The sequence below is a fragment of the Mycobacterium sp. SMC-4 genome (assembly GCF_050205565.1).
In the GTDB taxonomy this organism is placed as follows: Bacteria; Actinomycetota; Actinomycetes; order Mycobacteriales; family Mycobacteriaceae; genus Mycobacterium.
Window position 1 is genome coordinate 1 of the sequence record NZ_JBNMQU010000006.1, and the last position, 332689, is coordinate 332689.

299 protein-coding genes, 2 tRNA genes, 1 other RNA gene and 1 pseudogene are annotated in these 332689 nt (G+C 67.6%); 165 read left to right on the forward strand and 138 right to left on the reverse strand.

Going from position 1 to position 332689, the window contains the following annotated elements; all coding sequences use genetic code 11:
- Nucleotides 1-351, reverse strand: a pseudogene (locus tag ACQI46_RS12000) (hypothetical protein); the annotation flags it as partial.
- A gap of 235 nt (nt 352-586) precedes the next feature.
- Between ACQI46_RS12000 and ACQI46_RS12005 the strand changes: the two are divergent.
- Nucleotides 587-838, forward strand: a complete 252-nt coding sequence (locus ACQI46_RS12005) for a DUF3107 domain-containing protein (protein WP_427094230.1) — start codon at nt 587-589, stop codon at nt 836-838.
- A gap of 25 nt (nt 839-863) precedes the next feature.
- Here ACQI46_RS12005 and ACQI46_RS12010 read toward each other — a convergent pair whose 3' ends face one another.
- Nucleotides 864-1544: a TetR/AcrR family transcriptional regulator gene (locus tag ACQI46_RS12010; RefSeq protein ID WP_427094231.1), complete on the reverse strand. Its 681-nt coding sequence runs from the start codon at nt 1542-1544 to the stop codon at nt 864-866.
- A gap of 169 nt (nt 1545-1713) precedes the next feature.
- Between ACQI46_RS12010 and ACQI46_RS12015 the strand changes: the two genes are divergently transcribed.
- The 3 genes from ACQI46_RS12015 (at nt 1714) to ACQI46_RS12025 (ending at nt 4908) form a co-directional block, all read left to right on the forward strand.
- The gene (locus ACQI46_RS12015) at nt 1714-2742 is read left to right on the forward strand and encodes a DUF3152 domain-containing protein (RefSeq protein WP_427094501.1); all 1029 of its coding nucleotides are present in this window, start codon (nt 1714-1716) and stop codon (nt 2740-2742) included.
- Between the two features lie 96 nt (nt 2743-2838).
- The gene (gene moeZ / locus ACQI46_RS12020; protein ID WP_427094232.1) at nt 2839-4017 is read left to right on the forward strand and encodes an adenylyltransferase/sulfurtransferase MoeZ; all 1179 of its coding nucleotides are present in this window, start codon (nt 2839-2841) and stop codon (nt 4015-4017) included.
- A gap of 36 nt (nt 4018-4053) precedes the next feature.
- Nucleotides 4054-4908, forward strand: coding sequence for a TIGR02569 family protein (locus tag ACQI46_RS12025; RefSeq protein ID WP_427094233.1), 855 nt, complete (start codon nt 4054-4056; stop codon nt 4906-4908).
- A gap of 85 nt (nt 4909-4993) precedes the next feature.
- On the opposite strand, the gene ACQI46_RS12030 is transcribed toward ACQI46_RS12025, so the two are convergent.
- Together ACQI46_RS12030 and ACQI46_RS12035 are read right to left on the reverse strand one after the other, a co-directional pair.
- The gene (locus ACQI46_RS12030; protein WP_427094234.1) at nt 4994-5290 is read right to left on the reverse strand and encodes an MGMT family protein; all 297 of its coding nucleotides are present in this window, start codon (nt 5288-5290) and stop codon (nt 4994-4996) included.
- A gap of 1 nt (nt 5291) precedes the next feature.
- Entirely contained in the window at nt 5292-6068 is a 777-nt protein-coding gene (locus ACQI46_RS12035; protein ID WP_427094235.1) for an alpha/beta fold hydrolase, read from the reverse strand.
- A gap of 78 nt (nt 6069-6146) precedes the next feature.
- On the opposite strand from ACQI46_RS12035, the gene ACQI46_RS12040 reads away from it, so the two are divergent.
- Both ACQI46_RS12040 and ACQI46_RS12045 read left to right on the forward strand, forming a co-directional pair.
- Nucleotides 6147-9266: an ATP-dependent helicase gene (locus tag ACQI46_RS12040; protein WP_427094236.1), complete on the forward strand. Its 3120-nt coding sequence runs from the start codon at nt 6147-6149 to the stop codon at nt 9264-9266.
- Nucleotides 9263-12553 (forward strand): ATP-dependent helicase, encoded by a 3291-nt coding sequence (locus ACQI46_RS12045; protein ID WP_427094502.1) that lies wholly within the window; start codon nt 9263-9265, stop codon nt 12551-12553. Before ACQI46_RS12040 ends, ACQI46_RS12045 begins: the two co-directional genes overlap by 4 nt.
- On the opposite strand, the gene ACQI46_RS12050 is transcribed toward ACQI46_RS12045, so the two are convergent.
- Nucleotides 12519-12917, reverse strand: a complete 399-nt coding sequence (locus ACQI46_RS12050; RefSeq protein ID WP_427094237.1) for a DoxX family protein — start codon at nt 12915-12917, stop codon at nt 12519-12521. The two genes, ACQI46_RS12045 and ACQI46_RS12050, sit on opposite strands and share 35 nt — an antisense overlap.
- A 46-nt stretch (nt 12918-12963) precedes the next feature.
- On the opposite strand from ACQI46_RS12050, the gene ACQI46_RS12055 reads away from it, so the two are divergent.
- The 3 genes from ACQI46_RS12055 to ACQI46_RS12065 are packed head-to-tail and all read left to right on the forward strand — an operon-like array spanning nt 12964 to nt 15231.
- Nucleotides 12964-14043, forward strand: a complete 1080-nt coding sequence (locus ACQI46_RS12055; protein WP_427094238.1) for a potassium channel family protein — start codon at nt 12964-12966, stop codon at nt 14041-14043.
- Between the two features lie 29 nt (nt 14044-14072).
- Complete coding sequence (nudC, locus tag ACQI46_RS12060; protein ID WP_427094239.1) at nt 14073-15002, forward strand: NAD(+) diphosphatase; 930 nt, start codon at nt 14073-14075, stop codon at nt 15000-15002.
- Nucleotides 15003-15018: 16 nt separating this feature from the next.
- Complete coding sequence (locus ACQI46_RS12065) at nt 15019-15231, forward strand: hypothetical protein (RefSeq protein WP_427094240.1); 213 nt, start codon at nt 15019-15021, stop codon at nt 15229-15231.
- Here ACQI46_RS12065 and ACQI46_RS12070 read toward each other — a convergent pair.
- On the reverse strand, nt 15228-15479 hold the full coding sequence (locus ACQI46_RS12070) for a mycoredoxin (protein ID WP_427094241.1): 252 nt from the start codon (nt 15477-15479) through the stop codon (nt 15228-15230). The two genes, ACQI46_RS12065 and ACQI46_RS12070, sit on opposite strands and share 4 nt — an antisense overlap.
- Before the next feature lie 82 nt (nt 15480-15561).
- Between ACQI46_RS12070 and ACQI46_RS12075 the strand changes: the two genes are divergently transcribed.
- Both ACQI46_RS12075 and ACQI46_RS12080 read left to right on the forward strand, forming a co-directional pair.
- On the forward strand, nt 15562-17682 hold the full coding sequence (locus tag ACQI46_RS12075) for an ATP-dependent DNA helicase UvrD2 (RefSeq protein ID WP_427094242.1): 2121 nt from the start codon (nt 15562-15564) through the stop codon (nt 17680-17682).
- Between the two features lie 426 nt (nt 17683-18108).
- Entirely contained in the window at nt 18109-18405 is a 297-nt protein-coding gene (locus ACQI46_RS12080) for a WhiB family transcriptional regulator (protein ID WP_427094243.1), read from the forward strand.
- Between the two features lie 19 nt (nt 18406-18424).
- On the opposite strand, the gene ACQI46_RS12085 is transcribed toward ACQI46_RS12080, so the two are convergent.
- From ACQI46_RS12085 to ACQI46_RS12095, 3 genes are read right to left on the reverse strand one after another with little or no spacing between them, the layout of a single operon-like run.
- A complete protein-coding gene (locus ACQI46_RS12085; protein WP_427094244.1) occupies nt 18425-19762 on the reverse strand; it encodes a macrolide-binding ATPase MABP-1 in 1338 nt (445 codons plus the stop codon).
- A gap of 42 nt (nt 19763-19804) precedes the next feature.
- On the reverse strand, nt 19805-20635 hold the full coding sequence (locus ACQI46_RS12090) for a cyclodehydratase (protein WP_427094245.1): 831 nt from the start codon (nt 20633-20635) through the stop codon (nt 19805-19807).
- A gap of 56 nt (nt 20636-20691) precedes the next feature.
- Nucleotides 20692-22065: a zinc-dependent metalloprotease gene (locus ACQI46_RS12095; protein WP_427094246.1), complete on the reverse strand. Its 1374-nt coding sequence runs from the start codon at nt 22063-22065 to the stop codon at nt 20692-20694.
- An 88-nt stretch (nt 22066-22153) separates the two neighbouring features.
- On the opposite strand from ACQI46_RS12095, the gene ACQI46_RS12100 reads away from it, so the two are divergent.
- The 5 genes from ACQI46_RS12100 (at nt 22154) to ACQI46_RS12120 (ending at nt 31505) form a co-directional block, all read left to right on the forward strand.
- The gene (locus tag ACQI46_RS12100; protein WP_427094247.1) at nt 22154-23176 is read left to right on the forward strand and encodes a YlbL family protein; all 1023 of its coding nucleotides are present in this window, start codon (nt 22154-22156) and stop codon (nt 23174-23176) included.
- 118 nt (nt 23177-23294) lie between these two features.
- Nucleotides 23295-26324 (forward strand): UPF0182 family protein, encoded by a 3030-nt coding sequence (locus tag ACQI46_RS12105; RefSeq protein WP_427094248.1) that lies wholly within the window; start codon nt 23295-23297, stop codon nt 26322-26324.
- 25 nt (nt 26325-26349) lie between these two features.
- A complete protein-coding gene (locus ACQI46_RS12110; protein ID WP_427094249.1) occupies nt 26350-29769 on the forward strand; it encodes a BTAD domain-containing putative transcriptional regulator in 3420 nt (1139 codons plus the stop codon).
- Nucleotides 29770-29910: 141 nt separating this feature from the next.
- Nucleotides 29911-31290, forward strand: a complete 1380-nt coding sequence (locus ACQI46_RS12115; protein ID WP_427094250.1) for an FAD-binding oxidoreductase — start codon at nt 29911-29913, stop codon at nt 31288-31290.
- Nucleotides 31291-31431: 141 nt separating this feature from the next.
- Nucleotides 31432-31505: transfer RNA gene (locus ACQI46_RS12120), tRNA-Met, on the forward strand.
- A 188-nt stretch (nt 31506-31693) separates the two neighbouring features.
- On the opposite strand, the gene ACQI46_RS12125 is transcribed toward ACQI46_RS12120, so the two are convergent.
- The 5 genes from ACQI46_RS12125 to ACQI46_RS12145 all read right to left on the reverse strand — a co-directional run bounded on the left by ACQI46_RS12125 (nt 31694) and on the right by ACQI46_RS12145 (nt 36614).
- Nucleotides 31694-31888 carry a hypothetical protein gene (locus ACQI46_RS12125; RefSeq protein WP_427094251.1) on the reverse strand — a complete coding sequence of 65 codons (195 nt, stop codon included), beginning with the start codon at nt 31886-31888 and terminating at the stop codon, nt 31694-31696.
- Nucleotides 31879-32268 (reverse strand): hypothetical protein, encoded by a 390-nt coding sequence (locus ACQI46_RS12130; protein WP_427094252.1) that lies wholly within the window; start codon nt 32266-32268, stop codon nt 31879-31881. Before ACQI46_RS12130 ends, ACQI46_RS12125 begins: the two co-directional genes overlap by 10 nt.
- 151 nt (nt 32269-32419) lie before the next feature.
- Nucleotides 32420-33988 (reverse strand): diol dehydratase reactivase ATPase-like domain-containing protein, encoded by a 1569-nt coding sequence (locus ACQI46_RS12135; protein WP_427094253.1) that lies wholly within the window; start codon nt 33986-33988, stop codon nt 32420-32422.
- Nucleotides 33985-34344, reverse strand: a complete 360-nt coding sequence (locus tag ACQI46_RS12140) for a diol dehydratase small subunit (protein ID WP_427094254.1) — start codon at nt 34342-34344, stop codon at nt 33985-33987. Before ACQI46_RS12140 ends, ACQI46_RS12135 begins: the two co-directional genes overlap by 4 nt.
- On the reverse strand, nt 34341-36614 hold the full coding sequence (locus ACQI46_RS12145; protein WP_427094255.1) for a propanediol/glycerol family dehydratase large subunit: 2274 nt from the start codon (nt 36612-36614) through the stop codon (nt 34341-34343). Before ACQI46_RS12145 ends, ACQI46_RS12140 begins: the two co-directional genes overlap by 4 nt.
- A 248-nt stretch (nt 36615-36862) precedes the next feature.
- Here ACQI46_RS12145 and ACQI46_RS12150 point away from each other — a divergent pair, with 248 nt between their 5' ends.
- Nucleotides 36863-38302, forward strand: coding sequence for an APC family permease (locus ACQI46_RS12150; protein ID WP_427094256.1), 1440 nt, complete (start codon nt 36863-36865; stop codon nt 38300-38302).
- Nucleotides 38303-38424: 122 nt separating this feature from the next.
- On the forward strand, nt 38425-39471 hold the full coding sequence (locus ACQI46_RS12155) for a PucR family transcriptional regulator (protein WP_427094257.1): 1047 nt from the start codon (nt 38425-38427) through the stop codon (nt 39469-39471).
- A 79-nt stretch (nt 39472-39550) separates the two neighbouring features.
- Here ACQI46_RS12155 and ACQI46_RS12160 read toward each other — a convergent pair whose 3' ends face one another.
- Both ACQI46_RS12160 and ACQI46_RS12165 read right to left on the reverse strand, forming a co-directional pair.
- Nucleotides 39551-41920 carry a PEP/pyruvate-binding domain-containing protein gene (locus ACQI46_RS12160; protein ID WP_427094258.1) on the reverse strand — a complete coding sequence of 790 codons (2370 nt, stop codon included), beginning with the start codon at nt 41918-41920 and terminating at the stop codon, nt 39551-39553.
- A 2-nt stretch (nt 41921-41922) separates the two neighbouring features.
- Entirely contained in the window at nt 41923-43038 is a 1116-nt protein-coding gene (locus ACQI46_RS12165; RefSeq protein ID WP_427094259.1) for a hypothetical protein, read from the reverse strand.
- Between the two features lie 50 nt (nt 43039-43088).
- On the opposite strand from ACQI46_RS12165, the gene ACQI46_RS12170 reads away from it, so the two are divergent.
- Nucleotides 43089-43670 carry a TetR-like C-terminal domain-containing protein gene (locus ACQI46_RS12170; protein ID WP_427094260.1) on the forward strand — a complete coding sequence of 194 codons (582 nt, stop codon included), beginning with the start codon at nt 43089-43091 and terminating at the stop codon, nt 43668-43670.
- Between the two features lie 3 nt (nt 43671-43673).
- On the opposite strand, the gene ACQI46_RS12175 is transcribed toward ACQI46_RS12170, so the two are convergent.
- The 3 genes from ACQI46_RS12175 to ACQI46_RS12185 are packed head-to-tail and all read right to left on the reverse strand — an operon-like array spanning nt 43674 to nt 47405.
- Nucleotides 43674-44966: an NtaA/DmoA family FMN-dependent monooxygenase gene (locus tag ACQI46_RS12175; RefSeq protein ID WP_427094261.1), complete on the reverse strand. Its 1293-nt coding sequence runs from the start codon at nt 44964-44966 to the stop codon at nt 43674-43676.
- Nucleotides 44967-44985: 19 nt separating this feature from the next.
- Nucleotides 44986-45582, reverse strand: a complete 597-nt coding sequence (locus tag ACQI46_RS12180) for a TetR/AcrR family transcriptional regulator (protein WP_427094262.1) — start codon at nt 45580-45582, stop codon at nt 44986-44988.
- Complete coding sequence (locus ACQI46_RS12185; RefSeq protein WP_427094263.1) at nt 45579-47405, reverse strand: flavin-containing monooxygenase; 1827 nt, start codon at nt 47403-47405, stop codon at nt 45579-45581. Before ACQI46_RS12185 ends, ACQI46_RS12180 begins: the two co-directional genes overlap by 4 nt.
- A gap of 182 nt (nt 47406-47587) precedes the next feature.
- Here ACQI46_RS12185 and ACQI46_RS12190 point away from each other — a divergent pair, with 182 nt between their 5' ends.
- A complete protein-coding gene (locus ACQI46_RS12190) occupies nt 47588-48181 on the forward strand; it encodes a DNA-binding protein (protein WP_427094503.1) in 594 nt (197 codons plus the stop codon).
- 11 nt (nt 48182-48192) lie between these two features.
- Nucleotides 48193-48828, forward strand: coding sequence for an RES family NAD+ phosphorylase (locus ACQI46_RS12195; protein WP_427094504.1), 636 nt, complete (start codon nt 48193-48195; stop codon nt 48826-48828).
- 7 nt (nt 48829-48835) lie between these two features.
- Here ACQI46_RS12195 and ACQI46_RS12200 read toward each other — a convergent pair whose 3' ends face one another.
- Both ACQI46_RS12200 and ACQI46_RS12205 read right to left on the reverse strand, forming a co-directional pair.
- Nucleotides 48836-50221: an aspartate aminotransferase family protein gene (locus tag ACQI46_RS12200; protein ID WP_427094264.1), complete on the reverse strand. Its 1386-nt coding sequence runs from the start codon at nt 50219-50221 to the stop codon at nt 48836-48838.
- Nucleotides 50222-50324: 103 nt separating this feature from the next.
- Nucleotides 50325-51818: a CoA-acylating methylmalonate-semialdehyde dehydrogenase gene (locus tag ACQI46_RS12205; protein WP_427094265.1), complete on the reverse strand. Its 1494-nt coding sequence runs from the start codon at nt 51816-51818 to the stop codon at nt 50325-50327.
- A gap of 81 nt (nt 51819-51899) precedes the next feature.
- On the opposite strand from ACQI46_RS12205, the gene ACQI46_RS12210 reads away from it, so the two are divergent.
- Nucleotides 51900-53504 carry a PucR family transcriptional regulator gene (locus ACQI46_RS12210; protein ID WP_427094266.1) on the forward strand — a complete coding sequence of 535 codons (1605 nt, stop codon included), beginning with the start codon at nt 51900-51902 and terminating at the stop codon, nt 53502-53504.
- Here the strand turns inward: ACQI46_RS12210 and ACQI46_RS12215 are convergent, their stop codons facing one another.
- Together ACQI46_RS12215 and ACQI46_RS12220 are read right to left on the reverse strand one after the other, a co-directional pair.
- A complete protein-coding gene (locus tag ACQI46_RS12215) occupies nt 53505-54851 on the reverse strand; it encodes an APC family permease (protein ID WP_427094505.1) in 1347 nt (448 codons plus the stop codon).
- Between the two features lie 68 nt (nt 54852-54919).
- The gene (locus ACQI46_RS12220) at nt 54920-56035 is read right to left on the reverse strand and encodes a P1 family peptidase (RefSeq protein ID WP_427094267.1); all 1116 of its coding nucleotides are present in this window, start codon (nt 56033-56035) and stop codon (nt 54920-54922) included.
- Between the two features lie 129 nt (nt 56036-56164).
- Between ACQI46_RS12220 and ACQI46_RS12225 the strand changes: the two genes are divergently transcribed.
- Nucleotides 56165-56776 carry a TetR/AcrR family transcriptional regulator gene (locus ACQI46_RS12225; protein WP_427094268.1) on the forward strand — a complete coding sequence of 204 codons (612 nt, stop codon included), beginning with the start codon at nt 56165-56167 and terminating at the stop codon, nt 56774-56776.
- Nucleotides 56777-56782: 6 nt separating this feature from the next.
- Here ACQI46_RS12225 and ACQI46_RS12230 read toward each other — a convergent pair whose 3' ends face one another.
- A complete protein-coding gene (locus tag ACQI46_RS12230) occupies nt 56783-57598 on the reverse strand; it encodes an SDR family NAD(P)-dependent oxidoreductase (RefSeq protein WP_427094269.1) in 816 nt (271 codons plus the stop codon).
- A 37-nt stretch (nt 57599-57635) separates the two neighbouring features.
- Nucleotides 57636-58085 (reverse strand): hypothetical protein, encoded by a 450-nt coding sequence (locus ACQI46_RS12235; RefSeq protein ID WP_427094270.1) that lies wholly within the window; start codon nt 58083-58085, stop codon nt 57636-57638.
- Nucleotides 58086-58278: 193 nt separating this feature from the next.
- On the opposite strand from ACQI46_RS12235, the gene ACQI46_RS12240 reads away from it, so the two are divergent.
- Genes ACQI46_RS12240 through ACQI46_RS12275 form a run of 8 tightly spaced genes read left to right on the forward strand, consistent with a single transcriptional unit; the run spans nt 58279 to nt 67426 of the window.
- Nucleotides 58279-59088 carry an MlaE family ABC transporter permease gene (locus ACQI46_RS12240; RefSeq protein ID WP_427094271.1) on the forward strand — a complete coding sequence of 270 codons (810 nt, stop codon included), beginning with the start codon at nt 58279-58281 and terminating at the stop codon, nt 59086-59088.
- Nucleotides 59085-59933 carry an MlaE family ABC transporter permease gene (locus tag ACQI46_RS12245; protein ID WP_427094272.1) on the forward strand — a complete coding sequence of 283 codons (849 nt, stop codon included), beginning with the start codon at nt 59085-59087 and terminating at the stop codon, nt 59931-59933. The genes ACQI46_RS12240 and ACQI46_RS12245 overlap by 4 nt, the downstream gene beginning before the upstream one ends.
- Nucleotides 59934-59949: 16 nt before the next feature.
- A complete protein-coding gene (locus tag ACQI46_RS12250) occupies nt 59950-61143 on the forward strand; it encodes an MCE family protein (RefSeq protein ID WP_427094273.1) in 1194 nt (397 codons plus the stop codon).
- Nucleotides 61140-62171 (forward strand): MCE family protein, encoded by a 1032-nt coding sequence (locus ACQI46_RS12255; protein WP_427094274.1) that lies wholly within the window; start codon nt 61140-61142, stop codon nt 62169-62171. The genes ACQI46_RS12250 and ACQI46_RS12255 overlap by 4 nt, the downstream gene beginning before the upstream one ends.
- Nucleotides 62171-63253, forward strand: a complete 1083-nt coding sequence (locus ACQI46_RS12260) for an MCE family protein (RefSeq protein WP_427094275.1) — start codon at nt 62171-62173, stop codon at nt 63251-63253. The genes ACQI46_RS12255 and ACQI46_RS12260 overlap by 1 nt, the downstream gene beginning before the upstream one ends.
- Nucleotides 63250-64698: an MCE family protein gene (locus tag ACQI46_RS12265; protein WP_427094276.1), complete on the forward strand. Its 1449-nt coding sequence runs from the start codon at nt 63250-63252 to the stop codon at nt 64696-64698. The genes ACQI46_RS12260 and ACQI46_RS12265 overlap by 4 nt, the downstream gene beginning before the upstream one ends.
- The gene (locus ACQI46_RS12270; protein WP_427094277.1) at nt 64698-65888 is read left to right on the forward strand and encodes an MCE family protein; all 1191 of its coding nucleotides are present in this window, start codon (nt 64698-64700) and stop codon (nt 65886-65888) included. The genes ACQI46_RS12265 and ACQI46_RS12270 overlap by 1 nt, the downstream gene beginning before the upstream one ends.
- Nucleotides 65888-67426 carry an MCE family protein gene (locus ACQI46_RS12275; protein WP_427094278.1) on the forward strand — a complete coding sequence of 513 codons (1539 nt, stop codon included), beginning with the start codon at nt 65888-65890 and terminating at the stop codon, nt 67424-67426. Before ACQI46_RS12270 ends, ACQI46_RS12275 begins: the two co-directional genes overlap by 1 nt.
- A gap of 6 nt (nt 67427-67432) precedes the next feature.
- Here ACQI46_RS12275 and ACQI46_RS12280 read toward each other — a convergent pair whose 3' ends face one another.
- Nucleotides 67433-67948 (reverse strand): hypothetical protein, encoded by a 516-nt coding sequence (locus tag ACQI46_RS12280; protein WP_427094279.1) that lies wholly within the window; start codon nt 67946-67948, stop codon nt 67433-67435.
- Nucleotides 67949-68169: 221 nt separating this feature from the next.
- Between ACQI46_RS12280 and ACQI46_RS12285 the strand changes: the two genes are divergently transcribed.
- The 4 genes from ACQI46_RS12285 (at nt 68170) to ACQI46_RS12300 (ending at nt 70017) form a co-directional block, all read left to right on the forward strand.
- The gene (locus tag ACQI46_RS12285) at nt 68170-68469 is read left to right on the forward strand and encodes a hypothetical protein (protein ID WP_427094506.1); all 300 of its coding nucleotides are present in this window, start codon (nt 68170-68172) and stop codon (nt 68467-68469) included.
- Complete coding sequence (locus tag ACQI46_RS12290; protein WP_427094280.1) at nt 68459-68860, forward strand: hypothetical protein; 402 nt, start codon at nt 68459-68461, stop codon at nt 68858-68860. The genes ACQI46_RS12285 and ACQI46_RS12290 overlap by 11 nt, the downstream gene beginning before the upstream one ends.
- Before the next feature lie 93 nt (nt 68861-68953).
- The gene (locus ACQI46_RS12295) at nt 68954-69532 is read left to right on the forward strand and encodes a hypothetical protein (protein WP_427094281.1); all 579 of its coding nucleotides are present in this window, start codon (nt 68954-68956) and stop codon (nt 69530-69532) included.
- The gene (locus ACQI46_RS12300) at nt 69529-70017 is read left to right on the forward strand and encodes a hypothetical protein (RefSeq protein WP_427094282.1); all 489 of its coding nucleotides are present in this window, start codon (nt 69529-69531) and stop codon (nt 70015-70017) included. The genes ACQI46_RS12295 and ACQI46_RS12300 overlap by 4 nt, the downstream gene beginning before the upstream one ends.
- Nucleotides 70018-70127: 110 nt before the next feature.
- Here the strand turns inward: ACQI46_RS12300 and ACQI46_RS12305 are convergent, their stop codons facing one another.
- Both ACQI46_RS12305 and ACQI46_RS12310 read right to left on the reverse strand, forming a co-directional pair.
- Entirely contained in the window at nt 70128-70736 is a 609-nt protein-coding gene (locus tag ACQI46_RS12305; RefSeq protein WP_427094283.1) for a PaaI family thioesterase, read from the reverse strand.
- Nucleotides 70733-72274 (reverse strand): FAD-binding protein, encoded by a 1542-nt coding sequence (locus tag ACQI46_RS12310; protein WP_427094284.1) that lies wholly within the window; start codon nt 72272-72274, stop codon nt 70733-70735. Before ACQI46_RS12310 ends, ACQI46_RS12305 begins: the two co-directional genes overlap by 4 nt.
- A 183-nt stretch (nt 72275-72457) precedes the next feature.
- Between ACQI46_RS12310 and ACQI46_RS12315 the strand changes: the two genes are divergently transcribed.
- The gene (locus ACQI46_RS12315) at nt 72458-73066 is read left to right on the forward strand and encodes a PadR family transcriptional regulator (RefSeq protein WP_427094507.1); all 609 of its coding nucleotides are present in this window, start codon (nt 72458-72460) and stop codon (nt 73064-73066) included.
- Between the two features lie 147 nt (nt 73067-73213).
- Here the strand turns inward: ACQI46_RS12315 and ACQI46_RS12320 are convergent, their stop codons facing one another.
- Nucleotides 73214-74887: a 3-ketosteroid-delta-1-dehydrogenase gene (locus tag ACQI46_RS12320; RefSeq protein ID WP_427094285.1), complete on the reverse strand. Its 1674-nt coding sequence runs from the start codon at nt 74885-74887 to the stop codon at nt 73214-73216.
- 136 nt (nt 74888-75023) lie between these two features.
- On the opposite strand from ACQI46_RS12320, the gene ACQI46_RS12325 reads away from it, so the two are divergent.
- From ACQI46_RS12325 to ACQI46_RS12335, 3 genes are read left to right on the forward strand one after another with little or no spacing between them, the layout of a single operon-like run.
- The gene (locus ACQI46_RS12325; protein ID WP_427094286.1) at nt 75024-76181 is read left to right on the forward strand and encodes a Rieske 2Fe-2S domain-containing protein; all 1158 of its coding nucleotides are present in this window, start codon (nt 75024-75026) and stop codon (nt 76179-76181) included.
- Nucleotides 76178-76441, forward strand: coding sequence for a hypothetical protein (locus tag ACQI46_RS12330; RefSeq protein ID WP_427094287.1), 264 nt, complete (start codon nt 76178-76180; stop codon nt 76439-76441). The genes ACQI46_RS12325 and ACQI46_RS12330 overlap by 4 nt, the downstream gene beginning before the upstream one ends.
- Nucleotides 76442-76490: 49 nt before the next feature.
- The gene (locus tag ACQI46_RS12335; protein ID WP_427094288.1) at nt 76491-78083 is read left to right on the forward strand and encodes an FAD-binding protein; all 1593 of its coding nucleotides are present in this window, start codon (nt 76491-76493) and stop codon (nt 78081-78083) included.
- Nucleotides 78084-78194: 111 nt separating this feature from the next.
- Here ACQI46_RS12335 and ACQI46_RS12340 read toward each other — a convergent pair whose 3' ends face one another.
- Together ACQI46_RS12340 and ACQI46_RS12345 are read right to left on the reverse strand one after the other, a co-directional pair.
- Entirely contained in the window at nt 78195-78995 is an 801-nt protein-coding gene (locus ACQI46_RS12340; RefSeq protein ID WP_427094289.1) for a transposase, read from the reverse strand.
- Nucleotides 78996-79220: 225 nt separating this feature from the next.
- The gene (locus tag ACQI46_RS12345) at nt 79221-79487 is read right to left on the reverse strand and encodes a transposase (protein WP_427094290.1); all 267 of its coding nucleotides are present in this window, start codon (nt 79485-79487) and stop codon (nt 79221-79223) included.
- Nucleotides 79488-79575: 88 nt separating this feature from the next.
- Between ACQI46_RS12345 and ACQI46_RS12350 the strand changes: the two genes are divergently transcribed.
- Complete coding sequence (locus ACQI46_RS12350) at nt 79576-81183, forward strand: HNH endonuclease signature motif containing protein (protein ID WP_427094291.1); 1608 nt, start codon at nt 79576-79578, stop codon at nt 81181-81183.
- Between the two features lie 158 nt (nt 81184-81341).
- Here ACQI46_RS12350 and ACQI46_RS12355 read toward each other — a convergent pair whose 3' ends face one another.
- From ACQI46_RS12355 to ACQI46_RS12385, 7 genes are all read right to left on the reverse strand, one after another.
- Nucleotides 81342-82418 (reverse strand): hypothetical protein, encoded by a 1077-nt coding sequence (locus ACQI46_RS12355; protein ID WP_427094292.1) that lies wholly within the window; start codon nt 82416-82418, stop codon nt 81342-81344.
- Between the two features lie 129 nt (nt 82419-82547).
- Entirely contained in the window at nt 82548-83501 is a 954-nt protein-coding gene (locus ACQI46_RS12360) for an alpha/beta hydrolase (protein ID WP_427094293.1), read from the reverse strand.
- A gap of 8 nt (nt 83502-83509) precedes the next feature.
- On the reverse strand, nt 83510-84373 hold the full coding sequence (locus ACQI46_RS12365) for an SDR family oxidoreductase (protein ID WP_427094294.1): 864 nt from the start codon (nt 84371-84373) through the stop codon (nt 83510-83512).
- Complete coding sequence (locus ACQI46_RS12370; RefSeq protein WP_427094295.1) at nt 84370-84861, reverse strand: nuclear transport factor 2 family protein; 492 nt, start codon at nt 84859-84861, stop codon at nt 84370-84372. Before ACQI46_RS12370 ends, ACQI46_RS12365 begins: the two co-directional genes overlap by 4 nt.
- A 200-nt stretch (nt 84862-85061) precedes the next feature.
- Nucleotides 85062-86483 (reverse strand): aldehyde dehydrogenase family protein, encoded by a 1422-nt coding sequence (locus tag ACQI46_RS12375; RefSeq protein WP_427094296.1) that lies wholly within the window; start codon nt 86481-86483, stop codon nt 85062-85064.
- Between the two features lie 21 nt (nt 86484-86504).
- Nucleotides 86505-87620 carry a zinc-binding dehydrogenase gene (locus tag ACQI46_RS12380; RefSeq protein WP_427094297.1) on the reverse strand — a complete coding sequence of 372 codons (1116 nt, stop codon included), beginning with the start codon at nt 87618-87620 and terminating at the stop codon, nt 86505-86507.
- Between the two features lie 102 nt (nt 87621-87722).
- Nucleotides 87723-89288 carry an acyl-CoA synthetase gene (locus tag ACQI46_RS12385; RefSeq protein WP_427094298.1) on the reverse strand — a complete coding sequence of 522 codons (1566 nt, stop codon included), beginning with the start codon at nt 89286-89288 and terminating at the stop codon, nt 87723-87725.
- 119 nt (nt 89289-89407) lie between these two features.
- On the opposite strand from ACQI46_RS12385, the gene ACQI46_RS12390 reads away from it, so the two are divergent.
- Complete coding sequence (locus tag ACQI46_RS12390) at nt 89408-91300, forward strand: flavin-containing monooxygenase (protein ID WP_427094299.1); 1893 nt, start codon at nt 89408-89410, stop codon at nt 91298-91300.
- The gene (locus ACQI46_RS12395) at nt 91297-92184 is read left to right on the forward strand and encodes an SDR family NAD(P)-dependent oxidoreductase (RefSeq protein WP_427094300.1); all 888 of its coding nucleotides are present in this window, start codon (nt 91297-91299) and stop codon (nt 92182-92184) included. The genes ACQI46_RS12390 and ACQI46_RS12395 overlap by 4 nt, the downstream gene beginning before the upstream one ends.
- Nucleotides 92185-92190: 6 nt before the next feature.
- Here ACQI46_RS12395 and ACQI46_RS12400 read toward each other — a convergent pair whose 3' ends face one another.
- Both ACQI46_RS12400 and ACQI46_RS12405 read right to left on the reverse strand, forming a co-directional pair.
- A complete protein-coding gene (locus ACQI46_RS12400; RefSeq protein ID WP_427094301.1) occupies nt 92191-92820 on the reverse strand; it encodes a Dabb family protein in 630 nt (209 codons plus the stop codon).
- Entirely contained in the window at nt 92813-93154 is a 342-nt protein-coding gene (locus ACQI46_RS12405; protein ID WP_427094302.1) for a hypothetical protein, read from the reverse strand. Before ACQI46_RS12405 ends, ACQI46_RS12400 begins: the two co-directional genes overlap by 8 nt.
- Before the next feature lie 101 nt (nt 93155-93255).
- Between ACQI46_RS12405 and ACQI46_RS12410 the strand changes: the two genes are divergently transcribed.
- Nucleotides 93256-94482, forward strand: coding sequence for an NADH:flavin oxidoreductase (locus ACQI46_RS12410; RefSeq protein WP_427094303.1), 1227 nt, complete (start codon nt 93256-93258; stop codon nt 94480-94482).
- Here the strand turns inward: ACQI46_RS12410 and ACQI46_RS12415 are convergent.
- The 8 genes from ACQI46_RS12415 to ACQI46_RS12450 form a co-directional block, all read right to left on the reverse strand.
- Nucleotides 94457-95149 (reverse strand): response regulator transcription factor, encoded by a 693-nt coding sequence (locus tag ACQI46_RS12415; RefSeq protein ID WP_427094304.1) that lies wholly within the window; start codon nt 95147-95149, stop codon nt 94457-94459. The two genes, ACQI46_RS12410 and ACQI46_RS12415, sit on opposite strands and share 26 nt — an antisense overlap.
- Nucleotides 95137-96360 carry a histidine kinase gene (locus tag ACQI46_RS12420; protein WP_427094305.1) on the reverse strand — a complete coding sequence of 408 codons (1224 nt, stop codon included), beginning with the start codon at nt 96358-96360 and terminating at the stop codon, nt 95137-95139. The genes ACQI46_RS12415 and ACQI46_RS12420 overlap by 13 nt, the downstream gene beginning before the upstream one ends.
- Nucleotides 96361-96369: 9 nt before the next feature.
- On the reverse strand, nt 96370-97260 hold the full coding sequence (locus ACQI46_RS12425; RefSeq protein ID WP_427094306.1) for a CPBP family intramembrane glutamic endopeptidase: 891 nt from the start codon (nt 97258-97260) through the stop codon (nt 96370-96372).
- Between the two features lie 81 nt (nt 97261-97341).
- Nucleotides 97342-98283, reverse strand: coding sequence for an alpha/beta hydrolase (locus ACQI46_RS12430; RefSeq protein ID WP_427094307.1), 942 nt, complete (start codon nt 98281-98283; stop codon nt 97342-97344).
- Nucleotides 98280-99149, reverse strand: coding sequence for an IclR family transcriptional regulator (locus ACQI46_RS12435; RefSeq protein ID WP_427094308.1), 870 nt, complete (start codon nt 99147-99149; stop codon nt 98280-98282). Before ACQI46_RS12435 ends, ACQI46_RS12430 begins: the two co-directional genes overlap by 4 nt.
- A 225-nt stretch (nt 99150-99374) precedes the next feature.
- Complete coding sequence (gene bphC, locus ACQI46_RS12440) at nt 99375-100283, reverse strand: biphenyl-2,3-diol 1,2-dioxygenase (protein ID WP_427094309.1); 909 nt, start codon at nt 100281-100283, stop codon at nt 99375-99377.
- A gap of 9 nt (nt 100284-100292) precedes the next feature.
- A complete protein-coding gene (locus ACQI46_RS12445; RefSeq protein ID WP_427094310.1) occupies nt 100293-101474 on the reverse strand; it encodes an acyl-CoA dehydrogenase family protein in 1182 nt (393 codons plus the stop codon).
- 58 nt (nt 101475-101532) lie between these two features.
- Nucleotides 101533-102576, reverse strand: coding sequence for a 2Fe-2S iron-sulfur cluster-binding protein (locus tag ACQI46_RS12450; RefSeq protein WP_427094508.1), 1044 nt, complete (start codon nt 102574-102576; stop codon nt 101533-101535).
- Between the two features lie 146 nt (nt 102577-102722).
- On the opposite strand from ACQI46_RS12450, the gene ACQI46_RS12455 reads away from it, so the two are divergent.
- The gene (locus ACQI46_RS12455; protein WP_427094311.1) at nt 102723-104327 is read left to right on the forward strand and encodes a flavin-containing monooxygenase; all 1605 of its coding nucleotides are present in this window, start codon (nt 102723-102725) and stop codon (nt 104325-104327) included.
- Between the two features lie 48 nt (nt 104328-104375).
- Here the strand turns inward: ACQI46_RS12455 and ACQI46_RS12460 are convergent, their stop codons facing one another.
- The gene (locus ACQI46_RS12460) at nt 104376-105227 is read right to left on the reverse strand and encodes an alpha/beta fold hydrolase (protein ID WP_427094312.1); all 852 of its coding nucleotides are present in this window, start codon (nt 105225-105227) and stop codon (nt 104376-104378) included.
- 99 nt (nt 105228-105326) lie between these two features.
- On the opposite strand from ACQI46_RS12460, the gene ACQI46_RS12465 reads away from it, so the two are divergent.
- The 6 genes from ACQI46_RS12465 to ACQI46_RS12490 all read left to right on the forward strand — a co-directional run bounded on the left by ACQI46_RS12465 (nt 105327) and on the right by ACQI46_RS12490 (nt 111155).
- Nucleotides 105327-106616, forward strand: coding sequence for an MFS transporter (locus ACQI46_RS12465; RefSeq protein WP_427094313.1), 1290 nt, complete (start codon nt 105327-105329; stop codon nt 106614-106616).
- A 179-nt stretch (nt 106617-106795) separates the two neighbouring features.
- Nucleotides 106796-107035, forward strand: coding sequence for a CDGP domain-containing protein (locus tag ACQI46_RS12470; protein WP_427094314.1), 240 nt, complete (start codon nt 106796-106798; stop codon nt 107033-107035).
- Nucleotides 107036-107074: 39 nt separating this feature from the next.
- The gene (locus ACQI46_RS12475; RefSeq protein ID WP_427094315.1) at nt 107075-107428 is read left to right on the forward strand and encodes a Fe-S protein; all 354 of its coding nucleotides are present in this window, start codon (nt 107075-107077) and stop codon (nt 107426-107428) included.
- A 52-nt stretch (nt 107429-107480) separates the two neighbouring features.
- A complete protein-coding gene (locus ACQI46_RS12480; protein ID WP_427094316.1) occupies nt 107481-108359 on the forward strand; it encodes an alpha/beta fold hydrolase in 879 nt (292 codons plus the stop codon).
- A 34-nt stretch (nt 108360-108393) separates the two neighbouring features.
- Nucleotides 108394-110376 (forward strand): flavin-containing monooxygenase, encoded by a 1983-nt coding sequence (locus ACQI46_RS12485; RefSeq protein WP_427094317.1) that lies wholly within the window; start codon nt 108394-108396, stop codon nt 110374-110376.
- The gene (locus tag ACQI46_RS12490) at nt 110373-111155 is read left to right on the forward strand and encodes a glucose 1-dehydrogenase (RefSeq protein ID WP_427094318.1); all 783 of its coding nucleotides are present in this window, start codon (nt 110373-110375) and stop codon (nt 111153-111155) included. Before ACQI46_RS12485 ends, ACQI46_RS12490 begins: the two co-directional genes overlap by 4 nt.
- Here ACQI46_RS12490 and ACQI46_RS12495 read toward each other — a convergent pair.
- On the reverse strand, nt 111148-113922 hold the full coding sequence (locus ACQI46_RS12495) for a helix-turn-helix transcriptional regulator (protein ID WP_427094509.1): 2775 nt from the start codon (nt 113920-113922) through the stop codon (nt 111148-111150). The genes ACQI46_RS12490 and ACQI46_RS12495 overlap by 8 nt on opposite strands.
- A 46-nt stretch (nt 113923-113968) precedes the next feature.
- Nucleotides 113969-114943 carry an NADPH:quinone oxidoreductase family protein gene (locus tag ACQI46_RS12500; protein ID WP_427094510.1) on the reverse strand — a complete coding sequence of 325 codons (975 nt, stop codon included), beginning with the start codon at nt 114941-114943 and terminating at the stop codon, nt 113969-113971.
- Nucleotides 114944-115070: 127 nt separating this feature from the next.
- Here ACQI46_RS12500 and ACQI46_RS12505 point away from each other — a divergent pair, with 127 nt between their 5' ends.
- A complete protein-coding gene (locus ACQI46_RS12505; RefSeq protein WP_427094319.1) occupies nt 115071-116036 on the forward strand; it encodes an alpha/beta fold hydrolase in 966 nt (321 codons plus the stop codon).
- Here ACQI46_RS12505 and ACQI46_RS12510 read toward each other — a convergent pair.
- Entirely contained in the window at nt 116012-117364 is a 1353-nt protein-coding gene (locus ACQI46_RS12510) for a flavin monoamine oxidase family protein (protein ID WP_427094320.1), read from the reverse strand. The two genes, ACQI46_RS12505 and ACQI46_RS12510, sit on opposite strands and share 25 nt — an antisense overlap.
- Before the next feature lie 91 nt (nt 117365-117455).
- Here ACQI46_RS12510 and ACQI46_RS12515 point away from each other — a divergent pair, with 91 nt between their 5' ends.
- Nucleotides 117456-118433 (forward strand): TIGR03617 family F420-dependent LLM class oxidoreductase, encoded by a 978-nt coding sequence (locus ACQI46_RS12515; RefSeq protein ID WP_427094511.1) that lies wholly within the window; start codon nt 117456-117458, stop codon nt 118431-118433.
- Nucleotides 118434-118473: 40 nt separating this feature from the next.
- Nucleotides 118474-119967 (forward strand): flavin-containing monooxygenase, encoded by a 1494-nt coding sequence (locus tag ACQI46_RS12520; protein WP_427094321.1) that lies wholly within the window; start codon nt 118474-118476, stop codon nt 119965-119967.
- 86 nt (nt 119968-120053) lie between these two features.
- Here the strand turns inward: ACQI46_RS12520 and ACQI46_RS12525 are convergent, their stop codons facing one another.
- Together ACQI46_RS12525 and ACQI46_RS12530 are read right to left on the reverse strand one after the other, a co-directional pair.
- Nucleotides 120054-121169 (reverse strand): hypothetical protein, encoded by a 1116-nt coding sequence (locus tag ACQI46_RS12525; protein WP_427094322.1) that lies wholly within the window; start codon nt 121167-121169, stop codon nt 120054-120056.
- Entirely contained in the window at nt 121169-122305 is a 1137-nt protein-coding gene (locus tag ACQI46_RS12530) for a phosphotransferase family protein (RefSeq protein WP_427094323.1), read from the reverse strand. The genes ACQI46_RS12525 and ACQI46_RS12530 overlap by 1 nt, the downstream gene beginning before the upstream one ends.
- A gap of 44 nt (nt 122306-122349) precedes the next feature.
- On the opposite strand from ACQI46_RS12530, the gene ACQI46_RS12535 reads away from it, so the two are divergent.
- Nucleotides 122350-122955: a TetR family transcriptional regulator gene (locus tag ACQI46_RS12535; protein WP_427094324.1), complete on the forward strand. Its 606-nt coding sequence runs from the start codon at nt 122350-122352 to the stop codon at nt 122953-122955.
- A gap of 10 nt (nt 122956-122965) precedes the next feature.
- Here the strand turns inward: ACQI46_RS12535 and ACQI46_RS12540 are convergent, their stop codons facing one another.
- From ACQI46_RS12540 to ACQI46_RS12620, 17 genes are all read right to left on the reverse strand, one after another.
- Complete coding sequence (locus ACQI46_RS12540) at nt 122966-123763, reverse strand: enoyl-CoA hydratase (protein ID WP_427094325.1); 798 nt, start codon at nt 123761-123763, stop codon at nt 122966-122968.
- A gap of 22 nt (nt 123764-123785) precedes the next feature.
- Complete coding sequence (gene nuoN / locus ACQI46_RS12545) at nt 123786-125360, reverse strand: NADH-quinone oxidoreductase subunit NuoN (protein WP_427094326.1); 1575 nt, start codon at nt 125358-125360, stop codon at nt 123786-123788.
- Nucleotides 125357-126922: an NADH-quinone oxidoreductase subunit M gene (locus ACQI46_RS12550; protein WP_427094327.1), complete on the reverse strand. Its 1566-nt coding sequence runs from the start codon at nt 126920-126922 to the stop codon at nt 125357-125359. The genes nuoN and ACQI46_RS12550 overlap by 4 nt, the downstream gene beginning before the upstream one ends.
- Nucleotides 126916-128796: an NADH-quinone oxidoreductase subunit L gene (gene nuoL / locus ACQI46_RS12555; protein ID WP_427094328.1), complete on the reverse strand. Its 1881-nt coding sequence runs from the start codon at nt 128794-128796 to the stop codon at nt 126916-126918. Before nuoL ends, ACQI46_RS12550 begins: the two co-directional genes overlap by 7 nt.
- Before the next feature lie 6 nt (nt 128797-128802).
- Nucleotides 128803-129102, reverse strand: coding sequence for an NADH-quinone oxidoreductase subunit NuoK (nuoK, locus tag ACQI46_RS12560; RefSeq protein WP_427094329.1), 300 nt, complete (start codon nt 129100-129102; stop codon nt 128803-128805).
- Entirely contained in the window at nt 129089-129808 is a 720-nt protein-coding gene (locus ACQI46_RS12565; protein ID WP_427094330.1) for an NADH-quinone oxidoreductase subunit J, read from the reverse strand. Before ACQI46_RS12565 ends, nuoK begins: the two co-directional genes overlap by 14 nt.
- Nucleotides 129809-129829: 21 nt before the next feature.
- Complete coding sequence (nuoI, locus tag ACQI46_RS12570) at nt 129830-130354, reverse strand: NADH-quinone oxidoreductase subunit NuoI (protein ID WP_427094331.1); 525 nt, start codon at nt 130352-130354, stop codon at nt 129830-129832.
- Nucleotides 130347-131522: an NADH-quinone oxidoreductase subunit NuoH gene (gene nuoH / locus ACQI46_RS12575; protein ID WP_427094512.1), complete on the reverse strand. Its 1176-nt coding sequence runs from the start codon at nt 131520-131522 to the stop codon at nt 130347-130349. Before nuoH ends, nuoI begins: the two co-directional genes overlap by 8 nt.
- Nucleotides 131523-131566: 44 nt before the next feature.
- Nucleotides 131567-133990 carry an NADH-quinone oxidoreductase subunit G gene (locus ACQI46_RS12580; RefSeq protein WP_427094332.1) on the reverse strand — a complete coding sequence of 808 codons (2424 nt, stop codon included), beginning with the start codon at nt 133988-133990 and terminating at the stop codon, nt 131567-131569.
- Nucleotides 133987-135336 carry an NADH-quinone oxidoreductase subunit NuoF gene (nuoF, locus tag ACQI46_RS12585; RefSeq protein ID WP_427094333.1) on the reverse strand — a complete coding sequence of 450 codons (1350 nt, stop codon included), beginning with the start codon at nt 135334-135336 and terminating at the stop codon, nt 133987-133989. Before nuoF ends, ACQI46_RS12580 begins: the two co-directional genes overlap by 4 nt.
- Complete coding sequence (gene nuoE / locus ACQI46_RS12590) at nt 135333-136196, reverse strand: NADH-quinone oxidoreductase subunit NuoE (RefSeq protein WP_427094334.1); 864 nt, start codon at nt 136194-136196, stop codon at nt 135333-135335. The genes nuoF and nuoE overlap by 4 nt, the downstream gene beginning before the upstream one ends.
- A 31-nt stretch (nt 136197-136227) precedes the next feature.
- Nucleotides 136228-137556, reverse strand: coding sequence for an NADH dehydrogenase (quinone) subunit D (gene nuoD / locus ACQI46_RS12595; protein WP_427094335.1), 1329 nt, complete (start codon nt 137554-137556; stop codon nt 136228-136230).
- Nucleotides 137556-138236 carry an NADH-quinone oxidoreductase subunit C gene (locus ACQI46_RS12600; RefSeq protein WP_427094336.1) on the reverse strand — a complete coding sequence of 227 codons (681 nt, stop codon included), beginning with the start codon at nt 138234-138236 and terminating at the stop codon, nt 137556-137558. The genes nuoD and ACQI46_RS12600 overlap by 1 nt, the downstream gene beginning before the upstream one ends.
- A complete protein-coding gene (locus ACQI46_RS12605; RefSeq protein ID WP_427094337.1) occupies nt 138233-138790 on the reverse strand; it encodes a NuoB/complex I 20 kDa subunit family protein in 558 nt (185 codons plus the stop codon). The genes ACQI46_RS12600 and ACQI46_RS12605 overlap by 4 nt, the downstream gene beginning before the upstream one ends.
- Nucleotides 138781-139155, reverse strand: a complete 375-nt coding sequence (locus ACQI46_RS12610) for an NADH-quinone oxidoreductase subunit A (protein WP_427094338.1) — start codon at nt 139153-139155, stop codon at nt 138781-138783. The genes ACQI46_RS12605 and ACQI46_RS12610 overlap by 10 nt, the downstream gene beginning before the upstream one ends.
- Nucleotides 139156-139288: 133 nt before the next feature.
- The gene (locus ACQI46_RS12615; protein ID WP_427094339.1) at nt 139289-139717 is read right to left on the reverse strand and encodes a hypothetical protein; all 429 of its coding nucleotides are present in this window, start codon (nt 139715-139717) and stop codon (nt 139289-139291) included.
- Nucleotides 139718-139769: 52 nt separating this feature from the next.
- Nucleotides 139770-140168: a nuclear transport factor 2 family protein gene (locus ACQI46_RS12620; RefSeq protein WP_427094340.1), complete on the reverse strand. Its 399-nt coding sequence runs from the start codon at nt 140166-140168 to the stop codon at nt 139770-139772.
- Between the two features lie 41 nt (nt 140169-140209).
- Here ACQI46_RS12620 and ACQI46_RS12625 point away from each other — a divergent pair, with 41 nt between their 5' ends.
- Nucleotides 140210-140839, forward strand: a complete 630-nt coding sequence (locus tag ACQI46_RS12625) for a class I SAM-dependent methyltransferase (protein WP_427094341.1) — start codon at nt 140210-140212, stop codon at nt 140837-140839.
- A 12-nt stretch (nt 140840-140851) separates the two neighbouring features.
- On the opposite strand, the gene ACQI46_RS12630 is transcribed toward ACQI46_RS12625, so the two are convergent.
- The 11 genes from ACQI46_RS12630 to ACQI46_RS12680 all read right to left on the reverse strand — a co-directional run bounded on the left by ACQI46_RS12630 (nt 140852) and on the right by ACQI46_RS12680 (nt 150797).
- Complete coding sequence (locus ACQI46_RS12630) at nt 140852-141184, reverse strand: DUF6285 domain-containing protein (protein WP_427094342.1); 333 nt, start codon at nt 141182-141184, stop codon at nt 140852-140854.
- Nucleotides 141181-142128, reverse strand: a complete 948-nt coding sequence (locus tag ACQI46_RS12635) for a phosphotransferase family protein (protein WP_427094343.1) — start codon at nt 142126-142128, stop codon at nt 141181-141183. The genes ACQI46_RS12630 and ACQI46_RS12635 overlap by 4 nt, the downstream gene beginning before the upstream one ends.
- A complete protein-coding gene (locus ACQI46_RS12640; protein ID WP_427094344.1) occupies nt 142125-143363 on the reverse strand; it encodes an acyl-CoA dehydrogenase family protein in 1239 nt (412 codons plus the stop codon). Before ACQI46_RS12640 ends, ACQI46_RS12635 begins: the two co-directional genes overlap by 4 nt.
- 39 nt (nt 143364-143402) lie before the next feature.
- A complete protein-coding gene (locus ACQI46_RS12645) occupies nt 143403-144023 on the reverse strand; it encodes a TetR/AcrR family transcriptional regulator (protein ID WP_427094345.1) in 621 nt (206 codons plus the stop codon).
- A 6-nt stretch (nt 144024-144029) separates the two neighbouring features.
- Complete coding sequence (locus ACQI46_RS12650; RefSeq protein WP_427094346.1) at nt 144030-144935, reverse strand: hydroxymethylglutaryl-CoA lyase; 906 nt, start codon at nt 144933-144935, stop codon at nt 144030-144032.
- Nucleotides 144932-146140 carry a CaiB/BaiF CoA transferase family protein gene (locus ACQI46_RS12655; protein WP_427094347.1) on the reverse strand — a complete coding sequence of 403 codons (1209 nt, stop codon included), beginning with the start codon at nt 146138-146140 and terminating at the stop codon, nt 144932-144934. Before ACQI46_RS12655 ends, ACQI46_RS12650 begins: the two co-directional genes overlap by 4 nt.
- Nucleotides 146137-147330 (reverse strand): alpha/beta fold hydrolase, encoded by a 1194-nt coding sequence (locus tag ACQI46_RS12660; RefSeq protein WP_427094348.1) that lies wholly within the window; start codon nt 147328-147330, stop codon nt 146137-146139. Before ACQI46_RS12660 ends, ACQI46_RS12655 begins: the two co-directional genes overlap by 4 nt.
- Nucleotides 147327-148445: a homogentisate 1,2-dioxygenase gene (locus tag ACQI46_RS12665; RefSeq protein ID WP_427094349.1), complete on the reverse strand. Its 1119-nt coding sequence runs from the start codon at nt 148443-148445 to the stop codon at nt 147327-147329. The genes ACQI46_RS12660 and ACQI46_RS12665 overlap by 4 nt, the downstream gene beginning before the upstream one ends.
- 178 nt (nt 148446-148623) lie before the next feature.
- Nucleotides 148624-149013, reverse strand: coding sequence for a nitroreductase/quinone reductase family protein (locus ACQI46_RS12670; RefSeq protein ID WP_427094350.1), 390 nt, complete (start codon nt 149011-149013; stop codon nt 148624-148626).
- 19 nt (nt 149014-149032) lie between these two features.
- Nucleotides 149033-150193 (reverse strand): acyl-CoA dehydrogenase family protein, encoded by a 1161-nt coding sequence (locus ACQI46_RS12675; RefSeq protein WP_427094351.1) that lies wholly within the window; start codon nt 150191-150193, stop codon nt 149033-149035.
- 37 nt (nt 150194-150230) lie between these two features.
- Entirely contained in the window at nt 150231-150797 is a 567-nt protein-coding gene (locus tag ACQI46_RS12680) for a TetR/AcrR family transcriptional regulator (protein ID WP_427094352.1), read from the reverse strand.
- Between the two features lie 356 nt (nt 150798-151153).
- Here ACQI46_RS12680 and ACQI46_RS12685 point away from each other — a divergent pair, with 356 nt between their 5' ends.
- Both ACQI46_RS12685 and ACQI46_RS12690 read left to right on the forward strand, forming a co-directional pair.
- Nucleotides 151154-152131, forward strand: coding sequence for an esterase family protein (locus ACQI46_RS12685; protein WP_427094353.1), 978 nt, complete (start codon nt 151154-151156; stop codon nt 152129-152131).
- A 112-nt stretch (nt 152132-152243) separates the two neighbouring features.
- A complete protein-coding gene (locus ACQI46_RS12690; RefSeq protein ID WP_427094354.1) occupies nt 152244-153239 on the forward strand; it encodes an MDR family oxidoreductase in 996 nt (331 codons plus the stop codon).
- A gap of 50 nt (nt 153240-153289) precedes the next feature.
- On the opposite strand, the gene ACQI46_RS12695 is transcribed toward ACQI46_RS12690, so the two are convergent.
- The 4 genes from ACQI46_RS12695 to hisN form a co-directional block, all read right to left on the reverse strand.
- Nucleotides 153290-155539 (reverse strand): molybdopterin-dependent oxidoreductase, encoded by a 2250-nt coding sequence (locus tag ACQI46_RS12695; RefSeq protein WP_427094355.1) that lies wholly within the window; start codon nt 155537-155539, stop codon nt 153290-153292.
- 30 nt (nt 155540-155569) lie between these two features.
- Nucleotides 155570-156787: an acyl-CoA dehydrogenase family protein gene (locus tag ACQI46_RS12700; RefSeq protein ID WP_427094356.1), complete on the reverse strand. Its 1218-nt coding sequence runs from the start codon at nt 156785-156787 to the stop codon at nt 155570-155572.
- Nucleotides 156788-156845: 58 nt separating this feature from the next.
- Nucleotides 156846-158231, reverse strand: coding sequence for an acyl-CoA dehydrogenase family protein (locus tag ACQI46_RS12705; RefSeq protein ID WP_427094357.1), 1386 nt, complete (start codon nt 158229-158231; stop codon nt 156846-156848).
- A 132-nt stretch (nt 158232-158363) separates the two neighbouring features.
- The gene (gene hisN, locus ACQI46_RS12710; protein WP_427094358.1) at nt 158364-159149 is read right to left on the reverse strand and encodes a histidinol-phosphatase; all 786 of its coding nucleotides are present in this window, start codon (nt 159147-159149) and stop codon (nt 158364-158366) included.
- A gap of 22 nt (nt 159150-159171) precedes the next feature.
- Between hisN and ACQI46_RS12715 the strand changes: the two genes are divergently transcribed.
- A complete protein-coding gene (locus tag ACQI46_RS12715) occupies nt 159172-159534 on the forward strand; it encodes a hypothetical protein (RefSeq protein ID WP_427094359.1) in 363 nt (120 codons plus the stop codon).
- Nucleotides 159535-159541: 7 nt separating this feature from the next.
- Here the strand turns inward: ACQI46_RS12715 and ACQI46_RS12720 are convergent, their stop codons facing one another.
- Nucleotides 159542-160921, reverse strand: a complete 1380-nt coding sequence (locus tag ACQI46_RS12720) for an FAD-dependent oxidoreductase (RefSeq protein WP_427094360.1) — start codon at nt 160919-160921, stop codon at nt 159542-159544.
- Nucleotides 160922-161134: 213 nt separating this feature from the next.
- On the opposite strand from ACQI46_RS12720, the gene prfB reads away from it, so the two are divergent.
- The 10 genes from prfB to ssrA all read left to right on the forward strand — a co-directional run bounded on the left by prfB (nt 161135) and on the right by ssrA (nt 172093).
- Nucleotides 161135-162250, forward strand: coding sequence for a peptide chain release factor 2 (gene prfB, locus ACQI46_RS12725; protein ID WP_427094361.1), 1116 nt, complete (start codon nt 161135-161137; stop codon nt 162248-162250).
- A complete protein-coding gene (locus tag ACQI46_RS12730) occupies nt 162240-163208 on the forward strand; it encodes a mechanosensitive ion channel family protein (RefSeq protein ID WP_427094362.1) in 969 nt (322 codons plus the stop codon). The genes prfB and ACQI46_RS12730 overlap by 11 nt, the downstream gene beginning before the upstream one ends.
- 3 nt (nt 163209-163211) lie before the next feature.
- Nucleotides 163212-163712 (forward strand): hypothetical protein, encoded by a 501-nt coding sequence (locus tag ACQI46_RS12735; protein ID WP_427094363.1) that lies wholly within the window; start codon nt 163212-163214, stop codon nt 163710-163712.
- A gap of 44 nt (nt 163713-163756) precedes the next feature.
- On the forward strand, nt 163757-164446 hold the full coding sequence (gene ftsE, locus ACQI46_RS12740) for a cell division ATP-binding protein FtsE (RefSeq protein WP_427094513.1): 690 nt from the start codon (nt 163757-163759) through the stop codon (nt 164444-164446).
- Nucleotides 164446-165342 carry a permease-like cell division protein FtsX gene (ftsX, locus tag ACQI46_RS12745; protein WP_427094364.1) on the forward strand — a complete coding sequence of 299 codons (897 nt, stop codon included), beginning with the start codon at nt 164446-164448 and terminating at the stop codon, nt 165340-165342. The genes ftsE and ftsX overlap by 1 nt, the downstream gene beginning before the upstream one ends.
- Nucleotides 165343-165345: 3 nt before the next feature.
- Nucleotides 165346-165843 (forward strand): SsrA-binding protein SmpB, encoded by a 498-nt coding sequence (smpB, locus tag ACQI46_RS12750; protein ID WP_427094365.1) that lies wholly within the window; start codon nt 165346-165348, stop codon nt 165841-165843.
- Nucleotides 165840-166685 carry an EamA family transporter gene (locus ACQI46_RS12755; protein WP_427094514.1) on the forward strand — a complete coding sequence of 282 codons (846 nt, stop codon included), beginning with the start codon at nt 165840-165842 and terminating at the stop codon, nt 166683-166685. The genes smpB and ACQI46_RS12755 overlap by 4 nt, the downstream gene beginning before the upstream one ends.
- A gap of 53 nt (nt 166686-166738) precedes the next feature.
- Nucleotides 166739-169048, forward strand: coding sequence for a putative bifunctional diguanylate cyclase/phosphodiesterase (locus ACQI46_RS12760; protein WP_427094366.1), 2310 nt, complete (start codon nt 166739-166741; stop codon nt 169046-169048).
- A gap of 262 nt (nt 169049-169310) precedes the next feature.
- Entirely contained in the window at nt 169311-171629 is a 2319-nt protein-coding gene (locus tag ACQI46_RS12765) for a putative bifunctional diguanylate cyclase/phosphodiesterase (RefSeq protein WP_427094367.1), read from the forward strand.
- A 95-nt stretch (nt 171630-171724) separates the two neighbouring features.
- Nucleotides 171725-172093: a transfer-messenger RNA gene (gene ssrA, locus ACQI46_RS12770) on the forward strand.
- Between the two features lie 205 nt (nt 172094-172298).
- Here the strand turns inward: ssrA and ACQI46_RS12775 are convergent.
- Complete coding sequence (locus ACQI46_RS12775) at nt 172299-173165, reverse strand: NYN domain-containing protein (protein WP_427094368.1); 867 nt, start codon at nt 173163-173165, stop codon at nt 172299-172301.
- 111 nt (nt 173166-173276) lie between these two features.
- Here ACQI46_RS12775 and ACQI46_RS12780 point away from each other — a divergent pair, with 111 nt between their 5' ends.
- Entirely contained in the window at nt 173277-174692 is a 1416-nt protein-coding gene (locus tag ACQI46_RS12780) for a DUF2252 domain-containing protein (protein ID WP_427094515.1), read from the forward strand.
- 12 nt (nt 174693-174704) lie between these two features.
- On the opposite strand, the gene ACQI46_RS12785 is transcribed toward ACQI46_RS12780, so the two are convergent.
- Nucleotides 174705-175184 (reverse strand): acyl-CoA thioesterase, encoded by a 480-nt coding sequence (locus tag ACQI46_RS12785; RefSeq protein ID WP_427094369.1) that lies wholly within the window; start codon nt 175182-175184, stop codon nt 174705-174707.
- A gap of 85 nt (nt 175185-175269) precedes the next feature.
- On the opposite strand from ACQI46_RS12785, the gene ACQI46_RS12790 reads away from it, so the two are divergent.
- The 4 genes from ACQI46_RS12790 (at nt 175270) to ACQI46_RS12805 (ending at nt 180803) form a co-directional block, all read left to right on the forward strand.
- Nucleotides 175270-175965: a proteasome protein gene (locus tag ACQI46_RS12790; protein ID WP_427094370.1), complete on the forward strand. Its 696-nt coding sequence runs from the start codon at nt 175270-175272 to the stop codon at nt 175963-175965.
- 119 nt (nt 175966-176084) lie between these two features.
- Nucleotides 176085-178313: a maltose alpha-D-glucosyltransferase gene (gene treS / locus ACQI46_RS12795; RefSeq protein WP_427094371.1), complete on the forward strand. Its 2229-nt coding sequence runs from the start codon at nt 176085-176087 to the stop codon at nt 178311-178313.
- Between the two features lie 58 nt (nt 178314-178371).
- Entirely contained in the window at nt 178372-179361 is a 990-nt protein-coding gene (locus tag ACQI46_RS12800; protein WP_427094372.1) for a tocopherol cyclase family protein, read from the forward strand.
- A gap of 92 nt (nt 179362-179453) precedes the next feature.
- Nucleotides 179454-180803 (forward strand): APC family permease, encoded by a 1350-nt coding sequence (locus ACQI46_RS12805; protein WP_427094373.1) that lies wholly within the window; start codon nt 179454-179456, stop codon nt 180801-180803.
- 12 nt (nt 180804-180815) lie between these two features.
- Here ACQI46_RS12805 and ACQI46_RS12810 read toward each other — a convergent pair whose 3' ends face one another.
- Entirely contained in the window at nt 180816-181652 is an 837-nt protein-coding gene (locus ACQI46_RS12810; protein WP_427094374.1) for a class I SAM-dependent methyltransferase, read from the reverse strand.
- A gap of 284 nt (nt 181653-181936) precedes the next feature.
- On the opposite strand from ACQI46_RS12810, the gene ACQI46_RS12815 reads away from it, so the two are divergent.
- The 4 genes from ACQI46_RS12815 to ACQI46_RS12830 are packed head-to-tail and all read left to right on the forward strand — an operon-like array spanning nt 181937 to nt 187554.
- Nucleotides 181937-182623 carry a PAS and ANTAR domain-containing protein gene (locus ACQI46_RS12815; protein ID WP_427094375.1) on the forward strand — a complete coding sequence of 229 codons (687 nt, stop codon included), beginning with the start codon at nt 181937-181939 and terminating at the stop codon, nt 182621-182623.
- Between the two features lie 39 nt (nt 182624-182662).
- Nucleotides 182663-183028 (forward strand): STAS domain-containing protein, encoded by a 366-nt coding sequence (locus ACQI46_RS12820; RefSeq protein ID WP_427094376.1) that lies wholly within the window; start codon nt 182663-182665, stop codon nt 183026-183028.
- Between the two features lie 42 nt (nt 183029-183070).
- Entirely contained in the window at nt 183071-187234 is a 4164-nt protein-coding gene (locus tag ACQI46_RS12825; protein WP_427094377.1) for a SpoIIE family protein phosphatase, read from the forward strand.
- A complete protein-coding gene (locus ACQI46_RS12830) occupies nt 187234-187554 on the forward strand; it encodes an STAS domain-containing protein (protein WP_427094378.1) in 321 nt (106 codons plus the stop codon). Before ACQI46_RS12825 ends, ACQI46_RS12830 begins: the two co-directional genes overlap by 1 nt.
- Here ACQI46_RS12830 and ligD read toward each other — a convergent pair whose 3' ends face one another.
- Both ligD and ACQI46_RS12840 read right to left on the reverse strand, forming a co-directional pair.
- Nucleotides 187555-188514 carry a non-homologous end-joining DNA ligase gene (ligD, locus tag ACQI46_RS12835; protein ID WP_427094379.1) on the reverse strand — a complete coding sequence of 320 codons (960 nt, stop codon included), beginning with the start codon at nt 188512-188514 and terminating at the stop codon, nt 187555-187557. It lies immediately after the preceding gene.
- Between the two features lie 23 nt (nt 188515-188537).
- Nucleotides 188538-189662, reverse strand: coding sequence for an acyl-CoA dehydrogenase family protein (locus tag ACQI46_RS12840; protein WP_427094380.1), 1125 nt, complete (start codon nt 189660-189662; stop codon nt 188538-188540).
- A 115-nt stretch (nt 189663-189777) separates the two neighbouring features.
- Here ACQI46_RS12840 and ACQI46_RS12845 point away from each other — a divergent pair, with 115 nt between their 5' ends.
- From ACQI46_RS12845 to ACQI46_RS12905, 13 genes are read left to right on the forward strand one after another with little or no spacing between them, the layout of a single operon-like run.
- Nucleotides 189778-190956, forward strand: coding sequence for an acyl-CoA dehydrogenase family protein (locus ACQI46_RS12845; protein WP_427094381.1), 1179 nt, complete (start codon nt 189778-189780; stop codon nt 190954-190956).
- Nucleotides 190957-190986: 30 nt separating this feature from the next.
- Nucleotides 190987-192147 carry an amidohydrolase family protein gene (locus tag ACQI46_RS12850; RefSeq protein ID WP_427094382.1) on the forward strand — a complete coding sequence of 387 codons (1161 nt, stop codon included), beginning with the start codon at nt 190987-190989 and terminating at the stop codon, nt 192145-192147.
- On the forward strand, nt 192144-192428 hold the full coding sequence (locus ACQI46_RS12855; RefSeq protein WP_427094383.1) for a hypothetical protein: 285 nt from the start codon (nt 192144-192146) through the stop codon (nt 192426-192428). Before ACQI46_RS12850 ends, ACQI46_RS12855 begins: the two co-directional genes overlap by 4 nt.
- 45 nt (nt 192429-192473) lie before the next feature.
- Nucleotides 192474-193304 (forward strand): MlaE family ABC transporter permease, encoded by an 831-nt coding sequence (locus tag ACQI46_RS12860; RefSeq protein ID WP_427094384.1) that lies wholly within the window; start codon nt 192474-192476, stop codon nt 193302-193304.
- A complete protein-coding gene (locus ACQI46_RS12865) occupies nt 193304-194158 on the forward strand; it encodes an ABC transporter permease (RefSeq protein WP_427094385.1) in 855 nt (284 codons plus the stop codon). The genes ACQI46_RS12860 and ACQI46_RS12865 overlap by 1 nt, the downstream gene beginning before the upstream one ends.
- Before the next feature lies 1 nt (nt 194159).
- Nucleotides 194160-195509, forward strand: coding sequence for an MlaD family protein (locus ACQI46_RS12870; protein ID WP_427094516.1), 1350 nt, complete (start codon nt 194160-194162; stop codon nt 195507-195509).
- On the forward strand, nt 195506-196558 hold the full coding sequence (locus ACQI46_RS12875) for an MCE family protein (RefSeq protein ID WP_427094386.1): 1053 nt from the start codon (nt 195506-195508) through the stop codon (nt 196556-196558). The genes ACQI46_RS12870 and ACQI46_RS12875 overlap by 4 nt, the downstream gene beginning before the upstream one ends.
- A gap of 5 nt (nt 196559-196563) precedes the next feature.
- Nucleotides 196564-197601, forward strand: coding sequence for an MCE family protein (locus ACQI46_RS12880; protein WP_427094387.1), 1038 nt, complete (start codon nt 196564-196566; stop codon nt 197599-197601).
- A complete protein-coding gene (locus ACQI46_RS12885; RefSeq protein WP_427094388.1) occupies nt 197598-198701 on the forward strand; it encodes an MCE family protein in 1104 nt (367 codons plus the stop codon). Before ACQI46_RS12880 ends, ACQI46_RS12885 begins: the two co-directional genes overlap by 4 nt.
- Nucleotides 198698-199954 carry an MlaD family protein gene (locus tag ACQI46_RS12890; protein WP_427094389.1) on the forward strand — a complete coding sequence of 419 codons (1257 nt, stop codon included), beginning with the start codon at nt 198698-198700 and terminating at the stop codon, nt 199952-199954. The genes ACQI46_RS12885 and ACQI46_RS12890 overlap by 4 nt, the downstream gene beginning before the upstream one ends.
- A gap of 17 nt (nt 199955-199971) precedes the next feature.
- On the forward strand, nt 199972-201201 hold the full coding sequence (locus ACQI46_RS12895) for an MlaD family protein (protein WP_427094517.1): 1230 nt from the start codon (nt 199972-199974) through the stop codon (nt 201199-201201).
- A 20-nt stretch (nt 201202-201221) separates the two neighbouring features.
- A complete protein-coding gene (locus ACQI46_RS12900) occupies nt 201222-201794 on the forward strand; it encodes a hypothetical protein (protein WP_427094390.1) in 573 nt (190 codons plus the stop codon).
- Nucleotides 201794-202516: a DUF3298 domain-containing protein gene (locus tag ACQI46_RS12905; protein ID WP_427094391.1), complete on the forward strand. Its 723-nt coding sequence runs from the start codon at nt 201794-201796 to the stop codon at nt 202514-202516. Before ACQI46_RS12900 ends, ACQI46_RS12905 begins: the two co-directional genes overlap by 1 nt.
- Here ACQI46_RS12905 and ACQI46_RS12910 read toward each other — a convergent pair.
- Both ACQI46_RS12910 and ACQI46_RS12915 read right to left on the reverse strand, forming a co-directional pair.
- Nucleotides 202506-202964, reverse strand: a complete 459-nt coding sequence (locus tag ACQI46_RS12910; RefSeq protein WP_427094392.1) for a DUF2599 domain-containing protein — start codon at nt 202962-202964, stop codon at nt 202506-202508. The two genes, ACQI46_RS12905 and ACQI46_RS12910, sit on opposite strands and share 11 nt — an antisense overlap.
- Nucleotides 202949-204421 (reverse strand): aldehyde dehydrogenase family protein, encoded by a 1473-nt coding sequence (locus ACQI46_RS12915; protein WP_427094393.1) that lies wholly within the window; start codon nt 204419-204421, stop codon nt 202949-202951. The genes ACQI46_RS12910 and ACQI46_RS12915 overlap by 16 nt, the downstream gene beginning before the upstream one ends.
- A 116-nt stretch (nt 204422-204537) precedes the next feature.
- On the opposite strand from ACQI46_RS12915, the gene ACQI46_RS12920 reads away from it, so the two are divergent.
- Entirely contained in the window at nt 204538-205305 is a 768-nt protein-coding gene (locus ACQI46_RS12920; RefSeq protein ID WP_427094394.1) for a FadR/GntR family transcriptional regulator, read from the forward strand.
- A gap of 8 nt (nt 205306-205313) precedes the next feature.
- Here ACQI46_RS12920 and ACQI46_RS12925 read toward each other — a convergent pair whose 3' ends face one another.
- The 5 genes from ACQI46_RS12925 to ACQI46_RS12945 form a co-directional block, all read right to left on the reverse strand.
- The gene (locus tag ACQI46_RS12925; protein WP_427094395.1) at nt 205314-206522 is read right to left on the reverse strand and encodes a CaiB/BaiF CoA transferase family protein; all 1209 of its coding nucleotides are present in this window, start codon (nt 206520-206522) and stop codon (nt 205314-205316) included.
- Between the two features lie 33 nt (nt 206523-206555).
- Nucleotides 206556-207677: a DUF7065 domain-containing protein gene (locus ACQI46_RS12930; protein ID WP_427094396.1), complete on the reverse strand. Its 1122-nt coding sequence runs from the start codon at nt 207675-207677 to the stop codon at nt 206556-206558.
- Between the two features lie 128 nt (nt 207678-207805).
- Entirely contained in the window at nt 207806-209374 is a 1569-nt protein-coding gene (locus ACQI46_RS12935; RefSeq protein WP_427094397.1) for an AMP-binding protein, read from the reverse strand.
- Nucleotides 209375-209459: 85 nt separating this feature from the next.
- A complete protein-coding gene (locus ACQI46_RS12940; RefSeq protein WP_427094398.1) occupies nt 209460-210893 on the reverse strand; it encodes a FadR/GntR family transcriptional regulator in 1434 nt (477 codons plus the stop codon).
- Nucleotides 210894-210897: 4 nt separating this feature from the next.
- Nucleotides 210898-211770, reverse strand: a complete 873-nt coding sequence (locus tag ACQI46_RS12945; protein ID WP_427094399.1) for an enoyl-CoA hydratase/isomerase family protein — start codon at nt 211768-211770, stop codon at nt 210898-210900.
- Between the two features lie 116 nt (nt 211771-211886).
- On the opposite strand from ACQI46_RS12945, the gene ACQI46_RS12950 reads away from it, so the two are divergent.
- From ACQI46_RS12950 to ACQI46_RS12970, 5 genes are read left to right on the forward strand one after another with little or no spacing between them, the layout of a single operon-like run.
- Nucleotides 211887-213110 carry a cytochrome P450 family protein gene (locus ACQI46_RS12950; RefSeq protein ID WP_427094400.1) on the forward strand — a complete coding sequence of 408 codons (1224 nt, stop codon included), beginning with the start codon at nt 211887-211889 and terminating at the stop codon, nt 213108-213110.
- 22 nt (nt 213111-213132) lie between these two features.
- Nucleotides 213133-214404 (forward strand): FAS1-like dehydratase domain-containing protein, encoded by a 1272-nt coding sequence (locus tag ACQI46_RS12955; RefSeq protein WP_427094401.1) that lies wholly within the window; start codon nt 213133-213135, stop codon nt 214402-214404.
- Complete coding sequence (locus ACQI46_RS12960; protein ID WP_427094402.1) at nt 214401-215234, forward strand: enoyl-CoA hydratase/isomerase family protein; 834 nt, start codon at nt 214401-214403, stop codon at nt 215232-215234. The genes ACQI46_RS12955 and ACQI46_RS12960 overlap by 4 nt, the downstream gene beginning before the upstream one ends.
- Nucleotides 215235-215266: 32 nt before the next feature.
- Nucleotides 215267-216706 carry a phosphotransferase family protein gene (locus ACQI46_RS12965; RefSeq protein ID WP_427094403.1) on the forward strand — a complete coding sequence of 480 codons (1440 nt, stop codon included), beginning with the start codon at nt 215267-215269 and terminating at the stop codon, nt 216704-216706.
- Nucleotides 216670-218838 carry an acyl-CoA dehydrogenase gene (locus ACQI46_RS12970; protein ID WP_427094404.1) on the forward strand — a complete coding sequence of 723 codons (2169 nt, stop codon included), beginning with the start codon at nt 216670-216672 and terminating at the stop codon, nt 218836-218838. Before ACQI46_RS12965 ends, ACQI46_RS12970 begins: the two co-directional genes overlap by 37 nt.
- Here ACQI46_RS12970 and ACQI46_RS12975 read toward each other — a convergent pair.
- Nucleotides 218831-219265: a Zn-ribbon domain-containing OB-fold protein gene (locus tag ACQI46_RS12975; RefSeq protein ID WP_427094405.1), complete on the reverse strand. Its 435-nt coding sequence runs from the start codon at nt 219263-219265 to the stop codon at nt 218831-218833. The two genes, ACQI46_RS12970 and ACQI46_RS12975, sit on opposite strands and share 8 nt — an antisense overlap.
- A 45-nt stretch (nt 219266-219310) precedes the next feature.
- Here ACQI46_RS12975 and ACQI46_RS12980 point away from each other — a divergent pair, with 45 nt between their 5' ends.
- Genes ACQI46_RS12980 through fadD4 form a run of 6 tightly spaced genes read left to right on the forward strand, consistent with a single transcriptional unit; the run spans nt 219311 to nt 226478 of the window.
- Complete coding sequence (locus tag ACQI46_RS12980) at nt 219311-220486, forward strand: thiolase family protein (RefSeq protein ID WP_427094406.1); 1176 nt, start codon at nt 219311-219313, stop codon at nt 220484-220486.
- Nucleotides 220480-222024, forward strand: a complete 1545-nt coding sequence (locus ACQI46_RS12985; protein ID WP_427094407.1) for a class I adenylate-forming enzyme family protein — start codon at nt 220480-220482, stop codon at nt 222022-222024. The genes ACQI46_RS12980 and ACQI46_RS12985 overlap by 7 nt, the downstream gene beginning before the upstream one ends.
- Nucleotides 222025-222049: 25 nt before the next feature.
- A complete protein-coding gene (locus tag ACQI46_RS12990) occupies nt 222050-222904 on the forward strand; it encodes a mycofactocin-coupled SDR family oxidoreductase (protein ID WP_427094408.1) in 855 nt (284 codons plus the stop codon).
- On the forward strand, nt 222904-223908 hold the full coding sequence (locus ACQI46_RS12995) for an LLM class flavin-dependent oxidoreductase (protein WP_427094409.1): 1005 nt from the start codon (nt 222904-222906) through the stop codon (nt 223906-223908). The genes ACQI46_RS12990 and ACQI46_RS12995 overlap by 1 nt, the downstream gene beginning before the upstream one ends.
- Nucleotides 223905-224933, forward strand: coding sequence for a spirocyclase AveC family protein (locus ACQI46_RS13000; protein ID WP_427094410.1), 1029 nt, complete (start codon nt 223905-223907; stop codon nt 224931-224933). The genes ACQI46_RS12995 and ACQI46_RS13000 overlap by 4 nt, the downstream gene beginning before the upstream one ends.
- 3 nt (nt 224934-224936) lie before the next feature.
- Nucleotides 224937-226478 (forward strand): fatty-acid--CoA ligase FadD4, encoded by a 1542-nt coding sequence (fadD4, locus tag ACQI46_RS13005; protein WP_427094411.1) that lies wholly within the window; start codon nt 224937-224939, stop codon nt 226476-226478.
- Here the strand turns inward: fadD4 and ACQI46_RS13010 are convergent.
- Nucleotides 226455-227141 carry an HAD family hydrolase gene (locus tag ACQI46_RS13010; protein WP_427094412.1) on the reverse strand — a complete coding sequence of 229 codons (687 nt, stop codon included), beginning with the start codon at nt 227139-227141 and terminating at the stop codon, nt 226455-226457. The two genes, fadD4 and ACQI46_RS13010, sit on opposite strands and share 24 nt — an antisense overlap.
- Nucleotides 227142-227278: 137 nt before the next feature.
- On the opposite strand from ACQI46_RS13010, the gene ACQI46_RS13015 reads away from it, so the two are divergent.
- On the forward strand, nt 227279-228220 hold the full coding sequence (locus tag ACQI46_RS13015) for a DUF808 domain-containing protein (RefSeq protein ID WP_427094413.1): 942 nt from the start codon (nt 227279-227281) through the stop codon (nt 228218-228220).
- A 5-nt stretch (nt 228221-228225) separates the two neighbouring features.
- Here the strand turns inward: ACQI46_RS13015 and ACQI46_RS13020 are convergent, their stop codons facing one another.
- Nucleotides 228226-228420 (reverse strand): hypothetical protein, encoded by a 195-nt coding sequence (locus ACQI46_RS13020; RefSeq protein ID WP_427094518.1) that lies wholly within the window; start codon nt 228418-228420, stop codon nt 228226-228228.
- 31 nt (nt 228421-228451) lie between these two features.
- Between ACQI46_RS13020 and ACQI46_RS13025 the strand changes: the two genes are divergently transcribed.
- On the forward strand, nt 228452-228877 hold the full coding sequence (locus tag ACQI46_RS13025; RefSeq protein ID WP_427094519.1) for a hypothetical protein: 426 nt from the start codon (nt 228452-228454) through the stop codon (nt 228875-228877).
- Nucleotides 228878-228936: 59 nt separating this feature from the next.
- Nucleotides 228937-229536: a GNAT family N-acetyltransferase gene (locus ACQI46_RS13030; RefSeq protein ID WP_427094414.1), complete on the forward strand. Its 600-nt coding sequence runs from the start codon at nt 228937-228939 to the stop codon at nt 229534-229536.
- A gap of 34 nt (nt 229537-229570) precedes the next feature.
- On the opposite strand, the gene mbtN is transcribed toward ACQI46_RS13030, so the two are convergent.
- Genes mbtN through crcB (ACQI46_RS13055) form a run of 5 tightly spaced genes read right to left on the reverse strand, consistent with a single transcriptional unit; the run spans nt 229571 to nt 233428 of the window.
- A complete protein-coding gene (mbtN, locus tag ACQI46_RS13035; protein ID WP_427094520.1) occupies nt 229571-230740 on the reverse strand; it encodes a mycobactin biosynthesis acyl-ACP dehydrogenase MbtN in 1170 nt (389 codons plus the stop codon).
- 2 nt (nt 230741-230742) lie between these two features.
- On the reverse strand, nt 230743-232311 hold the full coding sequence (gene mbtM / locus ACQI46_RS13040) for a long-chain-fatty acid--ACP ligase MbtM (RefSeq protein WP_427094521.1): 1569 nt from the start codon (nt 232309-232311) through the stop codon (nt 230743-230745).
- A 5-nt stretch (nt 232312-232316) separates the two neighbouring features.
- Nucleotides 232317-232637: an acyl carrier protein gene (locus ACQI46_RS13045; protein ID WP_427094522.1), complete on the reverse strand. Its 321-nt coding sequence runs from the start codon at nt 232635-232637 to the stop codon at nt 232317-232319.
- A gap of 33 nt (nt 232638-232670) precedes the next feature.
- Nucleotides 232671-233039, reverse strand: a complete 369-nt coding sequence (gene crcB, locus ACQI46_RS13050; protein WP_427094415.1) for a fluoride efflux transporter CrcB — start codon at nt 233037-233039, stop codon at nt 232671-232673.
- The gene (gene crcB / locus ACQI46_RS13055; protein WP_427094523.1) at nt 233039-233428 is read right to left on the reverse strand and encodes a fluoride efflux transporter CrcB; all 390 of its coding nucleotides are present in this window, start codon (nt 233426-233428) and stop codon (nt 233039-233041) included. The genes crcB (ACQI46_RS13050) and crcB (ACQI46_RS13055) overlap by 1 nt, the downstream gene beginning before the upstream one ends.
- A gap of 59 nt (nt 233429-233487) precedes the next feature.
- On the opposite strand from crcB (ACQI46_RS13055), the gene pgm reads away from it, so the two are divergent.
- The 11 genes from pgm (at nt 233488) to ACQI46_RS13110 (ending at nt 244920) form a co-directional block, all read left to right on the forward strand.
- Nucleotides 233488-235122, forward strand: coding sequence for a phosphoglucomutase (alpha-D-glucose-1,6-bisphosphate-dependent) (gene pgm, locus ACQI46_RS13060; protein ID WP_427094416.1), 1635 nt, complete (start codon nt 233488-233490; stop codon nt 235120-235122).
- Nucleotides 235119-236387 (forward strand): MFS transporter, encoded by a 1269-nt coding sequence (locus ACQI46_RS13065; RefSeq protein WP_427094417.1) that lies wholly within the window; start codon nt 235119-235121, stop codon nt 236385-236387. Before pgm ends, ACQI46_RS13065 begins: the two co-directional genes overlap by 4 nt.
- Nucleotides 236388-236440: 53 nt before the next feature.
- Nucleotides 236441-236513 (forward strand) — tRNA-Ala (locus ACQI46_RS13070).
- 450 nt (nt 236514-236963) lie between these two features.
- The gene (locus ACQI46_RS13075) at nt 236964-238505 is read left to right on the forward strand and encodes a hypothetical protein (protein WP_427094418.1); all 1542 of its coding nucleotides are present in this window, start codon (nt 236964-236966) and stop codon (nt 238503-238505) included.
- A gap of 11 nt (nt 238506-238516) precedes the next feature.
- Nucleotides 238517-238870 (forward strand): hypothetical protein, encoded by a 354-nt coding sequence (locus ACQI46_RS13080; RefSeq protein WP_427094419.1) that lies wholly within the window; start codon nt 238517-238519, stop codon nt 238868-238870.
- Nucleotides 238871-239097: 227 nt separating this feature from the next.
- Nucleotides 239098-239352, forward strand: coding sequence for a DUF3297 family protein (locus tag ACQI46_RS13085; protein WP_427094420.1), 255 nt, complete (start codon nt 239098-239100; stop codon nt 239350-239352).
- 71 nt (nt 239353-239423) lie between these two features.
- Nucleotides 239424-240548, forward strand: a complete 1125-nt coding sequence (locus ACQI46_RS13090) for an LLM class flavin-dependent oxidoreductase (RefSeq protein ID WP_427094421.1) — start codon at nt 239424-239426, stop codon at nt 240546-240548.
- Complete coding sequence (locus ACQI46_RS13095; RefSeq protein WP_427094422.1) at nt 240545-241726, forward strand: sulfotransferase family protein; 1182 nt, start codon at nt 240545-240547, stop codon at nt 241724-241726. Before ACQI46_RS13090 ends, ACQI46_RS13095 begins: the two co-directional genes overlap by 4 nt.
- A complete protein-coding gene (locus tag ACQI46_RS13100; protein WP_427094423.1) occupies nt 241726-242970 on the forward strand; it encodes a DUF1214 domain-containing protein in 1245 nt (414 codons plus the stop codon). Before ACQI46_RS13095 ends, ACQI46_RS13100 begins: the two co-directional genes overlap by 1 nt.
- Before the next feature lies 1 nt (nt 242971).
- Nucleotides 242972-243493: a VOC family protein gene (locus ACQI46_RS13105; RefSeq protein WP_427094424.1), complete on the forward strand. Its 522-nt coding sequence runs from the start codon at nt 242972-242974 to the stop codon at nt 243491-243493.
- Nucleotides 243490-244920 carry a carboxylesterase/lipase family protein gene (locus ACQI46_RS13110; protein WP_427094425.1) on the forward strand — a complete coding sequence of 477 codons (1431 nt, stop codon included), beginning with the start codon at nt 243490-243492 and terminating at the stop codon, nt 244918-244920. The genes ACQI46_RS13105 and ACQI46_RS13110 overlap by 4 nt, the downstream gene beginning before the upstream one ends.
- A gap of 52 nt (nt 244921-244972) precedes the next feature.
- On the opposite strand, the gene ACQI46_RS13115 is transcribed toward ACQI46_RS13110, so the two are convergent.
- From ACQI46_RS13115 to ACQI46_RS13135, 5 genes are all read right to left on the reverse strand, one after another.
- Complete coding sequence (locus tag ACQI46_RS13115; RefSeq protein ID WP_427094426.1) at nt 244973-246490, reverse strand: HNH endonuclease signature motif containing protein; 1518 nt, start codon at nt 246488-246490, stop codon at nt 244973-244975.
- 43 nt (nt 246491-246533) lie between these two features.
- The gene (locus ACQI46_RS13120) at nt 246534-246875 is read right to left on the reverse strand and encodes a DUF3703 domain-containing protein (protein WP_427094427.1); all 342 of its coding nucleotides are present in this window, start codon (nt 246873-246875) and stop codon (nt 246534-246536) included.
- Nucleotides 246872-247576 carry a cation transporter gene (locus ACQI46_RS13125; protein WP_427094428.1) on the reverse strand — a complete coding sequence of 235 codons (705 nt, stop codon included), beginning with the start codon at nt 247574-247576 and terminating at the stop codon, nt 246872-246874. The genes ACQI46_RS13120 and ACQI46_RS13125 overlap by 4 nt, the downstream gene beginning before the upstream one ends.
- Nucleotides 247576-247914 carry an ArsR/SmtB family transcription factor gene (locus ACQI46_RS13130; protein WP_427094429.1) on the reverse strand — a complete coding sequence of 113 codons (339 nt, stop codon included), beginning with the start codon at nt 247912-247914 and terminating at the stop codon, nt 247576-247578. Before ACQI46_RS13130 ends, ACQI46_RS13125 begins: the two co-directional genes overlap by 1 nt.
- Before the next feature lie 62 nt (nt 247915-247976).
- Nucleotides 247977-249353, reverse strand: a complete 1377-nt coding sequence (locus ACQI46_RS13135; protein WP_427094430.1) for a PucR family transcriptional regulator — start codon at nt 249351-249353, stop codon at nt 247977-247979.
- Nucleotides 249354-249495: 142 nt separating this feature from the next.
- Here ACQI46_RS13135 and ACQI46_RS13140 point away from each other — a divergent pair, with 142 nt between their 5' ends.
- From ACQI46_RS13140 to ACQI46_RS13210, 15 genes are all read left to right on the forward strand, one after another.
- Nucleotides 249496-250947 carry an APC family permease gene (locus ACQI46_RS13140; protein ID WP_427094431.1) on the forward strand — a complete coding sequence of 484 codons (1452 nt, stop codon included), beginning with the start codon at nt 249496-249498 and terminating at the stop codon, nt 250945-250947.
- Complete coding sequence (locus ACQI46_RS13145) at nt 250940-251632, forward strand: SDR family NAD(P)-dependent oxidoreductase (RefSeq protein WP_427094432.1); 693 nt, start codon at nt 250940-250942, stop codon at nt 251630-251632. Before ACQI46_RS13140 ends, ACQI46_RS13145 begins: the two co-directional genes overlap by 8 nt.
- Nucleotides 251629-252393 carry an SDR family NAD(P)-dependent oxidoreductase gene (locus ACQI46_RS13150; protein ID WP_427094433.1) on the forward strand — a complete coding sequence of 255 codons (765 nt, stop codon included), beginning with the start codon at nt 251629-251631 and terminating at the stop codon, nt 252391-252393. The genes ACQI46_RS13145 and ACQI46_RS13150 overlap by 4 nt, the downstream gene beginning before the upstream one ends.
- A gap of 38 nt (nt 252394-252431) precedes the next feature.
- Nucleotides 252432-253379 (forward strand): agmatinase, encoded by a 948-nt coding sequence (gene speB, locus ACQI46_RS13155; protein ID WP_427094524.1) that lies wholly within the window; start codon nt 252432-252434, stop codon nt 253377-253379.
- A gap of 196 nt (nt 253380-253575) precedes the next feature.
- Nucleotides 253576-254931 carry a type III glutamate--ammonia ligase gene (gene glnT / locus ACQI46_RS13160; protein WP_427094434.1) on the forward strand — a complete coding sequence of 452 codons (1356 nt, stop codon included), beginning with the start codon at nt 253576-253578 and terminating at the stop codon, nt 254929-254931.
- Nucleotides 254932-254959: 28 nt separating this feature from the next.
- Entirely contained in the window at nt 254960-255964 is a 1005-nt protein-coding gene (locus ACQI46_RS13165; protein ID WP_427094435.1) for an alpha/beta fold hydrolase, read from the forward strand.
- Nucleotides 255965-255996: 32 nt separating this feature from the next.
- Nucleotides 255997-257031 carry a D-2-hydroxyacid dehydrogenase gene (locus ACQI46_RS13170; RefSeq protein WP_427094436.1) on the forward strand — a complete coding sequence of 345 codons (1035 nt, stop codon included), beginning with the start codon at nt 255997-255999 and terminating at the stop codon, nt 257029-257031.
- Nucleotides 257032-257042: 11 nt separating this feature from the next.
- On the forward strand, nt 257043-257930 hold the full coding sequence (locus ACQI46_RS13175; RefSeq protein WP_427094437.1) for a 2-hydroxy-3-oxopropionate reductase: 888 nt from the start codon (nt 257043-257045) through the stop codon (nt 257928-257930).
- Between the two features lie 50 nt (nt 257931-257980).
- Nucleotides 257981-259075: an FAD-dependent oxidoreductase gene (locus ACQI46_RS13180; RefSeq protein ID WP_427094438.1), complete on the forward strand. Its 1095-nt coding sequence runs from the start codon at nt 257981-257983 to the stop codon at nt 259073-259075.
- Nucleotides 259072-259887 (forward strand): ABC transporter permease, encoded by an 816-nt coding sequence (locus ACQI46_RS13185; protein ID WP_427094439.1) that lies wholly within the window; start codon nt 259072-259074, stop codon nt 259885-259887. Before ACQI46_RS13180 ends, ACQI46_RS13185 begins: the two co-directional genes overlap by 4 nt.
- Nucleotides 259884-260675, forward strand: coding sequence for an ABC transporter permease (locus ACQI46_RS13190; protein WP_427094440.1), 792 nt, complete (start codon nt 259884-259886; stop codon nt 260673-260675). Before ACQI46_RS13185 ends, ACQI46_RS13190 begins: the two co-directional genes overlap by 4 nt.
- Nucleotides 260676-260716: 41 nt before the next feature.
- The gene (locus ACQI46_RS13195; protein WP_427094525.1) at nt 260717-261505 is read left to right on the forward strand and encodes an ABC transporter ATP-binding protein; all 789 of its coding nucleotides are present in this window, start codon (nt 260717-260719) and stop codon (nt 261503-261505) included.
- Between the two features lie 38 nt (nt 261506-261543).
- Nucleotides 261544-262530, forward strand: a complete 987-nt coding sequence (locus ACQI46_RS13200; RefSeq protein ID WP_427094441.1) for an ABC transporter substrate-binding protein — start codon at nt 261544-261546, stop codon at nt 262528-262530.
- 62 nt (nt 262531-262592) lie between these two features.
- A complete protein-coding gene (locus ACQI46_RS13205) occupies nt 262593-263306 on the forward strand; it encodes a TetR/AcrR family transcriptional regulator (protein WP_427094442.1) in 714 nt (237 codons plus the stop codon).
- Nucleotides 263307-263432: 126 nt separating this feature from the next.
- Nucleotides 263433-264803, forward strand: a complete 1371-nt coding sequence (locus tag ACQI46_RS13210) for a diguanylate cyclase domain-containing protein (RefSeq protein WP_427094443.1) — start codon at nt 263433-263435, stop codon at nt 264801-264803.
- Here ACQI46_RS13210 and ACQI46_RS13215 read toward each other — a convergent pair.
- On the reverse strand, nt 264800-265375 hold the full coding sequence (locus ACQI46_RS13215) for a hypothetical protein (RefSeq protein ID WP_427094526.1): 576 nt from the start codon (nt 265373-265375) through the stop codon (nt 264800-264802). The two genes, ACQI46_RS13210 and ACQI46_RS13215, sit on opposite strands and share 4 nt — an antisense overlap.
- Nucleotides 265376-265394: 19 nt before the next feature.
- Here ACQI46_RS13215 and ACQI46_RS13220 point away from each other — a divergent pair, with 19 nt between their 5' ends.
- Nucleotides 265395-266156, forward strand: coding sequence for an endonuclease/exonuclease/phosphatase family protein (locus tag ACQI46_RS13220; protein WP_427094444.1), 762 nt, complete (start codon nt 265395-265397; stop codon nt 266154-266156).
- Nucleotides 266157-266281: 125 nt separating this feature from the next.
- Nucleotides 266282-267163, forward strand: a complete 882-nt coding sequence (locus ACQI46_RS13225) for a universal stress protein (protein ID WP_427094445.1) — start codon at nt 266282-266284, stop codon at nt 267161-267163.
- Between the two features lie 30 nt (nt 267164-267193).
- Here the strand turns inward: ACQI46_RS13225 and ACQI46_RS13230 are convergent, their stop codons facing one another.
- Together ACQI46_RS13230 and ACQI46_RS13235 are read right to left on the reverse strand one after the other, a co-directional pair.
- Complete coding sequence (locus ACQI46_RS13230) at nt 267194-268336, reverse strand: acyl-CoA dehydrogenase family protein (RefSeq protein ID WP_427094446.1); 1143 nt, start codon at nt 268334-268336, stop codon at nt 267194-267196.
- Nucleotides 268337-268346: 10 nt separating this feature from the next.
- A complete protein-coding gene (locus ACQI46_RS13235) occupies nt 268347-269579 on the reverse strand; it encodes an acyl-CoA dehydrogenase family protein (RefSeq protein ID WP_427094447.1) in 1233 nt (410 codons plus the stop codon).
- A 302-nt stretch (nt 269580-269881) separates the two neighbouring features.
- Here ACQI46_RS13235 and ACQI46_RS13240 point away from each other — a divergent pair, with 302 nt between their 5' ends.
- Nucleotides 269882-270667 carry a hypothetical protein gene (locus ACQI46_RS13240; RefSeq protein WP_427094448.1) on the forward strand — a complete coding sequence of 262 codons (786 nt, stop codon included), beginning with the start codon at nt 269882-269884 and terminating at the stop codon, nt 270665-270667.
- Here the strand turns inward: ACQI46_RS13240 and ACQI46_RS13245 are convergent.
- Genes ACQI46_RS13245 through ACQI46_RS13255 form a run of 3 tightly spaced genes read right to left on the reverse strand, consistent with a single transcriptional unit; the run spans nt 270645 to nt 275426 of the window.
- A complete protein-coding gene (locus ACQI46_RS13245) occupies nt 270645-272507 on the reverse strand; it encodes a putative bifunctional diguanylate cyclase/phosphodiesterase (RefSeq protein WP_427094449.1) in 1863 nt (620 codons plus the stop codon). The two genes, ACQI46_RS13240 and ACQI46_RS13245, sit on opposite strands and share 23 nt — an antisense overlap.
- A 7-nt stretch (nt 272508-272514) precedes the next feature.
- Nucleotides 272515-274683 (reverse strand): Rv1355c family protein, encoded by a 2169-nt coding sequence (locus ACQI46_RS13250; RefSeq protein ID WP_427094450.1) that lies wholly within the window; start codon nt 274681-274683, stop codon nt 272515-272517.
- Entirely contained in the window at nt 274680-275426 is a 747-nt protein-coding gene (locus tag ACQI46_RS13255; RefSeq protein ID WP_427094451.1) for a hypothetical protein, read from the reverse strand. The genes ACQI46_RS13250 and ACQI46_RS13255 overlap by 4 nt, the downstream gene beginning before the upstream one ends.
- A gap of 593 nt (nt 275427-276019) precedes the next feature.
- Between ACQI46_RS13255 and ACQI46_RS13260 the strand changes: the two genes are divergently transcribed.
- The 3 genes from ACQI46_RS13260 (at nt 276020) to ACQI46_RS13270 (ending at nt 278827) form a co-directional block, all read left to right on the forward strand.
- Complete coding sequence (locus ACQI46_RS13260; protein WP_427094452.1) at nt 276020-276472, forward strand: MaoC family dehydratase; 453 nt, start codon at nt 276020-276022, stop codon at nt 276470-276472.
- Between the two features lie 100 nt (nt 276473-276572).
- Nucleotides 276573-277913: a flavin-containing monooxygenase gene (locus ACQI46_RS13265; protein ID WP_427094453.1), complete on the forward strand. Its 1341-nt coding sequence runs from the start codon at nt 276573-276575 to the stop codon at nt 277911-277913.
- Nucleotides 277910-278827: an alpha/beta hydrolase gene (locus ACQI46_RS13270; protein WP_427094454.1), complete on the forward strand. Its 918-nt coding sequence runs from the start codon at nt 277910-277912 to the stop codon at nt 278825-278827. Before ACQI46_RS13265 ends, ACQI46_RS13270 begins: the two co-directional genes overlap by 4 nt.
- Here ACQI46_RS13270 and ACQI46_RS13275 read toward each other — a convergent pair.
- A complete protein-coding gene (locus tag ACQI46_RS13275) occupies nt 278793-279626 on the reverse strand; it encodes a mycofactocin-coupled SDR family oxidoreductase (RefSeq protein ID WP_427094455.1) in 834 nt (277 codons plus the stop codon). The two genes, ACQI46_RS13270 and ACQI46_RS13275, sit on opposite strands and share 35 nt — an antisense overlap.
- A complete protein-coding gene (locus ACQI46_RS13280) occupies nt 279623-280813 on the reverse strand; it encodes an acyl-CoA dehydrogenase family protein (RefSeq protein ID WP_427094456.1) in 1191 nt (396 codons plus the stop codon). Before ACQI46_RS13280 ends, ACQI46_RS13275 begins: the two co-directional genes overlap by 4 nt.
- Nucleotides 280814-280908: 95 nt before the next feature.
- Here ACQI46_RS13280 and fabG point away from each other — a divergent pair, with 95 nt between their 5' ends.
- The 5 genes from fabG to ACQI46_RS13305 all read left to right on the forward strand — a co-directional run bounded on the left by fabG (nt 280909) and on the right by ACQI46_RS13305 (nt 285990).
- Nucleotides 280909-281649 (forward strand): 3-oxoacyl-ACP reductase FabG, encoded by a 741-nt coding sequence (gene fabG, locus ACQI46_RS13285; protein WP_427094457.1) that lies wholly within the window; start codon nt 280909-280911, stop codon nt 281647-281649.
- A complete protein-coding gene (locus ACQI46_RS13290; RefSeq protein ID WP_427094458.1) occupies nt 281649-282863 on the forward strand; it encodes an acetyl-CoA C-acetyltransferase in 1215 nt (404 codons plus the stop codon). The genes fabG and ACQI46_RS13290 overlap by 1 nt, the downstream gene beginning before the upstream one ends.
- Nucleotides 282860-284053, forward strand: coding sequence for an acyl-CoA dehydrogenase family protein (locus ACQI46_RS13295; RefSeq protein WP_427094459.1), 1194 nt, complete (start codon nt 282860-282862; stop codon nt 284051-284053). The genes ACQI46_RS13290 and ACQI46_RS13295 overlap by 4 nt, the downstream gene beginning before the upstream one ends.
- 2 nt (nt 284054-284055) lie before the next feature.
- Nucleotides 284056-284724 carry a GntR family transcriptional regulator gene (locus tag ACQI46_RS13300; RefSeq protein WP_427094460.1) on the forward strand — a complete coding sequence of 223 codons (669 nt, stop codon included), beginning with the start codon at nt 284056-284058 and terminating at the stop codon, nt 284722-284724.
- A gap of 81 nt (nt 284725-284805) precedes the next feature.
- Nucleotides 284806-285990, forward strand: coding sequence for a CaiB/BaiF CoA transferase family protein (locus ACQI46_RS13305; RefSeq protein WP_427094461.1), 1185 nt, complete (start codon nt 284806-284808; stop codon nt 285988-285990).
- Here the strand turns inward: ACQI46_RS13305 and ACQI46_RS13310 are convergent.
- From ACQI46_RS13310 to ACQI46_RS13340, 7 genes are read right to left on the reverse strand one after another with little or no spacing between them, the layout of a single operon-like run.
- Nucleotides 285967-287448 carry a flavin-containing monooxygenase gene (locus ACQI46_RS13310; protein ID WP_427094462.1) on the reverse strand — a complete coding sequence of 494 codons (1482 nt, stop codon included), beginning with the start codon at nt 287446-287448 and terminating at the stop codon, nt 285967-285969. The genes ACQI46_RS13305 and ACQI46_RS13310 overlap by 24 nt on opposite strands.
- On the reverse strand, nt 287445-288968 hold the full coding sequence (locus tag ACQI46_RS13315; RefSeq protein ID WP_427094463.1) for a class I adenylate-forming enzyme family protein: 1524 nt from the start codon (nt 288966-288968) through the stop codon (nt 287445-287447). Before ACQI46_RS13315 ends, ACQI46_RS13310 begins: the two co-directional genes overlap by 4 nt.
- Nucleotides 288961-290523, reverse strand: a complete 1563-nt coding sequence (locus tag ACQI46_RS13320) for a class I adenylate-forming enzyme family protein (RefSeq protein ID WP_427094464.1) — start codon at nt 290521-290523, stop codon at nt 288961-288963. Before ACQI46_RS13320 ends, ACQI46_RS13315 begins: the two co-directional genes overlap by 8 nt.
- Nucleotides 290520-291965: a class I adenylate-forming enzyme family protein gene (locus ACQI46_RS13325; RefSeq protein WP_427094465.1), complete on the reverse strand. Its 1446-nt coding sequence runs from the start codon at nt 291963-291965 to the stop codon at nt 290520-290522. The genes ACQI46_RS13320 and ACQI46_RS13325 overlap by 4 nt, the downstream gene beginning before the upstream one ends.
- A complete protein-coding gene (locus tag ACQI46_RS13330) occupies nt 291965-292750 on the reverse strand; it encodes an enoyl-CoA hydratase/isomerase family protein (RefSeq protein WP_427094466.1) in 786 nt (261 codons plus the stop codon). The genes ACQI46_RS13325 and ACQI46_RS13330 overlap by 1 nt, the downstream gene beginning before the upstream one ends.
- Entirely contained in the window at nt 292747-293553 is an 807-nt protein-coding gene (locus tag ACQI46_RS13335; RefSeq protein WP_427094467.1) for an enoyl-CoA hydratase/isomerase family protein, read from the reverse strand. The genes ACQI46_RS13330 and ACQI46_RS13335 overlap by 4 nt, the downstream gene beginning before the upstream one ends.
- Before the next feature lie 19 nt (nt 293554-293572).
- Complete coding sequence (locus ACQI46_RS13340) at nt 293573-294370, reverse strand: enoyl-CoA hydratase/isomerase family protein (RefSeq protein WP_427094468.1); 798 nt, start codon at nt 294368-294370, stop codon at nt 293573-293575.
- Nucleotides 294371-294466: 96 nt separating this feature from the next.
- Here ACQI46_RS13340 and ACQI46_RS13345 point away from each other — a divergent pair, with 96 nt between their 5' ends.
- From ACQI46_RS13345 to ACQI46_RS13355, 3 genes are all read left to right on the forward strand, one after another.
- Complete coding sequence (locus tag ACQI46_RS13345; RefSeq protein WP_427094469.1) at nt 294467-295249, forward strand: FadR/GntR family transcriptional regulator; 783 nt, start codon at nt 294467-294469, stop codon at nt 295247-295249.
- The gene (locus ACQI46_RS13350; protein WP_427094470.1) at nt 295246-296154 is read left to right on the forward strand and encodes an enoyl-CoA hydratase/isomerase family protein; all 909 of its coding nucleotides are present in this window, start codon (nt 295246-295248) and stop codon (nt 296152-296154) included. The genes ACQI46_RS13345 and ACQI46_RS13350 overlap by 4 nt, the downstream gene beginning before the upstream one ends.
- A 77-nt stretch (nt 296155-296231) precedes the next feature.
- Nucleotides 296232-297407, forward strand: a complete 1176-nt coding sequence (locus ACQI46_RS13355) for a thiolase family protein (RefSeq protein ID WP_427094471.1) — start codon at nt 296232-296234, stop codon at nt 297405-297407.
- A 78-nt stretch (nt 297408-297485) separates the two neighbouring features.
- Here ACQI46_RS13355 and ACQI46_RS13360 read toward each other — a convergent pair whose 3' ends face one another.
- On the reverse strand, nt 297486-298235 hold the full coding sequence (locus ACQI46_RS13360) for a TetR/AcrR family transcriptional regulator (protein WP_427094472.1): 750 nt from the start codon (nt 298233-298235) through the stop codon (nt 297486-297488).
- 244 nt (nt 298236-298479) lie between these two features.
- Here ACQI46_RS13360 and ACQI46_RS13365 point away from each other — a divergent pair, with 244 nt between their 5' ends.
- The 9 genes from ACQI46_RS13365 (at nt 298480) to ACQI46_RS13405 (ending at nt 308131) form a co-directional block, all read left to right on the forward strand.
- Nucleotides 298480-299241: a crotonase/enoyl-CoA hydratase family protein gene (locus tag ACQI46_RS13365; RefSeq protein WP_427094473.1), complete on the forward strand. Its 762-nt coding sequence runs from the start codon at nt 298480-298482 to the stop codon at nt 299239-299241.
- 10 nt (nt 299242-299251) lie between these two features.
- Nucleotides 299252-300049 (forward strand): SDR family NAD(P)-dependent oxidoreductase, encoded by a 798-nt coding sequence (locus tag ACQI46_RS13370; RefSeq protein WP_427094474.1) that lies wholly within the window; start codon nt 299252-299254, stop codon nt 300047-300049.
- Nucleotides 300050-300110: 61 nt separating this feature from the next.
- Complete coding sequence (locus tag ACQI46_RS13375) at nt 300111-301007, forward strand: enoyl-CoA hydratase (RefSeq protein ID WP_427094475.1); 897 nt, start codon at nt 300111-300113, stop codon at nt 301005-301007.
- Nucleotides 301004-302224: an amidohydrolase family protein gene (locus ACQI46_RS13380; protein ID WP_427094476.1), complete on the forward strand. Its 1221-nt coding sequence runs from the start codon at nt 301004-301006 to the stop codon at nt 302222-302224. Before ACQI46_RS13375 ends, ACQI46_RS13380 begins: the two co-directional genes overlap by 4 nt.
- A gap of 2 nt (nt 302225-302226) precedes the next feature.
- Entirely contained in the window at nt 302227-303852 is a 1626-nt protein-coding gene (locus tag ACQI46_RS13385; RefSeq protein WP_427094477.1) for an acyl-CoA synthetase, read from the forward strand.
- Complete coding sequence (locus ACQI46_RS13390) at nt 303849-304688, forward strand: amidohydrolase family protein (RefSeq protein WP_427094478.1); 840 nt, start codon at nt 303849-303851, stop codon at nt 304686-304688. Before ACQI46_RS13385 ends, ACQI46_RS13390 begins: the two co-directional genes overlap by 4 nt.
- Nucleotides 304689-304690: 2 nt before the next feature.
- Entirely contained in the window at nt 304691-305731 is a 1041-nt protein-coding gene (locus ACQI46_RS13395; protein WP_427094479.1) for an acyl-CoA dehydrogenase family protein, read from the forward strand.
- A gap of 4 nt (nt 305732-305735) precedes the next feature.
- Nucleotides 305736-306929 carry an acyl-CoA dehydrogenase family protein gene (locus ACQI46_RS13400; RefSeq protein ID WP_427094480.1) on the forward strand — a complete coding sequence of 398 codons (1194 nt, stop codon included), beginning with the start codon at nt 305736-305738 and terminating at the stop codon, nt 306927-306929.
- Nucleotides 306926-308131 carry a cytochrome P450 gene (locus ACQI46_RS13405; protein ID WP_427094481.1) on the forward strand — a complete coding sequence of 402 codons (1206 nt, stop codon included), beginning with the start codon at nt 306926-306928 and terminating at the stop codon, nt 308129-308131. The genes ACQI46_RS13400 and ACQI46_RS13405 overlap by 4 nt, the downstream gene beginning before the upstream one ends.
- Nucleotides 308132-308205: 74 nt before the next feature.
- Here the strand turns inward: ACQI46_RS13405 and ACQI46_RS13410 are convergent, their stop codons facing one another.
- Entirely contained in the window at nt 308206-309351 is a 1146-nt protein-coding gene (locus ACQI46_RS13410) for a thiolase family protein (RefSeq protein WP_427094482.1), read from the reverse strand.
- 53 nt (nt 309352-309404) lie between these two features.
- Nucleotides 309405-309779, reverse strand: coding sequence for an NYN domain-containing protein (locus tag ACQI46_RS13415; protein ID WP_427094483.1), 375 nt, complete (start codon nt 309777-309779; stop codon nt 309405-309407).
- 43 nt (nt 309780-309822) lie between these two features.
- Between ACQI46_RS13415 and ACQI46_RS13420 the strand changes: the two genes are divergently transcribed.
- Nucleotides 309823-311994, forward strand: a complete 2172-nt coding sequence (locus ACQI46_RS13420) for a molybdopterin-containing oxidoreductase family protein (protein ID WP_427094484.1) — start codon at nt 309823-309825, stop codon at nt 311992-311994.
- A gap of 100 nt (nt 311995-312094) precedes the next feature.
- Here the strand turns inward: ACQI46_RS13420 and ACQI46_RS13425 are convergent, their stop codons facing one another.
- Nucleotides 312095-313306: a CaiB/BaiF CoA transferase family protein gene (locus tag ACQI46_RS13425; RefSeq protein ID WP_427094485.1), complete on the reverse strand. Its 1212-nt coding sequence runs from the start codon at nt 313304-313306 to the stop codon at nt 312095-312097.
- Between the two features lie 138 nt (nt 313307-313444).
- Here ACQI46_RS13425 and ACQI46_RS13430 point away from each other — a divergent pair, with 138 nt between their 5' ends.
- Nucleotides 313445-314983 carry an aldehyde dehydrogenase family protein gene (locus ACQI46_RS13430; protein ID WP_427094486.1) on the forward strand — a complete coding sequence of 513 codons (1539 nt, stop codon included), beginning with the start codon at nt 313445-313447 and terminating at the stop codon, nt 314981-314983.
- 4 nt (nt 314984-314987) lie between these two features.
- Here the strand turns inward: ACQI46_RS13430 and ACQI46_RS13435 are convergent, their stop codons facing one another.
- Complete coding sequence (locus tag ACQI46_RS13435; protein WP_427094487.1) at nt 314988-316196, reverse strand: cytochrome P450; 1209 nt, start codon at nt 316194-316196, stop codon at nt 314988-314990.
- Nucleotides 316197-316319: 123 nt separating this feature from the next.
- On the opposite strand from ACQI46_RS13435, the gene ACQI46_RS13440 reads away from it, so the two are divergent.
- Nucleotides 316320-317108, forward strand: coding sequence for an SDR family oxidoreductase (locus tag ACQI46_RS13440; RefSeq protein WP_427094488.1), 789 nt, complete (start codon nt 316320-316322; stop codon nt 317106-317108).
- A complete protein-coding gene (locus ACQI46_RS13445; protein WP_427094527.1) occupies nt 317108-318583 on the forward strand; it encodes an aldehyde dehydrogenase family protein in 1476 nt (491 codons plus the stop codon). The genes ACQI46_RS13440 and ACQI46_RS13445 overlap by 1 nt, the downstream gene beginning before the upstream one ends.
- Nucleotide 318584: 1 nt before the next feature.
- Here the strand turns inward: ACQI46_RS13445 and ACQI46_RS13450 are convergent, their stop codons facing one another.
- The 4 genes from ACQI46_RS13450 to ACQI46_RS13465 form a co-directional block, all read right to left on the reverse strand.
- Nucleotides 318585-320237: an acyl-CoA synthetase gene (locus ACQI46_RS13450; protein ID WP_427094489.1), complete on the reverse strand. Its 1653-nt coding sequence runs from the start codon at nt 320235-320237 to the stop codon at nt 318585-318587.
- Between the two features lie 67 nt (nt 320238-320304).
- Nucleotides 320305-320916, reverse strand: a complete 612-nt coding sequence (locus ACQI46_RS13455) for a cysteine hydrolase (protein WP_427094490.1) — start codon at nt 320914-320916, stop codon at nt 320305-320307.
- A complete protein-coding gene (locus ACQI46_RS13460) occupies nt 320913-321929 on the reverse strand; it encodes a Rieske 2Fe-2S domain-containing protein (protein ID WP_427094491.1) in 1017 nt (338 codons plus the stop codon). The genes ACQI46_RS13455 and ACQI46_RS13460 overlap by 4 nt, the downstream gene beginning before the upstream one ends.
- Nucleotides 321929-322882, reverse strand: a complete 954-nt coding sequence (locus ACQI46_RS13465) for a TIGR03619 family F420-dependent LLM class oxidoreductase (RefSeq protein WP_427094492.1) — start codon at nt 322880-322882, stop codon at nt 321929-321931. The genes ACQI46_RS13460 and ACQI46_RS13465 overlap by 1 nt, the downstream gene beginning before the upstream one ends.
- 126 nt (nt 322883-323008) lie before the next feature.
- On the opposite strand from ACQI46_RS13465, the gene ACQI46_RS13470 reads away from it, so the two are divergent.
- The 5 genes from ACQI46_RS13470 to ACQI46_RS13490 are packed head-to-tail and all read left to right on the forward strand — an operon-like array spanning nt 323009 to nt 328289.
- Nucleotides 323009-324661 (forward strand): flavin-containing monooxygenase, encoded by a 1653-nt coding sequence (locus ACQI46_RS13470; protein WP_427094528.1) that lies wholly within the window; start codon nt 323009-323011, stop codon nt 324659-324661.
- Nucleotides 324658-325758, forward strand: coding sequence for an alpha/beta fold hydrolase (locus ACQI46_RS13475; protein WP_427094493.1), 1101 nt, complete (start codon nt 324658-324660; stop codon nt 325756-325758). Before ACQI46_RS13470 ends, ACQI46_RS13475 begins: the two co-directional genes overlap by 4 nt.
- Before the next feature lie 37 nt (nt 325759-325795).
- Nucleotides 325796-326878 (forward strand): phosphotransferase, encoded by a 1083-nt coding sequence (locus ACQI46_RS13480; RefSeq protein WP_427094494.1) that lies wholly within the window; start codon nt 325796-325798, stop codon nt 326876-326878.
- A complete protein-coding gene (locus ACQI46_RS13485) occupies nt 326875-327249 on the forward strand; it encodes a nuclear transport factor 2 family protein (RefSeq protein WP_427094495.1) in 375 nt (124 codons plus the stop codon). The genes ACQI46_RS13480 and ACQI46_RS13485 overlap by 4 nt, the downstream gene beginning before the upstream one ends.
- Nucleotides 327246-328289, forward strand: coding sequence for a TIGR03857 family LLM class F420-dependent oxidoreductase (locus ACQI46_RS13490; RefSeq protein ID WP_427094496.1), 1044 nt, complete (start codon nt 327246-327248; stop codon nt 328287-328289). The genes ACQI46_RS13485 and ACQI46_RS13490 overlap by 4 nt, the downstream gene beginning before the upstream one ends.
- A gap of 58 nt (nt 328290-328347) precedes the next feature.
- Here the strand turns inward: ACQI46_RS13490 and ACQI46_RS13495 are convergent, their stop codons facing one another.
- Complete coding sequence (locus tag ACQI46_RS13495) at nt 328348-329844, reverse strand: acyl-CoA carboxylase subunit beta (protein ID WP_427094497.1); 1497 nt, start codon at nt 329842-329844, stop codon at nt 328348-328350.
- A gap of 78 nt (nt 329845-329922) precedes the next feature.
- Between ACQI46_RS13495 and ACQI46_RS13500 the strand changes: the two genes are divergently transcribed.
- Together ACQI46_RS13500 and ACQI46_RS13505 are read left to right on the forward strand one after the other, a co-directional pair.
- A complete protein-coding gene (locus ACQI46_RS13500) occupies nt 329923-330954 on the forward strand; it encodes an LLM class F420-dependent oxidoreductase (protein ID WP_427094498.1) in 1032 nt (343 codons plus the stop codon).
- 14 nt (nt 330955-330968) lie between these two features.
- Nucleotides 330969-332207, forward strand: a complete 1239-nt coding sequence (locus tag ACQI46_RS13505; protein WP_427094499.1) for a cytochrome P450 — start codon at nt 330969-330971, stop codon at nt 332205-332207.
- Nucleotides 332208-332325: 118 nt separating this feature from the next.
- Here the strand turns inward: ACQI46_RS13505 and ACQI46_RS13510 are convergent.
- Nucleotides 332326-332689: amidohydrolase family protein (locus ACQI46_RS13510; RefSeq protein WP_427094500.1), on the reverse strand; the 364-nt coding region annotated here is incomplete at its 5' end.

The following is a 332689-nucleotide window of genomic DNA, read 5'->3' on the forward strand; positions in this document are numbered from 1 at the left end:
CGGGGTGGGGGCGTCGGAGACGACGGTCGCCGATACTGAGCCGCTGTCACTGCCGGACAGGATCGTGCTGGCGACGATCACCGCGACGAACAGGACGGCCCCGGCCGCGCCGGCGATCCACATCCAGCGACGGTCGATACGTGCTTCGTCGAGGTACTCGTCGTAGTCCTCGGCGGTGTCGTCGGCCCTGTCCCAGCGCGGATCGTCGAACGTCGGATAGGCGTCGGTGTCCAGGTCGGCGTAACCCTCGAGATCCTCGGGATCCGCGTAGCCGGCTCCGCGACGCGCGCTGCGCAGACGCTCGGTCGGTGTCAGCGAGTACGGAGAAGATGCGGTGTATTGCCTGCTCATCCTGCTGTCCCAGTCGTTGCTTCCGGTTGCTGACCCGATGCTAATGAGGCAGAAGTGACGATTGAGGCTGACGCGCGTCCCAGGCGGTCACGGTCGGGACTCAGTTCGGTCGCCTCCGGATCGCGGTCAGCATCACGTTCGCCGACGGCTGAGGTGGCGGCGCGGCGATGGCCGCTCGACGTCCACTAACCTGCTGGGGAAGAAGTGCGGACAATCGAACGGAAGGGTTTTCACCGTGGAGGTCAAGATCGGTGTCACCGACAGCCCACGCGAGCTGGTTCTCAACAGCGCGCAGACGCCGGCCGAGGTGGAGAAGTTGGTCACCGATGCTCTGGACGCCGGCGCCGGTGTGCTGGCGCTGACCGACGCGAAGGGTCGGCGCTTCATGGTGCCCAACGCAAAGATCGCCTACGTCGAGATCGGACCCGCCGAGGCACGCCGCGTCGGATTCGGCGTCGGACTCGACCCCGCCAAGAGCGCCGGCTGAGACCGGCGCGCCCGGTCCTGGAAACCTAGGACCGGGTCAGCGGCACGTGTGACAACCCGCCCCAGATGAACGCGACGGTGCCCTCGACGGCGTCGTCTTTGTCGATGGGGCGGTCGTTGTTGAGCCAGTAGCGCGCCGAGTCGACGCTGATGCTGACCAGACCGACCGCGATCATCCGCGCGCGGTGCGGTTCCAGTCCCGAGTCGTGGCTGATCAGGTCGAACACCGCATCGGTGCACGACTCGGTGGCCACCTTGACCTGCGCGGCCACCTGCGGCTCGGTCACGTAGTCGTTCTCGAAGATCAGCCGGTAGCCCTGGCCGTCGTGTTCGATGAAGTCGAAGAACGCCTGCACCGCCGCGCGCACCCGCTGCCGGTTGTCGGTGGTGGTCCGCAGCGCCTGGCGCACACCGGAAACCAGGTTGTCGACGTGGCGCTGCAGCACCGCGAGATAGAGCTCCACCTTCGACGCGAAGTGCTGATACAGCACGGGTTTGCTGACACCGGCGCGTTCGGCGATCTCGTCCATGCCGGCCGCGTGGTAGCCGCGGTCCACGAAAACCTCGCTGGCGGCGGCCAGCAACTGTCCCCGACGCTCGTCGCGGGGTAAGCGGTTACCGCGCCGTGCGGTGCCGGCGCCGGCACCGCCGGTGCCGTTGGCGGGTGTGCCGCCTCGCCGCTGCGCCGTCTTGGCGAGTTCGCTCATCAGAACCTCGAGTGTCACTGCCGGCGCGACCGGCGTTCGTCAAATGTTCGCACTGACACTACTACTGATTGCTGATCTCTCTTGTGAGACATGTTTCCGTCGACCCCGGGCAGCGCGCCGGAGCGGACCTGCTTCGGTGCTGTGTCATCCTGTTGCGGTGACCGGACAACTGGGTCCAGAGCGTCACGGGGACGGTCGCGTCCCCGTGTTGCGCGACGAGTGGCGTGAGCCGCTGCGCGCCTTGCGCGACCCACTGGCCGAACAGCCCGGCCGGATCCGGTCCAACCGCGACGAGCACAAGAGGTGGCGCAAGCAGACCTGGCTGGGCCGTTTCGTGTCGACCTACGGCTGGCGCGCGTACGCCCTTCCTTTGCTCGTCGTGCTGACCGCCGTCGTGATCTACCAGACCATCACCGGGACGAGCGCGCCGCCGCCGGTCGCCGACGAGGAAGGTCCGGTGCAGGGTCCGCCGACCCTCGGGGTTCCCAGCACCGAGATCGTCGGCGCACCCCCACGGGGTCTGACCCAGTTCGACGCGAACCTGCCGACCGGGATCCTGCCCGACGGTGGCCCCTTCACCCCGGCCGGTGCCCGGACGTGGCACGTCGTCCCGGGCGGCACCCCGCAGGTGGGGCAAGGCACCACGAAGGTCTTCACCTATACCGTCGAGGTCGAAGACGGTATCGACACCACCACCTACGGCGGTGACGACGGCTTCGCGCGGATGGTCAGTGAGACGCTGGCCAATCCGAAGAGCTGGACGCACAACCCGCAGTTCGGGTTCGTCCGGGTCGACGCCGCCGCCGGGGTGCAGCCGGACTTCCGGGTGTCGTTGACCTCCCCGTTGACCGTCCGCGAAGGCTGCGGGTACGACATCCAACTCGAAGCCTCTTGCTACAACCCGGCTTTCGACGGGCAGCCGCGCGTGTTCGTCAACGAGGCGCGCTGGGTCCGCGGCGCGGTGCCGTTCCAGGGCGACATCGGCTCCTACCGGCAGTACCTGATCAATCACGAGGTCGGCCACGCCATCGGTTACCAGCGCCACGAACAGTGCGCCAACACCGGGGATCTGGCGCCGATCATGATGCAGCAGACGTTCTCGACCGACAACAACGACGCCGCTCGATTCGACCCCGGCACGGTGACCCCGGACGGGAAGACGTGCCGCTTCAACCCCTGGCCGTATCCGATCGCTTGATCTCGGTCACTGCGGGCGCGGGAAGGTCTGCCCCCTCATTGCTGTTGTCCTCATTACCTGCTGAGATGGATTCCATCGTCAACCAAGGAGAACTCGGTGTCATCCCCGTTGCCGCCGCTGGTCGAGCCAGCGGCCGAACTCACCCGTGAAGAGGTCGCACGCTACAGCCGGCACCTCATCATTCCCGACCTCGGTATGGACGGGCAGAAACGGCTGAAGAACGCGAAGGTCCTCGTGATCGGGGCCGGGGGCCTGGGGTCGCCGACGCTTCTCTATCTCGCCGCCGCCGGTGTGGGCACCATCGGGATCGTGGAGTTCGACGTCGTCGACGAGTCGAATCTGCAGCGCCAGATCATCCACGGGCAGTCCGACATCGGTCGGCCCAAAGCGCAGAGCGCACGGGATTCGATCCTGCAGATCAATCCCTTGGTGAACGTGCGTCTGCACGAGTTCCGCCTCGAGCCCGACAATGCGGTCGACCTGTTCAAGCAGTACGACCTGATCCTCGACGGCACCGACAACTTCGCCACCCGCTACCTCGTCAACGACGCGGCCGTGCTGGCCGGCAAGCCGTACGTGTGGGGGTCGATCTACCGGTTCGAAGGCCAGGTCTCGGTGTTCTGGGAGGACGCCCCCGACGGGCTCGGCCTGAACTACCGCGACCTGTACCCGGAGCCACCTCCACCGGGCATGGTGCCGTCCTGCGCCGAGGGCGGTGTGCTGGGCATCCTGTGCTCGTCGATCGCGTCGGTGATGGGCACCGAGGCCATCAAGCTGATCACCGGCATCGGGGAACCGCTGCTGGGTCGCCTGATGGTCTATGACGCGCTGGACATGACCTACCGGACGATCAAGATCCGCAAGGACCCGTCGACGCCGAAGATCACCGAGCTCATCGACTACGAGGCCTTCTGTGGCGTCGTGTCCGACGACGCGGCGCAGGCTGCTGCGGATTCGACGGTGACCCCGCGCGAACTGCGCGAGATGCTGGGCTCCGGCAAGAAATACGCGCTGATCGACGTCCGCGAGTCCGTCGAGTGGGACATCAACCACATCGACGGTGCCGAACTGATCCCGAAGTCGGCGATCGAGGCCGGCGACGGTCTGGCCAAGCTTCCGCACGACCGGGTTCCGGTGCTGTACTGCAAGACCGGCATCCGTTCGGCCGAGGCGCTGGCGGTGGTGAAGAAGGCCGGTTTCAGTGACGCACTGCACCTGCAGGGCGGCATCGTGGCCTGGGCCAAGCAATTCGAACCCGACATGGTGATGTACTGACGCGGGGTCGCTGCCCGTTGCGCTTACGCTGATGCGGTGACCGCAGAGCGCCCACCAGAGCATGTCCTCACGGCTTTCGGGCTGTCCGGAGTGCAGCCGGTGCCGCTGGGCTCCAGCTGGGAGGGCGGCTGGCGCTGCGGCGAGGTGGTGCTGTCGATCGTCCCCGACCACGCCCGGGCGGCCTGGTCGGCCAAAGTGCGCGAGACGCTGTTCGTCGACGGCGTCCGGCTGGCGCGGCCCGTGCGCTCCACCGATGGCCGCTACGTCGTCGCCGGCTGGCGCGCCGACACCTACGTGGCCGGCACGCCCGAACCCCGGCACGACGAGGTGGTCTCGGCCGCGGTCCGGTTGCACGAGGCCACCGCCAAACTCGAGCGTCCGCGGTTTCTGACCCAGCCCCCGGTGGCGCCGTGGTCGGATGTCGACGTGTTCACCGCCGCCGACCGGGCGGCGTGGGAGGACCGACCGCTGCACTCGTTGCCGCCGGGTGCGCGGGTGGCGCCGGCCACGAGCGACGGACAGAAGTCGGTCGAGCTGATCAATCAGCTCGCCACATTGCGGCGTCCCACCAAGAGCCCCAGCCAGCTCGTGCACGGCGACCTGTACGGCACGGTGCTGTTCGCGGGTACCGCGGCTCCGGGCATCACCGACATCACGCCGTACTGGCGTCCGCCGGCGTGGGCGGCCGGCGTCATCGTCGTCGACGCGCTGTCGTGGGGTGAAGCCGACGACGGCCTGATCGAACGCTGGGACGCGCTGCCGGAGTGGCCGCAGATGTTGTTGCGTGCGTTGATGTTCCGGCTCGCGGTGCACGCACTGCACCCGCGCTCGACGCCGGCGGCGTTCCCGGGCCTGGCCCGCACCGCCGCGCTGGTGCGCCTGGCTGTCTAGGGTTCGGCGCGCGCGTTTTGTGCCCAGAGTGCGCTCAGCGTAGTTGCGGTGCGGCGGCAGCGACGCTCACGGCACTCTCGCGGCATCAGAACGTGTGACGGTACTGCCGCAGCGGCACCCTGCCCTCGTCGGCCAGTACCCCTTCGGCGCGGAGCCGCGCGAGTTGCTCGTCCCGCAGGTGCGGGGCAGGTTCGCCGGACGCTCGGATCACCCGGTGCCACGGCAGGTCCGACGAATCGGTCCGCATGATCCAGCCGACGATCCGCGCGCTGGGAAGGCTTGCCGCAGCGGCGATGTCGCCGTAGGTCGCGACGCGGCCCGACGGGATCGCCGCGACCAGTGCACGCACGGCCTCCACCTGCTCGTCGGTGATGGCGGCCATGTCAGCGCAGGTGTCGGCGGATCAGCGCAGCGGTCTCCTCGGGCCGCGCCAGCGGCACCATGTGGTCGCAATCCCATTCCAGCACGGTCAGATTGGGCCCGAGACCGGCATCGAGCGCGGTGATCAGCTCGTCGCTGGCGTACGGCGGGTCGACGAGCGTGGCCCGCACCAGCGTCGTCGGCATACCATCGCGCGGGATCGGGACGGGCCGCGTCAACTCGCTCCAGTAGCTGAGCATGGCGGGGATGCTGATCCGCCACCCCACCCGGCCGTTGGGTTGTGCGACCAAGTGTTCGTCGAGTTCGCGTTCCAGCTCGGCCTCGTCGACCTCGCCCCACGAACCGTCGACCTTCTCCTGGCGGGCCTCGGCTCGGTCGGTGTAGTCAGGGCTGCGGTACATCTCGTCGGCGATCTCGCGCATGCGTCGTCCGTCCAACCCGACCGCGGGGTCGAGCAGCACCAGCCCGGCCACCAGGTCCGGGCGGGCGGCGGCGAGGTTCAGCGCCAGCGCGCCGCCGAAGGAGTGACCCACGACCACCGCCGGCTGCTGCTCGTCGATGAGTGTGGCCAGCGCTGCGACGTTCGCGTCGATGGTCCACGGGGCATCCCAGGACGACCGACCGTGGCCGAGCAGATCCGGTGCCACGGTGGGGATGTCGGGCAGATGACGCTCGAACAGCGACTCCCAGCGTCTGCCGTGGCCGGTCAGACCGTGGATCGCCAGAACCCGTGCGGGTCCGGAGGGTCCGTAGCGGTAGGTGTGCAGCACGTCGGTCACGAGTGTCGATGCTGCCAGTCGGGGACGAGCCCGGTCCACCCGCGGTGAGATGTCAGACCCTCGTGATGTCATGCCCTCATGTCTGCGCCGCACACCGAACTGACCCCGCAGTCCCTGACGAGTGGGGACCTGCGTGGCTCGGTGCGGGTGCTGGGAGGGCCCGGCACCGGCAAGAGCACGTTGCTGATCGACACCGCGGTCGCGCACATCCAGGCTGGGTACCACCCCGAATCGGTGCTGCTGCTGACGGGTTCGGCGCGGCTGGGAGCACAGGTCCGCGCGGCCATCACGTCGCGCCTGTTGACTGCCGGGGAGACCCGCGCCGTGCGCGAGCCTCTGGTGCGCACGGTGCACTCGTACGCCTTCGCGGTGCTGCGGCTTGCCGCGCAGCGCACGGGTAGCCCGCCGCCGCGGCTGATCACCAGCGCCGAACAGGACGGCATCATCCGCGAACTGCTGGCCGGAGACGCCGAGGACGGAGACGCCTCTCCCGTGCGGTGGCCGGCCCGGCTGCGGCCCGCACTGACCACCGCGGGGTTCGCGACCGAGCTGCGGGACCTGATGGCGCGCTGCAGTGAGCGCGGAATCGATCCTGCCGAGCTGCAGCGCCTCGGCCGTCTTGCCGATCGCGACGAATGGTCGGCCGCAGGACGTTTCGCGCAGGCCTACGAGCAGATCATGCTGCTGCGTTCAGCGGTGGGTATGGCCGCCCCGCAGGCCACCACCCCGGCATTGGGGGCTGCCGAACTCGTCGGCGCCGCCCTCGAGGCGCTGGCCGGTGACGCCGACCTGCTGGCCGCCGAACGGGCCCGCGTGAAGGTGCTGCTGGTCGACGACGCCCAGCACCTGGATCCGCAAGTCGCCCGCCTGGTCGGTGTGCTGTCGGCCGGCGCGGAACTGACGGTGATCGCGGGAGATCCGCAGCAGACGGTGTTCGGATACCGCGGCGCCGACCCCTCTTTGCTTGTCGGGGAGGGACCCACGCTGCACTTGACCACGTCGCGGCGCTGCGCCGCACCGCTGGCCGACGCCATCAGCGCGGTCGCGTCGCGGTTGCCGGGCAGTGCATCCCACCGCGAGTTCCACGGATCCGACGCCGAGGGGTCGCTGTCGGTGCGGATCGCCGCTTCTGCGCACGCCGAATCCGCGCTCATCGCCGACGCGTTGCGGCGCGCACACCTGGTCGACGGAGTGCCGTGGAACCAGATGGCCGTGATCGTGCGATCCGTGCCCCGGATGGGTGCGCCGTTGAGCCGGGCGCTGTCGACGGCCGGCGTGCCGGTCGACGTCGCCGGGAACGACGCCGCGCTGTCCGACCAGCCCGCGGTACGTGCGCTGTTGACGGTGCTCGAAGCCACCGCCGAAGGTCTCGACAGCGCACGGGCTTTGGCGTTGGTCACCGGACCGATCGGACGCGTCGACCCGGTCTCGCTGCGGCAACTCCGGCGGGCGTTGCGGCGGCGGTTCACCCGGCCCGACAGCAGCGAGGAATTGCTGGTCGATGCGGTGCACAAGGACGGCGACGGTCTCTCCGACGAGCACGCCCGGCCGCTGCGTCGGATCCGCGCGGTGCTGTCGGCCGCCCGCCGCAGCGTCGACGAGGGCCACGACCCCAGGCACACCCTGTGGCAGGCGTGGCACCGCTCAGGGCTGCAGCGCCGGTGGCTGACCGCCAGCGAGCGCGGCGGTCCGGCCGGTGCGCAGGCCGACCGCGACCTCGACGCCGTCACCGCCCTGTTCGACGTCGCCGACCAGTACGTGACCCGGACCGCGGGCGCCACCCTGCGCGGACTGATCGACCACATCACCGGTCTCGCCTTGCCGCCGGTGCGCAGCGACGACGCGGCGCGCGCCGACTCGGTGGCGGTGCTCAGCGCGCACTCGGCGCTGGACCGCGACTGGGAGTTCGTGGTGATCGCCGGAGTGCAAGAGGGGTTGTGGCCCAACATCGCTCCGCGCGGCGGCGTGCTGGGCACCCAGCAGCTCGTCGACGTCATCGACGGTGTCGCCGCGGTGGGGCAACACGAGTTGTCCAGCCGCGCCCCGCTGCTGGCCGAGGAGCGGCGGTTGTTGATCGCTGCGATGGGTCGGGCGCGCAGCCGGGTGCTGGTCACCGCCGTCGACAGCGACGACAGCGACGAGGCCATGCTGCCGTCGACGTTCTGCCACGAACTCGCGGCGCTCGCCACCGAAACGCCACCCGAGCCGGCCGAGCCGATCCGCGCGCCCCGGGTGCTGGTCGCTTCAGCGGTGGTGGGCCGGCTGCGGTCGATCGTCTGCGCGCCGGACGACCAGGCCACCGACACCGAGAGACTCTGCGCTGCTGTGCAATTGGCCCGTTTGGCGGGCGCCGGGGTACCGGGCGCCGCGCCGAAGTCGTGGTACGGCATGGCGCCGGTGTCCACGACCGATCCGCTGTGGGACAGCGAAGGCCAGGTCGTGACGCTGTCACCGTCGACCCTGCAGACCCTGTCGGACTGCCCGCTGCGCTGGCTGCTGGAACGCCACGGCGGCAACCGCGGACGCGACGTGCGTTCCACGCTCGGATCGCTGGTGCATGCCCTGATCAGCGAGTCGGGCCGAAGCGAATCGGCGCTGCTCGCCGAGCTCGAGAAGCTCTGGGACGGACTGCCTTTCGAGGCGCGGTGGCACGCGGACAATGAGCTGGCCCGCCACGCGGAGATGCTGCAGACCTTCCTGCGGTGGCGCGCCGACACCCGCGGCGAGCTGACCGAGTTGGGTACCGAGGTCGACGTGGACGGCCAGATCCAGGCCGCCGACGGCGATCTGCCCGGGGTCCGGGTGCGTGGACGTCTGGACCGATTGGAACGCGACAACACCGGCCGGCTGGTCGTGGTCGACGTCAAGACCGGCAAGAGCCCGGTCACCAAGGACGACGCGCAAAGCCACGCCCAGTTGGCGATGTACCAGCTGGCCGTCGCGGCCGGGTTGATCGCCGACGGTGACCAGCCCGGCGGCGGGCGTCTGGTCTACCTGGGCAAGGTCGGCAAGACCGGTGCCACCGAGCGTGAGCAGGCAGCACTGACCGCCGAGGCCGTGGAGCAGTGGCGGACCGAGGTGGCGCAAACCGCCGCGAGGACGCAGGGGCCGGACTTCGTCGCCAAGGTCAACGACGGCTGCGCACACTGCCCGGTGCGCTCGATGTGCCCCGCGCAGAACAGGAGCCGGCAGTGCTGACACCGCGCTATAGTCCGTCCGAATTGGCCGATGCGCTCGGACTTTTCGCGCCCACCGACGAGCAGGCCGCCGTCATCGCCGCCCCGCCGGGACCGCTGGTCGTGATTGCCGGTGCCGGGGCCGGCAAGACCGAGACGATGGCCGCGCGGGTCGTGTGGCTGGTGGCCAACGGCTATGCCCGTCCCAGCCAGGTGCTGGGCCTGACGTTCACCCGCAAGGCTGCCGGTCAGCTGCTGCGGCGCGTGCGGTCCCGGCTGGCCCGCCTCGCCGGCGCAGGCCTGATGATCCCCGGCGCGGACATCGCCGACGACCCGGTCACCATCAGCACGTACCACGCGTTCGCGGGCACACTGCTGCGCGAGTTCGGTCTGTTGCTTCCCGTGGAGCCCGACGTGCGGTTGATCAGCCAGACCGAGCTGTGGCAGTTGGCTTTCCGGGTCGTCTGCGAGTACCCCGACGAGTTGCCCACCGAGAAGTCGCCGGCCGCGGTCACCGGAATGGTGCTCAAACTCGCCGGGCAGCTCTCCGAGCATCTGGTCGACACTGATCAGCTGCGCGACACGCACATCGAGCTGGAACGGCTGGTGCACACGTTGCCGGCCGGGCGTTACCAGCGCGACAGCGGGCCCAGCCAGTGGTTGCTGAAGATGCTGTCCACCCAAACCGAACGGACGCTGCTGGTGCCGCTGATCGACGCGCTGCACCAGCGGATGCGCGACGAGCACGTCGTCGACTTCGGCATGCAGATGGCCTCGGCGGCGCGGCTGGCCGCGCAGTGTCCGCAGGTGGGAGAGCAACTGCGGCAACGCTTCCGGGTGGTGCTGCTCGACGAGTACCAGGACACCGGACACGCTCAGCGCGTGGCGCTGTCCTCGTTGTTCGGCGGCGGCGCCGACGACGGTCTGGCGTTGACCGCCGTCGGCGACCCGATCCAGTCCATCTACGGCTGGCGCGGCGCGTCGGCGACCAACCTGCCGCGGTTCACCACCGACTTCCCGCTGTCCGACGGCACCCCCGCCCCGACGTTGGAGTTGCGCACCAGCTGGCGCAACCCGCCGGAAGTACTGCACCTGGCCAACGAAGTGTCCACCGAAGCGCGCCGACGCTCGGTGGCAGTGCGAGCACTGCGTCCCCGGCCACACGCCGAGTCCGGTGACGTACGGTGCGCACTGTTCACCGACGTCGAGACCGAACGCGAGTGGGTCGCCGACGAGGTCGCCCGCCGCTACCACGCCGGAATCGCCGCGACGGGTTCCGCGCCGACCGCGGCAATCCTGGTGCGGCGCAACGCCGACTCGGCCCCGATGGCCGAGGCGCTGAGCCGTCGCGGCGTCGCCGTCGAGGTCGTGGGTGTGGCCGGCCTGCTGTCGGTGCCGGAAGTGGCCGACGTGGTGGCGACGCTCCGGCTGGCCGCCGACCCGGCCGCCGGTCCGGCGGCGCTGCGGGTGCTGACGGGCCCGCGGTGGCGGCTGGGCGCCCGTGACATCGCCGCGCTGTGGCGCCGCGCGGTGGCCCTGCACGCCGGCGACCCGGCCCCGACGACAGGCAGCCTCGCCGAGCAGGTCGTCGCGCAGTCCGGTCCTGACGTCGACGAGGCGTGTCTGGCCGACGCCCTGGCTGATCCTGGCCCCGCCGAGGCGTATTCCGAATTGGGCCGTCAGCGCATCGTCGCGCTGGCCCGCGAGCTGGTCGCGCTGCGCGCCCACCTCGACAGTCCGCTGCCCGACCTCGTGGCCGAGGTGCGGCGACTCCTGGGTGTCGACGCCGAGGCACGCGCGGCCGCTCCGGTGACCGCGGGGTGGTCCGGCACCGAACATCTCGACGCGTTCAGCGATGTGGTCGCCGACTACGCGTCGCGCCCGGGCGCCACGGTCACCGGGCTGCTGGCCTACCTCGACCTCGCCGAGGACATCGAGAACGGCCTGGCCCCGGCCGAAATCAGCGTGGCTCAGGACCGTGTGCAGATCCTGACCGTGCACGCGGCCAAAGGCCTCGAGTGGCAGGTCGTCGCGGTCCCGCACCTGAGCGCACGGGTGTTTCCGTCGACGGCGATGCCGCGCACCTGGCTGTCTGATGCGGCCGATCTGCCGCCGCTGCTGCGCGGGGACTGCGCCGCGGTGTCCGAGCACGGTGTGCCGGTGCTCGACACCTCCGACGTCAGCGACCGAAAAGGCTTGTCGGACAAGATCAACAGCCACAAGCGCAGCCTGGATCAGCGACGCACCGACGAAGAGCGGCGACTGCTGTACGTGGCGATCACCCGCGCCGAGCACACTCTGCTGGTCTCCGGGCACCACTGGGGCGCCACCGAGACCAAGCCGCGCGGACCCTCGGCATTCCTGTGTGAGCTCAAAGACGTCATCGACGCGGCAGCCAGCGCGGGCACCCCGTGCGGCACCGTCGACGCATGGGCCGAGGCACCCGCGGACGGCGACACCAACCCGTTGCGCGACCGCGTCACCGAAGCGGTCTGGCCGGCTGATCCCATCGGGGGCCGTCGTACCGAAACCGACCGCGGCGCGCATCTGGTCGGACAGGCGATGGCCGCGGATATCCCGCCCGACGCCGCAGCCGACCGATTCGGATGGGCCGCCGATGTCGACGCCCTGCTCGCCGAGCGTCAGCGCGCCCAGCACCGCCCGCCGGCGGAGTTGCCGGCGGCGCTGTCGGTCAGCACCGTGGTGGAACTCAGCCGCGATCCCGACGCCGCGCTGCAACGGCTGCAGCGCCGGCTGCCCCGCCGGCCGGATTCGCACGCCCTGCTGGGCACCGCGTTCCACGAATGGGTGCAGCGGTACTTCCAGTCGGACAAATTGTTCGACCTCGACGATCTGCCCGGCGCGGTCGACGCCGACCGCCAGGACCGAGGCGAACTCGAGGAACTGCAGGCGGCGTTCGCGGTCTCGGAGTGGGCGGCGCGGACACCGATCGACGTCGAGGTCCCGTTCGACATGATGCTCGGCGACCGTGTGGTGCGCGGACGCATCGACGCCGTGTTCGCCGACGACGACGGCGGTGTCACGGTGCTCGACTGGAAGACCGGGGAGCCGCCGTCAACGGCGGAAGAGCTGCAGCACAACGCGATCCAGTTGGCCGTGTACCGGCTGGCGTGGGCGCAGCTGCACGGTTGCGCACCGTCGTCGGTGCGTGCGGCGTTCCATTATGTGCGCTCCGGTCAGACCGTGCGGCCGGGCGCGCTGCCCGACGCCGAGGAGCTGGCCACGCTGATCACCGGCGACGAGCAGATCGCAGTCAGGACTGCCGATAGATCTTCAGCGCCTGCGTGACCATCGGGATCTGGAACGGCAGCCGCGCGATCGCGACCAGCCGCATCGGCAGCGGCTTGGTCGGGTCCTGGAACCACAGCCGCACCATGTTCACGTTGGCCGGGAACACCGAGACGTAGAGCGCCACCGCCGCCAACGCGCCCAGCCGCCGGGTCCGCGGGGCCAGGAGCATGCCGCCGATGCCGATCTCGGCGACACCGGAGGCGTAGGTGTAGGTGCGGGCACTGCCCGGCAGCTCGGCGGGGACGATGCCGTCGAACGGCTTGGGAGCGATGAAGTGCAGCGCACCGATGCCCAGCAGCATCGCCGCGGTTCGATAAGCGCGTGTCGCGGCCTGCTGCGATGCCGCCGAGGGTGAGGTCATGATTACATTGTGCTGGTGCGGCAGCCTCACACCGTGACAGGCCCCTGTGGCTAGGGGCAGCCTGCGCCGTCGGCTCCGTCGGTTCGATCAGAGCCTGGCGGACTTGCCGGTCCATGCGCTCACCGACCGGGTACAGATTCCCACCACGCTGGTCAGCCCGGCGCGGCGAATCACCGTGCGCGTCATCTACGCACTGGCCGCGCTGTCCGTGGCGGTGCTCATCGTCTACCTGGACCGCGACGGCTACCGCGACGCGCAGGACAATCCGCTGTCTCTGCTGGACTGTCTGTACTACGCGACGGTGTCACTGTCGACTACCGGCTACGGCGACATCACCCCGATCACGCCCGAAGCGCGGCTGATCAACGTGCTGGTCATCACCCCGCTGCGCGTCGCGTTCCTGATCGTGCTGATCGGCACGACCGTCGAAACCCTCACCACACAGTCGCGGCAGGCCTACCAAATCCAGCGCTGGAGGAGCAGATTGCGCAATCACATCATCATCGTCGGCTACGGCACCAAGGGCCGGACCGCCGCTGCGGCGATGGTCGGCGACGAGATTGCTCCCGGCGACATCGTGGTCGTCGACGAGGACGCCGCGGCGCTCGAACGCGCCAAGAGCGCCGGGCTGGTGACCGTCCGCGGCACCGCCACCGACTCGGAGGTGCTGCGCCTGGCCGGCGCCCAGCACGCCAAGACCATCATCGTGGCCGCCAACCGTGACGACACCGCTGTGCTGGTCACCCTCACCGCGCGTGAGCTCGCGCCGAAGGCCAAGATCATCGCCGCGGTCCGCGAATCCGACAACGAACACCTGCTCAAGCAGTCCGGCGCGGATTCGACCGTGGTGACTTCGGAAACCGCCGGTCGTCTGCTCGGTATCGCCGTGCAGACCCCCAGTGTCGTGGAGATGGTCGAAGACCTGCTGACCCCGGACCGGGGCTTCGCGATCGCCGAGCGTGAGGTCACTCCGAAGGAAGCCGGCGGGTCACCGCGCCACCAGAGCGACATCGTGCTGGGGGTGGTGCGCGAGCAGAAGCTGATCCGGGTCGACGCCCCGGAGGTCGACGCGCTCGAGCTGGGGGACCGGTTGTTGTACATCCGCAACGCGGACACCGACCGATGAGCGCCTGCGCGGATGAGGAGAGCGTCCCGATGACGCGGTTTCGGCTGCGCCAGGTCCCGCTGCTGTCCCGGGTCGGCGCCGACCGCGCCGACACGTTGCGCACCGACGTCGACGCGGCCGTGGCGGGCTGGTCCGACGCGCAGCTGCTGCGCGTGGACCGTCGCAACCAGGTGCTGATCTCCGGCGGCCGGGCCGTGCTGAACCCGGCAATTTCCTTCGCTCCCAACCCGCCCGAGCACGCGGTGTTCCTCGGCCGCCTCAACGACGGCCGCCACGTCTGGGGCGTGCGTGCCGATCTGCAACCGCCCGACGACCACGACGGGCCCGTCGAGGTCCTCGATCTGCGCCGCACCGGCGACGTGTTCGACGATGTCAGCGCGCAGCTGGTGGCCACCGCCACCGCCCTGCTGAATTGGCATGACACTGCGAGGTTTTCACCGGTCGACGGCGCACCCACCCGGCCGGCCAAGGCCGGCTGGTCGCGAGTCGACCCCGTCACCGGGCACGAGGAGTTCCCGCGCATCGACCCCGCGGTGATCTGTCTGGTGCACGACGGGCACGACCGGGCGGTGCTGGCCCGGCAGACGCTGTGGCCGCCGCGGCTGTTCTCGATCCTCGCGGGCTTCGTGGAGGCCGGCGAGTCCTTCGAGTCCTGCGTGGTGCGCGAGATCGCCGAGGAGATCGGGCTGACGGTCACCGACGTCGAGTATCTGGGCAGTCAGCCGTGGCCGTTCCCGCGCTCGCTGATGGTCGGCTTCCACGCGGTGGGCGACCCCGAGCAGGAGTTCTCGTTCAACGACGGGGAGATCGCCGAAGCGGGCTGGTTCACCCGCGCCGAGATCCGCGAGGCACTCGACCGCGGCGACTGGAGCGCTGGGTCCGCCGACTCACAGCTGCTGCTGCCCGGGTCGATCTCCATCGCGCGCGAAATCATCGAGTCCTGGGCCGCACAGGATTAGCCGAAAGGATCCGCAGGTGGAAACCCTCATCCCCGCCACCGTCCGGCAAGCGCGATGGCTGCTGGTCGGCGGCGTCCTGATGGCCGTCCTCGGGATCTTCCGCGTGGTCGGATTCCTGAATCACGGCGGCTTCGTCTACCTGGTGATGGCCGCGCTGTTTCTGACCCTGGCGGTGCTGTCGGTGATCGCCGGGGTCACCCGGATCCGACGGGGCGACGACCGCGGTTAACCCGCCAGTTTGGCCTTGACCTGCTTGATGGTCGGGTTGGTCAGCGTCGAACCGTCGGCGAACTTCAGCGTCGGGACCACGTGGTTGCCGTTGTTCACTGATCCGACGAACTCCGCGGCGGCCGGGTCGGCCTCGATGTCGACCTCGGTCCAGGAGATGCCCTCGGATTTCAGCGCCATCTTCAGGCGCGAGCAGTAGCCGCACCACGTGGTGGTGTACATGGTCACAGTGGCTTCGTCAGCGCTCATAAGGACTTCAACGTAGCCGACCGGCCAGACATGCCCGTCCCGAGGTCCGCGCTTGTCAGGCCGCGCTGCCATGATGGTCGCCATGGCCCCGACAGTGCACGACAAGCTGCTCGGTGACCTCGACGACGAACAGCGCGAAGCCGTACTCGCGCCCCGCGGACCGGTGTGCGTGCTGGCCGGTGCCGGCACCGGCAAGACCCGCACCATCACGCGCCGCATCGCGCACCTGGTCACCGCGGGTCATGTGGCACCCGGTCAGGTGCTGGCGGTGACGTTCACGTCGCGGGCCGCGGGGGAGATGCGCGCCCGGCTGCGCGGTCTCACCGGCGACGAGCTCGGACCGTCGACGGCCTCGGTGCAGGCCATGACGTTTCACGCCGCGGCCCGACGGCAGCTGTCCTACTTCTGGCCGCGCGTGGTCGGCAACACCGAGTGGCAATTGCTGGACTCGAAGTTCGCGATCGTCGCGCAGGCCGCCAACCGCAGCGCGCTGCCCACCGGCACCGAGAACGTGCGTGACCTCGCCGGCGAGATCGAGTGGGCCAAGGCGTCGCTGATCAGCCCGGAGGCCTACCCGGCCGCGGTCGCCGAAGTCAGCCGGGACATCCCGTTCGACGCCAAGAAGATCGCCAAGGCGTACGCGGGTTACGAGGCGCTCAAGGCACGCGGTGGCGACCTCATGCTCCTGGATTTCGACGACCTGCTGCTGCACACCGCCGCGGCCATCGAGAACGACCCCGCCGTGGCCCAGGAGTTCCGCGACCGGTACCGCTGCTTCGTCGTCGACGAATACCAGGACGTCACACCGTTGCAGCAGCGGGTGCTCGACGCGTGGCTCGGCGACCGGGACGACCTGACCGTCGTCGGTGACGCCAACCAGACCATCTACTCGTTCACCGGGGCGTCGCCGCGCTACCTGCTGGACTTCTCCCGGCGCTTCCCCGACGCCGCCGTCGTGCGGCTCGAACGCGACTACCGGTCCACCCCGCAGGTGGTGTCGTTGGCCAACCGGGTGATCGCCGGGGCCCGCGGCCGGATGGCCGGCAGCCGGCTGCATCTGATCGGACAGCGCCCGCCCGGACCGAACCCGCAGTTCAAGGAATACCCCGACGAGGTCGCCGAAGCCGCAGCGGTGGCCGCGGCTGTCAAGAAGCTCATCGAAGCCGGCACCGCCGCAGCCGAGATAGCGGTGCTCTACCGCATCAACGCGCAATCGGAGGTGTACGAGGAGGCCCTGACCGAAGCGGGTGTCCCGTTCCAGGTCCGGGGCGGCGAAGGGTTCTTCACCCGCCAGGAAGTGCGCCAGGCGTTGCTGGCCCTGCAGCGCACCGCCGAACGGGTTCCCGACGACGAACAGCCGCTGGGAACCGAACTCTCGCAGGTGGTGCGTGCCACGCTCGAACCGCTGGGCCTGAGCGCTGACGCGCCGCAGGGCACGCGGGCACGGGACCGCTGGGAGGCGCTGGTCGCTCTGGCCGAGTTGGTCGACGACGAGGTCGCCGCCCGCCCGCAGCTCGATTTGCGGACGTTGTTGGTCGAGTTGCGGCAGCGCGCGGACTCCCGTCATCCGCCCGTCGTGCAGGGCGTGACGCTGGCCTCCCTGCACGCGGCGAAAGGCCTGGAGTGGGACGCCGTGTTCCTGGTGGGGCTGGCCGACGGCACGCTGCCGATCTCGCACGCACTGTCGCACGGACCCGACAGTGAACCCGTCGAAGAGGAGCGTCGCCTGCTCTACGTCGGGATCACCAGGGCGCGAGTGCATTTGACCCTCAGTTGGGCGTTGGCCCGCAATCCCGGCGGGCGGCAGGGCCGGCGTCCGTCGCGGTTCCTCAACGGCATCGCGCCGCAATCCCAACGCGACGAGACACCCAGCCGGCCACGCAAGCCCCGCGGGCCCGCACCCCGCTGCCGGATCTGCAATGCGGCGCTGACGTCGTCGGCGGCGATCATGCTGCGCCGCTGCGAAAGCTGCCCGTCCGACATCGACGAACAACTGCTCGCCGAACTCAAAGAGTGGCGGCTGCGGATCTCCAAGGAGATGAGTGTCCCCGCGTACGTGGTGTTCACCGACAACACGTTGATCGCGATCGCCGAGCTGCTACCCACCGACGACGCCGCCCTGGTCGCGATCCCCGGCATCGGTGCCCGCAAGCTCGAGCAGTACGGAGCCGACGTCCTCGAGTTGGTCAAGAGCCGCCAATGATCGGCAAGATTCCGCCAAAACCGCAGGTCAAAAATAAGTTGTGGGTTCGGACTGCTACCGTCTAGCCTCGAAGAACACGTGCGAAAGGAGGGTGTCGCGATCATGGAAAGCAATCACGTCGCAATCGACGTAGCAGCTTCGGTCATGCGCGGTGCCTCCGTTGTCGCTGGGGCCCATCCCGCCAGTGCCCATCCCGCCATTGCCACCGCCGCTGCCGCGGCGCCGCGTAAGCGTCGCGCCGCCCGCGCGATTGCCGCGTCCGTGAGGGGTTTCCGCTAGGTAGACCCAGTCACCGCCTTCAGGCCACGGACCCGCAATCAAACGGATCCGTGGCCGTTTTGTTTTCTGCCACAACACCGGTCACCGGATCCGTCACCAGACAGCCCAGCAACTCAAACCCACGACGGAGAAAGCAGAGGACCGGACATGTCTTCGATGACATGCGAGACGACATGCGATGCAACGAAGCTGGCGTTACCTTGCCATGTCGAGGACCCCGACCTGTGGTTCGCCGACGATCCACGTGACCTCGAGCGTGCCAAGCAGTTGTGCGCCGCTTGCCCGTTGCGCCGCGAATGCCTCAACGCGGCGTTGCAGCGTCAGGAGCCGTGGGGGGTGTGGGGCGGTGAGATCCTCGAGCGCGGCTCGATCATCGCCCGGAAGCGGCCACGCGGACGTCCCCGCAAGAACCCCGAAGGCTCCGAAGACACTGTGGCCGCCTGAATCTCGACCGGCCCCGACGCTAGACGGCGTCGGGGTCGGCGAACCCAGGTACGGATTCTTCGGCGATGCGGCGCGTCGGAACGTGCGCGTCCAACTGGCAGGAGATCGCGACGATCGACGCGATCACCCGCATCGGGATCGCGAGCTTCGGCGGGATGTCCATCTGTCGGGCGGTCTTGATCTGACCGGCGGCCTTGTCGAGTTCCAGTGTGGTCAAACGCTGCAACCACTTGCGGCTGTAGTGGAACACCGGAACTTCGAGCGGGTCGACGTACTGCCGGAGCATGTCGTCGATCTCGCGCGTGGACACCTGCTGACCCTTCTGGATGAAACCGGCCTTCTCCATGGTCGGCAGCAGCTTGTCGTAGTCCTTGTCGACCGCGTAGCGCAGCGTCAGTCCCAATTCGATGGGCCAACCGCCGGGCATCGGCGCCACCGCACCGAAATCGATGATGCCCATCTTGTCGTCGGGCATCAGCATGAAGTTGCCGGGGTGGGCGTCACCGTGCACCATCTCCAGCCGGGTGGGCGCATCGTTGCAGAACTCGAACAGCCGGGTGCCCATCAGGTCGCGCTGCTCCTGGGTGCCCTCGCGGATGATCTGCGACAGCGGGATGCCTTCGATCCACTCCTGGATGACGACCTTGGGTGCGCTGGCCACCACGCGGGGCACCACGAACTTCGGGTCGCCGTCGTAGGCCTTGGCGAACGCGCGCTGGTTGTCGGCCTCGAGCCGATAGTCGAGCTCCATCTCGGTGCGTTCGATGAGTTCGTCGACCACGCCCTGGACGTCGGCGCCGGGGGAGAGCTGCTTGAGCACCCCGACCATGCGCTGCATGGTCTTCAGGTCGGCGCGCAGGGCCTCGTCTGCACCCGGGTACTGGATCTTCACCGCGACGGTGCGCCCGTCGGCCCACACCGCCTTGTGCACCTGGCCGATGCTGGCCGAGGCCACCGACTTGTCGTCGAAGGACTGGAACCGTTCCCGCCATTTCGTGCCCAGCTGCTGGTCGAGGACCCGGTGCACCTTGGCTGCCGGAAGCGGCGGCGCTTCGCGCTGCAGTTTGGTCAGCGCCTCACGGTAAGGCTTGCCGTATTGCTCGGGGATCGCGGCTTCCATCACCGAGAGGGCCTGGCCGACCTTCATCGCGCCGCCCTTGAGTTCGCCGAGCACGGTGAACAGTTGCTGGGCGGCCTTGTCCATCAACTCGGCGTTGACCTCGTCCTTCGACCTGCCGGTGAGGCGCTTGCCGAAGCCCAGCGCGGCGCGTCCGGCCATGCCGACCGGCAGCGAAGCCAACTTTGCGTTGCGCGCGGCGCGCCCTCGCTTGATCTCACTCACCTGTCCATCATCCACGACGACCGCAGACTTCGACCAACTAGTTGGCAATACGCGTTGTCAACACGAGCACTGTGGGTGACGGGTCCACCGCCGAGCAGTCACCGCGCCGGTACGTACGTCGAACTCCACGGTGGTGTCGAGGGTCGACGGCACCGGGACCGGTCCGGTGCCGTCGTAGGCCAACGCATGCACGACGCGGTCGATCTCGCGGAGCGCCAGACCCGCGGTGGCCAGCACGGTGGCCCGGTCGGCGGTGCCGACGGTCTGGCACAGTTGCGACGCCACCGCCGGCCAGGCGGCGTCCCGTTCGCTGCGGTGCATGTCCGCGCACCGCAGACAGCTGGTCAGGCCGGGGATGACCAGCGGCCCGATCAACCCGGTGCCGTCGCGCACCCGCACCGGCAGGTGCGGAACTCCGACGTCGTGCAGGTCGCGGACCACCCGCGGGTCGGCGACCAGGTAGTCGGTCAACACCGCCAGGTCGACAGCCGCGGGTGAGGCGTAGGTGCGACTGGTGCGGCTGACGCGAATGTTGTTGCACCGCAACGCAGTGAGAAGCAGGTCCGACAGCGGCCCCTCGCCGTGCAGTCGGATCGCGGTCGACCGGGCGGGCGGCGGCACGGCCGCGGTCGCCAGACCGGTGGACAGCAGATGGGCCATCAGACCGGAGACGGTGTCGGCGTCGACACCGTGTTCGGCGGCGCGGGCCTGCAGATCCGACACCGTCGCGGCGTGCTGCAGTGCACGCAGCAGCTCAGCCAGGACGGTCGAGGGCACACCGTCGGGCGGTCGCACCACGACGGCTCGGCGCGGATCCCAGCCGACCTGCACGCAACCGTCGGGGCGGGACAGCACCGGCGTCGCCGGATCCAGGGCATACCGCGTCATGTGACGACAGTGGCACGCGCCGCCGACCGTCGGCGCAGTTATCCACAGGGCCCCGGCTACTGGGGAGAGTCGCGCCCGTCGGTGTCGGGCCTGGGGTTCTCGGCCTCGTTGAGGGCCTGTTCGATCGCGCTGTCGAGGTCGCTGGTGTCCCCGCCGATCACGCGGTCGATGAAGGCCGCCGGCTCGTCGAGATCCTCGGCGCTCGGCAGCAGATCGGGGTGCTGCCACACCGCGTCCCGGGCGTCCGAGCCGACCGCCTGGGTGAGGCGCGACCACAACTGCGCCGCCTCACGCATCTTGCGGGGCCGTAGCTCCAGCCCCACCAGGGTGGCGAAGGTCTGCTCGGCCGGGCCGCCGGTAGCCCGACGCCGGACCAACATCTCGCTCAGAGCCGACGTCCCGGGGATCCGGTCGCCGAGCGCGTCGGACACCACGGTCTGCACCCAGCCCTCGATCAGGGCGAGCATCGTCTCGAGCCGCTCCAGCGCCGCGGTCTGTTCCGGCGTCGCCTTGGGTTCGAAGATGCCCTGGTTGAGCAGCTGCTCCATCTGCGACGGGTCGGTCAGCGCGGACGGGTCGAAACCCTGCGCGAACTCTTCGATGCCGCTCATGTCGATCTTCGTGCCCTTGGCGAACGCCTCCACGGCGTTGAGCAACTGTGCCGACAGCCACGGCACATGGCTGAACAACCGGTGATGCGCGGCTTCGCGGGCGGCCAGGAACGTGACGATCTCGCTGCGCGGCTGCTCGAGGCCCTCGGCGAGCGCCTCGATGGCCTCCGGCATCAACGCCGCGACGCCCTTCGGGCCGAGCGGCAGCCCGATGTCGGTGGAGGTCAACACTTCTCGCGAGAGCTTGCCCAGCGCCTGGCCCAGCTGCGAGCCGAACGCCATGCCGCCCATCTGCGACATCATCGCCAACAGCGGGCCGGCCATCGCCTTGGCCTCTTCCGGCAGCGCCGACGCCCAGACGGTGGAGATCTGCTCGGCGACCGGGTCGCACAGCCGCTTCCAGGTGCTCAGCGTGTTGTCGATCCAGTCGGTCGGCGTCCACGCCGCGGTGCGGGTGCTGCCCGCCGGCAGCGCGGTGGCGCCGTCGAGCCAGGTCTCGGCCAGCCGCACGGCGTCGGCCAGCGCGGAGGCCGTCTGTTCCGGCACGGGCGCGACGAACCCGATCGAGCTGGCGGCCAGCTGACGGGCCAGGTCGTAGTTCACCGGTCCGGCGGCCTGGCCGCCGGCCATCACCGAGCCGGCGCCGCTGAACATCTCACCGAGCTTGCTGAAGATCTGCCCCAGCTGCGACATGTCGAACTCGCCACCCCCGCCGAACGCGGCGAAGGGATCACCACCGGCTCCGGAGCCGGGGTCGTTCTTGCGTTTGTCGCGCTCGGGGTCGTCCCCGGCGGAGAACCCGAAGGGCAGGTCAGCCATATCTCAACGGTACTCACCGGCGACCGGCCGCGCGTGGTGGTGGGTCACGCTGAGAGTGAACTGCCCCATGACCTTTACTGTGGGCGGCGTGAACAGGCGGATATCGACCCTGCTCGTCGCGCTGGTGCCGATCCTGATCTTCGGGGTCCTCGTCACCGTGGTGACGGTGCCCTACGTCGCGCTGGGCCCCGGGCCGACGTTCGACACCCTCGGCGAGGTCGAGGGCAAGCCGGTCGTCGACATCGAGGGCGCCGACCTGCATCCGACCAGCGGTCACCTGAACATGACGACGGTGTCCCAGCGCGACGGTCTGACGCTGGGGCAGGCGTTGATCTTCTGGGCGTCGGGCCGGGACCAGTTGATTCCGCGCGAGCTGGTGTATCCGCCCGACAAGACCCGCGAAGAGATCGACGAAGCCAACACCCGCGACTTCCGCAAGTCCGAGGACAGCGCAGAATACGCCGCGCTGCACTATCTGGACTATCCGATGGCCGTCACGATCGACAACGTCGACGACGACGGCCCGTCGAAAGGCAAGCTGCAGGCCGGCGACGCCATCGACGGCGTCAACAACACCCCGGTCGCCACCCTCGACGAATTCCAGGCCCTGCTGAAGGACACCAAGCCCGGCGACACCATCGTCGTCGACTACCGCCGCAGGAACGCCCCGGCCGGCAGCGTCGAGATCACCCTCGGCGAGCATCCCGACCGCCCGCAGGGCTTCCTCGGCGTCGGTGTGCTCGACGCGCCCTGGGCGCCGTTCACGATCGACTTCAACCTCGCCAACATCGGCGGGCCGTCCGCGGGGCTGATGTTCAGCCTCGCCGTGGTCGACAAGTTGACCACCGGCGAGCTCAACGGCGGCAAGTTCGTCGCCGGCAGCGGCACGATCACCGGCGACGGCAAGGTCGGCTCCATCGGCGGGATCACCCACAAGATCGCCGCCGCCGAGGACGCCGGTGCGACGGTGTTCCTGGTGCCGGCCGAGAACTGCGCCGAGGCCAGGACCGCCGATGCCGACGGCATGGACCTGCTCACCGTCGAGACCCTCGAGCAGGCGGTGGACTCGTTGCGGGTCTTGTCCGCCGGTGGTGAACCTCCCCGCTGCTGACCCCCGCTGTCCGCGCCGATGCGTAGAGTGATGCGCAAACAGCCTGCATTCGTGGCGTGCGTGGCGGTCTGTTCCGATCGTGCTGGCAGTGAGATTCAAGTGAGACTGGAGTAACCGAGTGGGTATGCGGCCCGCGGCGAGAATGCCGAATCTGACGCGACGAAGCCGGGTCCTGATCGCGATCGCGGTCGTGGTCGTGCTGTTGCTGCTGATCGGTCCGAGGCTGATCGACACCTACGTCGACTGGCTGTGGTTCGGCGAGCTGGGCTACCGGTCGGTGTTCACCACGCAGCTGGTCACCCGCCTGGCGATCTTCCTGGTCGTGGCGCTGTTCATCGGTGGAGTCGTGTTCGCGGCGCTGGCGCTGGCCTACCGCACCCGACCGGTGTTCGTGCCGACCGCAGGCCCCAACGATCCGGTCGCGCGTTACCGCACCGCGGTGATGACGCGTCTGCGGTTGATCGGCATCGGGGTGCCCGCGTTCATCGGTCTGCTCTGCGGCCTGGTGGCGCAGAGCTATTGGGACCGTGTCCAGTTGTTCCTGCACGGCGGCAGTTTCGGCATCCAGGATCCGCAGTTCGGCATCGACCTCGGTTTCTACGCGTTCGATCTGCCGTTCTGGCGTCTGGTGCTCACCTACCTGTTCGTCGCCACCTTCGTGGCCTTCATCGCCAACCTGGTCGGCCACTACCTGTTCGGCGGGATCCGGCTGTCCGGTCGCACCGGTGCGCTCAGCCGCGCCGCGCGCATCCAGTTGATCTCGCTGGTCGGGTTTTTCATCCTCCTCAAGGCCGTCGCGTACTGGCTGGACCGCTACGAACTGCTCAGCAACACCCGTAGCGGCAAGCCGTTCACCGGCGCCGGCTACACCGACATCAACGCGGTGCTGCCGGCGAAACTGATCCTGGTCGCGATCGCCGTCATCTGCGCGGCGGCGGTGTTCTCGGCGCTGGTGCTGCGGGACCTGCGCATCCCGGCCATCGGCGTGGTCCTTCTGCTGCTGTCCTCGCTGGTCATCGGAGCCGGTTGGCCGCTGGTGGTCGAGCAGATCAGCGTGCGGCCCAACGCTGCCCAGAAGGAAAGCGAATACATCAGTCGCAGCATCGCGGCCACCCGGCACGCCTACGGCCTCGAAGACGACGTGGTCACCTACCGCGACTACCCGGGCAACGCGGCAGCGACGGCCGCGCAGGTGGCCGCGGACCGCGCCACGACGTCGAACATCCGCGTGCTCGACCCCAACATCGTCAGCCCGGCGTTCACACAGTTCCAGCAGGGCAAGAACTTCTACTTCTTCCCCGACCAGCTGAACATGGACCGCTACCGGGACGAGGACGGCAACCTACGCGACTATGTGGTCGCCGCACGCGAACTCAACCCCGACCGGCTGATCGACAACCAGCGTGACTGGATCAACCGGCACTCGGTCTACACCCACGGCAACGGCTTCATCGCCTCCCCGGCGAACACCGTGCGCGGGGTGGCCAACGACCCGAACCAGAACGGCGGCTATCCGGAGTTCCTGGCCAGCGTCGTCGGCGCCAACGGCGAGGTGGTCTCACCCGGTCCCGCTCCGCTGGCCCAGCCGCGCATCTACTACGGCCCCGTCATCGCGAACACGCCGGCCGACTACGCGATCGTCGGCGAGAACGGTGCGCCGCGCGAGTACGACTACGAGAACAACGTCGAGACCCGCAACTACACCTACACCGGTGAGGGCGGCGTCCCGATCGGCAACTGGCTCACGCGCAGCGTGTTCGCCGCCAAGTACGCCGAGCGGAACTTCCTGTTCTCCAACGTCATCGGGGAGAACAGCAAGATCCTGTTCAACCGCGATCCGGCCGACCGTGTCGAGGCGGTCGCTCCGTGGCTGACCACCGACACCGCTGTCTACCCGGCGATCGTCAACGAGCGGATCGTCTGGATCGTCGACGGCTACACGACGCTGGACAACTACCCGTACTCCGAGCTGACCACGTTGTCGTCGGCCACGGTGGACTCCAACGAGGTCGCGATGAATCGACTTCAGCCGGACAAGCAGGTGTCCTACATCCGTAACTCGGTCAAGGCCACCGTCGACGCCTACGACGGCACCGTGACGCTCTACGCCCAGGACGAAGAGGACCCGGTGCTGCAGGCGTGGATGAAGGTGTTCCCCGACACCGTCAAGCCGAAGTCCGACATCACCCCGGAACTGCGGGAGCATCTGCGGTACCCCGAGGACCTGTTCAAGGTGCAGCGGGCGCTGTTGGCCAAGTACCACGTCGACGACCCGGTGACGTTCTTCTCGACGTCGGACTTCTGGGATGTGCCGCTGGATCCGAACCCCACGGCCAGCAGCTTCCAGCCGCCGTACTACATCGTCGCCAAGGACCTCGCGGCGCAGAACGGGGCGGGTTCGTTCCAGCTGACCAGCGCGATGAACCGGTTCCGGCGCGACTTCCTGGCGGCGTTCATGAGCGCCAGCTCCGACCCGGAGACCTACGGTCAGATCACGGTGTTGACCATCCCCGGTCAGGTCAACGGTCCAAAGCTGGCGTTCAACGCGATCAGCACCGACACCGCCGTCTCGCAGGATCTCGGTGTCATCGGCCGCGACAACCAGAACCGCATCCGGTGGGGCAACCTGCTGACCCTGCCGGTCGGTCCCGGCGGTCTGCTCTACGTCGCCCCGGTCTACGCATCGCCGGGCAACACGGACGCGGCGTCGTCGTACCCGCGTCTGATCCGCGTGGCGATGATGTACAACGACAAGATCGGTTACGGCCCGACCGTCCGCGACGCGCTGACCGACCTGTTCGGACCCGGCGCGGACGCCACCGCGACCGGTCCTGCCCCCACCGGGCCGCCGGCGAACGGTCAAGCAGCCCAACAGCGTCCGCCGGCCAACAACAACCAGCAGCCGGCTGCCGCGCCGCCGGCCGGGCCCGGCCAGACGCCGCCGGAGCAGCAGCCGGAGACGCCGGAAGCAGCGGTTCCGCCAACCGGACCTACGGAGCTCTCCGGAGCCAAAGCCGCTGCGCTGCAGGAGGTCAACACGGCGCTGGACGCGGTGCGCGAGGCGCAACGCAACGGTGACTTCGCGCAGTACGGCGAGGCGTTGCAACGTCTCGACGACGCGATGAACGACTACCAGTCCGCGCAGTAGCTCACCCACGCGGGTGCGATACCGGTTGCTCGGGCCACTACAGGTGGTCCATGGGGGAGGACCGGTCGACATCGGACCGCGCAAGCAGCGCGCGGTGCTGGCCGTCCTGTTGCTCGCGCAGGGCCGGGTGGTCTCGACCGACCGGCTCGCCGATGCGGTGTGGGGCGACGCGGTGCCGGCCAGCGCGACGGCCAGTCTGCAGGTCTACATCTCGAATCTGCGGCGGGCGCTGAGGGATTCGCAGACGGCTTCCCCGATCGTGCGGCAGCCGCCCGGCTATTACCTCGACGTCGACCCCGACGATGTCGACCTGACGGTGTTCACCTCCGGCTGTGGCCGCGCGGTCGCGGCCATCGAAGCGGAGCGCTGGCAGGACGCCCTGACCGAAAGCGATGCGGCCCTGGCTCTGGTGCGCGGCACCCTGCTCGAGGATCTGGGCGACGCGGATTGGCTGCGAGAGGACGCGGCCCGGGTGGCCGAAATGCGCACCGAGTGCGTGGCGAGCAAGGTGATGGCACTGCTCGCGCTGGGCAAGGTGTCCGCCGCGCTGACCGAGGTGTCGCGGCTGCGCGAACTCGACCCGCTGGCCGACCGGGGATGCCGGCTGCAGATAATCACCCTGTACCGGGCCGGCCGGACCGCTGATGCGTTGGAGACCTACGCTCGGCATGCGCGGATGCTGGACGTGGAGTTGGGTTTGGAGCCCGGACCAGAGCTGCGCGAACTGCAGACTGCGGTGTTGCGTCAGGCGCCTGAGCTGTCCGGGTGGCCCCGGTCGCCGGAGTGGACCGGCGCGGCGCCGTTGCCGCCGGAGGGGCCGACGGTGGTCGCCGGCCCGGTCGAGGCCGCGCCGCGGCGCGCGCCTCTGGTTGGTCGCGACCGCGAACTGGCCGTGGCGTCAGACGTTTTGACCCGCGCCGCCGCCGGTGCGACGCGCTGGCTGGTGTTGTCCGGCCCTCCAGGCATCGGGAAGACCCGGCTGGCCGAGGAGATCGCCGGAGTGGCTGCCGCCCGCGGCGCCGACGTCGCATGGGTCAGCTGTCCCGACGAACGCGCCACCCCGCCATGGTGGCCGATGCGCAACCTGGTGCGGGCGCTGGGCGGCGACGTCGACGACGTGCTGGAGATCCCACCCCACGCAGACCCGGACACGGCGAGATTCCTTGTCTACGAGCGCGTTCAACGCTTGTTCGAGTCAACGCCCCGACTGCTGACGGTGATCGTCGACGACGTGCAGTGGTCCGACAGCGCCTCGGCTGCGTGCCTGGCCTACATCGCCGGCGCACTGCGCGACCATCCGGCATTGGTGATCGTGACAGTGCGCGACGGCGAGCACATCCCGGAGGTCGCCCGACTGCTCAGTACTGTCGCGCGTGGTGAGGACAACCGGCTCATCAAGGTGCCTGCGTTGTCGTCGACGGACGTGCAGACGCTGGCCAGTGTGGTTGCCGAGGAGACGGTGACCGAAGCCGAGGCCGCCGAACTGGCCGACCGCACCGGCGGTAACCCGTTTTTCGTCTCGGAGTACGCGCGGTTGCCGCGAAATGAGCGGGCCGGCAACGAAATTCCGCATGCAGTCCGTTCGGTGCTGGAGCGGCGGCTGGCCGGTCTGCAACCGGCGGTCGTGCAGATGTTGCGTGCGGCGGCCGTCATCGGTGACGTCCTGGATTCCATCACGGTGCCGCTGTTGGCGCAGGCCACCCAACTCGATCTCGACACCCTGGCCGACCATCTCGACGAAGCCGCCGACGAGCGCATCATTGTCAGCGCCCACACCGGTGACGGCTATGTCTTCGCGCACGGCCTGCTTCGCGAGCAGCTCCTGGCCGGGATGCCCGCCCTGCGCCGTCAGCGGGTGCACGCCAAGGTCGCAGAAGTGTTGGCCGACAGCGCCCTTCCCGACGCGCCCACGTGGCGCGCGCAGCATCTGGTCGCCGCCCAGCCGCTGGTGGAGCCGGAAACCGTGGTCGAAGCCTGCCGGGTGGCGGCCGAGCACGCCACCGCGCAATGGAGTTCGGACATCGCGGCGCGTTGGTGGCAGGCCGCGATGGACGCCTACGACCGGCTGCCGTCATCGGCGCGTGACGACGAGCAACGCGATGCGCTGACCGTCGAGCTGTTGGAGGCTCATTCGCGCGCGGGGCGAGGACAGTTGGTGCTCGACAGCGTTCAGCGATATCTGGGCGAGGCATTGCGGACCGGACGGGTGGCCTCTGCGGGACGAGTGGCCAGCGCGCTGCTGCGCGCCAGCGGAGGATGGCCATGGCTGGCGCCGGGACACGAACCCGGGGAGCTGGTCACATACCTCGAGCGGGCCGCCGAAATGGCACGCGGGGAGCCGGCCACCGGTGCGCGAGTGTTGTCGGCGCTGGCGGTCGGCCACTGCTATGACTCCGATCCCGACGTTGCCGCAGGCTTGCTCGACGAGGCCGAGCGGTTGGCCGACGCGACCGGCGATCCCGACATCAGGGCTGACGTGCTCATGGGTAGGTTGATCACCTACTCCGGGGTGGCGACTCACAGCCGGGTATCGCTGGAGTGGGCGGATCGACTGAATGCGTTGCGGCACAGTCGGTCCCGCGAGGATACGGTGATCGTGCATTCTGTGGCGACCATGGCGGCGATGAACCTCGGGGACCTCGAGGCGGTGCGCCGGCATCTGCGAGCCGGGATCGTTGGCAGCGAAGAGCTCAAACTACCGGTGCTGCGTGCTCAGCTACGGTGGATGGAAGCGGTGGTCGCCATCTGGACAGGGGATTTCGCAGAGGCGGAACGTCACCACGCCATCGCGGCGCACGTCCACGAGCAAACCGAACTCTACGAAGCCGGTAGCGGAATGTTGGCGACGGCGACCCTGCTGCGGGAGAAGGGTGGCCCCGTCGACCCTGACTGGCTGGCGGGCATCATCAACGAGGGCCCGGGCGGCGTCGGCATGGTCAACGTGGTCCGCACGGGTGTGCTGACATTGGCCACCGGCCCCGCTGCGCGGGAAGAGGCCGCCGCGGTTGTCCGCAATTGGCAGGAGCGGCACCGCGAGACCCACATCTGGCCCACTCTGGGACACATGACGCTGCTGGCGCACCTGGTGGCCGAACATCGGCTGCGGGAGTTCGCCGAACCTGTGCTGGAAGATCTGGAGCCGTTCACCGACCGCATCGCGGCGATCGGACAGGTCGGGATAGCAGGTCCGGTCGCCCTGGCGACCGCGCGTCTGCACGCGCTGTGCGGCAACGTCACTCGAGCGCGGGAGGATCTCGAGGTGGCTCGCGAAATCGCCGAACGCACCGACGGTGCTCCGGCGCTGTTGCGCTGCCGGCTACTCGAATGCGAGCTCACGGAGTCGGTCCGCGAGCGCAGCGCTGCGGCTCGTGCATTGGCGGCCGACGCCGACAGTTTGGGCATGACCGGAGTGGCCGCTGCCGCCCGCGCCCTGATCGGTAGCTGAATCCGCACCTTGTTGCCATAGGCGCATGTCAACGTCGGTGATCTTGACCACTTGGACGTTTCTTAAATCGCCTTTCCAAGGCGTCCCCAAGCGTGGTCGGTGATGCTCTTCCCAACACGAGACTTGGGAGAAAGGACCCCGATGACCATTCCAGCCGACCTGACGCGCGACGACGCCCTGCGCGGGCTGTGCGACCAGGTCGCCACGCATGTGGCGCTGCCCGGCCAGCCGGGCTACGAGCGCTGCATGCCGTGGAACGTCGCCGCCCCGGTGACCCCCGCCGCCGTGGTCCTGGCGACCACCGCCGAGGATGTCGCCGGCACGGTCCGCTTCGCTGCGGCGCACGGGTTCACCGTCGCCGTCCAGGCGACCGGCCACGGGGCGGTGGGCGTCGACAACGACACCGTCCTGGTGCTGACCGCAGCGATGAAGCACGTCGACGTCGACGCCGTCAACCGGACCGCGCGGGTGGGTGCCGGAGCGCGGTGGCAGGACGTCCTGGAGGCCGCGGCGCCGCACGGCCTTGCGCCGCTGTGCGGTTCGGCGCCCGGTGTCGGCGTGGTCGGCTACTTGACCGGCGGTGGGATCGGCCCGCTGGTGCGTACTTTCGGGCTGTCGTCGGACCACGTCCGCGCGTTCGATGTGGTCACCGGTGAGGGACGGTTGGTGCGCGCCACCCCGACGGAGAACGCGGACCTGTTCTGGGGGTTGCGTGGCGGCAAGGCAACGCTCGGTATCGTCACCGCGGTCGAGATGGATCTGCTTGCGGTCGCCGAGTTCTACGGTGGCGCCGTGTGTTTCGACGGTGTCGATGCCGCCGCTGTGCTGCACGCATGGGCGCGCTGGAATGTCGCGCTGCCCGAGACGGTGAACACGTCGATCGCAATCCAGCAGTTGCCGCCGCTGCCCGGTGTGCCCGAACCGCTGGCGGGCCGGATGACGGTGGCCGTCCGGTACGCCGCGGTCGGCGATTTCGCCGAGGCCGAACGGCTGCTGGCGCCGATGCGGGCGGTCGCGACGCCGATCCTCGACAGCGTCGGGGTGCTGCCCTATACCGCGATCGGCGCCGTACACGCCGACCCGGTGGACCCGATGCCGATCCATGAGGACCAGGCGCTGCTGACCGAGTTACCGGCAGAAGCCGTTGACGCGCTGCTGGCGCTCGCCGGACCGCAGTCGGGGTCCCCGCAGGTGATCGTCGAGCTGCGGGCCCTCGGAGGTGCGCTGGCGCGTCAGCCGCGGCATCGCAGTGCGTTCTGTCACCGCGACGCGGCGTTCTCGCTGGCGGTCATCGGGGTGCCGATGCCCGACGCCGGTGCGGTGATCGAGCACGCCCGCGCCGTGACCGATTCCGTCGCGGCGTGGGCGACCGGGGGACAGATGCCCAACTTCGCGCCGTCCTACGACTCAGCTCGTCCCGCGCGGGTCTACGACGCGGACACGCTGCACTGGCTGGCTGCCCTGGCCGACCGCTACGACCCCGCCCGCGTGCTCGCCACCGGCCAGGTCATCCGCACGTAGCCCCGTTTTGGCGACCGCGCGTGTCTGCGGGTAGGCACGCCGTAATTGGACCTGCGGGAGCGCGCGCTCGTCGGACGCGACGGTGCGTGAACTGGCGATTTGGACTGTTCGCAACCGTTGGGTAACCTGGCTTTCGCCCGTCGCGGGGTGGAGCAGCTCGGTAGCTCGCTGGGCTCATAACCCAGAGGTCGCAGGTTCGAATCCTGTCCCCGCTACTAAATGGAACGGCCCTCGGAGGAGACTCCGGGGGCCGTTTTCATTGGCGTGGGGAACACGTCAGGTTCAAACACGCTGACGCGGATTGCGTGGCTGTCGGTTGGAAATCGGCTGTCGCGCAGGCAGCAGAGACAAGACACAGGTGCTGCCAACTGAACCGACCTGGTTTCCCTGGAGGTTGGTCTGGCTAGTCTTGCGCGTCGGTCTCCAAGACGCCGACATATTGGGCGAACGCCTTATCTACCTCGCTAGGAATCTGCACAAGCGTGCCCTCCTCCATGCGGAAGGTTCGGTCGCCCCTGAACGAAAGCCAGTTGAAACTCGTGTTGATCCAGATCCCGTCATAGATCAGGATCTTGGCGTGGGTGTTCTTTAGCCGCACGAATCTGAATTTGTCCTTGTAGCGCGTGGCGAGGTGTGAAGTTTGCGGATCGCCCGCTCGTCGGAGTCGCGGTCGTCGTTGCCGATGCCGTGGCCGATGTGGACCTCGACGCCTGCTCGTATTCGGCGCTCAAGTTTGGCGACGAAGTCGGTATTGACCACACCGCCCTTCACCCACGGGGAGATGATCAGGAGCCTTTTCCTGGCGGACTCCAGTGCTTTGTTCAAGTGGTCGGGATGTTCGAACACACTGACGCTGCGGACCGGAATCTCGGCGACATTCTGCGGTGTCTCTTCGCCGGGGGACTGATCAGCGGCGTCCGGTGTCTGGCTTGCCGGCTTGCCTTTCTGCGCTATGACCTCGACTTCCTCGGCAGTCACGCGCAGTTTCTCCAACTCGGGATTAAGCGTTGGGCGTGGTTCGGGGTGGCCGTCTTCGATCTCAAGTTTGGAGACGGCATCCAGCGCGGATTCCGTCCGGCAGCTGATGCTCAGCGGGGTGGGCGAGCCGCTCTACGAACTGCTCTGAAGCTCACTCGGCGGCCAGCGTGACGAGACCATACGCCACGGCGAACCGATGTCCCAGAGTCCCGCACACATTGCCGCGCCCGACGGCGACCTCTCGGCCGAGCTGTTCGCTCACCGCCCGCACGAGTTCGTCGTCGCCCGCTCCGCCGCCAACCAGCAGCACCTCGCTCGCTGAGGGGGCCACCCGTTCGATGCCTCTGAGCACGTTGGCGCCCAACACCAGTCTCTTGGCGACCAATCGCCAACTGCGCCACTCTGATCCGGACAGCTGCGACGTGAACGGCAGCAGTCCGCTGGGAGCGGTGGTCAGTAGCCAGCCCGTGCACCGGCCGGGAAGCGCCTTGTCCAGGAAGTGCCGCCTGCCGTGTTCGTCCTCGACGAGCTGAACCGTGACCGCGGTCAGTGCCTCCGCCCGCTTCGCGTACTCCGCGGCGCTCCGGGAAATATCCAGCGCTGCGGCTGTCGCGGCGGTCAGCAGTTGACCCGCACCCGGGAGCACGAGCCGTGACCCGTCGGCCACCACATCGACGGTTCCGCCGCCCACGTCGACGACCACCACATCGGGTGCGACGCCGGGCGTGGTCAGCGCACCCGCACGCGCCGCCGCGGCTTCCGAGTCGACCCGGGTCACCGGAACGCCGAGCGCTTCTGCCAGTGCGTCGGCATCGGCGGGAGTTCGATCGGCAGCGTCCAGCGATGCCTGCACCAGGCTGTCGACCGCCACCGTTCCGCGCCGTGAATTCGCCTGCACAGCAATGGTCTCCAGATGAACCGCCCAGACCCGTTCATCCGGATGCGAAGCCGTATGCGCCGCGGTGGTCACCTCGCGTCGCGGTGGCGCCGAGTCGAGGTAGACCACCGCGCACGTGCTGTCGAACAACTGGTCGGCGACGGTGCGGGCGTCGGCCCGTTCGTCATGCCCGAGGCCGAACACGTCGGTGAGCCAGAACGGGTCGGTCAACCGCAGCAGGGGCGTCGAGGACTGGCGCACCTCGACAGCGACCAGCGCGGCCGGCAGCAGCGCCGTCATGTCGACGTCGTCGACCACCGGTAGGGGAGCGGCCAGCCGGTTGGAGACCAGTACGGCCTCGTCGTTGGCGGTCAGCACCGCAACAACGTTGCGGCCCTGCGCCAGTGCTTCATTCACCTGCCGCGCGACGGCGTCGTAGCCCCACTGCCGGGTCGCGCACGCGACCAGGGGCCGGTCGTGCGGAGCCGCGCCGAGATCCTCGACCGGCACCGGCGTACCCACGCCGGCGCCGTCGCCGGCGGTGGTCGCCGCCGACCGGGTGGCGACCACGAGCCGCCCCGTGCGCGGGGTCTCCAGTTGGACGCGTTCGACGCTCGAGTGCACCGGCGGGGTGGGCGCGAATGCGGCGCGGGAGATCCTCAGGCCGTGGTCGCCGGCCACCCTGCGGGCCAGCTGGGCCGCGCCCTCGACCGCCCGCAGCGAGCCTTTGCCGCCGCGCGTCGGGGTGCGGGCGCTGGCCAGCACGTCGAGTCCGGTGTCCCCGCCACAGAGGACGATCTCCGTTGTGGCGTTGCCGATGTCGACGCCGGCCCAGACGGTCACCTCAGCAGGCCGCGCCGCTGATAGGCCGCCGCGGCTTCACGGACGAGCTCGGCGCAGGTGTGGGCGTTCTGGTCGGCAAGACGCTGCGCCAGTTCCTCGAGTTCGGCGAAGGTGGAGCGCCCCGGCCGCAGTGCCTCGTACGCCGCGAGCATGTCCTCGGCGCTCAGGGCAGTCATCTCGGCGGCCCGGCGGAGGTTCATCGCCAGCTGCGCGGAGCCGGTGCGCTCGGCGGCGTCGGCCTGCGCGAGGAGGGTCTCCCGGCTGATCCGGATGTCGTCGAGCGCGAGCTCGCCGCGGCGCGCGGCGTCGACGGTCACCTCGGACAGGTTGCGGCCGGAGTGGGATGCGACGGTCATCGGCGGAACTCCAGTTCGGTGTGCACGGCGCCCTCGCCGCGCTGGGACTCGGCACGTTCGACGGCGACCATCGACACCACCTTGGTGTGGTAGCGGGCGGTGATCGCCTCGTCGGAGTAGGCGTTGCGCATCGGTGCGGGTGTCGTGCCCTTGGCGTGGCGACCGGCGTTGATGCCGATCAGCCGGTACATGTCCGCGCTGATCAGCGGTGCCACACTGAGGAGTTCGAGGTTGGCCAGCGGCGGCAGGTCGCGGCGGTGAATGAGCGTGGTGCCCTTGGCCTGTAGCCCGACGCCGATCCCGGAACCCGACAGTTGCGCGGCGGACTTCCCGATGACCCCGAGGTCGATGCTGTCGGCGATGCGCACCAGGCGTGCGAGGCACTGCTCCTCTTCCAGTCCCGCGAGGATCTGCTCCAGCACGTCATAGATGGTCATGCCCGACAGCGTGCAGAACAGCTTGGTGCCGAACGCGGGTGAGACGCCGATGACCACCTCCCGTGGGTCCTCGCCGACGCCGGCCGGGCCGACGGTGGTCAGCAGCTCGGGTGCGGCGAAGGTGGCCTGTTCCTTCACGAGGTCGGTGACCGACCGTGCCTGCCGCACCGCGTCGATCTGGGCTTGGCGTTCGGCGGACGGACGGTAGCCCGTGCCCGGGCCGCGGTAGTCGTTCGGATCTTCGAGTGCTGACAGCACATTCATGTTCTCGTCGAAGATCGCGGCGGTCTGCAGGTAGTCGCCGGTCACCCGGGCTCTGGCCATCCCGAGCACCCGGTCGGCGATGTCGGTGAAGCCGGTTTCGGCGAGCGCGGCCACCACGTCGATCACTGTGAGCCCGGATTGGTCGATCATGCGGGCGGCGCTGAGCACCTTGACACCGTCGGTCTGCGGGAGGTCCTTGGAGCCCTCGGCCCCGACGACGACCTCGATGTGCTCGTCGTCGAAGTCGGCCAGCCCAAGGTATTCGAATACCGCGCGGGTGGCTTCGGCGGCCTGTCTGCGCATGGACTCCAGCGTGGTCGGGTCGACCGGCCGCAGGCCGCCGTCCACGCCCCAGTCGCGCTGCAGCACCAGGTAGTCGTCGAGGTCGGCGGCGTTGAAGTTGGACGGCCCGAACATGTTGTCGTAGGCCACGACCGAACCGAAACCGGAGAAGATGAAATCCGAGCCGGCCAGTAATGTCGGCAGCGTCCGGCTGGTCCGGCGCATCGTGGACTCCGACATCAAAGAGTCGTTGCCGCTGCAGGACTCGAGTCCGCGCAGCATCACCATGAGGTTTTCGGCGATCAGTTCCCGGACTCCACCGGGCACCGACGCGGTGATGGCCGCACCGTCCACACCGCCGTTCTGAACACCCTGGGCGCCAATGCCTTTGGCCAGCGCCACGCACCGGGATTCGAGATAGTTCATCGACTTGCGTTCGGCCTGGCCCATGAGCACCTCGGACCCGGCGCCGCTCGACAGCCGCATCTTGATGCCGCGGGATGCGTAGGCCGAGGTGAGGAACGCTTTGGACCACGGGGTGTCGTCGCCGTCGGTGAAGACCTGCTCGGTGCCGTACACCGACACCGTCTCGGCGTACGAGACCAGCCCCCGCACACCGAGTTCCAGCTCACGCGCCTCCTCGACAGAGCACTGCGTCAGCGCGCCGGGCGCGGGCACCTGGGAACCGATCAGCAGGCCGATGGCCACCGCCGGTGCGTCGTCGAGCACCGGGACGGTGGCCTCCAGTTCGCGGAAGCCGTAGGCCACCGCGGTGGCCGCGTCCGCCGCGATCAGCAACGGGTCGTCGAGACGGTTGGTGACGTGCGCCTGGTTGGCGGGGGTGCGGCGGGCGCGCATCTTCATCATCGCCATCTGGATCTCGACCGGCACGAGTCCCGCGAGGACGCGGGCCATCTTGGCCGGAGTCAGACCGCTGCAGACGCGCAGCACCTCCTCGCGGGGCACCGCCGGATCGACGATCATCCGAGCCAGTTCGACGTCGTCCATCGCCATCGACCGGGGCGCCTCTGTGTGGTCGACGGCGTAGCGCACGATGAACTCGTCGATGGTGTCGAAATCGTGCGCGGGGGTCGAGTCCATCTCCAGGACGGTGCCGTCCTCGGCCACCACCCAAGACGGCTGAGGGTCGTGGGGGGAGAGGTGCGAGATCATCCCGAGCTCGGCGTCCGGTTCGGCGAACCCGTCCAGGTTGACCCGTTGCCGGTCGAGCATGCGGATGCGCCCGAGCCGGTAGTCGTGGTCGCCGTCGGTGCTGTGCGGATGCATGGCTCTCGCCGTACCTCTCTGTCGCGTGACCGTCCCAGCATCGGTGTCACGTCACCGCCGGACAACGCGACCCGCGCAGCTTCCAACAATCTGTGTGACAAGTCGTCGCCGAGCGGCCTCCGTTTACCCACAACGTGTTGGAAGAAGCCGGACCTCGCTGACAGAGCGCCGCATCGTCTCGCAGAATTCAGCCCGCAACTCGACGGAGCCGGTGATCGCGACTCCGCTGGCGAAGGAGGTTCAGCCCCATGTCCGACGTGGTCAACGCGGACGACACACTCGATCGTGCGTCGTCGCCGGACCGCCCTGGTGGCCGTCTGCGCGGAAATCTCGGTGTCACTGCCATCGTCTTGATGGTGGTGGCCGCCGCGGCGCCGTTGTCGACCATCGGCGGCAACGTGCCGATCGCGATGGTGCTCGGTGAGACCACCGGCATCCCGGTCGCGTTCCTGGTCGCGGGTGTGATCTTCCTGCTGTTCGCGGCCAGCTTCGTGGCGATGTCGAAGTACGTCAAAGATGCGGGCGCGTTCTACGCCTACATCCGGACGTCGCTGGGCAAGGCGGCGGGGACCGGCGCGGCGGTGCTTGCCCTCCCGGCGTACATGGCGACGCTGCTGGGCGTCTCGGCGTACGACGGGGTCATCCTCGCAGGGCTCATCGAGCGCTTCAACGGACCGTCCATCCCGTGGTGGTTCCTGACCGCGCTGGTCCTGGCGGTGGTCGCCTGGCTCGGGTATCGCGACATCGACCTCAGCGCGAAGGTGCTGGGGATCTTCCTGCTGTCCGAGGTCGCGATCCTGGTGGTCCTCGACCTGGTCATCGTGCTGCGGGGCGGGGAGCAAGGCCTGACCGGCGATTCGTTCACCCCGCAGGGCCTGGCCGGCGGTGTCGGTATCGCACTGCTGTACGCGCTGTGGGGCTTCGTGGGCGTCGAGGCGACCGCGGTGTTCCGCGACGAGGCCAAGGACCCGGACCGTACGGTGCCCCGGGCGACGTACTGGGCGGTCGGCATCGTGGCCGTGTTCTACGCGTTCTCGAGCTGGGCGTTGATCGAGGGCAACGGCGGGCCGGACGCGATCCAGGCAGCCAAGGACGACCCCGACAACTTCATGGTCAACACGGCGCAGCAGTACCTGGGAATGCTGGGGCGTGACCTGAACACCGTCCTGTGGTTCGTCAGCGTGTTCGCCTGCGCCCTGGCCTTCCACAACATCAGCTCGAGGTACGCGTTCGTCCTCGGTCAGAGTGGGGTCTTCTCGCGCAAGATCGGTGAGGTCCACGCCAAGCACGGGTCCCCGGCGAACGCCTCGCTGGTCATCACCGTGGTGTCCTTCGTGGTCATGGGCATCCTCGCCGCACTGCAGCTGGACCCTGTGCTCGAGATCTTCGGTCCGCTGGGCGGCCTGGGGATCCTGGCGCTGTCGATTCTGTGGCTGTTGACGACGATCTCGGTGGTCATCTTCTTCGTGCGTCGCGGTGATTCGACGGGGAAGGTGGTGCTGGCCTCTTTCGCGACACTCGCGCTCGCGGCGGCGCTGGTGCTGGTGGTATCGAATCTCACCCTCGTGGTCGGGGGCTCGCCCACCCTCGCGGTCGTGTTCGGTGTCATGCCGCTGGTGTTCTTCGGGGTCGGCATGCTGCTCAGTCGTCGGTCGGACGATTTGGGGTCGCTCTCGCCGAAATCGTGATCTTGGTCGGCCGGTGGCCACCGCGGTTCGGGCCTCGCCCGGCGGTGGTCACCGGCGCACCCGCGTCGCCCGGGCGCTGATACCGTCTGCCCTGCCACGCGGGTCCGCCGGGGCCGACGATCATGAGAAGGGACGTCATGTCGCGGGAGTCGTCGCTGAGCGTGACGGCGGCATTGACCGTTCCGCCACTGGATCGGGGTTCGGTCGTCGCCGGACACCGGGGGCTCGACCGTGAGGTCCGGTGGGTCGACATCATGCACGCACCCGCCGAGTCCTTCGTACGGCCCGGCGATCTGGTGCTGACCACCGGCGCCGACATCCGGCAGCCCGGTGTCCTCGAGTTCCTGACGTTCGTGATCTCCTCCCCGGCGGCCGGGGTGGTGGTGAGCCCACCGCCCCTGGTGGCCGTCGACGAGCTGTTCGACGCGCTCGTCCCGCTCGCCGACCGTCACGACTTCCCGCTGATCCATCTGCCCTGGGAAATCGCCTTCGCCGAGGTGCAGCGCACGCTGCTGCCGCTGCTCACCCCATCCGGGCACGAGTCGCACGTCCAGCTGGTCATCGGGCGACGCGAACGGGTGAGCGCCGAATGGAACGTCGTCGCCGACGCGTTCGCGACCGCTCTTCAGGAGCTCGCCGGCGCGGCCGGGATGACCGTGCGGTCGTCGGTGACCGACGACCTCGTGATGAGCCACTTCGCTTCGGCCCCGCCGGCAGCGATGGTGTCCGAATTATTAGGCGCCGCAAGGAAAACCAGTGCGTTCCCGGAGGAACTGGCCAGCTGGGTGCTGTTGCCGCCGGAGCACCGGAGCGGGTTCACCCTCACCTCCGCGGCGCCGTCGGCGGTGCCGACCGACGCGGCCGGTCCCGCGCATTTCGCCGAGGTGCTTCGCCGGCACCCGACCAGCATGGCGACCGTCCTGCAGACCTTGAAGCCGCTGATCGATTACGACAGGACCCGTCGCGGCCAGCTGGTGCGCACGCTGGAGGTCCTCCTCGACGAGGCCACGAACACCAGTGCGGCCGCCCGGACACTGTTCCTGAACCGGCACAGCCTGCTGTACCGGATAAAGCTCATCGAGGAGCTCACCGGCCTGTCCCTGAAGAACCCGGCCGACCGCTTTCAGCTGGAGGTGAGCGTGCGGGTGCTGCAACTCAGCGAGCGCTGACGGGACCGAGAACCTCCAATGCCGAGATCGACGGTACGCCCGCGGCACCTGTCGGGTGAGGATCGTTGGTCACCGCCCGTCACTCCGACAGCCGCGTCACCAGCCCCCGGTCACCATCGACGCGCACCCGGTCGCCGGTGCGCAACACCTGGGTGCCGATGAGCGTGTTGACCACGCACGGCAGCCCGTACTCGCGGGCGACCACCGCGCCGTGGGAGACCGAGCTGCCGATGTCGGTGACCAGCGCGGCGATCACGGTGAAGTAGGGCGTCCAGCCGACGTCGGTGACCGGTGCGACCAGGATCTCACCGGGCTGCACCGAGCGGGCGTCGACGATCGACTTCGCCAGGCGCACAGTGCCTTCGACCGTGCCGCGGCTGGCGGGTCGGCCGACGATCTGGTCATCGGTGAACGTGCTTGCCAGCGGTGCGACGACGGGCGTGGGCTTGCCGACCGACACATCGTCGAACTCCAGCGCATCCTGGAACGGCAGCGCCTCCCGCCGCTGCACAGCACGCTGCACCAGGTCGGTGACGTCGTCGTCGCCGACGAGGCGCGGCAACTCGCTGCGGTCGAAGAAGAACACCAGGTCGGCGTCCGGTAGCCGGCCCGATGCCGCCAGCACCTCGCCCAGATGGCGGTAGCCACGCTTGAGCCGGTGCGCCATCAGCGCCATCTTGGATTTCGTCTCCTCGCGGCCGCGCGCACCGACCTGCGCGAGGCGGGCGAGAACCCGGATGGCGCGCGACGTCGGCGCCTCTGTCCGGGCAGACCCGGGACCGCCGTCCGACGGTGCCGCCCGCAGCATGACCTGCATCATCGCGCCCAGTCCGGCGGGATCCTCGGCCCACGACGGATCCCGCATGCACAGCTCGCGATAGCCCCGATGACCGTGCCGCCGCAAGAACTCCCGTAGAGCCGCTCCGGCAGCACTGTCGGTTCCTCGTACGGCAGTCACCGCGTCTTCCGCTGCGGCCGAGACGAATCGTTCGGCCGCAGCGGTATCCGCGGCAATGGTGCGGACGACAGCCTGCAGTTGGTCGAGCATCATCGCGCTTTCGACGTCGCTCGCGCCGGCCATCAGACGCGTCGCCTCGGCCTGTCCCTCTTCTTCGCTGCCACCGCTCTTGACGGCCTGCCGGACCAGGACACTCTCGAGGATGTTGGCGGCCACTGCCGCACGCGAGGAGGACCGTACATGGGTCAGCGTCACATCGCAGTACAGCTGGACACCGAATTCCAACTGCTGCAGGACAATCCGCGCGTCCCGACTGGTCGGGATCGGCCACCCGTTGATCTGACTGTCCAACCGCCGGATCGCTGGCCCGGCCGACAGCGCATGGGACGTCAACAGGATGGTGTTCACCAGTTTTCGCCGAAAAGGTTGCGGTGGTTTGGCTTCCAGCTCGTCGACGACCCGGCCGCAGATCGACATCGAGAACTGTTCCCGGGAGTTCCCGAGAATGCCCGAACTCAGGGCGGTGCCCTCGGTCAGGTTCAGGAACATGTGGCCGTAGAAGTAGCCGACCTGCAACCACGGCTTCTCGTAGCGCGGCTGGGCGCGAGCAACCACTTGTGTCATCTGCATCGCGTAGTCGATGGCGTACCCGGACACCGACGCGGTCAGCGGACAGAACGCGCCGGGCATCATCTCGCCGATGTTGCACCGGGTGTAGACATGATCGGATCCGGCGACGGGCGAATCCATTTCGTTGAGATCACCGGGAAGCGTGGTGATCGGCCGCGCCTGCAGCCACCACAACCGCCCCGACTGGTCGATCGCCCATTCCAGATCCATCGGCCGGCCCCAATGCTGCGCGGCACGCAGGGCGCCGGCACGGATTCCGTCCACCTCGGAGCGAACAAGTACCGGAGATGCGCCGACTTCGTGCACCGCGGTGGTCCCGTCAGGATTCAGCACGATGTGGTCGGGGGAGGCAGAGCCGTCGACCAGCGATTCACCGAGACCGGTGACGGCGTCGATGACCATGAGGTCGCGCCGACCGGTCGTCGGATCGGCGGTGAACACCACACCCGCGGCGCGCGCGTCGACCATTTCCTGGACGACGACGTGCATGGTGGCCGCGGCTTGCCCGCTGTAGGCCGACGCGCGTGCAGATGTCACCGAGTCGACACACCGGCGCACCGCCGCGGCGAAGTCTTCGGCGGTTGCGACACCGAGCACCGTGTCGTATTGCCCGGCGAACGATTGATCATTGCCGTCCTCGCCCGTCGCCGACGATCGCACCGCCACTGCGCGGGTTCCGTTGGCGAGCATGCGGATGAACTGCGCGACGGCCTCGTTCAGTGAGCCGGGCGCCGACGCGTCGGCGATGACGAATCCGGCCGGCACATCGAGGCCCAGGCGTCGTAGCTCGGCGAGACCGGCGGCTTTGCCGCCGAACCGGTCATCGGTGACCGCGTCGAAGTCGAGAGTGGTCGGGGGCATTCTCAGCCCGCCACGTCGGTCCAGTCCGAGAATCCGGACGGGTGGTGCGGTCCGATCACGCCGTGTTCGAACAGTCCGGCGCCATGACGGACGTGTCCGTCGGGTTCGGTGCACACTGCCGCCCCGACATGGTCGATGAGGCTGAACGGTGCGCGGGCCATCACGGCGGGATCGGTCAGGTCGAAGCTGACTCGCTCGGTGAACGGTCCGCCCTTCCAGGTGCCGTGCGCCCAGGACGAATCCCCGCCGTAGCCGGATCCGAAAGCGATAGGGGCGAACAGCTTCGACTCGATGTCGAGCTGGATGCGGTCGCCGGCCCGGTTCATGAACTCGACGTGCGCCCCGTGCGGGATCCGCGTTCCGGGCGTGTAGTGGATGGTCGCGCGCACCCCGTCGAGCTGTTCGACGCGGCCGTCGCGCCATCGTCGGGTGCAGTCGTAGAGGCTGCGGTGGCCGTTCGCATCTTCCTGCAGGATCAGGAACAGCTGGTAGTCGTCGAAAACCAATGGCAGGTACAGCCACCACATGCCGTTGAAGGCGCCGTCGGGGCGCCCGGCAGGCTCCGGCTCGCCGATGGGGCGGATACCCCATGACCGGTCGCGCGCACCCACGCTGGTGCTGTGGTCGACCGTCATCCGGTCACCATCGACGTCGATCCAGCCCTCCCAGCTGCCGACTTGCGCGAAACGGCACGCCTGCAACGTGACTCGACGTTCGGTCAACATCTCATGGGGACGCTCCAGCGCGGCGGGGAACAGCCCGCGCCACGTCAGATCGGCGGAGATCCCCTCGGTCTCGGCCAGTGTCAGGTGCAGTTCCTGCAAGGGGTCGACGACGTCCAGACGGTACCCACCCACGTGCTGGTGCAGTCGATCGTCGTCGATCGCGTCGCTGAGGTGCACGGCGGTCTGGGTATCGCCCCGCCGGACGACGAAGTAGGCGTCCTTGACGCCGAGACGCGGGTAATAGCCGATCCCGGTGAGCGCCATGAACCGACCCTCGCGGTCCAGCACGTTCGAGTATGACCGGTCGTAGAAATTGCGATCCGACGTGGCCGGTGTCGAGATCGGCGCCGGCACCTGATGGATCGGGTACTCGTCGAGCGGGCTGAGGTTCACACGTTCTCCATCAGATACGATGCGGACTGCATCGAAATTACACTGTGGTCATGACAGCAGATCAGCGCGCAGATGGCAAGGCTCCGGGCCGCCCCCGGGACAGTCGGATCGACGCCGCGATCATCGCCGCCACCCGTGAACTCATCATGCAGACCGGATATTCGGCACTGTCACTGTCCGCCATCGCCGCCCACGCCGGGACCACGACAGCCGCCATCTACCGGCGCTGGTCCGGCAAGGTCCACCTCGTCCACGAGGCCGTGCTGCCCGACGAGACGATTCCCATCCCCGAAGACACCGGCGACATCCGAGACGACATCCGGGCACTCGTCGCCACCACCCGCGCGATGTTCGACAGACCCGAAGTGCGCGTGGCACTTCCCGGCCTGATCGCTGACACCGTCGCCGACCCCGAACTGCACCGCACGATGATCACGCGTCTGGCAGGAAACCTCGCCGACTTCGAGACACGCTTCGGTCAGCAGCGTCGCGGAGGTGATGCCCTGCCGATGCTGGCCGAAGTCGTCGCCGGCAGCGCGATATTCCGCATCCTGCTGCGCAGCGACGCCGCCCTCGATGATGCCTGGGTGGAGGCGATGACCGAGCTGATCACCGAGCGTTGGCCTGGCTGAGGACTAGAACCGCTCGCGCAACGGCCGGTCGTCCGGTGTGCCGCGGTAGATGCCCCGGTCGATCAGTCGAGGGACCACCTCGTCGATGAACTCCCGAATCGACTGCGCACCAGCGGAGAACATCAGGTTGAAGCCGCCGACGTTGCCGTCGTCGAACCACGCCGCCAAGTCCTCGACGAGGTCGTCGTAGGAGCCGACGAACTTGCGGTGGGTGGCGCCGCCACGACCGACGGCCTGCGCGACCACCTCTCGGACTGTCACTCCCGGACGCTCCTGGATCCAGTTGTACAGGCCGACGTAATTACCGAACGTGCTCTTGATCGTCTTCTCGACATCTTCGGGGACAGGCAGCGACGCCACCGGGAACGGTGCGTCGATGTCCTCGAGCGGGACCGAGATTCCGAACTGGCCCAACGCGAACGGCGCGATGGGCGCCCAGTCGACGAAGCTGTCCAGCTCGTGCAACCGTTCTTCGGCTTCGGCTCTGGTCCGGGCCACGTATGGAATCAGGCCCGGGATTGCCGGAATGGAGCCGGGTGTGCGCCCCTGTTCGACGAGTGCCTTGTCGAGGGTCTGACGATAGGTCGCGGCGCTCTCGCGCGTCGAGGAGTTGGTGAACACCATCTCAGCGTGTTTGGCCGCGACCTTGATGCCTGCGCCGGAACCGCCCGCCTGGGCGATCAGTGGCCGTCCCTGCCGGGACGGCGCGACGTTGAGCGGACCGGTGACCTGAAACAGGCTGCCGCGGTGATTGATCGGTTCTGCGTGAAAGCGGGTGCGCCCGTCGGCGTCGCGGCGCAGCTCGCGCTTGTCCCACAGCGCCCGTAGCACGTCGAGGAACTCGTCGGCGCGCGCGTAGCGTTCCTCGCGGCTGAGGTGCTGCTCGAGGCTGTAGTTCAACGCGAAGTCGTCGATGACGGAGGTGACCGCGTTGTACCCGGCGCGGCCGTCGGAGGCCTGATCCAGCGAGGCCAGCAGGCGAGCCAGGTTGTACGGGTCGTAGAAGGTCGTCGACGCCGTCGCGATCAGCCCCACATGCTTGGTGTGTTGCGAAATGGCCGTCAGTGCGGTGATCGGTTCGGCGGGTCCGCCGTCGAAGGCCGGTGAGCCCTGCATACCGGGAATGTCGCCGACGAACAGTGCGGTGAATAGCCCTTCGTCGCCGAATCGGCCGTACTCCAGCAGCCGCTCGAACGTGCTGCGGTCGGCGATGCCGTGGGCTTGCTCGTAGCCGTAGGCGCCCTGGTGCAGATTGATGTCGTTGGCGACCAGGTTCAGGTGAAGGTATCGCGACATGTGTTTCCTATCAACGGATTCAGCGCATGGTGGCGTGCAGGGCATCGGTCATCGCGTCGATCGCCGCGTCCCGGTCCAAGGGCCAGCCGTCGACCAGCCACAGGTGCATGAACGAATCGACCATGGTGTACATCATCGCGATAGCCAGCCGGATCTGGGCTTCGGTGGCTCCGGGCATCGCGTCGGCGCGCACCCACTCGTCGACATTGGCTTCCATGGTGGCGCGGTGGGCGGCGGCGAACTCCGGATCGGCGGCCCGCGCCTGGTGCAGCGCCATATACAGTTCCGGTGCGGCTGTATAGAAGTCGACGACCTTCTCGAAGAATGCCCGTACCGAGGGGCGGCCGGACTTGCCGCCGCGTGGAGCGTCCTGCTGGGACCACACCATCATTCGGGTGTTTCGGAGCTCGCGCAGCACGGCGGCCTTGCTGTCGAAATGCAGGTAGAACGTCGCCCGGCCGATGCCGGCGCGGCGCACGATGTCGTCGATGGTCACCGCGACGTAACCGCGTTCGGCGAACGCTTCGAGTGCTGCGGCCATGATGTGGTCGCGGGTCATGATGCGGTGGCGGTCCCGCATCGTCAGTTTCGTTGTCGTGCCGTCTGTCTTGGTCACGTCACCGTCACCCCGTCCAACGTTCCCGCGGCGCGCCACTGGGCCAGCATGTCGAAGAACTCCACGGGCTTGCCGCCGAAGTTGGTGGACAGCATGCCGTGCGGGTTGTCCTTGTCGCCTTCGGAACTGAGGTAGCTCGGGGTGCAGTCGGCGTAGAAGGCCTTGGCTTTCTCCCCGGCCTCGTTCATGGTCGCCAGCCACCGCTCCTCGGCCTCGAGTGTGGCTTCCATGGTCGAGGCTCCGCGGTCGACGAAAGTCTTGACCAGATAGGCGAAGTGGCGGGCACGCTCCTCGGCGGTGTGCGTGTAGTTGGGCGAGACCCCGGACTGGGTGTAACCGAGGAAGAAGCAGTTGGGAAACCCGTGGGTCTGCAACCCGTGCAGCGTCCGCATGCCTTTGGCCCACTTGTCGGACAGGCGCACCCCGTCCCGGCCGACGATCTCGAACCCGAGCCGGCGCGTGAACTCGGTACCGACCTCGAATCCCGTCGCGAAAATCAGTGCGTCGAGTTCGCGTTCGACACCGCCGACCACCGCGGCGGTCGCGGTGAAGCGTTCGACGCCGCGGCCGTCGGTGTCGACCAACTCGACGTTGTCGCGGTTGAACGTCTCCAGGTAGTCGTCGTGGTAGCCGGTGCGCTTACACATCAGCTTGAACCACGGCTTGAGTGCTTCGGCGGTCTTCGGGTCGCGCACGGTGTCGGTGATGCGTTTGCGCAACCTTTCCATCGTCTCGAAGTCCAGGCGGTACAGGAACTCGGTGATCTCGTCCGGAGTCAATTCCCGACCCAGCCGCGCGGTTTCGCGGATGACGGCGGGGTCGGTCAAGTCCAGTGCGTTGCGGGTCCAGCCGTCGTCGACGAGGTCGCGGTCCATTTCCACGCCACAGGTGACGCGGGTGAAGTTCTCCATTCGGTCGCGTTGCCAACCCGGCGTCAGCGTCGTCGCCCACGTGGGGTCGGTCGGCCGGTTGCCTCGTTCGGCGACGGTGCTCGGAGTCCGTTGAAACACATACAGTTTCTTCGCCCACCGCCCCAGGTGGGGAATGCACTGCAGGCCGGTGGCGCCGGTACCGATGATGCCCACGCGCTTGTCGACCAGCTCGGTCAGGCCGCCGGACTCGTCTCCGCCGGTGTAGCCGTAGTCCCAGCGGCTGGTGTGGAAGGTGTGCCCGCGGAACTCGTTGATGCCAGGAATGCCAGGCAGTTTGGGCCGAGTCAGGGAGCCGGGGGAGACGGTGACCAGGGTTGCGGTGAACACGTCGCCGCGGTTGGTCGAGATCTCCCAGTGTTTCGCCTGCTCGTCCCAGCACATGCCGGTCACGGTCGTCGACAGCAGCGCGGTGTCGTAGAGGCCGTAGTGGCGGGCGATCGCCTGCAGGTGGGCGCGGATCTCGGGGCCGTGCGCGTAGCGCTCGGTCGGCATGTAGTTCAGCTCTTCGAGCAGCGGTAAGTAGATGTAGGACTCGATGTCGCACTGCGCGCCGGGGTAGCGGTTCCAGTACCACGTGCCGCCGAAGTCGCCCGCCGTGTCGACCACGCGGATGTCGGTGATGCCGGCTTCGTGCAGCCGTGCGGCGGCGACCAAGCTGCCCAGCCCGCCCCCGATGATCAGCACCTGCACGTGGTCGCGGACCGGTTCGCGCTCCACCCAGTCGGTGTACGGGTCGTCGGCGTAGTGCGAGAAATCGGCGGTGACCTCGATGTACTGCCCGACGGCGTCGGGTCGCAGACGCTTGTCCCGTTCGAACGCGTACTTCGCGCGCACCCACGCGGCGTCATAGGTGGTCGGCTGGGGGCCCGGGTCGGTCGCCGTCTCCGGCATCGCGTGGCGCTCCTTAGCATCCGATATTTCGCTGGACAGTGTGTCTGATGAACAGACTGTTCAGCATCTTGCCAGACGCGATGGCTGGCGTGGGCGCTTGCTGGTCAACCAGAATCGACGTTGCGTCGTCTAACGGCAAGGTGGTAGTGTTAGCCTCCGTTAACGAACGCGGAGGTGGTGCTGTGACCGTTGACGAGCTCGATCAACTGCTGCGGGACCGCTTCGACTTGGGGCGAGACGACCTCATCGCCGCTCTCAAGGCACTCCCGGCGCATCGTCCGTGGGCGGTAACGCTCACCGCGAGCGAGGCACGCCTGCTCGACGACGCCGGTCTCACTGAGGATCCGAGTGCCTACGCCGAGATCGCTGCCGACGTGACGGCCCACATGGCCCGTCTCTACAGCACGGCCTACAGCGCTTCCGAAGTTGCCGCTGGATTGGGCGTGAATGATTCGCGGATTCGACAGCGCCGCCTCAATCGCACCCTGTGGGCGATCGATGACGGCGGATCCTGGGTGTACCCGAACATCCAATTCGAACTCGTCGACAGCAAGCTCGGCACGTCCCTCAAGCACGTTCGGGGTCTCGATCGAGTCCTGCCCCCGCTGCTGGCCAAGCATCTGCATCCCACCGCAGTCGCCGGCTTTCTTCTTACGCCGCAGCACGAACTGATCATCGATGGCCAACCCAAGTCGGTCCGAGAGTGGTTATTGCACGGAGAATCCGTGGAACCTGTGCTCGACCTCATCGAGATCGGCGACTGGGCTTCCACGTGACCTCTGGTCCGATGCTGCCGGACCCTCCACGTCCGCAGGAGTTGCGCCTCCTGGGCTTCCTGCCTGGCGAGACCCGCGTCATCACCGTCGACGAGGTGTGGTGGCGTGTCCACAGAACCGAGGGCGAGCACGTGCTGGCATGGAACGCTCTACGCACCTTCGGACCGCTGCTGCGCTTCGACCCTCATCGTCTGCCCGGAGGCGAAGACCCGGACCGGGGCGTCTGGTACGGAGCTTCCACACCGGACGCGGCGCTGGCCGAAGCCTTCCAAGTCGATCGCACGATTGACCGCGCCCGAAACCGCCCGTTCCTGACGGGGCTCTCGTTCACCCGGCCGCTCGTCGTCCTGGACGTCGCGGCAGACAGCGTCGGAGCTTGGGCCACCCGCGTCGGCGGTACCTATGCCATCTCTACCGGCGCCCATGGCGTCACTCAATGCTGGGCACGCACCATCGTCGAGGCCCACCCGGATCTCGACGGTCTCCGATACAACAGTCGATTCGCCGGCGCACCGTGTATTGCACTGTTCGCGCCGGCAGCCGACGCGATGCCCGCGAGGCCGAAACTCTCATTGCCGCTGTCACATCCGGACCTGGCGACCCGAATCGCCGGAGCGGCAAGAAGGTTGGGCTACGGCGTCGTATAGCTTCGCCTCACACCGCGTATTCGTCGGCCACGCTCAGCGCAGCATCGAGAATCCGAAGTCCCTCTGCCACTTCGTCATCGGTGATGTTGCAGGCCGGCACGGCATGGATGCGGTTGAAGTTCGCGAACGGCAGCAGGCCGCCGGACTTGCACGCCGCCAGCACCGCGGCCATCGCCGGGCTCGAGCCGCCGTAGGGTGCGAGCGGTTCGCGGGTGGCCTGGTTGGCGACCAGCTCGATCGCCCAGAACACGCCGAGGCCGCGCACTTCGCCCACCGACCGGTGCCGGGAGGCCAGCTCCCGCAGACCCGGTCCGAGAACCTGCTCACCGATGCGGGCCGCGTTGTCGACCATGCCTTCGTCTTCCATCGCGTTGATGGTCGCGACCGCGCAGGCCGTCGCCAGCGGATGCCCGGAGTAGGTCAGGCCGCCGGGGTAGGGGCGATCGGCGAAGGTCGAGTAGATCGCCTCGTTGATGGCCACACCACCCAGCGGGACGTAGCCGGAGGTCACGCCCTTCGCGAAGGTGATCAGGTCAGGAACCACGTCGAAATGCTCGATGGCGAACCACTTTCCGGTCCGGCCGAAGCCGGCCATCACCTCGTCGGCGATGAACACGATGCCGTGGCGGTCGCAGATCTCGCGCACCCCGGCCATGTAACCGGGCGGGGGCACCATGATGCCCGCGGTGCCGGGCACCGACTCCAGGATGATGGCCGCGATGGTCGACGGGCCTTCCATCTGCACCAGGCGGTCGAGATGCTCGAGTGCGCGCTGGCTTTCCTGTTCCTCGGTCTCGGCGTAGAACGACGTACGATAGAGGAACGGTCCGGGGAAGTGCACGATGCCGGCGTTGCCGTGGTCGTTGGGCCAGCGGCGCGGGTCGCCGGTGAGGTTGATCGCGGTCTCGGTACCACCGTGGTACGAGCGGAAGCGCGAGAGCACCTTGTAGCGGCCGGTGTGCAGCCGCGCCATCCGCACGGCGTGCTCGACGGCGTCGGCGCCGGCGTTGGTGAAGAAGATCCGGTTCAGGTCACCGGGCGTGCGTTCGGCGATCAACCGTGCAGCCTCGGAGCGCGCATCGTTGACGTGCTGTGGCGCGACGGTGCACAAGGTCGCGGCCTGTTCGGCAATGGCGGCAACGACTTTCGGGTGCTGGTGGCCGATGTTGGTGTTCACCAGCTGGGACGAGAAGTCGAGCAGCTTGTTGCCCTCGCCGTCCCAGACGTAGTTGCCCTGGGCGGCCAGCACCGTCATCGGATTGAGTTGCGCCTGCGCCGACCACGAGTGGAAGACGTGCTTGCGGTCCAGTTCGTAGGCGCGCCGACCGCGCGCGATGGCGGCCTCGATGTCCTCGCCGGTGGGCAGCGAAGTGGTCTGTTCGGTCGTGGTCACGGTGATCCTTCGGAGAAAAGTGGTATTCGGCGGCCGCGAGCGCGCGCATTTGTCCGGTCGGACACGGCGTGTCGGGGGACAGACACGCGCGCTCGCGATACGACTAGCTGTTCTCGGGGAAGCCGAGGTTGATGCCGCCGTGGGACGGATCCAGCCAGCGCTGGGTGATCGCCTTCTGGCGGGTGAAGAACTGCACGCCGTCCATGCCGTGGGCGTGGCTGTCGCCGAACAGCGAGGCCTTCCAGCCGCCGAAGCTGTAGTACGCCATGGGAACCGGGATCGGCACGTTGATACCGACCATGCCGACCTCGACCTCGTTCTGGAACCGGCGCGCGGCACCACCGTCGTTGGTGAAGATCGCGGTTCCGTTGCCGTACGGGTTGGAGTTGATGAGCTCCATCGCCTCGTCGTAGGTCTCCACGCGCACCACCGACAGCACCGGTCCGAAGATCTCGTCGGTGTAGACGGTCATGTCGGGAGTGACGTTGTCCAACAGGGTCGGTCCGAGCCAGAAGCCCTCGGCCGCTCCATCGGGCTGCACCCCACGTCCGTCGACGACGACCTTGGCGCCGGCGGCTTCGCCGGCGTCGATGTAGGAGGCGACCTTGTCGCGGTGCGCCTGCGTCACCAGCGGACCCATGTCCGGGTTGCGCGTCCCGTCGCCGATCTTCAGGCCGACCGTGCGCTCGGCGATCTTGGCGACCAGGTCGTCGGCCACCGGACCCACCGCCACGCAGGCACTGATGGCCATGCAGCGCTCACCGGCGCTGCCGAACCCGGCATTGACCATCGCGTCGGCGGCCAGGTCCAGGTCGGCGTCGGGCAGGACAACAGCGTGGTTCTTCGCGCCGCCGAGGGCCTGCACGCGCTTACCCGACCCGGTGCCGGTCGAGTAGACGTACTGCGCGATCGGGGTGGAGCCGACGAACGACACCGACTTGATCTTCGGGTTGGTCAGCAACTCGTCGACAGCGGTCTTGTCGCCCTGCAGCACGTTGAACACGCCCGCGGGCAGGCCGGCCTCGGCCCACAGGTTGGCCAGCCAGATCGAGGCCGACGGATCCTTCTCACTCGGCTTGAGCACGACGGTGTTCCCACACGCGATCGCGATGGGGAAGAACCACATCGGCACCATGGCGGGGAAGTTGAACGGCGAGATGATCGCGACCGGACCCAAGGGCTGGCGGATGGAGTAGGCGTCGATGTTGGTCGAGGCGTTCTCGGTGAATCCGCCCTTGAGTAGATGCGGGATGCCGCAAGCGAATTCGACGACCTCCTGGCCGCGGCTGACCTCGCCGAGCGCGTCGGAGACGACCTTGCCGTGCTCGGAGGTGATGATCTCGGCGAGCTCGCCCTTGCGTTCGTTGAGCAACTCGCGGAACCGGAACAGCACCTGTGTCCGCTTGGCCAGGGAGGTGTCCCGCCATGCCGGGAAGGCCGCCGCGGCCGCGTCGATCACCGCGCGCGCATCCTCGACCGAGGCCAACGCAACTTGGCCGGTGACGGCGCCGGTCGCCGGATTGGTGACGGGCGCGGTGGCGCCGCTGCTGCCGGTGAACGGCTCGTTGCCGAGCCAGTGCGAGATGGTCGTTGTCATGCCTCCCAGTGTCAGGCGCACGCAGGTCGCACCGTAGGTGCACACCGTAATCATCTCGGCAGTCGGGTTTACACTGTGTAAATGGCGGTGACAGTCGGCGAGGTCATCGAGCTGCCCGTCGTGCAGCACGGAGAACCCGAGGTTCTGAGCGCGCGCCGCTGGTCGGCGCCGATCCGCTGGCTACACGTCGGTGGGGTGGCCGATCTGTCCTCGCTGCTGCAGGGCGGTGAGCTGGTGCTGACGACCGCGGCGGGGCTTGGACGCTCTCCCCGCCGGTACCTGCACGGGTTGGCTGATGCGGGAGCGCTCGGGGTGGTCATCGAACTCGCATCCACGCGACTACCCGAGTCCATGTCGTCGCTGGCGGAGAGTCTGGATCTGGCCCTGGTCGTGCTGCACCGCCAGATCAGGTTCGTCGAGGTCACCGAGATCGTGCACCGGCGCATCGTGGCCGAGCAGTACGACGAGGTCGCCTTCGACCGACGCGTCCACGAGGCATTCACCGAACTGAGCATCAAACGCGCCTCGGTGGCTTCGATCGTCGACGCGGCAGCCCGCATCCTCGAGCTCCCCGTCGTGCTGGAAGACCTTGCCCACCAGGCCATTGCGATCGCGGCCAACGGCGTCGAGACGGCGACCCTGCTCGATGACTGGGAGACCCGTTCCCGGCGCGCACCGACTGCCGGCGGCGGCCCGGAGCGGTGGGCGGTGACCACGGTCGGACCGCGCACCGAGGAGTGGGGACGGTTGATCGTGCCACTGGCCGGCAACGACCGACCGCGCGTGACGATGGTGCTCGAACGCGCATCCGCGGCGCTGGCGCTGAACCGCATGGTCGAGCGCAACAACACCGGTCTGCATCAGCAGGCGCAGAGCGGGCTGATCGACGACGTCCTCCAGGACCGGGTGGCCGGCGACCGGGAAGCCGCAGCACGTGCCCACGCACTCGGACTACGCAAGGCGGCGCGCTACCACCCGGTCGTCGTCCGCGTGGAGCGGACCGGATCGGTGACCGATCCGCTTGTCGCGCAACGACGCAACGTCGCGCTGCTGGACGCCGTGGCCCACACCATCAACGCCGCCGGGCACACCGGTCTGTTCTCCAGCCGCCGCGACGGCGAGATCGCCGCGTTGCTGTCCCTGAACCCCGCCCGGGGCGGGCCTGACAGGTCGCTGACGGAGTTGGGACGACGGTTGCACGCCGACCTGCGCCGCACCGACGGCATCACCCGCTCGGTGTGTGCGGTCGGAACGCCGGAAACGGAGGTCACCGACGCCATCCGCGGCCTGGCCGAGGCCAGTCACATCGCCGAGGTGGCGCTGGCCATGCGCGACAGTGCGCGGCCGTATTTCCGGGCCTCCGATGTTCGGCTACGCGGGTTGATGACGCTGCTGCGCGACGACGCTCGGGTACAGCGGTTCGCCGAGACCGAGCTCAAGCCACTGTTGGGCTCCGGTGCGTCCGCAGACATCGAGATGTTGCGCGAATACCTCAGCCTGGCGGGCAACAAAGCGGCGTTGGCGCAGCGATTGCATGTCAGCCGACCGGCGCTGTACAAGCGGTTGGCCGCCCTCGAGCAGACCCTCGGAGTCGACCTCGACGACGCCGAATCCATGACGTCGTTGTCGGTGGCGCTGATGGTGCTCGATGCGCGAAAGCGCATCGAGCCCAATGGGATTGCGTGATCAGTCGGACAGCTTCTGCGTCGGCTTCCACGCAAGGAATCCGGCGATCAGCCCGATGAACGGGATCGCGGCCAGGATGGTGCTCAGCATCGCGCTGCCGCCGGTGACCAACGTGAAGTTCGACAACACCAGCCACAGGCTGGCCAGCAGTCCGGCCACCGCCACGCTCGGCGCGATCCGCGTCGTGAACAGCCGACCCGAGACGCGGTCGCGCTCACGGATGAAGAACACCAGGACGGCCACCGACGTGGTCAGCATCAACGTCACCATGCCGACCGTGGCGACACCGGCCATCGAACCGAAAACCCCGACCAGCGGGTCGATTCCGAAGACGGCCAGCATCGCGATGATGACGGTCGCGGTGACCGTCTGCACCACCGACGAGAACGACGGTGACCGGTGGCTGTCGTGCACCTTGGCCAACCGCGCGGGCAGCAGACCCTTGCCGGCCAGCACGAACTGGTAGCGCGCGATCACGTTGTGGAACGACAGCACACAGGCGAACAGACTGGTCAGCAGCAGCACGTTGACGATGTCGCGGCCCACGGTGCCGAGCATGTCGCCGGTGGTGTCGAGCAGCATGTTGCCTTCACCGTCGAGGGTCCGCTGTGCCACCGCGCCGACCTGGTCCGGTCCGATGGCCACGACGAACGCCCACACGGTGATGGCGTAGAACGCGCCGATGAGGATGACGGCGGCGTAGGTGGCGCGGGGGATGGTGCGCTCCGGGTCGCGGGCCTCGTCGCGGAACACCGCGGTGGACTCGAAGCCGATGAATCCGGTGAGCGCGAACAGGATCGCGATGCCGATGGTGCCGCTGGTGAACACCGCCGGATCGAACGAGGCCAGGGTCACGCCGGCGGGGCCGGGGTTGGCGACCATCACCGCGTCGAGCACGACGACGATGCCGATCTCCAGGGCCAGCGCCACGCCCAGCACCTTGGCCGAGAGCTCGATGTGTCGGTAACCCAGCACGGCGACGATCGCCAGTACGGCGAACGAGTAGACCGGCCATGCGATGACGGGCCCGCCGTAGTGTACGACGGTGTCGTTGATGGCCCAGCCGATGTAACCGTAGATGCCGATCTGTATTGCGGTGTAGGCGATCAGCGCCACGACGGCGATGCCCTTGCCCATGCGTTGACCCAGCCCGACGGTCACATAGGAGAAGAACGCGCCCGCCTCGGGGACATACGGCGTCATCGTGACGAACCCGACGCTGAAGACCAACAGGACCAGCGCGGCGATCAGGAATCCCATCGGAGCACCTGCGCCGTTGCCGAGACCCATGGCCAGCGGCATGTTGCCGCCGATCACGGTCAGCGGGGCCGCTGCGGCGACAACCATGAACACGATGCCGATGGGACCGAGGTGTCCCTGCAGGCGCCGACTCTCGTTCCGGGCGGGAGCAGCGGTCACGAAACCTCCTCGGGGGATGGGGGATTGATGCGCAGCGCCCGTCGCAGCAGGTCGTGGTCGAGGGCGTGGGCGGTGAAGCCGTTGCGGCCGGTCATGGTGGTCGCGGCCACCATCGCGTTGACGATCGCTTCTTCGGTGGCCTCGATGGTCAGATCGAACAGCCGGGTCATCAACTGCGGGGCCACCATTTGCACCGCGACCTCGGGTTGGGCGACAGCGGGGTCTTCGTCCCAGGCATACGACGGGATTCCGCGGTTGCCGGTGGAGAACGCCAACATCAGATCCCCGCTGTACTGTTCGCCGGTGCCGCCGAGTCGGCCGACTGCCAACGCCGCGCGCTGGGCCAGCCGGGTGCACTGGTGGGGGAGCAGCGGTGCGTCGGTGGCGACGATGACGATGATCGATCCCGAGCCGGGCTCATAGCGTGCGGGCAGGTCCGGCAGCGGCACCTCAGCGGGCCCGATGAGCTCGCCCACAGGCACACCGTTGACTCGAAGCCGCTCCCGCCGACCGTGATTGGCTTGCACGAGAACGCCGACCGTGTACTGACCGGTCGCCGTGTCGGTGACGCGCGACGACGTGCCGATGCCGCCCTTGAAGCCGTGACATATCATGCCGGTCCCACCGCCCACATTGCCTTCGGCGGGTGCGTCGCCGGAGGCGGTGGCCAGTGCGGACCGCACATGCTCGGGGCGGACGTGAAATCCGTTGATGTCGTTGAGCAGCCCGTCATAGGTTTCGCCGACGACCGGCAGCGACCAGTACACGCCGTCGCCGCGGGCGCGCACTTGTTCGGCCACCAGCTCGTCGCGCACCACCCCGACGCTGTGGGTGTTGGTGAGTCCGATCGCGGTGGTCAACTCGCCGGACTCGCGAATCCACTCCAGGCCGGTCAGTTCCCCGCTGCCGTTGAGTCGGTGAGATCCGGCGAACACCGGTTCGGTCCAGATGTCGTCGTGCGGGACGACGACCGTCACCCCGGTGTGCACGGCGGGCGGGCCGTCCTGGTCGAGGGTGGTGTGGCCGACACGCACCCCCGCCACGTCGGTGATCGCGTTGCGCGGTCCGGTCGGATGCTCGCCGATCACGACGCCGAGGTCTCTGGCACGCACTGGTTGGGCTCACTCCCGATAGTTTTTTTACCAAGTGGAAAAGAACTATGCGCCCGGATGATCGTCAGCGCAAGAGGAACGGCACAATGAACGTCAACCGCATTCGACAGGCCAGGGGGTGAACACCGTATGCCGCGGCCGAACCGGCAGGTAGAACGGCGTGGCGACATCCTCGATGCCGCGATCGCGCTGATCGAACGCCACGACCTGGCAGACCTCAAGCTTGCCGACGTGGCCGCCGAGCTGGGGCTGACCACCAACGCCGTGCGCTACTACTTCAAAGACATGTCCGAGCTGCTCTCAGAGCTGGCGTTGCGCTCCGACATCCGCTTCTACGACGAACGGCTGCGTCTCGGCGCCGAGGCTGCGGACCCGCCCACGCGACTGGCGGTCACGATCGCCGCGGGTCTGCCCACCGGTCCCGAGGACGCCGAGTGGCGGGCGATCTGGCGCGCGGTCCTGGCGGCCGGCTTCGAACTCGACCGGCGCGGCGATGTGCAGGGCATCTACCACCGTCAGGTCGGCCTCTACCGGGACCTGCTGACCGCGGGCGCCGAAGCCGGCGCGTTCACGTTGACCGGTCCCGCGCAGGACATCGCGATGACGCTGATGTCGATGGAGGACTACCTCGGGTACCGCGTCGTGGCACGCGACCCCGAGTTCAGCCGGGCCACCGCGCTACGGCTGATGCGTCAGTACGCCGAATTGGCCACGGGCGCAAGGCTCCCCGAGACGGTGTAGGGACAGTCACCTGTCGATGCGGCTGGTGAGTCGCTTGATTCTCTCGTGGGCACCGAGCACGACCGCGGCCCGGTCCTGGCCACTGCTACGGGCGGCTTGTTCGGCGTTGCCGCCCGCAACCACCACCGGACCGTCGGCGATGCGCTGCAGCCCTTCGCGGGCCACCTCCGCCGGATCGTTGACGATGAGTCCCGGCACGTCGAAGTTCAGGCCACCGCGCTCCATCGCCGGCGTGCGCGTCACTCCGAGGACGAGCTCGAGAACGTCGACATGGTGCTCGCGCAGTTCCAGCCACAGGCTCTCGGCGAACACCCGGCTGAATGCCTTTGCACCCGCGTACACCGAGTGCCGCTCGGCGCCCATGTAGCCCGAGAGCGAGCCCACCAGGATGATGCCGCCTCGCGACAGGGCCACCATCCGGCGCCCGAAATGCTGTGTCAGCTCCAGCATTCGGGTGGTGTTCAGATCGATGACCTTGCCGAACTCGCTGAGCTCGGCATCGAGGAAGCGCTCGTTGCAGGTGCTCGCGCCGGCGTTGTAGATCATCAACCCGACCTCCACGTCCGACGTCGCCTCGACGATGCGCGACGTCGCGTCGACGTCCAGCAGATCCAGGGCGATTGCGCGGACCTCGGCGCCGAGTCCCCGGCACCGGTCGGCGGTGTCCTCGAGCGGTCCCGGCTTGCGGGCGATCAGGACCAGGTTGAACCCGTCAGCGGCCAGCGCGCTCGCGAACTCCGCACCGACGCCTTCGGATCCTCCGGCGATGACCGCCCACGGTCCGTACCTGGCGACGTCGATGACCGGGCCCTGCGTATCCATCAAGCCAATCTAACAAGTGCGCGCTGCGGGCCGACCGTTACAGGCGCGCCAGCGCGAACGGGTAGGTGAACGCACCACCAGGAGCGCCGTCGCAGCCCGCTGCGAACGACGACGTCAGCGTGCCCCGCAGCGTGTTCGCATCCCAGGTGTACACGTCGCGCGTCGCGATGACGGGACCGTAATAGACGTTGCCGCACCGCAATCCATCGGGTACGTCGACTTCCAGCGTGTAGCGGCCGTCGACCAGGTGTGCGTCGCCGCTGTATTCGAAGGCCTTGGCGATGGGCATCGGGATCGCTTTGATGTGCGCGCAGTCGGCGGCGGCGGGGATGCAGTGGGTGACCGCCCATGTCCACGTGTGGAAGTCGTAGCGGCCCTCGATGTTCAGCGAGTAGTTCGCGAAGAACGGCTCGGCCTGGGCGGGCGATGCCAAGGTGACCGCCGCGAACGTCAGACCGGCGGTCGCAGCAGCTGCGGACAGGTTCATGGGGGCGTCCTTACTCAGAGTCGGCGCTCCGCCGATGGTGAACGTCGCTGCTCGGGCGCCGCTGACCGCTTCCCGGTGGATGGGACGGGGTGTGTGCTGCGCCACGGTCAGCTGTCAACGTGTGGATCGCCAGCCTGTGGATCGCAGTAGTGGCGCAAGGTCAATCCGTCATCGAAGAAGGGGTCGGCGGCACATGGTGAACAAAGCCGCAGACCGCTGGTCTACCGGACTTCCCGTGCTGGGCAGCGGTATCACCGCGCCCATGCAGGGTGTCGGCGGACTGCTGTCGATGTCCCTCGATGCGGTGAAATTCCTGTTCCGCAGGCCGTTTCAGCTCAAGGAATTCTTGGAGCAGTCCTGGTTCGTGGCACGCGTGTCGTTGATGCCGACCCTGTTGGTGGCCATCCCGTTCACGGTTCTGGTCAGCTTCACGCTGAACATCCTGCTGCGCGAGCTAGGAGCCGCCGACCTGTCCGGTGCGGGTGCCGCATTCGGGGCCGTGACGCAGGTCGGTCCGATGGTCACGGTGCTCATCGTCGCCGGCGCCGGGGCGACCGCGATGTGCGCGGACCTCGGCTCGCGCACCATCCGCGAGGAGATCGACGCCCTCGAGGTGCTGGGGGTCAACCCGGTGCAGCGACTGGTGACGCCCCGCATGCTGGCCTCCGGCCTGGTGGCGTTGCTGCTCAACAGCCTGGTGGTGATCATCGGGATCCTCGGCGGCTACGTCTTCTCGATCTTCATCCAAGGCGTCAACCCGGGTGCCTTCGCCGCCGGCATCACTCTGCTCACCGGGGTGCCCGAGGTCATCATCTCCTGCGTCAAGGCCGCCCTGTTCGGGCTGATCGCGGGTCTCGTGGCGTGCTACCGCGGGCTGAGCATCAGCGGCGGCGGAGCGAAAGCCGTCGGCAACGCCGTCAACGAGACGGTGGTGTACGCGTTCATGGCGCTGTTCGTGATCAACGTGGTGGTGACCGCCATCGGCATCCGGATGACGTCATGACGACGATCCGCGCACTGCACCCCCGGCTGATCCACCAGGTCGGGCGACCGTTCGACGCATTGGGGCGGATCGGCGATCACACCTCGTTCTACGGCCGCGCCGTGCGCGGAGTCCCGCACGCGGCGGTGCACTACCGCCGCGAGATCATCCGCCTGATCGCCGAGATCAGCATGGGCGCAGGAACATTGGCGATGATCGGCGGTACCGTCGTGATCGTCGGCTTCCTCACCCTGGCGGCCGGCGGCACCCTGGCGGTGCAGGGGTACAGCTCACTCGGCGACATCGGGATCGAAGCGCTGACCGGATTCCTCGCCGCGTTCATCAACGTGCGGATCTCCGCACCCGTCGTGGCCGGCATCGGCCTGGCCGCCACCTTCGGGGCGGGCGTCACCGCCCAGCTGGGTGCCATGCGCATCAACGAGGAGATCGACGCGCTCGAGACGATGGGGATCCGCGCGGTCGAGTACCTGGTCAGCACCCGCATCGTGGCCGGCATGATCGCCATCGCCCCGCTGTACTCGATCGCCGTCATCCTCTCCTTTGCCGCCAGCAAACTGACCACTGTGGTTCTGTTCGGGCAGTCGGCGGGCCTGTACAACCACTACTTCACCACGTTCCTCAATCCCAAGGACCTGCTGTGGTCGTTCCTCCAGGCGGTCCTGATGGCCATCGCAGTCCTGTTGGTGCACACCTACTTCGGCTACTTCTCCTCGGGCGGGCCGTCCGGTGTGGGCGTCGCGGTCGGCAACGCGGTACGCACCTCACTGATCGTGGTCATCTCGGTGACGCTGCTGGTGTCGCTGTCGGTCTACGGTGCCAACGGCAACTTCAACCTGTCGGGTTAACGAGGGACGCAATCTGATGGCAGTGAAGTTCGCGGACCGACGGACGCTGATCGGGTCGGGCACCGTGCTGGCGGTGGTCGCGGTGATCGCGCTGGCGGTCGGTCTGTTCCGCGGCAGCTTCACCACGACGGTGCCCGTCACGGTGCTGTCGCAGCGCGCCGGTCTGGTGATGAACCCGGACGCCAAGGTGAAACTCCACGGCGCTCAGGTGGGTTCGGTGCACTCCATCGAGTCGCTGCCGGACGGGCGGGCCGCGATCCACCTGGCGATGAATCCCGCCTACATGGACATCATCCCCGCCGATGTCACCGTGGACATCGCGTCGTCGACGGTGTTCGGGTCCAAGTCCGTCGAACTGGTACCGCCGGCCGATCCGTCCGCGGAATCGTTGCGCGCCGGTCAGGTGCTCGACGCCGACCACGTCAGCGTCGAGATCAACACCGTCTTCGAACAGCTCTCGCAGGTGCTGGCCAAGATCGAACCCGCCAAGCTCAACCAGACCCTCGGCGCGCTGGCCACCGCGCTCGACGGCCGCGGCGACCAACTCGGGCAGATGATGGCCGATTTCGACGAATTCCTCACCACGATCGAACCCAGCCTGCCGGCCATGGAACACGAACTCGCCGTCGCCCCCACGGTCATCGGCACCTACGCCGACGTCGCACCGCAGCTGCTCGACACGGTCGATGCCGCCACCACCATCAGCCAGACCGTCATCGATGAACAGGACAACCTCGACCGGCTGCTGGTCAGCGTAATCGGGCTGTCCGACAACGGAATCGACGTGGTCGGCGGCAACCGCCAGGCGATCACCGGCATGATGGAACTGCTGGTACCGACCACCGACCTGCTCAACCGGTACCACGAAGCGCTCAACTGTGGTCTCGGTGGCGCGGTGCAGCTGGCCAAGGCGCCCGGAACCCCGGTACCCGGGGGTCTGCTGCTCCAGACCGTCGTGTTCGGTCAGGAGCGCTACCGGTATCCGCAGAACCTGCCCAAGGTGGCCGCCAAGGGCGGGCCGCAGTGCACCGACCTGCCCAAGGTCCCGTTCCAGAAGCGACCCCCGTTCGTGATCACCGACGTCAACGCCAACCCCGCCCAGTACGGAAACCAGGGCATCCTGCTGAATTCCGACGGCCTCAAGCAGATGCTGTTCGGCCCGATCGACGGTCCACCCCGCAACGGCGGACAGATAGGGCAGCCAGGATGACGGGCGTCGGCGCAGCCGCGACCAAGTTCGCGGCCTTCGGTCTGACGATGGTGATGTTGACCGTCGGACTGTTCATGATCTTCGGCGAATACCGAACCGGTTCCGCCAACCGGTATTCGGCCGTGTTCACCGAGTCCTCGAGCCTGCAGACTGGGGACTCGGTGCGGGTGGCCGGAGTGCGCATCGGCACGGTCCGAGGAGTCGAACTTCTCGACGACAACACCGTGCTCGTCGACTTCGACGCCGACGACAACGTCCGGCTCACCGAGAGCACCCGCGTCGCGGTGCGCTACCTGAACCTGGTGGGGGACCGCTACCTCGAACTGCTCGACGAGCCGGGATCGGCCAAGATCCAGCAGCCGGGTTCTGTGATCGGTGTCGAACGCACCGAGCCGGCGCTCAATCTCAACTTGCTGCTCGGTGGTCTCAAACCCGTCATCCAAGGGTTGAACCCCGACGACGTCAACGCGTTGACCAGCTCCCTGATCCAGGTGCTGCAGGGTCAGGGCGGGGACCTCGAATCGCTGTTCGCGAGAACCTCGTCGTTCACCAACGCGCTGGCCGACAACGGCCAGACCGTGGAACGGCTGATCGAGACACTCAACGACACCATCACGACCGTCGCCAAGGACGGGGAGAAGTTCTCCGCATCGATCGACCGGCTCGAGAAGCTGGCCACCGGACTCGCCCAGGAACGTGACTCGATCGGGGAGGCGATCACCGCACTCGACAGCGGCACCGCCTCGCTCGCAGGTCTGCTGACCGAAGCCCGTCCGCCGTTGGCCGGTACCGTCGATCAGCTCAACCGGCTGGCACCGCTGCTGTCGAACGAAACCGACCTGGCCCGCCTGGATCTGGCACTGCAGAAGACTCCGCAGAACTACCGCAAACTCGTCCGGCTGGGCTCCTACGGAAGCTGGCTGAACCTGTACATCTGCGGGGTGTCGATCCGCGTCACCGACCTCCAGGGCCGAACCGCCCACTTCCCGTGGGTCATCCAGAACACCGGAAGGTGCGCCGAGCCCTGATGCAGAAATACCGTGGTTCTTCACTCGTGCGCGCCGGCTTCATCGGTGGCGTCCTCATCGTGCTGATCATCGTCGTCGGCCTGCAGCCCGCGCAGCTGTGGTCGATGGCGACGTCGGTGCGCTACCAGGCGGTGTTCGCCGAGGCCGGCGGTCTGTCACCGGGCAACGAAGTCAAGGTGTCCGGAGTCACCGTCGGTACGGTCTCGGCCGTCGACCTCGAACAGGGCAGAGCCGTCGCCACTTTCGCCGTGGACAGCGGGGTACGCCTCGGGCGCGACACCACCGCCGGCATCGGGATCGCCACCGTGCTGGGTGAGCGGGTGCTCGACCTGCAGCCGGCCGGTACCGGCACCCTCGGCGCCATGGGCGTCATCCCGCTGTCCCGAACGGGATCCCCGTACTCCCTGACCGATGCCGTCGGTGAATTCACCTCGAACACCGAGCAGACCGACACGGCGGCGATCAACCAGTCGCTGGACACCTTGTCCGACACCATCGCACGCATCGCGCCGCAGCTCGGGCCGACGTTCGACGGGGTCAGCCGGCTGTCGAAGTCGCTCAACAATCGCAACGAATCCCTGCGCAGTCTCCTCGACGCCGCCTCGAATGTCACGGGTGTGCTGTCCGAGCGCAGCACCCAGGTCAACGCGCTGCTCCTCAACGCCAACGACCTGCTTGCCGTGCTGCGGGATCGGCGGTACGCGATCGTGAACCTGTTGGCCAGCACCACCGCGGTGGCCCAACAGCTGACCGGGATGGTCGCCGACAACGAAGCAGAGCTCGCGCCGACGCTGGAGAAGCTCAACACGGTCGCCGAGATGCTGGAACGCAACCGCGACAACATCACCGCGTCGCTGAAAGGCCTGGCGAAATATCAGGTCACGCAGGGGGAGGCGGTGAACAACGGGTTCTTCTACAACGGGTTCGCGTCGAACCTCCTGCCAGGACCGGCGATTCAACCGTTCCTCGACTACGCCCTCGGATTCCGCCGCGGCGTCAACGCCGGCCAGCCACCCGACAACGCCGGTCCCCGAGCCGAGTTCCCCTGGCCCTACAACGGAATCCCCGGGGGATCGCGATGAGAAGGAACCTCACCCGCACGGTGCTGCTGGGTGTCCTGGCGGTGCTCGCGACCGCAGGAGCCGGTGTGGTGCTGTATCAGCACTTCTTCAGCCCCAAGACCATCGTCGCGTACTTCCGGTCGGCCACGGCGATCTACGCCGGTGACGAAGTACGCGTCGCCGGAGTGCGAGTCGGCATCATCGACGCCATCGAACCGCAGGGCACGCGCACCAAGATGACGCTGGCCGTCGACCGTGACGTGCCGATCCCCGCCGACGCGGAGGCGATCATCGTGGCCCCCAACCTGGTGTCCGCGCGGTACGTGCAGCTGAGCCCGGCGTGGGGGACGAGCCCGGAGACCAGCGGACCCACCATGGCCGACGGCGCCGAGATCGGGCAGGACCGCACAGCGGTGCCGGTGGAGTGGGACCAGATCAAAGAACAACTGACCCGCCTGGCCGCCGAACTCGGACCGGGCAGTGGGGTCTCGGACACCTCGCTGGGGCGGTTCATCGACACCACCGCCGACGCGATGGCGGGCAACGGGGACAAACTGCGCGAAACCATCACCCAACTCACCGGGGTGGGACGCATCCTCGGCGAGGGCAGCGGCGACATCGTCGCGGTCATCGAGCACCTGCAGACGTTCGTCACCGCGTTGCGCGACAGCAACACCCAGATCGTGGCGTTCCAGGATCGGCTGGCCGACGTCACCAGCGTGGTCGACGGCAGCCGCAGCGACCTGGACTCGGCACTGACCACCCTGTCCGAAGCCGTCGGCGAGGTCCGACGATTCGTGGAGGGCTCGCGGGAGCAGACCGTCGAGCAGGTTCAGCGGCTCGCCAACGTCACCCAGGTCCTCGCCGACGACACCATGGTGCTCAAGAACATCCTGCACGCCGCACCCAACGCCCTCGTCAACGGCTACAACATCTACAACCCCGACACCGGCGGCCCGCGGGGTTCGTTTGCGATGAACGGTTTCTCCAACCCCGTGGCCCTGATCTGCTCGGCGATCGCCGCCGTCGAGAACGCCACCGCCGAGGAATCGGGGGAGGCGTGCGCGCAATATCTCGGTCCGGCACTGCGATTGATGAACTTCAACTACCTTCCGCTGCCGTTCAACGCCTACCTGGGCCCGGCGCCGCAGAACGTCGTCTACTCCGAGCCCGGTCTGGCACCGGGTGGTGGCGGCACCGCGCCGGCACCCGCCGATACACCGCCGGCGGTGTCGGCCTACACCGGTGTCGGAGATGTACCGCCGCCACCGGGTTGGTTCAATCCGCCGCGGCCGCCCGGCGCCTACGCACCGCACGGTCTGCCCGCCAACCCGCACCCTGCCCTGTACCCGGGTGCGCCGATCCCGCCCGGGGTGCCCGCGCCACCGTCGGCGCCGGCGAGCATCAGCGACATGTTGTTGCCCGCAGAGGCGGCACCGGCGCCGTCGCAGGAAGGAACCCGCTGATGGCGCGTCGCTGCAGCACCACGGTGCGTCGCTGGATGGCGTTGGGTGGCTGTGTGGCTCTGACGGCCACCGGATGCTCGTTCGACGGGCTGAACTCGCTGCCGCTGCCAGGCACGGTCGGCACCGGGTCGGACGCCGTCACCTACCGCCTGCAGCTGGCGAATGTGGGGACTCTGGAGTCGAATTCGCCGGTGATGGTCAACGACGTCGTCGTCGGTGCCGTGCGCAAGATGACGGTGACGGATTGGCGCGCCGACGTGGACGTCTCGGTGAAACCCGGCGTGGTGGTGCCGGCCAACGCCGTGGCGACCGTCGGACAGACCAGCCTGCTTGGCTCGATGCATGTGGCGTTGGATCCGCCCGTCGGCGAGGAACCGACCGGCAGGTTGTCGCCCGGTTCGGTTGTCCCGCTGCAGAAGACGTCGACATACCCGTCAACCGAGCAGACGCTGTCGTCGCTGTCGGTCGTCGTCAACGGTGGAGGGCTCACCCAGATCGGCGACATCATCGGCAACTTCAACGCGGCCCTCGACGGTCGGCAGGACCAGATCCGCGGCCTGATCTCGCGGATGAACAATTTGGTCGGCATCCTCGATCGTCAGCGCGACAACATCATCACCACCGTCAACGCGCTGGGTCGCCTGTCCGAGACGTTCGCCGGTCAGCGCGAGACCCTTACCGAAGCTCTGCACCGGATCCCGCAGGCTCTCGAAGTGCTCGATCGGCAACGGCCCCAGATCGTCACCGCGATGCAGAGACTCGGCGACTTCAGCGACACCGCAACGCAATTGATCAACGAGTCGCAAGACGACATCGTGCGAAACCTGCGGAACCTCGAGCCGGCTGTGCGTGCGCTCGCCGATGTGGGGCCGGATCTGGCGACCGCACTCTCATTCCTGCCCACCTACCCCTATACGCAGGAGTTCATCGACCGGGGCATCCGGGGTGACTACATGAACCAGTTCATCGTGTTCGACTTCACGATTCCGCGGCTCAAGAGCGGCATCTTCCTGGGCACCCGCTGGGGCCAGCCCGGCGCTTCGCTGGTGCCCGCACCGGGCGATCCGTGGTATTCGACCTACACACGGGATCCGCTGCAGGCGCCGGTCACCCCCGTCCCTGAAGAGGTCGCCACCATGCCGCCGCTGATGGAGCCGGCAGCGCCCGCAGCGGCCGAGGGCGGCAACTGATGCTGACTCGTTTCGTCCGGATCCAGTTGATCGTCTTCACGATCGCCTCGGTGATCGGGGTGGGGGCGATGGTGTCCGTGTACCTGCAGGCGCCGGTTCTGTTGGGGTTCGGGCGAATCGCGGTGACGTTGCATCTGCCGACGACAGGCGGCCTCTACGAGTTCTCCAACGTGACCTATCGCGGTGTCGAGGTCGGCAAGGTCACCGAGGTCCGCCCGACCCGCGACGGCGTCACGGTGACGATGTCGCTGAACAAGTCGCCGAAGGTCCCCGCCGACCTGAACGCCCACGTGCGCAGCGTGTCTGCGGTCGGGGAACAGTACGTCGACCTCGAACCACGTTCCGACGACGGTCCGTATCTGGTCGACGGCTCGGTGATCACCGCGGACTCGTCCTCGATTCCGCAAGCGGTGGGTCCGATGCTCGAACGGATGAGCGCACTCGTCGAGAGCATCCCGAAGGGCACGCTCAGCGGCCTGCTCGACGAGTCGTTCAAGGCGCTCAACGGATCCGGCCAGGACTTGGCCGCGCTGTTCGATTCGTCGGCCCGGCTGGCTGCCGGCATCAACGACAACGGCGACCGGGCACGCGCCCTGATCGACGACAGCCGCCCACTGCTGGACGGTCAGGCAGACAAGGCCGACGCGATCACCACGTGGGCCCGCAGCGTGGCGGGCATCAGCCGGCAGATCGCCGAGGACGACGGTCACGTGCGGAACCTGCTGCAGACGGCGCCTGGAACGGCTGACGAAGCGTCGGGTCTTCTGGGTGAACTCAAACCGACGTTGCCGGTGCTGCTCGCGAACCTGACGAGCGTCGGCCAGGTCGGTGTCGCCTACCATCCGTCGCTGGAGCAGTTGCTGGTGTTGTTGCCGCCGTATCTGGCGGCGACGCAGTCGTACGGCTCGTCGCTGAACAATCCGACGGGCATGGCCCTGTCGGAGTTCAGCCTGACCCTCGGCGATCCGCCCGCGTGCACGGTCGGGTTCCTGCCGCCGTCGTCGTGGCGCTCCCCGGCCGACCTGACCGATGTCGACACACCCGACGGGCTGTACTGCAAGCTGCCGCAGGATTCCCCGATCGGCGTGCGCGGGACCAGGAACTTCCCGTGCATGCAGCAACCGGGTAAGCGCGCGCCCACGGTCGAGATCTGCGAGAGCGACAAGCCGTTCGAACCGTTGGCGATGCGCCAGCACGTGCTGGGGCCCTATCCGATCGATCCCTCGCTGCTGGCCCAGGGCGTCCCGCCGGACGACCGGATCAACTTCGGCGACCAGATCTTCGGTCCGGTCGAGGGCACCCCGCCGCCCAGTGATGCCGCTGCGCCGCCGCCCGACGGTGCTGCTGAGCCACCGGCCGGCGGTGCGATCCCGGCCGCGCCGAGCAGTTCTGCGGTGCAGCAGGGTGATTCACCGGTCGCGTTCGCCACTTACAATCCGGGCACGGGCCAGTACGCCACAGCTGACGGTGCGGTGTTCACGCAGTCGGATCTCGGCCAGTCCAAGCCGCAGAGCTGGGAGGATCTGCTTCCCCGGTGAAGGGCGTCAGCCGGCCTTGACGAGCTTGAACGGCATGTTGATGTAGACCGAGCGGCTGACGCCGCACGCGCCGCTCACACCGGTGGTGATGTCCTCGCCGACGAGCGTCGTCGATGTCGGGTCGGCGGTGCCGCCCTCGGGCGTCATCGCCTTGAACCGGAAGACCTGCAGGCCGGGTGCGGAGGTCCCGTCCGGGCACGGGATCCAGTTCTCGACGGTGTGCTTGACGTACCACACACCGCTCTTCTGATAGATCGGTGCGCTCCAACCCCATTCGCTGTCGACGGTGCCGGTACACTCGCCCGGGTAGCTGCATTGGGTGCGCACGGTCCACGTGCTGCGCAGGCTCGCCTGGTCGACGAAAACCTCGTTCTTACGGGCCCATTCGCCGTTCGACGTGGCGACGTAGGTGCCGTTGAGACCCCAGTCCGGATTGTCGGCGGCAGCGGGCGGCGCACCCCACGACGCGCCGCAGATCGCCAGCGTGGCAACGGCACTGCACACCGCGGTGACACGGATCATGGACTGCTCCTAGAGATGACCGGCGGGCCTGCATCGGCAGCGCAGGACGCTAACAGCACACGACGCGGCGTGACGGCGAAGTGTCCGCTGAGCGGACTCCGCACGTCCGCGGCGACAGGACCGGTGTCACGCTGTGCGGCGTGCGCAGGGGAGTCGTCGTAGTCATCGCATCGCTGACCGCCGGACTGATCTGTGCCGCCCCGGTCTCGGCTGCGCCGCCGATGTGTGACGGGCCGGACTGTACGCCCGGCATCAGGGGCAACGTCGTGTTGGGCGCGCCGTGCGGTGACACCGCTCGCTACGTATTCGGCACGACATCGTGGGGCCGCCTGGTGTTCTGCGGATCGCCGCGACGCTATGCGCCGCGATATTTCCGTTCGCCGTCGATGGCGGGCGTCAAGGAGCTGGACGCCAGCTGCGCGGGCTACGAGAACTGGGTGGCGCAGGCCCCCGACGGGCTGTTCCTGACCTGCCAGTCCCGAGACGGTGCCCCGCGATGGAGTCGCGGCGATGACGCGTAAGGCAGGGGTCGCGCTGGTCGCCGCGGTGACGGCGCTGGCCACGGTGGCGCCGGCGCACGCCGACCCGGCGCGCCAGGTCACCTACACCGTGACCGCGACGCAGCCGGTGACCGTCGACATCTACTTCCGCGAAGTCGATCCGCCGACCTGGGCCGACTACAGCCACAACCCGTATCTGTACAGCCCGAAGGTTCGAGTGGACATCGGACCCGACACACCCTGGGTGCGCACCGTGACACTCGCCGACCCCGACAGATGGGCGATGGTGTCGGCCACCAGCGGCCGGCTTCCGGGGGAGCCGCAGTTCCGGTGCGAACTGCGCGTCGACGGCGTCGTCGTCGCCACCGGCGCAGGGCCCAAAGGCGCCCTGTGCTCGATCCGGCACTGGTGACAGTCGGCGTCGCCCACTGGGTGGGAGGGGTCGCGTGAGCCGGCTCCACGGCGGCTTACGGTGGGCCGTCATCAGCCGGGAAGTAGGAGCGTGATGTCGAAATCCGTCGCCCTCGAGGGTCTTGACTCGACCGCGCTGAGTCGGGAGCAGGCGGCCGCACTGACCGAGCAAGCACACGGCGGCGAGCGTCTGCGGTGGCGGACGATCGCCGGCAGCGTCGCGCTGTTCTGTGCTGCGGCAATGGCGGCCACCAGCGGTTACCTGGTCTGGGACCACAACCGCCACCTCGACGAGATGCACAGCCGCGCCGAGTTCGTCGCCGCGGCCAAACAGGTCGCCGTCACGCTGATGTCGATCGACGTCAACGACGCCGAAGGCGGCGTGCAGCGCATCCTCGACAACTCGGTCGACCCGTTCCGGTCCGACTTCGCCAGTGCCGCAGAAGACTTCGTGAAGGTCACCAAGGATGCCAAAGTGACCACCCGAGCCACCGCGAACGCGGCCGCGGTGAAGTCCGCCACCGCGGAGTCCGCCGTCGTCCTGGTGGCGGCCACCTCCACGGTCACCGACGCCAACGGTGTCGCCGAGCCGCCGAGGAGTTGGCGCCTGTCGGTCGACCTGCGCCGCGACGGTGACCGCATCAAGATGTCGAACGTGGAGTTCATGTCGTGAGCACCACCCGGTGGCGGGCCTGGGGCATCGCTGTCCTGCTGGCCGCGTCGGCAGCGATTCTGGTGACGGTCTATCTGACGCAAACCCGCGTGGACCGTCAGACCGATGCGAGTGCCGAGCAAGCAGTTGTCACGGCAGCCTCGGACGCGACCGCCGCGCTGCTGTCCTATGCCCCGGAGACCATCGACGAGGACCTCAGCGCGGCGCAGTCGGTGATGACCGGCGAATTCGCCACGTACTACGGCAAATTCACCGCTGACATCGTCGGGCCGGCCGCGCGCGACCGCGGTGTGAAGGCCCGTGCGGAGGTGGTCGACGCCGCCGCGATGGAGATCCAGCCCGACCGTGCCAAGGTGCTGGTGTTCCTCAAGCAGCAGACGCTCAGCAAGGACCGGCCCGAACCGGCGCTGACCGCCAGCAGCGTGATCGTCAGCATGACGAAGATCGACGACCGGTGGCTGGTGTCCGCGTTCGACCCGGTGTAGCGGTTCGTCGCCCTCGACGGCGACGAGCGCGCGCAAAATGCCTGCAAATGGCGGCGTGTCGGTCGGCAGACACGCTCGCTCGCCGAAAAGACGCTCGCTCGCGAAAAAGGTCAGGAGCGTTTCGGGCGGATGAAGACGCCCTCAGCTTCGACGGTGACCACGTCATCAGCGTCGACAATTCGGCCCAGCGCAAACGTTTTCGCGCCTTCGTCACGATCCACCCACGCCTCCGCGCGCAGCGCGCCGAGGCGTGTCGGCGCCACGTAGCGGATCGTCAGCGTGCCGGTGAACGCCTGCGCGCCGGGCCGGTGCGCGGTCGCGCTCAGAACGTGGTCGAGCACCAGCGCGCAGACCCCACCGTGCACATGCCCCGCAGGCCCCTCGTAGGCCGAGCCCAACATCAGGTGCGTCGTGACCCGACCGGTCTCGTCGCGCCGCATCTTCAGTGGCGGAGCGATCGCATTGCGCAACCCGATCGCCACGTTGCCCCAGGTCAGCATCCGGCCCTCGGTGGTGAACCGCACCGGGTGCTCGTCCGGATGCAGCCGACTGCCGAGCAGGGCGGCGGCTTCGTCGATCATCTCGTGGGCCCGCCGCACATCGTCGTCTCCGGCGTCACTACGGATCGTCATGTCGACCAGGCGGCGCAGCGACTGCGTCAGGGGACCGTACAGTTCGGCGCTGCGGCGGGCCTCGTCGGGATCCAGCGGAGCGCTCACCGGCTCTGCGCGGCCATGTCCAGCGCGGCGAAGTGGCTGAACAACAGCGACGCGCCGATCGGATTGCCTCCGCCGGGATAGGTGGTGCCCGTGACGGCGGCCATCGTGTTCCCGGCCGCGTACAGCCCGGGTATGGGCATGCCGTCAGCGGTCAGGACCCGGCCACGGGTGTCGGTGCGCAACCCGCCCTTGGTGCCCAGATCCGACAGCCCGAACGCGGCCGCGTGATAAGGCGGGGTGTCGATCGGCACCAGCGGGGACTCACCTTCGGTGAACACCCGGTCGTAGGCTTCGGCGCCGCGACCGAAGTCCTCGTCGACTCCGGCCGCGGCGAGCTTGTTGAACCGCTCGATGGTGGCTCCCAATTCGGCCGCCGGAACCCCGATGGCCTCGGCGAGCCCGGCGACGGTGTCGGCGGTGTGCCACAGCCCGGCCTCGCGGTACTGCGACGGTTCGACCATCGACACGTTGGTCGCACCGACCGGCGGCATCTCACCTGCACGATTGTCGTAAACCATCCAGAACGGCAGAGTCGTTGCGCCGTCGTTGATTTGGCGGATCACCTCTCGGCCGAGCCGATCGTAGGGTGCTGACTCGTTGACGAAGCGGCGACCATCCTGGTTGACGAAGATGCCGCCGGTGAACCACAGCGCGAACGCCGAGCGACCGTCGGGGTGCGTCATTCCCGGTGACCACCACGCCTGGTCCATCAGGTCGACGTCAGCGCCCGCTGCGATCGCGGCGTGATGTGCTCGGCCTGTGCTGCCCGGTCCACCCATCGTGTCGTTCGCACTCCCGGGCACCCCGTATTGCGCACGCATGTCGGCGTTCTGCTCGAACCCACCGCTGGCCAGCAGCACACCCCGGCGCGCCCGGACCCGGACCGGCGTGCCGTCGCGGTCGATCACCGCGCCCGTCACCCGTCCGTTCTCGGTGACCAGTTCGTCGAGCGGGGCGTTGCGCCAGCAGTCGACGTGCGGCATCTGCGACATCGCGGCGAGGAATCTACCGACCAGCGCGCGGCCCCCCGTCAGTAGATCCGGTGCCGGTGCGCCCAGCCGCTCGGTGTCCAGTGGTCCGCGGACCAGGCCTGCGTACTGTCCCAGAGCACTGTCGGGCAGCGGCAGCGCGACGGTGTGCCGGTAGCCGTCGTTGCGTGCGCCGGGCACCGAGCCGTAGTAGTCCGGCCACGGGAACGCGGCGAACTCGAATGCGGGATCCTGCTCGAGGTATTCGATCAGGCCCGCGCCGCCGCGCACGTAGGCCTCCTGCAACTCCTTCGGCGTGCGGTCGCCGACGACGGCATGAAAATACGAGAGCGCGTCGTCGATGGTGTCGTCGGTACCGGCACGCCGCAGCGCCGGGTTGCAGGGAAACCACATGCCGCCGCCACCGGAGTAGGCCGTGGTGCCGCCGAACTTGTCGGTGGCCTCCACCAACAGCACCGACAAGCCCTCCCGCGCCGCGGTGTAGGCGCCCGCGACGCCGCCGCCGGAGCCGGCGACCACGACGTCGAACTCGGCATCGAAATCAGACATCCCGCTCCTCGGTGAGTAGATGGTTCCCCGCCGAACACTCTCCGTCAGCAACGTCATCGGCCGCAACATCGCTTCCCGGTCAGCGGTAGTGGCGCGACGACGCATGACCGACGTTGCTAGCCTTGGCCGGTGACGGAAGACGCCGACAAGAAGGTCTCGCCCACGGGCTGGGCGTTGCTCGGCATGCTCACCGGTGGTGACGAACTCTCCGGCTACGACATCAAGAAGTGGATCAACTGGGCCATCCGGTTCTTCTACTCGAGTCCTGCCTACAGCCAGATCTACTCAGAGCTCAAGCGGCTGGAGCGGCTGGGTTTCGTGAGCTCCCGCGTCGACTCCGGCGTGCGCAATCGCCGGATGTACAAGATCACCGAGAGCGGGATGGCTGCGGTCACCCGCTGGGTCAACGAGGAACCCGTCGAACCGCCGACGCTGAAGCACAATCCGTTGCTGCGGGTGATGCTCGGCCACCTGCTCAATCCCGGCAGGCTCCGGGAGATCCTCACCGAGCACGCAGCCTACGCCGAGCAATTGCAACAGGCCGCGGCCACCGAGGTGCGCTGGACCACCGAGCAACCCGCGTGGGCGTACGCGCGGCTGGCGCTGCGGTGGTCTGAGCAGTATTACGCGGCCGAACGAGATCTCGCGCTGCAGATGATCAAGGAACTCGACGCGGTCGAGGAGGCGTTCGGCGAGGGTGGTCCGGAGGGTCTCCAGTTCCCGGTGCGCGAGTACTGGTACGAAGTCGAGCGGCGCATCGCCGACGAGGACGCCCCGGAGACCGAGGACTGATCGCCGGATTCCCGACGGTGCGACCGGTCAGATACCGAGTGCCTCACGGACCCGGTCGATTTCGTCGGGATCCGCGGTTCTCGTGGCGGTGGACGGGGCGCGTCAAGCAGTGTGCGGCCGTCAACCCGTGACCAGCGAAGCCACGCGTCAGAGCCGGCCGGCGGCGTGCCGGGCCGCGATATAGCCGAACACGAAGCCCTGCCCGATGGTGGCGCCGGCGCCGGGATAGGACTTGCCAAATGCGTTGGCGGCGGTGTTGCCGATCGCGTACAGGCCGTCGATCGCCGAGCCGTCTTCGCGCAGTACCCGTGCGCGGGCATCGGCGCGCAGGCCGCCACAGGTGCCCAGGTCGCTGAGCACGATCTTCACCGCGTAGAAGGGGCCCGAATCCAGCGCGCGCAGATTGGGATTCGGGTCGATCGTCGGATCGCCGTAGTAGCGGTCGTAGGCACTGGCTCCGCGCCCGAAGTCGTCGTCCACGCCGGATCGGGCCAGGTCGTTGAACCGGTTGATCGTGGCCAGGAGCGTGTCCGGCGGTGCGCCGATTCTCGCCGCCAGGTTGGCGAGATCATCGCTGCGGTGGGCGATCCCGGCGTCGTACCAAGGTTGCGGTATCGGCATCCGCGGGAACAACTCCGCAGCCATCAGATAGCTGTTCCGGTAGCGCTGGTCGAAGACCATCCACATGTCCTCGACAGGGTTACCGGCCTGTTCTCGCCGGAGCAGTTCTTGTCCGAAGGTCATGTAGTCGGTGGCCTCGTTGATGAACCGCTTGCCGCTCTGGTCGACCAGCAGACAACCCGGCAGCGACCGTTCGGCCAGCAGTACGGTGGGTTCGCCGCCGGGCAGCGGGGCGAACGCGGGGAACCACCATGCCTGGTCCATCAGCCCGGTGCCGGCACCCAGATCCTGGCCGACGCGGATGCCGTCCCCGGTGTTGCCTTCGGCACCGAGGCTCTGGTGCTCGCCCAGACGTTCGGACTGGAACTTGTGCCGCCAGCTCATCTGGTGGTCGAAGCCGCCGGCGGCCAGGACGACACCGCACCGTGCGGAGACGTTGACCTCGGTGCCGTTGCGGTCCACGACGGCACCGGCCACCCGGTCGCCGTCGACGAGAAGTCCGGTCAGCGGAGCGTCGGTCCACACCGGTATCCGCGCGTTCAGCACACCGGCGAACAGTCCCGCGGCGAGGCCCTGGCCGCCGGCGGCGTAGCGCCGCCGCAGGGCCAGTCCACCGATGCCCTGGAATGCGCGCAGCAGGATGCGCGGCCAGGACTTCCTCGGAGTGCGCACCATCAGGTTCAGCCACCGGTAGTCCGCGCCGGTCACCGGCATCGGGAAGTCGGACTCCATCACGCCCGGGCGGAGCCGGGCCAGTTCGGCGCCCAGCACGGCCGTGTCGAACGGGCGACACTCGCAGGTGCGACCGACCGCGCTTCCGCCGGGACGTTCGGGGTGATAGTCCGAATAGCCCTTCGCCCATTGGAATTTCATCGGTGTGGTGCGACGCAACATCTCGATGGTGGCCGGGCCGTGTTCGACGAAGGCGTGAGCTCGATCGAGCGGGGCGTCGTCGCCGACCACCGCGTCGATGTAGGTGCGGCCGTAGTCCAGTGTGTCGCTCGAGCCGGCCTCGGTGAGGACGGCGTTGCCCGGCATCCAGAAGGCGCCGCCGGAGCGGGCCAGCGACCCCCCGACGAGGGAGGTCTTCTCCACGATCAGCGTCGAAAGTCCCAGTTCGTGAGCGGCCAGCGCGGCGGCCATGCCCGTGCCCGAGCCGACGACGAGGAGGTCGACGGTGATGTTCTGCCCAGATGTCACCGGCCGATTCTGTGGCGGCGAGCCGACCCTGGCCGCGGTGGTGCCCGGTCAGTGGAACATCGGGCCGCCGACCTCCCAATACCGGTGCTACAACGGAGTTTCGCCAGCAGCAAGCAAGAAGTGAGGATGGCCGGCAATGACTTCGTTGCAGTCCGACAGCGCATCAGATGTTCGCCAGATCGAAGCGCAGGCCGCACCCACCAGATTCGCCCGCGGATGGCACTGCCTCGGCCTGACTCGCGACCTCGGCGACGGGAAGCCGCATTCGATCAACGCATTCGGCACCAAGCTGGTGGTCTTCCGCAGTGAGGACGGCAAGATCAACGTCCTCGACGCCTACTGCCGGCACATGGGTGGCGACCTCTCCGACGGCGAGGTCAAGGGCAACGAGATCGCCTGCCCGTTCCACGATTGGCGGTGGGGTGGCGACGGTCGCTGCAAGCAGATCCCGTACAGCCGTCGCGTGCCGAAATTGGCGCGTACCGCCGCCTGGCCCACCATGGAGCAGGACGGCATGCTGTTCGTCTGGAACGACCCGGAGAAGAAAGCGCCCCCCGCGGACGTGACCATTCCGCCCATCGAAGGCGTCGGCACCGACGAGTGGACCGACTGGCACTGGTACAGCACCGTGGTGCACACCAACTGCCGCGAGATCATCGACAACGTCGTCGACATGGCGCATTTCTTCTACATCCACGGCGGACTGCCCACCGGGTTCAAGAACGTGTTCGAAGGACACGTCGCCACCCAGTACTACTCGAGCGACGCCCGCCCCGATCTCGGGGGAGGGGAGGGCGCGAAGATTCTCGGCACCACGTCCGTCGCGTCCTACTACGGGCCGTCCTTCATGATCGACGACCTGACCTACCACTATGAGTACGGCGACCAGCGCACCGTGCTGTTGAACTGCCACTACCCGATAGACGCCGATTCCTTTGTCCTGCAGTACGGAATTACGGTCGAGAAGTCCGATGCGCTGCCGGAGGACGCCGCGATGCAGATGGCTGTTGCACTGGGCGATTTCGTGAAGATGGGCTTCGAACAGGATGTGGCGATCTGGCGGCGCAAGGCCCGCATCGACAATCCGTTGCTGTGCGAAGAGGACGGACCTGTCTACCAGCTGCGCCGCTGGTACGAGCAGTTCTACGTCGACGTCGCCGACGTGACGCCGGACATGGTGGACCGCTTCGAGTTCGAGATCGACACCACCCGTCCCCGCGAGGCGTGGATGAAAGAGGTGGAAGCCAACCTCGCCGCAGGCCGGCTGCCGAGGCTGGTCGGCGTGAACAAGTGAGCGTGCGCCCCGACAACCGACTGGCTGACGCGCCGATGCAGCCGGTGGATTGCCGAACCTGCGGGGCGCGCGTGCTGGTGCGCAAGAGCAGCTGGGAGCAGACCAGCGTGCAGTGGAACGCTGCTGCTGTCGAACGCTGTGTGCACCGCCGAACCGCCGGGCGGGACGGTGAACGCTTCCTGTCGGGATGCGCCGGCTTGCGTGAGTCCATCGAAACGGCGGTGCGTCAGGGGAGCCTGCGGGTTCTGTCGGATACGTAGTTCGGGGTCGGCCATCAGGTGGTGTAGGACAACACTTTTGGGAGTTTGAATGTCGACCGGTCGTGGATACGACGTGATCGTCGTCGGTTTCGGGGCCGCAGGCGCAGCCGCTGCGATCGAAGCAGCTGACCGCGGTGCGCGTGTGCTGGTGTTGGACCGCGGGTACGGCGGCGGGGCTACCGCCTATTCGGGCGGCATCGTGTACGCCGGCGGCGGTACAGCCGAGCAGCGGGCCGGCGGCTATCAGGACAGCGTCGACAACATGCGCGCCTACCTGACACAGGAAGTGGCCGGGGCTGTTTCCGCCGACACGCTCGCCCGATTCTGTGAACAGAGCCCGGCAATGATCGAATGGCTCAAGGCCCAGGGTGTCCCGTTCCGGGGTGGTCCGATCTCGTCGTACAAGACGTCCTATCCGACCGACGATTTCTATCTCTACTATTCCGGCAACGAGAACGCTCACCCCTACGTCACGCACGCCGAGCCTGCGCCGCGCGGGCACCGGGTGCTGGCCCCCGGCATGACCTCGGGCAAGGTGCTGTTCCAGAAACTGCGGGACTCGGCGCTGGCCAAAGGCGTCGAATTCGTCCCGCTGGCAAGGGTTCACCGCCTCTTGGTCGCCGACGACGGACGCGTCACCGGCGTCGCCTACCGCGTGACCCGCCCGGGTCACCGCAACGCGCGCACGCACTTCCTGCTCACCAAAGCCACCGGCAAGCTCGGCACCTGGATGCCCGGAGCGGTCGCCGGCGCGGTCGCCCGCGCAGAGCGGTTGCGTGAGCACGCAGGCACCGAGGCGGTGGCATACGCCGGTGCGGTGATCCTGTCCGCCGGCGGATTCATCCACAACCGTCAATGGATGCAGAAGTTCGCGCCTGAGTTTCTGGGGATCTCGCCGCTGGGCACCGTCGGCGACGACGGAGCCGGAATCCAGCTCGGACTCGACGCCGGCGGTAGGACCGACAAGATGGGCAACATCACCGCGTGGAGGTTCCTGGCACCGCCCAGTGCTTTCCTCGAGGGAGTCACCGTCGGCGTCGACGGTCGGCGCATCGCCAACGAGGACCTCTACGGCGCCGCGCACGGCGAAGTGATGCTGCGGAAGTTCGGTGGCCGCGGGTGGGCAATCTACGATGCGGCCACCTGGCGGAAGATCAGAACGCAGATGAAAGATCAGACCCAGGTGTTCCAACGGTTGCAGCTGTGGTATCTGCTGTCGGTGGGGCACAAGAAGGCCGCCACGGTGGAGGAGTTGGCCGCCAAGAACGGCATCGATCCCGCCGGTCTACGGCGCACCGTCGACGCCTATAACGACGGAATCCGCAGTGGTGCAGGCGATCCTGCACACAAGACGCCGGGGCTGTGTCCACTGTTGGAGCGCGGTCCGTTCTACTCGATCAACATCTCGGCCGACTCCTCGATCTTCTACCCCATTCCCGGCTTGACGCTGGGCGGGCTCGTGGTCGACGAGACCACCGGGCAGGTCGTCCACCGTGACGGCGGCACCGTGCCCGGGTTGTACGCGGCAGGACGGAACGCAGTCGGGGTGTGCTCCAACAGCTACGTCAGTGGGCTGTCGATCGCCGACTGCATTTTCAGCGGGCGCCGTGCCGGAGCCGACGCTGCCGCGCGGATCGGGTAGGCGGCGGTTCAAAGATTCCAGCGCGGCACGGACGGGCTCGGACGAAGGCCGGAAGTGTCACCGATGCGCTGATTCAGAACCACCCTTGAGCTGCGGGATTTGTGTCTTGAGTCAAGAAGTTGGCAGGGTTTCGTGGGTTATGGGGTGAAGGTAGGCCTGCTGCGGGGTGCGGTCATTTAGGGCCTGGTGGGGTCGGATGGTGTTGTAGATGATGCGGAAGCGGTGGGCTTCCATGTCGAGGGCATCACCGTCGCCGATGTAGCCGCGGAAGAGGTGTTCGTATTTGAGCGTCTCGAAGAACCGCTCGATGACGCCGTTTGTTTGTGGTGATTTTATGCGTGTGCGGATGTGGCGTAGGAGCGGGTCTGGGCCGGTGAACAATGTCCGGAAATCTCTCCCGCGGTAGCAGGAGCCGTTGTCGGACACGATGGCTATGGGTGCTGGGGTGCGGCCGATGGTGTTGTCGTTCTCGTCGAGGACGTCCATTAGGCCGCGGTCCTGGCGTAGGTCGGCAAGGTGGAGCACGCGGCTGGCTTCCTCAACGGCTATCCGGACGCAGTGCACGGCGTCGCGGCCACGACTGGTCGGCGTGACAGTGATGGCCAGGCAGTACTTGGTGACGTAGTCGATGACCGCGCTGATCCGCCAGATCCCACCGTGGGCGGTTTCGAACTCGGAGAAATCGGTCTGCCAGACTCGGTTGCGTTCGCTTGGAGGGTCGTGAAATACCTGACGGCGCAGCGCAGCCCATGACTTTCGGTCGGCGCGGAAGCCTTGCGGCAGCAACAGACCTCGGCGCCGTAGGGCTCGCTGCACCGACGAATTGGTGACTTCATGGCCATCGGCGCGCATCAGAGCTGCGACCTTGCGATAGCCCCAAGCTGGCCATTGTTCAGCGTATTTAGCGGCCATCTCCTCGATACAGTCAACCACTGGCGATGGCCACGGACCTTTGGGCGGATCCCCAGCGCGCAGCCGAGCCAACCGACGCCGGTAGGTCCGTTCCGGGATGCCGGCTAAGAAGGCGAACCTCGAAACCGGCAGGCCTGCTGCCTCTCTTAGGATTTCGAGGTCTTGGAAGGGACCTGGTCAGCTAAGGCAGCACCGCGCTGCCAGATCCGTAATTGGACTGTCGCTTCAGCCAAGGCCAGTTTTGAGTTGTTCATTCTCCATCCGTAGCCGACGCTGCTCAGGGCTGCCCGCCGTGTGCGCGGCTCCGCCGGGCACTTCCTGCATCCGCTCGGCACCGGCCTCTAGGAACTGATGCTTCCACTTGGTCACCTGATTTGATGACACCCCACACCGCCGGGCCGCCTCAGCCCCGGTCATCTCCCCGGCCAGCACAGCCAATACCAGTCGGGTCTTCTCCTCGGCAGCAATCTTCGTTCGTCGCGATCTGACCATCCCTCACTCAACCTCCTCAACACCGGCCGCGTTGCGGATATCGCGACCCTGTCAAAAAGTTTGAGTCAGTGGATTTGTCGGTGGTCGAATGTATGTTCGAAGTATGTCGGGTGGGGATTTGCAGGCCGCGGTTGCGGTGTTGCGTGCTGCCTTTGAGGAGGTGGCCGCCTGTGATGTGGATTTGTTGACCCGACCCGAGCTGGTTGACGCTCTCGATGAGCTGGAGGCGTTGGGGTGTCAGTTGCCCACGATGAGTCATCGCCTGTTGGCGCGTCTGCAGGCCGAGGCTACGCCGCAGTCGATGGGGGCCAAGTCGTGGAAAGAAGTGCTGACCGTGCGCTGGCGCATCTCGGCGCGTGAGGCGCGCCGGCGGTTGGCTGAAGCCGCAGTGTTGGCGCCGCGGCAGTCCTTGATCGGGCCCGCTTTGGCGCCGGTGTTGGCCGCGACTGCAGCCGCCCAAGCGCACGGGCTGATCAATGCCGAGCATGTCGAGGTGATCCGTCGGGCTGTTGATCGGTTGCCCGGTTTCGTCGACACGGCCACCCGTGAGCAGATCGAGGTCGATTTGGTGCGCACCGCGGCCGGGGTGGGGCCCAAGGAACTGCATGACGTCGCCGAGCGGGTTCTGTTTCTGTTGGATCAGGACGGTCCCGAACCTGATGACACGGAACGTGCTCGCAAGCGTGGGGTGTCGATCGGTAAGCAGCGCGACGATGGAATGAGCGCTATCAGCGGGGAGTTGACGCCGGAGGCGCGGGCGGTGTGGGAAGCCATTTTCGCCAAGTTCGCCGCACCCGGGATGTGCAATCCCGACGACCCGCAGCCGTGTACCTCGGGCACTCCGTCGCAAGCCCAGATCGACAACGATTACCGCAGCCTGGCCCAGCGTCAGCACGACGCGCTGATCGCGGTCGGGCGTATCGCGTTGATGAGCGGTCAGCTCGGTCAACTCAACGGTCTGCCGGTGTCGGTGATCATCCGCACCACCCTGCAAGATCTGGAGTCCCGGGCCGGGGTCGGCACCACCGGCGGCGGCACCATCATGCCCATCAAGGACGTGATCCGGCTGGCCTCGCATGCCAACCACTACCTGGCGGTGTTCGACCGCGCGACCGGATCGGCGCTGAATCTGTTCCGCACCCGACGAACCGCATCGCCGGCGCAGCGGATCATGCTGATCGCGCGTGACGGCGGCTGCACCAAACCCGGCTGCACGGTCAGCGCCTATGGCTGCCAAGCCCACCACGGGTCGGCCGACTACTCGCGCGGTGGGAACACCAACGTCGACGAACTGGCCCTGGCCTGCGGATCTGACAACCGCAGCGTCGAAGACGGTGGCTGGAGCACCCGAATCAACGACCGCTGCGAAGTCGAATGGATCCCACCACCCCATCTGGACACCGGCCAGGCGCGGGTGAACTACTACCACCAACCCGAACGACTCCTACGCCCACCCGACGAACCAGAAACGTTCAGGGACAACGAGAATGCGACGTCAGCCGACGGCACCGAGGAAGCCGACCCGGGGCCGGACACCGAGCTGGCCGCTGACGGTAATGGGGCCAGCGACGCCGAGCTGCCCGACGACGGTCACGAAGTCAACGATGACGAGCCGGGCACCGAGCTGCCCACCAATGCCAATGGCGATGTCGGCGAGCCCGGCGGGCCCGCGCCCCCAGATAATCAGGTGGCCTGACGGTTACGACCCGTAGGCCGGGGCACAGTTCACCACCGCACACCGGTCATCGGTGGCCAGAGCTTTCTGCTGTCTTTCTTGAGCGCACGCGAAATACCCTCGCACGACGGCGTGTTGACCCGCAGACACGCGCGCTCGGCCAAATGAGGAACCCCTGCTCAGGTGAGCTGGAAGGCGCTCAGCGGTGCTTCTTCGGGGTAGATCGCCGGGCCGCCGAGGTCGTACGCGGCGTTGAGTGCCCCGATGAAGGCCGGATCATGCAGCGGCGCACTGGGAATGTCGAGCTTGATCCCCCTCTTGCCCAGATCGTCGACCATCATGTCGATGGCCTTGTCGATCGTCAGGTCATCGGAGTGATCCATGTTCTTCTTCAGCTCGTCGTAGTCGGAGTACACCTCCGCCGACCAGTGCACCAGGAACCGGAGCTCGTCGGTGTGATGGCGCGCGATCACGTCGTCCCCGTTGCGCAGCACCCAGTGGTCACGCGAATCCGGATCCCCGGCGAACACCGTGTCGAACGACAGACCGGCCGGAACCTGTTGATCCAGCGGTCCGTTGGCCTCGCCGCGGTGCACCAGCATCTCGTTCTGGACCACGACGCCACGGTTGTAGACGGGCGGCAGGACACGCTTGGGCGCCTTGAGCGGACCGTCGGGCCAGTAGGTGAACCCACTGTTCTCGTCGTGGGAGAACCAGGTGATCACCTGAGCCATCTTGATCAGGTAATCGGTGAACAGACCCGACTTACCCATGACGCTGACCAACCACGTCGGAGCATTCTCGTACCGCACGCCGCGGAAGCTCGGCGAATCGAGGTGGCCCGGATCGCGGTTGCAGCACGGGCCATTGATGTTGAACAGCATCATCTGAGGCTTGGCGTACTGCGCGCCCCAGTAAGACTTCGCCTCCTCGAGGAACCGCGCGTTGTAGAAGCAGTCGTGCAGTTCGGGATAGAGCACGGTCCCGTGGTTGGCCAGATGCCCGCGAAATGTCGGTGTCAGGAACAGATCCAGCGTCGGGGTGACCCCCTCCGGGAACTGGCCACTCATCGTGGCCATCAGTTCCTCGGGCGAGGAGAAATGCTGTGCGATGATCAGGCTCCACGGCGCGTCTTTGCGCACCACATCGAGCAGACGGTCGCGCTGGTCGTCGGTGTAGACGTTGTCGACCTCGCGCGGCGGCGCAGCGGGACGCAGGATGTCGGACAGCTCCATGCGCCGTTCGTCAGTGAGCATCTCTGGAACTCCTTCTTTGAATCCGGCAGTCGTGACACCGTTGGCTGTGTTGATTGTTGTTTCCGGCAACGGGTTCCGAACCTGACATGTCCGGCCATCGGGAGGTTCATCGGCCTACCGGCGCCGCCGTCACTGCAAGGGCAGCGGATGAGCGAACTTGGCCCGCAGTAGGGCGCCGGTCTCGGCCATCGCGAGCCGGCCGCGCGCAGTGGCCTCCGAGCGCATCAGGAAACCGTGGTAGATACCCGGGTATCGGGTGATCGTCGTTTGCACTCCGGCGTCACGCAGCCGCGCGGCATAGCGTTCACCCCAGTCCGCGATCGGATCGAGCTCTGCGGTGACCACGATCGCTTGCGGCAAGGCGGTCAGGTCTGCGGCATACGCCGGCACGCGTCGCACGTCGTGCGGGGGGCCGGCGCCGATGTCAGCCAGTTCGTGGAGATAGACGATGTCGTCATGAAGCAGCATGGGAGCGTCAGGGTGCGCCAGAATCGACGGCGCGGCCATGTCGCGGTCCAGTCCCGGATACATCAGCACCTGCGCGAACAGCCGCGGTCCTCCACCATCGCGAGCCACCAGCGCGACCGCGGCCGCCAGGGCACCGCCGGCGCTGTCTCCTGCGACGACGATCCGGTCACGGTCGACTCCGAGCCGGCCGGCCTCAGCGGCGACCCATGTCGTCACCGCCCACGCGTCCTCGAACTGGGCGGGCGGTGGATTCTCCGGTGCCAGCCGGTAATCGACGGCGACCACGACGGCACCGCTGGCGGCGGCAAGCGCCCTGGCCATCGGCTCGAACGAGTGATTGGAGCCCATCACCAGGCCCCCTCCGTGCAGGTGCACGATCACCGGGGCCGGACGGTCGGCGTCGTCAGGCCGGTAGATCCGCACGGGTACCGGACCGCCCGGACCGGCGACCGACGTCTCGCAGACGTCGGCCATCACCGCCATATCCGTTGGGTGAGGGGATGATTCGATCGCGTCACGCACCGCCTGCAGACCGCGTTCACGAACCGGAACCGCGGGCCCGAAAGTGGCGATGCGGGCCGCGGCGTCGGGGTCGAGGACCGGTCGGTGGGTCATCGGACGCTTCAGTGCTCGACCGGATCGAACCGGCGTGTGGTGCGCAGGCGAGGCGGCGTCTGTGCGCGCAATACCTCGGCCCGTTCCGCCATCGCCGAACCGACGTAGTCCGGTTGGGTCAGCAGGTAGAACGCGCCTTCGGCGGCCTGGGTGAACACCACTTCCGCTGCCTCGACGGGATCCATTGCCGCAGCTTTGATCTCGAGCATCGCCTCGCGTTGCGACTCGGCTGCGGCTACGTCGATGCCCGCGGCCGGTTCGACGCCGCCGGCGGCTTCGAAGATGTTGGACTTCACCGCGCCGGGCAGCACGGCCTGCACCTGGATCAGCTCCGCGTGACCGGCATGTTCCACCTCGAGCCGCAGGCATTCGGTCAGCGCCAGCACGGCATGCTTGCTGACGATGTACGGCGCCTGCAATGGGACAACCGCGACCCCGCCGATAGAAGACAGATTCCACACCCACGCGGGAGTACCCGCGTCGATCATCCGAGGCAGGAACGCCCGCACCCCGTGGAACACACCGCTGACGTTGATGTCCATCACCCGGTTCCAGTTGGCCACAGGGGTGTCCCACAGATAGCCGAACTGTTCCACGCCGGCGTTGTTGACCAGCAGTCGCACCGGACCGATGTCACGGTAGACACGCTCGGCCAGTGCGACCATCGCGTCGGCGTCGCGCACGTCGCACACCGCATCGACCGACCCGGGTAGTTCGTCGCGCAACGCGGCGATCGCCGCGCCGTCGACGTCGACCAGTACCACCGTCATGCCGAGCCGGTGTGCGTGACGGGCCAGCCCGGCGCCGATCCCGGCGCCGGCACCGGTGATGACCGCGACGCCGCCGCCGAAGGTTTCGCGTGCGTCGCTCATGCCTCAGCGGTGACCGACGTGGTGGACTTCGCCCGGTATTCCGCGAACGGGATCGAATCCTCGGCGTCGAGGATCACCGTCATCGACGAGAAGACCAGCCCGCTCTCGGTACGGCGAATGGCGACGTCGACAACTCCGGAGGACACGTCGAACGGCACGTTGTTGGTGACCTGATTGACGTAGAGATAGAACCGGACCTGGGTGGCGTCGCCCTCGGTACCGGTCCGGAAGATGTTGGTGGCGTGATGCCGCAACGGGTAAGGGTTTTCGTCGCGGTGCTTGCTCAGCCATGCCAACGTCTCGGAGCCACCGTGCACCTCGGCGGCCAGCAGATCTTCGAACGGGCAGTTACCGGAGTCCGAGCGGCTCAGGTACTGCATGTCGTCGGCGATGTAGCCGGCGAGCACGTCGAAGCGACCCTGGTCGTAGTGGTACCAGAAGCTGGCGATGAACTCCTGCACTTCGGGCAGCGTGATCTCGTAGGTCATGGGAACGAGTGAACCGCCGCAGCGCGCCTCGTGACACGCCGCCGCCCGGTCAGCGGAACACTGTCGACCCGGCCCTGGTCCCGGCCTCTTCGAAGTTCTGCGGGGCCCGGCTGGTCCCGCCACGTCGAATGCGCGACAAAGTCGCTCGCGTTGGTCTTCTTCGGGTCCGTTCCGCTACGGAGCTCGCCGCGGGCGGCTCGTCAGGGCAACTGCAAGGACTTCACCTGCAGGTACTCCTCGAAGCCGAAGCGACCGAGCTCGCGGCCGATGCCGGACTTCTTGTACCCGCCGAACGGCGCCGCGGGGTTGTACTTTCCGCCGTTGATGTCGAGCTGGCCGGTCTGGACCTGGCGTGCGAACGCGATCGCGGTGTCGTCGTCGGCGGCCCATACCGCGCCGGACAGACCGTAGGGCGTGCCGTTGGCGATGGCCAGCGCATCGTCGATGTCGCGGAACGGGATCACGGCCAGCACCGGGCCGAACACCTCCTCCTGGCCGAGCTCCGAGCTCGGGTCCACGTCGGCGAAGACTGTCGGTGCGATGAAATAGCCGGTCTCACAGACCTTGTCCGCGCCGCCGGTCAGCAGACGCGCACCGTCGCGCTGAGCGCGCTCGATGAAACCCAGCACCGTCCGGTACTGACCCTCAGATGCCGACGGGCCGATCCGTGTGCCCGGATCCCACGGGTCGCCGACGGTGTACTTCGACACCGCGGCTTCGATGATGCCGAGGGCTTCGTCGTACCGGTTCTGGGGCACCAGCATGCGAGTCCAGGCCATGCACGTCTGCCCGCCGTTGAGGAACGCATTGCCGACGCCGACCTTCACCGCGGCGGACAGGTCCGCGCCGTCGAGGATGACGTTGGCCGACTTGCCGCCCAATTCCAACGCCACCTTCTTGACGGTCTTGCCGGCCAATTCGCCGACCCTGCTGCCGACGCCGGTGGAGCCGGTGAAGGAGACGAAGTCGACGTCGGGATGGGTGGCCATCCGTTCACCGATGACGGTCCCGGGTCCGGACACGAGGTTCACGACTCCGGGCGGCAGGCCCGCATCGTCGAGCGCCTCGACGAACTCGAACACCGACAACGGCGCCTCGTTGCTGGGCTTGAGCACCACGGTGCACCCCGCGGCGATCGCCGGGATCACCTTGGCGACCACCTGATAGAGCGGGTAGTTCCACGGGGTGATGGCGGCGACCACGCCGTAGGGTTCGCGCACGACGAGCGAGTTGCCGATCCGCTCCTCGAATGCGAAGCGCGCCAACACATCGGCGATCGCCCGGGCCACCGCCAGCGGAACCTGGGTCTGCACGGACTGCGCAACGCGGATCGGTGCGCCCATCTCGCTGGTGATTGTTTCGGCGATGTCGGGCAGGCGCTTCTCCATCGCGGTGATCACGGCGTCGAGCCGCTGCCGCCGTTCGGCGACGCTGATCAGCGGATCGAAGGCCCGCCGGGCCGCGGCGATCGCATCATCCACGTCGGCGTCGGATCCACGCGGAACGGTCCCCAGCACCTGCTCGGTGGCCGGGTTGATCACGTCGATGACACCGGATCCGGCGGGGGAGACCCAGCGACCGTCGATGAACAGCTCGGTACGGGTGTAGTTGTGGTTGCTCATGATTCTTCTCCGTCGACGGGCTCAGGGCACGATGCTGGCGCGGACGTCGCGCCTGTTCTCCGCGGCGGCGAAGGCGGTGTTGATGTCGTCGAGCGCGTAGCTCGCCGCGGCGAGGCGCTCGAAGGGCAGCGTGTGCTGGTACTGCTCGAGGAAGGTCAGCGCCCGCGACAGCACCGACGGGTCGTAGAGCGAGACCCCCACCATCGTCTTGTTCGAGAACACGAAGCGCGACGGATCGAACTCGAACGTCTTGCCGACGTTGATGTTGCCGATCTCGACGTACCGGCCGAACTGTCCGAGCAGCTTCAGACCTTCGTCGATCGCCGAGGGATGCCCGACGACCTCGACGACCACGTCGGCGCCCTGCCCGTCGGTGAGGGCGCGGACCGCCTTGACACGCTCCTTCTCGGTGGTTGCGGTGATGTCGATGACGGCGTCTGCGCCGAACGCCGTGGTTAGTTCGAGCCGCTCCGGTACCCCGTCGATCGCGATCACCTTCGCCGCACCGCGGGCCTTGGCCACCGCGACCGCATACAGACCCAGAGCGCCCGCGCCCTGCACGACGACATATTCGCCCAGCTGTTGATCGACGCGTTCCAGGCCGTACATCACCTGCGAGAGAGCGCAATTCGCCCCGGCAGCGATCTCGTCGGACACCGAGTCGGGGACGGTGTAGAGCACCGCGCCGGCCGGCAGCACGAAGTAGTCCGCGTAGCCGCCGACGAAGTAGGGCGGCTCGTCGGCGCGACCCAGCATGGCCATCTTCAGGTTCAGGCACGCGTTGCGCCGCCCGGCCAGGCAGTTACGGCACGTATGACAGCAGAAGAAGTACGGAAACACCACGCGCGTGCCGGTCGACAGCACGGCACCGTTGGAGTCGGTGTGCACGCCCTCGCCGAGCGCGTGGACGGTCCCGACCATCTCGTGGCCCAGCACCGTGGGCAACTGACCGCCCAGCCCGCGGGTGGCGAAGGTGCCGTGCCAGGCGTGGACGTCAGAACCGCAGATGTTCGCGCGCGTGACCTTGATCAGGATGTCGCCCGGACCGATGTCGGGCAACGTCACCGTCTGGATCTCGAACGGCTTGCCCGGCTCGTCGAAGCGGGCGATGCGGCCCTGGATCGGCGCACGGCTCACGGTGGGGAGTCCTTTCAGTCAGCGGGCGATTCGACGCACGCTAACGACGCCGACGGCATCAGGACGGCACGCGTCCCGCCCAGTGGCCGTTCCCGTGATCGATCAGCCGCTGAACTGTTCGCGCAGAACGCGCTTGAGCAGCTTGCCGCTGGGGTTCTTGGGCAGCGCGTCGACGAAGAACACCTGTTTGGGCGTCTTGAAACCGGCGAGATGTTCGCGGCAGTGCTCGAGCAACTGGTGTTCGTCCACGTCGCTGCCCGAGCGGACCACGACGGCGGCCGCGACAGCTTCCACCCAGGTCGGATGCGGGATACCGAAGACGGCCACCTCTTCGACGCACGGGTGGCGATACAGCGCTTCTTCGACCTCCCGGCTGGCCACGTTCTCGCCGCCGGTCTTGATCATGTCCTTCTTGCGGTCGACCACGTGCAGCAGGCCGTGCTCGTCGTAGTAGCCGAGATCGCCGGAATGGAACCAGCCACCGCGGAACGCCTCGGCGGTCTTGGCGTCGTCGTCGAGGTAACCGAGCATCAGATGCGGGCTGCGGTGCGCGATCTCACCGACCACCCCGGCGGCTACCGGCGCGTTGTCCTCATCCAGGATGGCGGTCGCGACATTGACCACGGGCCGGCCGGCAGAGCCGGGGTGCGCGTCCTGTTCGTCCGGTCCCAGAGCAGAGGCCAGCGGCGCCATCTCGGTCTGGCCGTAGAAGTTCCACAGCCGCAGATTGGGCAGCCGCTCGCGCATCTCCGCAAGGATCTCCACGGGCATCGCCGAGGCGCCGTAGTAGCCCTTGCGCAAGCTGGACAGATCGACCCGGTCGAAGACCGGCGAACGCAGCAGCGAGATCCACACTGTCGGCGGAGCGAAATAGTTTGTCGCCCCGAACTGTTCAATGCTGCGCAGCACCGCTTCCGGGTCGGGGCGCGGCAAGATGATGCTGGTCGCGCCGAGATAGATGTCGGTGATCAGGAAGTTGTCCAGCTGTGCGCAGTGATACAGCGGCAGTGAGTGGATCTCGACGTCACTGCCTTCCATCGATCCGGCGATGATCGAGCTGATGTAGTTGCCCATCAGGCTGCGGCTGGAGTGCATGGCGCCTTTGGGATGTGATTCGGTCCCGCTGGTGTACATCAACCGGATCAGTTGATCGTCGGCGACGTAGGGATTCGGCGGCGCCGACGGGGTCTCGATCCAGTGCGCGAAGTCAATCCAGCCTTGCGGCAATGACTGCCCGGGCAGGACGATCGCCGCCCTGGCGCGCACGGCGCCGCCGAGTCGCATCGCCTCCTCGGCGGTCGGCACCAGGTCGGCCTCGACGATGAACCCGGTTGCCCGGCTGTGCCGCAGGATGAACGCGATCTCCGCGGCGGTCAGCATGAAGTTGATCGGCACCAGGACGACGCCGGCGCGCGCGGTGGCGAACGCCAGCACGGTGTACTGCCAGCAGTTGTGTGCCAGCAGAGCCACTCGGTCGCCGACACCGAATCCGTTGTCGGCCAGTGCTGCAGCGGCACGGTCGACCAGGTGGTCGAACTCGGCGAACGTCAACTGCACGTCGCCGTCGACGATCGCGAGTTTGTCCGGGTGCTTGCGCGCGGGCCGCCGCGGAATGTCACCGAGAGCGTGGCTACGGGCGGCGGCCAGCACATCGCGCAGATCCTCCATGTGCCGGACTGTAGGCGCGACGGGAAACACACGGACGACCGGCCTCCCGCTCAGTAGACAAGGCCCCGGCCGTGCGGCGCCCAGGCACCCATACTCGAGCCCACCAGCGAGGAGGATCGATGACGACGCGTGACCCGGACGAGATGCGAGCCAACCTACGTGAGGCCGACGCCGGAATCCTGGTGGCGGTGTTGGCGCAGTTGACCGGCGATCTCGGTGTGGTTGATCGGTACGCGGCGCGGATCTCCTTCGTGCCGGACCCGCCCGAGTTCATCGGGACCACCGATGCGGCCACGCTCGACGAGCTCGTCGAGGAGGTGGCCGCCGCGGTGGACGCGACGCGCCGCCCCGATGCGCTCGCGCCCGACGATCACCTCCTGTTCGGACGGATCGCTCCGCTGGCGTTGGGCACCGAGGTGGGGGACGAGTACATCGGTCTGCTCCTGGAGCAGGGCGGCTTCCATCCTTCGCAGCCGGTGCTGCCACGAACTGCCCAGCTGCCGAACGACTTCGAAGTCGTGATCGTCGGCGCCGGCATCGCGGGCATGGCCGCGGCGCTGGAATGCGCCGCCGCCGGAATCGACTACGAGATCATCGACCGCAACGACGAGGTCGGCGGCACCTGGTACACGACCGTCTACCCGGGCATTGGCGTCGACACCCCGTCGGCGTACTACTCCCTGTCCCGGGACATCAACGGCGACTGGACGAGCTACTACCCGCAGGGTCCGGAGTACCAGCGCTACCTGCAATCGGTGGCCGACAAGAACGGGCTTCGGGGCCACATCCGGTTCAACACCGAGGTCGAGGCGCTCTGGTGGGACGACGCGCGTGCCCAGTGGGAGATCCGCACTGTCGCCGGCGACGGCTCCCGGCAGGTCAGTTACGCCAACGTCGTCATTCCCGCGGTCGGCTACCTCAACCGACCCCGGTGGCCGGATCTCGCCGGGCGCGAGACGTTCGGCGGGGTGAGTATCCATTCCGCGGAATGGGACCCGCAGCTTTCGCTGCGCGGGAAGAAGGTGGCGATCATCGGCGCCGGGTGTACCGCGGTGCAGATCGTCGACGCGTGCGTCGACGAGGTCGAACACCTCACAGTGTTCCAACGGCAGCCGCACTGGGTCGCGCCGCGCAAGCGTCTGACCGACGACGTCCCCGATCACCGGCGCTGGCTCAATGCCCACATCCCGTTCTACGCCAACTGGATTCGACTGAAGTCGTTCTGGGGTACGGCGGACAACAACTACCCGGTGATCGTCCGGGACCCGGAATGGGCTGCCGAGCATCTGTCGATCTCGCCGGCCAACGACAGGCTCCTGCAGTTGTGCCTGGACTACATCGACCGGACGTTCGGAGCGGGCTCCGAACTGGCGAAGAAGGTCACGCCCGACTTCGCGCCCTACGGCAAGCGCATCATCCGCGATCCCGGCGGCTATTACGCGGCGCTGACCCGCGAGCATGTCGACGTCGAAGCCACCGAGCCGGCCATGGTCAACGAACGCGGCATCGTCACCGCCGACGGGCGGCAGATCGACCTCGACGTGATCGTCTACGCCACCGGCTATCACCTCGACTTCCTGTCCACCGTCGACATCCGCGGCCGCGACGGGGTCCAGCTCAAAGACGTGTGGGGCAACAATCCGGCCGCCTATCGGGGCGGGCAGGTACCGGGCTTTCCGAACATGTTCATCTCGTCGGCACCGAACTACAGCCCGGGCCACGGCGCCGGGCACAACTTCGGTGTCGAGGTGATGGTGCACTACGTGATGGAGTGCCTGGCACTGATGGCGTTGCGGGGGGCCGCCACGATCGAGGTCACTCCCGAGGCGTTCGACGACTACGTGCGGCAGATCGACGAGACGATGGCCCAGACCGTGTGGTGTCACACCCCGACGGCGCACACCTACTACCGGTCCGGCGGCGGACGTATCGTGACCGCCTTCCCGTTCCGCCTGATCGACGTGTGGCAGGGCCACCGTGCACCCAAGGAAGAGGATCTCCGACTCTCATGACGGGACTACTCACCGGCAGAACAGCTCTGGTCACCGGAAGCAGCCGCGGGATCGGCCGGGCGGTCGCGCAGCGGCTCGCCGCCGAGGGCGCGACGGTCGCCGTCACCGCCCGCTCCTACGAGCCCTCGCTGTCGACCCGTGCCGGCAAGACCGCAGAGCTGCCCGGCACCATCGGCGAGACGATCGAGTTGATCGAGACCGCCGGCGGGAAGGCCTTCGGCATCGCGTGCGATCTCGAAGATGCCGACGCGCGCGCGGCACTGGTCGATCAGGTCGTCGAACGGACCGGTCGCATCGACATCCTGGTCAACAACGCCGGCTACGCCGACTACTCGGTGATCGAAGACATGCCGATGGACACCTTCGAGCGCACCGTCGAACATTACGTCCGCACACCGTTCGTGTTGACGCAGAAGGCAGTTCCGCACATGCGCCGCCAGGGCGCGGGCTGGATCGTCAACATCGGTTCGGTCACCGGGCTGGCGCCGGTACGGCCGTACCGGGAGTACAACAAGTCCTCCGGTGACGTCATCTACGCCTCGATGAAAGCCGCGCTGCACCGCTTCACCCAGGGTGTGGCCGCCGAGCTGATGGATTCCAACATCGCCGTCAACGTCGTCGGTCCGTCCAGCGCGGTCCGCACGCCCGGCGCGGCGAGCCTGATCCCGGACACCTTCCCTACCGAACCGGTCGAGTACCTCGCCGAGACGGTGCTGGCGATGTGCCATCGGCCCGCGGCCGAGCGCACCGGTCTGGTCGCCTTCAGCCTGCACTATCCGTGGTCGCAGGAACTGCCGGTGCACAGCCTGGACGGGAAGACGGTGCTGCCGCGTCTGGAGCCGCCGGCCACCGCCAATCCCAACATCCTCCCCGCGGGGCTGTAGTCCGCGTCAGCGCAGCACGCGAGCACTGTCGCTGCAGAAGCTGTGGCAGATCCGTTCGCGGACAACCGCGTCAGGGGATTCCGGGTCGAACCACCGGTCGACGACCGCCCAGTGGATCGGATGCATCAGGTAGGCGCCCATGATGCCGTCGGCGTCACTGAACTCCTGCTCGAACACGTGCGTCCACTGCGAATCGCCCAGCGTGTGATCGGGCCGGCTCAGCTGCCACGCACTGATCGTCGAGACGTAACCCGGCAACAGCCGCAGGTCGGCTTCGAACCGGGCCACCGTCGGCGCGTCGGTGTCTGCGGTGACGCGCAACAACAGGGTCCGGTACACCGTCCCGGGAGCGCGGTCGTCGATGACCTGCGGCGAGCCGTGGTACCCGCCGCCGTTGACTCGCGTGATCGCCGGGTCTTCCAACACTGCGTCGAAGGCCTCAGCGGCAGCAGCCCACCCGTCGGCATCGTGGAACCGCAAGTGCACCAGCACGTCTCCACCGTTGCGGCTGCCCGCCAGCGTGGGAGCCACGAGATGTCGCACCGCGCCGCACTGCGCCGCCAGTCGCTGCAGATCCTGTTGCACCCGACTGCGTTCGCTCTCGCTCACGTCGAGCAGGCGGATCACGCTATACATCGCACAACTCGTCGACATCGGAATAGGAGGCCGCCGCGCTGCGGTCGCGTTCGAGGATCAGGTAAGCCACCGCGTCCCACCACGCGCCCAGTCGGGGATCGGGGCGGCCCTGCCACGTCATCTCCCACCAAGCCCGAGCGCTCGGCAACGACCAGGTGATGGTGACCGTGTTGGGTTCGGTGTCGAACCAGATCGGCGGGGAGACAAGCACACTGCGCAGCGTCATGCCGCGCTCCCGAGCTCCCGGCGCGTACCCGTCGAGATAGGTGTCCACGAACTCGCGGGCGCGCCCGGGCCGGGTGACCACCCGGTCGACGACGAAGACCTCGGCCATGGCTGCGACCTTAAAGACGCCTCGGTGGACGGATCCGCGGTGATCCCGGCCATCGGGAGAGCACCGTTGACGGCGTGACGCGTCGGGCCGACGGTGGTCGGATGACCGATTCACGCCCGGATCCATTCGCTCCGGTCAGCCTGGGGCCGGTGCGGCTGCGCAACAGGATCATCAAGGCGGCCACCTCGGAGGGACGCTCGCCCGACGGCATGGTCACCGACGATCTGATCGCGTTCCACCGCAGCTTCGCCGAAGGCGGAGTCGGGATGACGACTGTCGCCTACTGCTGTGTGTCGCCGCAGGGCGCCAGTGCGCCAGGACAGATCGTCATGAACAACGACGCCCTTCCCGGTCTACGCAAGCTGACCGACGCCGTCCACGATGCCGGCGCGGGTATCTCGGCGCAGCTCGGTCACGCCGGGGTGGTGGCGCCCAAGAAGCTGACCGGCGTCACGGCCGTGGCGCCGAGCCGGTTCGTCAACCCGACGTCCTTCGCGTACTGCCGGGAGATCCGGCGGGACGAGATCGCCGCGGTCATCGACCAGTTCGCGCAGGCCGCGCAGGTGGCCGTCGATGCCGGATTCGACGCTGTGGAGCTGCATTTCGGGCACCTGTACCTGCCGAGCTCGTTCCTGAGCCCGCTGATCAACCGTCGTAAAGACGAGTACGGCGGCGACATCGACAACAGGTCGCGGCTGGTACGCGAGATTGCGCAGCGCGTCCGTGACGTCGTCGGTGACCGTGTCGCGGTCATCGCCAAGCTCAACATGGACGACGGACTGCCCGGCAGCATCTGGATCGACGAGGCGTTACGCACCGCGCAGTTGCTCGACGCCGACGGTGCGCTGGACGCGTTGGAGCTGACCCAGGGATCGTCGGTGTACCGGCCGATGTACCTGTTCCGCGGCGACGTCCCGGTCCGCGAGTTCGCCACGGTGATGCCGCCGATGCTGCGACCGGGTGTTCGGTTGATGGGCAAGTCCGTGATGGGTGCCTACCCGTACGAGAACCTCTACATGCTCTCTGCTGCACGGCAATTCGTTCCGGTGGTGCGCAACACCAAGCTGATCCTGCTGGGCGGGATCACCAACCGCGACCACGTCGAGACCGGTATGCGGGAAGGGTTCGACTTCGTCGCGATGGGGCGGGCGCTGCTGCGGGAGCCCGATCTGGTCAACATGATGATCGCCGACCCCGCGGCCCGTAGCCGCTGCACCCACAACAACAAGTGCATGGTGACAGTGTTCGGCCGCACCCACTGCGTACTCGACCCCGCGCAGCGCTACGGCGCGGTGGACTCGGTCAGTTCGACGACCGGGACTCGTTGAGGTAGGTCAGTACGGCAAGGACTCGCCGGTCGCCGTCGCCCGACAGTGGAAGCTTGGCGAAGATGTTGCCGACATGTTTGCGCACCGCCGCCTCGGAGACGACCAGGCGCTGCGCGATCTGGGGGTTCGTCAGCCCCTGCGCCATCAAACCCAGGACCTCTTCCTCGCGCGGTGTGAGAACGGCCAGGACTCCTCTGTGGCGTGAGCGCCCGACGAGCGCGACGACGATATCAGGATCGATGACCGTTGCGCCGTTGGCGATCTCGCGGACGGCGTCGAGGAAGTGGCGGACGTGGGCGACACGGTCCTTCAACAGGTAGCCCAGACCGCCCCGGCCACTGTCGACGCTGCGATCGAGCAATTGGTCCAGTGAGCCGACCGAGGTGTACTGCGACAGGATCACCACGGGAAGCCCGGGTGTGGCGCGCCGTAACTCGATCGCCACCTCGATGCCCTCGTCGGTGTGCGTCGGAGGCATCCGGACGTCGGTCACGATCACGTCAGGGCGGTGCGCACGGGCGGCGTTGCGAAGCTCGTCGGCCGACTGCACTGCCGCGCACACCTGATGCCCGTCGGACTCCAGCACTGTGACGATGCCAGTGCGCAGAAGTGGGGCGTCCTCGGCGAGAACGATGCGCAAACCGTGACCGCGCGTCAGATCGGGCATCGGATTCTCACCTCCGTAGGCCCACCTACGGGACTGGACATGGTGAAGGTCCCGTTGACCGCTTCGACACGAGCGACCAGGGTCGCGAGTCCCCGACTCGGTGGCAGCGTCGCTCCACCACAGCCGTCGTCGCGAACCGAGAGCCACCAGGTGTGGGCGTCCCGGTCGGCGGTGATGGTGACCGACGAGGCCGATGCGTGTTTGACGACGTTGGTCAGTGTTTCGTTCAGCACGAGATATGCGGTGTGTTCGACGGCCGCCGGTAGGCGTTCCGGGGTCTCGGTGGCACCGAAGTCGAGGTGGACCGGGAGGGGGTAGCGGCCGATCAGATCGGTTACCGCCGCGACCAGCCCGTGCTCGGTCAGCGCCCGGGGCAGAATGCCGAGCAGTACCGAGCGCAGCTCGGCGGAGATGTCGTCGAGTTGCCGGTGGGCGTCGGTGGCCAGACGCCCGGCGTCGTTGTCGCCGTGCACGGTCTCGGCGATACCCAACGTCAGGGCCAGCGCCACCAGACGATGCTGCACACGATCGTGGAGCTCGCTTTCGATGCGGCGGCGTTCCTGTTCGACTGCATCGAGCAGCGCGGAGCGCGACTGCTCGAGCCGCGTCACTTCACGCCGCAGCGCCAAAGGGTCGGCGAGTGCGGCGACAGTGAGTTTCCCGACCGCCATGGCGTAAAGACCGACGAGGTACGCCGTCAGGACAACCATCGCGACCCCGAACAGAGACGCAGTCCACGCCTCCGCCTCGGTGTCGATGAGCCACAGCCCCACGTTGATGGGTTCACCGGGGCGCACCAGCCAGGGCGCCGCCACCATGACGACGCTCAGAATCGCCAGGAATCCCACGAGTACGACACCCCACGGCCCGGTGATCAGGGCTGCGAACAGCACGTAACCGACCTGCCGGCGAGTGGGTGAGCGCTGCTCGGTGCGAGCTGCCGAGACATCACGTCGAACCTGTTGCCCAGCGGCCTCGTCGATCAGCGACAGGCGCGCGGACTCGATCTCCAGCAACGTCGACCACACGGTGCCGCGTAGTGAACGCGACACTCCCGCAAGGAGAATCAGCGGCAGACCGATGGTGACCAGAGCGCTGAGAACACCACCGAAGACTGTGTACACGAGCGCGCGCCACGGCCACGACGACAGCAGATACCGCGGACCCGACGCCACCGCGGCATCCAAGGACCGGGCCGGGACCTGCGCCATCGCCCGAGTCTAGCGAGGGCCTGGACGGAAAGTCCTCGGCCCTTCGGTACGGCCGGCGGACAGGATCACCACCGCGAAAGGGATCAGGCCCACACAGAGCAGAACGGTGGTCGCATTCATGTCGATGGTGTCGCCGAAGACGTGCATCATGCCCATCGAGGTCACGAGATTGCTACCCGCGTGAAGCATCGCGCCCGGCCACACCGACGCGGTTGCCGACCACAGCCAGCCGATCAGGAACTCCAACAGAATGCTCAGCGGCAGCCACCACACCATGCTCCACAACGACTGGGCGACAGTCATTTCCCCGCCGAAATAGCCGACCCAGGGAAGCGGCCAATGCCACACCCCCCAGATCAGACCGGTGAGGAACGTCGTGGCGATCGGCCGTCCAGGAACCAGACGATCGCGTAGATATGCCGTCCAGCCGTACTCTTCGCCCCAGAAAATCGGCGCCGCCACGACGCAGATGACGGGCCCGGCGGCCAGACCCAGCCAGGCTGTCGACGACATGTCCAGATCGTCGGGTGACCACCAGCCGGTCAGGACCGCGACCCCCACACCGATGACCAGGACTCCCCACGGAATCGTCGTCGCCGCAAGGTAGTACTTCCAGGACGATCTCCAGTTCAACGTCAGGCCCGAGTCCGCGAAGCCTTGGCCCGTGATCCATCGCCGGACGATGCACGCCGCGAGCGCGGGGACGAAGGCCGCGGTGGCCAGTTGGGTCAGAGGATCGTCCAGCGACCCGCCCATGACGTGCACACCGAGCCACGGGATCCACGCCCCGCTGAAGGCCAACAACAGGAACCATCGAACACCGCGACGACGCTGTGCGGGTGATTCACGCAGGGCGACGTCGGTGGGCCGACGGCGAGCGGCTGTCGATTGCGTGCGCATACCTCGAGTCCACCTGCTCGTCGCCGGAAGAGCGTTGGCGCAGGCGACCGTTCGACGGTAGCGCGCACGCTACCGTCACGCTCACCGCGTGCTGCCCACCAGCGCGGCCACGTCGGCGCAGACCTGAGCGCGGGCACGGCGGCAGATGTCGAACGCCGGCATCGTCATGAACCCGTGCACGCCGCCCTCGAAATAGCGGCACACCGTCGGCACCCCTGCTGCCTCCAACGCTTCGACGTAGGCGAAGCCCTCGTCGCGCAGCGGATCGTGGCCGGCCACCACGGCAAGCGCCGGCGGTAACCCGGTCAGATCCTCGGCAGCCAACGGCGAGGCATAAGGATGTTGGCGATCGCTGGGGCGCGGCACGTACTGGTCCCAATACCACTGCAGCGCAGGCCGCGGATTGTAGAAACCCTGCCCGAACAAGCGATAACTCTCGGTGCCGAAGTCGGCGGCGATGACGGGATACAGCAGCACCTGTCCGGCCAAAGTGGGTCCACCGCGGTCGCGAGCCATCAACGCGGTCACAGCCGCGAGGTTGCCGCCGGCGCTGTCACCTCCGACCAGCACCGCCGACGCGTCACCGCCGAAATCGTCGATGTGCGCGGCGACCCAGTCGGTGACGGCGTACACGTCCTCGGCCGCCGCCGGCCACTGGCCCTCCTCGGCGGCGCGGCGGTAATGCACGGAGACGATCACGGCGTTCATGCCGTTGGCGAAGTTGCGGCACAAGCCGTCGTGGCTGTCCAGATCGCAGAACACCCAACCGCCGCCATGCGCGAAAACCATTGTGGGAACGTGGTTACCGGACACCGACGTGGGACGGTAGATGCGGACCGTCACCGGTCCGGCGGGGCCCGGCACGGTGGCGTCCTCGACGGAGGCGACCGGCTCGGGCTGTGCGGGTGCGACGAAGCGCGCCCTGATGGCTGCGCGCGCCTCATCGCCGGTCATCGTGTGCACGGGCGGGAAACCGGAGTCCAGCGCCTCGATGATCTCCGCGATCTGCGGATCCAGGCTCATGCGAGCTGCAGGGCGGCCGGGCGAACGGCAGGTCCACCACGCAGCGGACGCGCCTGCTGCAGGGTCGGTGTCACCCGTCGCGAACCGCCGTCCACCGCACGCCAGATGTGCATGGCCGCCATCCGGACCGGTGCCACGAGGCGCTGGTCGAACTTCATCTGGTTCATCGGACCGCACACCGACACGGCCGCGGCCGCCTCGCCGGGGTCGCCGATGGGTGCGGCCACGCAGCCGAAGCCGGGGACCGACTCCTCACGATCGAATGCGTAGCCGTGGGAGCGGACCTTCGTCAGCTCGTTGCGCAGCTGCGCCGGTGTCGAGATCGAGTACTTGGTGCGGCGGGACAGGAACTCGGTGTCGAACAGCGACACGTCCTCTTCGTCGGTGTACGCGAGAATCGCCTTGCCCACCGCCGAGCAGTGCGCGGGTGCCCGCCCGCCTACACGCGTCGGGATCGCGGCGGTCATCCGGTTGCCCACCTTCTCCATGTAGACCACGTCCGAACCGTCGAGGACGGCGAGGTGGACGACCAGACCCGTGGCGGCATGCAGTTCGTGCAACACCGGGATCGCGGCCTTGTGCAACCGGTCCTGGTGCACGGCCAGCGAACCGAGTTCGACCAGGCGCATTCCCAGCTCGTAGTCCCGTCCGCTGCGGCGCAGCCAGCGCAACTGAACCAGCCGCTCGAGCATCCGGTGCGCCGACGAGCGGGGCAGACCGGTCCGTCGCACGATCTGGGCCAGCGTCAGCCGGCCGGGGCCGTCGAACGCGTCGAGCACCAGCGACACCCGGTCGATCACCGCGCTGGGAGTCTCCGGGGCCGCTTTGGGTGAGGGAGCGGCAACGCTATCGATGGTCACGGTCATCGGGAACCTCCGACTAGTAATACTTCTAATAGGCATATGCCTAGTGGTCATATTGGTACCACATCGATGTGTGTGCTGTCACACAAACGACCGGAATGTCATCGGCGGCACGCCGACGGCAGCCGAACTCGCCGTCAAACGGCAAAATCGCCGCCCTCGAAGCACTCTCGCCGAAGGGGGAGAGGCGTCAGGCGGCGATCTGCGATGCCGGGACAGCGGCGACGCTCAGGGGCGCATGGCCGCCGGGAGATCGTCGACCCACTGATGGCCCCAGTAGCTGTCAGCGGTGATTTCCTCGGCCGTGTAATACGTCTCGTCGACCCGCATACCGTCGGTGCCGAACTCGATGTCCCAGTCGCCGGGGGCGCGCACATAGAACGACACCATCTTGTCGTTGGTGTGCCGGCCCAGCGTCGAGGACAGCTGGAAACCGTCCTTGGCGATCCGGTCGAGTGCCTGTCCGACCGCGTCGAGGGAGTCGACCTCCACCATCATGTGCACCAGGCCGGGATCGCGCACCGTGGCCGCCGGGCAGATCGCCAGACTGTGGTGGCGTTCGTTGATCCCGAGGAAACGCACCCGGATAGGCCCGAACTCCGGCGGCGCGGGGACACGGAACGCCCCGCGGGACTTGAAACCCAGGACACCGGTGTAGAAGTCGAACATCCCGTTGACGTCCATCGCGGGCAGCACCACATGCCCGAGACCTTGGTCGCCGGTGACGAACTTCGCGCCGAACGGGGTGACGACGGGGCTGTGGTCCAGGACGGCGCCGTGGAACACCTCCAGCGCGGTGCCGGCCGGATCACGGAACGCGATGACCTCCTCGACCCGGCGGGAATCGGCCTCGGCCTGCGACAACTCCTGATATTCGGTGCCGGCTTCCTCCAGGGCACGCTTGACCTCGATGAGCCCGGCCCGGTCGCGGACTTCCCACCCGACGGTGACGATCTTGTCGACGTCGCCCGGGGTGATGATGATGCGTGCGGCGCGTTCGTCCATCCGCAGGTACAGCGCGTCGGCGTCAGGTCCGCTGCCTTGCGCGAAACCCAATACGTCGAAGGCGAATTGCCGCCAGCGCGCCATGTCGGTGGCAGCCACCGTGACGTAGCCGAGGCTTTTGACCAGACTCATGATCAGCTCCTAGATCATCGCCCGCAGCGGACCCTGGGGATCCACCCCGAGAGAGCTCAGCGCCGATGCGTGATAGACGGTGCCCGGGACATGGATGGCGTGGGCCTGGCCGACATGCGCGTCGCGCCAATAGCGTTGCAGGGGCTTGTCCATGCGCGCGGCGTTGCCGCCGCAGCGGGCGAAGATCTCGTCGACGGCCGAGACCGCCCGCCACACCGCGCGGACCTGGGTGCGCCGGCCGGCGGCGCGGTCTTCGAACGACACCTCCTTGCCTGCGGCCACCATGTCGTAGATGCGGTCGGCGTTGGCCAGCAGCTCCTGGCGTGCGGCGTTGATGTCGGCGGCCGCCTCGCCGATCGCGTACATCACATACGGGTCGTCCTTGATCGCCACGCCGCTGGAGTTCACGCGCTGCCGTTGGTAATCCAGGGCGGCCGCCAGAGCGCCTTCGGCGATGCCGATGGTGGCTGACGAGATGCCCAGCGGGAACATCGTCGACCACGGCATCAGGTACAGCGGTTCGGTCATCCCGGCCTCCCGCTGGGCGGTGCCGTCCATGACCTTCATGCCGTCCATCGTGCGGTAGTCGGGCACGAACGCACCGTCGACGATGACGTCCTTGGAACCCGTGCCGCGCAGACCCACGACGTCCCACGAGTCCTCGACGATCTGATAGTCCTTGCGGGGCAGGATCATGTGCAGCATCTGCGGCGGCATCAGCGGTTTGCCCTCAGCGTCGCCGACCATGGCGCCCAGGATGATCCAGTCGCAGTGGTCGGTGCCGGAGCTGAACTGCCAGCGGCCGGTGAAGATGTAGCCGCCGTCGGTCGGTGCCGCGACGCCCTGGGGCGCGTACGGCGAGGCCACCCAGGTGTCGACGTCCTCGGCCCAGATCTCCTGTGCCACCCGCGGGTCGGCGTAGGCCAGCTGATAGGGGTGCACGCCGACGACTCCGTTGATCCAGCCCGCCGACGGGTCCAGCGCCGCGGTGGCCATCACGGTCTCGGCGAACTCGCGCGGATGAACCTCCAGACCGCCGTGCTGCGTGGGCTGCAGGAGCCGGATCGATCCGATCTCCTTCATGGTCTTGACCGTGTCGTCGGTCAGCTTGCCGATCTTCTCGGCCTCCGCGGCCTGCTCGCGCAGCTGGTCGGCGAGATCAGCGACGCGGTCGATCACCCGTTGTGTCATGGATGTGATGGTGCCGTGTCCCGCGGTGGCTCGGTGCTGTTTTCCCGTTGAGCGGAAGTCAGAACTCGACTTTGACCGAGTCCGACGCCGGGCGGGCCTGGCATGCCAAGAAGAGCCCCTCGGCGATGTCCTCGGGTTCGAGGATCGTCGCGTTGCCGAGGTCGACCTGACCGTCGACGACCGTGGCCGCGCAGGAACCGCAGTTGCCCTCACGACACGAATACGGCACCTCGATGCCGGCGGCCAGCATGGTGTCCACCAGGTTGCGGCCGACAGGCCAACGCAGGCGGTGCACGTCGCCGTCGATGCGCACTTCGGCATCGGCAGCATCCCCGTCGTCCGGTTCGGCTGGCAGGGCGGATTCGGCGAAGGGATCCCCGTCCAGGGAGGCGAACACCTCCACGTGAATCCGATCGCGCGGAACGCCGGCTTCGGTGAGCGTGTTCTTCACGACCGCCATGAACGGTGCCGGCCCGCAGATGAAGGACTGGTACCCGGGAAAGAGGCGTGCGAAGTGGCCCAGCTGTGCCCCCGTCGGCAGCCCCTGAATGGACTCCAACCAGTGCAGCACAGTGAGCCGGCCGGCGTAGCGTGCCGCCAGTTCGCGCAGTTCGGCCGCGAAGATCACCGACGCCTCGTCTCGGTTGGCGTAGCACAGCACCACCCGGCCGCTGCCGGCCACCAGCACCGATTTCAGGATCGACATGATCGGGGTGATGCCGCTGCCGGCCGCCCACAACAGGAAGTCGCCGTCGAGGTCACGCGGGGTGAACACCCCCGACGGCGGCAGTGACTCCAGGGCATCGCCGGCAGAGACGTTGTCGCACAACCAGTTCGACCCGTAGCCGCCGTCCGTGCGCTTCACCGTCACCTTCGGCGCATCGTCGACGTGCGGCGAACTGGCCAGCGAGTAGCAGCGCGCGACCGAGCCCGTCTGCTCACTCGGGATCCGCAAGGTCAGGAACTGGCCGGGCCGATAGTCGAAGCGGTCCCGGTGTTCGGCCGGAACGTCGAACACCAGGGACCGGGCGTCGGGGGCCTCCTCGATGACCTCGAGGACGGTCAGGATCACCGCACGGGACGCGTCGCTCATGCCCGCCATCATCAATGGCAGCAGCGCATCGCGAGCCTGCGCTACCGGTGGACGGGACAGCAGCTTCGAGACAAGGCTCCGGGCCGATGCGACGATGACCGTTGACCGGGACGTGCACCACCGCATCCCGGTCGGGCGTCCTAGCTTTCCTCGGTGTGAGCAGTCCGACGCAGAGTTCTGTCGACATCGTCGTGGTCGGCGCCGGGTTCGCCGGCTTGTACGCCATGCACCGCTTCCGGCAGCAGGGATGGTCGGTGCGGGTGTTCGAAGCCGCGCCCGAGGTCGGCGGCACCTGGTACTTCAACAGATATCCGGGCGCGCGCTGCGACGTGGAAAGCCTGGACTACTGCTACTCGTTCTCCGACGACCTCCAGCAGGAGTGGACGTGGACGGAGAAGTACGCGACCCAGGCCGAGATCCTCGAGTACATCAAGTGGGTCGCCGACAAGCTCGATCTGCGCAGCGGCATCACGTTCAACACGCGGGTCGTCTCCGCGGTGCTCGACGAGCAGACGCTGCGCTGGACGGTCACCACCAACGGCGGCGAGGTGGTGAGCGCGCGCTTCGTGGTGATGGCCACCGGTCCGCTGTCGTCGCCGCTGACACCGGACATCGCCGGGTTGGACACGTTCGGCGGCCAGATCTACCACACCGCCGACTGGCCCCACGAGGGCGTGGACTTCACCGGCAAGAAGGTCGGCGTGATCGGCACCGGTTCGTCGGGCATCCAGTCGATTCCGGTCATCGCCGAGCAGGCCGAGAAACTCGTGGTCTTCCAACGCACACCGAATTACAGTGTGCCGGCGGGTAACCGGCCACTGACGGCCGAGGAGGTCGCGCACGCGAAGGCCACCTATGACGAGCGCCGCCGGATGTCGTGGCGCAGCGGAGGCGGCTCCCCGCACGTGGCCCACCCGAAGCTGACCATGGAGGCCGGTCCGGAGGAGCGGCGCGAGGCGTTCGAGAAGCGTTGGCAACTGGGCGGCGTGCTGTTCTCCAAGACCTTCTCCGACCAGATGATCAACCTCGACGCCAACGAGGAAGCGCGCAAGTTCTACGAGGAGAAGATCCGCGCGGTCATCGACGATCCCGCGGTCGCCGAACTGCTGATCCCCGACGACCACCCGATCGGCACGAAACGAATCTGCACCGACACCAACTACTTCCAGACATTCAACCGACCGAACGTGACCCTGGTCAGTGTCCGCAAGACGCCGATCGAATCGGTGGACGCCACCGGCGTCAACACCACCGAGACACACTTCGACCTGGATGCGATCGTGCTCGCGACAGGCTTCGACGCACTGACCGGGACGCTGGCCAAGATCGACATCGTCGGCAGACGCGGTCAGAAGCTGGTGGACAGCTGGTCGGCCGGCCCGCGCACCTACCTCGGGCTCGGCGTCGACGGCTTCCCGAACCTCTTTTTGGTGTCGGGCCCGGGCGCCCCGGCGGTGCTGGCGAACATGGTGTTGCACGCCGAGGCCCACATCAACTGGATCGCCGATGCGATCACCTATCTCGACGAGCACGACCACGCCGCGATCGAGGCCACCACCGACGCGGTGGACAACTGGATCGCCGAGTGCAACCGCCGCGCCGAGGCCACGTTGTTCCCGCGGGCCAACTCCTGGTACATGGGAGCCAACGTGCCCGGCAAGCCGCGCGTGTTCATGTTGTTCATCGGTGGCTTCGGCACCTACCTCGACATCTGCGCCGAGGTCGCCGCCGCCGGTTACAAGGGGTTCAGCCTCCTGTAGCGATTTCGGCGTGTTCGTCGACGGTCAGCGTCGACAACCACGCCGAAATCACCGGGTGAGAAAGCCCAGCACCGTCTGCTCGAACGCGGCCTTCGCCTCGATCATCACCCAGTGCCCGCAGTTCGGGAAAACATGGAACTCCGCGTTCGGGATCGTGCGCATCGGCACCAACGCCATGTCCAGGGGGCTGACCCGGTCGTCCCGCCCCCAGGCGAGCAGGGTGGGTGCAGTGACCTTGTGCATCAACGCCCACGGCATCGGCACATCGGCCGTGCGCATCATCTGCATCATCGCCGCGAACGCGGCCTTGCCGTACATACGTCGCGCCGCGGCAAGGGTTTCCGGGTCGGTGGCCAGTGCCCAACGCTCCTCGATCAACTCGTCGGTCACCAGCGCCGGGTCGTAGACCATCGAATGCAACCATTCGACCAACCGTTGCCGTGTCGGCTCCTCGGTGAACTCCTGCAGCAGCCGGATGCCCTCGCTGGGACCGGGACTGAAGATGCTGGTGCCGATGCCGCCGATGGTCACCAACTTGCCGATCCGGTCGGGATGGTTGATGGCGAAGTTGACGCCGACCCCACCGCCCATCGAATTGCCGATGACATCGACCCGGTCCAAATCCAGTGCGTCGGCGAAGGTGACGACGGCGCCCTGGGCGTCCAGCATCGGATGGCCGCCGAAGTCGTCACTGACGCCGAAGCCGGGGCACTCCAGGACGAGGCAGCGGAAGTGCTGCGCGAAGAACTCGAGATTGCCACGGAAGTTCCGCCAACCCGTCACGCCGGGCCCGGAACCGTGCAGCAACAGCAGCGGCGGGCCGTCGCCGGCCTCGTGATACCGCAGCACCCCGGACGGGGTACCGACCTCACGCAGTGTCTGGTCGTGATCGAGGGTCATCGTGCGATTCCACATGATCGGCAGGCGAAGGGCCACCACCGTTCCAGTCAGTGGACGCCGCCCTTGTACGGCCGAACCTGCGGCACACAATCTCTGACCATGCAGCAGGCGCCGACGCGGGATCAGGCACTGTTACGGCGGGTGGCGCTGTCCAGCCTCCTCGGGACGGCCATCGAGTACTACGACTTCCTGGTCTACGGGACGATGAGCGCGCTGGTCTTCGGGCTGGTGTTCTTCCCCGAGTCGGATCCGGCCGTAGCCACCATCGCCGCGTTCGGGACGCTGGCCGCGGGCTACGTGGCGCGGCCGGTGGGCGGAATCCTGTTCGGGCACTTCGGTGATCGTCTCGGGCGCAAGACGATGCTCGTGCTGACGATGGTGCTCATGGGGGCGGCCAGCTTCCTGATCGGCCTGCTGCCCACCTACGCCGCGATCGGTGTCGCCGCCCCGATCCTGCTGGTCGCGCTGCGGGTGATCCAGGGCATCGCGATCGGCGGGGAATGGGGCGGGGCGACCCTGATGGTCACCGAGCACGCCGAAGCGCACCGCAGAGGTTTCTGGAACGGCGTGATGCAGATGGGATCGCCGATCGGCTCGCTGTTGTCGGTCGCCGTGGTCACGCTGATCACCCTGCTTCCCGACGAGGACTTCTTGTCCTGGGGCTGGCGCGTGCCATTCGTGATCAGCGTGCTGCTGCTCGCGATCGGCATCTACGTGCGGCTGTCGATCACCGAGAGCCCGGTGTTCGAGGCGGCGCGACGGCATGAGCCCACGACGCCGGCCGTGCCGCTCGTCGAGGTGCTCAGGAAGCCGCGGGCCCTGGTGCTGGCCTGCGCCGTGGGCATCGGTCCGTTCGCCCTGACCGCGCTGATCAGCACGTACATGATCAGCTACGCCACCGCGATCGGTTACCACCGCACCGACGTGATGACCGCGCTGATCTTCACCTCGGTGACCGGGCTGGTCGCCATCCCGGCGCTCTCGGCGCTGTCCGACCGCGTCGGACGGCGGTCGGTCATGGTCGCCGGCGCACTCGGCATCGTCGTGTATGCCTGGCCGTTCTACGCGCTGGTGGACACGCGGTCGCAGCTGTGGCTGACCGTCGCGATGGTGCTCGCCCAGGTTGTGCAGTCCGCCATGTACGCGCCACGGGGAGCGCTGTTCTCGGAGATGTTCGGCACCACGGTGCGCTATACGGGTGCGTCGATGGGCTACCAGCTCGCGGCGCTGCTCGGCGCGGGCTTCACGCCGCTGATCGCGAGCAGTCTGCACGCCGACGGCGTGTCCCGCATGCCGCTGGTCGTGCTGGCCGCCGGATGTGGACTGATCACCGTGGTCGCCGTGTGGCGACTGCGCGAAACTCGGGGCGTGGATCTGACGACCGTGTGACGGGCGCCCGTCTCACACCGTGACGAAAGCCGTGACGGAAAACCCAGTGCGCACTGGCGGTGACGAGAGCAGAATCGTCTCATAGCGACATGCCGGAGAGGTGCAATCCGAGCATGCGCCGCTACTCACAGTGCACCTCTCCGCGGGCCGGGCGCGGCCCAGAGGTGAGGAGGCAAACCATGACACGAACCCGGGTGGCCGCGGCCGCGGCCGCGATGCTCATGGTCGGTGGGGGATTGGCCGTTGCCGCACCGGCATCGGCGCAGTGCGTCGGTCCGAACGCGGTGGTCTTCGGACACGGTGGCGGCCGATGCGACCATCCGCCCGCACCGGACGGCAGCTTCACCCGCTGCGACACGGTGTACGTGTTCGGCATCGGCGGGACGAACTGCTACCAGGTGCCGCCGGGCACGCCCTGATCGCGACGACGCGGCGCACGCCTGGGGTAATCTCAGGCCATGGAAATACTACGGTCTGTAGTTGTCCTGTTCCACATCGTCGGTTTCGCCGTCTTGTTCGGAGCGTGGGCCACCGAGGCCGTTGCGCGCCGCTTCCAGAACACCCGGGTGATGGACTACGGACTACTGCTGTCGTTGCTCACCGGCCTGGCGCTGGCGGCGCCGTGGCCGGCCGGAATCGAATTGAATTACCCGAAGATCGGCATCAAGCTGGTCATCCTGATCGTCATCGGGGGTCTGCTCGGGATGGGCAGCGCTCGCCAGAAGCGCACCGGCGAACCGGTGCCGCGACCGATGTTCGTCGCGGTCGGCGTCCTGACGTTCACCGCCGCCGCCCTCGCCGTGGTGTGGTGACGGCGGGACCTCCGCGGCCCTGCAATTCCGAGCGGCACCCTACGATCCGGAAATGACGTCAGCGCCGAAGCAGATCCACGCTGAAGGGCATGGCGGCGTCCGCATCGCCGCCGACCGCACCGGAGACCCGCATGCGCGCGCCGTGGTCTTTCTGCACGGCGGCGGACAGACCCGCCGCTCCTGGTCGAGAGCGGCTGCGGCCGTGGCGCGCCGGGGGTGGCAGGCCGTCACCGTCGACCTGCGCGGCCACGGCCAGTCGGACTGGTCCGCCGACGGCGACTACCGCGTGACCAGCTTCGCCGCCGACATTCGCCAACTGCTGCACCACCTTCCGCCGCGCCCGGTCCTGGTCGGCGCCTCGCTGGGCGGCATCACCTCGATGCTGCTGGCCGGCGAACTCGAACGCGGCGTCGCCGCTGCGGTGGTCCTGGTCGACATCGTCCCGGACATGAATCCCGCAGGCGCCGACCGCATTCACGCCTTCATGTCCGACCGGGTGGTCGAGGGTTTCGCATCTCTCGACGAGGTCGCCGACGTGATCGCCGAGTTCAATCCACACCGGCCTCGGCCCACCGATCTCGACGGATTGCGAAACAACCTGCGCCGCAGGGGTGATCGCTGGTATTGGCACTGGGATCCGCAGTTCATCGACGGCACCGCCACGCATCCTCCGTTGGAGGTGACCGACGTGGACCGGTTGCACCGCGCGATCGAGGCCATCCTGTCCGACGACGTGCCCGTGCTGCTGGTGCGCGGACAGGTCAGCGACCTGGTCAGCCGCGACCGCGCCACCGCGTTCCTGGAACGCTTCCCGCAGATCGAGTTCGTCGACGTCGAGGGCGCGGGCCACATGGTCGCGGGCGACCGCAACGACCTGTTCGCCGATGCGGTGCTGGGTTTCCTGGACCGGCACGACGCCGGCAAATCCTGACCATCCACCCACGCTGCTCTGTATGGTGTGGCCCATGCCACAGGACGCCGCGGTCCACGACTCCGACCTGGCCAGGCTGACGGGTCTGCCGTTCCCCGACGCCGACGACGACACACTGCGCCGCGCGATCGACGAGGCCAGCGTGCCCGCACTGCTGATGTCGATGGTGCACATGAGCGGCGACCTCGGACTGCTCGATGAGCTGCCCCGGCCGGTCATGCTCATCGCGATGGATCTGCAGGGCGCGATGAGCGAACCCGACAAGGCCGTGGTGCGGCGGCGTGCCTTCGAGATGGCCCGCGACTACCGTGACCGCGGCTGTCCGCCGGCGTTCCTTCCGGACGCAGAACAGCTGCGCTCGATGCTCGACGTCGTCACCGCCGGTCAGGTCACCGACGAGTTCGTCGATTACATCGCCGCCGACCTGCGGTTGACCGACACCGATCAGCACGGCCCGGCACTGGCGTCGACGCCGGCCCAGCGTGCCGACTTCCCGGTTCTGGTCATCGGGTGCGGCGAGGCGGGGTTGCTGGCCGGCATCAAGCTCAAGCAAGCCGGCATCCCGTCCCAGATCATCGAGAAGCAGGCGGGCGTCGGCGGGACCTGGCTGGCGAATCGCTATCCCGGCTGTCGCGTCGACATCGCCAGCCAGTACTACACGTATTCGTTCGAGCCGACCGACCACTGGGAACATCACTACGCCACCCAGCCCGAGATCCTGCGCTATCTCGAGGACGTGATGACGCGCCACGACATCGCGCCCTACGTCCGGTTCCGGACCGAGGTCCTCGCCGCGCGCTGGGACGAGGACACTGCGACCTGGCGGGTCGACATCCGCTCGGCCGACGGGTCCGCCGAAACCCTGACCGCCCGGGGCCTGGTCTGCGCCGTCGGACAGTTCAGCAATCCGGTGATCCCGGACATCAAGGGCGCCAACACCTTTGCCGGGCCCGCGTTCCACACCGCGGACTGGGACGACAGCGTCGACCTGACCGGCAAGCGGGTCGCGGTGATCGGCGCGGGCGCCAGCGGATTCCAGCTCGTCCCCGCCATCGCCGGTCGGGCGGCCCACGTCGACGTCTACCAACGCACCCCGCAGTGGATGGCGCCCAACGTGCATTACCACGAGGCCGTCGGTGACGGCGCGCGATGGGCCACCCGCCACCTGCCGTACTACGCGCGCTGGTTGCGATTCGTCTCGTGGTGGCCCATCGCCGACGCGCTCGACGAGCAGATCACCCTCGACCCCGCCTGGGACACCGGCGGGTTGTCGGTCAGCGCAGGCAATCAGATGATCCGCGACGTGTTCGAGGCGTGGATGCGCGGCTTCACCGACGACGACGAACTTTTGGCCAAGGTGACCCCGAAATACCCGCCGATGGGCAAACGAACCCTGCAGGACGACGGCACGTGGCTGACCACCCTGCAGCGCGACGATGTCGAACTGATCACCCACGGAATCGCCGAGATCAGCGAGTCCGGGGTCACCGACGTCGCCGGGGTGCATCGCCGCGCCGACGTGTTGGTGTGGGCCACCGGATTCGACGTCAACCACCAGCTCGGGCCCATCGACATCCGCGGCGTCGGCGGCGCCGGCCTCAACGAGGTGTGGGGCGACTCGGCGTTCGCGTACCTGGGCGTCACCGTCGCCGGGTTCCCGAACTTCTACTGCATGTTCGGTCCGGGCACCAACGCGGTCAACGGCGCCAGCATCATCTACAACTCCGAATGCCAGATGCGCTACATCCTCGGCTGCATCGACATGTTGCTCGCCGCCGGCGCCGACGCCGCCGCGCCCCGCCCGGAGGTGTGCACGGACTACCACCGGCGCAGCCAGGACCGGCTGCAGACCATGGTCTACGCGCATCCGGCGGTCACCAGCAGCTACTACAAGAACTCCGCGGGTGAACTGCCCACCCTGTTCGCCTGGCGCATCGTCGACTACTGGAAGTGGACACACCATCCCGATCCCGCCGACTACGAGCTGATCACCGCACGCGCACAGGGGGTTTCATGACAGATCGATTGGCCGGAAAGGTAGCCCTGGTCAGTGGGTCGGCCCGCGGCATGGGCGCCTCACACGTGCGCACGCTGGCCGCCCACGGCGCCCGCGTCGTGGGCGGCGACATCCTCGACGCCGAGGGGCAGCAGATCGCCGACGAACTCGGCGACGCCGCGCGCTACGTCCACCTCGACGTCACCCGCCCCGAAGACTGGGCGGCTGCGGTCGAGTTGGCCGTCACCGAGTTCGGCCGTCTCGATGTGCTGGTCAACAACGCCGGAATCCTCACCATCGGCACGGTGGAGGACTACGACCTGAACGAATGGCACCGGAGCCTCGACATCAACCTGACCGGCGTGTTCCTCGGCATCCGCGCCGCCACACCGGCCATGAAAGCCGTTGGCGGCGGGTCGATCATCAACATCTCATCCATCGAAGGCATGGCCGGCACCATGGCCTGTCACGGGTACACCGCGACCAAGTGGGCCGTGCGTGGACTGACCAAGTCGACGGCCCTGGAGTTGGGGCCCTTCGGTATCCGGGTCAACTCGATCCATCCGGGGCTGATCAAGACACCGATGGCCGACTGGGTGCCCGAGGACATCTTCCACACCGCGCTGGGCCGCATCGGCCGGCCCGGCGATGTCAGCAACCTGGTGGTGTATCTGGCGAGCGACGAGTCCGCGTACTCGACGGGGTCAGAGTTCGTCGTCGACGGCGGCACCCTTGCGCACTTGGCGCACAAGGACTTCGGCGCCGTGGATGTCGAGCGTCAACCGGACTGGGTCACCTGAGGTCATTGTCGCGGATCCGGTCCATGGTCCGTCCGAGTTCGGCGCGGGAGCTGATGTCCAGTTTGCGGTACACCTTCGTCAGATAGTGCTCGACGGTCTTGGTGGTGATGAACATCGCCGCGGCGATGTCCCTGTTGGTGGCGCCGGACGCCGCGAGGTCCGCCACCCGCTGCTCGGTCTCGGACAACCCGCCCGTCCCGTCGGACGACGCGACGACCGTGCGTGACAGTTCTGCCTGGGCGCGCTGCGCCCACAGCGGCGTGCCCAGCCGTTGAAAGGTGTGCAGCGCGTCGGTCAATGTCGTTGCTGCGGCGCTCTTTCGGCGCAACCTGCGCTGCAGCTGGCCCAACACCAGTTGGGTGCGGGCGCGTTCGAACGGCATCGGCAACGAGTCGTGCTCGGCCATGGCCTGCCGCACCGACTGCTCAGCGGCCGCCACGTCTCCGGCCGCGGCGAGCACCATCGCCCGACACCGTGCCCCGACCGCCTTCATCCATGTCCGCCGTTGCCGTTCGCCGTTGCTCTCCAGCGCGGCAGTGAGGGTTTCGGCATCCTCGAGGCGACCCACACCGACCATGGCATCGATCACATCCGGCAGATGCCAGCACAACATCAACTCGGTGACCGCCACTTCGGGTGGGTCGAGAAAAGACGGGTCCAGGGCATCCAGCGCCGCGCGGTGATCGCCCAGCGACTCCTCGAGGAAACACAACGTCATACCCGGCCAGTCGGCCAGGGTGCTCGCGCGACGCGATGCGGCCTCGAGCACCCACTCGGCATCGGCGCGGGCCTGGTCGACATGCCCGGCGAAGGCAGCGACCGCCGCGCGCACCGTCATCGGGACGATCAGCACCTCGTCGCCGCCCAACTGTTCGGCACGCTCGACGGCTTCAGCAGCCTCCAGCTGGGCTTCGGCAATCTCGCCGCGCCAAATGTGGTTGATGGCAAGGAATCCGGCGATGGTCATCATGTCGCTCTCCGCCCCACGTTCCTGGGCGACGGTTCGCAGCGTGAGCAGTTGACGGTGCGCTTCGTCCAGACGGCCGGTCCCCGACAGCGCCAACGCATGCACCAACGGGGCGCGGAAGATGATCGGAAGGTCCAGGGAACTGTCGTAGAGCTCGAGGGCGCGGTCCAGTGCCGCCTCATCGAGTCCGCGGCCGCACTGGAAGTTCAACTGCACCGACCAGGCCAGCGCGGCGCTGGTGATCCCCGGGATGCCGAGTTCCTCGGCCAGCTTGACTCCGTCACGGATATGTCGGCGTGCTTCGTCGGAGTCGCCGATGCTGTTGAGTGCGAACGACAATCGCAGCAGCACCTGCACCAGCATCGGGGTGTTGCCGGCGGCGTCGTCGAGTGCGGCGCGCAACAGCCGCACCGCTTCGGTGTGCCGGTTGTCGTACATGTCCACCGTGGCCAGCAAGATCGACGCGAGAGCGCGCACGATCGGCGGCTCGTAGTCCTCGACCAGGCCCAGCACCTCGCGGCTGCGGACCATGTCGCCGGCCAGGAAGTGGTTCTCTGCCGACTTCAGGCGCCGAACGGCGGTGTCGCCGCCCAGTGTGATCGCCAGATCGATCAACTCGGCCGCGGCCGCCGGTGCCCCTCGGGCGCGCGCTGACTCCCCGGCCGCATCCAGAGCGGAGAAGATCTCGCCGTCGCCCTGAGTGGAGGCCAAGGCCAGGTGACGTGCGCGCAGTTCCGGGTGGGACTCCAGGCCGGCCAGCACGCGGTGTGTCGCTCGGCGGACCGCCGCGGCGGCGTCGTTGTAGATCACGCCGGCCAGCAGCGGGTGGCTGAATCGCACCCGATTGCCTTCCAGAACGACCACGCCGTGCGCCTCGGCCTCTTCCAAGAGATCCGAGACGTGTTCAGGGGTCGCGTCTGCGGCGCGCGCCAACAGTTCGACGGTCGGATCGGGTACGCACGCGGCGCTCAGCAGCAACCCCTGCACCTCCGCGGAGAGGGCAGCGACGCGAACGCGCACCACGTCGGCCAGCGTCTCGGGCATGGGTTGGCCCGACAGTGTCGTGCGATCGCCCAGGGCCCGGGCCAGCTCCAGAGCGAAAAACGGGTTGCCCGCGGAGATCTCGACGATCTTGAGCACCGTCGGACGCGGCAGGCTACGCCCCAGCCGCGAGGAGATCATCGAGTGCACGGCGCGCGCGGACATCGGGCGTACCGCGTACCGGTTCACCCCGTCGGGACGGTCCAGCTGCAACCACCGGGCCACGGTGCCGTGCCCGGGCTCGGTGCGTTCGGTCATCAGGACGCCCGACGGGCCGCGCAGACGTCGGGCGGCGAACTCGACCACCCCGCGGCTCGAGCTGTCCAGCCACTGCGCGTCGTCGACCGCCACGACGACCGGAGTTTCCCCGATGAGTCTGCGCAGCACCGCCAGAAAGGCCGCTGCCACCACCCGCTGGTCGGTGGGCGGACCCTCGACTCCGGTACGCAGCAGCACGCGGTCCAGGGCCAGCCGCTGCAGAGCCGGTAGCCCGTCGAAGGCATCGGTGTCCACGTCGGCCAGCAGGTCGGACAACGCCGAGAAGGCCATCACGGATTCGGCTTGACCGCCTCGAGCCGTCAGGACCCGGTATCCCCGGGAGCGGCACTGCTCCAGCAGAGACAGCCACAGCGTGGACTTGCCGATGCCCGCCGCGCCCTCGATGATCAGTCCACTCGGCCGCTCGGCGACCGAATCGAGGAAATCAGCAACCGGTGCGTCGGGATGGGCGGGGTTGCCAGCGGTGGACACGGCACCCATCATCGCAGTGGGCAAAGCCGACCGCAGCGGATCGACGCGCCGGACGCTACCGGACCGCGACAACGACCTTGCCCAGGGCGCTGCGTTCCTCCAGCGACGCGATGGCTTCGGCGGCCCGCTCGAGCGGATAGACAACCGGTTGTGGGGGTGCCACCTTGCCGCTGGCGAGCAGTGGCTCCAGGTCGTCCCACTGCTCACGCAGGTAGCCGGGGTGGGTCATGGTCCACGCGCCCCAGCCCACACCGACGGCGTCGACGTTGTTCAACAGCAGCCGATTCACCTTGATGGTGGGGATGTCGCCGGCGGTGAACCCGACCACCAGCAGACGGCCGCCGGGGGCCAGGCAGCGCAACGAGTCGGTGACCCGGTCGCCACCGACCGGGTCGACGACGATGTCGACGCCGCGGCTGTCGGTGAGTTCCTTGACCGCGTCCTTGAACCCGTCGGCCGGCACCACGTCGGTCGCCCCGGCTGCCCGGGCCACTTCCGCCTTGGCGTCGCTGCTGACCACTGCGATGACGCGACCGGCGCCGAGCGCGGGAGCCAACCGCAGCGTCGACGTGCCGATCCCGCCGGCCGCACCGTGCACCAGGATGCTCTCGCCGTCACTGAGCCGGCCTCGGGTGCGCAGCGCGAAGTGCATCGTCAGGTCGTTGAACAACACCCCCGCGCCGGCCTCGAACGACACCGAGTCGGGCAGCCGGAACACCCGCTCCGGGTGCAGCGCAACAACTTCGGCCATCCCGCCGCACAACATCGTCAGTCCCACCACCCGGTCGCCGGGCGACAGCCCCGCACCGTCGGGCGCGCTGCGCACCACGCCGGCGACTTCGGCGCCCGGCGTGTACGGCATCTGCGGCTTGTACTGGTAGAGCCCACGCGACTGCAGCGCATCGGGAAACGCGACGCCCGCGGCGTGCACGTCGACGAGGACCATGCCCTCCTCGGCGGCGGGTTCGTCGATCTCGACGAGCGTCGCGGCCCGCGGGCCGTCGAGACTTGCGATCTGTATCGCGCGCATCAGCACCTCCTGAAGTGTCGTCATCCCATTCAACCCGACCCCGATCAACCCGGATTCAGCCCATCCGAAGAGGTCCTCGTCGGTACAGTCGGTTCCCGGCAACGTCGTCGAAACAGCAGGAGTGGCCATGGCAGAGCGGATCAGGGCCAGACGACGACGGACGTTCACGCCCGCTGCGTCGCTGCCCGAGGGGCGGATCATCGAGGTGCGGTCCCGCGACGGGGTGCGGTTGCACACCGAGGTCTTCGGTCCCGCCGACGGCTACCCGATCGTGCTGGCGCACGGCATCACCTGTGCGCTGCGGGTCTGGGCGCACCAGATCGCCGACCTGTCGGCGCACTACCGCGTCATCGCCTACGACCACCGCGGACACGGGCGCAGCGGGATCCCGCCGCGGCGCGGGGGATACACCCTGGACCACCTGGCCGCAGACCTGGATTCGGTGCTGGAGGCGACGCTGGCTCCCGACGAGCGCGCGGTGATCGCGGGCCACTCGATGGGCGGCATCGCGATCACGTCATGGTCGGCGCGGTTCCCCGACAGTGTGGCGCGCCGCGCCGACGCGGTGGCGCTGATCAACACCACCACCGGCGAACTGCTCGAGAACGTCAAGCTGTTGCCGGTGCCCACCAGTCTGGCGCAGGTCCGGGTGCGCACCGCGGCGAGCGTCATCCGCACGTTCGGTGGAGCCCCGCTGACCAGGGTGGTGGGCCCGCCCGGGCGCCGGCTCGTGTCGATGGTCGCCGTGGGCCCAGACGCCGACCCGGGTATCGGCCGGTTCGTCTTCGACCTGTTCAACGCGACGCCGCCGGCCGGACGCCGCGGATGGGCCACCGTGTTGGTCGACAATCTCGGACCCGAGCACATCGACCTGACCAACCTGACCGTGCCGACACTGGTGATCGGCAGCCGCGGAGACCGTATCGCGCCGATGGTGTCGGCGCGCCGGATCGCGAGGTCAGCGCCGAACCTGACCCGGTTCGTCGAGCTGCCCGGCGGTCACTGCGCCATTCTGGAGCGCCCCACCGAGGTCAACACCGAGCTGCGATGGCTGCTCGAGTCGGTGGCTCAGCCGCGCCGCGTCAGCTCCTGATGGACGTCGGCCGCGGCGCGCCGTCCTGACCGCACCGCGCCGTCGAGGAAGCCCGTCCACACCTCGGCGGTCTCGGTGCCGGCCCAGTGGATGCCGTTGACCGGCGCGCGCAACCACTGCCCGTGCTGGGTCCATGCGCCGGGCGGCACCGCCGCGGTCGGGCCGCCGGGAGCGAAATCCTCAGTGCCCCAACAGTGGTCCAGGTAGGCGATCGGCCGGCGGGCGGCGTCGCCGAACAGCGCGGCGAAACCGGCCAGCGCCACCTCGCGCCGCCGGTCATCGGGCAGGCGGTCGAACGTGCGGGCGTCGGTGAACCCGAGCAGTACGCCGGGACCGGAGTCGCTCGGGCTGACGTCGAAGGTGATGAACACCGGCCCTTCGTCGGAGAGCGCTTCACCGGAGCATCCGCCGCGGCGCCAGAACGGGTTGTCGTAGGCGGCGTAGGCCTTGCTCAGCCGGCCCTGCGGCCAATGGCGGGCCAGGTCGTCATAGCCCGGCGGCAGCGGCGGATCGAACTCGATGCCCGCGCGGTGCGCGGGTGGGATCGCGACCACGACGGCGTCGGCCGGGAACGTGTCGACGCCGGCCGTGACGGTCAGGGTGCCGTCGGGTCCGGTCGCGATGCGGCGGACCGGGGCGCCCAGACGCACCCGGTCCCCGAGCTGTTCGGCCATCCGCAACGCGATCTGCTGGGTGCCGGCGACCAGCCGCTCCTGCTGGGCACCGCCCTCCACGTCGAGCATGCGGCCGAGCCCGCCGGCGGCCTTGACATAGCGCACCGCGTGCAGCAGCGATACCTCGTCGGGCTCGGCACCCCAGGTCACGCGCGACATGATCGCCATCAGGTCGCGCGCCGAGGCCCCGGCGTGGACGGATTTCAGCCAGCGGTCCAGCGAGATGTCGTCGAGCTGCGCGGCGCCCGGTGTGGTCCAGGGTTGGCTGACCGACACTTTCCGGCAGATGCGTTCGAAGCGCCACTGGATGCGGGACACGTCGAGCAGTTCGAGCACCGACAGCCGGGGGATGGTGCTGCGGTATCGCCGAACCCGGCCGCGCCACCGGATCAGGTTGCGGCCCTGCCCGTACGTGCGCACGCGCGCGCAGCCCAGTTCGTCGGCCAGTCCCAGCACCGCGTCCTGCGTCGGGCCGACGAACGTGGCCCCCAGGTCGACCGGCACCCCCGCCAACTCGACGGTGTAGGACCGCCCGCCGACCCGGTCGCGTCCCTCGACGACGACCACGTCGTGCCCCAGCCGGGTCAGCTCGCGGGCCGCGGTCAGCCCCGCGAACCCCGCGCCCACGACCACCACGGCGCCCTTGCTGCCCATGGTGCCCATACTCGCGGATTCGGCGCGCTCACGGACGTGTAGCGACGTTTTTCGCGCCGAATTCGCACTAGGGTGGCCCGTTGTGCAGGTGATGACGGCGCTGTTCGGCCCCACTGACGCGATCGAACGGGCGCACGCGCTGCGCGAGGCCGGCGCCAGCGGCGTGTTCACCTTCGAAGGCCCACACGATGTGTTCGCGCCGCTGACGCTGGCCGCGACAGTCGGCGGTCTGGATCTGCTGACCAACGTCGCGATCGCGTTCCCGCGCAACCCGATTCACCTTGCCCACCAGGCGGTGGATCATCAGCTGCTGTCCGGCGGCCGGTTCACCCTCGGGCTGGGCACCCAGATCCGCACGCAGATCGAGAAGCGGTTCGGCGCGGAATTCGACCAGCCCGTCGCGCGGATGCGCGAGCTCGTCGGCGCCCTGCGTGCGATTTTCGCGGCGTGGACCACAGGAGAGCGGCTGGATTTCCGCGGCGAGTTCTACCGTCACACGCTGATGACGCCGACGTTCGTGCCGCGCGCCGAGTTCACTCCGCCCCCGATCTACGTCGGCGCGCTGGGGCCGCGGCTGACGCGGATGACCGCCGAGGTCGCCGACGGTCTGCTGGTCATGCCGTTCGGGTCGAAGCGGTTCCTGCACGAGGTGACGTTGCCGCAGGTCGCGGCCGGTCTGTCGGCGGCCGGGCGCACCCGTGCCGATCTGGCGGTGGTGCCCGAGATCATCGTGTCGGTCGCCGAGCAGGATCCGACGCACAGCGCGGCGCGACGGCTGTTGGCGTTCTACGGGTCCACGCCGGCCTACCGCCCGGTGCTCGACGTGCACGGGTGGGGTGAGCTGCAACCCGAACTCAATGCGCTGTCCAAACAGGGCCGTTGGCAGGACATGGGGCAGCTGATCACCGACGACGTGCTGCACACCATCGCCGCGTGCGGTTCGCCGGCCGACATCGCCGCCCATATCCGTGACCGGGTCGCCGGTGTCGCCGACACCGTGTGCCTCTACCAGCCGGGACCCATTCCGCTGAATTCGTTGAGCGAGATCGTCGACGCGCTCGCTCGATGACCCATATGGTGGTACGTACGCGGACCAAAGGAGGTTGCGGGTGCGCCAGCATCATGAACTCACCGAACGCCCGGAAACCGATGTCCTGATCATCGGAGCCGGGATCTCCGGAATCGGCGCCGCCTACCGCATCGCCGAGCGCAACCCGCAGTTGAGCTACAAGATCCTGGAACGCCGTTCCCGGATCGGCGGTACCTGGGATCTGCACCGGTACCCCGGGATCCGTTCGGACAGCGACATTCTGACGCTGTCCTATCCGTGGGAGCCGTGGTCGCGGCCGGAGAACGTCGCCGACGGTCCCGACATCCGCAACTATCTCGAGGACACCGCGCGCAAGCACGACATCCACCGGCACATCCAGTTCGACACCCGGGTCCTGTCGGCGAACTGGGACTCGAACACCGATACCTGGGTGGTGCAGATCGACCACGACGGACAGGCCGGCACCCTGCGCAGCCGGTTCCTGTTCTTCGCGACCGGCTACTACGACTACGACCACCCCTACCGGCCCGACATCCCCGGCTTGGGTGAATTCGCCGGCCCGGTCATCCATCCGCAGCACTGGCCCGAAGACCTGGACTACAGCGGCAAGAAGGTGCTCGTCGTCGGCAGCGGCGCCACCGCCATCAGCATGGTGCCGGCGCTGGTGCGCGACGCCGCGCACGTGACGATGCTGCAGCGGTCGCCGACGTATCTGCTGTCGGGGCAGCGCATCAACCCGGTGGTGCAGTTCCTGCGCAAGATCCCGCCGCGTCGGCTGGGCTACCGCCTGGCGTGGCTGTACAACCTGCTGTTCATCGTGACCGTGTACGCGGTCGCGCAGAAAGCCCCCAGGCTGAGCCGACGCATCATCCGCGCCGTGGCGAAAATCTATCTGCCCAAGGGCTATCCGGTCGATGTGCACTTCAAGCCCTCCTACGACCCCTGGGATCAGCGGCTGTGCCTGATCCTGTCCGGTGACTTCTACGAAGCCATCGGTGACGGCCGCGCCGATGTGGTCACCGACCAGATCGACCACGTCGATCGGGCGGGGGTGGTGCTCAAGTCCGGGCAGCGCATCGACGCCGACGTGCTCGTCACGGCCACCGGTCTGCAGTTGCAGGCGCTCGGCGGCGTGCACCTGAGCATCGACGGCGAGGAGATCAAGCCTCAGGAACGGTTCGTCTACAAGGAGCACCTGCTCGAAGACGTACCGAACCTGGCGTGGTGCGTGGGGTACATCAACGCGTCGTGGACATTGCGGGCCGACCTGACCGCGCGGGCGGTCGCAGATCTGTTGGCGTACATGGACGAGCGCGGCTACACCCACGCTTACCCGCATCTGGGCGACGCCGTGATGGCCGAGAAGCCGGCGTGGAACATCAACGCCGGGTACGTGAAACGGGCACCGCACGCGCTACCGAAGTCCGGAACGCACCGACCGTGGAACGTGCGACACAACTATCTGCTCGATGCGATCGATCACCGTTTCGACCGCATCGGCGAGCAGATGGTGTTCGGCCGCGCGAAGGTCCGCGAGCCGCGACCGGCCTGACTCCGAGTTCTGTCTCCGCCGAAATTGCATTCCACGCGCGTCAAACCGCGAGTTGACACGCGTGGAATGCAATTTCGGCGGGGTGTTCAGGGCGCGACGGTCAGCCAGTCCGCGAAGCCGGACGGGTCGTGGCGTCCCAGCGCGCCGTGCTCGAACAGGCCCCAGCCTTCACGTTCTGCACCGTCGGCGTCGCGGCACACCGCCCGGCCGACATGGTCGATCACCCCGAATCCGGCGCGGCCGACGATGGCCGGATCGGTCATGTCGTACGTCACCCGTTCGATGAAGTTGTCGCCCTTCCACATTCCGTGCAGCCAGTCCGGGTCGCCGCCGTACCCGCCGCCCACATGGATCGGCACCGCGAGCTTCGACTCGACCTCGAAACGCACCGGGCTGCCGTCGAATGCGGTCGCGTCGATGGTGGCGCCCGTCGGGATGCGCGTACCCGAGCGGTAGCGCACAGTCACGCGCGGCCAACCGAGTTGTTCGACGCGGCCGTCCTTCCAGATACGGGTGCAGTCGTTGAGCGACCGGAACCCCGACGGGTCCTCCTGGATGATGATCACGATGCCGAAGTCGTCGAACGCCATCGGCACGTAGAGCCACCACATCCCCTCGAACGGCGGGTCGTCGGGACGGCCGGCGGGTTCGGCCTCGCCGACCGGCCGGATGCCCCACGAGCGGTCCCGGGTGCCGATCCAGCGGTCCGGGTCGACGTCGATGTCCTGGCCGTCGATGCTGAGAACACCGCTCCACGTCCCGACCTGCGCGAAGCGTTGCGCATCGAGGGTGACCCGGTTGCCGCGCCGCATCACGTGCGGCTGTTCCTGCACCGCGTCGAACAGGCCCTCCCACGTGAGATCCGCTGCGATGCCCTCGGTTTCGTCGCAGATGATGCGCAGCTTGCGCAGCGGTTCGATGACCTCCACGCGGTAGTTGCCGACGTGCTGGTTGAGGCGGTCGGAGTCGATGGCGCCGGACAGATGGACCGCGGTCTGGGTGTCGGCCTGCCTGACCAACAGGAACGCGTCTTTGACCCCGAGATTCGGGTAGTAGCCGATGCCGGTGACGACGAAGATGTCACCGGTGCGGTCGTGGGCGTTGAAGTAGGAGCGATCGTAGAAGTTGCGGTCCGACGACCCCGGCCAGGCGATCGGCTGCGCGACCTGGTGCACCGGGTATTCGTCCATCGGTCCGAGCATCAGCTTTCCTCTCCGATCAGTCGGCGCAGCAACGAGGCGTGGTAGAACAGCGATTCGACGTCGTCGGGTTTCTCGATCTCGCCGAAGCGAACCCGCCGCGCCCCGGTGCGCATGAACACGCAGCACCAGATCACCCCGGAGTAGACGTAGAACCAGTGCAGATCGGTGATCTCGACGCCGGTCAGGTCGCGGTAGGTGGCCAGCACGTCCCGTTCACGCAGGAACTCGGGCATACCCGCCAGCCCGGCGAGCTTGGTGAGTTCCTGAAAAACCATGTGCGCAAAGCACATCCACGCCAGGTCCAGGTGGCGTGGCCCGACGGTGGCCATCTCCCAGTCCAGCACCGCGGCAGGGGAGAAGTCCTGGTAGATCACGTTGCCGATGCGCGCGTCACCCCACGCGAGGACGGGTTCGGCTGCGGCAACGTCGTCGGGGAAGTGCGCGTCGAGCCACGCCAGGGCGCGTTCCACCAGCGCCGAGCGGCCGATGTCGGGCACGCTGAACTCATACCAGCGCTTCAGCCATCCGAAGTGGCGGTGCAGCGCCGTCTCTCCGGGCGGGTCGGTGTCCTGTAGGAAGCCGAAGGTCTGCTGGGCGTTCGGAATGCTGTGCAGCGTGGCCAGCACCGCGACGCTGCGGTCCTGGAGCTGTCGCTGCTGTTCTGGTGTGGCGTCGAACAGCCAGTTCCCGCCGAACGTGTAGGGCATCACGTCGGGCGGGACGACGCCGTCGACCCGGTCCATCAGGAAGAACGGCCGGCCCAGGACGTGTCCCTTGGGTTCGAGCCAACGGACGCGCGGCATCGGCACGTCGGTGAGTTCGGCGACCAATCGCATGACCTCGTGCTGGTGATCGAGGCGGTAGTGTTCGAATACCGGAACGTCGGCCTCGGCCGGCGCCACCCGCGCGACCCACTTCTGTTCGACCATCGCGCCGGCCTGTTGCCAGCGTCCGGCCAGCAGTATCGTTTCAGAGGACATGCCATTGCTGTCGACACCGCTTTCGACGACGATCTGCGGAGCGGCGTCGGGAAGCACTGTCGACAGCCACTGCGCCAGCTTTGCCGGCACATCTGACATGTCGCGGCTGGAGCGTTGCAGGCGTTCAACGTCCTCGACGGTTGGTTCACTGCTCACAATGGATCCTTCCCGCCACCAATTACGATACGATGGGTAGCGATATGAAAGCAGACGAACCTTCGGCTGACAAGAGCCCCGGCGCCGGCCGGCCACGCGATCCGCGTATCGACGCTGCCATACTGCAGGCCACCACGGAGCTTCTTGTCGAAATCGGATACAACAACCTGACGATGGCCGCGGTCGCCGAGCGGGCCGGCACCACCAAGACCGCGCTGTACCGCCGGTGGTCCAGCAAGGCCGAGCTGGTTCACGAGGCCGCCTTCCCCGCCACCCCGTCGGCCATCGAGACCCCGCCCGGCGACTTCGGCGCCGACCTGCGCGCCATGCTGGAGGTGACGCGCGAGATCTTCACCAGCCCGGTGGTCCGCGCCGCGCTGCCCGGTCTGATCGCCGACATGACTGCCGACGCCGACCTGGCCGGACGCGTCGCGGCCCGATTCGGCAGCGTGATCGTGGCAATGCAGGAACGTCTCAACGACGCCATCGAGCGCGGCGAGGTGCGAAGCGGTGTCGCCTCGGAACGGCTCGTCGACTTCATCGGCGGAGCCACCCTGCTCGCGGTGCTGCAGTCGCCCGACGACCTGACCCAGACGGGCTGGGTGGACAGCGTCACCGAGATCCTGCTGCACGGCGTCTCGGCCCGCTGACGTCCGTTGGTCAGGACGGCGGAATCTGACTCTTGTTGCGTTGGGTCACCGCGTCGAAACGGGTCCCGAGGGTGTCGAGGTCGCGGTGCTGGCGGCTCGCGATCTGGTCCTCGGCCGCCAACGCCGGGTCGATCACCGCGGCCGCGCCGGTCGTGTAGATCTGCTTGAGACCCCGCATCGTGGCCCGCGGCACCTCGGCGATCTGCGTCGCGAGGTCGACCGCCCGGGGGAGCAGGTGCTCGTGCGGCACGACTTCGGTGACCAGCCCGATGCGTTCGGCGCGGGCCGCGTCGACGACCTCGCCCGTCATCGACAGCCGCCGCGCCATCGCCGCACCCACCACCTGGGGCAGTCGCGCCGTCATGCCGCCGCCGGGCAAGATGCCGACCCGCGCGTGGGTGTCGGCGAACACGGCCCGCTCCGATGCGATCAGGAAGTCGCACCCGAGCGCGATCTCCAGGCCACCGGTGAACGTCGGCCCGTTGACGGCGCCCACGACCGGCGTGCGCATCTGCGCCACCGCGGCGATGCAGTCGTGAGACCGGAACTCGTCGAAGTAGGCCATGCCGTTGTTGGCCGCCTCTTTGAGGTCGACACCGGCGCAGAACGCCGGATCGGTCCCGGTCAGCACCACCGCGTGGACGGACTCGTCGGCGTCAGCGGCGGTCAACGCGTCGTAGAGAGCGCGGATCAGTTCGCGTCCGAGCGCGTTGCGGGCCGACGGGCGGTTCAGCGTGAGCACCCGCACCGCGTCGAGGTCCGCGGTGAGTACCAGTTGTGCCGTTTGTGCTGCGTCTTCAAAGGCCATGCGATGTTGCTATCACAGGGTTTCAGAGGAAGCGGTCAGACGAGTTCACCAGGTCCAGCACCGGCTGCGGAAGGGCGCCGAGCGCGAACGTCACTGCGGCGGTGACCGCGACGACGGAGGTGGTCACCACACCGGGCACCACCACCTCCGGAGCGTCGTCGGGCTGATCGGTGAAGAACATCATCACGATCACCCGGACGTAGAAGTACGCCGCGATCGCGCTGGCGATCACGCCGACGACCACCAGCGGGATGGCCCCACCTTCGCCGGCCGCCTTGAACACCGCGAACTTGCTGACGAAGCCACTGGTCAACGGGATACCCGCGAATGCCAGCAGAAACAGCGAGAACACGATCCCCACCACGGGATGGCGACGTCCGAGCCCGGCCCACTGCGCCAGGGCGGTGTCCTCCTCACCCGACGGCCGGCGCACCAGCGACACGATCGCGAAGGCGCCCACGGTCGAGAAACCGTAGGCGAACAGATAGAACAGCGTCGACGACACCCCGGCCGAGTTGGCCGCGACGACACCGGTCAGGATGAAGCCGCTGTGCGCCACCGCCGAGTAGCCCAGCATCCGTTTGACGTCGACCTGGGAGACCGCGGCCACGGTGCCGATCGCCATGGTCAGGATCGCCACCGTCCACAGCACCGGCCGCCAGGCGTCCTGCAGCGCCGGCAGCGCGACGTAGAACAGGCGCAGCAGCGCGCCGAACGCCGCGATCTTGGTGGCGGCGGCCATGAATGCCGTGATCGGTGTCGGGGCCCCCTGATAGACGTCCGGGATCCACGAGTGGAACGGCACCGCACCGACTTTGAACAGGACACCGACGAGCAGCAGCGCGACACCGACGAGCGCCATCGAGGTGGTGCCCGTACCCGCCGCGACGGCGTCTGCGATGCCGGGCAGCGTCAGCGTGCCGGCGTAGCCGTACAGCAGCGCGGCGCCGTACAGAAAGAACGCCGACGAGAATGCGCCCAGCAGAAAGTATTTGAGCGCCGCCTCCTGGGACAGCAGACGGCGCCGCCGCGCCAGACCGCACAGCAGATACAGCGGTAGCGACAGCACTTCCAATGCGATGAACATCGACAACAGATCGTTGGAGGCGGGGAAGATCAGCATGCCGCCGGTGGCGAACAGTGTGAGCGGGAAGACCTCGGTCTGCACGACGCCGGCGCGGACCGCGACCTGCTCGGCGACGCTGCCCGCCACCGCCGAGGCCTGCGGTGTGAAGCCGTCCAGACCGGCTGTGTTCTCGGTGTTCTCGCCGCCGGCGGCGATGTGGCGCTGACCGATGAGCAGGACGCCCAGCACACCCATCACCAGGATGGTGGCCTGCAGGAACAGCGCCGGCCGGTCCACCGCCAACGCGCCCATCACCGCCGGGGACCCGTTCGTGCCGCCGAGGTCTCGGGCCACCAGCACCACCGCCGCCAGAGCAGCCACCAGACCGGCCAGACTGACGCAGAGTTGCGCGGTGCAGCGCCACCGGCGCGGCAGGAACGCTTCGACCAGCACACTGAGCACGGCTGCGCCGAACACGATCAGCATCGGGGAGATCAGGCCGAACTCGACCGACGGGGTCGCGGGGTTCATCGCAGCGGTCCTTCCGCGACAGCAGGTGCCGGATCGGACTGGTCGATCGTGGTCAACGTGTGGCCCACCGCCGGATCGATGATGTCCAGCGCCGGTTTGGGATAGACCCCCAGCAGCACCAGCAACGCGATCAGCGGCGCCGCGACGGCGACCTCACGGGGTCGCAGATCGCGCAGCTCGGCGTTGCCGTCGGTGACCGGACCGGTCATCATCCGCTGGTAGGTCCACAGGATGTAGATCGCCGAGAGCACCAGCGCGGTCGCGGCGAGCACCGCGAGCACCGGGTACCGGGTGAACGTGCCGATCAACACCAGGAACTCACTGATGAACGGCGCCAGCCCCGGCAGCGACAGCGTCGCCAACCCGGCCACCAGGAACGTGCCCGCCAGGACCGGAGCGACCTTCTGCACACCGCCATAGGAGCTGATGAGTCGCGAGCCACGTTGCGACACCAGGAAACCGGCGATCAGGAACAACGCTGCTGTCGAGATGCCGTGGTTGATCATGTACAGCGTCGACCCGGACTGACCCTGCGAGGTCATCACGAATATGCCGAGGATGATGAACCCGAAATGTGAGATCGACGTGTAGGCGATCAACCTCATGACATCGGTCTGCCCGATGGCGACCACGGCGCCGTAGACGATGCCGATCACCGCCAGCGTGATGATCAACGGCCGGAAGTACGCCGACGAGTCGCCGAACAGCGGCAGGCAGTAGCGGATCATGCCGAACGTACCGACCTTGTCCATGATCGCCATCATCAGCACCGCGCTGGCCGGGGTGGCTTCGACGGCCGCGTCGGGCAGCCAGCGGTGCAGCGGCCACAGCGGCGCCTTGATCGCGAACGCCACCATGAACCCGCCGAAGATCAGATGCATCACCACGGGATTGAGCACGAACTCACCGGCGGTGACCGCCGCGACGATCGCGCGGAAGTCGAACGTGCCCGACTCGAACGCGGGACTCGTCGCGGTGGCCACATAGAGCCCGATGACCGCGGCCAGCATGATCAGCCCGCCGAAAAGGTTGTACAACAGGAACTTCACCGCGGCCACACTGCGCCGGGCGCCGCCGAAGCCGCCGATCAAGAAGTACATCGGGATCAGCATGGCTTCGAAGAACACGTAGAACAGCAGGATGTCCAGCGCGAACAGCGAGATCAGCACCATGGACTCGACGGCCAACGTCAGCGCGAAGTAGACATGGACCGCCCGGCCGCCCCAGCTGACCCGGTCGCGGGCGTCGTTCCAACCCGCCACGATCAGCAACGGCACCAGCACGGCGGTCAGCACCACCAACGCCAACGCGATCCCGTCGACGCCGAGGATGTACCCGGTGCCGAAAGACGGTATCCAGCGGTAGTTCTCGACGAACTGGTACTGCGCACCGCCCGGGTCGAAGCCGACCGCGACCACCGCGGTGAGCGCCAGCACCACCAGCGACACCGCCAGCGCGACCCACTTGGCCAGTTCGCGGGCCGCCGGAGGCAGCAGCATCACCAGCACTGCGCCGACCATCGGCACGGCCCACAACACGGTCAACCACGGGAAGCTCACCACACGTTCACCGCCAGGATCATCGCGGTCAGCAGCGCCGCACCGGCCAACATCGTCAAGGCGTAGGAGCGAGCGAATCCGTTCTGCAGCCGGCGCAGGCTTCGCGACAGTTCTGCGACCGCTTTCGCCAAACCGGTGCCCACACCGTCGACCGCGTCGTCGTCGATCTCCACCAGACCCTTGGTGAACGCCGCACCCGGGGTCATGAACACCTTCTCGTTGAACGCGTCGCCGTACAGGTCGCGACGGGCGGCCACGGTCCACCCCGAGCCGGCCGGGACCTGCGCGGGGATCGGGCGCGTTCCGTACATCCGGTAAGCAATGGCGATGCCGACCGCCACCACCGACAACACGATCGCCGTCACCACCCACACCGGTAGCACGTGGTGCACCTCTGCCGATCCGACGACGGGGGCCAGCCAGTGCTCGAGAGTGCCGCCGATGGCCAGCGCGGCACCGGAGCCCACCGAGCCGATCGCCAGCAGGGCCATCGGCCACGTCATCACCGCGGGTGCCTCGTGCGGGTGCACTGTTCCGGCCCAACGCTTTTCACCGAAGAACGTCATCAACATCACGCGCGTCATGTAGAACGCCGTGATCCCCGCACCCAGGATCGTCACCGCCCCCAGGACGATGCCTTTGACGCCGCCGGCACCGAGAGCGGCCTCGATGATGCTGTCCTTGGAGAAGAACCCGGCCAGCGGCGGCACACCGATGATGGCCAGATACCCGAGACCGAACGTCACGAACGTGACCGGCAATGCTGTGCGCAGGCCGCCGTAGCGGCGCATGTCGACCTCGTCGTCCATCGCGTGCATCACCGAACCCGCTCCGAGGAACAGGCCGGCCTTGAAGAACCCGTGGGTGAGCAGGTGCATGATGGCGACCGCGTACCCGATCGGGCCGAGGCCGGCGGCGAGCACCATGTAGCCGATCTGGCTCATCGTCGAGGCGGCCAGGGCCTTCTTGATGTCGTCCTTGGCGCATCCGATCACCGCACCGAACAACAGGGTCACCGCACCGACGACCACCACCGCGGTCTGTGCGTGCGGCGCCAGGTCGAACACCGGCCCCGACCGCACAATCAGGTAGACACCCGCGGTGACCATCGTCGCGGCGTGGATCAGCGCCGACACCGGCGTCGGGCCTTCCATCGCGTCGCCGAGCCAGGACTGCAACGGCACCTGCGCCGACTTGCCGCACGCCGCCAGCAGCAGCATCAACCCGATCAGAGTGAGCATGTTCTCGCTGAGTTGCGGTGCGGCGGCGAACACCTCGGTAAACGACACCGACCCGACCGCGGCGAACATCGCCATCAGCGCGACGGCCAGACCGACGTCGCCGACCCGGTTGACGACGAACGCCTTCTTGGCGGCCGTGGCCGCCGACGGTTTGTGCGCCCAGAACCCGATCAGCAGGTAGGACGCCAGACCCACCCCTTCCCAGCCCAGATACAGACCGAGGTAGTTGTCGGCGAGCACCAGGATCAGCATCGCGGCGACGAACAAGTTCAGGTAGGCGAAGAACTTTCTCCGGTGGGCGTCGTGGGCCATGTACCCGATCGAGTAGATGTGGATCAGCGAGCCGACGCCGGTGATCAGCAGCAGAAAGCACATCGAGAGCTGGTCGAGCTGCAATCCGAAGTCGACCCGAAACTCACCGACCGGAATCCAGGTGAACAAGCTCTGGCCGACGCTGCGCTCCTCGGCCGGGCGTCCGAGCATGTCCACGAACAGGACTGCCCCGCAAGCGAATGCGCCGAGCACCGCGGCAGTGCCCAGCAGATGCCCCCACCGGTCGGTGCGCCGGCCGCCGAGCAACAAGATCAGCGCACCGGCCAGCGGCAGTGCGATCGGCAACCACACAGGTAGGGTCATCGCGGCTCAGTGCCTCAGCAGATTCGCCGCGTCGACATTGGCCGAACGTCGAGTCCGGAAGATCGCGACGATGATGGCCAGCCCGACCACCACCTCGCACGCGGCCACCACCATCGTGAAGAACGCCACCACCTGTCCGTCGAGATGCCCGTGGATGCGGGAGAACGTCACGAACGCCAGATTGCACGCGTTGAGCATCAGCTCCACGCACATGAACATCACGATCGCACTGCGCCGCAACAGGACTCCGGCGGCGCCGATGGTGAACAGCAGCGCCGACAAGTACAGGTAGTTATCGGGGTTCATCGCGCTCCCCGTCGCTCTGGGGCACCGGGCGAATCTGCAGGATGGCGCTGACCGACAACGGCGACCCGGACCCGTCGGGCAGTCGGGCCGGGACGTCGACGGCGTTGTGCCGGGCGTAGACGCCCGGGTTGGGCAGGGTGGTCGGGTGGCCGCCGGGGGAGAAGCGTTCCATGGCCAGCTCGCGTTGGGTCTTGCGTTGGTCGAAACGTTCTCGGTGTGCGAGCACCATCGCGCCGAGCGTGGCGGTGATGAGCAGCGCCCCGGTCAGCTCGAACGCCCACAGGTACTCGGTGAAGATCAGCGCGGCCAGCCCTTCGACGTTGCCGTCGGCGTTCGCGGCGGTCAGACCGACCGCCCCGTGGACCGACACGCTGCCGATGCCCGCGATCAACAGGACACCGAACCCGATACCGCCGACGATCGCCGCGATGCGCTGGCCGCGAATGGTTTCCACGAGCGATTCGGCCGAGTCGACACCGATGAGCATCAAGACGAACAGGAACAGCATCATCACCGCGCCGGTGTACACCACCACCTGGACCACACCGAGAAACGGGGCGTCCTGGGCGATGTAGAGCACCGCCAGCGCAATCATCGTGCCCGCCAATGAGATCGCTGAATACACCGCTTTGGGTGCTGCCACCACACCGAGCGCCCCGGCCACCGAGACGACCGCCAACACCCAGAACAACACGGTCTCACCCATGTCCGCGCCTCCCGTGCGACCTCACCGAGCCTCCTCACGCACCGGGGCGATGTTGCCCAGGTAGTAGTCCTCGTCGGTGCTGCCCGGCGCCATCGGGTGCGGCGGGGCAACCATTCCGGGCTCCAGCGGCGCCAGCAGTTTGTCCTTGCCGTAGATCAGGTCGGCGCGGTTGTCGTCGGCCATCTCGTAGTCGTTGGTCATCGTCAGTGCACGGGTGGGACAGGCCTCGATGCACAGGCCGCAGCCGATGCAGCGCAGATAGTTGATCTGGTAGACGCGGCCGTAGCGCTCCCCGGGCGAGTAGCGCTCGTCGTCGGTGTTGTCCGCACCCTCGACGTAGATCGCGTCGGCCGGGCAGGCCCACGCACACAGCTCGCACCCGATGCACTTCTCCAGACCGTCGGGATACCGGTTGAGCTGGTGGCGCCCGTGGTAGCGGCGCGCCACCGGACCGGGTTTCTCCGGATACTCCTCGGTGACAGGCTTTTTGAAGATCGAGCCCAGCGTCACGCCGAAGCCGGCGATCGCGTCGACGAACTTAGACATCGGCACGCTCCTTCGCGGGTAGGGGCGGCACCGGGAAAGCGCCGGTTTCGTGAGCCGGGGGAGGCGGGGAAGGCGCGGTGTCGCGTCGTCGGCGACTGCCTACCCGCAGGGCGGCAGCCACGAGCGCGACGGTGGCGACCCCGGCGAGTCCGACGGCCCACCTGCCGGCGTCGCCGTCGACGACGACCCGGATGGTCGCGGCGATCATGATCCAGCCCAGCGACACCGGGATCAGCAGCTTCCAGCCCAGCGCCATGAACTGGTCGTAGCGCAGACGCGGCAGCGTGGCCCGCAGCCACATGAAGAAGAACAGGAACAACCACACCTTGGCGGTGAACCACAGCAGCGGCCACCACCCGCTGTTGGAGCCGTCGATCATGCTCAGCGGCCACGGTGCCTGCCAGCCGCCGAGGAACATCGTGGTGGCCAACGCCGACACCGTCGTCATGTTGACGTACTCGGCGAGCATGAACATGGCGAACTTCAGCGACGAGTACTCGGTGTGGAATCCGCCGACCAGTTCGCCTTCGGCTTCGGGCAGGTCGAACGGCGCGCGGTTGGTCTCACCGACCATCGAGACGAGATAGACCAGAAACGACGGCAACAGCAACACCACAAACCACGTGTCGCGCTGGGCGGCAACGATTCCCGAGGTCGACATGGTCGCCGAGAAGATGAACACCGCGACGAAGGACAGCCCCATCGCGATCTCGTAGGACAGCACCTGCGCCGTCGAGCGCAGACCTCCGAGCAACGGGTACACCGACCCCGACGCCCAGCCGGCCAGCACGATGCCGTACACCCCGATCGAGGTCACCGCCAGGATGTAGAGCACCGCGACCGGCAGATCGGTCAGCTGCAGCGCGGTCCGGTGCCCGAACACCGACACCTCGCCGCCGAGCGGGATGACCGCGAACGCCATGAACGCCGGGATCACCGCGATCACGGGCGCCGCCAGGTAGATCGCCTTGTCGACGCCTGCGGGGACCAGCCCTTCCTTCAGCGCGAGCTTCACGCCGTCGGCCAGCGACTGCAACAACCCGCGGGGCCCAACACGGTTGGGGCCCAACCGCATCTGCATGCGGCCGAGGATCTTGCGTTCGATGAGGATCGCCGCCAACACCGTCAGCACCAGGAATCCGAAGACGCCCAGCGCCTTGGCCAGCATCAGCCACCACGGGTCGTGACCGAACAGGGTCGGATCGGGATACGTCACGCCGGCCCCCTGACGATCGACACGATCGACCCGGTCGCCGCGCCCAGCGTCGGATAGACCGCGCTGCCGGGGGAGTTCAGCGGCAGCCAGACGACGCGGTCGTCCATGTCGGTCAGCGCCACGGGCAGGGTGATGGCGCCGCGTTCGGTGCGCACGGTCACCGGGTCGCCGTCGGCCACGCCGATTTCGGTGGCCGTGGCCGGCGACAGCCGTACCACCGGTCGGCGAGCGGTCCCGGCCAGGTGGGGCTCACCGTCCTGCAGCCGCCCGGCGTCCAGCAGCATGCGCCAGCCGGTCAGCACGGCCTGGCCGGCTGCGGGGCGCGGCGCAGGTGGCGCCGTGACGTCGGGGACCGCGGCGCGCGGACCGGTCCAGGCGCCCAGCCCGGCCAGCTCGTCGGCGGCGGCCTGCGGCGTGGGCAGGCCCAGGTCGACGCCGATCTCGTCGGCCAGGAAGTTCAGCACCCGCACGTCCGGGACAGCATTGGTGCGCAGCGACGGCTCGAACGGCCGGCGTCGGCCCTCCCAGTTGAGGAAGGTGCCCGCCTTCTCGACGACCGGGGCCACCGGGAAGACGACGTCGGCGTGTGCGGTGACGGCGCTGTCGCGCACTTCGAGGCTGACGACGAACGCGGCGCTCTCGATGGCGTGCAGTGCCGCAGCCGGGTCGGGCAGGTCGGCCGGTTCCACGCCACCGATCAGCAGTGCTCCGCGTGGACCCGCGGCGGACAGGATCGCGCGGGTGTCGCGCCCGGTTGCGGCCGGCAGGGTTTCGACGTGCCAGGCCTCGGCCGTCACGCGCCGGGCGTCGTCGTCGGCGACGGGACGGCCGCCGGGCAGCAGGGTCGGCAGGGCACCGGCCTCGAGCGCGCCGCGGTCACCGGCGCGGCGCGGGATCCACGCCAGCCGCGCGCCGGTCGTCTCGGCGAGCCGCGCGGCCGCCGACAGCGCGCCCGGTGCGGCGGCGAGTCGTTCGCCGACCAGGATCACCGACTGTGCGGTCAGGTGGTTCACGCCGGCCAGCGCGGCGGCCTCGGCACCGGGAGGTGTGCGCAGCAGTGTGCCGGACAGCTTGCGCAGCCCGCTGCCGGCCCACGGCGCCACCGCAGTCACGGTCAGTCCGCGTCGCCGCACCGCTTTGCGCAGCCGCAGGAAGACGATCGGTGACTCCTCCTCGGGTTCGAATCCCGCCAGCAGCACGGTGTCCGCGTTCTCGAGGTCGGCGTAGGTCACCGTCATCGGTTGACCGGCGACATGGGCGGCCAAGAACGCCGTCTCCTCGGCGCTGTGATCGCGGACCCGGAAGTCGATGTCGTTGGTGCCCAACACGATGCGAGCGAACTTCGCGTACGCGTAGGCGTCCTCGACGGTGACGCGGCCGCCGACCACCACCCCGGCGTCGCCGCGCGCCGCTGCCAGACCGGCGCCGGCCACTGTCAGCGCCTCCGACCAGGAGGCGGGACGCAGGGTGGCGCCGTCGCGGACCAGCGGCGTGGTGATGCGGTCACCGACGGTGGTGTAGGTGAACGCCCAGCGTCCCTTGTCGCAGTTCCATTCCTCGTTGACCGCCGGATCGTCGCCGGCCAGCCGGCGCAGCACCGTGCCGCGGCGGTGGTCGGTGCGTTGCGCGCAGCCCGACGCGCAGTGTTCGCACACACTGGGACTGGAGACCAGGTCGAAGGGACGGGCCCGGAAGCGGTACGCGGCGCCGGTCAGTGCACCCACCGGACAGATCTGCACGGTGTTGCCGGAGAAATAGGACTCGAACGGTTCGCCGGGGGCGATGCCGACCTGCTGCTGAGCCCCGCGCTCGAGGAGGTCGATGAATCGGTCGCCGGCGATCTGGTCGGAGAACCGGGTGCAGCGGGCACACAGTACGCAGCGTTCCCGGTCCAACAGGACCTGCGAGGAGATGTTGATCGGTTTGGGGAACGTGCGTTTGACATCGGTGAAGCGGGTTTCGGCGCGCCCGTGCGACATGGCCTGGTTCTGCAGCGGGCACTCGCCGCCCTTGTCGCAGACCGGGCAGTCCAGCGGATGGTTGATCAGCAGGAACTCCATGACGCCGTGCTGGGCTTTGTCGGCGGCCTCGGAGGTGAGCTGGGTACGCACCACCATGTCCGGTGCGACGGTGATGGTGCACGACGCCATCGGTTTGCGTTGGCCCTCGACCTCCACCAGGCACTGCCGGCACGCGCCGACCGGGTCGAGCAGCGGGTGATCACAGAACCGGGGGATCTGGATGCCGATGAGTTCGGCCGCGCGGATCACCAGCGTGCCCTTCGGGACGCTGACCTGGTGGTCGTCGATGGTCAGCGACACCATCTCCTCTTGCCGAGCAGACACAAACTCATCCGATTCAGCCGCTTCGTGTGCGAGTTCGCGTCTGCTCGCGGGATCCCGACTCGTGGACGACGTCATGCGCCTACTCCTTCCGGGGCCGCGAGCATCGACGCATACGGGTCGAACGGGCAACCCCCGGCGAGATGCGCCTCGTACTCGTCGCGGAAGTGCTTCAGCGAGGACATGATCGGACTGGCAGCACCGTCGCCGAGGGCGCAGAACGACTTGCCGAAGATGTTGTCGGCGATGTCGAGCAGCTTGCCCAGGTCGGCCTCGGTGCCCGCACCGGTCTCGAGCCGCTCGTAGATCTGGGCCAGCCAGTAGGTGCCCTCGCGGCACGGGGTGCACTTGCCGCACGACTCGTGGGCGTAGAACTGCGTCCATCGGCGCACGGCACGCACCACGCATGTGGTGTCATCGAAGATCTGTAAAGCTTTGGTGCCCAACATCGATCCGACTCCGGCCATGCCTTCGTAGTCCAGCGGCACGTCGAGGTGCTCGGCGGTCAGCAGCGGTGTCGACGATCCGCCCGGAGTCCAGAACTTCAGAGAATGGCCGGCACGGACGCCTCCGGCGTAGTCGAGCAGCTCGCGCAACGTGATACCCAGCGGCGCCTCGTACTGGCCCGGTGTGGTCACGTGGCCCGACAGCGAGTACAGCGTGAAACCCGGGGATTTCTCCGAGCCCATCGACCGGAACCAGTCCACGCCGTGCAGCAGGACCGGCGGCACGCTCGCGATCGACTCGACGTTGTTGACCACCGTCGGGCTGGCGTACAGGCCGGCCACCGCCGGGAACGGCGGCCGCAGCCGCGGCTGACCGCGCCGCCCCTCCAGCGAGTCCAGCAGCGCGGTCTCCTCACCGCAGATGTAGGCACCGGCTCCGGCGTGCACGACGAGCTCCAGGTCGAAGCCCGACCCGTGGATGTCGGCACCGAGATGCCCGGCGGCGTACGCCTCGGCCACCGCTGCCTGCAGGCGCCGCAACACCGGCACGACCTCACCGCGCACGTAGATGAAGGCATGACGGGCCCGGATCGCGTACGCCGCGATGATCGCGCCCTCGACCAGAAAGTGCGGAGTGGTCAACATCAACGGAATGTCTTTGCACGTCCCCGGTTCGGACTCGTCGGCGTTGACCACCAGATAGTGCGGTTTGGCGCCCGGGCCCTCTTCTCCTTGTGTCTGGTCGCTCCGCAAGCTGCGCTCCTGCGGTATGAACGACCACTTCGTGCCCGTCGGGAACCCCGCGCCGCCCCGGCCGCGCAGGCCCGAGTCCTTGACGGTGGCGATCACCTCGTCGGGAGTCATGGCCAGCGCGCGGTCGAGGGCCTGATATCCGCCGTGCCGCTCGTAGGTCCCCAGCGACCATGGCTGCGGCTCGTCCCAGAACCGGCTGAGCACCGGAGTCAACGGTGTCGTCATGGCCGGCCCGTCACGTCGGGGTCGGCATCCGGGGTGGACGGTCGCGGCGGAACGTGCGCCGACGGACCGGGTGCGGCCTGGTCGCGGACCGCGTCAGCGGCGACGACGCGATCCTGCTCGGCCGACGTCGTGGTGGTATCGGTGGGCTGCGCCGTCGGCGCGGTCATGTGGTGTCCGCGGGCGTACCGCAATCCAGCCAGGGTGGCTGCCCCGACCGCTGCGTCGCCGAACTCCGGATCCTCCAGCCCGGCAAGGATTCTCGCGGTCTGGCGGAAGGTGCACAACGACGGGCTGCGCGACGGCTGCGGGGGAGTTCCGGTGCGCAACGCATCGACGAGTTCCCTTGCCGACGACGGGGTTTGGTTGTCGAAGAAGTCCCAGTTGACCATCACCACAGGTGCGTAGTCGCAGGCCGCATTGCATTCGACGTGTTCGAGCGTGACGGCGCCATCGGGTGTGGTCGCTCCGACGTCGATGTCCAGATGGCGCCGCAGTTCCTCGAGTATCGCGTCGCCCCCCATCACCGCACACAACGTGTTGGTGCAGACGCCGACGAGATAGTCCCCGGTGGGGGTGCGGCGGTACATCGAGTAGAACGTCGCGACCGCGGCGACCTCGGCGCCAGTCAGCCCCAATCGTTCTGCGCAGAAAGCGATTCCGGCCGGCGTCAGGCATCCGTCCTCGGACTGCACCAGGTGCAGCAGCGGCAGCAGAGCGGACCGGGGGTGTGGATAGCGGTCGACGATCGTCGTCGCGTCGGCCTGCAGCCGAGACGTCACCTCGGGGGAGTAGCGTGCCGGGCCGTGGATGGGCGGTCCGGGCTCGTCGGGACGTTGACCCAACTCCAGGAAGATGCTCATCGTGATCGTCTGTTCTTCGCGCGAGCGCTCATCACCTGTCCACCCCACCCATCACCGGGTCGATCGACGCCACCGCCGCGATCGCGTCGGCGACCATGCCGCCTTCGCACATCGCCGCCACTGCTTGCAGATTCGTGAACGAAGGATCGCGGTAGTGCACCCGGTAGGGACGTGTGCCGCCGTCGGAAACCATGTGCACACCCAGTTCGCCTCGCGGGGACTCCACGGCGACGTACACCTGGCCGGCAGGCACGCGGATGCCCTCGGTGACGATCTTGAAGTGGTGGATCAGGCCCTCCATGGAGTGGCCCATGATCTTGGCGATGTGCTCCGGTGAGTTGCCCAGTCCGTCCGGACCGACTTTCAGGTCCGCAGGCCAGGCCAGCTTGCGGTCGGAGATCATCACCGGATCCCCGGTCGACCGTTCGAGACGGTCCACACACTGTTCGACGATCCGGATCGATTCGCGCATCTCCTTGACCCGGATCAGGTAGCGCCCGTAGGAATCGCAGCGGTCGTCGGTGACGACGTCGAAGTCGTATGTTTCGTAACCGCAATACGGTTGGGATTTGCGCAGGTCGTGCGGCAGCCCGGTGGAGCGCAGCACCGGGCCGGTGATGCCGAGCGCCATGCAGCCGGTCAGGTCGAGGTAGCCGACGTCGCGGGTGCGGGCCTTCCAGATGTAGTTCTCGTTGAGCAGATTCTCGAGATCGCGCAACCGCTCCGGCAACAGCGACAGCAGATCGTGCAGTTGTGGGAGCGCCTCGTCGGGTAGGTCGACGGCGACTCCGCCGGGCCGGACGTAGGCATGGTTCATCCGCAGGCCCGTGATGGTCTCGAACACCGCCAGGATCAACTCGCGCTCACGGAAACCCAGGAACATCGCTGTCATCGCCCCGAGTTCCATGCCTCCGGTGGCCAGCGCCACCAGGTGGCTGGAGATGCGGTTGAGCTCCATCATCATCACGCGGATCACCGAGGCGCGTTCCGGGATCTCGTCGGTGACGCCGAGCAGCTTCTCCACCCCGAGGCAGTACACCGTCTCGTTGAAAAACGGTGACAGGTAATCCATTCGGGTGACGAACGTGACGCCCTGGGTCCAGGTGCGGAACTCCAGGTTCTTTTCGATACCCGTGTGCAGATAGCCGATGCCGCACCGGGCCTCGGTGATGGTCTCTCCCTCGATCTCGAGGATCAGGCGCAGTACCCCGTGGGTGGACGGATGCTGCGGACCCATGTTGACCACGATGCGTTCACCGGCATGGTCGGCGGCGGTGGCCCGGGCCGCGTCGACCACCTGATCCCAGTCCTGGCCGCCGACGACGACCACCCGCTCGGGCGGCTGCTGTGTGGTCGTCATCAGTGGTATGCCCTCCGCTGGTCGGGAGGGGGTATCTCGGCCCCGTGGTACTGCACCGGAATGCCACCCAGCGGATAGTCCTTGCGCTGCGGGTGCCCCACCCAGTCGTCGGGCATCTCGATGCGGGTCAGCGCGGGATGGCCGTCGAAGATCAGGCCGAAGAAGTCGTAGGTCTCCCGCTCGTGCCAGTCCGTCGTGGGATACACACCGAACAGCGACGGGATGTGCGGGTCGGCATCGGGCGCGGCGACCTCCAGGCAGATCCGGCGGTTGTGGGTGATCGACATCAAGGGATACACCGCGTGCAACTCGCGGCCCGTGTCGTCGGGATAGTGAACACCGCTGACCCCCGAGCACAATTCGAAACGCAGCGCCGGATCGTCCCGCAGCGCCTGGGCCACCACCACCAGCTGGCTTCGCGCGATCTGCAGCGTCATCTGGTCACGGTGGATCACCACCCGCTCGACGGAGGCATCGAACTGCTCGTCGCCCAGCGCGTCGGCGAGCGCGTCCACGACGTCGCCGAAATAGCCGCCGTAGGGCCGAGGCGAGCTGCCGGGCAACAGAACCGGACGTACGAGGCGTCCGTAACCCGAGGTGTCTCCGCTGCCCCGCGCGCCGAACATGCCGCGGCGCACGGCGATCAGCTCGCCGTGAAGGTCTCCGTTCTGCTCGGTCATGACCGCAGCAGCCCTTTGAGCTCGATCGTGGCCGGCATCGCCAGCGCGGCCTGCTCGGCTTCCCGGATGGCTTCCTCGCGGTTCACGCCGAGGGGCATCTCTTGGATCTTGTCGTGCAGCTTGAGGATGGCGTGCAACAGCATCTCCGGACGTGGCGGACATCCCGGCAGATAGATGTCGACGGGGACCACGTGGTCGACGCCTTGCACGATCGCGTAGTTGTTGAACATCCCGCCGGAGGAGGCGCAGACCCCCATTGCCAGCACCCATTTCGGTTCGGCCATCTGGTCGTAGATCTGCCGCAATACCGGCGCCATCTTCTGGCTGACGCGTCCGGCGACGATCATCAGGTCGGCCTGTCGGGGAGTCGCCGAGAACCGTTCCATCCCGAATCGCGAGATGTCGAACCGCGGCCCGGCGGTCGCCATCATCTCGATCGCGCAGCACGCCAGGCCGAACGTCGCAGGCCACAGCGAACCTTTCCGCACGTATCCGGCGACCTTCTCGACGGTGGACAACAGGATGCCCCCCGGCAGCCGTTCTTCTAGTCCCATGCCATGCCTCCCCGTCGCCATTCGTACGCGTACGCCACCGAGACGTTGAACAGGAAGAGCGCCACCGCGACCACGCCGAACGCCCCGAGGTCGTCGAACGCGACGGCCCACGGGTAGAGAAAGACGATCTCGATGTCGAAGATGATGAACAGCATCGCCGTGAGGTAGTACTTGACCGGGAACCGCTGCCCGGTGGCCGCGGCTGCCGCGCCGGAGGCGTCGATCGGTTCGATACCGCATTCGTAGGCGTCGAGTTTGGCGCGGTTGTAGCGCCGTGGGCCGATGAGCACGGCGATGCCCACCGACCCGACCGCGAACACGGCAGCGATGGCGCCAAGCACCAGAATCGGTGTGTACAGAGTCATACCGCGCTGCAGCTCCTCGGGGCTGATCGATGTGAGCTACCACACAGCCTAGCCCCGTTTGCGACGCATGCCACACATTTTGGTTAGTATCGCTATTCGCGCCGCCCGGCGATCTCGTGCTGCCCCGAAAAACTCAGTGCGGCAGCCTGTTTGCGGTGGGGGCGCTACGCAGCAGCGACACGACCGCGTCGCCCAGCCGGATGGGATCGATCGGATGAGGCACGGCCGCCTCGGCGCGTGACCACTGTGCCAGCCACGCGTCGTCCGGGCGGCCGGTCAGCACCAGCACCGGCGGACAGTCCTCGATCTCGTCCTTGAGCTGCTTGGCCAGGCCCATCCCACCCACGGGGGCGGCCTCGCCGTCGAGGATCACCAGGTCGAACCCACCGGCATCCATCTTCTGGACCACCATCGGACCGGTCGCGACATCCTCGTAGCTCAGCTCGGGCAGTTCGGGGTGAATCCGCTTGCCCAGGGCGAGTCGCACCTGTTCACGTGTTCGCGGGTTGTCGCTGTAGACCAGGATCCGCAACGCCGACGGCTTCGGAGCGGGCGCAGCCATACCCGGATGCTAGCTGCGCCGTAGGAGCGGCGTCTGGAAAAGCGCCAGGCCGTCAGGCCGACTGGTTGAGCAGCGGTGCGATCTCGGCCGGGTCGAAGTACTCGTCGATGCGGGTGATCAGACCGTCACCGCCCACCTTGATCACGATGCAGACGCGCATCGCGATCGTCTCGCCGGTGTGGGCGGTGGCGTGCAGCAGGTGCTGTTGCACGAAGCCGCCGGGGAAGAAATGCCGGTCGAGCACCTCGTAGCGGCGCGTGGTGCTGGCCGTGATGAACCAGTTGATGATCTTGACCGAGCGGGTCCGGTCGTTGTCGCGCCGGTCGCCGGTCTTGCGGACCATGACGTCCGGGGCGAACAACGCATCCACCGCGCTGATTTCGCCCCGCTCGATCGCGGTGAACAGTCGGTCGGCCACCTCGGCGAGGGGCTGCGCGTCGGTCACCGACATGGGCTTGACCTCAACTTCGGTTCAGGTTGGACAGTGGTGGCATGGAACTGACGCCCAGCCTGTCCCGTTTCGACGACTTCTACAAGAACCACACCCCACCGTGGGTGATCGGCGAGCCGCAGCCGGCCGTCGTCGCCCTCGAACAGGCCGGTCTGATCACCGGCCGCGTCCTGGATGTCGGATGCGGCACCGGCGAGCACACGATCCTGCTGTCCCGGCTCGGCTACGACGTCCTGGGCGTCGACGGCTCACCCGAAGCCGTCGAACAGTGCCGGCGCAATGCCGCCCGACAGGGCGTCGACGCGCGGTTCGCAGTCGCTGACGCGCTGGACCTCGGTCCGACGCCGACCTACGACACCATCCTGGACAGCGCGCTGTTCCACATCTTCGACGACGCAGACCGCCCACGTTATGTGGACAGCCTGCACCGTGCGACCACCGTCGACTCGACGGTCCACGTGTTGGCGCTGTCGGACGCCGGACGCGGGTTCGGACCGCAGGTCGGTGAGACGACGCTGCGGGAAGCCTTCCGCGACGGCTGGGAACTCGAGTCGCTGGAGACGACGACCTACCGCGGCGTGATCACCGAGATCCACGCCGGGCAGTACGGCCTGGCGCCGGGCACGCATGTCGACGAACCGGCCTGGCTGGCCCGGTTCCGGCGCAGCTGACCCGGCCGACCGTCACCGGCTGACGTCATACCCCGGATGGTCGAACGACAAGCGGTGACCGACCAGCACCCGCAAGCACGTCAGCACCTCGTCACCGCGATCGTCCAACTGTCCGGCACGGATGGCCGCAGCCAGCGCGGTCTCGTCGGTGAAGCCGAGTGCGTTCAGCGCTGTGTCGACCGAATCGGCTGTGGTGTCACGCAATTCGCGTTCGACGATGCGCAAGACGTTGGCCGCGACCCTGGCGTGGAACCCGACCTGACCGGAGACGGCGGCGCGGACATCCTCGTCGAGGAAGTCGGCGACAGCCGCAACCAGCTCGGCGGCGGTGGGGCGGTTCGTCATCGCGGTCCCGCCCCCTGCAACAGATCCAACAGATCCCATTCGGTTTCGCTGACCCGACGTCCGATCGCCGCCAACTCCACCGACCGGTTCTCACCGGAAAGGTGACGTTCGGCCTGATGCCGGCAGATCACGCCCCACCGCAACGTCGCAACCGTCAGCCACCACCGGAACGCTGCACGGTCGACGGTCATGTCCGACGCGTCCTCGTAGGCGCGCAGGAAGGCTTCGACGCTGCCGAGGCCTCCGGCTCCCATGGTCTCGGGGGCGCCGAACCGCCATGCGCGGATACAGAACCAGGCGAGATCCTCGTAGACCTCCCCCAGGTGGGTCAGCTCCCAGTCCAGAACGGCCGCCAGTCCCGACTCGTCGACGATGAGATTGCCCATCCGGAAGTCACCGTGAATCAACCGCATCGGCGACGGCTCCGGTCGCTGCCGTTCGAGCTGACGGAACGTCCACTCGAACGTCGCTGTCGTATCGCCCATCTCGTCGAGCCGCAGGCGCCAGCCAGCGAGCTCGTCGGGTGCGGTCAGCCCGACCCCGTCGGGGTCGGCGCGGTGAATTGCCGCCAGTGCCTGCGCGCACTGCACCAACAGCCGGTCACGACCGGCGTCGTCGAGGTTGCGAAAGATTCGCCGCACGATCGTCTCGCCGGGTATGGCGTCGCAGATCAGGTACGGATTCCCCAGTGCCTCAGGGGAATTGTCCGCAGCCAGGATATGGGGAACCGGAGCGCCGGCTGCAGCGGCCCGCTGCTGCACCTTCGCCTCGAGCTCCATGCTGGCATGCAACTCGTCGCGCTCGCCGGTACGCAGGATCAACGCGCGACCGTTGGCCGTGAACGCCCACGTGATACGGCTGGCACCGCCGGTCAGCCGCTGCAGGTTCTCGACGGTGACGTCCCCCAGGACCGGGCGCAGAACCGTCTCCAGCTGTTCCTTCACTTGCGCCCAAACCCGAACAACCGCTGCGCCACCCGCCTGATCTGAATCTCCTCGGCACCCTCGGTGATCCGGTAGCGACGATGGTGACGGTAGATGTGCTCGAACGGTTCGTGACGGCTGTAGCCGACCCCGCCGAAGACCTGCATCGCCCGGTCGGCGGCCTCGCACACCAGACGGTTGGCGCGGTAGTTGGCCATCGACACCTTGTCCGACACCTCCATGTGGTGATTGCGATCCAGTTCGGTCGCGGCGTATCGCACCAGGAGCCGCACCATCTGAGCCTCGGTCTGCAGCTCCACCAGCGGCCACTGCACGGCCTGATGGGTCGCCAGCGGCTTGCCGAAGACCTTGCGCTCGTTGGCGTAGGCCACGGCCCGGTCGATGCAGTATTGCGCCGCTCCAAGACTGCTGGCGGCCTGCCGGATCCGATTCTCATGCAGGAACGTCTGCCCGACCTCCAGACCGCGGTCCACCTCGCCGAGCACCGCATCGGACGGCACCCGCACGTTCTCGAGCAGCACCTCGCCGTGGTCGGTGGGCATGTTGAACGTCCACCAGTAATACGGCACGGAGAATCCAGGAGCGTCGCAGGGCACCAGGAACGCGGTGATCCCGCGGGCCTGACCGGCCTCACCGGAGGTCCGGGCGAAAACCAGGTCGTGGGTCGCCCGGTGCACGCCGGTGTTGAACCGCTTGGCGCCGTTGATGACCCACTCGTCACCGTCTTGGACCGCGGTGGTCTCCAACCAGGTGGCGTCCGATCCGTGGTTGGGTTCGGTCAGGCCGAACGCCATCGAGCGTTTCCCGGTGATCAGCGCGTCGGTCCATTCGCGCTTCTGCTCCTCGGTGCCGAAGCGGTCCATCATGATGACCTGGGGGAAGTTTCCGACGATCGACGATTCGTCCTGCAGGTCGTTGTGCAACCCGAGGCCCTTGGCGGCCAGGTGCTCGCGGATCACCGCCATGTCGAGATTGCTGCCGTCACGGCCACCGAACGCAGACGGCAGCCCGTATCGCAGCCAACCCGCCGCGTCGGCGCGTCGGCGCATCTCGCCGAGCAGGTCCTCCCACTCCCGGCGCGGAACGCCACCGTTGTCCCAGTCGGTGCGGGCATGCTCGCGGCGATGGTCGAAATACTGGATGTGCTCGCGCTCCAGCGGTTTGATCTCGCTCTCGATGAACGCGTCCATCTCCGCGAGCAAAGTCGAAAGATGGTCGGGAAGGGTGAAATCCACGCTGATTCTCCTTGTCCTGGTTGTGTTGCCGCGTCTCGGTCAATGCCCGTACAGCGTCTTCTTCCAGATCTGCGACAGTGTCGCGATCGCATCCTCGTCGCCGATCTCGAATCCCAGTCCGGACGAGCCGACGAACACGGTTGTGAAGTTTTCGAACAGCAACGCGATGGCCGCCGCGGTGTGCTGGGGATCGAGGTCGGATCCGTAGCCGTGTTCCTGGGCGCGTCGCACCGACGCGGCCACCATGTCGATACCGAAGCGCCGGAACTCGTTCTGTACGGCGGCGAACCGCGGTTGCGTCGCCGCCAGCTGCGCGACCGCGATCATGATGCCGATGTTCTGCTTGAACATCGTCCAGTAGCCGGTGACCACCGTGCGGAAGAACGCGTCGTCGTCGGGGGACTCCGGCATGCGCATGCTCAGTCCCGATGGTTCCACGACATCGTGCAGAAACGACTGCGCCAGTGCGGCCAGCAGATCCTCTTTGTCGGTGAAATAGCGGTAGAACACCGCGGGGGATTTGCCTGCCGCCGAAGTGATGTCGCCGAGCGTGGTGCCGTGAAACCCACGCTCCGCGAACAGCTTCCGGGCCGCTGTCTCGATCGCCTGCCGGGTCTGCCGCCCCTTGGCGCTCAACGATTCGGCGGGTCCCGGGGCCATGAGCGGCTAGCCCAGCATCCGGTCACCGGCGCGCAGCAGCGCGCTGGGAAGGTCGTGCCCGACCGCACGCTGCGCCACCCGCGCCGCGGCGATCGCCGAGTCGAGATCCACGTCGACCCCGACACCGCTGTCCCGCAACAGATACACCAGGTCCTCGGTGGCGATGTTGCCGCTCGCACCGGGCGCGAACGGACAGCCTCCGAGCCCGCCGACCGATGCGTCGAGTCGGGTGACGCCGGCGCTCACCGCTGCGTAGGCGCTGGCCAAGCCTGCACCGCGGGTGTTGTGGAAGTGCGCACCCAACGGCAGGTCGCCGATCTCGGGACGTACCAACGCGATCAGCTCGCTGACCCGTCGCGGCGTGGCGGTACCGATGGTGTCGGCGATCGCCAGCCGGTCCACTCCGGCGTCGGTGGCGGCCGCGACGATGTCGAGGACGCGCTGCGGCGCAGTGGGGCCGTCGAACGGGCAGTCCCATGCCGTGGCGACGATGACCTCGACGGTGATCCCGCTGTCGTGCGCGATCGCGACGATGTCCGGAATCTGAGCCGTGGCTTCGGCCGATGTTCGTCCGACGTTGGCGCGGCTGTGCCCGTCGGCGGCCGACACCACGTATTCGATCGAGCGCAGCCCGGCCGCGATCGCGCGTTTGGCGCCGTTCGGGCTGGCCACCAGAGCAGAGAACTCGATGTCGGCGAAGTTGTGCAACTCGGCGGCGAGTTCGGCGGCGTCGGCCAGTGCCGGGACCTTCGAGGGCGATACGAACGCCGTCGCCTCCATCTCGCGCACCCCGGTGGCGGCGATGGCGGCCAGCAGTTCCAGCTTGGCCGCCAACGGAATCGGCGCTTCGATCTGCAGACCGTCACGCATGGAGACGTCGCGGATGTCGACGTGGGCGGGCAGGTCGGTCATATCACGCCCTCGCTGCGCAACCGGTCGAGCTCGGCTTCGGTGCGGCCGAGCAGTTGCCGGTAGATCTCGTCGTTGTGCTGGCCCGGCCGGGACGGGCCGGCGGTACGGATCGTGCCGGGCGTCTCGGACAGCACTGGGATCACGCCAGGCCCCTTGACGTTTCGCCCGATGCGCTCATCCCAGTGGTCGGCGATCATGCCGCGCGCTTGCAGCTGCGGATCGGTGACCACCTCCGCGACGGTGTTGATCGGCCCACTGATCACGCCCGCATCGGACAACGTCGCGATGATGTCGGCCGGTTGCCGTTGGGCGGCCCATTCGCCGATGATCTTGTCGAGCTCGTCCTGATTGCGGCCGCGCGCCACATGATTGGCGAAACGCTCGTCGGTGGCCAACTCCGGCTGGCCCATCGCGGCGCAGAGCCGGCGGAACACCGTGTCCTGGTTGGCTGCGATGACCACCCAGCTGCCGTCGGCGCTGCGGTAGATGTTCGACGGCGCGATACCCTCCAGCCGGGTGCCCGACGGGCCGCGCACCACGCCTCCGACGTCGTAATCCGGGATGGTGGATTCCTGGACGGCCAAACATGATTCGGTGAGCGCGGCATCCACGATCTGGCCCTCGCCGGTGACCGTACGCCGGTACAGGGCCGCCAGTGCGCCCTGCGCGGCGAACATGCCGGCCAGGCTGTCACCGAGGGACAGTGCCAGCCGCGGCGGGGGACCACCCGGGAAGCCGTTCATGTGCCGCAGACCGCTGGCCGCTTCGGCGACCGAGGCGTATCCGGCCTTGTGCGCGTCCGGTCCGGTCTGCCCGTATCCGGAGACCCGCACCAGGATGATGCCGCGGTTGCGGGCGCGCAGCGCGTCGTAGCCCAGCCCCCACTTCTCGAGTGTGCCCGGCCGGAAGTTCTCGACGATGATGTCGCTGCGCTCGACGAGGTCGAGGAACAGCTCACGCCCCTCGGGTACGCGCAGATTCAGGGTGACGGCCTTCTTGTTCCGCGCGTGCACCGTCCAGAAGAAGTGGTGACCGTCGAGTTCGGCCTGGCCCCAGGTACGCAGCGGGTCCGGCGCGCCGGGCGGTTCGATCTTGACGACGTCGGCGCCCATGTCACCGAGGAGACGCCCGGCGAACGGGCCCGAGATCAGTGTCCCGACCTCGATGACCCGGATGCCGTCGAGAGGCCCGGTGGGCCGACTCATCGCGCTCCCGCCAGGTCGTGGCGGATCAGCCAGTCGGTGACGATGCCGACCGCTTCGCGGAGCTGCTCGCGCTGATCGGGTCCGGCGTAGTAGTGGTTCGCCCCGGTGATCTCGTACATCTCCTTGTCCGGGTGTCCGATGGCTTCGAAGATCCTGCGCGTATGGCTGGGCGTGCAGGCGTCATCGGCCAGGTTACCGATCACCAGCGCCGGCACCGCGATATCGGGACCGCATTTCACGGCGTCGCCGTGCGCGTCGTCGTAGCTCCACTGGGACAGCCAGCTGCGCAGCGTGCAGAACCGGGCCAATCCGACGGGGCTCATGTTCACCACCTGGGGATCGCCCAGGTAGCACGTGCCGGGCTTGCGCTCGTTGGGGTCCACCGCGGGATCGAGCCAGCGCGGGTCGGCCATCGTGCCGTGCACGACGAACGCGAACTCGTCATCCGGGCGCCCTGCCGCCTTGAGTTCGGCGAGCTTGTCCTTGACCCACGCGGTGATGCGCCGGTTCCGGGCGATCTGCGCGTCCCGGTACCGCGCGAGGAACTCGGCGGTGTACGGCGGCTGGTTCGGGTTGTCCGGGTTGTACAGATCCAGCTCCGGGTCCCGTTTGGTCGGCTCCGACTCGTCGAGGATGGACGCGTCGAGCCACTCGGTCATCGTCCCGTGGCGGCTGATGTGCGCGGCCAGCAACATGATTGCGTCCGCGGGGATCAGCCCCAGCTTGGTCAGATCCGGTCCGTCCCCGGACGGACTCGAGGTGACGGTCGGGTTCTGGGCCTGCTGTTGGTAGAACGCCGACAGGGAACCGCCGCCGCTCCAGCCGGCCAGCACCACCTTGCTGTAGCCGAGACGGTTCTTCGCGTCCTTGATGCACTCGCCGAGGTCTTCGACCACCTTCTCCATCAGCAGCGCCGAGTCGGTGCCCCGGAAGCGGCTGTTGCAGTAGATGACATGGTGTCCGGCGCGGGCGAGGGCGTTGATCATCGGCAGGTATGCGCCGCCGCCGATCGGGTGCATGAACACCAGCACGGTATCGGACTCCACCGTCTTGGGTCTGAGGAGGTAACTCTCCAGCACCACCAATTCGGCAACCCCGCCGTACACGTCGCGGACACTCGAGTTGTTCTGATAGGCAACGAGATACGGAATACGGTCGTAATCGTGCTTCACCGGCGCCGCGGCGGTCATGCGTGCGGACCCAGGTCGTTGGCCAGGATCTCCGCCGAGGGCACCAGCCGACGCCGGGTGTCCACGGCGATGACCTGCCAGTCGACCGAGGTGTAGTCGTCGAACTTGCGGCGGGCGCGTTCCCTGGCCTTCTCCGGTGCTCCGTGGTGAATACCTTGCGGCGCATGGGAAATGAGCCCGGGGGGCATCGGGATCCCGTAGAGGGATCCGCCGTGGAAGAACGCGATCTCGTCGAAGTCGACGTTGCGGTGATACCAGGGGGTGCGCTCGGTGCCCGGCACGCCTTCGGCGGGCTTGGGCAGGAAGTTCATGATGTACACGCCGGTGGCCTGCATGAACAGATGCACTGTGGGCGGGAGGTGGACGCTGTCGGAGGTGACGACGTTGTAATCGGCGATGTTGAACGTGAACGCGAAGTTGTCGCCGCGCCACCCTTCGACGTCGAGCGGATGGTGTTGGTAGAACAGCGAAGTCTTGCCGACACCGTCGATGGGCGCGTGGATCAGGCGCACCTCGTACTCTCCGTCGCGCTGCGGACCTTCTCCGGTGTCCAGCGGTTGCGGGTCGGGGATGACCGCCAGTGTCGGGTCGAACGGGAAGTGGCGCCCGAGCTGCCCCGCCGGCGGCACCCGGAACTCGTCGGTGGCCTGCACCATCAGCCAGGTCGACGGCTCGTCGGGCACCTGCCGCCACGTGCACGCCTTGGGCAGATAGACCCAGTCGCCCTTGCGGTAGGGCAGCGGACCGAACTCGGTCTCCAGCACCCCGGATCCCTCGTGCACGAACGACAGCAGATCCCCGTCGATGTAGCGAGCGAAGAAGGGCATCGGTTCGGCGCGGCGAGAAAGCAACACCTGACAGTCCTCGTTGGAGAACATCAGCAGGGGCCCGCCGTCGGCGTCGGTGGCGTCAGAGGGCTTGAGCTCGCTGGACAGGACGTCCAGGGGGCGCAGCGGGCCGACCGCGCGGAACGCGGTGGGATCCTCGCGCCGGTAGAGGTTGGCGGTCCGGCCGGTGAATCCGCCGCGGCCTAGCTCGTCGTCTTTCTGGCCTTCGAGGTCGGCGTGAGCTCGTCTGGGGGTCTTGCCTTTTCGCAGGTGAACAAACGACTCCATGCATCCTCCTGTCGACCAAAAGTAAAACTGACTTTACTTTTGTGTGGCGGGCGGGTCAATGGGGTGGCGGGCGTCGGGCTGACGAGTGTGGGTCGATGGCGCGTGCGGTCGTCGAGTGTGCGTCGGCGGCGGCATCGGGCCCGAATTCCCGCCCTCGGTGCACACTCGGCGACCGCACTCAGTTGTGGAGGTCGACGCGCACCGTCAACAGATTGGTGCCGAACGTGCGCACTCCGAAGCTGTTCAGCGACGGCAGGGTGCGCAGGCGTGCCTCGGCGTCGTCGTCGGGCAGCAGGTGCGCGGTCCCGCGGTGCCAGCGGCCGTTGACGCGGACCCGCACTGACGGGTTGGCCTGAATGTTGCGGATGTACTGCGATCGTTCACCGAACTCCGAGACGAACCAGAACTCATTGCCGATGCGCTTGCCGCCGAGCGGCGTCTGCCGGGGGAGACCCGATTTGCGGCCGGTGGTTTCGAGCAGCGTCTGAAAAGGCATGCGGCCCATCACCTGATTACCGACGTACTTCTGAAAGACCTTGGTGACGCGGTCACGCAGGTTGTCGGCCATCGGCAGGCTCCTCTTTCGCTCACACCATCGCGGTGCGGGGGATCTTGGCGCCGATGCTCAGGGCGCCGGCGAGTTCTCGGCTGGTGTCGTAATCGAACACCACATGACCACAAATCACGTCGACATCGCGTTTGATCCGCTGCAGGGGATTGTTCAGGAAGTGCGCGCCCGCGCCGGACGCGCCGAGGAGATCGGTGATCACTGCGCGTGCTTCATGGACGATGTGCGCGGCCGCCAAGCGGGCCTGGCCGCGCTCGGCGCGGGAGACCGAATCGCCGGCCGTCACGGTCGTCTCGATCCGGCCGACGGTGTCGTCGAGCAGTGCGCGCAACGCCCGCAACCGCACGAGCGCTTCCCCGAGGCGGATCGACGCCGCGGGTTTGTCCTTCTGCATGACGCCTTCGTAGGCCAGGAAGCGCTGCGAGAGGCGTTCGGCGAAGATCTCGGCGGCGCGTTCGGCACTGCCCAGCGCGGGCATGGCCGCCAGCAGCGCCAACGCCGGAACCATCGGCCAGCGGTAGGCGGCGGCGTCGTGCAGGGCCGCGCCCGGCGCGGTACCGCCGTAGATGTCGACCACCTCGACGAGTCGGTGCGCCGGCACGAACACGTCCTCGATCACGACATCGTTGGAGCCGGTGGCCCGCATGCCGTCGGTGTGCCAGACGTCTTCGATGCGCACGTCGGTGATCGGCAGCAGGGCCAGGACCGGGTAGATGGATGCCGGGTTGCCGGGTTCGCGTTCGCACAGCGCGCCGACCATGATCCAGTTGCCGTGCATCACCCCGGTCGCCCACGACCACCGGCCGGTGACCCGGATCCCGCCGGCGCAGGTGACGCCGCGGCCCGTCGGCGCCAGCGGAGCCGGCGCCAGGAAGGGGCGGGTGGCGAACGCCTCGGCCTGGGCCTGCTCACTGAACAACGCCAGCATCCAGTTGTGCAGCGCGTAGAAGCCGAGAGTCCACGCGCTCGACGCGCACCCGTGGGCCATGCGGCGCACGGGGTCGAGGATCGCGGGAAACGGTGCCTCGAGACCGCCATATCGGGCAGGGACAAGCAGGTCGAAGAATCCGGTCGCGGCGGCTTCGGCGACGGTCTCGGCGGGCATTCGGCGCTGACGCTCGCCGTCGTCGGCCCGCTCGGCCAGTCGCGCGATGAAGTCGTCGGTGATCACCGGGGGCATGCGGCGGAAATTACCATACCTTTTGGTATGGATCGGGTCAGCGGCGCTCGAAGAGCACGTCGAGGAAACGTTCGTGCCGAGCAGTCGCGCTCTCCACGGGCGGTTTCGCCGACAGGTGCAGGAAGCCGATACCGGCTGCAAATGTCGCATCGGCTCGCACGTCGGCCTCGTCGCCCGTGAAACCGGCGTCGACGAAGGCCTGCCGGACCGCGGCGAGCACCAGCGAATCGGCGGCGCGCACACTCTCGGCGACCGCCGGGTCGATCCGGGCCCATTCGCGCATGGCGCGTTCGAGGTTCCACTGCCGCGCGCTGAGCAGCGTGGCCATCATGGCCGACAGCCGCTCGCGGGGCGGGAGTCCGGCGAGGTCGGCGAAGTGGCTGCGGTCGCGGTCGCGCAGTTGCGCCCACGTGGTCACCAGCGCCCTGCGGTAGGTGGCCATGTCGGCGAAGTGCCAGTAGAAGCTGCCCTTGGTCACGCCGAGACGCGCGCACAGACGGTCGAGTTTGAGGGCTCTGCTGCCTTCGTCGGCCAGGACGGCGTAGCCGGCGTGGATCCAGTCGTCGGCTGAACGTCTGCCCGGACTCGCCGGTCGCGCGGTCATTCGCGGAGCGTACTGAAATGGCGGGTGGTGACGTCGTGACAGGCGAACAGCAGGCCGGAAAGCCCTGCGCAATCCCCGGGATACAGGGGCGGTGCGCGGCCCTTTCCGCGCCGGGCTATAGTTTGCCTTTTCGCAGGCAGAGCGACTTTTGACAGCATCGGACTTTTGCCTGTCGGGGTCGCATGTTTTACTGCAACGGCTACAACTGAAGATTTCTCGGTTTTACTTCGCCGCCAATTGGCGGATTCGAAGCGGCGTGACAGCGCAGTGAAGACATCGCTGGGTCGTCCCCAGGCATCCCGAGAATCCCAGACAGGCCGCGCATGCGGTTACCGGAAGATGGATGGATTGACGGTATGAGACTTCTTGACAGACTTCGTGGGCCTTGGGCGCGCCGCCTCGGTGTTGCGGCCATCGCCACGGCCCTGCTGCCGGGTGTGGTCGGCATCGCCGGTCAGTCGGCGACCGCCGGCGCCTTCTCCCGGCCGGGCTTGCCGGTCGAGTACCTGATGGTGCCCTCGGCCGGCATGGGTCGCGACATCAAGGTGCAGTTCCAGAGCGGCGGGCCCAACTCGCCGGCCGTGTACCTGCTGGACGGCCTGCGTGCGCAGGAGGACTTCAACGGCTGGGACATCAACACCCAGGCCTTCGAGTGGTACCTGGACTCCGGTCTCTCGATCGTGATGCCGGTGGGCGGCCAGTCGAGCTTCTACTCCGACTGGTATGCCCCGGCCCGCAACAAGGGCCCGACGGTCACCTACAAGTGGGAGACCTTCCTGACCCAGGAGCTGCCGCAGTTCCTGGCCTCGCAGCGCCAGGTCAAGCCGACCGGTAACGCGGCGGTCGGCCTGTCGATGGCCGGCTCGGCCTCGCTGATCCTGTCGGTGTACCACCCCGAGCAGTTCACCTATGCCAGCTCGATGTCGGGCTTCCTGAACCCCTCGGAGGGTTGGTGGCCCTTCCTGATCAACATCTCGATGGGTGACGCCGGCGGCTTCAAGGCCGACGACATGTGGGGCAAGACCGAGGACCCGAACAGCGCCTGGAAGCGCAACGACCCGATGGTTCAGATCCCGCAGATCGTGGCCAACGGCACCCGCATCTGGATCTACTGCGGCAACGGCCAGCCGAACGAGCTCGGCGGCGGCGACCTGCCCGCCACCTTCCTCGAGGGTCTGACCATCCGCACCAACGAGACCTTCCGCGACAACTACCTCGCCGCGGGCGGCACCAACGGTGTGTTCAACTTCCCGAACAACGGCACGCACAACTGGGCGTACTGGGGCCGGGAGCTGCAGGCCATGAAGCCGGACCTGCAGGCACACCTGCTCTGACACACGGCTGATCCGAAGCCCCCGGTCGCGATTCGCGGCCGGGGGCTTCGGCATTGGGCCGACCTTTCGCCGACTGGGTTTCGTCCCACTCGGTGCTGGCTAGTGTGGCGTCATGACCGAAATCAACGCGATGGTGGCCCACGAGGACGCGGACGGCGACATCGTCCTGCGGCAGGAGGTTCTCCCCGAGTCGGCGCTGCCGGACGGAGATGTCACCATCGGTGTCCAGTACTCCGGCGTCAACTACAAAGACGCACTGGCCGTCACCCCGAAAGCCGGGGTCGCCCGCGGCTATCCTCTGGTTCCCGGCATCGACGTCGTCGGGACGGTCACCGCGAGTTCGTCACCGGACTTCGAGGTCGGTGACACCGTGATCGCACACGGTCAGGACATCGGAACCGGGCGGCACGGCGGATATGCGCAGACCGCCCGCTATCCGGCCGATTATCTGGTCAAACTCACCGCGACCACCGCCGCGGACGCCGCGGCGATCGGCACGGCAGGATTCACCGCAGCGTTGAGCGTCGAGGCGGTGCGTGCACACGTCGCGCCGGGTGACGGACCGGTCCTGGTCACCGGCGCCACCGGTGGTGTCGGCAGCATCAGCGTCGATCTGCTCGCAGCGCTGGGCTACGAGGTCGTCGCGTCGACCGGCAAGCGTGACGCACACGATCTGCTGCGCGAACTCGGCGCCGCCGAGGTCATCGATCGGATCCCCGGACCGGACGACAAGTTACGGCCGCTGGGCAAAGCGCACTGGGCGGCGGTGGTGGACTGCGTCGGTGGCAAGACCCTGGCCCATGCGTTGAGCACCATGAAATACGGTGGCGTGGCGGCGATTTCCGGGCTGGCCGGTTCTCCCGATCTGCCGACGACGGTGATGCCGTTCATCCTGCGCGGCGTGACCCTCGCCGGCATCGATTCGGTGCTGCTGCCGGTCGAGAAGCGCCGTCAGACGTGGCAGCAGATCGAATCCGAGCTGCGTCCCCGTCATCTGGCGCGCATCACCACCGATGTGCAGGTGCGCGACGTCGACCGGGTGCTCAAGACCATCATCGGCGGAGGCGTCACCGGCCGGACCCGCGTCGTCGTGCACGACGGATTCTGATCCAGTCGTGCACGACGGATTCTGATCCAGTCGTGCACGACGGGTTCTGATCAGCCCACCGGCAGGATGCGGCACGGCACGCCGTTGACCACCTGGGTGTTGCTCGGAACATCGACCCGCTCAACGGGATTGAGCGTGTTGACGTTCACGCCGGGATGGGCGTTCGCCACGTCGAGCCGGGTGCCGTCGACCCCGTGACCCCAACCGTGCGGAAGGGACACCACCCCCGCGGCCATGTCCTCGGTCAGTTCGGCGACCACGCGCACCGATCCCTCGGTCGTCGACACCTCGACGTACTGACCGTCGCGCACTCCGCAGCGTGCGGCATCGTCGGGGTTGATCAGGAGCGTGCAGCGATCCCGGCCACGCATCAGCCCCGGCACGTTGTGCATCCAGGAGTTGTTCGACCGCAGGTGCCGCCGACTGGTCAGCACCAGCGGTTCGGCCGGCCGGTCGATGCGCTCGAGCAGTCGGGGGATGTCGGCGGCGAACAGCGGATGCATCAACTCGATCCGGCCCGACGGCGTCGTCAGCACGTCGCGCAGCCGGCCACCTTCGAGTTCGGCGAGCCGAAGCCCGTCGGGGTGGCGGCGCACTGTCTCCAGCGTGAGCCCGTCCGCGCGTCGGCCCAGGTCGTCGCCCCACGGACCGACACGGATACCGAGGTCGACCAGGCGTTCTGGCCCAACGCCTTTCAGCGTGCCGAAGACCTCGGCGGGGTCGCGGCCGGACAGCGGAGTGTCCGCCGACTGGCATGCGGTGTAGATGATTCCCTGGGTGTACAGATCGTCCATCGCCGTCACATCGACGTCTGGCACCGGAGTGCCGACCAGTGCGCCGGCCAGACGCAGCAGGATCTCCCACTCCGTCGGGCGATCGGGTGAGGTGGGGAACACCGGCTCGGACCACTTCACGCACGAGGCAAGCGAATACATCCAGTACAGGTCGTCGCTGTGGGGCCGTTCCAGGGGCGACAGCCCCGGTAGGACGACGTGCGCGTGCCGCGTGGTTTCGTTGAGCCAATTGTCGATGGCGATCATCGCGTCGAGATCGCGAAGCGCGGCGTCGAGGCGACCGGCTCCCGGCGCCGAGATCGCCGGGTTCCCCGCCACGGTGATCAACGCGCGGATCCGCCCATCGCCCGGGGTGGTGATCTCCTCGGCCAGGCAGCTGACCGGGAACTGTCCCAGGACCTCGGGGATCCCGCGGACTCGGCTGCGGAACCGACCGAACCGCCACCCGGGCGCATCCTGGTCGGGTGGCTTCATGAACATCGGTGACCACACCGCAGGCTTGGGGAACACCGCGCCGCCCAGGCGGTCGACCGCGCCGAGGGCCACGTTGACGACGAACACCAGCCAGGTGGTCAGCGTGCCGAATTCCTGTGTGCATGCGCCGATTCGGCTGTACAGCACCGGGTTTGCGGCAGCGGCGAGTTCGGTGGCCAGCCGTCGGATCGTGTCGGCGGGGACACCCGTCGCCGGGGCCACCCGCTCCGGGGGGAACTGCGCCGACAGTGCGACGGCGTCGTCCAGTCCGTCGACCAGGCCTGCCAGATGGGCGGGGCGGCGGATCATGTCTTGCTCCGCCAGCGTGTGTAGAACGGCGAACAGCAGCAGCGCGTCGGTGCCCGGCCGCACCGGGATCCACTGCGATGCGCGTTGCGCCGTCTCGGTGCGGCGCGGATCGACCACGACCACGGTGCCGCCGCATCGCCGGATGGCCGTCAGCCGGCCCATGATGTCGGGAGCCGACAGCATCGAACCCTGCGACGCAGCGGGATTGGCGCCCAGGATCACCAGATGGTCGGTGCGGTCCAGATCGGGAACCGGCGAGTTCCACATGCCGCCGAACAGCAGTGTGCTGACCACGTTGAGCGGCCACTGGTCCACGGTGCCGGGGGAGTAGTAGGCGCCCATGCCGGCCGCCCCACCCATCCCGACGAGCGCGCCGACATACGTCGCCAGGCCGAGGTTGTGCGCGACCGGGTTACCGATGTAAACCGTGGCCACCGCGGCCCCATGGCGTTCGAGCACCGGGCGAAGCACCCGTTCGGTTTCGGCGTAGGCGTCGTCCCAGGACACCTCGTCGTGGCCACCGGATCGGTTGCGCACCAGCGGCTTTCGTAGCCGATCCGGGTCGTCGTGCAGTTGAGACAGCGACGCGCCTTTCGGGCACAGGTGCCCGCGCGACCACACGTCGTCGGGATTGGCCCGGATATCGCGGACCGCGCCGCCGTCGACGGTGACCCGCAAACCGCACATCGCCTCGCACAGCGGACAGGTGATCCGATGCTCCACTGGCGCACCGTAGCAAGCGGTGCGCCCGAATTACTTCAGTTCGGCGGAGGTCAGTCCGAGCAGTCGGCGAGCCACCACCAGCTGCTGGATCTGCTGCGTGCCCTCGAAGATGTCGAGAATCTTCGAGTCGCGCGCCCACTTCTCCAGCAGCGTCTCCTCCGAATAGCCGGTGGTTCCGGCCATCTCGACGGCCTTGAGGGTGATGTCGCTGGCCACCCGGGCGGCCTTGGCCTTGCCCATCGAGGCTTCCTTGGAGTTCGGGATCCTGTTGTCGGCCTGCCACGCCGACCGCACGGTCAGCAGGTAGCCGGATTCCCACTCGGCTTCCATGCGGAGGAACTCCGCGGCCGCGGCGCTCTGGGCGTGCGCGGGCTTGTCGTAGGAGATCTCGATGCCGGCGTCGGTGAGGATCTTGCGCAGATCCTCCAACGCCGCTCGCGCGACTCCGACCGCCATGGCCGCCACGATGGGCCGGGTGTTGTCGAAGGTCTCCATGACCCCGGCGAAACCCTTCTCCACGTGGATCTCCGGGTCGCCGAGCAGGTTTTCTTTCGGGATGCGCGCATTGTCGAAGCGGATCACCGCGGTGTCGGAGGCCTTGATGCCGAGCTTGTGCTCGAGACGTTCGACCGTGACACCCGGATGCTCGCGCGGCACGATGAACGATTTGATCGCCGCGCGGCCCTTCGACTTGTCCAGCGTTGCCCACACCACGATGTGGGTGGCGCGTGAACCGGCGGTCACGAAGATCTTCTCGCCGTTGATGACGTACTCGTCGCCGTCGAGCACCGCCGTGGTGGACACCGCCGCCGAGTCCGATCCGAAGCCGGGTTCGGTGATGGCCATGGCGGCCCACACACCCTTGCCGAGGCGCTCAAGTTGCTCGGGGGTGGCCACCGACGAGATCGCGGCGTTGCCCAGCCCCTGCCTGGGCACCGACAACAACAGGGCGACATCGCCCCACGAGATTTCCAGCGCGTTGAGCAGCGCGGACATGTTGGCGCCGTTGACGTTGGCCTTCTTCTCGTCCTCGGTGGCACCGACGAACGCGTCGGTCCCGGCGAACGAGATCGTCTTGGCTTCCGAGATGCCCTCGAACAGGTCGGCGAGGGTGTCGAGCTCAACGGGGTAGGCGTGTTCTTTCAGGTCGTACTTGCGGGAGATCGGCCGAATCATCTGGGCTGCACCCTGATGGCCCTTCTCGATGACCGCCTGCAGTTTCTTCGGCATCTCCAGGTTGATTGCCATGTCAGTCTCTTTTCGCGTGTGCGGGGGAAGTCCGGGTTTGGTCGGGTCGACGCGCCACTCAGAGGACGACGACGCCCTCGGCGACGCCGATGGCACGGAGGTCGCGGTACCAGCGTTCGACCGGGTGCTCCTTGGTGTAGCCGTGGCCGCCGAGCAGCTGCACGCCGTCCAGGCCGATCTGCATGCCCTTGTCGGTGGCGATCCTCTTGGCCAGGGCGGCTTCGCGGGTGAACGGCAGACCCTGCTCGGCGCGGGCGGCGCCGCGCCAGGTGATCAGCCGCAGCCCGTCGAGTTCGATCGCGATGTTGGCGCACATGAACGCCACCGACTGCCGGTGGGCGATCGGCTCGCCGAACGCGTGGCGCTCCTTGATGTAGGGGATGACGTAGTCGAGCACGGCGTGCGATGTGCCGACGGCCAGCGCGGCCCAGCCCAGTCGCGACAGCGCGATCGCCTCGGAGTAGATCTGGGCGTACTCGGCCTCGCCGGCCTCCTCCTCACCGAGACGCGCGCTCAGCGGCACGGTCACGTTGTCGAGTTGCACCCGTCCCAGCGCGGCGGCGCGGATGCCCATGCTCGGGTCGGCCTTGACGGTCAGGCCCTGGGTCGCCGATTCGACGATGAACAATGCGGGCCTGCCGTTGAGCGCAGCGGCGACGATGAACAGCTCGGCGTCGGCGGCGGCCGGCACCAGCGACTTGACCCCGTTGAGCCGGTATCCGCTGGGTGTGCGGACCGCCGTGGTCTTCAGCTCGGTGGGATCGAACAGCGGCTGCGGCTCGGCGATCGCGAGGCAGGCCTGCGGCACGTTCTCGCCGGCGAACTCTTTGAGATAGGTGGCCTGTTGGTCGGCGCTGCCCCAGTGGGTCAGCGCGGAGGCGACGCCGCCGGGAGCCAGGATGGGCAGCGCCAGACCCATGTCGCCGTACGCGAGTGCCTCGGCCACCAGGGCGTTGGTGACGGTGCTGCGGTGTTCGGCGATGCCGTCGAAGTCTTCGGGGATGTTGATGGCCGTGATGCCGAGCTCGGCGGCCTTGGCGATCAGGTCCGAGGGATGGGACGCGGCGTTGTCGGCGTCGCGCGCGGCGGGGCGCAGGATCTCCTCGGCGAACTCCTCGACCGTCGCGACGATCATCTTCTGGTCATCGTCGGGAGTCAGGTCGAACAGGTCCGAGCCGCCGGGCTTGAGCCGGGTCGCCGGCTTGCCGAGCCCCTGGATGCGCTTGAACTGTCGGGTGGATGCGCCGGCGGCCGAGAACGCCTGCTTCACGCCGTAGCGCAGACCGCGGTTCAGCGGGTCGCGCAGGTTGTACTTGTCCAGGAAATCCTGACCCAGCAGGGGCGTGATCAGGGCCAGTCCGATGTCGGTGGCCGAAAGCTTGTGCTTCTGCAGGCCGACAGCGCTCTCGTGGGCGCCGCGCTTGGCCGGCACGGTATTGGTCATGGTCAGCTGCCTTCGTCGTGTGTCGAAGAAGCGTGAGATACGCAACTGACTCCAGAGTAAGGTATGCGAACTGACTTCAGAGTAAGGTCGGCCGCTTTGTAATGGACTTCACAACCGCCGAGCAAACTCCTGTCAGGGCGTCAAGGCGTCGAGGACTGCCGCGTGCAGTCGCCCGTTGGTGGCCACGGCACTGCCGCCGTGCGGGCCGGCGTCGCCGGCCAGATTGGTGAACCGCCCGCCGGCCTCCCGCACCAGTATGTCCAGCGGTGCCAGGTCCCACAGCTTCACCTCGGGCTCCACGGCGACATCCACCGCGCCCTCGGCGACCAGGCAGTAGGACCAGAAGTCGCCGTAGCCGCGCACCCGCCACACCGCGTCGGTCAACGCGAGGAACCTCGATCGTCCGTCTTCCCACCCGGTCGTCAGATCCGAGTACGACAGACTCGCCGAACCCAGATCGTCGACCCCGGACACCGCGATCCGGCGGGTCTGCCCGCCGAACGACGTGAACGCACCCTGCCCCTCGGCGGCCCACCACCGGCGTCCCAGCGCAGGAGCGCTGACCACGCCCACGGTCGGGGCGCCCTCCACCAGCAACGCGATCAGTGTCGCCCACACCGGAACACCGCGCACGAAGTTCTTCGTCCCGTCGATCGGATCGATCACCCACTGCCGGCCGACGAAGTCCTTCCGGCCGCCGAACTCCTCGCCGAACACCGAGTCCCCGGGCCGAACGGTCGCCAGCCGGTCGCGCAGCAGCTTCTCCGCATCGAGGTCGGCGTCGGTGGCCGGTGACAGGTCGGGCTTGGTCTCCACACGCAGATCGAGCGCGCCGAAACGCTGCATCGTCAACGCATCGGCCTCGTCGGCCAACGCAAGCGCCAACTCGAGATCGTCTTCACGCGCGGGAGTGCTCATGTGCTCGTCCTACCATGGCCAGATGGTTGAACTCGCGATCATGCTGCTGATCGTCGGTGCCATCGCCCTGCTCGCCGCGCCGTGGATCATGCGCCGGCGCGGGGTGGGCAACGACTGGGTGCCGGGAACGCTGCTGGTCACGGGCGTCAGCCCGCGTCCCGACGGGGTGGACGGCGAACAGTTCGTGACGATCACCGGCGTGATCAACGGCCCGACGGTCAACGAATACACCGTCTACGCGCGCCTGGCGCTGGATGTCTCCAGCTGGCCGAGCATGGGTCAGCTGTTCCCGGTGATGTACTCGCCGGGCAACCCCGAGAAGTGGGCGTTCGCCCCCACCGAGCCGCAAGAGCCGCAGCAGCAGCCGCCCGGACCGATGCCGTGACCCGCCGCTAGTCGTGCCCGACCACGCGCAGCATCTCCGCGACGCTGCTCAACTTTACTCTCGGTCGGCCCGATCCCTGCCCGGCGTGACGCTCGTACTCGTCGATCAGTTTCCACTGCTCGTTGGTGACCAGCCTGGGTTGGCGCTGCTGTAGCCACCGGTGCAGCTGGTCCGCGTGGTCGGCGCCGAAGTCGGCCAACTCGGCGTCCCCCAGATCGCGGAGCAGCGTGTCGACGGTGTCCTGGGAGTCCTTCTTGTTGCTGCCGATCACCCCGGTGGGCCCGCGCTTGATCCAGCCGACGACGTACGCGTTGCGCGATCCCTCGACCTTGCCGTCGACGTGCGGAATGGTGCCGGACCGCTCGTCGAACGGCAGGCCCGGCGTGGGAACCCCGCGGTACCCGACCGCGCGGACCACGAGTTGCGCTGGCACCTCCTCGCGTTCACCGGTGTCCTTGGCCACGACCCGCCCGTCGGCGCCGGTGACGAGCTCGTTGCGACCCAACACGATCGACTCGACCTTCCCGTTGCCGCGGATCTCGATCGGGGACGTGCGGAACCGGAACACGATGCGCCGCTTGGCGTGGTCCGGGGTGAGGTCGGCGTAGCCACGCAGCACCTTGATGTTGTTGCGGACGGTCTTGCCGGCCGCCTCGAGATCCTCCTCGGTGATGTCGGCGAAGTCGTCGGGGTCGACGATGATGTCGACCTCGCCGAGGCCCTCCAACGCGCCGAGCTCGCGGAGCTCCAGTGTCGTGAACGGTGCCTGCAGCGGCCCCCGCCGACCGATGACCAGCACCTCCTCCACCCCGCGGGCGTGCAGAGGGTCCAGCGCGTGGTCGGCGATGTCGGTGCCGGCCAGCACGTCGGGGTCACTGACCAGGATGCGGGCCACGTCGATGGCGACGTTGCCGTTGCCGACCACCACCGCGCGACCGGCGGAGATGTCGGGAGCCATCTCCTGGAAGTACGGATGGGCGTTGTACCAGCCGACGAAGTCGACCGCCGCCACGCTGCCCGGCAGGTCCTCGCCGGGGATGCCGAGCTCGCGGTCGGACTGGGCGCCGATCGCGTAGATCACCGCGTCGTACTTGTCTGCGAGTTCGTCGGGATGGACATGGCTGCCGATCTCGATGTTGCCGAAGAACCGGAAGCGCGGATCGTTCGACGTCTTCTCGAACTGAGCGCTGATCGACTTGATCTTGGGGTGGTCCGGAGCCACACCGGAACGGACCAGACCCCACGGGGTCGGCAACATCTCGAGCATGTCGACCCGGACGTCGCGCTGCGAGTCCGAGTCGGCGGATTTCAACAACGATGCCGCGGCGAAGTACCCGGAAGGTCCTGAGCCGACGATCGCCACGTGGTACGGGCGCAATGGAGGCATTCCGATCGCTACCTATCGTCAAGAACTGTCACTGCCCGGACGCGCGCAAGGGGCTGTCGCGTCGCGGCCGGGATGGCACCCCGATGCTAGAACGCCGAGGCCGCCGGCCGGTGCTGATTGGCATGTCGTGCCGGAAAGTCCCATTCGGCGGCGACCGATCAGCCGGCGACGGCGTGCGCTGCGCTTCCGCGCGGGTGGGTACCCTGATGTCCCGTGGATCCCGACCGTCAATCCGATATCGCCGCCCTCGATTCCACGCTCACCACCGTGGAGCGTGTGCTGGATATCGAGGGGCTCCGCGGTCGTATCCGGCAGCTCGAACTCGATGCCTCCGACCCGAATCTGTGGGACGACCAGAGTCGCGCCCAAAAGGTGACCAGCGAGCTGTCGCACGCGCAGGGCGAACTGCGCCGCGTCGAAGACCTGCGGCGCCGCCTCGACGACCTACCCGTGCTCTACGAGCTGGCCTCCGAGGAGGAAGGCGCCGGCGGTGCCGAAGCCCTCGTCGAAGCCGACGCCGAACTCCAGCAGCTGCGTACCGACATCGAGGCCATGGAAGTGCGCACCCTGCTGTCCGGCGAGTACGACGAACGTGAGGCGCTGGTCAACATCCGCTCCGGCGCCGGCGGTGTGGACGCCGCCGACTGGGCCGAGATGTTGATGCGCATGTACATCCGGTGGGCGGAACAGCACGACTATCCCGTCGAGGTCTACGACACCTCCTACGCCGAGGAAGCGGGCATCAAGAGCGCGACGTTCGCGGTGCTCGCCCCCTTCGCCTACGGCACGTTGTCGGTCGAGCAGGGCACCCATCGGCTGGTGCGGATCAGCCCCTTCGACAACCAGGGCCGACGGCAGACGTCGTTCGCCGAAGTCGAGGTGCTGCCGGTCACCGAGACCACCGACCACATCGACATCCCCGAAAACGACATCCGCGTCGACGTGTACCGGTCCAGCGGCCCGGGCGGACAGTCGGTCAACACCACCGACTCGGCGGTGCGGCTCACCCACATCCCCACCGGCATCGTCGTCACCTGCCAGAACGAGAAGTCGCAGCTGCAGAACAAGGTGTCGGCGATGCGCGTGCTGCAGGCCAAGCTGCTGGAGCGCAAGCGGCTGGAGGAGCGCGCCGAGATGGACGCGCTGAAAGGCGACGGCGGCAGCTCGTGGGGCAACCAGATGCGCTCCTACGTGCTGCACCCGTACCAGATGGTGAAGGATCTGCGCACCGAGTACGAGGTCGGCAACCCGGCCGCGGTGCTCGACGGTGACATCGACGGGTTCCTGGAGGCCGGGATCCGCTGGCGGAACAGAAGAGATGACGAGTAGCGACGTCGCCTTGTCGCCGGGAATGGTGTGGCACAACTTCTGGCACGGCGACATCGGCGAGTGGATCCTGACCAAGGGCGTGGAGATCGCGCTTCTGGTCATCGGCGCGCTGCTCGCCGCGCGCTGCATCAGCTGGGGTTCGCGCAAGGTGACCCGCCGGCTGGAGGAGGGCTTCCAGACCGGGGATCGGCTGGTGCGCTCGGAAGCCTCCAAACACCGCCAGGCCGTGGCGTCGGTGATCGAGTGGGTCGCCATCGTGCTGCTGTTCGTGGTGGTCGCCGTCCAGGTCACCAATGTCCTCAACGTCCCGATCGGGTCGCTGGTGGCGCCGGCCGCCGTGCTGGGTGCCGCGCTGGGTTTCGGTGCCCAGAAACTGGTGCAGGACCTGCTCGCCGGGTTCTTCATCATCACCGAACGGCAGTACGGCTTCGGTGATCTGGTCCAGCTGAGCATGGTCGGCGCACCGGAAGAGGCCGTGGGCACCGTAGAGGAGGTCACGCTGCGGGTGACCAAGCTGCGTACCGCCGACGGCGAGGTGTTCACCGTCCCCAACGGCAACATCGTCCGCTCGCTGAACATGTCGAAGGACTGGGCGCGCGCGGTGGTGGACATCCCGGTCCCGGTGACCGCCGACCTCAGCCGGGTCAACGATGTCCTGCAGGCCGTCGGCGAGAAGTCGATGGACGACCGCTACCTCAAAGATCTGCTGCTGGACCGTCCCTCGCTGATGGGCGTCGAGAGCATCGGATTGGACAACGTCAACCTGCGCATGGTGGCCCGCACGCTGCCCGGTAAGCAGTACGAGGCGGGGCGACGGTTGCGTGCGCTGGTTGTCGCCGCGCTCGGCCGCGAGGGCGTGGTGACAGCGACAGGCGCGGTGCCCGTCGTCGACACACTTCCGCCGGCCGGGGCCAAATCGGCGCCCGACGCCAAGCAGGGCGCGGGCGGGGAGCGTTAGCCCATGGCCAAGGTGAGAATCCGGGTGCCCTCGCACTTGTTCCGCGGGCGGGTCCGCACCTCGACCGTGGCGCTCGTCGTGGCCTTCATCGCGTTGTTCGCCGTGCAGCAGAACTACGAACCGCCGGAGAAACCGCTGCCGCCTCCGCAGCAGATGGTCCCGCCGGGGTTCGTGCCCGACCCCGACTACACGTGGGTCCCGCGCACCAACGTGCAGACCCGCGAGCCCGAGACCACGACGACGCGAACCACCACCACGACGCCGACCACCACCACGACGACCACGACGACCCCGACGACCACAACGTCGCCGTCGCCGGATCCGGCGAACCCGACCGTGCCGGGGATTCCGTCGGAGCCCACGACGACCGTCATCGACCCCGATGGACGCGGTCCGTTGGGTCCGCAGACATTCGTTCAGTCACCACCGGCCGACCCGACCGAGGAACCGGCACCCCCGTTGTTCCCCGGAGTCGTCCCCCCACCAGCTCCGGTCGCGCCGTAGCTGCCGGGCCCCGCAGCGTCTCACCGCTACACTGGCGTGCCGTGATGATCACCCTCGAGAACGTCTCCAAGCAGTACAAGTCGTCGGGACGTCCGGCGCTCGACAACATCTCGTTGAAGATCGACAAGGGTGAGTTCGTCTTCCTGATCGGACCGTCCGGATCGGGCAAGTCCACGTTCATGCGGCTGCTCCTCGCCGAGGAGAACCCGTCCTCGGGGGACATCCGGGTGTCGAAGTTCCACGTCAACAAGCTGTCGGGTCGGCACATCCCCGCGCTGCGTCAGGTGATGGGCTGCGTCTTCCAGGACTTCCGGCTGCTTCAGCAGAAGACGGTCTTCGAAAACGTCGCCTTCGCGCTCGAGGTCATCGGAAAACGTGCCGACACCATCAACCGGGTCGTGCCCGACGTGCTGGAAATGGTGGGCTTGTCTGGCAAGGCCGGCCGACTACCCGCCGAACTGTCCGGCGGCGAACAACAGCGCGTCGCGATCGCGCGGGCGTTCGTCAACCGGCCGCTGGTGCTGTTGGCCGACGAGCCGACCGGCAACCTCGACCCGGAGACCAGTAAAGACATCATGGACCTGCTCGAGCGGATCAACCGCACCGGGACCACGGTGCTGATGGCCACCCACGACCACCACATCGTCGACTCCATGCGTCAGCGGGTCGTCGAACTCGAACTCGGCCGGCTGATTCGCGATGAACAGCGCGGCGTCTACGGAATGGATCGCTAGTGCGCTTCGGCTTTCTCGTCAACGAAGTCCTGACCGGGCTTCGCCGCAACGTCACCATGACGGTCGCGATGGTCCTCACCACCGCGATCTCCATCGGGCTGTTCGGCGGCGGAATGCTGGTCGTGCGCCTGGCCGACCAGTCCCGGGCGATCTACCTGGACCGGGTGGAAAGCCAGGTCTTCCTGACCAACGACGTGTCGGCCAACGACCCCACCTGTGACGCCGACCCGTGCAAGGCGTTGCGGCAGACGATCGAGGACCGCCAGGACGTCCGGTCGGTGCGATTCCTCAACCGCGACGAGGCCTACGACGACGCGATCCGGAAGTTTCCGCAGTACGAGGACGTCGCCGGCCGCGATGCGTTCCCGGCCTCGTTCGTCGTTCGGCTCGAGGACCCCGAACAGCACCAGGCTTTCGACGAAGCCATGGTCGGCCAGCCGGGTGTGCTCAACGTCCTCAACCAGAAGGACCTGATAGACCGGTTGTTCGCAGTGCTCGACGGCATCAGCAACGTCGCGTTCGCGATCGCACTGGTGCAGGCCATCGGGGCGGTGCTACTGATCGCCAACATGGTCCAGGTCGCCGCGTACACCAGACGCACCGAGATCGGGATCATGCGGCTGGTCGGCGCCAGTCGGTGGTACACACAACTGCCGTTCCTGGTGGAAGCGATGCTGGCCGCACTGGTCGGTGTGGTGCTGGCGATCGTCGGTCTGATCCTGGTCCGGACGCTGTTCCTGGACAAGGCGCTCGACCAGTTCTATCAGGCCAACCTGATCGCCAAGGTCGACTACGCCGACATCCTCTTCTACTGCGCACCGTGGATGCTGCTCCTCGGCCTTGCCATGTCCGGGGTGACCGCCTACGTCACACTGCGTCTCTACGTGCGGCGGTAGGTCATGGCCAAGAAGGCGAAGGCGCCCAAGGACAGCAACAACCAGGTGGTGGCGACCAACCGCAAAGCACGCCACAACTATGCGATCCTCGACACCTACGAGGCCGGGATCGCGCTGGTGGGCACCGAGGTCAAGAGCCTGCGCGAGGGGCAGGCCTCGCTGGCCGACGCCTTCGCCACCGTCGACGACGGCGAAATCTGGCTACGCAACCTGCACATTCCCGAATATCACCACGGCAGCTGGACCAACCATGCGCCGCGTCGCAACCGAAAGCTGCTGCTGCATCGCCGTCAGATCGACACGCTGGTCGGCAAGATCCGCGACGGCAACCTCACACTGGTGCCGCTGTCGCTGTACTTCACCGGGGGGAAGGTGAAGGTCGAGTTGGCGCTGGCGCGCGGCAAGCAGGCCCACGACAAGCGGCAGGATCTGGCCCGCCGCGACGCGCAGCGTGAGGTGACGCGCGAACTCGGCCGCCGGGTCAAAGGCAAGACGACCTGATCGGGCTGCTGACGGCCCTGACCGCGGCACTGGGTTACGGCATCAGCGACTTCGTCGGGGGTATCGCCTCGCGCCGGGTCGCGGCGCTGCGGGTGGTGTTGATCTCCTACCCGGTGGCTCTCGTGCTGCTGACCGGCCTTGCCGTCGCCGTCGGTGGTCAGCTGACCGGGCCCGCGGTCGGCTGGGGCATGCTCGCCGGGGCGAGCCAGGCGCTCGGGGTGTGGTGGTTCTACGCGGCGCTGGGGGCGGGCCCCATCTCGGTGGTCTCCCCGTTGACTGCGGTACTGGTGGCTGCGGTCCCGCTGTCGGTCGGTGTGGTTCTGGGCGAGCGGCCGAGCCTGCTCGCCGGTGCCGGCATGCTCGTCGCGCTGGTTGCGGTCGCCCTGGTGAGCCGCGAGGTCAATGACGACGACGCGCGACGACGGCGGTTCACGGTCATGGTGGCGTGGTTGACCGTGGGCTCGGGTGTGGCCTTCGGCATGAACGTCGTGCTGCTCGACCAGGTACCGGTCGAGGCGAAGCTCTGGCCGTTGGTGCTGGGACGCTTGGCTGCCACTGCAATCGTCGTGTCGGTCGCTGTGGCGACGGCGAACTTCGTGCTGGAGCGGGGGATACCGCTGCGGTTGGCGCTGCTGGCCGGCGTGCTCGACACCGTCGCCAATGTGGCGACGCTGCTGGCCCTGCAGTCGTCGATGTTGTCGCTGGCAGGTGTGCTGATCGCGCTCTACCCGGCCGCGACGGTGGTGCTGGCGATTGCGGTGCTGCGGGAGCGGGTAAGTCGCTGGCAGGCGATCGGCATGGTCTTGGCTCTCGCATCCGTCGCGATGATCGCGGCTGGTTAGCCCACGTCGACCGAGCAAGCCGATGTGTCGGCGCCACAGGGGGGAGGGGACCGGTGGCACCTCGGGTCAGACGACCGCGGCTCGTTCTGATTGCCGGCGTATCCGCGCTGGCTGTGATCAACGCGTTGGCGCTGTGGGGCGACGAGGTGGCCGAGCGTGGAGAAGCGGTCCTGCAGGTCGCCACCGCGCTCGGCGCGGCGGTCTGCGGGATGTGGGCTGCCCGGCGCGTCCGCGGCCTGGCCCGGTGGTGGCGACTGCTCTTTGTCGGGGCGCTGCTGACGTGGGCCTTCGGTCAGGTGCTGTGGGCGGCCTGGGACCTCGAGGCGGCACCCGTGGTGAATCGGGTCTCGTTCCTGCTGATGCCCGTTCTTGCGATGGGATCGTTGGTACTGCTGCTGCGTTCCAGCGGTCCGGTCACCTGGCCGACCGAGAGTCCGCTGCGCCACCCGTTGGTCGCCAACGTGCTCGACGGAATCGTGGCGGGCCTGTCATTCCTGGCTCTGGCGGTTCTCGGTGACTTCGGCACCACGGCGATGGACCCCGGTCCGGAGCCCGATGTGCCGATCCTCAACGTGGTGTTCGCCTTCGCCGAACTGGTCGTGGTGGCCGTCGTCGTGGGCATCATCATGATCTGGGAACCCGGGCGGCCCTACCGCCAGAATTTCCTGCTCCTGGCCACGGGCCTGCTGATCATGGCGACCTGCGACCGGCTCGTCGCCTACTTCCGGTCGGTCGGTGGCGCAGAGATCGGCACGTACGGCGCAATCGGCCTGATCATCGGTCCACTGTTCATCGCCTTCGCGATGCTCGAGCAACCGCCGCCGCGGCCGTCGGATGCCGAACAACGAAATCACGGCTTCGGTTGGGGCCAACTGATCCTGCCGTACGTCGGTTTCGTCGGTATCACGCTGCTGCTGGCCTACCACGTCTGGATAGGCCAGGAGATCAGTCCCTACATCTCCGCCATGATCATCACCACCGTCGTGCTGATCACCGTCCGACAGGTGCTGGCGACCCGTGCGCTGAGCGCCCTGACCCAACGGTTGTTCTGGGCCCAGCGCAAGTTGGCCTACCAGGTGCACCACGACGCCCTCACCGGCCTGCCGAACCGGTTGATGTTCGCCGAACGTCTCGACCAGGCCATGGGGGAGGGCCCGTTCGTGTTGATCTTCATCGACCTCGACGACTTCAAAGACGTCAACGACCGGTTCGGTCATGCCGCCGGCGACGAGTTGCTCTGCGCGGTGGGGGACCGCCTCAAACGGTACGTGCGGGAAGGTGACACCCTGGCCCGGATCGGCGGCGACGAGTACGCCATTCTGATCACCGACGACGTCGGCAACCCGGGAGCGGTGGCCGACAGACTTCGGATGGCACTGCGGGAACCGTTCGCGGTACACGGAGTGTCCGTGCGGGTGAGAGCCAGCATGGGGTTGGTCCAGTCCGCAACGGGTGGTCCGTCTCAGACCTCCGACGATCTGCTGCGCCAAGCCGACATCTCGATGTATGCCGGTAAGCGGCTCGGGAAGAACTCGGCGGTGGTTTACCAGCCCTCGGCAGCGATGAAAGCTGACTTCCCGACAGCTTTACGCGCCGCTGCCGGCGGTGTTCCGGACGGCTTCCGGCTCGTGTACCAGCCTGTCGTCAGCCTGGTCGACGGATCCATCACAGCGCTCGAAGCGCTCGCACGGTGGACCGCGCCCAACGGCATGGAGGTCTCGCCGGAAACGTTCGTCGCCGCTGCCGAAGCCGCGGGCCTGGGCGCACGCTTCGACGAGATGGTTCTCAACCTCGCATGCCGCGAAATCATGACGGCGAGTCTGGACGTCGACATCCACATCAACGTGGGGGCGGCGCGGCTGGGCAATCCGGGGTTCGAAAGCGATGTGCGACGCGTGCTCGACCGATACCGGTTGATCCCGCGACGGCTGGTCCTCGAGATCACCGAGACCCTGCCGATCGTCGATCTCGGTGATGCCGCCGCGCAGATCGAACGCTTCCGGACTGCCGGGGTACGGTTTGCCCTCGACGATTTCGGGGCCGGCTACAACTCGTTGACCTACCTACATGCGCTTCCGGTGCACATCGTCAAGCTCGACCGCAGCCTGGCCGTCGGCAGCGACCCTGAACGCGACCTCACGCTGTACCGATCGGCGATCAGGCTGTGCACCGAGTTGAGTCTCGACGTGATCGCCGAGGGTATCGAGACCGAGGAGCAGGCCGAGACGATCGTGGCGGCACAGTGTCGCTTCGCCCAGGGTTACCTGTTCGGTCGGCCGGCCTCGCTGGAGCACATCGAGAGCCAGTGGGCAGGTCGTGCGCCGGCGGTACAGGTGCTCGGTGGGCCGGGCCGTCCGGTGTGATCGGGCAGGAACCATCGGCGAACGGGCACGCCGCGTTCGCCAGATGGTGGAGTTCCCGCCGACCGGTGTGGTGATGGCGCTGTCCGGAGCGTTGTCGCGTGGCAACCGCTGCGGTTCTTCCGTTGGCGCTTGCGTTGCTGTGGTAGCGGGTAGATTCCTGCCTGATGGTCGGATGACTGCGTGGGAGGGGGTCATCGCGGCTGGGGGCGGCGGTCCCGAGGGATTGCCGAAGGGCGATAACCTGCCCTGGCTCGCGTAGGAGGTGTCGATCACGACTCGCCGAACGCGCTTCGCTGTCTTCGCCGCGGTCGCCGCACTCGGAGTCCTCAACGCGCTCGCGTGGTGGGGTGAATCGACGGCGTGGACAGTCTTCGCGATCATGGAATCGATCGTCTGCATCGCAGTGCTGGTCTACGGCACCATCACCGGACTGCGGGCCCGCGGTCTCGGCCGAGTGTGGCGGTTGATGATCGTCGTCGCGATGGCGTTGTTCTACCTCTGCGGTGAACTCATCTGGTGGATCGGGCCGGGCGAGGCGCGACCGCTGATGGCCGCCGGGTACTTCCTCGGCACGGGTCTGGCCATGCTGGCGCTGGTGGTGATCATCCGGTACGCCGGTCCTGTCATCGAGCCGCCCGGAGAGTCGCGCCGTCACCTCGTGGTGACGACCGTCATCGACGGCGCGGTGGCCGCCGCATCATTCGCCGTGGTGGTGGCCCTGGGCGGGTTCGGGTCGAACACGGCATCGCTGCCCCGCTCCGGCAACGCGGCCATCGAGTTGGCATACGCGGGGCTGGTCATGGTCGCTGTCGCCTACGCCGCGGCGTTCGCGATGACCTACGGCCCCGGCAAGCCGTACCGCTTCAACTTCATGACGCTGTCCGGTGGCCTCGTCATGACCACCGCCTCCGACCGTCTGATGGGGTATTTCGACGCGATCGGCGTTCCCGCCGGCATGCTGTGGAGTCAGATCGGGTTCGTTCTGGGCCCATTGCTGATCGCGTTCTCGATGGAAGACGTCCACGAGTCCGATCCCCGACCCAAGTACGCGTCGCTCAGCACCAGACAGACGCTGCTGCCGTACGCCGGTTTCTTCGCGGTGCAGACTCTTCTCGCGTTCCACGTGCTGACCGGGCACGGTCTGGGCCCGGTGGAAGTGGCGGTGGCGATGGTGATGATCGGGTTGGTCACGCTACGGCAGGCCGTGGCCGTCGATGCCGAACGCAAATTGACTGCCCGCCTCTACGACACCCAGCTTCGGCTGACACACCAGGTGTATCACGACGCGCTCACCGGTTTACCGAACCGATTGTTGTTCTCCAAGCACCTCGACGAGGCGATGGATCGTGGCGAGTTCGTGTTGATCTTCGTCGACATCGACGACTTCAAGGAAGTCAACGACCGCTACGGACATGTGGCGGGCGACGAACTGTTGCGCGCCGTGGGCGACCGCCTGAAGGACTCGATGTCCGACGGTGACACGTTGGCCCGGATCGGCGGCGACGAGTACGCCATCCTGACCAGGACTCCGATCGAGGATGTGGAGCTGGTGGCGGACCGTCTGCGAGTGGCTCTGCGCGAACCCTTTGCCGTGCAGGGCTTTTCGGTCCGGGTGAAAGCCAGCATGGGCCTCGTGCACTCCGGGGCCGGTGGTCCGTCCCCGTCGTCGGACGACCTTCTGCGTCAGGCAGATATCTCGATGTACACCGGGAAACGACTCGGCAAGAACACCGCGGTGGTCTACGACCCTGCCGAGCGTGTCCGGTCGGACTTCCCGACGGCTCTGCGTGCCTCGGCGGGCGAGGTTCCTGCGGGGTTCCGCCTGCTGTATCAACCGGTGGTCAGCCTGACCGACGGCTCGCTGGTTGCGGTGGAAGCCCTCGCGCGGTGGACCGCACCCAACGGCATGGCGATCCCGCCGGAGACGTTCGTGGCGGCCGCCGAGACGGCCGGGCTCGGCGCACGGCTCGACGAACTCGTGTTGGACCTCGCCTGCTGCGAGGTGATGGCCAGCGGTCTGGAGGTCGACGTGCACGTCAACGTCGGCGCTGGACGTCTGGGCAGTTCGGGTTTCGAACACCACGTGCGGCGTGTGTGTGAACGCCACGCGCTGCCGTCGCGCCGTCTGGTGCTCGAGATCACCGAGACGCTGCCGATCGTGGACCTGGCCGATGCCGCCGCCCAGATCGAGAGGTTCCGCGATGTCGGCGTCAAGGTCGCGCTCGACGACTTCGGCGCCGGCTACAACTCGTTGACCTATCTACATGCTCTGCCGGTGCACATCGTCAAGCTGGACCGTAGTTTGGCAGTCGGCGCCGAACCCGAACGCGACTTCACCTTGTACCGCTCGGTGATCGGGCTGTGCAACGAACTCCAGCTCGACGTCATCGCCGAAGGCATCGAAACGACCGTGCAGGCCGGGACCATCCTGGCCGCGGGATGTCGGCTGGCCCAAGGGCACCTGTTCGGCCGGCCGGCCACGTTGTCCGACATCCGACGGGAGTGGCAGGACGCCGCGGCGACCGCTGACCAGGGGGAACACCTACGTGCGCCCACGTCCTTCGTCAACGGAGCGTCGTGAACGCGGGGAATTCAATTGCGTTGGGTGCCGTTGAGTAAGCCGGTAGGATAGGAAGCTCCCCGGCGTCCGCCGGGGAAAGTTGTAGAACACCCAAGGGGGCTGAACGGTTTCGACTTCGAGCATCGAATCAAGGGAAGCGTGCCGGTGCAGGCAATTGACCACCGTAAGCGTCGTTGCAACCAATTAAGCGCCGATTCCAATCAGCGCGACTACGCTCTCGCTGCCTAAGCGACAGCTAGTCCGTCAGACCGGGAAAGCCCTCGACCCGGATCCTGGCGTCATCTAGAGGGATCAACCGGTGAGTTCGGTCGCGGGACTCATCGGGACACTCAACAGCGACTGGGATCGTCATCCTGACTTGTTCGCGTGATCAGGAGATCCGAGTAGAGACATAGCGGACTGCGCACGGAGAAGCCTTGAGGGAATGCCGTAGGACCCGGGTTCAATTCCCGGCAGCTCCACCGGATGAACGGGCCAGACCGAAAGGTCTGGCCCGTTTCTTTTCGCTTTCATCCGGCTGGCCGACCCGCACCGCGAGCGCGCGTGTCCGAACGCCGACACGCCGCAAATCGTGTGCATTTGGCGCGCGTTCGTGGGCGCCGAGCGCGCGGGAAACGCCGCCTCGCATCGGCGTGTTGCCGGACAGACCCGCGCTCTCGCCGAAACGGGTCATTTGTCCTTGAGCCGCACCATCCGGGTGGTCGAGCTTTCATCCAGTTCCACGACGTCGGAGCGGGAGCGCAGGAACTCGCTGAACGACTTGTAGCCCAAGGCCTTCTCACTGAACGACGGATCCATCCGCTTCATCTGTGCCTTCACCGCGGAGTTGTGCAGCCAGTCCACGTCGTCCTTCTCCAGACCGATGCGCAGCGCGCGGGTCAACAGGCCGGTGGCCGTCGCCTGCGGGTCCGGCTCGTCGGTCTTGGCCTTCCTGGTCCGCCGCTTCCGGCCGGGCTCTTCGTCGGCCACCGGCTCGGGCTCGAACACCGGCACCCCGGGCAGCGCGTCGTAGCTGACGAACTCGTCGCACGCCGCGGCGAGCATGCGGCTGGTCGACCCGGCCACCCCGATGCCGACCACGTAGCGGCCCAGTCGTTTGCACCGCTGCGCCAGCGCGATGTAGTCGGAGTCTCCGCCGACGATCACCACATGGGTCAGATCGGGCAGCCGGAACATGTCTTCCACCGCATCGACGGCGAGCCGGATGTCGGCGCCGTTCTTCCCGTAGGCCGCCGCCGGGAAGAGCTGCACCAGGTCGACAGCGCGTCCCACCAGTTGCCCGCGGTAGCCGGCATTGATCTCGGCGGACCAGTCCGCGTAGGCGCGGGTCAGTACCAAGGTGCCGAACGACGACGCGAAGTCGATGATCGCGCCCACGTCGACGGTTGCCCGGGCCAGTCGGTCCGGATGCTCGTCGAAACCTCCGGCCTTGTCGCGTTGAAACGAGTTGCGGCCGTTCACCTGGTCGTAGCGCGAGATCACAATGTTGTCGAAGTCGAGGTACACCGCGACGCGGGTCGCACCGATCTCGGTCATGAACCTCAGTCTCGCTCACGGGTCGACCGGCCGGCGCGATACCCGCGAGTCGGCCCAGACGTCGCTGCGACGGCGTCGATCGAGCACCATGGGACCGTGAACAACCCCGGCATGCGTCCCGAGCCGACCAGACACACGGTTCTTGCCGAGATCGACAGCAGCGCCTATCACTCACTGCGGCAACGGCCGGTCACGCGGGCCGAGCGGTATGCGCTGGGCAGGAGTCTGCGCAAGCGGGTGCCACGGCGGTCGCTGGCCGACTGGACGCCGCGAGCCGACCGGCCGGACCCGGTGCGGCTCATCGAGATCAACCATCGCGGCCGGCTGGAACGGCTGATCCCGGTCCGGGTGGGACGGATGATCGCGTCGCCGTACGGATTTTTGCGCGGGACCGCGGTGGTCATGGCCGACGATGTGGCCCACCTGCCCGCGACGGGCATCATGCCGGTGGTGTGCGGCGATTCGCACCTGGGGAACTTCGGCTTCTACGCGTCGCCGGAACGCGATCTGGTGATCGACCTCAACGATTTCGACGAAGCGCATCCGGGCGGCTGGGAGTGGGACCTGCGTCGGCTGGTGGCCAGCATTTGGGTGGCGGGACGGCACAACGGCGCGAGCGAGGACGAATGTGGTGCCGCGGTACGGTCCTGCGTGTCGGCGTACCGCATGGAGTTGCGGCGGCTGGCCGACGAGCCGTTGTTCTCCCGGTCCTTCTCCCGGCTGGATGTCGACCGGCTGGAAGGGCAGACCGCCGGTCCGCTGGCCGACGAAGTGCGACGCTCGGCGAGGCGCGCGCGCAACCGCACCAGCGACCGTGCGTTGCCCCGGTTCACCCGGGAGGTCGACGGTGTGCGCCGGATCGTGGAGGAGCCGCCGCTGATCACGCGGTTGCCGGAACGCGAAGCCGACGCGCTGGCCGAAGCGCTCGACGACTATCTGCCGACGTTGTCCACGCACTGGCGCCGAGTGCTGGGCGGTTACACCCTCGTCGACGTCGCACACAAGGTCGTGGGCGTGGGCAGCGTCGGCCTGCGTGCGTATGTGGCTCTGCTGGAAGGTTCTTCGCCCGAGGACGTGGTTTTCCTACAGCTCAAGCAGGCCCGGCGTTCGGTGCTGGCGCGCTATGTCCATGGCGAGTCGGCGTGGCACGCACACCAGGGGCAGCGCGTGGTCGAGTACCAGCAGGCGCTGCAGACGGTCAGCGATCCGCTGCTCGGCTGGACGACCGTGGACGGGCTGCAGTACTACGTGCGGCAGTTCCGCAACATGAAAGGCACCATCCCGCTGGATGCGATGGACCCGGCTGCGCTGATCGACTACACCGGCGTCGTCGGGCAGTTGCTGGCCAAAGGGCACGCCCGCACGAGCGGCGCCTCCATGATCGCCGGCTACCTCGGCCGGTCGGAACGGGTCGACGACGCGCTGTGCGTGTTCGCCCGTCTCTACGCCGATCAGACCGAGGCCGACCACGCGGCGTTGGTGGCGGCGGTGGAACGGGGCAGGTTGCCGGTCGAGCGGGACAACTGACAGGCGCCCGAACTACGGGGACACCCGCAGTGCCAGCGAGGTGAGCCGGTCGCGGGCGTCGTCGGGAATGGGCGTCGGACCGTCGTCGCCGACGAGCACCAGCACCGTGTCGCACAAACTGATGCACGCGTCCCCGAGGAAAAGTGCGGTCGACGCCACGAACGAGGTGCGCCCCAGGTTTCCGATGCCGATGGCAGTGTCGATGACCGACGGCCACGGCGCCTCGCGCAGATAGTGGACGACGATCGTCGAGGTCACGATGCGCAGCGTGCGCGCGGCGCGGTTGTACACCTGCGGGAACACCTGACGGTTCAGCGACGCGCGGGTGTTCTCGTGCAGCGATTCGAGGGCGACGTTGTTGAGGTGACCGTTGGCGTCCATATCGCCGAACCGGGCGTCGATCGAGTCACGGACCGGGTACGACGCGATGTCCAGGCGCGCCGGGTGCGGGCGCGGCACGGTACTGACGTAGGGGTTCGGCCCGGACTGCATGCGGTCAACCTAACTGGTTGCCACCGCCGCGATGTCGCGCACCGTGAGAGCATCGATAGATGACACCGCGGCAGAGCTTCGTCCGATGACCGTCGTCCTGGCGATCCGCTGCGCGAACGGCATTGTGCTGGCGTCGGATTCGCAGATCACCGATCCCGGGCGCGGGCTGACCTATCCCGCGCAGAAGCTGCACTCGCTGGGACCCAACGCCGCCTGGGGCGGCAGCGGTTCCCGCGCGGTGCTCTACGACGTCGAGCAGGTCTTCAACGACGAAGCCGACGCGATCATCGAAGCCAAGAACATCGGACACGCACTGCAGGCCCGCGTGCTGCCGATCCTCAAGCACCACTACGAGAACTTCATCCCGCACGTGCCCGGTCAGGAGGCCGCCGGGACTCCCGCCACCTATGTGCTGGCCGCGGGTTACTCCGGTGCGGTGCCGTTCATCATCGACCTGGACCCGAACGGGCTCATCGGTCACCACGAGGAGACCGGCTTTCAAGCCGTCGGCAGCGGTGCGCCGTTGGCGCAGCAGGCCCATGCCCTGCTCACGCACTTCCAGATGAACGAGCGGGAGGTCGACTACGGCGTGGTGGCGGCACTGCGTGTGCTCGACGCGCTGGACGCGTCGTCACCGAGCGTCGGCGGTCCGATGGACGTCTGCCGGATCACGCCGGAAGGGGCCCATCATCTGAGCCCCGACGAGGTCGAGGAAGTGCGCGGCCACGTCAAGCGATGGGTCTCACTGGAGCACGACGCGCTGGACCGCCTCTTCGACTGAAGCTCGCCCGCTGCGATCAGGCATCGGTTTAGGCCGCGCGCTGCGATGGCAATACGCCCCCACATCGCGGTGCGGCGGCTCCGAGGGAAGACTGGACGACGGATGTGAGGAGGACGTTTATGTCGGAGTTGGCCGACACTGATGACGCGCCCGAGCCGGTCGAACCGACATATGAAGAACACCTGCACCCGGCCCGTCCGCGCACGCTGCGGTTCCGTCCGCGCGTCAAGACGCCGTTCGCGCGGCGTTCGCTGGCCCAGGACGGCGCGGCCAACGGCAACAACCCCGCTTATGTCGAATGGTTGCGCGCGCAGTCCATGCTCGCCGACGCGAACGAGATCAGCCAGCAGTTCTCGGGGCAGGGCTCGATGTGGCAGAACCCGTTCGCGACTCCCAACCCGCGCGCGGCCGTCGAGACCGCGTCGGTGTGGTTCACCGCGTACCCGTTGTCGTTGATCACCCGGCCTGACGAGTCGTTCCTCAAGGCGATGGCCAGCGAACAGATGTGGCAGGCGTTCGCCGAGATCGGTATCGAAGCGATCCACACCGGGCCGGTCAAGCGCGCAGGTGGCATCTCGGGATGGGAGTACACCCCCAGCGTCGACGGGCACTTCGACCGCATCGGCACGCAGATCGATCCGGCCTTCGGCACGGAGGACGAGTTCCGTCAGATGTGCGCCACCGCAGCCTGGTACGGCGGCACCATCATCGACGACATCGTGCCCGGGCACACCGGCAAGGGCGCCGACTTCCGGCTCGCCGAGATGAAGTACGCCGACTATCCGGGCATCTACCACATGGTCGAGATCGATCCCCGTGACTGGCACGAGTTGCCCGATGTGCCACCGGGAGTGGACTCGGTCAACATCGACGCCGAAACCGAGGAATGGCTGGACAAGGCCGGCTACATCATCGGCCGGCTGCAACGCGTCATCTTCTACGCCGAAGGCGTCAAGGAGACGAACTGGAGCGTCACGCGCCCGGTCACCGGTGTCGACGGCGTGGAGCGACGGTGGGTCTACCTGCACTACTTCAAGGACGGCCAGCCGTCGATCAACTGGCTGGACCCGTCGTTCGCCGGTATGCGCCTGGTGATCGGCGATGCCCTGCACTCCCTGGCCGACCTGGGCACCGGTGCGTTGCGTCTTGACGCCAACGGCTTCCTCGGCGTGGAAAAGGCTGCCAGCGAAGGCAATACGGCGTGGTCGGAGGGGCATCCGCTGTCCGAGGCGGCCAACCACCTCATCGCGAGCATGGTGCGCAAGGTCGGCGGGTTCACGTTCCAGGAGCTGAACCTGACCATCGACGACATCCGCCAGATCGGGGAGGCCGGCGCCGACCTGTCCTACGACTTCGTCAACCGGCCGGCCTACCACCATGCGTTGGCCACCGGAGACACCGAGTTCCTGCGGTTGACGCTGCGCACCACGCTCGAACTCGGTGTCGACCCCGCGTCGCTGGTGCATGCGTTGCAGAACCACGACGAGCTGACCTACGAACTGCTGCACTGGGAGAACGGGCACCGCGACGACATCTACCCCTACAAGGGTGGCGAACTGACCGGCGAACAGATCGCCGCGAGTGTGCGCGCCGATCTGATCGAGCACCTCACCGGGCCGGACGCGCCGTACAACCAGGTGTTCACCACCAACGGAATCGCCTGCACCACAGCGACGGTCGTCTGCGCGGCCCTGGGCATCCGCGACCTCGACGAGATCACCGACATCGACGACATCCGCCGGGCCCATCTGTTGCTGGCCATGTTCAACGCGCTGCAGCCCGGCGTCTTCGCCCTGTCGGGCTGGGATCTGTGCGGCATGCTCACGCTGCCGTTGGGCGACGTGGCCGAACTGGTCTCGGGCGGCGACACTCGCTGGATCAATCGCGCCGCGCACGACCTGATGGGCGCCAACCCGGGTGCCACCGCGTCCACCGCCGGGATGCCCGCCGGGCGCAGTCTGTACGGCACGATCCCGGAACAGCTGACCGACGACACCAGCTTCGCGCGACAGCTGCAGGCCATCCTGAAGGTGCGTTCCCACTACGGAGTCGCGACCAGCCGCCAGGTGGACATTCCCGAGGTGTCGCACCGCGGAATGCTGGTCATGGTCCACGAACTCGCCGATGCGGGGCATCTGGCGTTGACCGTGCTGAACTTCGCCAACGAGCCCATCGCGGGCAGTGTCCGCTCGGAGTTCCTGCCGCCGGGCGCGCGGGTGTCGGACATGTTCAGCGGCCATGACCTCACGACCGTCGACGATCTGCACAGCTTCGCCGTGGAGATCGCTCCGCTGCACGGGCTGGCCCTGCTGGTGCAGGCACCGGAGGAGCAGGCCGACGAGGCGTGATCGGCCCGCCGCGTCCGGACGTGTGGCCGTGACGCGGTAAACGGGTACCACGACGGTCGTGGCTGTTCTCGATCCCTTCACCTCCACCGGCCGTCGACTGGTGTCGGTGTACCGGCGCACCGGTGCCGATGTTCCGTTCGGCGACCCGCTGCCCACCCACGGCACCGAGATGGAGGGCTGGTTCTGGCGGCTGTCGGACGCCGCGAGCGGACGGGTGGTGATTGCGCTGTGCAGCGCCAACCGGCACCCCGACGGGGACTGGTCGACCGCGGCCATCGGTCTGCATCCGGGCGGGGTCACGCGGGCCGCGGCCATCGGCGGCGTCCGCGCGGACCCCGACCGCTTCGACGTCCGCGCCGACACCGGCGAGAACCGTCTGCACGCCACCCGCGACAGCTTGCACCTGGTCATCGGCGACAGCGCGGTCGACCTCCAGTTCCGCGACGCGTTCGACTGGCCCAAGGCGTTCGGCGGCGGGGGTGTGTTCTCCTCGGTGCCGTTCCTCAACCAGTACTGGCACCCGTACCGGCTGGGCGGCAGGGCCTCTGGGACTGTGACCAGTGGCGACCAGCGCTGGACGTTCGACGACGCGACGTTGTACTGCGAACGCAACTGGGGTGCGGGCTTTCCCCGACGGTGGTGGTGGGGGCAGGCACACGACTTCGGTGAGACCGACGTGTCGGTCGCGTTCTCGGGCGGGCTGCTCGAGTGGGGTCCGCTGTCCCGGGAGGTCACCGGTGTCGTGGTCCGCCTGGGCGACCGGGTCCTGCGGATCACGCCACCGGCGCTACTGAGCAGCAGCTGCGACCTGCGACGATGGCACATCACGGCCCGGACCGCGCGCTTTCATGTCGAACTCGAGGGGCACGGTGGTCCCGAGCGGCCGCATGTGCTGCCGGTGCCGCTGCCCGCGCAGCGCCGCAACATCGACTCCGACTACGAATACCTGGCCGGAACCCTGCGCTGCACCGTGCGCGAGTGGGGGCGGACCATCTTCGACGGGACCAGCGAGCTGGCCGGATTGGAGGTCGGCAGCCGACCCGGCTGACCGGTGCATTCGAAAGCGCTCCGCGGGGTATGTCTCGACTCGGCGCGTCGCGGCCCCGCGCGCCGCACGCCTGAGCCGACAGGAGACCGCGCATGTCGTCTGATACCGACACCGAGCAGGGCACCGAACCGGAGCGCTCGAAGCTGGCCCGCAAGATCACCGGACCACTGCTGTTCCTGTTCATCCTCGGCGACGTCCTCGGCGCGGGCGTCTACGCCCTGATGGGTGTGCTGGCCGAGGAAGTGGGCGGTGCGCTGTGGGCGCCGCTGGTGCTCGCGCTGTTCCTGGCGCTTCTGACCGCCGGGTCCTACGCCGAGCTGGTGACGAAATACCCGCGGGCCGGAGGGGCCGCGGTGTTCGCCGAACGCGCCTTCAAGACGCCGCTGGTGTCATTTCTGGTCGGGTTCAGCATGCTCGCCGCCGGGGTGACCAGTGCCGCCGGACTGGCCCTCGCGTTCTCGGGGGACTACCTGGCCACCTTCATCGACATTCCGGTCATTCCGGCTGCGCTGATGTTCCTGGCCCTGGTGGCGTGCCTAAACGCGCGCGGAATCAGCGAGTCGCTCAAGTCCAACGTGGTGATGACGATGGTCGAGCTGACCGGTCTGCTCATCGTGATCGGCGCCGTGGCCATCATGGTCGGCCGCGGGGACGGCGACCTCGGAAGGGTCGGAGAGTTTCCCGAGGGGGCGTCACCGGCACTGGCGGTTCTCGGTGGCGCGATCATCGCCTATTACTCGTTCGTCGGGTTCGAGACCTCCGCGAACGTCGTCGAGGAGATCACCGATCCCAGCCGGGTCTATCCGCGCGCATTGTTCGGTGCGTTGATCGCCGCCGGAGTGGTGTACGCCCTGGTCGGGTTGGCCAGTGCGATTGCGCTGCCACCGGCGGAACTGGCGCAGTCGTCGGGTCCGCTCCTCGAGGTTGTCGAGGCGGCCGGCGTAGGCGTCCCGGACTGGTTGTTCAGCTTCATCGCATTGATCGCCGTGGCCAACGGGGCACTGTTGACCATGATCATGGCCAGTCGCCTCACCTACGGCATGGCGCACGAGGGGCTGCTGCCCGGCGTCCTGGCGAAAGTACTGCCCAACCGTCGTACGCCCTGGGTGGCCATCCTGGCCACCACCGCTGTGGCGATGGTCCTGACGCTGACCGGTGACCTCTCGACACTCGCCGAAACCGTGGTCCTGCTGCTGCTTTTCGTGTTCGTGTCCACCAACATCGCGGTTCTGGTGCTGCGCCGCGACCACGTCGAGCACGACCACTTCCGGGTGTGGACCGCTGTACCGGTGCTGGCCGTCGCATCGTGCGTGCTGCTGCTGACCCAGCAGAGCGCGACGGTGTGGATGTTCGGGGGCATCCTGCTCGGCGTGGGTGCGGTGCTCTACATCGGGGCTCGACGGATGACCGGTGAGCCACTGCTGCACTCCCGATCGGAGTAGACGCCGCGCTGGTCACCGCCTGATCGCGGTGACCAGCAGGTACTCGGCCGGGTACTCGGTGCGGTCCGGTTCGCTGCTGTGGTTCCACTCGTGCAGCAGCGTGAGGAAGTCGCGGTCGAGCGCGTCCACCTTGTCCTGCGCGTCGGCGATGTGCCGGTACACCGCGATCGTGGGCCCGTAGTTGCGCTTCCAGTACTCCCGGAATTCTTCGGGACTGGCGCAGCGGTCCATGGTGATGGTCTCCCGACGCATCTGCAAATCGGATACTTTGTCGCCGAACAGTTCTCGGACATGGTCGGGGTTGCCCCACTGCGGAGGTGGACCGGCGCCGGGCGGCGGCGGCGCCGCGTACGGCTTCATGGTGGCGAACAACTTCCCGATGAACCCTTCGGGGGTCCAGTTGATCATCCCGATCGTCGCGCCGGGTCGGGCCACGCGCACGAGTTCGTCCGCGGTGGCCTGGTGATTCGGTGCGAACATCGCCCCGACGCAGGACATCACCACGTCGAACTCGCCGTCGTCGAACGGCAGCGCCTCGGCGTCGGCCTCCACCCAGTCGACGTCCACGCCGCGCTGCGCGGCGATGGCCCGCCCGGCGTCGAACAACTCCGGGGTGAGGTCGCCGGCGGTGACCGCGGCGCCGGTAGCGGCCGCAGGGATGGCGGCGTTGCCGGACCCGGCGGCCACGTCGAGTACGCGTTGACCGGCTCGCACCCCGCACGCCTCGACCAGGCGAGGTCCGAGTCCGGGAATCAGTTCGGCGGCCACTGCGGGATAGTCGCCGGAAGCCCACAGCGCGCGGTGTTTGACCTTGACCTCGCGTCCCGCGTCGGTCATCGGATCACTCATGGTCGCTCCTCGGGGGATGGCTGGACATGAACTGCCGGTCAGCGGCCGGTGGCGGAGGTGGGAGGACGTTCGCTCCAGGCGTCGGCGCCCAGCGCGGGCGGTGATCCCGTGCTGTGAAGTGGCCGGACAACGGCGCGCGCTCGGTGCGCGTCACCGTGCGATGGTAACGCCGATATGCCCCTTCATCAGGGAAAATGGTGCGACTTCGTCGAACGGACCGCCCGTCCGGGTGGCGAAGCATGCGAACACCGGTGACGCCTTCGGCAAGATGGGATAATGCGTCAATGCCAGAGCGTGCGCGGGTGTCGACCTCCGGCGCGGGGGCGATGGCGTCCGCGACGGACGACCTGCCCGCCGGTGGGTTCCGGTTCTGGTTCGTCGGCGAACGGTGGGAGTGGTCCGACGAGGTCGCGCGGATGCACGGCTACGAGCCCGGCACGATCACCCCGACCACTGAACTGCTGCTGGCGCACAAGCATCCAGAGGACCGTCGGCACGTCCAGGAGCATCTCGACCGCGCTCTGCACGCCGGCGGATCGTTCTCCAGCCGGCACCGCATCATCGACACGACAGGACAGGAGCACTCGGTTCTGGTGCTGGCCGACCGGATGTACGACGACCGCGGCGCCGTCGTGGGCACCGAGGGCTACTACGTCGACCTCACGGCCAGCCTCGACCAGGCCCGCCGGTCGGCGTTGGACGAATCGCTGCCGGACCTGTTCGAAGCCCGTGCCGCGATCGAACAGGCCAAGGGCGCGTTGATGCTGGTCTACCGCATCGACGCCGACCAGGCGTTTCAGCTGCTGCAATGGCGTTCGCAGCAGACCAACACCAAGTTGCGCACACTTGCCGCCCAGCTGGTCAGCGAATTCGTCGGCATCGGAGCAGATGCGGGGGCACTGCGCCGCGAGCTGGACCATACGCTGCTGACGGTCCACCAACGTGTGGGCGCCGTGGTGAAGCGGAACTAGGACAGTGGCTCGTTGTGCGAGGGGTGGGTACGGAGACGCGTGGGTCTGTTAGATGTCCGGTGCGAGAGCACGGACGGTGCAGTGGTGGTGTCCGTTCACGGCGAAGTCGATTCCGGCACAGTCGATGTGCTCTTGCGCGTGCTTGACGACGGAATCGGCGTGGCGGCCGGTGCACCGGAACGGCTGATGGTCGTCGACCTCGACGAGGTCACCTATTTCGGCAGCGCCGGACTGAACGCCGTCGTGGGTGCTCACGAACGCGGCGCGGCTGACGGCATCGCGGTGCGCCTGGTCGCCACCAAGGCCGAGGTGATGCGGCCGCTGGAGATCACCAAACTCGACCAGGTGCTGCGGCTCTACCGGTCGGTGGCATCCGCCCTCGCTGACGATCGCGATTCGGTGTGACGGCCCCGGCTGGGCTCTCACCCGTCGCTGCGGGTGGGCGAAATGGCTGAGACTCCCTCGAGGTCAACGGTTTTCGATGCCGGCGGAGCAGTGGGCCGCGACCATGCACAGGTGGACTGGGCGGCGACGCCGCTGGGCGCGCCGCACACCTGGCCGCAGAGCCTGCAGACCGCGGTGGGGATCCTGCTGTCCTCGCGCTTCCCGATGTGGATGGCGTGGGGACCGGAGCTGACGTTCTTCTGTAACGACGCCTACCGCCGCGACACGTTGGGACGCAAGTACCCGTGGGCACTGGGGCGCCCGGCCAGCGAGGTGTGGGCCGAGATCTGGGACGACATCGCTTCGCGTATCGAGCAGGTGCTCCGCACCGGCGAGGCCACCTGGGACACCGCGCTGCTGTTGTTCCTGAAGCGGTACGACTACGTCGAGGAGTCGTACCACACGTTCAGCTACAGTCCGCTGCACGACGACGCGGGAGACGTCGTGGGCATGCTGTGTGTGGTCAGCGAGGACACCCTGCAGGTGATCGGCGAGCGCCGGATGGCCACGCTGCGCGACCTCGGTTCGGATCCCAGCGTGGTGCGCACCGAGTCCGAAATCCTGATGTTCGCCGATCAACAACTGTCGCAGAACCTGCGCGATCTGCCGTTCACCCTGACCTACCTCTACGGCGACGACGGCACCGCGCGTCTGGCCGGAAGCAGCGGAGTGCCGCCCGGGCATCCGATCGCCCCCGCCGAGATCGGCCGTCACGACGACGGCCTCTGGCCGGCGATCGACCCGGCGGCGGCCGACGCCGTGCTCGTCGAGCTCGGCGCGGACCGATTCCCGGACCTGCCGACCGGTGACTGGCCGCGCCCCCCGACTCATGCGCTGGTGGTTCCGCTTGTGCAGCAGGGGAGTTCGACCGTCGGATTCCTGGTGGCGGGCCTGAACAGGTACCGGCCGCTCGACGACGGTTACCGCGGTTTCCTCACCTTGGTCGCCGGGCACATCGCTGCCGGTATCGGGCTGGCCCGCAGTTACCGCAGCCAGCAGCAGCGCGCCGAGGAACTCGCCGAACTCGACCGGGCCAAGACCACGTTCTTCTCCAACATCAGCCACGAGTTCCGGACCCCGCTGACGCTGATCCTGGACCCGGTCTCCGAGCTACGGCGCGCCGACCATCTGGACGAGCGTACCCGTCAGGAACTGGACGTGGTGTGGCGCAACGGATTACGTCTGACCAAGTTGGTCAACACCCTGCTGGACTTCTCCCGCATCGAAGCCGGCCGCGCGCAGGCCACCTACACGCCGGTGGATCTGGCCACCCTGACCGCCGAACTGGCCAGCGTGTTCCGGTCGGCGGTCGATCGCGCCGGTCTGACTTTCGAGGTCGACTGCCCGCCGCTGGGCGAACCCGTCTACGTGGACCGGGACATGTGGGAAAAGGTCATCTTCAACCTGTTGTCGAACGCGCTGAAGTTCACGTTCGACGGCAGTATCAGCGTGCGGGTTCACCGCGCCGGCGGAGAGGCGGTCATCGTCGTCGCCGACACCGGTACCGGCGTCCCCGCGACGGAGATGCCGCGCCTGTTCGAGCGCTTCCACCGTATCGACAACGTGCAGGCGCGTTCGCACGAGGGCAGCGGGATCGGACTGGCACTGGTCAAGGAGCTGGTGGAGCTGCACGGCGGCAGCATCACCGCAGACAGTGTCGAGTCGGTCGGCACGACGTTCACCATCCGCGTCCCGTTCGGTACCGCGCACCTTCCCGCGGATGCCGTCGCGCCCGCCACCGGGCGACGCAGTGTGGTCAGCGGCGCCGAGGCATACGTCGAGGAGGCCATGCGATGGCTGCCGACCGGACTCGCCCAGGCTGATCACGAAAACGACGGTATGTCAATGCAATTCGACGGTACCGTCGCCCCGCTGACACGCGCCGGTGGATCGGAGCCGGTCCGCATACTTGTCGCCGACGACAACGCCGACATGCGCGGCTACCTGACCCGGCTGCTCAGCTCGGACGGCTACCGCGTCGACGCTGTCAACGACGGGCAGGACGCGCTCGACAGCGCGCGCGCCAACCCGCCGGACCTGGTGATCAGCGATGTGATGATGCCGCGCATCGACGGGCTGGCGCTGGTCGCGGCGCTGCGGGCGGATCGTCGCACTGCCGCCGTCCCGGTGCTGCTGTTGTCGGCGCGCGCCGGGCAGGAAGCGTCGATCACCGGCCTGCAGGCCGGGGCCGACGACTATCTGGTCAAGCCGTTCGCGGCCGCTGAACTGCTGGCGCGGGTGCGGGCCAACGTCGAACTCGCGCGACTGCGCGACCACCACGCGCGTTGGCGTACGGCGTTGGTCGACTCGTTGCAGGAAGCGTTCTTCGTCTGCGAGGAAGACGGATCCGTCGTCGAGATCAACGCCGCGTTCACCACCATGCTCGGCTATGACACCTCCGGGCTGCCGTATCGGCCCGAGTATCCGTGGTGGCCCACGGTCGACTCCGATCCCGAGGCGCATCGACAGGTGAGCCGAGCCTTCGGTGCCGTGCTGGAGCGATCGCACGGCACGTTGTCGCCGGTGCCGGTCACACACCGCGACGGCCGTCGGCTCTGGGTGGCCGTGACGTTCACCCAGGCCGAGGACCCGAACACCGGCCGCAAGGTGGTGGTGGGCACGATGCGTGACATCACCGCTGAGCACTACCTCGTGCAACGCGAGACCGCACTGGCATCGCTGAACGAGGCGCTGGCGCAAGCGGATACGCTCGACGACGCGGTGGCCGCGGCCACCGCCGAACTCTGGCAGGTGTGGCATGCGCGCCGGGTGCTGGCCGTGACACTGCCCGACGATGAGCGCCGCGGCGTGTCACCGCACACGGTGTGCGTCGGTGAGCCGGTCCGGTGGGACGAGTTGGCCGCCGAGACGCGCGACGCGATCCTCGGCCTGCGGGAGGGTGAGTTGCTGGCCCCGGCGATCACCCAACCCGGCTGGGCCGGCGTGGCATTGCGGCACCCCCGCGGCGTGCTGGTGCTCTACATCGACCTCTACGAGACGCGGTGCTTCACCGCCGAGGACCACACGTTGCTCACCGTGCTGGCCGGCCGGCTCGGACAGGGACTGCAGCGCGTGCACCAGATCGACCAGCAACGCGAGACCGCGCTGGCCCTGCAGCACGCCATTCTGGGCCCTGCGGTGTCCAGTGGTTTCGCCGTGCGCTATCAGCCCGCGACGCGGCCACTGCAGGTGGGCGGCGATTGGTACGACGTCGTCGATCTCGACGACGGCCGGATCGCGCTGGTCGTCGGTGACTGCGTCGGCCACGGTCTGGACGCCGCGACTGTCATGGGACAGCTCCGTAGTGCCTGTCGCGCATTGCTTTTGGAGCACCCGAGCCCCGCGCGTGCACTCGAAGCCCTCGACCGTTTCGCCGCGCGGCTGCCGGGTGCGCGGTGCACCACGGCCTTCGCCGCGGTGCTCGACTGCAAAACCGGTGAACTCGTCTACTCCTGCGCGGGTCATCCGCCGCCGATCCTGGTGGGCGCCGACCGCAGCACCCAGTTGCTCGACGAGGCCCGCGCGATTCCGCTGGGGCTGACCTACGCGCCGCAACGGCCCGAGGGACGTGCCATCATGCCCCCGCGCTCGACGCTGCTGCTCTACACCGACGGGCTGGTCGAGCGCCGCCGCGAGTCCATCGACCACGGGATCGCGCGCGCCACCGTCGCCGTTCAGGACAACCGCGCCACCGACCTCGAAAAGCTCGCGGACGTGATCATGTCGCGGCTGGCACCGGGCGACGGCTACCACGACGACGTCGCAGTGCTGCTCTATCGCCAGCCGGCGCCGCTGGATGTGACGATCCCCGCGGACGTGGGCGAGTTGGCGCCGTGTCGCGCCGCGTTGCGGGACTGGCTGGACTGCGCCGGCCTCGACACCGAGCAGGTCCTGGATGTGTTGATCGCAGCCGGGGAAGCGCTGGCCAACGCGATCGAACACGGACACCGTGACCTGCCCGACGGCACCGTGCGGCTGCACGCGGTCGCCACGAGCGACACGCTGTACCTGACCGTCGCCGACACCGGCCGCTGGAAGACGCCTGCCGCGGTGCCGCTGCTGCACCGCGGCAGGGGCATCACGCTGATGCAGGCTCTGATGCAGGATGTCACCATCGATTCACAGCCCACCGGCACCACGGTGCGCATGCAGTTGAGGATCAGCTGATGGCGACACCTCTCGAGGTGAGGACCGACCGCGACGGCGACGGCACGACCGTCCTGACCGCCGCCGGCGAACTCGACCTGAGCAATATCGCGGTGTTCGCCGAGGCGATCACAGCCGCCCGAGCGAGCATGGACGGCGCGTCTGGTTCCGCGTTGCGCATCGATCTCAGCGACGTCCACTACCTCGACAGCGGCGCCATCAACGTGCTCTTCGATCATGCCCAGTCGATCGAACTCGTCGTCAACCCGATCCTGGTGCCGGTGTTGACGCTCAGCGGCTTGGCCGACGTCGCCGCCGTTTCGGCCGCTGACCCGCGCTGACTACTCGCTGCGGTCGCGGCGCGCGCGGGCGCGGCGTTTGCCCTCGTGCATCGCGGCCACCCTCGCCACCGGGATGGTGCGGCCGTATTCGATCAGCGAGGCCGGTAACCGCGCAGGTGCGGGCATGGTCTCGGCCCACGGGTCGCGTCCGGCCAGGGCCGCCACGGCGGTGCGCAGGGTGAAGTCCGACGGCGTCACCCGATCCAGATCCGACCAGGCCACCGGGAAGGACACCGGGGTGCCGGGTCGAAGACGCGGACTGTAGGCCGCCGCCACGGTGGCCCCGCCGGCGCGGGTGGCGTCGACGAACACCTTGCCCTGTCGGTCCTCGACGATGAACGCGGTGGTGGCGATCGACGGGTTCAGCGCTTCGGCGTGAGCGGCCAGGGCGCGGGTGGCCGCGGCGACGTCGTCGGGCGGGGTGCCGGTGTCGATCGGCACGAAGATGTGCAGTCCCCGCGACCCACTGGTCTTGACCGCACCGCTCAAACCGTTGGCGGACAGCGCTTCTCGTACCAGGTGTGCCACCGCGACGACCGCCCGGAAGTCGTGGCCGTCCGGCGGGTCGAGGTCGAGGATCACGTGTGTGGGCCGATGAAGGTCGTCCACGCGGCCCAGGCCCGGGTGGAATTCCACGGCGCGCTGGTTGGCCAACCACAACAGCGTGCGTCTGTCGTCGCAGACGGCGTAGCGGACCTCCCGCTGGGAGGACTCCGCCCACACGGTCGCCGTGCGCACCCATTCGGGGGTGTACTTCGGCACGTTCTTCTGCATGAACGGCGCACGGCCCCGCAGCGCGCGCAGTACGGTCAGCGGCCTGCCGGCGAGAACCGGGAGTATGCGGTCGGCCACCGCGTCGAGGTAGTCCACCAGGTCCCGCTTGGTGGCGTCGGCCTCCGGACTCAGCGGCTGGTCGAGGTTGGTCAGGTCGACGCCGGCGCGCTGCTCCCCGGAGGCCATGCAGCCAGCCTACGGGGGAGAGGTCAGGGAGCAGCGGTTTCGAGCAGGTGACACAACCGCTCTCGGTGGAAGGCGGCGTCGCCGCACAACAACGCACCGGTGCGTGCGCGCCGCAGGTAGAGATGCAGGTCGTGTTCCCAGGTGAAGCCGATGCCACCGTGCAACTGCAGCGCCTCGCCGGCCAGCCGACTGATCGCGTCGGAGACATACGCCTTCGCGACGCTGACGGCGTGGTCCGGATCGGCGTCGGGCGCATCGAGCGCCATCGCGGCGTGGTAGGTGGCCGCGGTGCTGGCCTGCACCCAGATCCGCATGTCGGCGCACTTGTGTTTGACGGCCTGGAAACTGCCCACCGGCCGGCCGAATTGGTGACGCTCCTTGACGTAGTCGACGGTCATCGTGAGCAACCGCTGTCCGATCCCGACCAGCTCGGCACACAGCAGCACGGTGCTCAGATGCATCGAGCGGATCATGGTCTGCTGCGCAGCGTCGCCGGACAGGCACAGAGCGGATTGCTCGACCGCGACGTCGTCGAAGGTGACGTCGCAGTAGCTGCGGGTGACATCGAGGGTCTGTTGTCGCCGGACATGGACACCGGGGGTGTCGGTCGGGACGACGAAACGCGCCGGCGCGCCGTCGAGCACCGCATCGACGACGAGGATCTGCGCAGCGTCGGCGTCCTGCACGCAGACCTTCGTCCCGCTGATCCGGTAGCCCGTGTCGCTGCGCACCGCGTGCGTGCCGATCCCGGACAGGCCCCACGGCTGCCCCCACTCGGCGAAGGCCCAGCCCGCGATCAGTGAACCTTCGGAAATCAGTTGCAGCAGCTTGCTTTTGTCCGCTGCACCTGACCCGGCCAGGGCGTCGGCGGCAACGACCACCGGGATGAACGGGGTGGTCGCCAGCCCGTAGCCGAGTTCGACACAGACCAGCGCCGACTCGATGACCTGCTGACCGAGTCCGCCGTCGCCTTCGGCGATCCCCAGGGCCGGCCACCCCAGGTCCGTTCCTTCCTTCCACAGCTCGACGTCGAAACCTTCAGGTGCGTCGATGAGTTGCCGCGCCCGCGTGACCGAGGATCTGCGTGTCAGAAGCGATTTGGTGGAGTCGACCAGACCCCGCTGTTCGTCGTTGAGCTCGAAATCCACGGTCTACTCCTTAGCCGAGGGTCGATCGGGGCAGAGAACTCTCGAAAACCTTCCCAAAGATACAGGATACTGATTAAGGTAAATCAAGCTTCAACGAACGATCGCGGAGGGTGCTGTGCAACTGAGGCAGGACGCGGGACTCCGGGCGCTACGGCAGCGGGTACGCGATCTTGCGGCGCGCCACGCACCACCGCGACAGCCGCGCACCGGCGTCCGGGCACCGGAGGCCGAGGACATCCCGGCGCTGCGGAAATGGACCGGGGTGTTGTTCTCCGAACACCTGTTGGGGGTGAACTGGCCGGTGGAGTTCGGCGGCCTGGCCGATCCGCATCCGTTGCACGAATCGGTGGTCACCGACGAACTGGTCCGGGTCGGTGCCCCCGGACCGGTGGGTGGGGGACTGCTGGCAGGAGCCGCGATCATTGCCTCGGGCACGCCGGCGCAGAAGGAGTACTTCCTGCCGCAGATCCGGTCCGGCGAACACATCTGGTGTCAGCTGTTCAGCGAACCCGACGCCGGCAGCGACCTGGCCGGCCTGCGTACCCGTGCCCGCCGCGAAGGCGACGAGTTCGTCGTCGACGGACAGAAAGTATGGACCACCAACGGACAACACGCCGACTGGGGTTACCTGTTGGCGCGCACCAACTCTGACGCACCGAAGCACGCGGGTATCACCGCTTTCGCGCTCGACATGTCCACTCCCGGCGTGACGGTACGGCCGCTGCGCGAGATCACCGGGACCTCGGACTTCAACGAAGTGTTCTTCGACGGCGTCCGCATTCCCGCCGACCGGGTGATCGGGGAGGTCGACAACGGCTGGGCGGTCACCACCGCGAGCCTGGCCCAGGAGCGCGCCGGCGCCGGCGGCGGCGCGTCGCTGTTCGGCGCGCTGGACCGGCTGGTCCGGCTTGCGGCCGAGGTGACCCGCGACGGCAGCCCCGCCATCGACCGCGACGACATCCGGCAATCCATCGGGAAATTCGCCGCCGACGTCCACGTCAACAGTTTGGTATCGGCCTACGGTGAGAGCCGCGCGTTGCACGGAACCGGGGACATGGGAGACGCGCCGGTGTCGAAGATCCTCTTCAGCGAGATCAACCTGGCCCTGCACGAATTCGGCTTCCAACTGCAGGGACAGGACGGTATCCGCGTCGAAGGTGACCCTGACGTGTGGGACGACGGCTGGTGGCAGGACGGGTTCCTCTACGGACGAGCGTTCACCATCGCCGGCGGGACCAACGAGGTACTGCGCAATGTGATCGCCGAACGCGCACTGGGGCTGCCCCGTGGTTGACGTACTGACCGACGAGATGCGGAGGATGTAATGCCGTTACAGGACTGGATGAAGATCATCTCGGTGGACGACCACGTCATCGAGCACCCGCGGGTGTGGCAGGACCGGCTGTCGGAGAAGTTCCGCGACAGCGGCCCGCAGATCATCGAAACCGCTGAGGGACACCATGTCTGGCAGTACGAAGGTCAGCTCTATCCGCAGATCGGGCTGAACGCGGTCGCCGGCAAGCCGCCGGCGGAGTACGGGATGGAACCCGTCCGCTACGACCAGATGATCCCCGGCTGCTACGACCCGGTCGAACGGATCAAGGACATGGACATCGACGGTGTCCACGCCGCCCTGGCGTTTCCGTCTTTCCCGGGATTCGGCGGCGGAGTGTTCCAACGCGCCCAGAACAAGGACCTCGCGCTGGAGTGTGTGCGGGCGTGGAACGATTTCCAGGTCGACGAATGGTGCGCGACAGCTCCGGATCGCTTGATCCCATTGGGGATTCTGCCTACCTGGGACCCGGCGCTGGCCGCCGCCGAAGTGGAACGTCTGACGGAGAAAGGCACCAAAGCGGTGTCCTTCCCCGACAGTCCGGTCCCGCTGGGACTGCCGTCCTTCCACGACCCCGACCACTGGGAAGTGCTCTGGGATGCACTCGAAGCCGCCGACATGCCGGTGTGCCTGCACTTCGGTGCCGGCGGATTCGTCCCGGGTTTCTCGTTCAACCCCGCATCCTATGACCCGAGGGCGCCGTTTGCCGTCGCGATCGCCACGTTCTCGACGAACCTGATGTGGACCACCGCGGATCTGGTGTTCTCCGGTGCGCTGCAACGTCACCCGAAACTGAAGTTCATGCTGTCCGAAGGCGGCATCGGGTGGATTCCCTACCTGTTGGAGCGCCTTGATTACACGTGGGAGCGGCATCGCTGGTACCAGAACATCAGCCGCACCGACCGGCCGTCGGACCTGTTCCGCAAGCACTTCTGGGGATGCTTCATCGACGACGAGCACGGGGTCAACGCCCGGGACGCGATCGGCATCGAGAACATCCTCGTCGAGGTCGACTATCCGCACTCCGACTCGAACTGGCCCAACAGCCGCAAGCGGATCGCCGAGAACCTGCACACCGTCGCCGACGCCGACGTCCACCGCATCGTCGAACTCAATGCGCGTGAACTGCTGCACTTCGGCGACGGCCGATGACCGAACCGCGCCCGGAGACCGACGACTACGACCTGCTCACCTTCGGCGAGGTGGCGGCCCGACTCTCCGAGGAACTCGCCGAAGCCACCCGGGAGCTCGAGCGGGTGCGTCGGGGCACGCCTGAAAACCCCGACGAGATCCGGCGTCTGGAGGACCGCATCACACTGCTGCAGGACAGCGCGAATCGCTACCGGCAGGAACAGCAGACCAACGAATCGTTCACCCGACGATTCGGACCGCTGTCGGGCCCCTCGTCCGGTCCCGGGCCCGAGTGGCGCTGACTCCGTAAGCACGGGATCCGAAAGTCAATGGCGACAACACGGAACATGCCTTCGCCACTCGGCGAGGTCGGCGAGTGGACCAAGGGCTATGCCAGGCGGCATCCCATCGCCTCCCTGGAAACAGTTGGCAGCCAGTGCATCCTGGGCCTGCGCGCACTGCGGTACCTGGTCGCGGACATCGCACGCGGACGCTTTCCGTTCGCCGAGTTCATCCAACAGGCCTCCTTCATGGCGTCGACGGCCATGTTGCCGACCATGTGCGTCGCGATCCCCATCGGCGTGACACTGCAGATCCAGTTCGCACTGCTCGCCGGCCAGGTGGGGGCCACCTCGCTGGCCGGTGCCGCGAGCGGACTCGCGGTCATCCGCCAGGGCGCACCGCTGGTGGCCGCTCTGTTGATGGCCTCGGCGGTCGGCTCGGCGATCTGCGCCGATCTCGGGTCGCGCACCATCCGGGACGAAGTCGACGCACTCGAGGTGATGGGCATCTCGGCCATCCGCCGGCTGGTGGTGCCGCGTCTGGCGGCCGCGATCGTCGTCGGCGTCGCGCTGACCGGACTGGTGTGCTTCATCGGATTCCTGGCCGGCTACCTGTTCAACACGTTCGCCCAGGACGGTGCGCCCGGGAGTTTCGTGACCACGTTCGCGTCGTTCGCGACGGTCAGTGACCTGGTCTTGACGCTGATCAAGGCGGTGGTCTTCGGGGCGATCGTCGCGATCGTCGCGTGCGACAAAGGGTTGACCACCAAGGGCGGACCGGCGGGTGTGGCCAACTCGGTCAACGCCACCGTGGTCGCGTCGATCCTGCTGCTGATGATCACCAACGTGGTGTTCACCCAGATGTATGTCCTGCTGTTCCCGAAGGTCGCCCTGTAATGGCCGCGCCGTACTATCCCCGCGGAGTCCGGCCGCTGGTGGTCGCGGGAACGGCGATGGCCGATGGCGGCGTCCGCCTCGGCCACATGATCACGTTCTTCGTCCGTGCGGTCGCAGGGATCCCGGTGACCCTCACGCGCTACCGCAAGGCGTTCCTGACAATCCTGTCCGACGTCACATGGGGCAACGGCTCCGTCGTGGTGGGCGGCGGAACGGCCTGGGTGATCATCCTGCTCGGCGCGACCGCCGGCGCGATCGTAGGTATCGAAGGGCTGCAGGCACTGCACTTGCTGGGGATGGAACCCGCAGCCGGCCTGTTGTCCTCCACGGTGTCGACGCGCGAGCTCGCACCGGTCATGGCCGCGCTGGCCTTCGCCGCGCAAGCGGGTTGTCGATTCACCGCGCAACTCGGTTCCATGCGGATCTCCGAGGAGATCGACGCGATGGAATCCCTTGCCATCCGGCCGATTCCGTACCTGATCACCACCCGGCTGCTGGCATCCGCGGTGGCCATCATCCCGCTCTACATCCTGTGCCTGCTGATCAACTACGCGGCAGTGCAGACCGTCGTCAGTGTGGCCGGCGGCCTGTCGGCGGGGTCCTACGACCACTACTTCCGGTTGGTGCTGACCGGTTCGGACATCCTGTACTCGGTGATCAAGGCGATCGTCTTCGTCATCATCACCTCGACCATCCAGTGCTACTACGGCTATTTCGCCAGCGGCGGCCCACAGGGTGTCGGGGTGGCGGCGGGACGCGCCATGCGGGCCAGCATCTCGGTGATGATCATCGCGAACCTTTTGCTCACGATCGGGTTGTGGGGCATCGGTTCCGGCGCGAGGCTTGGTGGCTGACATGGTGCAGAACTTCGAGTCGGCCGCCAAGGACATCTCCCGGACCAAACTGCTGTTGCGGGGCCTGGCGTTGCTGGTGACGGTAGTGCTGCTGGCCGCGCTGGCCATCGCGAAATCCGAGGGCGTGTTCTCCGGCCACATGCAGGTCGTCGCACTGCTCGACGACGTCGGCGACGGCCTGCCGCAAGGCTCGGACGTGAAGTTCCGCGGTGCCCTCGTCGGACGCGTCGACGGAGTGGCGCCCGCCCTCGACGGGGGCGCGAACTCGGTGGCCATGACGCTGGATCCCCACTTCGCGCAGGGCATTCCGGCGACCGTGACGGCACGCGTGGTGCCCGGCAACGTGTTCGCGGTGTCCTCCATTCAGCTCGTCGACAACGGTCCGGCCCCCGCCCTGCGCAGCGGCTCGCAGATCGTCCAGGACGAGAGCCTGGCCACCGTGCAGTTCCAGACCGCGCTGACCAAACTGCGCAACGTGCTCGGCGCGGCGGGACGACCCGGATCCGACGACACCGTCGGCGTGCTGGCGGCCGTCGCCACGGCCACCAACGGCCGGGGCGACGAGCTGACGCACGCGGGCAGCGGCGCCAGACGCATCGTGGACCAACTCAACGCGGTGATGGCGCCGGACGAGAGGACACCGACGCTCGAGGTGCTCTCCGACGCCCTTCAGGGCCTGCAGTCCTCGGCGCCGGAACTGCTCGACGCGGTCCATCAGTCGGTGGTGCCGATGCGCACGATCGCCGAAAAACGCCAAGAGCTCACGAAGTTCCTGTCCGCCGGTCACACCACCTTCGGCACCATGGGCACCGCGTTCGAGAACCACACCGACCGGATGATCGTCATCACCACGCAGCTGTCCCCGGTGCTCGGCGTCTTCGCCGACGGGGGAGCGGAGTTCCCCAAGATCGTCAGCCGGATCAACAACCTCTCCCACCGCTTCTTCGACGAGGTGTGGAACGAGGAACGCAAGCACGGCACAGGGAAGTTCATGCTGGTGTTCACCCCCAACCGGATGTACACCCGGCAGGACTGCCCGCGGTACGGCCACCTGGAGGGCCCGAGCTGCAAGACCGCGCCGCTCACCCAGGACGTTCCGGCGCTGGCCCCGATGACCGACCCCCGCAACTACCCGCATCCCCGTCCGCAGCCCGGCGGAAATGTGGGTCCGGTCGGCAGCGCCGAGGAACGGGCCGCGATGGCCGAACTCCTCGGCCCCGAACCGAACCCGGCTTCCGAGCTGCTGCTCGGTCCGGTGGTGCGGGGCAACACGGTCCAGATCGTTCCCGAGGGTCCCCTGCTGGCGGCGGAAGCGCCGGGTCCCGTTACGTCAGGAGGGGAGAACCCGTGAGTTATCGACGCCCCCTGATCTGGGTGTGCGTGTTCCTGTCGGTGTGTCTGGCACTGATCTGGACGGTGTTCGTCACGCTACAGCGCAACGTCGCAGGCGAAACCTTCTCGTACAGCGCGATCTTCACCGACGTCTCCGGGCTGAAGGTCGGTGACGAGGTCCGGATGGCCGGGGTGAAGGTCGGCCGCGTCGACGAGGTGGTCCTCGACGGCGACCTGGCCCGGGTCGGCTTCCGCGTCCAGTCCGACCAGGTGCTCTACGGAAACACCAAGGCCTCCATCGTCTATCAGAACGTCATCGGACAGCGCTACGTCGGGCTGTCGCTCGCCGACCACCCCACCACCAACCCGGGCGAACCCGTCGTACTTCCCGCCGGCGCGGTCATCCCGGTGGAGCGCACCGAGCCGTCCTTCGACATCTCCAATCTGCTCAACGGATTCGAGCCGTTGTTCGCGTTGCTCAACCCCGACGAGGTGGACAACCTCACCACCGCGATCGTGCGCTCCACCCAGGGTGACACGGGCGCACTGACCATGCTGATCGCCGAGACCACGCGCCTGGCCGAGTCCTACAGCGGAACCGACCAGATCCTCGAACAGGTGTTGACGAACCTCAACTCCGTGGTCGGCTCGCTGGTCGAACGCGACGGGAACCTGAAGTCGACCATCGACTCCGCCGAATCGATGTTCGACGGATTCGCCCAGCGCAGACAGGAATTCGTGACGTCGATGGATCAGGTCGGCGTGGTGGGCGAACGGCTGGCCAAGGTCATCACCGACGTGCAACCCGACCTGCGGGAGTGGCTGGACCGTGAACCTGGGTTCGCCCAGCACTTCATGGAGAACAAGCAGGGCTTCGCGTACATGGGCTTCAACACGCCGCTGATGCTCAAAGGGCTGGCCCGCATCAGCCAGGGCGGCACCTATCTGGACATCTACGCCTGCCACATCACCGTCAGCCAATTCCCGCGCATCGACAGCCTCATCGATGCGATCATCCGCAACGGCACCCCGGGCGGAAAGATCAAGCAGAGCGCGAAATGTCGGTGAAACCGATGACGAAACTGACCCGCGTACTGCGCCGCCCGGCCGAACACCACGGCACGCTGCGGCTCGGCATCGCGGCCGTGCTGGTCATCGCGGTGACACTGGCCGGTCTGCTCGGCGTGCAACGGCTCGGGCTGGGCAAAACCACCTACCACGCGGACTTCGCCCAGGCGGCCGGCCTGAGTGCCGGTGACCAGGTCACCATCGCCGGGGTCAACGTGGGCTCGGTCAAGGGGCTGCGACTCGACGGAGACAAAGTGGTCGTCACGCTGGAAATCGACCGAAACGTTCACCTAGGTGCGGCCTCTCGCGCAGGAATCAAACTGACCACCCTGCTCGGCGCGCGGTACGTCGAAGTCAAACCCGCGGGATCCGGTGAGTTGACCGACAATCGGATTCCGTTGGCCAACACCGAGGTTCCCTACACCCTGCAGGACTCCCTGCAGGATGCAACGACGACGTTCGAGGCCGTCGACGCCGAGAAGATCGCGCAGTCGATGACCTCGCTGTCCCAGCAGCTGCAGGGCGCGCCCGAGATCCTGCCCCAGGCCCTCGACAACGTCCGGCATCTGTCGTCGGTGCTGGCCAACCGCCGCGACGAGATCGCGGAGCTGTTGCGCAGCACGCAGCACATCGCCGAGCTGCTCGGCAACCAGCAGCGCAGTCTGGGCACCTTGATCATCCAGGGGCACGACGTGCTGGCCGACCTCGCGGCGCGCAAAGAGATGATCGTGCGCCTCATCGACGCCACCACGAAACTCGTGAACCAGCTGCAGCCCGTACTGGTCGACGACCGCGCTCAAACCGACGAACTGCTGGCCAATCTCGACGGCATCCTCACCGCGGTCGGACGCAACGACGCGTTGTTCCGCAATACCTTGCAGATGCTGCCGGTGCCGCTGCGCAACTTCACCAACGCCACCGGTAACGGCAACGAATTCGACTTCTCCTCCACCGGCGGGACACTGATCGACTCGATCATGTGCGCGCTCAGCGGTCGCGCCGACCAGTTCAATCTGCCGAACTACTTCGAGGACTGCCAATGATGCGCCGCATCCTGGGCAAGACCGCGCTCATCGTCGCACTCGCGCTGGCTGCGGGCGGATGCTCGAGCGGGCCCTTGTCCGACGACCGCGGAATGACCATCACCGCCCAATTCGACAGCGCCAGCGGACTCTACGAGGGCAACGCGGTGGCGGTGCTGGGAATGCGGGTCGGCGAGGTGACGAAGATCGTGCCCCGGGGCCAGTACGTCGACGTGACCATGCACATCGATCCGGGAGTCAAAATCCCCGCCGACGCGCAGGCCGTGACCGTGTCGACGTCGATCCTGACCGACCGCCACATCGAGTTCACCCCGCCCTACCGCAGCGGCCCCACCCTGGCCGACCGCGACAGCCTCAGCCTGGCGCGCACCCGCACCCCCGTCGAATTCGACCGCGTGCTGGCGATGATCGACAAGCTGGCAGTGGAACTGCAGGGCAACGGTCAGGGCGGAGGCCCCGTCGCGGACCTGCTCAGCGTCAGCTCCGCGATGACCAGCGGCAACGGTAGCCGCATCCGGGGGGCGCTCGGCGAGCTGTCCACGGCACTGCAACTGAGCAAGGAACGCGGCGCACCGACCGGGGACGCCATCACCACCATCGTCACCAACCTCGACAGCCTCACCAAGGCGGCCGCCGAGAACGACGAGACGATCCGCGAATTCGGCTCTGCGGTACGCCAACTCAGTGCGGTGCTGGCCGCCGAACGGCTGGGCAGCGGGTCGACCGGAGCGCAGGTCAACCAGATCCTGACCGAAACCGCCGATCTGCTCGACACCAACCGGGACGCACTGAAGTCGACGGCGGCCAACACCGAACTCGTCACCCGGGCGATGGCCGATTACCAACGCGAAGTCGGTGAGGCCTTCGACCTGGTGCCGACGCTGACCAACAACGTCTACAACATGATCGATCCCGAGAAGCGGGCCATCCGGGCACACCCCGTGCTGGACAAGGTGGAGCTGAACACCCAGGCCCTCAAGGAGATGTGCAACCTGCTGGGAATGAAGCAACTCGGATGCTCCACCGGGACCATCACCGACTTCGGTCCCGACTTCGGGATGGTCAGCATGCTCGAGGGATTGGCAGGGCTGGGACCGTGAACACCGCTGTGCCGAAGAGCATTCGCCGCGCCCTGCTCGTCGCGGCGTCACTGTCGGTGACGGGTGCGCTCACCTCGTGCGCGATGGGACTCGACCAGATCCCGCTGCCCGCACCGTCCGCGGGCGCAAGCACCTACGGAATCAGCGCCACGTTCACCAACGCGCTGAACCTGCCGTTCAAAGCCAAGGTGCGGTTGTCCGGCGCCGACGTCGGCGAAGTGGACTCCATGGTCGCCCAGAACTACACCGCCGTGGTGAACATGCAGATCGCCTCCGACGTCGCGATCCCGGTCGGCACCCGAGCCGAATTACGCTCGGCCACACCACTCGGCGACATCTTCGTATCCCTGACTCCGCCCGCGGTCACCGACGCCCAGTCGGTGATGAAGCCCGGCGACGTCATTCCGCTGGACACCACCGCGTCGGCTGCCTCCATCGAGGAGGTGCTGAGCACCGCGGCGTTACTGGTCAACGGCGGTGCGATCCGCAACCTGACCAAGGTGGTCAACGGCATGGGCCGCGCAGTCGGCGGCAAAGGCGAGGACCTGGGCCGGTTCCTCGACGAGTCCACCCGGCTGATCCGAAGCCTCTCGGCTCGCTCTGCCGTCGTGAAGCGGACATTGGCGCAGGCGGGTGATCTGGCCGCCACCATGTCGGCGCGTCAACAGTCGATCGACGCGGCGATCGCCGCGGCCGCTCCTGCGCTGGGCACCGTCGCCGACAACACCGGCCGGATTGTCGATCTGGTGGCCCAAGTCAACCGGATCACGATGCAGCTGGCGAAACTCCCCTCGGTGCGGGGCGAACCGTCACGCAGCATGATCGCCGACCTGAACCGCCTGTCGGCCGAACTCAACGCCGCCGCGCTGGAACCCAACGCCTCGCTGGACCAGTTCAATTCGATGTTCGGCGCCGTCCTCAAGGTGACCAACGGCACGGCCGCCCACGTCGACATCGATCTGGCCGACCTCGCGGTCGGCGCCTTCGCCGACCCGTACCACCCCGGCGACGCCGGCAGCCACGGACCGACCCGCGAGGACTTCCGCAACATGGTCGGCAGCATCAGCTACGAACTCATGATGGTGCGCAACAAGTTCTGGGGCGCCCCGACCGCGCCGCCGGGAACCGTACCGCCGCCCAACCTGGTCGGACCGGCGCCCGGCTCACTCACACCGGCACCCTCACCGCCGCCGCTGCTGCCGCCCAGCACGACCGGTCCTGCGCCGGCACCCGTTCCGGAAGGAACGCCGTGAACGCGCTGCGGGCGCTGATGGAGTTCGTCCGCACCCGGCGACTCGGCATCTCTGCGTGCGCGCTGGCCACGATGTTCGTCGTCGGCGTCGCCTACGTTTTGTTCGGCACGCTGCGACTCGACCCCACCAGGTCGGACACCCTGGTGCGCGTGCACCTCGCCGAGACCGGCGGGCTGCTGCCGGGACAGGACGTCACCCTGCGCGGGGTACCGGTGGGGCGCGTCCGCTCGATCGACATGACCGCCGACGGAGTCGTCGCCGTCGCGGCGATCCGGGCGGGCGTGCAGATCCCCGCCGACACCGACGCCCGGGTCTCGGCGCTGTCACCTGCCGGCGAGCAGTACCTCGACTTCCGCGCCCACACCAACGACGGACCGTTCCTGGCCGACGGCGCCGAAATCGCCAGCGACAGAACGCAGACGCCGGTCACGCTGGCGACGCTGCTGGCCCACATGGACGGCGCCCTCCAACAGGTCGACACCGACCAACTGGCCGCCGTGCTCGACGAACTGCGAGTGGGGCCGGAGGGCGGGGACAAGCTCGCGGCGATCCTCGACGGCGGCGCGTTCCTGGTGTCGACGCTGGATTCGGTGCTCCCGCAGACGGTGCGGCTGTTCCGCACCAGCAAGGTCGTGCTCTCCACGGTGCGCGACGTCGGCCCCGGACTGGAAGCGACGTCGACGGATCTGTCGTCGATCCTGGCCGGGGCGAAGAAGATGGACGGCGGCTACCGAACCCTGGTCGACACCGGACCGGACACCTTCGGCGCGCTCGACACGCTCATCGCGGACAACTCACCCACGATGGTGGCGCTGCTGGGCAACCTCACGACGGTCTCGCAGCAGTCCTACATCCGGGTACCGGCCCTGCAGGAGTTGTTCTTTCCGCAGTACCGCGCCGGCTCCGCGCTCGACGCGGTGGCCAGCACCTTCCGCGACGGCGGCGTGTGGGGCGCGGTGAACCTGTACCCGCGGCATTCGTGCGACTTCAACCTGCCGAAGTCACCGCCGACCGTCGGTGACTTCCCCGAACCGTACCTGTACACCTACTGCACCAACCCCGACCCCAAGTACCTCGTCCGCGGAGCGCGCAGCGTGCCGAGGCCGCCCGGCGTCGATGCGGCCGGACCCCCGCCGGGCGCGCACCCGCTGCAGCGGGCCGACCCGACTCCGAAGGGGCCGTTGACCATTCCCACGCCGTATTCGGGACCCGACCTGCCGCTCCCTGATCCGCCGCGCGGTCCCTGAGCCGACTGAAAGGACCCACGATGACCCAGCCCGACACCGTCGACACCGATCCCGGCGACACCGATCCCGTCGACACCGAACCCGAACCTGACGCACCTGCGGGCCGCAGACGCCCGTCGCGGCGCACCATGCTCGTCGGTGCGGGCGCGGTGCTGCTGGCCGGAATGCTGGCCGTCACCGGGATGCTGGGCTGGGAGGTGCGCAATCAACGCATGGTCACCGACGCTGCCACGCAGGCGATGGCTGCCGCGCAGCAGTACGCGGTGGTCCTGACCGGTGTCGATGCCGAGAAGCTCGACTCGAACTTCGCCGCCGTCCTCGACGGGGCCACCGGTGAATTCAAGGACATGTACAGCCAGTCCAGTGCCGGCCTGAAACAGGTGCTGATCGACAACAAAGCCAAAGCCACGGGCACGGTGACGGCCGCCGGCATCAAGTCGGCGACACCGACGAGGGTCGAGGTGATGTTGTTCGTCGACCAATCCGTCACCAACGCACTGAACCCCGAGCCTCGGCTCGACCGCAGCCGACTCATCATGACGATGGAGAAGGTCGACGGTCGGTGGCTGGCCGGCAATGTCGAGCTGCCGTGATGAGGTACCTCGGCCGGGTGATCGGCACCGCGCTGCTGGTCACCGCTCTGATACTGGCGCCCGGCGCCGATGCGGACACCACCTCCAACGGCGTCACCTACGCGGTGGTCCCCGATGTGCGTGCCGGCACCAGCCCGCAAGGTCCCGGACACTGGGCGGTGCACTACGAAAAGCTTTCCGGCGGTGACCCTGCCGTCGTCGACCCGATCAACCGCATCCTCGACGACGAGGCCGACGGGCATGTGTGGCTGTACGCCGCGAGTGCCAGCAAGAGTTCACCGTGGACGTTCCGCTCGCAGGGCCGGTTGATCTTCCGGCCGATGACCGTCTCGGCGCTCTACACCGGCCAATACCACGCGACCGAACTACCGAACATGCCCGTCGACGCTGTCGCGACGCGAGTCTTCGACTCGCGCAGCGGAATCCAGATCGTATGGGACAACCTGTTCGTCGACCGCCAAGCCGGTCTGGAGCGGCTCTCCGAGCTGACCAAGAAGATCCTGCCCGTCGCCTACCCGGCGCCCCCGCTGGGCGGATGGGCCGAGTACGGAACCTCGATGGCGCCGCTGAAGCGTAACTTCAAATTCTGGCTGCCGACCGCAGAAGGCATCGAATTACATTTCCCGGACGGTCAATTCGGCCGGGGAGTGCGCACCATCACCGTGCCGTGGGCCGGCGTCACCGACCTCATCGCACCGGAATTTCAAGCCATCACCAGTTGAACACGTCGTCGGGTCCGCCCGGGTTGCAGCCGGCGTGGAACAGCATCGTGTTCGACACCACCGGCCGCCACGGTTCGAGGTTCCACGTGCCGACCTTGCCCGGATTGGTGAACGCGTTCTGCTGCCAGTAGCAGAAGAACTGGTTCTGCATGGTCAGGGTGTTGGCGTCGGGCGCATGCTGCAACAGTTCTGCCCACGCGTCGTGCAGTTGTGCGCCGTTGCTGAACATGCCCCCCGAACCCCAGCCCCACGCGGTCGGATAGATCCGCAGGGTGGCGCGTTCGCCTTCCGGCCCGGAGTGGTACTCCCACACCGTGTGGTCGATGTACCGGGGGCTGCCCGGCGGCCGCGGCGGCGCGGGATCGGCGTGTGCGGGGGCGGCGCCCAGCGCCGCGGCCGTCGCGACCGCGGCAGCCGCCGCCGCACAGCGGATCAGTTGGTCGGCCATTGAAGTGTCTTGTGCTGCAGATACTCTGCCAGACCGTACTCGCCGAACTCGCGGCCGATCCCGCTCTGCTTGTACCCGCCGAACGGGGCGCCCGGATTGAGTCCGCCACCGCCGCCGTTGATCACGACCATGCCGGTGCGCAGCCTGCGGGCCACCGCGGCCGCGCGGAGCGGATCTGCCGACCACACCCCGCCGGAGAGCCCGTACCGGCTGTCGTTGGCGATCCGCACGGCGTCGTCGTCGTCACCGAACGGGACCACCACCGCCACCGGACCGAAGAACTCCTCCTGCGCGATACGCATGCTGTTGTCGACGCCGACGAACAGCGTCGGCTCGACGAAGAAGCCGCGGTCCAGGTGGGCCGGGCGGCCGCCGCCGAACGCGATCTGGGCGCCCTCGTCGATGCCCGCGGCGATCATCGTCTCCACCCGTCTGCGTTGGACGTCGCGGATCAGCGGTCCCACCATCGTCGCCGGATCCGCGGGATCGCCGACCGAGATGAAGCCGAGTGTGCCGACAATGCGCGCCACCAGGTCGTCGTGCAGCGACCGGTGCACCAGAATCCGCGTCTGCAGCGCGCAGCCCTGCCCGGCGTGCGTGATGAACCCGCCCAGAACGCTTTCCAGCACCTTGTCCAAGTCGGCGTCGTCGAGGATGATGTTCGCCGACTTGCCGCCCAGCTCGAGAACCACCTTCTTGATGCTCTCGGCCCCCTGTCCGTAGACCTTGCGGCCGACGGTGTCCGAACCGGTGAAGCTGACGATGTCCACCGCGGGGTGGCGCGTGAGGGTCTCGCCGGCGGCGACATCACCGGTGACGATGTTCAGGGTGCCCGGCGGCAGGCCCGCCGTCTCGGCGATCTCACCGAGGATCAGCGCCTCCAGCGGCGTGTACGGCGACGACTTCAGCACCGCCGTGCAGCCCGCCGCCAGCGCGGGCCCCAGCTTGGCGAGGTTGAGCAGGAACGGGAAATTGAACGCGGTGATCAGCGCGGCGACACCATACGGTTCGCGCACCACGACACCCTGACCGATCCCGTTGCCGTACACCGGCGGCACCGGCTGCTCGAAGGGGAACTGGGGCAGCACCCGGTCGACCATGTCCCGGAAATGATCGATCGGCGTGCCCACTTGGAGCATCTCGGCGAGCATCCGCGTGGACCCGGCCTCGGTGATGTTCAGCTCGACCAGCTCGGCGCGGCGGCGGTCGAGTTCGTCGGCCATCGCCGCGAGGATGCGGGCACGTTCCGCGGGGCGCATCGTCGGCCAGGGGCCTTCGTCGAACGCGCGACGAGCCGCCGTCACCGCGGCGTCGACGTCGGCGGGGGTGGCCTGGGGAACCTCGGCGATCGTCTCCTCGGTGGCGGGATTGAGCACCTGCAGCGTTTCCTCGCCCACGCCGTCGGTCCAGGCGCCGTCGATGAAGAGTCCGCGGGTGGCCAGTGGGGTCGTTGTCATCGGAGGCTCCTGAGGAAGTGGCGAATGAGTAATATCAGTAAGGCAATTGCCGATGGTCGGCGGAAGACGAGGCGAGGACGGGTGACCTGGTGGATGCGGTGAACCGTCCGAAGAACGTGAGCAAACTGGTGCGGGCGCCCAAGACGGCCGAGCTGATCGCCGATCAGTTGCGCAGCCAGATCGTGCGGGGCGTCCTCAAGGAGGGCGATGCGCTGCCCACCGAAGTGGAGCTGGTCAAACAGTTCGGGGTCTCCCGCCCCACCTTGCGGGAGGCGTTCCGCATTCTGGAGAGCGAATCGCTGATCGTGGTGCGCCGCGGTTCCCGCGGCGGGGTGTTGGTGTGCTCCCCGGAAACCTCCGTGGCGGCACGCCATTTCGGTCTGCTGCTGCAGATGTCGGGAACCACGCTGACCGACGTGTTCGAGGCCCGGAAGGTCTTCGAGCCGGCCGCGGCGGAAATGCTGGCCCGGCGCGCCACACGCGACGACATCGCGGACCTCAAGGCCGCGGCGGGGGCGCTGGCGGTCCTGGTCGACGAGGGCACCGCGGGAGCCGATTTCGCCGAGTGGTCCGCTGCGACGTTCCGGTTCCACGACCTGATCATGGAGCGTGCCGGCAACAAGACCCTGATGCTGGTGGGTGCGGTGCTGCGCGACGTGGTGACCAGACACATGACGCGGGTGATGCGGTCGGTGACCGACCACACCGAGATCGACAAGCAGTTCAAACGGACCGTCCGCACCTTCACCAAGTTCACGGCGCTGGTCGAGGACGGGGCTGCCGCCGAGGCGCGGGACCTCTGGGCCGCGCACATGGACCGCGCCGGCCGCAGCATGCTGTGGGGCGACCTCGCGAAGAAGACCGTCATCGATCTCTTTGTCTGACATGGCAATCAGCCCAGCGCGCCGCTGTCACGCAGTTCGCTGATCCGGTCCCAGTCCCAGCCCGATTCCAGCAGCACCTCTTCGGTGTGCTGCCCGAGCTCGGGAGCCGGAGCGGTGGGCACGACGTGCTGACCGTCGAACTGGTACGGCGGCGCCACCAGACGGAAGTCGCGGCCGTCGGCGCCGGTGACGGTGGGCAGATAGCCGTTGGCCGCGACCTGCGGGCTCTCGCAGACCTCGTCGAACGTCGCGGCGGCCGACCACACTCCGGAAAACCCTGCCAGCACGGACTTCCACTCGGCCATGGTGCGTGCACCAAAAGTCTTGTCCAGCTCGGCGATACACGCGGCACGGTTGACGTACCGGCTCATGCCGTCGGCGAATCGCTCGTCATCGGCGAGCTCGGGCCGCTCGATCAGCTTGCACAGCTCGCCCCAGAAGCGATCGGCCTGAAGGCACACCAGATTCAGCCAGCGGTCGTCGGCGGTGCGGTAGAGGTTCACGATCGGGTTCGGCGCGTCACGCCGGTCGATGCGCGGGATCTCTCCGGTGCCGGTCGCTGCGGCGGCCAGATCCGGGCCCATGGTCCACATCCCGGTGTTGAGCAGCGACACGTCGACCACCCCGCCTTCGCCGGTGCGCTCGCGTCGATACAGCGCCATCGCGACGGCGCCGGCGATGGCGCTGGAGCCCTGCAGGTCGAAGAACGCCGCGGGCTGCGCGGCGGGCGCGTCGGCGCCGGGACTGGTGAGTTTGTGCTGGACCCCCGCAGCCGACCACGCGGCGGCGGAATCGAAGCCGCCGGCCTCGGCCATGGAACCCGCGGTGCCCCAACCGGTGCCACGTACATAGATCAGTCGGGGATGGTCGGCGCGCAGGTCGTCGACGTCGATGCCGAGTTTGGCGCGCACCTTCGGCAGATAGCTGGTCAGGAAGATGTCGGCGCCGGCGGTCAGCCGCACCAGGGTATCCAGGCCGGCCGGCGAGGTCAGGTCGAGCGTGATGCTGCGCTTGCCGCGGTTGGGCACGTGCAGGAACGGATTCGGCGAGTTGTCGTCGGCGTTGAGCGCATTGCGTAACGCCCGCTGCGGGTCACCGGTGGGTGGTTCCACCTTGATCACATCGGCACCGAGGTCGGCCATGATGGCCCCCGCGCCCGGGACGAACGTCCACGCGGCGACCTCGACCACACGCACACCTTCGAACGGTCCGGTCACGTGCTGCTCCTCATCGCTCGCAAGTCCCTGGGATCACCGCACCGCCTGAAGGGCTTCGCGCATGCGGGCGAAATGCTTGGGATGCCAGATGTCCTGGTCTTCACCCCAGCCGATCCGGCCGTCGAATTCCCAGCGCATCAACGCGGTGCTGCCGCCGCCGCGTTCGCAGATGTGGCTGACGGTGAAGCCTTCGGCGTCCATCGTCCGGCCGCTGAGGTCGGTCAGCCGGACGTCCATGTGCGCGCTCCACCCCGTCACCGGGTCTCGGAAGTTCCGCATCCGGCTGGCCGACTTGTCGAGCCGCTCGAAGCGGCCGTCGCGCAGCAGCCATCCATGGTTGAGCGGCGACCAGCCCTGCGCGTCGCCGTCGGCGACCCGGGCGAACGCCAGGAATCCGAGGTCGGCGTCGGCGTGGCCGAAGATGTACTGGATACGTCCGCGCCCTCGTTCGCGTTCGATCTCCCGCCACCGCGGTCCACCGGGGTGGCGCACCCGGGACTGTTCGTCGACACTCTTGGCCGACACGCTGCCCGCGGGCGTGCCCTTGGCCGGCGACGGCGCGCCGCGCGGCGCCCAGGACCGATCCCGGATCGAGTAGCAGTCGATCGGGATGGTCTCGCCGTCCAGGATGAGCTCACCGGTGACACGGCCCAGCTGGTCGAGGTGGGTGTGCTCCATGAACGGGGGTTCGCCCGGCGTGTAGCGGCGTGGATCGTGCACGCCCTCGAACGTCAGGCGCACCGCGAATTGTCTTCCCGGATCGTTGAATTCGACGCGGTAGTCGCGCAACGGGCGCAGCATCGTGACGCTGAACCCGCCGCCGGGGACCACGATCCGGCGCAGATCCGGTGCCGGATCGTCCCAAGGCACCTCGGATTCCATCCGGAAGTACCGCACCTGGTCGGCCTCGGCGCCGCTGTCGTCCCAGACGTACACGCGCCAGGTGGCGGTGCCCCGGTTCGGGTGGAACTGCGCATGCAACCAACCGCCGAGTTTGCGTTCGGGCACGTTGAACGACCACCAGGTGGTTTCCGTCCAGTACGGGTTGTCGTCGGGGGATCGATGGAAGTCATCGTCTGCAGGGAGGAACGGGGTGTCGGCGGTGACGACTCCCGAGTCCTGGCCCGCCGTCGTCGGCGTGCTGGCGCTCACCATGACGTGAGCCTAACGTAAAGGATACTCATTTAGGTGTTGCTTTTCGGAACGGGACTCGATCGCACAACGGCTCCGGGGTGAGGCCTGCCGACCGCTCGTAGAGATGATCGCGCTGACCGGCGACGGCATCAGACCTGCCGGCCGGCCGCGACCCAGTACGGAGTGCGGATGTCGCGCTTGACCAACTTGCCGGTCTCGGTGCGCGGCAACTGGTCGCAGAAGTCCACCGTCCGTGGGCATTTGAACCCGGCCAGGCGGGCCCGGCAGTAGGCGATGATCTCGTCGGCCAACGCCGCCGTCTCTTCGGCGCCCTCGACGAGTTCCACCACCGCTTTGACCTGCTCGCCCCACTCGGGATCGGGGATGCCGATGACGGCGACGTCGGCCACCGCCGGATGGCCGGACAGCACCCCTTCGACCTCGGCCGGATAGATGTTGACCCCGCCGCTGATGATCATGTCCTTGGCGCGGTCGCAGATGAACAGATAACCGTCGTCGTCGAGGTATCCCACGTCCCCGATGGTGAACGCCGATCCGCGGTGCACCGACGCGGTGAGCTCGGCGTCGTTGCGGTACTCGAAGGACTGTCCGTCGAGTCGCTCGATGTAGACGTTGCCGATTTCGTTGGCTCCCAGCGGGTTCCCGTCATCGTCGAGGATGTTGACCCGCACCCCGCGGATCGGACGGCCCACGGTGCCCGGCTTCTCCAGCCAGCGGTGCGGTTTGGCGATGGTGGCCGGGCCTTCGGTGCCGCCGTAGGTCTCCCAGATCACCGGTCCCCACCAGGCCATCATCTCTTTCTTGACCTCCAGTGGGCACGGCGCCGCGGAGTGGATCACCGACCGCAGGCTCGACACGTCGTACCTGTCCCGGATGTGCGACGGCAGCTTGAGCATCCGAACGAACTGGGTGGGCACCATGTAGGCGGTGGTCACCGCGTGGCGTTCGATCGCCGCGAGCGTCTGCTCGGGATCGAACCGGCCCAGGATCGCCAGTGCCTGGCCGACATTCAGTGCACCCAGGTAAAAGCTCTGGCAGCCGGCGTGGTGCATACCCGTCGAGACCAGATGCACCCCTTCGCGCGGGCGGAAGTCGAACGCGCGCCCGAAGATCGCCTGGGCGTTGGCGGCCTCGGACGGGTCCCGCCCATCGAGTGGGCGCACGATGCCCTTGGGCTTTCCGGTGGTCCCCGACGAGTACCGGATGGCGTCACCCTGCGTGCGGTGCGCGGGCGCGGTGGTCGGATGGCCGTCGAGGAAGTCCGGTTCGTGTTCGAAGCCGTCCGGGATTGCCGACGCGTCACCGACCACGACCCGCAGCCGCGCACCGGCCGGGACCGTCGGGAAGCGATCCAGGTAGTCGGCGTGGGAAACCAGCGCTGTGGCTTCGGAATGCTCGAGGATCGAGGTGAACTCGTCGGCCGACAGCGCGGTGTTCAAGGTCAGGTAGCGGGCTCCGATCTCGGTGGTGGCCAGTTGCCAGATGACGGCGTCGACGTCGTTGGGCAGCGCATAGGCAACCACCTCACCGGGACCAATCCCGCGCGCTTGCAACGCATTGGCCACCCGGTGCGCCGCGCCCACCAGTTCGGCGAAGGTCAGCGTCCGACTGCTCGGCGACTCGACGATCGCCGGGGTGGCGGGGTGATCCTCAGCGATCCACCACACGCCGAGACGCTGATCCCATGGATGCTGCATCTGCCCTCCGATCTCAATCGGATAGAACAGTATCCTCAATTGAGCGGCCGCGGGAAGGGTCTCGGAACTTTGTGCGCGTTTCCGGTCAGTCGGGCACGGTCTCGTGCATGTGCGCGCGCATGCGCATGACCGCGAGTTCGGTGTCGCCGGCGACGAGCGCCTCGGCAATGCCCTGGTGCGCCGGGCCGACCGTCGAGGGCAGCGTCGCCGACAGCGCTGCCACCTGCGGATCGTCGGCGGCCAACTGCGAGAAGAACTGCCACCCCAGGCGCATCGTCACACTGTGCACGAGTTGCAGCGCGCGATTGCCGGCGAGGCGCCCCAGGGTGGAGTGGAAGTCCTCGCCGTGACCGAACGCCGGTGCCAGGCCGCGCTCGGCCTCGGCGCGCAGCGCCGTCTCGATGGCGGTCGCATCGGTTCCGCCGCTGCGCAGGTTGTGCGCCGCCTGCTCGACGACCGCGAGCTCGAGCCCCGTGCGCAACTGCGTGATGTGGCGCACCGTCACACCACGTCGGCGCAGGTAGATCGCGATGATGTCGGTCAGCGCGGAGATGTCGGGCTCGTCGACGAACAAGCCGCCGCCGGGACCGCGCCGGGTGCCCGCGATCTGGTGGTACTCGAGGATCCGGATGGCCTCCCGGACGACGGCTCGACTGGCCTGGTACTTCTCCATCAGGCTGGCTTCGGATCCGACGAACGTCCCCGGTTCGGCGCGGGACTCCAGGATGCCCGCGAAGATCTCGCGAGCCAGTCCCTCGCCACGCTTGTCTCCGAGGGTGCCCGCCAGCGCGACTGCCGGGTCCAGACGCTGCACCGTGCTTGGCCTCTTGCGGATGAACGCGGCTTCGGCGCTCAGGTGCCGCCGCATCCGCTCACGGGCCACACCGGGGTTGTTGGTCAGCGTGGCACGGGCGATCGCATCGTGGGCGCGGCATACTTCGTCGGCGAACTTGGTTGGTACCGACGCATTTTCGTCGAAGAAGAAGTTGCTGACCCGAGCGAACACCTCGACGAACAGTTCCAGCACCGGGTTGGCGGTCATGGTGGCCAGCTGGCTGTGCAGCAGGTGGAAGTTCGCAATGGTGCCGACGAAGCCCTGTTGCAAAGTGTCCCGAAGGCGGACGATGTCGGCTTCGTCGGCGCGTTGCGCGGCGATCTCGGCGACCAGTTCCTCGAGGGCGATCCGGGTGTCGAAGATCTCGTCGAGGGTGGCCCCGACGCGCAGCAGATAGATCACGGCGGGACCGATGACGCCCTCGACGTCGGGTTCGACGATCACCAGCCCACCGTTGGTGCCGCGGCGCATGCGTGCGACGTGCTGGTGCTCGACCAGCCTGATCGCCTCCCGTAGCACGGCGCGGCTGACGCCGTAGCGGTCCAGCAGTTCGGTCTCGGATCCGAGCACCTGGCCGACCGGCCACCCCAGGTCGATGACGTCGGCCACGATCTGCTCGGCGGCCCGGCCGGCGAGCTTGGCGCGGCGGGCATCGACGCGGGGAGCGATCACCTCTGGGTTCACGGCGTCACCGGTACACCGGCGGCCCGTTGCGCCGTGGCGCGGCCCGGCGCTCGGTCAGCGGAGGGTTGCCGATGTGGGTGTAGGCCATCCCGTTCTGCAGCGCGGTCGACCGGGTCATGTCCAAAGACTCCCATATGGCGCGGATGGTGCCCTGGATCGCCACCGTGTTGCGGGCGGCGATCGACTCGGCGATGGCCTGTGCGCGATCCCAGAGCGCCGCGCGCTCGACGACCTCGGAGACCAGTCCGATGCGCAGGGCTGTCGCTGCCGAGATGCGTTCCTCGGTGCCCATCAGCGCCCACCGCAGCACCTCGCCGAGCGGCACGCCGCGGTGCAGCATCCCCATCGGTTCGAGCGCCGACACGATCGATGCGTTCGCATGGGGGTCGAAGAACGCCGCGTCGTCCGAGCAGATGATGATGTCCGATTCGTTGAGCAGGTACTGGGCGCCGCCCGCGGCGAAGCCGTGCACGGCGGTGATCACCGGTTTCCAGCACCGGTGGTGGAGCTTCGGCGAGATGACGGTGCCGGGATCGAAGGTGTTCCACACATTGGACCGAAAGAACCAGCTGCCGTCGCCCTTGACGTCGACTCCGGTACAGAACGCGCGATCCCCGGCCGCGCGCAGCACCACGGCGTGGATCTCGTCGGTGTCGCGGACGGTCTGCCACGCCCACGCGAGCTCGCCGGCCATCCGCCCGGAGATGGCGTTGAGCGCATCCGGCCGGTTCAGCGTGATGGTCGCGACGTGGTGCTCGTCGACGCCGAACTCGATGTCCTGCAATCGGACTGCGCCGTCGGTGCCGGCGTCGGGGTGCTCGTGGGGGCCCGCGGCGAGATTTCCCGAGTGGTTTTCCGAAGGGCTAGCCAGAATCATAGAAATGAGTGTACTAATAAAGCGGTATTCGAACGGAGTTAAGAGGAACTCGACATGTGTCGTCTGGATCGACACCCGCGCAGCGTGGCCGGACGTGAGGATCGAGGGGAGCAGCCATGTCGAAAGTGATTGAGACGCTGGAGAGAACAGACCTCGGCACGAGGCAGATGCTCGACGATCCCTACTCTCGATTCGCCGACCTGCGTGCCCACGCGCCGGTCTCCTGGGCGACGGCGAAGGGGCTTCTGCAGGGCAAGGGTGGCTACTTGCTGACCCGTTACGACGACGTGATGAACCTGCACAGCGACGACCGGTTCTCGACCGATGTGCTGAAGAACTCGCCGGCGGGCAAGTTCATCTGGTTGCTGCCGCCGAGCCTGCGCATGCTGGCCCAGACCATGGTGTTCAAGGACGATCCGGACCACAAGCGACTGCGCACGCTGGTGCACAAGGCGTTCACGCCCAAGCTCGTGTCCACGATGGTGCCCGACATCACCAAGATCGCCGAGGAGCTTGCCGACGAGATCGCCCTCGAGCGTGAGGTCGACCTGGTCCACGCGTACGCCGTGCGGCTTCCGCTGGCGGTGATCGCGACGATGCTCGGTGTCGCCGACTCCGACCGCGACATGTTCCACGTCCTCGTGGAGAAGATGGGAAACCAGGGCAGTGCGGTGAAGCAGTACCCGACCGCGCGCAAGCTCGCCAAGCTGTTCGAGGCGCTGATCGAGGACCGGCGACTCAATCCCGACGAGGGGTTGATCTCCGAGCTCGTCCTTGCGAACGAGGGCGGCGATCGGCTGAGCCACCGAGAACTGGTGTCCATGGTGTTCCTGTTGCTGCTCGCCGGCCACGACACCACCGCCAACCTGATCGGCAGCAGCGTGCTGGCCCTCATCGAACACCCCGACCAGTTCGAGCTGGCGCGTCGGCGGCCTGAACTGCTCGAGACCACCGGGATCGAGGAGCTGCTGCGCTACACCTCACCCGTGGCCGACGGGGCGGCGCGGTTCGCCCTCGAGGACATGGAGATCCGCGGCGTGCCGATCCCGCGCGGCTCGCAACTGCTCGGGTCGATCGTCTCGGCGAATCGCGACGAGGCGGTGTTCGACGATCCCGACTCGCTCGATCTGACGCGGAAACCCAACCGCCACTTGGCGTTCGCGTTCGGCATGCATTACTGCCTGGGCCACCAGCTGGCGCGGCTGGAGGGCCGCATCGCGTTGGCCACATTGCTCGAACGCTTCCCGAACTGGGAACTGGCCGCGCCCAGGGAATCACTGCATTACAAGCCCACGATCTCCCTGCGCGGGCTGACCAAACTACCGACCCGGATGTACTGAACACGAGCGGGAAGAGCCGACGATGACACAGACCCAAGAGGCCCAGGACTTCGACCACGCGATCAAGGACGAGGACATCGAGCGGGCCAAGCTGCTGCTCGGGATCGACGCGCCCATCAGCATCGACGAGCACCACCGCCAAGCCAGTGTCGACACGATCCGCCAGTTCGCCATCGGCTACGGCGACGACAACCCGCTCTTCGTCGACCCGAACTACGCGGCCGGCACGCGGTGGGGCGGACCGATCGCGCCGCCGATGATCCACAGTTCACTGTCGCGGAAGATGCTCGGCGACCCGATCCCGGACGACATCCGCAAGGCCACCAGGGGACTGTTTTCGGGGGTGCACCTGTTCGTGTCGGGCCAGGACACCGAATGGTTCGCCCCGGTGCGGCCCGGCGACGAGTTGTACGGCTTCGGCGGTATGGAGTCCACCGAGGTCAAGACCAGCGAGTACGCGGGGCGATCGGTGATCCGGATCCGGCGGGCGGTACGGATCAATCAGCGTGCGGAGATCGTGGCGATCGAGCGGACCATCCTGATCGCCACCGAGCGCAAGAAGTCGCGCGAACGCGGCAAGTACATGGATCTCGAACCGGCCACCTACACCGACGAGCAGATCGCCGAGATCGACGAGATCTACGCCGCGGAAGGGCCGCGGGGTGCCGAGCCGCGGTGGTGGGAGGACGTCCAGGTCGGCGACGCGCTGCCGCAGATGGTCAAGGGACCGCTCACCCTGACCGACATGATCAGCTTCCACGCCGGCGGGTACGGGTTCGGTCCGTACGGGATCGGCGGTGCCCGCGTCGGTTACAAGAATCGGCAGCGGGTGCCCAAGTTCTACATCAAGAACGCCGCCGGCATCCCCGACGTCGCGCAGCGGCTGCACTGGGAGAACGAGTGGTCGCAGTCCATCGGCAACCCGATGGCCTACGACTACGGCGTGATGCGCGAATGCTGGTTGACCCACTACCTGACCGACTGGATGGGGGACGACGGTTGGTTGGTCCGCCAGCACGACGAGATGCGCAAGTTCAACTACATCGGTGATACCCAGTTCATCACCGGCGAGGTCGTCGGCAAGCGAGTCGAGCACGGAAACGGTGTGGTGGACATCGAGTTCCGGGCCACCAGCCAACGGGGCGAGATCACCGCGCCGGCCAAGGCCACCGTCGCGTTGCCCAGCCGCGAACTCGGAATGGTCGTGCTGCCCCAGCCCGACGACGAACTGCGCCGCAAGGCGGTGGCGATGATGGCGCGTCACAACGAACTGGCCCACGGTAAGAAGCAGTGACCCAGGCCGGTTCCGTCAGCGTGGACACCGGCACCGACACGGTGCGGGCCGCAGTCGTCGACGGGGTCGCGGTTCTCACCTTGAACCGTCCGCACCGGCGCAACGCGCTGCATCCGGAGATGTACGAGGCGCTGCCGCGGCTGCTGGAGCGGTTCGCCGCCGACGACGAGATCGGTTGCGTGCTGCTGACCGGCGCGGGCAACACGTTCTGCGCCGGTGGGGACGTCCGCGACGGCGGCTCGGCGCGGGAGGTGCCCGACGGTGACCGCGAGACCCAGATCAGGGAACGCTCGGCCATGCTGGCCGACAATGCCCGCATCGTGACGCTGCTGCACACCATGCCCAAGATCACCGTGGCCGCATTGCCCGGCGCGGCCGTCGGCGCCGGCATGAGCATCGCGCTGGCCGCCGACCTGCGCATCGCGGCACGATCGGCCCGGCTGATCCCCGGATGGGCCGCCCTGGCGTTCTCCGGGGACTTCGGCGGCGCGTGGTTCCTGACCCATCTCGTCGGTCCGGCCAAAGCTCTGGAATTGCTGATCGCCGACCGGCCCATCGACGCCGACACCGCCCTCGGCCTCGGGGTGTTCAATCGCGTCGTCGACGACGAACAGCTCTGCGCCGAAGCCATGCGCTGGGCCGCCCACATCGCGGCGGGACCGACCTACGCCTTCGCCGGGACGAAGGCCAATGTCGCCGAGGCCAGCCAGCTTCCGTTGCCCGAGGCGCTGCAACGAGAAAGTGAGCGCATGGTCCGTTGTTCGCTGACCGAGGAACACCGTCGTGCGGTGAAGGCCTGGATGGCAGCGTCGTCGAAGAAGACCAAATGACATGAGCGTCGAAGAAGGCCAAGTGAGTTGCGATGAGCACTGAACGCCCCGAGGTCTCCGCAGACGTCCGGGAGTGGATCGCCGAGGTCACCGCGGCCGACGATGTCGTGTTCAGTCAGGTGTCCGGCGGCGCGAGCCGGCAGGCCTGGTTCGTCGACGCGCGGCGAGGCGACGTGTCCCAGCCGCTGTTCCTGCGGTACGACCCGCGACAGCCGGACCCGCAGAGCGCTTTTCACCCGTTGCAGGTCGAGGCCGAGATCATGGCCGAACTGCACCGACACGGCGTCACCGTGCCACGGGTGATCGCCGCGCACCCCGACCGGCAGGCCGTGCTGCTGGAGCGCGCCGAGGGCGAAACGTGGTTCCGGTTGATCAAGGACCCGGCCGAGGCAGTGCGCACCGCACAGGACTTCATCGCGAAACTCGCTGCGCTGCACCGCATCGACGCCACCGACCTGCGTATTCCGAGCCTCGGACCGGCCGGTCCGGTCGCCGGCCACGTCCGCGATGAGATCGCCGCGATGCGGCGCCGTGTCACGACGTACGGGAAACCCGCTCCGCTGCTGCGGTTCTGCATCGACTGGCTGGAACGCAACATCCCCGACTACGGTGGGCCGACGGTCATGGTGCAGGGCGACACCGGCCCGGGCAATTTCATGTACGCCGACGGTGAGGTCACCGCGATCGTCGACTGGGAGCTCGCCCATTTCGGTGACCCGATGGACGACATCGCGTGGCTGTCGTTGCGCACCGTGCAGGACACCTTCACCGACTTCCCGGCCCGGCTGGCGGAGTACGCGCAGCTGTCCGGGCACCCGATCGACGAGGACCGGGTCTGGTACTACCGGCTGTTCGCCGAGACGCGGCTGGCGTCGTTGAGTCCCGGCAGCGTCGACACCCGTGCTTCGGCGCCGGCAGGGTCGCCGGACGCGGGCAACAGCTTGATCTACGGCATGCTGCACCGCCGGCTGCTGGTGGAGGCACTGGCGCACGTCGTCGGGATCCCCGAGGTGCACGTCGATCTCCCCGACGACGGCGCGGTCTCGCAGCACGCCCACGTCTATGACGCGGCAGCGGCCGCGCTGTCCGCGTCGGTGGGCAGGACCACCGACGCGCTGGCATTGCGCTACGTCAAAGGTGCTGCGCGGCTGGTGAAATACCTGGCCGAAGTGGACCGGGTGGGAGCCGTCGTCGATGCCGACGAGACCACCGAACTCGCAGAACTGCTCGGCGCCGTCCCGGCCTCGGTGTCGCAGGGCCGCGCCGCGCTGGCCGAGGCGGCCGGCCGCGGCGAGATCTCCGACCGCGACTACGTCGCCGCACTGTGGCGCGGCATCAAACGCGACGACTACCTGACCCGCACGGCATCCGGCGCGTTGTCCCGACGCACCTGGCCGCCGCTCACCCACCCCGTCGAGCAAGGAGACCGAGACCGTTGGGTATCGCAATCAGTGACGACCACCGCGAACTAGCCGGCGTCGTCCGGTCTTTCCTCACCGCCCGCGGCGCCCGCACGGCCACTCGCGCGCTGCTGGACACCGACGGCGACACGCGCCCGCCGTTCTGGGGCGAGGTCGCCGAGCTGGGCTGGCTGGGTCTGCACGTGCCCGAGGAATATGGCGGCTCGGGATGCGGGCTGCCCGAACTCCTGGTGGTCGTCGAGGAATTCGGCCGTGCAGTGGCACCCGGCCCGTTCGTCCCGACCGTGATCGCCTCGGCGGTGATCGCCGCGGTCGGCAGCGACGCGCAGAAGTCCCGCTGGCTCGGTTCGCTGGTAGACGGATCGACCACCGCCGCTGTCGCCACCGGTGGCGACGTCACCGCGGAGGGCTCGGTGTTCTCCGGTGCCGCCGGGGTGGTCCTCGGCGCCGGAGCCGCCGACCTGCTGATGCTCACCGTCGGGGAGGACGTCATCGTCGTCTCCGCGTCCACGCCGGGCGTCACGGTTCAGACGCCACCGAATCTCGACCCGAGCCGGCCGTCGGCCCGGGTCGCCCTGACCGGCGTGGAGTTGGGCGACGACGCGGTGCTCCCGGGTGCGGCGGCGCTGATCCGGGCCTACGCGCGTGCCGTCACTGCCGCGGAAGCCGTTGGGGGAGCCCAGGACTGCCTCGACGCCGCAGTCGGGTACGCGAAGGTCCGCGAACAGTTCGGCCGCACCATCGGCACGTTCCAGGCCATCAAGCATCACCTGGCCAACATGCTGGTGGCCGCCGAGTCGGCGACGGCTACCGTGTGGGACGCCGCCAGATCCGCCGACGATGACGAGGACCAGTTCCGGTTGATGGCCTCGTGTGCGGCCACACTGGCGTTCGACGCGTATGTGCACAACGCCGAACTCAACATCCAGGTCCACGGCGGCATCGGGTTCACCTGGGAGCACGACGCGCACCTGCACCTGCGGCGGGCGCTGACCCTGCGTGGGCTTTTCGGCGGGAGGGCAGCTCCGGCCGACGTGTACGCGCTGACCGCCAAAGGGGTGCTCCGGCAGAACTCCATCGACCTTCCGCCGGAGGCCGAGGCGCTGCGGGCCGATGTCCGGTCCGAGATCGCCGGTTGGGCCGATCTCGATCCGAAAGCCCTGCGGGACAGGATGATCGACACCGGCTACCTGATGCCGCACTGGCCGAAACCGTGGGGCCGGGCCGCCGACGCGGTCGAGCAGTTGGTGATCGAACAGGAGCTGGGCGAGGCCGGCATCAAACGCCCCGACCTCGGGATCACCAGCTGGGTCGTACTGACCCTCATCCAGCACGGCACCTCCGACCAGATCGAACGGTTCGTCGACCCGGCTCTGCGTGGCGACCAGGTGTGGTGCCAGCTGTTCTCCGAACCGGGCGCGGGATCAGACGCCGCCGCGGTGGCCACCAAGGCGGTCCGGGTGGACGGCGGCTGGATGGTCACCGGCCAGAAGGTCTGGACCAGCGGCGCAGCCCACTGTCAGCTCGGTCTGGCCACGGTGCGCACCGATCCCGACGCTGCCAAGCACGCCGGAATCACCACGGTGATCATCGACATGGCACATCCGGGCGTCGAAGTGCGCCCGCTGCGGCAGATCACCGGGGCCTCGGAGTTCAACGAGGTGTTCCTGACCGACGTGTTCGTCCCGGATCACGATGTCGTCGGCACCCCCAACGACGGCTGGAAGGTCGCCCGCGCGACGTTGGGCAACGAGCGGGTCAGCATCGGCGGCGGCGGTGTCTCGGCGAGTCGGGGAGCGGTGAATGCGATCGTCGATCACACCCAGCGGTTCGGTGACCGGATCGCCGGTGCCGCCGAGCGGGCCGGCCGGTTCCTCGCCGACGAGCACGCCCTGCGGCTGCTCAACCTGCGCCGCGCCGCCCGCAGTGTGGCCGGCGCCGAACCCGGCCCGGAGGGCAACGTGACCAAGCTGCTGATCGCCGAACACGTGGTGGCGCGGGCCGGCCTGTCCGCCGAACTGCTGGGTGCCGACGTCGCGTTGATCGCGCCGCCGGCGAAGGTGGCCGGGTTACTGGTGTTGGGGTCGCGCGGCATGACGATCGCGGGCGGCACTTCGGAGGTGACGCGCAATCAGATCGCCGAACGGATCCTCGGACTGCCGCGCGACCCGCTGATCAAGTGACGGGCGCGAACACCGGGACGAACACCGCAGTGTCGCCGCGACGCTGCTGCTCGAAGCGCACTCGCACCGGCATGCCGCAGACCAACGTGTCGGGATCGCAGTCGACGATGTTGGTGACCAGGCGCAGACCCGGCTGCTCGACGAGCTCGACCAGCGCGATCACGAAAGGTGTTGGCACCGCGGGATGGAACTGCTGATGAGCCACGGTGTAGGTGAACAGGGTCGCGTCGCCGGAGACGGTGCGGTACTCGAGTCCGGTCCCGCAGTCCGGGCACTCGGAACGTGGTGGATGGACGAATTTCGAGCACGTCGCACAGTGCGCGATCCGCAACCGGCCGTCGGCTCCGCCCGTCCAGTACGGCCGGGTGGTGTCATCGATCGACGGAAGAATCCTCGGAGGAATGTCGAAAACTGAGGTCTGCGTCACTCCGTAATAGTACACTGATTAAGCGGATTGGTCGGGAGGCAGGCAGTGGCAACAGACGCCAAAGCGGTGATCTCGGGTACCGGCATCTCCGCGATCGGGCGGCGCACCGGCATCGCGGCCCTCGATCTGACCGCACAGGCGGCCGGGGCCGCGATCGCCGACGCGGGGCTGTCGCCCGCCGACATCGATGACGTCTTTTCTCTCGGTGACACCCCGGTGTCGGAAGCCGCTGCCCGGCTGGGGATCCCGCAGGTCACCGAGCGCGGCGTGCCGTTCGGACCCAGGGGCCTGCTCGAACCCATCGCGTTGGCGTGTCAGGCCGTCACCACAGGTCGCGCCCGCCACGTGCTCGTGTACCGGACCGTGCAGATGATCGGCGGCACCGTAGATTCCACAGAATCCAATGGCTCCAACGACTCGAGGGCCGAGGCGCCCCGGTCCGGCCCGAACCCGATGGCCGACAGCGAGATCGGGCACCTGCTCGCGGCGCACGCCTACTCTGCGGCGAACTGGTTGGCGATGCACTGCCGCAAGCACATGGACCTCTACGGCACCACGAAAGAGCAACTCGGTTGGCTGGCGCTCAACGCGCGCCGCAATGCGGGTCGCAATCCGCTTGCGGTGTACCGGGATCCGATCAGCATGGACGAATATCTGTTCGCCCGGCCGATCTCGTCGCCGTTCGGCCTGCTCGACTGCGACGTGCCGGTCGACGGCTCGATCGCCCTTGTGGTCTCCGCGCCCGAGCACCGTGCAGACACTCCGCACGCGGCGGTGACCGTCGAAGCCTACGGCGGGGCCTCTGGCGCCGGCGGCTGGACGCGTCGTCCCGACTATCCCGCCATGGCTGCCGCCGACGCCGCGGCCGACATGTGGTCGCGGACCACGCTCAGGCCCGCCGACGTCCAATTGGCCGAACTGTACGACGGTTTCAGCTTCCTGACGTTGTCGTGGTTGGAAGCGTTGGGATTCTGCGGGGTCGGAGAGGGTGGACCATTTGTGGAGGGCGGGCAGCGCATCGCCCTCGACGGGGACCTTCCGTTGAACACCTACGGTGGCCAGTTGTCCGCCGGCCGGATGCACGGCTACTGGGTGCTGCACGAGGCGTGCCAACAACTGCGCGGCTGCGCCGGACCGACCGCACTACCGCAACGCCCGGAAGTCGCCGTCGTCTCGGCGGGGGGCGGCCCGATCGCCGGATGTGTGCTGCTGACATGCTGACCGACACACTCCCCGGCGCGATCACCGCCGCGGTGCGCGCGGCGCCGCACACCCCGATCGTGGTGCACAGCCAGACCCGGCCGCAGACCCTGACGGTGGGGGAGATCCACGACCGCAGCTGCCGTCTGGCATCCGGTTTGCAGGCACTCGGCATCCGGCCGGGCGACGTGGTCGCCGTCCAGTTGCCGAACTGGCAGGAGTGCTTCATCGCGCACGCCGCCATCTGGCTCGCCGGCGCGGTGGTGTTGCCGATCGTACCGATCTACGGGCCGGCCGAGGTCGCGTTCATCGCGCGCCAATCCGGTGCCCGCGCAATTATTCTGGCGCGCGAACACCGAAACCGTGACGTCGCGCCGATCGTGGAAGCGCTGACCGACGTGTCGGGTCCCGACCGCGTCGTGCTCGTCGGTGACCCGTTGCCGGGCACCGTGGCTTTCGACGAACTCTCCGACTCGGCGGCGACGGGGTTCGTCCCCGCCGCACCGGAGGACCCGAACGCGCGGTGCCTACTGGTCTACACCTCCGGAACCACGGCACAGCCCAAAGGGGTACAGCACACCCACGCCGGCCTGCTCGGGGAACTGCACGCGATGGACCAGATGCGCGCGCACACCACGAGAACGACCACCCTGTCGGTGTTCCCGTCGGGACACATCGCCGGCACGCTGGGCATCCTGCGGCTGTTGTGCGGCTCCCACACCACCATCGCGATGGACTCGTGGAGCCCGGAGGACGCCGCGCGTCTCATCGCCCAGCACGGTGTGCAGGTCTCGGCGGGTGCGCCGATCCACCTGGGCGGCATACTCGACGTCGCCGAGCGCGACGGTCTGGACCTGTCGAGCCTGACCGAATACACCACCGGCGCTGCCGGGGTCGCCGGCGCCCTGATCCGCCGGGCCGCCGATTTCGGCATCGGCGCGTTCCGCTGCTACGGCTCCTCCGAGCACCCGACCATCAGCTCGGGCCGCCCGGAGGACCCGCTGGACAAGCGCGCCGACACCGACGGGCGGATCACGCCGGGAACCGAGGTTCGGATCGTCGACGACGCGGGCCACGACGTCGCGCGCGGGCAGGCGGGCGAAATCCTCACCCGGGGACCGGAACTGTTCAGCGGATACACCGACGCGGCGCACACGTCCTCCGCGTTCGCCGACGGATGGTTCCGCACCGGGGACATCGGCCGGCTGGACGCCGACGGATTCCTCACCATCACCGACCGGAAGAAGGACATCATCGTCCGCGGCGGCGAGAACATCTCGTCCAAAGAGGTCGAAGACGTCCTGAGCGCCCACCCGGCCGTCGCCGAAGCCGCCGCCGTCGGCGCGCCCGACGACACCTACGGCGAACGGGTGTGCGCGTTCGTCGTCGTCAACGACGGCGCACAGTTCCAGGTGGCCGACGCCGCGCGGCATTTTGCCGAATGCGGTCTGGCGCGCCAGAAGACACCCGAACGCATCGTCGTGGTACCGGATCTGCCGCGCACCCCCAGCGGCAAGGTGCAGAAGCACGTGCTGCGCGCACGACTCCACACACCCTGATGACACACAACCGAGAGGAACAGCTATGGGCCGGGTAGAGGGCAAGGTGGTGCTGGTCACCGGAGGCGCGCGCGGTCAAGGCCGCAGGCATGCTGTGCGACTGGCCGAAGAGGGCGCCGACATCATCCTGTTCGATGTCTGCTCGGACATCGAACACAACGGGTACGCGTTGGCCACCGCCGAGGATCTCGAAGAAGCGTGCCGCGAGGTCGAGAAGTCCGGGCACCGCGTGGTCTCGGCCGCCGTCGACGTGCGCGACCGCCCCGCGCTGGAGGCCGCGTTGTCCTCCGCGGTCGGCGAACTGGGCAAGCTCGACGTGGTGGTCGCCAACGCCGGCATCTGCCCGCTGGGCGGTGAGCAGCCGATCGGCGCGTTCACCAACGCGTTCGACGTCGACTTCGTCGGTGTCGTCAACACCGTTCATGTGGCGCTGCAGCATCTTTCGGCGGGTGCATCCATCGTCACCGTGGGTTCGGTGGCGGGTCTGCTGGCGGAGAAGGCCGGACCCGGTTCGGCGATGGGTCCGCAGGGCGCCGGTGGCGCCGGCTACAACCTGGCCAAACAGTTCATCGACCGCTACACGATGGCGCTGGCGGCGCAACTGGCGCCGCAGTCGATCCGGGTCAACGTCGTGCACCCCACCAACGTCAACACCCCGATGCTGCACAACGAGGCGATGTACAAGATGTTCCGTCCGGACCTGGAACACCCGACGCTCGACGACGCGCTGCTGACCTTCCCGATGATGCAGGGCATGCCGATCCCGTACGTGGAACCCGAGGACATCTCCCATGCGGTGTGCTATCTGGCCTCCGACGAATCGCGGTACGTCACCGGTGTCCAACTCAAGGTCGACGCGGGCGCGAGCTTGAAGTTCTGATGCAGTGGGGAATGCCCTGGCCGGGAACAGAACTCGCACGCCGCTGCGAGGACGCCGGCGCGGCCGCGTTCTGCGCCGGTGAGTTCGCCGACACCAGCGCCTATGTGACCGCCTCGGAGATGGTCCGCGGCACCACCCGCGCCAGGACCGGTCCCGGCATCGCCTACGCGTTCGCGAGATCACCGTTCGTGCACGCCTCCTCGATGCGCCACCTCGACAGGATCGCCCCCGGGCGGGTCTTCCTCGGGCTCGGCGCCGGAACCGCGCGGATGAACCGCGACTGGTTCGGCGTCGACTCGAGCCGCCCGGCGCGGCGGATGAAGGAACTCGTCACCTGCATCCGGGCGTTCTTCGAGGCCGAGAACGGCAGCAGGATCACCTTCGACGGAGACTTCTACTCGATCGACGCACACATCCAGGCGCCGGTGATGGGCCCGATCGCGGTGCCGATCCTGCTGGGCGCGTTCAACATCCACATGATGCGCACCGCCGGTGCGATCGCCGACGGGGTGCTCGGGCACGGGCTGTTCACCGACCGCTGGTGGGACGAGGTGGTGGACCCGCAACTGCACCTCGGAGCGACGCGCGCCCATCGCGACGCGTCCCGCCTCCTGCGGTGGGGGTGGGTGATCACCGCCGTCGACGACGAGGACCCGCAGCGCGCCGTCGACGACGCCCGACGCCAGATCGCGTTCTACCTGACGGTCAAGACCTACGACAGCCTCGTCGACCTGCACGGCTGGCACGACGAGGTCGCCGCCATCCGCGCCGAGATGCGCGCCGGTGACCCCCGCAACATCGGTAGACACGTCAGCGACGCGATGCTGCACGCGATCGCGATCTGCGGCGACACCGCGCAGGCCCGCGAGATGCTCGCCGGGCGCCGACGCCTACCCGACCTCGGATTCGCTTCTCCACCCGGGTTTCTCGTGAGCCCACGGCGCCGGCACCGCTACGGCGCACAAACCGCCGAATTGTTCGGACAGATGGGAGCTGTGTTGTGACCGCAGATCAGACCACCAGGCCGGAGTCGGAGAACTTCGACCGGCTGTGGACCGGTGCGAAGGATTCCCCGCCGATCGTGTGGCTGGCCCGCCTGGGGGCAGTGTTCGTCGTGTTCCAGACCTACGTGTACCTGCGCTGGATCTTCTCCGACGCGTTCGCGCCGTCGGACAACGGTCCCGATGAGATCCCCGGCGCCACCATGGCCTGGATCCGTTTCTGGGAGATCGGTTGCCTGGTTCTCGGGGTGGGCCTGTTCTGGTTCATCATCCGCAAGATGCGCCGCGAGCGGCAGTTCCCCACGCTGGGCGTGTTCGTCTTCGCATGGCTGCTGGCCGCGTGGCAGGACGTCGGTGTCAACGCCGTGCGACCGGTATTCGGTTACAACGGCGGCTTTTTCAACATGGGGACCTGGGGTGAATTCATCCCCGGCTGGGTCGAGAAGGGTGCGGAGAACCCGCAGCCGCTCATCTACTTCCTGGCCAGCTACATCGTGCTGACACCGCTGGCCATCATGGGCATCGACAAGCTCATCGAGACGGTCCGCAAGAGGTTCCCGCGTGTCAACCGGGCCGGCGTGATCGTGTTCATGATCGCGCTGTTCACCTTCTTGTGCATCACCCTGGAACAGTTCTTCCACCGCATCGGTGCCTGGCACTACTTGCGGGTCAACTCCGACTGGTCGATCTTCAGCGGCACGATGCACCAATTCCCGCTCTACGAAGGCATCTTCTTCGGCGGCGTGGTGACGGTGCTGTCCATCGGCATCTACTGCTTCCGGAACAACGAGGGCCTGATGATCACCGACCGGGGCATCGCGCAGCTCCGCCCGACCCGGTGGCTGCCGGTGATCCGCATCCTGGCGCTGACCGCGGTGTTCAACCTGATCATGATGGTGTTCATGCTGGGCTTCAACTTCGTCAACCAGCACGCCGACGTCCAACCGCCGACAGAAGACATCCCGAGCTACGTGCACCACGACATGTGCGGCATCGCCGACAACCCGCCCTGCCCGCCACCGGCGTAGCCAATGCAGATTCGCCAATGGGTCGACTCCGAGCGGCCGGCGCTGATCATGCATCCGTCGGGCAGACGGATCAGCTTCGCGGCGTTGGAGTCCCGCGCGAACCGCCTGGCTCACGCGTTCCGTCGGGCCGGTCTGAGCGAGGGTGATGTGGTCGCCGTGCTGATGGACAACAGCGAGCGCATGTTCGAGGTGATGTGGGCCGCGCGCCGGGCGGGTCTGTACTACGCCACCATCAACACCCACCTGACCCCACAGGAGGTCGCCTACATCGTCGGCGACTGTGACGCGAAGGCGATCGTCGTTTCGCGCACCCTCCGGGGTCTGTGCGCCGAGCTGGAACCGCATCTGCCCGGCGGACTGCCGGCACTGCGTATGGTCGCCGATGCGGATCTGCGCGGGTGGCAGCGCTACCCGGACTGCGTCGCCGACTGCCCGGACACCCCGCTGCCCGACGAGCGGGAAGGGGACCTGCTGCAGTACTCGTCGGGAACCACCGGGCGGCCCAAAGGGATTCGTCGACCGTTACCGCAGTGCTCACCGGAACAGGCCGGAGTGATGCTGGCACCGCTGCTCGGCGCGATCGGGCTGGACCAGCACTCGGTGTATCTGAGTCCCGCACCGCTGTACCACACCGCGCCGTCGTTCTGGTCGATGTCGGCGCAGGCCCTCGGCGCCACCGTGGTGGTGCTGGACAAGTTCGATCCCGCGGGGGCCTTGGAGGCGATCCAGACCCACTGCGTCACCCACGGCCAGTTCGTACCCACCATGTTCGTGCGGATGCTCAAGATGCCGCCCGAGGACCGGGCGGCCTACGACGTGTCCAGCCTGCGCCGGGTGGTGCATGCCGCGGCCCCGTGTCCGCCCGACATCAAGCGCCGCATGATCGACTGGTGGGGTCCGATCGTCGACGAGTTCTACGGCTCGTCGGAAGGTGTCGGGGTGTGCTTCATCCGCGCAGACGAGTGGCTGGCCCATCCGGGCTCGGTGGGCCGCCCCCTCGCCGGTGTCGCGCACATCGTCGGGGAGGACGGTCGCGAGGTTCCCGCCGGCACGCCCGGTGACATCTACTTCGAAGGCGCCGGCACCTTCTCCTATCTCAACGACCCGGCCAAGACCGCTGCGGCGCACAACGATCGCGGCTGGGTGAGCGTCGGCGACGTCGGCTACCTCGACGCGGATGGCTACCTGTACCTGACCGACCGACGCAACCACGTGATCATCTCCGGCGGTGTCAACATCTATCCGCAGGAGTCCGAGGATCTGCTGATCAGCCACCCCCGCGTGCTCGACGCCGCGGTGTTCGGAATACCGGACGAGGCGATGGGGGAGTCGGTGACCGCGGTGGTCCAGACGGTGGACCCGGCCGACGCGACAGACGACGTCGCCGACGAGCTGCTCCGGTGGCTGCGCGACCGCCTCGCGCACTACAAGTGTCCGCGGTCGCTGTCGTTCGTCGGCGAACTGCCGCGCACCCCGGTGGGCAAACTCAACAAGCGGGAGTTGGCGCGGCGCTACGTCGGGTCAGTCTCGGGCGCGTCCGGCTAGTTCGCCGATACGGGTCGTATCGAGCTTGGCCAACAGGTCACCGGCGTCCTCGAACACGTCCATCGCACCGGCTTCGTAAAGCTCCGCGCGCGAGACCCCGCCGCTGAGAACCGCGATCGACGCCACACCTGCGCGGGCGGCAGCCTCGCAATCCCACACCGCATCGCCGACGAACACGGCGTCCTGGGCGCCGACCCCGGCGCGATCCAGCGCCACCTGCACGATGTCGGGCTTGGGTTTGGCGATGTCGACGTCCTGCGACGACGTGATCTCGGCGACCACATCGTCGCAGTCGAGAACCTCACGCAGAATCTGCAATTCGTCCTCGGGCGCCGAGGTCGCCAACACGACCTGCAATCCGAGGTCAGCGACGCGCCGCAGCAGATCGCGGGCACCGGGCAACGGGGCCAACAGCTTTGCGGTCTCGCGGTAGTACTCGCTGTGGAGGTCCTTGAGCCGGTCGAGCACATCGGCGGCAGCATCGTCGGCCAGAGTCCGGACCAGCGTCGTGCCGTCCATGCCGATGCAGCGGTGGATCCGCCATGCGTCGACGGGCACACCTTCGGATTGAAACGCGCGCATCCACGCGTACACGTGCAGGTAGTTCGAATCCACCAGGGTGCCGTCCACGTCGAACAGAACGGCGGCGCGCTTCGTCGTCATCCGATCCTCAAGCCGTCGGGGGAGCACTCGTCGCCCCGCAGGTACCCGAGCGGTGCGCCGACCAAACGTTCCGGCACGCCCGTCGGCGCGCGGGTATCGTGGCGGCGCATGTCCGTTCCAGCGAGCGAGAGGTTCCGATGAGCGGAGGGCTGTTCGCGCTTCTCGACGACGTCGCGGTTATCGCGCGGTTGGCTGCGGCGTCGGTGGACGACATCGGTGCCGCAGCGGGACGCGCGACGGCCAAGGCCGCCGGGGTGGTCATCGACGACACTGCCGTCACGCCGCAGTACGTGCACGGCATCGCCGCCGAACGCGAACTGCCGATCATCAAGCGCATCGCGGTCGGCTCCCTGCGCAACAAGCTGCTGTTCATCCTGCCGGCGGCGCTGTTGCTCAGTCAGTTCCTGCCGTGGCTGCTCACCCCGATCCTGATGCTCGGGGCGACCTACCTCTGTTACGAAGGCGCCGAGAAGGTCTGGGGCAAGATCACCGGACACGACGCCCACAGCGCTCCGGTGGCCACGGTCGGTCCCGACGCCGAAAAACAGATGGCCGCCGGTGCCATCCGCACGGACTTCATCCTGTCGGCCGAGATCATGGTGATCGCGCTCAACGAGGTCGCCGACCAGCCCTTCCTGCCGCGGCTGATCATCCTCGTCGTCGTGGCCATCGTGATCACCGCCGCCGTCTACGGTGTCGTCGCAGCCATCGTGAAGATGGACGACGTCGGCCTGCACTTCACCCAGCGCTCGTCGGCGTTCGTCCAGAAGGTGGGCCGAGGCCTGGTCAAGGGCATGCCCAAGCTGCTCAGCGCGCTGGCGGTCATCGGCACCGTGGCGATGCTGTGGGTCGGCGGACACATCCTGCTCGTCGGGACCGATGAACTCGGCTGGCACGGCCCCTACGGTCTGGTGCACCACGCCGAGGAGGCCGTCCACCACATCGCCGGGGTCGGCGGAGTGCTCGGGTGGCTGGTCAATACCGCGGCGTCGGCGGTCATCGGTCTGGTCGTCGGCGCGATCGTGGTGGCGATCATGCACGTGCTGCCGTTCGGGCGGAAAGACAAGCACCACGCCTGACGCGTCTACGGCTCGCTGCCGGCGCGGTCCCCGACGAATTCACGGAGCCGGGCGTCGCTACTGGTGAATCGATCGACCTCTTCACCGCCGTCGCAGCGCAACAGCGCGATGGTGATCTCTTCACCGTGCCGGCTGAGTACCCGCCACACCGCGCCGGCGTCCTCCCATCGCTGCAAGTCGGCGACCCGGTCCACGTCCATGGTCCCCACCATGTCACCTAAGTTGGACGTCGTGCACGCTGCGTCCGCGGTCGCTGTAGCGGCGACGTTCATCTGGTTGGGGATGGTGCTGGCGATCTCGTTCCTCGAGGCACCGCTGAAGTTCCGGGCACCCGGGGTGACCCTGCAGGTCGGTCTCGGCATCGGACGGCTGGTGTTCCGTGCCCTCAACGTCTGCGAGCTCGTTCTCGGTGCTGTCGCGCTGCTCGCCGTGGTGATCGGCGGCTCGTCGACCGGGGCGCTCATCTCCGTGGCCGTGGCCCTGACGATGCTGGTAGCTCAACTGCTGTTCGTCCGGCCGGCGTTGACTCGCCGATCCGACGCGGTGCTCGCCGGCGCCGAAGGGCCCCGCTCGCGCGCCCACTACGGTTACGTGGCTCTCGAGGCGGTCAAAGTGGTGGCGCTGATCTGCGCCGGGGTGCTGTTGCTGACGGCATGACAAGTCGAGCAAGGTAGGCAAAGCTACCCTCATCTGCTCGGGTAGGCTCTGCGCTCACGATGACTGACGTGTTGCCCGTCCTGCCCCGGGAGCTCACCGAGCTCACCGACGAAGTTCGTGCGGTTCCACCGCCGCCGATCCCGCAGCTGGGTGAGCCGTACGCCACCCGCCTGGTCGACCCCGACGCCGACGCGGCGATGATTTCGGAATGGATGAACCGGCCGCATCTGGCCGAGGCGTGGGAGTATGACCGGCCCGTGCAGTGGTGGCACGGCTATCTGCGCGCCCAGCTGGCCGGTGACTACTCGCGACCGGTGATCGGCAGCCTGCGCGGCACGGAATACGGCTATGTCGAGGTCTACCGCGCGGCCAAGGATTCCATCGCGACGCGGTACGACGCCGAACCCCACGATCTCGGTCTGCACGCGGCGATCGCGGATCTGAACATCGTCAACCGCGGCTTCGGTCCGCTCCTGCTACCGCGTCTGGCGGCCAGCTTGTTCGAGCTCGAACCACAATGCCGGCGCATCATGTTCGACCCCGATCACCGCAACACCGCGGCGCGCCGGTTGTGTGAATACGCCAAGTGTGAGTTCCTCGGTATCCACGAGATGTCGAACCGCACCATGGCGTTGTACGCGCTGCACCGGCCCGGCTGAGCGGCGCTCAGGCCGGCCCGGCTGTGCGCGGCGCTCAGGTCGCAGCGCCGCCGATCATCTCGGCGTAGCCGTCGAAATCCGGGCGCATCGCCGCGGCCACCAGCTCCCACAGCACCTCGTCGGTGCCGCCCCCGACCCGGGCCAGCTTCATGTCGCGCCACCAGCGGCCCAATGGTGTCTCGTCGACCAGGTACCCCATACCGCCGAAGATGTGCATGCACTCCGAGAGCACTTCCTCGCCCAGGCGCGCAGCGGTGACCTTCACCGCCGCGGCGGCGCGCAGGTCCAGACGGCCTTGTGCGGCAATGCCGTTGAGTCCGTGCCGCAGCAGATCGACCCGGGCCTGCAGGTCGGCCATCCGCATCCGCAGCGCCTGGTGCTCGAACAGGGTGGCGCCGAACTGGCGGCGCTGCACCATGCGCGCGTGGGTGATGCCCAGCACCCGCTGGCACGACGACGCCACCTGACCGGCGATCGACATGCGTTCGTGCGCCAGGCCCCACGAGATCGCCGCCAGACCGGTGCCGGCGCGAGCGACCAGATGGTCGGCGGGCACCCAGGTGTCGATGTGCACCGCGGCGGTGTCCAGCGGTCCGGCGCCGACCTTGCGGTACGGCGTCTGGATGTCGACCTGGCTGGTCGGTACGGCGATGACCAACACGTTGCCGTGCCTGCTGGTCGGATCGTGGTCGACACTGCGAGCCACGACCATGATGTGGTCGGCGATCGGGGACAACGACACGAACTTCTTGATCCCGCGGATCGTGAAACCGTCGCGCTCCGAACGGACTTCGGTCTCCACGATCTGCAGATCGGAGCCGCCGGACTCCTCGGAGGCGCCGATGCAGAGCACCGCCTCGCCGTCGATGGCCTGCTCGCAGATCTTCTTCAAGTGGTCGGACTTGCCGAAGCGGCGCAGCAGCGCGATGGCCGAATCGTGCAGGCTGACACCGACTCCGATGCCCGCCGAGCCCAGATGGCCCAGCTTGTAGGCCAGTTCGAGGAGCTTGGCGACGTCGGGCTGTTGGCCGCCCTCGGGTGCGCCCCACTTGCCGCGGAACACGCCGCGTGCGCCGAGGTGTTCGATCAGCTTGCGGGGGAACCGCTCTGAGTTCTCGGCCTCGGCGGTCCACTCGACGATCGTGGTGTCGAATACGTCGTCGAGGAGCTCGCGGTAGGCGTCGATGTCGACGGGGGTAGACATGGTCACGCGCGGACTGCCTCCAGATTCTGCTTCACTTCCAGTCGCCGCAACTTCCCCGACGAGGTCCGCGGCAGCGAACCCGGGGCGAGGAACACCACGTCGGCGGGAACCACTCCGCACTCCGATGCGACGCGGGAGATGATCTCGGTACGGGCACCGGCCTCGTCGCGACCGCGGAATTCGGCGGCGATCAGCAGGCTTTGGCGAGCCGAGTCCCCGCTGCTGCCCACCGCGACCACCGCGCCTTCACGGACTCCGCGTACCTGTGCGGCGACGCGCTCGATCTCGCTGGGAAAGATGTTGCGGCCCGCGACGGTGATGAGTTCTTTGATACGTCCGCAGACGACGAGTCCCGAATCGGTCAGGTAACCGAGGTCGCCGGTGGGGAACCACTCGCCGGGCTGCAGTGGTTCGTGGCCGAGGTAACCGGACATCATCGACGTGCCGCGGATCTCGACCTCGCCGATCCCGCGCCCGTCGGGGTCGGCGTGGTGCTCGGCAGAACTGATCCGCAGTTCCATGCCGGGGATCGGCTGGCCCAGCACTGCGTGGCGCTGGATGACATCCGTTGCGGGATCGACGATTTCATCGAACAGCAAGCCGGTGCCCGGCAGCGGTGTGGTGACCGCGCAGGTGGATTCGGCCAACCCGTAACTCGGGGCCGCAGCGTGCGGGTCCAGACCGAATTTCGCCATCTCGGTGAGGAACAGGTTGTAGCCCTCGCAGTCGATCGGTTCGCCGCCGTTGATCGCGAAGCGCAGTCGACTCAGATCGACGTCGGACACCCGGCGCGCATAGCGGCCCAGCACCGCATAGGCGAAGTTGGGGGCCGCGGTCAGGGTGGCGCGGGACTCCGAGAGCCAGGACAGCCAGCGGAACGGGGAGGCCGCGAATGCCGCGGTGGGTGCCAGCCACGTTTCGGAGCCGGACAGCATCCCGTTGAGCAGGAACACCAGACCCATGTCGTGATACAGCGGCAGCCAGGTGCAGCCGATGTCCGCACCGGGGTCGACGCGGGTCTGCTGCAGCAGCGCGGAGACATTGCTGAGCACCGCATCCGGGGAGAGCATCGCGGTGCGCGGAGTGCCCGTCGACCCGGCGGTGCCCTGCAGAACGGCCGCTGTGCCCGGAGGCGCCGCAACCGGCACGAGGGTGGAGGAGCGCTGTGCGCCCCCGATGGCGGCGGCCTCGTGAATGGTCAACCCAGAGTTGTTCGCGGACAACAGCTCCCGGTGCTCAGGAGTGATGATCTGGGTGACGCCGATCCCGGCGAACCGCTCGGCGGTCGCGCGAGCCCACTGGTCCGGGTCGGCGCCACGGACGGGCCCGGGCAGGATCGACAACGCCCGGCCGACCAGCCCGGCGCCCTGAATCGCCGCGACGAACTCGACGGTCGGTTCTCCCACCAGGCCGACCGCACCATCGGTGCCTTGGCCGATCCGTTCGGCGATGTTCTCCGCGCGGTCGTGCACTTCCTGCCACGGGTGGCGGGTCCAGGTCCCGCTGGAGCGGTCGAACAGGACAAGGTCGCGGGGCGATGTCGTCATCGCCGACGACAGCGCGGCAGCCAGGGTGCTCACTGTTCTGCAGGAACCTTTGCCAGGATCGCGTTCTCCAAGTCGCCGACGGTGTCGCAGGTCAGCAGATCTTCTTCCGACAGCGCGACACCGATCTTGTCCTCGATGGCGACCATGCCGACCGCGAACGCCACCGAGTCCAGGCCCACATCGTCGATCAGGCGGGAGTCGCGCGTGACCCGGCTGAGGTCGACATTCAGGTCGTCACGCAGAATTTCGGTGAGGGCCGCGCTGATGGCTTGCGGGGAAGACGTCTCCATGCGGCGGAAGGTTACACCGCCTGGTAAAGGTAGGCTCCCCTTACCCTCAGGCTTACCCAGGCCTACGGCAGGTGCCCGACAGTGCGCCGGCGCTCACCACCGCGTTGCCAGCCAGTGGCCCAGGAACGCCGCGGCGATCCCGAGAACCATACTGATGACCACATTGGCTGCAGCCAGCCGCCCCCGGCGCTGCTCACCGAGTTCGTAGGTCTGCGACATCCAGGTCGAGAACGTCGTGTAGGAGCCCACGAACGCCGTCCCGGCCAGCAGCGCGACCGGCGTCGGCAACGCCTTACCGGCCACGACGCCCAACAGCAGCGCCCCGGTGATGTTGACCACCAGGATCCCGTACGGGAACGGCCCGGATGCGCGACGCGAGATCATCCGGTCGACTGCCCAGCGGGTGACCGCGCCCAGGCCGCCGAGCAGCGCCACACCGGCCCACACCATCGTCGATCCCATCAGAGGACTCGCCGCCGGAGCCGCCGCGCGACTGCGAACGCAGCCAGGCCTGCCGCGATGCTGGCCGTCGTGTAGCCCAGCGCCAGCGCGTAGTGCCCGTGCTCCACCATCGCCACCGTCTCGACCTGCATGGTCGAGAACGTGGTGAGCCCGCCGCAGAACCCCGTGCCCAGCAGTGCTCGCGGATATCCCGACCTGCTGGGGCGGTGCCGCAGCGCGGTCAGCACCACGCCCAGCACGAACGCGCCGACGACGTTGACCGCGAACGTCGGCCACGGCCACCGACCGGGATCCGGCGCGGCGAGCTCCTCGAGGCCGGCTCGCGCCAACGTCCCCAACGCGCCGCCGACGAACACCGCGGCGAGTTCGCGTACGTCAACGGCCACCAGCGCAGTATGCCGACCTGCAGTTGTGCGGCGCGCGCCGAAGGCGTAGCAGAATCGACGTCATGGCGGCCAACCCCCGTGCCGGATCGCCGGCGCTCCCCGAAGACCTCATCGACATCGCCGAGGTGGTGACGGCCTACTACACCGTGGCGCCCGATCCCGACGACATCGACCAACAGGTGAGCTTCGGCACGTCGGGGCACCGCGGCTCGAGTCTGGACGCGGCGTTCAACGAGGCCCACATCCTGGCCACCACGCAGGCCATCGTCGAGTACCGCGCCGCCCAAGGCATCGACGGCCCGCTGTTCATCGGTCGCGACACCCACGCACTGTCCGAACCCGCCTGGTCCTCGGCGCTGGAAGTGCTGGCCGCCAATGACGTTGTGGCCATGGTGGATTCGGCCGGCCGCTACACCCCGACCCCGGCGATCAGCCACGCCATCCTGACCTACAACCGGGGCCGTGACGCCGGACGCGCCGACGGAATCGTCGTCACCCCGTCGCACAACCCGCCCCGTGACGGCGGCTTCAAGTACAACCCGCCGCACGGCGGCCCGGCCGACACCGACGCCACCGGTGCGATCGCGACCCGCGCCAACGAGATCCTGCGTGACGGTCTGAAAGCGGTGAAGCGCATCCCGCTGGCCCGGGCGCTGCAGCACGCGCACCGCCACGACTACCTCGACGCCTACGTCGCCGATCTGCCCAACGTCGTCGATCTGCACGCCATCAGCGCCGAAGGGATCCGCATCGGTGCCGACCCGCTCGGTGGGGCCAGCGTCGACTACTGGGCCGCGATCGCTGAACGGCACAACCTCGAACTCACCGTGGTCAATCCGCTCGTCGACGCCACCTGGCGGTTCATGACCCTGGACACCGACGGCAAGATCCGGATGGACTGCAGCTCCCCGAACGCGATGGCCTCGCTGATCGCCAACCGGGACAAGTATCAAATCGCCACCGGCAATGACGCCGACTCCGACCGGCACGGCATCGTCACCCCCGATGCGGGGTTGCTCAACCCGAACCACTACCTGGCGGTGGCGATCGACTACCTGTTCGCGCACCGACCGGACTGGGCGCCGGGAACCGCCGTCGGCAAGACCGCGGTCAGCTCGTCGATCATCGACCGCGTTGTGGCCGGGTTGGGCCGCGACCTGGTCGAGGTGCCTGTCGGGTTCAAGTGGTTCGTCGACGGGCTGATCGGCGGCACCATCGGGTTCGGCGGCGAGGAGAGCGCCGGGGCCTCGTTCCTGCGGCGCGACGGGTCGGTGTGGACCACCGACAAGGACGGCATCATCCTGGCGCTGCTGGCCGCCGAGATCCTCGCCGTGACGGGATCCACGCCGTCGCAGCGCTACGCCGAACTGGCCGACAAGTACGGCGCGCCGACCTACGCGCGCATCGATGCGCCGGCCGACCGCGAGCAGAAGGCGCGCCTGGCCAAGCTGTCGCCCGAGCAGGTCAGCGCGACCGAACTCGCCGGCGAGCCGATCATCGCGAAACTGACCGCAGCGCCCGGCAACGGTGCGCCGCTCGGCGGGCTGAAGGTGACGACCGAGAACGCGTGGTTCGCCGCGCGCCCGTCGGGAACCGAGGACGTCTACAAGATCTACGCGGAGTCCTTCCGCGGCCCCGATCATCTGGCCGAGGTGCAGGCCGCGGCCCGGGAAGTGGTCACGGCGGTCATTTCGTGAGGTCGCCCGCTCCGGGCGACTGTCGGCCCGAGGCCAAACGCCGCCTGCCCCGAGAAGTCTGGGTCCTGGTCGCCGCCAACGTCGTCGTCGCGCTCGGCTACGGCGTGGTGGCCCCGGTGCTGCCGCAGTACGCGCGCCACTTCGGTGTCAGCATCAGCGCCGCGACGTTCGTCATCACCGCGTTCGCAGTCATGCGGCTGGTGGGTGCTCCGCCGGCCGGAATGCTCGTGCAGCGGCTGGGGGAGCGGCGCGTCTACATCAGCGGTCTGATCATCGTCGCGCTCTCGACAGCAGCGTGCGCGTTCGCCGAAACCTACTGGCAGCTGCTGCTGTTCCGCTCTCTGGGCGGTGTCGGCTCGGCGATGTTCACGGTGTCGTCGCTCGGGCTGATGATCCGGATCTCGCCGTCTGACGCCCGCGGTCGCGTTGCCGGTCTGTTCTCGTCGGGCTTCATGATCGGATCGGTCGGCGGACCCATTCTCGGCAGCTTGACCGCTGGCTTCGGCCTGTCCGCGCCGTTCCTGATCTACGGCGCCGCTCTGCTGATCGCGGCCACGGTGGTGTTTGTCAGCCTGCGCAACTCCGCGGTGGTCAGCCAGCCCGATGACGAAGCCGCGCCGCCGGTGTCGTTCCGCACCGTGTTCGGGCACCGCGCCTACAAGGCCGCGCTGCTGTCGAACTTCGCGACCGGATGGGCCTCGTTCGGGTTGCGGATCGCGCTGGTGCCGCTGTTCGTCGTCGAGGTGCTGGGCCGGGGCCCCGGAGCCGCCGGCCTGGCGCTCACCGCCTTCGCCGTCGGCAACATCTCGGTCGTCATCCCCAGCGGTTACCTGTCCGACCGGCTCGGGCGCCGCAAACTGTTGATCTTCGGGCTGTCCCTGGCAGCCGTGTCCACCGCGCTGGTGGGCTTCACCACGTCGCTGCCGATCTTCCTGGCCGCCGCCTACGTCGCCGGGGCGGCCACCGGCATCTTCGTCTCCCCGCAGCAGGCCGCGGTCGCCGACGTGGTCGGCAACAAGTCGCGCGGCGGGACTGCCGTAGCGACGTTCCAGATGATGGCCGACTTCGGCTCGATCGGCGGCTCGCTGTTGGTCGGCCTGATCGCCCAGCACACGTCGTACGGCTGGGCCTTCCTGATCAGCGGCATCATCCTCGCCGTGGCCGCGCTGGGCTGGATCTTCGCCCCCGAAACCCGGCCCCGGACCTCCCGCGAGCACACCGAAGCCCGTCCGCTGGGACCGGAGGCCGGAGGTGAAGTGCCGTGACCAGCGATTTTGAAGGTCCACGGGTGGTGGTGTAACTTCGGTGAGCACGATACGGGGCTATGGCGCAGTTGGTAGCGCACCACACTGGCAGTGTGGGGGTCAGGGGTTCGAATCCCCTTAGCTCCACTCACGTGAGTCGAGGCATGGCTCACTCATGAGTCGAATCATCGGTACATTGCTGCGGTCTTAGGCTGCGGTTGTCCAGCGCATGGCCCCGTTACTGATGCTGCGTGCGAGCGCGACGGGAGGCAGTTCAAGCACCCTAGTGCTTCGGGTCCTGCAACTGCTTCGCCGCCGTCTTAGCCGACAAGCGACCGGTCGCGCTCAGGCCGGACCTTGCCCCAGTCTGAGAGCCGGCGCGCGGAACCGGTCAGTATCCAGTTACCGCCGAGTGCGGTGGGTCCTTATATAGAGCCATCGATCAGCCCTCCAGGGTTTTTCTTCTACTGGCGCGATAGGTTGACGCGTGTCTCCCAGCCGATCCGGACAGGGGGTCTGCAAGCGCGCATAATACTCACGCAGCTCTTCTACCTGCGTGCAGGCGCTATTCCCAGCCCTTCCAGCTAGCATTCTTGGATGCCTCCGCGCGACGCCCCCCATTTGGCCGGACCTTTGGATAGCAGTCTCGGTCCGGCCGTCACTGCCGAGAGCGCTGCGAGGGCACTCTCGTTCCTGCGCGAGCCCTCAAAAACGATCGTGTCTGTGGAGGAGTCAATAGACGACGACGGCACAGAGTTTGGTCGAACAGTCAAGGCCAAGCTGGCATTTGCGGCAGAGGAGATGATTTACATTGCCCAGAAGCCACGGAAGGGCGTGCTGCTCACCATTGACGTGGAAGGTTCCCAAGGGCCGATTTCTGTTGAACGCCTGAGCCACATGGAGCATCGCTACCTGGAACAGTGGCTCATTTTCTACCGATTCTGGGATTGGTGGGAATCGATTTCAGTCGATCCTGCCCGGGTGGATGACCTTGTGCGCCTGAACCCAATCATTCAAAAGCGATTGCTCGCGATACCGTCGCATAGCGAATCGGCTGCCAACGATATTGTTCATGAGATTTTCGGCTTAAAAATGGTTGGTGATGCAGAGGTGCAAAGCTGGGACGGCTTTACAATGGACTTGCTCAAGTTCGGAAGTTGCAGAGACCAGCCAGCCTATCATGCAGTATATGACGAAGAGCAATATAAGTATCTCAAAAGACTCTGTGTCGAACTACGGTCGCGATATTATGTTGCATTTAGGGTGACCAGGGTTGCGCCGAGCGACTTTCGCAATGTGGTACTGACTTACTCCTATCGCCAGCATTACCGAGTGCGGCGTGGCGACATTATCGGCCGTGCGCGCAGTCGAAGTGGGAGTGCGCCACTCGCTGTGCGTGTACACGCTCCACTCGCCCGTATGACAAACCACTACTCGGTTTCGATGCCGGCACAGGACGGATACTATTTTGCATCGCAAAGCATATTGTTCGAAAAGCCGGGAAAGAACTCCACCAGCCACACAACGAAAGATTACGGCAAAGGCGCAGCAGCCGACACAACCGTTAGGGTGGCTGACACCTTTTGGCGAGAAGTTGCGGGCGGTTCGGTAGCGCATCTACACCTTGACGGTGGGGACAAGGTCGGCAATAGAGTATTTGTTGGGTTGGATCTCGCCGAGAGGCCCCCGGGGAGCGAGGGCAGAGCCTATGGGGTGGTGCGTGTAACGCTGTTTGCGGTGGTACTTCTCGCAATATGGAAGTACGCTAATCCAGATGGCGGACCAGTAGCGGCACTGCTGGCCTCATTATTAACCTTGGGCGGTCTCGCGGTGCAATCGACCGCGGAGGAGGTTCCGTTATTTCGAGCTCCGGGTATGCCAAGGTGGATTATTGGTGTCCAAGCTTACTTATCAATCTTATTTGCCGTTTGGCTTTTGTCGTCACCACCCATCATCTTTGAATTCCCCAGTAACTGGAATCGTTTCGGCGGGATTTGGCACGCATGTGGCGGAATATTTGTCGTAGTATGTTTAGCGCTTCTGACTGTTGTCGCGAAAGTGCGCTTAATGAGGTCCTTCACTCGCTACGAACAAGCGGTGCTTCTTCGTAAATACAACAGACCATCGATGCAGAACTAAGGAGGCAATATATGGGAGCGACGTCAGATAGCGACAACTCTCAATGGTCGGACGGCATTCTGCGGTTCGGCGCGCGCGCCTTGGAGAATGAAAAGCCGGGTGCCGTATGGGATCCGCCCCAGGGTGAAATATTCGTACAATCACTCTACTTCGAATTGGGTGTAGATGATGAATATGGTCCGAGCGAGAACATCCTAGATAATAACAGGGTGCGAATGGCCGCAGGGATCATCCAGGAGTTAAACCCGACTCCGCACGGCGAGTCAATTCTGCCCACTGACGATCCGGCTAAGTTGCAGTATTTTTACCGAAGGATGCGCAGGCTTGCCAAGCATTCCTTGAAGGCGCCGCAGCGAGACAAGTAGGGGGACGCAGCCGTCGCAGAAGCTCAGCGCGTGCTGGGCCGCGCCGACTTGCGCGATCCCGCGTAATTTGGTGGACGTCACTGATACTCTGATTGGTTGAGCCGGTTTCCGAGGAAGCGGCTATAGCAGCAGGGACAGCGCAGCCAAGAAATCGGCCGCGCGATTAGCGTCGGGTAGGTTCACAGCGGTTCCACCCCAGACCGACGCAGCATCTACCGAAAGCCATCATGTCCGAGGACCAGAGCACCGACGTTCCACCGAATCACCTCTCCATTGATCCGAACAGCCCCTTCTATAGCGAAGAGGCGCTCCGCCGGGACGTCGGCATTCGCTTCAATGGCGTCGAGAGAACCAACGTTCACGAGTACGACGTGGCCGAGGGTTGGGTGCGCGTCGAAGTGCCCGCCAAGGATCGTCGCGGAAACCCCATGGTCGTGAAGCTCAATGGCACTGTCGAACCTTATTTTCGCCAGGCGGAATAACGCCGCCAGCGCTGAGCAGATGCACAGCAATCTCGGGACGTAACCACTGATCCTCGGGTAGCTTCCGCTGCATGCCTCTGGAGCTGGCCGCGTTCTTCCGGACGACGCTGCCGCTGGATCTCAGCCGGCTCGACGCCCTCGATGACGGCCGCTACCACTCTCTGTGGCTGCCCGATCACCTCGTGAGCTTCTGGCCGGACTCGATCTGGACGCCGGAGTTCACCGACCTCGCGCAAGTCTCGCCGTCGCCGCACCGCTACCTGGACACCTTGGCCCTCGCCGGTGCCGTCGCGGCCCGCACGACCCGCGCTCGCCTCGCGACGAGCGTCCTCGACACCGTCCGCCGCCACCCGGTGATGCTGGCCCAGTCGGCGCTCACGCTGAGCCATCTCTCCGACGGCCGGTTCATCCTCGGGCTGGGTGCGGGCGAGCGCGAGAACCTGGCACCGTACGGCTTCGACCACCGGGGCACGGTCAGCCGGTTCGCCGAAGCGCTGCGGCTGATCCGCCTGCTCTGGAGCACCGACGGGCCGATCGACTTCGCCGGGCACTATTTCACGCTTGAGCACGCCCGCCTGGACACCGACCTGCACCACACCGGCCCGCCACCGATCTGGATCGGCGCCAACGGCCCCCGCATGCTGGAACTGGTGGGTCAGTTCGGCGACGGCTGGTGGCCGACGGGCAGCGCCGGGCCCGAGACGTACGCCGGTCAGTTGGCGCGCATTCGGGAAGCGGCCGAACGAGCCGGACGTGATCCGCAGGCGATCACCCCGGCGAAGATGGTGGTCTGCCTCGTCGGCGAGCCCGACGAACTCGACGAGATCATGCAACGACCGTTGGTGAAATCGCTGGTGCTGCAACTGACGGCCGACGCACTGGCAGCCGCCGGTCACCGCCATCCGATGGGGGAGCACTGGCGCGGCATCCAGGACATCGACCCGCGCGTGCTGACCCGCGACCGGCTGCTCCGGCTCTTCGACGAGGTGGATCCGGCCGCGATCCTCTCCGTCGTCCCGCACGGCACACCCCGACAGGTCGCCGCGCAGATCGCCGACTTCGGTGCGGCGGGCGCCCGGGTCGTGTCCGTGCTCGACTACAGCGGAATGGCCGGCCAGGCCTACGCCGCCGCATCGGCACGCAACGTCCGTGAGGTCGAGGACGCACTACTGCAACTCACAGGAAGCACACCATGACACTTCTGGACGCCGACGTCCTGATCGCCGACGCCAAGGAATCCACGGGGCTGACCGACTTCGGTGACGACACCTTGCCAGAGCGCGTGGCACTCGTCGTCGACCGGCTCAACGGCGCCGGACTCGACGACACCGGTTCGCGGGCAGCCGTATTCACGATCGACGGCCTGCTGACGAGCCGCCTGCACTTCATCGCTGACCGCGCGCGCCTACCGCTCGCGGACGAACGGATCACCGCTCCGCTCTTCGCCACCGGCGAGCCGCGGTCGGGGACCACGCTGCTGCATGCCCTGCTCGCCGAGGACGAAGACTCACGCGCGCTGCGGTTCTGGGAGGTCATGTACCCCTCGCCGCCGCCGGGTCCGGCCGTTGGGGCGAGCGAAGCGACGGGGGAACACAGCGCCGACGACCCACGCCGGGCGCAGGCCGATGCCGACTGGCGGGAGATCCTCGACCGCATCCCGCCGTGGATCGTCAGCCACCCCTACAACGATTTGCTCGGCGCCGGGCTGCCCGAGTGCGAACGCACGTGGGCCTTCGACTTCCGCGCGATGAACCCGAGCGCTTGGTGGCGAGTCCCCATGAAAATCCAGAACTTTCCGCAGGACCATCACGCGCAGTACGCGCTGCACCACATGATGCTGCAGCACATCCAGTACACCCGCCCACCGAAGCGCTGGGTGCTCAAAGGCTTTCACGGCCGGCGCCTGAAGGCGCTGTTCGACACCTACCCCGACGCCCGCATCGTCTGGGTGCACCGCGACCCCGTGCAGGTGCTGGCGTCCCAGATCGTGGCCTTCGGACAGATCAACGAGAGCCTCGCCGGCGCACTGGACTGGAACCAGTACGCCAAGGACACGATCGAAGGGTCCCGGGCCAACTTCCACGCCTACCTCACCGACCCGCTCGTCGACGACCCGCGCATCCACCATGTCCGCTACCGCGACTTCGTCGCCGACCCGGTTGCCACGATCGGCGGCTTCTACGATTTCGCCGGGGTACCGTTCTCGGCCGAAGCCGAGAAGGGGATGCGTGACTACCTCGTCACCAACCGCAGCGATCGGTATGGCAAGTTCACCTACTCCACCGACGTCCTGCCGGTGCCCGTGCAGGAACTGCACGACGAGTTCGCCGCCTACCGCGAGCGGTTCGGCGTCGACATCGAGACGAGACGCTGATGGCCTTCGGTGACACCTCTGACGACGAGGCACTACGGGCGGCGTGGCATGAATTCTGCGACCGGCTCAGGGCGGCAGGAGATCTCGCGTTCAAGGACACCTCTCCGGCGAACTCTCTCCAGCGCGCCGACGCGTTCCGCTACCTGACGCAGAACCTCGGGCAGGCCTACGACCTCGCGCTGGAGACCAAGAACACCCGCTACCCGATGATCCATCCGTTCTGCGGGCCCACCCGCAAGCTCGGCGGTGACAACGCGGACTTCGTCTACCTGCAGGCGTGGATCGACGGCGCATCGACCTACCGGATCACCGGTGACCGGGGCACGGCGCGTTTCCTCAACTTCACCGTGCAAGGACCGCGACCCGAGAAGGACGTCTACTACGGCGCCGATCACCCGAACCTGCACGAGCCCTTCGGCGACACCCCCGAGGCGAACATCACCGGCGAGGACCTGGTCATCGAGCCCGACGGCAGCTTCGTCCTCTATGTCGGAGGCTCACGGCGCGAACCGAATTGGCTGCCGACCACCCCCGGCTCGCGGAAACTGTTCATGCGACAGGGTTTCGACTCCTGGGCGGAACGTTCGGCGCAGTTCAGCATCGAGCGCATCGACATGGACGAGCCACGCCCGGTGCCGACGCCACAGGATCTGATCGCGTCGATGCACTGGGCCGGCGACTTCCTCACCGGGGCGATGACGGACTGGCCGGACCGCGAACTGCAGATCGGCTCCCTGTTCGGCGAGCCCGAGCCCAACGTGTTTCCCGACGCGCGCTTCGCCGGCACGGCGGAGCAACGCGACGCGCGTCGTGGTCGCCTCATCGTCACCATGCCGTGGCGGCTCGGGCCGGACGAAGCACTGATCTTCGAGTTCGCCGACGAAGGAGAGTTCTGGATGCTGACCAACATGGGTGCGTTCTGGAACAGCATGGACTACCTGTACCGGCAGGTGAGCTACACGCCGAGCAGATCGGCGATCGACGCCGACGGTCGCGTGCGAATGGTGATGGCCCACAACGACCCTGGTGTGCACAACTGGATCGACACACAACGTTTCAGCGAGGGCTACCTCACGATGCGCGTGATCGGAAGCCGTCGGCTGCCAGAGGTCAGCACGAAGGTGGTGAATGCCGCCGACCTGGACACCGTGCTGCCCGCCGGCACCCGGCGCGTGACTCCCGAAGAGCGGGCAGCGCAACTGCATGCTCGCTTCGACGCCATCCGCGACAGGTACAGGATCTGACATGGACCCGAAACTCGAGACGCTCGCTGCGTCCGCCTTCGACAACGTCTACCACGTAGGCCACCTCGTCCCGGACCTGTTGCTCGCCATGGAGGTACTCGGCAAGACCATGCAGATCACGTGGGCGCCACCGTTCGAGATGCGCAGCGGCTTCACCCGTCCGAACGGCTCCACCGACGACCAGTCTGTCCGCATCGCGTTCTCCACGTCCGGTCCGCCCTACCTGGAACTCATCGAGGTCGTCGATGTCGCGGACTCGATCTTCGCCGAACCCAAGCTCGGCGGCCCTCACCACGTCGGCTACTACGCCGCGCGCTGGCGTGACGACGTCGCGCGGCTGCAGGACGACGGGTGGGAGTTGGAGCGCACCGGTGCCGGCGTCGCGTACCTGCGCGACGCGCGTACCGGGCTGCGCGTGGAGGTGGTCAGCTTCAAGGGTCGCGACTTCATGACCCAGGTGCTCAGCGGCGAGATGGGGCGGCAATTCCCTCTGACCGGAACCTCCAGGCCGATGCGCCCGTGAACGCAGTCGCGCGCACCACGTACGGAGCGCTGCGCGGTGATACCGGCGAAGGTGTCGTCGTCTTCCGCGGTGTGCCGTACGCTGCGCCGCCAACCGGCGAACGCCGTTGGCGCCCAACACAACCCGTGGCCGGCTGGACCGGCGTGCGCGACGCCACCGCATTCGGGCCGATCGCGCCGCAGGACATCTCGCCCGAGCGGCTGGCCAAGCGCGGCCTGACCATGAGCGAGGACTGTCTGACGCTCAACATCTGGACCCCCGCGGTCGACGACAAGCGTCGGCCCGTGCTGGTCTTCCTACACGGTGGCGGCCAGGCGCAGGGCCACGGATCGGCGCCGTTGCTCGACGGCTCGCGGCTGGCCCGGCGTGGCGACATCGTGGTGGTGACGCTGAACTTCCGGCTCGGGGTGCTGGGCTCCCTCTACGCGCCTGACTGGCACGGTGTCGACTCCACGAACCTGGCATTGCGTGACCAGAAGCACGCGCTGCAGTGGGTACAGGAACAAATCGGTGCTTTCGGTGGCGACCCGACCGCCATCACGGTGGCAGGGCAATCTTCCGGTGCGATCGCGATATCGGCCATGCTCGCCGCAGGGTGTGATCTCTTCGACCGCGCGATCCTGCAGAGCGGCGGGTTGGAGCGCGTCCGCTCTACGGCGGCCGCTTCGGCCGTCGCGGCGCAACTCGGTGGCCTCTCGTGCACCAGTGAGCCGAGTGTCGAGGAAATCCTTGCCGCGCAACGCCACATCGACACCGGATTCGTGCCGCCGCAGGGTCCGTTCCATCCCTGCATCGACGGGGACGTCATCGCTGAGCATCCGTTGGTGGTGGCGCGGAATCGCAACTTGCCGGGGATCCCGATCCTCGCCGGTACGACGCGCGACGAGTGGCGGATCTTCGACGCCGCGCTCGACGAGGGCGTCTTCACCGAGGAGTACCTCCGGGAGAGGGCGCATGCCCTGGCCGGGGATGATCACGACCCCGACGCGGTGGTGGCGACGTACCGCGCTGACCATCCCGAGCCTCGGGATATCGCCAGCGCGATGGTCACCGATTACCACTTCACCGCGCCGACCGAGCAGTTCGTCGCCGCCCACGCCCGACGCGGGAACCCGGTCTTCCGGTACGAACTGCAATGGCCCTCTCCTCGTCCTGGCTTCGGGGCGTGCCACGATTCCTGCCTGGCTTTGGTTTTCGGCAATCTGGACGCCGCGCCTGCGCTGGCCGGTGTCGACGAGGCGGCCCGGCACATGTCGGACACGGTTCAGGACCGCTGGCTGGATTTCATTCGCGGGGGAGAGCCCTGGGAGCGTTACGACGGTGCCGGCGGACCCACGATGCTGCTCGGTCCCGAGCCCGCGATCGCACACGGCCACCGCGCAGAGCAACTCGCGCTCTGGGAGAACCGCTATCCCGCGTATGGCTAGGTGGATTTGCGAAACGCACGCGGCGGCGCGTTCCAGTCCAAGTCCACGGCCGTCAGGCCACCCGGCCTCCCGGTGGTGCGGGTCCGCCGGGTTCGCCTGGATCGTCGGCCGGCGGAGCGCCGGACTCCGTGTCGTCGAGCACTGAGTCGTCCACCGGGTCGTCCGCGGGCTCCGGCGACGCGCCGGATTCGTTGTCGCCGTGCGGTTCTGGTTCCTCAGGTGGGCGAAGGAGTCGTTCGGGTTGGTGGTAGTAGTTGACCCGGGCCTGGCCGGTATCCAGTTCGGGTGGCGGGATCCATTCGACTTCGCAGCGCTCGTTGATTCGGGTGCTCCAGCCGCCCTCGTCGACGCTGCGGTTATCGCACCCGCAGGCCAGTCCGAGTTCGTCGACGTTGGTGTTGCCGCCCTTGGAGTAGTCGGCGGAGCCGTGGTGGGCTTGGCAGCCGTAGGCGCTGACGGTGCAGCCGGGTTTGGTGCAGCCGCCGTCACGCGCGATGAGCATGATCCGCTGCGCCGGTGACGCTATCCGCCGGGTGCGGAACAGATTCAGCGCGGATCCGGTCGCGCGGTCGAACACCGCCAGGTAGTGGTGGGCGTGCCCGGCCATCCGGATCACGTCGTTGATGGGCAGCACCGTGCCGCCACCCGTGGTGCCTACCCCGGCCCGGGACTCCAGGTCCTGCAGCGTCGTACGAATGATGACCGAGACCGGTAAACCGTTGAGTTGACCGAGCTCACCGCTCATCAACGCGATACGCCCGACCGCGACCAGCGCGTCGTGTTGACGTTGGGCCAGGCTGCGGTAATCGTTGTCGATCTGTTCCTGCGACGGTGTGCCCGAGGTGCACGGTTGCGGGTCATCGGGGTTACACATCCCGGGTGCGGCGAACTTGGCGAAGATCACTTCCCACACCGCCCGAGCCTCGGGAGTCAACTCCCCGGAAATGGCCGACATTCCGTCGTCGCGCTGCTTACCCAGCGAGATTCCGCGTTTACGAGCACGTTCGGGGTCATCAGGTTCGGGGCCGTCCTGATCCAACAGAAACAGAACCCGCTCGGCGACGTCATGCAGTTCCTTGGGACCGACCCCGGCCGCGGTGCGCACCAGATCGAGTTCGATCTGTTCGCGGGTGGCGGTGTCGACGAAACCGGGCAACCGATCAACAGCCCGACGGATTACCTCGACATGCTCGGCGTTGATCAGCCCGTGGGCTTGGGCGGCCGCGGTGGCCGGCAGCGTCGGCGGCAGGGCCGGTCCGATCAAGGACTGCCGCGGCGCCAACACCGCGGCTTCGGCCAACCGTCGGCGCGCCTCACGCGCCGAGATGCGCCAGCGCACGGTCAGCACTTCTTTCCACGACTTGGCCCCCATCGACTGGGGTGTCGCCTCGGCCTGCAGGCGAGCCAGTAGACGGTGGCTCATTGTGGGCAGCTGACACCCCAACGTCTCGAGTTCGTCGAGGGCGTCGACGAGTTCGGGTCGGGTCAACAGGTCAACATCACAGGCGGCCACCTCCTCGAAGGCGGCACGCAACGCGGTGACCGCGGCCTGCAAATCCCCACTCGACATAGTTCGAACATACGTGCGAACGCCGACAAATTCAGGTCCGGTTTCAACCGGCGAGCGCTGCGCGCAGATCTTCGGGGATCGGCATCGGCACAGTCAGTCCGGCGGCCGTGCGTCCGGTATTGCCCGCGGGATATCGGCCGGTGAGTGACCCGGGCGCGGCGAGAAAGATCCGCACCACCTGACCGAGTGCTTCCCGGCGGTCGCGCTGCCGCACCGCAAGGGTGAGCATCGCGACATGGTTGCAGGTATGTAGCCACGCGTCGGGCTGGGAGACGATGTGGGCCCGCTCGAGGTGATGCCACCGACGCTCAGCGGTGGTGGCGTTTCTCGCTGCCGCCATCTCATGCCGATAGGCGGCACGTGCGCTGTTGGTAAGGCGGGTCATGGCTGTTCCTCACAATCGGTGTCGCAGGGACGGCCGGGCGTGTTCTCATCCGTGGTCGGGACCGCGAGTCGTGTTGGCTGACAACAGCTGTCTCCCCGCCATGCCTCAATTCCCTCTCTGACCGCGACCGCGGCGATGATCAGGCCGGCGACCGGGTCTGCCCACGACCATCCGAACAGGCTGTTCAGCAGCAGGCCGACCAGCAGCACGGCCGAGAGGTAGGTGCACAGCAGCGTTTGCTTGGAATCCGCGACAGCAGAGAGCGATCCGAGTTCCCGCCCGGCCCGGCGCTGGGCGTAAGACAAAACGGGCATGATCGCCAGGCTCACGGCGGCCAGCGCGATCCCGACGGTGGAATGTTCGGCATCGCCGGTGCCCAGCAGGGCCGAGGCGGCGTCCACGGTGACATATGTGGCCAGCGCGAAGAAAGAGAACGCGATGACGCGCAGCGCCATCTTCTCGCGCGCCTCCGGATCCCGCCCGGCGAACTGCCATGCGACCGCTGCAGCGGAGGAGACCTCGATGAGTGAGTCAAGCCCGAACCCGATGAGCGCTGTCGACGACACCCGTGCGCCCTCGGTCAGGGCCACAATCGCTTCCATCACGTTGTAGGAGATCGTCAGTGCGACGAACAGTCGGACGCGGCGGGCCAGCACGGCCCGCCGGCCTGCGCTCACCGCGCTGTGCGTCGGCGCGGGCATCAGCTGCACCCGCACACGGCGCCGTCGGGGCCGACGCAGCGGCAATCCGGGTCGACCGCCAGCACCAGGCCCATGAGGTCGTCGAGTGCCTCTCCGATGCGCGCATCGGCGAGCTCGTACCGGGTGCGGCGGCCCTCGGGTACGGCTACCACCAGGCCGCATCCGCGTAGGCAGGCCAGATGATTGGAAAGCGTCTGTCGCGAGACGCCGATCGAGTCGGCCAGGTCGGCGGGGTAGCCGGGGGAGGTGTTCAAACTGAGCAGGATCCGGGTCCGCGTCGCATCCGAGAGGGCATGGCCGAAGCGTGCCAGCGCGTCGGTATGACTGACTGTCTGCACAGACGCAACAGTACAGCATTTCCTGTATTCAGAAAAGCGTGTACTCGCTGACGGGTTCCCGCCTACGGACGCTCCGCCCGCTCAGCAGCCCACAGGCCGATCATGAACGCGGTGACGTCCTTGTGCTGCAACGGATCCCGGCCGGTGATCTCGTGGATGCGGGTAAGCCGGTGGCGCACCGTGTTGGTGTGCAGGAACAGTTCCTTCGCGGTGTCGGTCAGTGACCCGTTGCAGGCCAGGAAGACTCGCAGCGTTCGCACATGCTGCGTGCCGCGGTGGCTGTCGAGTTCGGCCAGGGGGTCGATCAGTAGTTGCTTGAACGGCACCAGTTGAGCCGGCGGCAGTTGCTCGAGCAGGCTCTCCAACGTGCTGAGTTGGTCGGGCCCGACGCGGCCGCCACGCTGTTCGGCCAATGTCAGGGCGATGCGCGCCTGCGCGATCGCCGAACCGATGTCGGTCAACGGCACCGGCGCGGAGTGGCCGGTGGGCAGCGACAGATCGTCGGAGACCGCAACCTCGTCGACCGTCAGCATCAGGCACAGATCAGGAGCGTCGCCGATCAACGCCTCGGGGAACGCCATCGAAACCAGCGCGCCGGCACCGGGCGGCCACGCCGAGCATGCGATCTCGCCGGCCGAGAATCCCGGCCAGTCCAGCAGCTGACTCAGTGCGTCCGGCAGCAGCATCCGCCGCTCGACCAGGGAGAGCAGCTGCCCGACCCGCTCCCGGGCGAGCGCGGCCTCGATGTCGCGCTCGCCCTGCGCGGCGCGCACGAACCGCGCGATCAGGTCCAGCAGCGCAGGCTCGGGCTGGTCGCCGCGTCCCACCCACGTCAACGCACCCAGACCGGGCACGGCAACGGTGACCGAGTCATCGTCGTCGGGGGCGGTGCTGCCGTCGGGTTCGAGAAGGAAATAGCAGCCCAGCATCTGTCCGGCGCTGTCGAGCAGCTGACGCGGCGAGTCGTGCCGGCGCAGCGAGGCCAGCAGCTCGGGCACCAGCGCCTGGGTGGCGCGGGCCACCGCGATTTCCGAACCGAGCCACGATTCGGCGACGAAGCGGCTGACCTGGCTGAACGGGACGCTCGGTGGTGCCACCAGCACCGGCAGACCTTCTTCCCGGCACCGCGTGAGCAGCGGGGGCGGAACGACGTCGTGCCCGTCGCCGACCCCGAAGCACACCCCGGCGGCGCCCGCGCGGGTCAGAGCGTCGACGAACACCCCACAGTCGCGGTCGCTCTGCAGACTGATCCCGACGGTGCACACCAGCTCCCCGCCCCGGAGGTACCGGGACGGATCGCGCATCTCGGTGGTGTGCACCCAGCTGATCGGACGGTCCACCGACTGAGGAGGTCCCTCCGGGACCGACAAACCGAGCCCGGACGTCTCGAGCAGGTCGCGCAGGGTCGGTGCAGCGGACTCTTCGCGCGCCTCCGACACCCCGCGAGCGTAACGCGCGCGTCATCTGAGCCGGTGCTGTCGTTGTGGGATCGTTCAACGTCGAGGTGCGGCTGTGGTGCGATGCCAGCGTCTTCGGCCCTATGACTGGCGTGACAGCGCGTGCGGCGTGATAGTTCCAGCCATGTCGTCAATGGTCAGTCCGGTTGAGCAGCAGCCGCAGTTGCGCCGTGAATTCTCACTGGGGTCGGCGTTCGCCTTCGCCTTCGCTTTCATCTCTCCGATCGTCGCGCTCTACGGGATCTTCGGTCTGGCGCTGTCGGCGGCCGGCCCCAGCTTCTGGTGGGGATTCGCCCTGGTGTTCGGCGGCCAGCTGCTGGTCGCCCTGGTGTTCGCGACGCTGGTATCCCGCTGGCCGCTGGAGGGATCGATCTACCAGTGGTCGCGACGCCTGCTGGGCAAGACCTACGGGTGGTTCGCCGGCTGGGTGTACATGTGGACCCTGGTGATCGCGATGGCCACCGTCGCCCTGGGTGCGGCCGGCTTCGCGGCCAACATCGTCGGCGTCGAAGCGCCCTCCGGTGGCACGTTGGCGTGGATCGCACTGGTCATCCTGCTGGCCGGCACCGCGGTGAACCTGGTCGGACGGCAGGTTCTGAAGATCTTCATGATCGGCAGCATCATCGCCGAGGTCATCGGCTCGGTGGTGCTCGGCACGTGGCTGCTGCTGTTCCATCGCCACAATTCGCTGTCGGTGCTGTTCGAAGGTGGCGGCGCCGACTTCGACGCCTGGGCCTACCTCAGCGGGCCGTTCCTGATGGCGGTCGCGTTCATCGGCTGGTCGTTCGTCGGCTTCGAAAGCGCCGGCTCGATCGCCGAGGAAGTGCACAACCCGCGTCGGGACCTGCCCAAGGCGGTGCTGTTCTCGCTGGCGTTCATCGCCCTGGTGGTCGCGTACTCCAGCCTGGCGATCATCCTGGCCATCCCGGACCTCGACGCCGTCGCCGAGGGCGCCGTGGCCGACCCGGTGTACGAGACGCTGACCACGGCGCTGGGCGCCGGCATCGCCAAACCGGTCCAGGTCATGTTCATCATCGGATTCCTGGCCAGCTTCCTGGCGCTGCAGACCTCGGCGTCCCGGGTCATCTGGGCCTACGCCCGCGACGGTGCGCTGCCCGCGGCGAAGGTGCTCGTCCAGTTGCGCGGGCGCGCCGGCATCCCGGTGGTGGCGATCCTGGCGACCACGGTGCTGGGTGCCGGGCTGTTCCTGCTCAGCATCGTCGCCGGGGACGTCTACTCCCTGATGGTGAACTTCACCGCCGGCGGCTTCTACCTCGCGTTCCTGTTCCCGCTGATCGGCTTCCTCGTGGTCGTCCTGCGCAAGGCCTGGACGCCGGCGAACTTCTCGCTGCGTGGCTGGACACTGCCGGTCGCGGTGGTGGCCGTCGGGTGGGCGGTTCTGCAGTTCCTCAACATCGCCTGGCCCCGAGCCGCTTTCGAGCAGCGCTACCTCGACTGGTCGGTGTGGATCGGCATTGTGGTGCTCGGAATCATCGGTGCGGTGCTGTACAGCAGCGTCAAGTCCCGGATCAATGCACCGAACGATCACGACGAATCCGTGCTGGCCGATGACTGATCAACCCGTCGCTCTGGTGACCGGCGGCGCGAGTGGGATCGGCGCCGCGGTGGTCGAGGCGCTCACCGCGCGCGGCTACACCGTCGGCATCCTGGATCTGCATGCCGGTCCGCACGAGAACAGCATCGCCGTCGACATCTCGGACGGACCAGCGGTCTCGGCGGCGGTCGCGCAGCTGCGCGACCGGCTCGGTCCGATCAGCGCGGTGGTGAACTCCGCCGGCCACTACGAGATGGTTCCGGTCTCCGACATCACGCCCGACGCATGGCGCACGATGCTGCGCGTACACCTCGGCGGGCTGTTCAACCTCGCGCGCGCCACGCTTCCGGATCTGATCGCGACCCGCGGATCTCTGGTCGCCGTCGCCAGTGAACTGGCCGTCGGCGGTGGCGAGGACGACGCGCACTACGCGTCGGCCAAGGGGGCGGTCATCGGCCTGGTCCGCAGCCTGGCCGCCGAGGTGGCCGCTCACGGTGTGCGGGTCAACGCCGTCGCGCCGGGCCCCACCGACACCCCGCTTCTGGCCGCCGACAACCCTTGCCGCGCACCGGAATACCTGCAGACATTGCCGTTGCGCCGGCTCACCGTCCCGGTCGAAGTGGCGCGCTGCGTCGAATTCCTGGTCTGCGACGCCACGTTCAGCACTGGAGACGTGGTCAACGTCAACTCGGGAGCGGTGATATGAGCACGGACCTGACCGGCCGCATCGCGCTGGTCACCGGCGCCGCCCAGGGGATGGGCGCCGCGCACGCCCGGCGCCTGGCCGCCGCGGGTGCGACGGTCGCGGTCAACGACCGCCGGGACAGCGCCGCGCTGAGCGAGCTGGCCGCCGAGATCGGTGGATTGACCGCCGCCGGCGACGTCTCCGACCCGCAGCAGTGTCGCGCCATCGCCGAGCATGTCGCCGCCACCGCGGGCCGGCTCGATGTCCTGGTGGCCAACCACGCGTACATGACGATGGCGCCACTGCTCGATCACGATGTCGAGGACTGGTGGCAGGTGGTCGACACCAACCTCGGGGGCACCTTCTTCCTGGTGCAGGCCGTCCTGCCGTACATGCGCCGCGCCGGCGCGGGCCGCATCGTCGTGATCACCAGCGAATGGGGTGTGACGGGCTGGCCCGAAGCCACCGCGTACGCCGCATCGAAGGCCGGGCTGATCTCGATGGTCAAGACGCTGGGACGGGAGCTCGCACGCGAGCGGATCATCGTCAACGCGGTGGCGCCGGGAGTGATCGACACTCCCCAGCTGCAGGTCGACGCCGACGCCGCCGGTGTGCCCGTCGCCGAGATCCAGCGCAGCTACGCACAAGCCATCCCGATGGGCCGCATCGGCGAGGTCGATGAGATCGCCGCCGCGGTGGAGTTGTTGTCCGATTTCGCGTTGGAAGCCGTTGTCGGGCAGGTCATCTCCTGCAACGGCGGATCGACACGGGCCCGGGTTTAAAACGCGAGGAGAAGAAGTCAGTGCAAGACGAACCGCGAATGCAGTCGGCATCGGGTGTGCTCGGACAGATCGACGCCCAACAGGTGCCGCGCTATGCCGGATTCGGTACGTTCGCCCGCCTCCCACAACGCCACGAGGTCTCCGACCACGACATCGCCGTGCTCGGTGTGCCCTTCGACAGCGGTGTGACCTACCGGCCCGGAGCGCGCTTCGGCCCGGCCGCCATCCGGCAGGCGTCCCGACTGCTCAAGCCGTACAACCCGGCACTGGAGGTATCTCCGTTCGCGACCGCCCAGGTGGTCGACGCCGGGGACGTCGCCGCCAACCCGTTCGACATCACCGCCGCCGTCGATCAGATCAGAGACGGCATCCTCGGCGTGGTCACCCGTCCGGAACAGCGTTTCGTCCTCCTCGGCGGCGACCACACCATCGCGCTGCCGGCGTTGCAGGCCGTCAACGAATTGCACGGGCCCGTGGCGCTGGTGCACTTCGACGCCCACCTCGACACCTGGGACACCTACTTCGGCGCCCCCTGTACCCACGGCACCCCGTTCCGCCGAGCCTCCGAGCAGGGCCTGATCGTCAAGGGACATTCCGCCCACGTCGGTATCCGCGGCTCGCTGTATGACGCGGCCGACCTCCTCGACGACGCCGAACTCGGGTTCACCGCCGTGCACTGCCGCGACATCGACCGCATCGGCGTCGACGGGGTCGTCGAGCGTGTGCTGCAGCGCGTAGGCAGCCACCCGGTTTACGTATCCATCGACATCGACGTGCTGGACCCGGCTTTCGCGCCGGGCACGGGCACCCCGGAGATCGGCGGCATGACCAGCCGTGAGCTGGTGGCGGTGCTGCGCGCGATGCGCGCGCTCGACATCGTGGGCGCCGACGTGGTGGAGGTGGCGCCGTCCTACGACCACGCCGAGGTCACTGCCGTGGCCGCCGCGAACCTGGCCTACGAGTTGATCAGTCTCATGGTGAGCTGACGGTTCTCTGACCGGTCCGCCGAAATCGCCTGTGACGACGAGGTTTCGGGATCTCACGTGCGTGGATGCGATGTCGCGGAGCCAATCGACACTGCAGACCGGAAATCTCGTTTTTACATGAGGGCCACGACTGGGAAATAACTCGTTCCTAGGGTTTCGATAACTGATCGAAACTAGGGAATGAGGGGTCGACACGATGGCGCGCGACACAGCTGAGGTCGAGGTCATGGCCAAGCAGTTGAAAGAGGACGGCGTCCGGTACAGCATCGCCGGCTACACCGACCTGCACGGCAACATCAAGGGCAAGATGGTGCCGATCGACCACTTCCTGCAGATGTCGAAGGGCTCGGAGTTGTTCACCGGCGCCGCCCTCGACGGGTTGCCCCAGGACGTCAGCGACGAGGAACTGTCGGCGCATCCCGACCTCGACCGCGGTTTCGTCCTGCCATGGCGTAAAGATGTCGCGCTGTTCCTCTCCGATCTCTACGTCGGCGGAGAACCGTTCGAGGCCTCGACACGAAACGTGCTGGGGCGGCAGGTGAAAGCCGCCGAAAGCATGGGTTATCGGTTCAACCTCGGCGTCGAGACCGAGTTCTTCGTCCTGCAGGACGGTCCGGACGGTCCGAGCGCCCTCAGTGAGCGGGACACCCTGGACAAACCGTGTTACGCGGTACCCACACTCCTGGACAACATGGAGTGGATGGACGAGCTTGTCGCCCACATGAACGAACTCGGTTGGGACGTCTACTCGTTCGACCACGAAGATGCCCAGGGCCAGTTCGAGATCGACTTCGCCTACGCCGACGGACTGTCGATGGCCGACCGTGTCGCCTTCTTCAGGATGATGGCCAACGAGGTGGCCCGCAAGCACGGTGCCTTCGTCTCCTTCATGCCGAAGCCGTTCGCCGACCGCACCGGCTCAGGTGCGCACTTCAACATGTCCCTGGCAGGCCTGGACACCGGTACCAATCTCTTTGAGTGCGACGACGATCCGCGCGCCGCGGGGCTCAGCGAGATCGGCTACCATTTCGCGGCCGGGATCCTGCGGCACGCCGCTGCGATCTGTGCGGTCATCGCTCCCACGGTCAACAGCTACAAGCGACTGGTACGGCAGGGCAGCATGTCCGGGTCGACCTGGGCACCGATTTTTGCCACCTGCGGTGACAACAACCGAACCAACATGCTGCGCATCCCGCTCGGTGGCGGCCGCGTCGAGTGCCGTGCGGTGGACTCCGCGGCCAACCCTCACCTCGCCGGCGCCCTGCTGCTCGCTGCCGGTCTGGAAGGGGTGCGCGAGAAGCTCGAATTGGAGCAGTTCCACACCGAGAATCTCTACGAGGTCGACCCTTCCGAGTACCAGCAACGCGGTCTGTCTCTGCTACCGCGGACGCTGGACGAGGCCGTCGATGCGTTCGAAGCCGACCCGTTCACCAAAGAGGTGTGCGGCGAGAAGCTCTGGCAGTCGTTCATCGACTACAAACGCAGCGAGTGGACGTCCTACGCCACGGCGGTCACCAACTGGGAACGCGACCGCTACCTCAAGTTCTTCTGAGCACTCCACCCCACGACAAGCAGGGACTATGGCGACCGAACCGGGCGGCCAGCGCAGAGAGCTGTGCCTGCCGCGAATTTCACTGGAGGTCGGTGGTGAACTGACCGACGCGCAGATCACTTACCGGACATACGGAGCGTTGTCGGCCTCCGGCGACAACGCGGTGCTGTTGTTCACCTACTACACCGGTGACGACCGCAGCTACCAACCGTGGATCGGGCCGGGACGGCCGCTGGATCCCGGCGAGCACTTCGTCATCGTCGTCAACCATCTCGGCGGCGGGGTGTCGACGTCTCCGTCGACGTGGGGCGGCGCATATCCCGACGTCCGGCTGGGCGACAGCGTGCAGGCGACCAGACTCGTCCTCGACGCGCTGGGCGTTCGCCGTCTACGACTGGCCGCCGGTTGGTCGCTGGGCGGAATGCAGGCGCTGGACTTCGCGGCCCGATATCCGGACTGCGTCACAACGGTTTTCGCGCTGTGCTCGGCGGCCCGGTGTTCACCGGTCAACCAGGTCTTCCTCGACTCGGTTGCCGCGACGCTGAGTGGGGACGACCGTACCGACGAGGCGGCGGTGCGACAGCGCCTCGACACGTTCGGCCGTGTGTACGCGGGCTGGGCGTACTGCGCACAGTTCTTCGACGAGGAGGTCTACCGGGAGTTCGGCTACACCAGTCCCGCTGACGTCGTCCGACGCTGGGGAGCGGATCACCAGGCCATGCATGCCGGGGATCTGATGGCCGCGCTGCGGATGTGGCGTACGGCCGACGGTGGCGGCAGTCCCGACGCGCTGCGGGAACGCCTCGGTCGCATCACGGCACGCACGGTTCTGATGCCGTCACTGACCGACACCTACTTCACCGCCGGGGAGAACGTGCTCGAAGCAGCGTGGCTCGCCGACGGAGAGGTCAGGCCGCTGTCGTCCCCGCTGGGACATGTGGCAGGCCGTCCGGGGATTCGTGACCACGAGCAGGGCGAGGTCGATGCGTGCCTGCGCGAACTGATGGCCGTGGCGTCGCCACAACACGTTTGACAACAACACCGAGAGATCGAGCAGGAGCACGAGTGTCACTGAATGTCGTAGTCGCGGGTCTGCCCAAGGCGGTACAGAACGCCGAGAACCCCGACGAAGGAATCTGGCTCACCACGGAGCACAAGGACAGGATCACGGCTGTCGCCGACGACGTGTGGCTGGAGCACATCCCGGTGTCGGAACTGAACGCCGGACGGCCGCCCCAACGCCCCCCGCACGCGATCATGGTCGAGACCAGCGGCTCGAAGAAGGAAATCGAGATCGAGCAGGGCATCTTGAAGATGTCGGGTCTCGAGCAGCTGTTCAACCCGGAGCTGAAGCTGTTGCAGTCCATGAGCGCCGGCGCCGAGCACCTGGTGGGGATCATGCCCGAAGGCGTCGTGCTGGCCAACGCGTCCGGCGTGGCCGCCAACGCCATTGCCGAGACCGTCATCGCCGGGATCCTCGCGCACGCGAAGATGCTGCGGCAGCGCTGGGAGCATCAGGCAGCCCTGGAATGGAAGGAACTGCCGGCCCGCGAGCTCGAAGGCTCCACGATGACTGTGCTCGGTACCGGCAACATCGGTAGCAGAACGGCGACGATCGCGCGGGTACTGGGCATGCGCACCATCGGGGTCAACCGCCGCGGACAGGCCGTCGACGGCTTCGACAAGACGGTTCCGACCGCCCAATTGCACGACGCGCTCGGCGAATCCGACTACCTCGTGATCGCCGCGCCCCTGACACCGGACACCCGTGGACTGATCGACGCGAAGGCGCTGGCGGCGATGAAGCCCGGTGGCTGGGTGGCCAACGTCGCCCGCGGCGCGATCCACGACGCCGACGCCCTGACCGAGGCACTGGAACGGGGCCATCTGTCCGGAGCGCTCATCGACTGTCACGTCACCGAGCCGCTGCCGGCCGATGACCCCCTGTGGAAGGCGCCGGGAGCCATGGTGCTGCCGCATGATTCGCACGCCTCGCAACTGCTGGGCGACCGGCAGGTCGATGTGTTCGTCGACAACCTGACGCGCCTGGTCGCCGGACGCGAATTCCGCAACGTCGTCGATCTCGCACTCGGATACTGAGGGGGACCGCCGTGAACATCGGATTCATCGGGCTCGGCGTGATGGGCATGCCCATGGCCGGCCATCTTCTCGACGCCGGCCACCAGGTTGTCGCCTTCAACCGTTCCCGCGCCAAGGTCGACGAGCTGGAAGCCCGCGGGGCCGTCGCCGGCACCAGTCCCGCCCAGGTGGGGGAGAAGTCGGATGTCGTCGTCACCATGTTGCCCGACTCCCCGGACGTGGAGGAGGTGCTGTTCGGCACCGATGGGGTGGTCTCGACGCTGCGGTCCGGAGCGCTCGTGATCGACTGCAGCACAATCTCGCCGGACGCCGCGGTGGCGATCGCCGAGCGTCTGGCCGAGAAGGACATCGCATTCGTCGATGCACCAGTCAGCGGTGGAGACGTCGGAGCGATCGCCGGCACGCTCGCGGTCATGATGGGCGGCGACGGGCCGGCCGTGCAGCGGGCCGCCGGCGTTCTGGCCGCAGTCGCCGCGACCCTCGTGCATGTCGGGCCGGTCGGAGCGGGCCAGCTGGTCAAGGCCGCCAACCAGATGCTCGTGGCGGGAAACATCGCGCTGGTCGCCGAGGCGGTCACCCTGCTGCAGCGCACCGGAGTCGATGTTGACTCCGCGCTCACCGTGCTCGGTGGCGGGTTGGCGGCCAGCAAGGTGCTCGAGGTGAAGGCACCGAAGATGCTGGCGCGCGACTTCGCCCCCGGCTTCAGGATCGACCTGCACCACAAAGATCTCAAGATCGCCCTGGCGGCCGCCGAAGCCGCCGGCATCGCCGTACCGCTCACCGGCGTCATCACCCAGCTGGTGCAGGCGCTGCGCAGCGCCGGCGACGGCGGACTCGATCACAGCGCTCTGCTCAGAGCCCTCGAGCGATTGAGCGGCGCGGCCGTGGACGCCGAATAGGCGCAACCGGATTCGGCCTTGCTTTGAACACATCGGAAGGAAGACAAGTCGTGCCAACAGCATTGATCTGCGGTGGCGGTGTCGCGGGCCTCTCGTCCGCCCTGCACCTCAAGCAGCACGGGTGGAAGGTCCAGCTGTTCGAGAGCGACAGCGAACTGCGCACCGCAGGCGTCGGACTCAACATCTGGCCGAACGGGGTGCGGGTCCTCGACGGACTGGGCCTGGGCGCGCAGTTCCGGTCGTTTGCCGCCGAGATGCGGCGATGGTGGACGCTCGACAGCGACGGCACACTCACCTCTGACACCGATGTCAGCCACTGGCCCGGCCAGTTGGGCGCCCCGGTCACCGGCGCACGGCGCCGGCGTCTGAACGCCATGCTCGCCGACGCGCTCGATCCGCACGACATCCAGTTCAACACCACCGCGGTCGGCTACACCCAGAGCGACCAGACGGTCACCGTGCACTTCGAGGACGGACGCAGCGCCGAGGGTGACGTGCTGCTCGGCGCCGACGGCATCGGGTCCCGGATCCGCAACGCCATGCTGGGCGGCGCGCCCACTTTCACCGACGAGAAGATCGTGCGGTGGCGTGGCGTGTTCGAGACCGCCCGTGCCGATGTCCCGTCCGATGTGCAGGCCGACGTCTATGGTGCGACAGGTCATTTCGGTTGGATCCCCATCGATTCCACTCACGCGTACTGGTACGGCTCGATCCACGGCCTGTCCGCGTTCGAGGAGTTCCGTGCCGTCTACGACACATGGACCGCCACCCCGGTCCCGCGGATCATCGCCGCCAGTGAACCGGACACCATCATCGGCCGCGAGATCGCCCATTACCGCGACCACCTTCCGCGGTGGGCCGACGGCCGCGCGGTCCTGATCGGAGATGCGGCCCATCCGATGTATCCGGGCATGGCCCAAGGTGCCAACCAGGCCCTCATCGACGGGCAGTTGCTCGCCCGGACTCTCGAGGCGCACACCGACGTGGCCACGGCACTGGCGCAGTTCCAGGAGGAACGCATGCCGATCGCGAACAAGATGGTGGACTACTCCCGACTGCACTTCGACTACGAACGCACCCGCAAGGAGTACCGCTCCGGAGCCGGCAACCTCCAGATCAACCGCTACCTGGAGTTCGAATCATGACCGCGCTGACCGCCTTGCAGCTGCCGCGGATACGTCAACTCCCGTCGCTGGCCTTCGACGGGCGCACGCTGACCGTGGCGTTCCTGGTCGGTCTGCTCGGACTGCAGGAAATCCTCACGCGCACAGGCGCATTGCCGGCGGGCTATTTTCCGCCGGCTACCGAGATCGCCTCGTCATTCGCGTCCGAGCTGAGTGGCTCTGCGCTGGGCCCGGCGTTGTGGAACACCGCCAGCACCTGGCTGCTGGCCCTGCTCATCGCGGTGGTCGCCGGCACGGCGGCGGGAATCACGCTCGGATTGCTCGCACCGCTGGAAGCGCTGCTGCGACCGGTCATCGAGTTCCTGCGCCCTGTCCCGTCGGTCGCGTTGATCCCGCTGGTGGTGCTCACCATCGGGACCGGTTCGCAGAGCGCGCTGTTCCTGGCGGTCTTCGCGGCCTTCTGGCAGGTTCTGGTGCCGGCGATCGCCGGGGTGCGCGCGGCACATCCGGTCGCACTCGAGACGGCTCGGTCCTACCATCTGACCACCTGGCAGCAGATCCGCTGGATCCAACTGCCGAGCATGCTGCCGTACCTGACCACAGCTGTCCGGTTGGCAACCTCCACGACGCTGATCCTCGTGGTGACCGCCGAGATCATCATCCAGATGCCCGGCATCGGCCACGAGATCACGATGTCGCGCTCGGCCGGAGACCCGGCACGCATGTACGCCTACATCGCGCTCAGCGGCCTGGCCGGGATAGCGGTGAACGCCGTCATGCGTCGGCTCGAAAACCGTGTGCTGGCGGCTCAGGGATCGGTGGACTCCCGATGAGTGCCTCGAACCCCGCATGGATGACCCGGCGTGGCCGCGCGGGACTGGGCGGCCTCGGTGCGGTCGGCGCGCTCGGCGCCTGGTTCGTGCTCTCGGCGCGAAGCGACACCGCGTACTTCCCGGCGCTGTCGGCGATCCTCGAAGAGGCTATCGAGTACTGGACCACACCGGAGGGGCTGGCCAACATCACCGCCAGTCTGACGACGCTGGGTGCCGGCTTGGCCGTCGCCGTGATCGTCGGCGTGGCGGCGGGGCTCCTGATCGGGCAACTGCCCATCGTCGAGCAGACGATGTCACCGACGCTGGAGTTCGCCCGCGCGATCCCCAGCACCGCGCTGATCCCGTTCGCGATGATGCTGTTCGGGGTCGGTGCCGAGATGAAGGTCTTCCTCATCGCCCTGGGCTGTGTCTGGCCGGTCCTGCTCAGCACCGCCGACGGCGCGCGTCGCCTCGACGCAACCATGGTGGCCTCGGCGCGCGCATTCCACATCCGCGGCGTGCGGCGCCAGCTGTACGTGGTGCTCCCGGCGGTGCTGCCACGGATCCTGGTCGGGGTACGGATCGCCATCCCGCTGAGCCTCATCCTCATGGTCACCAGCGAAATGGTCGGCGCCCGAGAAGGTTTGGGCTTCGTCATCACCCAGGCGCAAGCCACCTTCCAGTTACAGACCATGTGGTCGGGAATCCTGGCGCTGGGCATCCTCGGGTTCCTCATGACCGCGCTCTACGCCCTGGCCGAACGACGCCTGCTGCGGTGGTGCGATCCACGGCGGGTCGATTCGCGCTGACCTCACCCCCAACGCAGAACTTTCAACGAAAGGCAGTGACCGTGCTCATCGTCTCGAGTCTCGAAAAGACCTACCCCGGGAAAGACGGCGGCTTCACCGCGGTGGCCGACATGTCCTTCACGGTGCAGGAGGGCGAGTTGTTCAGCATCGTCGGGCCGTCCGGCGCAGGCAAGACGACGCTGCTGCGGTGCATCGCCGGACTGGACCAGCCCACGGCGGGTTCGGTGACGTTCCAAGACCAGCGGGTCGACGGTCCGCCGGCCAACTTCGCGGTGGTCTTCCAGGACTACGCGCGATCGCTGTACCCGTGGATCACGGTGGCGAAGAACGTCGAACTGCCGTTGCTGAAAAAGGGGCTCAGCACCGCCGAACGGCGCACGCGCGTGGCCCAGGCACTCGAGGAGGTGGGCCTCGCCGACGCCGCACACAAGAAGCCGTTCCAGCTCTCGGGCGGCATGCAGCAGCGCGTCGCCATCGCCCGCGCGGTCGCATACCGCCCGGCGGTCCTCATCATGGACGAGCCGTTCGCGTCGGTCGATGCGCAAACCCGTGCCGATCTCGAGGACCTGCTGCTGCGAGTACGCGACGAGACCGGCACCACGGTGCTGTTCGTGACCCACGACGTCGACGAATCGGTGTACCTGAGCAACCGCGTCGCGATCGTCACCCGCTCGCCGAGTTGTGTCGCCGAGATCGTCGACATCGACCTGCCCAGCCCTCGCGACCAGATCGCGACCAAGTCACTGCCCGAGTTCGCGTGTCTACGCGCCCAGGTATTCAGCCGAATCCGCGAGATGGTCCGCAACGACGCGGCTCTCGCATCCCTTTGACACCCGCCCGTGTGACACCCAACCGATCGGAGAACCCGATGATCAGAAACCTCTCACGACTCGCGCGCTGGGGCGCCCTCGCCTCGGCTGCGGCGGTCTTGACCGCCTGCGGTGGCGGCGACAACACCGCACCGGCCACCAGCGACGAAGGACTGACCACCGTCAACATAGGGACCATTCCCGCGACGCTCAGCGCTCCGTTGTTCGTCGGCATCGAGGAGGGGATCTTCGCCAAGCACGGCCTCGACGTGAAGGTCAACTTCGCCGACGGGGGAGCGGCGGTGATCCCGTCGGTGCTCAGCGGTGAGAACCAGTTCGGCTACTCGAACACCGTCAGCCAACTCGCAGCCATCGACCAGGGACTCCCGCTCCGGCTGGTGCAGCCGGCATGGGCGCCGTGCTGCGAGTTCGACGAAGACGACCACGGCCTGTTGGTCCTGCCCGACAGCGGCATCGACGAACCCAAGGATCTGGAAGGCGCCAACATCGCAGTCAATACGCTGCAGAACATCGGGGAGGTCCACATCCGGCGAGCCTTCGACAATCTCGGGGTCAGCCACGAGGGGCTCACCTGGACCCAACTTCCGTTCTCGGACATGGGCGAAGCGCTCGCCCGCGGAGACGTCGACGCGATCTGGGTGTCCGAACCACACCGGACGCCGGGGCTGAACAAGGGCTGGAAGCAGATCGTCGCTCCCGGGATCCAGTCGTTCCCCGACCAGGTGGGTGGTTACTACTCGACGTCACAGAGCTTCGCCGAGTCCAACCCAGGGACCGTCAAGCAATTCCGGGACGCGATGAAGGAAGTCAACGCGTTCGCCGAACAGAACCCCGGCCGCGTCGGCGAGGTGGCTGTCGCGGAGATGGGCATCGACCCGGCGATCATCGATCAGGTGAACTTCCCGAAGTTCCCCACCGAGGACGACGGTCAGGCCCTGCGCAACTACGGCGCCGCCGTGGTGCAGTACGGCATCATCGACGAGGAACCCTCCGACTACGACGCGTTGTTCGCCGCCACCGAGTAGCCGTACAGCGCGAATCATCAAGTGCGACAACGACAGGCCGGCGCATGGCCTACCATCTTCGCATGACCAGAGCGCCGTCGCAGGGAGGCCGTCCGCGGCGAAGCGGCATCGTCGCGGACGACCCTCGCGGGGACATCCTCAAAGCAGCCGCAGAGCTCTTCGCCGCCCGCGGTTTCGCCGCCACCCGCATGGACGCCATCGCGCGACGAGCCGGCTTGGGGCAGTCGTCGCTGTACTACTGGTTCAAGTCGAAAGACGAGATCCTGCGCGGGATCATGAACCAGAACCGGGTGTCGTTGGAGGCCGCGCGGGTGCTGTCACACCGCACCGAACCCGCGGCGGTACGGCTGTACATCGTCCTGTACCAGGATGTGGTGCAGATGTGCACGGCGCCGCTGAATTTCTACGATCTGGAGGAAGCGGCCAAGAAGCAGCCGGAGGTGTTCAGCGACTTCCAAGACGACTACGACGAGCTGTTCGCGAGACTGCGCGACATCATCGCCGAGGGCGTCGTCTCCGGAGAGTTCATCGACGTCTCACCCGCCGAATTCGCGAGGACGGCACTGAGTCTCAATGAGGGAAGCCAGTACCGGTACCACGCCGGTGAACCCAGCCGGAGTGTTCTGCACGCGTACGCCGACGCCGCGGCCCGTACCTCGTTGCGGGCGGTGATGACCGATGTGGACGATCTGATGGCCGTGCAGGAACACGCACGGAGGGGTGTCGCCGGGTTTCGAGGTCGTCTGGAGCCCGCGGAGTCGAACGGATCGGACTGATCCCCCTTCAGGTGTTTGCTCGGCTTGGTAATGTGCCTGTGCGGGCCACGGACTTGGGGGGAGGTCCTTCACCAACGGCTGTGCCTGCGGCTTTTCACATCCGTCGAAACGGAAGGGCAATAGCCGGTGCAGCCCAATATCTCAGCACCCGCCCCGGGGGCAGCCGGCGACGCCGATGCCGACGTTGCCGAAGACCGGTATCGGCGTTTGCTTGACGGCAGTTTGTCGCCGATCTGCCGTCATGACGGTCGCATTGTGCACTACGTCAACTCCGCTGCTGTGCGCGCCTTGGGCATGTCGTCGCAGCACCAGATCGTCGGTCGTCCGATCGACGATTTCGTCGACCCGCAGTCCCTGGCCGGCGTCCGCGTCGGACTGGATTCCTTGATCACCGATGGTGATGTCTCGGAGCCCGTCGAGGTCACGATGCGCCGCATCGACGGCACCACGGTGTCCCTGCACTCGGTCTCGACGTTGCGGATCGGGGCGGACGGCCGATTCTACGAAGTGGTCTGCGCGGCACCGGTCTCGACGCCGAAGCAGAATGTGCGTGTCGCTGCGCCCACGGACACGGCAGGCCACCGACACGAAGCCGATGACCACCTGTACGCGGTCCTCGATCTTCTGCACGTCGGTGTGATGATCATGGGCAGCGACGGGCGGATCCAGTTCACCAACGAGGCGGCCCGGCGCATCCTCGGCAGCAACACGCACGATCTCACGGGACTGCACCACAGCAGCAGCGGACTGGCTCTGCGGATGTATGACGCCCAAGGCGCGTGGATCGGCGCCGACGCGCACCCCGTACGTTGGATCCTCGAGACCGGGCTGGGCATCGTCGGCGAGGTCATCGGTGTCGACCGGTTCGACGGTCGACGCGCGTGGGTGACCGGAAACGGGTGTCTGCTCGACCCTCAGAATCCGGATACCTCCCCGGTCATGTTGTCGTTCACCGACATCACCGAGCACTACGACGCGCGCGAACGGCTGCGGCACGAGGCGACCCACGACTGGCTCACCGGCCTGCCGAACCGCGTGCATGCGCTCGACCACGCGGCGGCGGCACTGGTGGCCACCGGTTCCGACCGGCTCGCCGCAGTGCTCTTCCTCGACCTCAACGGCATGAAAGCCGTCAACGACAAGCACGGCCATCCCGCGGGCGACGATGTGCTGCGCGTCGCGGCCCGACGCATGCGCGCCGCGGTCCGCGCGCAAGATCTCGTGGCGCGCATCGGCGGCGACGAATTCCTGGTCCTGCTGCGCGGTTCGCTGCGTACCGACGAACTCGACGGCATCGTGACCCGTCTGCAGGACGCCCTGGCCGCCGACATCTCGGTCGGGTCCCGGCTGCTGCGGATCGGCGTCAGCGTCGGTGCCACCGTCGTCGCCGAGGACGACCGGCGCAGTCTGGCCGAGGTACTCCACGATGCGGATGCGGCCATGTACCAGGTGAAGGCCGAAGCACGTTCGGCGACAACCGAATCCAGCGACGGCTAACCGATCGAGAGCCGGTCACAGATCAGCAGGAAGGCTTCGGCGAACGCGTGGCCTTCGGTCTCACGGCGCAGCCGCTCCCAGTCGAGTTGTTCCCGCACGGCCCGCACCAGAGGCAGCAGCGCCTCGAAGTTGCAGTGGTGTTCGTGCATCGCCCGCAACTTCTGCAGGATCACCTCGGTCGGCGGCAGCACCGGCATGCACACCGCGAGCACGTCCCGCGTCGGTGCGCGTTCGATCATCGACGGCTCGACCGGCACGCGGTTGATCTGGTGCAGCACGTCGATGACCGCGGGGGAGTCGGGGCTCATCGCCGCCTTGAACAACCACTGCTCGGGCGGCCGGCGAATGTCGAATCCCGCTTTGAGCAAGGTGGTGGCGGCCGCCTCGACGTCTTGCTCGGCCACCACGAAATCCACATCGTGGGAGGGTTCGGGCGCGCCGTGGGCCCACAGCGCGTAGCTGCCGGCCAACGCAAAAGGAGGACCGTCCTCGCTCAACGCCGAGGCAGCGCGTTTGAGCGCGGCGCGCAGATCCGCATGGGCGATCGGTGCCACCGTGGGTTCGCAGGTCATGGTGGGTAGTGGTGTACCCATGAAGTTGGTGACGTTCAACATCCTGCACGGACGCACCCCCGGCGGGGACGTGGACCTCGATCGTTTCGCCGAGTGCGTGGCCGGTCTCGACGCCGACATCCTCGCCCTGCAGGAAGTCGACTCCATTCAAGAGCGTTCCGGCCTGGCCGATCTGACCGCGCTGGCCGCCGACGCGATGGGCGCGCGCAGCCACCGCTTCGTCGCCGCGATCGCCGGCACGCCTGGTGCGACGTGGATGGCCGCCACCGGGGAGGAACAGCCCGGCACCGCCGCCTACGGGGTGGCGCTGCTGTCGCGTTATCCGGCACTGAGCTGGCAGGTCGTCCGGCTTCCGCGCATCCCCTTCCGGTTTCCGATGTATCTCAGCGCCCCCGGACGTGTCCAGGTCATCGACGAGGAGCCGCGCGCGGCGGTGATCGGGCAGTTCGACACTCCGCTGGGTGACCTCACCGTCGTCAACACGCACCTGTCCTTCGTGCCGGGCTGGAACCGGATTCAGCTGCGTCACCTGCTGCGCGACGTGCGAGGCCTGCCCTGGCCCCGCATCGTCACCGGAGACCTCAACATGTCCGCGGCGGCCGCGCGCCGCCACTCGGGACTTCGATCGCTGGCGACGGCGCCGACCTTTCCCACCGAGGACCCGACTCAGCAGTTGGACCACGTGCTGACCGACGACCCGGCGCTGCGCGCCGAGGACTGCCAGACCCCGCGGCTGGCGATCAGCGATCACCGCCCGTTGGCCGTTCACCTGCGGCGGTGACTTTTGTCATCGGCCCCCGGGACCGACTTCTCTCCACTCCTGCCGACAGCGAGATAACGTCGAGTTGTCGGGCGGACCCGCCACCGACAAGACGAGGCTGCCGTTCACGGTGAGGAGACGCGCTCATGACCACTCCACTGGCACCCCTGGGAATCGCCGTCGGAGTCGACGGATCGCCCGAGGCTCGCGTGGCTGTCGACTGGGCAGCGCGGGAGGCAGCGCGGCGGGGCGTCCCACTGACTCTGGTGCACGTCCTGCCGGGCGCTGTCATGCAGGCCTGGATTCAGGCGCCGCTACCGGCGGACTACTACGAGGACTTGCGACGTGCCGGCCAGGAGTACCTGTCGGCGGCCGCACAGGACGCCCGAGCCGCCACCGGGGAACAACTCGTCGCCGTCGGGGAACGCATCGTCTCTGGTCCACCGGTGCCGGAGCTGGTCGACATCAGCAAGCAAGCCGACATGGTGGTGGTCGGCAGTCGAGGACTGGGCAAGTGGGGACGTCGGTTACTCGGCTCCGTCAGCACCGGATTGGTCCAACACGGCCGGTGCCCGATCGCGGTGATCCACGACGAGGACCCACTCATCCCACATCCCGATCAGGCACCCGTCGTCGTCGGTATCGACGGCTCGCCGGCATCCGAACACGCCACCGCGATCGCGTTCGACGCCGCCTCGCGCCGAGGCGTGGAACTGGTCGCGGTGCACACTTGGCGCGACGCCGGCTACGAACTGCCCGGCCCCGAGTGGAGTGACGTGCAACCCGAGGAGGACATGTTGCTCGCCGAGCGGCTGGCCGGGTACCGGGAACGTTATCCGGATGTCCGGGTGCGCCGCGTGGTCAAGCGCGACCAGCCCGCTCGCGCGTTACTCGAGGAGGCCGAAAACGCGCAGCTGCTGGTCGTGGGCAGCCACGGGCGCGGCGGTTTCACCGGCATGCTGCTCGGATCGGTCAGCTCGGAAGTCGTCCAGTCGGCGCGCATCCCGGTCATCGTGGCCCGACGGTGAACAGGGGAGCCACCCAGCACGCCGGCCCGGTCAGGCCGTGGTCAACCGTGCATACCGCGTGATGTGGTGGTCGGTGGAGCCGAACTCGAGCTGCAGCGCGGTCAACCGTTTGAAGTAGTGGCCGATGGCCAGCTCTTCGGTCATCCCCATTCCGCCGTGTAGCTGGACGGCCTGCTGACCGACGAACCGCGCGGCGCGTCCGATGGTGGCCTTGGCCGCCGACACCGCGCGGGCCCGGGTGTCGGTGTCGGAGTCCAGTTTCAGCACCGCCAGCAACGCCGCCGCGGCAGCCTGCTCGACCTCCATGTACATGTCGACCATGCGGTGCTGCAACACCTGGAAGCTGCCGATGGGTTGACCGAACTGTTGGCGTTGCTTGCAGTAGTCGACGGTGTCGGCGAGCACCTTTCGCATTGCCCCGACCGCTTCGGCGCACACTGCGGCCGCACCTTCGTCGCGGGCCTGTGCCAGCGACGGCCACGCGGCGCCCTCTTCGCCGAGCAGCGCTGAGCCCGGTACGCGGACATGGTCGAACTCGAGGTCCGACGCGCGCCGATCATCGATGGTGCGGTAGTCGTGCCGCGTGAGTCCCGTTGTGTCCGAGGACAAATCGAGAAGGAACAGCGTGATGCCGGAGCTGTCGGTGTGGTCGCCTGCGGTGCGCGCCGTCACCAGTACGTGGCTGGCCAACGGAGTGGCGGTGGACACGATCTTCGATCCCGTCAGCACCCACTCATCGCCGTCGCGTTCGGCGACGGTGCGCACGTCGCGCCAGTTGTCTCCCGAGGTGGCTTCGGTCGCGGCCAGCGTGACGATGGCCGAGCCGCCGGCGATCTGTTCGAGCAGATCGGCTGCGGCCGGTCCGCCGGCACGCTCGATCAGCCCGGCGGCCACCACCGCGGTGTCGACGTAGGGCTCGACGACCAGTGCGTGCCCGAGCGCCTCGGCGATGAGCATCATCTCGACCGGGCCGCCGCCGATTCCGCCGTACTCCTCGGGCAGCGCGGCGCCGAGGATGCCGAGCTCCTCGGCGAAGGCACGCCAGATCTCCGGCTGCCAGCCCGGGCCGGTCTTGGCCGCTGCCCGGCTGCTTTCCAGGTCGTACCGCGTGGCCAGGAACTTGGTCAGCCCGTTGCGGAGCAGTTCTTGTTCGTCGTTGAGTTTGAAGTCCATTTACAGTCCCCTACAACCCCAGAGCAGCCTTGGCCAGGATATTGCGCTGAATTTCGTTGCTACCGGCGTAGATTGACCCGGCTCGATCGTTGAAGTAGCGCAGCGGTGCGACCGCCTGCCACGGTTCGCCGGTGACGTAACCGTCGGCCGGCGGCTCGAAGTCGGCGATGGGCCCGCCCGGGAAGGTGGCGTGCGGCTGGTATGCGCGCCCCCGTGGTCCGGCTGCTTCCATCGCCAGTTCGGTGATGGTCTGGCTCAATTCGGTGCTGAGCACCTTGAGCATCGAAGATTTGGCACCGGGATTCCCACCCTCGGCCACCACGGCCAGCACCTGGTATTCGAGGATTTCGAGGACCTCGGTGCGCAGACGCGCATCGGCGAGCCGGCGCGCGAACGCTGGATCGTCGAGCAGGCGGCCGCCGTCAGGACCCGGCTGGTCGGCCGCGACCGCGGCGATCTCCTCGGCCATCACCTGCAGCGCGGGCGAGTTCGCGCCTCCGCCGCGCTCGAACTCCAGCAGGTATTTGGCCACGGTCCAGCCGTCGTCGATCTCGCCGAGGACGTTGGTCTTGGGCACCCGCACCTCGTCGAAGAAGACCTGGTTCTGTACCTCTTCTCCGGAGGTCATCACCAGCGGCCGGATCTCGATGCCCGGGCTGTCCATCTCGATGAGGATGAACGTGATGCCGCGCTGCTTCTTGTCCGAGCGGGTGGTGCGCACCAGCGCGAACATCCAGTTGGCTTCGCGAGCGTGGGTCGTCCAGATTTTGCTGCCGGTGCACACCAGGTGGTCACCGTCGTCGCGGGCGGCCATCGTCAGCGCGGCGAGGTCGGATCCGGCTTCGGGCTCCGAGTAACCCTGACAGAAGAACACCTCGCCGGTCAGGATTCTGGGCAAGAAGTACTTCTTTTGCTCATCGGTGCCGAACTTGATGATGGCGTGCGCCACCATGCGGATTCCCATCGGCGAGAGCGACGGCGCGCCGGCCAATGTCGATTCGCGGCTGAAGATGTAGTGCTGGGTCAACGACCAGTCGCAGCCGCCGTGCTCGACGGGCCATGCCGGGGCCGCCCATCCTTGTTCGTGGAGAATGGCCTGCCATTGCATGCTGGCGTCGTGATCGGCGTACACGCTGGTCATGAGGCGTCCCGCGCGGCGGAGTTCGGGCGTCAGTTTGGCCTCGAGAAACGCGCGCACCTCGTCGCGGAACGCCGAGTCCGCCGGTGACCACTCCAGATCCATGAAGTTCCCTCCCGTGTGAGCTAGAGACACAGTAAACCTAGTTAGTTAAGTGGGGAACCCCGGGTGCGCCTGTCATCACACCGCGGCGTGCGCAGCGGATGTCTCACTGCTGGAGCCGCGCTGTCGCGACGAATTCAGTGGTAGCGTCCGTGGGTTGCCACAGTCGGTGATGGCAAACCCCCTCATTGACCATCACCGCTGTGGCAACCTGGAGTTTGCCCGTTTTCATGCATGTATCGCCGTGCCCTACGCTGTGAAACGCGGCAACTGGCCGCGGTCAGGCAACGATGGGGCGAATAACCGTGGATGCGGAGATGGACTGGGACGACGAAGTCGACGTCGTCTGTACCGGCGCGGGCATCGCCGGGCTGTCGATCGCCGTCTTCGCCGTCGACGAAGGCGCCGAAGTCCTGGTAGCCGAGCCGCCCGTCACAGTGTCGGACCGTCGGTGGTGGCCTCTGGACTGCGCCGACGAACACACCCGCGCCTACCTGGCGGAGTTGACTGCCGACTTCGACGCGTCCCAACTCGGCTTTGACGAAGACGATCTCCCTGTCCGGTCCATTCTGACCGACCGCGGCCGCGGCAGCCGCACCGTACCGCCGTTCGTCGGATCCCGGATGCGCGATTGGGCCGCGCAGTGCATCTGTTCACCCTCCGGGTTTCTCTACACCCGGGTGACCGATTGGCCGACCGCCACCCTCGCGCTGAGCGGAGGAGAGGAGTGGGAAGTCGCCGAAATCGGTACGGTGACGTCCGACGGCGGCGATCGTGTTGAGGCGCTGCACAAGTGGCTCACCGTCGAGGCCGATGAACGCGACGTCGAACGATTCGCCGTCGCGGGGTTGCAGCGCCTGGTCTTCGACGCCGGCATGGTTGCCGGTGCGGTCTTCGACACTGAGGACGGCCCGTACTCGGTCCGCTCCCGGCACGGCGTGCTCATCTGCCCGCAGGCCCAGACCTCGCGACGGGAGGCCGGTCACGCGCCCGCCACTGGTGAGTTGCGGGCTGCCCTGGTCGGGCGGGCGGGTAGCCGGTTCGGCCGGGTGGAACTGCTCGAGCCGCCTACAGCCGATGAGACGTACTGAAGTTCAGTGCAATCCGGCCCTTGGCCAGTAACGACTCCATCGCGGCGCCGGCGATCGGGCGGGACAACAAGAAACCCTGGGCTCGGTGACATCCGTGCCGCAGCAAGGTGAGGGCGGCAGCCTCGGTCTCCACTCCCTCGGCGACCAACTCCAGACCGAACGACTCGGCGAGCGCGATGATCGCCCGCACGATCGCGAGATCGCCGGGGTCCGAACCGAGTTCGCGCACAAAGCTGCGGTCGATCTTGAGGGTGTCCACCGGCAGGGACTTCAAATGCGACAGTGCGCTGTAGCCGGTGCCGAAGTCGTCGATCGCGATCTGGACCCCGGCTTCTTTCAAGCCGGCGACCGTGACACGAGTGGTCTCGATGTCCTGAACGACCACGCTCTCGGTGATCTCCAGACACACCGATTCGGGGTCGATGTCGAACTCGGCGATGATGCCGGCAACGGTGTCGACGAAGCCGTCGGTCACCAGCTGCACCGGTGAAACGTTGAGGCGCAACACGATTCGCTGACCGACGCCGCGTGAACGCCAGCTCGCGAACTCGGCGCAAGCTGTCCGCATCACCCACCGGCCCAGCTCGCCGGCGAGGTTGATCGACTCGGCCACCCCGATGAACGATTCCGGCGAGAGCAGCCCACGCGTCGGGTGCTGCCAGCGGACCAGGGCCTCTATGGCCAGGATCTCGCCGGTACGCATGTCGACCTCGGGCAGATAGTGCAGGACGAGCGCGCTGTTCTCGATCACGCTCTGAAGATGCAGCTCGACGTCGTTGCGCAGCGCGCTCTTCAGTGCCATCTCCTCACTGAACACCGAAACCATGTTGCCGCCGGCACTCTTGGCGGTCAGCACGGCCTGGTCGGCGCGCCGCAGGAGATCTGAGGTGTTGTCGTGTCCCGGCGCACCCAGGGCGACGCCGATGCTGGCAGTCCGTGTCAGCATCTCTCCGTCGATCGAGACCCGTTCGCTCAACGTGTCGCGCAGCCGGTAGGCGAGTGCCTCTGCGGTCGCCGTGTCCATCGGTTCGTCGGGAACCACGACGAACTCGTCGCCGCCGAGACGCGCGATGAGGCAATTGCCGGCGGCTTCCCGCCGGAGTCGTTCGGCCAGGACCCGGATGAACCAGTCCCCAGCGGTGTGTCCGAGGTAGTCGTTGATCGCCTTGAGGCGGTCCAGGTCGAAGAACAGCGTCGCGACCGGTCCCGGACTCCCGGGAGTGAGTCGCTCGTCGAGGTGGGCCAGCAGCGCACGCCGGTTGTGCAACCCCGTCAGGTCGTCATGCTCGGCCAGATAGCGCAACTGTTCTTCGGCCAACACTCGTGCCTGTACCTGAGCCATCAACGAAGTGATGGCTTCGAGTGCGTTGAGTTCTTCGGTGGTCCACTCGCGGTCACCGAACTTGACGAAACCCAGCGCCCCGGTCGTCACGTCTCCGGACACCAATGGTGCGGCCGCCAGCGAGGTCTGGGGAATCGCGCGGCCCTCCTCGATGAGCCGCTGGTAGTCGTCGGTGGCCGGTTCCGGACGGAAGACCATCGGCCGTTTGGCGTGTTCGCTGTGAGCAAAAACCGGGTCCGCGTCGGCGTAATACACGATCCCCAGGGGATCCGGGTCCGGAATATCGGTTCGGACGGGCCATTCCGCGACCAGCCGCGATGCGCGCAACGTGTGGTCGTTGTAACGGAGGAAGCTGACGTCGACGCCGAAGTACTCGACGAGGTCGGCCAGTACCTGTTGGTGTACCTGGGCAGAGGTGGCCGCGGTTGCGGCCATCAACTTGGTGGCCACCGAGGTGACCACCGCGTCGAGGGTGGGTGGCGCCGCGCTTGCAGACATGGTGCAGTCAGAATACGGGCGAGACACCGAAACCGAGTGTTCGACGCCGACTACGAGTCGACGTCGGCGGCGCTTTGGTCAGTCGCAGCAGTAAACAGAGCCCTTGTTCGGGTCGCGTCGCCGTCATGTGACGGAACTCTGATTGGAGCTCGATGAGCTCGGCGGCGAATCTCGATGACAACGCGACGACTTCGTCGTCATCGTGGGCATACAGGAAGGCCGGGGAGATCGGTTGGACGGACAACCCCAACTGCTGCGCGGTGATCCACAACGCTTCGGCGCCGCTGCCGCCGCGCGCATACCCGGTCAACGACCGGTCGTCGACCGTCAACACCGCAAGAGCCGAACTCTGCGCGACGCGGCTGCCGGTGTCGTTGCCGAGAACCGAGCCGGCGTCCCACTGGGCGAGGATGGACATCACCTCGGTGCGCCGCAGCACGTCCAGGGTCGCCAGCTGGTCTCCCGAGAGTTCGAGGCTGCGCACGTCGATCCCGGAGTCCTGCCGCTCATCACCCGGCCACCGCAGCTCCGAGATCATGTCGGAATGCAGGTAGGGGGTGAGATACCGGATGCGGTCTGCGGCGGCCAAGATCTGTGCTGCCCGCCTCAGGTCGTCGGCTTCGTGGAGCAGCCTGACACCCGCGCCCTCGCGGTGGGCGGCATCGCGAAGCGCCGACAGCACGTCCTCCGACAGGGCGATGCGAGTGCCACCGTGGCGGTTGGTCTCGCGCGCTTCGATCATCGGGTACAGACCCGCCAGGTAGGGGTCCTCACCCCGGCCGAGCTCGATCACGGCCCGCAGCGGGTCGTGGTCGTCCTCGTGGAATCGGACCGGCCCGAGTGCGCCGTGCGCAGCAGCGGCGACCCTGGCGTTGAACACCGCCGCTCCGAGCGCCACGGCGCTGCCGCGCAGAGCGATGTCCAGTGACGAGCTGTACTCCGGTGCCAGCCGGATCGTCACCGTCTGCGGTGTCGCATCGATGTGCCACGGTTGCGCGTTGCCTCCCGAGGGCGCCCGGTGGGCCGCAAGCACCACCGCATGCACCGTCGACTGCGGGGTGAGCGAGCGCTGCTCAATCGGCGGTTCGGACCGCTGAGCCGGCTCGTCCGCCGGGTCGGTGAGGGTGTCCAGTGCAGCGGCCACGTCGATTCGGACGCGGCCCGAGGCCAACGGTTCCCCCAGACCGATACGTCGCACCCCTTCGGCGATCGTCGACGCGCCGACGAGCACGTCGCCGACGAGTTGCGGCCAGGTGGCCAAAGTCTGGCCGACCTCCACCAGCGACGCGGCACCGCGCGGCGACAGGCTCGCCGCATCGAGGATGCGCAAGACGTGCGGGATTTTCTCCCGGCTGTCGAGCGCCGACAGTGCCGCGGCGTCGACGTCCCCGAGCAACCCGTGGAACAGCGGTCGCCGCGGATCTTCGTCAAACCGTTCGACGTCGATGAGGCCGCGATCGCTACTGGCCATCAGCACCGGTATTCCGCGCGCCCGAGCTCCTTCGCGCACCAGAGCCTTCACATCGAGTGAGTCGCACTCCTCGACCACGACGTCCAGCCCGTCGAGGAACGCCGCGAGCGTCTCCGCCGAAAGTCCGTCCTGCAGTACCTCGACGTCGAGATACGGGTCCACCTCGGCGATTCGGCGAGCCGCCACGACCGCCTTGTTCACGCCGAGGTCGAAAACCGTTGCGGGCACACGGTTGAGGTTCGACAGTTCGAGATGATCGAAGTCGGCCAACCGCAGATGCCCACAGAGACCCTGCACCGCCAGCGTATGGGCGATGGCATGACCCACACTCAAACCCACCACACCGACCCGCAGCGACTCGAGCTTGCGCTGTTCGTCGATGGTGATCAGGTTGCGGTTGCGGTCCGTTCGCGTACGCGCATAGGCGCGCGGACCCAGCACACTCACGAGCGTGCGCCGCCACGGGTAGTACGCCCAGCGTGGCCGTTCACCGGTCAGCCCGTCATCCGGCGTGGGCAGCAGACTGCGCAATGTCGCTGCCTGCCCGTCGATCTGGTCGAGCACCGCGATGTGGGGATCGGCGCGCAACGACTCGATGGTGCGCGCATCGGAGTCGTCGGCGGGATCGAGAATGACGGCTCGCGAGGGGTTCTCGCCGCGATCTGTGGTGTGGAACGAATCGGTCTCAGGGGGCTCGAACGTCACAGCGCATTATCGCGTAGTCCGATCGGCCCGCCATAGAGGACCCCCGCCTGTTCCAGATCACGGACGTCGGCGATCATCCTGGCGGCCTGAGCGGGCTCGGAGTGCCGGATGAAGGTACGGCGGTCCCACCACATCATCTTCGTGCGGTACCGCGGGTCCGGGTACGGCGTCGCCGGGATGTCAGCGACCACACCGCCGGAGGTGCGCCACTTGTCGAGCACGTGCGGTGCGGAGGTGGCCATGCAGAACTGCACATCCATGACCGCCATCGCGTGCGAGCCGCTGCGGGCGAGTGCTCGTGTCACCCCTTTCGACTGGCCCGTGCGGTCATCGACGAACGCCGCCTTCATCTCCAGCACTCCGAACGGCACACGGTCGTCGATCATCTTGCGTACGGCGGCCAGGCCGGGCTGACCCTCCCACTCCACGACCGCGTGGGAGTCGTCAGCGCCTGTCAGCGGCCCTTTGGCGCGCAGGCCGCCGATCACCCGGCCTGCGGAATCGAGCGCCGCCCAGAACAACGCGGTGTCGTGACCGTCGCTGATGTCGGCGACATCGAGGGCGCTTTCGACGCCGAACTTGCGGTAACTGCGCTCGGCACCTTCGAGATACTCGAACCACAACTCCGGATCCAGTGCCGGCCGCGACATCACCAACGTGCACTGTGCGGTTTCGTCCCACCACGCGTGCCGCGTGGGCAGGGCGAACTGGTCGGCTGGCGATTGAGTTAGCGGAGCGCTCATAGGATTCCCATCGTCATGCAATCGAGATACCCCTTTGAAGGTCTCGACTGCGCTTTTTCGGACTCGGTATTCACCGCATGCAACGGCGCACTCAGTATGTGGCCGTATCGGCCTGGATTCCAGCTAGTCACACTGATTTCCCTGGTTGTGCAGGTGTAGGAAGCGAAACGTTGCGTTAAAGGCATACCGCAGGAAGCCATTTGGTAGGTTCGAAACCGGCGAAAATAGCGATTGACTACGCGGTCAATCGGATTCGAGCGAACTCGTCCGCCATCATTACAACTCTACTTACTCGGTAAATGCAGAAATAGTGCGCTATTCGCTAACTTGCATAATCGATTGCGTCAATTCCGGGAAGATTGTGGGCGCGTGGGAATGTGACGGTGATGTTTCGCGACGCCGCAGCCGGAGCTGTCCGCTTCGCTGACTCGGTGGACCGCAAGCGTGATGTGGCCGGCGACGCTGCCGCGCCGACCCTGGCTGCGGGTGACGCTCGGCGCCCAGTGCCGGTGTGGCACTGTGAGACCCGTACGGCCAGCGGCGGGCGCGTGTGAACCACGTCGCACGGCAACGACACTGACAAGGAGGTACCAGTGAAGAAGTTCAACGATCTCGCCGAGCTGGCGGCGGCCGAAGGCACTCAACTAGGGCCCACCGAGTGGCTCGAGATCACCCAGGACCGGGTGAACCTGTTCGCCGACGCCACCAACGACCACCAATGGATCCACGTCGATCCGCAGCGGGCCGCCGACGGGCCGTTCGGCGGGACCATTGCCCACGGTCTGCTGACCCTGTCGCTGATCCCGCATTTCACGCACCAGTTGTACACCGTCGGCAATGTCGCGATGGCCATCAACTACGGCTACAACAAGGTCCGGTTCATCACGCCCGTCCGTGTCGGCGCCAAGCTGCGCGCCCGCGCCGAGATCACCGCCGTGGCCCAGCTCGACAACGCCGTCCAGGCGACATTGACCACGACCGTCGAAATCGAGGGTTCGGAGAAGCCGGCCGCGGTCGCCGAGTCGATCGTGCGCTTCCTCGGCTGACCGGAGTCAGTCCTCCCGCCGCGGCTGTTTCACGCGCGTCAGAAACCATTGACGTACGTCAAAAACGCTCGTAGATTCCGTTGCGGCGGGAGGAGCGTCGGTGCGAATCAAAGACCCCAACGTTGCGGTGATCGGTGCGGGCATCAGCGGCTTGACGGCGGGCAAGATGCTCAAGGACTACGGCGTCCGGTACACGACCTTCGAATCGTCTGACCGCATCGGCGGCAACTGGGCGTTCGGGAATCCGAACGGCCACAGCAGCGCCTATCGGTCGCTGCACATCGACACCTCCAAGGATCGGTTGTCCTTCAAGGACTTTCCGATGCCTGCGCATTATCCGTCGTTCCCGCACCATACCGAGGTCAAGGCGTACCTCGACGAGTACGCCGCGACATTCGGTCTGCTCGAGAACATCGAATTCGGCAACGGTGTGGTCCGGGCCGAGCGCGGCGAGGGCGAGGGCTGGTGTCTGACCGATGACACCGGTGCCCGACGGCAGTTCGATCTGCTCGTGGTGGCCAACGGTCATCACTGGGATCCGCGGCTACCGGATTTTCCGGGATCCTTCGCCAACCAAACGATCCACTCGCACGAGTACATCGATCCGACCACGCCGCTGGACCTGAGGGACAAGCGGATTCTGGTGGTGGGTATCGGCAACAGCGCCGCGGACATCACCGTCGAGCTGTCGTCGAAGGCGCTGGGGAACAAGGTCACCCTGTCGACGCGCTCGAGCGCCTGGATCGTGCCGAAGTACATCGCCGGTCGGCCGGGGGACACGTTCTGGCGGACGTCTCCCCATCTGCCGCTGAAGTGGCAGCGCAAAGCCGTGCAGTTGGTGGCGCCGATGCTCGGCACCGACCCCACGATGTACGGTCTTCCGCCGGCGGACCACAAGCTCTTCGAGGCACACCCGACGCAATCGGTCGAGCTGCCGCTGCGGTTGGGTTCGGGCGACGTGACGCCCAAGCCCAACGTGGCCCGCTTGGACGGCGACACCGTGCATTTCACCGACGGCACCAGCGACGTCTTCGACGTCATCATCTATGCCACCGGGTACAACATCACCTTTCCGTTCTTCGACCCGGATTTCATCAGCGCGCCGAACAACCAGATCCGGCTCTACAAGCGCATGTTCAAGCCCGGCATCGACGACCTGGTCTTCATCGGCTTCGCCCAGGCGGTGCCGACCCTGTTCCCGTTCGTCGAATGTCAGTCGCGTCTGCTGGCCGCCTATGCGGTCGGCCGGTACGCCCTACCGGCGATCAGCGAGATGGAGCGCACGATCGACGCCGATCAGCAGCTGCATGCCGGGCACTGCACCGACCGCCCCCGGCACACGCAGCAGGTCGACTACTTCGTCTACGAACACGACATCCGGACTCGCGAACTGCCCGCCGGATTGCAGCGCGCCCGCCGGAGTGCACAGGTGATGCGATGACCCCGGACGAGATCACCTTCCGCAGCGGGGATGCCGACTGCAGCGGATGGCATTTCCGCGCGCCCGGCGGCGGCTCGCGCCCGCTGGTGGTGATGGCCCACGGGTTCGGTGGCACGAAGGACTCCGGACTCGAGCCCTTCGCGCAACGGTTCGCCACCGCTGGGATCGACGTGCTCGCGTTCGACTACCGCGGCTTCGGCGCATCGGGAGGGCAACCGCGACAGTCTCTTTCGGTGCGCAGACAGGTCGACGACTATCACAGCGCAATCGAGGCGGCCAAGGCGCTCGAGGGCGTGGACCCCGCCCGGATCGCGCTGTGGGGGGCCTCGTTCTCCGGTGGCCACGTCCTGACCGTCGCGGCCGCCCGCGCCGATGTCGCCGCCGTGATTGCCTTGACGCCGTTGACCAGCGGCTTGGCCGTCAGCCGCGCGGCGGCCACCTCCCGCGACCTCGCCACCTCGCTACGGTGGACGCTGGCCGGCGTCAAGAGCCGCCTCGCGGTGCGCCGAGGTGCGGCACCGACGCTGATGCCGCTGGTGGCTCCCGTCGGGCAGCCCGGTGCGCTCGCACTCGACGGCGCCTATGAGAGCTACACGGCGATGGCCGGTCCGACGTGGCGCAACGAGATCGACTGCTCGGTGGGTCTGGAGGTGCTCGGCGTGCGCACCACCGCCGCGGCCAAGAAGCTGAGGTGCCCGCTGCTGGTGCAGATCGCCGACTTCGACCAGTACGTGCCCGCCGACGCGGTCGCGGCGACCGCCGCGCACGGTCGCGCGCAGGTGCACCGCTACCCGTGCGACCACTTCGACGTGTGGCCCGGGCACGACTGGTTCGGCAAGACGGTGCAGGATCAGGTGGCGTTCCTGCAGCGGACGCTGCTCAGTAGTGCGTCGATCCCTGGTCGACCGAAATAGCGCTCGCCGTCACGAACTTCGACTCGTCACTGGCCAGCCAACACACCGCATCGGCGATGTCCTCCGGTTGCACCACCCAGGTGGGCAGGAACGGCGTCATCATGTGCTGCAGTTGCGGGTTGCTCTCCATCGCCGCGTTGAGTGCGCTGACCATGTCGCCGGTGCCCATGTCGGTGAGCACGGGACCCGGGTGCACGCTGTTGACCCGGATGGCGTGCTTGCCGAGTTCAGCGGCGAACGCGCGGGCCATGCCGGTGACGGCGTGCTTGCTGGCCGTGTAGTGCACCATGAACGGCTGCAACTTGATGCCGGCCGCGGAGCTGATCAGGATGATCGACCCGCCACGGCCACCCGCGACGATCTTGTCGGCGCCGGCCATGACCGTGTTCCAGGTGCCGGTGACGTTGATGTCCATGACGTCGCGGAAGTCCTCCGGCCGGATGGCGTCCCATGCCTGCGGCGCGGAGACTCCGGCGTTGGCGACGATCACGTCCAGTCTCCCGAGCTCGGCCACCGCCGAGGAGACGACGTCACGCAGCCCGTCGTAATCGCGGGTGTCGACCACCGCGGAAATGATGCGCCGCCCGGTCTTCTCCACCAGGCGCACGGTCTCCTCGAGATCCTGCGGGGTGGCGGGGTCATAGGGCACGCACGGCGGAAGGGGCCCGGCGATGTCGACGGCGATGATGTCGGCACCCTCGTTGGCCATCCGCACCGCGTGCGCGCGACCCTGGCCGCGAGCGGCACCGGTGATGAACGCGACGCGCTCCTGCAGCCGGCCCTCTGATCGTTCGCTCATGCGCGCTTTGCCGCCTTCACCAATCCGCCTCCGATGATCAATCGCTGAATCTCGCTGGTGCCCTCGTAGAGTCGGAGCAGCCGGACGTCGCGGTAGATCCGTTCCACGGCGACCTCACGCATGTAGCCGCTGCCGCCGTGCACCTGGACCGCGAGATCGGCGACCTGTCCGGCCATCTCGGTGCAGAACAGCTTCGCCGCCGACGGGGCGATCCGCCGGTCCTCGCCGGACACCCACTTCTGGGCGGCGTCGCGCACCAACGCGCGGCCCGCCAACACGCCGGTCTGCTGGTCGGCGAGCATCGCCTGAACCAACTGGAAGTCGCCGATCGCGGTGCCGCCCTGGGTGGCCGTCGCCGCGTAGGCCACCGACTCGTCCAGGGCGCGCTGGGCGGTGCCCACCGCCAGCGCCGCGATGTGGACGCGCCCCCGGGCCAGCGACGTCATCGCCGCGCGGTAGCCGATGTCCTCGGTGCCGCCGACCAGCGCGCTGTCGGGGACCCGGACGTCGGTGAAGGTAACATCGGCGGTCCAGGCGCCTTCCTGGCCCATCTTCTTGTCCTTGACGCCGACCTCGGCCCCGGGCGTGTCGGCGGGCACCAGGAACACGGCGATGCCGGCGCCCTTGTCGTCGGCCGGTCTGCTGCGGGCGAACGTCACGAACAGGTCGGCATTGGGCGCGTTGGTGATGAATCGCTTCTGGCCGTTGATGATCCAGTCCGAGCCAGTTCCGTTGCCGTCTCGGACGGCTTTCGAACGCAACCCGGACGGGTTGGAACCGGCACCCGGTTCGGTCAGCGCGAACGACGCCACCACCTCGCCGGAGGCGATGCGTTCCAGCCACGTCGATTTCTGTTCGTCGGTGCCGTAGCCGACCAGGACCTGACCGGCGATGCCGTTGTTGGTGCCGAACATCGAACGCAGCGCCAGCGACGTGTATCCGAGCTCCATGGCCAGTTCGACGTCCTGGGCCAGGTTCAGTCCAAGGCCGCCCCACTCCTGCGGGATGGCGTAACCGAACAGGCCCATGTCCTTGGCCTGGGTGCGCAGATCGTCGGGCACGCGGTCGTCGGCCAGGATCTCCTGCTCCCGCGGGACGACGGCGGTCCGGACGAACTGCCGGGTCTGGGCGAGGATCTCGGAAAAGTCCTCTGGGCTGACTTCCGGGGCGGGGTCGGCTGTGCTCACGAGTTTGATACTCCTCAGGGTCCCGATTCGGAAATATCGTATATGAAATACGATAGCGGTCAGTTGGGTCCCTACAGACGCTGAGGAGTGGACAAGTGGCATTGCTGACGGGTCAAACGGCCGTGATCACCGGTGGAGCTCAAGGTCTCGGATTGGCGATCGCGCAGCGGTTCGTCGCCGAAGGGGCCCGCGTGGTGCTCGGTGACGTCAACCTCGAGGCCACGCAGGCCGCCGCCGAATCCCTCGGCGGAGAGGATGTCGCGCGCGCGGTGCGCTGCGACGTGACGCAGTCCGCCGAGGTCGACGCCCTCATCCAGGCGGCGCTGGACGGCTTCGGGGGGCTCGACATCATGGTCAACAACGCCGGGATCACCCGCGACGCAACCATGCGCAAGATGACCGAGGAGCAGTTCGACCAGGTCATCTCCGTACACCTGAAGGGCACCTGGAATGGTCTGCGCGCGGCCGCAGCGGTCATGCGCGAGCAGAAGCGCGGCGCGATCGTCAACATGTCCTCGATCTCGGGGAAGGTCGGCATGGTCGGCCAGACCAACTATTCGGCGGCCAAGGCGGGCATCGTCGGCATGACCAAGGCGGCATCCAAGGAGCTGGCCTACCTCGGCGTGCGGGTCAACGCAATCCAACCCGGTCTCATCCGGTCGGCCATGACCGAGGCGATGCCGCAACGGATTTGGGATTCCAAGGTCGCCGAGGTGCCGCTCGGTCGCGCCGGTGAACCCGAGGAGGTCGCCAACGTCGCGCTGTTCCTGGCATCGGGCCTGTCGTCGTACATGACCGGCACGGTCCTCGAGGTGACCGGCGGACGGCACCTGTGATGCGCGACGTGGTGATCTGCGAACCGGTCCGGACACCCATCGGCCGCTACGGCGGCATGTTCAAGACGCTCACGGCCGTCGAACTCGGCGTCACCGCCCTGAAGGGACTGCTGGACCGCACCGGCGTCGCGCCCGAGGCGATCGAGGACGTCATCGTCGGGCACTGCTATCCGAGCATGGAGGCCCCCGCCATCGGGCGGGTCATCGCCCTGGACGCCGGCCTGCCCGTCACCGTGCCCGGGATGCAGATCGACCGGCGCTGCGGCTCGGGACTGCAGTCGGTCATTCAAGCGGCTCTGCAGGTGTCCAGCGGCGGCAACGACGTCGTCGTGGCCGGCGGCGCGGAGTCGATGAGCAACGTGGTGTTCCACTCCACCGACATGCGGTGGGGTGGGGCGCGCGGAGGCGTCGCGGTGCACGACGCCCTGGCGCGCGGACGCACGACCGCCGGCGGCAAGTTCCATCCCGTGCCGGGCGGCATGCTCGAAACCGCGGAGAACCTCCGCCGCCAGTACTCGATTCCCCGCGAAGAACAGGACGAGCTGGCCGTGGCGTCGCACCGACGCGCGGTCAAGGCGCAGCAGGACGGCGCGCTGGCCGAGACGATCATCCCGGTCACGGTGCGCACCCGAGCCGGCGAGGAGGTCATCGACACCGACGAACACCCGCGTGCGGACACCTCGGTCGAAGCCCTGGCCAAGCTGAAACCCGTTCTGGCCAAGGATGATCCGGAGGCCACGGTGACCGCGGGGAACTCCAGCGGACAGAACGACGCCGCGTCGATGTGCCTGGTGACCACCCCGGAGAAAGCCGCCGAGTTGGGCCTGACCCCGCTGGTGCGGCTGGTGTCGTGGGCGGTGGCCGGTGTGCCGCCGAACGTGATGGGCATCGGTCCGGTGCCGGCGACCGCGGCAGCGCTGCAGAAGGCGGGCCTGGAACTGGCCGACATCGACCTCATCGAACTCAACGAGGCGTTCGCCGCCCAGGCGCTGGCGTGTCTGCGCGAGTGGAAGTTCGGACCCGACGACCTGGCGCGGACCAACGTGCACGGCTCGGGCATCTCGCTCGGTCACCCGGTCGGCGCCACCGGCGGCCGGATGCTGGCGACCCTGGCCCGCGAACTGCACAAGCGCGACGGCCGCTACGGACTGGAAACCATGTGCATCGGCGGCGGGCAGGGACTCGCCGCGGTGTTCGAGAAGGTGGCCTCGTGACCAAACTGGCCCAGACGCTGGGGCTCACCGAGTTCCAGACCGAGATCGTCACCACCGTCCGCCAATTCGTGGACAAAGAGGTGATCCCGACCGCGCAGGAACTGGAGCACTCCGACACCTATCCGCAGGCCATCGTCGACGCGATGCGCGAGATGGGACTGTTCGGGCTGATGATCCCCGAAGAGTACGGCGGTCTGGGGGAGTCGCTGCTGACGTACGCACTGTGCGTCGAAGAACTGGCGCGCGGCTGGATGAGCGTGTCCGGGGTGATCAACACGCATTTCATCGTCGCGTACATGATCCGTCAGCACGGCACCGATGCGCAGAAGAGCTACTACCTGCCGAAGATGGCGACGGGGGAGACCCGCGGCGCGTTCTCGATGTCCGAGCCCGAACTCGGCAGCGATGTCGCCGCGATCCGCACCCGCGCCCGCGACAACGGCGACGGCACCTACACCATCGACGGCCAGAAGATGTGGCTGACCAACGGTGGCAGTTCGACGCTGGTGGCCGCGCTGGTCCGCACCGACGAGGGCGCCGACAAGCCGCACCGCAACCTGACCGCGTTCCTGGTCGAAAAGCCCACGGGCTTCGGCGAAGTCGCGCCGGGCCTGACCATCCCGGGCAAGCTGGACAAGCTCGGGTACAAGGGCATCGACACCACTGAGTTGATCTTCGACGGATACCGCGCCCAGGCCTCCGACATCCTCGGCGAGGCGCCCGGGCAGGGCTTCTTCCAGATGATGGACGGCGTCGAGGTCGGCCGGGTCAACGTCTCCGCCCGCGCGTGCGGGGTCGGCATCCGCGCATTCGAGCTCGCGGTGCGATATGCCCAGCAGCGCAGCACCTTCGGCAAGCCGATCGCCGAGCACCAGGCGATCGCGTTCCAATTGGCCGAGATGGCGACCAAAGTCGAGGCCGCACACCTGATGATGGTCAATGCCGCCCGGTTGAAGGACAGCGGTGAACGCAACGACGTGGCCGCCGGGATGGCCAAGTACTTCACCAGCGAGGTCTGCGCCGAGGTGACCCAGCAGAGCTTCCGCATCCACGGTGGATACGGATATTCCAAGGAGTACGAGATCGAACGCCTGATGCGCGACGCGCCGTTCCTGCTGATCGGCGAGGGGACCAGCGAGATCCAGAAGAACATCATCAGCAAGCGTCTGCTGGCGGACTACCGGGTGTAGCGGTGGGCAGCCCCGAGTTCGCGGTACGGCCACAACTGGCCGAAGACGTCGCCGGCTACGTCCGGCGGCGGATCTTCGACGGCACCTACGCGGCCGGAACCTATGTGCGGCTGGACCAGTTGGCCGCCGACCTGGGGGTCAGCGTGACGCCCGTGCGCGAGGCGCTGTTCGAGCTCAAAGCCGAGGGTCTGCTCGATCAGCAGCCTCGACGGGGGTTCGTGGTGCGGCCCGTGACCGTCCGCGACCTCACCGACGTCTCCGACGTCCAGGCCTACATCGGCGGGTCGCTGGCCGCCCGGGCCGCCGCGAACATCACCGACGCACAGGTCGCGGAACTCACGGCGATCCAGAACGAATTGGAAGCCGCCTATGCTGCCGACGACGACGAGCGAGCGGTGCGGCTGAACCACGAGTTCCACAGGGGCATCAACGTCGCCGCGGAGTCGCCGAAGCTCGCGCAACTGATGTCGCAGATCACCCGGTATGCGCCGGAAACAGTTTTCCCGACGGTCAAGGGCTGGCCCGAGCAGTCCAACGCCCACCATCGGCGAGTACTCGACGCGCTGGCACGCCGCGACCCCGACGCGGCCCGCACGGCGATGTCCGAACACCTCAGTTGCGGTGCCGGGCCGCTGATCGAGCATCTGTCGTCCCGCGGGGTGATCTGTTGATCCGCGAGCAGACACAAACTCGCACACTTTCGGGCGCAACCATGCGAGTTTGCGTCTGCTCGCCGGAGGAGAGGTAGGCCCATGGGGGTCCTCGAAGGCATTCGCGTCTTGGACTATGGCCGGTTCATCGCCGCGCCCTGGTGCTCGGCACTGCTGGCCGACATGGGTGCCGATGTCGTGCGCGTGGAGAAGCGTGGAGGCGGGGAAGACCGCTGGGTGCAGTCGGTCACCGACAGCGGCGAGGGCGGAACCTTCCTGCAGTGCAACCGCAACAAGCGGTCCCTGACGCTGGACACCACGACAGACGAGGGCAAGGAGATCAGTCGCCGGCTCGTCGAGCGCGCTGATGTCGTGGTGGCCAACATGCCGGCGGCGGGGATGCGCGCCAGCGGCCTGGACTACGAGACACTGCGGGGGATCAAACCCGACATCATCCTGGCCAGCGCGACCGCTTACGGCGAAGGCGGGCCCTACAGCGACCGCATCGGATTCGACGGCGCCGGTCAGATGATGTCCGGTGCGGTCTACCGGCAAGGCTTACCGGAGCAGCCGATTCGAACCGCCGTGCCGTACGCAGATTTCGGGACCGCGCTGACGCTGACCATCGGCGTGATGATGGCGCTGTTTCACCGCGAACGCACCGGCGTCGGCCAGCACGTGGAGGGGGCGCTGCTGCCGACCGCCATGATGCTGTCGAATGCGTTCTTGATCGAACGCGACCTGCTGGGAATCGACAAGCCGCGCATGGGCAACCAGGGTGCTTCGGTCGCGCCCTGCGACCTGTACCGCACCAAGGACGACGACTGGGTGCTTTTGCAGATCGCCGGTCAGCCGATGTTCAAGCGGTGGTGCCGACTCGTCGGACAGCCGGAATTGTTCGACGACCCCCGCTTCGCCGACGACGACCTGCGCTGGCAGCACAGTGCGGAGCTCAACGGCATCATGGCCGCGTGGACCGCGCAACGTACCAAGGCCGACGTCATGGCTGAGCTCGAGGCCGCGAAACTGCCTGCCGCCCCGATGCTTTCCACTCGCGATGTCCTGGAGGACCCGCACGTGCAGGCCATGGGCTTCCTGAAGCGGGTGCCGTTCCCCGGCGTCGAACAGGGGGTACCGATCATCGAAACCCCGTTCCGGCTGTCCGAGACGCCCGGACAGATCCGGCACCGGGCGCCGCTGCTCGGAGAGCACACCGACGAGGTGCTCACCGAGATCGGTTATGCCACAGGCGAAATCGCGGAGCTACGCCGGGGCGGAATCGTCTGACCCGTGCCGCGGGGTGACCAGATACTCGGCTGGGCGGATGCGCCGTGTGCGGCGCCGGTAACTGCTCATCAACCATGGCCAGTTGTGAGTGTCGTGGCCGTCGGTGTCGCGATACCAACTCCGGCACGCCTGCCAGACGGTTCGAGGCTGCCGGGAATCGAGTTCGGACAGGAAGTCCCGAAAAGCCTGTTCAGCGATCTCGATCGTGGCCCCGTCGGTCGCCGCCAGAGCGGTGACCGCTGAGACGATGTGATCGGCCTGCGCTTCCAGCATGTAGACGATGGAGCCGGAACCGAGGTTGGTGTTGGGTCCGTACACCAGGAACATGTTCGGAAACCCGGGCAGGGAGAGCCCCAGGAACGCGGCGGCGCGTTGCGCCCACGCATCGGTCAGGGTCTGCCCGCCGCGCCCGGTGACGGTCAGCGTCGACACGAACGGCGTGGTGACGAAGCCGGTGGCGAAGACGATCACGTCCGCGCGATGGTGCGTCCCGTCGACGCACACGATCCCGGTCGGAGTCACGCATTCCATCCCTGCGGTCTCCAGTGTGACGTCGGGCCGGGCCAACGTGGCGTAGTAGTCGTCGGAGATCAGGATGCGCTTGCACCCGATCGGTTCGTTGGGGCGCAGCATATCTCGCAACCGCGGGTCCGCGACCCGGGACGCCAGCACCCTGCTGTGCATGCGACCGAGGAGGCTCAGCGCGCCTGGCCGCCGCGTGAACATCATCGTGACCAACTCGAAGTACGACCAGATACCAAGGCGGATAGCGGATCTGAGTGCGGGGACCGACCGGTGGCGCCTGTGGAGCCGCTCCGAGTACAGCGAGTCGGCTTTACCGAACACGTACGGTGCCGACCGCTGGAAGACGGTGACGTGGTCCGCGTGCGGGGCCACCGCCGGGACCACCTGGACGGCACTGGCGCCGGTACCGATGACTGCCACTCGCTTTCCGGTCAGATCGATGTCGTGGCGCCAGCGCGCCGTGTGGAAAGCCGGACCGGCAAACGTTTCCAGACCCGCCAGATCCGGCCCGAACGGCTCGGTGAGCTGGCCCAGGGCGGGAACCAGGACGTCGGCCTCGGCCGTCTGGCCGTCGGCGAAGGTCAACGTCCAGCAGGTCCCGGTCCAGCACGCGGCGACCACCTCGGTTCCGGTCCGAATGCGCTCCGAGATCCCGGCGCGGGCGACGCACCGCTGCAGATACTGCTTGATCTCGGGACCGGTGGCGAATCGGCGTGACCAGTCGACCTCTTGAGCAAAGGAGTAGCTGTAGATGTACGACGGTGCATCGCAGGCCGCGCCGGGATAGGTGTTCACGTGCCAGGTGCCGCCGATGTCGTCGGCGCGTTCGTACACGACGAAATTGTGATGTCCGGCGGCGGCGAGCTTCAAAGCGACGCCCAGCCCACCGAAACCCGCACCGATGATCGCGACCCGCGGCGGCCTCCCGCTCACGTCACCGGTCCCGCTGTGTCGGCCAGTCTGGCCCGCAGTGCGGCGATGTCGATCTTCCCGGTGGCGCCGCGCGGGATGTCGGCGACGTCGTCGGCGCGCACCCACACGGTGGGAACTTTGAAGCTGCTCAGCAGTGTGCGTGCGGCAGCGCGCAGTTCGTCGACATCGGCATCGCTGACGACCATCGCGGCCACCTGCGGTCCGCGCGGTCCGGGAACATCGGTGACGGCGACGGCCTGTACGCCGGGGATGGTCCGCAGCGCGTCTTCGACCTCGCTGGGATAGACGGTGGCGCCGCTGACCTTGACCATGTCATCGGATCTGCCGTGGTAGAACAGGAACCCGTCGCCGTCGAAGCGGCCGAGGTCGCCGGTGGGGTAGAACTCGTCGGCGGTGAACACCGTGTGGCGGGGCCGGGCGACGATACCGCGCATCACGTGTGGTCCCCGGATCTGAATCTCGCCGATCTGCCCGGCCCCCAATCGAGTTCCGGTGTCCGGATCGACGATGCGTACCTCCATGCCGGGAAACGGTCTCCCGCAACTGCCCCAGGCCGAACGCGGCATGTCGGTGTCGGCCGGGAAGCCGCAGTACGGTCCGAACGACTCGGTCATGCCGAACAGGTTGGCGCGCGCCCCTTTCGGGCTGCGCAGGCGCTCAGGCAGCAGCGCCTCCAGGCTGCCCGGTTGCAGCGACGACAGATCGGCGGTACCGGCGCATGCGGCCAAGGCCTCGGCCTGGCTGGGCCAGCCGCGGAACAGTGTCACGCGTTCGCGTTCGAGCAACGCAAGCGTGGTCTCAGGACTGGGGATGGGTTCGGTCACCAGCATGGCACCGCTGACCAGCGCGGTGAGCGCACCGGCCCCGAACCCGCCGACCCAGAACAGCGGCATGGGCAGGTACAGGCGCGACCGCGCGGTGACGCAGCGCGCGTGCAGTCCCGACCGCACCGCGCCCAGGGCGCTGCCATGGCTGTGCACGACCCCTTTGGGGGCGCCACGGCTGCCGGAGGTGAACATGATCGCCAGTTCGGTGCTGGGGCGCACCCCGGCGGTCGCCTCGTCGACGACGGCGTCGCTGACCGCTTTCCGAGGTAGGGACATGACCTGCTGCGGCGTCCAGACCTTGTTCAGGGCAGGAAGTTCGGGGCGTATGCCATCCACGGTTCGGCGGTACTGATGCCCCCGGAATTCCTCGACGGTGATCAACTGCTGTACCGCCGCACGGCGCAGCTGCGCGCTCAGCTCGCGCGGCGCGAGCAGCGTGCTCAACGGGACGAGCACAGCCCCGATGCGGGTGACGGCGAAAGCCACTCGAATCCAGTCCACGCCGTTGGGCATCACCAGTCCCACGCGGCTGCCCCGGTTGACCCCAGCCTCCAGGAGACCGGCCGCCAGTTCGCGGGTCGAGCGCTCGAGCTCTCCGAAGGTCACGCGATTGTCGGGATCGACGACGGTCGTGTGGTTCCCGCGTGTCTGGGCTTGCCGACGCAGTGTCGCGTCGATCGTGTCGTCAGCCATCGAACATCGCCGTCAGGGCCGAGAGGTCGACTTTGCCGCTGGACATCAACGGAAGTTCGTCGCGGCGGCAGAAGAGGAACCGGCGCGGCACCTTGTAGGCCGAGAGATGGTCACGCAGCGCCGCGCGGACCGCGTCCTCGTCCACACCGGGGGTGTCCTCGAAGGCCACCACCGCGGCGACGACCTGGCCGCGGGTCGGGTCGGGCAATCCCACCACGTGCACGGCCGCGGGATTGAGCACCCGCTTGAGCGCCGCCTCGACCTCACCGGGGGTGACGTTGGCACCCGCGGTCTTGATCATCGCGCCGGCTCGCGCAACGAAGTAGACGAAGCCGTCGGCGTCGGTACGGACCAGGTCTCCGGTGTGTAGCCAGCCGTCGGCGTCGAAGCAGTCTTCACGGCTGAGACCGTAGTAGCGCTGCATCAGATACGGTCCGCGCAGCCACAATTCACCGGTCTCGCCGACACCGACCGGAGCCGATGTGTCGGGGTGCACGAGCCGGATCTCGAAACCGGGTGCCGGTCGACCGAAGGACCCGCGCCGGTGCTCGGGTTGGTCTGCTTCGTCACCGCTGAGCAGCACCACGCTGCCCGCCTCGGTCATGCCCAGCATGCCGTGTCGCAACCCGGGGTCGGCCGGCCGGCTGTCGGCGGCCATGATCGGGTACAGATTGCCTCGGGTGGCGGTGAAGACCCGCTGCGGATAACTCGGATGGGCGCTCAGATGGGCGACCGCTGCGGCGAAACCGTTGGTCATGGTGGGCTTTTCGTCCTCGAGCAGATCGAGTGTGGCGCCGGGATCCTCGGCGTTCGCGCACACCAGCGTGGCGCCCGCGGTCAAGGTGGCCAGCAGCCCGAACGCAAAGCCGCCGATCCAGAAGAACGGCGAGTTGCAGAACAGCACGTCTTTGGCGCTCAGGCCGCGGATCTCATTGAGGTTGCGCTGGTGGGTCAGCAGGCTGCCGTGGGTGTGCATCGACCCTTTGGGTGCGCCGGTGGATCCGGAGGTGTAGATGATCGCGAGGGTGTCGGAGGCGTCGACGTCATCTTCCAGCGCGGCGATCCGGGCGTCCACGGCTTCGCCTGCGCTGCACTGTGGTTCGTAGAGCACGTGCCGCAGCACCGGTGCGACGGGGGTGAACAGCGGTGCGCCATTCGCGAGGTCGGTCGTGGAGAGATCCAGCGCGGCGGCCATCCGGTCGACGTAGTCGTGGTTGCGGAACCGGCGCGCGGACACCATGATCGCGATGTCGGCCGCGCGAAGTTGGGCGCGCAGCTCGCCGACGGTGACGAACGTCGAGAACGGCACGACCACCGCGCCGATCCGGGCCGCCGCGAGCAGTGCCACCACGAAATCGCTGCCATTCGGGTAGAGCAGTCCGACATGGGTGCCTTTCCCGGCGCCCAGGTCGAGCAGCGTCTGCGCCAGATGAGCCGAGCAGACGTCGGCGTCGCGGTAGTTCAGCCGGTCGTCGTCACACACCAGCAGGGCTTTGTCACCCCGGTCGCGCTGTTCCCGCAGCACAGCGGCGACCGTCGGCGCCCCCGACGTCATACCCGAGCGAAGTGCGCGCGCACCGCGGTCAGATCCGGTTTGCCCGACGCGGTGCGCGGGATCGCGTCGACCACCACGATCTCGCTGGGAATCTCATAACGTGCCAACCGGGAACGCAGGTAGGTGCTGAGCTCGTCGGGGTCGGCGGTGGCATCGGCGCGCAACTCCACCAGCGCGACGGGCGTCTCCCCGAGGCGCGGGTCCGGCGTGCCGATGACGGCGGCGCCGGCCACCGCGGGATGGCTTTCCAATGCGGCACGCACATCGTCGGGCAGCACCTTGAAGCCACCGCGGATGATGGCCTGGTCGGCGCGTCCCAGGATCCACAGGAAGCCGTCGGCGTCGATGCGCGCCAGGTCGGTGGTGCGGATCCAGTCGGTGGCCGGGCCCAGTTGTGCCGGCTTGACCTCCAGCAGACCCGGTTGGTCGGGTCCCAGCGGCTGCCCGGACTCGTCGACGACCCGCAGTTGCGCGCCCGGGTTGGCACGTCCGACGCTGCCGCGCTTGGAATCCCAGAACTCGCGGTGGTCAGCCAACGTCCACGCGGCCACTCCGCCGCCGAATTCCGTTGCCGCATAGGAGGTCAGCACCGGGATGCCGAACTTCTCGGTGAATGCGTCGGCGTCATCGGCCGACAGCGGCGCGGTGCCCGAGGTCACGGCCCGCACCCCGGCGAGGTCCTCGCGGGTCAGATCCGAGTGCAGCACCATCCGCAGAGCCGCGGGTACCAGCGACACCGCGCGCGGACGATACTCACGCACCGCGCGGGCCCACTGGTCGAGCTCGAATCGCCGCAGCAGCACGAATCGTCGGGCCTCGGCGATGCACAACAACACCCGGAACACGCCGCCGACGTGCACCAGCGGCGAGTTCATGATCGCCACGCCGTCCCGCAGCGCGGTCGGTGCGGGCGCGTTGTCCGGGTCTGCGCCGATGACGCTGCGGGCCAGCATGTCGTAGGTGAGGTCGACGCGTTTGGGTGGTCCGGTGGTGCCGCTGGTCAGCATCCACACGGCGACGCCCGGGCGTTCGACCCCTGCGGCGGTGGTGCCCTGGGTCACCACCGGAGGGGTCACCAGATCGCTGATCGCCACGGTGGTGGCCGCGGTGTCGGGGGCCAGTGCTTCGAGATCGTCGGCGCGGCCGACGAGCACCGGAAGCTGCAGGGCGGCGACGTCGGCGCGGGTGCGGTCGTCGCCACGCGCCGGGTTGATCACCACCACGGTGCCGCCGGCGGAGAGCACGCCCAGCAGAGCCGCGACGTGAGAAGGTTCGTTACGCAGCATGATTCCGACGCATGCGGTGCCGCCCAGTACGCCGATGCGCCGGGCCAGCGTGGCGACCTCACCCCAGGTGGACCAGTGTCCTTCGAACTCCAGCGCGCCGGCGTCGGGGTCGAGCGCAAAGACGTCGGTGATGCGTCGGGACAGGGGATGGGTCATCAGCGGATCCGCGGTGGCTTCTTGACGGGCGGGCCTTGCTCGGCCAGTTCGGCCTTGGCCAACGGGTTGCCCAGCCGGGTGTAGATCAGACCCTGGTCCATCGCGGCGCGGTACGGCTTGTCCAGCGATTCCCAGATCGCCTTCACGGTGCCCTGGGTGGCGGTCGGCGGCTTCTCGGCGATGGTGGCCGCGATCTCGTGCGCGCGGGTCCACAGCTGCTCTTCGGCGACCACTTCGGTGACCAGACCGATCTGCAGCGCGGTCTGGGCGCCGACGCGTTCGTCGTTGCCCATCAACGCCATTCGCAGGGTGTCGCCGAGACCGACCCGGCGCATCAATCCGACCGGCTCGAGAGCGGAGACCAGTCCCGCGCTCACGTGCGAGTCGAAGAACGTCGCGCCCTGCGAGCAGATCACGATGTCGGCCTCGTTGACGAAGTACAGCGCCCCCGCCGTGCACATGCCCTGCACGGCGCAGACCACCGGCTTCCACATCTTCTGCCACTTCGGGCTGAGCAGTTCGCCGGGATCCTCGTGGTTCCACACGATGTCGGGCTGGCCGTAGCTGGACTTCACGTCCAACCCGGCACTGAACGCGCGGTCACCCGCGGCGCGCAGGACGACGGCGTTGATGCCCTCGTCGGCCTTGATGGTCTGCCAGACGGTGCGCATCTCCTCGCACATGGCGCGGTTGAACGAGTTCAGCGCCTCGGGCCGGTTCAGCGTGACCGTGGCGACGCGCGCTGTGTGGTCGAGGTCCAGGAGGATGGTGTCGAAATCACTCATCGGCACTGCCAGTTCGGGGCGCGCTTCTCGACGAACGCGCGCGGCCCCTCGGCGGCATCCTCGGTGCGCACCACGCGCTCCCGGAACGTCTCGGCCAGGATCTCGCCTTCGAGCAGCGGCAGATCCAGCGTCTTGTGGATGGCCAGGCGCGTGCCACGCACGGCCAGCGGTGCGTTGGAGTTGACGATGTCGGCGATCTCGTGGGCACGGGCCAGAAGATCGTCATGCGGGACGACTTCGGTGATCATCCCGAGCTCGTACGCGCGCTCCGCGCTCATCCGTTCGTGCTTGCCCATCAACGCCATTCGCAGCGCGACCGAGCGGGGCAACGCCCGGGCCAGACGCACCATTTCGCGGGCGGCGACGAGTCCGATGCTGACGTGCGGATCGAAGAACGTGGCCTTGTCGGACGCGATCACGATGTCGCCGGTGGTCACCCAGTCCAGGCCGGCGCCACAACAGATGCCGTTGATGGCGGCCAACACCGGCTTGGCCATCCGGCGGAACGGCGGTGTGCCCTCCTGCGGGGCCTCCCACTGGTCGTAGGTCGACAGGTAGGGGCGCTCGTAGATGACCTTGCCGTCGTCGGGGATCTCCTTGACGTCGGCGCCGGTGCAGAACGCCCGCCCCGTGCCGGTGACGATCATCAACCAGATGTTGTCGTCGTTCTCGGCTTCGTCGTAGGCCGCCCGCAGTTCGTTGATCATGTGCGGGGACAGGGCGTTGAGCGCCTCGGGGCGGTTCAAGGTGATGGTGGCCTTGTGCCCGTCGACCTCGTAGGTGATGGTGTCGTAGTTGGTCATGCGGTCCCTTCTGCGCCGTCTACCGGCCGGTGAAGTCCGGAGCCCGTCGCTCCCGGAACGCGGCCAGACCCTCCTTGAAATCGGCGGTCCGGCACGCCAATTCGAGGTTTGCCAGTTCGTGGTTCATCGACTGCGGCAACGTGGCGTGCAATCCGTAGTGGATGGCCTGCTTGGCCAGCCCGATCGCCACCGTGGGCCCGTCGGCCAGCCTGGCCGCCAGTTCGTCGGCGACCGCGTCCACGTCGTCGCCGGGTACGGCCTGGTCGATGAGTCCCCAGTCGGCGGCCTGGGTGCCGGATACCTTCTCGCCGAGCAGCAGCATGCGTTTGGCCCGGGTCAGCCCCGCCAGGCGCGGCAGCAGCCAGGTCGCGCCCGAGTCGGGAGTGAAGCCGCGGTCGACGAACGGTTCCCACAGCGTGGCGTCGGTCGCGGCGACGGTGAAGTCGGCGGCCAGCGCGAGGTTGCAGCCCAGCCCGACCGCCCAGCCGTGCACGCTGCACACGACGGGTAGTTGGATCGTGGTCACCAGCTCGATGATCCGGTTGTGGGTGAGCGGGACGCGCCGGGTCAGATCGCCGGTGCGGGGCCGTTGTCCCTCACGGTTGGTGGCCACCCAGTCCGCGCCGGTGCAGAAGTTCCCGCCGGCGCCGGTGAGGTGGATCGCGCGCAGCGTGTCGTCGGTGGCAGCCTGGGCGAGAATGGTCACCAGGTCGTCGATCATCGTGTGGGTCAAGGAATTTCGACGGTCGGATCGATCCAGGGTGATTCGGAGTACCGAACCGTTGCGGCTGTGTCGCACCGCGCCTTCGTCGGTCACCGGTCCACCTCTCGTATCGCTATACAGATAGCCATACAGTTAGCACTTCGATTACTATCCTGTACAACTTAGCAAGGAAAGGCCGTCTGGGGAACAGTGTCAGCGCAACGTATTCGCCAACCACGGGTCGCCGAACTCGTGGCGTCCCGGCTGCGCGACGACATCCTGACCGGCCGCCTCAAGGAAGGCGACGTCCTGCCGTCGCAGGAGGCTCTGTTCGCGCAGTTCGGCGTGAGCCCGCCGGCCGTCCGCGAGGCCATCCACATCCTGGAGTCCGACGGGCTCATCTCGGTGCGGCGCGGCAATGTCGGCGGAGCGGTGGTGCATCTGCCGTCTGCCGAACGGACCGCGCACATGATCGGCATGGTGCTGCAGACGCGGTCGGCCACGCCTGCCGACGTCAGCGAGGCGCTGCTGCACCTCGAGCCGATCTGCGCCGGCATGTGCGCGGCCCGCACAGACCGGATGACCGAGGTGGTGCCGCACCTGCAGGCCGCCGTCGACCTGCAGCTCGAGCAGTTCGACACGTCGTCGCGGTATGTGCCCAACGCCCGGCGTTTTCACGAGGCGATCGTCCAACGGTGCGGCAACCAGCCCATGATCCTGTTGATCGGTGCGCTCGAGGTGATCTGGTCGGCGCACGAGTCGTCGGTGTGGAGCGACGAGTGCAGCCCGAGCGATCCGATGCGGCCCCGCACCATGCGGGCCGCGTTGCGCGACCATCAGCGCTTGCTCGACGCGATCGTCGAGGGTGACTCGGCACGCGCCGTGCGGTTGGCGCAGAACCATCTGGCGGCCGCGCGTCACAACACGCTGGCTGCAGCATCCAGCAGAACCATTGAGGCGAAATTGATTTCCAACGAACAGGACTGGACATGACCACTGCCGCCGATGACCGCGTACTTTTCGACGTCGACCGAGACACGCGGATCGCGACCATCACGCTGAACAATCCGGGCCAGCGCAACTCCTACGACGCGGCCATGCGCGAACAGCTGGCGCGCTACCTCGACGACGTCGCCGAGGACGACGACGTGACGGTGGTGCTGCTTCGTGGCGCCGAGGGCGTGTTCAGTACGGGCGCGGACATGAACAATGCCTACGGCTGGTATGGCGATGAGCGCTCGCGCGAAGAGCGATCAGATGGAGACAAGGATTCCGGGCAGGCCAAGCGCCGGCCCAGCCAGCGTCGGCGACTCATCGTGGACCGCAAGACCTTCGGCTTCTACCACAACCTGATGGGCTTCCCGAAGGTCACCGTCGGTGAGATCAGCGGCTACGCGCTCGGCGGCGGCTTCGAGATGGCGCTGATGACCGACATCTCGGTGATCGCCCGCGACACCAAGATCGGCATGCCCGCCACCCGCTTCCTCGGGCCGGCGCTGGGCAGCCTGCACATGTTCTTCCACCGGCTGGGTCCGGTGCTGGCCCGGCGCCTGCTTCTCACCGGCGACATCATCACCGCGGCCGAGGTGGAGCACCTCGGGGTTTTCACCGACACCTGCGACGCCGACGCGGTGCCGGCGCGCGCCCGCTACTGGGCCGAGAAGGCCGCGAAGATGCCCGCCGACGGCGTCGTCATCGCCAAAGAGGCGTTCCGGCTGGTCGAGCAGAGCCAGGCCTATCAGGGCGAGGAGGTGGCCAGCTACCTGTTCCACGCCTACGGCACGAACCTGCAGTTCGCACCGGGTGAGTTCAACTTCGTCAAGACCCGCGCGCAGGTCGGGACGAAGGAGGCGTTCCGGCTGCGTGACGAGCACTTCCACGTCCCCGAACCTGAGTGACCTGGCTCACCCTACTGTCGGCGCTACACCTTCTGTTAGTTTTGTAACGTTCTGTCTTCGAAACCGAGGTCGATACCATGCCAACACCCGTCATCGTCGGTGCCGCCCGTACGGCTATCGGCCGGTCCTTCAAGGGCACCCTGGTCAACACGCCCCCCGAGACCCTCATCACCACGGTGCTGCCCGAGGTCGTCCGCCGCTCCGGCGTCGACCCGGCCGACATCGACGACATCATCTTCGCCGAATCCCATTACGGCGGCGGCGATCTCGCGCGCTACGCAGCTGACGCGACGGGTCTGCAGCACGTGCCCGGCCAGTCGGTGAACCGGCACTGCGCCGGCAGCCTGACCGCGATCGGCAACGCGTCGGCGCAGATCGGTTCCGGCATGGAGCGCGTGCTGATCGCCGGCGGCGTGCAGTCGCTGTCGATGACACCGCTGACCAACTGGCGTATCCCGGGCCCCGAACTGAAGTTCGAGGAGCGGTGGATGCCGCCGACACACGTCGAGACCCCCGATGCGCCCACCCGCGACATGTCGATCACCGTCGGGTGGAACACGGCGCAGGCCACCGGCATCACCCGTGAGGAGATGGACGCCTGGGCGGCGCGGTCGCACCAGCGCGCGGTCGCCGCGATCGACGCCGGAAAGTTCGTCGACGAGATCGTGCCCCTGAAGGTCACCCAGTTCGACGGCTCGGTGGTCGACTTCAGCGTCGACGAGCACCCCCGTCGCGACACCACGGTCGAGAAGCTGGCCGGCCTGAAGGTGCTGCACCCCGAGATCGAGGGCTTCTCGATCACCGCCGGCAACAGCAGCGGCACCAACGACGCCGCGGCCGGGGTCGCGCTGGTCGAGGCCGACTACGCCGCGGCCAACGGCCTGAACGTGATGGCCAAGGTCAGAGCGTGGGGCGCCATCGGCGTGAATCCGCGCGACACCGGGCTGGGCGGCGTGCGGGTCATCGGCAAGGTGCTCGACCGCGCCGGCCTGAAGCCGTCCGATATCACGCTGTGGGAGATCAACGAGGCGTTCGCCTCGGTGCCGATCGCGGCGTGCAAGGAGTACGGCATCGACGAGGAGCTGGTGAACTTCTCCGGCAGCGGCTGCAGCCTGGGCCATCCGATCGCCGCTTCCGGCGCGCGCATGGTCACCACGCTGGTCTACGAGCTGCAGCGCCGGGGCGGCGGCATCGGTGTGGCCGCGATGTGCGCCGGCGGCGGCCAGGGCGGCGCCGTCGTCGTCGAGGTCTGAGTCTGACTCCGCCGAAATTGCATTCCACGCGCGTCAAGTCGCGAAATCGCCACGTGGAATGCAATTTCGGCGAGACGGTCAGCTCTTGCGTGACGTGCTCTTCGTCGCCTTGCGGGCGGCCGGCTTCTTGTTCTGCTCGATCTGTCGGGCGGCGTGCTCCAGGATGCACTCCAGGCCGTACTCGAAGTTCCGGTCGTCGGACCCGCTGAGGTGATGGCCCTTCTGTGTGATCGCCGCCAGCAGCGGCGCGCTTTCCGGATCGAAGGTCAGTGAGTCGTCGATGTCACCGGGACCCTCGTTGGCGGCCAAATTCTTCTCGCGCAGTCGCCGCAGCACCACCGAACCGCGCACATGCAGCGACATCGCCGAGTACGTGTCGAACGCCTGCTCGGGTGTCAGACCTGCTTCGACCAGGCTGCTGACCGCACTCTCGACCTCCTGCACGCCGAGCTTGGCTGCGCGCGGACTCAGTGCCGAACGGATCAGGATCAGGTCGCACAGGATCGGGCTGCCCATGAACGTCTGGCGCATCGTGCGGGCGTGGTTGGCCAGCGTCTCGCGCCAGTCGGTGGCCTCGACATACGGCGTGGCGAACGCGAACTGGCGCAGCGCGCGGTCGGTCATGGCGTTGAGGAGGTCGTCCTTCTTGCGGAAGTACCAGTAGATGCTGGTGACCCCGACGCCGAGGTGCTTGCCGAGCAACGGCATGCTCAGGTTGTCGATGCCGATGTCCTCGGCGAGCTCGAACGCGCCTTTGATGATGTCGTCCGGGTTGATGGACCCGCGTTCGCGCCGTTGACGCTTCTCCGCGGTCGCCTGCTTTGCCACTGAGGGGCACCTCCATCGTCTCGACGTTGCGCATCGCGGCGGTCCGGGTGGGGGATGGCCGCGCACTGGTCGGCAGCGGTAGCCTGAACTGCGTCTTTGCGTTCTCGTTGCCAGGTTGCCGAAGGCCCGACCTTACCGTGGCGCACCGGATCGGCCCGTCCGGCACCATTTCGCCTGTTTACTGTAAGTCCTATAGTAAGCTTTTCCAGCGGTATCCCGCGACATCGACGAAAGGCGAGGCCGAGTGTCCGACGAAGTTCTCCGGGAACGGCAGGGCCGGGTCCTGATCATCACGATCAACCGCCCCGAGGCGCGCAACGCATTCAACCTCGCGGTGGCCCAGGGCCTCGCTGATGCGATGGACGAACTCGACGAGTCACCCGAGCTGTCGGTGGCCATCATCACCGGCGCGGGCGGCAACTTCTGCGCCGGCATGGACCTCAAAGCGTTCATGGCCGGGGAGGTGCCCGCGATCGAGGGCCGCGGCATCGGCTTCACCGAACGGCCTCCGCGCAAACCGGTGATCGCCGCCGTCGAAGGCTACGCGCTGGCGGGCGGCACCGAGATCGTGCTGGCCACCGACCTGATCGTGGCGGCCAAGAACGCGAAATTCGGCATCCCGGAGGTCAAGCGCGGACTGGTCGCGGCCGGCGGCGGTCTGCTGCGGCTGCAGAAGCGGATCCCGTACCAGAAAGCGCTCGAGCTGGCCCTCACCGGCGACAGCTTCACCGCCGAGGAAGCCTCGGCGTGGGGCTTCGTCAACGTGCTCACCGAACCGGGTGAAGCCCTCGACGGTGCACTGAAGCTGGCCGAACGGATCACCGCCAACGGCCCGCTCGCGATCGCGGCCACCAAGGAAGTGATCATGAAGTCGGCCGACTGGAGCCAGGACGAGATGTGGAAGAAGCAGGGCGAGATCGTCTTCCCCATCTTCTCGTCCAAGGATGCGATGGAGGGCGCGACGGCCTTCGCCGAGAAGCGCGCCCCGAACTGGACGGGCACCTGACGGGCCGGTCGTGGACCTGGGGCTACGCGACGCGGCGGCCGTCGTCGTCGGTGGCGGCGGCGGGATGGGGCTGGCCTCGGCGCGCTGCCTGGCCGAGGACGGCGCGCGCGTCGCACTGATCGGCCGCACCCGCGAGACCTTGGAGCGCGCGGTAGCGCAGCTACGTGAACTCGGCAGCCCCGACGCCTTCGGGCTGGTCGCCGACACCGTCGATCAGGGTCAGGTCGAGCAGGCATTCGCCGACGTGGCGCAGCGCTGGGACGGCGCGCTCAACATCCTGATCAACGCCGTGGGCCCGACGGTGCGCGGCACCTTCGAGGAGTTGAGCGACGCGGACTGGCGGCAGGCCATCGACGAGGGCGCCATGGGCATGGTGCACTGCGTCCGCGCCGCGCTGCCATTGTTGCGAAAGGCCGAATGGGCCCGCATCGTGAACTTCTCTGCACACTCCACACAGCGGCAGAGCACCATCCTGCCCGCCTACACCGCGGCCAAAGCGATGGTCACCAGCGTCTCGAAGAATCTGTCGCTGCTCCTGGCGCCGGACGAGATCCTCGTCAACGTCGTGTCGCCGGGCAGCGTCGCGACCGAGGCCCTGGTGGGTTGGGCCGAGTCGGTCGGGGTCGACGGTACGGACCCGTACGCGTTGATGAAGGCGATCGACGAGCACTTCGGCCATCCGGCGCATCTGCCCCGGGCCGGCCTGCCCAGTGAAGTCGGCCCGGTCGTGGCTTTCCTGGCGTCGCGCCGCAATTCGTACATGACCGGCGCGAATGTCAACGTCGACGGTGGGAGTGATTTCACCTAAGAAACCCGGGAAAACAGCCTCTCCGCGGCATTGCGGAAGCCACTACCGATAGGTGTACAGTATGAGCATCTATCGAGCTGAGGAGGCTATCGGCGTGACCTCTGCCGAACCCGCCGCACCCACCGGTGCCGCACCGGGCGGTCAGCCCGTCCTCTACGAGGTCCGGGACAGTGGTGTCGCGGTGCTGACGCTCAACCGACCCGAGCGGATGAACGCGTGGGGCGGGGGACTGGCCGCCGCGTTCTACCGGCACATCGACCGCGCCGAAGCCGATCCGGCCGTCCGCGTCATCGTGCTGACCGGCAACGGCCGCGCGTTCTGCGCGGGCGCCGACATGGGGGATCTCGACGGCATCGGAGGCGCCGGTGCTTCGGCGGGGGAGACCGACGTCACCCAGTTGGTCGGCGAACGTCATCCGCATTTCGTCACCGAGTTGCACAAGCCCGTCATCGCCGCGATCAACGGCGCCTGTGCCGGTATCGGTCTGACCCAGGCCCTGATGTGCGATGTCCGCTTCGCCGCCGCCGGCGCCAAGTTCACCACGGCATTCTCCCGGCGCGGACTGATCGCCGAGTACGGGATCTCGTGGATCCTGCCCCGGGTGGTGGGGTGGGGCGCGGCGCTGGATCTGCTGCTGTCCGGCCGCACGTTCTACGCCGAGGAAGCCAAGGAGCTCGGGCTGGTCAAAGAGGTGGTGCCGGCCGAGGAGCTGATGCCACTTGTACTCGCCTACGCCGAGGACATGGCCGCCCACTGCGCCCCCAGCGCGCTCGCGGTGATCAAGCGCCAGATTTATCAGGACGCTCTGCGAAACGTCCACGACACCAGTGCGCGAGCGGAGACACTGATGCACGAGTCGATGCAGCGGCCCGATTTCATCGAAGGCATCACCGCCTTCTTCGAGAAGAGACAGCCCCACTTCCCGCCCATGGAACTGGAGAAGGAGGACGCGTCATGAACGCTCCACAACCCCTGGACTATCGCGCCATCGACGTCGACAACCACTACTACGAACCCCTCGACGCGTTCACCCGGCACCAGCCCAAGGAGTTCCGCAGCCGCGGTGTGCAGATGGTGCAGGACGGCAAGCGGACCCTGGCCGTGTTCGGCGGCGTGGTCAACCACTTCATCCCCAACCCTTCGTTCGACCCGATCATCGAACCGGGCTGCCTCGATCTGTTGTTCCGCGGTGAGATCCCGGAGGGCGTGGATCCCGCGTCGCTGATGAAGGTCGACCGGCTCGCCGATCATCCCGAGTATCAGAACCGCGACGCCCGGGTGCAGATCCTCGACAAACAGAACCTCGAGACGGTCTTCATGCTGCCGACCTTCGCGTGCGGTGTGGAGGAAGGCCTCAAGCACGATGTCGAGGCCACCATGGTCGCGATGCACGCCTTCAACCTGTGGTTGGACGAGGACTGGGGATTCAACCGGCCCGACGGCAGGATCCTTGCGGCGCCGATCATCTCGCTGGCCGATCCCGAAAAGGCCGTGCAGGAAGTGGAATTCGTGCTCAGTCGGGGCGCTCGGATCGTCTGCGTGCGTCCCGCGCCGGTGCCGGGGCTGGTACGCCCCCGCTCGCTCGGCGATCCGGTGCACGACCCGGTGTGGGCGCGGCTGGCCGAAGCCGGAGTTCCGGTGGTGTTCCACCTGTCCGACTCCGGATACATGGCGATCCCCGCATTGTGGGGTGGCAGTGGGGTGTTCAAGGGCTTCGGCAAGCGGGATCCCCTCGACATGGTGATCATGGACGACCGCGCCATCCACGACACCATCGCCTCGATGATCGTCCACCAGGTCTTCACCCGGCACCCCAAGCTCAAGGTGGCCAGCATCGAGAACGGCTCCTACTTCGTCTACCGGCTGATCAAGCGACTCAAGAAGTCCGCCAACAACGCGCCGTACCACTACAAAGAGGATCCGGTCGAGCAGCTCAGGAACAACGTGTGGATCGCGCCGTACTACGAGGACGACGTCAAGCTGCTCGCCGAGACCATCGGCGTGGACAAGATCCTGTTCGGGTCCGACTGGCCGCATGGTGAAGGCCTGGCGGATCCCACGTCGTTCACCGCCGACATCCCGCAATTCCCTGAGTTCAGCCACGAGGACACACGGAAGGTCATGCGCGACAACGCACTCGAACTGATCGGTGCTGATGTGACGGTCACCGCGTAGCGATGGCAGAGTGGACCATCGGTGGTGTCGTCGACGCCATCGCCGGGGCGGTGCCCGACCGGGTGATGACGATCTGCGGTGACCGCCGCAGCACTTACGCCCAGACCGCCGACCGCACGCGTCGGCTCGCGAACTTCCTGGTGGCCAACGGGATCGGTCTGAAACGCGAACGCAGTGAACTGCAGCGCTGGGAATGCGGGCAGGACCGCGTGGCGCTGATCATGCACAACGACCTGTACCCCGACATGGTGATCGGGGCGCTGAAGGCCCGGGCCGTACCGGTCAACGTGAACTTCAACTACACGCCCCGCGAAGTCCAGGAACTGTTGGCCTATCTACGGCCGCGCGCCGTGATCTGCCACCGCTCGCTGGGGGCGAAGTTCGCCGACGTGCTGCCCGGCGACGGGGTGGAACTGCTGATCTCGATCGACGACGGCAGCGACGGTCCCGACCTCGTCGATGCCGTGCCACTGGACGAGGCGCTGGCACAGGGCGAGGTCGACCAGGACGTCACTCCGTCCCCGGACGACGTGATGATGATCTGCACCGGCGGCACCACCGGCCGGCCCAAGGGCGTGATGTGGCGACAGGCCGACACGTACGTGATCTCGATGAACGGCGCCGACCACGAATCGGTGGCCGAGATCCACGACAAGGTCACCCATGCCGGTCCTCCCTGGTTCGCGGTGTCGCCGCTGATGCACGCAGCGGGCATGTGGACGGCGTTCGCGGCCTTGCTCAACGGGCAGACGGTGATTCTCTACGACAAGCCCACGTTGGACCCGGCCGCGGTGCTGCGCACCGCTGAGCGGGAGAGGGTCGGTTTGATGACGATGGTCGGCGACGCCTACGCGGGTCCGTTGATCACCGAGCTGCGCCGTCATCCGTACGATCTGTCATCGCTGTTCGCCATCGGCACCGGCGGTGCCGCGACCAACCCGCGGCACCAGGAAGCGCTGCTCGAACTCCTGCCTCAGATCACCCTGGTCAACGGGTACGGCTCCTCGGAGACCGGCAACATGGCGTTCGGGCGCAGCCAGCGCGGCGACCGCAGAGACACCTTCGAGCGCCGAGACGGCGTCGTGTTGCTGTCCGAGGACCGCACCCGCTTCGTGGCACCTGGCGAGCCGGAGGTCGGCTGGGTGGCGCGTGAAGGACGAATACCGTTGGGCTACTTCGACGATGCGGAGGCCACTCTGCGTACGTTCCCGGAAGTCGAGGGCCGGTGCGTCGTCATCTCCGGGGATCGGGGCTCACTCGAGACCGACGGCACGCTGCGGCTGTTCGGGCGGGACTCGCTGGTGATCAACACCGGCGGGGAGAAGGTGTTCGTCGAAGAGGTCGAGGAAGTGGTCCGCATGCACCCCGACGTCGAGGATGCGCTGGTGGTGGGCCGCCCCAGCGAACGGTGGGGTGAGGAAGTGGTTGCGCTGGTGGCGATCCGCGACGGTGCGACGGTGACCGACGAGCCGCTGCGCGCGCTCTGTCACGAGCAGTTGGCCCGCTACAAGACACCCAAGGAGTTCCTCTTCGTGGACCGCGTCCGCAGGCTCGGCAACGGAAAAGCCGACTACCGCTGGGCCAAAAGCCAAGCAGTGCAATCGGATACGCTGGCGGGTCAACCATGACCCGTAAAGTGATTGACTGCCTGGTCAACGTGCACTTCGGAGAGACAGCCAAACAACCCGAGTTCATGCTCAAGGTCCGCGACGACTACTTCAAGGGCCCCAGGTCGCTCTACGACCAGGTCGAGTTGCCCGAGTTGCTCGACGAGATGGCCGAGCACGGTGTCGAGAAAGCCATCCTGATGGACAACCTCGTCAAACCGTCGGTCACCGCGCGCAAGTTCGTCGAGGAGCGACCGGACAAGTTCGCGCTCGCCATCGGCGGCGTCAACCTGCTGCGCCCGATACCGGCGCTGCGCGAGCTCACCGCGATCGTGGCCGACATGCCCGTCGCGTATGCCGCTGTGGGGCCGAGCTTCTGGGGTGACGGCATGTACCCGCCGAGCGACGCGGTGTACTACCCGCTCTACACCAAGTGCGCCGAACTCGAACTGCCGCTGTGCGTCAACACCGGTCTACCCGGACCGCCGATTCCGGGCGAGGTGCAGAATCCGATCCACCTCGACCGGGTGTGCGTGCGGTTCCCCGAGTTGAAGCTGTGCATGATCCACGGGGCCGACCCGTGGTGGGACGTCGCGATCCGGTTGCTGATCAAGTACGCCAACCTGCGGATCATGACCTCGGCCTGGTCACCGAAACGCCTGCCCGACAGTCTGTTGCACTTCATGCGGACGCGCGGCAAGAACAAGGTGATCTTCGCCTCCGACTGGCCGGTGCTGCGGCAGAGCCGGGTGGTGCCGGAGGCGCTGGCGCTGGACCTGCCGGCCGATGTGCTCGACAACTACCTCTACAACAACGCCAACGACTTCTTTTTCGGCCCCGAGGAACAGGAGCCCTGACCATGGACCGCTACGAACTGCGCAGGCTGGACTACAGCCTCTCGGAGGACCATCAGGCGCTGCAGGCCGCCTACAAGGACTTCTTCGCCAGTCACTGCTCGATCGAGACGGTGCGTGCGGCCGAGGAGTCCGGGTTCGACAAGAACCTGTGGGAGCGGCTGTGCGCCATGGGCGCGACCACCATGGCGCTGCCCGAGTCGGTCGGCGGCGACGGCGCCACGCTGGTGGACCTGACACTGGTCGCCGAGGAGATCGGCCGCTCGCTCGCACCGGTGCCGTGGATCGACCACGTGTGCGCCGCACGACTGCTCGACCGGTTGGGTGCGGTGGATTCCGACATCGTCAACGGTACGAAAGTCGTTGCGTTGGACCCGGTTCAGGACCAGACCGCGGGGATTCGCTTGGTGCCGGCCGGATCGATCGCCGACCACATCGTGCTGCGCGACGGTGACGACGTGGTGCTGCTGAGCTTCGGCACGAGACCGGCCCGGGTGGACAACATCGGCAAGTTGCCGATGGCGTGGGTCGACCCCGCGGCCGCGGACCAGCGCACCGTGCTGGCCAGCGGCGCCGCGGCGCTCGCCGACTATCAGCGTGCCCTCGACGAATGGCGTCTGCTGACCGGTGCGGCCCTCGTCGGACTGGTCGAGGAGACCATGACGATCGCCGCCGAGTTCTCCAAGACCCGCTACACCCTCGGTGTGCCGATCTCCACGCTGCAGGCCATCTCGCACCCGTTGGCCAACATCGCGATCACCGTGGCCGGTGGACGTAACCTCGCCCGGCGCGCGGCCTGGTTCCTCGACAACGAACCCGACGAACGCCGCGAGCTGGCTCCGTCGGTGTTCGTGTTCATGGCCGAAGAGGCGGCCAAGGCCGCCACCATGGCCGTGCACGTGCAGGGCGGGCTCGGGGTGTCTGCCGAGGCGGCGGCGACAGCGTATCTGGTGCGCGCCCGCGGCTGGGCGGTCGCCGGCGGCGACCCGGGTGCCACTGCCAAGCACATCGCGCGCATCGTCGCCGATCGGGAAGGACGGAACTGAGGCCATGGATTTCTCCTGGGTGGAACTGTCCGACGAGGAGCAGAAGTTCCAGGACGACGTGCGCAGCTTCCTGAGCGAGATCGTCACCGACGAGGTGATCCGGCGGGATCGTGAGACCGGGGACAACTTCGACGAAGGGGTCCATCTGGCGCTCGGCGCCGCAGGCTATCTCGACCGCGACTGGAATCCAGAGAGCCCCAACCCGTTCAGCCGGGTCGAGCGTCGCATCTGGGAGCTGGAGAAGCGGCGAGCGCACGTGCCGTGGGTGACATCGGGTACCACGGCGATGATCTCGAAGTCGGTGCAGAAGTTCGGTTCGCCCGAACTGAAAGACGAAGTGCTGCCCAAGGTCTACAGCGGTCACGTGCGCATGTGCCTGGGCTACACCGAACCCGAGGGCGGCTCGGACGTGGCCACCTGCAAGACCCGCGCCGTGCGGGACGGCGACGAGTGGATAATCAACGGCTCGAAGATGTTCACCACCGGCGCACACAACTGCCAGTACGTCTTCCTGATCACCAACACCGATCCGACCGCGAAGAAACACCAGAGCCTGACGATGTTCCTGGTGCCGCTCGACACGCCGGGCATCGAGATCCAGGGCATCCGCACCGTCGACGGCGACCGCACCAACATCGTCTACTACAGCGACGTGCGCGTCTCCGACCGCTACCGACTCGGTGGGATCAACGAGGGCTGGAAGGTGGTGCGCGAGCCCCTCGACGCCGAGCACGGGGCGGTCGAGGCCGCCGACGACGGCCTGCAGGACGTGGCGATCATGACCCACCAGGCCAACTTCATGGCAAACGCGGTCGACAAGGCGGCCGAGAAGTCGACGGTGCCGGATCCCAACGGGCACAGGCTGATCGACGACGAGTCCGTCGCTTACCGGTTGGGCCGCAGTGTCGCACGCTTGGAGGCATCGTTGTCGGCGCCGAGCATCTTCGGCCGCGTGGCGCTGGCCCAGACGATGCGTGACATCTCCCCGGATCTGATGGACATCATGGGGGCCGCCTCGGCGTTGCCGGTGGGCACCGAAGGAGCCGCCGACGACGGCGCCTCGGAGTACATCTACCGGTTCGCGCCACTGGTCGGCATCTACGGCGGCACCCTCGAGGTGTTCCGCAACATGATCGCGCAGTACGTGCTGGGGCTGGGCAAGCCGAACTACTCGCCGCCGGCAAAGAAGGCGTCGTGAGCGCTGCGACTGTTTCGTTCGACCCGTTCTCCGACGAGTTCTTCACCTCGCCCTACGAGACCTACCGGCGGATGCGGGACGAAGCCCCGGTGTACTACAGCGACGAATTCGACTTCTACGCGCTGACCCGTCACGACGACGTCGCCGCGGCGTTCAAGGACCACGAGACGTTCTCGTCGGCCTACGGGGTGGATCTGGCCGAGGTACGCAAAGGGGAACCGACCAAGCACGGCTCGATCATCGCCATGGATCCGCCCGCGCACCGTCGCATGCGCAGCCTGCTCAACAAGGTGTTCACCCCCCGCGCGATCGAAGCTCACCGCGACTTGGTGACCCGTCTGATCGACAAGCACCTGGCGGCCGTCGACCCCGACGGATTCGACTTCGTGCAGGACTTCTCGGCGCTGTTCCCGGTGGACATCATGACCACCATGCAGGGGGTCCCCGACGAAGATCATCAGCAGGTGCGGCTCTGGATCGACGAGCTGCTGCACCGCGAACCCGGCGAGGTGGACATGACCGAGGCCGGCAAGAAAGCCGGCGTCGACATGGCGGTGTACTACTACCAGTTGATCAAGCAGCGCCGCGAGAACCTCGGCGACGATCTGCTGAGCAAGCTGATCCGCGCCGAGATCGAGCGGGACAACGGCGAGATGGAGCCGCTGAACAACGTCGAGATCACCGAGTTCGCCATGCTGTTGGGTGGAGCCGGGGCCGAAACGGTCACCAAGCTGCTCGGCAGCGCGGCCGTCGTGTTCGCCGAGAACCCCGACCAGTGGCAGAAGCTGCGCGACGACCGCAGCAAGATCCCACTGGCCGTGGAGGAGTTGCTGCGGTACGAGGCGCCCGCGCAGTACAACGTGCGCTGCACGCTGCGGGAGATCGAACTGCACGCCGTCACCATTCCCGCGGGCAAGCCGGTGTTCCTGGTCGGTGGGTCGGCGAATCGCGACCCGCAGGCCTGGACCGATCCCGACCGCTTCGACATCGACCGCAACCGCACCGAAGCCCAGAACCTGGGCCTGGGTTACGGGATCCACAGTTGCCTGGGCGCGGCGCTGGCCCGCATGGAAAGCGCTGTCGCACTGGACCGCATGCTCGATTTCATGCCGCGGTACGAGGTCGACCGGGACCGCTGCACCCGCGTCAACATGCAGAACGTGGCGGGATGGCGCAACGTCCCGGTGCGGTTGCTGCGCTGACTACCCGCGAAATTGCATTCCACGCGCGTCAAACCGCGATCTGACGCGCGTGGAATGCAAGTTCGGCGGGAGATTCACGTGGTCAGGATCGTCGCACCGGCGGTGCCCGGCGCGCCGTAGAGCTGAGCGAAGCCGACCTTGGGCTCGCCCGGGATCTGCCGGTCGCCGGCCTGCCCGCGCAGTTGGCGCACGATCTCGTGGATCTGGCGCAGACCGGACGCGCCGATCGGTTCACCGTTGGCCAGCAGCCCACCGTCGGTGTTGACCGGCATGGCGCCGCCGATCTCGGTGGTGCCCTCGGCGAGCAACTTCTCCTGGTCGCCGTCGGCGCAGAAACCGCATTCGGCCATGTGGATGACCTCGGCGCCGGCATCGGTGTCCTGCAACTGGATCACGTCGACGTCTTCCGGTGCGACACCGGCCTTCTCGAAGGCCGCGCGGGCCGCGTAGACCGTCGGCGCCACGTCCTCGTCGACCGGGGCGAACGTGGTGTTCACCTCGTAGGCGCCGTACTTACGGGTGCGCACCTCGACCGCGCGGACGAACACCGGCCTGTCGGTGTAGCGGTGCGCGATGTCGGCGCGGCACATGACCACCGCGGCGGCACCCTCGTCGGGTGAGCAGAACATGTACTGCGTCAGCGGATAGTTCAGCATCGGCGAGTTCAGGATCGCGTCCTCGTCCATCGGCTTGCGACGGAAAGCATTCGGGTTCAACGCCCCGTTACGCAGGTTCTTGTTGACGACCTTGGCCAGCGTCCGATGGCTGATGCCGTGCTCGTGCAGATACCGGTTGGCCTTCATGCCGAAGAACTGGGTGGTCAGGTACTGACCGTTCTCGGCATACCAACTGGGCATGCCGACCAGTGCCGGGTCTTCGGTGAACGCGCCACGCGGATGCTTGTCCAGACCGACGGCGATTCCGATGTCGTAGTCGCCCAACCGGATTCCATCGGCACAGGCCTTCGTGGCACTGGCCGCGGTGGCACACGCGTTGAACACGTTGGTGAACGGCATGCCCGACAAACCCACCATGCCGACGATCGCGTCGGGATTGGCCACCGTCCAACTGCCACCGACACCGAACCCGATGTCGTTCCAGCTGACGCCGGCATCGGCGACGGCGGCGGTGATGGCGTCCACGCCCATCTCCATTGCGGTCTTGCCCTCGAACCTGCCGAACGGGTGCAGTCCCACGCCGATGATCGCGACATCGTGCATAAAAGAGATCCTCTCGATCCGCCTTCTCAACGGTAAATCTTACGGTAAACCTGTCAGCGTGGATCCACCAGACCGCGTAGCGCCTCGGCAGGGAACACGGACGCGCCGACGGCGCGAACGCGGTCGGCCAATGCGCGGTCCGAGGTCGCGACGGTGATACCGGCAGGATCCTCGGCAGACCCGACCAGCCGGACGATCTCGTCGTCCGCGGAGTTCGGTGCCGCCGCAGGGGCGTGCGTCACCGTGATGACCGTCGACTCCAGCGGCGGCGACGGTGGCTTCTCGAACACCACCGTCACGTCTGATCCCTCGCGCGACGCCCAGGCTTCCAGCTTCTCGACCAGAGTGGCCATCGCGCGTTGCCGGTCGCGCCACCACCCGTCCGGGCGGCTGCCGATCACGTTCATTCCGTCGACAATCCAGCGCATTGTGCGCAGACTAACGAAGTAATACAGCGCAGGAGGCATCCCGATGTCCGACGTCGTCCACAAAATTACGTTCTGCCGGATCTGTGAACCGTTGTGCGGCATGATCGCCACGGTCGAGGACGGCAAGCTCACCGCGCTGCGCCCGGACAAGGAGCACCCGCTGTCGGCGGGGTTCGCCTGCCAGAAGGGGATCGCGTTCACCGAGGTCGTCAATGATCCCGACCGTGTCACCGTGCCGCTGCGCCGTACCCCGACCGGGTTCGAGCAGGTCACCTGGGACGAAGCGATGGACGACATCACGACGCGACTCTCAGCGATCCTGACCGAGCACGGGCCCGAGGCCGTCGGCTGGTACATGGGCAACCCCGGCGCGTTCAGCTACGCGCACGTGATGTCGGCACTGGGATTCATCAAAGGTCTCGGTCGCGGGACGCACTTCTTCACGGCGTCCTCGCAAGACACCAACAGCCGCCTGATGGCCAGCCAATTGCTCTATGGGACACCGATTTCGGTGCCCATCCCGGATCTGACCCGCACCGATCTCCTCGTGGTGATGGGCGCCAACCCCGTGGTGTCGCACGGCAGCTTCCTGACCGCACCCCGGATCAAGGACCGCATGCACGACATCGTCAAACGCGGTGGGCGGGTGGTGGTCATCGACCCGAGGCGCACCGAGACCGCGGCTCAGTTCGAATGGCAGGGCATAGTCCCGGACACCGATGCGCTGCTCCTGCTGTCCCTGCTGAACGTGTTGTTCGCCGAGGAGCTGGCAGACAAGGACCGGCTCGAAGAACTCGCTCACGGGCTCGAGTGGCTCCGCGCGCAGTGCCGACCGTTCACGCCGGAGGCCACCGCACCCCGGACGGGTATCGAGGCGGACACGGTGAGGGCACTGGCGCGCGACCTGGCGTCCACGCCGCGCGCCGCGATCTACGGCCGGCTGGGCACCTGCGTCGGCCGCTACGGCACGCTCACGTCCTACCTGATCGACGTCGTGAACCTGGTGGCAGGCAACCTCGACCAGCCCGGGGGATCGGTGTTCAGCGGCCTCGGCCTGCCCGGCGAGCAATGGACCAACACGGTGATGGGCGCCGCGCTGCGCCGAACCTACCGGCGCCGTCGCTCACGCATCGGGGGAGTGCCGGCGCTGATCGGTTCGGAGCCGGCCGCGTTGATGGCCAAGGAAATCCTGACGCCGGGGCAGCGGCAGATCCGCGCGTTGTTCATCAGCGCGGGCAACCCGGTGCTGTCGGTGCCCAACGGGGACGAGCTGGCGTCGGCGTTGAGTTCTGCGCCGCTGACCGTCGGGCTCGACTTCTACCTGACCGAGACCACCGCGCTCTGCGACTACGTGTTGCCGGTGACCACGATGTACGAGCGCGACGACTTCCCGCTCACGTTCCAGCTGTTCCAGGCCACGCCGTTCCGCCAGGCCACCGAGGCGGTCATCGCGCCCGTCGGGCAGGCCCGCACCGAGTCCCAGATCGTCGGCGAGCTGATCACCCGTCTGGCCGGTCGGTCGCGGGTGTTCACCGCGCTGGCCGCAGTCAACCGGGCGACGGGCGGCCGGTTCCGCTCGCGGCGACTCGCCGACGGCATCATCCGGATCGCCGGGGGAGGCGACCGGTTCGGCGTGCGGCGCGGCGGGCTGACGTTCGACCGACTGACGCGGGATCACCCGCACGGGACGGTCCTCGATCCGCACCTGGAGACCGGCCGGCTGCGCAAGGTCATCAGCTACCGTGACCGGCGGATCCGGTTGGAGCACAACGATATCGCCGAGCAGATTCAGCTGCTGTCGGCGCAGCAGTACCCGGCCGACTATCCGTTGCGGATGATCGGGATGCGCGAAACCCGTTCGGAGAACTCCTGGATGCACAATGCGCCGCTGCTGATGCGGGGCGAGCGAGGCCACCACGGTGTGATGCACGTCGACGACGCAGCCGAGCTCGGCATCGACGACGGTGCGCGGGTTCAGGTCCGGTCACCGTACGGGCAGATCACCACCTCGGTCACCCTGAGCAAGGACATCATGGCCGGGGTGATCGCGCTGCCCCACGGGTGGGGGCACAACGGCACCGGCGGCTGGCAGCTGGCGAACAAGGCGGGCGGCCCCAACGTCAATCAGCTGACATCCAGTGAGCCCGATGACGTCGAGGCGCTCAGCGGGATGGCGTGGCTGTCCGGCGTCCCGGTGCGCGTCAGCCCCGTCTGACTCTCCTCCCGCCGAAATTGCATTCCACGCGCGTCAAGTGGCGACTTGACGCGCGTGGAATGCAATTTCGGCGGAGTAGGGGACGGGGAGGGGGAGAAGGTCAGGCGATGGCGCCGCTGTCCTTGAGCGCCTCGATACGGTCCCAGTCCAGTCCGAGCTCCATCAACACGATCTCGGTGTGCTCGGAGGCCTGCGGTGCGCGCGTCGTCTCCAGCGGTTCGTGGTTGAACTGCACCGGACCGCGCACCACCTTGAACGGCTTGCCGCCGTCGGTGGCCTCGACCTCGACGACCATGTCGTTGGCCAGGGCCTGCTCGTCGGTGCCCAGGTCGACCAGGCTCTGGAACGGCGCCCACTGACCCTTCATGGTCTTGAGGTGCTGACGCCAATACTCGAACGGCTTGCTGCGGATGGATTCGGCGATCAACCGCGCCGCTTCCTCGGAGTTCTCGATCAACGGCATGACGTCGTTGAAGCGCGGATCGTCGGCGAGTTCGGGCAGACCGAGGTGCTCGAACGCGTCCCGGATGTAGCCGGTCGGGCTCACGATGCACAGGTTGATGGTGCCGCCATCAGAGGTCAGGTAGTTGGCCATGAACGGGTTGACCGCGCTGACCGAGTCCGGCATCAGCGACCGCATGGTCTCACCGGTCTCCATGCCCTGGGTGACGCTGGCCCCGGCCGCCCACCACGCCGTCGACAGCAGCGAGACATCGATCTCGACGGCTTCACCGGTGCGCTCGCGGTGGAACAGCGCCGCCGAGATTCCGCCCGCGATGTTCATCCCGCCGATCGAGTCGCCGAACGCCGGAATGCCTTGGGAGAGCGCGCCACCGATCTCTTCCGGCGTCAGCGCGTGCCCGACACCGCTGCGCGTCCAGAACGCGGTCCCGTCGAAACCGCCGGTGTCGCGTTCGGATCCCTTGTCGCCGTAGGCGCTGCCGCGTGCGTAGATGATGTTGGGGTTCACCGCACGGATGTGCTCGACGTCGAACTTGTTCTTCTGTCGTTGAGCCGGCATGTAATTGGTGAGAAAGACGTCGGCGGTCTTGGCGATCTCGTACAGCACTTCCTGGCCGCCCGGCGTCGACACGTCGATCCCGACGCTGCGCTTGCCGCGATTCGGGTGCTCGATCAACGGATGCCGGTTCGGGTCGAGTTGAAACCCGCCCATGTTGATGAAACCGCGCTGGGTGTCGCCGCGTACGGGATGCTCGACCTTGATGACGTCGGCGCCCCAGTCCGCCAGGATGGCACCCGCGGCGGGCACGAACGTGAACTGCGCGACCTCGAGGACCCTGACGCCCTGCATCACCTTGATCAAACCCGTGCCCCTATCTGACGGCGTTGTCGAGCGGTTGTCGGGGAAGTCTAGCCCAGTTTCGATACTGTAATGTTTACCGTTGCGTGTCCCGGATGGGTCGCGCTGTCTTTCGACCGAAGGTTCCCCATGGGCGAAGCCGTAATCGAATCGCAGACCAGCGTCGAGGTCGGCCGGCGCGCCGGCGAGCGCGCCGAACGTCGAATGCTCATCGGCGGGGATCTGGTCGCCGCCGAATCGGGCGCCGAGTTCGACAATGTCAGTCCGGCCACCGGCGCGGTGCTCGGCGCGACAGCCGCGGCCGACGTCGCCGACATGGACCGCGCGATCGCGGCCGCCCGCACGGCCTTCGACACCTCGGACTGGTCGACCAACCGGGCGTTGCGCCGTCGGTGTCTCGAACAGCTGCAGGCGGCCCTGGAAGCCGAGAAAGACCTGCTGCGCGAGGAATTGATCGCCGAGACGGGCGCTCCGGTGATGACGACGCAGTCGGCCCAACTGGACTGGCCGCTGGCCGAGGCCCTGCGCTACCCCATGCGGCTGATCGACACGTTCGAGTGGGAGCGCACCCTCGACGGCGGCGGCCTGTTCGGTGAGCGCAACATCCGCATGGTGGTCAAGGAGTCTGTCGGTGTGGTGGCGGCGGTGACGCCGTCGAACTTCCCGATCGAGGTCATCCTCAACAAACTCGGCCCCGCTCTGGCGGCAGGCAACACCGTCGTCCTCAAACCCGATCCGCACACTCCGTGGAACGCCACCCGAATCGGTCGGCTCATCGCCGAACACACCGACATCCCGCCCGGCGTCGTCAACGTCGTCACCACCCCGTCGAACGAGGTGGCCGGACTGCTCGGCACCGACCCCCGGGTGGACCTGGTGTCGTTCACCGGCTCGACCGCGGTCGGCAAGCTGCTGATGCGTCAGGGTGCCGACACGATGAAGCGGATGTTCCTCGAGTTGGGCGGCAAGTCGGCGGCCATCGTGCTCGACGACGCCAACCCGGCGGCCATCGTGCCCACCGCGATCGGGGTGTGCGTGCACGCCGGGCAGGCGTGTGCGGCGACCAGCCGGATGCTGGTTCACCGTTCGCTCTACGACCAGGCCGTCGCCGACATCACCACCGCATATCAGTTTGTGCCCGTGGGAGACCCGGTCGATACCGGCACTCTCGTCGGCCCGGTCGTCAGCGCCGCCCAACAGGAGCGGGTGCTGACCGCAATCGACGGCGCCCGACGCGCGGGAGCCGAGATCACCGTCGGCGGCGGACCGGCGACCGGACTGCCCGACCACCTGGCCGGGGGCTACTTCGTGGCACCCACCGTGGTGGCTGGCGTGGACAACAGCGCCGACATCGCCCAGCAGGAGATCTTCGGTCCGGTGCTGGTGGTCCTGCCGTTCGACGACGACGACGATGCGGTGCGCATCGCCAACGACAGCCCGTTCGGTCTGGCCGGCGCGGTGATGTCCCGGTCGGAAGAACGGGGAATGGCGATCGCACGGCGCGTGCGCACCGGTGCCTTCGGAGTCAACGGCGGCATGTTCTACGGCGCCGACGCACCGTTCGGCGGCTACAAGAGCAGCGGCGTCGGCCGCCAGTGCGGCATCGAGGGTTTCCAGCAGTACCTGGAGACCAAGACGATCGCCCGCCGGGAGCGCCGCAAGAGCTGAGGACCTACCGGTCCGCGGGGCGGAAGGTGACCGGCAGCGCTGTCGGTGAGCGGAACGGCTGACCGTGGATGTGCGGATCGTCGTCGGTGACCAGCTGGATGTCGGACAACCGGGTCAACAACGTCTCCACGGCGACCCGCGTTTCCATCCGCGCCAGGTGCAGACCCATGCACGTGTGCTCACCGGCGGCGAACGAGATGTGGGGCGTCCGCTTACGGAAGATGTCGAACTGTTCGGAACGCTCCCAACGCTTCTCGTCGCGGTTGGCCGATCCGATGCAGACGTCGATCACCGAGCCGGCCGGAATCGGTAGGCCTTCGAGCTCGGTGTCCTCGGTCGCGGAGCGCTGCACCGTGGTCAGCGGTGTCTCGTACCGCAGACCCTCTTCGATTGCCGCGCCGATCAACTCGTGGTCGGCCTGCACGGCGTCGAACTGGTCGCGGTGGGTCAGCAGCAGATACAGCAGGTTCCCCGACGACCGGTAGGTGGTTTCCAGCCCGGCGGGCAGCAGCAGACGCAGGAACGAGTAGATCGCCTCGTCGCTGAGTTTCTCCCCGTCGATCTCGGCCGACACCAGGTCGCCGATGATGTCCTCGGTCGGGGCCGAGCGGCGCTGGTCGATCTGGGCCAGGAAGTAGTCCTTCAGCGCCGCGGAGGCCTCGAACGCACGCTGGTACTTCACGGTGTAGCTGATCAGCTGCACCGCGCGCTTGCGGAACCAGGGCAGGTCCTCTTCGGGGAGGCCGAGCAGCCGCGAGATGACGCGGGTCGGAAACTCGAACGTGAAGTCCCGCACCAGGTCGGCTTGCCCCGCGTCGACGAACTCGTCGATGAGCTCGTTGACCACCGGCCGGACGATCTCGGGTTCCCAACGCGCCAGCGAGCGCGACTTGAACGCCGCCGAGACGAGATTGCGGTGCTCCCAGTGCGGCTTGCCCTCCATCGCCAGGATGGTCGGGCCGATGAACAGGCCGATGGTCGAATCGTAGATCCGCGAGTTGAACACCTTGCCGTCCCGGAACACCCTGTTGACGGCATCGAAGGACACTGCGGCATAGAGGTTTTCCGGAACCATCGATGCCGGGGTCTTGGACCAGTCCATCACCGACCCACGGAACACGCCACCCTCTGCGCGACGGCGCGCGAACATCGGATACGGGTCGCGGAAGTCGATGGGCTCATCGACTGCGAGATCCGGTGCCGGGTTCTCCATGAAGTTACTGTAACGCTTACAGTAGTGCGTGTACAGGACGCGATCCGCCGTAAACCGTAATAGTTACAGTAACTGCGACTACGATCGTTTCCGCCACCGCGAGGGATTGCCAGGAGGTCAGCTATGGGTTCGGACGTGCGCCGTGTGGTGGTCGTCGGTGCGGGTTCGGGAATCGGCGCCGCGACGGCGCGGTGGTTCCGCGACCGCGGCGATCACGTGCTGGCTGTCGATCTCCGCCCCGGGACCGGGTCGGCCGCGCAATGGCTGGTCTGCGACCTGCGCAACGCCGACGAGATCGCGCAGACCCTGGCGGCGATCGGTGACGGATGGGACGTCGTCGCGCACGTCGCCGGGATCCCAGGTACCGCGGCGGCAGCCGATGTGTTGTCGGTCAATTACCTCGGCGCCAGGCTGATGCTCGACGGCATGCTGCCCCGGATGAATCGGGGCGGGTCGATGGTCGCGGTCGCCTCGACCGCCGCCCTCGGCTGGGAGAACAACCTCGAGATGCTGTCGAGGTTGCTCGAAGTCGACGATGCCCCAGCGCTGAACGAATGGCTCGCGGGGCAAGATCCGGCGATGGCCTACTACCTGTCCAAGCAGGCGCTGATCCTGTACGCCAAACGCCTCAGCGGCCTCGCGTGGCGCGACTACGGCGTACGGGTCAACACGGTCAGTCCCGGGCCCACCGAAACGCCGATACTCGGCGACTTCGAGCAGGCGATGGGCAAAGAGATGCTCGACGGCGTGCGCGCGACGATCGGCCGCCACGGCACCGTCGACGACATGGCTCCGGCCATCGGGTTTCTCGCGTCGCGGGAAGCAGGCTGGATCAACGGTCAGGACATCCAGGTCGACGGCGGCTTCAACGCGGCCTTGATGTATCCGATGCCGGCACGAGCCGGCGCGTGATGGCAGTGCCGCTCGATACCGCCGTGCCCACCGGGTCCGATCCGATGGCCGCGCTGTTACAGCAGCAGCGTGCATCGTTCCTCGCCGATGGGCCGCCGGATCTATCGGTGCGGCACAACAGGATCGACCGTCTCCTGGCGATGGTGCTCGACCATGCCGACGACTTCGTCGAGGCCATGTCCGCCGACTACGGCACCCGACCACGAGACGGGTCACTGTTCACCGAGATCCTCGGGATGGTCTCGGTGATCGAGCACACCCGAGCGCACACGAAGCAGTGGATGAAGCCGCACAAGGTGCTGCCGTCGGGGCGGCTGTTCGGGGTGAAGGCCGAAGTCCACCCGACCCCGAAAGGCGTCGTCGGGATCATCGGGCCGTGGAACTTCCCGCTCAACCTCGTCGTGCTTCCCGCGGCCGCGGCGTTCGCGGCGGGCAACCGCGTGATGATCAAGATGTCGGAGGTGACCCCGCGGACCGCAGAGAGGTTCGCGGTGCTGGCTTCGCAGTTCTTCGACCCGACCGAGCTCGCGGTCGTCACCGGTGACGTCGAGGTGGCGTCGGCGTTTTCCCGGCTGCCGTTCGACCACCTGTTCTTCACCGGTTCGCCGTCGGTGGGCGCGGTGGTGGCCCAAGCCGCGGCGGCGAATCTAGTGCCGGTGACCCTCGAGTTGGGCGGGAAGAACCCGGTCGTCGTCGCCCCGAATGCCGACATCGACCGCGCCGCCACCCGCATCGCCCAGGGCCGCATGATCAACGGGGGACAGGTGTGCGTATGCCCCGACTACGTCTTCGTCCCCGAGTCGCACGCCGAGCAGTTCGCCGCGACCGTGCGTGACACCTGGCGCGGAATGTTCCCGTCCATCGCCGGCAACGACGACTACTGTTCGGCGGTCAACCAAGCCAACTTCGAGCGCGTCGTGGGGTTGATCGAAGACGCCCGGGCCAGGGGTGCGCGCGTCGAATCGGTCGCCCCACCCGGTGAGTCGCTGCCGGACCCGGTGACCCGCAAGATCGCACCGACGCTCGTGCGCGACATCGACGAATCCATGGCACTGGCAGCCGAGGAGACGTTCGGCCCGGTCCTCACCGTGCGCACCTACCGCGCGTTGGGCGAGGTCGTCGACCACGTCAACGCGCGTCCCTGCCCGCTGGTCGCGTACTGGTTCGGGCCCGACGACGGTGACTTCCGCTCATTCGTGCGCCGCACGCGCAGCGGTGGGGTGGCGCGCAATGACTTTGCGGCACAGATGATTCCGTCCGATGCTCCGTTCGGTGGGATCGGACGCAGCGGGATGGGTGCCTATCACGGCAAGGCCGGGTTCGACGCGTTCACCCACTACCGGTCGGTGGTGGGCAGTGACCTGCCGTTCACGATCACCGGCCGGGCGGCGCCGCCGTTCACCCGATCGCTGCGGATGACGACCGCGCTGGCGCTGCGCAGCGCACGCAAGCGCACCCGCCGTCGGCTGGGATGAGTCAGCTGCCGCTGACGGCCTGTTCGCGCGCCCACCGGTAGTCGGCCTTGCCGGCCGGGCTGCGCTCGATCACCGGCCGGAACACCACCGCCTTGGGAAGCTTGTAGCGGGCGATGACCGCAGCCGCATGGTCGATGAGTTCCTCGGCGGTGGCCTGCGCACCCTGGGCCAGCGCGACGACGGCCACCACCTCCTGGCCCCAGCGCTCGCTCGGGCGGCCCGCGACCACCACGTCGGCGACGGCGGGGTGGGAGGCGACGGCCGACTCCACCTCTTCGGCGAAGATCTTCTCCCCACCGGAGTTGATGGTCACCGAGTCGCGGCCGAGCAGTTCGATCGAGCCGTCGGCGAGGTGTCGGGCGCGGTCACCGGGGATCGAGTAGCGCACACCGTCGATCACCGGGAAGGTGGCCGCGGTCTTGGTGGCATCGCCCTTGTAGCCGAGCGGGACATATCCGCGCTGCGCCAACCAGCCGATGCCGTCGTGCCCGGGCGCCAGCATCGTGCCGAGATCCTCGTCGGCCACGTAGGTGTCGGGTCCGGCGTTGAACTTGCCCGTCGACACCGCCCCGGGCGCCGACATGTGGGTCATCTGGGCACCGGTCTCCGAGGAGCCGACGCCGTCGACGACCATCAGGTTCTCCTTGGCGTCGATCAACAGCTGCTTGGCCGTCGGGGTGAGTTGAGCTCCGCCGTTGGCGACCACGGCCAGTGAGGACAGGTCGGCGTTGGTGCGCTCGAACGCCTCGGCCAGTGGGCGGGCCATGGCGTCACCGACGACGGTGACCGCCAGCACCTTCTCGCGTTCGATGGTCGCGACCACGTCGTCGACGTCGAGGTGACTGCTGACCGACGAGAACACCACGGTCTGACCGGTGTTCATCGCCGTGAAGACGGCCCATTGCGCGGCGCCGTGCATCAGCGGCGGCAACACCAGAAGCGAGGTGCCGGGGGATTGGGCGCAGCGCTGCGCGATCTCGTCGTAGGTCGACACCAGTTCGCCGGTGTAGAGGCTGCGGCCGCCGAAAGAGGCCATGAAGATGTCGTGCTGGCGCCACAAGACACCCTTGGGCATGCCGGTGGTACCGCCGGTGTAGAGCACATAGAGGTCGTCGGGCGACGGTGTCACCGGCGGCGGATCGGCCGGCTCCTCAGTCATGATCGAGTCGTAATCGACTGCGCCGGGCAGCAATTCATTGCCCGAGTCGTCGGCGATCTGAATGAGCACGCGCAGCTGCGGCAGGTCCGGCAGCACTTCGGCCAGGCGGGGCGCGAACGCGGAGTGATACAGCAGGGCGGTGGCGCCCGAGTCGGCCAGTAGGTACTGCAGCTCGCTCTTGACGTAGCGGTAGTTGACGTTGAAGGGGGCGACGCGGGCGCGCCACGCGCCCAGCATGCCCTCGACGTACTCCGGCCCGTTGTGGGCGTAGATGCCCAGCAGGTCCTGCCCGACCTCGTGGCCCGCGAGCTGTGCGCGTTCGGTCTGGCACCCGAGCCCCTGGGCGTGCAGGAAGCGGGCCAATCTGTTCGACCGCTCGACCACTTGGGCGTAGGTCAGGCGGCGGTCGCCCTGGACGATGAAATCGCGGTCGCCGATGACGGCCGCGACGGCGTCGGCGGCGGCCGGAACGGTGAACTGGGTCGTCTCAGACATACGGCCTCTCATCGCTGGGTGACAGATGAAGATCTTGGAGGACTCTAACCGGCCGGTGTGAGGCCGGTCACCGCCACGCGTCGATCAGCTCTTCGGTGGTGGTGATGGTGGCCAGCAGCGACAGCGTGTTGTCGATGACCGCGTCGGCATAGTCGGCGGGGATGCCGGCGACGGCGTCGCGGGGCACCACGACCCGGTAGGCCGCGTTGACCGCATCCATGACCAGGTTGGTGATGGCGACATTGACCGACACTCCGACCGCCACGATCGTCGTCACGCCGAGGTTGCGCAGCACGGCGTCCAGGTCCGTGCCGCCCATCGGCCCTATGCCGTGCCACCGGTACAGAACCAGATCCGTTGAGGTGGCGGACAATTCAGGTACCAGTTGCGTCCCCGGGCCGCCCGGACTGATGTCCACCCCGGCGCCCACCGCGAAGAGCTTGGCGTTGTGGTTGGACCCGCGGCCGTCGTCGCGACGTTGCACCACGCAGTGCACCACGTTCACCCCGGCCGCCCGCGCTGCGGGGAGCAACTTCGCGATGTTGGGCAGCGCCGCGCGGCGCGCCTCGGTGGCCAGCACACCCATGCCGGCGTCCGGCCCGACGATCGCTTCCTGACACTCCTGCGTGACCACCGCGGTGTGCGCCGGCGCGACGAGCTCGCCGAGGCTGACCCTCACGCCGTACCGGCCTGCTGTCCGGCGGGCGGGACTTCGTAGAACTGCTGAGCCCATTTCCGCATCGCCATGTACGGCTTGGCGTCCACCTTGGCCAACGGCGGGTTCTCCACGTACTTCTGGTAGCGCCAGATGTCGCAGTCCTCCCACACCGTCTTGAGGAACTGCTTCTCCACCTTGGTGCGCACCTCGGCAGGCGGGATGTCAGACGTCTCGCCCGGTACTTTCGGCCACCAGATCGAATAGAACATGTCCGACACCTCGTCGTCGACCGGGGTGCAGGCGAAGATCAGCCGGTGGTTCGAGGAGCCTTCGAAGGCGCTCATCGCGAACCCGAGCCCCGAGAAATGGCTGTGGATGCGCAGCGCCATCTTGTCGGGGTCCTCGCTGCGGGCGTCGGGCCAACCGGTCAGGAACCGCCACTCCTGGTCCACGTGCTCCCAGTGCAGACACACCGGCGTCACGGTGGCGCCGTGCACGTAGCGGAAGTGGGAGCTGTCGGGCCCGTTCTCGGCCACGATCTGCGGATGCACCGGGATGGCGTCGGCACGGCTGGAGAACTCGGGATAAGGCCGGTAGTACGCGTTGGCGTCGGTCTCGAACTGGGGAAACTTGTGGAAGATGTCGGGTAGCTCCCACTGCGGTTCGCCACCCTGGGGCTGGTACCACATGAAGATGCACCCGTACTGCTCCTTGACCGGATAGGACCGCAGTCGCAGTCCTCGGTTGGGGCGGTCCGGTTGATAGGGGATGTAGGTGTTGGCCCCGTCGGGTCCCCAGCGCCAGCCGTGGAACGGGCATTCGACACAGTCGCCGACCACCTTGCCGCCGTGTCCGATGTGGGCGCCCAGGTGTTTGCAATGCGCCTCGAGCACATGCAGCTCACCGGACTCGTCGCGGTACGCGGCCAGGTCCTCACCGAAGTACTTCAGCGCCTTGACATCACCGACTTCGAACTCCGCGGACCAACCGATCATGAACCACCCGGTGACCTTCCAGGTGAACGGTACTTTCATCAGATCTCCTTCCGTGCGACGCCGGCCGGCGACGAGGTTGCAGTCAGTGCGCTCCGGCCGATGACGGCGGAACCGAACGCGTCGATGAAGTCCAGGGCGGCCCGCGCCGACCGTCCGTCGGCGCGGATCAATGCCCACGTCGCTCCGCCGGCTGCCAGCTCCTCGAGCGCCTCGAGGGTGCGCGACGGGTCGGCGACGTCGAGGATCGGACAGACCACCTGCACGTCGAGCGTGGCCGGGTCGCGTCCGGACCGCTCCATCGCGTCGCGCAGCCGGGACACCGAGCGGGCGAAGGCACCGACGTCGGCGATGGCGGGGGTGCGCATCGAGGTGGTCAACGCCGCAGGCGCGATGACCGGCATCCACCCCGTGCCGTATTCGACCACTCGACGCTGCGCCGCGGCGCTGTTGCCGCCGATCCAGATCGGCGGATGGGGACGTTGTACCGGACGCTGCGTCCAGACCGGTCCGGCGGTGCAGAACCCGCTGCCGCGGACCGGCGTGTCCGGGTCGACCCAGATGGTCCACAGCGCGTGCAACGCCTCGTCGAACAACGCTGCGCGCCTGCCGAAATCGACACCGACCGCGGCGAACTCGGAACGCAGGTAGCCCGCACCGAGGCCGGCGATCAGGCGGCCCCCCGACAGGTGGTCGAGGGTGGTCAGCGCCTTGGCCGCCAGGTAAGGGTTGCGGTAGGGCAGCACGTAGAGATTCGTCATCACTTTCAGCCGCGTCGTCACCGCGGCCATGAAAGCCAGAGCCGCCACGGGGTCGAGGGTGTCGTGCCCGCCGTGGGTGCGCCATTTCACCGACGGCGCGGGGTGTTCGCTCAACGCGACGGCGGAGAACCCGGCCGTCTCGGCTGCCCTCGCAACGTCGGCGATGACATCCGGGCGGACGAAGTCATCGCTGGCGGCCGGCAGGTCGCCGGGATACTCCAACGTGAATCGCATCGTCTCTGCCTTCGGCGTCGTAGGGCTCAAATTGCCGAATCCGTCCCGGCCCGGCGCCGCTACTGTAATAGTTACAGTAACATCCGCATAGTGGCGTCAGCCACGAACCGACGAGGAAGCGTGACAGTGTCGTCGACGACCGCCGAATCACCCCGTTCCGACCTGTTGACCGGCCCGTTCGACGCCGTCGTCATCGGCGCCGGGTTCTCCGGGCTGTATGCCCTGCACCGGCTCCGCGAACAGGGCGTCGCGGTGCGCGTGCTGGAGAAGGCCGACGACGTCGGGGGCACCTGGCTGGTCAATCGATATCCGGGCGCGCGCTGTGACATCGAGAGCATCGAGTATTCCTATTCGTTCTCCGAGGACATCCAGCAGGAGTGGGTCTGGACCGAGACGATGCCGGCCCAACCCGAGATCGAGGCGTACCTGAACTTCGTCGCCGACCGCCTGGACCTGCGCCGCGACATCGCGTTCGGCGCCGAGGTGGTGTCGATGATGTTCGACGAAGCCGACGCGACCTGGGCGCTCCGATTGGCCTCGGGGGAGACGATCAGCACCCGCTACGTCGTCGCTGCCACGGGCATCCTGTCCACGCCGCTGGAACCGTCGATCCCCGGGATGGACACGTTCACCGGAACCTCACTGCACAGCAGCCGGTGGCCGCGCGACGGCGTCGAGCTGTCCGGTCGCCGCGTCGGGGTCATCGGAACCGGATCCACCGGGGTCCAGCTGATTCCCGTGGTCGCTCGAGACGCGTTGACGCTCACCGTCTTCCAGCGTTCGCCCGCCTACACGTTGCCCTGGGAGGTCCGGGCCTTCGGGCCCGGCGAACTCGACGAACTGAAAGCGCGGTACCCGGAGATCCGGGCCGCGCAGCGCGAGCACCCCGTGGGCGCGGCGCGACTGAGCGCCTTCTCGGTGATGCTGGAGATGCTGACCAAACCGCCCCTGAAGACGGCCTCGGCGCAGGAACAGCGACGCGCCGTCGAAGAGGGCGGAATCATGGGCGCCCTCAACTGGGGCGACGTGTTCTTCGACATCGAGGCCAATCGCATGGCGTCGCGGCTCTACGGCCAGGCGGTGGCCCAGATCGTCAAAGACCCCGCGACCGCGCGGGCGCTGACCCCCAGCCATCCGTTCGGCTGCAAGCGTCCGATCATCGACCAGGGGTACTACGAAACCTTCAACCGCGACAACGTGACATTGGTCGATCTGCGGGACAATCCGATCGTCGCTGTACGGCCCGAGGGGATCGAGACCGGCGGTGGACTGCACCAACTCGACGTGATCATCTACGCGACCGGCTTCGACGCCATGACCGGCGCGCTGTCGCGCATCGACGTTCGGGGCCGAAACGGGATGTCGTTGCGCGACTTCTGGGCACAGGAGGGGCCGCTGAGCTATCTCGGCCTGGCGGTGGCCGGCTTTCCCAACCTGTTCATCGTGCAGGGCCCCGGGAGTCCCTCTGCAGCAACCAATTTCGTTGCCGCGCTGGAGCAGCACATCGAATGGATCGGCGACTGTGTCGCACACCTGCAGGACCAGGGTTACCGGACCATCGAAGCCCAGCCCGGCGCGCAACGAGAATGGATCGAGCACACCACATCTCTTGTGGAACCGACAGTGCTGGTCCACCCGTCGTGCAGTTCCTGGTACAACGGCGGCAACGTCGAAGGCAAGAAGCGCATGTACATGGGTTACACCGCCGGGATCCCCGAGTACCGACGGCGCTGTGACGAGATCGCCAAGGCCGGCTACACCGGGTTCACCCTCGCGTGAACATCGCCGAGCGCGCTGGTCGCGTGGTGGCCGACTTCGCCGGTGTGCTGCCACGGGCGCACTCGGCGCTGACTTCATCCGGTGACTGGAACGCGCTGTCACTCAACGGAGCCCGCCAACTGGGCGAGGTCGTGCTCGACGAGTTGGCGTTGACGGGGCTGACCCTGACCGCACCACCGCCCCGACTGGAGCGCAGCGTCGCGTCCTGCGCCGCGATCGGCGCCGAACTGCCCACGGACCTCGCAGAGGCCCACACCGATCCGGACCCGTTGCGCATCAGAGCCGTTCAGCGTCGCCGATTCGGTCGACACAGCTACGAACAACTCACCTTCGACCACGACCCGGTGCTGCCCGAACCGCTGGCCCGTGAAGGCTTCGGCGGGCCCGCGACCGCCGTGCTGCACCTGTGCCGCGACGACGACAGCCGACGCCCCTGGCTGGTGTGGGTGCACGGCGCGGGTCAGGGACAGCCGATCGACCTGCTGGTCTCGCGGGCCCGACGGATCCAGGACCGGTTCGGGTTCAACATCGCGCTGCCGGTGCAACCCGGTTGCGGAGTGCGCAGGTCCCGGTGGCCGCGGTATCCGAGTATGGACCCGGTGGAGAACGTCGCCGGCATGATGCGGGCGGTGTCCGAGGTGCGGGCGGTGGTGCGCTGGTTGCGGCCGCAGGCGGACGCTGTTGCGGTGTCGGGGGTTTCGATGGGAAGCCCCGTCGCGGGCCTGGTATCCCACCTCGAACCGGTCGACGCCGTCGCGGTGTACACCCCGATCGCGGGCCTCAACGCGATGATCGCCGCGCACCTCGGGCGCTGGGGACCGTCGGTGCGCGACACCATCGCGCTGCTGCAGTCCGGCGCGGCCGCCGACCTCATGGCGGTCGTGGACTACCAGTCGGTGGCACCGACCGCGCCGCCGGACCGCAGGTTGATCGTCGGCGCCTGGTACGACCAGATGGCACGCCCGGAGACAGCCCGGGAACTGCACCAACGGTGGGGCGGCCAACTGTACTGGCACCGCGGCAGCCACGTCGGGCACCTGGTGGCGCCGGGCGTGCAGGCCGCTTCCGAAGAGTTCCTGCGCGCAGTCGGCCGGTGACTCGCGTGCTCCGAACCCACATCCCAGGAGGCCGACGGTGACCCTCGCGCAGACCGACATTCCCGCAGGTGTCGAGGACATCACCGCCCAATGGCTCACCGCCGTCCTGCGGGCCGACAGCGACCTGCCGAAAGACCTGCAGGTCAACGATGTTCAGGCACACCGCATCGCCGAGGACACAGGGTTCTCGTCACTGCTCTACCGGCTGACCCTCACGGGGACCGCCGAAGTGCCGCCCACCCTCATCGCGAAATTACCCGCGGGTTCAGAAGCCCGCGGCGCGATGGACCTCCTGGGTGGCTATCGCCGCGAAGTCGCGTTCTACCGCGAGGTGGCCGCGCACGCACCGATCGACACCCCGGCCGTCTACAGCGCCCGCATGGCCGACGACTCAGCGGACTTCGTGCTGCTGCTCGAAGACCTGCAGCACTGGGAGAACGCCGATCATCTGGCCGGCTTGTCGCTGGATCGGGCACGATCGGCCGCCGCGCAACTGGCCGGGCTGCACGCCTGGTCGGTGCAGCCGAGCAATTCGGGTGCCCTGCAGCACTTCCCGAGTCTCGACTCCCCGGTGGTACGGGATCTGCTGCTGCCGGCGTTCGAGCCGGGGTGGCGAATGTACCGTGACCGGACGGCTGCGCCGGTGCCCCGCCGCGTCGCGCGGTTCGCCGAACGGTTCGTCGAGCACGCCGGCGAGGCGCTCTCCGTGCTGGCCGAGCACTCGATGCTGCTGCACGGCGATATCCGCGCCGACAACATGTTCTTCGACGGGGACAGACTCAAGGTGGTGGACTTTCAGTTGACCTCGACAGGGTGCGGTATGTCCGACATCGCCTATCTGCTGAGCCAGGGTCTACCCACGGACACGCGCCGTGGCCACGACGAAGCTCTGGTCGGCGAGTACCTGGACGCGCTGGCGAGCCGCGGCGTCGTGGGCTACTCGTTCGACAACGCGTGGCGCCGATACCGCTACGGCATCGTCTACTCGATGGTGTTGCCGGTCATCATCCTCAATGGTTGGGAGGCGCTGCCGCCGCGGTCACAGGCTCTGTGCATCGAGCTGACCGACCGGGCAGTCGCCGCCATCAACGACACCGATGCCATGGAGGTCTTCTCATGAGCCGGTCGGCGCGCGAAGTCGTCGAACTGTACAACCTGGTCGTGTGGAACCAGCGCGATTTCAAGTTGGCCGAGGAGCTGATGGGCGCGACCGTGATCCGCCACGACGTGGGGGAGTCGACGACGCTGACCCACGAGCAGGCCGTCGCGCGCATCGTCGACCACTGGGCGATGTTCGAGACCATCCGCTTCGACTTGAACCTGGTGGTGGCCGGAGACGACGGCGAGCACGTCGCCATCGTCTACGAATCCCCGATGACGCTCAAGGACGGCACCACGACCACGATCAGCAGTATGGAAATTTTCCGCGTCGTAGATGGCAGGATCACCGAGGTCTGGAATTGCGGCTACAAGCAAGGAGTTTGGGCGTGACGGAACCAACGCTGGATGAGCTGGGTTTCTATCTGCTGGCCGGCGCCGGTGGCGAGGGTCCCGCCACGCTGATGGACGAGGCCCGCCGCGGCGAGGAACTCGGTTTCGGCACCGGGTTCATCTCCGAGCGGTGGAACGTCAAGGAAGCGTCCTCGCTGACCGGTGCCGCGCTGGCCGTGACCAGCCGCATGCAGATCGCCACGGCGGCCACCAACCACAACACCCGCCATCCGCTCATCACGGGGTCGTGGGCCACCACCATGCACCGGTTGTCCGGCGGACGGTTCACGCTCGGGATCGGCCGCGGCATCGGCGCGATCTACAACGCATTCGGCATTCCGTCGGTGACGACCGCGCAGATGGAGGACTTCGCGCAGGTCATGCGCAAGCTGTGGCACGGCGAGCTGATCTTCAACCACGACGGACCGCTCGGCAAATACCAAGTGCTGTTCCTCGACCCCGATTTCCGCGAGGACATCCGGCTGGCCATCGTCGCCTTCGGCCCCCAGACGCTGGCGCTGGGCGGGCGGGAGTTCGACGATGTCATCCTGCACACCTACTTCACCCCCGACACTCTGCAGCGCGCCGTCAAGACCGTCAAAGAGGCCGCCGAGCAGGCCGGCCGGGACCCGGCCAGCGTGCGGGTGTGGTCGTGCTTCGCCACCGTCGGCGACCACCTCCCCGAGGAGCTGCGGCTGAAGAAGACCGTGGCCCGGCTGGCCACCTACCTGCAGGGCTACGGTGACCTGCTGGTCAACACCAACGGCTGGGATCCTGCTGTGTTGCAACGCTTCCGCGAGGACTCGGTGGTGCAGTCCATCGGCGGCGGCATCGACCACAAGGCCACCGCCGAACAGATCGAGCACATCGCCACGCTGATCCCCGACGAATGGCTCGAGCCGTCGGCCACCGGCTCACCGCAACAGTGCGCCGACCGGGTGCGCAAAGAGTTCGACTACGGTGCCGACGCGGTGATCATGCACGGCGCCACACCCGACGAACTCGAGCCGATCGTCGCCGCCTACCGCGCCGGTGCCTAGCGATTTCGGCGTGGTTGTCGTCGCTGAGCGTCGATGACCACGCCGAAATCACGCGGGGTCAGGGGGTGATGACGGTGCGGGTCACCGGCTGGGCGGCGGCCTGGCGGCTGTAGAGCCCACGCTCGAGCGCGTCGATGAGCACGTCGCGCGTCTCCTCGGGGTGGATCAGGTCGTCGAACCCGAGGTGCCCGGCCGAGCGGAACGACGCATCCACCTCCGCCTGCCGCAGTTTGGCTTCGATGTCCTCGGTGGCGTGGGAGGCCTTGCTCAGCGCGGCCGCACTCATCGCGCCCATCGTCGCGCCGGGGTAGGCGAAGGTCGCGCTCTGGTTGTCGAAGCCCAGCAGAGACATCACCATCGACCCGAAGCCGTACGCCTTGCGCAGCGTCACATGCAGTTTCAGCGTGGTCGCCGCGGTCTGTGCGGCGAACATGCGGGCGCCGCTGCGCAACACACCGGTGCGTTCGGAGCGGCTGCCCGGCAGCATGCCGGGGTTGTCGGCAAGGAACACGATCGGCAGGTGGAACGCGTCGGCGACCATGATGAAATGTGCGGCCTTGTCGGCCGCATCGGCGTCGATCGACCCGGCCAGCACCTTGGGCTGATTGGCCACCACCGCCACCGGGTGGCCACCGAGATGAGCCAGCGCGGTGATCATCGCCGGCCCGAACTTGGGCTGCACCTCGAACCAGTCGGCGTCGTCGAACACGACGTCGAGTACCGCGCGCATGTCGTAGACGCGGCGGTTGCCGCGGGGGACGATGTCGAGCAGTTCCGGGGTGGAGCGCCGCGCGGATGCCTCGTCGGCGGGTCGGGACGCCGGATACGACCAGGCGCTGGATGGGAAGTACGACAGGTAGCGGCGGATGTCGTCGAGCACCGCTGCGTCGTCCTGGCCGAAGTTGTGGATCACGCCGCTGGCCAGCGCGACCGACGGGCCGCCCAGGTTTTCCTTGGAGATCTCCTCGCCTGTGGACTCTTTGACCACCGGCGGTCCGGCGGTGAAGATCGCGCCTTGGGCGGTCATGATGGTCCAGTCGCACACCGGTGCGACGAGCGCGCCGTGCCCGGCCGACGGCCCGAACAGGCCGCTGACCGTCGGTACCTTGCCGGAACACTGCGCTTGCGCCAGCAGGTCGGTGGGGGTGCGTCCGTAGTGCTCCCCGCTGGGACGAAAACCCGCGCCCTCCAACAACATCACCATCGGGACACGGTCGCGCAGCGCCAGCTCGGCCAGCCGGTAACGCTTCGCGTTGCCACCCGGGCCGATACTGCCGGCCAGGGTGGTGAAGTCCTCCGCGCCGACGAGCACTGGACGGCCGTCGATCAGTCCCGACCCGGTGACGATGCCGTCGGCGGCGATGTCACCGCCGACGAGGGTGCCGAACTCCCGGAACGAGCCCTTGTCCAGCAGATGGTCGATACGGCCGCGCGCATCGAACTTGCCCTTGCCGTGGTGTTTGGCCAGACGCTCCTCGCCGCCCATCGCGCGGGAGTGATCCCGTCGCCTGTTCAGCTCCGCAAGTGTGTCCTGCCAATCCTCGGCACTGGCCATGCGCAGACTCCTCTTCTCCGGCGGCGCGACGTCTCCGGCGTTGACCTTACTGAATTGCTTACTGTAGCGTCATCCAACATGGGTGCTGGAGGCGGCCTGAAGGTGGATGCTGCCGTCGTCAGTCAACTGTCCCAGGTTCCGACGGCCGCGAGAACACTGGAACGACGCGGATTCGACGGCTGCTGGACGGCCGAGATCAACCATGATCCCTTCCTGCCGCTGACGTTGGCCGCCGAGCACACTCACAGCATCGAACTCGGCACCAGCATCGCCGTGGCGTTCGCGCGCAATCCGATGACGGTGGCCCAGATCGGTTGGGACCTACAGGACTACTCGCAGGGGCGGTTCATCCTCGGTCTCGGATCGCAGATCAAACCGCATGTCGAAAAGCGCTTCAGCATGCCGTGGAGCAGACCCGTCGACCGGATGCGCGAATTCGTCGAGGCGCTGCACGCGATCTGGGAGTGCTGGCGCGACGGCACGCGGCTGGACTTCGAGGGTGACTTCTACACGCACAAACTGATGACGCCGATGTTCGTCCCGCCGCCGCAGCCGCACGGCGACCCCAAGGTGTTCGTCGCCGCGGTGGGCGACCGGATGACCGAGATGTGCGGCGAGGCCGCCGACGGTCTGCTCGCACACGCCTTCACGACGCGGCGCTACATGCGGGAGGTCACCATCCCGACGCTGAGCCGGGGACTCGAGCGCGCCGGCCGCCCCCGCGAGGCCATCGAGGTGGCCAGCCCGCTGTTCGTCGTCACCGGCAACGACGAAGAACAGGTGGCGGCGGCCTCGGTCGCGATCCGCAAGCAGCTGGCGTTCTACGCATCCACACCGGCCTACCGAAACGTGCTGGAACTGCACGGTTGGGGCGACCTGCAGACCGAGATGCACCGGCTCTCGCGCCAGGGCGACTGGGACACCATGGGCTCGCTCATCGACGACACGCTGCTCGAGGAGTTCGCCGTTGTCGGCCTGGTCGACGACATCGTGGACAAGATCCGCTCCCGGTGTGACGGCCTGATCGACCGTGTGCTGGTGGGCTTCCCGCCGTCCATCGACGAGGCGACCGTCGTCGACCTGGTCACCGATTTGCGCCGCGGCGCATGACGAAGGAGACACAGATGAGTGTTCGCATCGCCGACGAAGCAGCCAAGGTCTTCGCCGACCCGACCGCTTATGCCGACGAGCCCAGATTGCATGCCGCACTGACGCATCTGCGTGCGAACGCTCCGGTGTCGTGGGTGGAGGTGCCCGGCTACAACCCGTTCTGGGCGATCACCAAGCACGCCGACATCATGGCCATCGAGCGTGACAACACCGTCTTCACGAACTCGCCGCGACCCGTGCTGACGACCGCCGAAGGGGACGCGCAGCACGAATCGATGGGCATCAGCACGTTGATCCACCTCGATGACCCGCAGCACCGTAAGGTCCGGGCGATCGGTGCAGATTGGTTCCGGCCCAAGGCAATGCGTGCGCTGAAGCAGCGGGTGGACGAACTGGCGAAGATCTTCGTGGACCAGATGGCCGAACGCGGTGGCGAATGCGACTTCGTCTCCGAGGTCGCGGTCAATTTCCCGCTGTATGTGATCATGTCGCTGCTCGGGATACCGGAGTCGGACTTCGGCCGCATGCTGACCTACACCCAGGAGCTCTTCGGCAACGACGACGCCGAGTTCCAGCGCGGTGTCAGCATGGAGGAACGCGGCCTGGCGCTGTTCGACATGTTCAACTACTTCAACGAGATCACGGCCGCACGCCGCGCGAACCCCACCGAGGATCTCGCGTCCGCGATCGCGAACGCACGCATCGACGGCGAACCGCTGTCCGACATCGACACCGTGTCGTACTACCTCATCGTCGCCACCGCAGGCCATGACACCACCAGCGCCACGATCTCCGGCGGGCTGCAGGCCCTGATCGAGAACCCCGACCAGCTACGCAGACTGCAGCAGCAGCCCGATCTGATGCCGCTGGCGGTCGAGGAGATGATCCGCTGGGTGACGCCGGTCAAGGAGTTCATGCGCACCGCCCAGCAGGACGCCGAGGTCCGCGGCGTGAAAATCGCTGCGGGAGAGTCGGTTCTGCTGTCCTACCCGTCGGGCAACCGCGACGAGGACGTCTTCACCGACCCGTTCACCTTCGACGTCGGACGCGATCCCAACAAGCACATCGCATTCGGTTACGGTGTGCACTTCTGCCTGGGTGCCGCACTGGCCCGGATGGAGATCAACAGCTTCTTCACCGAGCTGCTGCCGCGGCTGTCGTCCATCGAGTTGGCCGGGCCCCCCGAGCACACCGCCACGGTGTTCGTCGGGGGGCTCAAGCACCTTCCGATCCGCTACACGATGTCGCGCTAGTCGGCCGCCGAATTTCCTCGGGCTCCTTACTCCCTGGCCCGCCGAAATTGCATTCCACGTGGCGTTTTCGCGAGTTGACGCGCGTGGAATGCACTTTCGGCGCAGGGAGGCGGGGAAGCTAGTCGGCCGCCGAATTTCCTCGGGCGGCAGCCTTGAGGGCATCGAAATGTCCTGCACCGGCGCCACGTTCGCCCTCTTTGTGGTGTGAGAGGGCTTGGATGGAGACGTCGTGTCCTTCGGCGGCTTTGCGTAGCGCCCCGACGGTGGCCTGGTCTTTGCCGATGTGGGTGAACGGATCCCAGTGATACCAGCGCATCGCGTTCTCATAGGTCATCTTGTTGATCTCGTCATCAGCGACGTTGTTGGCCTTGAGGACCTCGTCGAGTTGTTCGGGGGCCCCGGGCCACATCGAATCCGAATGCGGGTAGTCCGCCTCCCAGCAGATGTTGTCCACCCCGATGGCATGGCGGGTGGCCACCCCG

Bases quoted from the DNA above. Each gene is read 5' to 3' on its own strand.
- ACQI46_RS13330 (WP_427094466.1), bottom strand. From the start codon at position 292,750: ATGAGTGATTTCGACACCATCCTCCTGGACCTCGACCACACAGCGCGC.
- ACQI46_RS12620 (WP_427094340.1), bottom strand. From the start codon at position 140,168: ATGTCGGTGACCGACGCGCAGCCCCTCGCCGAGGTGGCCGACCGACTG.
- ACQI46_RS13400 (WP_427094480.1), top strand. From the start codon at position 305,736: ATGGATTTCTCCTGGGTGGAACTGTCCGACGAGGAGCAGAAGTTCCAG.
- ACQI46_RS13230 (WP_427094446.1), bottom strand. From the start codon at position 268,336: ATGGACTTCAAACTCAACGACGAACAAGAACTGCTCCGCAACGGGCTG.
- ACQI46_RS12480 (WP_427094316.1), top strand. From the start codon at position 107,481: ATGACGTCAGCGCCGAAGCAGATCCACGCTGAAGGGCATGGCGGCGTC.
- ACQI46_RS12810 (WP_427094374.1), bottom strand. From the start codon at position 181,652: ATGAGTGATCCGATGACCGACGCGGGACGCGAGGTCAAGGTCAAACAC.
- ACQI46_RS12495 (WP_427094509.1), bottom strand. From the start codon at position 113,922: ATGGGTGCCGTGTCCACCGCTGGCAACCCCGCCCATCCCGACGCACCG.
- ACQI46_RS12355 (WP_427094292.1), bottom strand. From the start codon at position 82,418: ATGCTCACTGACGAACGGCGCATGGAGCTGTCCGACATCCTGCGTCCC.
- ACQI46_RS12670 (WP_427094350.1), bottom strand. From the start codon at position 149,013: ATGGCCGACAACCTGCGTGACCGCGTCACCAAGGTCTTTCAGAAGTAC.
- ACQI46_RS12905 (WP_427094391.1), top strand. From the start codon at position 201,794: ATGAGGTACCTCGGCCGGGTGATCGGCACCGCGCTGCTGGTCACCGCT.
- ACQI46_RS13220 (WP_427094444.1), top strand. From the start codon at position 265,395: ATGAAGTTGGTGACGTTCAACATCCTGCACGGACGCACCCCCGGCGGG.
- ACQI46_RS12195 (WP_427094504.1), top strand. From the start codon at position 48,193: ATGCTGCCGGACCCTCCACGTCCGCAGGAGTTGCGCCTCCTGGGCTTC.
- ACQI46_RS12475 (WP_427094315.1), top strand. From the start codon at position 107,075: ATGGAAATACTACGGTCTGTAGTTGTCCTGTTCCACATCGTCGGTTTC.
- ACQI46_RS12170 (WP_427094260.1), top strand. From the start codon at position 43,089: ATGACAGCAGATCAGCGCGCAGATGGCAAGGCTCCGGGCCGCCCCCGG.
- ACQI46_RS12470 (WP_427094314.1), top strand. From the start codon at position 106,796: ATGACACGAACCCGGGTGGCCGCGGCCGCGGCCGCGATGCTCATGGTC.
- ACQI46_RS13390 (WP_427094478.1), top strand. From the start codon at position 303,849: ATGACCCGTAAAGTGATTGACTGCCTGGTCAACGTGCACTTCGGAGAG.
- ACQI46_RS13395 (WP_427094479.1), top strand. From the start codon at position 304,691: ATGGACCGCTACGAACTGCGCAGGCTGGACTACAGCCTCTCGGAGGAC.
- ACQI46_RS12425 (WP_427094306.1), bottom strand. From the start codon at position 97,260: ATGCGCACGCAATCGACAGCCGCTCGCCGTCGGCCCACCGACGTCGCC.
- ACQI46_RS13320 (WP_427094464.1), bottom strand. From the start codon at position 290,523: ATGACGTCGGGGGCGCCGACGGTCGCCGCTGTGCTGCGGGAACAGCGC.
- ACQI46_RS13095 (WP_427094422.1), top strand. From the start codon at position 240,545: ATGACACTTCTGGACGCCGACGTCCTGATCGCCGACGCCAAGGAATCC.
- speB (WP_427094524.1), top strand. From the start codon at position 252,432: ATGCAGTCGGCATCGGGTGTGCTCGGACAGATCGACGCCCAACAGGTG.
- ACQI46_RS13380 (WP_427094476.1), top strand. From the start codon at position 301,004: ATGAACGCTCCACAACCCCTGGACTATCGCGCCATCGACGTCGACAAC.
- ACQI46_RS12155 (WP_427094257.1), top strand. From the start codon at position 38,425: ATGAGAAGGGACGTCATGTCGCGGGAGTCGTCGCTGAGCGTGACGGCG.
- ACQI46_RS12175 (WP_427094261.1), bottom strand. From the start codon at position 44,966: ATGTCGCGATACCTTCACCTGAACCTGGTCGCCAACGACATCAATCTG.
- crcB (WP_427094415.1), bottom strand. From the start codon at position 233,039: ATGGGATCGACGATGGTGTGGGCCGGTGTGGCGCTGCTCGGCGGCCTG.
- nuoI (WP_427094331.1), bottom strand. From the start codon at position 130,354: ATGTCTAAGTTCGTCGACGCGATCGCCGGCTTCGGCGTGACGCTGGGC.
- ACQI46_RS12630 (WP_427094342.1), bottom strand. From the start codon at position 141,184: ATGACGAACCGCCCCACCGCCGCCGAGCTGGTTGCGGCTGTCGCCGAC.
- ACQI46_RS12350 (WP_427094291.1), top strand. From the start codon at position 79,576: ATGTATGTTCGAAGTATGTCGGGTGGGGATTTGCAGGCCGCGGTTGCG.
- ACQI46_RS13115 (WP_427094426.1), bottom strand. From the start codon at position 246,490: ATGTCGAGTGGGGATTTGCAGGCCGCGGTCACCGCGTTGCGTGCCGCC.
- ACQI46_RS12785 (WP_427094369.1), bottom strand. From the start codon at position 175,184: ATGCAGTCCGGGCCGAACCCCTACGTCAGTACCGTGCCGCGCCCGCAC.
- ACQI46_RS12235 (WP_427094270.1), bottom strand. From the start codon at position 58,085: ATGAACCTGTCCGCAGCTGCTGCGACCGCCGGTCTGACGTTCGCGGCG.
- ligD (WP_427094379.1), bottom strand. From the start codon at position 188,514: ATGGCCTCCGGGGAGCAGCGCGCCGGCGTCGACCTGACCAACCTCGAC.
- ACQI46_RS12490 (WP_427094318.1), top strand. From the start codon at position 110,373: ATGACAGATCGATTGGCCGGAAAGGTAGCCCTGGTCAGTGGGTCGGCC.
- ACQI46_RS12735 (WP_427094363.1), top strand. From the start codon at position 163,212: ATGGCCAAGGTGAGAATCCGGGTGCCCTCGCACTTGTTCCGCGGGCGG.
- ACQI46_RS13225 (WP_427094445.1), top strand. From the start codon at position 266,282: ATGACCACTCCACTGGCACCCCTGGGAATCGCCGTCGGAGTCGACGGA.
- ACQI46_RS13425 (WP_427094485.1), bottom strand. From the start codon at position 313,306: ATGCAGGGCGTCAGGGTCCTCGAGGTCGCGCAGTTCACGTTCGTGCCC.
- ACQI46_RS12240 (WP_427094271.1), top strand. From the start codon at position 58,279: ATGGTGAACAAAGCCGCAGACCGCTGGTCTACCGGACTTCCCGTGCTG.
- ACQI46_RS12460 (WP_427094312.1), bottom strand. From the start codon at position 105,227: ATGACCCTCGATCACGACCAGACACTGCGTGAGGTCGGTACCCCGTCC.
- ACQI46_RS12285 (WP_427094506.1), top strand. From the start codon at position 68,170: ATGTGTGACGGGCCGGACTGTACGCCCGGCATCAGGGGCAACGTCGTG.
- ACQI46_RS13315 (WP_427094463.1), bottom strand. From the start codon at position 288,968: ATGGCTGACGACACGATCGACGCGACACTGCGTCGGCAAGCCCAGACA.
- ACQI46_RS12160 (WP_427094258.1), bottom strand. From the start codon at position 41,920: ATGCCCCCGACCACTCTCGACTTCGACGCGGTCACCGATGACCGGTTC.
- ACQI46_RS13355 (WP_427094471.1), top strand. From the start codon at position 296,232: ATGCCAACACCCGTCATCGTCGGTGCCGCCCGTACGGCTATCGGCCGG.
- ACQI46_RS12360 (WP_427094293.1), bottom strand. From the start codon at position 83,501: ATGACCCACCGACCGGTCCTCGACCCCGACGCCGCGGCCCGCATCGCC.
- ACQI46_RS12780 (WP_427094515.1), top strand. From the start codon at position 173,277: ATGCGTCCCGAGCCGACCAGACACACGGTTCTTGCCGAGATCGACAGC.
- nuoH (WP_427094512.1), bottom strand. From the start codon at position 131,522: ATGCTGGCCAAGGCGCTGGGCGTCTTCGGATTCCTGGTGCTGACGGTG.
- ACQI46_RS13460 (WP_427094491.1), bottom strand. From the start codon at position 321,929: ATGAAAGTACCGTTCACCTGGAAGGTCACCGGGTGGTTCATGATCGGT.
- nuoN (WP_427094326.1), bottom strand. From the start codon at position 125,360: ATGAACCCCGCGACCCCGTCGGTCGAGTTCGGCCTGATCTCCCCGATG.
- ACQI46_RS12340 (WP_427094289.1), bottom strand. From the start codon at position 78,995: ATGGCCGCTAAATACGCTGAACAATGGCCAGCTTGGGGCTATCGCAAG.
- ACQI46_RS12690 (WP_427094354.1), top strand. From the start codon at position 152,244: ATGACCGAAATCAACGCGATGGTGGCCCACGAGGACGCGGACGGCGAC.
- ACQI46_RS12565 (WP_427094330.1), bottom strand. From the start codon at position 129,808: ATGGGTGAGACCGTGTTGTTCTGGGTGTTGGCGGTCGTCTCGGTGGCC.
- ACQI46_RS13385 (WP_427094477.1), top strand. From the start codon at position 302,227: ATGGCAGAGTGGACCATCGGTGGTGTCGTCGACGCCATCGCCGGGGCG.
- smpB (WP_427094365.1), top strand. From the start codon at position 165,346: ATGGCCAAGAAGGCGAAGGCGCCCAAGGACAGCAACAACCAGGTGGTG.
- treS (WP_427094371.1), top strand. From the start codon at position 176,085: ATGTCGGAGTTGGCCGACACTGATGACGCGCCCGAGCCGGTCGAACCG.
- bphC (WP_427094309.1), bottom strand. From the start codon at position 100,283: ATGAGTCTGGTCAAAAGCCTCGGCTACGTCACGGTGGCTGCCACCGAC.
- ACQI46_RS12510 (WP_427094320.1), bottom strand. From the start codon at position 117,364: ATGGGCAGCAAGGGCGCCGTGGTGGTCGTGGGCGCGGGGTTCGCGGGG.
- ACQI46_RS12915 (WP_427094393.1), bottom strand. From the start codon at position 204,421: ATGACAACGACCCCACTGGCCACCCGCGGACTCTTCATCGACGGCGCC.
- ACQI46_RS12295 (WP_427094281.1), top strand. From the start codon at position 68,954: ATGTCGAAATCCGTCGCCCTCGAGGGTCTTGACTCGACCGCGCTGAGT.
- ACQI46_RS12335 (WP_427094288.1), top strand. From the start codon at position 76,491: ATGTCGACCGGTCGTGGATACGACGTGATCGTCGTCGGTTTCGGGGCC.
- ACQI46_RS12910 (WP_427094392.1), bottom strand. From the start codon at position 202,964: ATGGCCGACCAACTGATCCGCTGTGCGGCGGCGGCTGCCGCGGTCGCG.
- ACQI46_RS12715 (WP_427094359.1), top strand. From the start codon at position 159,172: ATGGTTGAACTCGCGATCATGCTGCTGATCGTCGGTGCCATCGCCCTG.
- ACQI46_RS12420 (WP_427094305.1), bottom strand. From the start codon at position 96,360: ATGGCGCAGGTCCCGGCCCGGTCCTTGGATGCCGCGGTGGCGTCGGGT.
- ACQI46_RS12850 (WP_427094382.1), top strand. From the start codon at position 190,987: ATGCCGTTACAGGACTGGATGAAGATCATCTCGGTGGACGACCACGTC.
- ACQI46_RS12090 (WP_427094245.1), bottom strand. From the start codon at position 20,635: ATGACGCGGTATGCCCTGGATCCGGCGACGCCGGTGCTGTCCCGCCCC.
- ACQI46_RS13080 (WP_427094419.1), top strand. From the start codon at position 238,517: ATGGGAGCGACGTCAGATAGCGACAACTCTCAATGGTCGGACGGCATT.
- ACQI46_RS13325 (WP_427094465.1), bottom strand. From the start codon at position 291,965: ATGACCCATCCCCTGTCCCGACGCATCACCGACGTCTTTGCGCTCGAC.
- ACQI46_RS12815 (WP_427094375.1), top strand. From the start codon at position 181,937: ATGCCAGAGCGTGCGCGGGTGTCGACCTCCGGCGCGGGGGCGATGGCG.
- ACQI46_RS12600 (WP_427094336.1), bottom strand. From the start codon at position 138,236: ATGACCGAGCAGAACGGAGACCTTCACGGCGAGCTGATCGCCGTGCGC.
- ACQI46_RS13150 (WP_427094433.1), top strand. From the start codon at position 251,629: ATGAGCACGGACCTGACCGGCCGCATCGCGCTGGTCACCGGCGCCGCC.
- pgm (WP_427094416.1), top strand. From the start codon at position 233,488: ATGGCGGCCAACCCCCGTGCCGGATCGCCGGCGCTCCCCGAAGACCTC.
- ACQI46_RS13350 (WP_427094470.1), top strand. From the start codon at position 295,246: ATGACCACTGCCGCCGATGACCGCGTACTTTTCGACGTCGACCGAGAC.
- ACQI46_RS12365 (WP_427094294.1), bottom strand. From the start codon at position 84,373: ATGAGCGACGCACGCGAAACCTTCGGCGGCGGCGTCGCGGTCATCACC.
- ACQI46_RS12445 (WP_427094310.1), bottom strand. From the start codon at position 101,474: ATGACACAACGGGTGATCGACCGCGTCGCTGATCTCGCCGACCAGCTG.
- ACQI46_RS12030 (WP_427094234.1), bottom strand. From the start codon at position 5,290: ATGGCCGCCATCACCGACGAGCAGGTGGAGGCCGTGCGTGCACTGGTC.
- ACQI46_RS13435 (WP_427094487.1), bottom strand. From the start codon at position 316,196: ATGGAGAACCCGGCACCGGATCTCGCAGTCGATGAGCCCATCGACTTC.
- ACQI46_RS13085 (WP_427094420.1), top strand. From the start codon at position 239,098: ATGTCCGAGGACCAGAGCACCGACGTTCCACCGAATCACCTCTCCATT.
- nuoD (WP_427094335.1), bottom strand. From the start codon at position 137,556: ATGACGACCACACAGCAGCCGCCCGAGCGGGTGGTCGTCGTCGGCGGC.
- ACQI46_RS12205 (WP_427094265.1), bottom strand. From the start codon at position 51,818: ATGACAACGACCATCTCGCACTGGCTCGGCAACGAGCCGTTCACCGGC.
- ACQI46_RS13010 (WP_427094412.1), bottom strand. From the start codon at position 227,141: ATGACGACGAAGCGCGCCGCCGTTCTGTTCGACGTGGACGGCACCCTG.
- ACQI46_RS12095 (WP_427094246.1), bottom strand. From the start codon at position 22,065: ATGGCTGACCTGCCCTTCGGGTTCTCCGCCGGGGACGACCCCGAGCGC.
- ACQI46_RS12625 (WP_427094341.1), top strand. From the start codon at position 140,210: ATGGAACTGACGCCCAGCCTGTCCCGTTTCGACGACTTCTACAAGAAC.
- ACQI46_RS13465 (WP_427094492.1), bottom strand. From the start codon at position 322,882: ATGCGATTCACGTTGGAGTATCCCGGCGACCTGCCGGCCGCCAGCGAT.
- ACQI46_RS12705 (WP_427094357.1), bottom strand. From the start codon at position 158,231: ATGACCAATACCGTGCCGGCCAAGCGCGGCGCCCACGAGAGCGCTGTC.
- ftsE (WP_427094513.1), top strand. From the start codon at position 163,757: ATGATCACCCTCGAGAACGTCTCCAAGCAGTACAAGTCGTCGGGACGT.
- ACQI46_RS12995 (WP_427094409.1), top strand. From the start codon at position 222,904: ATGCAGTGGGGAATGCCCTGGCCGGGAACAGAACTCGCACGCCGCTGC.
- ACQI46_RS12140 (WP_427094254.1), bottom strand. From the start codon at position 34,344: ATGACCGTCGCATCCCACTCCGGCCGCAACCTGTCCGAGGTGACCGTC.
- ACQI46_RS12700 (WP_427094356.1), bottom strand. From the start codon at position 156,787: ATGGCAATCAACCTGGAGATGCCGAAGAAACTGCAGGCGGTCATCGAG.
- ACQI46_RS13015 (WP_427094413.1), top strand. From the start codon at position 227,279: ATGAGCGGAGGGCTGTTCGCGCTTCTCGACGACGTCGCGGTTATCGCG.
- nuoF (WP_427094333.1), bottom strand. From the start codon at position 135,336: ATGACGACACCGTTGACTCCGGTGCTCAGCCGGTTCTGGGACGAGCCG.
- ACQI46_RS12290 (WP_427094280.1), top strand. From the start codon at position 68,459: ATGACGCGTAAGGCAGGGGTCGCGCTGGTCGCCGCGGTGACGGCGCTG.
- ACQI46_RS12885 (WP_427094388.1), top strand. From the start codon at position 197,598: ATGATGCGCCGCATCCTGGGCAAGACCGCGCTCATCGTCGCACTCGCG.
- ACQI46_RS12860 (WP_427094384.1), top strand. From the start codon at position 192,474: ATGCCTTCGCCACTCGGCGAGGTCGGCGAGTGGACCAAGGGCTATGCC.
- ACQI46_RS12115 (WP_427094250.1), top strand. From the start codon at position 29,911: ATGACCATTCCAGCCGACCTGACGCGCGACGACGCCCTGCGCGGGCTG.
- ACQI46_RS12150 (WP_427094256.1), top strand. From the start codon at position 36,863: ATGTCCGACGTGGTCAACGCGGACGACACACTCGATCGTGCGTCGTCG.
- ACQI46_RS12385 (WP_427094298.1), bottom strand. From the start codon at position 89,288: ATGGAGGATCTGCGCGATGTGCTGGCCGCCGCCCGTAGCCACGCTCTC.
- ACQI46_RS13255 (WP_427094451.1), bottom strand. From the start codon at position 275,426: ATGAGCGCTCCGCTAACTCAATCGCCAGCCGACCAGTTCGCCCTGCCC.
- ACQI46_RS12680 (WP_427094352.1), bottom strand. From the start codon at position 150,797: ATGACCGCGCGACCGGCGAGTCCGGGCAGACGTTCAGCCGACGACTGG.
- ACQI46_RS12410 (WP_427094303.1), top strand. From the start codon at position 93,256: ATGACCGATTCACGCCCGGATCCATTCGCTCCGGTCAGCCTGGGGCCG.
- ACQI46_RS13020 (WP_427094518.1), bottom strand. From the start codon at position 228,420: ATGGACGTGGACCGGGTCGCCGACTTGCAGCGATGGGAGGACGCCGGC.
- ACQI46_RS13075 (WP_427094418.1), top strand. From the start codon at position 236,964: ATGCCTCCGCGCGACGCCCCCCATTTGGCCGGACCTTTGGATAGCAGT.
- ACQI46_RS12650 (WP_427094346.1), bottom strand. From the start codon at position 144,935: ATGACCGACCTGCCCGCCCACGTCGACATCCGCGACGTCTCCATGCGT.
- ACQI46_RS12390 (WP_427094299.1), top strand. From the start codon at position 89,408: ATGACGACGCGTGACCCGGACGAGATGCGAGCCAACCTACGTGAGGCC.
- ACQI46_RS12900 (WP_427094390.1), top strand. From the start codon at position 201,222: ATGACCCAGCCCGACACCGTCGACACCGATCCCGGCGACACCGATCCC.
- ACQI46_RS12075 (WP_427094242.1), top strand. From the start codon at position 15,562: ATGGCCCCGACAGTGCACGACAAGCTGCTCGGTGACCTCGACGACGAA.
- fadD4 (WP_427094411.1), top strand. From the start codon at position 224,937: ATGCAGATTCGCCAATGGGTCGACTCCGAGCGGCCGGCGCTGATCATG.
- ACQI46_RS13165 (WP_427094435.1), top strand. From the start codon at position 254,960: ATGGCGACCGAACCGGGCGGCCAGCGCAGAGAGCTGTGCCTGCCGCGA.
- ACQI46_RS13290 (WP_427094458.1), top strand. From the start codon at position 281,649: ATGCGCGACGTGGTGATCTGCGAACCGGTCCGGACACCCATCGGCCGC.
- ACQI46_RS12430 (WP_427094307.1), bottom strand. From the start codon at position 98,283: ATGAGCCTGGATCCGCAGATCGCGGAGATCATCGAGGCGCTGGACTCC.
- nuoK (WP_427094329.1), bottom strand. From the start codon at position 129,102: ATGAACCCCGATAACTACCTGTACTTGTCGGCGCTGCTGTTCACCATC.
- ACQI46_RS13450 (WP_427094489.1), bottom strand. From the start codon at position 320,237: ATGTCTGAGACGACCCAGTTCACCGTTCCGGCCGCCGCCGACGCCGTC.
- ACQI46_RS13125 (WP_427094428.1), bottom strand. From the start codon at position 247,576: ATGCCCGCGCCGACGCACAGCGCGGTGAGCGCAGGCCGGCGGGCCGTG.
- ACQI46_RS12280 (WP_427094279.1), bottom strand. From the start codon at position 67,948: ATGATCCGTGTCACCGCGGTGTGCAGTGCCGTTGCCACGCTGGCGATC.
- ACQI46_RS13485 (WP_427094495.1), top strand. From the start codon at position 326,875: ATGAGCCGGTCGGCGCGCGAAGTCGTCGAACTGTACAACCTGGTCGTG.
- ACQI46_RS12485 (WP_427094317.1), top strand. From the start codon at position 108,394: ATGCCACAGGACGCCGCGGTCCACGACTCCGACCTGGCCAGGCTGACG.
- ACQI46_RS12895 (WP_427094517.1), top strand. From the start codon at position 199,972: ATGGAGTTCGTCCGCACCCGGCGACTCGGCATCTCTGCGTGCGCGCTG.
- nuoE (WP_427094334.1), bottom strand. From the start codon at position 136,196: ATGAGCATCTTCCTGGAGTTGGGTCAACGTCCCGACGAGCCCGGACCG.
- ACQI46_RS12265 (WP_427094276.1), top strand. From the start codon at position 63,250: ATGAGAAGGAACCTCACCCGCACGGTGCTGCTGGGTGTCCTGGCGGTG.
- ACQI46_RS12010 (WP_427094231.1), bottom strand. From the start codon at position 1,544: ATGAGCGAACTCGCCAAGACGGCGCAGCGGCGAGGCGGCACACCCGCC.
- ACQI46_RS12985 (WP_427094407.1), top strand. From the start codon at position 220,480: ATGCTGACCGACACACTCCCCGGCGCGATCACCGCCGCGGTGCGCGCG.
- ACQI46_RS13495 (WP_427094497.1), bottom strand. From the start codon at position 329,844: ATGGCCAGTGCCGAGGATTGGCAGGACACACTTGCGGAGCTGAACAGG.
- ACQI46_RS12345 (WP_427094290.1), bottom strand. From the start codon at position 79,487: ATGGTCAGATCGCGACGAACGAAGATTGCTGCCGAGGAGAAGACCCGA.
- ACQI46_RS12275 (WP_427094278.1), top strand. From the start codon at position 65,888: ATGCTGACTCGTTTCGTCCGGATCCAGTTGATCGTCTTCACGATCGCC.
- ACQI46_RS12505 (WP_427094319.1), top strand. From the start codon at position 115,071: ATGGCAGAGCGGATCAGGGCCAGACGACGACGGACGTTCACGCCCGCT.
- ACQI46_RS12535 (WP_427094324.1), top strand. From the start codon at position 122,350: ATGAAAGCAGACGAACCTTCGGCTGACAAGAGCCCCGGCGCCGGCCGG.
- ACQI46_RS12955 (WP_427094401.1), top strand. From the start codon at position 213,133: ATGACACAGACCCAAGAGGCCCAGGACTTCGACCACGCGATCAAGGAC.
- ACQI46_RS13430 (WP_427094486.1), top strand. From the start codon at position 313,445: ATGGGCGAAGCCGTAATCGAATCGCAGACCAGCGTCGAGGTCGGCCGG.
- ACQI46_RS12230 (WP_427094269.1), bottom strand. From the start codon at position 57,598: ATGGATACGCAGGGCCCGGTCATCGACGTCGCCAGGTACGGACCGTGG.
- ACQI46_RS12580 (WP_427094332.1), bottom strand. From the start codon at position 133,990: ATGACGTCGTCCACGAGTCGGGATCCCGCGAGCAGACGCGAACTCGCA.
- ACQI46_RS13120 (WP_427094427.1), bottom strand. From the start codon at position 246,875: ATGACCCGCCTTACCAACAGCGCACGTGCCGCCTATCGGCATGAGATG.
- ACQI46_RS12435 (WP_427094308.1), bottom strand. From the start codon at position 99,149: ATGACCGTGACCATCGATAGCGTTGCCGCTCCCTCACCCAAAGCGGCC.
- ACQI46_RS12825 (WP_427094377.1), top strand. From the start codon at position 183,071: ATGGCTGAGACTCCCTCGAGGTCAACGGTTTTCGATGCCGGCGGAGCA.
- ACQI46_RS12685 (WP_427094353.1), top strand. From the start codon at position 151,154: ATGAGACTTCTTGACAGACTTCGTGGGCCTTGGGCGCGCCGCCTCGGT.
- ACQI46_RS13235 (WP_427094447.1), bottom strand. From the start codon at position 269,579: ATGGATCTGGAGTGGTCACCGGCGGACTCGGCGTTCCGCGACGAGGTG.
- ACQI46_RS13305 (WP_427094461.1), top strand. From the start codon at position 284,806: ATGGGGGTCCTCGAAGGCATTCGCGTCTTGGACTATGGCCGGTTCATC.
- ACQI46_RS13375 (WP_427094475.1), top strand. From the start codon at position 300,111: ATGAGCATCTATCGAGCTGAGGAGGCTATCGGCGTGACCTCTGCCGAA.
- ACQI46_RS12370 (WP_427094295.1), bottom strand. From the start codon at position 84,861: ATGACCTACGAGATCACGCTGCCCGAAGTGCAGGAGTTCATCGCCAGC.
- ACQI46_RS12260 (WP_427094275.1), top strand. From the start codon at position 62,171: ATGCAGAAATACCGTGGTTCTTCACTCGTGCGCGCCGGCTTCATCGGT.
- ACQI46_RS12315 (WP_427094507.1), top strand. From the start codon at position 72,458: ATGCTCACCGGTGGTGACGAACTCTCCGGCTACGACATCAAGAAGTGG.
- ACQI46_RS12515 (WP_427094511.1), top strand. From the start codon at position 117,456: ATGACGGCGCTGTTCGGCCCCACTGACGCGATCGAACGGGCGCACGCG.
- ACQI46_RS13410 (WP_427094482.1), bottom strand. From the start codon at position 309,351: ATGCACGATGTCGCGATCATCGGCGTGGGACTGCACCCGTTCGGCAGG.
- ACQI46_RS13245 (WP_427094449.1), bottom strand. From the start codon at position 272,507: ATGTCTGCAAGCGCGGCGCCACCCACCCTCGACGCGGTGGTCACCTCG.
- ACQI46_RS12250 (WP_427094273.1), top strand. From the start codon at position 59,950: ATGGCAGTGAAGTTCGCGGACCGACGGACGCTGATCGGGTCGGGCACC.
- ACQI46_RS12605 (WP_427094337.1), bottom strand. From the start codon at position 138,790: ATGGGACTAGAAGAACGGCTGCCGGGGGGCATCCTGTTGTCCACCGTC.
- nuoL (WP_427094328.1), bottom strand. From the start codon at position 128,796: ATGACCCTACCTGTGTGGTTGCCGATCGCACTGCCGCTGGCCGGTGCG.
- ACQI46_RS13145 (WP_427094432.1), top strand. From the start codon at position 250,940: ATGACTGATCAACCCGTCGCTCTGGTGACCGGCGGCGCGAGTGGGATC.
- ACQI46_RS12730 (WP_427094362.1), top strand. From the start codon at position 162,240: ATGACGAGTAGCGACGTCGCCTTGTCGCCGGGAATGGTGTGGCACAAC.
- ACQI46_RS13205 (WP_427094442.1), top strand. From the start codon at position 262,593: ATGACCAGAGCGCCGTCGCAGGGAGGCCGTCCGCGGCGAAGCGGCATC.
- ACQI46_RS13140 (WP_427094431.1), top strand. From the start codon at position 249,496: ATGTCGTCAATGGTCAGTCCGGTTGAGCAGCAGCCGCAGTTGCGCCGT.
- ACQI46_RS12415 (WP_427094304.1), bottom strand. From the start codon at position 95,149: ATGCCCGATCTGACGCGCGGTCACGGTTTGCGCATCGTTCTCGCCGAG.
- ACQI46_RS13105 (WP_427094424.1), top strand. From the start codon at position 242,972: ATGGACCCGAAACTCGAGACGCTCGCTGCGTCCGCCTTCGACAACGTC.
- mbtN (WP_427094520.1), bottom strand. From the start codon at position 230,740: ATGTCTACCCCCGTCGACATCGACGCCTACCGCGAGCTCCTCGACGAC.
- ACQI46_RS12050 (WP_427094237.1), bottom strand. From the start codon at position 12,917: ATGACCTCACCCTCGGCGGCATCGCAGCAGGCCGCGACACGCGCTTAT.
- ACQI46_RS13440 (WP_427094488.1), top strand. From the start codon at position 316,320: ATGGGTTCGGACGTGCGCCGTGTGGTGGTCGTCGGTGCGGGTTCGGGA.
- ACQI46_RS12965 (WP_427094403.1), top strand. From the start codon at position 215,267: ATGAGCACTGAACGCCCCGAGGTCTCCGCAGACGTCCGGGAGTGGATC.
- ACQI46_RS12655 (WP_427094347.1), bottom strand. From the start codon at position 146,140: ATGAGTCGGCCCACCGGGCCTCTCGACGGCATCCGGGTCATCGAGGTC.
- ACQI46_RS13200 (WP_427094441.1), top strand. From the start codon at position 261,544: ATGATCAGAAACCTCTCACGACTCGCGCGCTGGGGCGCCCTCGCCTCG.
- ACQI46_RS12450 (WP_427094508.1), bottom strand. From the start codon at position 102,576: ATGGCGGGCATGAGCGACGCGTCCCGTGCGGTGATCCTGACCGTCCTC.
- ACQI46_RS12145 (WP_427094255.1), bottom strand. From the start codon at position 36,614: ATGCATCCGCACAGCACCGACGGCGACCACGACTACCGGCTCGGGCGC.
- ACQI46_RS12405 (WP_427094302.1), bottom strand. From the start codon at position 93,154: ATGGCCGAGGTCTTCGTCGTCGACCGGGTGGTCACCCGGCCCGGGCGC.
- ACQI46_RS13275 (WP_427094455.1), bottom strand. From the start codon at position 279,626: ATGAGCGAACGATCAGAGGGCCGGCTGCAGGAGCGCGTCGCGTTCATC.
- ACQI46_RS12880 (WP_427094387.1), top strand. From the start codon at position 196,564: ATGACGAAACTGACCCGCGTACTGCGCCGCCCGGCCGAACACCACGGC.
- ACQI46_RS12805 (WP_427094373.1), top strand. From the start codon at position 179,454: ATGTCGTCTGATACCGACACCGAGCAGGGCACCGAACCGGAGCGCTCG.
- ACQI46_RS12255 (WP_427094274.1), top strand. From the start codon at position 61,140: ATGACGGGCGTCGGCGCAGCCGCGACCAAGTTCGCGGCCTTCGGTCTG.
- ACQI46_RS12945 (WP_427094399.1), bottom strand. From the start codon at position 211,770: ATGATTCTGGCTAGCCCTTCGGAAAACCACTCGGGAAATCTCGCCGCG.
- ACQI46_RS12870 (WP_427094516.1), top strand. From the start codon at position 194,160: ATGGTGCAGAACTTCGAGTCGGCCGCCAAGGACATCTCCCGGACCAAA.
- glnT (WP_427094434.1), top strand. From the start codon at position 253,576: ATGGCGCGCGACACAGCTGAGGTCGAGGTCATGGCCAAGCAGTTGAAA.
- ACQI46_RS12310 (WP_427094284.1), bottom strand. From the start codon at position 72,274: ATGTCTGATTTCGATGCCGAGTTCGACGTCGTGGTCGCCGGCTCCGGC.
- ACQI46_RS12525 (WP_427094322.1), bottom strand. From the start codon at position 121,169: ATGCTCGGACCGATGGACGAATACCCGGTGCACCAGGTCGCGCAGCCG.
- ACQI46_RS13500 (WP_427094498.1), top strand. From the start codon at position 329,923: ATGGGTGCTGGAGGCGGCCTGAAGGTGGATGCTGCCGTCGTCAGTCAA.
- ACQI46_RS12225 (WP_427094268.1), top strand. From the start codon at position 56,165: ATGCCGCGGCCGAACCGGCAGGTAGAACGGCGTGGCGACATCCTCGAT.
- ACQI46_RS12865 (WP_427094385.1), top strand. From the start codon at position 193,304: ATGGCCGCGCCGTACTATCCCCGCGGAGTCCGGCCGCTGGTGGTCGCG.
- ACQI46_RS12855 (WP_427094383.1), top strand. From the start codon at position 192,144: ATGACCGAACCGCGCCCGGAGACCGACGACTACGACCTGCTCACCTTC.
- ACQI46_RS12675 (WP_427094351.1), bottom strand. From the start codon at position 150,193: ATGCCCCCGGTGATCACCGACGACTTCATCGCGCGACTGGCCGAGCGG.
- ACQI46_RS12040 (WP_427094236.1), top strand. From the start codon at position 6,147: ATGTCTGCGCCGCACACCGAACTGACCCCGCAGTCCCTGACGAGTGGG.
- ACQI46_RS12400 (WP_427094301.1), bottom strand. From the start codon at position 92,820: ATGTATAGCGTGATCCGCCTGCTCGACGTGAGCGAGAGCGAACGCAGT.
- ACQI46_RS12245 (WP_427094272.1), top strand. From the start codon at position 59,085: ATGACGACGATCCGCGCACTGCACCCCCGGCTGATCCACCAGGTCGGG.
- ACQI46_RS12465 (WP_427094313.1), top strand. From the start codon at position 105,327: ATGCAGCAGGCGCCGACGCGGGATCAGGCACTGTTACGGCGGGTGGCG.
- ACQI46_RS13190 (WP_427094440.1), top strand. From the start codon at position 259,884: ATGAGTGCCTCGAACCCCGCATGGATGACCCGGCGTGGCCGCGCGGGA.
- ACQI46_RS12270 (WP_427094277.1), top strand. From the start codon at position 64,698: ATGGCGCGTCGCTGCAGCACCACGGTGCGTCGCTGGATGGCGTTGGGT.
- ACQI46_RS12660 (WP_427094348.1), bottom strand. From the start codon at position 147,330: ATGACCGCCGCGGCGCCGGTGAAGCACGATTACGACCGTATTCCGTAT.
- ACQI46_RS13505 (WP_427094499.1), top strand. From the start codon at position 330,969: ATGAGTGTTCGCATCGCCGACGAAGCAGCCAAGGTCTTCGCCGACCCG.
- ACQI46_RS13270 (WP_427094454.1), top strand. From the start codon at position 277,910: ATGACCCCGGACGAGATCACCTTCCGCAGCGGGGATGCCGACTGCAGC.
- hisN (WP_427094358.1), bottom strand. From the start codon at position 159,149: ATGAGCACTCCCGCGCGTGAAGACGATCTCGAGTTGGCGCTTGCGTTG.
- ACQI46_RS12500 (WP_427094510.1), bottom strand. From the start codon at position 114,943: ATGCGCGCGATACAGATCGCAAGTCTCGACGGCCCGCGGGCCGCGACG.
- ACQI46_RS12935 (WP_427094397.1), bottom strand. From the start codon at position 209,374: ATGCAGCATCCATGGGATCAGCGTCTCGGCGTGTGGTGGATCGCTGAG.
- ACQI46_RS12070 (WP_427094241.1), bottom strand. From the start codon at position 15,479: ATGAGCGCTGACGAAGCCACTGTGACCATGTACACCACCACGTGGTGC.
- ACQI46_RS12210 (WP_427094266.1), top strand. From the start codon at position 51,900: ATGGCGGTGACAGTCGGCGAGGTCATCGAGCTGCCCGTCGTGCAGCAC.
- ACQI46_RS12610 (WP_427094338.1), bottom strand. From the start codon at position 139,155: ATGACTCTGTACACACCGATTCTGGTGCTTGGCGCCATCGCTGCCGTG.
- ACQI46_RS12990 (WP_427094408.1), top strand. From the start codon at position 222,050: ATGGGCCGGGTAGAGGGCAAGGTGGTGCTGGTCACCGGAGGCGCGCGC.
- ACQI46_RS12615 (WP_427094339.1), bottom strand. From the start codon at position 139,717: ATGGCTGCGCCCGCTCCGAAGCCGTCGGCGTTGCGGATCCTGGTCTAC.
- ACQI46_RS12790 (WP_427094370.1), top strand. From the start codon at position 175,270: ATGACCGTCGTCCTGGCGATCCGCTGCGCGAACGGCATTGTGCTGGCG.
- ACQI46_RS13445 (WP_427094527.1), top strand. From the start codon at position 317,108: ATGGCAGTGCCGCTCGATACCGCCGTGCCCACCGGGTCCGATCCGATG.
- ACQI46_RS12080 (WP_427094243.1), top strand. From the start codon at position 18,109: ATGTCTTCGATGACATGCGAGACGACATGCGATGCAACGAAGCTGGCG.
- ACQI46_RS13215 (WP_427094526.1), bottom strand. From the start codon at position 265,375: ATGACCTGCGAACCCACGGTGGCACCGATCGCCCATGCGGATCTGCGC.
- ACQI46_RS12665 (WP_427094349.1), bottom strand. From the start codon at position 148,445: ATGGAGTCGTTTGTTCACCTGCGAAAAGGCAAGACCCCCAGACGAGCT.
- ACQI46_RS13335 (WP_427094467.1), bottom strand. From the start codon at position 293,553: ATGACCAACTACGACACCATCACCTACGAGGTCGACGGGCACAAGGCC.
- ACQI46_RS12375 (WP_427094296.1), bottom strand. From the start codon at position 86,483: ATGAGCAACCACAACTACACCCGTACCGAGCTGTTCATCGACGGTCGC.
- ACQI46_RS12720 (WP_427094360.1), bottom strand. From the start codon at position 160,921: ATGCCTCCATTGCGCCCGTACCACGTGGCGATCGTCGGCTCAGGACCT.
- ACQI46_RS13415 (WP_427094483.1), bottom strand. From the start codon at position 309,779: ATGCGCTGGATTGTCGACGGAATGAACGTGATCGGCAGCCGCCCGGAC.
- ACQI46_RS12185 (WP_427094263.1), bottom strand. From the start codon at position 47,405: ATGCCGGAGACGGCGACCGACCCGGGCCCCCAGCCGACCACCTATGAC.
- ACQI46_RS12930 (WP_427094396.1), bottom strand. From the start codon at position 207,677: ATGGTGAGCGCCAGCACGCCGACGACGGCGGGCCAGGACTCGGGAGTC.
- ACQI46_RS12830 (WP_427094378.1), top strand. From the start codon at position 187,234: ATGGCGACACCTCTCGAGGTGAGGACCGACCGCGACGGCGACGGCACG.
- ACQI46_RS12325 (WP_427094286.1), top strand. From the start codon at position 75,024: ATGACTTCGTTGCAGTCCGACAGCGCATCAGATGTTCGCCAGATCGAA.
- ACQI46_RS12215 (WP_427094505.1), bottom strand. From the start codon at position 54,851: ATGGTTGTCGCCGCAGCGGCCCCGCTGACCGTGATCGGCGGCAACATG.
- ACQI46_RS12540 (WP_427094325.1), bottom strand. From the start codon at position 123,763: ATGGCCTTTGAAGACGCAGCACAAACGGCACAACTGGTACTCACCGCG.
- ACQI46_RS12395 (WP_427094300.1), top strand. From the start codon at position 91,297: ATGACGGGACTACTCACCGGCAGAACAGCTCTGGTCACCGGAAGCAGC.
- ACQI46_RS12950 (WP_427094400.1), top strand. From the start codon at position 211,887: ATGTCGAAAGTGATTGAGACGCTGGAGAGAACAGACCTCGGCACGAGG.
- ACQI46_RS12645 (WP_427094345.1), bottom strand. From the start codon at position 144,023: ATGGCCCCGGGACCCGCCGAATCGTTGAGCGCCAAGGGGCGGCAGACC.
- ACQI46_RS13420 (WP_427094484.1), top strand. From the start codon at position 309,823: ATGTCCGACGTCGTCCACAAAATTACGTTCTGCCGGATCTGTGAACCG.
- ACQI46_RS13185 (WP_427094439.1), top strand. From the start codon at position 259,072: ATGACCGCGCTGACCGCCTTGCAGCTGCCGCGGATACGTCAACTCCCG.
- ACQI46_RS13100 (WP_427094423.1), top strand. From the start codon at position 241,726: ATGGCCTTCGGTGACACCTCTGACGACGAGGCACTACGGGCGGCGTGG.
- nudC (WP_427094239.1), top strand. From the start codon at position 14,073: ATGACGCGGTTTCGGCTGCGCCAGGTCCCGCTGCTGTCCCGGGTCGGC.
- ACQI46_RS13030 (WP_427094414.1), top strand. From the start codon at position 228,937: ATGACTGACGTGTTGCCCGTCCTGCCCCGGGAGCTCACCGAGCTCACC.
- ACQI46_RS12775 (WP_427094368.1), bottom strand. From the start codon at position 173,165: ATGACCGAGATCGGTGCGACCCGCGTCGCGGTGTACCTCGACTTCGAC.
- ACQI46_RS13090 (WP_427094421.1), top strand. From the start codon at position 239,424: ATGCCTCTGGAGCTGGCCGCGTTCTTCCGGACGACGCTGCCGCTGGAT.